General features: G+C 39.0%; 392 protein-coding genes, 11 tRNA genes and 1 riboswitch (2 of these 404 only partly in view). Of the genes, 156 read left to right on the top strand and 247 right to left on the bottom strand.

Features of this window, described 5'->3' with window-relative positions:
- Positions 1 to 93 carry the beginning of an aldo/keto reductase gene (locus tag HDE70_RS16725; protein ID WP_183891302.1) on the bottom strand. The gene continues 804 nt to the left of window position 1, outside the view, so 93 of the gene's 897 nt are visible here — the first part of the coding sequence; it begins with the start codon at positions 91 to 93; its stop codon lies beyond the left edge, outside the window.
- Between the two features lie 268 nt (positions 94 to 361).
- On the opposite strand from HDE70_RS16725, the gene HDE70_RS16720 reads away from it, so the two are divergent.
- Complete coding sequence (locus tag HDE70_RS16720) at positions 362 to 1,600, top strand: cation:proton antiporter (protein ID WP_183891301.1); 1,239 nt, start codon at positions 362 to 364, stop codon at positions 1,598 to 1,600.
- A 15-nt stretch (positions 1,601 to 1,615) separates the two neighbouring features.
- Positions 1,616 to 3,637 carry a cation:proton antiporter gene (locus tag HDE70_RS16715; RefSeq protein ID WP_183866350.1) on the top strand — a complete coding sequence of 674 codons (2,022 nt, stop codon included), beginning with the start codon at positions 1,616 to 1,618 and terminating at the stop codon, positions 3,635 to 3,637.
- Between the two features lies 1 nt (position 3,638).
- Here HDE70_RS16715 and HDE70_RS16710 read toward each other — a convergent pair whose 3' ends face one another.
- Together HDE70_RS16710 and HDE70_RS16705 are read right to left on the bottom strand one after the other, a co-directional pair.
- Positions 3,639 to 4,181, bottom strand: coding sequence for a YfiT family bacillithiol transferase (locus HDE70_RS16710; protein WP_183866349.1), 543 nt, complete (start codon positions 4,179 to 4,181; stop codon positions 3,639 to 3,641).
- A 30-nt stretch (positions 4,182 to 4,211) separates the two neighbouring features.
- Positions 4,212 to 5,546: a sigma-54-dependent transcriptional regulator gene (locus HDE70_RS16705; RefSeq protein ID WP_183891381.1), complete on the bottom strand. Its 1,335-nt coding sequence runs from the start codon at positions 5,544 to 5,546 to the stop codon at positions 4,212 to 4,214.
- Positions 5,547 to 5,674: 128 nt separating this feature from the next.
- On the opposite strand from HDE70_RS16705, the gene HDE70_RS16700 reads away from it, so the two are divergent.
- From HDE70_RS16700 to HDE70_RS16690, 3 genes are all read left to right on the top strand, one after another.
- Positions 5,675 to 7,753, top strand: coding sequence for an HD family phosphohydrolase (locus HDE70_RS16700; RefSeq protein WP_183866348.1), 2,079 nt, complete (start codon positions 5,675 to 5,677; stop codon positions 7,751 to 7,753).
- A 67-nt stretch (positions 7,754 to 7,820) separates the two neighbouring features.
- Positions 7,821 to 7,907, top strand: a tRNA-Ser gene (locus HDE70_RS16695).
- An 84-nt stretch (positions 7,908 to 7,991) separates the two neighbouring features.
- On the top strand, positions 7,992 to 8,777 hold the full coding sequence (locus HDE70_RS16690; protein ID WP_183891300.1) for a Fic family protein: 786 nt from the start codon (positions 7,992 to 7,994) through the stop codon (positions 8,775 to 8,777).
- Positions 8,778 to 9,282: 505 nt separating this feature from the next.
- Here HDE70_RS16690 and HDE70_RS16685 read toward each other — a convergent pair.
- Positions 9,283 to 10,044, bottom strand: a complete 762-nt coding sequence (locus HDE70_RS16685) for a hypothetical protein (protein WP_183891299.1) — start codon at positions 10,042 to 10,044, stop codon at positions 9,283 to 9,285.
- 629 nt (positions 10,045 to 10,673) lie between these two features.
- Between HDE70_RS16685 and HDE70_RS27335 the strand changes: the two genes are divergently transcribed.
- Together HDE70_RS27335 and HDE70_RS27330 are read left to right on the top strand one after the other, a co-directional pair.
- Positions 10,674 to 11,039, top strand: a complete 366-nt coding sequence (locus HDE70_RS27335) for a transposase (protein ID WP_183891298.1) — start codon at positions 10,674 to 10,676, stop codon at positions 11,037 to 11,039.
- Between the two features lie 165 nt (positions 11,040 to 11,204).
- A complete protein-coding gene (locus HDE70_RS27330) occupies positions 11,205 to 12,002 on the top strand; it encodes a transposase (RefSeq protein WP_260161019.1) in 798 nt (265 codons plus the stop codon).
- A gap of 392 nt (positions 12,003 to 12,394) precedes the next feature.
- Here the strand turns inward: HDE70_RS27330 and HDE70_RS16670 are convergent, their stop codons facing one another.
- The 6 genes from HDE70_RS16670 to HDE70_RS16640 all read right to left on the bottom strand — a co-directional run bounded on the left by HDE70_RS16670 (position 12,395) and on the right by HDE70_RS16640 (position 17,439).
- Positions 12,395 to 12,796 carry a VOC family protein gene (locus tag HDE70_RS16670; RefSeq protein ID WP_221302092.1) on the bottom strand — a complete coding sequence of 134 codons (402 nt, stop codon included), beginning with the start codon at positions 12,794 to 12,796 and terminating at the stop codon, positions 12,395 to 12,397.
- A 176-nt stretch (positions 12,797 to 12,972) separates the two neighbouring features.
- Positions 12,973 to 13,803 (bottom strand): AraC family transcriptional regulator, encoded by an 831-nt coding sequence (locus tag HDE70_RS16665; protein ID WP_183891296.1) that lies wholly within the window; start codon positions 13,801 to 13,803, stop codon positions 12,973 to 12,975.
- 687 nt (positions 13,804 to 14,490) lie between these two features.
- The gene (locus HDE70_RS16655) at positions 14,491 to 15,405 is read right to left on the bottom strand and encodes a helix-turn-helix domain-containing protein (protein WP_183891294.1); all 915 of its coding nucleotides are present in this window, start codon (positions 15,403 to 15,405) and stop codon (positions 14,491 to 14,493) included.
- Positions 15,406 to 15,424: 19 nt separating this feature from the next.
- The gene (locus tag HDE70_RS16650) at positions 15,425 to 16,162 is read right to left on the bottom strand and encodes an SDR family oxidoreductase (protein ID WP_183891293.1); all 738 of its coding nucleotides are present in this window, start codon (positions 16,160 to 16,162) and stop codon (positions 15,425 to 15,427) included.
- Positions 16,163 to 16,175: 13 nt separating this feature from the next.
- Positions 16,176 to 17,153, bottom strand: coding sequence for an aldo/keto reductase (locus HDE70_RS16645; RefSeq protein ID WP_183891292.1), 978 nt, complete (start codon positions 17,151 to 17,153; stop codon positions 16,176 to 16,178).
- A gap of 118 nt (positions 17,154 to 17,271) precedes the next feature.
- Positions 17,272 to 17,439, bottom strand: a complete 168-nt coding sequence (locus HDE70_RS16640; RefSeq protein WP_221302091.1) for an aldo/keto reductase — start codon at positions 17,437 to 17,439, stop codon at positions 17,272 to 17,274.
- A 211-nt stretch (positions 17,440 to 17,650) separates the two neighbouring features.
- Here HDE70_RS16640 and HDE70_RS16635 point away from each other — a divergent pair, with 211 nt between their 5' ends.
- Positions 17,651 to 18,238: a Crp/Fnr family transcriptional regulator gene (locus HDE70_RS16635; RefSeq protein WP_183866340.1), complete on the top strand. Its 588-nt coding sequence runs from the start codon at positions 17,651 to 17,653 to the stop codon at positions 18,236 to 18,238.
- Positions 18,239 to 18,330: 92 nt separating this feature from the next.
- Positions 18,331 to 19,083, top strand: a complete 753-nt coding sequence (locus tag HDE70_RS16630) for an SDR family NAD(P)-dependent oxidoreductase (RefSeq protein WP_183866339.1) — start codon at positions 18,331 to 18,333, stop codon at positions 19,081 to 19,083.
- Between the two features lie 273 nt (positions 19,084 to 19,356).
- Here the strand turns inward: HDE70_RS16630 and HDE70_RS16625 are convergent, their stop codons facing one another.
- From HDE70_RS16625 to HDE70_RS16600, 6 genes are all read right to left on the bottom strand, one after another.
- Complete coding sequence (locus HDE70_RS16625) at positions 19,357 to 20,277, bottom strand: glycerophosphodiester phosphodiesterase family protein (RefSeq protein WP_183891291.1); 921 nt, start codon at positions 20,275 to 20,277, stop codon at positions 19,357 to 19,359.
- A gap of 154 nt (positions 20,278 to 20,431) precedes the next feature.
- Entirely contained in the window at positions 20,432 to 21,154 is a 723-nt protein-coding gene (locus HDE70_RS16620) for a siderophore-interacting protein (RefSeq protein WP_183891290.1), read from the bottom strand.
- A gap of 16 nt (positions 21,155 to 21,170) precedes the next feature.
- Positions 21,171 to 22,487, bottom strand: a complete 1,317-nt coding sequence (locus HDE70_RS16615; RefSeq protein WP_183891289.1) for a TolC family protein — start codon at positions 22,485 to 22,487, stop codon at positions 21,171 to 21,173.
- 16 nt (positions 22,488 to 22,503) lie between these two features.
- Positions 22,504 to 24,066 carry a DHA2 family efflux MFS transporter permease subunit gene (locus HDE70_RS16610; protein ID WP_183891288.1) on the bottom strand — a complete coding sequence of 521 codons (1,563 nt, stop codon included), beginning with the start codon at positions 24,064 to 24,066 and terminating at the stop codon, positions 22,504 to 22,506.
- Between the two features lies 1 nt (position 24,067).
- Complete coding sequence (locus HDE70_RS16605) at positions 24,068 to 25,144, bottom strand: HlyD family secretion protein (protein WP_183891287.1); 1,077 nt, start codon at positions 25,142 to 25,144, stop codon at positions 24,068 to 24,070.
- A 77-nt stretch (positions 25,145 to 25,221) separates the two neighbouring features.
- Positions 25,222 to 26,076: a helix-turn-helix domain-containing protein gene (locus HDE70_RS16600; RefSeq protein ID WP_183891286.1), complete on the bottom strand. Its 855-nt coding sequence runs from the start codon at positions 26,074 to 26,076 to the stop codon at positions 25,222 to 25,224.
- Positions 26,077 to 26,318: 242 nt separating this feature from the next.
- Between HDE70_RS16600 and HDE70_RS16595 the strand changes: the two genes are divergently transcribed.
- Together HDE70_RS16595 and HDE70_RS16590 are read left to right on the top strand one after the other, a co-directional pair.
- Entirely contained in the window at positions 26,319 to 27,401 is a 1,083-nt protein-coding gene (locus HDE70_RS16595; protein WP_183891285.1) for an alkaline phosphatase family protein, read from the top strand.
- Positions 27,402 to 27,642: 241 nt separating this feature from the next.
- A complete protein-coding gene (locus tag HDE70_RS16590; protein WP_183891284.1) occupies positions 27,643 to 28,635 on the top strand; it encodes a metallophosphoesterase family protein in 993 nt (330 codons plus the stop codon).
- Between the two features lie 58 nt (positions 28,636 to 28,693).
- On the opposite strand, the gene HDE70_RS16585 is transcribed toward HDE70_RS16590, so the two are convergent.
- Positions 28,694 to 29,866: an FAD-dependent oxidoreductase gene (locus HDE70_RS16585; protein WP_183891283.1), complete on the bottom strand. Its 1,173-nt coding sequence runs from the start codon at positions 29,864 to 29,866 to the stop codon at positions 28,694 to 28,696.
- 165 nt (positions 29,867 to 30,031) lie between these two features.
- Between HDE70_RS16585 and HDE70_RS16580 the strand changes: the two genes are divergently transcribed.
- Positions 30,032 to 30,457: a DUF2846 domain-containing protein gene (locus HDE70_RS16580; protein ID WP_183866329.1), complete on the top strand. Its 426-nt coding sequence runs from the start codon at positions 30,032 to 30,034 to the stop codon at positions 30,455 to 30,457.
- 13 nt (positions 30,458 to 30,470) lie between these two features.
- Here the strand turns inward: HDE70_RS16580 and HDE70_RS16575 are convergent, their stop codons facing one another.
- Positions 30,471 to 31,385 (bottom strand): helix-turn-helix domain-containing protein, encoded by a 915-nt coding sequence (locus HDE70_RS16575; protein WP_183866328.1) that lies wholly within the window; start codon positions 31,383 to 31,385, stop codon positions 30,471 to 30,473.
- 51 nt (positions 31,386 to 31,436) lie between these two features.
- Entirely contained in the window at positions 31,437 to 32,162 is a 726-nt protein-coding gene (locus HDE70_RS16570; RefSeq protein WP_183891282.1) for an SDR family oxidoreductase, read from the bottom strand.
- Between the two features lie 181 nt (positions 32,163 to 32,343).
- Between HDE70_RS16570 and HDE70_RS16565 the strand changes: the two genes are divergently transcribed.
- From HDE70_RS16565 to HDE70_RS16550, 4 genes are all read left to right on the top strand, one after another.
- Positions 32,344 to 33,291, top strand: a complete 948-nt coding sequence (locus HDE70_RS16565) for a DUF4421 family protein (protein WP_183891281.1) — start codon at positions 32,344 to 32,346, stop codon at positions 33,289 to 33,291.
- Between the two features lie 154 nt (positions 33,292 to 33,445).
- Positions 33,446 to 36,100 carry a phosphoenolpyruvate synthase gene (gene ppsA, locus HDE70_RS16560; RefSeq protein ID WP_183891280.1) on the top strand — a complete coding sequence of 885 codons (2,655 nt, stop codon included), beginning with the start codon at positions 33,446 to 33,448 and terminating at the stop codon, positions 36,098 to 36,100.
- Positions 36,101 to 36,219: 119 nt separating this feature from the next.
- A complete protein-coding gene (locus tag HDE70_RS16555; protein WP_183891279.1) occupies positions 36,220 to 37,368 on the top strand; it encodes an acyltransferase family protein in 1,149 nt (382 codons plus the stop codon).
- A gap of 82 nt (positions 37,369 to 37,450) precedes the next feature.
- Positions 37,451 to 38,140, top strand: a complete 690-nt coding sequence (locus tag HDE70_RS16550; RefSeq protein ID WP_183891278.1) for an FkbM family methyltransferase — start codon at positions 37,451 to 37,453, stop codon at positions 38,138 to 38,140.
- 24 nt (positions 38,141 to 38,164) lie between these two features.
- Here the strand turns inward: HDE70_RS16550 and HDE70_RS16545 are convergent, their stop codons facing one another.
- The 7 genes from HDE70_RS16545 to HDE70_RS27440 form a co-directional block, all read right to left on the bottom strand.
- A complete protein-coding gene (locus HDE70_RS16545) occupies positions 38,165 to 39,493 on the bottom strand; it encodes an outer membrane beta-barrel protein (RefSeq protein ID WP_183891277.1) in 1,329 nt (442 codons plus the stop codon).
- The gene (locus tag HDE70_RS16540) at positions 39,490 to 40,077 is read right to left on the bottom strand and encodes an RNA polymerase sigma factor (RefSeq protein WP_183866321.1); all 588 of its coding nucleotides are present in this window, start codon (positions 40,075 to 40,077) and stop codon (positions 39,490 to 39,492) included. Before HDE70_RS16540 ends, HDE70_RS16545 begins: the two co-directional genes overlap by 4 nt.
- 85 nt (positions 40,078 to 40,162) lie before the next feature.
- Positions 40,163 to 42,343 carry a TonB-dependent receptor gene (locus HDE70_RS16535; RefSeq protein WP_183891276.1) on the bottom strand — a complete coding sequence of 727 codons (2,181 nt, stop codon included), beginning with the start codon at positions 42,341 to 42,343 and terminating at the stop codon, positions 40,163 to 40,165.
- A gap of 60 nt (positions 42,344 to 42,403) precedes the next feature.
- The gene (locus tag HDE70_RS16530) at positions 42,404 to 42,715 is read right to left on the bottom strand and encodes a DUF6660 family protein (RefSeq protein ID WP_183891275.1); all 312 of its coding nucleotides are present in this window, start codon (positions 42,713 to 42,715) and stop codon (positions 42,404 to 42,406) included.
- Positions 42,716 to 42,830: 115 nt separating this feature from the next.
- The gene (locus HDE70_RS16525) at positions 42,831 to 43,124 is read right to left on the bottom strand and encodes a VOC family protein (RefSeq protein WP_183891380.1); all 294 of its coding nucleotides are present in this window, start codon (positions 43,122 to 43,124) and stop codon (positions 42,831 to 42,833) included.
- A gap of 150 nt (positions 43,125 to 43,274) precedes the next feature.
- A complete protein-coding gene (locus tag HDE70_RS27160; RefSeq protein ID WP_221302090.1) occupies positions 43,275 to 44,222 on the bottom strand; it encodes a LuxR C-terminal-related transcriptional regulator in 948 nt (315 codons plus the stop codon).
- 4 nt (positions 44,223 to 44,226) lie between these two features.
- The gene (locus tag HDE70_RS27440; protein WP_183891274.1) at positions 44,227 to 44,799 is read right to left on the bottom strand and encodes a GNAT family N-acetyltransferase; all 573 of its coding nucleotides are present in this window, start codon (positions 44,797 to 44,799) and stop codon (positions 44,227 to 44,229) included.
- 296 nt (positions 44,800 to 45,095) lie between these two features.
- On the opposite strand from HDE70_RS27440, the gene HDE70_RS16510 reads away from it, so the two are divergent.
- Entirely contained in the window at positions 45,096 to 46,610 is a 1,515-nt protein-coding gene (locus HDE70_RS16510) for a sulfatase family protein (RefSeq protein ID WP_183891273.1), read from the top strand.
- Between the two features lie 21 nt (positions 46,611 to 46,631).
- On the opposite strand, the gene HDE70_RS16505 is transcribed toward HDE70_RS16510, so the two are convergent.
- From HDE70_RS16505 to HDE70_RS16485, 5 genes are all read right to left on the bottom strand, one after another.
- A complete protein-coding gene (locus HDE70_RS16505; RefSeq protein ID WP_183868199.1) occupies positions 46,632 to 47,027 on the bottom strand; it encodes a c-type cytochrome in 396 nt (131 codons plus the stop codon).
- Positions 47,028 to 47,157: 130 nt separating this feature from the next.
- Positions 47,158 to 48,048, bottom strand: a complete 891-nt coding sequence (locus HDE70_RS16500; RefSeq protein ID WP_183891272.1) for a cation diffusion facilitator family transporter — start codon at positions 48,046 to 48,048, stop codon at positions 47,158 to 47,160.
- 42 nt (positions 48,049 to 48,090) lie between these two features.
- On the bottom strand, positions 48,091 to 49,296 hold the full coding sequence (locus HDE70_RS16495) for an efflux RND transporter periplasmic adaptor subunit (protein WP_183891271.1): 1,206 nt from the start codon (positions 49,294 to 49,296) through the stop codon (positions 48,091 to 48,093).
- Positions 49,297 to 49,315: 19 nt separating this feature from the next.
- The gene (locus HDE70_RS16490) at positions 49,316 to 53,689 is read right to left on the bottom strand and encodes a CusA/CzcA family heavy metal efflux RND transporter (protein WP_183891270.1); all 4,374 of its coding nucleotides are present in this window, start codon (positions 53,687 to 53,689) and stop codon (positions 49,316 to 49,318) included.
- A gap of 137 nt (positions 53,690 to 53,826) precedes the next feature.
- The gene (locus HDE70_RS16485) at positions 53,827 to 54,132 is read right to left on the bottom strand and encodes a DUF6660 family protein (RefSeq protein ID WP_183868195.1); all 306 of its coding nucleotides are present in this window, start codon (positions 54,130 to 54,132) and stop codon (positions 53,827 to 53,829) included.
- A 120-nt stretch (positions 54,133 to 54,252) separates the two neighbouring features.
- Between HDE70_RS16485 and HDE70_RS16480 the strand changes: the two genes are divergently transcribed.
- Positions 54,253 to 55,545, top strand: a complete 1,293-nt coding sequence (locus tag HDE70_RS16480) for an NRAMP family divalent metal transporter (RefSeq protein ID WP_183868194.1) — start codon at positions 54,253 to 54,255, stop codon at positions 55,543 to 55,545.
- A 36-nt stretch (positions 55,546 to 55,581) separates the two neighbouring features.
- A complete protein-coding gene (locus tag HDE70_RS16475) occupies positions 55,582 to 57,390 on the top strand; it encodes a mechanosensitive ion channel family protein (RefSeq protein ID WP_183891269.1) in 1,809 nt (602 codons plus the stop codon).
- 65 nt (positions 57,391 to 57,455) lie between these two features.
- Here HDE70_RS16475 and tssD (HDE70_RS16470) read toward each other — a convergent pair whose 3' ends face one another.
- From tssD (HDE70_RS16470) to HDE70_RS16415, 12 genes are all read right to left on the bottom strand, one after another.
- Entirely contained in the window at positions 57,456 to 57,851 is a 396-nt protein-coding gene (tssD, locus tag HDE70_RS16470) for a type VI secretion system tube protein TssD (protein ID WP_068395965.1), read from the bottom strand.
- A 117-nt stretch (positions 57,852 to 57,968) separates the two neighbouring features.
- Positions 57,969 to 58,364 (bottom strand): type VI secretion system tube protein TssD, encoded by a 396-nt coding sequence (gene tssD, locus HDE70_RS16465; RefSeq protein WP_183868192.1) that lies wholly within the window; start codon positions 58,362 to 58,364, stop codon positions 57,969 to 57,971.
- A gap of 109 nt (positions 58,365 to 58,473) precedes the next feature.
- Positions 58,474 to 58,869 (bottom strand): type VI secretion system tube protein TssD, encoded by a 396-nt coding sequence (gene tssD, locus HDE70_RS16460; protein ID WP_084359035.1) that lies wholly within the window; start codon positions 58,867 to 58,869, stop codon positions 58,474 to 58,476.
- A gap of 36 nt (positions 58,870 to 58,905) precedes the next feature.
- Entirely contained in the window at positions 58,906 to 59,301 is a 396-nt protein-coding gene (tssD, locus tag HDE70_RS16455; protein WP_183868191.1) for a type VI secretion system tube protein TssD, read from the bottom strand.
- A gap of 123 nt (positions 59,302 to 59,424) precedes the next feature.
- A complete protein-coding gene (locus tag HDE70_RS16450) occupies positions 59,425 to 59,994 on the bottom strand; it encodes an NAD(P)H-dependent oxidoreductase (protein ID WP_183868190.1) in 570 nt (189 codons plus the stop codon).
- 171 nt (positions 59,995 to 60,165) lie between these two features.
- Positions 60,166 to 61,560 carry a DUF5458 family protein gene (locus HDE70_RS16445; RefSeq protein WP_221270696.1) on the bottom strand — a complete coding sequence of 465 codons (1,395 nt, stop codon included), beginning with the start codon at positions 61,558 to 61,560 and terminating at the stop codon, positions 60,166 to 60,168.
- A gap of 34 nt (positions 61,561 to 61,594) precedes the next feature.
- Positions 61,595 to 62,041 carry a hypothetical protein gene (locus HDE70_RS16440; protein ID WP_183868189.1) on the bottom strand — a complete coding sequence of 149 codons (447 nt, stop codon included), beginning with the start codon at positions 62,039 to 62,041 and terminating at the stop codon, positions 61,595 to 61,597.
- Between the two features lie 75 nt (positions 62,042 to 62,116).
- Positions 62,117 to 64,633 carry an ATP-dependent Clp protease ATP-binding subunit gene (locus tag HDE70_RS16435; protein WP_183891268.1) on the bottom strand — a complete coding sequence of 839 codons (2,517 nt, stop codon included), beginning with the start codon at positions 64,631 to 64,633 and terminating at the stop codon, positions 62,117 to 62,119.
- Positions 64,634 to 64,644: 11 nt separating this feature from the next.
- Positions 64,645 to 67,005: a type VI secretion system protein TssR gene (tssR, locus tag HDE70_RS16430; protein ID WP_183891267.1), complete on the bottom strand. Its 2,361-nt coding sequence runs from the start codon at positions 67,003 to 67,005 to the stop codon at positions 64,645 to 64,647.
- A 5-nt stretch (positions 67,006 to 67,010) separates the two neighbouring features.
- Complete coding sequence (locus tag HDE70_RS16425) at positions 67,011 to 67,961, bottom strand: PKD domain-containing protein (protein ID WP_183868186.1); 951 nt, start codon at positions 67,959 to 67,961, stop codon at positions 67,011 to 67,013.
- A gap of 39 nt (positions 67,962 to 68,000) precedes the next feature.
- The gene (locus HDE70_RS16420; RefSeq protein WP_183868185.1) at positions 68,001 to 68,498 is read right to left on the bottom strand and encodes a type VI secretion system transmembrane protein TssO; all 498 of its coding nucleotides are present in this window, start codon (positions 68,496 to 68,498) and stop codon (positions 68,001 to 68,003) included.
- 2 nt (positions 68,499 to 68,500) lie between these two features.
- Entirely contained in the window at positions 68,501 to 69,022 is a 522-nt protein-coding gene (locus tag HDE70_RS16415; RefSeq protein ID WP_183868184.1) for a hypothetical protein, read from the bottom strand.
- Positions 69,023 to 69,171: 149 nt separating this feature from the next.
- Between HDE70_RS16415 and HDE70_RS16410 the strand changes: the two genes are divergently transcribed.
- Both HDE70_RS16410 and HDE70_RS16405 read left to right on the top strand, forming a co-directional pair.
- Entirely contained in the window at positions 69,172 to 69,606 is a 435-nt protein-coding gene (locus tag HDE70_RS16410; RefSeq protein WP_111635340.1) for a GPW/gp25 family protein, read from the top strand.
- A 162-nt stretch (positions 69,607 to 69,768) separates the two neighbouring features.
- Positions 69,769 to 71,622 (top strand): type VI secretion system baseplate subunit TssF, encoded by a 1,854-nt coding sequence (locus tag HDE70_RS16405; protein WP_183891266.1) that lies wholly within the window; start codon positions 69,769 to 69,771, stop codon positions 71,620 to 71,622.
- An 18-nt stretch (positions 71,623 to 71,640) separates the two neighbouring features.
- Here HDE70_RS16405 and HDE70_RS16400 read toward each other — a convergent pair whose 3' ends face one another.
- Positions 71,641 to 72,579 carry a type VI secretion system baseplate subunit TssG gene (locus HDE70_RS16400; protein ID WP_183868182.1) on the bottom strand — a complete coding sequence of 313 codons (939 nt, stop codon included), beginning with the start codon at positions 72,577 to 72,579 and terminating at the stop codon, positions 71,641 to 71,643.
- A 117-nt stretch (positions 72,580 to 72,696) separates the two neighbouring features.
- On the opposite strand from HDE70_RS16400, the gene HDE70_RS16395 reads away from it, so the two are divergent.
- The 3 genes from HDE70_RS16395 (at position 72,697) to HDE70_RS16385 (ending at position 75,805) form a co-directional block, all read left to right on the top strand.
- Complete coding sequence (locus HDE70_RS16395; RefSeq protein ID WP_183868181.1) at positions 72,697 to 73,590, top strand: TssN family type VI secretion system protein; 894 nt, start codon at positions 72,697 to 72,699, stop codon at positions 73,588 to 73,590.
- Positions 73,591 to 73,600: 10 nt separating this feature from the next.
- Positions 73,601 to 74,758 (top strand): hypothetical protein, encoded by a 1,158-nt coding sequence (locus tag HDE70_RS16390; RefSeq protein ID WP_183868180.1) that lies wholly within the window; start codon positions 73,601 to 73,603, stop codon positions 74,756 to 74,758.
- 231 nt (positions 74,759 to 74,989) lie between these two features.
- Positions 74,990 to 75,805 (top strand): sterol desaturase family protein, encoded by an 816-nt coding sequence (locus HDE70_RS16385; protein WP_183868179.1) that lies wholly within the window; start codon positions 74,990 to 74,992, stop codon positions 75,803 to 75,805.
- 36 nt (positions 75,806 to 75,841) lie between these two features.
- On the opposite strand, the gene HDE70_RS16380 is transcribed toward HDE70_RS16385, so the two are convergent.
- On the bottom strand, positions 75,842 to 77,410 hold the full coding sequence (locus HDE70_RS16380) for a serine hydrolase (protein ID WP_183868178.1): 1,569 nt from the start codon (positions 77,408 to 77,410) through the stop codon (positions 75,842 to 75,844).
- Positions 77,411 to 77,644: 234 nt separating this feature from the next.
- On the opposite strand from HDE70_RS16380, the gene HDE70_RS16375 reads away from it, so the two are divergent.
- Both HDE70_RS16375 and HDE70_RS16370 read left to right on the top strand, forming a co-directional pair.
- Positions 77,645 to 78,058: an EamA family transporter gene (locus HDE70_RS16375; protein WP_183868177.1), complete on the top strand. Its 414-nt coding sequence runs from the start codon at positions 77,645 to 77,647 to the stop codon at positions 78,056 to 78,058.
- Positions 78,059 to 78,121: 63 nt separating this feature from the next.
- On the top strand, positions 78,122 to 79,129 hold the full coding sequence (locus HDE70_RS16370; protein ID WP_183868176.1) for a YncE family protein: 1,008 nt from the start codon (positions 78,122 to 78,124) through the stop codon (positions 79,127 to 79,129).
- A 240-nt stretch (positions 79,130 to 79,369) separates the two neighbouring features.
- Here the strand turns inward: HDE70_RS16370 and HDE70_RS16365 are convergent, their stop codons facing one another.
- The 6 genes from HDE70_RS16365 to HDE70_RS16340 form a co-directional block, all read right to left on the bottom strand.
- Positions 79,370 to 79,912 carry a hypothetical protein gene (locus HDE70_RS16365; RefSeq protein WP_183868175.1) on the bottom strand — a complete coding sequence of 181 codons (543 nt, stop codon included), beginning with the start codon at positions 79,910 to 79,912 and terminating at the stop codon, positions 79,370 to 79,372.
- Between the two features lie 82 nt (positions 79,913 to 79,994).
- Positions 79,995 to 83,006 (bottom strand): efflux RND transporter permease subunit, encoded by a 3,012-nt coding sequence (locus HDE70_RS16360; RefSeq protein ID WP_183891265.1) that lies wholly within the window; start codon positions 83,004 to 83,006, stop codon positions 79,995 to 79,997.
- The gene (locus HDE70_RS16355; RefSeq protein WP_183891264.1) at positions 83,006 to 83,932 is read right to left on the bottom strand and encodes an efflux RND transporter periplasmic adaptor subunit; all 927 of its coding nucleotides are present in this window, start codon (positions 83,930 to 83,932) and stop codon (positions 83,006 to 83,008) included. Before HDE70_RS16355 ends, HDE70_RS16360 begins: the two co-directional genes overlap by 1 nt.
- Positions 83,933 to 83,998: 66 nt before the next feature.
- Positions 83,999 to 85,249 carry a TolC family protein gene (locus HDE70_RS16350; protein WP_183891263.1) on the bottom strand — a complete coding sequence of 417 codons (1,251 nt, stop codon included), beginning with the start codon at positions 85,247 to 85,249 and terminating at the stop codon, positions 83,999 to 84,001.
- On the bottom strand, positions 85,236 to 86,015 hold the full coding sequence (locus HDE70_RS16345) for a phosphatase PAP2 family protein (RefSeq protein ID WP_260160975.1): 780 nt from the start codon (positions 86,013 to 86,015) through the stop codon (positions 85,236 to 85,238). The genes HDE70_RS16350 and HDE70_RS16345 overlap by 14 nt, the downstream gene beginning before the upstream one ends.
- Positions 86,016 to 86,080: 65 nt before the next feature.
- Positions 86,081 to 88,036, bottom strand: coding sequence for an LTA synthase family protein (locus HDE70_RS16340; RefSeq protein WP_183891262.1), 1,956 nt, complete (start codon positions 88,034 to 88,036; stop codon positions 86,081 to 86,083).
- A gap of 292 nt (positions 88,037 to 88,328) precedes the next feature.
- Here HDE70_RS16340 and HDE70_RS16335 point away from each other — a divergent pair, with 292 nt between their 5' ends.
- From HDE70_RS16335 to hutG, 6 genes are all read left to right on the top strand, one after another.
- Complete coding sequence (locus HDE70_RS16335; RefSeq protein ID WP_183891261.1) at positions 88,329 to 89,828, top strand: ArnT family glycosyltransferase; 1,500 nt, start codon at positions 88,329 to 88,331, stop codon at positions 89,826 to 89,828.
- Positions 89,829 to 90,183: 355 nt separating this feature from the next.
- On the top strand, positions 90,184 to 90,693 hold the full coding sequence (locus HDE70_RS16330) for a MarR family winged helix-turn-helix transcriptional regulator (RefSeq protein ID WP_183868169.1): 510 nt from the start codon (positions 90,184 to 90,186) through the stop codon (positions 90,691 to 90,693).
- Positions 90,686 to 92,248, top strand: coding sequence for a histidine ammonia-lyase (gene hutH, locus HDE70_RS16325; RefSeq protein ID WP_183868168.1), 1,563 nt, complete (start codon positions 90,686 to 90,688; stop codon positions 92,246 to 92,248). The genes HDE70_RS16330 and hutH overlap by 8 nt, the downstream gene beginning before the upstream one ends.
- The gene (gene hutU / locus HDE70_RS16320) at positions 92,226 to 93,899 is read left to right on the top strand and encodes a urocanate hydratase (protein ID WP_183891260.1); all 1,674 of its coding nucleotides are present in this window, start codon (positions 92,226 to 92,228) and stop codon (positions 93,897 to 93,899) included. The genes hutH and hutU overlap by 23 nt, the downstream gene beginning before the upstream one ends.
- A 15-nt stretch (positions 93,900 to 93,914) precedes the next feature.
- Positions 93,915 to 95,141, top strand: a complete 1,227-nt coding sequence (hutI, locus tag HDE70_RS16315; RefSeq protein ID WP_183891259.1) for an imidazolonepropionase — start codon at positions 93,915 to 93,917, stop codon at positions 95,139 to 95,141.
- On the top strand, positions 95,138 to 96,130 hold the full coding sequence (gene hutG, locus HDE70_RS16310; RefSeq protein WP_183891258.1) for a formimidoylglutamase: 993 nt from the start codon (positions 95,138 to 95,140) through the stop codon (positions 96,128 to 96,130). The genes hutI and hutG overlap by 4 nt, the downstream gene beginning before the upstream one ends.
- Positions 96,131 to 96,138: 8 nt before the next feature.
- Here the strand turns inward: hutG and HDE70_RS16305 are convergent, their stop codons facing one another.
- From HDE70_RS16305 to HDE70_RS16270, 8 genes are all read right to left on the bottom strand, one after another.
- The gene (locus HDE70_RS16305) at positions 96,139 to 97,794 is read right to left on the bottom strand and encodes an ATP-binding protein (RefSeq protein ID WP_411268047.1); all 1,656 of its coding nucleotides are present in this window, start codon (positions 97,792 to 97,794) and stop codon (positions 96,139 to 96,141) included.
- A gap of 484 nt (positions 97,795 to 98,278) precedes the next feature.
- Entirely contained in the window at positions 98,279 to 99,409 is a 1,131-nt protein-coding gene (locus HDE70_RS16300; protein WP_183868219.1) for a sensor protein KdpD, read from the bottom strand.
- A gap of 10 nt (positions 99,410 to 99,419) precedes the next feature.
- Positions 99,420 to 99,698, bottom strand: a complete 279-nt coding sequence (locus HDE70_RS16295; RefSeq protein WP_183891257.1) for a hypothetical protein — start codon at positions 99,696 to 99,698, stop codon at positions 99,420 to 99,422.
- A gap of 75 nt (positions 99,699 to 99,773) precedes the next feature.
- Positions 99,774 to 100,844: a porin gene (locus tag HDE70_RS16290; protein ID WP_183891256.1), complete on the bottom strand. Its 1,071-nt coding sequence runs from the start codon at positions 100,842 to 100,844 to the stop codon at positions 99,774 to 99,776.
- Between the two features lie 93 nt (positions 100,845 to 100,937).
- Entirely contained in the window at positions 100,938 to 101,504 is a 567-nt protein-coding gene (locus HDE70_RS16285; RefSeq protein ID WP_183891255.1) for a K(+)-transporting ATPase subunit C, read from the bottom strand.
- Positions 101,505 to 101,541: 37 nt separating this feature from the next.
- Entirely contained in the window at positions 101,542 to 103,572 is a 2,031-nt protein-coding gene (gene kdpB / locus HDE70_RS16280) for a potassium-transporting ATPase subunit KdpB (RefSeq protein ID WP_183868160.1), read from the bottom strand.
- Positions 103,573 to 103,578: 6 nt separating this feature from the next.
- Positions 103,579 to 105,297 carry a potassium-transporting ATPase subunit KdpA gene (gene kdpA / locus HDE70_RS16275; RefSeq protein WP_183868159.1) on the bottom strand — a complete coding sequence of 573 codons (1,719 nt, stop codon included), beginning with the start codon at positions 105,295 to 105,297 and terminating at the stop codon, positions 103,579 to 103,581.
- Between the two features lie 9 nt (positions 105,298 to 105,306).
- Positions 105,307 to 105,384 (bottom strand): potassium-transporting ATPase subunit F, encoded by a 78-nt coding sequence (locus tag HDE70_RS16270; RefSeq protein WP_082035969.1) that lies wholly within the window; start codon positions 105,382 to 105,384, stop codon positions 105,307 to 105,309.
- Positions 105,385 to 105,750: 366 nt separating this feature from the next.
- On the opposite strand from HDE70_RS16270, the gene HDE70_RS16265 reads away from it, so the two are divergent.
- The 3 genes from HDE70_RS16265 to HDE70_RS16255 all read left to right on the top strand — a co-directional run bounded on the left by HDE70_RS16265 (position 105,751) and on the right by HDE70_RS16255 (position 108,077).
- A complete protein-coding gene (locus HDE70_RS16265) occupies positions 105,751 to 106,608 on the top strand; it encodes a DUF4349 domain-containing protein (protein WP_260160956.1) in 858 nt (285 codons plus the stop codon).
- A gap of 333 nt (positions 106,609 to 106,941) precedes the next feature.
- Positions 106,942 to 107,015: transfer RNA gene (locus tag HDE70_RS16260), tRNA-Pro, on the top strand.
- Between the two features lie 189 nt (positions 107,016 to 107,204).
- Positions 107,205 to 108,077 carry a WG repeat-containing protein gene (locus HDE70_RS16255; RefSeq protein ID WP_183891254.1) on the top strand — a complete coding sequence of 291 codons (873 nt, stop codon included), beginning with the start codon at positions 107,205 to 107,207 and terminating at the stop codon, positions 108,075 to 108,077.
- 96 nt (positions 108,078 to 108,173) lie between these two features.
- Here HDE70_RS16255 and HDE70_RS16250 read toward each other — a convergent pair whose 3' ends face one another.
- The 3 genes from HDE70_RS16250 to HDE70_RS16240 all read right to left on the bottom strand — a co-directional run bounded on the left by HDE70_RS16250 (position 108,174) and on the right by HDE70_RS16240 (position 111,185).
- Positions 108,174 to 109,310, bottom strand: coding sequence for a hypothetical protein (locus HDE70_RS16250; protein ID WP_183868157.1), 1,137 nt, complete (start codon positions 109,308 to 109,310; stop codon positions 108,174 to 108,176).
- A gap of 114 nt (positions 109,311 to 109,424) precedes the next feature.
- Positions 109,425 to 110,354, bottom strand: coding sequence for an alpha/beta hydrolase (locus tag HDE70_RS16245; protein WP_221302088.1), 930 nt, complete (start codon positions 110,352 to 110,354; stop codon positions 109,425 to 109,427).
- Positions 110,355 to 110,618: 264 nt separating this feature from the next.
- Positions 110,619 to 111,185: a TetR/AcrR family transcriptional regulator gene (locus tag HDE70_RS16240; RefSeq protein WP_183891253.1), complete on the bottom strand. Its 567-nt coding sequence runs from the start codon at positions 111,183 to 111,185 to the stop codon at positions 110,619 to 110,621.
- Positions 111,186 to 111,402: 217 nt separating this feature from the next.
- On the opposite strand from HDE70_RS16240, the gene HDE70_RS16235 reads away from it, so the two are divergent.
- Complete coding sequence (locus HDE70_RS16235) at positions 111,403 to 112,617, top strand: alpha/beta hydrolase-fold protein (RefSeq protein WP_183891252.1); 1,215 nt, start codon at positions 111,403 to 111,405, stop codon at positions 112,615 to 112,617.
- Positions 112,618 to 112,625: 8 nt separating this feature from the next.
- Here HDE70_RS16235 and HDE70_RS16230 read toward each other — a convergent pair whose 3' ends face one another.
- The 4 genes from HDE70_RS16230 to HDE70_RS16220 form a co-directional block, all read right to left on the bottom strand.
- Positions 112,626 to 113,324 (bottom strand): hypothetical protein, encoded by a 699-nt coding sequence (locus tag HDE70_RS16230; protein WP_183891251.1) that lies wholly within the window; start codon positions 113,322 to 113,324, stop codon positions 112,626 to 112,628.
- An 18-nt stretch (positions 113,325 to 113,342) separates the two neighbouring features.
- Positions 113,343 to 115,157, bottom strand: coding sequence for a hypothetical protein (locus tag HDE70_RS16225; RefSeq protein WP_221302087.1), 1,815 nt, complete (start codon positions 115,155 to 115,157; stop codon positions 113,343 to 113,345).
- Positions 115,132 to 115,512, bottom strand: a complete 381-nt coding sequence (locus HDE70_RS27155) for a hypothetical protein (protein WP_221302086.1) — start codon at positions 115,510 to 115,512, stop codon at positions 115,132 to 115,134. Before HDE70_RS27155 ends, HDE70_RS16225 begins: the two co-directional genes overlap by 26 nt.
- A gap of 92 nt (positions 115,513 to 115,604) precedes the next feature.
- Entirely contained in the window at positions 115,605 to 116,414 is an 810-nt protein-coding gene (locus HDE70_RS16220; protein WP_221302085.1) for an alpha/beta fold hydrolase, read from the bottom strand.
- Positions 116,415 to 116,670: 256 nt separating this feature from the next.
- Here HDE70_RS16220 and HDE70_RS16215 point away from each other — a divergent pair, with 256 nt between their 5' ends.
- A complete protein-coding gene (locus HDE70_RS16215; protein WP_183891249.1) occupies positions 116,671 to 118,017 on the top strand; it encodes a S41 family peptidase in 1,347 nt (448 codons plus the stop codon).
- A 49-nt stretch (positions 118,018 to 118,066) separates the two neighbouring features.
- Here the strand turns inward: HDE70_RS16215 and HDE70_RS16210 are convergent, their stop codons facing one another.
- Positions 118,067 to 120,454 (bottom strand): TonB-dependent receptor, encoded by a 2,388-nt coding sequence (locus HDE70_RS16210; protein WP_183891248.1) that lies wholly within the window; start codon positions 120,452 to 120,454, stop codon positions 118,067 to 118,069.
- 276 nt (positions 120,455 to 120,730) lie between these two features.
- On the opposite strand from HDE70_RS16210, the gene HDE70_RS16205 reads away from it, so the two are divergent.
- The 3 genes from HDE70_RS16205 to HDE70_RS16195 all read left to right on the top strand — a co-directional run bounded on the left by HDE70_RS16205 (position 120,731) and on the right by HDE70_RS16195 (position 123,275).
- Positions 120,731 to 121,321 (top strand): TetR/AcrR family transcriptional regulator, encoded by a 591-nt coding sequence (locus HDE70_RS16205; RefSeq protein WP_183891247.1) that lies wholly within the window; start codon positions 120,731 to 120,733, stop codon positions 121,319 to 121,321.
- Between the two features lie 36 nt (positions 121,322 to 121,357).
- Positions 121,358 to 121,753 carry a VOC family protein gene (locus HDE70_RS16200; RefSeq protein ID WP_183891246.1) on the top strand — a complete coding sequence of 132 codons (396 nt, stop codon included), beginning with the start codon at positions 121,358 to 121,360 and terminating at the stop codon, positions 121,751 to 121,753.
- 172 nt (positions 121,754 to 121,925) lie between these two features.
- Positions 121,926 to 123,275, top strand: coding sequence for an OmpA family protein (locus tag HDE70_RS16195; protein ID WP_221302084.1), 1,350 nt, complete (start codon positions 121,926 to 121,928; stop codon positions 123,273 to 123,275).
- A gap of 33 nt (positions 123,276 to 123,308) precedes the next feature.
- Here HDE70_RS16195 and HDE70_RS16190 read toward each other — a convergent pair whose 3' ends face one another.
- The 5 genes from HDE70_RS16190 to HDE70_RS16170 form a co-directional block, all read right to left on the bottom strand.
- Positions 123,309 to 124,337 carry an LD-carboxypeptidase gene (locus HDE70_RS16190; protein ID WP_183891245.1) on the bottom strand — a complete coding sequence of 343 codons (1,029 nt, stop codon included), beginning with the start codon at positions 124,335 to 124,337 and terminating at the stop codon, positions 123,309 to 123,311.
- A gap of 18 nt (positions 124,338 to 124,355) precedes the next feature.
- Entirely contained in the window at positions 124,356 to 125,093 is a 738-nt protein-coding gene (locus HDE70_RS16185; protein ID WP_183891244.1) for an adenine nucleotide alpha hydrolase, read from the bottom strand.
- A 77-nt stretch (positions 125,094 to 125,170) separates the two neighbouring features.
- On the bottom strand, positions 125,171 to 126,319 hold the full coding sequence (locus tag HDE70_RS16180) for an efflux RND transporter periplasmic adaptor subunit (RefSeq protein WP_183891243.1): 1,149 nt from the start codon (positions 126,317 to 126,319) through the stop codon (positions 125,171 to 125,173).
- Between the two features lie 13 nt (positions 126,320 to 126,332).
- The gene (locus HDE70_RS16175) at positions 126,333 to 130,694 is read right to left on the bottom strand and encodes a CusA/CzcA family heavy metal efflux RND transporter (protein WP_183891242.1); all 4,362 of its coding nucleotides are present in this window, start codon (positions 130,692 to 130,694) and stop codon (positions 126,333 to 126,335) included.
- A gap of 109 nt (positions 130,695 to 130,803) precedes the next feature.
- Positions 130,804 to 131,178 (bottom strand): hypothetical protein, encoded by a 375-nt coding sequence (locus HDE70_RS16170; protein ID WP_183868143.1) that lies wholly within the window; start codon positions 131,176 to 131,178, stop codon positions 130,804 to 130,806.
- A gap of 120 nt (positions 131,179 to 131,298) precedes the next feature.
- Here HDE70_RS16170 and HDE70_RS16165 point away from each other — a divergent pair, with 120 nt between their 5' ends.
- From HDE70_RS16165 to HDE70_RS16135, 7 genes are all read left to right on the top strand, one after another.
- Positions 131,299 to 132,567: an aminotransferase class I/II-fold pyridoxal phosphate-dependent enzyme gene (locus HDE70_RS16165; RefSeq protein WP_183891241.1), complete on the top strand. Its 1,269-nt coding sequence runs from the start codon at positions 131,299 to 131,301 to the stop codon at positions 132,565 to 132,567.
- 1 nt (position 132,568) lies between these two features.
- The gene (locus tag HDE70_RS16160; protein ID WP_183868141.1) at positions 132,569 to 133,210 is read left to right on the top strand and encodes a TetR/AcrR family transcriptional regulator; all 642 of its coding nucleotides are present in this window, start codon (positions 132,569 to 132,571) and stop codon (positions 133,208 to 133,210) included.
- A 230-nt stretch (positions 133,211 to 133,440) separates the two neighbouring features.
- Positions 133,441 to 134,064 (top strand): TauD/TfdA family dioxygenase, encoded by a 624-nt coding sequence (locus tag HDE70_RS16155; protein ID WP_183868140.1) that lies wholly within the window; start codon positions 133,441 to 133,443, stop codon positions 134,062 to 134,064.
- Positions 134,065 to 134,140: 76 nt separating this feature from the next.
- Positions 134,141 to 134,413, top strand: coding sequence for a UBP-type zinc finger domain-containing protein (locus HDE70_RS16150; protein ID WP_183891240.1), 273 nt, complete (start codon positions 134,141 to 134,143; stop codon positions 134,411 to 134,413).
- A gap of 225 nt (positions 134,414 to 134,638) precedes the next feature.
- A complete protein-coding gene (locus HDE70_RS16145) occupies positions 134,639 to 137,689 on the top strand; it encodes a SusC/RagA family TonB-linked outer membrane protein (protein ID WP_183891239.1) in 3,051 nt (1,016 codons plus the stop codon).
- Between the two features lie 11 nt (positions 137,690 to 137,700).
- Positions 137,701 to 139,281 (top strand): SusD/RagB family nutrient-binding outer membrane lipoprotein, encoded by a 1,581-nt coding sequence (locus tag HDE70_RS16140; RefSeq protein ID WP_183891238.1) that lies wholly within the window; start codon positions 137,701 to 137,703, stop codon positions 139,279 to 139,281.
- 220 nt (positions 139,282 to 139,501) lie between these two features.
- Positions 139,502 to 139,966 (top strand): Lrp/AsnC family transcriptional regulator, encoded by a 465-nt coding sequence (locus HDE70_RS16135; protein ID WP_183868136.1) that lies wholly within the window; start codon positions 139,502 to 139,504, stop codon positions 139,964 to 139,966.
- Between the two features lie 20 nt (positions 139,967 to 139,986).
- Here the strand turns inward: HDE70_RS16135 and HDE70_RS16130 are convergent, their stop codons facing one another.
- Together HDE70_RS16130 and HDE70_RS27320 are read right to left on the bottom strand one after the other, a co-directional pair.
- A complete protein-coding gene (locus HDE70_RS16130) occupies positions 139,987 to 142,446 on the bottom strand; it encodes an outer membrane beta-barrel protein (RefSeq protein WP_183891237.1) in 2,460 nt (819 codons plus the stop codon).
- 145 nt (positions 142,447 to 142,591) lie between these two features.
- The gene (locus HDE70_RS27320; protein WP_260160926.1) at positions 142,592 to 142,723 is read right to left on the bottom strand and encodes a hypothetical protein; all 132 of its coding nucleotides are present in this window, start codon (positions 142,721 to 142,723) and stop codon (positions 142,592 to 142,594) included.
- 282 nt (positions 142,724 to 143,005) lie between these two features.
- Between HDE70_RS27320 and HDE70_RS16125 the strand changes: the two genes are divergently transcribed.
- The 3 genes from HDE70_RS16125 to HDE70_RS16115 all read left to right on the top strand — a co-directional run bounded on the left by HDE70_RS16125 (position 143,006) and on the right by HDE70_RS16115 (position 145,799).
- Positions 143,006 to 144,031: a GntR family transcriptional regulator gene (locus HDE70_RS16125; RefSeq protein ID WP_183891236.1), complete on the top strand. Its 1,026-nt coding sequence runs from the start codon at positions 143,006 to 143,008 to the stop codon at positions 144,029 to 144,031.
- A 177-nt stretch (positions 144,032 to 144,208) separates the two neighbouring features.
- Positions 144,209 to 144,282: transfer RNA gene (locus HDE70_RS16120), tRNA-Pro, on the top strand.
- Positions 144,283 to 144,575: 293 nt separating this feature from the next.
- Positions 144,576 to 145,799, top strand: coding sequence for a site-specific integrase (locus HDE70_RS16115; RefSeq protein ID WP_317617416.1), 1,224 nt, complete (start codon positions 144,576 to 144,578; stop codon positions 145,797 to 145,799).
- Positions 145,800 to 146,012: 213 nt separating this feature from the next.
- On the opposite strand, the gene HDE70_RS16110 is transcribed toward HDE70_RS16115, so the two are convergent.
- The 10 genes from HDE70_RS16110 to HDE70_RS16065 form a co-directional block, all read right to left on the bottom strand.
- Positions 146,013 to 146,441: a hypothetical protein gene (locus HDE70_RS16110; protein WP_183891234.1), complete on the bottom strand. Its 429-nt coding sequence runs from the start codon at positions 146,439 to 146,441 to the stop codon at positions 146,013 to 146,015.
- A gap of 46 nt (positions 146,442 to 146,487) precedes the next feature.
- On the bottom strand, positions 146,488 to 146,634 hold the full coding sequence (locus HDE70_RS16105; protein ID WP_170132780.1) for a hypothetical protein: 147 nt from the start codon (positions 146,632 to 146,634) through the stop codon (positions 146,488 to 146,490).
- A 295-nt stretch (positions 146,635 to 146,929) separates the two neighbouring features.
- Entirely contained in the window at positions 146,930 to 147,697 is a 768-nt protein-coding gene (locus HDE70_RS16100) for a hypothetical protein (protein WP_183891233.1), read from the bottom strand.
- A 3-nt stretch (positions 147,698 to 147,700) separates the two neighbouring features.
- The gene (gene tssD, locus HDE70_RS16095) at positions 147,701 to 148,090 is read right to left on the bottom strand and encodes a type VI secretion system tube protein TssD (protein ID WP_183891232.1); all 390 of its coding nucleotides are present in this window, start codon (positions 148,088 to 148,090) and stop codon (positions 147,701 to 147,703) included.
- 15 nt (positions 148,091 to 148,105) lie between these two features.
- Entirely contained in the window at positions 148,106 to 148,522 is a 417-nt protein-coding gene (gene tssD / locus HDE70_RS16090) for a type VI secretion system tube protein TssD (RefSeq protein ID WP_183891231.1), read from the bottom strand.
- A 190-nt stretch (positions 148,523 to 148,712) separates the two neighbouring features.
- A complete protein-coding gene (locus tag HDE70_RS16085; protein ID WP_183891230.1) occupies positions 148,713 to 149,090 on the bottom strand; it encodes a hypothetical protein in 378 nt (125 codons plus the stop codon).
- 10 nt (positions 149,091 to 149,100) lie between these two features.
- Complete coding sequence (locus HDE70_RS16080) at positions 149,101 to 149,850, bottom strand: hypothetical protein (protein ID WP_183891229.1); 750 nt, start codon at positions 149,848 to 149,850, stop codon at positions 149,101 to 149,103.
- A gap of 3 nt (positions 149,851 to 149,853) precedes the next feature.
- On the bottom strand, positions 149,854 to 150,135 hold the full coding sequence (locus HDE70_RS16075) for a hypothetical protein (RefSeq protein WP_068399308.1): 282 nt from the start codon (positions 150,133 to 150,135) through the stop codon (positions 149,854 to 149,856).
- Between the two features lie 12 nt (positions 150,136 to 150,147).
- Positions 150,148 to 150,510 carry a hypothetical protein gene (locus tag HDE70_RS16070; protein ID WP_183891228.1) on the bottom strand — a complete coding sequence of 121 codons (363 nt, stop codon included), beginning with the start codon at positions 150,508 to 150,510 and terminating at the stop codon, positions 150,148 to 150,150.
- Positions 150,503 to 151,399 carry a HEPN domain-containing protein gene (locus HDE70_RS16065; RefSeq protein ID WP_183891227.1) on the bottom strand — a complete coding sequence of 299 codons (897 nt, stop codon included), beginning with the start codon at positions 151,397 to 151,399 and terminating at the stop codon, positions 150,503 to 150,505. Before HDE70_RS16065 ends, HDE70_RS16070 begins: the two co-directional genes overlap by 8 nt.
- Positions 151,400 to 151,790: 391 nt before the next feature.
- Between HDE70_RS16065 and HDE70_RS16060 the strand changes: the two genes are divergently transcribed.
- Together HDE70_RS16060 and HDE70_RS16055 are read left to right on the top strand one after the other, a co-directional pair.
- Positions 151,791 to 152,156 carry a hypothetical protein gene (locus HDE70_RS16060; RefSeq protein WP_183891226.1) on the top strand — a complete coding sequence of 122 codons (366 nt, stop codon included), beginning with the start codon at positions 151,791 to 151,793 and terminating at the stop codon, positions 152,154 to 152,156.
- Positions 152,157 to 152,362: 206 nt separating this feature from the next.
- Entirely contained in the window at positions 152,363 to 153,268 is a 906-nt protein-coding gene (locus HDE70_RS16055; RefSeq protein WP_183891225.1) for a hypothetical protein, read from the top strand.
- A 66-nt stretch (positions 153,269 to 153,334) separates the two neighbouring features.
- On the opposite strand, the gene HDE70_RS16050 is transcribed toward HDE70_RS16055, so the two are convergent.
- From HDE70_RS16050 to HDE70_RS16035, 4 genes are all read right to left on the bottom strand, one after another.
- Positions 153,335 to 153,757 carry a hypothetical protein gene (locus HDE70_RS16050; RefSeq protein WP_183891224.1) on the bottom strand — a complete coding sequence of 141 codons (423 nt, stop codon included), beginning with the start codon at positions 153,755 to 153,757 and terminating at the stop codon, positions 153,335 to 153,337.
- 48 nt (positions 153,758 to 153,805) lie between these two features.
- Positions 153,806 to 154,828: a relaxase/mobilization nuclease domain-containing protein gene (locus tag HDE70_RS16045; RefSeq protein ID WP_183891223.1), complete on the bottom strand. Its 1,023-nt coding sequence runs from the start codon at positions 154,826 to 154,828 to the stop codon at positions 153,806 to 153,808.
- A complete protein-coding gene (locus HDE70_RS16040; RefSeq protein WP_183891222.1) occupies positions 154,809 to 155,231 on the bottom strand; it encodes a plasmid mobilization protein in 423 nt (140 codons plus the stop codon). Before HDE70_RS16040 ends, HDE70_RS16045 begins: the two co-directional genes overlap by 20 nt.
- Before the next feature lie 308 nt (positions 155,232 to 155,539).
- Positions 155,540 to 155,803: a helix-turn-helix domain-containing protein gene (locus HDE70_RS16035; protein WP_183891221.1), complete on the bottom strand. Its 264-nt coding sequence runs from the start codon at positions 155,801 to 155,803 to the stop codon at positions 155,540 to 155,542.
- A gap of 279 nt (positions 155,804 to 156,082) precedes the next feature.
- Between HDE70_RS16035 and HDE70_RS16030 the strand changes: the two genes are divergently transcribed.
- From HDE70_RS16030 to HDE70_RS16015, 4 genes are all read left to right on the top strand, one after another.
- The gene (locus HDE70_RS16030) at positions 156,083 to 156,775 is read left to right on the top strand and encodes a hypothetical protein (protein ID WP_183891220.1); all 693 of its coding nucleotides are present in this window, start codon (positions 156,083 to 156,085) and stop codon (positions 156,773 to 156,775) included.
- A gap of 304 nt (positions 156,776 to 157,079) precedes the next feature.
- A complete protein-coding gene (locus HDE70_RS16025) occupies positions 157,080 to 158,615 on the top strand; it encodes a DUF262 domain-containing protein (RefSeq protein ID WP_183891219.1) in 1,536 nt (511 codons plus the stop codon).
- Positions 158,612 to 159,730, top strand: a complete 1,119-nt coding sequence (locus tag HDE70_RS16020) for a DUF3696 domain-containing protein (protein WP_183891218.1) — start codon at positions 158,612 to 158,614, stop codon at positions 159,728 to 159,730. The genes HDE70_RS16025 and HDE70_RS16020 overlap by 4 nt, the downstream gene beginning before the upstream one ends.
- A gap of 2 nt (positions 159,731 to 159,732) precedes the next feature.
- On the top strand, positions 159,733 to 160,683 hold the full coding sequence (locus HDE70_RS16015) for a hypothetical protein (protein WP_183891217.1): 951 nt from the start codon (positions 159,733 to 159,735) through the stop codon (positions 160,681 to 160,683).
- Positions 160,684 to 161,730: 1,047 nt separating this feature from the next.
- Here the strand turns inward: HDE70_RS16015 and HDE70_RS16010 are convergent.
- Complete coding sequence (locus tag HDE70_RS16010) at positions 161,731 to 162,822, bottom strand: acyltransferase family protein (protein ID WP_183891216.1); 1,092 nt, start codon at positions 162,820 to 162,822, stop codon at positions 161,731 to 161,733.
- A gap of 50 nt (positions 162,823 to 162,872) precedes the next feature.
- The gene (locus tag HDE70_RS16005; protein WP_183891215.1) at positions 162,873 to 164,036 is read right to left on the bottom strand and encodes a DUF6138 family protein; all 1,164 of its coding nucleotides are present in this window, start codon (positions 164,034 to 164,036) and stop codon (positions 162,873 to 162,875) included.
- A gap of 240 nt (positions 164,037 to 164,276) precedes the next feature.
- Here HDE70_RS16005 and HDE70_RS16000 point away from each other — a divergent pair, with 240 nt between their 5' ends.
- Entirely contained in the window at positions 164,277 to 165,125 is an 849-nt protein-coding gene (locus tag HDE70_RS16000; protein WP_183891214.1) for an NAD(P)-dependent oxidoreductase, read from the top strand.
- Positions 165,126 to 165,138: 13 nt separating this feature from the next.
- Here the strand turns inward: HDE70_RS16000 and HDE70_RS15995 are convergent, their stop codons facing one another.
- Genes HDE70_RS15995 through HDE70_RS15985 form a run of 3 tightly spaced genes read right to left on the bottom strand, consistent with a single transcriptional unit; the run spans position 165,139 to position 168,659 of the window.
- Positions 165,139 to 166,806: a M1 family metallopeptidase gene (locus HDE70_RS15995; RefSeq protein WP_183891213.1), complete on the bottom strand. Its 1,668-nt coding sequence runs from the start codon at positions 166,804 to 166,806 to the stop codon at positions 165,139 to 165,141.
- Entirely contained in the window at positions 166,796 to 168,172 is a 1,377-nt protein-coding gene (locus HDE70_RS15990) for a M20/M25/M40 family metallo-hydrolase (RefSeq protein ID WP_183868125.1), read from the bottom strand. Before HDE70_RS15990 ends, HDE70_RS15995 begins: the two co-directional genes overlap by 11 nt.
- Before the next feature lie 7 nt (positions 168,173 to 168,179).
- Complete coding sequence (locus tag HDE70_RS15985; RefSeq protein WP_183868124.1) at positions 168,180 to 168,659, bottom strand: OsmC family protein; 480 nt, start codon at positions 168,657 to 168,659, stop codon at positions 168,180 to 168,182.
- 127 nt (positions 168,660 to 168,786) lie between these two features.
- On the opposite strand from HDE70_RS15985, the gene HDE70_RS15980 reads away from it, so the two are divergent.
- The 8 genes from HDE70_RS15980 (at position 168,787) to HDE70_RS15945 (ending at position 180,845) form a co-directional block, all read left to right on the top strand.
- Complete coding sequence (locus HDE70_RS15980; protein WP_183891212.1) at positions 168,787 to 170,688, top strand: DUF4153 domain-containing protein; 1,902 nt, start codon at positions 168,787 to 168,789, stop codon at positions 170,686 to 170,688.
- A gap of 193 nt (positions 170,689 to 170,881) precedes the next feature.
- Positions 170,882 to 172,897 carry an XAC2610-related protein gene (locus HDE70_RS15975; RefSeq protein WP_183891211.1) on the top strand — a complete coding sequence of 672 codons (2,016 nt, stop codon included), beginning with the start codon at positions 170,882 to 170,884 and terminating at the stop codon, positions 172,895 to 172,897.
- 80 nt (positions 172,898 to 172,977) lie between these two features.
- Complete coding sequence (locus HDE70_RS15970) at positions 172,978 to 174,054, top strand: hypothetical protein (RefSeq protein ID WP_183891210.1); 1,077 nt, start codon at positions 172,978 to 172,980, stop codon at positions 174,052 to 174,054.
- A 78-nt stretch (positions 174,055 to 174,132) separates the two neighbouring features.
- Positions 174,133 to 174,507: a hypothetical protein gene (locus tag HDE70_RS15965; protein WP_183868120.1), complete on the top strand. Its 375-nt coding sequence runs from the start codon at positions 174,133 to 174,135 to the stop codon at positions 174,505 to 174,507.
- Positions 174,508 to 174,593: 86 nt separating this feature from the next.
- Positions 174,594 to 175,979: a TolC family protein gene (locus HDE70_RS15960; RefSeq protein WP_183891209.1), complete on the top strand. Its 1,386-nt coding sequence runs from the start codon at positions 174,594 to 174,596 to the stop codon at positions 175,977 to 175,979.
- Positions 175,980 to 175,985: 6 nt separating this feature from the next.
- A complete protein-coding gene (locus tag HDE70_RS15955) occupies positions 175,986 to 179,210 on the top strand; it encodes an efflux RND transporter permease subunit (RefSeq protein WP_183891208.1) in 3,225 nt (1,074 codons plus the stop codon).
- Between the two features lie 13 nt (positions 179,211 to 179,223).
- Positions 179,224 to 180,303 (top strand): efflux RND transporter periplasmic adaptor subunit, encoded by a 1,080-nt coding sequence (locus HDE70_RS15950; protein ID WP_183891207.1) that lies wholly within the window; start codon positions 179,224 to 179,226, stop codon positions 180,301 to 180,303.
- Positions 180,304 to 180,452: 149 nt separating this feature from the next.
- Complete coding sequence (locus HDE70_RS15945) at positions 180,453 to 180,845, top strand: hypothetical protein (RefSeq protein ID WP_183868116.1); 393 nt, start codon at positions 180,453 to 180,455, stop codon at positions 180,843 to 180,845.
- Positions 180,846 to 181,050: 205 nt separating this feature from the next.
- On the opposite strand, the gene HDE70_RS15940 is transcribed toward HDE70_RS15945, so the two are convergent.
- Positions 181,051 to 181,665 carry an RNA polymerase sigma factor gene (locus HDE70_RS15940; protein ID WP_183891206.1) on the bottom strand — a complete coding sequence of 205 codons (615 nt, stop codon included), beginning with the start codon at positions 181,663 to 181,665 and terminating at the stop codon, positions 181,051 to 181,053.
- A gap of 423 nt (positions 181,666 to 182,088) precedes the next feature.
- Between HDE70_RS15940 and HDE70_RS15935 the strand changes: the two genes are divergently transcribed.
- From HDE70_RS15935 to HDE70_RS15905, 7 genes are all read left to right on the top strand, one after another.
- On the top strand, positions 182,089 to 184,872 hold the full coding sequence (locus HDE70_RS15935; RefSeq protein ID WP_183891205.1) for a TonB-dependent receptor: 2,784 nt from the start codon (positions 182,089 to 182,091) through the stop codon (positions 184,870 to 184,872).
- Between the two features lie 3 nt (positions 184,873 to 184,875).
- On the top strand, positions 184,876 to 185,655 hold the full coding sequence (locus HDE70_RS15930; protein WP_183891204.1) for a GLPGLI family protein: 780 nt from the start codon (positions 184,876 to 184,878) through the stop codon (positions 185,653 to 185,655).
- A gap of 72 nt (positions 185,656 to 185,727) precedes the next feature.
- A complete protein-coding gene (locus tag HDE70_RS15925; RefSeq protein WP_183891203.1) occupies positions 185,728 to 186,906 on the top strand; it encodes an acetyl-CoA C-acyltransferase in 1,179 nt (392 codons plus the stop codon).
- A complete protein-coding gene (locus HDE70_RS15920; protein ID WP_183891202.1) occupies positions 186,906 to 187,817 on the top strand; it encodes a hypothetical protein in 912 nt (303 codons plus the stop codon). The genes HDE70_RS15925 and HDE70_RS15920 overlap by 1 nt, the downstream gene beginning before the upstream one ends.
- A gap of 110 nt (positions 187,818 to 187,927) precedes the next feature.
- Positions 187,928 to 189,589 carry a peptide MFS transporter gene (locus HDE70_RS15915; protein WP_183891201.1) on the top strand — a complete coding sequence of 554 codons (1,662 nt, stop codon included), beginning with the start codon at positions 187,928 to 187,930 and terminating at the stop codon, positions 189,587 to 189,589.
- Positions 189,590 to 189,661: 72 nt separating this feature from the next.
- Positions 189,662 to 191,578 carry a peptide MFS transporter gene (locus tag HDE70_RS15910; protein ID WP_221270691.1) on the top strand — a complete coding sequence of 639 codons (1,917 nt, stop codon included), beginning with the start codon at positions 189,662 to 189,664 and terminating at the stop codon, positions 191,576 to 191,578.
- A gap of 161 nt (positions 191,579 to 191,739) precedes the next feature.
- On the top strand, positions 191,740 to 192,465 hold the full coding sequence (locus HDE70_RS15905) for a polyprenol monophosphomannose synthase (RefSeq protein ID WP_183868109.1): 726 nt from the start codon (positions 191,740 to 191,742) through the stop codon (positions 192,463 to 192,465).
- A gap of 241 nt (positions 192,466 to 192,706) precedes the next feature.
- Here the strand turns inward: HDE70_RS15905 and HDE70_RS15900 are convergent, their stop codons facing one another.
- From HDE70_RS15900 to proS, 4 genes are all read right to left on the bottom strand, one after another.
- Positions 192,707 to 193,216, bottom strand: coding sequence for a YdeI/OmpD-associated family protein (locus HDE70_RS15900; protein WP_183891200.1), 510 nt, complete (start codon positions 193,214 to 193,216; stop codon positions 192,707 to 192,709).
- Between the two features lie 22 nt (positions 193,217 to 193,238).
- A complete protein-coding gene (locus HDE70_RS15895; RefSeq protein WP_183891199.1) occupies positions 193,239 to 194,018 on the bottom strand; it encodes a TIGR02757 family protein in 780 nt (259 codons plus the stop codon).
- 91 nt (positions 194,019 to 194,109) lie between these two features.
- Complete coding sequence (locus tag HDE70_RS15890) at positions 194,110 to 195,273, bottom strand: cystathionine gamma-synthase (protein WP_311676455.1); 1,164 nt, start codon at positions 195,271 to 195,273, stop codon at positions 194,110 to 194,112.
- 9 nt (positions 195,274 to 195,282) lie between these two features.
- On the bottom strand, positions 195,283 to 196,755 hold the full coding sequence (gene proS, locus HDE70_RS15885; RefSeq protein WP_183868105.1) for a proline--tRNA ligase: 1,473 nt from the start codon (positions 196,753 to 196,755) through the stop codon (positions 195,283 to 195,285).
- A gap of 107 nt (positions 196,756 to 196,862) precedes the next feature.
- On the opposite strand from proS, the gene HDE70_RS15880 reads away from it, so the two are divergent.
- Positions 196,863 to 197,831: a hypothetical protein gene (locus HDE70_RS15880; protein ID WP_221302099.1), complete on the top strand. Its 969-nt coding sequence runs from the start codon at positions 196,863 to 196,865 to the stop codon at positions 197,829 to 197,831.
- A 23-nt stretch (positions 197,832 to 197,854) separates the two neighbouring features.
- Positions 197,855 to 199,384: an OmpP1/FadL family transporter gene (locus tag HDE70_RS15875; protein WP_183891197.1), complete on the top strand. Its 1,530-nt coding sequence runs from the start codon at positions 197,855 to 197,857 to the stop codon at positions 199,382 to 199,384.
- Between the two features lie 61 nt (positions 199,385 to 199,445).
- Here the strand turns inward: HDE70_RS15875 and HDE70_RS15870 are convergent, their stop codons facing one another.
- Entirely contained in the window at positions 199,446 to 201,254 is a 1,809-nt protein-coding gene (locus HDE70_RS15870; RefSeq protein ID WP_183891196.1) for a UbiD family decarboxylase, read from the bottom strand.
- Between the two features lie 104 nt (positions 201,255 to 201,358).
- Positions 201,359 to 201,838, bottom strand: a complete 480-nt coding sequence (locus HDE70_RS15865) for a Dps family protein (RefSeq protein ID WP_111634783.1) — start codon at positions 201,836 to 201,838, stop codon at positions 201,359 to 201,361.
- A gap of 183 nt (positions 201,839 to 202,021) precedes the next feature.
- On the opposite strand from HDE70_RS15865, the gene HDE70_RS15860 reads away from it, so the two are divergent.
- Both HDE70_RS15860 and HDE70_RS15855 read left to right on the top strand, forming a co-directional pair.
- Positions 202,022 to 203,302, top strand: coding sequence for a LysM peptidoglycan-binding domain-containing protein (locus HDE70_RS15860; protein WP_183891195.1), 1,281 nt, complete (start codon positions 202,022 to 202,024; stop codon positions 203,300 to 203,302).
- Entirely contained in the window at positions 203,292 to 203,945 is a 654-nt protein-coding gene (locus HDE70_RS15855) for a uridine kinase (RefSeq protein ID WP_183868100.1), read from the top strand. Before HDE70_RS15860 ends, HDE70_RS15855 begins: the two co-directional genes overlap by 11 nt.
- Here the strand turns inward: HDE70_RS15855 and HDE70_RS15850 are convergent.
- From HDE70_RS15850 to HDE70_RS15830, 5 genes are all read right to left on the bottom strand, one after another.
- Positions 203,937 to 204,596: a CoA transferase subunit B gene (locus HDE70_RS15850; protein WP_183868099.1), complete on the bottom strand. Its 660-nt coding sequence runs from the start codon at positions 204,594 to 204,596 to the stop codon at positions 203,937 to 203,939. The genes HDE70_RS15855 and HDE70_RS15850 overlap by 9 nt on opposite strands.
- Before the next feature lie 14 nt (positions 204,597 to 204,610).
- Positions 204,611 to 205,312: a CoA transferase subunit A gene (locus HDE70_RS15845; RefSeq protein WP_183891194.1), complete on the bottom strand. Its 702-nt coding sequence runs from the start codon at positions 205,310 to 205,312 to the stop codon at positions 204,611 to 204,613.
- A gap of 139 nt (positions 205,313 to 205,451) precedes the next feature.
- A complete protein-coding gene (locus HDE70_RS15840; protein WP_183868097.1) occupies positions 205,452 to 206,549 on the bottom strand; it encodes a PQQ-dependent sugar dehydrogenase in 1,098 nt (365 codons plus the stop codon).
- A 55-nt stretch (positions 206,550 to 206,604) separates the two neighbouring features.
- Positions 206,605 to 208,977 (bottom strand): endonuclease MutS2, encoded by a 2,373-nt coding sequence (locus HDE70_RS15835; protein WP_183868096.1) that lies wholly within the window; start codon positions 208,975 to 208,977, stop codon positions 206,605 to 206,607.
- A gap of 5 nt (positions 208,978 to 208,982) precedes the next feature.
- Positions 208,983 to 209,552, bottom strand: coding sequence for a DUF4296 domain-containing protein (locus tag HDE70_RS15830; protein ID WP_183891193.1), 570 nt, complete (start codon positions 209,550 to 209,552; stop codon positions 208,983 to 208,985).
- Positions 209,553 to 209,623: 71 nt separating this feature from the next.
- On the opposite strand from HDE70_RS15830, the gene HDE70_RS15825 reads away from it, so the two are divergent.
- Genes HDE70_RS15825 through HDE70_RS15810 form a run of 4 tightly spaced genes read left to right on the top strand, consistent with a single transcriptional unit; the run spans position 209,624 to position 213,241 of the window.
- Positions 209,624 to 210,310: a YggS family pyridoxal phosphate-dependent enzyme gene (locus tag HDE70_RS15825; protein ID WP_183868094.1), complete on the top strand. Its 687-nt coding sequence runs from the start codon at positions 209,624 to 209,626 to the stop codon at positions 210,308 to 210,310.
- Positions 210,311 to 210,314: 4 nt separating this feature from the next.
- Positions 210,315 to 210,773, top strand: coding sequence for a GNAT family N-acetyltransferase (locus tag HDE70_RS15820; protein ID WP_183868093.1), 459 nt, complete (start codon positions 210,315 to 210,317; stop codon positions 210,771 to 210,773).
- 19 nt (positions 210,774 to 210,792) lie between these two features.
- Positions 210,793 to 212,067, top strand: a complete 1,275-nt coding sequence (locus tag HDE70_RS15815; protein WP_183868092.1) for an aspartate kinase — start codon at positions 210,793 to 210,795, stop codon at positions 212,065 to 212,067.
- Entirely contained in the window at positions 212,060 to 213,241 is a 1,182-nt protein-coding gene (locus HDE70_RS15810) for a class I SAM-dependent methyltransferase (protein ID WP_183868091.1), read from the top strand. Before HDE70_RS15815 ends, HDE70_RS15810 begins: the two co-directional genes overlap by 8 nt.
- 56 nt (positions 213,242 to 213,297) lie before the next feature.
- Here the strand turns inward: HDE70_RS15810 and HDE70_RS15805 are convergent, their stop codons facing one another.
- The 5 genes from HDE70_RS15805 to HDE70_RS15785 form a co-directional block, all read right to left on the bottom strand.
- Positions 213,298 to 213,495 (bottom strand): cold-shock protein, encoded by a 198-nt coding sequence (locus tag HDE70_RS15805; protein WP_068395614.1) that lies wholly within the window; start codon positions 213,493 to 213,495, stop codon positions 213,298 to 213,300.
- Between the two features lie 79 nt (positions 213,496 to 213,574).
- Positions 213,575 to 214,213 carry a peroxiredoxin gene (locus HDE70_RS15800; RefSeq protein WP_311676454.1) on the bottom strand — a complete coding sequence of 213 codons (639 nt, stop codon included), beginning with the start codon at positions 214,211 to 214,213 and terminating at the stop codon, positions 213,575 to 213,577.
- A gap of 103 nt (positions 214,214 to 214,316) precedes the next feature.
- Positions 214,317 to 215,231 (bottom strand): DUF72 domain-containing protein, encoded by a 915-nt coding sequence (locus HDE70_RS15795; RefSeq protein ID WP_183891192.1) that lies wholly within the window; start codon positions 215,229 to 215,231, stop codon positions 214,317 to 214,319.
- A 70-nt stretch (positions 215,232 to 215,301) separates the two neighbouring features.
- Positions 215,302 to 216,396 (bottom strand): S1C family serine protease, encoded by a 1,095-nt coding sequence (locus HDE70_RS15790; protein WP_183868088.1) that lies wholly within the window; start codon positions 216,394 to 216,396, stop codon positions 215,302 to 215,304.
- 7 nt (positions 216,397 to 216,403) lie between these two features.
- The gene (locus HDE70_RS15785) at positions 216,404 to 216,970 is read right to left on the bottom strand and encodes an RNA polymerase sigma factor (RefSeq protein WP_183868087.1); all 567 of its coding nucleotides are present in this window, start codon (positions 216,968 to 216,970) and stop codon (positions 216,404 to 216,406) included.
- A 141-nt stretch (positions 216,971 to 217,111) separates the two neighbouring features.
- Between HDE70_RS15785 and HDE70_RS15780 the strand changes: the two genes are divergently transcribed.
- The 3 genes from HDE70_RS15780 to HDE70_RS15770 all read left to right on the top strand — a co-directional run bounded on the left by HDE70_RS15780 (position 217,112) and on the right by HDE70_RS15770 (position 219,452).
- A complete protein-coding gene (locus HDE70_RS15780; protein WP_068395604.1) occupies positions 217,112 to 217,333 on the top strand; it encodes a hypothetical protein in 222 nt (73 codons plus the stop codon).
- 105 nt (positions 217,334 to 217,438) lie between these two features.
- Positions 217,439 to 218,785, top strand: coding sequence for an adenylosuccinate lyase (purB, locus tag HDE70_RS15775; RefSeq protein ID WP_183891191.1), 1,347 nt, complete (start codon positions 217,439 to 217,441; stop codon positions 218,783 to 218,785).
- Between the two features lie 115 nt (positions 218,786 to 218,900).
- A complete protein-coding gene (locus HDE70_RS15770; RefSeq protein WP_183868085.1) occupies positions 218,901 to 219,452 on the top strand; it encodes a NifU family protein in 552 nt (183 codons plus the stop codon).
- Between the two features lie 64 nt (positions 219,453 to 219,516).
- On the opposite strand, the gene HDE70_RS15765 is transcribed toward HDE70_RS15770, so the two are convergent.
- The 4 genes from HDE70_RS15765 to HDE70_RS15750 all read right to left on the bottom strand — a co-directional run bounded on the left by HDE70_RS15765 (position 219,517) and on the right by HDE70_RS15750 (position 223,560).
- Positions 219,517 to 220,311, bottom strand: a complete 795-nt coding sequence (locus tag HDE70_RS15765) for an inositol monophosphatase family protein (protein ID WP_183891190.1) — start codon at positions 220,309 to 220,311, stop codon at positions 219,517 to 219,519.
- Positions 220,312 to 220,321: 10 nt separating this feature from the next.
- A complete protein-coding gene (locus HDE70_RS15760) occupies positions 220,322 to 221,473 on the bottom strand; it encodes a prolipoprotein diacylglyceryl transferase (RefSeq protein ID WP_183868083.1) in 1,152 nt (383 codons plus the stop codon).
- A 30-nt stretch (positions 221,474 to 221,503) separates the two neighbouring features.
- Positions 221,504 to 222,823: a tRNA (N(6)-L-threonylcarbamoyladenosine(37)-C(2))-methylthiotransferase MtaB gene (mtaB, locus tag HDE70_RS15755; RefSeq protein WP_183891189.1), complete on the bottom strand. Its 1,320-nt coding sequence runs from the start codon at positions 222,821 to 222,823 to the stop codon at positions 221,504 to 221,506.
- Positions 222,824 to 222,984: 161 nt separating this feature from the next.
- The gene (locus tag HDE70_RS15750; RefSeq protein ID WP_183868082.1) at positions 222,985 to 223,560 is read right to left on the bottom strand and encodes a UbiX family flavin prenyltransferase; all 576 of its coding nucleotides are present in this window, start codon (positions 223,558 to 223,560) and stop codon (positions 222,985 to 222,987) included.
- A gap of 460 nt (positions 223,561 to 224,020) precedes the next feature.
- On the opposite strand from HDE70_RS15750, the gene HDE70_RS15745 reads away from it, so the two are divergent.
- Together HDE70_RS15745 and rnhA are read left to right on the top strand one after the other, a co-directional pair.
- A tRNA-His gene (locus HDE70_RS15745) sits at positions 224,021 to 224,097 on the top strand.
- 207 nt (positions 224,098 to 224,304) lie between these two features.
- Positions 224,305 to 224,778 (top strand): ribonuclease HI, encoded by a 474-nt coding sequence (rnhA, locus tag HDE70_RS15740; RefSeq protein WP_183868081.1) that lies wholly within the window; start codon positions 224,305 to 224,307, stop codon positions 224,776 to 224,778.
- A 47-nt stretch (positions 224,779 to 224,825) separates the two neighbouring features.
- On the opposite strand, the gene fbp is transcribed toward rnhA, so the two are convergent.
- The 4 genes from fbp to HDE70_RS15720 are packed head-to-tail and all read right to left on the bottom strand — an operon-like array spanning position 224,826 to position 227,493.
- Positions 224,826 to 225,857 carry a class 1 fructose-bisphosphatase gene (gene fbp, locus HDE70_RS15735; protein ID WP_183868080.1) on the bottom strand — a complete coding sequence of 344 codons (1,032 nt, stop codon included), beginning with the start codon at positions 225,855 to 225,857 and terminating at the stop codon, positions 224,826 to 224,828.
- A gap of 23 nt (positions 225,858 to 225,880) precedes the next feature.
- Positions 225,881 to 226,372, bottom strand: a complete 492-nt coding sequence (locus HDE70_RS15730; protein ID WP_183891188.1) for a metallophosphoesterase family protein — start codon at positions 226,370 to 226,372, stop codon at positions 225,881 to 225,883.
- A gap of 32 nt (positions 226,373 to 226,404) precedes the next feature.
- Positions 226,405 to 227,109 (bottom strand): tRNA1(Val) (adenine(37)-N6)-methyltransferase, encoded by a 705-nt coding sequence (locus HDE70_RS15725; RefSeq protein ID WP_183891187.1) that lies wholly within the window; start codon positions 227,107 to 227,109, stop codon positions 226,405 to 226,407.
- Positions 227,110 to 227,493 (bottom strand): VOC family protein, encoded by a 384-nt coding sequence (locus HDE70_RS15720; RefSeq protein ID WP_183891186.1) that lies wholly within the window; start codon positions 227,491 to 227,493, stop codon positions 227,110 to 227,112. It abuts the gene before it with no gap.
- A gap of 328 nt (positions 227,494 to 227,821) precedes the next feature.
- On the opposite strand from HDE70_RS15720, the gene HDE70_RS15715 reads away from it, so the two are divergent.
- Both HDE70_RS15715 and HDE70_RS15710 read left to right on the top strand, forming a co-directional pair.
- On the top strand, positions 227,822 to 230,005 hold the full coding sequence (locus tag HDE70_RS15715) for a glutamine synthetase III (RefSeq protein ID WP_183891185.1): 2,184 nt from the start codon (positions 227,822 to 227,824) through the stop codon (positions 230,003 to 230,005).
- A 104-nt stretch (positions 230,006 to 230,109) separates the two neighbouring features.
- Complete coding sequence (locus HDE70_RS15710; RefSeq protein ID WP_183891184.1) at positions 230,110 to 231,291, top strand: AIR synthase-related protein; 1,182 nt, start codon at positions 230,110 to 230,112, stop codon at positions 231,289 to 231,291.
- A gap of 61 nt (positions 231,292 to 231,352) precedes the next feature.
- On the opposite strand, the gene HDE70_RS15705 is transcribed toward HDE70_RS15710, so the two are convergent.
- Complete coding sequence (locus HDE70_RS15705; RefSeq protein WP_183891183.1) at positions 231,353 to 232,075, bottom strand: AraC family transcriptional regulator; 723 nt, start codon at positions 232,073 to 232,075, stop codon at positions 231,353 to 231,355.
- A gap of 157 nt (positions 232,076 to 232,232) precedes the next feature.
- Here HDE70_RS15705 and HDE70_RS15700 point away from each other — a divergent pair, with 157 nt between their 5' ends.
- Positions 232,233 to 233,519, top strand: coding sequence for a PepSY-associated TM helix domain-containing protein (locus HDE70_RS15700; RefSeq protein WP_183891182.1), 1,287 nt, complete (start codon positions 232,233 to 232,235; stop codon positions 233,517 to 233,519).
- Positions 233,520 to 233,540: 21 nt separating this feature from the next.
- A complete protein-coding gene (locus HDE70_RS15695) occupies positions 233,541 to 234,251 on the top strand; it encodes a DUF4198 domain-containing protein (RefSeq protein WP_183891181.1) in 711 nt (236 codons plus the stop codon).
- Between the two features lie 258 nt (positions 234,252 to 234,509).
- Here the strand turns inward: HDE70_RS15695 and HDE70_RS15690 are convergent, their stop codons facing one another.
- The 5 genes from HDE70_RS15690 to HDE70_RS15670 form a co-directional block, all read right to left on the bottom strand.
- Complete coding sequence (locus HDE70_RS15690; protein ID WP_183868069.1) at positions 234,510 to 237,683, bottom strand: efflux RND transporter permease subunit; 3,174 nt, start codon at positions 237,681 to 237,683, stop codon at positions 234,510 to 234,512.
- Between the two features lie 22 nt (positions 237,684 to 237,705).
- On the bottom strand, positions 237,706 to 238,863 hold the full coding sequence (locus HDE70_RS15685; protein WP_183868068.1) for an efflux RND transporter periplasmic adaptor subunit: 1,158 nt from the start codon (positions 238,861 to 238,863) through the stop codon (positions 237,706 to 237,708).
- A gap of 5 nt (positions 238,864 to 238,868) precedes the next feature.
- Positions 238,869 to 240,221, bottom strand: coding sequence for a TolC family protein (locus HDE70_RS15680; protein ID WP_183868067.1), 1,353 nt, complete (start codon positions 240,219 to 240,221; stop codon positions 238,869 to 238,871).
- Positions 240,222 to 240,255: 34 nt separating this feature from the next.
- Positions 240,256 to 240,840 (bottom strand): TetR/AcrR family transcriptional regulator, encoded by a 585-nt coding sequence (locus tag HDE70_RS15675; protein WP_183868066.1) that lies wholly within the window; start codon positions 240,838 to 240,840, stop codon positions 240,256 to 240,258.
- A gap of 148 nt (positions 240,841 to 240,988) precedes the next feature.
- Positions 240,989 to 244,270 (bottom strand): TonB-dependent receptor, encoded by a 3,282-nt coding sequence (locus HDE70_RS15670; protein WP_183868065.1) that lies wholly within the window; start codon positions 244,268 to 244,270, stop codon positions 240,989 to 240,991.
- A 346-nt stretch (positions 244,271 to 244,616) separates the two neighbouring features.
- Between HDE70_RS15670 and lpdA the strand changes: the two genes are divergently transcribed.
- Positions 244,617 to 246,005 carry a dihydrolipoyl dehydrogenase gene (gene lpdA, locus HDE70_RS15665; RefSeq protein WP_183891180.1) on the top strand — a complete coding sequence of 463 codons (1,389 nt, stop codon included), beginning with the start codon at positions 244,617 to 244,619 and terminating at the stop codon, positions 246,003 to 246,005.
- An 80-nt stretch (positions 246,006 to 246,085) separates the two neighbouring features.
- The gene (locus HDE70_RS15660; protein WP_183868063.1) at positions 246,086 to 246,925 is read left to right on the top strand and encodes an MBL fold metallo-hydrolase; all 840 of its coding nucleotides are present in this window, start codon (positions 246,086 to 246,088) and stop codon (positions 246,923 to 246,925) included.
- A 29-nt stretch (positions 246,926 to 246,954) separates the two neighbouring features.
- Here the strand turns inward: HDE70_RS15660 and HDE70_RS15655 are convergent, their stop codons facing one another.
- Positions 246,955 to 247,167 carry a helix-turn-helix domain-containing protein gene (locus HDE70_RS15655; RefSeq protein ID WP_111636242.1) on the bottom strand — a complete coding sequence of 71 codons (213 nt, stop codon included), beginning with the start codon at positions 247,165 to 247,167 and terminating at the stop codon, positions 246,955 to 246,957.
- Between the two features lie 460 nt (positions 247,168 to 247,627).
- Between HDE70_RS15655 and HDE70_RS15650 the strand changes: the two genes are divergently transcribed.
- Together HDE70_RS15650 and HDE70_RS15645 are read left to right on the top strand one after the other, a co-directional pair.
- Positions 247,628 to 248,488: an RNA polymerase sigma factor RpoD/SigA gene (locus HDE70_RS15650; protein WP_062547391.1), complete on the top strand. Its 861-nt coding sequence runs from the start codon at positions 247,628 to 247,630 to the stop codon at positions 248,486 to 248,488.
- 117 nt (positions 248,489 to 248,605) lie between these two features.
- Complete coding sequence (locus HDE70_RS15645) at positions 248,606 to 250,054, top strand: glyceraldehyde-3-phosphate dehydrogenase (RefSeq protein WP_183891179.1); 1,449 nt, start codon at positions 248,606 to 248,608, stop codon at positions 250,052 to 250,054.
- 69 nt (positions 250,055 to 250,123) lie between these two features.
- On the opposite strand, the gene HDE70_RS15640 is transcribed toward HDE70_RS15645, so the two are convergent.
- Positions 250,124 to 251,107 carry a potassium channel beta subunit family protein gene (locus HDE70_RS15640; RefSeq protein ID WP_183891178.1) on the bottom strand — a complete coding sequence of 328 codons (984 nt, stop codon included), beginning with the start codon at positions 251,105 to 251,107 and terminating at the stop codon, positions 250,124 to 250,126.
- 222 nt (positions 251,108 to 251,329) lie between these two features.
- On the opposite strand from HDE70_RS15640, the gene HDE70_RS15635 reads away from it, so the two are divergent.
- On the top strand, positions 251,330 to 252,271 hold the full coding sequence (locus tag HDE70_RS15635) for a M28 family peptidase (RefSeq protein WP_183891177.1): 942 nt from the start codon (positions 251,330 to 251,332) through the stop codon (positions 252,269 to 252,271).
- An 84-nt stretch (positions 252,272 to 252,355) separates the two neighbouring features.
- On the opposite strand, the gene HDE70_RS15630 is transcribed toward HDE70_RS15635, so the two are convergent.
- The 4 genes from HDE70_RS15630 to HDE70_RS15615 are packed head-to-tail and all read right to left on the bottom strand — an operon-like array spanning position 252,356 to position 255,770.
- Positions 252,356 to 253,990, bottom strand: coding sequence for a S41 family peptidase (locus tag HDE70_RS15630; RefSeq protein WP_183891176.1), 1,635 nt, complete (start codon positions 253,988 to 253,990; stop codon positions 252,356 to 252,358).
- A gap of 47 nt (positions 253,991 to 254,037) precedes the next feature.
- On the bottom strand, positions 254,038 to 254,625 hold the full coding sequence (locus HDE70_RS15625) for a haloacid dehalogenase (RefSeq protein ID WP_183891175.1): 588 nt from the start codon (positions 254,623 to 254,625) through the stop codon (positions 254,038 to 254,040).
- Positions 254,625 to 255,116 (bottom strand): hypothetical protein, encoded by a 492-nt coding sequence (locus HDE70_RS15620; protein ID WP_183891174.1) that lies wholly within the window; start codon positions 255,114 to 255,116, stop codon positions 254,625 to 254,627. The genes HDE70_RS15625 and HDE70_RS15620 overlap by 1 nt, the downstream gene beginning before the upstream one ends.
- A 3-nt stretch (positions 255,117 to 255,119) precedes the next feature.
- Positions 255,120 to 255,770, bottom strand: a complete 651-nt coding sequence (locus tag HDE70_RS15615) for an ABC transporter ATP-binding protein (protein ID WP_183891173.1) — start codon at positions 255,768 to 255,770, stop codon at positions 255,120 to 255,122.
- A 229-nt stretch (positions 255,771 to 255,999) separates the two neighbouring features.
- Here HDE70_RS15615 and sucC point away from each other — a divergent pair, with 229 nt between their 5' ends.
- The 3 genes from sucC (at position 256,000) to HDE70_RS15600 (ending at position 261,434) form a co-directional block, all read left to right on the top strand.
- Positions 256,000 to 257,190, top strand: coding sequence for an ADP-forming succinate--CoA ligase subunit beta (gene sucC / locus HDE70_RS15610; protein ID WP_183868054.1), 1,191 nt, complete (start codon positions 256,000 to 256,002; stop codon positions 257,188 to 257,190).
- A gap of 652 nt (positions 257,191 to 257,842) precedes the next feature.
- Complete coding sequence (gene asnS, locus HDE70_RS15605) at positions 257,843 to 259,291, top strand: asparagine--tRNA ligase (RefSeq protein ID WP_183891172.1); 1,449 nt, start codon at positions 257,843 to 257,845, stop codon at positions 259,289 to 259,291.
- Between the two features lie 97 nt (positions 259,292 to 259,388).
- Complete coding sequence (locus tag HDE70_RS15600; protein WP_183891171.1) at positions 259,389 to 261,434, top strand: M13 family metallopeptidase; 2,046 nt, start codon at positions 259,389 to 259,391, stop codon at positions 261,432 to 261,434.
- 74 nt (positions 261,435 to 261,508) lie between these two features.
- Here the strand turns inward: HDE70_RS15600 and HDE70_RS15595 are convergent, their stop codons facing one another.
- Positions 261,509 to 263,167: an FMN-binding glutamate synthase family protein gene (locus tag HDE70_RS15595; RefSeq protein ID WP_183868050.1), complete on the bottom strand. Its 1,659-nt coding sequence runs from the start codon at positions 263,165 to 263,167 to the stop codon at positions 261,509 to 261,511.
- Between the two features lie 78 nt (positions 263,168 to 263,245).
- On the opposite strand from HDE70_RS15595, the gene HDE70_RS15590 reads away from it, so the two are divergent.
- A complete protein-coding gene (locus HDE70_RS15590; RefSeq protein ID WP_183891170.1) occupies positions 263,246 to 263,866 on the top strand; it encodes an L-threonylcarbamoyladenylate synthase in 621 nt (206 codons plus the stop codon).
- 44 nt (positions 263,867 to 263,910) lie between these two features.
- Here the strand turns inward: HDE70_RS15590 and trpA are convergent, their stop codons facing one another.
- The 4 genes from trpA to trpD are packed head-to-tail and all read right to left on the bottom strand — an operon-like array spanning position 263,911 to position 267,549.
- A complete protein-coding gene (gene trpA, locus HDE70_RS15585) occupies positions 263,911 to 264,681 on the bottom strand; it encodes a tryptophan synthase subunit alpha (protein ID WP_183868048.1) in 771 nt (256 codons plus the stop codon).
- A gap of 35 nt (positions 264,682 to 264,716) precedes the next feature.
- Positions 264,717 to 265,898, bottom strand: coding sequence for a tryptophan synthase subunit beta (gene trpB / locus HDE70_RS15580; RefSeq protein WP_183868047.1), 1,182 nt, complete (start codon positions 265,896 to 265,898; stop codon positions 264,717 to 264,719).
- Positions 265,899 to 265,939: 41 nt separating this feature from the next.
- Positions 265,940 to 266,566, bottom strand: a complete 627-nt coding sequence (locus HDE70_RS15575) for a phosphoribosylanthranilate isomerase (protein WP_183891169.1) — start codon at positions 266,564 to 266,566, stop codon at positions 265,940 to 265,942.
- Complete coding sequence (gene trpD, locus HDE70_RS15570; RefSeq protein ID WP_111636232.1) at positions 266,563 to 267,549, bottom strand: anthranilate phosphoribosyltransferase; 987 nt, start codon at positions 267,547 to 267,549, stop codon at positions 266,563 to 266,565. The genes HDE70_RS15575 and trpD overlap by 4 nt, the downstream gene beginning before the upstream one ends.
- Positions 267,550 to 267,802: 253 nt before the next feature.
- Between trpD and HDE70_RS15565 the strand changes: the two genes are divergently transcribed.
- Positions 267,803 to 268,294, top strand: coding sequence for a DUF6985 domain-containing protein (locus HDE70_RS15565; RefSeq protein ID WP_183891168.1), 492 nt, complete (start codon positions 267,803 to 267,805; stop codon positions 268,292 to 268,294).
- On the opposite strand, the gene HDE70_RS15560 is transcribed toward HDE70_RS15565, so the two are convergent.
- The 8 genes from HDE70_RS15560 to HDE70_RS15525 all read right to left on the bottom strand — a co-directional run bounded on the left by HDE70_RS15560 (position 268,291) and on the right by HDE70_RS15525 (position 273,222).
- Positions 268,291 to 268,704: a DUF6691 family protein gene (locus tag HDE70_RS15560; protein ID WP_183868044.1), complete on the bottom strand. Its 414-nt coding sequence runs from the start codon at positions 268,702 to 268,704 to the stop codon at positions 268,291 to 268,293. The two genes, HDE70_RS15565 and HDE70_RS15560, sit on opposite strands and share 4 nt — an antisense overlap.
- A 2-nt stretch (positions 268,705 to 268,706) precedes the next feature.
- Complete coding sequence (locus HDE70_RS15555) at positions 268,707 to 269,279, bottom strand: YeeE/YedE family protein (protein ID WP_221302082.1); 573 nt, start codon at positions 269,277 to 269,279, stop codon at positions 268,707 to 268,709.
- A 118-nt stretch (positions 269,280 to 269,397) separates the two neighbouring features.
- A complete protein-coding gene (locus tag HDE70_RS15550) occupies positions 269,398 to 269,922 on the bottom strand; it encodes an OmpA family protein (RefSeq protein WP_183868043.1) in 525 nt (174 codons plus the stop codon).
- 80 nt (positions 269,923 to 270,002) lie between these two features.
- A complete protein-coding gene (locus HDE70_RS15545) occupies positions 270,003 to 270,845 on the bottom strand; it encodes an alpha/beta hydrolase (RefSeq protein ID WP_260160920.1) in 843 nt (280 codons plus the stop codon).
- A gap of 3 nt (positions 270,846 to 270,848) precedes the next feature.
- Positions 270,849 to 271,664, bottom strand: coding sequence for an SDR family oxidoreductase (locus tag HDE70_RS15540; RefSeq protein ID WP_183868042.1), 816 nt, complete (start codon positions 271,662 to 271,664; stop codon positions 270,849 to 270,851).
- Positions 271,665 to 271,670: 6 nt separating this feature from the next.
- Positions 271,671 to 272,288 (bottom strand): recombination mediator RecR, encoded by a 618-nt coding sequence (gene recR, locus HDE70_RS15535; protein WP_183868041.1) that lies wholly within the window; start codon positions 272,286 to 272,288, stop codon positions 271,671 to 271,673.
- A gap of 16 nt (positions 272,289 to 272,304) precedes the next feature.
- On the bottom strand, positions 272,305 to 272,769 hold the full coding sequence (locus tag HDE70_RS15530; RefSeq protein ID WP_183868040.1) for an RES family NAD+ phosphorylase: 465 nt from the start codon (positions 272,767 to 272,769) through the stop codon (positions 272,305 to 272,307).
- Between the two features lie 12 nt (positions 272,770 to 272,781).
- Positions 272,782 to 273,222: an antitoxin Xre/MbcA/ParS toxin-binding domain-containing protein gene (locus HDE70_RS15525; RefSeq protein ID WP_183868039.1), complete on the bottom strand. Its 441-nt coding sequence runs from the start codon at positions 273,220 to 273,222 to the stop codon at positions 272,782 to 272,784.
- 142 nt (positions 273,223 to 273,364) lie between these two features.
- Here HDE70_RS15525 and HDE70_RS15520 point away from each other — a divergent pair, with 142 nt between their 5' ends.
- Together HDE70_RS15520 and HDE70_RS15515 are read left to right on the top strand one after the other, a co-directional pair.
- Positions 273,365 to 274,843: a sodium:solute symporter gene (locus tag HDE70_RS15520; protein WP_183868038.1), complete on the top strand. Its 1,479-nt coding sequence runs from the start codon at positions 273,365 to 273,367 to the stop codon at positions 274,841 to 274,843.
- 19 nt (positions 274,844 to 274,862) lie between these two features.
- Positions 274,863 to 275,570 (top strand): TIGR00730 family Rossman fold protein, encoded by a 708-nt coding sequence (locus tag HDE70_RS15515; protein ID WP_041884462.1) that lies wholly within the window; start codon positions 274,863 to 274,865, stop codon positions 275,568 to 275,570.
- Positions 275,571 to 275,588: 18 nt separating this feature from the next.
- Here HDE70_RS15515 and HDE70_RS15510 read toward each other — a convergent pair whose 3' ends face one another.
- Together HDE70_RS15510 and HDE70_RS15505 are read right to left on the bottom strand one after the other, a co-directional pair.
- Complete coding sequence (locus tag HDE70_RS15510) at positions 275,589 to 276,179, bottom strand: DUF502 domain-containing protein (RefSeq protein WP_183868037.1); 591 nt, start codon at positions 276,177 to 276,179, stop codon at positions 275,589 to 275,591.
- 9 nt (positions 276,180 to 276,188) lie between these two features.
- Positions 276,189 to 278,648: a bifunctional UDP-N-acetylmuramoyl-tripeptide:D-alanyl-D-alanine ligase/alanine racemase gene (locus HDE70_RS15505; RefSeq protein WP_183891167.1), complete on the bottom strand. Its 2,460-nt coding sequence runs from the start codon at positions 278,646 to 278,648 to the stop codon at positions 276,189 to 276,191.
- A gap of 138 nt (positions 278,649 to 278,786) precedes the next feature.
- Between HDE70_RS15505 and HDE70_RS15500 the strand changes: the two genes are divergently transcribed.
- From HDE70_RS15500 to HDE70_RS15475, 6 genes are all read left to right on the top strand, one after another.
- Positions 278,787 to 279,272 carry a regulatory protein RecX gene (locus HDE70_RS15500; RefSeq protein ID WP_221270686.1) on the top strand — a complete coding sequence of 162 codons (486 nt, stop codon included), beginning with the start codon at positions 278,787 to 278,789 and terminating at the stop codon, positions 279,270 to 279,272.
- A 137-nt stretch (positions 279,273 to 279,409) separates the two neighbouring features.
- Positions 279,410 to 279,482: transfer RNA gene (locus HDE70_RS15495), tRNA-Gly, on the top strand.
- Between the two features lie 48 nt (positions 279,483 to 279,530).
- Positions 279,531 to 279,615: transfer RNA gene (locus HDE70_RS15490), tRNA-Leu, on the top strand.
- A 44-nt stretch (positions 279,616 to 279,659) separates the two neighbouring features.
- Positions 279,660 to 279,732: transfer RNA gene (locus tag HDE70_RS15485), tRNA-Gly, on the top strand.
- Positions 279,733 to 279,780: 48 nt separating this feature from the next.
- A tRNA-Leu gene (locus tag HDE70_RS15480) sits at positions 279,781 to 279,865 on the top strand.
- Positions 279,866 to 279,987: 122 nt separating this feature from the next.
- Positions 279,988 to 280,758: an alpha/beta fold hydrolase gene (locus HDE70_RS15475; protein WP_183868035.1), complete on the top strand. Its 771-nt coding sequence runs from the start codon at positions 279,988 to 279,990 to the stop codon at positions 280,756 to 280,758.
- Positions 280,759 to 280,852: 94 nt separating this feature from the next.
- On the opposite strand, the gene HDE70_RS15470 is transcribed toward HDE70_RS15475, so the two are convergent.
- The 3 genes from HDE70_RS15470 to HDE70_RS15460 form a co-directional block, all read right to left on the bottom strand.
- On the bottom strand, positions 280,853 to 281,419 hold the full coding sequence (locus tag HDE70_RS15470; RefSeq protein WP_183868034.1) for a dihydrofolate reductase family protein: 567 nt from the start codon (positions 281,417 to 281,419) through the stop codon (positions 280,853 to 280,855).
- A 123-nt stretch (positions 281,420 to 281,542) separates the two neighbouring features.
- A complete protein-coding gene (locus tag HDE70_RS15465) occupies positions 281,543 to 282,349 on the bottom strand; it encodes a helix-turn-helix domain-containing protein (RefSeq protein ID WP_183891166.1) in 807 nt (268 codons plus the stop codon).
- Between the two features lie 38 nt (positions 282,350 to 282,387).
- Positions 282,388 to 283,287 carry an oxidoreductase gene (locus HDE70_RS15460; protein WP_183891165.1) on the bottom strand — a complete coding sequence of 300 codons (900 nt, stop codon included), beginning with the start codon at positions 283,285 to 283,287 and terminating at the stop codon, positions 282,388 to 282,390.
- Positions 283,288 to 283,566: 279 nt separating this feature from the next.
- Here HDE70_RS15460 and HDE70_RS15455 point away from each other — a divergent pair, with 279 nt between their 5' ends.
- Positions 283,567 to 284,469 carry an NAD(P)-dependent oxidoreductase gene (locus tag HDE70_RS15455; RefSeq protein ID WP_183891164.1) on the top strand — a complete coding sequence of 301 codons (903 nt, stop codon included), beginning with the start codon at positions 283,567 to 283,569 and terminating at the stop codon, positions 284,467 to 284,469.
- 7 nt (positions 284,470 to 284,476) lie between these two features.
- On the top strand, positions 284,477 to 284,992 hold the full coding sequence (locus tag HDE70_RS15450; protein ID WP_183891163.1) for a hypothetical protein: 516 nt from the start codon (positions 284,477 to 284,479) through the stop codon (positions 284,990 to 284,992).
- On the opposite strand, the gene HDE70_RS15445 is transcribed toward HDE70_RS15450, so the two are convergent.
- Both HDE70_RS15445 and HDE70_RS15440 read right to left on the bottom strand, forming a co-directional pair.
- Entirely contained in the window at positions 284,989 to 286,134 is a 1,146-nt protein-coding gene (locus HDE70_RS15445; RefSeq protein ID WP_183891162.1) for a fatty acid desaturase family protein, read from the bottom strand. The two genes, HDE70_RS15450 and HDE70_RS15445, sit on opposite strands and share 4 nt — an antisense overlap.
- Before the next feature lie 206 nt (positions 286,135 to 286,340).
- The gene (locus HDE70_RS15440) at positions 286,341 to 286,721 is read right to left on the bottom strand and encodes a winged helix-turn-helix transcriptional regulator (RefSeq protein WP_183868028.1); all 381 of its coding nucleotides are present in this window, start codon (positions 286,719 to 286,721) and stop codon (positions 286,341 to 286,343) included.
- Between the two features lie 126 nt (positions 286,722 to 286,847).
- On the opposite strand from HDE70_RS15440, the gene HDE70_RS15435 reads away from it, so the two are divergent.
- From HDE70_RS15435 to pncB, 3 genes are all read left to right on the top strand, one after another.
- Positions 286,848 to 287,852 (top strand): zinc-binding alcohol dehydrogenase family protein, encoded by a 1,005-nt coding sequence (locus HDE70_RS15435; protein WP_183891161.1) that lies wholly within the window; start codon positions 286,848 to 286,850, stop codon positions 287,850 to 287,852.
- Positions 287,853 to 287,890: 38 nt separating this feature from the next.
- The gene (locus HDE70_RS15430) at positions 287,891 to 288,370 is read left to right on the top strand and encodes a cupin domain-containing protein (protein ID WP_183891160.1); all 480 of its coding nucleotides are present in this window, start codon (positions 287,891 to 287,893) and stop codon (positions 288,368 to 288,370) included.
- A gap of 72 nt (positions 288,371 to 288,442) precedes the next feature.
- Positions 288,443 to 289,627 carry a nicotinate phosphoribosyltransferase gene (pncB, locus tag HDE70_RS15425; RefSeq protein WP_183891159.1) on the top strand — a complete coding sequence of 395 codons (1,185 nt, stop codon included), beginning with the start codon at positions 288,443 to 288,445 and terminating at the stop codon, positions 289,625 to 289,627.
- A gap of 5 nt (positions 289,628 to 289,632) precedes the next feature.
- On the opposite strand, the gene HDE70_RS15420 is transcribed toward pncB, so the two are convergent.
- The 6 genes from HDE70_RS15420 to HDE70_RS15395 form a co-directional block, all read right to left on the bottom strand.
- The gene (locus HDE70_RS15420; RefSeq protein WP_183868024.1) at positions 289,633 to 290,649 is read right to left on the bottom strand and encodes a WD40/YVTN/BNR-like repeat-containing protein; all 1,017 of its coding nucleotides are present in this window, start codon (positions 290,647 to 290,649) and stop codon (positions 289,633 to 289,635) included.
- Complete coding sequence (locus HDE70_RS15415; RefSeq protein ID WP_183868023.1) at positions 290,649 to 291,080, bottom strand: DUF2147 domain-containing protein; 432 nt, start codon at positions 291,078 to 291,080, stop codon at positions 290,649 to 290,651. The genes HDE70_RS15420 and HDE70_RS15415 overlap by 1 nt, the downstream gene beginning before the upstream one ends.
- A 131-nt stretch (positions 291,081 to 291,211) precedes the next feature.
- On the bottom strand, positions 291,212 to 292,231 hold the full coding sequence (locus HDE70_RS15410) for an LLM class flavin-dependent oxidoreductase (RefSeq protein WP_183891158.1): 1,020 nt from the start codon (positions 292,229 to 292,231) through the stop codon (positions 291,212 to 291,214).
- A gap of 116 nt (positions 292,232 to 292,347) precedes the next feature.
- Positions 292,348 to 293,391, bottom strand: coding sequence for a hypothetical protein (locus HDE70_RS15405; RefSeq protein WP_183868021.1), 1,044 nt, complete (start codon positions 293,389 to 293,391; stop codon positions 292,348 to 292,350).
- Between the two features lie 105 nt (positions 293,392 to 293,496).
- Positions 293,497 to 293,580 (bottom strand) — tRNA-Leu (locus tag HDE70_RS15400).
- A 230-nt stretch (positions 293,581 to 293,810) separates the two neighbouring features.
- Positions 293,811 to 295,109, bottom strand: a complete 1,299-nt coding sequence (locus HDE70_RS15395) for an esterase-like activity of phytase family protein (protein WP_183891157.1) — start codon at positions 295,107 to 295,109, stop codon at positions 293,811 to 293,813.
- Between the two features lie 184 nt (positions 295,110 to 295,293).
- Between HDE70_RS15395 and HDE70_RS15390 the strand changes: the two genes are divergently transcribed.
- Together HDE70_RS15390 and HDE70_RS15385 are read left to right on the top strand one after the other, a co-directional pair.
- Positions 295,294 to 295,464, top strand: coding sequence for a DUF2158 domain-containing protein (locus HDE70_RS15390; RefSeq protein WP_183868020.1), 171 nt, complete (start codon positions 295,294 to 295,296; stop codon positions 295,462 to 295,464).
- 91 nt (positions 295,465 to 295,555) lie between these two features.
- Positions 295,556 to 296,494: a hypothetical protein gene (locus tag HDE70_RS15385; protein ID WP_183868019.1), complete on the top strand. Its 939-nt coding sequence runs from the start codon at positions 295,556 to 295,558 to the stop codon at positions 296,492 to 296,494.
- A gap of 77 nt (positions 296,495 to 296,571) precedes the next feature.
- Here HDE70_RS15385 and HDE70_RS15380 read toward each other — a convergent pair whose 3' ends face one another.
- The 10 genes from HDE70_RS15380 to HDE70_RS15335 form a co-directional block, all read right to left on the bottom strand.
- Positions 296,572 to 297,432, bottom strand: a complete 861-nt coding sequence (locus tag HDE70_RS15380; RefSeq protein ID WP_183868018.1) for a DUF4397 domain-containing protein — start codon at positions 297,430 to 297,432, stop codon at positions 296,572 to 296,574.
- A 7-nt stretch (positions 297,433 to 297,439) separates the two neighbouring features.
- Entirely contained in the window at positions 297,440 to 300,208 is a 2,769-nt protein-coding gene (locus HDE70_RS15375) for a TonB-dependent receptor (RefSeq protein WP_183891156.1), read from the bottom strand.
- 103 nt (positions 300,209 to 300,311) lie between these two features.
- The gene (locus HDE70_RS15370; RefSeq protein ID WP_221302081.1) at positions 300,312 to 301,277 is read right to left on the bottom strand and encodes a cytochrome-c peroxidase; all 966 of its coding nucleotides are present in this window, start codon (positions 301,275 to 301,277) and stop codon (positions 300,312 to 300,314) included.
- 75 nt (positions 301,278 to 301,352) lie between these two features.
- Complete coding sequence (locus HDE70_RS15365; RefSeq protein WP_183868016.1) at positions 301,353 to 301,994, bottom strand: YceI family protein; 642 nt, start codon at positions 301,992 to 301,994, stop codon at positions 301,353 to 301,355.
- 6 nt (positions 301,995 to 302,000) lie between these two features.
- Positions 302,001 to 303,323 carry a peroxiredoxin family protein gene (locus HDE70_RS15360; RefSeq protein WP_183891155.1) on the bottom strand — a complete coding sequence of 441 codons (1,323 nt, stop codon included), beginning with the start codon at positions 303,321 to 303,323 and terminating at the stop codon, positions 302,001 to 302,003.
- Positions 303,324 to 303,349: 26 nt separating this feature from the next.
- On the bottom strand, positions 303,350 to 304,648 hold the full coding sequence (locus HDE70_RS15355) for a peroxiredoxin family protein (protein WP_183891154.1): 1,299 nt from the start codon (positions 304,646 to 304,648) through the stop codon (positions 303,350 to 303,352).
- A 146-nt stretch (positions 304,649 to 304,794) separates the two neighbouring features.
- Positions 304,795 to 304,891, bottom strand: a riboswitch (SAM riboswitch).
- Positions 304,892 to 305,331: 440 nt separating this feature from the next.
- Positions 305,332 to 305,748 carry a hypothetical protein gene (locus tag HDE70_RS15350; RefSeq protein ID WP_183868013.1) on the bottom strand — a complete coding sequence of 139 codons (417 nt, stop codon included), beginning with the start codon at positions 305,746 to 305,748 and terminating at the stop codon, positions 305,332 to 305,334.
- 2 nt (positions 305,749 to 305,750) lie between these two features.
- Entirely contained in the window at positions 305,751 to 307,193 is a 1,443-nt protein-coding gene (locus tag HDE70_RS15345) for a GMC oxidoreductase (protein WP_183891153.1), read from the bottom strand.
- Positions 307,190 to 308,182: a UbiA prenyltransferase family protein gene (locus tag HDE70_RS15340; protein WP_183868011.1), complete on the bottom strand. Its 993-nt coding sequence runs from the start codon at positions 308,180 to 308,182 to the stop codon at positions 307,190 to 307,192. Before HDE70_RS15340 ends, HDE70_RS15345 begins: the two co-directional genes overlap by 4 nt.
- Before the next feature lie 10 nt (positions 308,183 to 308,192).
- Positions 308,193 to 308,870 (bottom strand): HAD family hydrolase, encoded by a 678-nt coding sequence (locus tag HDE70_RS15335; protein WP_183868010.1) that lies wholly within the window; start codon positions 308,868 to 308,870, stop codon positions 308,193 to 308,195.
- Positions 308,871 to 308,950: 80 nt separating this feature from the next.
- On the opposite strand from HDE70_RS15335, the gene HDE70_RS15330 reads away from it, so the two are divergent.
- Complete coding sequence (locus HDE70_RS15330; RefSeq protein ID WP_183891152.1) at positions 308,951 to 310,564, top strand: ArnT family glycosyltransferase; 1,614 nt, start codon at positions 308,951 to 308,953, stop codon at positions 310,562 to 310,564.
- Between the two features lie 48 nt (positions 310,565 to 310,612).
- On the opposite strand, the gene HDE70_RS15325 is transcribed toward HDE70_RS15330, so the two are convergent.
- The 9 genes from HDE70_RS15325 to HDE70_RS15285 all read right to left on the bottom strand — a co-directional run bounded on the left by HDE70_RS15325 (position 310,613) and on the right by HDE70_RS15285 (position 324,764).
- Positions 310,613 to 311,725, bottom strand: a complete 1,113-nt coding sequence (locus tag HDE70_RS15325; RefSeq protein ID WP_183891151.1) for a metallophosphoesterase — start codon at positions 311,723 to 311,725, stop codon at positions 310,613 to 310,615.
- An 8-nt stretch (positions 311,726 to 311,733) separates the two neighbouring features.
- A complete protein-coding gene (locus HDE70_RS15320) occupies positions 311,734 to 313,197 on the bottom strand; it encodes a RagB/SusD family nutrient uptake outer membrane protein (RefSeq protein WP_183891150.1) in 1,464 nt (487 codons plus the stop codon).
- Between the two features lie 15 nt (positions 313,198 to 313,212).
- Entirely contained in the window at positions 313,213 to 316,443 is a 3,231-nt protein-coding gene (locus HDE70_RS15315) for a SusC/RagA family TonB-linked outer membrane protein (RefSeq protein ID WP_183891149.1), read from the bottom strand.
- A gap of 284 nt (positions 316,444 to 316,727) precedes the next feature.
- Positions 316,728 to 317,858, bottom strand: coding sequence for a FecR family protein (locus tag HDE70_RS15310; protein WP_183891148.1), 1,131 nt, complete (start codon positions 317,856 to 317,858; stop codon positions 316,728 to 316,730).
- Positions 317,859 to 317,929: 71 nt separating this feature from the next.
- Complete coding sequence (locus tag HDE70_RS15305; RefSeq protein ID WP_183891147.1) at positions 317,930 to 318,508, bottom strand: RNA polymerase sigma factor; 579 nt, start codon at positions 318,506 to 318,508, stop codon at positions 317,930 to 317,932.
- A 132-nt stretch (positions 318,509 to 318,640) separates the two neighbouring features.
- Entirely contained in the window at positions 318,641 to 319,702 is a 1,062-nt protein-coding gene (locus HDE70_RS15300) for a phosphatidylinositol-specific phospholipase C1-like protein (protein WP_183868003.1), read from the bottom strand.
- 47 nt (positions 319,703 to 319,749) lie between these two features.
- Positions 319,750 to 321,348: a RagB/SusD family nutrient uptake outer membrane protein gene (locus HDE70_RS15295; RefSeq protein WP_183868002.1), complete on the bottom strand. Its 1,599-nt coding sequence runs from the start codon at positions 321,346 to 321,348 to the stop codon at positions 319,750 to 319,752.
- Positions 321,349 to 321,360: 12 nt separating this feature from the next.
- Positions 321,361 to 324,360: a SusC/RagA family TonB-linked outer membrane protein gene (locus tag HDE70_RS15290; RefSeq protein ID WP_183891146.1), complete on the bottom strand. Its 3,000-nt coding sequence runs from the start codon at positions 324,358 to 324,360 to the stop codon at positions 321,361 to 321,363.
- Positions 324,361 to 324,563: 203 nt separating this feature from the next.
- Positions 324,564 to 324,764: a hypothetical protein gene (locus tag HDE70_RS15285; protein WP_183868000.1), complete on the bottom strand. Its 201-nt coding sequence runs from the start codon at positions 324,762 to 324,764 to the stop codon at positions 324,564 to 324,566.
- A 247-nt stretch (positions 324,765 to 325,011) separates the two neighbouring features.
- Here HDE70_RS15285 and HDE70_RS15280 point away from each other — a divergent pair, with 247 nt between their 5' ends.
- Positions 325,012 to 325,248: a hypothetical protein gene (locus tag HDE70_RS15280; protein ID WP_183867999.1), complete on the top strand. Its 237-nt coding sequence runs from the start codon at positions 325,012 to 325,014 to the stop codon at positions 325,246 to 325,248.
- Between the two features lie 76 nt (positions 325,249 to 325,324).
- On the opposite strand, the gene HDE70_RS15275 is transcribed toward HDE70_RS15280, so the two are convergent.
- The 3 genes from HDE70_RS15275 to HDE70_RS15265 all read right to left on the bottom strand — a co-directional run bounded on the left by HDE70_RS15275 (position 325,325) and on the right by HDE70_RS15265 (position 328,620).
- The gene (locus HDE70_RS15275) at positions 325,325 to 326,035 is read right to left on the bottom strand and encodes a hypothetical protein (RefSeq protein WP_183891145.1); all 711 of its coding nucleotides are present in this window, start codon (positions 326,033 to 326,035) and stop codon (positions 325,325 to 325,327) included.
- A gap of 24 nt (positions 326,036 to 326,059) precedes the next feature.
- On the bottom strand, positions 326,060 to 327,652 hold the full coding sequence (locus HDE70_RS15270; protein ID WP_183891144.1) for an ABC-F family ATP-binding cassette domain-containing protein: 1,593 nt from the start codon (positions 327,650 to 327,652) through the stop codon (positions 326,060 to 326,062).
- A 119-nt stretch (positions 327,653 to 327,771) separates the two neighbouring features.
- Complete coding sequence (locus tag HDE70_RS15265; protein WP_183891143.1) at positions 327,772 to 328,620, bottom strand: sugar phosphate isomerase/epimerase family protein; 849 nt, start codon at positions 328,618 to 328,620, stop codon at positions 327,772 to 327,774.
- A gap of 101 nt (positions 328,621 to 328,721) precedes the next feature.
- Between HDE70_RS15265 and HDE70_RS15260 the strand changes: the two genes are divergently transcribed.
- Positions 328,722 to 329,087 carry a MazG-like protein gene (locus tag HDE70_RS15260; RefSeq protein ID WP_260160909.1) on the top strand — a complete coding sequence of 122 codons (366 nt, stop codon included), beginning with the start codon at positions 328,722 to 328,724 and terminating at the stop codon, positions 329,085 to 329,087.
- Positions 329,088 to 329,153: 66 nt separating this feature from the next.
- Here the strand turns inward: HDE70_RS15260 and HDE70_RS15255 are convergent.
- The 6 genes from HDE70_RS15255 to pyrF all read right to left on the bottom strand — a co-directional run bounded on the left by HDE70_RS15255 (position 329,154) and on the right by pyrF (position 334,733).
- Positions 329,154 to 329,237: transfer RNA gene (locus HDE70_RS15255), tRNA-Leu, on the bottom strand.
- 57 nt (positions 329,238 to 329,294) lie between these two features.
- Positions 329,295 to 330,056, bottom strand: a complete 762-nt coding sequence (locus HDE70_RS15250) for an MBL fold metallo-hydrolase (protein WP_183867993.1) — start codon at positions 330,054 to 330,056, stop codon at positions 329,295 to 329,297.
- 117 nt (positions 330,057 to 330,173) lie between these two features.
- Entirely contained in the window at positions 330,174 to 330,824 is a 651-nt protein-coding gene (locus HDE70_RS15245; RefSeq protein ID WP_183867992.1) for a LolA family protein, read from the bottom strand.
- Between the two features lie 12 nt (positions 330,825 to 330,836).
- A complete protein-coding gene (locus HDE70_RS15240; RefSeq protein ID WP_183891142.1) occupies positions 330,837 to 333,467 on the bottom strand; it encodes an FtsK/SpoIIIE family DNA translocase in 2,631 nt (876 codons plus the stop codon).
- 86 nt (positions 333,468 to 333,553) lie between these two features.
- Entirely contained in the window at positions 333,554 to 333,775 is a 222-nt protein-coding gene (locus HDE70_RS15235; RefSeq protein ID WP_183867990.1) for a PspC domain-containing protein, read from the bottom strand.
- 127 nt (positions 333,776 to 333,902) lie between these two features.
- Positions 333,903 to 334,733 (bottom strand): orotidine-5'-phosphate decarboxylase, encoded by an 831-nt coding sequence (pyrF, locus tag HDE70_RS15230; RefSeq protein ID WP_183867989.1) that lies wholly within the window; start codon positions 334,731 to 334,733, stop codon positions 333,903 to 333,905.
- Positions 334,734 to 335,019: 286 nt separating this feature from the next.
- Between pyrF and rho the strand changes: the two genes are divergently transcribed.
- Both rho and pssA read left to right on the top strand, forming a co-directional pair.
- Entirely contained in the window at positions 335,020 to 336,768 is a 1,749-nt protein-coding gene (rho, locus tag HDE70_RS15225; protein WP_183891141.1) for a transcription termination factor Rho, read from the top strand.
- Positions 336,769 to 336,774: 6 nt separating this feature from the next.
- Complete coding sequence (gene pssA / locus HDE70_RS15220) at positions 336,775 to 337,458, top strand: CDP-diacylglycerol--serine O-phosphatidyltransferase (protein WP_183891140.1); 684 nt, start codon at positions 336,775 to 336,777, stop codon at positions 337,456 to 337,458.
- 80 nt (positions 337,459 to 337,538) lie between these two features.
- On the opposite strand, the gene HDE70_RS15215 is transcribed toward pssA, so the two are convergent.
- Complete coding sequence (locus HDE70_RS15215; protein ID WP_183867986.1) at positions 337,539 to 337,916, bottom strand: Hpt domain-containing protein; 378 nt, start codon at positions 337,914 to 337,916, stop codon at positions 337,539 to 337,541.
- Between the two features lie 20 nt (positions 337,917 to 337,936).
- Complete coding sequence (gene folK, locus HDE70_RS15210; RefSeq protein ID WP_183867985.1) at positions 337,937 to 338,434, bottom strand: 2-amino-4-hydroxy-6-hydroxymethyldihydropteridine diphosphokinase; 498 nt, start codon at positions 338,432 to 338,434, stop codon at positions 337,937 to 337,939.
- 94 nt (positions 338,435 to 338,528) lie between these two features.
- Between folK and sppA the strand changes: the two genes are divergently transcribed.
- From sppA to HDE70_RS15195, 3 genes are all read left to right on the top strand, one after another.
- A complete protein-coding gene (gene sppA, locus HDE70_RS15205; RefSeq protein ID WP_183867984.1) occupies positions 338,529 to 340,298 on the top strand; it encodes a signal peptide peptidase SppA in 1,770 nt (589 codons plus the stop codon).
- A gap of 78 nt (positions 340,299 to 340,376) precedes the next feature.
- Positions 340,377 to 340,634 (top strand): PD-(D/E)XK nuclease family transposase, encoded by a 258-nt coding sequence (locus HDE70_RS15200; protein WP_183891371.1) that lies wholly within the window; start codon positions 340,377 to 340,379, stop codon positions 340,632 to 340,634.
- A 1-nt stretch (position 340,635) separates the two neighbouring features.
- On the top strand, positions 340,636 to 340,869 hold the full coding sequence (locus HDE70_RS15195; protein WP_183891139.1) for a hypothetical protein: 234 nt from the start codon (positions 340,636 to 340,638) through the stop codon (positions 340,867 to 340,869).
- Between the two features lie 48 nt (positions 340,870 to 340,917).
- Here the strand turns inward: HDE70_RS15195 and HDE70_RS15190 are convergent, their stop codons facing one another.
- On the bottom strand, positions 340,918 to 342,231 hold the full coding sequence (locus tag HDE70_RS15190; protein WP_183891138.1) for a hypothetical protein: 1,314 nt from the start codon (positions 342,229 to 342,231) through the stop codon (positions 340,918 to 340,920).
- A 57-nt stretch (positions 342,232 to 342,288) separates the two neighbouring features.
- Entirely contained in the window at positions 342,289 to 342,897 is a 609-nt protein-coding gene (locus tag HDE70_RS15185; RefSeq protein ID WP_183891137.1) for a hypothetical protein, read from the bottom strand.
- Positions 342,898 to 343,013: 116 nt separating this feature from the next.
- On the opposite strand from HDE70_RS15185, the gene HDE70_RS15180 reads away from it, so the two are divergent.
- From HDE70_RS15180 to HDE70_RS15155, 6 genes are read left to right on the top strand one after another with little or no spacing between them, the layout of a single operon-like run.
- Positions 343,014 to 344,699, top strand: coding sequence for a DNA polymerase/3'-5' exonuclease PolX (locus HDE70_RS15180; protein ID WP_183867980.1), 1,686 nt, complete (start codon positions 343,014 to 343,016; stop codon positions 344,697 to 344,699).
- Positions 344,700 to 344,739: 40 nt separating this feature from the next.
- Positions 344,740 to 345,723 (top strand): D-glycero-beta-D-manno-heptose-7-phosphate kinase, encoded by a 984-nt coding sequence (gene rfaE1, locus HDE70_RS15175; RefSeq protein ID WP_183867979.1) that lies wholly within the window; start codon positions 344,740 to 344,742, stop codon positions 345,721 to 345,723.
- Positions 345,723 to 346,277: a D-sedoheptulose 7-phosphate isomerase gene (gene gmhA, locus HDE70_RS15170; protein ID WP_183867978.1), complete on the top strand. Its 555-nt coding sequence runs from the start codon at positions 345,723 to 345,725 to the stop codon at positions 346,275 to 346,277. Before rfaE1 ends, gmhA begins: the two co-directional genes overlap by 1 nt.
- 10 nt (positions 346,278 to 346,287) lie before the next feature.
- The gene (rfaE2, locus tag HDE70_RS15165) at positions 346,288 to 346,779 is read left to right on the top strand and encodes a D-glycero-beta-D-manno-heptose 1-phosphate adenylyltransferase (protein WP_183867977.1); all 492 of its coding nucleotides are present in this window, start codon (positions 346,288 to 346,290) and stop codon (positions 346,777 to 346,779) included.
- Positions 346,780 to 346,791: 12 nt separating this feature from the next.
- Positions 346,792 to 347,772, top strand: coding sequence for a glycosyltransferase family 9 protein (locus HDE70_RS15160; RefSeq protein WP_260160888.1), 981 nt, complete (start codon positions 346,792 to 346,794; stop codon positions 347,770 to 347,772).
- Positions 347,773 to 347,780: 8 nt separating this feature from the next.
- Positions 347,781 to 348,284, top strand: a complete 504-nt coding sequence (locus HDE70_RS15155) for a SixA phosphatase family protein (protein ID WP_183891136.1) — start codon at positions 347,781 to 347,783, stop codon at positions 348,282 to 348,284.
- Here HDE70_RS15155 and HDE70_RS15150 read toward each other — a convergent pair.
- The 12 genes from HDE70_RS15150 to HDE70_RS15095 form a co-directional block, all read right to left on the bottom strand.
- Positions 348,281 to 349,144: an AMP nucleosidase gene (locus tag HDE70_RS15150; RefSeq protein ID WP_183867975.1), complete on the bottom strand. Its 864-nt coding sequence runs from the start codon at positions 349,142 to 349,144 to the stop codon at positions 348,281 to 348,283. The genes HDE70_RS15155 and HDE70_RS15150 overlap by 4 nt on opposite strands.
- 136 nt (positions 349,145 to 349,280) lie before the next feature.
- On the bottom strand, positions 349,281 to 350,522 hold the full coding sequence (gene clpX / locus HDE70_RS15145) for an ATP-dependent Clp protease ATP-binding subunit ClpX (protein ID WP_183891135.1): 1,242 nt from the start codon (positions 350,520 to 350,522) through the stop codon (positions 349,281 to 349,283).
- A gap of 3 nt (positions 350,523 to 350,525) precedes the next feature.
- Positions 350,526 to 351,215: an ATP-dependent Clp endopeptidase proteolytic subunit ClpP gene (clpP, locus tag HDE70_RS15140; RefSeq protein ID WP_183867973.1), complete on the bottom strand. Its 690-nt coding sequence runs from the start codon at positions 351,213 to 351,215 to the stop codon at positions 350,526 to 350,528.
- Between the two features lie 249 nt (positions 351,216 to 351,464).
- Positions 351,465 to 352,820, bottom strand: coding sequence for a trigger factor (gene tig, locus HDE70_RS15135; protein ID WP_183891134.1), 1,356 nt, complete (start codon positions 352,818 to 352,820; stop codon positions 351,465 to 351,467).
- A 588-nt stretch (positions 352,821 to 353,408) separates the two neighbouring features.
- The gene (locus HDE70_RS15130; protein WP_183891133.1) at positions 353,409 to 354,215 is read right to left on the bottom strand and encodes a Fic family protein; all 807 of its coding nucleotides are present in this window, start codon (positions 354,213 to 354,215) and stop codon (positions 353,409 to 353,411) included.
- Between the two features lie 123 nt (positions 354,216 to 354,338).
- Positions 354,339 to 354,420, bottom strand: a tRNA-Leu gene (locus HDE70_RS15125).
- A 112-nt stretch (positions 354,421 to 354,532) separates the two neighbouring features.
- Positions 354,533 to 355,330, bottom strand: a complete 798-nt coding sequence (locus HDE70_RS15120; protein ID WP_183891132.1) for an ABC transporter substrate-binding protein — start codon at positions 355,328 to 355,330, stop codon at positions 354,533 to 354,535.
- Positions 355,331 to 355,347: 17 nt separating this feature from the next.
- Complete coding sequence (locus HDE70_RS15115) at positions 355,348 to 356,031, bottom strand: ABC transporter ATP-binding protein (RefSeq protein ID WP_183867970.1); 684 nt, start codon at positions 356,029 to 356,031, stop codon at positions 355,348 to 355,350.
- A gap of 42 nt (positions 356,032 to 356,073) precedes the next feature.
- Positions 356,074 to 358,467: an ABC transporter permease gene (locus HDE70_RS15110; RefSeq protein WP_183867969.1), complete on the bottom strand. Its 2,394-nt coding sequence runs from the start codon at positions 358,465 to 358,467 to the stop codon at positions 356,074 to 356,076.
- An 11-nt stretch (positions 358,468 to 358,478) separates the two neighbouring features.
- The gene (locus HDE70_RS15105) at positions 358,479 to 360,851 is read right to left on the bottom strand and encodes an ABC transporter permease (RefSeq protein ID WP_183867968.1); all 2,373 of its coding nucleotides are present in this window, start codon (positions 360,849 to 360,851) and stop codon (positions 358,479 to 358,481) included.
- A 69-nt stretch (positions 360,852 to 360,920) separates the two neighbouring features.
- Entirely contained in the window at positions 360,921 to 361,619 is a 699-nt protein-coding gene (locus HDE70_RS15100; protein WP_183867967.1) for an ABC transporter ATP-binding protein, read from the bottom strand.
- Positions 361,620 to 361,696: 77 nt separating this feature from the next.
- Positions 361,697 to 362,941 carry an efflux RND transporter periplasmic adaptor subunit gene (locus HDE70_RS15095; protein ID WP_183867966.1) on the bottom strand — a complete coding sequence of 415 codons (1,245 nt, stop codon included), beginning with the start codon at positions 362,939 to 362,941 and terminating at the stop codon, positions 361,697 to 361,699.
- A gap of 222 nt (positions 362,942 to 363,163) precedes the next feature.
- Here HDE70_RS15095 and HDE70_RS15090 point away from each other — a divergent pair, with 222 nt between their 5' ends.
- From HDE70_RS15090 to HDE70_RS15080, 3 genes are read left to right on the top strand one after another with little or no spacing between them, the layout of a single operon-like run.
- Positions 363,164 to 364,534, top strand: coding sequence for a sigma-54-dependent transcriptional regulator (locus tag HDE70_RS15090; RefSeq protein ID WP_183891131.1), 1,371 nt, complete (start codon positions 363,164 to 363,166; stop codon positions 364,532 to 364,534).
- A gap of 3 nt (positions 364,535 to 364,537) precedes the next feature.
- Positions 364,538 to 365,896 (top strand): sensor histidine kinase, encoded by a 1,359-nt coding sequence (locus HDE70_RS15085; RefSeq protein ID WP_183891130.1) that lies wholly within the window; start codon positions 364,538 to 364,540, stop codon positions 365,894 to 365,896.
- A 38-nt stretch (positions 365,897 to 365,934) separates the two neighbouring features.
- Positions 365,935 to 366,987 (top strand): ferredoxin--NADP reductase, encoded by a 1,053-nt coding sequence (locus HDE70_RS15080; RefSeq protein ID WP_183891129.1) that lies wholly within the window; start codon positions 365,935 to 365,937, stop codon positions 366,985 to 366,987.
- Between the two features lie 307 nt (positions 366,988 to 367,294).
- Here the strand turns inward: HDE70_RS15080 and HDE70_RS15075 are convergent, their stop codons facing one another.
- Entirely contained in the window at positions 367,295 to 368,569 is a 1,275-nt protein-coding gene (locus HDE70_RS15075; RefSeq protein ID WP_183867962.1) for a glucose-1-phosphate adenylyltransferase, read from the bottom strand.
- 8 nt (positions 368,570 to 368,577) lie between these two features.
- Positions 368,578 to 369,984 (bottom strand): glycogen synthase, encoded by a 1,407-nt coding sequence (locus tag HDE70_RS15070; RefSeq protein WP_183891128.1) that lies wholly within the window; start codon positions 369,982 to 369,984, stop codon positions 368,578 to 368,580.
- 225 nt (positions 369,985 to 370,209) lie between these two features.
- Here HDE70_RS15070 and HDE70_RS15065 point away from each other — a divergent pair, with 225 nt between their 5' ends.
- Positions 370,210 to 371,013 carry a hypothetical protein gene (locus HDE70_RS15065; RefSeq protein WP_183891127.1) on the top strand — a complete coding sequence of 268 codons (804 nt, stop codon included), beginning with the start codon at positions 370,210 to 370,212 and terminating at the stop codon, positions 371,011 to 371,013.
- Positions 371,014 to 371,073: 60 nt separating this feature from the next.
- On the opposite strand, the gene HDE70_RS15060 is transcribed toward HDE70_RS15065, so the two are convergent.
- Genes HDE70_RS15060 through HDE70_RS15035 form a run of 6 tightly spaced genes read right to left on the bottom strand, consistent with a single transcriptional unit; the run spans position 371,074 to position 380,868 of the window.
- On the bottom strand, positions 371,074 to 373,668 hold the full coding sequence (locus tag HDE70_RS15060; protein WP_183891126.1) for a BamA/TamA family outer membrane protein: 2,595 nt from the start codon (positions 373,666 to 373,668) through the stop codon (positions 371,074 to 371,076).
- 11 nt (positions 373,669 to 373,679) lie between these two features.
- The gene (locus HDE70_RS15055; protein WP_183891125.1) at positions 373,680 to 376,034 is read right to left on the bottom strand and encodes a GAF domain-containing protein; all 2,355 of its coding nucleotides are present in this window, start codon (positions 376,032 to 376,034) and stop codon (positions 373,680 to 373,682) included.
- Positions 376,035 to 376,076: 42 nt separating this feature from the next.
- Positions 376,077 to 376,946: an SdiA-regulated domain-containing protein gene (locus tag HDE70_RS15050; protein WP_183867957.1), complete on the bottom strand. Its 870-nt coding sequence runs from the start codon at positions 376,944 to 376,946 to the stop codon at positions 376,077 to 376,079.
- Positions 376,943 to 379,006, bottom strand: coding sequence for a polyphosphate kinase 1 (ppk1, locus tag HDE70_RS15045; protein WP_183891124.1), 2,064 nt, complete (start codon positions 379,004 to 379,006; stop codon positions 376,943 to 376,945). The genes HDE70_RS15050 and ppk1 overlap by 4 nt, the downstream gene beginning before the upstream one ends.
- 7 nt (positions 379,007 to 379,013) lie before the next feature.
- Positions 379,014 to 380,255, bottom strand: coding sequence for a Pycsar system effector family protein (locus HDE70_RS15040; RefSeq protein WP_183867955.1), 1,242 nt, complete (start codon positions 380,253 to 380,255; stop codon positions 379,014 to 379,016).
- A gap of 25 nt (positions 380,256 to 380,280) precedes the next feature.
- Positions 380,281 to 380,868: a TetR/AcrR family transcriptional regulator gene (locus HDE70_RS15035; RefSeq protein WP_183891123.1), complete on the bottom strand. Its 588-nt coding sequence runs from the start codon at positions 380,866 to 380,868 to the stop codon at positions 380,281 to 380,283.
- 460 nt (positions 380,869 to 381,328) lie between these two features.
- Here HDE70_RS15035 and HDE70_RS15030 point away from each other — a divergent pair, with 460 nt between their 5' ends.
- The 4 genes from HDE70_RS15030 to HDE70_RS15015 are packed head-to-tail and all read left to right on the top strand — an operon-like array spanning position 381,329 to position 393,472.
- The gene (locus HDE70_RS15030; protein WP_183867953.1) at positions 381,329 to 382,120 is read left to right on the top strand and encodes an FkbM family methyltransferase; all 792 of its coding nucleotides are present in this window, start codon (positions 381,329 to 381,331) and stop codon (positions 382,118 to 382,120) included.
- On the top strand, positions 382,113 to 388,646 hold the full coding sequence (locus HDE70_RS15025; RefSeq protein WP_183891122.1) for a polyketide synthase: 6,534 nt from the start codon (positions 382,113 to 382,115) through the stop codon (positions 388,644 to 388,646). The genes HDE70_RS15030 and HDE70_RS15025 overlap by 8 nt, the downstream gene beginning before the upstream one ends.
- A gap of 1 nt (position 388,647) precedes the next feature.
- Positions 388,648 to 392,706, top strand: coding sequence for a non-ribosomal peptide synthetase (locus tag HDE70_RS15020; protein WP_183891121.1), 4,059 nt, complete (start codon positions 388,648 to 388,650; stop codon positions 392,704 to 392,706).
- Between the two features lie 10 nt (positions 392,707 to 392,716).
- On the top strand, positions 392,717 to 393,472 hold the full coding sequence (locus HDE70_RS15015) for a 4'-phosphopantetheinyl transferase family protein (protein WP_183891120.1): 756 nt from the start codon (positions 392,717 to 392,719) through the stop codon (positions 393,470 to 393,472).
- 13 nt (positions 393,473 to 393,485) lie between these two features.
- Here HDE70_RS15015 and HDE70_RS15010 read toward each other — a convergent pair whose 3' ends face one another.
- Positions 393,486 to 394,655: a glycosyltransferase family 2 protein gene (locus HDE70_RS15010; RefSeq protein WP_183891119.1), complete on the bottom strand. Its 1,170-nt coding sequence runs from the start codon at positions 394,653 to 394,655 to the stop codon at positions 393,486 to 393,488.
- A 6-nt stretch (positions 394,656 to 394,661) separates the two neighbouring features.
- Positions 394,662 to 395,573 carry a glycosyltransferase family 2 protein gene (locus HDE70_RS15005; protein WP_183891118.1) on the bottom strand — a complete coding sequence of 304 codons (912 nt, stop codon included), beginning with the start codon at positions 395,571 to 395,573 and terminating at the stop codon, positions 394,662 to 394,664.
- Between the two features lie 354 nt (positions 395,574 to 395,927).
- On the opposite strand from HDE70_RS15005, the gene HDE70_RS15000 reads away from it, so the two are divergent.
- Genes HDE70_RS15000 through HDE70_RS14990 form a run of 3 tightly spaced genes read left to right on the top strand, consistent with a single transcriptional unit; the run spans position 395,928 to position 398,008 of the window.
- Positions 395,928 to 396,788 (top strand): beta-1,6-N-acetylglucosaminyltransferase, encoded by an 861-nt coding sequence (locus tag HDE70_RS15000; RefSeq protein ID WP_183891117.1) that lies wholly within the window; start codon positions 395,928 to 395,930, stop codon positions 396,786 to 396,788.
- Positions 396,772 to 397,143: a sugar 3,4-ketoisomerase gene (locus HDE70_RS14995; protein WP_183867946.1), complete on the top strand. Its 372-nt coding sequence runs from the start codon at positions 396,772 to 396,774 to the stop codon at positions 397,141 to 397,143. The genes HDE70_RS15000 and HDE70_RS14995 overlap by 17 nt, the downstream gene beginning before the upstream one ends.
- Positions 397,144 to 397,195: 52 nt before the next feature.
- The gene (locus tag HDE70_RS14990) at positions 397,196 to 398,008 is read left to right on the top strand and encodes a methyltransferase, TIGR04325 family (protein ID WP_183867945.1); all 813 of its coding nucleotides are present in this window, start codon (positions 397,196 to 397,198) and stop codon (positions 398,006 to 398,008) included.
- A gap of 7 nt (positions 398,009 to 398,015) precedes the next feature.
- Here HDE70_RS14990 and HDE70_RS14985 read toward each other — a convergent pair whose 3' ends face one another.
- Together HDE70_RS14985 and HDE70_RS14980 are read right to left on the bottom strand one after the other, a co-directional pair.
- Complete coding sequence (locus tag HDE70_RS14985) at positions 398,016 to 399,038, bottom strand: hypothetical protein (RefSeq protein WP_183867944.1); 1,023 nt, start codon at positions 399,036 to 399,038, stop codon at positions 398,016 to 398,018.
- Positions 399,007 to 399,873: a beta-1,6-N-acetylglucosaminyltransferase gene (locus HDE70_RS14980; RefSeq protein WP_183867943.1), complete on the bottom strand. Its 867-nt coding sequence runs from the start codon at positions 399,871 to 399,873 to the stop codon at positions 399,007 to 399,009. Before HDE70_RS14980 ends, HDE70_RS14985 begins: the two co-directional genes overlap by 32 nt.
- A gap of 401 nt (positions 399,874 to 400,274) precedes the next feature.
- Here HDE70_RS14980 and HDE70_RS14975 point away from each other — a divergent pair, with 401 nt between their 5' ends.
- The 3 genes from HDE70_RS14975 to HDE70_RS14965 all read left to right on the top strand — a co-directional run bounded on the left by HDE70_RS14975 (position 400,275) and on the right by HDE70_RS14965 (position 403,521).
- Complete coding sequence (locus HDE70_RS14975) at positions 400,275 to 401,654, top strand: hypothetical protein (RefSeq protein WP_183867942.1); 1,380 nt, start codon at positions 400,275 to 400,277, stop codon at positions 401,652 to 401,654.
- Positions 401,655 to 401,775: 121 nt separating this feature from the next.
- Positions 401,776 to 402,567, top strand: a complete 792-nt coding sequence (locus tag HDE70_RS14970) for a glycosyltransferase family 2 protein (protein ID WP_260160851.1) — start codon at positions 401,776 to 401,778, stop codon at positions 402,565 to 402,567.
- Between the two features lie 60 nt (positions 402,568 to 402,627).
- The gene (locus HDE70_RS14965; protein WP_183891116.1) at positions 402,628 to 403,521 is read left to right on the top strand and encodes a glycosyltransferase family 8 protein; all 894 of its coding nucleotides are present in this window, start codon (positions 402,628 to 402,630) and stop codon (positions 403,519 to 403,521) included.
- Between the two features lie 6 nt (positions 403,522 to 403,527).
- On the opposite strand, the gene HDE70_RS14960 is transcribed toward HDE70_RS14965, so the two are convergent.
- The 15 genes from HDE70_RS14960 to HDE70_RS14890 all read right to left on the bottom strand — a co-directional run bounded on the left by HDE70_RS14960 (position 403,528) and on the right by HDE70_RS14890 (position 419,655).
- Entirely contained in the window at positions 403,528 to 405,225 is a 1,698-nt protein-coding gene (locus tag HDE70_RS14960; RefSeq protein WP_183891115.1) for a GMC oxidoreductase, read from the bottom strand.
- A gap of 3 nt (positions 405,226 to 405,228) precedes the next feature.
- A complete protein-coding gene (locus HDE70_RS14955) occupies positions 405,229 to 405,807 on the bottom strand; it encodes a gluconate 2-dehydrogenase subunit 3 family protein (protein ID WP_183891114.1) in 579 nt (192 codons plus the stop codon).
- Positions 405,808 to 407,244, bottom strand: a complete 1,437-nt coding sequence (locus tag HDE70_RS14950; protein WP_183891113.1) for an MOP flippase family protein — start codon at positions 407,242 to 407,244, stop codon at positions 405,808 to 405,810.
- 6 nt (positions 407,245 to 407,250) lie between these two features.
- On the bottom strand, positions 407,251 to 408,051 hold the full coding sequence (locus HDE70_RS14945) for a glycosyltransferase family 2 protein (protein ID WP_183867937.1): 801 nt from the start codon (positions 408,049 to 408,051) through the stop codon (positions 407,251 to 407,253).
- An 11-nt stretch (positions 408,052 to 408,062) separates the two neighbouring features.
- A complete protein-coding gene (locus HDE70_RS14940; RefSeq protein ID WP_183867936.1) occupies positions 408,063 to 408,944 on the bottom strand; it encodes a glycosyltransferase family 8 protein in 882 nt (293 codons plus the stop codon).
- A 2-nt stretch (positions 408,945 to 408,946) separates the two neighbouring features.
- Positions 408,947 to 409,756, bottom strand: coding sequence for a glycosyltransferase (locus HDE70_RS14935; protein ID WP_260160849.1), 810 nt, complete (start codon positions 409,754 to 409,756; stop codon positions 408,947 to 408,949).
- A 3-nt stretch (positions 409,757 to 409,759) separates the two neighbouring features.
- Positions 409,760 to 410,590: a glycosyltransferase family 2 protein gene (locus tag HDE70_RS14930; RefSeq protein ID WP_183867935.1), complete on the bottom strand. Its 831-nt coding sequence runs from the start codon at positions 410,588 to 410,590 to the stop codon at positions 409,760 to 409,762.
- 25 nt (positions 410,591 to 410,615) lie between these two features.
- A complete protein-coding gene (locus HDE70_RS14925; protein WP_183867934.1) occupies positions 410,616 to 411,239 on the bottom strand; it encodes an acyltransferase in 624 nt (207 codons plus the stop codon).
- Positions 411,240 to 411,246: 7 nt separating this feature from the next.
- Positions 411,247 to 412,461, bottom strand: coding sequence for a glycosyltransferase (locus HDE70_RS14920; protein WP_183891112.1), 1,215 nt, complete (start codon positions 412,459 to 412,461; stop codon positions 411,247 to 411,249).
- 5 nt (positions 412,462 to 412,466) lie between these two features.
- Complete coding sequence (locus HDE70_RS14915; RefSeq protein WP_183891111.1) at positions 412,467 to 413,621, bottom strand: glycosyltransferase; 1,155 nt, start codon at positions 413,619 to 413,621, stop codon at positions 412,467 to 412,469.
- A gap of 134 nt (positions 413,622 to 413,755) precedes the next feature.
- Positions 413,756 to 415,243: an O-antigen ligase family protein gene (locus tag HDE70_RS14910; protein WP_183867931.1), complete on the bottom strand. Its 1,488-nt coding sequence runs from the start codon at positions 415,241 to 415,243 to the stop codon at positions 413,756 to 413,758.
- 21 nt (positions 415,244 to 415,264) lie between these two features.
- Positions 415,265 to 417,415, bottom strand: a complete 2,151-nt coding sequence (locus HDE70_RS14905) for an exopolysaccharide transport family protein (protein ID WP_183867930.1) — start codon at positions 417,413 to 417,415, stop codon at positions 415,265 to 415,267.
- Positions 417,416 to 417,439: 24 nt separating this feature from the next.
- Positions 417,440 to 418,132, bottom strand: coding sequence for a TolC family protein (locus HDE70_RS14900; protein WP_183867929.1), 693 nt, complete (start codon positions 418,130 to 418,132; stop codon positions 417,440 to 417,442).
- A 46-nt stretch (positions 418,133 to 418,178) separates the two neighbouring features.
- Positions 418,179 to 419,246, bottom strand: coding sequence for a sugar transferase (locus HDE70_RS14895; RefSeq protein ID WP_183867928.1), 1,068 nt, complete (start codon positions 419,244 to 419,246; stop codon positions 418,179 to 418,181).
- A gap of 7 nt (positions 419,247 to 419,253) precedes the next feature.
- Positions 419,254 to 419,655 (bottom strand): response regulator, encoded by a 402-nt coding sequence (locus HDE70_RS14890; protein ID WP_183867927.1) that lies wholly within the window; start codon positions 419,653 to 419,655, stop codon positions 419,254 to 419,256.
- A gap of 586 nt (positions 419,656 to 420,241) precedes the next feature.
- Between HDE70_RS14890 and HDE70_RS14885 the strand changes: the two genes are divergently transcribed.
- Positions 420,242 to 421,252, top strand: a complete 1,011-nt coding sequence (locus HDE70_RS14885) for an LCP family protein (RefSeq protein ID WP_183891110.1) — start codon at positions 420,242 to 420,244, stop codon at positions 421,250 to 421,252.
- 32 nt (positions 421,253 to 421,284) lie between these two features.
- Here the strand turns inward: HDE70_RS14885 and HDE70_RS14880 are convergent, their stop codons facing one another.
- Together HDE70_RS14880 and HDE70_RS14875 are read right to left on the bottom strand one after the other, a co-directional pair.
- On the bottom strand, positions 421,285 to 422,004 hold the full coding sequence (locus tag HDE70_RS14880) for a glycerophosphodiester phosphodiesterase (RefSeq protein ID WP_183867925.1): 720 nt from the start codon (positions 422,002 to 422,004) through the stop codon (positions 421,285 to 421,287).
- 7 nt (positions 422,005 to 422,011) lie between these two features.
- Positions 422,012 to 422,995 (bottom strand): GlxA family transcriptional regulator, encoded by a 984-nt coding sequence (locus HDE70_RS14875; protein ID WP_183867924.1) that lies wholly within the window; start codon positions 422,993 to 422,995, stop codon positions 422,012 to 422,014.
- Between the two features lie 133 nt (positions 422,996 to 423,128).
- Between HDE70_RS14875 and HDE70_RS14870 the strand changes: the two genes are divergently transcribed.
- Positions 423,129 to 423,425 (top strand): Dabb family protein, encoded by a 297-nt coding sequence (locus HDE70_RS14870; protein ID WP_183867923.1) that lies wholly within the window; start codon positions 423,129 to 423,131, stop codon positions 423,423 to 423,425.
- Between the two features lie 108 nt (positions 423,426 to 423,533).
- Here HDE70_RS14870 and HDE70_RS14865 read toward each other — a convergent pair whose 3' ends face one another.
- The 3 genes from HDE70_RS14865 to HDE70_RS14855 all read right to left on the bottom strand — a co-directional run bounded on the left by HDE70_RS14865 (position 423,534) and on the right by HDE70_RS14855 (position 425,683).
- Entirely contained in the window at positions 423,534 to 423,932 is a 399-nt protein-coding gene (locus HDE70_RS14865; RefSeq protein ID WP_260160834.1) for a VOC family protein, read from the bottom strand.
- Between the two features lie 417 nt (positions 423,933 to 424,349).
- Positions 424,350 to 425,117 (bottom strand): FecR family protein, encoded by a 768-nt coding sequence (locus HDE70_RS14860; RefSeq protein ID WP_183869391.1) that lies wholly within the window; start codon positions 425,115 to 425,117, stop codon positions 424,350 to 424,352.
- A 59-nt stretch (positions 425,118 to 425,176) separates the two neighbouring features.
- A complete protein-coding gene (locus HDE70_RS14855; RefSeq protein ID WP_183869392.1) occupies positions 425,177 to 425,683 on the bottom strand; it encodes a DinB family protein in 507 nt (168 codons plus the stop codon).
- 176 nt (positions 425,684 to 425,859) lie between these two features.
- Here HDE70_RS14855 and HDE70_RS14850 point away from each other — a divergent pair, with 176 nt between their 5' ends.
- From HDE70_RS14850 to HDE70_RS14820, 7 genes are all read left to right on the top strand, one after another.
- Positions 425,860 to 426,576, top strand: coding sequence for a helix-turn-helix transcriptional regulator (locus HDE70_RS14850; protein ID WP_183891109.1), 717 nt, complete (start codon positions 425,860 to 425,862; stop codon positions 426,574 to 426,576).
- A gap of 150 nt (positions 426,577 to 426,726) precedes the next feature.
- Positions 426,727 to 427,365 carry an NAD(P)H-dependent oxidoreductase gene (locus tag HDE70_RS14845; RefSeq protein WP_183891108.1) on the top strand — a complete coding sequence of 213 codons (639 nt, stop codon included), beginning with the start codon at positions 426,727 to 426,729 and terminating at the stop codon, positions 427,363 to 427,365.
- The gene (locus tag HDE70_RS14840) at positions 427,337 to 427,627 is read left to right on the top strand and encodes a putative quinol monooxygenase (RefSeq protein ID WP_183869395.1); all 291 of its coding nucleotides are present in this window, start codon (positions 427,337 to 427,339) and stop codon (positions 427,625 to 427,627) included. The genes HDE70_RS14845 and HDE70_RS14840 overlap by 29 nt, the downstream gene beginning before the upstream one ends.
- 35 nt (positions 427,628 to 427,662) lie before the next feature.
- A complete protein-coding gene (locus HDE70_RS14835; RefSeq protein WP_183891107.1) occupies positions 427,663 to 428,649 on the top strand; it encodes an aldo/keto reductase in 987 nt (328 codons plus the stop codon).
- 116 nt (positions 428,650 to 428,765) lie between these two features.
- Positions 428,766 to 429,140 carry a hypothetical protein gene (locus HDE70_RS14830; protein WP_183891106.1) on the top strand — a complete coding sequence of 125 codons (375 nt, stop codon included), beginning with the start codon at positions 428,766 to 428,768 and terminating at the stop codon, positions 429,138 to 429,140.
- Between the two features lie 5 nt (positions 429,141 to 429,145).
- The gene (locus tag HDE70_RS14825) at positions 429,146 to 430,243 is read left to right on the top strand and encodes a DNA alkylation repair protein (RefSeq protein WP_183869398.1); all 1,098 of its coding nucleotides are present in this window, start codon (positions 429,146 to 429,148) and stop codon (positions 430,241 to 430,243) included.
- Positions 430,244 to 430,415: 172 nt separating this feature from the next.
- Positions 430,416 to 431,450: a glycoside hydrolase family 18 gene (locus tag HDE70_RS14820; protein WP_183891105.1), complete on the top strand. Its 1,035-nt coding sequence runs from the start codon at positions 430,416 to 430,418 to the stop codon at positions 431,448 to 431,450.
- A gap of 93 nt (positions 431,451 to 431,543) precedes the next feature.
- Here HDE70_RS14820 and HDE70_RS14815 read toward each other — a convergent pair whose 3' ends face one another.
- Positions 431,544 to 432,599 (bottom strand): PLP-dependent cysteine synthase family protein, encoded by a 1,056-nt coding sequence (locus HDE70_RS14815; protein ID WP_183869400.1) that lies wholly within the window; start codon positions 432,597 to 432,599, stop codon positions 431,544 to 431,546.
- Positions 432,600 to 432,783: 184 nt separating this feature from the next.
- On the opposite strand from HDE70_RS14815, the gene HDE70_RS14810 reads away from it, so the two are divergent.
- Positions 432,784 to 433,248, top strand: coding sequence for an Lrp/AsnC family transcriptional regulator (locus tag HDE70_RS14810; RefSeq protein ID WP_183869401.1), 465 nt, complete (start codon positions 432,784 to 432,786; stop codon positions 433,246 to 433,248).
- A gap of 8 nt (positions 433,249 to 433,256) precedes the next feature.
- On the opposite strand, the gene HDE70_RS14805 is transcribed toward HDE70_RS14810, so the two are convergent.
- The 10 genes from HDE70_RS14805 to HDE70_RS14760 all read right to left on the bottom strand — a co-directional run bounded on the left by HDE70_RS14805 (position 433,257) and on the right by HDE70_RS14760 (position 452,180).
- Positions 433,257 to 433,805 carry a hypothetical protein gene (locus HDE70_RS14805; RefSeq protein ID WP_183869402.1) on the bottom strand — a complete coding sequence of 183 codons (549 nt, stop codon included), beginning with the start codon at positions 433,803 to 433,805 and terminating at the stop codon, positions 433,257 to 433,259.
- A gap of 1 nt (position 433,806) precedes the next feature.
- Positions 433,807 to 435,081, bottom strand: coding sequence for a phthiocerol/phthiodiolone dimycocerosyl transferase family protein (locus tag HDE70_RS14800; RefSeq protein WP_183869403.1), 1,275 nt, complete (start codon positions 435,079 to 435,081; stop codon positions 433,807 to 433,809).
- A 3-nt stretch (positions 435,082 to 435,084) separates the two neighbouring features.
- Complete coding sequence (locus HDE70_RS14795; RefSeq protein ID WP_183891104.1) at positions 435,085 to 436,362, bottom strand: condensation domain-containing protein; 1,278 nt, start codon at positions 436,360 to 436,362, stop codon at positions 435,085 to 435,087.
- A 103-nt stretch (positions 436,363 to 436,465) separates the two neighbouring features.
- Positions 436,466 to 437,671 (bottom strand): glycosyltransferase, encoded by a 1,206-nt coding sequence (locus HDE70_RS14790; RefSeq protein WP_183891103.1) that lies wholly within the window; start codon positions 437,669 to 437,671, stop codon positions 436,466 to 436,468.
- Between the two features lie 10 nt (positions 437,672 to 437,681).
- Positions 437,682 to 438,884 (bottom strand): glycosyltransferase, encoded by a 1,203-nt coding sequence (locus tag HDE70_RS14785; RefSeq protein WP_183891102.1) that lies wholly within the window; start codon positions 438,882 to 438,884, stop codon positions 437,682 to 437,684.
- 20 nt (positions 438,885 to 438,904) lie between these two features.
- The gene (locus HDE70_RS14780) at positions 438,905 to 439,666 is read right to left on the bottom strand and encodes an alpha/beta fold hydrolase (protein WP_183869407.1); all 762 of its coding nucleotides are present in this window, start codon (positions 439,664 to 439,666) and stop codon (positions 438,905 to 438,907) included.
- Complete coding sequence (locus tag HDE70_RS14775; RefSeq protein ID WP_183869408.1) at positions 439,648 to 439,956, bottom strand: acyl carrier protein; 309 nt, start codon at positions 439,954 to 439,956, stop codon at positions 439,648 to 439,650. The genes HDE70_RS14780 and HDE70_RS14775 overlap by 19 nt, the downstream gene beginning before the upstream one ends.
- On the bottom strand, positions 439,944 to 444,248 hold the full coding sequence (locus HDE70_RS14770; protein ID WP_183891101.1) for a type I polyketide synthase: 4,305 nt from the start codon (positions 444,246 to 444,248) through the stop codon (positions 439,944 to 439,946). Before HDE70_RS14770 ends, HDE70_RS14775 begins: the two co-directional genes overlap by 13 nt.
- A 26-nt stretch (positions 444,249 to 444,274) precedes the next feature.
- On the bottom strand, positions 444,275 to 451,309 hold the full coding sequence (locus HDE70_RS14765; RefSeq protein WP_260160819.1) for a type I polyketide synthase: 7,035 nt from the start codon (positions 451,307 to 451,309) through the stop codon (positions 444,275 to 444,277).
- Positions 451,310 to 451,934: 625 nt separating this feature from the next.
- Positions 451,935 to 452,180: a hypothetical protein gene (locus tag HDE70_RS14760; RefSeq protein WP_183869410.1), complete on the bottom strand. Its 246-nt coding sequence runs from the start codon at positions 452,178 to 452,180 to the stop codon at positions 451,935 to 451,937.
- Between the two features lie 115 nt (positions 452,181 to 452,295).
- Here HDE70_RS14760 and HDE70_RS14755 point away from each other — a divergent pair, with 115 nt between their 5' ends.
- Positions 452,296 to 453,300: a hypothetical protein gene (locus HDE70_RS14755; RefSeq protein WP_183891100.1), complete on the top strand. Its 1,005-nt coding sequence runs from the start codon at positions 452,296 to 452,298 to the stop codon at positions 453,298 to 453,300.
- A 60-nt stretch (positions 453,301 to 453,360) separates the two neighbouring features.
- Here HDE70_RS14755 and HDE70_RS14750 read toward each other — a convergent pair whose 3' ends face one another.
- From HDE70_RS14750 to HDE70_RS14735, 4 genes are all read right to left on the bottom strand, one after another.
- On the bottom strand, positions 453,361 to 453,840 hold the full coding sequence (locus HDE70_RS14750) for a peroxiredoxin family protein (protein WP_183891099.1): 480 nt from the start codon (positions 453,838 to 453,840) through the stop codon (positions 453,361 to 453,363).
- Positions 453,841 to 453,948: 108 nt separating this feature from the next.
- Entirely contained in the window at positions 453,949 to 454,929 is a 981-nt protein-coding gene (locus HDE70_RS14745) for a hypothetical protein (RefSeq protein WP_183891098.1), read from the bottom strand.
- A gap of 362 nt (positions 454,930 to 455,291) precedes the next feature.
- Positions 455,292 to 456,662 carry a class I SAM-dependent methyltransferase gene (locus tag HDE70_RS14740; RefSeq protein WP_183891097.1) on the bottom strand — a complete coding sequence of 457 codons (1,371 nt, stop codon included), beginning with the start codon at positions 456,660 to 456,662 and terminating at the stop codon, positions 455,292 to 455,294.
- Positions 456,662 to 456,823: a hypothetical protein gene (locus tag HDE70_RS14735; RefSeq protein WP_183891096.1), complete on the bottom strand. Its 162-nt coding sequence runs from the start codon at positions 456,821 to 456,823 to the stop codon at positions 456,662 to 456,664. Before HDE70_RS14735 ends, HDE70_RS14740 begins: the two co-directional genes overlap by 1 nt.
- Positions 456,824 to 457,099: 276 nt before the next feature.
- Between HDE70_RS14735 and HDE70_RS14730 the strand changes: the two genes are divergently transcribed.
- The 3 genes from HDE70_RS14730 to HDE70_RS14720 all read left to right on the top strand — a co-directional run.
- Positions 457,100 to 457,540 carry a hypothetical protein gene (locus tag HDE70_RS14730; protein WP_183891095.1) on the top strand — a complete coding sequence of 147 codons (441 nt, stop codon included), beginning with the start codon at positions 457,100 to 457,102 and terminating at the stop codon, positions 457,538 to 457,540.
- An 83-nt stretch (positions 457,541 to 457,623) separates the two neighbouring features.
- Positions 457,624 to 458,994: a TolC family protein gene (locus HDE70_RS14725; protein ID WP_183891094.1), complete on the top strand. Its 1,371-nt coding sequence runs from the start codon at positions 457,624 to 457,626 to the stop codon at positions 458,992 to 458,994.
- 8 nt (positions 458,995 to 459,002) lie between these two features.
- Positions 459,003 to 461,373, top strand: the 5' portion of a protein-coding gene (locus tag HDE70_RS14720) for an efflux RND transporter permease subunit (RefSeq protein WP_183891093.1). The gene runs 818 nt beyond the window's last position; 2,371 of the gene's 3,189 nt are visible here — the first part of the coding sequence; its start codon is at positions 459,003 to 459,005; its stop codon lies beyond the right edge, outside the window.

Raw genomic sequence — 461,373 nt, 5'->3', positions numbered from 1 at the left:
TTGGTTTTCGCTGCTATCTCCGGTTAAGGACATACAGCCGAATCCAATTTTACTAACTTCCAGACTGGATCTTCCAAGTTTTGAATATTGCATCTTATTGATTTAGGTATAGTGTTTATACTTGCTTTGCGGGCAACCCGGGTTGTTTTTAAGGGTTAACGCAGGCTGACTAAATTAATTGTTTTTTTCAGTTTAGCAACAGATTTACAAGATTGTTTATTAAGCACTGGTTATCAATGTTTTGTTTTAAGTTTTATTCAGTAAATAGTAAAATACCTCAATAAAATTGCTCCGGAAACGAACAAAATAGCCTATTTTGTTGTTTAAACAATAAATTGAGATGAAAACCCTAATTTAATTAATGGATACTTTTACTACGATTACCATTCTGGTAACCATCAGCGCGCTCATTTCTTACCTCAATCACCGTTACGTTAAATTGCCTGGTACGATAGGTATTATGGTGATTGCAATCAGTCTTTCTGTGCTGATCATGATTACAGGAAAGACTTTCCCGGCAGCTTATAATTTTATTTCTGAACTGACTTCGAGCATAGATTTCACCAAAACATTATTGGATGTGATGCTGGCATTTTTACTTTTCGCCAGTGCCTTACATTTTGATTTTGAAAAACTCAAAGCACAAAAAAGGCCGGTACTTATTTTAAGTACAGTAGGTGTAATCGGGTGTACAACGATCTTTGGCTTCCTATTTTACTGGGCAGCTTCTTTTCTGCATATAGAGATTCCATTGATGTATTGTTTCCTGTTCGGCGCTTTGATCTCCCCTACCGACCCTGTAGCTGTATTATCAGTTTTAAAGAAATCCAAAATCCCGCCTTCACTGGAAACGATCATTGGTGGTGAGTCACTGTTTAATGATGGTGTGGGCATCCTTTTATTTGTGACACTGCGGGAGCTTACAGAAAACACAGGCATAGCTTTTTCCTGGTCGCATTCTTCTTTATTATTTGCGCAGGAAGTATTTGGCGGAATTTTACTGGGTGTGGCATCTGGTTATTTATGCACCAGGCTGGTTAAAAAGGTAGATGAGCTGCAAACAATCTTAATGATTACGTTATCCATGGTCATGGGAATCTCTGTAGCCGGCGGTTTACTGCATGTATCTATTCCACTGGCAGCAGTTACTGCCGGATTGATGCTGAGCAACATGAAATTGGGAGAAAATGCGAATACTGTACACCTCAAAGATATATTAGATAAGGTTTGGGGATTAATTGATGATTTGCTGAATACGATCCTTTTTGTAATGATTGGATTACAAATCGTGGTGATTCCTTTCTTTAATAACTACTGGCTGATTAGTTTGCTTTCTGTATTTTTCGTACTCATTGCAAGAGGCCTGAGTATTGCTGCGCCAACTATTTTGATGAGAAGATCTTTAAAAACTGATTATAACAGACTGGGTATTCTCATCTGGGCAGGATTAAGAGGCGGGATTTCTGTTGCACTTGCTTTATCTTTACCAGATTCTCCGTATAAAGCTTTGATTGTTTCGGCGAGTTATATCATCGTTATATTTTCGATTATCGTGCAGGGCTTAACCTTAAATAAGGTAGTTAACAGATTGGTAAAATAAATTCATAATGAATATATGCACACAAATATTTTTGACCATATCACCCAGCAGTTCCATCTTCCTTTTACTAATCCGGTACTGATCTTTTCTTTATTACTTTTTATTATCCTGATTGCCCCGATTTTACTGGGCAGAATCAAAATCCCCGGTATTGTAGGGTTTATCATCGCTGGAATTCTAATTGGCCCGAACGGCTTCAATATCCTGAAGAAAAACTCTGCTATAGAGCTTTTTGCAACTATAGGTTTATTGTATATCATGTTTATTGCGGGTATTGAGCTTGATCTGGCGGAGTTTAAGAAGAAAAAGCACAAGAGTTTCATATTCGGATTTCTGACCTTTGCTGTCCCTATTTTAATTGGTTTTCCAGTTTGTTATTATTTGCTGCATTATTCTTTGCTGACTTCAATTTTAACAGCAAGCATGTTTGCAACACATACTTTAGTGGCTTACCCTATTGTCAATAAATTTGGGATTGCTAAAAATGAAGCGGTAGCGGTTACTGTCGGGGGTACAATACTGACCGATACTGCGGTACTGATTATCCTGGCTGTGATTATGGGTTCTGTGGAGGGTGAGCTGAACAGTTCTTTCTGGATCCAGCTGGCTATATCGCTGACTATTTTTACGGCAACGGTATTTATTGTTATCCCAAGAATTGCGAAATGGTTCTTCACTAAACTGGAAAGTGAAAAGACTTCTCATTATATCTTTGTTTTATCAGTCGTTTTCTTCTCTGCCTTTTTAGCACAGCTTGCTGGTATCGAACCTATTATCGGAGCATTCGTAGCCGGACTTGCTTTAAACAGGCTGATTCCGCATTCCTCTATTCTGATGAACAGAATTGAGTTTGTGGGTAATGCTTTGTTTATTCCCTTTTTCCTGATCAGCGTAGGGATGCTTGTTGATTTACGGGTACTTTTCAGGGGGCCTGATGCCTTGATCGTTGCGGGCGCTCTAACTGTAGTCGCTATAGTTGGTAAATACTTTTCGGCTACTTTAACGCAGTGGATTTTCAAGTATACTAAAAACCAGCGTTTACTTATTTTTGGTTTGAGCAGTGCACATGCTGCGGCTACATTAGCGATTATATTAGTTGGTTACAAGGCAAAAATTATTGATGATAACATCCTTAACGGAACAATCATACTGATCCTTGTTACTTGCGTATTTGCTTCTTTTGCGACAGAAAAAGCCAGTCGGAACATTGTTTCGGCGGAAGAGCTTACCGGGCCGGAGATCGTTCAGAATCAAGAGAATATCTTAATTCCTATTGCGGATTTCAACAATATGGATACCATGCTGGATCTTGCGGTATTGTTTAAGGATAAAAGTTCTGATCAGCCAATTAATTTACTATCGGTTGTACCGGATAGTGATAATGCACAGGCTAACTTGCTTATCGCCCGTAAAAAGCTGAATGATTCTGTTAAATATGCTTCTGGAAATGATACAATGGTCAAAGTGATTGCGACTTTGGATCACAACGTTTCCAGTGGTGTACTGCGGATTGCGAAGGAAAAATCTGCAAATATTATCATTACCGGATGGCCGAGGAAAAACACTGTTATTGATAAGTTTTTAGGAGACAAGTCTGCTGCATTGATTGAAAAATCACCTGCAAATTTATTCATCCTGCATTTACATAAACCGATTACTGTACATACGAGCATTCAATTGGTTTGCCCGCCAGCTTATTTAATGGAGAAGAATATGCAGGTATGGTTGTCTAAAGTTTGTAAACTCAGCGTTGAGCTGAGTTTATCGGTAGATTGCTTTTGTGACGAGTCTACGAAAAAACACATTGAACATGCGCTATTAATCATGAAATCGAGTGTTAACTTTAAATTCGATTCCACAGAAATCTGGAAGGACTGGAGAAAATTAAAAGAAAGAATCATGCCTGATGATTTCATGATTGTTGTCTTAGACAGGAAGCTGGAAACGACTTACTTGCTTTCATTGACTTATACGCAGCGTAAGTTGGAACATCTTTTTGAGTCGCAAACCAAACTTCTGATCTATCCGCAGATTTAAACTACCAGCCCATTCTTTTGCGTAATGATAAAATCTGTTCCGCATGGTGTTTACCGTGCCAGTTATACAGACTTGTCATTTGCCATAAGGGGACATAAGTATCCGAAGCGGGATGATGGTATTCACGTTTCCAATCCTCGTCTTTGAGTTGTAAAAGCAAAGATGTCCAGCGGCGGTGTAAAGCGTGAACCAATGTGATAGAAACATTTAAAGGCACATCCGTAACATCAGGTAACTCTGCCCAAAGTTGTTCTTCATAAGGTTTAATGGTGGGGCGGTCTTCTGTTAGCGCCAGTTTCAGCCTGATATAAGCGTTCATATGGCTATCGGCTATATGATGAATTACCTGTATGGTATTCCATCCTCCTTCTCTGTAAGGAACATTCAATTGTGCTTCATCCAGATTTTCGATACAATAATCCAGTAACAAAGGAAGAGATCTGATAGAATTTATCCAGGAGTTTAGTGATTGTGGGGTATAAGTTTCGGCTGGAACATAACGTCCGATCGGGAAAGCATGTTCTTCATTAAAATTCTCCATCATTGAATAGTTAAAAGCAGTATAATTGTTTGATTATGAGATATGGTATTCTTCCAGTTTACGATAAAGTGTGGTTAGTCCTATTCCAAGTAAACGTGAGGTTTCAGTTTTATTATTACCCGTATACTTTAATACTTTAATGATATGCATTTTTTCTACAGTTTCCATTTTCATGCCGTCACCTCCTTCGGCAGCACCATGGTGAAATTCGTAAGGAAGTAAACTGGCACTCAGCTGCTGACCGTCAGATAGAATTACCACTCTTTCAATCACGTTCTTTAATTCCCTGATGTTACCTTTCCAAACGTGGTTGAGCAGGTTTTCACTAAACTGTTCATCCATTGTAAAGTCTGGCTTGTTTACTTTTGCAGCAAACTGCTTCAGGTAATGTTTGGCAATCAGCAACACATCTCCTTTTCTTTCATTTAAAGAAGGAAGCTCTATAGAAAAGACTGACAGCCTGTAAAACAAGTCCAGTCTGAAACGCCCTTCTTCTGCTTCGGTTTTCAAATCCCTGTTTGTTGCAGCTATAATACGGACATTTACTTTAGTAGTTTGCGTATCCCCTACTTTGATAAAAGTCTGATTTTCCAGCACCCTTAAAAGTTTAGCCTGTAAATCAAGGTTCATCTCCCCGATCTCATCTAAAAAGAGTGTGCCTTCATTTGCTTCTTGCAATAAACCTTTTTTATCTTTCTGCGCTCCGGTAAAGGCACCTTGTTTGTAACCAAACAGCTCACTTTCGAGCAGATCAGGATTAAAACCACTACAGTTTAAAGCGACAAAGGGTTTCACTTTCCGCTGGCTTTCAAAGTGAATAGCCTGTGCAAAAACTTCTTTACCTGTACCTGTTTCTCCCAACAGTAATACTGTTGTATCTGTTGGCGCGACTCTGCGGGCCAGGTCTATTGCGGCCAAAATAGGTTTGGACTGTCCTAATATAGAAGTAAAATCGTATTGCTTTTGTATTTTAGATTCTAGTTCAAAGACTCTGTATTGGAGTTTAGCTTTGTCCATTGCTTTATATACCAATGGAATGATCTTATCATTATCATCTCCTTTAGTGATATAATCAAATGCACCATTCCGCATCGCTTTCACGCCATCCTGAATAGTGCCGAAAGCAGTCAGATTAATAACTTCTGCATAAGGCTTTATTTCTTTAATTTGTTTAACCAGCTCTACGCCATTCACATCCGGTAGCTTCACATCACTGATCACTACATGGACTTCCTGATTAGCCAGTACTTTAAGCCCTTCTTTACCTGTATTGGCCTGAAACACAGTAAATCCTTCTAACTCTATAATCCTTGCTAAAAGACTGCATATCTTTTTTTCGTCATCAATAATCAGGACACTTTGCTGCATAGTTAAAAATTTCATCAAAAATAGTTATAATAAGACAGATGTAATCAAGCTTGATCCCGTATTTATTGGTAACACGGTCATATTCATTAAAAAATCTTATTTTTGTAGAATAAAAAACCTTTACCATTTTGGCTAAAATCAAAAAGAATTCCCATAAAATCCTTTACAGAAAGTATTCTTCTAATATTAAATATATTATGATGGTGCTTACTGTACTTATCATTACGTTCTTTTTACCCAAACAACCGCGTTTCAGGTATGAATTTCAGAAGGGTAAAGTTTGGTTGAATAAAGACCTGGTGTCTCCATTTAGCTTTGCAATTTTGAAGACCAATCCACAAGTGATTACGGATAAACAGGACGCATTGGAGAACGTACTGCCGATATACCGGTACAGTCCGGAGTTGTATACAGCAGTGGAAGAAGCTTATAGCAACGAGTTTGATGTAAAATGGCGTGGAAATGCTTTTCCTGAAGAAGAAAAAACACCAAATAAAATAGCCTCCCTGAAATTATTAAAAAGTATTTATGAAAAGGGAATTATTGCGGTTAACCCGAAACATCAGAAAGGCCGCAAATATTATGATATATCCCTGCTGAATAATAATATTTCAAAGACGATCAGTACACAGGATGTATTTACTGTACAAACTGCGCTTGATTATTTCAATACGACCTTCACTTCTACTAAAGTTAAAGAGAAAGAGGTGGTGATGAATTTGGTGGAGGATCATTTACAGCCCAATATCGTTTTTGATGAAAAGTTAACTGCAATTGTACAGAACAATACAATAAACAGCCTTTCTACCACTCGTGGAATGGTTCAAAAAGGAGAATTAATCATTGCTAAAAATAATGTGATTGATGATGAAGTGTATCAAAAGCTTCAATCTTTCAAAGAAACCTATGAAGCGCAAACCAAGACTATCGGAGATAGTAAGTTGGTTTACCTCGGCCAGATCTTACTGGTAGGTTTTATTCTCAGCTTGCTGATGGTTTTTCTTTCGATGTTCAGAAAAGATATTTTTAGTGATAACAGACAGTTATCATTGTTATTACTGATCATTACGATGCTGCTGCTTGCACTGACCTGGTCGATCAAGCTCAACCTGCCTAGTCTTTACTATATCCCATTCTGTATCGTTCCGATCATCATCAGGATCTTATTTGATACACGCCTTGCCTTGTACCTGCATTTGCTCGTAATTTTGATAGCGGGCTTCTTTGTCCCTAATAGTTTCGAATTTGTGTTTTACCAGGTAACTGCGGGTATGGTTGCGATCTATAGTATCAGAAACCTGATTAAAAGAGAGCAATTGTTATTATCTGCGTTATTCATCTTAACAGCTTATTTTATCTGTTTTGTTGGAATCGCTTTATTAAGGGATGGTTCATTCCAGGAAATTGAATGGATAAACTTTGTCCCTTTTATTATCAGTGTGCTTTTATCATTATTGGCTTATCCGCTGATCTATGCTTTTGAGCGTGTATTCGGTATCACTTCTGATGTTGCATTAATCGAGCTGACCAACACGAATAACAAGCTATTAAGAGAACTGGCGTTTAAAGCTCCGGGAACATTCCAGCATTCGTTACAGGTCGCCAATTTAGCCGAGGCTGCGATCTTTAAAATCGGTGGAAATTCTTTGCTGGTCAGAGCTGGTGCTTTATATCATGATATTGGTAAAATTGAGAACCCTCAATATTTTATTGAGAATCAGAATACCACTTTGAGCCCGCATGATAAATTACCTTATGAGCAGAGTGCACAGATTATTATCAAACACGTCCATAAAGGAATTGAAATCACCAGAAGGCATCAATTACCGGAAAGTGTGATTGACTTCATCAGAACGCACCATGGAAATACACGCGTAGATTATTTTTACCAGTCCTTCCTTAAGAATTCTCCGGAGAAATTTGTGGATGAAAATATCTTCCGTTACCCTGGCCCAATTCCTTTTTCTAAGGAAACAGGGGTGTTAATGCTGGCCGATTCGGTCGAAGCAGCCTCAAGAAGTATCAAAAATCCTAACGCGCAAAACATAAATGATCTGGTTGAACGCATCATTAATTACAAATTGGAACAAAATCAATTAGATAATTGCGATTTAACGTTAAAAGATATAGAAACTATAAAGCTGATATTCAAGACGATGCTTATGAGCATCTATCATGTGCGTATAGATTACCTACAAAATGTGTAAAATATTTTTGAATTAATGATTGTATTACTATATTTGCAACCCCGGAAAACGGGTAACAAATTTAAACGGAGGGATGCCTGAGTGGCCGAAAGGAACAGTTTGCTAAACTGTCGTACTGGCAACGGTACCGAGGGTTCGAATCCCTCTTCCTCCGCTGAAATTAACAAGAAGCCTGCAATCTTAAGATGAGCAGGCTTTTTTGTTTATCTTTATTTAACAAGAGGAAAAAATGCTGGAAATGGATTTACAAATCATCCCAAAAGACTTGCTTGAACAGTACAAGACGACTGTTAATGAGAAAGCTTTATTTACAGCATTTAATCAATTGGAAGACGCTCCTCTTTCTACAGAGGAATTTAGTTTTTATACTTCAGTAGCATCCGTCTATTCCAGCAAAATCGAAGGGGAAGCTATAGAATTAGATTCTTACATCAAACACAAGCGTTTTCACATTGAATTTCAACCTGATTATACCCGCAAGATAGACGATCTGTACCTTGCTTACCAATTCGCTTCAGAAAACAGACCAGATAAAGAGACGTTTGCAGAGATGCATTCCCTTTTAGCCAGACATATCGTCTCTACAAACTGGCTGGGAAAGTTCAGAAATCAAAATATGTTTGTCACCACAAAAGACGGTCGTATTGAGTATGTAGCAGCAACTCCTTTTGAAGTGCCGTCTGAAATGGATAAATTGTACACTGATTTGGAGATATTATTGAATACTGAACTAACTATATCAGAGACTTTCTTTTTTGCCAGCATGATTCATCTCGTATTTGTAAAAATACATCCTTGGAACGATGGGAACGGGCGTAGTGGACGTTTGTTTGAGAAATGGTTTCTTGCTCAGAAATTAGGAAATAAAGCTTGGTTTATACAGTCTGAAAAATACTATTATACTCAGCATGAAACTTACTACAATAACATTAGAGCCTTAGGACTAGAGTATCAGGATCTGGATTATTTAAAAGCGCTATCATTCTTATTGATGCTACCAAAGTCTGTATTAGAGAAAGATTAAGAGTTAGAAACTATCATAAAGACTCAATCCGTTAATAGGCTTATAAAATACGCTCTATTACGAGCAAAACGAGGGTTTCTTCAATCTTAGAAATTATTGGGTCATTAAGTGTTCGAATCCCTCTTCCCCCGCTGAATGGGATTCCATTAAAATTGAATAAGGCTGCTCCTGAAAAGCAGCCTTATTCCGTTTAAAATCATCGAATAAAAATCAAATTCAATAGCTTCTAAGTGTTCAAAGTATTTTTCGATTAGATGTGGGATTAAGTTAGAACGCCCCATTTTAAATTGAATGCTTCTAATAGATTTACAAATCATCCCCCAAAGATCTGCTTAAGAAATATAAGATGATTATTTCCGATAATACTTTGTTGACAGTATTTAACCAATTGGAAGACGCTATTCTTCCTACAAATGAGGTTAATTTCCCTAATGCATTAATTTCTCTTTATTCCATCAATTGAAATAGAAACCATAGAACTGGACTCTTACATTAAGTATAAATCTTATTTACCCCCATTTATCATAATATCTAATTGTTGCTTAAGTTGATTGATTTGTAGTTGCTGCGTTTGGATTGTTTTATGTTGATCAGATATTTGTCTATTTTGTTCTATTAAATACAATGTTAATTCCTCGATTTTTTTCATTTGCAACTTAGACATCTCACCTAAATTAAGGCCGTTCTCCAACACTTCCTGTTCTGACGGCATATCAGGCAGGTGTTGATTTTTTTCAATGTAAGTTTGCACTTCTTTAAGTGTGGGTAGACGATAAGATGGCTTGAATACGTAATCTGACCATCCATTTAAATCTACTTTAACTTCCCGGGAATGAATGACGCCATTTACATCCAACATATTCTGAGGATTTGTTACACTAACTCCAACATTCCCATTTGATAAAATAGTTAGTTTAGCATCAGAAAGTGATACGCTCCCATTGCCATCAGTATTTTCGAGGGCAATATGAAATTTTCCTCTAGCAGAACCTGCTACACTTTCATAAATTATAGCTCCTTTCTGATAGTCAGTGGTTTGTGTATAATCGCCGAATTTTATCATACCATAGTTCCCTACGACGTGAAAATTAGATCTTAAAGAAATAAGCGGGGTTGTTGTAGTATTTGTTGTACTATATATATCCAGACCACCCTGAGGGGTTAATGTCCCAATTCCTACATTTCCACTTCCTGGAAAAATATTGGTTTGTGCATAAGAATACTGGCTTGCAATTGTTATGGCAAGAATTAAGAGCGTTTTTTTCATGTGATATTTTTTCTACCACTAATATATATTTCTTATTCAAATATTAATCAATAAATGAGTTGAAACCAGAACCGTTATAGGTGTCTATTTTTCTTTTCAACTGGAATACCTGGCTCAATTTCGTATGCCTTTTGCATCCGTTTATCACGTTTACCAATTGTACTAACTTAAACTTTAACGATTAAACCTAAGATAACCACTGCACCATACTCTTCATGAGGAAAAGATAGTTTATTATAATTTATCAAGATATTTTCATGGATTTTTTGCCTTATAAATCCATACATAAACAATCCCCACCAGGTGTTCTATTAGACTCCCCCTCTCCCCCCTCGCTGAGATTTAGTTAAACTGTATTATAAAATAAATACTTCCTTAGAATCCTTATTATTTATCCAAAATCTGCCTTAAAATGCCAAAAATGCCTTGTAGGTGTTCTAATAGAATCCCCTCTTCCCCGCCAAATGGGATTCTATCAATCTCAGCAAAGACCTGCTCCACTTCGAGCAGGTCTTTTTACTTAAGTATCAATACGTTATGAGCGAATGCAGGATTGATAGGATCAGTGCCAAAAGTTGTGGAGCAGGGGTTAAAATTATAGTTTTGTGTAATTATAATTGTTTGTATTTATGCCATCTGCTACCCAATCCTTACTGAGCCTGTTTCTACCAGAATTTATCCTGGAGAATTTTGAATTTACCAATGTCATCGAAGATCCCGATACTTTTCACATCCAGTTAGAAGAGATCAATACCCTTCCTATAGAGTGGAATTCGATTAAGGTTCAGTCCAAAGGTTTTTTTCCAGAGATTGTGGTGCAGGATTTCCCTATTCGAGGTCATAAAGTATTTTATCACATCAAGCGTCGGCGCTGGATCAATCTGGAAAGCGGTAAGGTGATCTACCGGGATTGGACATTAGTAGAAAAGGGAACGCGAATGACAGGAGATTTCGCGGCTTTTTTAAAAGAAATCAATCGATACAGCCCCGAATAGTATAGATTCGATCAGTTGTTTTTACGGTGTAAAAGCTAAAAATCTACTCCGTCAATACCGTGATTACCTCTTGATTTTAAAAGCTGGGATCAGCGGTCACATGCAAAACAGTGGTTATTATATCCTGAAAACCTGGGTGAACAGCTTTCTATCGATGAAACCAGTTTGTCGCACGGTGAATTGTATACGATCGTTACTAATAAAGCTGCTAAGGGTAAGAAAGGTGCTATCGTTGCTATTGTAGCGGGCACCAAGGCCGAAACAGTGATTTTAGTACTGCAAAGAATTCCTGAAAGGACAAGAAAGAAAGTCGCTGAAATTACCCTGGACATGGCAGGTAATATGGAACTGATCTGTAAACGTTGTTTTCCCCAGGCAACCCGGGTAACTGATCGTTTTCATGTGCAGAAACTGGCAACAGAGGCATTACAGGAAATGCGGATCAAACATCGATGGGAAGCTATGGATGCAGAAAATGAAGCTATTGAAGCCTCGAAAAGATCTGGTCATCCATTGCAGTCAGAAATGCTTCACAATGGAGATACCATCAAGCAGTTATTAGCTCGTAGCAGATATGTATTGTATAAAAGACCTACAGCCTGGACAGCTAGCCAGAAAGATCGTGCAGCACTCTTATTCGAAAGATTTCCTGACCTTAAAACGGCATACGGACTTAGTATGGGGCTCAGTCAGCTATTTGAAAACACAAAAGATAAGGTATTTGCACTGGCTAACCTGGCCAAATGGCATGAGAGAGTTAGACAAACAGGTTTTAAAGCATTCAATACTATTGCCAGGTCTATACAAAGTCATTATCAAACGATATTGAATTACTTTGACCGTAGATCGACCAATGCATCAGCAGAATCCTTCAATGCAAAAATTAAGGCATTCAGGCCACAATTCAGAGGAGTCAAAAACATTGAATTCTTCCTGTACAGACTAACTCAACTTTATGCGTAGCAACCAAAAAATCATTCCTGCTCCACAACTTTTGGCACTGATCCCAAAAATCCCCTCAAGGTATTTTATTAGAATCCCCTCTCCCCCGCAAAACATTTTTTGGTTTAAGCCGGGCCGTACCCGTCAGTGCGAAGACCTGCATAAACCAAAATGTGGGAACAATGCTCTGTCAATAGATTTACAAATAATCACCCAATGTTCATGTCATTTAATTTCGTTAAAGGCTCCTAATTATTTAGTGATTGCAAGTGCACGGACTCTCTCAAGATATTTTCATAGATTTAATCAAAGCATAAGGTTTAAATTTTACGGGCAAATTGGGTTATAAGATAACCTTTGGATCAATTAAGGCAATAAATAGACCCCAATGTCAAAGATTTGGACGATGAGATTTATTTCTTATCGGTTATTGTTGATTTTTCAAACAATGTAATCTGCATACCAGCGGGATCTTCTATACGCATAATATCACTCCAGGGTGCGCTCGTTAATTTCCCTAGTGGTTTAGCGCCATTTCGTAAAAGTTGTTTCGATTTTTCCGGCATTTGACTGCCAAAATTTAGCGCAATCCTAACATCGCCAGAAACTCCAGCTTTGCCTACTTCCATTTTATCAATAAAATCCTTATGTTTTCTATCTATAAGCTCTAACGATGCTTTTCCTGCTTCTAAAATAATTCCTTTTCCGGTTGGACTATCCCAGGAAAGTGATTCAGTTAAGCCTACTTGATTTTTATAGAAATCAATGATTTCATCTAGGTTATCTACGGTTAGTACCAATCTTAATTCTTTCATACTGCTTGCATTTCTGGTTATCGCCATTACATCAGATGGGTTTACGTGAAGGTAAATTACTCCAAGCGCTGTGCTAATTAAAAATTTTCGTCTATTCATTTTTATAATGACAAATGTAGACTGATTGATGAATGTAGAATTGTAATATCTATGGCTTTAATTGTAAAAACGAAGCCCTACTTTTTAAATTGGCTGGGTGTATAACCTGTTGCCGATTTAAAGGCTTTATTAAAGTGGCTTTCATCTGTATAGCCAAGTTCCAATGCTATATTTTTGATATTTTTATTGCTATGTTTTAAGTGATTGCTGGCAATTGCAATACGGTAAGTTTCCACATATTTCTTTAAAGTAAATTTAGTATACTTTTTAAAATATTGATTAATGTAAGTTTTGGAATAATTAAATTCCCTGGCAATTGCTTCAATCTTTATTTTTTCGGGGTTTGCAATATTTTTCTCTATAAAACTAATAATTGCATTTATTTTCTTTTCAGGATAGTTACTCTCTAAGTTATCCTGAAAATATTCAATATTTCTATAGATAACATTCAAGATTACCAATATTATATTCTCTAAATTTTGCTGCTGATATTTTGAACTATTTGATTCTTTTTCTATTATTTCTACAAGAGATTGAATAATTTCTGCATCATGCGATCCTTCATAAATGATCTTACGTCCCTTAATGTTCGAAAGATTGATTTTTTCTTCAATTGCTCCAAGGTTCAATTTTGAGACGTTGCTAAGTTGATTATAAAATTGCTTGGTAAACTTAACAGATTTAAAATTGGTGTTTGTTAAAGGATAGAACGTCCGGCAATCATTTGGGGTAAATACAAAGATATCGTTGGGTTCATAACATATGGAAGTATGGTTTACATAACGTGTGCCTGTCCCCTCCAAAATGATTATAATTTGAAAATAAAAATCAACAGAAGGTTCTTTCGAATTAGCATCATTTAACTCTAAGTTTTCAATTAAGACACTTTTATTTATTATTTTGTCCATTCAAAATTATTCTAATATGTTCATGGTATCATAACTTAGTTTCGTTTATCATATAGTATTTTAGCGAGATTTCCGTTTTAAACACCAGTAGTACTTTTTTAATAAATTTGGTTTTGGCATTTGTATAGGCATCTCTATCATTTCTGTTTGCTGTTGCCAAACTAAGTTTATGCAAAGTATATTCATTTACAAATGGCCAGGTTAAAATGTAGAATAAAGCAGTTTTACAATTTGGTAAGTCAGCTTGTAAAGCTGCACCAAATATTAATTAAACACTGATTAATAGACTAGGTTCGAACTCAAATGTATAACTTTAACTTATAAATTAATCCGATAAACTTTAAAATTAGGAAGGAACTTGCCTATTTACCCAAAATCTGCCTTAAAACATCAAAAAACCCTTCGAGGTGTTCTATTAGAATCCCCTCTCCCCATATTGCCAACCGCCTGGGTAATACCTAAACGAATCACAGATAATGCATAAATTGCATTAACCTTAATGATTGCTGAGATTAAGTCTGATGAAATGGAGACGATGGTGAAAGTAATGGTGCATCTAATCAACACGAATAATTAAAAACCAAAAAAGCCTCCAAATTTTCATAGAAGGTTTTTGAGTCGTACCCCTAACTTAGATCGAACCAATGTTAGTGGCAAGTGGCTTTTATCATTCGCTTTCTGCCGCCTTTAATTAAACGAATGTCTGAACTCCAAAGGCGAAACATTTGTCTTTGTTTTGAAAAGTTTGCTAAACGATTGTGAATGTTCAAAGCCCAATTCATAAGCAATTTCCGAAACGGAAAGATTTGTAGTTGATAGTTTTTCTTTAGCTTTTTCGATGATTGCGTTCTGAATGTATTGTTGTGTGTTTAGCCCTGTCAATGAACTCAACATGTCACTCAAATAGCGTTGCGATAGCTTTAATTCTGTACTGATATATTTTACTGATGGCAAGCCGTTCTTCAGACTATTTTCTTCTTCAAAATAGCTGTTTAAAAGTTCATCCAAAGAAGTTATGATGTCGTGATTGATTGCTTTCCTCGTGATAAATTGTCTGTTGTAAAAACGATTGCTATAATTCAATAACAATTCTATTTGAGACACTAAAACATCCTGGCTGAAACTGTCAATATTGTTGTCTAATTCATTGGCTATTGTAGCAAATAAATTAGCTATGATTTCTTTTTCTTTTGCCGATAGAAATAAGGCCTCTGAAACATCGTAAGAGAAAAAGCCGTATTGATTTATTGTTTTTCCTAATTGATAATTCCGGATAAAGTCCGGATGAAAGTACAAAGCGACACCCTCATAGCTTTCTATGTCTTCCGGTGGAAAAACAATTTGTTTCGGCTTCAAAAATGCTAATCCGCCCTCTTCAAAATCGTAATATCCCTGTCCGTATTTTATGTGTCCTGTGAATGTAGGCTTAAAGGAAATCTTGTAAAAATCAAGACTTACTTTTTGCCCTTTTGGAAACATTTCAATCGAAACATTATTATAGTCAATCAATGCAATCAGTGGGTGCAATGGCGCAGGAAATCCCAACACCCGCACCAATTGTGATATACTTTTAATGTGATTGATGTTAGCTTGTTGTTGCATTTTTCGTTTACGAATTTAATCAATTTTGTTTTGACGGACGAATAACAATATCGCCAATTTCAACATCGTTAGGTTGACTTATTGCATAAATTACAGCATTGGCAATGGCTATAGGATCTATTGCAATTTGTTCCATTCCTCTTTGAATAGCTGTTTTCATTTCTTCGTTTTTTATATTGTTAGCAAAATCTGTTTTCACAAATCCCGGCGAAATGCCTGTAATGCGTATGTTTCCGTCTGACTCCTGACGAAACGCTTCTGCAATAGTGCGAATGGCATTTTTAGTTCCTGCATACACACCTTGCATTGGGACAATCTTTATTCCTGAAGTTGAAATGATATTGACGATATGTCCCGATTGTTGTTGTTTGAAAATGGGAATTGCAGCCGCCATCCCATACAAAACGCCTTTGAGGTTAATGTCAATCATTTCTTCCCAATCATCAATATCCAACTCGTCAATACGGCTTAATTGACTGACACCTGCATTATTTACAATGACATCTAATACCCCGTATCTATCAACTGCTGTATTTACAAACCGGACTAAATCGACTTTATTCTTTACATCAATTTTAGCATAGGTGGCTTCCCCACCTGTGCTTTTAATTTCTTCAACAATTTGTTGTAATTGGCTTGTTCGCCTTGCACCCAAAACAACCTTTGCACCGTTTTTTGCTAATTCTATTGCAATGGCCGTGCCCATTCCACTACTTGCACCTGTAATAGCAACTACTTTTCCTTTAATATTTTGCATTGATGTCAGTTTTTTATTTGTCTATTTGTTTTTCTAAAAATTCAGGATAGCGGTCGCCTACAAGCGTAATTCCATTTACAGTCGTATCAATTTTTGCAAGTTCATCGACCGTTAATACAATATTTATACTGCCAATGTTTTCCTCTAAACGATGCAATTTTGTAGTCCCGGGGATTGGTACTATCCAGGGCTTTTGAGCTAACAGCCAAGCTAATGCTAATTGGCTGGTTGTAATATTTTTTTGTTGAGCAATTTCTGAAAGCGCATCTACTAAAACCAGGTTGGCCTTTATATTTTCTTCGCTGAAACGAGGAATAATATTTCTTCGGTCGATATCCTCTAATTTTTTGTTTATTATACCTGTGAGGAAGCCTTTGCCCAAAGGACTAAATGGAACGAAACCAATTCCTAACTTCTCTAAAGTAGGTATGATTTCATCTTCTGGCTCACGCCAAAACAAAGAGTATTCGCTTTGTAATGCTGATACAGGTTGAATTGAATGTGCTTTTCGGATAGTTTTAGCACTTGCTTCAGATAAACCGAAATATTTTACTTTGCCCTCTTGTATCAGGTCTTTCACTGTTCCTGCAACCTCTTCTATCGGAACATTAGGGTCAACTCTGTGCTGATAAAGCAGATCAATGTAATCTGTTTTTAACCTTTTTAGAGCCGATTCGGTTACTGCTCTTATAGTTTCGGGTCTGCTGTCTAAACCTACTGCTGGTCTGGCATCTTTACAACCAAATTTTGTGGCTATTACTACATCTTTTCTAAAAGGATGTAATGCCTCGCCAACAATTTCTTCATTGGTGTAAGGTCCGTAGGCTTCTGCGGTATCAAAAAATGTGATACCTCTTTCAACTGCGTTGCGTAGTAATGTTATGGCCTCTTTCTTATCAAGACCTTTGCCGTCCAAAAAGTTTAAACCCATGCAACCAAAGCCTAATGCGGAAACTTCTAATCCGCTATTTCCTAATTTTCTCTTTTGCATAATTCTTTATTTAATTATTTCTAAAACTGACTTAAATTTCCAGTACAAAATTCTTGATTGCCGCGCTATAAAAAGTAGTTGGATTGGTAATTGTTGTAGTCAGATTTTCCAACTTTTTTTAAACACTATCAATTAGTCCGCTACCTTTATCTAACGATTTGATGGCTGTCAGATCATCGGCAGACAACTCAAAGTCAAATACATTGAAATTTTCATTCATCCTTTTTATATGTGCTGATTTCGGAGTAACCATGGCTTCTTTTTGGATTAACCATCGTAGAATCACTTGGGCGATACTCTGTTAACCTTTATGCCTTATTATGCTTATGTACCAGGTTTACTGGTCTCGTGATTTTATTGCAGGTAGAATATTATTCAAAGATTGGGCTGAGTGCATTTTCCTGCAACTGAATAAGAACAAGTTTGAATAACTAAAAAAGCATCAAAAAATAGGTTGAAAGTTTTATTTTTGAAGATTCTCCTTAAGAACTCTAAAGATGCATAATTTTCAAGCGCTGTTCGATTACGTTCAAAAACTTTCCGGCAAAACACTTTCAGCGGATGATAAGCAAATATTCATCTCACATTTCAAACCCAAAAAAATCCGGAAGCGACAATACTTTTTACAGGAAGGGGATGTATGTAAATATACTGGATTCATCGTGAAAGGCGCTGCCAAGACGTTTACGGTAGATGAAAAAGGACATGAGCATATATTAAAATTAAGTGTTGAAAACTGGTGGTTAGCCGATTTTGAAAGTTTTTACAAATTGACACCAAGCCGTTTTAACATAGAGGCGCTGGAGGATATGGAGATCTTACAAATAACCCATGGCCTGGTAGAGGAATTCATAAAGCCCATTCCTGCCTTTTCAGCGATGCAAAACGTACTTAGTCAAAATAATACTATAGCTGCCCAGAAAAGAATGCAATCTTCCATCAGTCAAACTGGCGAAGAACGATTTCAAGAACTCGTTAACGATTATCCACACTTTATACAGCGGTTCCCGCAAAATTTAATTGCTTCTTACCTGGGTTTAACACCGGAAACCCTGAGCCGGATCAGGAAGAACTCCTCAAAATAAATTGATCTTTGTCAAGCATATTTAATGACTTATATCAAGATGCAGTTAGTCACGCAGGTGCATCTTTGGATTAACATTAAATAGTAAAGATCATGAGTAAATTAAAAAATAAAGTAGCCGTAATTACAGGCGGTAATAGCGGTATTGGATTTGGTATTGCCGAAGCATTTAAAAGTGAAGGCGCTGCCGGAGCTATTGTTGGCAGAAATCATCAAACTTTGGAAAATTCAGCTGCTCAGCTAGGCAATGATTTTATAGCCATCAATGCAGATGTAACTAACCTTGCCGATTTAGAAAGAGTCTTTAAAGATACAGCCAAAAAGTTCGGTAAAATAGATATACTGGTGGCCAATGCAGGTGCAGGAACAACCGGAACTGTAGCAAATGTGAGCGAGGCTGATTACGACAAGACCATGGATCTTAACCTGAAAAGCGTTTACTTCACTGTACAAAAAGCGCTGCCTTATATGAATGATGGAGGGTCTGTAATTCTTATCGGATCAAATGCCGCACATCGGGCATATCCATCGTTTGGGCTTTACGGCGCTGCAAAAGCTGCCGTGATCTTTTTGGCAAAAAGCTTTTCAAACGACTTGCTAGAAAGAAAGATCAGGGTAAATGTAATAACTCCAGGTACTACAGACACTCCTGCATTTGATAAGTTCGTTCCTGTAGAACAAATCGAAGCTGTGAAAACACAGTTTGCAGGTGTAATGCCGATAGGCAGGATCGGGCAACCATCAGATATTGGTAAAACAGCAGTTTTCCTGGCTTCTGAAGATTCTTCGTTCTTGCTTGGCTCCGAACTTCTTGTTGATGGTGGCATGACCTACTTAGCTAAATAATTTCTTATTCACTGGCACGGGTTTGAACTCGGGCCAGTGAATGTTATGCTAAAGGAGAAAAATGAACCCCTTAAAGGCAAGATCGTGCAAAATGGAAATCAAAGTATCAGGAATAAAGATTTTACTCCTGATAATCAATTATGGTATAGCCAATTCCAGAGCAATCCAGGTAACTCTTTAACGCTTCCAGCCAGATCCATAAATAAGAGTTACTAAGTGAAAGATCTAAAGTCCAATATTGCCAACCGCCTGGATACTATCAACAGCAGTTCTTTACTTCAAAAGATCAGAAAAAAAGTTTGGATAATCAGTTATGATGCCATCCACTTTAAGCTTTTTCATCTTTTGCATATCAGCCATTTCATTAACTGTCCATGGAACAATCAGCATCCCTTTGCTATGGCAGGAATCAATCAGCTCCGGAGTAACCATCCCATAGTGAGGATTATAAAAATCAGGATTGAAGCCCATAGCAGAGAGGTTTTCAGACAGACTAACTTTACGATCACCTGTTAAAAGTCCCACAGGAATTTCAGGATATTTTTGATGCATTACTTTTAACGGACGTATATCAAAAGATTGGATAATAAACCTTTTACTTATTTCCCTGGTATTTATTACTGCCATCATCTTATCCACCAAAATCTCAGGGACAGGTTGTTCAAAACCATCAGTCAACGGATTAGATTTAATCTCTATCAAATAATTAACTCCTGGAAGTTTATTGATTTTGGTATATGTTTCTACAGAATCGATCAATTCACTAAGAAGAGGTGTATAACATCTCACTTGCTTTTGTTGTGGGAAAGATGAATATTTTTTTTCACCGATGATAAACTTGCGTATATCTGCATAATTCATTTGGTAAAAGGTATATTTCTTACGGTCCTCTTCAGTAAATTCTTTACCGCCCGGCAGAAGCGTATAATCAGGATTAAATGAGTTGTCATGATATACGATGACCTGACCATCTTTGGTAAGATGTATATCAATTTCAATGGTATTGCATCCCAGATCAATTGCTTTTTTCATAGCCTGAATAGTATTCTCTGGCATCAGACCGCGTGTACCACGGTGACCTACAGTATAGAATAATTTCGGTTTCAATCGCTGTGCAGTAGTTTGGAGACTAACAGACATCAGCGCTGTACCTACTGCAATAAATAAGAATAAAGTAGATTTCAAATTTTTCAAGTTCCTCATATTTTTGATTTGACGGAAAGATATATTAATTACGATAGTCAATCCACTTTCCTTCGTCGCAAAAGTAATCAGAGATGCACTATATATGGTAGAATTTACATTAAGATATTATTAACATAGAACTAAACAGAGAAAGATATAGAATTTACAACCCAGCACTTCCTTCAGCCCAATACCCCTGAAACATAATATTTTTCGAACTTACACCCATCCGTTTTAAAGTCTTCCTGAACTCCTGAACCGAAGCTACATTACCTGTCAGATAAAAGGCAGAGTTCAAAACTGTATCCTGTTCAGCAATAGACTGCAAATATGAAATTGCCTGTTGTGCGGGATGATCAGCTATTTTCAATACCACCATAGCCTCAAAACCCAGCAATGCGGGAACCTCCATATTTTGTTCCGATAATTCTAATACTCCGGTACACGACTGGCCATTTTTCTCCATCTCCTGCATCAAAGCGACATAAAAACTAAGACTGGTTTCATCTCCAAAAAAGAAATGCCGTTCCTTCTCTTTGTGATATAACTTACGGCCACCCGGGACTGTTATTTTCAGGTGATCTCCTGCTTTCAGTTGTGACGCCAGGTCACTCCCTGGGCCATTACCGTGAATATGAAAAATAATTTCAAACGTCCCGGCCTCTCTGTCAAAGGACGAAATAGTATAATGGCGGAAATCATTTGGGCTGATACGAAAATTGACAGCAGCCCCGGGATAGAAATCTACTTCTTTCAGATTGGCGGTAAAGACTATATTTTTTATTTCAGGACTGATATAAACGCTTGAATCTACGCTGGCATTCATAAATTTTGAGGGCAGCAGGCTCTCCATAGAATCAGCAATCCATTTTGGTATATAAGGCATAACCTGTTTATTTAAGTTAAAAGTTATTTGTTGCTTTCTGTAGTTTTATCTGTGCAAGCAGGAGTTCGTACGCACTCTGAATATAATTCCGCTCCGTAACACTCAGTGTCTTTTCCGTATCGATCAGCTCGCTATAGGCAAATGCACCCATTTGATATTGCTGTTGCTGATTGTGAAAAATTGTTTTGGAGAGCTCGTAACTACTTTTTGTATTCCTCATATTCAGAACAGCGTTGCTTAATGAGGTTCTGGCTTGCTGTATTTCGTAATTTATATCCGCTTTTTTCTGCTCCAGCAGAAGTTCATTCTGACTGATCCTTTCCTGATACTCTTGTTTTTTTCCTTTGAGTTTCAAGTGTGTCGAAATGGGTATATTAACGTTTAGCGTAAAATAGCTGAAAGGGCTCCACCATCTTCCTTGTCCATAATTAAATCGATCAGACAGGAATTGCTGAGAATAGTTTGCGCCCAGGTAAACTGAAGGCAATACACTTTGTTTTATATTTTTAAGGGACAGCTGGTCTTCCTGCTGTCTGAATTTTAACTGGCGAAGTTCTGTTCTTTCCTCTGCCTTATCTTGAAAATCACTGATATTACTTGCTATTGCGTCCAGTAAATCACTGATATTCACCACAGTTCCCTTTGGAATGTTTAGCTGGTAATAGAGTTCCATCAAGCTTAACCCGTAATCCTGTTCTGCCTGTTTCTGAAGCTGCTTTGCATTATCACGGTCAAGTTTAGCTCTTAAATAATAGTTTTCTATCAGAGATCCATGCTGGTACATCCCTTCTGCTATCATTGCATATTCATTGTTCCGCCGGGCAATATCAGCTGCAATTTTTTTTTGCAGATCTCTTAATTGCACATTCAAATAGGCCTGACTGATCTGAAAGCTAATATCGATCTCCTCTGCCCTGTTTTTTTCCTGCTGAATAGCCAGGTTAATTCGGCCAAGCTTAATCTCGTTGATCAGGCTCTTGTTAAAAACCGGCTGACTAAGGTTCAACCCGAAAACACTTTCGCTCTTGACTGTAAGCGGGACCAGCTGACTCTGGTCAAAACCAGGCAATACGCCGCCCGGTATGACCGAATTTTGAAGCTGGGGGCTGTATTTCAAACTTGCCGAGCCATTGATTTCAGGAAATAAGTTATTTTTAGCCTGAATTATTTTTGAAGCCGCGATTCTAACATCGTATGCATTTGCTTTAAGATCAAAGCGGTTCTGTAAACCAATTTTTATAGCCTCGCTTCGCGATAGCCTCAATGTATCAGTGCCAGCTTGCACATGACAAGTTGTTGTGATGAATATAAATATAACAAGGAATAGTTTCATTTTGAATGGAAATTAATTAATGTGCATCAACAGGTGGTTCCTGTTTAACTTTCGGTGTTCTGATCAATAGAATTACCGGTATACAGAGGATGAATAAACAGGCAAAACTTAAAAAACCATGATTATAACTGATTAATGTTTGCTGTTTGATAAGAATGATTTCCAGCATTTTATTTGCTGCTTGAATTGCCTGATCATCGGGATATCCTGCACTTTTAAAGGTTTGGATGAGCATACTTATACGTTCCTGCGTAGCTACGCTGAACTCAGTAATACTGCTGGCCAGATGATGCCTGACGAATGCATCGCTTTTAGTAGTGTAGATACTAATGATAGCAACGCCAATTGCCCCACCCAGTTGCCTGGTCATTGTCGAAAGGCCAGTAGCCTGCGCCAGATCTTTTCCTCTGAGCGTGCCCACAGCTATACCGATCATATTCGGCGCAATAAAGGAAACACCGACATTACGCACGATAAAAGGCCAAAAAAACTGATCGCCTGTAGCGTCTGGCGAAACAAATCCCATAGGGATCAGGGAAATGATGACTAATATCAACCCAAAAATCATCAGGATTTTGACATTTGTCCGGGGAAACAACTTCTTGACCAGGATCATCCCTACTGCACTGGCAATACCGCCCGAAATGAGAAATTCACCTGTTTGGGTAGCTGTCCATCCTAAGGAAACCTGAGCGAGCAGCGGGAAAATAAACAAAGTACCATTTGCCATAATTCCATACATTAAACCAATAAGGTTCCCCAATACCAGGTTAAAGTTTTTATAAAGCTTCAAATCAACCGCAGGATAATCCGTTGTCAGTTCCCTCCATATAAATGCAATGAAAGAAAGGATGGAAATCGTAAAGAAAATACGGATTTCACTGCTGTCAAACCAATCATGTACAGATCCTTCCTCCAGCACATATTGTAACGATCCCAAAGCCATCGCAATAAAGGCAATACCCGCCCAGTCGATTTCAGGAGGCTTTACAGCTCCCGCCAGATCAGTGATATATTTCCAGGAAAGCAGTCCCCCAATGACCCCCAGCGGTACATTGACAAAAAATATCCAGTGCCAGGACAGTGTATCAGTAATATATCCGCCAAGTACAGGGCCGAAAATAGGGCCAAGCATGATTCCCATTGCAAAAACCAGAAAGCCACTTTTTGCTTGCTCAGGAGGAAATGCACCGAGTACGATTGACATCGCAGTTGACAATAATCCACCCCCTGCAAGCCCCTGAATAAAGCGCCATATGACCAGCCCCCAAAGGCCTGTTGAAAGGCCACACAACAAGGAGGCTAAAGTGAAAACAAATACAGAACCAGTAAAGTAGCGTTTTCTTCCTATTAAATTGGCCAGCATTCCTGACAGCGGAATAACAATAACATTCCCTATACCATATGACGTGGAAACCCAGCCAATTTCTGTTATGCTTGCACCAATATTTCCGCTGATCTCTCTTAAGGAAACGTTTACAATAGTAGAATCAATCAGCTCCATCACGGCGCAGCAAAGACAGGTCAGTACCAGGATCCACTTGGTGGCCCCGGTAGGATATTGAGTTTCATCTGCCATCTCAATTTACCTTTACTTTGACCAATACACTGAGTCCGGGATACAATTGATTGTCTTCGGTTTGCGGATCAAGCTTAATTTTCACGGGAAAACGCTGAGCGATTTTAATAAAATTTCCAGTGGCATTGTCCGGAGGCAGGAGTGCAAAACGTGATCCGGTAGCTCCGCCATAAGAATCAATTGTACCATTCAGCACTTTCTCCTCATAGGCGTCTACAATGATTTGTACTTTTTGCCCCGTTTTGATCTTTCCCATCTGGGTCTCCTTAAAGTTGGCAGTAACCCACAGATTTTTGTGATTGATAAGCGCACAAAGGGATTGTCCGGCGGTAACAAACTGCCCTGTCTGTACATTTCTTTTGGTAACGATTCCATCAAAAGGTGCAATAATGCAGGCATGGCGCAACCTTTCTAATGCAGCAGTCAGTTCTGCTTGTTTTCTAAGAATTACATTTCGTGCAACTGATACCTGTTTTCGTTCTGCAACCGCACGTGTCTTCAATCCTGAGGATACACTTGATGAAGATAGCTGCATCGCTTTTGCTTTAAGGTAAGCGGCTTTAGCTACATCCATTTGTGTTTGCGCCTGTTCGTAACCATTTTGGGTGATAGCTTTAATATCCAGTAACTGTTTTGCGCGGTTGAAATCCTGTACCGATTTATCGTAAGTTGCCTTTGCAGATTGAATTCCCTGTTCATTAGAGGCAGATTCAAAAACAGCAGCATTAGCACTTTGAATACTCGCATCTGCGATATTGCCCGATACACCGACATTCAATTTAGCATTTTCTAATTCTGCCCTGATCTGACTGACCTCTGCGTTTAATTCTGTAGTATTAAAAGCGATTAAGGTGTCGCCTGCTTTAACTTCCTGGTTATCCTTAAAACGAATATCAGCGATATAACCGGTAACCCCTGCTTTAACAGGCAATAAATCACTATCCAGCTGAGCATTATCTGTAGTTTCATAGGCTCGTCCGCTGATATAAGAATTAATTGCAAAAACAATTAATACAATGGCTGCCAGCCCGCCAATTACAAGTTTCTTATTATTTTTTTTTTGTTCATTTTCTTCCATTATTTTGTTCTTTTTATTTAACAAAGTAATGGCATTACCGAAGCAGGAACAATGAAGCAATAAGAGTAATGTGTGGACTATTTATGGTATTTATTACGGAATTTCAACGGAGCAAGACCGGCAATTTTTCCAAAAAGCCTGATGAAATAAGTGACGTCAGCATAGCCAAGGTTTTCGGCGATTTCTTTAACGGTATTATCTGTATAAAAAAGCATTCTTTTTGCTTCCAGTATAATTTCCTGGTGTATCCAGTAGCTCACAGGGCAGCCAGTAGTATTTTTCACCACTTCATTAAGGTATGGCGGAGAAATGTTCAATGCGGATGCATATTCAGCAGGGCTCTTCATTTGTCTGAAGTTGAGCATTAAAAGATTTCTGAATTGCCTGGTGATCGTAACCGGACGCAGGTTTGCTTGTGGAAGAATATCCTCGTCATATTGGCAGCAGGAAACAAACAAGCTTAGACAAACCTCAAGCATTGAAGGCAGCGTTTGACTTAGCGTATCGGTATGTGAATACTTTTCGATCTGCTGTAATAAGGTTAAACTATCCCGTAGTAAACATACCTCTGATTCTGCGATAGAAATCTGAACATTCCGGACAGCAAAATCCATAACAGCTGTACGAAAAGCATCTTTAATCCAGTCTGCACCTATTGCCATTGCCCACATATCTGTGTTTTGTATGGATACCCCATAATGTATCTGTCCGGGAAGAATACAAAAAATAGCCGGCCCTGTAAGGGTTATTTCCTGAAAGTCAACCACCATCTTACTGTATCCCCTTTCCTGAAAAATAAACATATAATTGTTGTCCCGGTGTGCTTCATTTTTGCGTGCAAAATCATTGATCACGGAAAGTCTGATAACCTCAAAATTCTGCTTTGCCCTTTCCTTCAAATCGTACATGGGTACTAGCGGCTGTGTTTTCATTTACCATCTTATTAGAGAGGTGAAATGTACAGCATTTTCAATCATACAGAAATAGACAAACACTGGTAATAACTGGACAAATCGAGGTATTACTTCACCATCAGATAATTGGCCGCAAAACTTCATGATTACATACAGTTAACATAAGTTTATCGAACATTTTATATACAATGTTTAGTTTAGCTAAACAATACATACACATCAATAAAATACTTCAGCTAACTAATTCATCAAATAAAATTATGAAAACACCATTTATCATCTTGTTCCTCTTAGTATCGGGAGTCGCCTTTGGTCAGCGTACCAAAACAAAAAACATTGTTTTTATTTCTATTGACGGCTATCGTTGGGAAGAGATATTTCAAGGAGCAGATTCTTCACTGCTAAAAATCAAGAAATATCACGAGCAGGATTCCACGTCCATTGCTCATAAATACTGGGCAGTGACACCAGATGAAAGACGCGAAAAATTAATGCCGTTTTTTTGGAACGTCATTGCCAAACAAGGACAATTATACGGTAACCGCGATCTGGGTAATAATGTAAATGTTAAAAATAAATACTGGTTCTCGTATCCAGGCCGCAGCGAAACTATATGCGGTTACTATGATCCGGCTGTTAACTCAAACTCTTATCCAGATAATCCTAATGAGAATGTACTGGAATTCATAAATAAACAAAAAGGCTATGAAAATAAAGTAGTAACAATTGCCGGCTGGGACGCTGTTGCTAAAGTGGTTAACCGAAACAGGAACCATATGCCACTGATCAATCCTTTCGAAAATGTTGAAGGGAAAAACCTCACTGAGGCGCAAAAGTTAGCTAATGAAATACAAAATTACCTGCCCAATTATTTTGGCACTTCCGTACGATGGGATATGGGCACTTATACTATTGCTAAAACCTATATTGCAGCTAACCACCCTAAGTTTACTTATATTGATTTTGCCGATCCGGATGATCTTGGCCATGCTGGTCAGTATGACTATTATCTGGATGCGGCGCATTACCTTGATGCTATGATTGGCAACCTATGGCGTACATTACAGGCTGATCCATTTTATAAGGATAATACGACTATTGTTATTTGCCCTGACCATGGACGCGGTGTTGGTAGTGGCTGGACAAGTCATGGTAGTGGTACACCCAGATCAAACGAGACCTGGCTTGCCGTAATTGGCCCGGATACCCCTCCAACAGGAGAAATGAAAAATCCAGGCCAGGTATATCAGGATCAGCTTGCACAAACTATGGCGCAGCTGCTCGGTTTTACTTTTACAGCCAACCATCCTGTAGCAAAAGCAGTTCATTCTGTTTTTAAGTAATGAATAATCATCGTAACTAAAAAATCCCATAATCCTGTTTTTAGGATTATAGAGTTTTTCGTTTACCAGCGTTTCTAACTGTTAATTATCTGCTTGTCAAGACCCGATAATGGCGTCATAACCCTCAAAGGAAAAAAATCTGTTCATAAGGAAACCAGGCATGCTGATGAATTGGCTGAGTATGATGGTTATCCTACAGTACCGTACATATCCGACAGGATGATAAAAGTTGATTAAAGAAATGAAAAGGAGAAACTTCTTAGTTAAAACAATTATTGGTGGTATAAGTATAACCGGAATTACTGGTTTGCCAGCTATTGCCAGAACAATCCCAGCTAAAAAAGGAAAAGAACTGCTTAGGCTGGGTATTTGTGCAGATCTGCATCAGGATATTATACCTGATGGACCACAAAGATTACAAACATTTATTACCGCAATGAATAATGATCAGCCTGATTTTATTATTCAGATGGGAGATCTGTGTGTCCCTAAGCCATCGAATCAAACCATAATAGATATCTGGAATCAATTTAAAGGGCCTAAATATCATGTGATAGGTAATCATGATACAGATGGCGGTTATTCCCATGATCAAGTTGTTAGCTTCTGGAATGCCAAAGGCAAATATTATTCATTCGATACTTGCGGTTATCATTTTATTGTGCTGAATGCTAATGAGGAAAAGGAGATACCAAAGTATCAAGGCTCACCAAGTATCATTTCTAACGATCAAAAAAAATGGCTGGAGCAGGATATTGCCGGTACAAATTTACCGGTTATAGTATTCTGCCATCAGGGATTAGATAACGACACTGGTGGCGGTGTTTACCAGGGTAACCTGGTCAGAGTAATATTTGATCGTGCCAATGTAAAAGCAGGTTATAAAAAAGTACAAATGGTACTGAGCGGCCACCATCATCAGGATTATTATAATGTAATTAATGGCGTGCATTATATACAGATCAATAGTATGTCTTATCAGTATATGGGGCCTGAATATGCACACGCCCATTATGATGAGGCTACAGAGCGGGCAAACCAAAGTATTAAGTATACAGCACCTTATAAAGATCCAATTTGGGCTTCTCTAACCATTTACAGTAATGGCACGGCTAAAATAACTGGAAGGAAATCTGTTTTTTTAAGGCCTGCACCACAAGAAATGAAAAGGCCTGAATTTCATTCGGGGTATCCCGATGTGCCTTATATTTCTGATAGGACTATCAGTATTTAAGCAGCTATTAAAAATAATTAAATGCTGCCTGTCTTTGCGGACAAGCAGCATTTTTTATTTAAGATGCAGGGGCAGTATTTCCAAAAAGCCCCATTAAAAACTGCAAATTATTTTCAGTATGCAAACCTTCTGTATTGCGCAAACTCTCTTCTGCTGAGGCAACAAAACGTTTCAACATTTTTTCTTCAAAAGAAGCGATGGCCTGTCTGGTAGTTTCAAATTCCTTACCGCATAAAGCCTCATACAATTCCAGCGCATCGGCCAGTGCCTGGTTCGCTCCCTCCCCTGCATATGCCGGTAGCCGGTGAGCAGCATCTCCGATCATCGTAAGATTGGGCAGCGCCGTCCAGCACTGATCCAGCGGAAAATGATACCACACACGGGGCGCCATAGTTAACTCATCTGTTGCAAACAGCTCTTTCCACTCCTGGCTCCATTCCGCAAATTCGGCTGCAAACCAAACACCAACAGTGGCTCTGTCTGTTAAATCAATTCCTGAATTTGCCAGCCAGTTTTCCGGAGTTTTTAATCCAATTAAAAAAGTAAGTGTTCCGTCACCTTTGGTAATGAAGAAAATAGTTTTACCATTTTCCAGCGCAAACAGACTTCCACCCTTTGCAAGTTGCCAAAGCTTAGGCGCATTTATTTCTGCGTTGTAAATATTTCCTTCAATAGAGGTTACACCAGAATATACCTGTGGAATAGCTGTAATATATTTCCTTACTTTAGAGTTGGCACCATCAGCTGCAATAACCAGATCGGCATAAGCACTGGTTCCGTTTTCAAACAATATCTCCCAACCAGCTCCCGAAGGTTTCATTTCGGCAAATCTGGAATTCCAGACTATGTTCTCTTTCTTTAAAGATGCAATCAGCAAATCACGCAAAGGCCCACGGTCAATTTCAGGACGGAAATGTTCATCGCCAAAACCTTCTTCTGGTTTTTCCTGATGTTCATCAAATATAATGTCCATTTTGCTATTAACGATTACCGCTTTATCAGCTCCCGGACGATAATGCTTTTTAAACTCATCCATCAATCCGGCGGCACCGATCGCTTTTAAACCTGTATCATAATGCAAATCCAACGTAGACCCTTGCTGACGAACGCTTTGATCAAAATCCCGTTCATATACTTTTACATTCACATCTTTCTGCTGTAATAGTCTGGCGAGTGTTAACCCTGCTGGACCACCGCCAATAATGGCAACCTGTTTATTTTCCAGTAACATAATTTAATTTTTATCTGCTGATTATAATGACAAAGCTAGATCTGCTTTCATAAATAAAATAGCCATAAATACTAATAAAACAGTCACAAATGAAAATACCACATTATACTTTAACTTAATAAATTAATTGATTACTTTTAATCAATCATCTTAAATTCCCTATCAATGAAAACGATTAAATTCTTCACTTTTTTAGCATTGGCACTTACAATTTCTTTGAATAGTTTTTCGCAGAACAAACCAGGACAGGTTTATTTAATACGTTCTACAGGTTATACCGGTTCCGCAGTCAATTACAGACTATATATCGATGACAAATTAGTATGTAAACTAAAAAACAAATCTTTCTCCATACATGATATCAGCACTGGCGACCATACCGTTAGCGTGGTTAGCGGAGGAATATCAAACGGAAAAAAATCTGCACCATTAAAGATAACGGTAGCTGAGGGTAAAGTAAACTATATCAGTATTGTCAGTACCCAAAGCGGTTACGTAAACAAAATAACCTGCCAGGAAATCACCCAAAACTCTGCTGATCCTCTTTTGTCAAAAGCTACCCAAAATAAAAGTTGCCTGACGGAAAAATAAAGTTTGTTGTATCCTAACTCAGTGATTGCCGGAATTCCTTTGGCGATAAATTTGTTTTGGATTTAAACAGCTTACTAAAGGACTGAGAATGCTCAAACCCTAATTCATAAGCGATCTCACTGACAGACATCACAGTGCCCGCTAGTTTTTCCTTTGCCTTTTCTATCAATTTCTCGTGTATATGCTGTTGCGTATTGAGGCCGGTGGTTACTTTGAGTAGAGTGCTTAAATAATCCGGGGAAAGATTAAGCTGCCCGGCAATGTATTGTACCGCAGGTAATCCCTTTACCATCGCATTGCTGTTGAAATGCTGATCCAGTAAAGCCTCCAATTGATTAAGAACCTTATGATTTGCAATTCTGCGCGTGATAAACTGACGGTGATAAAAACGTTGTGAATAACTCAGCAGCACTTCAATTTGAGAAATGATAATTTGCTGGCTGAATGTATCAATATTAGCTTGATACTCTTGCTGGATGTTTTGGATAACCCCCGAAACTATGGCCTCTTCTTTTTCTGAGAGAAACAGGGCCTCATGAACAGAATAGCTAAAATATTCGTATTTTTTTATGGTAGTTGCCAGTGTAAAGTTCCATAAAAAGTCGGGATGGATCAATAACATCCATCCCGATTTATCCGGGGCGTCCTGAATCACTTCAATCCTGAAAACTTGTCCGGGAGCGATAAAAAACATAGCACCTTCGTCAAAATCATAGTCCTGCTGACCATATTTGAATTTGGCCTTCATATTTTTCTTCAAGGCAATGAAATAGAAATCATATACCCAGCTTATAGTATTGTTGTCGGGTGAATTTTTCATGGTTGCATAGTCCACCAGGCTGATTAATGGATGTTCAGGCTGATGCAGCCCCCTGAGCCGGTGATATTCGCTGATGGATTTTATCCGTTGAATTTGTTGGTTAGCCATGTTCAAATATTCAATATTACAAACTAAGAAAAAAAATCTGAGAGGAAGGTGTTACCATGGCATTTCGCCCTCTTCCCCAAAGAATTTACCCGAGGTGCCCGGCAGCTGACGGGTAGCCAGGTCTACGATAACTTTAGCACCCTGTTCTACTTTTTTTGCTGCCTGATGAAAACCATTCAAATCAGTAGCAGTATAACCAGGGGTAACACTATTTACGCGGACATTCGTACCACGAAGCTCATGAGCCAACGCAATAGTAAAAGCATTAAGAGCGGTCTTAGAAGAACCATAAGCGTGATAATTGTCCCAGTTCGCCCTCCTTCCAGCTGCGGTCTGCATGGTCAAAGACCCCACTTCACTGGAAACGTTCACAATGGATGGTGCTTCAGATTTTTGGAGCAACGGAAGAAACTGCTGAGTTGTCTGGATAACGCCGAAGTAATTAGTCTCAAATATATCTCTTAAGCTATTCATGTCACATTGAGAAATATTCTGGGGCTGGAGGCCTGCAATACCAGCATTGTTAATCAATATATCCAGTGCTGGCAGCTTATCTTCTAAGCGTGCTTTAGCCTGAATAACAGAATCCGGATTTGTAACATCAAGCTCGATAACTTCTATATTATACAGGCCTTCGGCTCTCAATTCCTCTTCTGCTTTTAGCCCGTTGCTTTTACTTCTGCTGCCCAGGTAAACAAAATATCCCAACTTCAGCAGTTGCCTTGCTGTTTCCAGGCCAATACCTTTATTGGCTCCGGTAATCAAAACTGTTCTCATCGTAATTAATTTAATCTTTGATTCTTATAACTACAAACCTCCCATTTTCCTGAATCGCAACTGTAGGCTAATCCTTAAATGTTGTAGCCAGAACCTGAATGAGAATGGTATAATTTCAATCTCATTATAAGAAGCTTCAGCTCGCATTATGTCTGCTTCCCAAACTTTTGAAATAATGACAATGTTCAAAATCTTACCTTCAGCCAAAAAACAAATGAAATTCAGTCTGCTCTTATTATGTTCAATTGTGCTAACAGTGCATACAGCTTTTGGCCAGACGACTATCGATACCACCTATATAGAAACATACCCCCAGGAAATATCAATATCAAGTTTTCTTTCCAATAACTTTATCGAAATAAACGAAAGAGACGAAATATACAGACCAAATAATTTATTGAAACTGGGTTTAGGGATTTCCGTAAAAAACACTGTTTTAAACTTTAGATATGATTTTGGTATTGCCCAGGTTGGTGGCAAAGACCATGGAAAGACAGAATCGATCGACTTTCAGATTCACCGGTATGGAAGGAAGCTTATGCTGGATCTTTTTTTCCTGCGCTATAAAGGATTCTATCAGGGAATTAAAGAAATAAAACTCCATCCCAATTTATCAGTACAACAAATAGGTGCGGAAGGTTCGTATCTATTCAATAGCAGTCAATTTTCAGCAAAAGCAGCATTTGAACAGAGTGAGAAACAACTTAAATCTGCTGGTAGTTTCATTCTCGGGGGAGGCACCTATTTATACAAAATAAAATCAGATACGAATCTGCTGGCAACTGGCAATAACTATATTTCCAACTTTCAGCTAGGTATGAATGCAGGTTACGCTTATTCCTGGGTTTTGAATAAGCACTGGCTCTTATCTGGTATGGCAAAAGGAGGGATTAATCTTGGTAACGAACCGCGATTGCTGGAGCATGGAAAAATAAAGGCTTATCCTACTGGTTTTGCCCGTGGATCGGCAGCTTACCACAAATCTGATTGGGCTGTTTCTTTTTTGATGCTCGTTAATAATAAATCTTTATTTCCTTCAAAGGATAATAAACTTGATTTAACGTCTGCAAACTTTGAGCTCTCTTATGTGAAACACTTTGACAACTTTTTAAAAAAGAAGAAAAGATAAATAACTGTAACTGCCTTGGTTATTTACTCTTTTTTGTATGTATAACGCGCCCGCTCACCTCATTATTGTGCTTAGAAAAATATAGTCAAAAAACATTGTTTTGATTCATTTAACCATATATTTTTGGTTTTCGACCCCTCTCAAAAACCAGCTTATGACACCTCAAAACAAAGTCAGCACAGTAAAAAACAGGAACACCTATGTAGCCTTTTTTCAGGAAATCGGCAGTTTAGATTTTATGGACACAGGAGGTAAAGGGGCCAATTTGGGCGAACTGTCCGGAATTAAAGGCATAAAGGTGCCGGAAGGTTTTTGTGTGACCACCAAAGCGTATAAAAAAGCAATTGAAAACAATCAGGAACTGAACAGCTTACTGGATGAATTAGCGGATTTTAAAGCAGAAGACAGGAGAAACATCAGTGATATCAGTGCAAAGATACGGGCGGCAATCGAAAGTATCCCCATTGCTAAAGATATAATAGAAGAGATTGTAGTTTGTCTTTCAAAGTTTGAAGAAAAAGATGCCTTTGCTGTACGATCCAGTGCTACGGCAGAAGACCTGCCAGCCGCATCTTTCGCAGGACAGCAGGATACTTATTTAAATATCATCGGGAAGGATATAATTCTAAAGCATGTCAGTAAATGCTGGGCTTCCTTATTTACGGAGCGCGCAGTAATTTATCGCCTTCAAAATGGCTTTGACCACCGTAAAGTCCACCTTGCTGTGGTTATCCAGAAAATGGTATTTCCGCAGGCGGCAGGAATCTTGTTTACTGCCGATCCCCTCACCGGTAACAGGAAAGTGTTATCTATTGATGCCAGCTTCGGACTTGGTGAAGCTATGGTTTCCGGACTGGTGAATGCAGATCTTTATAAAGTATATGATGACAGGGTTATCGATAAGAAAATATCGGCTAAGAAAATGGCTATTAATGCTTTAAAAGATGGCGGTACGGAAGAACAGGAGATTGAGCCGGAGTTACAGTATAGCCAGGCAATGACGGATGAGCAGATTTTACACCTTGCAACTATAGGAAGAAAGATAGAAGGGCACTTCGGCCGTGCTCAGGATATTGAATGGTGTTTGGCTGAGGATACATTTTATATCGTTCAAAGCCGTCCAATCACTACCTTATATCCGGTTCCTGAAGTGAATGATCAGGAAAATCATGTTTATGTGTCAGTGGGTCATCAACAAATGATGACTGATGCCATGAAACCGTTAGGTATATCTTTATGGCAGTTAACAGCTGCCCGCCCAATGTATAAAGCCGGCGGAAGGTTATTCGTTGATATCACTGGCAGCCTGGCTTCTGCAACTGGCAGAAAAACGGTCATAGAGGTGATGGGAGAACACGATCCACTCATCAAAGACGCGCTGCTGACCATCATAGCACGTGGGGATTTTATAAAACAAATACCAGGCGATCAGGAGGAGGTAAATCCAATTCAAAGCAATACAGGTAAATCTTCCGCAGATATCCTCTCTCAGACAGCAGATGACCCAGCAATCGTTTCAGAGCTGATTCAGCGTAGTGAGGCCTCACTAACAGCATTAAAATATGATATCCAAACGAAATCAGGACCGGACTTATTTGATTTTATCCTGGAAGACGGTCAGTTATCAAAAAGGCAGTTGTTTGACCCGCAAAATATGAGTGCAATCATGGCTTCTATAGCTGCCTGCTCCTGGATCAATGAAAACATGAAGAAATGGTTAGGCGAAAAAAATGCAGCAGATACAATTGCCCAATCAGCCCCCAACAATATCACTTCAGAAATGGGTCTGGAGTTATTGGATGTTGCCGATGTACTCCGTCCCTATCCAGCAGTAATTCGTTATTTACAACAGGTAAAGGATGAATTATTGCTGAATGATCTGGCTCAATTTGATGGCGGGAAACAAGTTCAGGATGCTATTTATACTTACCTCGATAAATATGGAATGCGTTGTGCGGGAGAGATCGATATTACGCAAACGCGCTGGAGCGAAAAACCGGCTATACTGATCCCTATGATTCTCAGTAATATCCAAAATTTTAAACCCGGTGCCCACAATCAGAAGTTTGAGCAAGGACGGCATCAAGCTTTGAAAAAAGAAGAAGAGTTATTGGATCGGTTGAAGCAATTACCAGATGGGGAGCAAAAAGCCCGGGAAACCAAACAAATGATCAGCCTGCTCCGTAATTTCGCCGGTTATCGTGAATATCCAAAATACAGTATAGTTAACCGTTTCTTTGTCTATAAGCAAGCTTTACTGAAGGAAGCAGAAAAACTCGTACAGGCTGGTATTATTCATGAAAAACAAGATATCTATTACCTTACTTTCCAGGAGCTTCATGAAGTTGTACGCACACATAAACTGGATTATCAACTCATCAGCAAAGCAAAAGAAGAATATAGATTATTCGGGAAATTAACACCGCCACGTGTAATTACCTCTGAGGGAGAAATCATTTCGGGCACTTACAAACGGGAAAACCTCCCGGAAGGAGCTATCGCTGGCCTTGCTGTTTCCTCCGGATTTATAGAAGGCCGGGCCCGTGTCATCTTGCACATGGAAGATGCCAACCTGGAAGATGGAGATATATTGGTCACCTCATTTACTGACCCCGGCTGGACAGCACTATTTGTTTCTATCAAAGGTCTGGTCACTGAAGTTGGTGGACTAATGACGCATGGCGCAGTCATTGCACGTGAATATGGCATACCGGCGGTTGTCGGGGTAGAGAATGCCACGCGTCTGATCAAAGACGGGCAAAGAATCCGGGTGAATGGAACGGACGGATATATAGAAATACTATTGTAACAATTATGCTTAAAAAGATCGCCTGGCGGCACTCCTTTTATTCTGTAAGAAAAATACCGTAACTTTTAAAATCTCCTGAATAATGAAGAAGAAAAAATACAACCAGCTATAAACCCAGTATGAATCAAACCACTCAGATCACAACCCATAAAGTTGAGTATCTTTCTTCATTAACAGCCTTGCGCGGAATTGCCGCACTACTGGTCGCCATATTTCATTTTGAAATGGCTGTCGCCAGGTTTGTTCCTGCTGCACAATCAATGTTTTTCGAAAAATGCTACCTGATGGTAGATCTGTTCTTTATTATGAGTGGCTTTATTATGCTGCATGTATATAGCAGCGAGTTTAAAAATAACATACAGGCAAAATCATTGAAAAACTTTCTTGTTGCCCGCTTTGCAAGAGTCTATCCGCTGCACCTGTTCTCTCTGCTACTGCTGGTCGTGATTGTACGCTGGCTTACGGATTGGGGCAATCCACCCATTCTCCTTGAACAGCCAGCTGATATTCTACCAAATATTTTCTTACTCCACTCCTTCGGCTTTACAAAGATATATTCCTGGAATATTCCTTCCTGGAGCATTAGTGCTGAATGGGCTGCTTACCTCCTTTTTCCAATCATTGCACTCTGCATGAATAAGAAAAAAGCGATCACTGTTATACTTTTAGCTTTGTTTATAGTAGTTGCATATTATTCCATCATGTACTTACTTCCGCGAAAAAACCCTATAAATCCTGCTATACCAGTACCTCATAATCTAAATACAACATTCGATTATGGATATATACGTGGTATAGCCGGATTTATAACCGGCCTGCTTGTCTATCTGCTCTACGAATTACGCGCTTTCAGAAAAGCTTTCTCTTCTGATATAGTATGCCTGCTTATAATTTTAGCGATCACGCTATCCATGCATTTTGCACTGAATGATAGCCTTACAGTGTTGCTGTTTGCCATGCTTGTACTCAGCTTTACGGCTAATAATGGCAGGATAGCTAAATTCTGTAACCGGAAAATTCCGCAATTCCTGGGAGACATTTCTTATTCCGTTTACCTCATGCAGATTTTTCTGCAAGAACCATTTTCACATGGTATTTACTTGCCGGGTATTACAGGAATAGGAAGAGGTAAACAAAATATTGATTTTTCAAGCGGAGTTTTATATTGCATAACCTATCTGGTCCTACTCATTATGATATCTTATATTTCTTATCAATGGGTAGAGCGTCCCAGCAGAAGATTTATCAATCGTATTTGGGGAAAATAAATTACTTCTTTTTGCCCAGCGTTTGGTGCCGAAACTGCGTATTTACTATATAACCATTCCAATGAATGGCCCTGTAATAAATATGAAAGCCTTAATCAAAAAACTCAAAAAGACCTTCCCTGTTGATAAATTTTTCTTTCACAGATCCTATTCACAAGAAGGAGAAGATATGATCTACAGATCATGTTTTGAAAACCGGAAACATTATAAAGGATTTTATATTGATGTGGGTGCTCACCATCCCTATCGTTTTTCAAACACGGTACATTTTTATCAGAATGGCTGGCGCGGAATAAACATAGAACCCACTCCTGGTGCCATCAAACTATTCAATCTTTTTCGCCGCAGAGATATTAACCTGAATATCGGTATTGATAGTACTCCGGGCATACTTCCGTTTTACTGTTTTAATGAACCCGCATTGAACAGTTTTGATAAAGAAATATCAATCACCAGATCTGCAACAAATGCAAATTATAAGATTACCAAAGTAATCAATATCAGAACTATGCCGCTTAAACAGGTTTTAGCAAATCATCTGCCCGAGGGACAGATCATAGACTTTTTAAATATTGACGCAGAAGGATTTGATCTTGAAGTATTAAAATCAAATAACTGGGATAAATATATCCCCCTGTTTATTATGGTGGAGACAGGAATAGATATCCAAAACCTTGCAGGATCTGAAATCTACAACTACCTTTCAGCAAGAAATTATGCGCTGGTTGCTAAAACAAACCGCACCTCGTTCTTCAAATTAAAATCAGCCTGATCAGGGATTTGCCCTGATCAGGCACTATTTTTTAAATTGATAGCGAAGTCCAAGCTGGAAAGAACCATTGTATTGCTGATAACCACCCAATGTATTGCTCACCTTATAAGGCGTGAGATTTCGCAAATACTTACCTTCCATATAAAACTGGTTGAAACGAATGCTTATCCCACCAGTGATACCCAGATTTACCTTATTTACTTTAGTATAATTCAAAGTAGAATCTACGGCTCTGTGACGGGCTGAGTCCAGGTATTTAGTAGAAGGCAGCTGAGCTTTGTAAAGCTCAGACTGGGTATTACCTTTTGACTGGCTTAGCGGAAAACTGATTACTGGCCCGGCATTGATACTGATCTGATTTGAAAGCCTGTATTCAAGAGTTAACGGCACATTTAAGAGCGTCATCTTTCTGTTATCCGATACTTTATAAGTTGATAAAGTATCCCGGAGATAACCACTGGGTTTAGTGATATAACTTCCCGAAAGTGTGGTCGATGTATTTAACCGAAGACCCATATTCAACAACAACTTCGTTTTTATTCTGTATGCGCCAAAAATACCAACGTAAAGGCCATTATTTTTCCCCGTATTCCATCCGCTTTCCAGTCCAAAATTATAAGCAGGAGTAGTCATGAATTCTTTTACTTTCGGGCTACGGCTAACTTTTTTCTTCTTTGATGAGGCAACTTTAGCGGTTGAATGCTTGCCACTAATTTTCTCATTCACCGGTATCTGATTTTCCTCTTTATCAGGTTTTATACTTTCTATAGTTGATGCTGTATTTTCTTTAACTAATGAAGTACCCGGCGATACTGTATTTTCGCTATGATCAGGCTGTACCTTTACAGCATAATTTTCAACCTGATGATTTTCTATTTTTGAAACCGCAGCTGGTCTTAAATCAGAAATTTGTTTATTAGTCCCGTTGGTTTTAGCTTTAACGCCCGTTAAGTCTCTTGACAAGCTATCAATTGATAAAACATGAGCGCTATCAGTCTCAATATTTGCCAAAGAATCAGCAGAAATGGGAAGACCTTTGCGATGTAATGTGTCAGCAGGCAAATGAGATTGTTGCTTCTTCAAAATCACCGGGTTTTTGGGCTTGATCACTATTGGCGATACCAGGTAAGTGGTTACGCCAATTGCTGCCGCAACAGGAAGCGCATAGCCAAGTAAAGAGACCAGTTTAGCAGCAAATGGCTTAGTAGCCACAGTACCACCGCCATTGCTAACAGGCATTTGTGCATCCAGCATATCTTTCATACCAGCCCACGCGGAACCAGCATCTTCTTTTAAAGGAAGTTTGGATAGCTTTTTAAGCCAGAGTTTATAATACCAAGCTGAATTTCTCATATTACCTTGTTATTATTTTCAGTTGGTTGATTCATAGATCTATTGGGAGAAGTGAGCATTTCTCTAAGCATTTTTTTCCCTTCAGAAAGATGCCATCGGGAAGTACTTTCCCTGATATTTAACTGTTCACTAATTTCTCCATGTGAATATCCTTCAATTACTGACAGGTTAAAAACAAGCCGTGTTGCATCAGGCAACAGGCGGATGCATTTTAAAAGGTCTTCTGCGTAAAGCTTATTCAGTATAGCCGGAGGCATAAAAACATCTTCCGCTTCTTCCAAATCATTGATTTCTTTACTAAACTTAATTTCCTTTCGTCCAAGATCAATACAGGTTCTTACTATAATTGTTCTGATCCAGCCCCCTAACTCACCCTTTTTCTCATCAAATGTTCCAATATGCTGAAATACTTTTAAAAACCCTGCATTCAATGCCTCTTTAGACAGTTCATCAGATTTCAGATAGCGGTAACACAAACGCAGCATATCAGCATAAAAAAGTTTATACAACCCCTCCTGAGCAGCGCGTTTGTTAGCCTTACAACCTTCAATCAGCTTAGAATGTTGCTTAGCAAATAGGTTCATTAAAATAATTTAGTAATCTCACATCTATACGTTTCAATAGCACTACGCAGCAACCAGATTAAACGTTGGGTAGATTATCAATTTTTTATAATTTAAATTTTATTCCTCCATTAATAACTAATCCGTCCACAGGAGCATAAATATCTCTAAAAACAGGATCGGTAACCGAACCCGTATAAATCGTATCAAACTTAGTTTGACGCGTATCTGTCAGGTTTTCAAAATTAATAAAGATGGAAAACCTTTCCCAGATTTTCTCAGCCATTAACCCGGCAGTCCAGTAGCTTTTCCCAGTTGTCCCGTCATTTAATCTTTGCTTGCTAAAATAATACGCCTCCACTCCAATTTTCCATTTTTCTTCGACTTCGTACATCAGTACATTATTTAAACGATGTTTAGAAACCAGCGGATATACCATGTGATGGTCACCAGTACGCTGGTTAACATCGGCAAGGGTATACCCTATAAATAACTTAAAATCACCATAAGAGATTTTAGCATTAGTTTCCATCCCCTTAGTATCCAGATTGCCGTTTGGCTGTATATAAGCTAAATCATCACCTGTAGCGGGCGTTAGTAAAATAGGATTATTGATCCGCGTATAAAAAAATAGCTGATTGATACTAAATCCTATTTTATCATCAAATAATAGAGTCCGGTAATTGATATCATAATTAGCTCCGTAAGAGCGTTCAGCTTTCGTCCGGTTCACATCAACTGGCAATACATTTCTAAATTGGATACGTTCAGCGTCTTCTGTGAATACAGTGGGGGCTTTGTAGCCTAATCCGCCACCTAAACGTGTAGATAAGTGTTCATTGATTTTCCATAACCCGGAAACTCTTGGTAAAAAGAAAAAGCCATAGTTATTATGGTAATCAGTCCGGATACCAGACTCCACTATAAATTTATCAGTCAGGTTCCAGGTATTCTGGACAAAACCTCCGATAGTGGTATAATTGTAGCTTCTCAGCGCAGCATTATTATTCTTATCCTCTTTAAAATGGTCTGAGAGAAAGTTAACCCCTCCTACCCAATCCATCTTTTTCTCTTTACGGGAATAGTTCACTTCACTATAAGTTGAAAGCTGTACGCCTGAAAAAAGATAGTCAGGCAAGCCAATACTCCTGTTATAATAGCTCACAGAATTACGGAATATCAATTTTTCTTTATCATTTAATTGATGATCCAATTCCAGCTGAGTACTGTAACGCTGTGTATTATTTTCTTCAAAATAGCTATGCTGGGCATTACCATTCCCTTTAATATATTCCAGATCACCACCAATACGTTTTTCAACCGTAGTATTCAACCCGGCAGAAAGCGTTGTACCCTCATTCAAATAGACAAAGAGTTTAGGATTCAATGTAAAGCGGTTAAATTGCGGTATTGCTGTAAAGCCAGTGTTTGAAGGGTCATAAGCGCTGCCGTGGTTATATGCAGCATAAATAGTGGCACCCACTTTTTTAAATTTCTGCGCATAAAAGCCACTGGCATCCAGTCCCAAAGCTGACGTGCCATTTAAAAGGAAGTTAAGCTGCCGCTGATCTGCTGGCTTTTTAGAGACCAGGTTTACAAGCCCTGCAATTGCACCACCACCATATAATGTAGAGGATGAACCTTTGATCACTTCGACTTGCTGCAAGTCCAGCGGTGCAATCTGTAATAGCCCCAATCCACCAGAAAACCCAGCATATAAGGGAAATCCATCTCGTATGATCTGTGTATATTTTCCATCAAGCCCCTGGATACGGATACTCGAATTGCCACTGGTAGCAGAAGTCTGCTGTGCCTGGATTCCAGTACTTTCAGCAAGCAGCATACGAATATCACCGGGCTTCATGTTTCCCTTTTCATCCAGCTCTTCCCCTGCAATCACCTCTATCCGGGTCGGAATATTTGCGATAGTTCTGCTGCTTCTGGTGGTAGAAACCACTACCTCAGCTAGCTCTTCGTCATTCTCAGCAGATTCCAATACAATCGGTAATGGTACAATCTGAGCTAATGGAAATAAAAGTGTATCTGTTCTTGTTTTAAAACCGACATAACTGAACTGGATCAGTTGTTTGCCAGATGGGACATGAGTTAAAAAGACAAGCCCATCACTTCCAGATAATGAACTCATATTTGTACCCAGAATTTTCACAGTGACCCCCGGAATAATCTGGTTAGTTTTTGCGTCCTTAATGAGCGCTTTAAATAGATTTTGAGCATAAGCTGATCCTGTAAAAAACAGTACAGCTGTAAGCACAGCAATTTTTTTCATCCTATGTTTTCTATAATTAAGTAATCCAATAAATCAGCCTGAAATGGCCGTAATAGAGTATTAGCTTAATTGAGGCGGTTGCCAGATCACGACAGGGATTTGCGGAAGTTCCACAGTCAAATAGGCACTATCGTGCTTAACAGGCCTTAAATAGATTGTGAATGTGGGTGACAAAAAATTATTGATCGTAAATCCAACACAAGTACCACAAACATAAAATGGAGAACAATCTTTGCAGCAATCTTCGTCTTTCTGCGTATGCTGCTGCAATGCTTTTAAAGAAAGTTGGTCCGCATCTTTTTCCAATGCACAACAAGGCACAATAGTTAGTGTCAGCACAATTAAGGATAAAAGCAGCGTCAGGAACTTCACGTTATAAAAGTATAGAATTTGTAAGTATAAATATAGCTGAACTGCTTTAATTATTTACTTGATTTCTATTGCGCTCGCTGGTGCGTGTATCATTATTTATATGCCAAGAACCAGCTCATCTGAATTCCCAATAATAATCGATTTCTTCCTGTGTGTCGCAGTTTACAATAAATGATACCGCTTCATTAAATTTGAATTCAGGGCCCGCATTAAGTGCGAGAAATTTTTGTCCTTCAATTTCAAATTCTATAGTCATCACAGTACCGGCCGGCTTATGATGATATTCAAAACCCACTTCACCATAATAAGATTTCCTTCCGATTTTTGAATTTTTAAAGATAGACAAGTAATAATTTACAGCCTCTTCTGCCTGGCCATTAAACCATAAGTTTGAAATAATCTTTTGCATTGTTGCCATGATGTTTCTCCTTAATTATTAATTTACAATAGCTTAACTGATGTATTAATAAATACGTGCTAACAAAAATAACAGCTAACCAGTAACTATGTAAGGTGTCAATGCGACAATTAACAGGGTACTTCAGGTCAATCGCAAAGCTTATTCCTTTAAAGCCTTAATCAACATTGTTTTATTCTCCACTCCGGCCTTAAGAAAAATATTCTGAACATGTTTGGCAACCGTTCTTTCAGATATAAATAGCTTTTCGGCAATGTCCTTGTACTTCATGCCTTCAGCTATCAATTCTGCAATCTCTGTTTCCCTGGTTGTCAGATTATAAAAACTACACTTTTCAATAAAATTAGCTAAAACATCTTTTTTTGCCGCGGCATTAATGCTTTCAATCTCACGCCTCATCTCTGCTAATCTAGCTTGCTCAGATTTTGACTGTCTGACAAACTGCCTCATGAGAACCATGTTGACCACCAGGAATCCAATATTGCACCCAAATGTAATGATCCACTTATCAATTCCCAGCCAGGCACCAAAAACCGGAGTTATACTGACCGGAAATACAGCAAAAAAGATACATAACCTTTCGATCAGCAATTCCTGCTCCTTATCATGCTTATACTTTTTATATATTCCCTTGATAGCCGTAGAAAACAACACTATGGCATAGAGTACAGGAATAATATAAACATATTTTCTGGTGAACGAAATATCATTGTTCACCGGATATAGAACCCCATAAAAGACAATCAACGGAATGATAATAAAAAGGAAGCCATAGCTGCCATGAAACTTCAGCGTTTTTAATCCCATCGTTTTATAAAAATAAACAGGACAATAAGCGCAAAAAACATAACCAAAGGCATAACCCAGGAAATTTTGCCATTTCTCAGGCACAAAAGTTATTCTGTGATCAGGAAAGAATCCTTCGAAGATATTATAAAGTATCAAAAGAAGAACAAGGTATAAATGATAAAGCCGCTTATGCTCATGCTTTCTTGTCAGATAACCTATCCACTGCTGGAACAATAAGGCAACTTCTATAATGATTATAAAAAATATAATCAGGGGCATATTCGTATCAAATAATGTCATCCCCTTAGTTAAATTCGCGTTTCATACAAAATACACGGAAACCAAAATCCAACTCATTATAGATCTTAAATCCGGCTTTTTTATAAAGAATTATGTTGCGTTCCATATAGGTTTCCAGATAAACAGGGAGTTTTAACCGCTCACTATCTGCTACCAATTCTTCCAATAGCTTAAGACCAATTCCCTGGTGCTGAAAATCAGGGTTTACACCAATGAAAAGGAGATAATAAAAAGCAGAATCCGGATGTACCTTACCAATTTTAGCTGCTCTGCTAAACCCAAGCTTTACGCTCTTAAGCCCAAGCACAAAAAGAAGTTTTACGTCCATTAAAACAGACCAGAAACTGACCTTCTTCTGATCGGGAAATGAGATCATGGCACAAGCATTTTTATCCTCAGAAAGATAAACCGCTCCATACCTCGAACAACACTCAAAGTAGTATTCAAAAACTTTCCTGATTCTGTTTACGCGGTATTTATCTTGTTTAATAATAGAATTGAAACTTCTGTTTTCATTGAAAGATTTTGTAAGTATATCAACAACTGTATTCTTATCTTCTGATTCTGCTTTTAACACTTTATTAAATTTCCTTTGTAGGTTAATAATTTAGACCGGTTTCACCATATCAACATCAAAAGACGCCCCTGAAATGCAAAAATATTGCTTACGAATATACATATATTATACTATTACATGTCCAAACACATAAGTCAATGATATAATTATTTATTTAGTTACTATCAATATATATATACAAAGATTAGCATCAATAATTATAATAAAAGTTAATTACGCAAACGTTTGCACAGCTTTACAATTATTTTTTCCTGCTGGATTAATTAAATTAGAGCTTATATCATACATCTGATCACATGAAAACATATTTTTTAATTGTTCTGATTACTTTAACTTCCTGCATAACGCTGCATGCGCAGCAAAAATGTCCGAATGTCATTGTAATTTATGCAGATGACCTCGGCTATGGAGACGTAAGCTGTTATGGTGCGAAAAAAATCAAAACTCCACATATAGACCAGCTGGCTAAACAAGGAATCAAGTTTACCAATGCTCACGCTACAAGCGCAACCTGTACCCCATCCCGCTTTTCTATACTGACGGGAGTTTATGCCTGGCGTAAAAAAGGTACAGGCATTGCCCCTGGTAATGCAGCTTTATTAATTGATACTGCACAGCTTACGCTTGCCAAAATATTTAAACAAACCGGTTACACGACCGCAGCCATTGGCAAGTGGCACCTTGGCCTGGGTGGTCAGGGCGGCCCTGACTGGAATGGAGAGATCAAACCGGGCCCGCAAGAACTTGGTTTTGATAAATCTTATATTATACCTGCCACATTAGATAGGGTTCCATGCGTGATTGTAGCTGATCACCACGTTGAAAATTTAGACCTGAAAGATCCGATTACTGTAAATTATCATCAAAAAACAGGAGAATGGCCTACAGGAAAAGAAAGTCCTGAATTATTAATTATGAAATCATCAAATGGTCATGACAATACCATCATTAACGGAATTGGCCGTATCGGCTATATGACCGGAGGTAAGGCTGCGATCTGGGACGATTACACACTAACAGAGAAACTTACGGCCCAGGCAGAAACCTTTATTACCGCAAATAAGGCTAATCCTTTTTTCCTTTACTTTGCCTCACCAAACATCCATGTTCCAAGAACACCGAATAAGCGGTTTGCTGGTAAAAGCGGGATGGGCCCCCGCGGAGATGTTATCCTGGAATTCGACTGGAGTGTGGGCCGTTTGATGAAAACACTCGATAGCCTGGGATTAACCAATAATACCATGATCGTACTCAGTAGCGATAACGGCCCCGTTGTTGATGATGGATACCAGGATCAGGCAGCAGAACTAATGGGTGGACATCAACCCGCAGGCCCGCTAAGGGGAGGTAAATACAGCGCATTTGATGGCGGGACCCGTGTCCCTTTTATCGTGAGCTGGCCATCAGCAGTAAAAAGCGGTACAAGTGACGCACTGATCAGTCAGGTTGATTTAATCAGATCTTTTGCAAGTCTGCTGAACCAGAAACTCAGCACTAAACAAGCTTATGATAGTTTTGATATGATCAGTCAGCTTTTGGGAAAATCAAAAAGCAATCGCCCATATTTAATAGAAGATGCCGGTGGACTGGGAATAATTGCGGATAACTGGAAATACATAGTACCAAATAACGCCGCTGCCTATGATTACGCTACCAAAACTGAACTCGGTAACAGTAAAGAACCTCAATTGTATAACCTATCAAAAGATATAGAAGAACGCAAGAACCTTGCATCCCAATATCCTGATAAGGTTAAACAGTTATCAGAAAAACTACAGCAAGTAAAAGATGAGCACGGTTATCATTTGTAACCTGCTCAACCTTATATTTTGTTACTTGTCTTCAGGATGTGCCTGCCCGCGATGGCAGGTAATACAGTTTACAGCAAGCACTGCTTTAGTATTATAGACGTCTTTAATATGAAAATATTTCTTATTGATCCGATAGGTCATTTTCATCATGGACCTGGCAATTTCCTTTTCCGGTTTTGCATCACTCGCGAAATCCAGATGTTTAGGATCATCTTTACTGGCTGCATGGCAAAAATTACATTTGACACCTAATGCAGCCTTAAATCCGTCCATCACCTTATCCAGCTCTTCATAACTGATATCTTTAGGAAGAACTTTAAGATTACTGGCTTTTTTTTCTTCCTTGGGCATAAACCCGCTTAACATAACAACTGTGCCTACTAATACAGACAAGGTAGCGATTGCTTTATATTTCATGGCATTTGAATTACTTATACCTAAGATAAAAAACATTTCGACTTTACACCAGATGTATCCAACTCTTTACCTCTATTTAGAAAGATTCAAGCCTCTTTGAACGGTATATAAAGAGGCTTGAATTTATAAATTAAGGGTGTATCTGCTCTTCTTTAAAACCGGATTCTTCCAGTTGCAGCGTCGTATGTGAGATCTTAAAATTCTCTTTGATATGTTTCTGTAGTGCCGATAAAACCTGCTTACCTCCGGCTCCCTCTTTCAAAACCACATGAGCAGTCATTGCATTTACACCAGAGGTTAAAACCCATACATGCAGATCGTGCAGATCCGCCACGCCTTCTACCAGGAGAATGGAACTCCGCAGCTCGGCCATATTCACGTCCTTTGGTGTTCCTTCCAGTAAAATACCTATAGACTCTTTAAGCAAAATCCAGGTTCTTGGTAAAATGAAAAGACCTATTCCAGCCGATAACAACGGATCAGCGTAATACCATCCGGTAGTCAGCATAATAATACCCGCAGCAATAACCCCGATAGAAGTCAGCATATCAGAAAGGACTTCAAAATAAGCTCCTTTCATATTCAGACTTTCACCAGAACTTTTCCGCAAGACTAACATTCCCGCAATATTGACAACTAACCCTACCGCAGCCACAGCAATCATTTCCTTACTCTCTACTTTTGGAGGATCAAGAAAGCGCAGATATGCCTCATAAAGTATATAAATTGAGATCCCGATTAAAACCACTGCATTTGCTAATGCGGCTAATATTTCTGCCCTGTAATATCCATAAGTACGTTCCGTCGTCGCTTTACGTTCTGCATAATTTATGGCAACCAGCGCGAGTGCCAAACCACCCACATCAGTCAGCATATGCCCTGCATCGGCCAGTAAAGCCAGACTTTTGGTCATAATACCACCAATAACCTCTACAATAAGGTACAAAAGCGTAAAGCCCAATACAATTTTTAAACGGCCTTTATTTTTACTGGCCTGCGAAATAGTTCCCTCACGTTCCATACTGATTATTTAAATTTATAATTCAATCCACGTTTTTCACCACTACTCTTCTTCACTATTTTTCATTTTTGATATCAAATCATACGCTCCTTTTGTTACCACCTTCCCGGTAGCAAGATCAAAGCTTTCAGGAAGTCTGACTTCAACATATCCGGCATCTGCCGATCCGATAGCAATCTCTAAAAGCTGAAAATGATAGTTAACTTCAGCCTTTTCATCTTTACGCTGCCCTGTCTCTATAAAAATATACTTCTTTCCGGCAAAATCAGCTATGGCAGACTCTGGCAAAGCATTTACCTTTGCTGTTCCGGTTTCAATCAGTGCATTCAAATAAGCGCCTGGTATCAAATTTCTGCTTTGCGTATTCGCCACACAGTGAACCGTAACCGTCTTATCTTCATTAATTTCTCTGCCTACCAGTGTTACTGTAGCCACACGTTCTTCAGCTTCATTTTGTAAGGAGAAACGGACTTTCTGTCCCTTCTTAATTAAATCTACGTCTTTTTGGAATACCTTCAGCTCCACGTGTAAATTTGCGCTGTTTACAATCTCGAACATCACATCATTAGGGCTCACAAACTTACCTGAGTTTACATTAACCTTGGTTACATAACCGTTTATAGGCGCATAAATATTAATTGTACTCCGGATATTAGCAGGCGTTAAAGTAGCCGAATTGATATTAATCAGCAGTAAACGTTGTCGTAAAGCACTCTCTCTGGATAACATAGTTTGATACTGAGATCTGGCTTGCTGCAACACCTTCTGTGCATTTATATTTTGTCTTGCCAGCTCCTGCTGCCTTTTATATTCAGCGTCTGCCAATTCAAGCTGACTCTTATTTTCCAGATAATCCTGCTGCAACTGTACATACTCCTGATTCTGGAGCACAGCGATCACCTGTCCTTTTTTAACTGTTGATCCTTGCAGCAGCGGAGTAGACTTCACTATCCCACCCATTTGTGTAGTGATACTGATCAGGTTTTCTGGTGGTACATCTATCGTCCCGTTAACCTTCAACACTCCACTGATCGATTTTTTCTCCACCTTTCCCAAGGTAACTCCACTGGTCTTATACTGTGCAGCAGTGAGTTCTACCGTATTTTCTTCGTCTTTGGCCGGAGCTTCAGTAGCAGCAGCAGCAGCAGTTGTATCTTCTGCCCCCTTTTTATTCCCGCAAGAAGCAAGGATAACCGTAGCAAAAGAAAGTATATAAATAGCCTGTTTGAATTCAATTCTTGTTTTCATCCGTATATTGTTTTTAAAATTATTTTAAGTCAATCAGATACTGAAGTGTATAAACCGATTGATTATATTGATTAACTGCCTGCAAATAGCTAAACCGGATCTCAGAATACGTCCGCAAAGCCTGTGAAAATTCCAGATACCCGATATCACCACTTTGAAAAGCAATCTGTGACTGCTTTAGAATCAGATTGACATTTGGCAAAGCATTTTTCTCATAATAATCAATACTATGTGAATTCTTCAGCAGGTCCTGTTCAGCCTGCTTATATTGAGTTTGCAGATTAGTTTGAAACAAGCTGAATTCAGTCTGTGCAATCTGTTTTTCAATTTTGGCAGCCTTAATCCTGCCGGCAAATGGCTTATAAAATAGCGGGATGGAAATACCAGCCTGTATCCCCTGAAAACGCTTGCCGGCACTAAAAAGCTGATCCTGCCCATTTATAGTCTGACTGCCAATAATAGACTGATTAAAATAACCCACTGTAAAATCTGGCCCTGCCTTAGCACGTTCTACCCTTAAAGATTGATCCGCAATTTCTACCTGTTGCTGTTGTAAAGCCAACAAGGATGTATTCCTCAGGCTATCAGGAACAACCTGATTCCAGCTTTCTTTCTTTAAATGATCACTACTCACCTCTATTGCCTCCTTTGTGTTCAGCAACCTTTGTAATTCGGCAGTATAAATTGAGATATCAGCCATATTCTTTTCCGACTGATTACGCACTTCGTTCAATTGAGTTTCGGCTGTAGTGCGTTCCAGCATATTTGTTTCCCCGGTCTGATAACGCAGAGAAGATGCTTTCAGAAAATTACTAAAGATAGAATCCTGGCTCTTATACAGCTTTTGAAGCGCTTTGAAGTAACTCAGCTGCCCGTAAGTACTTTTCACCTGTCGGATCAGCTCATTCTGTGTTACCGAAAGATTTAACTCACTGCTGCGAACCTGCGCATCATATAAATTGCGCTGATTCTTCATCAATCCAGGAAATGGGATATTTTGCTGCACTGATATGTTATTGTCTCTTTTGATACTATTGAACTGTCCGTACTGCAAATTCAGATTAGTTTTCCCCAAATCAAATGCAGTGCCTTTGATAGCCTGCTGTTTGTTGACTTGCAATTGAGAAGACTTAACCATCTGATTGTTAGTCAATGCGATTTCTACCGCTTGCTGCACAGTGACAACCCTGTCGTTTACCGGGCTTTGTGCCATAGTTTTTGACGGCATGAAAAATAAGCCCATCAGCAAAACTACTGTAGCAATTTCCTTTTTGCCCTTTTTGAAGTTTTCGAAATAAGTATATAACACAGGTAAAACGAGTAAAGTTAAAATTGTAGAAGTTAATAAGCCTCCGATCACTACAGTTGCCAATGGCTTCTGTACTTCGGCGCCCGCGGCAGTAGAAAGTGCCATTGGCAAAAAACCCAGTGAAGCAACCGTCGCGGTCATTAATACAGGCCTTAACCTCAGCGCTGTACCTTTCAAGACAATCTCCTTCAGATCGCTGATCCCACTAGCCTTCAACCTGTTAAACTCAGTAATCAATACAATACCATTTAAAACTGCTACCCCAAATAAAGCAATAAAGCCAACCCCGGCAGAGATACTGAAAGGCATTCCACGCAATAAAAGCGCGAATATCCCGCCGATTGCAGCCATAGGAATAGCAGAAAAAATCAAGACAGATTGTTTAACCGATCCAAAAGAGAAATACAGTAACAATAAAATAAGTGACAGGGCTACCGGAACAGCAATTGACAAGCGTTGCTTTGCTGCCTTAAGGTTCTCAAACTGACCACCATAAGTAATATAATACCCCGGAGGTAATTTAATTTTCTCACCAATCTTCTGCTCAATCTCCCCAACAACCGTAGCAATGTCCTGACCACGAACATTTAACCCAACAATGATTCTGCGTTTCGTATCCTCCCGCTGGATCTGATTTGGCCCGATCCTGAACTCAACTGAAGCCAGCTGGATCAAAGGAACCTTAGTTCCGTTAGGTGCTGAAATATAGATGTTTTTCACATCGTCTATCCCTTGCCTGTTCTGTTCAGATAAACGAACCACCATGTCATACCTTCTTTCCCCTTCATAAACCAGACCCGCCGATTGTCCTGCGAAAGACGAATTAACAGCCTGGTTAACAGTTTCAATATCTATTCCATAACGTGCCAGCTGATCTCTGTTAATTTTCACAACAATCTGCGGAAGGCCCGTAGCCTGTTCCAGATACAAATCTTTGGCCCCTTTAACAGTGGTCACAATTTTTCCTATTTTCTGGGAGATAGCTGTTAATGTTTCCAGATCATCCCCGAATATTTTAATCCCGATATCCTGCCGCACCCCAGAAATCAGCTCATTAGACCTCAACTGAATCGGTTGGGAGAAACCAAAAGAAACCCCGGTAACCTTATCGAGCGATGCGGCCATTTTATTCGCTAATTCCTCTCTGGATGTTGTCGTTACCCAGTCCTTTTTATCCTTCAGTATAATCGTTAAATCGGTAGCTTCCATTGGCATCGGATCTGTTGGAATCTCAGCAGAACCAACTTTACCCACCACTTCTATCACTTCAGGGAATTCATTCAATAAAATTTTCGAAGCCTGATTAACCTTATCAATCGTCTGGCTCAAAGAACTTCCAGTCAATAAACGGGTTTCTACAGCAAAATCTCCCTCTTCCAAAGTAGGGATAAACTCTCCCCCCATCCTGGTAAATATAAAAATGCTGATGACCAGTAAAACCGCCGATAAAACAACAACCAGTACACGCTTACGCAAAGCACCCGTAATTAATGGCGTATAATACTTTTGAAAGAAGTCCATCATGCGGTCAGAAAAATTCTTTTTAACCACCGGCTTTTTACTCAGCAGCAAGGACGACATCATTGGTACATAAGTCAATGACAATAAAAATGCACCTAAAATAGCGAAGGACACAGTCTGAGCCATCGGGCCAAACATTTTACCTTCAATCCCTACAAGCGCAAGAATCGGCAGATATACAATCAGGATAATGATCTGTCCAAAAGCCGCTGCACTCATCATCCGGGTAGCAGACTGCTCTACCTGCTGATCCATTTCATCCTGCGTCATTTTCCTGGTCAGCTTACTCGCCCCTAAAAGGTGCATTGTGGCCTCTACAATAATCACAGCCCCATCCACAATCAAACCAAAGTCGATGGCCCCTAAACTCATCAGGTTACCAGAAACCCCGAATACATTCATCAGGGAAATAGCAAAAAGCATCGCCAGTGGAATTACGGATGCCACAACAATACCCGCTCTGAAATTCCCCAGGAATAACACGAGTACAAAAATGACAATTAAAGCCCCTTCAATCAGGTTCTTGGCGACTGTACCAATTGCCCGGTCTACCAAAGCACTTCTATCTAAAAATGCTTCTACCACAATCCCGTTTGGAAGGGTTTTATTAATCCTTGCGATCTTTTCTTTAACCTTTTTAACTACATTATTGGCATTAGAACCTTTCAACATCATCACGATCCCGCCAACAGCCTCCCCATGGCTTTTGGCCGTTGTTCTGGTTAAAGCACCGTAACGTATCGCATTTCCGATCTGCACGTTCGCAATATCACGGATTAAAACAGGGAGACCCGAACTGGTATTTCTGACTACGATCTTATTGATATCTTCTATATTCCCGACTAACCCTTCACTACGGATAAAATAGGCATTGGGCTTTTTATCAATATAAGCGCCCCCTGTATTTTGATTATTTCTTTCCAGAGCTTTAAATACATCACTGATACTTAAATTATAACTATTCAGTTTGTTAGGATCCAGTGCAATCTCATATTGCTTGAGTAACCCGCCAAAACTGTTCACCTCGGCAATTCCCGGTGTCCCTAAAAGCTGGCGCCTGACAATCCAATCCTGAATACTTCTTAATTCCCTGGCATCATAAGTCTTTTCAAAACCAGGCTTTGCATGAATTACATATTGATAAATCTCCCCCAGACCAGTAGAAATAGGTGAAATCTCAGGATTTCCTATGCCCTGTGGAATATTGTTCTTCGCCTCAGAGAGCTTTTCGTTGACCTGTTGCCTTGCCCAGTAGATATCCACATCATCATGAAAAACAATGGTCACTACAGAAAGCCCAAAGCGGGAAATAGAACGTACCTGCTCAATTTCCGGAATGGTAGACATCGTTTGTTCAACGGGAAAAGTGATTAACCGCTCTACTTCTTCCGAAGCAAGAGAAGAGCTTAAAGTAATAACCTGTACCTGATTATTGGTAATATCCGGTACAGCGTCAATGGGTAATTGTTTGAGTGAATATACCCCCCACGCAATCAGCGCCAGGGTAAACAGACCAATCACCAATTTATTGTGAATGGAAAATTTTATGATCTTATTTAGCATATCTTATTTATAATGAGATATCAAAGAATAATTCCCAAACGGAACAACCTATCCTTTGATAAAAGCATTGATGGAATTATTAAATAATAATAATGACCTATAGCATGCACAAAGCATGTATAGAAAAATGAAGATGGTTAAGAAATCAATTGTGGGGGTTGCCAGATCGGAAGATCAACAGCAATAAACTTTCCGGTTAAATGTGCAGCAAATGCAGGCAAATGGTCAGCAAACGGAGTAGAAATTACTAAAACATCTTTAATTACAGACGCCGTAGAACAGCAGGCACAATTACAGAAAGGACTGCAATTATCATTATTTCTTTCTGAATGATGTGCTTTTTCAATGTTGACACTACCATTCAAACCGGCTACAGCATCCCCACATGGCACTAAATTAAGAGCCAGCACTAATACAATCCCTATGAATGATAATAATCTCATATAACTGAGCCGAAGGTAATAAAGAAATCAGCTAATTACCTAATTTAATCAAACTATGCAATCCGATTGCAGCCTGTACAATCCAATAAATAAGTATATTTATAAGATACATCGCTCTATATGCAGATTCCTGAAACACCAAAACCACGTAAAAAGAAATTCTGGAAGTTCTTAACGGTATTAGGCCCCGGTTTAACCACTGGCGCGGCAGACGATGACCCCTCAGGAATTGCAACCTACTCTCAAACAGGTGCACAATTTGGCTATGGTCAATTGTGGACGGCACTTTATATGCTCCCATTTATGATTGCTGTGCAGGAAGCCTGCGCCAGAATAGGGATGGTTAAGGGAAAAGGGATTGCGGCCGTAGTCAAAGAACATTACAGCCGGCCGGTGCTCTATGCGGTAGTAGGTTTGGTAGTCGTAGCCAATACCATAAATATTGGTGCAGATATTGGCGCAATGGCCTCAGCAGCACAATTATTAGTACCCGTACATTTTGTTGTCCTCACCCTGCTTTTCACCACTATCATTTTAGTACTGGAGATTTTTACCAACTATAAAGCCTACTCCAAAATACTTAAATGGCTTGCAATCTCTCTGCTTGCTTACCCTATTACGGCGTTTATAATAGATCAGCCCTGGCCAACAGTTTTAAGAGCGACTATTATTCCTCACTTTGAATTTAACTTCGCTTTTGTATTTATTATTACCGGAGTTCTGGGTACAACCATTTCACCTTATATGTTCTTTTGGCAAGCCTCACAAGAAGTAGAAGAAGAGACTGGCAGACATCCTATAAAAAATGGGAGGCTAATTAGCTGGCAACGCATCAGAAACATGCGTATTGATAACCTGACAGGGATGATCATCTCTGAATTTACAACCTGGTGCATTTTATTGGTAGGTGCGACCGTCTTACACGGAAGTGGTGTAAAGGATATCAATACCGCAGCAGATGCGGCAAGGGCATTAGAACCTTTAGTCCATTCTTTTCCTAATTCAGGATTTCTGGCCAAGTTAATTTTCTCCATTGGTATAATTGGTTTAGGATTGCTTGCTGTTCCAGTTCTTTCCGGATCAGCGGCTTATGCAGTAGCTGATGCTTTTGATTGGAAAGCTAGTTTAAATCTCAAATTAAAAGGTGCACATGGCTTTTATGGAGTAATTATCATTTCTACCCTGATAGGTTTAGCTATTAATTTTGTAGGTATCGATCCTGTAAAAGCACTTGTTTATGCAGCGGTATTAAACGGCGTGGCAGCTGTACCTTTGTTATTTTTGATTGGCAGAATAGCCATGAGCAAAAAAATTATGGGTGATTACAAAAGTGGTTTGTTATCTAATATTTTAGTCTGGATCACCTTCATTGCGATGGGAGCTGCCGCAGTTGCTATGTTTTATACTATTTAGGTATATTTATCCTGTTGACTTAGTGCTCAAATCTATATGAACCGAATTAAAGCCCTTCTTTTTAGTATTGTAACCGTATGCGCATACACTACTCACGCACAAGACATCCAGGATACCGTAAAAAAAGATCAGCAGAATATTAATGAAGCTTTATTACTCAAAGATCAACAGCAACAAAAAATTGATTCCCTTGTCAAAATTCAATTAAAAAATGAACTTCAATCTGCGGCCGGTAACAGTAAAAAAACCATAGAACTTGAAAATAAACTCAGGCAGATTGCTATCAGTGATTCCCTGAGGAAAATTCATCAGCTGGAAAAAATACAGGCACTGAAGAAGAATGCGAAAGGATACCCGGTGATCTTAAACACAGATACTTTATTCTATATCTATGTCAGAACAGGATCTTTTACCGCACAGGAACGGGCAGATGCGATTTCAAAAAAGATAGAGAAACTCTATGAAGATCCATTTTATAAGGCAGATTCGCTCGCTGTCAGTCCAAATGAAGATAGTTATGATTTAGCTTATAAAAACAGTGACATCCTGATGTCTGTAGGAAATCTTGATGGTTTATGGTTTGCAAAAAGTAATGCCCAGTTAGCCAAAGAGTACCTGCAAAGAATCAAGCAAAGTATTGAAGCAGAAAGGAAGGCAAATAGCCTGGTTAACTGGCTGAAAAGAGTTGGACTTGTGCTGCTGATTATTGCCTTGCTGACAGTAATCATTTCGGTTATTAATTTCCTGTTTAAACGTACAGCTACATTTCTATCCTCTAAAAAGGAGAATTATCTCCGTATGTTAAAGATCAGAAATATCAAAATCTTCACGCCCGAACATTTTGAAAATGCGCTGCTTAAAATAAATAACGTTCTGCGCATTGTAGTTATCATTTTGATTATCTACCTGTCTCTCCCCCTATTGTTCAGCATTTTTCCTGAAACTGAAGCCTGGACAGGTACACTACTGGGCTGGATTTTAAGCCCGATGAAAGCTGCACTAAATGCAGTAGCACATTATCTTCCCAACCTATTCACTGTTATTGTAATTTGTTTGATTTTCAAATATGTGATCCGCGGAATCAAGTACTTTTTCTATGAAATCAAACTCGGCGAAATCCAGGTTCGCGGTTTTCACTCAGACTGGGCTATCCCTACCTTCAATATTCTGAAATTTGTGCTCTACGCATTTATGCTGATCCTTATTTTCCCATATTTACCAGGCTCTGGTTCTCCGGCATTTCAGGGGGTATCGGTATTTTTGGGTATTCTGATTTCACTGGGTTCTTCAAGCGCAATTACCAATATTGTGGCAGGCCTGGTGATTACCTATATGCGCCCTTTCAGAATTGGTGACCGCGTTAAAATCGGGGATGTTGTAGGAGACGTACTGGAAAAAACAATGCTGGTTACCCGGATCAAGACGATTAAAAACGAAGACATTACAGTTCCTAACTCTATGGTACTTTCCAGCAGTACGATCAATTATTCAAGTCATACAAAAAAAGAAAGCCAGGGGCTAATTGTACACCAGACGCTTACCCTGGGTTATGACATTCCTTACACCGATATTTATGGGATGTTAACCAGAGCTGCGTTAAAGACTGAATATATACTGGACGATCCAAAACCCTTTGTATTGCAAACCAGCCTCGATGACTTTTATATTTCCTACCAGATCAATGCTTATACCAAAGAAGCCAATAAACAGGCTCTCATTTACAGTAAGCTCTTTGAAAATATTCAGAATGAATTTAATGCAGCTGGCGTAGAGATCATGTCACCACATTACCAGGCCATGAGAGACGGAAGCCCCCCGGCTATGCCGCCTGCCGAACAGAAATAGAATTAATAAATCGTTTTTTATAAATAAGGCCATCATACCCGGGCATGATGGCCTTAAAGAAAAACTTAAGCCTTTGGCCAGTCGTTCGTATGTTCTGCATTCCCAAGCTTCAGCTTGCGCGCAGACAGTACAAAACTTAAAGTCATTGGTGTTTTATCATTTACAGCTATTCCTTCATTATATTGAATGATATAACCATCTTCGAATGATAATTCTTTCATCTTTGCATCCTCTTCGCCCTTTTTGAAGACGATAGTTCCAGACAAAGCTTTATATTGGTTATTCACCATTGATTCAATGATCGATGTATCCTCAGTTGATTCGATTTCAACATGGATTGTTCCCCCATACACACCTGACGAAGGACGGCCCTTAGCGTCTACATCTCTATTTAATGAAAAACTGCATTGCAGTACATCGAACTCTTTTGATCCAAGAGTTAATCTGGTTTTAAAAGCCATGGTAATGTTTTATTGTAAAAATTTGTTAATTGATTAACGCAATAAAATTGAGAAATCTGTATAAATATCGCAATTAGGATATGATATACAAAATGAGCTCAGAATTTTAGCGGTTAATTACGCTTTAGGCCAGTCATTTGTATGCTCTGCATTGCCTAGCTTTAATTTACGGGCAGAAATCTGGAATTTCAGTGTCATCGGGCTATCTCCGGTAATTCTGATTCCTTCGGAATACTTTACAATGTACCCATCTTCAAAATGAACCTCTTTCATCTTTGCATCCTCATCAGCTTTTTTAATCAGTAATACACCGGCCAGCGGTTTATACTGATTGTTGACCATTGCTTCTACAATAGAAGTATCTTCCGTTGATTCGATTTCTACATCGATTGTACCACCGTATACACCAGAAGAAGGTCTTCCTTTTGCATCTACATCACGGTTCAGGGAATAAGCACAATGAAGTACGTCGTACTCCTTGCCCGAAAAGGTTAATCTTGCTTTGAAAGCCATAACTTTAATTTTTGGGTGAATTTTTAGAATTTACTATAAAGACTATATAAAAAAGTCTGCCGGCAACCTAAGCTGCGGCAGACTCCATTTTAATAGTTAAAATATTTAATTAAGCTTTAGGCCAGTCATTTGTATGTTCGGCATTACCGATTTTCAACTTACGTGCTGAAATTACAAAACCTAAAGTCATTGGTGTATTGTCGTTAACGGCAATTCCCTCATTGTACTGGATGATATAACCATCTTCGAATGACAGTTCTTTCATCTTTGCATCTTCTTCGCCTTTTTTGAAAACGATTGTTCCCGAAAGTGGCTTATACTGGTTGTTCACCATAGATTCAATCACTGAAGTATCTTCAGTTGACTCCACTTCAAGATGGATAGTTCCACCGTAAACTCCTGATGATGGACGGCCTTTTGCGTCTACATCTCTGTTTAATGAATAGCTGCACTGCAACACATCGTACTCTTTAGAACCTAAGTTCAATCTGGTTTTAAACGCCATGATAATTTTTTTTAAATGTTAAACGGTCAATTACAATTAAGCCTTAGGCCAGTCATTAGTGTGCTCTGCATTACCCAGTTTTAATTTACGGGCAGAGATCTGGAATTTCAAAGTCATTGGATTATCTCCAGTGATATTGATTCCTTCTGAATACTTAACAATGTATCCGTCTTCAAAATGAACCTCCTTCATCTTTGCATCTTCATCAGATTTTTTGATGAGCAAAGTGCCGGTTAAAGGTTTGTATTGATTGTTTACCATTGCTTCAACAACTGAGGTATCTTCGGTAGACTCGAGTTCAATATCGATTGTTCCACCATACACTCCGGAAGAAGGTCTTCCTTTTGCATCCACATCACGGTTTAGAGAATAGGCACAATGAAGTACATCGTACTCCTTGCCCGAAAAGTTTAATCTTGCTTTGAAAGCCATAACTTTTTGTTTTAGGGTTATTATTTATAATTACTAAGACAATAGCAAATAGTTTGCCAAATCACCTTATTACCAACAAGATAATAAATAATTCCAGATAAACCCGCAAAAAGCGCTTTATGGTTAAATAATCTTCGATCCGAAGGCTTCCAGCTTCCTTAACCACTTCTTACTGTACTCATTATCCAGCGAATACAACTGCCCGATCGTGTTGGTTAAGACCGGATGGAACCGGCAATTTTCGAAAACGTTCCTTTTAATAGACAGGTAAGTAATTTTCTTGTCTTGTTTCCAGTACTCAAAAGTTTCCTGGTCAAGAATAGAAACGATCCGTGCAGATTTGCCACTAAAATTATTGTTGACTTTCTGCTGCGAAGGATGAAAAACCTGGTCAGGCATAAATAACCTGTCAAAGAATCCTGTAATCCTTGTAGGAATAGATGATAAATACACGGGACAAAACAAAACCACATGATTTGCCCATAAAATTAAATCAAGCGCACGTTTTAAATCAGGTTCCAGTTCAGTTACCCGGTTATTAAACTGCTTATTTGAATTAAAGATCAGATCAACAATAGCAATCTCTTTAATATGTGCGCCAGCTTCTTTAGCGCCCTTAACATATGCCTGGATCAAATAACTTGTAGCAGCAGTTTTTTCAGGATCACCATTTATGATCAATAGTTGTTTCATTTATTTGCGGGCCTATGTAAGAATCAATTGCTAAAATATGAAGAAATTGTTAAGCGAGGAAATGTGAACCGATATATAAAAAAATATCCGGACAGATTATAGCAATCTGTACCGGATATTTTTAAAAACAAGTAAATATTCCGTTACCACAAAGCGGCAACTTCCTATTTTTTATTGCTGTGCGTATTCTGAACTCCAGGTTGTTTCTTCATCCTCCCCTTTTTGCCCATCAAGCTTCACTACGAAACTTTTCGCCGGAAAATAAGGAGTGATGTGGATATCCAGGTGAATTTTATCTTTCTGTAATTCATCACGCTCAAAACGCATAATTTTAAAACGCTCAATTAAACGCTCAGGGCCCTGAATACCATCCAGGAACTTCACAATCTGTCCACGCAGATCCTGCTCAGTCTTAGAAGTCCAGTTTTCAAAAGCTCTTCTGTTTAAGAAATCAAAGAGTACTTTAGTTACATAATCAAACACACGTACTACAGAATAAGTCTGTAAACCAATGTTATCACCATTGAACAATGTTTTCGCAGAAAAAGCCATTACCTTTCCGTACTCATTCACCATTGGTACTAAACCAATACGTTCCAGGTGAGAAATTTCACTCTTTTTAAGGTCAAACTTAACTCCATCCACATCATTGATCGCACCATGTTTCTTACCAGCAGTTACCTGTGACATCAAAGTATAGTACATTTTTCCAGCTAAAGCAGCTGAACCCGGAATCGTTAAATCATCTTCCTCACCAACCTCACTCACTTTACCCCTGCCTACTAACCAGTTACAAGTCATAATTACGTTCGATCTGAAAGCATCAGCACCTGTTAAATTAGCAGCAGTAAATAAATCAATCACATCATCAGGCTGATCCAGATCGGCAAAATCAGTCACTAACATCGCTTTATTCTCATAAGCCACCTTACCCCACTTCTCTACCACTTTATTAGAACCCATATAACCAGGGATAACCATTAAAGAGTAATTCTCGCGTAAATCAAGACGGTCATACTTTTGTTTCAGCTCATCGCTCACATAATCTACAAATCTTGGATTGTCCAGATCTTTAATCTGATCCATAGAAGCATTCAGCAAGACTACATTTTTCAATTTATCTGCCTCAGTATTCTGATAGAACAAATTCACAGAACGGTAAGCCTGCTCCAGTTCCCTGGTACTTTCCAGCGCTGAAGCTATATTTTTATTCAGGTTTTCTTCTGCGGCCAATAACTTCTCTGTACTTTTTGTCGTCATAGAAGCTACAGAATCAGAGTCTTCCAATACATCAATCCACAACTGGATTTTCTTCTTTAACTCTTCTCTTTCTTTTTTCTTTTCATCCCCTGTCAGGAAAATCTGTTTTCTTGCTTTTCTTTCAGGGTTTAAATTTTGTAAACCATCAACAGTTGCTTCCAGTAAATCGAAACCACCAACTCTTGCTAATTTATCTAAACTCTCCTGGAGAGACAGTTTCCCCTTTTCTTCTTCTTTTTCTGCTGGCTTGTAGCCCGCAGCCTGGGAGTTATCTTGTGTTATTTTTTGTTCTTCTGGAGTTGCCATAATATATTTTATAATCTACCTATGAATACCTGATCTATTTGTTCTCTTCTAACTCAGCTACGAAATTCTTCAATGCACTGATAAACGCATGTTTTGTTTCCGCATCGTCCAGCGTAGATTTTAATGTCTTATTGGATTTCAACTGTTTAATCACATTTAAAGACATCTCACGCTCAATGTTTATATTATTCAGGTGTGTACTTTGGTTAATAATACTTTTAACAGAGAAATCCCCAAGGTTATTGAAATGCAGCGTTTCTGATACAGGCATACCATCCTGACGCTCAAAACCTACATTAACTTTAGGTTTATAATGATTAAAGACCTCCTGTACAGTTTTTAAACCCTCTACTTTTTCAGGTTTGATCGGTTCATTATCTGTTAATTTTTGTATAAAAAGTGTTTTATTATGGGCGATATCTGCGAATGCTTCCGAAGTATCTACTTTTCTTTCGTTTCCGCCAATTTCATAGTTAAACATAGTATTGATATTTAAGGGTTTAAGATCTATTTACAATAAAAATATTGAATTTAATTTTATAAAACAGTAATAATTCTATAATTCGTTTTCTAATTCAGTAACAGGAGTTTGTTCAATAATCTCCCACTCCAGCTTTTCTTCTGTTTCATGCTTTTTAATCACAATCGTACTGCCTTTTTTCAAAGCACCAGAGATAATATATTTCGAAATTGGTCTTCTTAACTCATTCCGTATTACACCAGATAATTGTCTCGCCCCGTACTTAGGCGTAAAGCCACTCAGTGCCAGCATTTTCGTTGCCTCTTCTTCAATCTCAAAAGCTATGCCTTGTTTGTGTAAAGCATCAATTAAACTTTTTAGCTGAATCTCGAAGATCCTGACTACATTGCTCTCATTGATCGGCGCAAAAGGTACAATCTCAGACAAACGTGCTAAAAACTCAGGTCTGAACTGACGTGCCATAATCTCCATTAACTGCTGCGAAGTCGGGATGATTCCCTGTGCGACCTGCTCAGAGATCCACTCACTTCCAATATTAGAAGTAAATAAAATCAGCGAGTTGGAGAAGTCTCCTTCTTTACCCAGCCTGTCATGCATATGCCCTTCATCCAGAATCTGTAAGAAAGTATCAAATACCGAAGGATGGGCTTTTTCAATTTCATCAAATAATAGCACAGAATAAGGCTGCTCTCTGATTTTGTTTACCAGCATACCACCTTCTTCATAACCCACATATCCCGGAGGCGCCCCATACAGCAAAGCCGCAGAATGCTCTTCCTTAAACTCAGACATATCAAAACGGATCATTGCTTTTTCATCATTGAATAAGAATTCAGCAATAGACTTGGCCAGCTCTGTTTTACCCGTTCCCGTTGGCCCCAGTAAAAAGAAAGAACCAATAGGCTGACCTTTTTTGTTCAACCCGCTTCTTGACTCAAGGATCGCATCAGAAACAGCCTTTAAAGCCTGGTCCTGTCCAACAACCCTTCTTTTCAGGAAAGCCTCCATGTTCAGCAGCTTTTCTTTCTCCTGCGCCTGGATTTTACCAAGCGGGATACCTGTTTTATAAGAAACAATAGAAGCAATGTCCTGTTTGGTTACTTCGTCCGACTTCCTTTCTGTCAGCACTTTTAATGCATCCAGATTTTTAGCAATATACTGATGATACTCATCAGCGGTCTCAAAAGCCTCTACCTGCGTTTCATCTGTCAGCTGTCCTAACAAAACCGGGCTTACTTTATCCTGTAACTGGTTATACAACCATTTATAATCCGTCAATTCAGTGACTTCATCAATATCAGACAACTCTAACTCAGCCAGCGTCTGCGTTAACTCTTCCAGTACCTTCTCTGAAGTATCATTCATCATTTTCATGGCCGCCATAGAACGGTCCAGTAAATCGAAAGCAGAATCCGGAAGCCTGCGGTCTTTCATATAGCGTTTCGCTAAACGCACACACTCAGGGATCGCATCCGGCTGAACTTTCAGCTGATGATGCTCCTCATATTTAATTGTTAGTTTTTCCAGCATTTTAATCGCTGAAGCCTCGTTAGGTTCATTCACCTGCAAAACCTCAAACCTTCTGCTGAAAGCCTGTTCCGGCTCTATAACTTTCCGGTATTCATCGATTGTTGTTGCACCAATTACGGTAATTTCACCCCTTGCCAGTTCAGGCTTCAGTAAATTACCTACCCCACCACCAATCGGGCCTTTATTATCTAATAAAGTATGAATCTCATCAATGAACAATACAGCCTTATCAAATTGCTTGATCTCTTTTAAGATATTCTTCAGACGATCCTCAATTTCTCCCTTATAAGAAGCTCCGGCAATCAGAGAACCTAAATCCAGTTCAAAAAGCTGAACCCCTTTCAATAACTCAGGAACGTTATCAGCAATGATGTCCTGCGCAAAACCATCTACCAACGCTGTTTTACCAACGCCTGCATCACCAGTAATAATCACATTCGGTTTAGTTCTGCGGCAAAGGATTTCCATGATCATTCTCGCTTCTTTGTCCCTGCCAATAATCGGATCTGTTTTACCATCAAGTGCAAGTGCAATCCGGTCAATGCAATACTTATGTAAAGCAGTTGTTCCGACCCCACCCTTTGCACCTTTTCCACCTCCGGAAACCGGTGCCACTACAGCCTGTAACTCTTCATCCTTTAAATAGAGATCCAGCAATTCCTTTTCCTTGATCGGGAATGACTTCAACTGATCCGGCTTAAAACCTACCGTAGGCTTACATAAAGCAGTAAGCACACAAACAGGTGTAATTAAATCCAGTCCAAGTTTGATCCTCACCAAATCAGCTTCTTCAAAAACCTTTGCAATCTCAGGACTGCCTTTTACTTCCTCCTGCGAAGACGAAGTCTTTTCCAACTCTTCAATTCTTACTTCAGCCCATTCACTGATATATTCCTCATCTTTTCCAATAGAAGATAAAAAACCTCTCAATCCAACTTCCTTATGCATCAACCCTTTTAAAAGGTGAGCAGCAGTAAATTCAGGATTGCGGTATTCTTTAGCGAGGGATTGCGCGACCCTGATCGCTAGCTTTACTGATTCACTAATGTTTGTAAGACTCATAATATCTGATACTAAGGTGTTTCTTTCACTGCATTTTCATTGGCAGCGGCCTGCACAAAATTCTTCTCCGTGATATAGTAGTAAGTTTTTCCGTTGGAAATAAATTGCTGACCAATCTGTGTTCCTCTTTTAATCTGCTCATTAGAATTGATCAGGAATTTAATATAAGCCTCAAAATCTGCCTGCGGCATTTTGCTCTGGCTTCTTAAATCACCAACCGTATATTTATTCAGCAAGTCATTTGTAACCGGCAAACCTGTTACCGTTTTCAGATATCTGGCTAAAGTCATTGGTTTAATGTGACCTTTTGAAATATCCACATCTAATAAATTACGTAGAATATTAAAATAGTTTTTCTGTAATTTCTTTCTGAAAGAAGACTGATCAGGCTGAAGGTTCTGTCCGATCATCAGGGAGAAAATATCACCAATCTGCTTGTACTCCATCGTATTCAGGATCAATGCATATTGCAATAAATCTTTATTTTTCGATACGATATCTGAATGCACACCAGCAGTCATGTAATATTTAAAACCATTGTGCGGCATTTTATCAGCTACTTCCTCACCCACAGGTGCACTCAGCTGGCTTTCCACAATCGGAGATAGATTTTTACGCTCAATTCCGGTTAACCTGAAAGCACTGTCCAGAGAACTCACCTGGTTATTGATATCCATGTCTGTCTCTTTAATGAAACGTCTCACCGCAATATTCATAGACTCCGCTGAATTTACAGAACCCTTGGTCGGGAAAACTACCCCACCCTGAATTAAACTGTTTTTTGGATAATCCAGGTAATAAGAAATTGAATCCAGCTGACTTGTATTGTAAGCCTGTGTATTGTTCAGCCCCTCACCCTTTACTAAAAATCTTTTCTTTTTATCTGCCGAATAAACTGCGGATTCAGAAACCAGTTTCTTAGACTGTAAGACGAAATTATTGAACAACTGATCATAATCACTGTACAACTGTATCGCTAATAACCTTGCATCTGCACGTGCAAACTCTTCAGTCAGCTGCGTTAAACGATAAGACGAAGAAGTCTCATTTCCGGTACTACCGATCAATACAATCAGGTTCGTTTCATTTTTATGGTTCTTAAGCAGATTTAAGCCCGCTCTTATGCCATCATAAACAGGTTCAGCAACGATTCTTCCATTGTATCTTTCCGTCCGCTTAGCCTCCGTAGAAAGAAAGCTCATTAATTTCCTGTAATCAGGAGAGATCGCGGGCGTACTTAATGTTCCGGCTGCCTCATTTCTATAAACTACTGCACCGTAACTTACCTTGTGTTTTTTACCGTAATCATTAAAAATATTCTCGAAGGATTGAATCGTGTTCGTTAATCCAGCAAAATAACGTGACATCGGACTTCCGCCGTCTACCACAAAAATCACATTGATCTGGTGGATATTTTTCCTTAACTCTAAATAAGTCAGGTAAGATAACGTTGCCCCATTGATCGTAATCAGTTTATTATTTGATTTATTATAAACATCACTGGCTACCCCTAAAGTATAATTTCCGGCCCCATCATCATTCACCACAGGAGAACTTCTCAGAATAATATCATTTGCAGATAAAAGCGGGTCCATATGTACGCCAGTAAGCGCTAAAGCAACCGAATCACTCTGGTCATAAGAATCAATCTGTTTTGGTGTGATATATAACCTGTCACCCCAGCTATGTACCGCATCAGAAGCGATCCAGCCATAAATACTTTTAGCAGCACTATCAGTGACCAGCTGATCTTCATTTCCAATCAGGTATTTTTTACCATCCTCAGATTTTTTAAAGATATAATTAAGCTCATGTAACCTTACTTTAGTTACTTTCTTTTTAAGCTCAGGAGAACTGTAAACGAAAGCAGAATCCGTATTGTCATAATAGAATTTAGACTCTGTCATCGGTACTTTACCCGTCACAATAGCAATCGATTTTTCCGGATAGCCTGATTTCTGATTAGAATAAGACCGTTGCCATAACAACATTTTTGACTTGGGAATCCAGCCATAGCTGATTGCGCTTTTCTTATCATTGATCTTTCTGCCCCTGATCATGCCAGCCTTATATTTAATCAATTTTAAATATCCGTTTTCATCTTTAGAAACATAAAAAGGCTCCATAAAGTTTAGCTTCTTCATGATCAGGCTTCCGCCAGGTGCGGTAGTAGTATAATTTTCATCTCTGTCTGAGAAAACTATCCACGGTAATTTGGTTCTGCCTCCATCTTCACTCAGGTTGGTTAAAGCAGATGGTTTCGCATAAGCCTTAGGCATGTATTTCACTTTCTTTCCAAAAGCTGCCGGCGATTGTGCCATGACAAAAGCAGTTTGGGCAATCAATATAGAGAGGGATATAATTCTTTTCATAGTGGTTATTTTTTTACTGTATTGGCAGAATGTTGTTTGATATTTAGCAGAGTGGCACAAGTTGAATTAGGGCTGATCGTCAATTGAGCTTCATCAACAACGATTTCACCCCCGAAAGTCAGTCCCATACAATAAGAATAAAAATCACTTGATTTTTTAACCCCATTCTGATCAACCGCTACAGTAACCTTTTCATTGTTACACATATACCTGCGGATCAGGTAGTAATAATTTGAATTGAAATCTGCCCCATTTGCAATTGCCTGCAAACGTGCCCTGATATCATCAATCACCTTTTGTTCCCCTTCACCAGGTACCACCATATCGGTATCCAGTTCTGCATTTGGGTCTGTAATAAAAATAGTGTGATAAATAGGTCTGTGGCTTCTGTCAGTTGTTAACTTCACCATGAATTTACCAGGCGTATGAAAAGTGTATAAAGCAGTTCTTCCTTTCACATCTACCCGGTTGGTTTCTCCGAAAGACCACTCAAACTGATTGGCCTTTCCTTCGGCCTCCACCCTGACCTCTTCATTGACCACTCCTGATGTTGGCCCGCTGATCGTGACCATGGTGTCCAGAGCAGCAATTACCGTATCTCTTACCGTAACAGGGAATTGTTCCTTTAACTCTCCATCAACAGTTAACCTGATAATATAAGAACCCGCCTTATTATAGCGGTAACTTCCGTTTTGTGTAGTTAATTTTGCTCCGTTACCAAATTCCCAAAGCCATTTTTTTGCGCTTCTGGTATTATCGGTAAATACGAGGTCTTCATTCAGGTACATTTCATCTTTCAGAATTCTCGCATCAACGCTGCGTTTATCAAAAAAAGAGCTTTTTAATAAGAAGATAAGTGCAGCAATAATCAGGATTGCAATAAAAATATACAGGAAGATGTATCCCTGTGAATTACTGCTTACTGATTTTCCATTCGTAGTATTAGTGTCGGCCATAGGTTTATATTTTGTTTTTATTAATTCAGTTCGGGTTGGTTATCTCTGGTTCGGCTGGCTGCCCATGGTTTGTCTGAGCTGGCGGGTAGATAACTTACAATCTTCTAAAGATTTGTTCAATTTGTCTATATCCTTGTTATTTCCTTTAAGTTCTCTTCTGTTATAAAACAAATCACTGTAAAGCTGAGAAGCCTGTAAAAATGTTTTGTAACGTACATCATATGCTTTACGCTCATAATTCGATTTAATAGAAGCCATCGAGTTCTTGATATCATTCTCCAGAAATACAGCCTGTACCCCGGGATCAAAAGTCATAATGTCTTTATAAGTAGTATCAATTGTAGCGCGCTGTTCTTTAACTGTAGCTTCAAATTCAGCATTCTGTTCCAGTTTATCAGCAAGATCCTGCTTGGAAACTACCCGGCCACTACCATAATCGTAAAACAAACCGAAGCTTAATAATGCGGTGGTAAACAGAAATATCCCTATAAAAAAAAGGAATTGATCTCTTCGTTCTTTTATACTTAATTTAATCATAATTACCTAGTAAACCTTCCCCCTCTTATTTTTTTAGCGGCATTGTTATTCGTTTTGAAACAAGCATCCAATTGTGTTTTTACATTTTCAATCTGAAATCTCGTGGTAAACAGTGAATCCTGGATTCCTGCCATCTGGGAAACATCATCAGTCATTTTTTTATACAAAAGGAAACTGCTGACTGTCGTCTTTTCTTTTTTAATGATGTCTTTGATTTTGAAATTTGTATTTTGAATATCTTCAAGCATGATCGCCTGATTATTCATCTCCTCAGAATTGATGGAGGTGTATTTGGAAAGTTGTTTGAACCTTAACAGGATCATATCAAATTTAGTATTGATATCTTTCCGTTTTGACAGCAGCTGTTCTGTTTGCTTTACTTCCTTCTCCAAAAGTTCGTACTCAAATCTGGACGCTGCAAAAAACAGGTAAACGCAGATGACGGCGAAAATGGTTAGGGAAATAAAATTAAAAATAAAGAGCCGGTATGACTTGTTCAGTTCCTGAGCATTGATAGGTTTCATCAGAAGTATATTAGATTCGAGAGGTTTAAGATTTTAATTATAGTAACATGTTTATTGAAATTCTGTTAGTATTATATTCCAATATATAAATTTTGGACGTAATATTGATTAACCATTTACCAATTATTGTTCCATTTAAGTAGTAACTGATGTCAGATTTCTTATACAACAAACCATTTCGATTAAAAAATATTCTCGAGAACAAAGACCTTACAGAGGCCGATTTAGGCAAGTCTATCTCTCAGAATATAGAGTTAATTATTTTTACCAGATATGGAGAACACAGGCATAACAGGAACTTTGGGTGCGAAATATGGGATTTAGACTTCGAATTAATAGTAAGTGAAACAACCTGGGAAGAAAAGTTCAGACAATCTTTACTCAGATCTATTACCGAATATGAACGCCGCCTGTATCAGGTTGAGGTTGAAATCAATATGACCGAAGTAGAAAAGAAATTTTCTCTCAGAAATGTTACAGAAATCAAGAAAAAAGTAGATATTTCTATCTGGGGAAAAATGAATATTACAGGAGAAAAATATTATTTTAACACTGGCTTATTCTTAAGTCCACTTTCAAGCTAGCTATAGTGTTCTATTTAAAGGAAACACTGAACTAATTTATATACAGCACACTACATCACAAATCTGTTACAATACGATAAAAACAGGACAACATTACTGTTTTAAATTAAATTACTTAAGCTTACACGATCTTTACCATTACAAAGCACAACCAAACGCTAAATGAAGAACATATTTTACTCCTCCAAAGACGAAATAAGAAACAGGATTTTAAAAAATGCATTGGATTACTGGGGTATAAAAAACACAAATGACTTTGATCCGCTGGTTAAATTGCTGATTGAAGCATTAAGCACAGAACTTTTCAATGTTTCGAATGACGTAAAAAATCTGGAAAACCGGATTCTGGATCGTATTTCCCGAATTTTAGCTTCAGATACCCTGACCTCTGCCCTTCCTGCACATGCTATATTACATGCACGTGCTATTGAACCCATAGAGACAATTGATACCAAAACGCAATTCTTCTTTAGAAAAAGGCTGAAAGATAAAAGTGAAAATAGCGGTGAAAACACATCAGATATCTTTTTCAGCCCTTTAAAAGCCGTTAAAGTATTTCATTCAGAAATCGCTTATCTGGCCAATGGGAGTAATATATTTAAGATTGATGCACAGCACAATAAGACTTTGCTCACCCATAGTAATCCCGGAGAAGGCCTGGAGAAAAACACCCTCTACATCGGCATTGAAAACCCACCAGCAGTAAACCTTTTGCCCGGACTAAGTTTCTATTTTGACTGGCGTAATTATGCTGTCAATGATAGCGTATACGACCTTATTGCCCTATCCAAATGGTTTTTGAACGATCTGCCGGTTAATCTTTCTTTAAATAAATTCTACGTCGAGCCAGAACAAAACAGGCAGTCCCCCTTTGATAATCAGGATGTTTTAAACCTGATTACGCAAGACGTTACCGCTTTCTACGCGAATAGGTTCCTGACCGTTGACGAGGAAAACATCTTTCCACATCAGCCTTATCTTCAAAATTACCCGAAAGAATTTGATATTGTATTTCAAACAGGCAGCCTGACCAGCTTTAAAAAGCCAATTCTATGGTTAAAAGTCGTTTTCCCTGCTGCAATTAATGAAGCCATGCTCGATGAATTGCATGTTTCCATCAATGCCTTTCCAGTGGTCAACAAAAGGATACATGACTTTAAGCACCGGCTGAAAATGATGACCAATATTATGCCCATCAAACTTCAGGATCATGATCAGTTCCTTTGTGTAGATTCCCTGACTGATAAAGCAGGAAACTATTACACTGAAATTCCGCATAGCCATGACGATGATGCGAATGCAGGTTCATTTTCAATACGTTACGGAGGATCAGAACGCTTTGACAATAGAAATGCAAAAGAAATTGTAGACTATCTGTTTGAACTGCTGAGAGACGAGAAGGCTGCATTTTCTGCCTATGGGTCTGATTTTCTGAACAGTTCTTTAAAAGAACTGGAACAAAATATCTCTATCATTGAACAAAAGACAAAAGCACAGCTGATTACCATTAAAGAACTGCTGAATTATATCATTGTCAAACCCTTAAACAATGCAGATATCCTGTTTCTTGAATTCTGGTCAACGAATGCAGAAATGGGCAATCAAATCAAATCCGGGAGTCACCTGCAATCTTTTGAAAGCAGTAAAACAATACCCGAAAGCCTGTTTTTATTAAGTAATACCAAAGGAGGAAGATCCAGATTAAATGCAACTAACAGGGTTCAGGCCTATAAATACGGGCTCACAACGGGCAACAGGCTGGTTACCCAATCGGACATTATTAACTTCTGCTTTTTTGAATTAGGGAACAAGATCAAGACTGTAAATATCCGCAAAGGACTGATGCCCGCACAAAATCCAAAAGAAGGCTTTCTTAAAACTACGGACATTATCATTACCCCTGCGCAGCAGAACGAGCTCAATGAAGAGGAATGGAAATCTATGCTCAGCTTAACTAAATCCAAGCTGGAAATCCGCAGCACGATGAATATTCATTACAGGCTTTTACTGAGTTAAAAAGAAAGCGATCCTGGGTTAAAGATATACAGTATAGCCTAAATAGGAATTATTGGTATCTGCGCCCAGTGATCCCACCTGGTTTCGCTCGCCGGCTATTAAATTTGTAGTCACTTCAGTTTCAACAGGCACCAGATAAGATACGGCCAGATCTATTAAATGCGCATGCGCAGTGCCCGGCATAAAATTAACCAGCTTATTGATGTCCGCAGGCCCCACATTGATAAACACCTGTTCCTCATCACTTAAAAAGCTGCTGCCGATAATAGAGTTTATTCCCAAAGCTCCCGAGCCCAGCCTGAATTGCAACCCTTCATCAATTGGTGAAGGCTTCACATTTGTACTTTTTAAAACCGCTTCTACCGGAACTTTAAAAAGAACAGTTAACAGTTGTCCGAGAAATTTCAGGTCATTCCTTTTCTGATGGATCACCGGCAAAAAATGCATCCAGATTATACTTTGTTCTTTATCAAGCAATTCGAACTCTTTCCAACCCGCAGCAAAGATATTCGTCAGGTCGTTGTAAGTTGTCCTTTTATCCAGCCTGTTTTCATAAAGCTGCAAAACTGTTTTAAGATAATTGACCTCCGCCTCAAAGGGCATGAAGAACTTTCTGGCATCCTTTTCCTCTGTCCGTCTAAGGCGTACATCTTCCACCATTTCCTCTTCAGACATGCCTGCACTACCCGTTGGCGGCGTATGGAACAGTCCTTCGGGCAGCATATCATAAAAACCCTCCTGGTTAACCTCTATAGTTAAACAGTCCTTGCGTTTACTATCCGAATAATAAAATGAATGGTTGCTGATATCCTTCGCATAAGCCCGTTGTTTTGCACCTACAGGAAGTACTGCAATCTGATCAGTGTGAAAGTCACCATTCTCTATTAACTCTGCAACTTTTGTGATAGCTTCAAAATCAGTATTGAGATCATTCCTTAAATGCAGCCTCTGTTTCATATATTTATTTACGGTATAATTAAACTAATATACACTAATAACTATACCATTCTTATTTTGATAGATTTAAGGTATTATATTTGTTAACAGTTAAACAAAAACATCAAGTACAATTTAATGGACGTTCAATCATTCTTTATCCGATATTTATTATTCCCTTTAATATTTGTTGTATCCGCTGCGCTGCTCTCAATTGTAAATAAGAAAAATCAATTTCTTAATAACAAAAGACTGATCATTGGCATCCTCGTATTAAGTTTAGTACTTGCCCTTCCCGGCTTTCTTGGCTTTCTGAGCTTTGATTTTATGCCCTGGGGATATATTATCTGTCAAATCTATTACCTGATGACCGGTACTTTTTTTGTTTACCTGTTCACGAAAAAATATCCAAAAGAGCTGCTGGACAGAAAGCTTTTTATTGTATTCGGCATATTAGTCGGTTCACTGCTTAGCTTTTATTTGTTTCAGCTGGCCTTCAACTGGCTAAGTGATATTCACTTCGGTCTGTGGGCAGCAACCAGTATTCTGACCTTTATTGTCCCTTTACTTTTCTGGTGGGCCTATGTTGCGCTGATCAGCATCCCTACAGAGATTTATAAAATCTGGCAATATCCTTCCACCCCGATCAATATTGATATGGATCACCTGGATTTTGACCGTATGCTTGTACTGGAACTGGAATTGTATAAAAACACCAGTGATCCTGAGCCTTTACGTGTTAAAGCTAAAGCGCCGGAAAATATGATATTCGGTAACTGGTTTTATAAATTCATTGAAGATTATAACCTTAAATTCCCTAAAAGCCCTGTTAAATATATCGGCGAAGATGGAGAATCTTATAAATGGATATTTTTTATCAAAACATCCTTCTTCAAGAAGAATATTTTCATAGATCCAGACCACGACATTGTCAATAACCGCATTACAGAGAAAGTTACTATTTACGCAAAAAGAGTATCTGAAAACGCCAATAAGCCCGAAACAATCGGAGACGAATCTATTTTCATCTAATTAAAACACTATGATTTCACCATTAAAATACAAACCCGTTAACTGGGTGGATGGGATGAAACTATCAAGCAGCCATTTTGTTGCTACCGATCAGTTTAACCAGGACTTTGTGAGAGATGCCAACTCGATATCGCTCAACAACTTCAATTATGGTCTGCTTCCCCCCTTTGCTGGCGAGCGTGTATCACATGATATAGAAATCTCAGAAAAGGCCACAAACCATATTGAAATCAAAGTAAGGCATTGTAATGCAATTACTGCCGAAGGATGCAGGATTGATATTCCGAATACCTCAAACTATGATAATCAGCTTTCTTACAGCCAGTTTTTCAGCAATGAGAATACTGATTATTCTAAAGTTGCGATTTATAACATTCTGCTGCTGGTGAATCCTTTTGACAGAGTGCCTTCAGGAACTCCCGATCCACAGGATAACCCGCCAAGATATCCCGACATCAGCAAAAAATATAGCATATCAATTCTTCCGGCAGCTGAAATGACTCCGAATGCAACTGATAACTATCATTTGACTATCGGACAGTTTGTACTGGAGAATGGCAGGATTTCTATCAACGCCAGTTATATTCCACCAAGCAGCTCTATCGTGAGCCACCCGGGCCTGATCAGATATTATGAATCGTTCAGTACACTGATCAATGATCTGCAATTAGCGGCTTTTAAAATCATCGATAAAACTGCTGCCAGAGATTCTATTACCCCTCTTGGAAAAAACATTCGCTTACTGTCTGAAAAACTGCTGGACTATATTGCCCAGATCTTTTTCAATTACAGGAACCTGGGTTATCAGCAGTCACCTGTTTATATTGTAGGTTACTGTTCAAACCTGGCGCACGTATTTTTCACGGGCATCAAACTGATCGAGCCTAAAGAAAGAGAAGAAATGCTGAAATATTTCTATGAATGGCGTGATGTCACTCCCGGGAATTTTGAAGAATTGCTGGCGCGTAATATCGAAATGATCTATGACCACCAGAATATCCACGCTTCGATGTCAACCATTGAAGAATTCTTAAAAGTAATGGTTGCACTCTGGAATAAACTAAGCATGCTTGAATATATCGGGCAGCGAAAAGAAAATATTGTGGTTGCAGAACAGCAAATGGTACAGCAGGTTCAAACCAAAAGAACCTGGACTTTACTGGACTAAACTCATTTTCAAATAAAAAAAGGCTATTATCTTTCTATTAGATGATAGCCTTTTTTGTTTAAAAAACATCCTTATTTAATTGCTTCCGCAATAGCATCACAAAATCTGAATTAATCGATTTTAATCGCCTTTTAATGTGGTGGTAAAGAAACATGTTATAACTTTAGTTTTGCTACAGTATTGAATCCTATTCTTGTTTATATTAAATTTAAAATTCATAACCACCACACCATGAACACGATATCCTCCATGCTAAATGATCATGGAACACTCATACAAATCATTTTATACCTTGTAGTTATCGTTTCTATCTGGCTTGCAGAATTCAGAGTGGCCTTACATTCCCTAAAAGAGAAATGGCAACATACTTCCATTAACCTGATGTTTATCCTGACTGCCCTTCCAATTCAGCTCGCTATGACCGTTCTGGTAATCTTTGTTTCAGGCTGGGTCACCCTGCATCACTGGGGAATTTTATACTTGTTGCCACATAGCCAAAGTGCATGGATAAAATACGTTGCTGGTTTCTTTTTAATGGACTTTTTCGAATACGTTTATCATGTGATTATGCATAAAGCCGGCCCGCTCTGGAATTTCCACCTGGTTCACCATACCGATATAGAAATGGATGTGTCTACTACTGTAAGGGAACACCCCGGAGAGACTTTTGTCAGAGTATGTTTTCAGGTGATCTGGGTATTTCTTGCCGGAGCTTCTATCGGCCTGCTTTTACTAAGACAAACCGTACAGACCTTTGCAAATTTAATTGCACATACTTATTTGCAGTTACCTGCTAAAACTGAAAAGATATGTGGTTTATTATTTATCACCCCTAACCTTCACCATGTACATCATCACTTTGAACTGCCTTATACAGACTGCAATTATGGCGACGTATTCAGTATCTGGGACAGGTTATTTGGTACATACAAGGAAATGAAGGCAAGCGAGATTAAATTTGGACTGGACGTATACCACGGCCACTCTCCTTCAAACTTTCTTCAATTGATTAAATTCCCATTTTTCAGGAAAAATAAACCAAAATAAGCTTAAGGGAGTTTTGACAACTCCCTTAAGCTTATTTTATTCAGGAGCTTTAAGCTGTTTAACATCTTCCACTCTGGCAAATAAAAATGGTTTTAATTTACTTTCAAGCTGAGCTTCAAAACCATCAATATTTCCGGATAAATTCATATGGAATTGCAGATTAAAACCAGCATACCCTGTAGTGATATTCACCCCATCTTTAGGGTCTTTATCAAACAACTCAAAAATATCGTAATTAGCATGTCTTAACCAATAAGTACGGATTTTGCTCTTTGCAAACAGGGAATCGTTCTGCACGTAGATCTTCATTGTACCATAAGCAGGATGAGTATAGCTTCCGGCAAAATCTTTTAGCGCATGCGTGGAAGGGTTATGCTGAGTTTCTATTGCTTTTTTCTTTTCCTTAGCGCTGGCCAGCTCTGCTTTATCCCGTTCACTTTTAATTTTGCTATTCCAATCCTGATATTTTAGATGGAGTAGTCTGTCAACAATTATATCTTTCACTATAACCGGTACTTTTGAACCATGCTGATTACTAAGTACGACAACGCCTATACTATCTGCCGGAAAAAAGGAAGAAATGGCTGAAAACCCATCAATATTACCACCATGTTCCACCCGGTAATGTCCTTTATAAGAATCCAAAAACCAGCCAAAGCCATAGTTTCCGAAATAAGTGTCTAAAGATCCCTTTTCTGGTAATGCCCCTTCAACAATAGCCTGTGAACTGATGGCCTGGTTGCGGAAGTCTTCAGGAATAATTTCTTTGCCTTCATATTTTCCATTATTGATCCAGGCAATCAGCCATTTCGCCATGTCATTCACATTACTATTAATAGCACCAGCGGGCGCCATACCGTCAATATTGTAATAGTCCAGTTTATCTAATGTGTTATCCGGTTTTACCCCATATCCAGTGGAAATCTCTTCACTTTTTAACAGCTCAGGTATGCTGACATTTGAATGGGTCATGCCCAGGGGTATAAAAAACTTCTCTTTGATATTATCTCCCCAGCTTTTACCGGTTAATTTTTCAATTAAAGCCCCCTGTGCCATATACATAAAGTTATTGTACTGCCATTTCTCTCTTAAACCTGCATTGGGTTCCATATATTTAATACGTTTTAAAAGACTGTCTGTTGAAGACGTATTAAATAAATACCAGGACATATCAAACCTGGACAGCCCAGTGCGGTGACTCATCATATCACGAAGCGTAATATGATCGGTCATGACTTCATTATAAAACTTTAATCCGGGAAGATAATTGTTTACAGGCTGGTCAATATTTACTTTTCCCTCCTTTTGCAGCTTGCCAATCAAAGTAGTAGTAAATGCTTTTGAGCAAGAGCCTATCGCAAACAAGGTATTTGCCGTAACAGGCAGCTTCTTTTCTGCATCACGGTAACCAAAACCTCTGGCATAAATCACCTTATTTTTTTGTACAACAGCAACAGCAAAACCTGCGGCATGCCAGGTTTTAAGTACCCGCTGGAAAGTAGTATCTAACCCGTTAAAACGGCTATCTTCCTTACTAACTGGTCGCTGTGCTACAGCATTTAAAGACACTATACCTAGCAAAGCAGTAATAATTCTTAGTTTCATTGTGGGGCGTAATTGAATTTGAACCTTATAAATATAAGGTATACATTGAGAATATATTTATAAATGGACAAATAAAATAACCAAAACTAAATATTAGTTAAACTAAAATAACATGCTTTTTTCCAAAAACTCAGCTAAATGAGAGCCTCTGGTATATTAAATTCAAGTACTTTTCCCACTTCAGATTTCCTACAGACTCTGTATGTTTGTTTGCAGAAGAATAAACTAAATACTATGTGGTGGATCTATGCTTTATTGTCAGCTTTCTTTGCAGCATTGACTGCGATACTTGCAAAAATAGGGATCAAAGGCATTGATACTAATCTGGCTACGGCCATCAGAACTGTAGTTATCTTGCTATTAGCATGGGCGATTGTATTTTTCAGGAATGATCACCATGGTATAGCCAGTTTGACTAAACAAAACTGGACTTTCCTGCTCCTTTCTGGTTTAGCGACCGGACTATCCTGGATTTTCTATTTTAAAGCATTACAACTGGGTAAAGTTTCGCAGGTAGCACCCGTGGATAAAGCCAGTGTGGCGATAGCAATTCTGTTATCTGTAGTTTTTCTTGGTGAACCGTTGACAGTTAAAACTGCGCTTGCCGTGTTATTGATTATAGGAGGAACACTTATTCTTATCTTTTAAAAGAATAAGAATTACCTTCAGAATTGCTACAGACTCTATGTGTTTGTTTGTATAAAAAACATCATGAAACAGAAGGTGGCCTTAGCCTTATTACTACTCTCTTTTTGTACCCGGACAGCTTTATTTGCGCAAGCAAAAACTGGTATTCATTTATTGCAAACTCACCAGGTTAGCGGTGACGAAGGCTGGGATTATCTATTGGCAGATCATGCCCAAAACAAATTATATATTTCTCATGGTTTACAGGTGAATATTATCAATGAAACTACAGGAGATTCTATCGGTATCATTTCCAATACACCAGGTGTACATGGAATCGCTATTGTACCTGCGTTAAAAAAAGGTTATACCAGTAACGGAAAATCGGGCGAGTGTACCGTTTTTGACCTGCATACGAATGCTGTACTACGTAAAATCAAAGTCGGAGACAATCCTGATGCAATTTTCTATGATGACTTTTCAAAAAAACTGTTCGTATTCAATGGCCATAGCTTAAATGTGAGCATTATAGATCCGTTAAAGGATCAGGTAATCGCGACTATTGCTTTAGGAGGAAAACCGGAGACAGGCGTATCAGATGGCAAAGGAAAAATCTATGTCAATATAGAAGACAAAAATGAAGTAGTTTGTGTGGACGCAAGTAATTTAAAGGTAATCAAACGTTTCAAATTAACAGGTGGCGAAGAGCCTTCGGGTTTAGCAATCGACAGGCTGACTTCCCGTTTATTTGTGGGCTGCTCCAATAAAGTATTAATCGTACTGGATGCAATTACAGGTAAACAAATTACTACATTACCTATTGGCGAAGGTAGTGATGGCGTTGTTTTCGATCCGCAGCTCAAATTTGTTTATAGTGCTAATGGGGAAGGTACACTCACCGTTATTAAAGAGTTCAATGCCAACAAATTCCAGGTGCTTGAAAACGTTAAAACAAAGAAGGGTGCCCGGACAATCGCATTGGATGAAATCAATCACCATGTTTTTTTGCCAACGGCTGATTTAAAGGCCGGTGAAGGTAAAAAAGCAGCATGTATTCCAGGAACATTTAAAGTTCTGACATTCGGCAAATAACACACCAATAATCATAAACACACCAATAACAGGGCGGCCAGGTATTTATATCTTGCCGCTTTTTTATGCACAGTAAAAAAAAACGTCAGTAAAAATAAAAGCCCCTGTTAGGGGGCTCAAATGAGACTGTCCAGTTAAAACGCCTGCCATAAAGGCTGTCCAGCTTTTTCTCCTGTCTCTAATACTAATCCAAAGATAAACATAATCTTATTGTAAAAGAAATAATCTTAAAATTATTTTTCATGACTTATCATCAATTTCAATGAGTTTTTTGTTATCATATTTAAAAAGTGTTGAATTATTCCCATCTAATAAAACAGCAAACTGGCCATCACTTAAACGAAAATCATCAGAAACCATTGCTGTAAAAACAGTTACTTCATATTTATGATCTAATACATGATGAAATTCTAAAACGACATTTAATATTTCACCTGTTGTTTCCTTTCTAATCACAACTCTTACACTTCGATTATCAACTTTGATAAAATTTATAAAACTGAAATTCTTAACTTTAAATGAATAGTATATGAGGTGTTTTAAAGATTTACAGACTAATTCCTTTATTATTTCTTCATTAATCCCATGTCTTTTAATTCCATTATTATCTCCATGCTGAACTCTTATCAAGTAATGTTTGTCATACCATATTTCAACATTTAACAGTTCTGATCTATCTAAAATTTTACGGGCATTTTTAGAGCTTTTATTTTCAGAAAAAGCAAATTGATCATTTACGATTTCTCCTGTTATTTCCTTTTTAATTCTTGGTCTCTGAGTCATTTATTAAAATTACTTAAATAAATAAAATAAACACTTTAAGTAAAGTAATACTAAAATAAAGAAATAAAAAGTTTATTTTTTCCTAGTAAAGCCTCCTCACCATACTCGGTAAAACAATCAGCAGTAGTGGCAATGCGATAATAAAACCACCAATCACTGCGATTGCCAGCGGCTGATGCATCTGTGCTCCTGCCCCAATTCCTAAAGCAAGCGGCATTAATGCGATGATTGCACCCAAAGCAGTCATTAACTTAGGCCTTAACCGCGTTGATATAGAATAAACAATAGCTTCTTCCACCGTTTTATCCTTTAAAGATTCCTTAAATTGCAGGAAAGTAAAGATCGCGTTCTCCCCGATGATCCCCACAATCATAATCAAACCCGTATAACTCCCTACATTTAAAGGCGTGTGCGTTAAATATAAAGCCAGATAACTTCCTGAAATCCCCAATAAGGATATGATCAGAATAAGAAATGCGATTTTAAAATCCTTAAAGAGAAACAAGATCACACTAAACACGAGTAAACTTGAAGCCACCAGGATAGTAAGCAATTCTTTAAAAGACTGCTGCTGTTCTGCATAAGCTCCACCATATTCAATATGATAGCCCGCAGGCAGATTAATTTTCGAACTAATATCTTTTTGAATATCAGCCATTACACTGCCCAGATCTCTGGATTCCAACCTTGCAGTGACCACACCAATTGATTGTAAATTTTCTCTTTTAATTTCCGCATCGCCAGCTTTGATAGCTACACTTGCAAGATGCTGAATAGGAACCACCCCACCACCCGGTAAAAACAATTGTAATTTACTGACATCTGCCACTCCAAACTGTTTACTTCCCGGATAAATCATCCTGATTGGTGTAAGCTGCTGCTGATCATATACATTCCCAATAATATTTCCCTGTAACGCATTTTGAACCTGAAATTGAAAATCTCCCGGCGTAATCCCATATTGTGCCAGCAGGGCAAAATCAGGCTGAATATTTACAGAAGGACCAGCAATAACAATCCCGTTAAACACATCAGCAGTTCCGGTAACCTTACCCATCAATGCTGCTACCTGCTTTGATAAAGCCTTTAACTTATCCTGATCATTACCAAATATTTTCACTTCAACAGGCTGGGTAGAGCTCATTAAATCACCCAGCATATCCCCTATCACCTGCCCAAAATCGACCACTAATGCAGGTTGAGAAGCTTGTATCTTTGATCTGATCTCACTGATAACCTCCTCTGTACTTCTCTTCCGGTCTGCTTTCAGCTGAATCAGGTAATCACCAGTATTAGGTTCAGTAATAAAGAACCCCATTTGAGTACCTGTTCTGCGGGAGTAAGTTTGCACCTCTGGTATTTTAACAATCAATTTTTCTACCTCCTTTAACATCCGGTCTGTCTCCACCAGTGAAGTCCCCGCAGGAGAAGTATAATCGACAACGACACTACCTTCATCCATTTCCGGCAGAAATCCGGTTTCCAATCGTGGCAGAATTAAAAAGATAATGACCGCTAAAACCACCATAGCAACATAACTGATCCAGGGCTTTTTTATAAAATAATGAACCCAGTTTTGCTGATGAACCTGATGCACAGCAGATTTTACCGAATTGGAAGCAGCATCCTTCGTTAACAATAAATATACCACCGGTAAACCTATCCAGGTGACAAAAAATGAGCAGACTAAGGTAATGATCATGGTATTGGTCATCACCTGGAAATAAGAGCCCGCAACTCCCGTCATCAAAATAAATGGGACAAAGATTACGATTGTACTGATAGAAGATCCCAGCATCGCCGGAAACAAATAATCTATTGCTTTTTTAAGCAAAGTAACGGTAGGCTCCTCCGGGTGTTCTTCATGCGTGCGGTGAATCTGTTCCACCACCACAATAGCATCATCAATAATCAACCCTATAGCCGCAGCAATAGCACCTAAGGTCATAATATTCAAGGAATATCCGATGCCATAAAGCACCATTACAGTTAAACACAGCGTAATTGGGATCGTAATCAGTATTGTTGCACTCGCCTTCACAGAACGTAAAAAGATAATGGCCACAACAATTGCTAAAACCAGTCCGATCAATAAACTATCACTGACACTTTTAACCGATGCCTCTACAAAATCAGACTGCTGGTAATAAGGCTTGATCGTTACCCCTTTTGGCAATATTTTTCTAAGCTCCACAATCTTTTCCTGTAGCTGCGTGGACAGATCAACCAGATTTGCATTCGGCTGTTTAATGACAGCAACCAGGATCGCATCCTTCCCATTTGCATTGATCCTGGTATAAGCAACGCCTTCTTGTATTTTGACCTCACCAATATCTTTGACCCTGACTATCCGGTTATTTTTTTTACTGACAATCAGGTTTTCCAGATCGGTCTTTGTTTTGATAGTCGCATCAGTAATTGATAAATACAGATAGTTATAATCTGATAAGTAACCATTAGACTTGATAAAATTTGTCTGCGCCAGGACCGTATTCAGCAGATCCGGACTAATAGACAAAGTACTCATCTTCTGCCTGTCCAGTTGAATCCAGTATTCCTTATCTTTCCCACCGATAACCCTGATTTCCGATACACCATCAACCTGCGACAAAAATGGTTTGATCGTATAAGTAGCTAATTTTTTTAAAGCTATCGGCGATTCCGTATGACTCTCTAAAGTGTACCCGCTCACCGGAAGGATCGAAGGATTCATTTTCTCCACCGAAATATTTACGCCCGGGGGCAGGCTATTTCTAATCTTACCGATTTGAGACTCAATCCGCTGCTGACTTAAATCAATATCAGCATTCCAGTTCATATAAGCAGAAATCTCACAGCTTCCTCTGCTGGTTGTACTTCTGACTACATGAAGATCCGGAACCTGTTTCACTGCATTTTCCAAAGGCCGTGTTACCGTAATCATCATCTGATCTACAGGTTGCAATTCTGCATCGGCAATAATCTTTATTTTCGGAAAGGTAATCTCCGGGAACAAAGAAGTTTTTAACCGCTGATAAGAAAACAACCCACCCGCCAGGATCAGGATCAATACGACCAGCAGCGGGTTTTTATGAGAAATAAAAAAGTTCTTCATTAATGCGTGATTTTAACTTTTGCCGTATCCGCCAATCCGTAATTCCCTATTGTGATTAAACGATCTTTCGCCCCAAAAACCGGTGACAAAATCTGAATTGACTTTCCATCTTCCATTCCTTTTTTCACTATCGTTTTCACTGCTGTAGAATCATTGATCAGCTTCATCACCCAAAACTCATCTTCGGTTTCATTAGTCAGGACGGCCGATTTAGGCAATACCTGTACATGAGCAGCCTCAGATTTAACCACTTTCACCCTGGCAATCAGATTTTCCGGAACCGGATGCGTAGCGTTCACTTTAATAATCATACGCTGTGTCTGTGCCAAAGAATCAACGGCTGGTAAGGACGAAGTAATTGATCCTTTTAGCTTCTCCCCATCAGGAAGCGTTAATTCTAATGTTTTATTTTGAAGGATAACACTGCGCATTTCATAAGGTAAATCCAGTAAAAAGACCAGGCTTGACTGATTGATGATTGTCGCCAATGCCTCACCATCCTGTACATAATCCCCCTTTTGATGATTAACCAGGATCACATAACCGCTTTTCTCAGCACGAATAGTTGAAATTCCAGAGAATTTAAAACCCGGATCCAGCTGGTTAATCGAATTACCTATGGCACGCGCCTCTTTGGTGATCAGCTTAAATAAAACCTGGTTACTACTCACCGCAGCACCTGCCTGTAAGGTTGAACTTTGCAAGTAGCCGTTTGTATTCGCTTTGACAAAACTTTTTTCCAGATAAGCAGAAGTCGCATTTAAGACAATGTCTTCACTCAGTGTCGCATTGTTTACCGTAGTCACTTGTACCGGGGTTTCAGGAACCGGGGCTTCTTCTGCCGTCGTTTTAGAAGCCTGCTGGCAGCAAACCAGTGTTGCACTCAGGAGCAAGAGGAATAAGGCGTTAACTGTGAACTGTTTCATTTTTATATTTTTAAGCTTCTCCACTTTCAGGAACTGCCTGGTTATCTATTTGAGTATATAATATGGTTATCTATTCCAGTAATTTAGCTGATTAAACAGCTTTAGCCTTGTAATATTGGTCTGTCTCTTTAGATTTTGCGCAGCCAGGTAATTATTAATTGCGATCACAAAATCAGCGATCCTGATATCTCCTGTTTGTAATAACCGGCTATCTACCTGGATCAGGCTTTTAGTAAATTTGATCTGTTCAGAAACTTGCTGGTATAATCCATTCTGATCCGCAATCTGTTGCCGGAGTAAGTTGAGCTGCTGGGTATGCTGATTCTGGAAGAACTCTTTATATACATTGATAGTCCGTTGAGCAATCGAAAGTTTATCATATTGCATTTTCCGCTGATGTCCGTCAAAAATCGGAACTGCAACCGTGAAACCTGCACTCGCACCAAAATTACGGTAAGGCTGATAGGCAAAAGAAGAGTTGTATCCGCCATTCGCATATACACTGGCTTTAGGTTTATAATTAAAGTCAACTGTTTTTTTCTGATTGACCAGTTTTAAACTATCAATTCCGAACTTTTGATAAAAAAATCCAGTTTCAGCACTGAGCAGGACTGGTTCAATTGCAGGTTCCGCTAATTCGTGCGTTGTAGTATCAGCAATGCCAGTTAAATAGTTCAGTGTAGAATAATCATTTTTCAATTGCAGTTCTGCCTGTTTCCATTGTAATTGCTGCTGCTGAAAAGTAACCAGAAAAGTCAGGTAATCTACTTGTTTATAAACGTTTGCGCGAGTCAGTTTCTTTAAAACGATTTCTTCTTCATGCAGCAGTTGATAAACTTCCTTATTAAATGCGGCCTGCTGCTGACTGGCAAAAGCGGTGATATACTGATCTGTCACTGCTTTTTGTAAATCCAGCACAGAAAGACCAGTAGCAAAGCGAATAGAGTCGGCTTGTAAATGGATACCTTCCAATTGGTTATTGATATTTTTTTTACTAGCGAGGTTATAGTTTACATTCAGTACGGCTTCCAGGGCTTTTCCATTGGTCAGTACTTCATCAAAACCGTAACCATTTACTACAGGTGCATATAGTCCATTTGCCAATGCTGAAACTTGTGGCTTATAACCTGCTTTAACCCGCATACTATCAATTTTACTACTTTGCAACTGATTGTTATAATCTTTTAATAACGGGCTGCGTTTAACTGCCTCCTGATAAAAATAATCAAGATTTCTAACCGGTTGCTGTGCCCTGGCAGCACACAATCCAAATCCGGTCATCGCCAGAATTAGTATATAGCTCTTAAAATGTGCCATTGAACGAAAGTCCTGCTGCTTTTTGCTGATATATCGGTACTAAAGAGTATTTCATGGTCTGTTTTCCAATTACTAACTTCTTAAGATACGGATAAATTAAATAAGCCAGCTTGGTGGAAGCGATACCAAATCCTGCTCCTGCAACCACATCACTTACCCAATGTTTATTGTTATACATTCTTAAAACCCCGGTTGCCGTAGCTACCGTGTAACCAGCATAACCAATCCAGGGAGAAACATCCCTGTATTCCTGATTCAGAAATTCGGCTGCTGCAAAAGCATTTGCGGTATGCCCTGAAGGAAAAGAGTAATTATCTGCTCCATCCGGACGTTCGCGGCCAACCATGTGTTTCACACTAAAAGTTGAACCCGCCATGATCGCTTCGGCCAGCACATAAATAGCTGTACCGTCAACGATTCCATGTTTACTCTTCACACCTGCAAGATTCAGTGCGTAGAAAGCAGCGCCGGGAGCAAACTGAAGAAAATTATCAGCATGTAAGGCAAAGGTTGGATGATCTTCCTGTAACTCTGCCCTGGTGCTGTAGTCGAGTCTTCTGATAGCATTATTCCCTAAAGATACCAGGCCATAACTGATCAGCACTGCCGGGACAATAAAAGATTTAATTTGAGGGGGATTCAATCCACGCGTTTTCATCACCGATTGTTTTGGCGTGTGAATTGAATCTTTACTAAGCGTATCCACCTGCTGGGCAAATACCATTCCGGGTAAACATACCGCGAAGATAAAACTGAAAAATTTCATGCAATACTTCTTTTAAACTGAGCTGTTAAGCAAAGAAAGTATTGAATACTGGAGGAAATTTGTAGCTACTGGTGCATTCCTCCGCTTTTGAATAAATCGTAAGCAGTTTGATAATTCGCGATCGCCTGATTGGTTACCGCTTTTGATAATTTAGCAGGAACCTGTTCATTTTTTGCTTTGTTATACAAAAAGGTTTCCATTTTTTGCTGCGGGCCAAGGATCACCAGGCTATCTTGTTTCAGATAAGCCAGTTTTTGATAAGTACCCAACACTGCACGGGGCTGATAAGTAGGATCAAAAAGGTTTTTTCCATATAAATTGCTCTCATATTTCCAGCCCAGCAAACTGAATAATGTAGGATAAATATCAATTTGAGAACACATTTTATCAATGACCTGGCTACCCTTTTTTGGCAGGTTTAAAATGACACAAGGAATATGGTATTTATTGATATCAATCTCATTTCTGCCTGCACTGCTTGCACAATGGTCTGCGACAATAATGATCACTGTATTTTTATACCACGGTTTGTTACTTATATTTTTCAGGAATTCACCAATAGCATAATCCGTGTAACGCACTGCTCCTTCTCTTCCGCTACCCGATGCATACTTAATCTTACCTTCAGGAAAAGTGAATGGGCGGTGATTAGAGGTCGTCATCACAAAATTATAAAATGGTTTACCCTGTTTAAATTCTGCATCCGCGCCACGGGTAACCGCAGCAAATAAGTCTTCATCACTTATTCCCCAGGCATTTTCGAAATGAACCTGATCGTCCTGAATGACTGTTCTTTTAGTTTCATAAACATCATCCAGTTTAATATTTCTGCCTCTGTCTATAATATCAAATCCATTGCTGCCAAAGTATTCATTCATATTATCAAAGTAGCCATCACCACCATAAAAAAAGGCTCTGCTATAGCCGGCTTTTTCAAAGATATGACCGACCGTAGTTAGTTTTTCATTTCCTTCTCTTCGCACTACACTGCTTCCTGGTGTAGGCGGGGCAGCTAAAGTCAGGGCTTCCATCCCTCTTACTGTTCTTGTTCCGGTAGCATACATATTGGTAAACAGCAGATTGGCAGAAGCCAGAGAATCCAGTACCGGCATCAGCTTTTGTGTATTGCCAAAGTGTTCCATAAAGTCAGCACTCAGACTTTCCACCGTAATCATAATTACATTGGGTTTATAGGTTGTTCCCACGTTATTGATTTCCCGTTTGATAGAATTTCCGCTGGTTACAAAAGTACTGTTTGACTCTTTTAATTCATTTCTGATCAATTGAAACGCTTCGTTCTTAGGCAATAAAGCATAGAAATCGTTATAATCAAGCTCATTGTTTTTAAAAGCAGCAAAGAAAGAGTAAATCCCTGCTTTAGATAATTCATTCTGGTAACGGTTAGTCCCTTTTTCAGCGAATGAATTACGAACAAATAAAGGATAAAGGATAGTCAGGATTAATAATGTACCAGAAATCATGAACCGGGTACGAAACGGAGTATGGGATTGAAAAGCATGGGTAAACACTTTTCTTTTAGCAAACAGGAACATCACTAATAATACCAATAACAACACACCACCAATTAAAAGCGGTAATGGATAAGATTCATTGATATTGTTTACGACCTCGTAGGTATAAATCAGGTAATCGACTGCAATAAAGTTAAAGCGGCTTTCAAATTCCTGCCAGAAAGTTAATTCTGCAAAGAAAGAGAAAAAGGAGATTAACAAAATCAGGAATAACCAGCTATAGGTAATGATTCTATTGGTAAGGGTGTTTACCCACTTCTGACGTAAAAATAAAAGGTATATACTGAAAAGTGTAACCAGGAAAAGAGCTACGCCAAAGTCATAGAAAAAACCTGTAAAATATAATTGGATGATAGATAGGATAGAGAAATCTGTCTTGCCAGCTGAAACAGCCAACAGACCTGTACGGATTAAAAAGGAGCTGAATAGAAAAACAGCAAAAAATGAAAACAGAACACTGTACCTGCCTTTAAATATTGATAGAAACATATATTATTTGATAAGAGCTCCCAAACCTATCATTAAATAATTGTTAAAAAAAGTTAAACCTGATAAATATAAAATGGACGCTTTCCAAAAAAACATACCGATATCCGTAAGCAAAGTAAAAATTTAACAGGATAGATAAACAATTGACTATCACAGGGTAAATAATTATAATATCTTGTTTTTTCTTAATCTTCTTTTAATATAAGCTCCAGATTGTCTACAAATTTAATCTCTAATTTCAGTCAGCTGCACAGCATTTCTAAATGATAAAAATGGGCAGAAACTAAGTAAAATGACTATCAAACAATTCGTCCGGCTCCGTGCCGGTGACGCTCAAAGCAAATACATCCTGTGGATGATTATGCTGATTACCGGTCTTCGTTTGACATTTATTTTTATTATGGGGCCAATGCCACAGGATGCCTATTATTTCTTCTATAGCCAGCATCCGGCACTTTCTTATTTTGATCATCCTCCAATGATTGCTATCATTTTAAGATTGTTTACTGCATTATTTGGTCAGCATGTAATTGTGCTGAAAATAGCCAGTTCATGCGTTACTATACTCACCGTATTTTTATTTTATCATGCTGCCCGTTGTTTTTTGGGAACAAATGGCGCTACAAAAGCAACCACACTACTGCTTTCAACCTTGATGGTCACGATCCTTTCACTGGTTGCCACCCCGGACACCCCTCTTTTAATGTACTGGGTAATTGCTATCTACTTACTTTATCAGGCTATATTCAAGCATAAAAATACGTATTGGATTTGGGCAGGCGTAGCCATGGGACTTGCATTTGATAGTAAATATACGGGTATATTTCTCCCTGCCGGGCTGGTCTTATTTTTACTGCTCTCTGCTACTTACCGTCGCCAGTTAATTTCTAAATGGTTCTGGTTCGCTGTAATTTTATTTTTAATCGTAATCCTTCCCGTTTTTATCTGGAACCTGGAAAACAACTTTGCTTCTTTTAAATTTCAAGGTACTTCAAGGATGAATTCAGCTTCAGAGATGCATTTGCAATTACAGTATTTCCTGGGCTTAGTGGGACACCAGTCTTTTATAATTATTCCAATTCTTTTAGCCGCTATTTTCTATTTCGTTTACCGGATACTGAGAAAAAGCAAGTTCAACTTCTTTCAAATCCCTGAGGAGAAACTATTTTTATTGTGCTTTTTTCTTCCGTTGATTTGCAGCTTCACTTTACTCTCCTTTGTTTGCTGGATTAAATTAAACTGGTTGATGCCGGGTTATCTGACGGGAATTATTTTAGTCAGTCTTTATATTCCTCAAAAATGGGTGTTCCGGCAGGTTGTCTTTTCACTCTTCCTTCATCTGCTGCTGGCCGCTGAACTCATTTTTTATCCATTCCCAGTCCGTTCTGATGATACCTGGTATGGATGGGAAGAATTAGGTAAACAGGTTACACAACACAAAAGAAATTACCCCAATACATTTGTTTTCTCTGCCGACGGTTACAAGACCTCAGCAGAACTCAACCTGCTGACTACAGGTTTCACTTATTCTCAAAATATTCTTGGCCAGCAGGCGCTGGAATTTGATTATGTCCATGCTGATCTCTCTTTGCTTAAGGGAAAAAATGCTTTGTATATAGATTCTGAGCCAGGTTTCATCAATGAAGCAAAAGGAACACAGGCTCCGGATTATTTACTCCGTTATTTTAAATCTGTTAAAGAGTTGTCCCCTATTCTGATTAAAAATAATGGTCACGATGTGCGCAAATTCTTAGTTTATTATTGTGTTGGTTATCGGGGAACCGGGAAATAAAACAACAATAATTTTAAGATAACCACCAACTGAACAGCTCATTACGGGTTCATATCAACTTATTGAACAATAGTAGAACAATAGTATCACTGCTGGGTTTCTCTTGCAGTTTCAGACGGGTTTGAAGCGGGTTTGATACGGGTCGAGGCGTTTCAACCCCGTATCAAACCCGTATCAAACCCGCTTCAATGTACAGCAGAATACAGCCAGAAACATCCCTTGTCTCTTATCAAAATAGAACTGAGCCTTTTATCAACAACCCCTCAAATACAGATAAACACCTAACTATCATAATACTTACAAATAATTTAACTCAATTATATAAGTACTTATATAATTACTTATATATTTGAGTATGAATTACTATCAGTCATTAGGATATTTAGTTTTAGGCAGCCGTTTGAAACGGCTGAGTGAACTCTTTCTTTCAGAAATTAATAAATCATACAAGGCAGAAGGCATCGTCTTCGAGACCACCTGGTTCCCTGTATTCTACTTACTCTCTGAAAATAAAACGTTAACCATTCAGGAACTATGTGAACAGATTGAAGTTTCTCATCCCGCAGCCAGTCAACTGGTTACCAACCTTAAAAACAAAGGTTTAGTGATCAGTACGACCAGTGCTGAAGATGCACGGAAACAATTAGTGACCCTGAGCGAAGAAGGTAAAGTGCTTTTAGAACGGATCATTCCTGTTTGGGATGCGATCACCGCAACCATGGAAGAAGTAGCAGGCGCAAGCGAAGAAGGCAGCGCGATATTAGCTACGCTGACTAAACTGGAAACTACTTTCAAATCCATCGATATCGTTAAAAATATTCAACATAAAATACATCACCCTGTTAAATCTCAATCCAATGCATAACTCATTTTTTTATGGAACTGACCACCTGACCAGTGGAATTTGCCTGGCTATTGCAGCTGGACAGACCAAAGGCCGGATTAGTCCTGAAGCAGCAGCAAATATTCAATCTTCCTGGGAAGAAGTACAAAAAATTGTGCGTAGCCAAAAGCCTGTATATGGCGTTAATACAGGGTTCGGCCCCTTATGTGATACCCACATTTCGGAAAAAGACACTTCTCTTTTACAAAGTAATATCCTTAAAAGCCATAGTGTTGGTGTAGGTAAACCAATTCCTTTGGAAATTGCCAAAATCATGATGATTACCAAAGTTCAGGCTTTAGCCAAGGGCTTTTCTGGTATTGCACCACAAACTCTGGAACGTATTATCTGGCATATTGACAATAATATTATTCCCTTTGTTCCTGAAAAAGGTTCGGTAGGTGCTTCTGGTGACCTTGCTCCCCTATCTCATTTATTCTTGCCTTTAATTGGTTTAGGCGAAGTGTTTATCCATGGAGAGAAAGTTTCAGCCGCAAAAATGCTGGAACAATATGATTTAAAACCAATCGTATTAGGCCCGAAGGAAGGTCTGGCCCTGATTAACGGAACACAGTTTATCCTTGCTTTTGCTGTTAAAGCGGTTCAGCGGTTAAATGATGCCCTGGATCTGGCCGATTTAAGCGGAGCAATGTCCTTAGAAGGCCTGACTGGTTCTACCCGTCCGTTTGATGAGCGTTTACATAATTTAAGACCTTATAAAGGCACTAAACTGGTTGCCCATCGTTTATCTGCAATTCTGGAGGGGTCAGCAATCGGAACCTCACATATCAATTGCAGCCGCGTACAAGATCCGTATTCTATCCGCTGTATGCCGCAGGTACACGGTGCTTCGCGTAATGCCTGGTTACATTTAAAAGAATTAACAGAAATTGAGCTGAATTCAGTAACTGATAACCCGGTTATTTTTAGTGCAGAAGATACTATCAGTGGCGGAAATTTCCACGGACAGCCTTTAGCGATGGTGCTTGATTATGCAACGGTTGCCGCAGCAGAGTTAGGAAATATTGCAGATCGCCGTTGTTACCTGATGAATGAAGGTAAATATGATTTACCAAAATTACTGATTGCAGATGCAGGGTTAAACTCTGGTTTAATGATCCCTCAGTATACTACAGCAGCATTGGTAACGGAGAACAAAACTTTGTGTTTCCCGGCAAGTGCGGATAGTGTCCCTACTTCTTTAGGACAGGAAGACCATGTTTCTATGGGCTCTATCAGCGGAAGAAAGCTGCATATGGTGATTGATAACCTGGAGTTTATCCAGGCGATTGAACTTTTATATGCTGCACAGGCTATAGAATTCAGACGCCCGCTGAAATCAACGCCGGTCATCGAGGCTTGCCATGATTTAATCAGAAAACATGTTCCTTATATCAAGGAAGACCGTCTTTTTGCAGACGATATTAATCAATTACATCATTTGATAACTAACGGTTCATTATTGCAGACTGCTAATGAAACTGCCATTGCTAACCATATTAACCTATTCAACGATGACGACTTCAGAATTTATTAACACCTACGCCAAACATCCGTTTTATAAAGCACCAAGAGGGATGAAATTGCATGCTAAAAGCTGGCAGACAGAGTCTGTATTGCGCATGCTGCTGAATAACCTGGATGGAGAGGTTGCCGAAAACCCGGAAGAATTAGTAGTTTATGGCGGTATCGGCCAGGCTGCACGTAACCCGGAGTCTTTACGTAAAATCATTGAAATTCTATTGGAACTGGATGAGCACCATTCTTTATTGGTACAATCGGGCAAACCGGTCGGTATCATCAGAAGTCATCCTCAGGCACCACGCGTTTTAATTGCGAATAGCAATTTAGTACCTGCATGGGCAAACTGGGAGCATTTCAATGAATTGCGCAGCAAAGGATTAATGATGTACGGACAAATGACTGCTGGTAGCTGGATTTATATCGGTACGCAGGGTATTTTACAAGGTACTTACGAGACTTTTGTAGAGTGTGGCCGTCAGCATTTTGGTCATGATCTGACTGGTAAATTGATTGTGAGTGCCGGGATTGGTGGTATGGGTGGTGCTCAGCCATTGGCAGCAACTATGGCCGGAGCTATTTTCTTAGGTGCGGATGTAGACGAAACAAGAATTCAAAAGCGTGTAGATACGCAATATATTGACCGGATTACGCATTCTTATGAAGAAGCAATTAATTGGGTAAATGAGGCTAAAGCTTCTGGTGCAGCGATTTCTATCGGTATTGTCATGGATGCGGGAGATTTACTGGAACGCTTAACTGCGGATGGTTTAGTTCCTGATATCCTGACTGACCAGACTTCTGCACATGATCCTTTGAATGGTTATGTGCCTAACGGTTTATCTTTACCTGAAGCGCTTGCTTTAAGGAAAAGTGATCCTGAAAAATACAAAGCATTATCACTGAAAAGTATGGCCCGCCATGTAGGTTTCATGCTTGAATTGCAAAAATTGGGCGCAGTTACTTTTGATTATGGAAATAACTTAAGAGAATTTGCTAAACAAGGCGGAGAAAAAGATGCGTTTAACTTCCCTGGTTTTACGCCTGCTTATATCAGGCCGTTATTCTGCGAAGGTAAAGGCCCGTTCAGATGGGTTGCTTTATCTGGTGATCCTGAAGATATTTATGTAACTGACCGTGCGTTGATGGAAGCATTTCCTGAAAACACCCATTTGATCAACTGGCTGCAAAAAGCTCAGGATAAAATTAGTTTCCAGGGTCTGCCGGCACGTATTTGCTGGCTGGGTATGGGCGAACGCGAAAAAGCGGGCCTGATTTTCAATGAACTGGTTGCAAGTGGTAAAGTCAAAGGCCCGATCGTTATTGGCCGTGATCATTTGGATTGTGGTTCTGTCGCTTCTCCTAACCGGGAAACTGAGTCTATGAAAGATGGTTCTGATGCGGTTTCTGACTGGCCGTTATTAAACTTAATGGCTAATACTTCGGGTGGTGCAACCTGGGTTTCTTTCCATCATGGTGGTGGTGTAGGAATGGGTTATTCGCAGCATGCGGGTATGGTTGTACTGGCAGACGGAACTGAGCGTGCAGCGAGCTGCATTAGCCGGGTATTATATAATGATCCGGCTATGGGTATCTTCCGTCATGCGGATGCAGGTTATGAGCAGGCAGAAATATGGGCTGAAAAGTTCGGTTTAAAAATAGGATAGTTTAATACATTTGAGATGAAGAAACTAATCGGGCCATTCAGCGAGATCCTGACCTTGTCGGGCTTAGCGCTGAATGGTGCTATAAATGATGACCAGCTTGAGGTAATCCGTGGTGGCGGTGTTATCGTAGAGGGCGGAAAGATCTTGGCAACTGGTGATTTTGAAGGCTTACGCCTTGCAAATCCAGCGCTATCGGTAGAAAAAGTTGTGGGGGAGCAGGTTTTGCTTCCTGGTTTTATTGACTGTCATACGCATATCTGTTTTGCAGGAAGCAGGGCAAAGGATTATAGTCTTCGTATCCAGGGGAAAACTTACCTTGAAATTGCGAAAAGTGGCGGTGGTATCTGGGATTCTGTAACGCAGACACGCGCGACAGCGTTGTCAAAGCTCGTGGAACTGTTGAAGCAAAGGGTACAGCGGCATTTGACTGATGGGGTAACGACAATCGAAATTAAGAGTGGTTATGGACTGGATGTCAGCAATGAGCTGAAAATGCTGAGAGCGATTAAAGAGGTTTCTTTAACTACTGTAGCCGATTTGGTTCCTACTTGTTTGGCGGCGCATCTTTTACCGAAAGATTTTGAGGGTTCACAGACGGAGTATCTGGATCATGTACTGGCAGATTTGTTACCGCTTGTAAAGGTAGAAGAACTGGCAGATCGTGTAGATATTTTCATTGAAGAGAGTGCTTTTGACCGGACTGCTTCTGTTCCTTATTTACTGGCTGCAAAAGCGTTGGGTTTTGAGGTCACGGTGCATGCTGATCAGTTTACAACAAGTGGACTGGAAGTGGCAATTGAGGTTGGTGCTGTTTCGGCAGATCATCTGGAAGCAAGTACGGAAAGGGAAGCTGCGCTGTTGAAGGGCTCTGAGACGGTAGCAGTTGTACTTCCTGGTGCTTCTCTGGGCTTAGGGATGCAGTATGCGCCTGCCCGGAAGTTACTGGATGCTGGTGCTTGTGTGGCTATTGCGAGTGACTGGAACCCGGGTTCTGCACCTATGGGAGATTTGCTGATGCAGGCTGCGGTGATGAGTGCTGCGGAGAAACTGAGCACGGCTGAGGTCTTTGCAGGGTTAACTTTCAGAGCTGCAAAAGCATTGAGTTTGAAGGATCGCGGTACGTTGACTGAGGGGATGTTAGCTGATATGCAGGCTTATCCTTGTAGTGATTACCGGGAGATTTTATATCATCAGGGAAAAATTAAACCAGCCATAGTCTGGAAAAACGGAACAAGAATATGATAGACTTTTTATTTTATCGCAAAACATCGGCTGAGGTGTGGACTGGTCGTAATGATGGAACTGATCTGGCTGTTCAGCGCTGGCATCAGCGGGTGATTTTGGTTGATCTTCTACATGGGGTTATACCGTTGTTATCGCCGGGTCAGAAAGGAATTGCTTTGATTGGTTTTTCTTGTGATGAGGGGGTGAGACGTAATGGCGGCAGGGTTGGCGCGAAGGATGGGCCGGCCCATTTCCGTAAGGCTTGTTGCAATTTACCTGTTCATTTTAATGAGGATGCTGTTTTTCTTGATTTAGGAGATGTGGTTTGTAAGGATCAGGATATGGAGGGGGCACAGCATGCGCTGGCCCAGGTGGTTGCTTATGCTTTAGTGAATGGTTATCAGCCTTTTGTTATTGGCGGTGGTCATGAGGTGGCTTATGGTCATTATACGGGTATTGATAGTTATTTGAATAAGACCAGGCCTGCTGATAGCATTGGGGTTATCAATTTTGATGCGCATTTTGATCTGCGTGAGCCTAATGCGCATGGAACGAATTCTGGTACTGGATTTTTTCAGATTGCTGAGGATTGCAAGGTATCGGGTAAACCTTTCAGGTATTTGCCTGTTGGAATTCAGCTGAACAGCAATACGAAGTATTTGTTTGATACGGCTGCGGGATTGGGCGTGAAACATATTCCTGCGGAGGGCTTTATGGCTGCCAATCAGGAGGTGATTAAGGGTCAGCTGGAGGAGTTTATTGCAGGTTCAACGCATATTTACGTGACGATTTGTATGGATGTATTTTCTTCGTCGTTTGCTCCGGGGGTAAGTGCGGCTGCCTTTAGTGGCCTTATTCCTGATGCGTTTTTCTTTAGTTGTTTAAAGTCTGTTATGGCTAGTGGCAAGGTTATCAGTATGGATATTGCAGAGTGTAATCCGGTTTTTGATCAAGACCAGCGCACGGCTAAGTTAGCTGCTGCGCTGGCCTTTAGCATGATCACCTAACCAAAAGATTATTCAGCAACGGGAAGGAAGAAGCAAAAGCGGCTTCCTTCTCCTATTTCACTTTCTACCCATATTTTACCGTTTTCGGCTTCGATAAAGTCTTTGGAAATTGCAAGGCCTAATCCTGAGCCTGATTTATTGTTTCCGTCTGTGGGTACCTGGAAGTAACGGTCAAAGAGACGTTTTTGGTATTGTTCGTCTATTCCCTTTCCAAAGTCCCGTACGGAGAATTCTATTCCTTGTTTTTTCTCTTGTATTTCTATTTGAACTTTTGATTTTTCTGAGCTGTACCGCAGGGCGTTAGAGAGAAAGTTAATGAGCACCCAGGCTGTTTTTTCTACGTCTGCGTTCACTACAGGAAGGTTTTCTTTACTGATAAGTTCGAGTTGAATGTTTTTTTGTTCGGCTTGAAAGCGGACTGCGTTCAGGGCGTAGTTCACGATTTCAAGTGGAGCGGCTTTGACAAAGTTGAGTTGCAGGTTGCCTGTTTCTACTTGTGCAAGGTCAAGGAGTTCACTGGTAATTTTTAACAGGCGGCTACAGTCGTCTTTGATATGTTCGACGAGTTGTTTTTGTTCTACGTTCATCAATCCTATCCTTTCGTCATCCATGAGTTTCAGGCTCATTTTTATGGAGGATATAGGGGTTTTAAGTTCGTGGGATACGGTAGCGATAAAGTTGGTTTTTGCTTCGTCGAGTTCTTTAAATTGGGTAATATTGTTGAGGATATAAACTGTTCCTGCGGTTTTACCGGTTTGCAGAACGGGCAGTTCCTGGTCTTCGAATATGGGTACGATAATTTCTCTTTTTTGAAGCTGGAAGTAGGATTCTTTCTGGTCTGCGTAGATTTTTATTGGTTGATTGTTTTTTTCGTTATTCATGATCCTTGCTAACAGATCGTTTTTCTTCATCAGGTCTTTGACGTTGGATCCGTTTACTTTGTTTTCGTCAAGGTTCAGGATTTGTGCGGCAACTTTATTCATGAAAAGGATTTCTTGTTTTTCGTTAAGCCCGATAATGGCGTCTTGCATTTGTTCAATGATAGCTTCGATCCGTAGTTTTTCTGATTGGATTTTTGCAAGGTTACTGTTTTCCCATTTGTTGAGTTGTTCAACCATTTCATTGAATGATCTTGCTAGTTCTGCGAATTCATCGGTGCCGTCAAATTCGAGCCTTTGTTTATAGTTTTTACGCCCTATTTCTTGTATGGCTTCGGAGAATTCTCTCAGTGGGTTAGCAACAAAACCGGGGAAGTTGACGATGAAGGAGAATAGAACGAGGAAGCAGAAACTAGCCGCGGTAATGAGGTACAGACTTGCTTTTTCAACGGATTTTTGTGCAACGTCGTTTTTTCTGACGATACCGTCCATGTTGAGTTTATCAATGATCGTGAGTTGAGATCTGATCTTTGCGAGCGCTGGTTTTTGCTGTGCTGGGTTGTTTAGTTCCTGAAATGCTTGTTTAAGGGTTGCTACGGCCTCTCCTTCTCCGTTCTCGGTCACGTTTTTTGATTCGAGGGTTAGTTGCTTTGCAAATTTTTTCTGTAGTTCCAGGGTTAGGGGAAGGTCGTTCTGGTCAAGGATGGAACGCATTTCTCTGGTGTAGCTAAGGGTTTCGTAGTTGTCTTTCAGAATCACTTTTGCACTGACCGAGATTTGGTTCATGTAGTAGAGTGAGATCGAACCGAATAAGAGTACCACCACAAATAGGAATCCGAATCCGAGGCGGAGTTTGGTTTTTATTTTCATTGTCTGTTGCTTAAGAAGGGGTTTGTCTGGCTTCGCAAAAATATAGGTAATGCTATGTTCGAGCTACGTTTACTTAGGCCCGAAACGGGCAAAGAAAAACAATGCTCTTCACATTAGCATTATCTATATTTTTCGAGATAACCGGTTAGGTTTATCTATGCAAAGTGGCATACAATTTCATTTTTTTTATTGGTTTATTTGTTGGATTGCTAGTTGGTTTACTTATTGGGTTGCCTATTGGATTGTTAGTTGTTTACTTGCTGGATTGCTAATTGGTTTACTTGTTGGATTGCCTATTGGATTGTTAGTTGTTTACTTGTTGGATTGCTAATTGGTTTACTTACTGGGTTGCCTATTGGATTGCTTATTGGTTGACTTGTTGGATTGCTAATTGTTTGCTTTAGGATAGAATGACGAGATCTGTTTCTGTTGATGAAATATTCCGGAGTAATTCGTTGAAAACTGCGGTTCTCATGATAACCTGAAAGAGGTTCAAATGAGGTTTACCGATGCAGATGGTCGTGATTTCTTTTTCCTGAGCAATTCTCATAATGGTTTTGGTTACTTCATCACTTTTTACTTTGATTACTTCTGCTCCAAGTTCTGTAGCAAGTTTAAAGTTATTGATCAGATGCCTTTGCAAATCTAGTTTAATCCGGTCACTACTTTCACTATTATTCTGCACATAGAGTACGATCCAGGGCGATCTGTAATAGGAAGCCAGCCTGGCTGTTTTACGGATAACGATCTTCGCAGTCACGTTATTGGTGGAGATACAGGCCATGAAACGTTCTGGTCTGAGCTTGATTTGTTTAGGGATCTCTATACTGATCTTTTTCTCTACGTGATGGGCTACTTCCCGCAGCGCAAGTTCTCTGAGCTGAAGGATTCGCTCTGATTGAAAAAAGTTTCCTAAGGCTCTTTCTATTTTTGTTTTGTCATATATTTTACCGGATTTAAGCCGGTCTATAAGTTCATCGGCGGTCAGGTCAATGTTGACGATCTCATCTGCAACATCCAGGACTCTATCCGGGATACGCTCTGTAATGGGAATACCAGTGATTTTCTCAATTTCCTCATTCATGCTCTCCAGGTGCTGGATGTTCACGGCCGAGATTACACTGATGCCTGATTCAAGGATATCCATGACGTCCTGCCAGCGTTTTGTGTTTTTACTTCCTTCGATATTGGAGTGCGCCAGTTCATCCACGATGACTACTTCGGGGTTTCTGCTCAGGATAGCCTGCACATCCATTTCTTCCATTTCCTTGCCTTTGTAAAATAGTTTACGCCTGGGGATTAATGGGATTCCCGCTAAAAGGGCGTGTGTTTCTTCTCTGTTGTGGGTTTCGATATAGCCGATTTGTATGTCAATTCCGTTTTTGAGCAGCGCATGAGCTTCTTGCAGCATCCGGTAGGTTTTTCCGACGCCTGCACTCATACCAATATATACCTTGAATTTACCCCGGCGGGATTTTTTCACGAGGTCAAGGAATTGACGTACTGATTGTTCTTTATTATCTTCCACAATTATAATCTGTTTACCATGTAATGATCACATATCCTATATCAACGAGATAGGATACACCGGTAATGAACGTAATGCCTATTAGTAAAATCAATATAAATTTAACGGAATAATTCCGGTAATTTGCTTGAATTATTACTGGGTTACGCGGGTTTTTAAGCCTGACTTCCTGACCTCTTTTCAGCCGGGCAATTCTCGCTTTTCTTCTTGTTTTCGGCCCGTATTTTAAACACAAAAATCCTGCAAAAACAGTGATTGAAGCGGTAAATAAAAATTCTAAAAATGTTTCCATGTTTATAGCTTTTAATTTTTAAAGCCGGAAATTATATCCCCGGCTAATTGTTTTAATATAGGTGACTCTAAAGGATTAAAAGGAAACTGCAACGCTTGCTGTAACTGCTGCATTATAGTTTACGGCATTCATATCTCTTTTAAATATCCTGTCTTTACTATCGTATACTTTACCTTCTAGTCTGACCACTGCGTTTGGTACTGGTGCATAGTCAATATTTAAGGAGTAACCTTTGGTTTTAAATCCGTTAGGGGTATCAGTAGCAATCAGGACACCATTTTTATCCTGATAGTATTCAAATCTTCCTGCCATTGCCCATTTAGGATTGATGGTGTAGCGGGCAATAACCACAGGGGATAATACCTCGTTTTTACGGTGGTCTGTTTTTGATTTTTGCTGTGTAGCGTAGTCAAACCCTACGGTTACCCCAAAAGCATCAGCGAGTTGGAATACGCCGTAAACGTTATGGTAAAAACGGGTCACTCTCACGGAGTCAGCTCCTTCGGTTCCCAGGTAGTTACTGTAGTTTACGGTAATTTTATCGGTTGGTTTCCAGGTCAGTTGCAGGCCCCCTGCTGGTTGTCTGTTTCCGTCCTGACGTGCAATACGCTGCCAGCCGTTTAAGTACAGGGCTGAAGCTGTAAATTTGTTGTCATCGGTGCTGTAAGTAATTTTCGCTCCTGACTCAAAGTAAGGGGTATTTTCTGAGGAGATATTCCTGGTCAATACCCAGCAGTCTTTTGATATGGCACTTTCAAAACCAATGTGGGACGAGAATACACCTGCGTCTACCCATAGGTTGGCTTTGTTGGATATTTTAAAGCCAACGTTTGCTTCCAGGATGTTTTTTGACACACCTGATTCGGCCGCCAGATTCGCATTGGCATAGGTTCCGGCCATGATAGCCAGGTTAGCCCTGATCTTTCCGGAGTCATAGGCCGCTTTAATATAACCCAGGTTCAAATTCACTTCATTACTTCTATTGTGCGCATATATAAAACCAGGTCTGCTGTTATTTTCTGGTTTATTAAAGTCGTGTCCATAATATACTTCGGCATAACCGGAAATTTTAATTTTAGGTTCTTCTTGTGCAAAGGCACCTAAACCTATACAAACAGTGGCAGCTGTCATCAAAAATTTATTCATTGTATCTTTCTATTATTAAATGGTAAGCGCATATATAAGCCTGTTTAAATCCCTTTTTTCCTGGTTGGGGTGTTGAGTTTAAACAGGCTTCTTTTATTTTTTCAGGTTATCCAAGGCAACATTCAGTTCCAGTACATTAACTGTACTTGGGCCGAATAGGCCTAGTAATGGGCCATTAGCAGTTTTTTTAACCAGGTCCGATACGACCTGCTCGCTTAATTTTCTGTTCATGGCTACTCTCTTAATTTGGATAGCTGCGCCTTCTACAGAAATATCAGGGTCCAGTCCGCTACCCGAAGCGGTAACCATATCGGCAGGAATATCACTGCGTTTCAGGTAAGGGTGATATTTAAGCAGAGAGTCTATTCTGCTGTTTACTTCTTTTAAGTATTCCGGGTTGGACGGGCCTTTGTTTGATCCACCAGATCCGTCTGCTTTATAGCCTACTGAAGAGGGTCTGCCCCAGAAATACTGAGGTTTAGTGAAGGATTGACCAATCAGGGCATAACCTACTACTTTACCATTTTGAGTGATCTTTTCACCGCCGCCACCGCCTTTGGAGAAACTTCCGGCAAAGGCAACCATTAAAGGATATATGATGCATAGCAGTACTAATAAAACTGCGGTAAGACGTATAGATTGTAAGATGTACTTTTTCATGATCTTATATTTTTATGATCTTGTATTTTTTATGTTTTTAAACGAATAGCCCAACTAGTATATCAATTAGTTTAATCCCTATAAAAGGGGCTATAACTCCACCCAGTCCGTAAATCAACAGGTTTCTGCGCAATAAGGCACTCGCTCCTATTGGTTTATAAGCCACGCCTCTTAAAGCAAGTGGAATCAGGATCGGGATGATAATTGCATTGAAAATAACAGCCGACATAATTGCACTTTCAGGGGAATGTAAACCCATGATATTCAAGGCTTGTAAAGCTGGTATTGAACCAATAAACAAGGCTGGAACAATAGCAAAGTATTTAGCTACGTCATTGGCAATAGAGAAGGTTGTCAATGTACCACGAGTGATCAACAGCTGTTTACCGATCTCTACGATCTCAATCAGTTTGGTTGGGTCATTGTCCAGATCGACCATGTTTCCAGCCTCTTTTGCAGCTTGTGTCCCACTGTTCATCGCCACACCAACGTCTGCTTGCGCTAAGGCCGGGGCATCGTTTGTACCATCACCCATCATCGCAACCAGCTTGCCTAAGGCCTGCTCGTCTTTGATGTAGTTCATTTTATCTTCAGGTTTTGCCTCAGCGATAAAGTCATCTACACCTGCTTTTTCTGCGATAAATTTAGCTGTCAATGGGTTATCTCCGGTTACCATCACCGTTTTCACCCCCATCTTACGCAGACGGTCGAAACGTTCGCTGATCCCTGGTTTGATAATATCTTGTAATTCAATTACACCCAGTGCTTTCTCATTTTCTGAAACTACCAGGGGGGTCCCACCGTTTGAAGCGATTTTTTTAACTTCGTCTTCGATATCCTGAGGGAAAATATTCCCGGCTTTCTGAACGATGTTACGGATAGAGTCAAAGGCTCCTTTACGGATACGTCTTCCGTCCGGGGTATCGATACCGCTGGATCTTGTTTCGGCAGTAAACTTGATGAAGACTGCGCCTTCCGGGGTAGTTGGCAATGCAAAATTATGTTGTGCGTTAGCCAGTTCGATAATCGACTTACCTTCCGGGGTTTCATCTGCTAATGAACTCAGTACGCAGGCATTGGTAAATAGTTTAGCATCTACTGCTGCTGTAGGGTAAAAGTTGGTTGCTTTACGGTTACCGATAGTGATCGTTCCTGTTTTATCTAATAACAGCACGTCAATATCTCCTGCGGTTTCCACTGCTTTACCTGATTTAGTAATCACGTTTGCACGTAAGGCACGATCCATTCCGGCAATCCCGATCGCTGATAACAGACCACCAATTGTAGTCGGGATCAGACAAACGAACAGGGAGATTAATGCGGCAATTGTGATTGGTGTATTTGCGTAGTCTGCGAAAGGTTTTAAGGTTACGCAGACAATCACGAATACCAAGGTAAAACTTGCTAAAAGGATCGTTAAAGCAATTTCATTTGGTGTTTTCTGACGGGATGCGCCTTCTACCAGGGCAATCATTTTATCAAGAAAGCTTTCTCCTGGTTCAGTACTGACCATGACTTCAATTTCATCAGATAGTACTTTAGTACCGCCTGTTACGGACGATTTATCACCTCCGGATTCTCTGATTACTGGTGCGGATTCTCCGGTAATAGCTGATTCATCGATGGTAGCTATACCCCGGATAATTTCTCCGTCTGTTGGAATGGTATCTCCGGTTTCACAAAAGAAAACATCGCCTTTTTTTAATTGGCTGGATGAACGCATTTCAATAGTTCCGTTCGCCAGTATTACTTTAGCGGGGGTTTCTTCCCTGGTTTTTCTCAAACTGTCTGCCTGAGCTTTACCCCTGGCTTCGGCAATAGCTTCTGCGAAATTGGCAAAGAGTACGGTCAGGAACAGGATTAAGAAAATAAAGAAGTTATATAGTGGTGATCCTTGTCCAGCGTGACTGAAAGAATACACCGTAACGTATGCCATGACCAGTGTTCCTACTTCAACAGTAAACATCACTGGGTTACGCACCATCACCCTTGGGTCAAGTTTTATAAAGGATTGTTTAAGGGCGCTTTGAACCAATGCAGGTTCAAATAATTTATTAGAAGACTTCATGATAATCTATTTAATCAGGGTAAAATATTCTGCCAGCGGGCCTAAAGTCAGGGCAGGGAAATATGAAAGGGCATTTAATACAATGATCACCGCAAAAGTCATCAGACTGAAAGTCAGTGTTTCTGCTTTTAAAGTACCTGCCGATTCCGGGATATATTTTTTAGCACCGAGTAATCCAGCAATAGCTATAGGGCCGATAATTGGTAAGAACCTTCCCAGGAACAATACAAATCCTGTAGACACATTCCAGAAAACATTATTGTCACCTAAGCCTTCAAAACCAGAACCGTTGTTGGCGTTAGAAGATGTCATTTCGTATAACATCTCTGAGAAACCGTGGAAGCCCGGATTATTTAACCATGCTTTTGGTTGTACTGCCCATGCTGCATCTGCATGATTAACGATGATAAAACTTGATAGTGCTGTTCCCGCAAGAATCAGAAAAGGACTTAACAGGGTGATTAATGCTGCAATCTTAATTTCTCTGGCTTCTACTTTATGTCCCAGGAATTCTGGTGTCCGCCCTACCATTAAACCGGATATGAATACGGCAATAATGAGGTAGATAAAATAATTTAGCATCCCTACTCCACAGCCTCCGTAAAAGGAGTTGATCATCATGCCTAATAGTTGCCAGAAGCCGGTTAGTGGCATCGCACTATCGTGCATACTGTTTACTGATCCTGTAGAGATAATGGTGGTAACTGTGCTCCAATAGCCAGTAATTGCCGGCCCGAACCGTACTTCTTTACCTTCCATTGCACCGGTAAGCTGCGAAATACCCATTTTTGCGATTGCAGGGTTTCCTCCGAGTTCACTGCTCACGGTTGGAATCAGTAGTAAGAGCATACCTATGGTCATGACGCCGAATATCATCCAGGATAGTTTTCTGCGCCTGATAAAAATACCGAAAGCAATAACCATCGCTATTGGAATGATCACCTGTGCGATTAGTTCTACGGAGTTAGTGAAATATGATGGGTTTTCTAACGGGTGCGCAGAGTTTGTACCAAACCAGCCACCGCCGTTGGTTCCTAAGTGTTTAATAGCCACGAATGCAGCTGCGGGGCCTCTTGATACGTTTACGGTATCACCTTGTAAGGATATAAATTTGTCTTTTCCTTCGTAGCTTGTTGTTGTACCTGAAAAGGCAAGGATAATAGCCATCACTAAAGAAAGAGGTAATAATAACCTGGTAATTGATTTCACAAAGAATTCCCAGAAGTTCCCCAGATTGGTAGAGGTTTTGTCCCTGAAGGCTTTAAAGAAGACTACAGCGGCTGCAATACCGGTTGCGGCACTTACAAACTGAAGAAACATCATCACAAAGTGCTGTGTAAGATAGGTCACACCGCTTTCTCCTGAATAATGTTGCAGGTTACAGTTTACAACGAAACTGATGATGGAGTTAAAGGCAAGATCAGGAGACATTCCTGGGTTACCGTCGGGATTAAGTGGCAGCTTATCCTGATTCATTAAAACGAAGAATCCGTAAACCAGCCATACAAGGTTGATGGTCATCAGCGCTTTCATGTGCTGCTTCCAGTTCATTTGCTCGTTAGGATTAATTCCGGAAAGTTTGTAGATACCAGATTCAATAGGTTTTAAGAAGTCAGTCCAGACTTTTTCACCAGCAAATACCTTTGCGAGGTATTTACCTAAAGGAATAGCTATAACCAGGGTAAGCAGGTAGGTAGCGAAGATTCCAAATAATTCAGTGTTCATAGCGTTCAATTAAAATTTTTCGGGTTTAATCAGCACGTAAATCATATAGATGAATACTGCGATTGCGATAATAAATAGTGCGATCATAATTTTAGATTTTTTCGAACCAGTCGATTGATTTGTAACAGATCCATGTCAGGACCAGAAGAGCGATTAATAGTAGTACAGTCATCATGGTGTTTATTTTTTATGGCCTTATCCAATCGCTATACCAAAGAAAAAGACTGAGTTATAAACAGCTATTTTTCAGTGTTTTAAGCGGAAAAACGAATTTTTAGGAAAAATATACCGGGTTAAAACCCTTCCATTTTGGAAGGGTTGATTACCGATATGGAAGGTTAGCTACAGACAAAGGGCTTTTAAATTAATTTAGAAGGGGGTTCTGATATATGTGTATGACATAGGGTTACTTAACAGCGTATAACAGTATTAAGGGAAAATTTAATCCTTAACATGATGAAGAAATATTTGATTTATGGAATACTAGGTTTAACTGCACTGGGTTGTAGCAGTGACAAAAAATCGGGCGCTTATGAAACTGCTGATGTTCAAAAACAGAGTTCTGCCTTATCATCAGATACTGCGGTAACTGAAAAGATTGTTAAAACCGCGGACATGAGATTCAGGGTAAAGGATGTACAGTCTACTAAAGAAAAATTAGGAAGTATACTGAAAGCTGAGGGCGGCACGATTACCGGGTTTAACACACATAGCATGATCAGACAGAATGAAAAGGTAAAATACTCCGCCGATTCTTTACTGGAATTGATTGCTTACCGGGTAGAGGGTTTGGTAGTTGCGAGGATTCCTTCAGAGAAACTGGATGATTTTACAAATCAGATCGCAAAGATGGCTGTGTTTATTGATGACCAGTCTTTAAAACAGGATGATCAAAGTCTCAACTATTTGAGCAATCAATTGAAAAATAGGAATAAGGTGGAAGCGGTAACGCAGTTGAATAATTCTGTTTCAGGGAAAAAGGTCAGTGTAGCAGAAAGGTCTTTAGCATTGAAGGATGAATTAGTAGATAATAAGGTGAATAATTTACTGACTGACCGGAATGTAAGGTACAGTACGATTACTTTAAATTTTTATCAGGATAATACGATTAAGAAAATGATAGTGGTCAATGATAATTTATCTGATTACCGCCCTGATTTTTTTAAACGGTTCTGGTTAAGTTTTGAGAATGGCTGGGGTGTGTTTAAGGAATTTATTCTGATACTGGCCAATTTATGGGCATTAATACTGGTTGCAGTTGCTGGTTATTTTGTTTTTAGACACTATCGCAGGAAAAAATTAATTGCATAATTGAATTTTCAAGAGATTTTAAGCGTTCAGGTGCATGTTTAAGCTTTGTTTTAGAAGTTTAAACAGGGACTTGAATGCTTTTTTTTAAGCAATCTCCTACTATCTGTTCTTTATCTACATCTTCGCTGAATTTTTTTCTCCTTGAAAAGCAACACATTAAGATATTTTTACGGTTTAAATGCTCGTGAGGGATAAAAATGTCAATTCTTTACTTACCTTTGTTGCACACCAAATCAGAAAGATCATTTATGATCATTTGAAATTTGGTCTCTGCAAATAATTAATATATATTGCAGACCCTTCGCAAGAGGGACAAAGGTGATACCATTTTTTCGGGGTGTAGCGTAGCCCGGTATCGCGCCTGCTTTGGGAGCAGGAGGTCGTAGGTTCGAATCCTGCCACCCCGACTTAAAAAAAAAGAGATCGAATGATCTCTTTTTTTTTGCACTAATATTTTCAGATCATTAGCTTGCCCCCTAAAACTACCATTAATCAAATTTTTCTAATTCAAGTATTCTACACCCAATGGGCTTAAATTAATAAATGAACCCATCGTGTGCAGCAGAAGATCAACCGAAATGAACAAACTTATACTGATGAAAAAATCATTAAATATCATTGTCTTACTATCATTGTTTTTCCAGATGGCTTCCTGTCAATCGTCCAATTGGAAATTAAAATATGATTACATAAGCGACTACCAGGAAGATGGGCTGATTTCAGTAGGAAAAAAAATTGGGAAGGGTGAAAATAAAGAATTCAGATATGGTTTTGTGTCTCCTGAAGGCATAGAAAAAATTCCTTTAAAATACGAACAAGGCACTAATTTCTTTGAGGAAAGAGCAGCTGCGGTTATCCATGATAAACATGGATTTATTGATACAAAAGGACAAATTATTGTCCCTATTATATATGATTATGTTGGAAGATTTAAAAACGGAATGGCCGATGTTAAACTAAAAGGTAAATCTGGCTTTGTAAATAAATCCGGAGTTGTAGTCATTCCAATAAAATATGATCATGTATCTGATTTTGATGAAAATGGGATGGCAAAAGTTGGAACTATAATTAATGTTATTGGCAATCAAAATATTAACAAGTATGGCTTAATTAATAAGAAAGGAGATGAAGTCGCTCCGATAAAGTTCGATGATATCGGAATATTCTATACTAATAAATTGCCCGCTATTGCTGTAATAAAAAACAATAATAAATGTGGTTTAATCAATACACAGGGAAAAGTGTTGATTCCATTAAAATATGATGGAATTGAAATCTACGACAACCTGCAATCACAAAACTTAATTATTGTAAAACTTGATGATAAATATGGCCTGACTAATATTAATGGGATTGAAATTACTCCTGTAAAATATGATTACATTAAAGATATTGATGAAGGTAAGATTGAAGTTTATGAAAAAGGCGAAACATTTTATATCAATAAAGACGGTAAAAAAGTTAAATAAAATTTGATGTGCACTACAAGACTATAAAAACTATTTCTGCCTGTAACAAGAAGACAGAGCCGTCTGCACCATAAAACAGACGGCTCCTGAGCAGATTTAATGGTCTTGTTTACCTCTTTTTGGAGTTTTAGTCACGTTTGGAATGAAAACTAAATAGTCGTAACCTTTTATAATTCTTTCCAGCTCCAAATTCTCTACTTCAAGCTTCTTTTTAGAGATTGCTTGTTTCAAGGGTCTTAAATCATAGGCATACCAATTGTCATCTTTTACAACGGTTAAGAAAGATTTATATTCATCCAAATCAGCCAATGTTTCACCTTCTTCCTTTCCGATGAGCATAATGTGTAATGATTTCCGGTAATTTGCCTCTTCAATATTAGAAACCAGGTTGCCAATATCGAATACTTCCATTAAACTCTCTCCTTTAGGCACGTGATTAGCACCAAATTTGAAAAGATTTTTCTTGTCTTTCCATTCAGGGAGTTTTTCAAAAACCAGATGTTTCATGTATTGAACTCTTAAACGATGAATTCGATTTAAATATAGTTCCCTGCTTAATTTCAGTGCTTCAAGTTGCTCTTTCTCGTTGGCTGATAAATTCAGAGCGCTCAATGCGTTCATTTTTGCCAGACAATCATCAGAGAACAAATAGAATGTGGTGTTGTTTTTCGTGTCATAAACAGCGGAATTAGCAATCATCTGTTTATAAATTTCTTTTGCTTGAGCATTTTTGGATAGTTTACTCAATTCCGAAAGCAGTAACCGGTCTGAAAATAAACTAATTTGATCAGCTCCATATACTTTGATATTCTGCTGAAGTATGTTTTTGAATAAATCAAACTCAGCTTCACCTTGTAAAAAAGATAAAGCTGAACCTGATTCATTACGGAATTTGTCCAGCTCAGCAGCAGACAAGGATTTAATTTTTGTTGCCGTGGTGTTGATTGTATATGGATCAATTTCCAGAATATAGTTGTCGAACTTAATATTATTGATAACAGCATTTGTGAAGTAAGGGACTTCACTGGTGAAATGTAGCTCGCCCAATAACACAGAATTGTTTTTACTGATTTCATCCATTAAGGTAATCCATCCTTTGCCTTCGAAAGCTTTGTTATTATTTTTTTTAAAGGTGGAGTAGTTTTTTTGAATTAAACTATCCATTAATGTGTTTTGTGCGTAACTGAAATTGGCAATAAACAGGGTTAGAATAAGTAGTTTGGTTTTCTTCATATCTTTTTTTTAGAAAGATACAATAAATTGAATTTATCACTCAAATGATTCACCTTAGGTGTAAACTTCATGCGCTGACAGAAAAGTATTTTGTTTTATCTCTCAAGTTTTATGTTACTTCAAACTATTCAATTTAACCCATGCGTGTATAGTCTCTATAATTTCGTATTTACGCTCCAAAGGTACCCAATGTCCCGAAGGCTGATCGATTACCGTAAGATTTGAACAGGCTGCCCGCATAGGATTTCCGATTTTGCTCAAATTAATATTCGAAAATGGTTCATATTCATCATTGACAAATAGAACGGGCAGGCTCAGCTTACCATTATTTGGTGCAGTTTTGGCGTAAGCAATGTTGGAGTCATCGTTCAGATAATAGGAATTGCATGGACGGAAGCCTGTTTTTTTAAATGCAGCAACTAAGGCATCAAAGTCAGGTTTCGTCCATAATGTATAATCGGGCTCCGTGGCGGGTGCCCGGTGCGCAGCGCCATAACGTCCGCCATGAGCGGTCACTAATGCTGAAGGCGACAATTTTCCGGCTGAGGCAGGATCACCCTTCGTAAAGATAGATGCAAGTGTTGCCGGCACATCAGCGTCCATGTCGCTCACGGCCTGGTCAAAATGGGTCAGGTAGAAACGCCAGTAGTCCCATTGCCCGTCCGGATATTTATTGGCGGGGTAAAGGGTTCGGTCAACCAGCGGTATCAAGTTCGGCAATGCCCAGCCATCCGGCAAATAAGGTACAGACATCAGTACTACCCCCCTGCTGATCTTAGGATAATGCGCAGCAAGGGATCCGGCTACTACACTTCCCCAATCGTGCCCAACCCAAATTGCTGCTTTACCGCCCAGGTGAGCATCGAGTTCTACCATGTCATCAACGATTTCTTTGATAGCATAAGCTCCTTTTGTCGTGGGCACCGATGAATCACCGAAACCGCGCAGGTCAGGTGCGATGCATCGCCATCCTTCGGCGGCAAAGGCTTCCATTTGTGCGCGCCACACTAATCCAATCTCCGGCCACCCGTGAACGAAGATCATCAATGGGCCGTTGTCTGGCCCTGCTTCCCAATAATGCGTCGTAGTGCGCTTTGAGGTAAATGTATGCGAAGTTAATACTGGTTCTTTTTGCTTTGAATTTAGCGTTTGATCGTTGTTTGGAGCAGCGTCTGCTTCAAGACTTAAAATACTGAAGAGCATGCATGCCGCAAAGACTGCCCCTGCTTTAATAAAATTCCTTAGTAAAATCATAACTATATCGTTTAATTGTTTTTATCTGGCTATTAATTTTTAATTTCTTTTCATTTAAAGTAGTTTTTGAATTATTGCCCTGGCCGATTGTAAATCATCTGCCTGTTTAAATATGGAGGCTGCTACTATACCTCCATCCAGCATCATGAATATCAGATCGGTCAATTCTTTATCCGTTAAAAGCTTTTGATGTCCTGAATTAATCACTAACTCAGCTATAAAATCCTTAAGATGCTGCTTTGCCTTCTGGATCTCTGCTAATACCCGTTCATCACTCATCCCGGCTTCGTCATTTGCTTTTATAAAGCGACAGCCGCTGTATCCATTCTTTAACTGACGTTCACGGTGATAATCAAATAGTACTAATAATTTTTCCCTGGGGTCAGTTACTTTATTAACGTCGCCTCCAAGTTTATCAAACCAGCGCTCATGTGTGCGCTGCAAGTAAGCTAGTAACAGGTCAGTTTTTGATTCGAAATGTTTATATAAAGATGCTTTGGCAATGTCAGCTTCTTCGATCACCTGGTTGATTCCTGTCATATTATAGCCCTGTTTAAAAAACAGTCTTTCTGCTGTATCCAGAATTTTATCAGCTACTACTTGTCCTCTTTGCTTGATCATACAATAAAGATATGCATTAAATATACAAGTCTGTATACTTAATACATAATTGATTGTTATTTGATATATAATTAACAGTCAATTTTTAATAGTTGGGTCAGGTACCATGCCACACCGACACTAAAATAAATGTGAAATATTTGTAACACGGTCAAAAATCAGGCGTCTATTAAACAAAAATAAAATACTATTTATTGACTTTTAGCTAAAAAAACGCATGAAATCTCTTTACTTTTCAATCCTTTTCTTATTATTTTCTTTTTGTATCCATGCACAAGAAAACAGTCCATTTAATACTGGGTTTGAAGAAACACTTCCTTCAAAGATTATGGGGCAGGAACGTAAAGTCTGGATACATATTCCTAACAGTAACGGAGGAAATAAAATAAAAGACAAAGGACATTATCCTGTAATTTATTTATTGGATGGAAGTGAAAATTTCAATACCGTTGTAAGTATTATAGAGCATATGAGTGAATCAGGTCTTTGTCCGCCGATGATTGTAGTTGGAATCCTGCATGCAAACAGAGTAAGCGATTTAACAATTGGTACTGATAAAGAATTGCCTGGAGTTGTTGGCAACGGAGAAAAATTCATGTCATTTGTCGGGAAAGAACTTATTCCTTATATCGATAAAACTTATCCAACTACTACTTATAAAACATTTATTGGCCATTCCCTGGGGGGTTTAACAGTCATAAACACTTTGCTGCATCAGCCGGATTTATTCAATTCTTATGTTTCGCTTGACGGGTCATTGTGGTGGGATAATCAGAAAATCGTGAAAGAAGGAAAAAATATTTTACCAGTTCAAAATTATAAAGGAAAAACATTGTTTATCGCTATGGCCAATCGTTTGGAAAGAGGGGTAGATACGCTAAGTGTTCAAAAGGACACAAGCGGGGCTACAGCACTTATTCGCAGCAATTTGGAATTCATCAAAGACCTTTCTAAAAACAAAAAAGACCAGTTGCGTTTTAAATACAAATATTACGAAGATGATAACCATCCTTCGGTAAGACTGATCGGAGAATATGATGCGCTTCGATTCATCTTTGACTTTTATAAGCTTAAAATTTATGAAAGCGAAATAAACAATCCTGATTTTAAATTAGATTCTTTACTGGTTTCGCATTATAAGAACGTCTCTGAAAAAATGGGATATACGATTAAGCCAGATGAAAGCCAGATTAATAATCTTGGCTACAAAATGATAGGCACTAAACAATTTAAAAAGGCAGAAACCTTATTCAAACTCAATATTGCCAACAATCCTAACAGTGGCAATTGTTATGATTCAATTGGTGATTTATATCTTGAAACCGGAGATAAAACAAGCGCTGTCCAAAGTTTTAAAAAAGCTTTAACGTTGAAAGAAATCCCGGAAACCAAAGAGAAATTACAGAAGTTATTGAATGAAGCGAAAAAATAAGTTGATGATCAACAGATCAGCAACAATCTTTTCTGTCCGGATTTTTCCTCAGGTGCACGGTGAAGACAAGGAGGAACCTGACTTTCAGGATGATCAACCGCTAATCTCCACAGATGACCGAGACCCAGGTTTATGAGGTGAGCATCAGGTTTAGCCTGATAGTGTAAATCAAAGAAATATTCACTGAGGAATGATTCAAAATCTTCCTCAGCCCCATGATATAGTTTTTTGAGTTCAATACGTATTTCCGGAATAAGGACTTTTTTTGTGCCTTGTGAATTTGGTAATATTTCACTCGGCTCACCATAGTAAGTGCATAAAAAGGTATCGGTTGGTATAGGAGAACGATCTACATGAAAAGAATAAACGTCGGTTGGAAAAAACGGGTAGGAATCATCCCGATCATAATAGCTGATCACATTAAGGATTGGTGATGCGCCATGAGCCTCCAATATCTTCAAATCATTTAAGAGAATTTCGCGGGCAAGTTGTCCTTGTTCACTCAACTGAAGTTCGCAAAGTTCCTCTTGTTCAAGGACTGTTATATTTCCGCTTAGCTCTACTTTTTTAACAATTTCAGAAAAATCACCTGTTAGTTCACGAGTCCAGCAAATCGCGTTCATTTCTCCATTAAATGGCGTAGAAATAAGGTCTTGAAAATTCGTGACACAATGAATTTGATTCTCAGCGTAAGATAAATCTATCATAATAGCAATATAATTTTATTACTTATCCATGTTAATATATGCAGGATAAGATTCACGATCGGGCAAATCAAATTTTTCGTCGTAAGGTTGTATACCTGTGCCATTGTTGTATAATGCCACACGTTTTACACCAGTTGCTGTGCTGCCGCCAATACTATTGATCACGTTTTGGATATTACCCGGGCCAGCAAAACGAGTGATAATCATTTTTTCAAATTTCACATTCGGACTATTAGGTATTTCAAAGCCATTTTTCTTATTCACCTTACCATCAGTCCCTGTGATAACTGCGTAAGAACCCATTCCTATACTATGATGTTCTTTTACAGTATTCGCTACCTTGAATGCGGCATAACCATCAACTCTGCCTCCCTGACTGCTCCAGCTTGCTTGATTTGGGGCATCGTAAGGCGGTTCATTCTGGAAGAAATAGGTTCTGCCACGTTCTCCAAGCCATAACACTTCATATTCCTGGTAGTGTTCGGCAAACAGGCCATAAAGTGTAACATCATCGCCAGTAACGATAAGGCCGTTTTTACATCTATCTCTCACCCAACGTAAACCTCCTCCACGTTGCGAACCATGATCGGCACGCCACAGCCAGAAATGATCGCCCACCACATTATTACTGTTTATTTGCATAGAGGTTTGTATCTGAATATTTTTTGATTGAACCCCACCTACTCTACAAGTGATATCTGTGAGCAATATAGGATTTGCAGCATGATCTGCATTTGCTCCTTCATCACCAATTCTGATCTGATAAGTTGTACTATTGAATGAATCCATCAAAAGACCAGCAATGATAATTCCATCCTTATCGTCAGCATAGATGCATCCCCAGGTGTTTTTCTCAGTAGGCTCCAGCGTTACCGAAGCTATGCCTGCACCCAGAAGTATTGCATCCTTTCTATTCACTTGAACAGGCGCATTCAAGGCGTAATGCCCCGGTGTGAAAAATATATTTTTACCAGCTTTTAGCGCAGTATTGATTTCTATATCAGTATCACCGTCTTTTGCGATATACCAGCCGGTTAGCAAATCTTGAATTTTACCTTCACCCATACCCGCTGACGACCAGGAAACACCTGCTCTATCCTTTTGCCATGCCGGAACAAATACTTTGTATTCACCATCATTATCTATAAAAAGGAAAGGTTTTTCTCTGATCATTGGTGTAACAGGAATTGGAGAGTTGGCATCATCCGCTTTTGGAGGATTGACACAACCTTGCCAAACCATATTATACGACCCGCCCATAGCTCCCGAACCCGAAGGAAAGATAGCATTTCTGGTATACCATTGTTGTTGTCCGCCCCAGTTTGGTCTGGATGATATATAATGCGTATCGGCAATAAAACCACCACTACCCCAAAAGTTAGTATCTCCAATATCTGAAATATATTTTGAAGTGCTTTCAATCAGCATTCTTCGTGCACTGGTTGATTGAGAAACTGTCCAGGCAAAATCCCGCATCACGGCTACATTTTCCATAGAACGCCAAAATGTACACGTTGCATTTGCTCCACCTGAAAGGTGAGGTCTGGTAAATACAGAACCTAATTTAACAGCTGATGGTACTTTGCCCAAACCTCCAATATGCGAGTAGAAACCTAATTCTATGGAGTTAGCCTCTGCTGCTGATGCAGAACCTGATCCACCTGAATCATAAGTTTGATCATCAACATTTGCTTTGAAATAGTATGCCTGGCGCTTTGTAGTCCATTCGCCATTGGGGCCGCTCAGACCAATAGTACTAAATTGCGAATTAATATCATTTCGTGCAGTTTCTGCTTTTTCATGTTTTCTATCGTAGAAATACAATATGGTCACCAAAAATCTGGTTCTCTAACGAAAGTATTATTGTAATAGCATTACGGGTAATCTTATAATAGTTTTCGTACTTATCTGCATTTGGCTTGTTATCTGTAAATGTTAATTTGGAAGTTGAACCCACCGGTACAAAATCTGAGGCCAAACGACTCCCCCCTCTTGTAATTACATAATTTCCAGAAGAGCCGAATGCTGGCCATGATAACGCTATATTATGTTTCTTCTTGTTGTAGACAATCTTACGTGCTATCTTATTCTCCTGTCTTTTTGTAGCAGATGGATAGGATATTACAAAACTGCATAGCGTCAACATCAACGCAAATGCCGTAAATACAGAGATTATCTTTTTACTCATAAGAATATTATTTTTTTGAATGATTTCTATTGCTTGTTATACGATCAGGTTTTTAGGTTTCCGAAAATAGTAAATAATCTATTAATTCGATTTTACTTTAGCCAATTGTGCACTTTCAGCACTGCATCAGCGAATACCTGCGGCGCCTCTTGTGGAACGTTGTGACCTGAATTTGTAATAATATGTTCGTGAAGTCCAGTGAACATGCTGGCAGGATCTGCTGTTCCACCTGGCTTAAGCGGGTCAGTTTTGCCATCAATTGTTACTGCCGGTACTGTTACTTTAGGCTTTTGCGCCAAAAGGTCTTCCATTGGCTGTAAAGATGGATCACCAGCAGTAAGACCATGCATCCAGCGGTAAGTATGTGTAACAACCGCTACAAAATCAGGATTCTCAAATGATTTTGATGTCCGGGCGAACGTCGCTTCGTCGAACTGCCAGTCCGGTGACCATTCGCGCCATAACATTCGGGCCAGTTCATACCGATTTTTGGCAAGGCATTCACGCCCGCGTTCCGATTGGAAAAGATGCTGATACCAGCAGACACGCTCAAGTGATGGTGTGGCAGCATGCTTCTGCTCATTCACATCTACTATATCGTAGCCCGCGTAAGATACAAGACCGCTAACTTGCTCCGGCCACAGCGCTGCTGCCGTACAGGAGGAATTACCTCCCCAATCAAAGCCTCCGACTATAGGTCGTTTTAAGCCCAAAGCTTCAGAAAGCCGGATCACGTCAAAACCACGGGCAACCTGCTGCCCGCTACGCATAATATCGGTTGAAATAAAGCGGGTTTCTCCGAATCCACGCGTAAATGGCGCAATAACCCTTGCCCCTGCTTCTATCAGGATTGATGCCACTTCATTGAAAGCATGGGCATCATAGGGGAATCCGTGTGACAATAGCACGGGCCAGCCGTCACTTGAACCATGTTCAAGGTAGGCGATTAGTAAACTATCGGTTGCTATGGTTTTCACTGGTTGATCTTTCATAATCTGATTTCTTTACTTCTATGATTAAATTTTCAAATATAACATCAGCTTAAATTTTAAGTTTCGGATTATTAGTTAAATCAGTAACCATCAGCAGCAATAATTTCTTTAATTAACAACAAAACAACACTATTAATAACATATATTAGTAAATAATTAATATTCAATGCTAAATTTCCACTTCACTGTTTGCATCTTACTGATAACTTTAAGTGTCCATGCACAACAAAATCGTGAAAAATCATTAAAAAACACTTCCTGGGTTCAACAGGGCTATGGAAGATCCTTAAAGATTGAGGATTCTACTTATATCTACTACAATACAAATAGTATAGCGTGTAAAGCGCTTGCTGATGGCAAATTGAGTGGAAGGTTTAGCATTGTTTCGTTAACTAAGGATGAACTTACCCTGAATCCGGGAGGAATTGTAAATTATATTTTTAAGCGGGTTGATTCTTTGCCTCCAATGTGCACTAATGTGGGTACAAATACAATTTCCTATGAGAAAAACTTTAAAGTTTTCTGGGAAACCTTCCATGATAATTATGCCTTTTTCAAGGAACGGAATATAAATTGGAAACAGGTTTATGAGGAATACCTGCCAAGGGTAAGGAAAATAAATGCTCCAAAGGAATTTGCCGTTATTCTGCTTGAAATCGTCAAAAAAATAGGTGACGGTCATATCAGGCTAGAAATTCCGGATTCTCTGAAAACAAAAGTGGCTGCAACAACGCTACCGGTAATCAGACGAAAAAAGGATGATATCATTCAGTCCATAAAAGACACTTATTTGGCAGACCCTCATACTTATAACAATGGGGTAATCAATTGGGGAAAGTTGAAAGGCTCACAAATTGGTTATATCCTGATTAAGGATATGAACAATTTTGCAAAGGATTATGACGACAAGATCAAAGATTCCAAACAGCCTCTGGCGCAGTTTGCTGATGAACTAAACGGAGTTGATCAGGTGATGAAAAATATACTGGCTGGCATTGGGCAGTCTGATTCAATAGTTATTGATCTTCGCTTCAATGGTGGCGGGCTGGAAACAGTAGCTTTAAGACTTTTGAGCTATTTTGTTGGAGAAAGTAAACATGTTCTTTCTGTAACGGCTAAAACCAATCAGGGGAATAGTAAAAAACAGCAATACATTTTACAGCCAGCAAACACTGCTTATCAAGGTAAAGTCTACTTACTTTTAAGTTCTCAGACAGCAAGTGCAGCAGAAATCTTCGCCTTAGCCGCAAGGAATTACCCGGATATTAAAACTATAGGTTCGAGAACTGCTGGTATCTTCTCGGAAATTTTATGGAAAGAACTCCCTAATGGATGGGAGTTTAGCTTATCGAATGAGATTTATACTGACCCAAAGGGAAAAACTTATGAAGGAACGGGTGTTCCGGTAAGCTCAGAGCTGAATTATTCAAGGAACCGGCTGGATTTCTATAATAGTTTTTACAGCGGGGACCGTTTTACAGACAAGGCCATAGACCAGATCCTGATTAAATAAAAAGTCGTCTGAATAATGATATCCAGACGACTTCTCCATATACTAATTACTAAAAGTGGTAACCTATTGTTCCCACTGCTGTTCTCGGTCTCATTGGCTCAATTGTACTCCAGCCTTTATAATATTCTTTATTGGTCAGATTGTCCACTTTAAATCCAAAAGTTAAAGCTTTTATACCGTACGAAACAGAAGCGTTCAGTACTGTATAAGAAGGAAGTGTAAATACCCCGGTTGTCGCTCTGTTCAGAATCAGGTTTTTTCCCGCGTAATTTCCACCAAAACCAAAACCCAGTCCTTTTACACTACCATTCATAATTTTGTAGCTAAACCAGGCATTGACAAGATCTGAAGGCCCTGCACTTTCTGGTCTTCTCCCTTCGTAGTCTGCACTTGCGCCTGTTAGTTTACTTGTGTTTTTACTATAACCTGCGTTGATATTAAAACCTGGGAAAGGATTAGCTTGTAATTCTACTTCAAATCCTTTGCTATAGTTTTTGCCACCTTGTGAAACATCATTCTGACCGCTATTCAAGACAACATTAGCTACACGTATATCATAATAACTCAAAGAACCGGTTAGTTTACCTTCTAATAAATCAGCCTTCACCCCTGTTTCCCATTGGTTGGCATGTTCAGGCTTGAAGTTTTTTGTAGAAGAAACTCCATCGATCGTCACATTTACTGGTTGCACATTGGTAAAACCGTTCATATAATTCCCAAAAACAGAAAGTTTGTCTTTCAGTAACTGGTAGACTAATCCAAATTTAGGAGATAATGCTGTCTGTGAATATTTCTCCGCATCTGCTAATGTTTTTCCTCCATTATGAAACCTGTCTACACGTAAACTGAACATTCCAGAAAGCGCAGGTGTAAAGTTTAAAACATCTGAGACATAAGCACTATAAACCTGCTGACTTGTATTGCTGTCATTATAACTACCTGCCGCTGCTATCGCTGCATCTGCACTTTCCCTGGTCAATATACCAGTATCAGTTCCACCAAGGGTAACCAGCCCTAAACCTGCATAAGGGGAACTCTTGTCAATAAATGTTCTGTTAAAGTAGTCAAGGCCGGCAACAATTCTATTGCGCATACCACCGATATGAAAGTCACCGACAAAGTTCTGCTGAATATCTGTGGTCTTTGTAGTTGAATTCTGATCACTGATATAACGGTCAAATTTAGAAGATCCGGCAACAGACTTACTTGACTCATATAAGTAAGAATAGTAACCATCAGATTTTGCAGAACCTATGGAAATTATAGTTTGGGAATTCCATTTATCTGATATTTTATAATTCATCTGGCCCTGCGCACTAGCAACCGGGGTCTTCATGCTCAAGTCATTACTTGTAAATGATTGCTTAGGATCATAGTTTAAACCAGCCAGATTAGTCACTTTCAGCGCGGTACCTCTGTCAAAAAACAACATTGTAGGGTTTGTACTTTTTGAGCTCAAAAACTGAGTATTCAACTGGAATGATAACCTGTCATTAACTTTGTAAGATAACGATGGCGCAATAAATCTTGTTTTCTTAAATCCGGCATCCTGAAAACTATTTTCATTATGGAATGCTGCATTCATTCTAAAAAGTAATTTATGGTTCTTATCAATTGGTGTATTAAAATCTGCGGTTATTCTATTTAAGCCATAACTTCCTGCGGTATAGGTAATATCTGTTGCAGTACCATCAAAAGGCTGTTTAGTTATCGTGTTAATCAATCCGCCATAAGAAATCAAACTGCTTCCAAATAAAGTTCCCGACGGGCCTTTAAGTACTTCAATACGTTCTATATTAGAAACGTCAAGACTACCATTGGTTAAGCCTGGTAAACCGTTTACCAGTGTAGGCTGAACGGCAAAACCTCTGAGAGAAAAATAACCTGCACCGTCACCGCTACGTCCTGTAGAAGACCATAACTTGTCAATACCGGGCGCATTTTTTAAAGCATCATCATAGTTGGTAATCACCTGCTCTGTCATCAGCTCTTTAGAGATCACAGCATAAACCTGTGGGTTTTCAAGATTCTTTAAAGGCATTTTTGAAACATAATTACTTTCCTTTACTGCGAATTTATTCGTTTTCCCACCGCTAACGATAACCTCTTTTAATTGCTGACTGGAAGCCGTAAAAGTTAGATTTACAATTGTGGTTTCTCCTCTGGTTATAGTCACATTTTGGGATATTGAATTTAACCCTACCAGGCGTGCAGCTATAGTATAAGTGCCCGTTGGAATATTTTTCAACTGGTACTGGCCATCTTTATCAGTCGCTGTATTGGCCACTCCCTTAATCGCAACCATAGCCAGCTCTACTGGCACCCCGTCCGATGTTTTTATAATTCCTTTGATTCCTCCTGTTTGTGCGAAGGAAACTGAAGTAACCAGCAAAAGAAAAAATGCGGTTACAGCGATTTTTGTTGTAGAAAAAAGCATAAATATTGGTGTGTGTTGTTTGAGGCAACAAACTTACAACATGAACTGATTATTAAACAGTTATTATTTAGACTGATTTAAAACAAGACTTTAAAATGACAAATAAACTAATAAGAAAAAGAAAGTACACACTTAAAGATAAAATTGCTTTAATTCTTCATTATTTATCATCGGGTCCCCTTACACCAGGAATTTGCAGGATATATCAGAATAAATTTTAAATATATTCATAAGTAAGAGATCAATCACTTATATTTGTTCAGTTAAATTATTCAGATGCGCCCAAGAAATAAAGAGAAAGAACAATTAGTGAAGGAACAAACGATCGAAATGCTGGTTACCCATGGTTTCGAGAGTTTTAGCGCCAATAAATTAGCAAAGGCCTGCGGTATTTCAATGGCTACTTTGTACATCTATTACAAGGACAAGGATGATCTGATTATACAGATCGCCAGTGAAGAGGTTGCAAAAATGAGAGCAGCAGTTATCCAGGGCTTTGATCCTGAATCCAGTTTTGAACAAGGGTTGCGTGTGCAATGGAAAAACCGGTTTGAATACCAGATCGCAAATCCCATTTTGAGCCTGTTTTTTGAACTATTGCGTTCTTCGTCTTATCAGGACAAGATATACAGCGGCTTCCGTGATGATTTTGATCATATGATCCGCAAGTTCATGCAAAACTCGATTGAACGCGGAGAGATTATCGCCATGCCTATTGAAGTTTACTGGTCTGTAGCATTCTCTCCTTTACAGGCATTGATCCGCGCCCATTATGAAGGACTACGACCAGGCGGCAGCGCATTTGTATTAACAGAAGAAATTGTTTGGCAAACGTTTGGGCTGGTTTTAAAAGCACTCAAAGTTTAGGTATAAACAGATTTAATATTACTTAATTTAAAAATAATGAAAATTAACCACATTGGATTTGCAGTTACTGAGGTTCCTGCCACTGTAGAATTGCTTGAAACTTATTTTGGTATGGAACGTGCTCCACAAACTCCGGTCAGCTCCAAAATGGCTTTTTTACTGGATAAAAACGGCTCGTTGATTACCTTTTTCAAAGCTGATGATGCTTTCTATCCTCAAATCTTTCATATCGGATTTATGCAGGAAACCGTTGAGCAGGTAAAAGAGCTACATGAAAAAATCACTGCCGGCGGATATAATCCGGAAGAGATCCGTGAGGAACATGGAAGACTTACTTTCTATTTTATGGCTCCGGGAGGATTTATGATCGAGGTCAATTCATTGATTGAAGCGAAGCGTCCGGAACTAAAGGATAAAGTGAATAGCAATTAAACAATTTAATAAGCTTATATTTATGTATGTGCAAGTGTCTGATTTACAGGTACTGAATTGAAATTAAAGGCGAGGGTGTATAGTGATCGTTTGAATATTATGAGTTAATGCGTCTTTTATTTTATAAAAGATTGATATAAACACTAAAATTTCTAACCTAAAAACTATCAACATGAATTTAATTGAGCTATTAAAAAGTCAGGTGAGTGATCATGTAATCTCATCTCTGAGCCAGAAAGCTGGCGTAAGCGAAGACCAGGTAAAAACTGGTTTCGCTGCTGGTATCCCCGCCGTTTTAGGTGGTATTCTAAAAAATGGAGCTGGATCAGACCCAGATATCCTGGCTAAAATATTACCAAATCTGTCTGGCACTGGTGCAGTTGCAGAAAGTACGCCAGAAGATTTATTAAGTGGTAGTGAGGACTCTTTACTGGATAAAGGAAAATCATTGTTAGGTGGTTTATTTGGAAACGACGCGGGCGCTGTAACCAGTGCACTTTCAACATCTACCGGATTGAGTGCCGAAAAATCTTCAGGATTAATGGCCATGATCGCGCCACTGGTTATTGGATTTATTACCAAAACAATGGCTGTTAAGGGCTGGAATTTTTCTGACTTGCTAAGTAAAATATTTGAAAGTAAACAGGAGATTACCGCAGCATTGCCACAAGGCCTGAGTGATTCTTTAGGGTTGGCAAATCTTAGCCTGCCGAAAGTGGAAATACCCAAAGTAGCTATTCCCAAGGTAGAGGTTCCTAAGGTAGATTTACCAAAAGTACCTCCTGTAAATTACGGAACAGTTCAGGATACGAAATCTGGTGGTGGGTTCCTGAAATGGCTGATCCCATTACTGATTATTATCATTGGTGCATGGTGGATTATGGGCAGATCAGGATGTAATAAATCAACAGTCGGCAACCCTACTGATTCTTTATCGTCCAAAGTTGATTCAATGGGTACTAAGATGGATTCTGCTGGCAGTTCGATGAAAGCAGGAGCCGCCGCGGCAGGCAGTACCATTGCAGGAAAATTAAATGAAGCAGGAGATTTCGTGAGAGATCTTGGGGCTAAAACTGATAAGAAATTACCTGATGGCACAGTGATCAGTATCGGGGAGAACTCTGTAGAGAACAGATTGATTGCATTTATTGAGGATAAGAATAAGCCTGTTGATAAAACGACATGGTTTACTTTTGACAGGTTGTACTTCGAAACTGGAAAAAGCACCTTAAAAGCAGAGTCACAGGAACAGTTGAAAAATATGGTCGCTATTTTAAAAGCGTATCCTGAGGTCAATCTAAAATTAGGCGGCTATACTGACAATACAGGAGATGCTGCAATCAATAAGAAAATATCTAATGAACGGGCTAATGCAGCAATGCAGGAACTGGTAAAATCAGGTGTAGATCCTAAACGCTTAGAGGCTGAAGGTTATGGCGCAGAGCACCCGATTGCCAGCAATGATACTGCTGATGGAAAAGCACAAAATCGCCGTATCGATATCCGTGTGACTAAAAAATAATCAGAGTTAGCGAGAGCCGCTGCTCTCGCTAACTTATTTCAGTGAACTGAGCGTGCTTCCTCCATTTCCAACTTCAAGCAAATGTCTTGTTCCGCATTTTAATGCAAAGTTAGCACGCTGATGTCCTGAAGGAAAATTGAAACAAACCGGGTAATCATACCCTTTTATCTTCTCCATCACAATTTCCTCTATAGTTTTACCGAATATTTCGCCCGGATCATCTGGTTTTGCACTAAATCCGCCAATGATCAATCCCGCAAGATGAGCCAGTTTTCCTGTACGCTTTAAATTCCAGAACATCCGGTCAAGATTGTAAAGGTATTCACTGGTGTCTTCCAGAAACAGGATTTTACCGGTTGTATCCAAATCTGATTTTGTACCAGAATTACTGGCAATGATGCTAAGGTTCCCCCCAATCAACACGCCTTCTGCCCTACCCAAACGATTTGATTGCGCTATCGGAGCAGTATATTTGAAATCTTCGCCAGCTAATGCTTGTCTGATTGATAAGATTGTAGAAATCTGTATGGGTTCTGCCTGAGCCCAATCATCAGGAAAGCTGTTACACATTTTAGAATGCAGGGTTGCAATACCAAAATTCTGATTAATGTGGCAGTGTAAAACGGTGACATCACTAAATCCGATTAACCATTTAGGATGTTTGATAAATTCAGTAAAATCCAGCTGATCAATAATACGAACTATACCATAACCACCTCTGGCACACATAATTGCTTTGATAACCGGATTATCTAATAGTTGTTGAAGGTCTTCGAGCCTTTCTTTGTCTGTACCTCCATAGGTAAAATCTTTTTTTCCTATGGTTGAACCGATGGTAGTTTTATATCCCCAGCTTTCCATAAGCTGAACGGCCGGTTGGATACCTGCTAAGCTAATAGATCCCGCAGGACTGGTAATGCCTATGGTATCACCTGGTTTTAAGTAGGGTGGAATTTTAATCTTACTAACTTCTTCTTTTACCAAATGATTAGCCCAGCTTTTGAAAGTGGAAAATATTGCTCCTGATGCAACCAAAGAAGAAATGAAATATTTTCTGTTCATAGATTTCATTTGTAATGACTAGCTATTCTTTACTGGCAATAAATCGCAAAACCAAAATCCACTCTTACTTTTTGCGGGTTGGGTTGAACAGGTATCAGCATCCGTTTCAGGAGCTTGATATTCTCTGTAAACCTTCTCCCCTATTTCAAAAGGAACAGGTTTATTGAAGATAGGCCCATCGAAACAAAAGGTATGGAATTCACCGTTCTCTCCGCAAACATCCACATTTGGTGGCAAATCTTTGATAAAGTCTGCATCAATAATTCTTCCTGCAAATTCCTGATCGAGTAAATCTGCTTTGATACAGACCAGGATAGATTTAAAACCGAGGTCAATAAATTCATTGAGCAATTCCCTGGTATCCTTCTTCCAAAGGGGGAAAACAGATTTTATGTTCAAAGCCGATAGTTGTTGTTCTCTGTATTTCCTGAGATCTTCTAAAAAGATGTCTCCAAAAGCAGCATGCGTAAATCCTTGTTGCTGTAAACTGGAAACTTCTTTTTCCATCAGTATTTCATATTCCTGCATGGAGGGTTGTTCTGGCAATTCTATAGTGCTGTATGGCAGGTTCAATGCATCGATTTGCAGTTGATATAGTTCTCTGCGCAAGCCATGCATGCTGACCCGGTTATGCTGCTGGTTAACCGAGGTAAGCAAATGTGCTATGCTATAGTTTTTATCCTGCATCAGATAGTGCAAAGCAAGGGCAGAATCTTTGCCTGTGCTCCAGTTAAAATATGTTTTTAGTGTGCTCAATTCTCTGTTATTATATTTACGGCAAAGGTCACCTGTCAGGGCAACCTCCGTCGTAAATATAACATGAAATTAATTAGCTATCCTTCTTCTTCGCTATTCTTCATTTTCATTAGAATCGCGTAAGCATTTTTGACTACAATTGATTTCACGTCCAGTGCCGATTTAATCTCTACAAACCCGTTGTTGACCACCCCGGTTTCTACTTTCCTCATTCTGAATTTATTCCCGCCTTCAGCAGAAAAAACATATTCTTTATTTTCCCATTTCACAACTGCACTTTCCGGAACTGCGGTCACGCTATTGTTGTTTAATTCAATGGTTGCATTCATAAAAGTACCGGGTAACAAGTCTTTGTCGTAGTCTTTAAGATCACAATGTACACTGGTTGTACGGTCTTCACCGATATTTGGCGTAATTAAATGGATCACGGCCAGGTATTTTTTCTCCGGATGTTTATTGGTCGTACAAATAATCTTTTGTCCTTCTTTTAATTTAGAGGCATCGTTTTCAAAAACAGTCAGGTTAACATGTAAAGCACCCGGATTGATCAGCTCGAATAAAACATCGGAAGAAGTAACATATTTCCCGGTATTCACGTTCACTTTGGTCACATAACCACTGATAGGGGCATAAATACTAATCGCTCTTGAGATATTATTCTCATTCAGGGTGTTCGGATTCAGACCGATTAACCTGATCTTTTCAGCTAAGGAACGTACCAGGATTTTTTGACTGCTAAAATCACTTTCTGCCTGCTGGAAAAGTTTATCGCTGGTCGCCTTTGTCGCATTTAAACCTTTCTGGCGTATATAATCTGCTTCTGCAAATTTCAGTTTACTCTTTGCTGTTAAATAGTCTTGTTGTAACTGAATGTACTGCTGATCTTCTATAGTAGCTAATATGCTCCCTTTTGCTACCCGCATTCCTGGGATCAGCATCATCTTTTTAACATATCCGCCTAATGGAATACTGATCGATATCATGTTTTCTGGTGGTACGTCAACCACACCATTCACTTTTAAAATAGTATGCATTTCCTGCTTTTTAAAAGGCCCGGTTTCCACTCCTGAGTTTTTAATCTGCTCAGGCAAAAGCTGAACCATGTCTCCCTCAATCTTTGTTTTCGTGTTTTCTTCCTTTGCGGCAGTCTTTTCCTCTTGCTGCTGATTGCTGCAAGAAGAGCATAAAATGAGCAAAAAGGACGCGAATAGAATTACTTTTTTCATCTTTTTTATAAACTTAGTTAATGGCACTTATTTTTTCTATTTCAAAGGCTGCTTCATTCAGTTGCTGAACAGTATTGAAATATTCACTACGGATTTGTATAGATTGATTGATTAAGATCACCCAATCCAGATAACCAATTTCCCCGGCATTTAATTTATCGGTGGTAATAGTAATTATTTTAGAAGCATTGGGTAAAATTGAGCTTTGATAAGAGGTGACCAGTCTGCTGTGCTGCGCATAAATTTTCAACGCGTCTGCCATCCTGTTATTCAATTCCTGTTCGATCACAGAAAATTCCTGTTCGCGCTGTCTGATTAAGACATTCGAGGCTTTGATCCTGGAACGTTGCGCACCAAAAAACAAGGGGATTCCAACTCCGATATTTACTGAGGAGAACCGTTTACCTTTATCAAAATATAATTCAGCGCCCGAACTTATAGTTTGAAAGCCTACAATACTTGCGTTACTATAGCCCACATTTAAAGAAGGCATGAGTTTGCTCTTTTCTAATTTATATTGTTGCTGAGAAAGCAGAATCTGCTGTTGCTGTAATTTTAACGAAGGATTAGCTGCAATCTGATCAGCCGCTGGCAAAGAACCAAGCTTATATAGTACACTATCGGTTTCAGGAACCAATTTGCCCTGGCTATTCAATAACAGGTTAAAGCGGTTCACTAATACTTCATAATCTGTTTTTAGAATTTCCAGCTGATTGGAGATTTGTGAACGCTGGTTTCTCGCTGTTGCAAGTTCCAATGCGTCAACATCTCCCGAACTAAAACGTTGTTCAGCCTTCTTCAGAAAATTACCATAAATGCTATCTGCTTGTAGCAATAACCTGCGTTTATTTTCCAGAACCAGTAAGCCGTAATAAGTAGATTTAACTCTTGTTTTCAGTTCCAGTTGTTGTTGCAACTGGCCTGTTTCACTTAACAGGATATTGGTTTTATAGATAGCCGACTGCCGGGTATAAACTGAAGGGAAATCAATGCTTTGGGAGATAGAAAATCTGTTGTCATTGTTTAAACTGTTATACTGACCAAATTCAAATCCTGCATTCGCTTTCTGAACATCAAAACTGCTCTTTTTTAGTTCACGGTGATAACTGGTTTCCAGCACAGAAACCCGCAGGGCATTGTTATTTTTTAACGCACTGTCTATTGCCGCCGGCAAATGTATTTTTTGCTGAGCAGTTGAATGGAAGCTGATGAAGAACAAAATAATTACGGCAGCTATTGTCTTTTGCGGCCTGAAATATTTAAATCCTTTTTCAAAGAGTATATAAAGCATAGGTAAAACGAATAGGGTAAGTAAAGTAGAGACGATCAGACCACCAATCACAACGGTGGCCAGTGGTTTCTGTACAGCTCCACCGGCACCTGTACTGATAGCCATTGGAATAAATCCAAGGGAAGGAACCAAAGCGGTCATCAGAACAGCCCTGAGCTTTGATTTGGTAGCATGGATCACAATCCGTTTAACATCCGTCCAGCCTTCTTTTTTCAGCCTGTTAAATTCAGTTACCAAAAGAATCCCGTTTAAAACAGCTACGCCGAATAAAGCAATAAAACCTACTCCGGCAGAAATACTAAAGGGAAGGTCTCTCATCCAGAGTGCCAGAATCCCGCCAATAGCTGATAACGGAATGGCTGTATAAATTAACAATCCTTGTTTTACTGAACTAAAAGCGAAGTAAAGCAGTAAAAAGATCAGTAAAAGTGCAATAGGTACTACAATACTTAATCTTGCTTTGGCAGCAGTCATATTCTCAAATGAGCCTCCGTATTGTATGGTATAACCTTTATTCAGGTGGAGTTCTTTTCCAACTTTCTGCTGTAATTCTTCTACTATGGATTGTACATCCCTGTCTTTGATGTTAAATCCAATGATAATCCTGCGTTTAGTGTCTTCCCGCTGAATCTGGTTCACACCTTCAACTTCTTCCACTGAAGCCACCAAAGACAATGGGATCTGACCACCGGTTTTTGCAGGGATCATCAGGTTACGGATATCAGCAATATTTTTGCGCGCTTCCCCATCTAACCTGACCACCATATCAAATCGCTTTTCTCCTTCATAAACCTGGCCTGCGACCTGACCCGCGAAGGCTGTATTCACAACCCGGTTTACATCACTTACATTCAGGCCGTATTTAGCCATGCCTTCTCTGTTATATTTCACCACAACCTGAGGCATCCCATTTACTTTTTCTTCGTAAATGTTAATCGCTCCTTTAACGGTTTGGATGATTCCAGTTAAACGATGGGCATAATTAGCCAGAGAATCCAGATCTTCTCCAAAAATCTTACAGACCACATCCTGCCTCGCCCCTGTCATCAATTCATTGAAACGCATTTGAACAGGAAATTGAAATCCAACTGTAATGCCCGGAACAACTTCGAGCGCTTTTGTCATTTTTGCACTTAATTCAGGAAATGATTTAGCGGAAGTCCATTCTTTTTTATCCTTAAGGATAACCATCATATCCCCTGCTTCAAAGGGCATCGGATCTGTAGGAATTTCGGCACTTCCAATCTTGGTCACTATTTTCTGTACTTCCGGAAATTCTTTTAACAGAATCTTAGCGGCTTTTTGTGTGGTTTCAATCGTGTTATTTAAGTTACTCCCGGTCAATAACCTGGTTTCAACAGCAAAATCGCCTTCTTCGAGCTGGGGAATAAATTCTCCCCCTAAACGGGTCAGTATAAATACAGCAACTACAAATAAAGAGAGCGTAATCAGGATCAAAGTTTTAGGGAAATGCAGCACTTTACTGAGCAGTGGCTGATATCTTCTTTCCAGCCATGCCATCAAACGGTCAGTCATATTTTTCTCATGCTTCAGGTTTTTACTGAGGCATAGCGCTGACATCATCGGAACGTAAGTAACAGATAAAATAAATGCACCCAGAATGGCAAATGCAATTGTAAACGCCATCGGTTTAAACATCTTTCCTTCAATACCTTCGAGTGAAAGAATTGGCAAATAAACGATCAGGATAATGATCTGGCTGAAAACAGCCGATTTAATCATAGAACCAGTTGATTTTCCGACTTCTTTATCCATCTCATCCTGGTTGATGTGCCCTGCTTTTCTGAATTGTTTGGAATGTGAAAAGCGGTGCAAGATAGCTTCGACAACGATAACTGAGCCATCGACAATCAGCCCGAAATCTATTGCACCCAGCGACATCAGGTTTCCGCCAACGCCAAATTTATTCATCAGAATAATCGCAAATAACATGGAGAGCGGGATAACTGAAGATACGATCAATCCTGCTCTGAGGTTACCGAGAAAGAATACGAGAACAAAAATAACAATCAGCGCACCTTCTAATAAATTGGTTTCTACGGTATGAATAGCATTATCCACCATTTTTGTCCGATCCAGAAAGGGCTCAATAACTACTCCTTTTGGCAGCATTTTCTGTATTTCTGCAATCTTATCTTTAACTCTCTTAACAACTACAGAGGAGTTTTCGCCTTTCAGCATCATGACTACGGCACCAGCTACTTCGCCCTGATCATTATAGGTCATCGCGCCATACCTGATTGCAGCGCCGTACTGAACAGTTGCCACATCTTTCATGAGTAAGGGTGTACCATTTTCCAGTGTTTTTACTACAATCTGCTGAATATCCTGCGTAGTGGCAGTCAATCCTTCACTTCTGATGTATAATACGGTAGGGCCTTTTTCGATATAAGCGCCCCCGGTATTTTCATTGTTTCTTTCCAAAGCGCTGAATACATCAGCTATGGTAAGATTGTGAGCTTTCAATTGTTCCTGGCGAACGGCGATTTCATATTGTTTGAGTTTACCGCCAAAACTGGAAACTTCTGCAATACCGGGTGTACCTAAAAGCTGGCGGCGTACAATCCAGTCCTGAATAGTCCGGAGTTCTGTCGCATCGTATTGATCTTCATATCCTTTGAGTGGCCTGACCACATATTGATAAATCTCACCAAGTCCGGTTGACACAGGAGCCATTTGCGGCGATCCCACACCTGCCGGGATCTCTTGCTGTACTTGTTGTAATTTTTCACTGATCTGCTGGCGGGCCCAGTAAACATCGGTTTCTTCATTGAATACGATGGTAACCAGCGAAAGCCCAAAGCGGGAAAAACTTCTGATTTGTTTAAGGCCGGAGATACTGCTGCAAGCCTGCTCGATAGGAAATGTAATTAATCTTTCAATATCTGGTGCGCCAAGAGAAGGTGATACAGTAATCACCTGAACCTGGTTATCGGTGATATCCGGAAGTGCGTCTATGGGTAATTTAGTGACCTCATAAGTACCCCAGCCTATCAGCGTGAGTACAAAAAGACCAATGATCAGCTTATTCTTTATAGAAAAGCTAATAATCAGGTTAAGCATAATTTCTAATTATTTAAAAAACAGGAATACGTCAGTTATGGAAATATTTTTCCATAACACTAGAATAGAAGCCAGTTAAAGGGCTTCTGCGGAATTTTAAAAGAAGAATTTATACTCTGGGAGGTCTGAACAAATTCTCCAGCGCAGGATTACACAACCAGTGTTGCTCAGGTTTAACCGGAGCATCCGGCAAAAAGATATAATGTGGTTTAAATTGAATAACTTTTGAAAAAGAAATGGCCTGGGAAATATGTCCCTGGCTGCTGATCTTTTTAAATGGCAGTTTCATATCCTCTTCGTCATCATTATCGTTTAAGTCTTCACCAAAATAGTGCATAGACAGGAAATCAATAATTCCAACTTCGCTGTTTTGCTGATGATGCTGCTGAAAATGTGAGATAAGATGAGGCACTTTGAATACTTCGGAGAAAGAGGTATTCAGAAAAAGAATTGGAAATAGTACGTATAAAAATGCCCTTTTCACGGCGTAAATATAGACAAATCATCATCATTCGGTGTAGTGTGAAATTTATTTGCAAACTCAAACTACGTTGATTAGCATTGTATTAAATTATTTTCGCTCATTTATCAATCTTATACAGCCATGAAAATGGATTTCGCAACCGCTACTTTTAAAAATTTCGAGAACATTGAAGGTCATGATATGTATGACAGGGCAGCTGTTTTCGGCGATTTTCTGCAATACATGCAGGATAATGGCCACATGAATTACCGTCTTCAGAATTTCTCAGGCTGCGGGCCGGAAATGCGTGTAAAAACTTCAATACATCAGGCGGGTTTTGATTATGTAAGCTTTGTTTCCAATGATTACCTGGGTTTTACACAGCATCCGAAAGTAAAAGCGGCTGCGATACAGGGAATAATAGATTTCGGAACTGGTGCGGGGGCATCACCGTTAATTGGCGGGCATTTCTCTTATCATGAGATTTTAGAAGAGAAAATTGCAAGTTTCTTCAAGCGGAGCAAAGATTCATCGGTAATTTATACGACAGGCTATACGGCCAATAGCGCTACTTTAATGAGTCTTCTACAGAAAGAGGATCTCGCAATAGTTGATATGGCTGTTCACTCGAGTGTTTATGAGGGTTGCATATTAACGAATACAAAAACATTCCTTCATAACCATATGGAGTCTCTGGAACGAATTTTAAAAGCTGCCAGAGCTCAGTACAGAACTAAACTGGTGATCGTTGACGGTGTTTATTCTCAGGATGGTGATCTTGCTCCTTTACGGGAAATTGTTGGATTAGCCAGGCAATATGGTGCTTATGTAATGGTGGATGATGCGCATGGAATTGGAGTACTTGGCGCTACTGGAAGAGGGGCTTTAGAGCAGTCTGACCTGCTTCATGAGGTCGATCTTATTTCCGGAACCTTCAGTAAAACATTTGGAAATATCGGCGGTTATGTGATTGCAAATCCCGACCTGATCAACTTTCTTAAATTCCAGTCCAGGCAACAGATTTTCTCGGCCACCAGCACACCGGCAGCAGCGGGTGTCATTAAAGCGATTGAGTTAATTGATGAAGAACCACAATGGCAGTTAAAGTTGTGGGAAAACATCAATTATTTTAAGAAAGGGCTCCTGGATATAGGGATAGATACGGGTACTACTGAGTCTGCTATCATCCCTGTTAAAATCGGAGATCCTCATAAAACTGGTGATGCTGGCAAGTTATTATTGAAGGCTGGTATCTATACAAATCCAATATTATATCCTGCTGTAGCGAAAAAAGATGCCCGGATAAGGATGAGTTTAATGGCGACTCATACGAGGGAACAATTAGATAAAGCCCTGAGTGCGTTTGAATTTGTAAATCAAAAACTTGATATTGCAGGACAAAGCGTGTAGCATGGTCAGAAAAATTACCGAAGGGCCGATAAGGAATAAAGAAAAAACCAGACTGAAATTACTGAATGCCGTTGGTGAAATTATAAAAACCGAAGGGTATAAGGGTTTGGGGGTAAATAATATTGCCGCTAAAGCCAAAGCTGATAAGAAACTGATTTATCTTTATTTTGAAAATGTCGATAAGCTTGTAGAAACTTATGTACGGCAAAAGGATTACTGGAGTGCCTTTTCTGAAGGTATACAGGAATTAATTGAAGCAAATCAAGGCAACTTCGGCCAGGAGCTTGCCAGCCAGATCTTAGTTGACCAGTTTAACTTTTTCCTTGATGCAGAAGAAATGCAGAAGGTCATTCTTTGGGAAATCAGTGAAAAGAATGAATTGATGCGGGAAATAGCTGATGCCAGAGAGGTTTTAGGAAATGAACTTTTTAAGCTTACTGATCCGCATTTTGGAGGAACTGATGTCGATATAAGAGCTATACAGGCCATTTTAATTGGGGGGATCTATTATTTGATTTTACATGCAAAGTCGAATGGAAGTACTTTTTGTGGTCTGGATATCAATGAACTGCCTGATCAAAATAGAATTATCAAAAGCCTCCGCCAGATTGTAGAGTGGAGTTATACTCAGGCTAAAAAATAGCCTCTCCTTTTATTTTTTAATAACTCAATTCCTGTTTGCTCTTTTTTGAGCCACCCGCATTTTCGTGCATAATAAATTAAGGGATTTAGCATCGAATAAGTATCAGTATGAGCAAGTTCCATTATTCACTAATAGGTGAAATATCCTTTGGAATATCAAAAAATAGTCTTTAACCTTGCATGTAGTGATTAAAACTACCTACCTATTTTAAACATTTAAATTCTACAATTATGCACATCATCGATCTCCAGAATCAGGAGCTGCGACATGACTATGTCTCTGTCATTTCTACATCAGTAGCCGAGAACTTACACAAAGACAAATTTGGATGTATTGTTAAAAATACTTCCGCCAATTCACTCGATCTTTTTAAATCAATTTGTAATGAAGTGGGTTCACCTATCACAGAGCAATATTTTGAGGTATCCAGTGAAGATGACTATTTTCATGACGTTATAGCCCATTTATGTCTGAATTCAGCTCATTTAGATAATAAACCAGCGGTGTTATGTAATGTCGATAAAATCCTGGCTGAGCTGACTGAAATTGATATAGACATTTTAAGCACACCGATATTCGAATTCAGCTCGGGAAAAGCGGCAGTGCTTACTAAAAAAGAGGAAGAGTATCAGCTGCGCTATAATGGGGAAAGTATCAATACTACTACTTTATTACACATTGCCAAGGATGTACTTAAAAAACTTGAAGATATTATCAATGAAATTGGAGAGCAGTATTTTCTGAATGAAGGGGATTTCTTAGTACTTAATAACCACAGAATTATACATAGCCGAACCAACTTCTCAAATGATAACGGGCGCCAGTTTAAAAGCGTCAGATTGTATTATAAATAAGGGTCTGTCTGAATGGGGTTTCAAACAAACTGATTGGATATATTATTTAACTTTATACAACATAAACAACAAAGGAATGAATGAACAAGAAGTTTGCAGCCATATTACTGCTATCAAAGACGTCAAATTAAGTAAGGATTATGTTTGCGAAGAGTGTATTAAGCAACATACTGAATGGATGCATTTACGCACCTGCCAGACTTGCGGACAAACGCTTTGCTGTGATGATTCCCCACAAAAGCACATGACTAAACATTATCACGAAAGTAAACATCCGGTAATCTCATCTGCCGAACCTGGAGAACGCTGGTTATGGTGTTATCCGGACGAGGTATTTGTAGAATATTAATGAATTGCAGAACGGACATTATTGTCCGTTCTTTTTTTGACAAATCCCCCCTCCTTCCCTTTTCTTTTCCGGCCATTTGACCAGCATCATACCTGGCCTTGCATTTTATTTTTCTCTCCGGTTTATATTCAGATAAAATCACGAAGTGGTCTTGGTATGTTCATAGGATTTATTATCTTATTTCAAATACACATTAATTTATTAATCAACTTAAACCACTATGAGATGAAAAGAATTATACTCTTATTTCTGATGGCTGTTTTATTCTTTTCCCTGCGGGTTACGGGACAGGAAAAAATAGTATCCGGAAAAGTAACTTCGGCAGAAGATGGATTACCACTCCCTGGAGTCACAGTAAAAATTAAAGGAACAGCTTTGGGCGTGATGTCTGACACGGAAGGAAATTATACGATCAAAGCCAGACAGGGGCAAATAATCGTGTTTTCTTTTATTGGTTCGATGAACCAGGAGCAAATTGTTGGAACGGCAACCACAATCAACATTAGTCTGAAACAAGATTCAAAAGGTTTGAATGAAGTTGCTGTAACTGCTTTTGGAGTGAAGCAACAGGTACGCGGACTGGGTTATGCGACACAAAATGTAAAGGCAAAGGAGATCGTAGAATCTAATCAGCCTAATATTGTAAACGCACTCCAGGGAAAAGTTGCTGGTGTGCAAATCAATAATTCGAGCGGTGCTCCGGGCTCTTCTGCGAGTATTAATATTCGCGGCGGGTCTTCGTTAAGTGGAAATAACCAGCCACTTTTTGTTGTAGACGGTATCCCTGTTGACAATAGTACGCCTGTTTCACAAGGCGGATTGGTTGCAAGTGCGGCACCAGCCTCTAACAGGGCAATTGACATCAATCCGGAAGATATAGAGAGTATTACGGTATTAAAAGGGCCTGCTGCTGCCGGACTATATGGATTACGGGCAGCTTCGGGTGCGATTGTAATTACTACAAAAAAGGGAGTTTCCGGAGCCGGCAAGCTCACTTATTCAAATAATTTCTCTTTTGACCGGGTCAATAAACTGCCAGAACTTCAATCTACTTATAAACAGGGAGAACAGGGCGTTTCTAATGCTGTAGCTACTGGTTCATGGGGTTCGCTTCTTAGTGCAGGAGACCCGGTTTACACTAATCTTAGTGATTTCTTTAAAACAGGGTTCTCGCAAACACATGATGTTTCAGCAAGTGGTGGCAATGAAAAGACTACTTTTTTTGCTTCGGCTGGTTTATTGGACCAGCAGGGAATTGTAGAAAATACCAGTTACAAACGCAAGTCATTCAGGTTAAGCGGAGATAGCAAAATTACGGATAAACTTAAGGTTGGCGGAACGCTGAATTATGTAGAGTCTGACCGTAAATATGTTTTGCAGGGCAGTGGTAGCGGTGTAATGGGTGCTGCGCTGTGGCCAACAAGTGATAATATGAGTGTTTATCTAAATCCGGATGGCAGTCAGCGGACACTTACTGGTATAGATAATCCGTACTGGAGCCGGAATTATAAACCAATTACCGATAAAGTAAACAGGATAATTGCCAATGGGAACATAGTATATGATCCGTTTTCTTTTTTGAATGTAACTTATCGTTTGGGAACGGATTTCTATAATGAGAAGTTTAAGAGTATCAGAGGTGCTGGTACAACCGTTGTCGGTGAAGAAAAAGGAGCTATTTCTGAAGTAGCTTCTACCAATCAGATCACTACGTCTACTTTGTTAATTACTGGAAAGAAGACTTTTTGGGACGATTTTAACACCAGCCTTACGCTTGGTCATAATCTTGAATCGACTGCGTATGAGGAGGTAACCACAACGGGTCTGGGTTTCATTGATCCGACATTCACTTCACTGAACAATACTTTACCAAACACCAGGACAAGTATCAATAACATTACCAGGAGGAGAATAATGGGTGTTTTTGCAGATTTAAATCTGGATTATAAAAATTTGGTTTACCTGAATTTCCGTGGCCGTAATGATTGGTCATCTACGGTCAGGAAAGATGCGCGTTCGTTCTTTTATCCTGCGATAAGTACTTCTATCCTATTCTCTGAAGTGTTAAAGGAAATGGGACTTAAGTCTGATGACCGGATATTTTCATTCGGAAAGTTCAGAGCGTCGTGGGCAAGGGTTGGTAAGGATGCACCTCCGTATGTACTGGCAACCACATTAGGTACAACAACTAATAGTTCTACGATTAATCCAAGGGGCTTCATTATAAATTCAGGTGGTTATTATGGAAATCCGCTGCTTCAGCCTGAATTCACCAATTCTTTTGAGCTTGGAGGAGATATCCGGTTTTTCAAAAGCCGCATAGGGTTGGATGTAACTTATTATAATTCTACTTCGGATAATCAGATTCTTGGTACACGGACAACGCCTTCATCTGGTGCTTTCCTGGCTTACCTGAATGGTGGTTCTATCAATAGCAGAGGTGTAGAAGCGATATTAAATATCCAGCCTGTTGTTAGTCAAAATTTCAAATGGTCTGTAGATCTCAACTTTGCAAAGAATAAATCGACAGTAAAATCATTACCTGGAGAATTAGACAGAATAGAATTATCAGATGCATGGGTAGCTGCCGGTGGCACAAACGTGGCACAGGCAGCTGCATTTCTGAATGGCTCTTTATTCGGTATCAATGGAACGACATGGAAAACCAATAGTGACGGAAAATTGCTGTTAGATAATAACGGAGCTCCACAGGTAGCACCTGCGCTGAGCATAATTGGTGATAGAAATCCAGATTTCACAGCTGGAATTACGAATACTTTCACTTACAAAAATTTGTCTTTATCCTTTATGATCGATATCAGACGGGGTGGCGATATTTTCAATAATACAGAGAATGCCATGGTTTATTCAGGCACCAGCAAAAAAACGCTGGACAGAACAACCAGGGTTTTTGATGGAATCATAGAGTCTACAGGGTTAGTGAATACAAAAAGTATCAATCTTGATCAGAATTATTATCAAACATTATATGCTAAACAAGGATATGATTTTGTGGAGGATGGCAGTTGGTATCGCCTGCGCTATGCTACAGTAAGTTATAGTTTCCCAAAAGCAAGGATTAAGGGAATTGGGTTATCCAATTTACAGGTTTCATTAACTGGCCGTAACCTGATCCTGATCACTAACTATTCTGGTGTAGATCCCGAAGTTTCAGGCAGCGGAGCCGGAGTGAATGGTTCAGGTTCTTTTGGATTTGACAATCTGGGTATCCCGGCAACAAGGGGATTTGATTTGGGTTTGAGATTATCATTTTAATATTATCAATCATGAAAGCATTACATATAAAAGTTATTTCTATTTTAAGCCTTGCTGCTTTAACAATGGCGACCTCCTGTAAAAAGTATCTGGATGTAAATACCGATCCGAACAATCCAACTGCTGTCTCTGCTGCAAACCGTTTGGTCGGTGCAATTACCACTACCAATGGCGCTTCAATGTGGCGTGGTTCCAGGGAAATTGCCGGGTTAGTACAATATGGAACCACACAATTAAATACCGGCACCAACAGAAATGCAGAGCAGTGGCGTTATACGGCTTCCTATTTTTTCTGGCAAAATGCGTATGTGTATACGATGCCAAACTGTGTCGATCTCATCAATTTGGGGGAGACTGAGGGGAACCCGCATTTCACAGGCGCAGGTAAAACATTACTGGCCTTAAATCTCGGCATGCTGACAGATCAATATGGTTCAATTGTGGTGAATGATTTTTACAATGGGGTTTCGGGGATCAATCTTGTTCCTTCATTTGATGATCAGCAAACTGCTTATCAACGGATTCAGACCTTACTGGACGAAGCAATCGTTGCTTTTGATGGCACCAATAAAACTGCTGCGCTGAATTCCAAAAACGGAGATATCCTCTATCAGGGTGACGTGAGTAAATGGAAACGTTTTGCCTATGCACTGAAAGCACGTTACCTGAATCATTTAACAAAAAAGACAGCGCTTTATAATCCGGCAAAAGTGATAGAGGCTTGCGAAAATGCTTTCAATGCAGATGGTATGGATGCGCAGTTTGACTATATCGCAGGTGCATTACAAACTGACGAGAGCCCGTGGTCAAGCTGGGGTGGTTTTACGAGTACTACAGATCCAAGATACTTTACGTGGAGCCAGTTTTTTGTCAATATGTTAACCAGCTTTCCGGTAACCAACAATATTTACCAGGATCCACGCATCAAAAAGATTATGCTTCCCGCAGCATCTGATGGAAAGTACAGAGGATTAAGATCCGGCGGCGCTCTTGCTGGTGGACAGGGTATACTGGCCGATGGATCAAATGGTGATGCGACCAAAACTGCGGTTGCGGATTATGGCCCATTTAGTAAGAGTGGATATTATACGAATACTACCTCTCCATTCCCTTTTATTACTTATTCTGAAGTGAAGTTAATCGAAGCTGAAGCCAAATTACGTTCTGGCAATATAGCTGGTGCTCTAACAGATTATGAGCTTGGTGTAAAGGCTAACATGAGAAAGCTGGAGGTGAGTGCGCCGGATATTAATGCGTATTGGACAGCGCAGCTTGGTGACGGCATTGCTTTACATTTCTCCAACCTGACACAGGGATTAAGTCACATTTTCCGTCAGAAATATATTACGCAATGTTTAAATAATGAAACCTGGGTAGATATGCGGCGAATGGATTATAGCAAAGATATTTATGGCCCAGGGCTGAAAAAACCACTGAATATCAATACAACCATTTTCTCCTCAAACGATGCTGACCCATGGATCCAGGGGATGGTTTATGAGACAAATGAAGCAACAAGAAATCCGAAAAATGTGGGTGATAACTCTGAAAAGACACGGTTATTAACACCTCTTTGGTGGAACCAGCCATAATTAATTAAATTTTATAGTAGCGCATGACCCTACTGATATCTGTGTCATGCGTTATTATAAAATCGTTTTATCATCAAATAATTATAAACTGATTTTTACACTATCCCCCTAATGGGGCTATTTTTTTACATGAGTTAGGTCTAACTCAATTATGAAATACCCTATATTTGAATCATCATCTACCTGCAAATAACTTTACACTAAGCCAATAATTCTATTTATGAATTCGCATTTAGATCCTACTGATTTGGGAATATTAAATCTTCTGCAGGAGAATGGAAGATTAACCAATAAAGAACTTGCACATCAGCTGAACAGAACAATTTCTCCGATTTTTGACCGGAGAAAAAGACTGGAAGAAATGGGTTATATTAAAAAATATGTAGCCATACTGGACAGGGAAAAAATCACAACCTCCCTGGTTGCTTTCCCACAGATTGCACTCACCAGTCATAGTGAAGATGCTTTGGAATCCTTCCAGAAAACCGTGATTTCTTATCCTGAAGTTCTGGAATGTTACCATATTACGGGAAAGTATGATTTCATGTTAAAGATTATCATTCCTGACATGCATGCTTACAATGCTTTCCTTCGTCAAAAGATTGCTCCGCTTGAACGGGTTGGTAATGTACATAGTTCGTTAGTGATCTCGCAGTCAAAAGCCGAAATCGGATTACCTTTATAATTGACAGTACCGGGCTGCGCTTATCCTCCTGATCTCACCCGGCTTTCTTCTTCAGATGATCCTTTAGAACGCCTACGTGCCCCTTTAATGGCTGTACTGCCAAATCTATAGCTGCAAGTTAAACGGAAAACCCTGGTTTCACTTTTCTCATTCACTGAATAAATCTGAGATGGAATTTCACTGGTAATTCTGAATTTCTGTAGGTTAAAGACATCATTTGCAGCTAGTTTAAGGCTCAATTTTTTCTCCATGAAAGATTTGCTGACACCTAAATCAATACCGTAAATAGGTTTTACGGACAATGTTCCATCTACCTGAGCCGAACGGTAAAAACCTGACAGCTCAAAATTTGTGGTACTGTTCAAAGTGATGGTCTGGTTACTATTAAAGTTAAAAGCTGTTTTACCTCCTTTATAGGGTATGCCCAAAAGATTTGGCGTACTGAATTCGTTATAAAAAACAGTCAGGTTATTATTTGTCGTCCACCATTTAAACAGGGTTAAAGGGGAATTGATGTTCAGGCTGTATGATTTCTTTTGTGCAAGATTCTGAGAAGAAATAAACAACGTTTTCTTTGCTGTATCGGAAACCAGAACCCTGGAAATAGCATTGTTGGTATGGCTGTAGCCAAGGGTAGCATTTATCGTTTTTTTATAAGAGTAGGAAACTTCAAAAGAATTGGTGTACTGAGGATTCAGAAAGGGATTTCCCATGCTATAAGTATATAAATCCACGAAATACACAAAAGGGTTTAAATCTTCATAATCAGGACGGTCAATTCTTCTGCTGTAAGAAAAACCAACTTCATGATTTTTAGAAAGTACCCGGTTTACAAAAACACTTGGGAACAAATCAAAGTAATGGCGGTCAGAAATTTGTTGTTTGGACACGGAGTTGCCTTTAGAGTTAGTTTGTTCCGCTCTCAATCCCAATTGCACAGTTAATCCTTTGAATTCACGGTTTAGGTTTACATAACCTGCATTTATATTTTCATCATAAATGAAGTGATCGCTGCGGGTAAGATCATTTTGCCAGTTATTATTCAGGAAATTTTCAAAAGAAGAGACATTGTCTGTGCTCACTTTACTGCTTTTCAATCCTGTCTCCAGTTTCATTTTTTTATTAATAGGTAAAGTATAATCCACCTTTCCGGCCCATATTTTCACCAATGAGGGTGTCCTGTTTCTAAAGATATATGGTGCTTTGGAAGGCTGGCCGTCAGCATTTAAATAGGTGTTATTGTAATTGGAGTTCTGTAATCCGTTATATCTTGAATAATCTGCATCAGCCGAAATTTCCTGACCAGCAGTATCAATAGTACCTTTGTAGTTCACATTGTAAGTGATACCTGTATATTTATATTGATTTGGGTTAGAGGCTACAACTGATGAATCTGTTTTAAATGGCTGACTTCCAATCAAGGTTACCACTTTAGTATCATTATTATCACCGGTAGCTCTGTAGCCGTTCACTGCTACGCCAATTGTATTTTTATCATTGATAAAATAATCTATACCAGCCTTATAATTATAATTCTGTCTCTGCCCTATCTGCGCACTTGTCTGTCTGAAAAAGGTTTGATCTGTTGCGGTATTATTAACACGATCAATATCCAGGTTATGGAATCTTTTATTCTTCCCAAAATTAAATTCACCGAATGCATTAAATTTTTTCTCTCTGTGATTGAGTGATAACCCGCCGTTTGCTTTATAATATTTTCCGTAACCTGCGCCTGCTGTTAAAGAGCCGTTGGTACCATAGTTCCGGTTTTTCTTTAGTTTAATATTAATAATTCCTGAGTTTCCCGCAGCATCATATTTAGCCGAAGGGTTAGTGATCAGTTCTATAGATTGTATGGCGTTCCCTTCTGTAGAGCGTAAAAGGTTGGCCAGCTGTTCGCTGGAAAGGTAAGTTGGTTTGCCATCCAGCATAACTGTTACACCAGTTTTTCCTCTGAGACTAACATTGCCGTCTTTATCAACGCTCACACCGGGTGCTTTTTCCAGAATTTCCAGTGCTGTGTTGCCTGCTGCCAAAACACTGTTCTCTACATTCAGTACTGTTTTATCAATCTGCCTTTCTACAAGGGGTTTACGGGCAACAATGTTTACGCTATTCAGTTGTTTAGATGATGGGATTAGTTCTACGTTATCAATGTTATAATTTTTATGTGTGGCATTGATAGTATACGGACCTTTAAAAACCTTGTTATAACCCATCATATTAAAAGCAACCAGGTATTGTCCTTCTGGTAAACGCTCGAAAAGATAACTTCCGTTATCATCTGTGATAGATCCTTTAATAAGCGTTGAGTCTTTGGCCGCTAATAAACTTACTGAAACGTAAGATTGGTTGATATGTTTTTCATCCTGAACTTTACCGCTAAGTTTACCGGTACCGTTATTAGTTTGGGAGTTTGCTGCTGAAAGTGTAAAGAGGCTGATTATACAGGCCAAAATACCAGTGGTTAGATTTCTCATCTTTTAAAGGTTATGTCTTTAAGATGACATAGCAGATAAAAGGTTACAGCAACATTAAAAATAATTTAAAAAGGGTGACTGGTATCCGGACATCTATGCTTTTGTCCGGGTACCAGTCACCCTTATATTTGTTTCTGCTTATAGATTAATAGCCACGATGCCAGTAACCACCTCCATAACCATGTCTGTAATGTCTATATCCACGATCCTGAACAATGCAGGAACTTAATAAGGATGCTACTACTGCCAATAGCATTAGATTTCTGAATGTTTTCATTTTTGTGTGTTTTAATTTTTAACCTATTTAATTTCATAACCTATACGTATAGACATGGATACTGCTTAAAGGATTAATCGGAACAAGGTTTTCATGGATTGCCTGTAACAGCCTACTTACTGTATTTCAGCGCATTATAATCCTTTGATAATTTTGTTTAGACAACAACAACTCTTGTAACCAAAAAAAGCCATCTATCTCTCTAAAGCAAAATTCTTTTCTAAATTTCTTGCCGGGACTCTAATTCTGTAAATTTATTAGTCTAAAGAATTGTCATTAAACATGAACAACATCCTGAAAATTGCGAGGATTGATGCGTATTCTATTACACCAAAGTATTTGCAACTGATCAATTCAATCCTACAGGGAATTCAGTCGGGGCAGATCAAAAAAAATGATGTGCTTCCCTCCATCAATGAGTTTAGTTATGCGCTGGAAACCGCCAGAAGTACGGTAGAGCGTGCTTATAATGAACTCAAAAGAATGGGACTGGTACAATCTGTAGCTGGAAAAGGCTTTTTTATAGTCCATACTCAGTTTCAAAGACCGGTTAAAGTATTACTGCTTTTTAATAAGTTGAGTATTCATAAAAAAATTATTTACGATGCTTTTTCTGCTACTTTAGGAAATGAAGCAGCTATTGATTTTTATATTTATAATAATGATTTTAATGTATTCAAGAAGCTGTTGCTGGATAAGGCAGATCATTATGCTAAATGTGTGATTATTCCTCATTTCTATGAAAACAGAGAAATGGGCTATAAACTGATTGATACAATTGCCAAGGAGAAATTGATATTAATGGACAAGTTGGCCGAAGGTGTGACGGGCGATTTTGGAGCGGTATATGAGAATTTTGAAGAGGATATCTTTTCTGCGCTGGAAAAGCTGATTGACAGGTTATCAAAGTATAATAAACTAAAAATAATCTTCCCTCAAAATTCTTACTATTCAAAAAAAATACTCCTCGGGTTTCTGCGTTTCTGCCAGCATTATAATTATGAAAATGAGATTTTGAATAGTCTTGATTATCATGAAATGGAGTCAGGATCGGTCTATATTAATTTGATTGAAGATGATCTGGTAGTCTTAATTGAGAAGATTATTGAAGGTAATTACCAGATAGGAAAAGATATCGGTGTAATCTCTTACAATGAAACCCCTATCAAGAAGATTATTCTGGATGGAATTACTACAATTTCAACGGATTTTAAGATGATGGGAGAAAAAGCTGCCGAATTATTACTTAGTAATTCATCTGAGCATATTCAGATCCCTTTTAAGGTGACTTTAAGAAACTCTCTTTAACATTACATAAAAAACAACTAATCAATTGATTATAGGTATAAAAATGGATTATAGTTCATATTTTCTAATTATTTAATGATAAAAAAGAAAAATAAATTTGCGTACTAAATATATTATTGTACTTTTGCAATCCCAACAACAACGAAGGTTATTTATAACTGAAATGTTGATCAAGTTCGGGGTGTAGCGTAGCCCGGTATCGCGCCTGCTTTGGGAGCAGGAGGTCGTAGGTTCGAATCCTGCCACCCCGACACAAAAAGTGCTAATAAGCACCGAAACCCCTTAAAATCAAAGATTTAAGGGGTTTTTTGTTTTTTCTCAGCCCTATCTATATCAATCGAAATCAAGAAAAACGTGCCCTATTCGGTGCCCCATTTATAATATTTATATTAGGGCACTAATCATGGTTTATCTATCTGATTATCAATAAATTATATATTTTATTTTGCTTGTTTTTGATGTCTGTTGTGCCCCTCTTGAAATAGGGCACAATACCATTAAAGCCAATGACAAAACATTTGTAAACAAATTTAATGATATGAGTATGCAGCAGAACACATTTGGAGTAATCTTCTATTTGAGAAAATACAAGACTACCAGTAACGGAAAGACACCTATCTACGCCCGGATTACCGTAAACGGTAAAAGGTCTGATATTGCCATTAAAAGGACAATTGAAGAGGATAACTGGAATACAAAAAAAGGGATGGCAAAAGGGAGCAGACAGGAAATAACCTTGCTTAACAATTACCTCGAAAAATTCAGATCAGGAATTGTTGAAAGCTATCAGACGCTGTTGTTGCAGAAAAAATTAATTACTGCCGATCTGATTAAAGATAAGTTCTTAGGAAAAGATCAGCAGGATTTCACCATTTCCAAACTGATTGATTACCATAACCAGCAGGAAAAAGATAATCTGGAATGGGGAACCATGAAAAACTACTACACGACCCAAAAGTATATCTTACAGTTCCTTAAAGAAAAGCAGGGTACAGAAGATAAATTCCTCTCAGAGCTTAATTATAAATTTATCACCGACCTTGAAATGTATCTGCGTCAGATAGAAGATAAAAACGGTTTATCAGCAATGGCAAATAACGGGGTAATGAAACACCTTGAACGTTTATTTAAGATGATCAATCTTGCGGTAAAACTGGAATGGCTGGAAAGAAACCCGTTTCATGCCTACCAGCTAAAATTTGAAAAGGTAGAACGTGAATGCTTAACTGAATGGGAACTGGCAAACCTGGAGGCGAAAACCATGTCTATTTCACGTTTGCAGACTATTAAAGACCTGTTTGTATTCAGTTGTTATACCGGACTGGCCTATATTGATGTATTCAATTTAAAACCTCAGCATATTGTCGAAGTTGCAGAAGGCGAATTTTGGATAAAAACTAAAAGACAAAAGACCAATACCCCGGTAACAGTTCCATTATTACCGAAAGCACTGCATATCATTGAAAAGTATAACCAGCATCCGCAAGTACTGGCAGACGGTAAAGTATTGCCTGTTATTTCCAATCAGAAGTTAAACGGGTATTTAAAAGAGATTGCGGACATTTGTGGAATTACCAAGCCCCTGACCTTCCATATTGCCCGTCATACCTTTGCTACCACTGTCACCCTGACCAATGGCGTACCTATCGAAACCATTAGCAGGATGCTGGGGCATAAAAAACTTAGCACAACACAAATCTACAGTAAAGTGGTAGATAGCAAGCTGGGGGGAGATATGGCCAGACTGAGGGATAAACTAGAAGCATGACAGTTAGTATTGTGAAACCGAGACGTACGTATTTTAATTGTTTGCGTACGCCTGGTACTACCCAAACTTGATAGCGGGAACTTGATGGCTACCACTCCGTAAATGCAAAAGCGGGAACGCAGAGGTATGAGCAAAGGGCTCCGCAGGCCGCAAGTGCGCGGGGATTTTTATAATTCTATTAGACTTGAGGTGATTCCAGCATATTCTGAGGAATTATAAAAAGTAAGCAAGTGAAAAAAAAGCTAAGAATGGAGCAAGGGCATAAACCAAAACAAACCATCCATTTCTTGAATAATTGACTTTATCTTTCTCATTATTAAACTTCTCTATAATCTCCTGATGCTTAGAGAAAAGCAGGGTGTAATTTATAATTATTAAGACTACAACAACTATTATAATTACTATTAACACTGTTGAGTTTAATCCTGATAAAGTCGAGATCCCTAAAGATGATCTTTCTTTAATGTTGAACAAGCCAATTGAAAGAATGGCTAATAGGGCAATGTTTGATACATTGGATATTAAAAGAATAAAAGTAGTTGCAAATTTAGCAAGCTCTTTATTATTATTCCATTGTTTAAGGTAAAACAAATAGAGTCTAAAATAATAATATTGATAGCTCACATATAGATTTTCAATCATTTTAATGGTTTTTTCCGGGTTTTATGCAAAAGGAAAAGAAACCTGATTATCCGCCAATCGTAGCAAATCCTAATCCCCAAAAAGCAGCAAAAGAGCCAATGACATATATAGCGACTATCCAGCCATTTATACTGGAAGATTTCTTGTCCTCATTCTTAAATTCATGAATAATGTCATCTAGTTTATTTATCAAATATTTATTGTTTAGATAGATATAAATAACGCCCAGGATTGAAATGGCAATGAATATCTCTATTTTGTGCGTTTTGTAATCTGGTAAAAACCAAATATTAAAGAATTTGTGTAACAGAACAATCAATGTATAAAAATTCAGCATTAACGGGGCTGCCATCGAAAGATCAGTAAAAACTATTGCAACACTTTTTTTATTATTCCATCTGCTTAATGTGTACAGATACATCCTGTAGAAATAATAACGGTACGCTTTTTTTATTGCATCTAACATTTTATGTATTTCCTCACCTATTTTAAAATTTGCGCTTGATAGTTGGCTTTTCGATTCTATTTAACTGTCTTACTCTCATTGCTGCCTGCTCATCTAATGTCATTATTTTTTTATTAACATTAGTATTATCTATTGGAGTTAACTCCTCATTATGAGCCTCATTAATACCTTTATTTGGGTCTAATGGATCGATTAAAAAATAGACCGTACTAATTACAAAACCTACAGGCCCTCCATAAAGTCCAACCCCACCCATAACCGAATCGTAAAAGGCTTTCTTAAATGCTTGCTCATCACCTACATGTAAAGCCTCTACTGCTGTATATCCACTAATTCCAATGCCAGCCCAACCTATGTACCTACCTGTTATATTTCCCAAACCGCTACCTCCACTTACTTGGGTAGTTTCAATAGCAGCAGCTGATCCACCTGACCATCCTCTCCCCATCTTTGGACTATATCTATAATACACAGGATTAAATACGCCTCTGTAACGTAAAGCAATAGACCCAAATTTACCGTGTTCAGATATACCAGCTGCTATACCACCGTAAAGTATACCAGAATTAACCCGATCTAAAAGAGTGGTTCTTTTTGGCTGAATTCCTTTTGTCCATTTTGATTTGTAAACTGATATATATTTAGGCATAGGTCTTCCTTGATGTACGTAGCCTATACCTTCTACATTTGCCCCAGGCCAAATGCCCATAGTTGCAAGTCTCTGAAATTCAATTAAGCTGTACACCCGATAAGGTGCTTGGTTACCCCCTCTTTCCTGTTGTTTACTCATGGCCTAGTTTTTGACCCACTGGTTATCCAGTTCAATATTATTAAACAATACTTTACCGGCAGATATCGTTAGCCATGTTGTTAAACTCTGGCTTCCTGTTGCACTTACTTGTTGACGATAATTTACACAGTAAGCTTTATTAAAATGAATTGTATTCATTGTTTGCCCGCCTTCATCTTTAAAATCAATTTTACCATCACGCTGTTCCCAATTATTCACCATCCATTTGTACATGATCGGACTTACTTGTTGTGATAATTCAATTTCAAAAATTCCACCGTAAACCTCGTGTTGTGGTTGCATTTTATCGTCAACTGCCTGTTCGACAGAAAAATCAAGATGCGTTAATTCATATTCTTCAAATCCGACTGATAAGATTGCTTTAACGTTCATAATATTTTGATTTAATTATTTCCATTCATTTTTATGAACAACTCCATTTAACTCTATTTCATTAGCCTGAATAACTAATGTGGTAACAATATTATCATTTCCGAACTTAGAGTAGCTAAGATGACACGCAACACAACAAGCATCTTTAAAGGCAATCTTGTTAAATGCAATCCCTGTAATATCCAAATAAGATAGCAGGCCGTTTTTTCGCTCACGGTGTCCAAATGCCCATTTTGTTATATTCTGATCTGCAAAGTGATCAAAGTGCAAAATTATCGTCCCTCCTTCTACTAAACCAACAGCTTTTCCGTCACCTTGCAAAGATTGGTTCAAGCTAAACTCACTGTGCATTAGGTTATACGTTTTGGAATTTGTCGGCGTTGATGCCTCATGTACACTACTAAGACTTAGAATCGATTTAAAGGAAGACATAAGCAGTTAAATTAAATATACAATGATCTAAATGGATAATTATTTTCAATGTAACTAAAATTTATCACAATTGATTTAACAAACAACTCCAAAAGAAATAAATTATCCCAAACCAACTTACATCATTAGGGTCATTCTCTCGTTCTCTTAGGAGCCATTTTGACTGTTTAATTTATAAGATGAAAGCAAATCATAAACTATCAGTTATATATTTGGTGCGTTCGGCTAATACTGCTTTTAACCAATGCCTGATAACTTTTCTTCCACTATTTACAGCTTTAACTTTGTCCTCTGGGCTAGTAACAAGGTTGTACCTGATCGCTTTTTTGAATAAATTTAGGTAGTGAATTTCCAAATCTTCATTCACCTGAAATTTTGGACTCTCCACATCTATGAAATTGAGGAAGCAGAGGGTTGCCCAGCAATCGCTTCCAGTCGGATTACTAAAATAAGAAGGAAAAGAAACCTGATTGATGAATTGCTGTATAAACACCTCTGGTTTGATCTGGTAAATACTACAAAGTATGTCAAAGTCTTCTGGTAGGGTAACGTTAATTGCTGTTTCCATAAAGGTGAGTTTAGTTTTGAGTGGTAGCCAGATAGTGTGCGAGGTAAATCTCTCTTAAAATATTTATGCGTTCCTCCAGATCACGTATGATGTAGAGTCCTAAATGTAATTCCTCCATTCTCCCAAAGAAATTGAGTTCGGGTTCTGTTAATCGATAGGCTTTCGGCTCATTTCCTCCAAAACCTTCTGCTATATTGGAGAACAAAGAGAAAGTAAAATTATCATAGTTGATCTTTAACCCTTTATGGGCATGGGCATCTGCTGCTGAAATTCTGCCCATAAAATATTCCAGAAATTCCTTGGGATAACAATTATGAGCTTCACAGAGTACGCAAAAATCTTTGTTCAGTTTGATAGCGGAATATTCATCAAGGTATAAGGTGTCTGAAATGGTATATACCCGTTCCATTGCTTCAAAAATCATGTTGACAAGAGGGCGGGTTTTCTCTCTTTTAACAACGGTCATGCCAGCCTTTTTTGTGGCCAATACTTTAATATTTGATAGACAGGATATGAGTAATGCGCCGCAATTCTTCATAGCTTTACTTTCCACAGGCCGTTTCCTTTTTGCCCTTACATAAGAACCAACGGTTCTGGTGGCCTCTGAAAACCCTTCACAATAATCCTCACGCATGGTATCATATAGGGTTACATGGTCGGCGAAAACCTGTAATACTTCCACCATCTCCACTTTATATATCGCACATGCCACGCTAAATTCTAAAGGGACTATGATTTGTTGCTTGTTAATTCGTTTCATCAATCATTTTTTAGGTTTTGTCATTTCAGCATAGACATAACAGGCATTGACCATTTCCAGGAACTGGGTATAAAAGCACATCATATTTTTTGTTAAGTCTTCATCTCTATATGCTGCGGAATGATAAATCCAGGCTTTGTATAGTTCCCATAAATTGTCTCTTGTCTCATGGATGGGGAAGTCTGCAAAAAAATAAGACATCAATCGTAATGGATTTTCCATTTGATCGGCTGTCAGGCCACTAGGCTGATAGTTCAATTGTTTTTTAATTTTCTTAATTTTCATAACGGGTGGCTTTTAATAAAATTCTTGGAAATCTGCCGAATCACCCCTGCACAGCAGGTAGTTCAGCGATAAACTGGCATAATAGCTGAGATATTTTTCACCCTGATGTGAACTACAACTGACAAGTAGGAAGCCTTCTGTAACCTTGATTGATACGCGTTGTTCTATTGCCTCTGGAACTGTTACCACCAGTAATAAGATTCCACCCTTATAAGAGATTACACGCACCTGATCTTTACTATTAGGTAAATGCAATGAATCTAAATTTGCATACCGATCAACTGTTTGACGTAGCAGGATTCTGGTTCCTTTTTCAAAAGGGAGCATTAAGAAATGCTTATTGCAAGGTGAAACTTCTATACCCGGATTATCCATGTATAACCTCACTTTCCTGCATTACGCTTTTATATAAAGCGGCCTCGTTTTCCAGTTGCTGGATTTTCGCTTTACACATAGCCTTGACAAGGCTTACAAAAGCGGTAACCTTATCATACAACTGCCGTGCATCTTCAGCTATAACAGAGAAATGATCACCATAACGTGCTTCCGAATAGCTTTTAATCAAAATTTCAAATAGTCTTTCATCCTCAGAGGTTCCTGATAGTAATGTTTTAAAAGGTTTGCTGGAAAAGCATTTACAGAGGTTTAAAAGACGTTTTAAATTATGAATCTCTGAACGGTATGCGATATGCACTCTAATCAGCACAATACAACATTGTTCTACAGTCTGGTGAAGCATGAAAGTGCATATATTATATTGCCTATTGATCAAACATTGATATGCGCCAGTAAGAAAACCCTCAATTAATGGCGTTCGATGCTGTAGCTGTTTTTTAGCTTTTATCCCGGCTTGTGTAGGGATAAACCTGACCGGGAAATCTGGCCCGGTCATACCGTCATGGCTGTATACTAAATGTCCGGTATTAAAAACCGTAATGAAGAACCTGTTATTGGCCTTCATGGCTTCCAGGATAGTTTCTTTTCCGTGGCAAAGAATAGTAATTACACCATGCTTGTAATGAACATTAGCAAATTCCTGTATCTCGTGATCAATTCGTGTAGTAGTTTCCGTTACGATCAATAAGCAGTAATGACTATCATAGTCATTTCCAGAATCGATAAAACAGCCATGTGATTGCTTTAATAAACTCTTTTTTGCAAAGCAGAAAACTTGTTGAGGTAAGAATTTTTGAATTAGTGATTTGACGAATATCTTAAAATAGAAAGGATGTTCATCTGTCGGGGATAAGACTGATATTTCCATATATACTCATTTTAGTTGGTTACACTATAAATGAGTCTTGGAGGTTGGATTGATAAATTTGGGATCTGCCAACCGTGGCAATTAAAGTTTCTGAAGCCTTATGTTAACACGGAATTACAGCAGACCCCAAATCTATCTCGACATGCAAATATAGCATATCTACACATAGATCATGGGTTAACTGCTGTCTTGCGTTAACGGCTTCAGAAAGTTTGCCGCAAGACTCATTAAAAAAATAGATAAATATTACCTTATCTAACTGCTTGTCATATATTTAATCATAGCCTAATGTACTAATTAAAATTGAATGCTCCAAATTTTAATAGATAGACTACCGTATTTAGGTAGATAAACGTACGTTAATATCCGTAAGCTTTAAGAAAATTTGTAAATGAATGATTCAATCGGTGAATATCTTAGATTAAAGCTTAGAAGTAAAAATATTTTAAACAGAGAAGCTGCCGCTTATATTGGTCTGTCAGAATCTGCTTTTGATAAAGTATTGAAGCTTGATGATATTTATCCTTCTCGGCTAATTAAGTTGTCAGGCCTGTTACAAGAAAATCTATTAGAGTATTATCATTCTATTGAGCCATTAAAGACGCTTTTGGAAGCTGAAAAAAGAATACATGAAGAAGCTTTGCGAACACTTATAGATAAAATCGAATTGCAAAAACAAGTAATTGATAACAAAGAAGAATTATTGACAACTCAGCGAAAGTATATTCTAGAGCTAGAGGGGAAGAGTAAAAAATAAAATCTCAAACTCTAAAATTTGGGATAACATAAGAACGGGAGTGATCAACCTGACAATTCCTCGATATTCAAATAAGCACTTTTTTAGTCTTTCAGTTCCCCCCATGTTCGTAACGAGAGAAAAAGATTAATAGCATTATTTTCCCAAAAAGCTAAATCAAACACGGTATTTTAGCTAATGAATTAATCAAAAAATAAATTAACGCCATGAAAAAAAAACTTCTGATCTCGTTTATAATTATAATGGGGCATTATTCGTATGCTCAATCCAATAAAATTCTTCCTGAAGGTGATGTAGGAATTGGCACCACAAACCCTGCGGCAAAACTTGACGTAAGTATTAACTCTTCAACTTATACAAATAACATCAAATTTGGTGATTCGTCTCCAGCATATTTAACATCAGGAACTTCAGGAGTATATATCTCTAATAACAATGGTAATCCGTTATTTATGATTCGACATACAGGCAATGCAGGCCTGGGAACAGTCAATCCTATCGGAGCATTACATATAAATGGTAAACAGATTCTTGAGGCCCCCAATGTACCAGCCCAGCTTGTAATTAGTAATAGCACAGATATAGCAAACCACTTAATGATGGGATATGATAATAACGTTGATGCAGCAATTATCTCCGCAGCAAGACATGGTCTAGGATGGAGAAATCTAGCTTTAAACCCTTATGGTGGAAATATCGGAATAGGAGTTACTAATCCGAAAGAGAGGCTTGATGTAAATGGAACTATCCACTCCAGAGAAGTAAGAGTAGACTTAGATGGATGGTCCGATTATGTCTTGAAACCAGATTATCAACTTCCAACGCTGAACGAAGTAAAAAAATTTATTGATCAGAACCAGCATTTACCAGACATCCCTTCGGAAAAGACATTGATCAGAGATGGATTAAATCTGGGAGAAATAAATAAACTTTTGACTAAAAAAATAGAGGAATTAACTTTGTATCTGATTGAAAAAGAGCAGCAAATTATTAGACTTGATGAAAAGCAGCAGGCTCAAAATGAAATAAACCAGAAATTACAAAAGCAACTAAACAGCATACAAGAACAACTTAATTCAAATCCCAAGAAAATAGTTTCAAATAAGGATTAATATTAAATAGGCCTATCGCATAAAAATAGGCCTACTTAATGTTATTAAATTATCAGATAAATATCTTTATTGGATATGTTTATCCATTAGCAAATAAGTAAAAATCAAAAAGACCAAACTAATAACACCCAAGATTACTCTTGTTAAAACTGCTCTTACATATTCCACGCTTCTAAGCTGTTCAGGAAATAGTGAAAAATGATATTCCTTTTTAAGCGGTCTCGACCATTTTTCCAATGTTTCATTGATACCAGCCAAACCTTTGTGTAATTCATCCCTCACGACGGACATATCCGGTTTTGAAGCTTCAATAGTGATGTTACCAAACCTGTCTTCAAAGGCAGCCAATAAAACCTGTGTCTCATTTTCCTTTGCAAATAGTGCTTCATTCTTTACTAACTGCTCCTTTTCGAGTAACTCTGTTCTTTTAATCAGGTTTTCAACTACTTCATCTATTATTGTTCTTTCAGTTGTTTGTTGATTGTTCATATTTTCACTCCTTACTTCAAATGTTATGGATTAAATTAATCAGTTTAGTTACCGCCTATTGGTGTGAGCTTGTTCCTTACGCTGCCTATTACGGCCATGTATGGCTTCATCGTCTACGTCATCCGAAATATGAATTTCCGGTAAGAATGGATCAGGTAATATTTTGTTCATGTAATTGGCCTGTGATTCTGACTGCAAGTAATTGATTTCCGGTTGTTCCCGCAGGTAGTGAGTTTCGGGTTCGGACTTTAGGTAAGTTGATTCTATCACTTCCCTTAACTGATCGGCAAGGCTTTTCGACTGCTCTTTTTTTTCCTTTTGCGATTGCCCTTGCTGTGCCTGCATACGGTCTGCTATAACCTTAATCATTTTTCCATAGCTCAAACTGCGGTCGATTTCCGATCCTTTGAATTGGTATTTACCTTTAGTAAAACTAACTCCCTGCACCTCTGCGGTTCCACTCTTGTATTTATACATCATCCCGATTCCTTGTTTACCCAACTGCTTCTGGAGTTCGTCCATGCTGATGACTTTTGGCAATATGGCTTTAATCTTATCGTGGAGTTCATATTTCACCTTATCGGCTCCTTTAAGCTGCGGACGGTTGACCTTTGCCTTTCCTTCACCCATATGGAAACCATACTTTAAGGTGAGTGCTTTGCTGGCTTTTACATTTTTCCACCGCTGATAGGCATCACTAATCGGGTTTCCCTGATTATCAACACGGTTGTAAATAAGATGCAGGTGTGGATGTTTTGTATCGTGATGCCTGACCATCAGCACCTGTGTATCGGTGATATTCATCTTCTGCAAGTATTCTTTGGCCATACTGACCATCAATTCATCGGTCAACTTTGGTGCATCCTCCGGGCTCCAGTTCAGCGCAATATGTCCAACTGCCTGCCCGAGACTTGGCCGCATTTTCCTCTGCATGTTAAAATCGCTGGTAATATGAGCTACTTGATCAATTCTTACGCCATTAGCATCCAGAATTTTCGCATCGTTTTTCAGCACGCAATACTCTACGCGACCTTTAAAACTTTTGCCCGCTTTAGGTATCTTTCCCATCATCGCTGTTCAAATATTTAAGTGCCTGATCTATTTCTTCCAGTAATGAACCGCACCTGATCGCAATAGTCAGCATACCACTGGTATGTGCCAGTTTGGTCAATTGGTTCAGATTATTTGCCATGCCCGCCAGCATGTGTAAAACTCGCCTATCTTCAGCTGTCAACCGTGATACTACTTTTGCTTTCAGGGTGGCTTCCCTAACCCAGTCGCTTATCCGCATGCCCGCCTGCCGAGCTTTGGATTCAATCAGGAAACGTTCTGTAGTCTTAAGTCGTACCTTAACATGCACTTCTCGCCTGATCCTCTTCTTAGGTGCCCCGCCCCTGCCTTTGGCACTTTTCTTTGGCTTATTGAGCTGGTCATTTTGACCGCTCTTTGATATAGTACTGATCATAGTTCTCATGCTTTAAGTGTCTTGCCGGCCTTCCGGCGACCATCGGGAGCAGGAAGCAAGTTTGCCGTTCCAGCCCTTAGGCTGAACGGAGTTTTTGGGTACCAAAAACACAAACTTGCTTCCTACAAATCGCATAGTATGGCGTGCTGAAAGCTTCGCCTTACGCTTGCGATTTCCATGCCCTGCCGTCTCCTGAAAGGAGCGGCAGGGTGCCATTCTTCGCCGGGTTTCCCGGCTCCTATTTCTCTGGTCTTTTGGCACGCTCAACCAAGCGGACAAAAGACCAGGCTGTACAACCTAACAGTATAACTGCGTAACTACTGCCCTCCTTCCAATAGGCGGTGAATGTCTTCCAGTTTATAGTACAGCATGCCTCCAATTTTACTAAAACGTAAGGTGCCGTTAATCCTTAAGGTCTGTAATGTGCCGGGTGAAATGTTCAGAAACTTTCTCACCTCGTAGCTTTTCAGCCATTGTTTTTGGGTGCCCACCCCCGGTTTTAGTAGCCCTTTAATGTCATTTAGCAATTCCGTTCTAAATGTTTTTAAGTCTTCTTTCGTAATCAATTCAATCGCTGTCATCTGAAAAACTATTAAGGTTAAAAAATAAATTACTATTCTTGGAGAAGGTTAATCTGCATCATTTGCAGGCATTTACAGTTCCAACACAACAAAGGTATATTATTGTTATGATAATTTAAAATACACCATAACAATTTAGTACATTTGTATTGTTCCTACTGTGAAGACTGGAATCTATAATGATTGCTTTTGATTAGATTTGATATCTAAAATTAGAGCAGGCTAAATAATGACGTCGTTAGATGAAGCAAAAAGCCGTAAATAAAATTTTAAAAAAAAATGAAAATTAGTTTTAAAACATACCTAAATGATCGCCTTAAACAGGTGGATTTTCACGGGCAGTTGACTTTTCCATTATATATTCAGGTAACCTATGAAAGGAAACCGATCTATTTCAAGAGTTACTATTTTGAACTTTTCTCAAAATCACGCTATTTGCTTACAGTCCCTGGGGTTGGTAGCAAAGCACCGACAATAGATCAAATTATTGAACGGGAAAATGAAGTCATCAGCTTTATCATCGAAAAGTATAAATACAATTTCTCGATTGAACTTTTTAAAAGTGCCTATGCCTACTACAGTAAAGATTTATGCGATATGATGGAAAAGGGGTTTATTGAATATCTACATACTTTTTTCTGGGATGAAGGAAATCCGGCTTTTGGTGATGTACTTTTGCAGGGCTGCAAGAATGTAATTGCATTTGACGTGGTAAGGGATTTCAAGCGTATTTTTAGCAAAGAATTTTATGAAAAAATCGTCAGCAATTCCCTTCAGCATGCACCTCCTTATCTCCCTATCTATGCCTTTATGAACCAAACTAAAAGATGGCCAATGCTCATTTTTACCGCTATGGAGTTTGATCGACCAGATACAAGAGAAAGGTTTCTTCATTATGTTACAAAGTTCTATCCTGACAGACCAGCAGAAGAATTATTGGAAAGGGCTTTGAAGTCGATTGGTTCGCTATAATATGAACAGATAGTAGTTCTAAAATAAACCATCTTAATACAATAATAGGTTTGAGGAAGAATACTATATTGAGCTAGCACAGTATTACAAGTTCCCAGAAACAAAAGTGGCATTTTAAAAGACAATCTTATAGAAGTATTAAATCATCTAGACCTGAATCATAAACAAGATTTATTTGTTCAGAAGGGATTGGTATAATTTTAATTCGGTTTAACATTATGTGTTAAATATTTGCCACCCAAAAACACGACGGTTGCAGAATCAATTATGGCTGACATAGTATTTGTTGTTATATTTGTGACATATGAAGTTAAAAGAATTAGCTGACTTACGTTTCGGACTGCAACTTCCCCGCAAACTATTTGTTTCAGTAAAAAAAACGGATATACCCTATTTTAATCTGATTAGTGCGGCTGATTTCCTTTCAGGGACGAGTTCGTTCATTAGTCAAAAGGATTTTCGTAAATATTTTACTATCGTTAGTCAGAATTTTATCTTTTATGGTGATTATCTTTTATACAAAAAGAATGGACGATTTTTACTTTTAAGATACGATGACCTGAGTGGGCAAACAATTCCACTTGATGACATTTTATTGGTAAGACCTCAAATCAGTATACTTACTGATTTTCTATCTAACAAAAAAAACAGAGAATATTTTCTATCTGAGCTTCAACGTATAGAGGATAGGGAAAAAAAACTTGATCTTGTCGCTATAGGAGAGATTGAAATCATGACTGACGACATTATGGAGCTTGAAAACTCAAATATTGCCGAGCAACTAGGTATCAGTCAACCTATCGATAAATCTCATCTTCCTTTTAGGATTACTCAAAAGCCGCTTCCGATTGACAAACTATTAAAGCGAATCAAATATAATGAGCTTTTGCTAGATGCGGAGTTTCAACGTAGACCCGGTCTTTGGGATCAACCAACCAAAAGTAGGCTGATTGAATCGATGATTATCAGACTTCCAATACCTGCATTTTATTTTGATGGCACAGACGATAATAAATGGCTCATTATTGACGGTTTACAACGGTTAAGTGCTATCAACGAATTTGTAAATGGTAAATTTGCACTCTCCAACTTAGATTATTTACCAGAGCTGGAGGATTTACAGTTTAATGATCTAGAGAGAGCTTATCAGCGAAATATCGAAGAATATGAAATATTTGCTTATGTTCTTGAGAAAGGAACGCCCAAAAATGTAGTATACAAAATATTTAAGAGTATTAATACCAGTGCATTAAAATTAGAATTACAAGAGATTAGACATGCAATAAATCCCGGGGCGCCAGCTACCTTCCTAAAGACTATTGCCGAACAACCTTGGTTTAGGCAATCGATCATCCTTTCGGACAGACAAACAGATAGAATGGAGGATCGGGAGATAGTTCTACGCTTTGTTGCTTTTCAGATCAGATCTTATTTAGAATATCGGCCAACCATAGGGGATTTTCTAGATCAAGCTATGACCGGAATTTACGACATTCCAAAATTTAGACAGACAGCCATTATGGATGATCTAAAGAGCATTTTTGAAACATTGGAAAAGGTTTTTGGAAGCCAAATTTTCACAAGAAGTCTTATTGATAAAACCCGCACGTTCGGACATAGCAATATAATATTTGAACTTTTGACTTATGGTGTCTCAATTATAGATCAGCACAGACGTATGAATATTATCAAGGATAAGAAAGATTTCCAGTCCGCATTTATGGAATATTTTATATCTCGCTCAAGCAGATTTTGGGAAAGTGAATATGCATATTCTCAGGAGGGCTTAATTGCTAGATTTCAAGAAGTTGAAGCCCTAATTAAAAACATATCAAAGTGATTAAACAAATCGATATTTTAAACTTCAAGTCGTTGTCAGACTTTCAAATTCCATGTACGAATCTAAACCTATTTACGGGAACAAATGGAGCAGGGAAGAGTTCGGCTCTTCAATCTATGCTCCTGCTCCGTCAATCCTATCTTAGTAGATATTTCTATGATGATGATGACACCATTTTTCTCGGTGATGAGCAGTCGCTAGTGAATTTAGGTACATATAAAGATGTATTTTATTCAAAAGCTAAAAAAAATAGCTGTATTGATTTTGGAATCAAATTTTTAGATGGAAAGCTGAATTTTCAAACTGTTAAATATAGTTCGGACAATAAGGATTTAAACTCTATAATAGGAAAACTTACCACTGGTATTAAGGATCTTAAGGGGATTTCTTTGTTCAATGACAATTTCCAATACTTAGCAGCTGAGCGAATATCTCCAAAAGAGGACTATCCACGATTCAAGTCGAATGAAACTTCTTTAGGTAAGGATGGTAGCTTCACAGCCCATTTCCTAGAGAAATTTGGTAATAAAGATGTTCAAATTGAAGCTTTTGCTACTTTTGCTGAAATTCGTTCATTAGCATTGATAGATCATGTCAATTTCTGGATGGGTAGGATTAGTGAAAACATTCAGGTACAAACTAAAGAAAACTTAGCTACTAATAGGGTGGAACTTTTCTTTCGATATATTAATCAGGACGGTGTGCCTGGTCAGGACTTCAAACCATCGAATGTTGGATTTGGGATTACTCATACATTACCAATCGTAGTTGCGATCTTAGCCGCAAAAACCGGAGATTTGTTGGTTATAGAAAATCCCGAAACGCATCTTCATCCTGCTGGACAATCTAAGCTTGCGCAGTTGTTTTCTATTGCTGCTGCGAACAATATACAGCTAATGATTGAGACTCATAGTGATCATATTGTTAATGGAATTAGAGTTGCTATAAAAAAACAAATCATTGATAACATGGCGATAACCATCAATTATTTTTCTAAGAATAGTTTGAATGATACGCAGTTGGAACAGATTTATTTGGATGACGATGGAGGACTGAGTGCATGGCCCAATGGCTTTTTTGATGAGTGGGACAAGTTACTCAATGACTTGCTGTAAAAATGGAATACACATTTAATGAATTATCGTTAGAAACACAATCCCCTCTCACTGAAAGCGAAGTCCTAGAATTTGCCTCTATCTGCATAGCGCTTTTTTCAAAAGGTTTTAGGATTTTGAAAATTGCGGATCGTAAACAGCTATTGTCCCATCCCCTTACAACTTATGCTTCTATTGGCGAGTGGGTGAAATCTGATCATAAAAACTTAGAGCAGAGAGTTTTAATTCAAAAATTTAAGAGTATACTTGCTGCATCCTCAAAAGTTATGGATAGTGCATCAGTCGAACTCATAAATGCCTGTCCACTCATATACATAAATATTGGAGGCAATCAAGTTTCCCCAAAGGGATTGAAAGTCGCTTGTATTCTAAAAACCTTTTGTATTAGTTTCAACCTTGCACAAGGATGGACATTACCTATGGTGGCAGCTTTATGGGTAGAAGAAGATGATGGAATTGGCATTATTGAGCAACATGTGGATATAAGGCATGTGGGTGAAGTTTTACACCTCAAGTATCATGAAGATTGGATGCTATTACAACTTAAGAGTAATAAGCTATTCTCAGGATGGAACCCCTACAAGGAGTATTTTCCTAATCTTAATTATTCTGATGAACTGGTAAAAGACGGAAATTGGGATGAATTTAGAGATAAATGTCGTAATATTTCCACAGAACTCCGAAGAGCTATGATTATCGATTTTGGAAAGAAAGTGGCAGAGAGAAATAATTATATATATGATCAAAAATTAAGTGCGCTAAATACTTCTGATGCGAAAAAACGAGTGATTTACCATGCTGGCTCTAGCAAGCAAAGGATATATCTGTCAATTGATATGGAAACTGGTGGATTTGAGGTTTGTGATTATATGGGCTTTCATCTTGGCGAATATTTTTATGATGGAACTAAAACCAAGGAAGCTACGTCGGGCCATTCCATTATAGTTTGTTAGTGAGCGGACAAAAAACAATAATTTATTCCTGAGTATGTACAGAAACTAAAAAACAATTTAGAAGAGAAGATTTTAAGGCTACAAGTTGTACAAATTCAAAGGAAGAAAATGGCTTGATCATGAAGGATTTAAATTCAACTTACGATGATTATCCATTTTAAAGTCGAGAAAGAGACCTAACGCTTACACTACAGTATATAGTTTTAAAAGGAATTGCACACTAATTTTATATATAAATATTTCCTCAAAAATTCAATTATAAGTAAATTAAAAGCTATATTCGTTTATAGTTCATTGATAATCAACAATAAGCAAAGGTCACTCGGGCGTTAAATCAAGGCAATCCATATTTAATAATATGTGCCCTATTCGGCTCCCTAACCTGATTTTTATTTGATATATGATTAACAATCAAGATTTTAAGAGTTGGGTCAAGCATCCTGCCACCCCGACTTAAATTAAAAAAAGAGATCAAATTGATCTCTTTTTTTATACAATAAACTTTCTAAAGCCGCGCGAGCTTAAATATTTTTGATCAAAGTGCGTCACGCACGTCACGTCCTAAAAAACTATACAACTGCAATATTGGTCGGGTACTGCCTGAGTACTGTCCGGGTACTCGTTAGGGTAAGAGCAATGCTGAAGTAACGTGAGAGCATGGCAAGTCCAAGTCAAAACAACTAGTTGAAATGACTTGGATTTACCATAGTCCCGGGCTGGTTACGGCCTGCACCTACACCGACCACCACTCATGCACAACTAAAGCACAACTAACTGAAGATTCATAAACCTTAGGATTTTTCCTTTGACTAAGGCATGGACAACTACGGACAATTGCAGACAGCTGCGGACAATTACGGACATTGTCTGCTCCTGATGATGCGCTTTAACTTTAATGATTTACATTTATGGAAAAGCAACTATTTATGGTAATTTTCAATGGTAAATTTTCAAAGGGAATCCTGGGCGATTTCATTTTTAAAATAGTAGATGGAGCACAGGTTGTTTCAAAAAGGCAAGTATCACGCACAATGAAGCAATTCCTTCCTAGCTTCTCCTTTCATTCCGTTTACCGCTTAAATATTTCCTTACAGGCATATCATAAATTACCATAACCAGGTAAGCTACTCCAACCAGCACAACTAACCCGGCTATGATAATGAATGTCAATTGCATAGTGCCTGGCTTATGACTGGTGTAATAATTACCGAACATCCATAATGCGGCATAATGTGTCATGTACAATGGATAGGAGATCTTTCCAGAAAATATACAGATCTTTTTAAAAACAGGTGTTAACTTAGCCCCTGCACCTAAAGCGATCAGCATAGGGAAGTAAAACAAAACGACCAAAGGTTCGGATATCCAGTTCCATTTTGAGACTGGCATTATAAAGGCCAGAAGCAATAATATAGACAGGCCGATAAATCCAAGCTTATTTTTGATGATCCAGTTGGAACGGTAAATAAGCAATCCTGCTAAAAAGGAAAACGATATCCTGACGCTGCCATCCCAAAAAGTAGGGCCACTCCATCCACCCAGTAAATTGCCGGAACGATAAGCTACATAGCAAATAGCCACTGCGGAGAATATAGTCAACAATAGCAGGTATCCGCGGCCAATTTGATAAAGCACAAATGCATAAACAATATTAGCAATATATTCCCAAAACAATGACCATGCCGGAGCATTGAAGCTGAAAAGGTTAAATCCACGATCAGCTATTACAGGTAAGGGAATAAGAAATATCGAGCAAATAAAAGTCAAAATGATTTTACCTGTGCTATACAACTCTGGATGACCACCAAATGGATCGAATAAGAATGCCAGCAGGCCTAATACCGATCCTGCTACAACCAGCGGATGCAACCTGATGATTCTTGATATTAGAAACTTGAAAACGCCCATTTTTGATATACGATCGTCATAAGCATATCCGATCACAAATCCCGAAAGACAGAAGAAGAAATCAACAGCCAGAAAACCGTGCCCAATAAAGTTTTTGCTGGCATCAGTATAAACCCATTCCATAAAATGAAACGTGACAACCGCAAGAGCGGCAACACCCCTTAATCCGTCGAGAATTTCGAAATGCTGTTTTGTTTGCAGAGTTGTCGCAGTGGTTTCGTTCGTATCCATTTAATATATATACTTTTCAGATTAAGTTTAATGTGGTGATAGCATCAGATCTATTTCAACTTTGCGTGCTGAACCGATAGTTTTTTGGGCAGTTGTTGTATATTCTTCTCACATAAATCGTAAAGTTCCAGACCTTTTTCGGTAAAACCATATTTTTCAATATATGCTAATACAAATTCCCCCTGTATACTTTGATGTTCTTCATCGCACATATTCAAATAATCACAGATAAGTGATTGATATTTTTCGTCCATAAGCCCTAATGTAAATACGGCAAAGCTACCAGGCATAGCACAGTGCTCCGCTTCAAAATCATTGTACCATTCAAATTCCTTCATGGCCAGCCGTGCATAATCTTCAATTTTTCCATACAGAGCTGGCCATCTTCCCGCATTTGCAAATAACTGATGAACGCCTTTTTTCTGCAATCCCTTAATAGGAAGCCAATTCTTTTCCGGACTTTTGAAAGTTATGGTGTAAGACCCGGGAAAACCAAATTCTAACAAACGGCAAATAAAATTCAAAACTCGTAGATAGGCTTCTTCTTTCTCCTCCTTCAATGTGATTTTTATAGTGGCAAAAACATCATTCGCATCGCAGGAAACTATACTATCTTTGTATTTTGTTATTTCTACCGGTAATTCTCCACTGCCCTGCTTCTTTAGTTTTGCAGGCAAATCACTGCCAATTGCTTTGGCCATTTTAAAAATATTATTTGCTGTGTATTGGCCTTCACTTCCACCGTATTTTACAAAGCACACTCCAATATAGCAGGCAAAACGCAGATAATCTTCCTGCAACTGCCCAATAGATTTGCCGGGTTTTAACTTATAATGATCACACCCATCATTATCGATAGTACATTCTAAAAATGGATCACGGATATTCCGCTTCACCCAGTCAGACAAGACTCTATCTACATGCCACTGCCATCCACATAACTTTCGCATAGTATCGGAAAAATCCCTTGCCTTTTCATATGCGAAACCACTATTACCAAGTTTAAATAAATAATATTCCAATGGAGCGTCTATTAAAATTTCCCGTCCGTTCACAAGAAAGCATTCATGAGTCGGATAATCAGGCTCTTCACGGGTATTAGACACCTTCGCTTTTCCTTCCTGGATAGAGGTAACACAGGTATCGAACAATTCATTTAATGAGGAATCAGAATTAATATCCTCAAACATTAAATAATCTCTTTTATTTTCCATTATTAACCGGTTGTGCTTGTCTGCTGACAAAGAAACTATAATTTATATGTTTTACAAACATTGCTCAAAAATTCCGCATTGTCTTTGTGTGTCTCGCAGATGTCAAAACTTAAGGAAAATACTTTATTCAGTTAGAACACAACTAAATTTATTGCTGAAAATGTAACTATTTACCTTCAAGATAGACGGACTTCTCTTGATAGCAGTAAAATAATAAGAGGAATTAAAACGCATAGAAAAATGAAAAATAAAAAAATTGGCTGGATTGGTCTTGGAAAAATGGGGCAACCTATGTCCGGACAATTGTTAAAAGCAGGTTATCCGGTTTATGTATATGGCCGCAGTGAGCAGGATACACAAGCTATGGCCGCTAAAGGTGCAGTTGTTTCACAATCTGTGCTTGACTTAGTAAATATCGTCGATATATTATTCTTAATGGTGACCGATGATCACGCTATTGAAGATATTTTTAAATCGGAGGCAGGAGTTCTGTCTGCTGAACTTACCGGTAAAACGATTGTGAACATGAGTACAGTTTCTCCGGCAATCAATCGTGAAATGGCTGAACTTTGCAAGGAAAAAGGTGCATTTTATCTCGATGCCCCTGTTTCAGGAAGTATAAAACAGGCAGAAGAAGCAAAGCTTGTGATTATGGCAGGCGGCGAAGAAGCTGTTTACGAAAGTATTAAACCATTATTCGGCATTTTAGGAGGCTCATCCAGTCTCATTGGCGAAATTGGTGCAGGAAACCTTGCCAAGCTCAGTATCAATACACTTTTAGCCATCCAGGCGCAGGGGCTTGCAGAAGTTGTTAATTTTGCTGAGCATCATAATATTTCAGCAGAAAAAATGATGTCCATAATCAACAATGGGGCGCTGGGTAGCGTATTCATGAAGCTAAAAGGCGAGCTGATCATTAATGAAAATTATAATCCTGCCTTTGCTTTAAAGCTGCTGACCAAAGATCTGAGGCTGGCAAAGGCAGAAGGCCTGGATTCTCCACTAGGGAATACAGTTTGTAAAACTTTTCAGCAGGCGGAAGCAGAATTCGGTAATGAAGATCTTATTGCCATCAAAAAATATCTTTAGCTTAGTTATTGGCTTAATCAGCTTTGATTAAGCCAATATAATAATTAGAGGTATCAACTTCTATATTTTCTGCCGATATACCTGCTAAGTCTACAGGTGTAAATTTAGCAGAAGGATAAATGAAGTGATATGCTCCTTTTGATATTCTAATCCGTAAAGGCATATTAAAGTCCGCAGCTTCCGCAATCCACCTGCAATTCAGCTTCCCTTCTTTAACTGCAAGCTCCAAAACCGGCAGCGTCTTATAATGGAGATACTGATCAAATACGGATTCTAATTTTTCACCGGACTGTGCACAGATATAATTAACAACCTGATTATAGGTCACTGTCTGATGCTTATACTCTTTATTTAACCCACGTAAAATACCCCTCCATTTTTCATCATCATTAATAATTGTCCTGATCGTATTCAGCAACATCGCTCCTTTCGAATACATATCTCCGGATCCCATTTGATTAACATGATAAGGGGCAACAATTGTTTCATCGTTAGCTATACCTGAACGATTGGCATATATATATTCTTGCCCGGCCTTTTTTCCATACAAACTTTCTATAAACAAAGATTCTGCATAACTTCCAAAAGCTTCGTGTATCCACAAATCACCCAGGTCTTTAGCCGTAATATTATTACCAAACCATTCATGTGCACTTTCATGAACAATTATAAAATCCCATTTCGCCCCTCCTGATATGCCTGTCAATTCATTTTTAGGGCTTCCACGCATATAACCACCATAACTGATCGCACTTTGGTGCTCCATAGCGGGATAAGGTGTTTCTACCAGCTTATATCCATCTCCATCAAAGGGATAAGGGCCAAACCAATGTTCATATGATTTTAATAAAGGTTTTACATTCTTTGCAAAATCTATTTTCGCTCTTGACAAGTTATAAGGTAACACCCAGTAATCTAATGTAAGCTCTCCTTTTTCACCAGGATAACTATCACTGAAATGGGCGTAATTCCCAATATTTACTGCCACATTGTAGTTATTAATGGAATTACCTACAAACCAATCAAATCTTTTATAACCGTTCTTAAGGTCAGTAACTTTTCTCAGACGCCCGTTAGATACTTCTTTCAAATCTTTGGGTACACTTACACTAATCAGCATACTATCTGGTTCATCAGAAAGATGATCTTTATTAGGCCACCAGATACTCGCCCCTTTACTCTCACAGGCTGTGGCTACCAGTGGGTAACCGAGGGAGTCTTTAGCAAATACAACACCGCTTTCTCTTGGTGCTTTTAGCGCCACATTCGGATAACCAGAATAGAATACAGTAAATTCATCTTTACTATCTTTTTTAATCAATTCCGGGAAAGAAATAAATACTGCATTAAATTCACGTGTGTATGGAAGCACCTGATTATGATAAACGATTTTATCAATATTTAAATTGGCGAAAAGATCAAATTGTAACCTGGTAAAATCTTGTGTTGCTGTAAATCTAAACAGATTGCTTCCACTGATAAACCTTTTGCCGATATTAAATTTCACATCCAGATGATAGAAATTAATATCATAACAGCTCCGCAATGGAGTAAGGTTTCCTTTGAGCGTATCTGCCCTTGAAAAAGTTTTTCCCTGCACTTTTGATTGTGCTTTAGTACACACGGGCAGGTTCGTAAAAAACACAAAAAATACGAGATATAAGATTTTTTTATAGTCCATGCTGATCTATCAGATAGATCAGTGAAGCCATACTTGCTGCGCCCAATTCAAGTTCACGTTTATTTACGTTTTCAAAAACATCATTTGAGGAATGGTGAATATCAAAATAGCGCTGGGAATCAGGTCTGAAACCAATCAGGACAACTCCCGGAACTTTTTCCTTTAATGGACCAATATCAGTACCTGACTGACCAATGGTCAAACGGTCTGCTTCGTAAGGTTCAAATATAGGTTTCCATTGTTTGTTAATCTTCTTGATAAAATCATTTGATACATCTTCAAAACTGAAACCACGCGGAGTAAACCCACCTTCGTCTGTTTCAATAGCCGCTATATGTTCTTCTTTATTCTTAGCAGCCAGTTCAGCGTATTTAGTCCCTCCGTTATGGCCATTTTCTTCATTCATAAAAAAGACCGCACGAATGGAGTTTTTAGGCCTGTAATTCAAAGCTTTGAATATACGCAGCACTTCTGCTGATTGTAAAACACCCGTACCATCATCATGTGCACCTTCCGCCAGATCCCATGAATCAAGATGCCCGCCCACTGTGATGAATTTATTGGGATGTTCTGTACCTGTCAATTCTCCAATCACGTTATAGGATAATACATCGGCAAGGAGCTGACAGTCTTGTTTAAAATAGAATTTAACGACAGGCAGCTTCCGCATTTTCAGCATGGTGCTCAATTTATTGGCCGCTTTGGTTGATATAGCAGCAGCAGGAATATTTTTACCGTCTTTATCAAAACGTGTGGCACCGGTATGCGGATAATCATCAAGACTCTCAGTCAGTGAACGAACTATCACCCCAACAGCACCATATTTAGCAGCAATTGACGGCCCCATAAACCGCTGGTCGCCTGATCTGCCATAAGCTTCGCCTGTACTGATAAACTTTGGATCAAAAGGACGGTTAAAGAAAACGATCTTACCTTTTATCTTACTTTCACCAAGTTCTTCAACTTCTTTGAGGCTTTGTACTTCAATAATATTGGCAGTAAGCCCATTTTTTGGCGTTGAGACACTCATACCCAGTGCAGCAATTGGTACAGGAATACGATTTTTGCCATCAATGATATAAGCAGTCTCCTTCGCTCCTCTTACCCAATGCGGTACCATGACTTCTTGCAGATATACTTTATCAAAGCCATAACCTTCCATTAGTTTTTTGCTCCATACTACAGCTTTTTGAGCATTATCAGATCCACTCAAACGAGGACCAATATCTTTACAGAGATAACGAAGGTTTTCATAACATTTACTATTCACCAGGGCTTCATCGTAGATTTTACGTATAATCACTGTGTCCTGAGCATACAATTGGTTTGCAGAGAACAACGCAAGAAGAATCAGTTTTAATTTCATTAGGGGATTAACGTTTAGGTTCTACAATACATTCAGGCAAATGCTTGATTGGAAAGTTACAAGAATTGGCAATAAAACATAGCTTACGTGCTTCTGCATGCAAACTAATTGCTTTTTCATGTTTTGCTTCATCAATAATCAGCACTATTGGCCGTAAAATAACTTCTGTAAACTGACCGCTCCCATCTGCATTTTCAGTCATTGTACCTGTCGCTTCATCTTTATAGTCCATCACAATAATATCATTTTGCGAACACAGGTGAAGATACCAGAGCATATGACAGGATGAGATCGATGAAACCAGCAGATCCTCAGGATTATGCCTGGTTTTATCGCCAAGAAAAGCAGAATCAGAAGAGCCATTTATATCAGCTTTCTGATCAATTGAAACAATAAAATCCCGATCATAAGATCTGTAGTCCATTGTTCCCGAACCCTTATTTCCTGCCCATACAAGGTTTGTTTTATACTGATGTGTCTTAGCCATAAATGATCATTTAATATTGAATAAATCCAATTTAGACATTCTTATTTAGTTAAAAAATAAATCATGATTTATTCTGTAAATAGTCTGGTGTTATTAAAAATGAGAATACCTTTGATCAAATTTTCCAATGATGACATTTCCTTCTCTTAAAAAATTACAGCAAAGTGTATATCATGTTTTAAAGCGTTTTCCTTTCGAAATGCTTTTTGCATTTATTGCAACTTTAGCAGCCATAGCCTATATAGAACTGGAAAGTCTGAATTACCTAAAGGAAAGCTGGTGCAAAAGAGTAATAATGACAGCTGCCCTGGGAGTGGTGATTAGCCTGGCTACTACCCTATTTTGTGAAAGCCGGTCAATAAAAACTTCGCACCGGCTAATTTTTAATCTGATTGCGGCATTGCTCACGGCGGCATTATTTTTTACTTTTAGCCCGCTGATAAATGCTGCTGATCTGATCCGTTTTTTCTTACTGATCCTTGCCGGGCATTTACTGGTCGCTTTTGCTGCCTTCACTAAACCTCATGCAATACAAGGTTTCTGGCAATTTAATAAAACACTGTTTCTCCACTTTTTAACCAGCATCCTTTACAGTGCCGCCTTATATGCTGGTATCGCAGCTGCAATAGGTGCAATGAACCTCTTATTTAGTGTAGACTTTAAGTATGATACTTTTTATATCTTATGGGTTTGTATTACAGGTATATTCAATACGGTGTTTTTTCTTTCTGGTATTCCCGGTGATTTTTCTAAACTCAACCAGGACTTCAGTTATCCTAAGGGACTAAAAATATTTACTCAATATGTTCTGATCCCACTTGCCACGATATATGTAGTAATTCTGCTGGCTTACGAATTAAAAATACTGATACAATGGAGATTACCGAAAGGATTGGTTTCTAACTTAATTCTGGGGTATGCGGTGTTTGGTATACTTTCCTTATTGCTTATTTTCCCCATACGCGAAAAAGCAGAGAACAAATGGATTAAAACGTTTGCACGTACTTTTTATTTTTTAATGCTACCGCTTCTGCTCTTGTTATTTATAGCACTGGGTACAAGAATAAATCTTTATGGCTTTACAGAGCCGCGCTATTTCTTAACATTGCTGGCTTGCTGGCTACTATTTATTACGCTTTATTTTTTGTTATCAAAAAAGCAAAATATCAAAGTAATCCCTATTTCTCTATTTGTGCTTACCTTGTTGTCCATTTATGGACCTCAAAGTGCGTTTTCTGTTTCAACTTATTCACAAAAGAATATCCTGCTACAGATTTTTAAAGATAACCATGCTTTACAAGCTGGTAAAATGGTAAGAATCAATAAGATTTCTAAAAAAAATGGGGAGAAGGCGGTAGCTACTTTAGAATACCTTATTGGTCATAATGATTTTGATGTCCTCCAACCTTATGTTACAGAGGATCTTAAAGCGGTCAGCGATTCTTTAAGCAAAATCAAAGATAGTTATGGACACCTCAGTACTTCAAGATATGATATCCTGGACAAAAAAATGAGGTGGATAATCAGCTATTTTGGACTGAAGAAATTTTCAGGGCATCGTTTCTACTTTGACCAAGCCGACCAGCAGGAGAAACACTATATTTTGGAGATTGCTGAGCCAGAAGTTAAAGTAATTACTGGCTATGATTTCATGATTGATCAGGCATATATTGATTTTATTGACACGTATAAGCATTATACAATTGATCATATATCGGTAGAAACAGAAACCAAAAAGGAAGGCATATTACAAATCAGGCTAAATAATGAACTTGCTGTTTTTAATGTAAATGAGCTGATCAGCAAGTTGATGAAACAGGAGCCAAAGTTAAAGCCTTACCTGCAAAAGCCAAATCATGACGATCCTCCGCAATATACTTTGCCACCTTCACTATTGAGCTTCACTAAAAAGACGAAAAACTTCACTGTTACGCTTGAACTAAAAACAATTCAATTTTCTATGAATGAAAGTCAAAAGATAAATTATCAGGGTTATACTACAGGGGTTTACTTAGTTAAAAAAAGATAGGATAAAACTTATGGGATTTAGCTGATATTGATTTTAAAAACCAAGTTTTCAATCATTAATTATACACTGAAATTTACAAATTACTGAGCCTCAGATTTAGCTTTTTGAAGACCTGTTATAAAATGATGTTTGTTATAATAAGTAATGTGTATCCATGTTCACCCCCTCCTATATTTGCAGCTTATAAATTTTTATGCGCTATTTAATATTTTTCCTTTTTATTTCCATCAGCAGCGCAGGTTTGCATGCGCAAGTTCCCCATCCCGGCATCTATCAATTCAATAATCAACTGAATAATTATTTTGGAGCCGGCCATTATGCGAGGTTCTTTAATTCAATTGATGACTTTTTATCCATGAAAATTATCCCTTATCAAGAGGTTAGTGATTACGGATTAACTTACGCAATCGTCTCGGCGAATCAAAGGCATACTCAAATTAAGATTGCTTTTTTAAGAGATACAGTAAGTACAAAAGGGAAAAAACAATTGCGTATCATTTCTAAAAATGTTCGTCCCGGAGACTTTTACTTTTCACAGGAGTTTTCTATTCAAAAAGATTCAGTAATCACGCGAAGCAGCAATGGTGGCTCGCTGGCAGGCACAGGTAATTTACCGGGAGAGTGGTCTTTTAGTAAAAACAGATCTGATTATTTTGGGATTTATAAAAATCCGCTGGTTAAAAACCAATCTATAAAAGATACGGCTTCAGGGAAATATCAGAATGGTAAGAGCTATCAATTTGAACAGGCATTTTTTGAAGGCCGGGGAAAGAGTCCAAAGCCATATATTGATTTGCGAACGAATTTAAATCACGATAAAATTCTGATCTACGACAAACCAGGATCTCATTCTCTAAGCAAAGATTATTTTAGAAAGGGAGAAACAATAGCGATCACGGCTGATGATTCAACGCAATGGTTTGAGGTAGATAGAATTGAGGTGCGCAAGGATACTGGAAAATATTATTCAATGAATTATGGAATAGAGGAAGGAACAACGCTTCTGCAAACGACCAGCGGATGGATCAAAAAAGAAGACCTTGCCAGTGCTCCATGGATCAGGCAGCAACAACAAACCAATAAGTTTCGTTTTGAAATCTCAGCAGATAAAGAGTTCGTCAATGCAGTAAAGATTATTAATAAAAAGACTGGCAGCAAACAGGTACTTCTTGATATTTGGGCAGAATTAAAATCAATACCTACCCAGGTAATCCAGATTGCTGATTACAATTTTGATGGTTATCCGGACTTTATGTTTTTGATGCAAAGTGGTGGAGCTGGCCCTAATTACACCAATAATTTTTATCTGTATAATCCACAAAAAGAGAATTTCGAGTATAATGACGATTTATCCCAGCTTTCACAAGTAGAAATAAATGTAAAAAACAGAACCATCAATAGTAGCTGGCGCGATGGCGCTGCACACCACGGTGGAGAAAAGTATACTTTTATTAATCAGCACCTGACGAAAACTGCTTATTGGGATCAGTATGCACTAATGGGACCTTTTGTACAGGAAAATAGCGGAGAACTAATCGACGGGAAATGGATTGATCATCATTATAAAGGTGCAGAAGTTCTGGCTGACACAGCAGCTGTATATCAACACCCGCAGGAGAATAAGATACCTTTGTTTAGAGTTAAAAAAGGAGATTATGCAGTTATCAAAGCCGAAAATGCATTATTCTTTGAAGTGGAAATTACAACGATCCCGAATCATTTGATTAAAGGCTGGATTGCAAAAGAGAACTTCTTTCCGAAAACCGGTTTAATGTATACCGAAAATACCTCTTTATATAATTTTGAATTGATTAAGGATCAACAGGCCATTCCATTTGCGGTTAAAATAACTAACCGTGCAGACGGGAAGACTTTTCAATATGTCACCGAACTTGATGATGCAGATTCCACAAATACTACACTCTATACAGATGACTATAACTTTGACGGGTATCCAGATTTTTCTTTAAAAACAAGTAGTAAAGACGACGTTGAACTTGGCAATCTATATAAGAACTATTACTTGTATGATCCTATAACTGGCTTATTTACTTTGGATACATTACTTTCCAAATTACCCAACCTTGAGTTTAATCAGAAAAGAAAAACTTATTCTAGCACAGAATTTGTAATAAAAGATAATACAATCATAAAAAAGATTAAAAACTATAAAGTTGTCAATGAAAAATATATCATGATTAAGGAATAACCATTGATAAAAGAGAAATAGATTAGAATAAAAAACAGATATTTAACTACAAGATCAATTATTAAAAAAACCCAATCTGAATGGCCATTATTAAATCATTTACCGCCCTGTTACTTTTTACATTTTCAATGCAGGCAAAAGCGCAATATTTCAAAGTTAGTGCTATAAAAGAGACGTTTGAACAATCCGGAGAATATAATTTCCCTGTATTGACTGGAAAAACCCCTGCACAAAATCTGATTAATACATTTTTACAGGGTAAAGAACTGGATATTCTTCCCGGAAAACAGAAGATCAGCATTTTCGAAAAAGTAAGACCCAAAAAAGGTTCAAATATGGGTATAACAATATTAAATTATAAAGTGCTTATCAATACACCTAAACTGTTTTCTGTTGAAATAAATAGTGAATATACAAATGCATCTCTTAATGAATATTCTGCCATTAACAATTTTGATGCGCAAACAGGCAGGCTTATACAGTTTAGCGATCTGGTAACAAAAGAGGGATATGAGGCAATTCGTCAATTTATTATCAAAAGCCGTAAGACAAGATTGAGCAATTATCTGAAAACTTTAAAAAATTCAGCAGATCAAGATGAGTCTGTGATTAAAACTTATTCTTCATGCCTGTTGGAGCAGGATAAAGATAATCTGAATCTTGACGATCTTAGCTTTCAAAAGAATGGTTTATTCTTAACCAGAAGATCTTGCTCCGGATCTCATTATTTTCAGGCAATGGAAGGGAAAACTGATATTTATGGTAATTTATTAAGCAATAAATTCCTGGAACCTTATTTAAATGAATACGGTAAGTGTTTATTAGCTGTCACAGCATCAAAATGCACAGCACCTCAAAGCCAGGTTTTGAGAAAAGGAGCATTTAAAGGCAAAATTAATCAGCTTTATCCAATCACATTATTGGTTACCTATATTGGTGAAGACTCTTTCCAGGCTTCTTACTTCTATGATAAATATGGTAAGAAAACTGAATTGAGGGGTGCTTTCAATAAGGATTCTTCTCTGTTATTAACGGAGGCACCAAATTACGATACTCCAAAGAAACAGGAAGTTTTTAAGCTGAAAATTAAGGAAGACGGAAGTTTAACTGGTACTTGGAATGATGGAAAAAACACTTATCCAGTAGAATTGAAATAACTTGTAATATTTCAGATACCTTTCAGTAACGTTAATACGAATAGACATCTTTGTATTAACGTTATTGTTTGTAATCTTATGAAACATGCTAAGTATCTAAAGATATTATTCCTTTTTGCCGGAATGATTCTTAGTGCTAAACCGATGCTTGGTTTTGGCATTGTTCAACATGCAAAAGCAGATAGCGGATTAAATATTGAATTACTTCAGAAGCTTTTCAGCAAGAGAAAACAGGATTACCTGGATGAGGATCTTGTGGAGATCATCGCCATTCAAAGAGGGTTAACTGACCCTGAAGTAACTTTTATCTGGAGTGTATGCCGCTTTTTTACCGGTATGCTTATCCCCTTGCTTATTTTCAGCAAAGCAACACAGCATCACCTGCGTGAATTGTATTTACAGCTCCTTCCAGAAAAAAGAATCTATCTTTCCACCGGAAAGCTAATTATTTGAGAATTATATTTTAGTTGATTTAAATCGTCCTGTGCATAATCAATGCGCAGCTATTAAGCTATTTATATTTTCTCAAATCTAATTTTATGCACTTTTTAAAAAAAATTGCAGGTCTGATTATTTTGCTTATTCCTTTTTCAAGGTTATCGGCTCAGCAACATTATCCTGCACTAAAATTAAAGGAACTTCTTTCCCGTGTTGCTGCTTATGCCCCTTCCTTACGTGCTGACTCTTCAGCAATCAGTATCCGCCAGTCTATAGCTGAGGATACCAGGTATAATTGGCTGCCAGCAGTAAAATTAAACTATCAATCTGATATAGGAACTAATAACAATGTCCCGGGAGCCTATTTCGGTTTTGGGGAAGTGCCTTCGAATTCTGGCGGAGTCAGACCATCAAATGTATCTGCTGCCGCATTATCCAACCTTGGTATTGCGTCTTTGGACTGGGAAATCTACAATTTCGGAGGATACAAGGCACAGAACAATGTTGCAGGCTCGGATGTCAAAGTAGTTCAGGATCAATATCAATTATCAAAATACCAACTGCAAGCCTCTGTAATTGAAGACTATCTGCAATTGTTTCATTTCGAGAATCTCCTTTATATTCAGCAAGAAAATATTAAAAGAAATCAGCAGATCCGTTCCTCTATACTGTCGCTAGCTACCAATGGTATCCGTGCGGGCGTAGATACAAGTATTGCAGCAGCAGAGTTGTCCAAATCAAGATTAACATTAATCGAGTTAACTAATAAATTCAAACAGCTGCAACTACAACTTTCTGCATTAAGCGGAATACCTTATCAAAGTATAGTGGCAGACACAACCCTGGTTCAACCTTTACGTCTGATAAATATGACTAAAGGACTTGATACTTCTTTTTCTCACCCGCTCATTACTTATTATCAATCTCTCTATCAGAATAGTAAAGCGAAAGAAAACCTGGTCAGGAAAACATATTTACCAAAATTAATGCTGGAAGGTGCAGTATGGGGCAGAGGATCTTCCATTACCCCAGGGAACCAGTTTGATGCTTTAAATCAGGGTTGGGGGTTTAGCCGGAGCAATTATTTAGTTGGTTTAGGCATAAGTTATAATCTTACGGACCTCAAAAGGAAACAGCTCAAATTAAATACACAAAAGAATACTAGTATTTACGAGGAAAAGAGACTTGAAACACAAAAGATAAACCTGAAAACCAGTTTACGTCAGGCAGATGTGGAGTTGCAAACTTCCTTAGACCGGTTAAAAGAAATCCCTCATCAGCTTTCTGCTGCAAATGCGGCCTACCGGCAAAAGTATTCTTTATATAAAAATGGACTGATTGACCTGATCGAGCTCAATATTGCACAAGATCTGTTGTACCGGGCAGAAGCAGATTATGCAATAGCTAAATACTCTTTTCTACACGCCATGTTTGAAAAAGCAATCACCCAAAATCAAGTCTTATCGCTACTAACTGCTTTAAAATAATTAATTATGTCATTGGTCACCTCTGCATTAAAAAGGCCGTTAACTACAGTAGTTATCACGATAAGCCTTTTGATATTTTCTGTGCTAAGTATCACAAAAATACCTATTGATATTTTCCCTCAACTCAATCAACCTACCATATATGTTATAGAGTCTTATGGTGGAATGTCCCCCAAACAAATGGAGGGTTTCTTCTCTACGCGTTTACAGGATCAGTTTTTATACGTAAACGGGATTAAAAACATTACTTCAAAAAACATACAAGGTTTGACAATGCTCAAGCTAAGTTTTTATGAAAGTACAAACATGGCAGAAGCTTCTGCACAGGTTGCTTTACAGGTCAACAGGGCAATGAGTTTTTTTCCTCCTGGTGCTTTAACTCCGCAGGTTGTTCGTTTTGATGCTTCGTCGCTACCTGTCGGACAATTGGTTTTATCGGGCAAAACGGAAAGCTTAAAGGAGATCTATGATATGGCTGCAACAAGGATCCGCCCCATGTTTTCATCAGTTGCCGGTCTGTCTGCCCCTCCCCCATTTGGCGCGAATGCACGTTCAGTTACGGTAAGTGTAGATCCTGATAAGCTAAGAAGCTACAGTTTAACGCCTGATGAAGTAGTTGGAGCATTGGCGAAATTTAATGTAATGTCACCATCGGGAAACATCCGTCTTGATAATACAATGTATATCACCACTTTAAACTCTCTGGTTGATAAGGTAAAAGAATTTGAAGACATTCCTGTAGCCGTAAAAAATGGCACCCCAATTTTGATTAAAGATATCGCCCGTGTGGCAGATGCAGCAGATGTTACAGTTGATTATGCTTTGATAAATGGTAAAAGATCAGTTTATATTCCTGTAGTAAAAACAGCAGATGCTTCTACCTGGGAAGTAGTTAAAGCAGTAAAAAGTAAAATTCCTGAAATGCAGAGCCTCCTGCCTGATGATGTCAAAATTTCTTATGAGTTTGATCAATCGGTCTTTGTAATTAATGCGGTTAAAAGTTTGATGACTGAGGGTGGATTAGGCGCGCTGCTGACTGGATTGATGATTTTATTATTTTTAAAAGATTGGAGAAGCAGCCTTATTGTAGTCGTTACTATTCCTGTCTCTATTCTCATAGGTGTTTTATTGCTTAGTTTCTTTGGGCAAACCATCAATATTATGACCCTCAGCGGGCTGGCATTAGCAATCGGTATTCTAGTGGATCAGGCAACTGTTACGATAGAGAATGTCCATCAGCATCTGGAAATGGGAAAACCTAAAAGAGAAGCTATTTATGATGCCTGTGAAGAAATCGCATTTCCCCTTTTATTGATTTTGCTATGTATCCTGGCCGTATTTGCGCCTTCATTTATGATGAATGGGATTCCAAAAGCCATGTTTTTACCGCTGTCCCTTTCTATCGGTTTTACTATGATTGTATCTTTCGTAATCGCGCAAACTCTGGTTCCGATTTTATGTAACTGGTTGATTAAAGCAGAACAGTATCAGCATTATAACCACGAAAAAATTCATGCGCATGCTGGAGAGGCTTTAGATGCAGAAGAAAAAGAACAGATTGAAAATCATCTTCAGGAAGAAACAAATCATCCCGAAAAGAATGATTTGTTTGAAAAAATAAAGATCAGGTACATTAAGATTTGTGAACGCTTGATGAAGCTCCGCAAAAAAACAATCCCTGTTTATCTCTTTTTGGTTTTGGTCTCCGCCGGACTTTGCTTTGTCCTGATCGGGAAAGATATGATGCCAAAAGTAAATAATGGTCAATTTCAGATCAGAATAAAAGCTCCGGACGGAACAAGATTGGAGCGTACTGAGGAGGAATTAAAGAAGGTACTGAGTATTATTGATAAAACTGTAGATCACAAAGTCCTCATTAGTTCTGGCTATGTAGGTTTGATTCCAAGCAGTTACGGAACAAGTAACCTTTATATTTTCAACACAGGTACGCACGAAGCGGTTTTACAAGTAAACCTTGATCCTGAGTATAAGGTGAATATGGATGTCTTAAAAGATGCTTTACGTAAAAATATCAGCTATGCCCTGCCCGAACTCCGCATATCTTTTGAACCTGTGGACATGACTGAAAAGATTATGAGCCAGGGTGCTGCAACACCCATTGAAGTTCGTGTAGCTGGAAAAGATATAGATCAGATTAAAGCTTATGCTACAGGGCTGGTTAAAAGAATGAAGAAGATCAATTATCTGCGTGATGTACAGATTGCGCAACCACTTAATTTTCCGGTAATCGCCATTCAGTTAGACAGAATTAAAGCCGCTCAGCTTGGCTTAAACGTTGAAGAAATTGCCCGTTCAGTAACAGCAAGCACTTCTTCGAGCAGGTTTACGCAGAAAAATCAATGGCTGGATTCCAAAACTGCCTATACGAACCAGGTACAAGTTGAAGTTCCGGAGTTTGTGATGAACTCAATGGATGAATTAAAAGAGATTCCATTGGTTAAAGGACAGTCAACTCCGGTATTGGGTGATATCGCTACTTTTAAAATGGATTATGTTCCAGGAGAATATGACCGTTCAGGCCCCAGAAGGTTCTTAACGGTTAGTGCTAATATCGATAAAATGGATTTAGGATCAGCGACTACAGCTGTTTCTCAGGCTGTAAAACAAATGGGAAAACCTGCTAAAGGTTTATTGGTAGAGATTAAAGGAATGTCAACACTCCTGACAGAAACCCTTGCTGGTCTCCAAAACGGTTTATTGTATGCAATTCTGGTAATCTTTTTATTGCTCGCAGCAAACTATCAGTCTTTCAGACTTTCTTTAACGGTATTGTCCACGGTACCAGCTGTAATATTAGGCTCACTATTAGCCTTATTACTTACTGGCTGCACCTTGAATTTACAGTCCTATATGGGAATGATTATGTCAACGGGTGTATCTGTAGCGAATGCAATTCTGATTGTAACAAATGCTGAAAAACTAAGATTAGACTACCACGATTCAGCAAAGGCAGCTATTACAAGCGCTTCCATACGTTTAAGACCAATTTTAATGACAAGTTTAGCTATGATAGCAGGGATGATTCCAATGGCATCCGGAATGGGAGAAGCCGGTGAACAGACAGCTCCTTTAGGTATAGCAGTGATAGGAGGATTATTTGCCTCCACAATTGCTGCTCTTTTTATCCTTCCGCAAGTATTTGCGGCTATACAACGTCAAACAACTTATCAATCACCTTCTTTAATGCCCGAAAAAAATGAGACACTATAAAATATCTAAAATAATGAACGGCAGCAATTTGTTACCTGTCTTCCTGATCTTTTTAAGCGCTTGCTCCTCCAAAGAAAAACCCAATGACTTATCGGGGAATTCAAATTCAGTGACTAAGAAATATGAAATTGGCCTGGTCACACAAAAAGGACTCGCAAGTGATGTTAAATTACCTGCCGAACTTAAGCCCTTTGAAGAAGTTGCAATTTATCCTAAAGTAAATGGTTTTGTTAAAAACATCTACGTAGATCGTGGTTCTAAAGTCAAAAAAGGCGATTTACTGGTCACCCTTGAAGCTCCTGAAATTGAATCACAGTTACAGGCAGCACAATCTCAATATTTACAGGCTATGGAAGTCTCAAAGGCTAGTGAAGATAAGTATAAACGTTTAAAAGAGGCTTCAAAAGAAGCCGGATCAGTTTCCTTATTAGATCTTGACAATGCACTGGCTAAAATGAAAGGTGACCAGGCTACGGCCAACGGACAACGTTCAAATGTGAATTCTGTTAAAAATATGCAGGGCTATCTGACAATCCGGGCTCCATTTGATGGCGTGATCATACAGCGTAATGTATCTGCCGGAGCACTTTCTGGCAGCTCTAAAAACGGTCAGCAACCGTTATTATTAATCCAACATCTCCAAAAATTACGTTTAGAGGTGCAAATCCCAGAGGCCTATGTAGAAAAAGTGGATCTCAGGAAATCTGTAAGCATAAATTTCACAGCCATCCCTGGATTAAATATTCAAAAAATGATCAGCAGGTCTGCAAACTCTTTAGGAAATATGCGCTCTGAGGCAATTGAAATAGATGTTCAGAATGATGATTTGAAATTTAAACCAGGGATGTATGGGGAAGTCAGGATTCCACTGCTTTCTGCCGCGAAGTCTTTATTAGTACCCAACCATGCGATTGTCCGTTCAACTGAAAGGCAATTTGTTATTAAAGTAGTACAAGGAAGGGCTTCTCTAACAGATATTAAGGAAGGGCTGGCAGGTACAGATTCAACAGAAGTTTTCGGGAACTTAAAACCTGGCGATCAGATTCTATTACACGCTACAGATGAAATAAAGCAGGGTACTAAAATAAATTAGCGTGAAACAACAAAAGATTTATTCTTAAAAAGCAGCCGGTTTTTTATAAAAAGATACCGGCTGCTTTTTTTGTAGCATATTTGCAGCAAAATAATCCAATCGGCAATTAACAAAACGGGCTGGTCATCAATAACATTAATAAATTATAAATGGATAATAAAGAACAGATCAATATACAGATCACAGGGAAGTGGAAAGCTGTGTCGGATAAATATGTATTCAATGATAAAAAAGGAAACACAATACATCCTGACCAGACAAACACCGAACTTGATATTGTTATAGTGTTAGATGGTATAAATTTCAAGGCCAATGAAAATGAAATTTTTCCATCAAAAGCTACTTACGAGATCATCAAAGAGGGTAATGAGTCTTATATGGTTCAATCTTTTGGTAAGGAAACAGAAGTTTACAAATTGACTGTGACCGGAGATCTGATGATATGGACGACTGAACCTGAAGGAATGCAGTTTAATAAAGATGGTAAATGGCATTCTTCACCAAATACGATCTATACCATTGAGTTTACAAGAATAGTTTAAAAAAAATCAGTCGATGTTGCATCCACAGACATCGACTGGCTTATTAACTATTATTAACCTAAACTTGCCAGAGCAACGGGCGTTGATAGCAATACCTTTATTTTGGTGATCTTATATAGTAAAGACGCAAAACCATCTATTTTCATCTGCTCTGTTTTCATCTTTTTTTAAAATATTTTTCACCTTAAGTATTCCTCAATAATCATCAGCATTGAAATGCCTGAAAAGAAGAAAACTGCTTTGATTTCATCAACTGGTGTTTAATCGTTTTTGTCCCCTTGACAATATGATCACCTATCGTAGAAACACTTATCCCCAAAATTTTACTGACCTCTTCATATGATTTGCCTTCCAGTTTGCAGAGAATAAATATCTTTTTCCTCCGTGGAGAAAGACAATCCACTGCCTGAAGCAATAATTCCTCCTCTACTCCTGTTTTTATGGTTTCAATGGGCTGATGCGTAATTTCCGAAGCCAGAAGCTGAAGGTTTTCCAGCATTTTTTTGTCCCGCTTAATACTACGATAAAAATTCGTCACCGAATTTTGAGCCATACGGAAAAGATAAAATTGAAAGGGCTTATCAATATTAAGTGCTGCTTTCTTTTCCCAAACCTTAGTGAAAACATCCTGAAGGATTTCTTTAGCAAGCTCGTCATCCCTGGTCATTCTTCTCAGATTGCAATAAATACCACCGCTATGATCTCTATAGAGTTGCTCAAAAGCATTTTTATTTCCCGCTTTGACATGACTGAATAGTTCTTCTTCAGTCCAGGGCATTTTTTCTACAATTCTTTTTCCTCTATTGTCTAATATCTCCATCAAATACGCCTAACCAATTAATATTCAATATTAAATACTTTTTTGTAATTCAACAATACTGTTGAATGTAATTCTACACATATAGCTTAAGAAAAACGTTTTTTCACCAATAAAAAACTTTATATTTTTTTTCTGTAAAAACGTTAATCATATTCAATTGTGGGATAAGAAGAGAAATGTCTCACCAATCTGGTTACAGAAAACAGCTGCTTATCAGACTAGCTTTCCTACAACTTTAATTCATAATAACAATATTAATATCCAAATATTTAACATTTAATAATTCATATAATACTTAAATATTCCAATAGTTAACCAAAAAAATACAAATGATTAATTTTAAAAACTTTAACCTTATTTAACATTAGTTAATGCATTTTTAACACTAAAATTGACATATATTAGTCTTATACTTAATTGTTTATGAGATTACTTCTATTTATTGTTTTTTGTTTTTCTTCCCATTATACATTTGCACAAAGTTTATGGTCATTGAAAGGATCGGTAGCAGATCATGCCTCCGGCGCGAATTTGCAGCATACGACAATCAGCGTGTTGCGGGCGAAAGATTCTACACTCGTAAAATTCGCAAGAGCTAATGAGCAGGGTAATTTTAATATTTCTGATCTTCAAAAGGGAAGGCTGTTTTTGTTGGTTACCTATCCTGGTTATGCAGATTATGTAGAACATTTTAGTTTGGACAGCACGAGGAAAACTATAGATTTTGGCAGAATAAAATTAACATTAAAAGCAACTCTACTTGCAGATGTCATCATTAAAGGTAAAGCAGTAGCCATAAAGATAAAAGGTGATACTACAGAATTTAATGCATCGGCTTACCAGATCCAGCCAAATTCCAAGGTTGAAGACTTATTGAAACAGCTACCTGGAATACAGGTAGATAAGGATGGAAAGATAACTGCGCAGGGACAAAAGGTAAATAAAGTATTGGTTGACGGGGAAGAGTTTTTTGGAGATGATCCCACATTGGTCACTAAAAACATCAGGGGGGATATGGTAGATAAAGTTCAATTGTATGATAAAAAAAGTGATCAGGCAGCTTTTACCGGTATAGATGATGGTAAAAAGGAGAAAACTATCAATATCAAATTAAAAGATGATAAAAAGAACGGGTACTTCGGAAAACTGGATCTGGGCGGGGCAACTGATGATTTTTACCAGGCACAGGGAATGTTTAATGCCTTTAAAGGGAAAAAGAAATTTTCTGCTTACGGTACACTGGGAAATAATGGAAAACTAGGGTTAGGCTGGCAGGACAATAGCAAGTATGCCTCAGGAAATGACGTTCAGTTCCAGGATGGGGGCATGTATATTACATCAAACCAAAATGATGCACTTGATTCTTATGACGGAAAATATAATGGGGAAGGGATACCACTGGCCAGAACAGGTGGACTGCATTATGATTCGAAATGGAATAATGATAAGGAATCAATCAATACAAATTATAAAATCGGTTCATTAAGTGTGGATGGAACCAAAAATACTTTGAGCCAGAACAACCTGCCTACAGGAATTATTAATTCAAATTCGGATGAAAGTTTCAATAACTATCTCTTCAGGCAGAAACTTGATGCTACTTACCAGATAAAACTTGACTCTACTTCAACCCTAAAGATTTCGGCTGACGGTACGGCAAAAAACAGCAATACTCAGAATAATTATACTGGCAGTAGTTTTACCAATGATTTATTATTAAATAAAAGTTCAAGGCAGATATCAAATGATAGTCACGATAAGATATTTAATGCGAGTTTATTCTGGACAAAAAAACTTAAAAAAACAGGACGTACACTTTCCTTAAATATGAGCCAGTCTGTTGAGGAAAGTAAAAGCAATGGATTCTTAAAATCAAAAAATGATTTCTTTAATACTAAAGGTAGTCAGGATAGCAGCCAGGTTATTGATCAACTCAAAACGAATATTATCAAATCTTCTAAGTTTACAGGTAATCTCGCTTATACGGAACCATTATCTAAATCACTCTCACTTATTGTTAACTATGGATTCGGAATCAGTAACAGCAGTGCAAATAGAAAATCATTTAATCAATCGCCAGATGGAACCTATGCATTTTTAGATACCCTTTATAGTAATAATTATAAACTGGATCAAATTTCTAATCTTGCTGGTGCTATTTTAAACTTCAAAAAGGATAAAACTATTATCAATTTTGGGACGAAAGCTGCAAACGTCTCTTTTGATCAAAAGAATGTGATTAACAATACTTCCTATAAACGGAATTTCATTAACTGGAATCCTCAGGTGAGTTATCAATATAAATTCAGCCAGCAAAAATCTTTTCGTATAGCTTATACTGGTAATACTGCACAACCAAATATTGATCAGATACAGCCTGTATTAATTAATACAGACCCTTTGAATATCAGAATCGGAAATCCGGATTTAAAATCATCTTTTAATAACAGAATAGATATCAATTATAACTCTTATAAAGTATTGAGTGGTCAGAGCATTTACCTTGGCGGATCTTATAATTTCACTTCAAATGCAATTATAAATAATGTAGATACAGATCCTACAGGAAAGAGTACTTATAAATCAACGAATCTTACTGACCATCAAACCAGCAATTATTATTTATATGCCGGTGCTTCTCAAAAATTAAAATTCCAAGACTTATATGCAGGAATGAATTTAAATTCCAACGGGAATACCTATTACAGTTATGTAAACGGTTCACTCAATAAAACTCAATCGAATACCTACTCCGGAGAATTATCAATATCAAAATATCAGGAGAAAAAGTTTGAAGGTCGTTTATCCTTCGGTCCCACTTACACGACCAGTCAGTCTTCACTGCAAAAGTCAACCAACGACAATGGATGGGGCTTAAACGGACAAAGCTATTTCACCATTTATTTACCTGGTAAATTTGAAATCGGCTCTGACGCAAGTTATGAATACAGGGGTAAAACACAATCTTTTAAGACAGATTTCAATCTTTTCCTTTTAAATGCAAGGATAAGCAGAAAATTCCTGAAATCTGAAAGTCTGAAATTTTCACTCTCTGCTAATGATCTGCTGAACCAGAATGTTGGTTTTAATAGAAATGCCAATGGAAATATGATCACACAAACAAGTTATACCACTATCAAAAGATATTTCATGGCTTCAATTGTTTGGGACTTTAATAAAATGGGCGGAGGAGCCGCAAAAAAATAACTTATGAAAAAAAACACAATTATTATCCTGACCTGCCTTTTAATCAGCCTGAGCAGCGCTTTATTTGCTCAAAATGCCAGATTCACGACTGAAGGAGTTATAGAATTTGAAAGAAGTAATAATATGTATGCAATGATCCAGAAAAGGATCGATAAGAATAATGAAGGTTATATGAACCAGTTTTTTGAGCAGTTCAAAAAAACTTCCCCACAATTTAAGCTGACAAAAAGTACCTTATCTTTTTCGAATCAGACTACCTTATTTAAACCGGTAACAGATAATGCTCCTGCGGTCCCATTCTTTGGTGAAGATCCTTCGGTCAGTCAGATCAATACTACTTATACTGATCTCCATACACACCAGCAGATTACACAAAAAAAGGTCTTTGAAGAAACCTTCCTGGTCAAAGATAGTACCCGGACGATTAACTGGAAAATAACAAATGAAACAAGGGAAATTGCCGGTTTTAATTGCCGCAGAGCAAATGCGCTGATCATGGATTCTATTTATGTAGTTGCATTTTATACAGATCAGATTCCAGTTTCAGGAGGTCCTGAATCGTTTACGGGTTTACCGGGAATGATCTTAGGACTGGCACTACCTCATGAAAATGTTACATGGTTCGCTAAAAATGTAACAGACAGACCGGTAGACAATAATAACCTGATCCCTCCTGCCAAAGGAAAAGCAACCGATAACAAGGGCCTCAAGCTTACACTGACCAATGCTTTGAAGAACTGGGGTGAATATGCCCGGTCTATGTATAAGTCATTTTTATTGTAGGTTTTAAAAAAGACCTTCCTGAGCAAATTTAAAATTATTAGATTTGCCAACAACCAAATTTAATAGAGACAAATGAGAGAAGTAGTTATCGTATCAGCATTGAGGACACCAATAGGAAGTTTCGGCGGTTCGCTGTCAGGTTTTACAGCTACCCAGTTGGGAGGTTTTGCCATTAAAGCTGCTGTTGAAAAAGCAGGAATCAAACCTGAAGATGTGCAGGAAGTATATATGGGTAATGTTTTATCTGCAAACGTGGGTCAGGCACCAGCTACTCAGGCGGCTAAATTTGCCGGCTTACCTGATGTTCCTGCGACCACAATCAATAAAGTATGTGCTTCTGGTACTAAAGCAATCATGCTTGCAGCACAAAGTATTGCTTCAGGACAAAATGATATTGTGGTTGCCGGTGGAATGGAAAGCATGAGTAATGTTCCTTATTATCTTGATAAAGCCAGAACAGGTTACAGATTAGGGCATGGACAATTAACTGATGGTTTGGTTAAGGATGGCTTATGGGATGTTTATAACGATTACCATATGGGCTCTGCTGCCGAATTATGTGCATCAACTTATAATATTAGCCGAGAGGCACAAGATAATTACGCTGTAAGTTCTTATACAAGAGCACAGGCTTCTATCAATGATGGTAAATTCAATGCGGAAATTATTCCTGTTGAAGTTGTTGACCGTAAAGGAAATGCAACAATCATCGATAAAGATGAAGATGCTTACTCTGTTAATTTTGAGAAGCTGCCAGGTTTGAAACCGGTATTCAAAAAAGACGGAACAATTACTGCGGCAAATGCATCTGCATTAAATGATGGCGCAGCAGCATTAGTTTTAATGAGTGCAGATAAAGCAAAAGAACTTGGTTTAAAGCCACTGGCGCGTATTTTAAGTTATGCCGATGCACAGCAAGCACCAGAATGGTTCACGACTGCACCTTCAAAAGCTATTCCATTAGCGCTGCAAAGAGCTGGAAAAAGTATTGCCGATGTAGATTTCTTTGAGATCAACGAAGCTTTCTCTGTAGTTTCTTTAGCTAATAACCAGGAACTGGGTTTAGCTGAATCTCAGGTAAATGTAAACGGTGGTGCTGTAGCAATGGGACATCCGCTAGGTGCTTCCGGTGCGCGTATTGTAGTTACGCTGATCTCTGTACTGAATCAGAACAATGGTAAAATTGGCGTTGCCGGAATTTGTAATGGTGGTGGTGGTGCGAGTGCATTGGTTATTGAAAATTTAAATTAATGTTTAAGGTTTTTAAACCCTTCTTTATTATATTCCTGATGAGCTGTGCGGTGACAAATGTCTCTGCACAGCTCAGTTCGGGTACAGCTGAGTTGAATAAGTACCAGGATTCTCTTTTAAAAATCACTAGAAACTTATTTACAGCACCCAATAATACCGACCGTTTTGAACAAAATTCTAAATTCATCAAAACCTTGGTAGCAGCTTTGAAGACACCTTCATCTTTTGATTTTGCTTTCGATTCCCTGCAAACAATCTCTGTTGTAAAATCACCTGATCATACTTTCCGGATTTTCTCCTGGTATGTTCCCACTGTGGAAGGTACGTACCGCTTTTTTGGCACTGTTCAAATGGCCACCAAAGACGGGAAACTAAAGCTTTACCCGCTGATTGACGATACAGAACATATTACTGATACGAACCAGATTACAACTAACAAACAATGGTATGGAGCAAGGTATTATGAAATTGTCCCATTAATTGTAAGCGGACAAAATACGTCCTACGTGCTGCTTGGCTGGAAAGGAAATACCAGCAAAACTTCTAAAAAGGTCATTGAGGTGCTTTCATTTGTAAATGATGAACTTAAATTTGGAAAGGCAATTTTCCAGGGGCCTAAAAATACCGCAGTAAAAAACAGAATTGTATTTGAATACAACAAATTGAATTCCATGACCTTAAGGCTGGATAAGAATGAACAAATGATTGTATTTGATCATCTTGCTCCTTTTGATCCTAATATGGAAGGGAATTTTGAATACTATGCTTCTGATTCCAGCTTTGATGGTTATCGCCTGGTAGGCAACCAGCTGAAACTTGTAGAAAATATTGAATTAAAAAATGATCCGGATGCAAAGGATGATTTCTATATAGACCCTAAACCTAAAGAAGTACCAACTGTAAAGAACTAGTTATTAAGCAAAATACGGCCTCTATAGGGCCTAAATTTGCGATTACGGGGTCATGTCCTTATATTGCGCGATGCGTCACTTCGCTAACACACAACTAATTTTTGAAATTGATGAATGAAACCATTAAAGTAAAGCATCCGAAAGGACTGACTTTCCTTTTTCTGTCTGAGATGTGGGAACGTTTTGGATATTACCTGATGATAGGGATCTTCACCCTATATTTAAAAGATGTTAAAGCCGGTTTTTCAATGACCGAAGCTGAATCTGCCGATCTATATGGTACTTTTATTGCACTTGTTTTTCTTACCCCGTTTTTAGGTGGATTAATTGCTGACCGTTATTTGGGTTATGCAAAATCAATCATCCTGGGCGGACTATTAATGGGTGTCGGTTATTGCATGATGGCCGTTCATAGTTTACCAATTCTATATCTTTCCATGACACTGGTCATTATTGGAAATGGATTTTTTAAACCAAATATCTCTACCTTATTGGGTAATATTTATTCTACGCCTGAGTATTCAGATAAAAAAGATGAGGGTTATAATATCTTTTACATGGGTATTAATATCGGTGCTTTTATCTGCAATTTCTTTGGTGCAGCATTGTATATCATGCTGGGCTGGGGTTATGCATTTATTGCAGCAGGTGTTGGAATGTTCATTGGTGTAGCTATTTTCATGTACGGAATGAAGCATTACAGAGCTTTTGACATCAAAAAGGGTGTAAAAGAAGGCGATATGTCTTTCCTGAAAATTGTACTGGTAATTTTAGTTCCTTCTGTTATTGCAGGAGTAATTGGCTGGGTATTACCGACTAAATTAATGGGCCACGCACTGGTTGGTTCTGCTTCCACTGATGCATTTATCTTTGCTTGTGTTCCTGTAATTTATTTTTACGGTTCTTTACTCGCTAAGGCAGATAAAGACGAAAAAAGACCGATTGCTGCATTACTGACGATATTTGCCGTTGTCATCCTTTTTTGGGCGGTATTTAAACAGAATGGCACTGCGTTAACCACCTGGGCTGATCGCTATACTGACAGACATTTACAAAATCCTGTTGCTGAAAAGACCTTCTCTAAACTTAATTTCTCACAAAACTTCACTTATTCGAAAGACTCTATACCTTTATACGACAACGCATTCCGCATTCAAAAGAAAGACGGAATTGTGTTAAAAGAATACAATTACCCAACTTATTTTAAAAATATCCCAGCAAACAAACTTCCGGCAGAAGGTGGTAAAGTTGAGCTTTGGGCAACGAATCTAAGTCAATCTATAAATCCTGCCTGGGTGATTTTACTGACTCCATTAGTAGTCGCGTTCTTTACCTGGCTCCGCAATAGAAACAGGGAACCGAGTACGGCCACAAAAATTGCATTCGGTTTATTTATTTCAGCGCTTTCGGTACTGGTGATGATAGGTGCTGTTTATTCTGGTAGTAATGGTGCCGAAAAAGTTTCAGTTTTATGGCTGGTAGCTGGTTATGGTGTAATCACTATTGGTGAACTTTTTTTAAGCCCGATGGGATTATCACTGGTTTCAAAGTTAAGTCCGGTAAGAATTACTTCCCTGATGATGGGCGGATGGTTTCTGGCAACTTCTATTGGGAATAAATTATCAGGTGTACTGGCTACGCTATGGGATACTTATGAAAATAAAGCTAACTTCTTTTGGGTAAACTTTAGCCTTCTTCTGTTCTCTGCTGTTATTGCTTTCTTTCTGTTGAAATGGCTGAATGGTATTATGGAGGAAAAAGGAATAAAATAGTTACGGGGAAAAACCGATAATTAGAATTAATTTGCGAACTTTTAAATTTAACTAAACTATAAAACAATATTTATGGATCAATCTGAAATCCTTAAGCCGGAGCAATTAGACGCTGCTCAGAAAGGCCATCCAAAGGGATTATATGTACTGTTCGCTACCGAGATGTGGGAACGTTTCAATTACTACGGTATGCGGGCTATTTTGGTGCTTTTTATGACCAAAGCCTTATTATTTGACAAAGCATTTGCGTCAAATTTATATGGAAGCTATACAGGTCTTGTATACCTGACTCCACTAATCGGTGGTTTTATCGCCGACAGATATTGGGGAAACAGACGATCTATTGTAACCGGAGGTATACTGATGGCATTGGGAGAGCTGATTATGTTCGGCTGTGCTTCCCTTTACCACACGATGCCTGATATTTCAACTTTCTTGTTCTTTACAGGTTTAGGTTTCATGATTTCGGGTAATGGGTTCTTCAAACCAAACATCTCTTCGATGGTTGGCCAGCTTTATCCTAAGAGTGACCGCCGTATTGATGCTGCTTACACGATTTTCTATATGGGAATTAATGTTGGCGGTGCACTGGGCCCTTTTATCTGCGGATATTTTGGTGATACTGGTAATCCTGCGGATTTTAAATGGGCTTTCCTTGCTGCGGCAATCGCGATGGGTATTGGGGTTATAGTTTTCATCAACTTCAGAGATAAATATGTTCGTGATCCAAATGGAGATCTTTTAGGTTTAAAGCCTGCTAATCCTGGTGACAAAAAAGTTTCACCGGTCCTGGTTTATCTTGGTTTATTTGCTTTTTCTGCGTTATGCGTAGGCATGTTATATATTGATGCTAAAATCGTGAGTTATTTAAGCTACCTGCTGATCATTGCAGTAGTTGGTATTGCCATCATGATTTTCACAGATAAAACACTTTCGAAGATTGAGAAGAAAAAGATATCAGTAATTTTTATAGTTGCTTTCTTTGTATTGTTTTTCTGGAGTGCTTTTGAACAGGCTGGAGCTTCGTTAACGTTTTTCGCTGAGGAACAGACACAAAGAAATCTTGGTTTCTTCACGGTTCCTTCTAGTTGGTTCCAATCTTTAAATTCCATTTTCGTAGTTGTATTTGCGCCGGTATTTGCCTGGTTATGGATTAAGCTGGGTAGAAGAGAACCTTCTGCTCCTACTAAAATGGCGTTAGGTTTAATGTTACTTGCCTTGGGATACCTGGTTATTGCAACGGGTGTTAAGGATGTTGGTGCAGGGATAAAGGTGAGTATGATTTACCTGATTGGTATGTATGCTTTCCATACCTGGGGTGAGTTATGTCTTTCTCCTATCGGGTTGTCATTGGTGAATAAGCTTTCTCCGCTAAAACTTTCCTCTCTTTTAATGGCGGTATGGTTCCTTGCGAATGCAGGTGCAAACGTATTGGCGGGAAAATTAAGTTCCAAATATCCTGAAGAGGAGGCTAAAGTAGCGGAGTATAAGGTTAGTCCTTTGGTATTAACCAATAGTGCGATCGACTGGCAACAGGTTACGAATAACAAAAAGAATATTCAGCAGTGGGATTTGAGTACTGTTAAAAAGAATTCTCATTCACTTAGTCCTGATTCTTTAGTAGCGCTTTCTATTACTACGGTTCAACAGGCTGTTACTATTGACACGAATAAAATCAACAGAATTTCTCCTAGAAAATTAGATGAAACAGAAATTGCGAAATTAGCTGTTGCTGGTGAAAAGGAGGGTAAATTCTTATTGGGTACGAATGCAGCCCAAACCGAAGTTTATATTATTAAGGGTAGTGACAAGACTGCTTCTATTGTAGAGGTTTACAATCTTAATCCTGAGAAACCTACTTTCATGGGTTATACAATCAAAAATCTATATGATTTCTTTATGTTATTTGTAGTGATGGCGGGTATTGCTTCGGTGATCTTGTTTTTCATCACCAAGTGGTTACAGAAAACAATGAATGCGACTTCTTAGTTAGGAAATATTAATAAAAGGGGGCTGTAGTTTTTTAAATTACAGCCCTTTATTTTTTAACGGATTTTTTGTTAAGGGATGTTAAATCACTTGATAATTAGGTTAATTTCAATTTTAATCAATATTTTCGCAAATAATTTATTACCATTTATTCTACACACGTGTCAGACAGCTTAGTCATTATCCCTACCTATAACGAAAAAGAAAATATTGAGAAGATTATCCGTAAGGTTTTTAACCTGAGTTTTTCTTTTGAGGTTTTAATTATTGATGATGGATCGCCTGATGGAACGGCTGATATTGTAAAGAGGTTACAGTTGGAGTTTCCTGGTTTACATATGGAGCAAAGAACTGGAAAACTGGGTTTGGGAACTGCTTATATCCATGGTTTTAAGTGGGCTTTACAGCACTCTTACAACTATATTTTTGAGATGGATGCCGATTTTTCTCATAATCCTGATGATTTATTTGCGTTACGGGAGGCTTGTGTGGCTGGTGCCGATGTGGCTATTGGTTCTCGTTATGTAAGGGGGGTTAATGTGGTAAACTGGCCAATGAGCAGGGTATTGATGTCTTATTTTGCTTCGATGTATGTGAGGTTGATTACCAGGATCAATATTCAGGATGCTACTGCTGGTTTTAAGTGTTACAGGAGGGTTGTTTTGGAAACAATCCCTTTTGACAAGATCAGGTTTGTGGGGTATGCGTTTCAGATTGAAATGAAGTTTACAGCGATAAAGTATGGTTTTAAGGTAGTTGAGGTACCAATCATATTTACGGATAGAACGGAAGGGACTTCAAAAATGAGTACAAGGATTTTCAGAGAGGCTTTTGTCGGGGTTATTCAAATGAAGATTACGAGTTGGTTCAGGAGTTATAAGAGATAATTCCAATAAATAGATCAAAAAGAGGGTTATGTACCCTTCTGACGGAATTCCCTGAAGTGGGAATCATTGTCAGAAGGGTACATAACCCTCTTTTTGATTTCTAAAGGTTTTTCCTCCCGGAGAAATTGATTACATTTCTTTTAGTCCAGAATATTTAATGGATAGCTATTTGGTTTACTTGTTTATTGGATAGCTAACTGGATTACTCGTTGGATGGCTACAAAATTTGCTGGCTGGATGATTATTTGTCATTCTTATAGCTTCGCATCATTTCAGAGAAATTTTGTTTCTTATCCATAGCAATGACAATTTGTGTGAGCCGTTTAATACGGGTAGTTTCTGTTTTAGCAGTGTTCAGCCAGTTGATATAATAGTTCTGGTGGGATTTAGGAAGGCTAAGGAAGTTCTCTAAAAAATGTCTTTCTTCCAGCAGACAGAGCTCCAGGTCTTCTGGCATTTCTATTTTGAAGGTTTTATCTTCTTCAAGTTGCAGACAGAGTTTTGCACCTTCTTCTTTTTTTAATTGTTTACGTATAGTGGAATTCAGGGCAAGGATAAAGTCTCCCTCCCCCATTGGGATAAAGGACATACCGGTTACGGGCAGTTCGTCGAGAAAGCCTTTGACACGAAAGCTTTTACGGCAGTCGGGTTTGATTTGATTGGCTATAGCTTTGGGAATGGTCACGAATGTCCACCCGGTTTTCTCACCCATTTTGGAGAAGCGTTCAATTTCTGCTTCAAAAGTTATCATTACTAAAGATAGTACTTTGGGTTTAAAATTTCTCTTCTACGCCAAGACCAAATAGGGCGAAATCGTATTTTACCGGGTCTGAAGGATCGAATTTACGAAGTTCAGTAGTTAATTCAACCGCGGTTCTCCAATCGGTTTGTTTACGGGTAATCAAGTCAAGGCGGCGCGCAACACGGTCTACGTGTACGTCACATGGACAAATGAGGTCTGCCGGGGAAATGGTTGTCCATACGCCAAAGTCTACTCCTGTCTGGTCTTTTCGTACCATCCAGCGCAAAAACATGTTTAGTCTTTTACAGGTGGATTTTTGAGCGGGTGAAGAGATGTGTTTAACGGTTCTGTGGGGAGAGTCCGGAAGACTAAAAAAGTAGGTACGAAAATGGTTCAGGGCATGTTCAGCAGTGAAACTTTCCAGCTGGCCAAAGTTTGCCGGCAGGAAGGCTGTTTCCAGCGTGTCTGAAAGCGTGTAATGCTGTTTAAAGAAGGAGATGAAGTAAAGAAGATCGGTATCGTTAAAAGTCCTGTGTTTGAAGTTTAACAGACGACGCAGGTCTTCATCACCGTGATGCAGCATGAAGTTGTATGGGTCATTGTCCATCCGGTCAAAGAGATCAGTGCATTTATTGATAATGGTTTTCCGCTGTCCCCAGGCCAGAATTGATGCAAAGAATGCAGCAATTTCAATGTCTTGTTTTTTAGAAAAGCGATGTGGAATACAGATTGGGTCATTTGTGATGAAGTCAGGCCTGTTATATTGCGCTACTTTAATGTCAAGAAAGTCCTTTAGTTCTAAAAATTCCAATGGTTTTTATTTATAAAAGCCAGTTTAAAAAATTTAAACTGGCTTTATATGTTTGTAATAATTTATGAATGGGTGCTAAAGAGCGACCTGATTAACTCAGGGCTTGTGCCAAATCAGCTAAAAGATCATCGATATCTTCTACTCCAACACTCAGACGCAGCAGGTTGTCTGTTACACCTACTTTCTCACGTTCCTCTTTAGGGATTGATCCGTGAGTCATAGTAGTTGGGTGATTGATCAGTGATTCAACTCCTCCTAATGATTCTGCTAAAGTAAATACCTTGAAAGATGAGGCTACTCTGAATGTTTCTGCCAGATCGGCACCTTTAAGGGTGATAGAAACCATTCCTCCGAAACCACGCATCTGCTTTTTCGCAATGTCATGATTAGGGTGATCTTCAAAACCCGGCCAGTAGATTTTATCAATCTTAGGGTGGGTTTTAAGGAAACGCGCAACTTTCTCACCATTTTCGCAATGTGCTTTCATACGCAGGTGCAGGGTTTTAATCCCTCTTAATACAAGGAAAGCATCTTGCGGGCCCGGAGTCGCCCCACAAGCGTTATAGATAAACCAAAGGTCTTTGTACAATTGTTCATCATTCAATAATAAAGCTCCCATCACTACATCAGAGTGACCACCGATGTATTTAGTCACAGAGTGCATCACAATGTCAGCTCCCAGATCAATCGGGTTCTGTAAATATGGTGAAGCAAAAGTATTATCTACAGTCAGGATCAGTCCTTTTTCTTTAGTGATTTTAGCTACACCTTCAATGTCAATAATCTGCATTGTTGGGTTAGTAGGTGTTTCAATCCATACCAGCTTAGTTTTATCATTGATATATGGCAGCATATTTTCTGGTTTTGACAGATCCAGGAAATGAAATTTAATGCCATATTTTGCATATACTTTGGTAAAGATACGGTATGAGCCTCCATAAAGGTCGTTACCTGTAATTACTTCATCACCCGGTTGCAATAGACGCAAAACAGTATCTGTAGCACCCATCCCTGACGAGAAAGCCATACCATATTTTGCATTTTCAAGTGCAGCAAGACAATTTTCCAATGCCTGACGGGTTGGGTTTGTTCCTCTCGAATATTCAAAGCCCTGGTGCTCACCCGGCGATTTTTGCCAGTAAGTAGAGGTTTGATAGATTGGAGTCATTACCGCTCCTGTTGTTGGATCAGGTTCCTGACCTGCATGTATGGCTTTAGTTGCAAATTTCATGTTGCTCTTTTTTAAATTTTTGATGCCTGAAGCTTAATAAGCACGGGCGAATAAAACGCGTTGAACAGATGGTTTACCTGAGTAAATACAAATTCCGTCTTCTAACTTATTATCTAACGGTATACATCTGATTGTAGCCTTTGTTTCTTCTTTTATTTTTTGCTCTGTTTCTGGCGTACCATCCCAATGTGCAGAAATAAATCCACCTTTGTTGTCTAAAAGGTCTTTTAATTCATCATAAGTGTTCGCAACCGTAATATGTTCTTTTCTGTAATCGAAAGCTTTTTTATAGATATTCTCCTGGATTTCATCCAATAACTGAACGATATAAATATCTAAACCTTCCTGATTTACTGTTTTTTTCTCTCCGGTATCTCTTCTGGCTAATTCTACAGTCCCATTTTCAAGATCCCTGCCACCGATAGCCAAACGTACTGGTACACCTTTCAATTCATATTCTGCGAATTTGAACCCTGGACGTTGAGAATCCCTGTTGTCATATTTCACAGAAATGCCCAGTTTTTTAAGTTTAGGCGTCAGCTCGTTAACGTAAGCAGTAATATTATTAAAGTCATCGTCGTTTCTGTAAATAGGTACAATAACAACTTGTATAGGTGCTAACATAGGAGGTAAAACCAAACCTAAATCATCACTGTGTGCCATGATCAATGCACCAATCATACGCGTGGAAACACCCCACGAGCTTGCCCATACGTGTTCAATTTTACCTTCTTTATTGGTAAACTTCACATCGAATGCTTTCGCAAAATTCTGACCTAAAAAGTGAGAAGTACCTGCTTGTAATGCTTTTCCATCCTGCATCAATGCTTCGATACAATAAGTATCCAATGCACCTGCAAAACGTTCATTAGCTGTTTTCACTCCTTTAACTACTGGTAAAGCCATCCATTTTTCAGCAAAATCAGCATATACATCAAGCATTTGCTTTGTTTCTGCTACTGCCTCCTCAGAGGTTGCATGTGCCGTGTGGCCTTCCTGCCATAAAAATTCTGTAGTACGGAGGAAAAGACGTGTACGCATTTCCCATCTTACTACGTTTGCCCATTGATTAATCAGCAAAGGTAAATCACGATAAGACTGCACCCATCCTCTGAAAGTATTCCATATAATGGTTTCTGAAGTTGGTCTTACGATCAATTCTTCTTCTAATTTCGCTTCCGGATCAACAATAATATTGCCTTCTCCGTCATTTTTAAGACGGTAATGTGTCACAACTGCACATTCTGTCGCAAAACCTTCTACGTGCGCTGCCTCCTTAGAAAAAAATGACTTAGGAATGAATAAAGGAAAATAGGCATTACTGTGCCCTGTGTCTTTAAATTTCTGGTCTAAAACAGCTTGCATTTTCTCCCAAATGGAATAGCCATAGGGCTTTATAACCATACATCCTTTTACAGCGGAATGTTCTGCCAGATCGGCTTTCATAACAATGTCGTTATACCACTGGGAATAATCCTCGTTTTTACTTGTAATACCTTTGCTCATAACTGTTTGGAACGTTTATTGTGTTAAATAACTTGCATGCTAGGCTACAAATTTATAAATTTATGCCTACAAAAAAACTGTTTACACACACAAAGAACTCACATATTATGAAACCTAACCATTTATTTTACAGCATGCTGGTTGTTACGGCTCTCGCCGTGTCCTCCTGCTCTGCTCCTCAAATGGCCCAGCAAACTCGTCATAATGACGATGTTTATGGCTCAACAGCGAAAGCGGTAGAGTATACCGCACCTGAGCGCACGTATTCGTCGCAATCAGTAAATGACGGATATAACGATAATGATGATTATTATGGCAGCAGCGATTTATATGCTGACATGGATTATTCTTCTCGTATCAATAGATTTTATTACGGCAGCCCTTATAGAGGCTATTATGATCCTTTTTATTATGATGGATTTTATGGCGGCGGTTACTCTCCTTATTACTCAGGATTAGGCTTTGGAATGGGATTCGGTAACGGTTACTACGGTAGTTCATGGGGTTTAGGCTTTGGCTACGGTGGTGGATTTTACTCTCCTTTTTATTCTCCATGGGGATGGGGGGGCGGTTATGGCGGACTATGGGGCGGAGGCTTCTATGGTGGTGGCTATTACGGTGGCGGTTACTACGGCGGAGGCTGGGGCGGTGGTTACTACCGGTCTAACAGCGTTTACAGACCAGCTTACAGCAGAGATAACAGAAGCGGCAGCAATGGTAACTATTCAGGAAGAGCGACCAGTTACGGTGGCAGAGGCAACTACAACGGTTCAGGCGTAAGCAGATCAAATCCTAACGGAAACAGTAGCTATGGAAATAGCAGAGCTGACGGTTATGGAAATGGCAGAAACAGCGGTTACAGCAGAAGCGGTGACAGATCTTCTTATGGCCAGTCTTCCACAAGACCTGACAGATCATCTCAAAACTATGCTCCTCAACAAAGAGGAAATAGTGACAGATCTTCTTATGCTCCAAGTCAAAGCAGATCATCAGGCGGTAGCTACGGTGGTGGTGGAGGCGGCGGTGGCGGCAGATCATCAGGTGGCGGCGGCGGCGGACGCAGTGGTAGAAACTAAACTTATATGTATTTAATATCTAAATGAAAAAATTCATACAAATCTTAGCAGTGGCTATAGTAGCCACTACAGGTAATATCTATGCCCAAAGCATCTACGCAGGTGATGCTTTAAGGTTCTCAAGAACTGACTATGGAAGTTCAGCACGTTTCAAAGGTTTAGGAAATGCGCAAACAAGTTTAGGTGGAGACATCAGTTCAATTGGTGGTAACCCTGCTGGTTTAGGAATGTTTACCCGCTCAGAATTCAGTGTAACACCAGAATTCAATATCATACAGGCGAATTCAAATTATCTGGGCAAAAACACAAATACATCTAAAGACAAGTTTAATTTAAACCAGGCAGCAGCTGTATGGTACAATCCTGTTGTCAGACCAAAAGGCAGTAACTTAAATAAAGGTGTAGTTAGTTTGGTTTTTGGTATAGGTTATAATAGAAATAATGACTTTAGTATCGAGAATAACTATTCAGGCAGAAATACACAAAGTTCTATCGCTACAGACTGGGCTCAGCGCGCAAATGGATATACTCCAGGAAGCCTGAACCAGGGAAGTATCGAAAAGGCAGCGTTTGATAATTACCTGATTGACAAAGTAAAGGGTACTACAGATCAATACATACCAGCTACATCGGCTACGAACAATACACAAAGCCAGAATGAAGTTCGTCGTGGTTCAACATCTGAACTGAATTTCTCAGGAGCAATGAATATTTCTAATAACCTTTATCTGGGTGCAAGTATTGGCTTTGTAAACGTACGTTACGAAACAAGCTCAGCTTATTCTGAAACAGGAACTATTGTATCAAATCCATCAGATCCTAACGACAAATTTAATCAGCCAAATCCGTATGCGGGAACTACCTATAACTTACTTAATGTAGTCAATAGCAATACAAGCGGAGCAGGTATAACAGGAAGATTAGGCTTAATCTATAAACCTGTTGAAGCTGTAAGACTAGGAGCTACTTTCCAGGCGCCAACCTGGATGCATATGGAAGTAAATTCAACTGAGACATTAGACGCACGCTTTTCTGGAGGAACTGAATTATTAAGTGACTACATGAATACCAACTTTAATTACAATGTAAGAACTCCATATAAAGGTTCGTTAGGCGCAAGTTTTATTATTGGTCAAAATGCACTGTTAACAGCTGACGTTGACTATGTAGATTATAAGTCTACCAAACTTTCAGAAAGCGATGGTTACCCTGATGTTATCATCAGCAATAACAACTTCATCAAAAACAACTATACAAGTGCTGTTAATTTCAGAGTCGGTGGAGAATATAAAATCGACCTGTTCAGCTTAAGAGCTGGTTACGGTTACAGCGGTACACCTTACAAGGAAGATCCAGGTAATTTATCTGCTATTAAATCTTATTCTGGTGGTATCGGTTACCGTATCAATCAGTATTATATAGATTTAGCTTATCAGCGTATAGAAACTAATAACTTCTTTAATCCTTACTATCTGGATGATAATTCTCAACCTTTGGCTTCTACTAAAGTGGCAAGAAATAATATCTTCATGACAGTTGGCGTAAGATTCTAAATATAGAAACATAAAAAAGCCCTTGCTGAAATCAGCAAGGGCTTTTTTATGCAATAGCAAATCAGATTTTAAACCTGTTTATTCTTTGCTCTATTTCAGCATCCTTAATCAGCTCCGGTGCATGATGCGGCTTTTTCCTGGCATCAATAACTAAAGGACCTGTACAGCCCCAATGTTTGTTTGTCGTAAACTCTCCTACCCCGTGAATATCTACCGCAGGATTACTTCTGGTAAAAGTTACCCATACAAAGTTATTAATAGTCTCAGCTGTAAATACGGCATCATCACACAGTACAATTAAAGCGATTCCGTCAAGGTTCTGATCCTTTAACTGAAGATTCAGTGCCGCTATTGAGGTAGCTGCCTCTGCTGCCGTAGTATACTGATCAGCAGTAATCGCCAGCACTCCCGGCATCACAAAATGATAAGTACCAAATGATGGCGGTAATGCAAAGTCAGCAGGCAGCTCTTCAGACAATATTCTTTTAATATCTCCGGCAGCAGCTAATACAACTTTAGAACCACTATTCAAACCTTCACCACTATAATCCAGGGTATCAATTGTTGTTTCTGTATGGAAATGAAGATCCCTCTTTAAATCTATACGTGATAATATATGCGTTAAGAAAACTTCAATATCATGCGTATCCAGGGCTTCATTATCTTCCCTCGCTGCTATAAAAACATACTTTGCTAAACTCAATTGGTTTTTGCCCAAAATATGGTTCGCAATTGTCAATATTTCCTGTGGTCTGCGCTCGTTAAGAAATGGAGTATATCTTTCACTGCCAATTGCAAATAACAATGGATGTACGCCCGCTGCATCTACTGCGTTAACTTCTTTCAATCCATGTATTTCCTGTGGCAACGCAGATCCCGCAATTTCATGAATTAGTGCGCCAAAGCTGGTATCTTCCTGAGGCGGACGGCCAACAACCGTAAATGACCAGATCGCATCTTCCTTATGATATACATTATGTACTTTCATCAAAGGGAAGGGATGAGTTAAACTATAATAACCCAAATGATCACCAAACGGACCTTCCGGTTTATTTTCTTGCGGATATACTGTTCCGGTGATGATAAAATCAGCATCGGCTGATAAGCAAAACCCTTCCTCGTCATAGAAATAACGGAAACGGCGGTTACCCAATGCACCTGCAAATGTCATTTCTGACAAACCTTCAGGTAATGGCATTACTGCTGCAAGCGGATGTGACGGTGGCCCACCTACAAAAATACTTACTTTCAGTGGTATCCCTTTGGCGTTCGCCTTAGACTGATGTACTCCTATTCCTCTATGGATCTGATAATGCAGTCCAATCTCTTTATCTTTTATATAATCATTTCCAGCAAGCTGAATCCGGTACATACCCAAATTAGCATTGAATATCCCGGGTTTATTTACATCTTCTGTATAAACTTGTGGCATCGTAACAAAAGGCCCGCCATCCATCGGCCAGTTCACAATCTGTGGTAACTGACTAATTGTTGTTTTTTTAAATGCCGTCTTAAATAAACGCTGCTGTAATGGCAGCGCTGAAAAAGCGGTAAGACCAGCACCAGCAAATTTAAGAGGGTTCTTAAGTGCCTTTATAGGATCAGAACGCAAATCTACCAGCTGGCTTACACGGGGTAAGCTATCGCGAAACATAAACTTGGATCTTTCTAAAGTTCCGAACAAATTAGAGACTGCCGGAAATGGACTTCCTTTAATATTCTCAAAGAATAATGCAGGGCCTTTCTGCTCATACACTCTTAAATGTATAGCTGCCATTTCCAAATAAGGATCTACCTCTTCTTTGATACGGAGTAAATGACCATGTTTTTCTAAATCAGCCACACATTCGGCTAAGCTTTTATATCCCATCTGGATCAAAGGTATTAAGATTTCTGATTTCTATAGGTCATTAAAACAGAAAAACCATGCCTGAGCATGGTTTTTCAATTATTAAACGAAGAGCATATGCCCTATTATTTTTTACCAGCAAATGAACGTAACATCCATGTATTTTTCTCTTTGAATTGCATGAAACGGTTCACCATATCATTGGTACCATCATCACCTGCTGCCGAAGTAGCATCTAACAACTCACGCTCCAATTGAATTAAATGTGCCATATCTTCTAGTACTGCATCAACCATAGCTAAATCCTGCAAGCCTATTGTATTGATTTCTTTAATTCCCGATTCTTTAATATAATCTTCAAAACGACTATGCGGTGGCTTTCCTAAAGTTAAAACACGTTCAGCAATTTCATCGATAGTCAATTGTGCATTAGTATATAATTCTTCAAATTTAAGGTGCAGTGTGAAAAAATTCTGACCCTTGATATTCCAGTGACATCCCCTTAGCTTTTGATAATGAATATGATAGTTTGCAAGATAATCATTCAATAGATCTACTACTGGCTTAACTTGTTTTTCACTCAAACTAATTTCTTTTGCGTCCATAATGTATTTTTATTTAATTTGTGGGTTGTTATCTATATCAAATCAACAATTACAGGCCATAAATGGTTTTGAAAAAAAACTATATGATACAATAGAGACATATAATTGTCGTTTAATACTCAGAATTGAGGCTCTTATATATTATTCGTATAATTGCCTAATTAATCATTCACAAGAACGTTAATGCAAAAATTATATATACCGTTATTATTTGGTCTTATCCTGAACGTATCAGCAGTTAAGGCTAATAATCTAAGAGATTCCATAGGTGTTGAGAATCTGAATGGCAAAAAACTAATTTTACACCAGGTTGCCGCCAAAGACACTTATTACTCCCTTGGGAGAAGATATAATGTAAGCCCGAAGGAAATCATCGCTTACAATGAGAACAAATTCCTCTCTATCGGAGTTTTGATCAAAGTACCAACGAATGTACCTTTCTCAGGCCCGGCTACAGCTCCTGCTGTAAAAACAGCCACGGCTAAACATACAACTGAACCTGCTAAACAGAACGCAATTGTAAATAAGCCAGTAGAAGCTGCTCCTGATCAGGGAAATTCAGAATTTACAGAACATGCAGTTCAGCCTAAAGAAAATTTAATGATGCTGGCCAGACAATATGGTACAACAGTAGCAGACATTAAACGGATCAATGAGCTGAAGACTATTAATCTTAAAATTGGCCAGGTATTAAAAATGCCTGTAAAACCCGGAGCAGAAACAACTTCTTCAACACCGGTACAAACAGCGCCGGTACAAACTGTTCAGACCAAACCAGCAGTGACACCTGCACATCCAACACCTCCGCCAACACCAGTTACGGTTCAGGAGAAAAAACCTGAAATTGTAAAAAAATCAGAAACAGCTGTTGTTAAATCTGAACCAGTTACACCAGCACATCAAGGTACTCCAGACAAGAATCAGTTCGTAGAACATATAGTGGCTTCTAATGAAACCATGTACTCGATTGCCACCAAATACAACCTGACACTTGATCAGTTAAAAGCTAAAAACAATTTAACGACCAATTCTCTTTATGTTGGTCAGAAATTACTAATAAACGGACAGTATCCCGTTAAAAATGAGCGCACTAGCGATTCAGACTCAAAAGATGCTGACACCATTGAATCTGTTAAAAATCCTTCATTAAGGTTACCAGCCAGCCGTTACGGACTAAGTCAAATGGATGAAAAAGGTGCTGGAGTCTGGATTACAGATAAGGATTTAGACTCTTCAAAAATGCTGGTACTTCACCGTACTGCACCCATAGGAACTATCATGAAAATTACCAATCCGATGAGTAACAGATCTACGTTTGCAAAGGTTGTTGGTAAATTTACTGAGAATGAGTCCACAAAAGATGTTATTATTGTAGTCACAAAAGCGGTAGCTGATGCATTGGGCGCATTGGATAAAAGGTTTTTGTGCAATTTAACGTACAGTGGACAAGCGAATGAACAATAACAAACCCTATATAATAGGTGTTGCTGGAGGTAGTGGTTCAGGAAAAACATTCTTTTTAAAGTGTTTTCTCCACCATTTCAGTACAGAGGAAGTATGTTTAATCTCACAGGATGATTATTACAAACCAATTGGTGAACAAAAGGTAGATGATAACGGATGGGTCAACTTTGACCTGCCGGAAGGAATTGATGACACCAAATTATTGGAGGACTTAAAATTACTTATTGATGGTCAGTCAATTTCAAGAAAAGAATATACTTTCAACATTAATGAGGAAAGTGCACGTTTAATGAATATAACGAGTGCACCAATTATTATTGTAGAGGGTTTATTTGTGTTTCATTACCCTGAGTTGTCTCAGTTATTCGACCTGAAGATATTTATGGATGCAGATGAAGAAATCACACTTAACCGCAGAATCTCAAGAGATGAGATAGAACGTGGTTATACCCGTGATATGATTATGTACCAATGGGTTAACCACGTTATGCCTGCTTACAAACAATTTCTGCTTCCTTATAAGGAATCTTGTCAGAAAATTATCATTAACAATAAACATGTGGCAGAAGATATTATTGCCACTTCTAAAGAGATATCAGACGAATTAAAAGAAACTATTCTGAGCTCACAGCGCTCAGTTTAGATCCATTTCTTTCACATCTGCCTCAGCGAATAACTTTCCTGAGGTAGATTGTTTAATAAAATCAACACTCACGCCCGGTGCTCTTTCAATTAATCTGAAACCGCCCTCTGGTAAAATATCAAGCACTGCGAGTTCTGTAACCACTTTTCTGATACAATTTACACCAGTTAATGGCAAACTGCACTTTGGCAACAATTTACTCTCTCCCGCTTTATTGATATGCTGCATGGCTACAATAATATTTTTCGCTGAAGCGACCAAATCCATTGCACCACCCATTCCTTTTACCATTTTTCCAGGTATTTTCCAATTGGCGATGTCTCCGTTTTCAGAAACTTCCATTGCACCTAGTATGGTCAGGTCAATTTTCTGACTTCTGATCATACCGAAACTCATTGCTGAATCAAAAATTGAAGATCCGGGTAAGGTAGTAATCGTTTGTTTTCCCGCGTTAATCATATCAGCATCTTCCTCACCTTCAAAAGGAAAGGGCCCCATACCCAGCAAACCATTTTCTGATTGCAAAACAACATTGATTCCCTCAGGGATATAATTTGCTACCAGTGTAGGAATACCAATTCCTAAATTCACATAATAACCGTCTTTTAGTTCTTTGGCGATACGTCTCGCAATTCCGTTCTTATCTAACATAAATATTTGATTGGTTAATTACGCGGTCTTACTGTGCGCTGCTCTATTCTTTTCTCGTAACCTGAACCCTGGAAAATACGGTGTACATAAACACCAGGAGTATGAATATGGTCAGGATCAAGTTCACCTGGTTCCACCAGTTCTTCTACTTCAGCAATTGTAATTTTACCTGCCATAGCCATGACCGGATTAAAATTGCGGCTTGTAGAGCGGAAAACAAGATTTCCTGCCGTATCCCCTTTCCACGCTTTCACGATCGCGAAATCTGCTTCAAAAGCGTATTCCATCAGATAATCCTTTCCATTAAAATTCCTGGTTTCTTTACCTTCTGCTACTTCTGTACCTACACCAGCAGGGGTATAAATTACAGGCATACCATAACCAGCGGCCATACAGCGGGTCGCTAATGTGCCCTGAGGGATCAGTTCAACTTCTAATTCTCCACTCAGCAACTGGCGCTCAAATTCTGCGTTCTCTCCTACATAAGAAGAAACCATTTTCTTTACCTGGCGGGTTTTCAGTAAAAGGCCAATTCCGAAATCGTCTACACCTGCATTGTTAGAAATACAAGTAAGCTCCTTCACCCCCTTTTTTACTAATGCAGCAATACACTTTTCAGGAATACCACATAGTCCGAAACCTCCAAACATAATCGTTTGTCCGTCTATAATATCGCGGATTGCTTCATCGGCATCCGCTACTCTCTTATTGATCATATATTTGGTTTGCTTGCTAAATTATAGATAAAAACCACCCCGGCAAAATATTAATATTTTTTATTACACGGATTTGTTTGCAAACAATTCTGTAAAATAGTTTAGAAACAAAATATGCTGAATGAAATATCTTAAATGACTAACGTGCAGAGATTTCTATAATCTGATCATTTGTCCCATTACTGGTCCCGATATATACTTTGCCATCCGGCGACTGGCAAATAGCCCTTAGCCTGCCAAACTGGTTTTGTAAAAAATCCTTTGTGGAAGTAATTTTAGTACCACTTTCATCCAGTTTCAACTGTAATAACCTTGATCCTTTAAGTGCAACGACCAATAAAGAGTTTTTCCACTGCGGTATATAGTCTGAATTGTAATAAGTTAAACCCGACGGTGCAATTGTGGGTGTCCAGGTCATCATAGGCTCTGCAACATTATTAAGCGCACAGAATGTCTTTTCATCAGCCTGATCACATAATCCTTCTACATTTGGCCAGCCATAATTTCTACCCTTTTGAATCAGGTTAATCTCATCATCATTATCAGGGCCATGTTCAGATGAATACAATTTATTGTTTGCCATCACTAACCCCTGCGGATTCCGGTGACCATAACTCCATAAGGGATTATTAGGTAAAGGATTATCTGAAGGAATAGAACCATCCAGATTTAACCTCAGAATTTTCCCGGATAAACTATTGGTGTTTTGTGCCTGAGGAGCAGCACTGGCATCGCCTGTGGTCACTAATAATTTGAGATCCGGAGTAATGAGCAATCTCGAGCCATTGTGAATGGAAGCAGCAGGGATTTGATCCAATAAAACTAATGGAGCACCTAAAACTCCATTGTTAAAAGTAAAGCGAACCACTTTTCCTTTATAACTATTTCCCGAACCGTAATCATAAACTACATATAAATAAGGATTGGTATTGAACTGCGGATGTAAGGCCATGCCGAGTAAGCCGCCCTCACCCTGGCTCGTTACCTCAGTAATTGTATGGACTAAAGTAATTACGCCATTGAGCGGATTTAAACGACTGATTTTTCCAGCCCTTTCGGTGAACCAGATAAAATTATCTGGTCCATATATCATTTCCCAAGGAAACTTTAAAGATTGCGTGAGTACTTCTGTTTTGATATCAGCATCCGGCAAAGTGTCCGGACTATCATTGTTTTTGCTTTTTTCACAAGCTGATAGAAAAAACAAGATAAAGATTGAAGTAAAAATTGTTTTCATAGCAGGATGTTTCTTTGTTAAATAAGGTAAACAATCCAGAATGAATTATGTTTAATTAATTGAAATACACATAAGTTATACCATCTCCTCCTCTATCCGCATGCTCATCCTCTACCCTGTTAACCTGGCTGTACTTACGCAGATACTCTCTGATTAATTTCCGAAGGATGCCGTCTCCCTTTCCATGAATCAGCTTGATAAAAGGAAAGCCCAGCATAATCGACTTATCCAGATATTTTTCAACTTCCTGAATTGCATTTTCACCACGCATTCCACGAAGATCCAGCTCAGCAGTAAAATTCCCGATCGCTTCAGACATTCTTCCAGAGAAAGAATTACTCTGTACAACCTTCTTCGCCTGCTTATTGCTGATTTTCTGTACCCTGTCCTTTTTCACAACAGAACGAAGATCACCTAGTGCCAGCACTAAATTACCACGGTTAATTTCCATCACCTGTCCCATTGTTTCCGTATTAACCAGCTGTACCCAATCACCAACTTCAATAGCAGTTGTGGAGATCACCACCTTCTCAGGCTTCTTCTCTTCTTTAACCTGGTGCTGAACCAGACTCTTTTGTAAATCCTGCCTTAACTGTTTGGTTGCTTCTTTATCTGCTTGATTTTCTTTAATACCAGCAATTGTATTTTCTACCAGTTTATTGGCATTTTTAATAATCGTCTGCGCTTCAAGCTTAGCCTCTTTAATCAGCGTTTTTCTATTTTCTTCCAGAAATTGCTGTAGCTCCTCGTTTTCTTTAACCAGGTTCTTTACTTTATTCTGCTGAAGAGATAACTGGATTTTAGTATCATAAATCTGTTTTTTCTCCCTTTCCAAATCAACCAGCAAGCTGTCAATTCTATTTTGATTCGTTCCTGTTTTTTCTCTTGCCAGAATCAGTACCTCTTTTTGCAGGCCAATATTTTGTGCAATTTCAAAAGCATAAGAACTTCCTGGTTTACCTATTTCCAGCACATATAAAGGCTTCATTTTGTCATTATCAAACAACATAGAAGCATTTTCCAGTCCCGGAGTATTACCAGCAAATAATTTAAGATTTGAATAGTGAGTGGTCATAACCCCTCTTACTTTTTTATTGTTCAGTACCTCTAATACAGCTTCGGCCATAGGCCCGCCAAACTGAGGATCTGTTCCCGTACCAAACTCATCAATCATTACCAATGATTTAGGTGTAGCATGTGCAACGAAGTAACGCATTTTTGTTAGATGCGCACTGTAAGTACTCAGATCACTTTCTATACTTTGATCATCACCAATATCAGCAAAGATATTATCAAATATCCCTACCTCACTTGACTCATGCGCAGGAATCAGCAGCCCCGATTGCAACATCAGCTGTAAAAGCCCTACTGTTTTCATACAAACTGATTTACCTCCCGCATTTGGCCCTGAAACCAATACGATCCTTAAATTTTCGTTCATATGAATATTAAGAGGAACTACTGTTTTCTTATCTTCTTTAAATGATAAGTACAACAAAGGATGTCTCGCATTGATCAGTTTAATACGTGGCTCAGCTACCAGTACAGGCATATCTGCCTCCACTTCAATCGCAAATAAAGCTTTAGCCCTCACAAAATCCAATTTTGTAAGGAAGCCATGATAAGAAAGTAATAAAGGCGTAAACGGTCTTAAATCATCAGTTAAAGCAATTAAAATACGGATGATCTCTCTTCTCTTATCAAATTCAAGATCTCTTATCTTATTGTTAAGCGTAAACACAACTTCAGGCTCCATATAGACCGTTTGCCCACTCGCAGATTCATCATGAATAAAACCCTTCAGCTTCCGCTTATTCTCCGCCAGAATAGGAATACACATTCTTCCATCACGGATCGTTAAACTTCCGTCTGCTACCCAGTTGCTGGCTACAGCCTGCTTATAGATCACATCCATCCGCTTACGGACTTCCTGTTCGCCTTTGGCAATATCCCCAATGATCTCCTGCAATTTAGAAGAAGCATTTGGTTTGATTTTGCCTTTAGGATCAAGTACTGCTTCTATTTTCCGCAGGATGTTCTTTTCCACTGGTAAATGCTCAAATAAAGCTTCCAGATTTGGATAAATATCTTTTCTTTCCTCAAAGAAACGCAATACTGAAAAAACGGTCTGTAAAGAGAGGTAGATCTGGAATAACTCTTCTTCCATCAGGTAACTGCCTTCTACCCGCACCTTTTCGGCCAGTGATTTAATATCAAAAAAAGTACTGATCTGTAACGGTTCCTGGTTTTCCAGGATATTTTTAAACTCTTTGGTCTGTCTTAAAAACTTATTAATCTGATCAAATTTATTCATCACCTGCATTTTGCTGACCATATATTGTCCCATCGGACTCAGGCAATGCTTTAGGATGAGTTGTCTGACTTCACTGAAGCCAAGTCTATCTAAACAATTATCGGGATATATCATTTCTATTAATTCTTTTTAGCCTCTTTCTTTTTCACCTTCTTCAATTCAGCTACTCTGGCAAGACTATCTTTCTTCATTTTTTTTGCAGCATCTGCCTTAGTCTTCTTCAGCAGTACTTCTGCTTTAGCGAGACTATCTTTTTTAGCGGCTGCCGCTCTGATTACCCGCTTAGGGTCAGCTTTATCCAGGCTATCTTTTTTTGCCTTCTGAATAGCTTCAAGTTTCTTTAAACGTTTCGCATTGATTTTATCTTCCTTCTCTTTAACCTTCTTTAATTTACCTGTAATCTTTTCATACATTGTATTTAAAACCTCAGGATGATCATAATAGTAATTCATACTTTTAGTATACATTACAGAATCTATCCCAAACTTCTTATAAATACCTTTGTAGTAAGCCGCACTCGTGCGCTTTGCTGAATCTATATTGGCAATAGTTGAAATATATCCGTCCACCATATGGATGTCAAATAAAACATCCTGCATTTTTTCTGGCTGAACAATAGCTGAAGGGATACCCGGCTTACATCCTCCTATACCGATTAACAGCAGGCAAATGCACAAAAAATTTCTCATTGTTTATAAAACATTATTTTTTCCGTAGCTATTTAAGCTAAGGTTGTTAATTTTACCAAAAATACTGATAAATGAGCATAGCAGATAACTTATTAAAATATAAAAAGGAATTAGAAGGGGAAAATGTCGAATTAATTGCCGTATCAAAATTCAATGATGCAGCAGCAGTTTTGGAAGCATACCATGCAGGACAGCGGATTTTCGGGGAAAATATTGTTCAGGAATTAGTTGAAAAACAAGAAGCGCTCCCAAAAGATATTGAATGGCACCTGATTGGACACCTTCAAACTAATAAAGTTAAATACATTGCTCCTTTCATCAAATTGATCCAATCCGTTGATAGTGTAAAACTACTGGCAGAAATCAATAAACAAGCGGCGAAAAATGACAGGGTAATTGACTGTTTGCTGCAAGTTTATATAGCTGATGAAGATACCAAGTTTGGACTGGATCATGCAGAAACGATTGAACTTTTAAGATCAGAAGAATATCTTGCCATGAAAAACATTCGTATTACCGGCTTAATGGGTATTGCGACGAATAATGCACCTGAAAAACAAACTAAAGATGAATTTCAGGAACTGAAAGTATTTTTTGATGGTATAAAGACCAGTTTTTTCAGAAAAGAAGATTCATTTAAAGAATTATCTATGGGAATGTCTGGCGATTACAAACTGGCAATCGAAGAAGGCAGCACTATGGTAAGAATAGGAAGCAGCATTTTTGGCGTAAGAAAAATCAAACATTATAAAGCATAAGCTAATGGATATTCAACTCAGGTTCGCAGTAAAAGAAGATTGCCCACGTTTATTGGAGCTAATTAATGAATTAGCAGTTTATGAAAAAGCTCCGGAAGAAGTTACAGTTACCTTAGCCGAATTTGAAGATGCCGGATTCGGAACGCAACCTGTCTGGAAAGCTTTTGTAGCTGAAGATACAACAGGAATTCTGGGCTTTGCACTCTATTATACCAGATACTCTACCTGGAAAGGCTGCCGTTTATACTTAGAGGATTTCATTGTTACAGAAAGTCAAAGAGGAAAAGGATTAGGAAAGATTCTTTTTGAAAGAGTAATGAAAGAAGCCAGAGATAAAAACTATAACGGAATGACCTGGCAAGTATTGGACTGGAATGAGCCTGCTATCAATTTCTATAATAAATATAATGCTCAGATTGAAACAGGATGGTTGAATGCGTCTTTTAGTAAAGACCAGCTTTAAAAACAATTTTAAATAAACAATGCAGGTATTTAAATTCGGGGGAGCTTCTGTCGTGAATGCAGAAGCAGTAAAGAATCTTGTTGCTATTATTCAGCAGGCTGAAAAAGAAAATTTACTGATCGTAGTTTCTGCGATGGGTAAAATGACCAATAAACTAGAATTACTTTCAAATGCTTATATTTTCGGGCAAGAGAACACACACGATTTGCTTGATGAAGTCAAAGCTTATCATTTCAATATTTTAAATGATCTGTTTGATAACCATAATCATCCCATATTTAATGACGTCGCTAATACTTTCGTAGAAATCGAATGGTTATTAGAAGAAGAAGCAAGTGATGCACCCGATTATATTTATGATCAGATCGTTTCGATCGGTGAAGTAGTTTCTACTAAAATTGTAGCCGCTTACCTTAATGAAAGTAATATTTCCGCAGTGTGGGCAGACGCCAGAAACTTCATTAAAACTGACAATACTTACCGCGAAGGGCAAGTGGACTGGGAGAAAACTGAAACAGAAATCAAACGTAATCTTGTTCCATTATTGAAGAAAAACATTGTAGTGACGCAGGGATTTATTGGCAGCACCAGTGAAAACTTTACGACTACCCTGGGTAGAGAAGGTTCAGATTATTCCGCAGCCATTTTCTGTGCCTGTCTGGATGCCACTGCGCTAACCATCTGGAAAGATGTACCGGGTGTATTAAATGCAGACCCTAAATGGTTTGATGAAACAGAACGCATTCCTCAGCTTTCCTATCACGATGCGATCGAACTTACTTATTACGGCGCAACAGTAATCCATCCGAAGACCATCAAACCTCTTCAAAATAAGAATATCCCTTTGTATGTAAAATCATTTCTTCATCCAACCAGCGAAGGGACAGCAATCAATGGCATTAACAGTGAACTGCCAGTACCCTCCTTCATTTTCAAAGTGAATCAGGTGTTGATTTCTATCTTACCAAAGGATTTCTCTTTCATTATTGAAGAAAATCTGAGTGATATCTTCAGCTTATTTCATAAACACAAAGTGAAAGTAAATACCATGCTGAATTCAGCGCTGAGCTTTTCTGTGAGTGTAGACCATGAAGAAGAAAAGATAAACAACCTGATTCAGGATTTATCAATTTTATATAAAGTAAAATACAATAAAGGACTGGAGCTGGTAACCATCCGCTATTATAACCAGGATACGATCAATAGAGTGACTGTCAATAAAGATATTTTGCTGGAAGTAAAAAGCCGTCATACCTGCCAGATTGTAATGAAAGATAAATCAGCTATTGAATAAGCGACTTACAGAACCGGCCGTTCAGGATTATATCCATGACAATTTAAATGCAGATGTGCATAAAATTGCCATGGCCAAAAGCCCTTTTCCAGAGGTTACAGGAAAAGAACTGGCCAATCAGATCGCGTCCAGAAAAAAGTCCTTACGTAAACTGCCAACCTGGTTTCATACCGATTTCATTTATTACCCGCCCCTATTATCTGTAGAACAGTGCTCCTCAGAGATTACCGCAGCCTATAAAGCTGGATTAGCGACAGGCAAATCCATCATTGATCTGACAGGTGGCTATGGCGTAGACAGTTACTACTTCTCGCAGCAATTAAAATCCGTTACCCACTGCGAAATCAATGAAGAACTGTCAGCGATTGCCAGTTATAACGGAGTTTTACTGAAACAGGATAACGTACAATTTATCTCGGGAGACGGCCTGGAGTTCTTAAAAAACACCAATCAGGAATTTGATTGCGTTTATATTGATCCAGCCAGAAGAAGCACTTCAGGAAAAGTGTTTATGCTTAAAGACTGTACGCCTGATATTGTAGAAAATCTCAGCCTGTTATTGTCAAAAGCAAAACGGATACTTGTTAAAACTGCTCCGCTTTTAGATCTCAGCGCAGGATTAAAAGAACTTGATCATGTAGCTGAAATACATATTGTGAGCGTTAAAAACGAATGTAAAGAATTGGTCTGGGTGATCGAAAGAGATTTTGAAGGTTCCACCAGCATCATTTGCACTACTTTAAATACGACACAAAAGCAGTTTAGATTTACCCTGGGCGAAGAAGGAACAACCGCTATTACGGGTTCAGTTATTCCAGGCCAATATTTATATGAACCTGATGTCGCACTTTTAAAAAGTGGTGCTTTTAACCTGATTGCAGAAAGATATCAGTTACAAAAATTCCATCACCAAACCCAGTTGTATACTTCTTCTGTGATTCATACGGAGTTTCCGGGAAGAATATTCCTGCTTAACGAAGTAATGTCTGCGGCAAAAATAAAGAAAGAAAAAAACCTGGTTGGAAATGTAATTGTCAGAAACTATCCGGACAAAGCAGCCACGCTGGTTGATAAATATCATATCAAACCTGATGATACAGCATTCATCATTTTTACACAAAGCAGCACTGAAGGTAAAATCATTATTAAAAGTACAATTATACAGCATTACTAATACACAAAAAGCCTCCCGTAATGGGAGGCTTCAATCATTTAGCATCAAGACTAAATTTATATTTTTTTCACGTTTATCGCTTGTAAGCCTTTCTTTCCTTCAGTGATATCAAACTCTACATTATCATTCTCCTGAAGACTTTCAATACCGCCTATAACGTCTTTGAAATGGACAAAAATATCCTTGTTTCCTTCGTAAATTAAAAATCCGTAGCCTTTCTGCGTATTAAACCATTTTACTTTTCCCGTACTCATAGTATTTAAGTATAAAAATTAATATTTCTTTAAATTATCAATTATATCAAACTTAAAGAAAAGCAACAAGTTTTAAAAATTATTTATTAGGTTGTGGAGTAGTTCTTAAATAAGGTTTAATTACCTGATGCCCTTTAGGAAATTTAGCAGGAATATCTTCTGTTTTGATACTATTCATCACGACAACATCATCGCCGTCTTTCCAATCCGCAGGCGTAGCAACGCTATATTTAGCAGTCAGCTGTAAAGAATCAATAACTCTTAATACTTCAGTAAAATTTCTACCTGTTGAAGCCGGGTAAGTCAGCATTAATTTCACTTTTTTATCAGGCGAGATCACAAACAAGGAACGCACAGTTAACGTCTCAGAAGCATTAGGGTGGATCATATCATAAAGATCAGCGATCTTTTTATCCTCATCCGCTATAATTGGAAACTCTACATTAGTATCTTGTGTTTCATTGATATCCTGTATCCAGCCTTTGTGTGACTCTACAGAGTCTACGCTTAAAGCAATCACCTTTACATCTCTTTTCTCAAATTCTCCCTTAAGTGAAGCCGTACGGCCTAATTCAGTAGTACATACCGGAGTATAATCAGCAGGGTGGGAAAAAATCACTCCCCAGCTATCGCCAAGAAATTCATAAAAATCGATCTCACCAATTGATGTTTTAGCTTTAAAATTTGGAGCGGTATCTCCGATTCTGATACTCATAATCTTATTATTTTTTGATTTTAAATCGAACAATTATATCTGTTTACAAACACTACTAATATAGTAGTATATTATTGATAATCTCCAACATTTATATTTAATGATGCTAATCAAACAATGTAGGCTGGAATGATATTCCCGGAATATTAAGCCCTAACTGCTCATTAAACACCTTTATAGTATGTGCAGCCAAAAGAGGCGTATCCAGTTCATCATGCTGATGCAGAAAAAAGTAAATCTTCTGAAGTCCTTTCTCCTGCCATAACTTAAGCCTTGCCCCCCACTCGTCAATTCTTGCGAAATCATTCTTTTTATGCATACTTCCATTTCCTATAAACCTGATGAATACTTCAGGAACAGTAACCTCCATATGAACCAAATCTCTTCTCCCACTCACATCCGTAATCACAGCTCCCTTTTTTGTAGCCGTAAAGAGTTCAAAAACCTGTTTTCTGATTACCGGATCAGCAAACCACTGCTCATGCCTCAGTTCAACAAAGATCCTTGGTTCTGTGGGCAGGAATTTAAGATAATCTGATAAAACGGACAAATTTTTCACACTAAAACTTTCGCTTAGCTGTAAAAAGCAAGCGCCCAATGTATCCCCGAATTCAGCAACTGCTTTCAAATATTCAGCAGTACTCTGCTCCGATCCGACCAATCTTTGATCATGACTGATAATTTTAGGGAATTTAGGACAAAATAAAAAATCACCAGGTGCATTGTCTGAAGCTTTTTTCCTCCATTTGCGCACAGAATCAAGAGAAGGAATCTGATAGTAAGCTGCATTTAATTCTATCGCATTAAAATGTTTTGCATATTGATCCAGAAAATCTGCTTCCTTGGTTTTAGGCGGATAAATTAACCCTACCCATTCCTTTCGACCCCATTTTGCACATCCAATAAAGACTTCAGCCTTACCAGGCTGGCCATTTAAGACTTTCAATGTCTGCTGTCCATCCTCAGGCAATGTAAAATCTATCTCCTTAACCTGATCTGAATTTACTTTTCCAAATTCCATAAAATTGGCTTTAAAAACAAAACCCCGAAACAAGCATTATGTTTCGGGGTTTTTTAAAAAAGCGTTTCGCTTAATTATATACTTTGATCATATAGACATAGTTTTCAATCTTATCTATTTGTTTAGTTCTGTTTAAACCCTGTAAAGGATTCTTTTTAGCAAAGACAACCTTCTTACCCAATGAATCCTGAGGAATTGCATTTAAAGCTTCCAGAATGTATTTAGATTTGATGGCAAATGTTGCACCATCAACCTGATTTTCTTTCGCAGTAATCACACCGATGATATTACCATAGTTATCCAATAACGGGCCACCGCTATTTCCAGGATTAATTGGAATAGAAACCTGGTATTGCGTAGTATCACCTACATGGCCTGTTTTTGAGCTGATATAACCTTCACCCAATACAGCATCATCCTTTGGATAACCTAACGTATATACATTCTCACCCATTCCAATACTATTTTTCTTCAATTTATATGGAATAGCAGAAAGTGGTGTAAATGACTCATCAATAATTTTCAGGATCGCAATGTCATACTGTGGATCACGGTAAACAACCTTTACTTTATAAGAGTCTCCTTTATTATTTTGTACATATACTGAATCTGCATCTCTTACCACATGGTAATTTGTACACAAATATCCATTTGCAGTTAAAGCAAACCCTGTTCCGCCAAATTGAGCTGACCGGACATGCCCCTTTTCAGTTTTAGGACTTGAATTGATAGTTCTTACCAATTTATTCTGACTGTTTTTGATATTGGTAATCTCTCTTCGCATCACTTCATAACTACCATTTTGCAAGGTATTATGCTGTATAGAATAAATAGAGAATATAGTTAACAGGATAAATGAGGCAGCAATGGCCATTGCCGATTTATTTTTGCGCCACATATTAATAATAAATGAAGGATGCGGTCTAAGCTCTTCGCTCAGTGCAGTTACATTTATTCCGGCATGGGCCCTGTCCATCTGCTCTTTCAAAGAAAGGACTTTACCATATTGCTTTATTGCGTCCATAAAAACCTTATGTGCAACTACTTTATGATCAATTACAGGATCATTGGCACGCAATTTATCAAAAGCTTCTGCTTCTGCGGCTGTAAGTTTACCCCTGAGGTAATCTTCAATGATAGCATCTAATTCTATGTCGTTCCTCATACCGTACTTAAGATTGAAAAAATAATTTCTTTAATCTCTGCAAACATTTATATTTCTGAGTTTTGGCATTATCCGTATTGGTGTAGCCAAATTTCTCACAGATATCCTGCATGGAGAGATTATTTATATAAAAATCCTGAATAATAGTTTTGCAGGGTTCCCCCAGGTTCTGAAGTGCCGAACCCATCTTTTCAAACTGAAGATCCTTCTCTTCATGATACTCTAAATCAACCTCTACTGACACTACATCTTCAAAATCAGAAACATTATTTGTCTTTTTGCTTTGCTGTGCAAGCTTTTTTAGCCAAATACGTCTGCAAACTGAATATATATAAGTCTTAAGTTTGCTGCTTAACTCAAAGTCTCCGCTCTTAATTTTATTATATAAAATAATAATCGCTTCCTGATAGACATCTTTTGCATCATCCTCATCACCGTTATTATTTATAATAAACTGCAAAATCATCGGAAAATACCCGACGTACAGCTTATTAAGTGCATCTTCCGAGTTATTTAGTATCCCTAAAACTACCTCTCTATCTGTTGGAACTGAATCGCTTAACTTGTTACTCACCAATTAATACATTTATACGTGAATGGTAACCCAATATTAGACAAAAAAATTATTTAAATCTTTTTTAAAAATAGTGGGTTACCTTTTGATCATTGTGGTATTAATCTGTAAAATTAATTAATTATTTTAAATAGAATTCAAATGAAAAACTTATTCAAATTCGGCTTTTTAGCTTTAGCAATCTCTTTATCAGTAGCAGCATGTAACTCAGAAAAAAAAGCTGGTGCAACTGACACTACAGTAACTGATTCTTCAGTTGTTACTACTGACGTTGATACTACTGTTAAAGATTCAACAGTTAAAGATACAGCGGTTAAAACTACTACTACTGAAGTTAAACCAGCTGCTGAAGCTAAAAAATAAGCTAGATAAAATCTACAGAAAGGCTTTGGTTCTCCAAAGCCTTTTTTTTGTGCCTTTAGGTTTGAGTAAAATGCTACCTTTGCATTTGTAAAAATATCCCTATACATGAATTTATCTCCTCTTCAAGCTATATCACCAGTTGATGGTCGTTATAGAAACACCACACAAAACCTGGCTAAATATTTTTCGGAATCGGCTTTAATCAAATATAGAGTATACGTTGAAATTGAATATTTCATCGCTTTATGTGAAACTGGTTTAACAGGATTAAGCCATTTTGACAAAACAAATTACAGCAAACTCCGCAGTATATTCGAACAGTTTAGTGATGAGAATGCGCAGGAAGTAAAGGACACAGAAAAAATCACCAACCACGATGTCAAAGCCGTTGAATATTTTATCAAAAAAAGATTTGATGATTTAGGCCTTGGAGACTTTAAAGAGTTTATCCATTTCGGATTAACCTCTCAGGATATCAATAATACAGCAATCCCTTATACCTTTAAGCTTTCACTTGAAGAAGAATATTATCCAAACATCCAGTTACTGATTGTAAAACTTCAGGAATTAGCTGCCGAATGGAAAGATATTCCTTTATTGGCGCACACTCACGGTCAGCCAGCATCCCCGACTAAATTGGGTAAAGAATTTTTAGTCTTCGCAGAACGTCTGGAAATTCAACTGAATAACCTTAAAAACATCCCTCATAGTGCAAAATTTGGTGGAGCAACAGGAAACTTCAATGCACATCATATCGCCTATCCTGGAATTAACTGGGTAGACTTTTCTAACCACTTCGTTAATGAGATCTTAACCTTAAGCCGTGCACAACATACCACACAAATTGAACATTACGATCAATTTGCAGCGCAATGTGATGCTTTAAAAAGGATTAATACGATTATTATTGACCTGGACAGAGATATTTGGGCTTATATCTCTAAAAACTACTTCAAGCAAAAAATTAAAGAAGGAGAAGTAGGTTCTTCCGCAATGCCACATAAAGTAAATCCTATTGACTTTGAAAATGCAGAAGGAAATGCTGGTCTTGCGAATGCATTATTTGAATTCTTTGCTGCAAAACTGCCAATTTCACGTTTACAAAGAGATTTAACAGACTCCACAGTATTAAGAAATGTAGGTGTTCCTATGGCGCATACGATGATTTCTATCTCTTCAACTTTAAAAGGGCTGAACAAGCTTTTATTAAACAATGAAGTTATCGCAGCAGATCTGGAAAACAACTGGGCTGTGGTTGCCGAAGCGATTCAAACCGTATTGAGAAGAGAAGCTTATCCTAACCCTTACGAAGCCTTAAAAGATCTGACGCGTACCAATCAGAAAATTACTGCACATACTATGGCAGCATTTATTGATGGCCTTCAAATTGATGAGAATTTAAAACAGGAGCTGAAGCAAATCACACCATTTAATTATACAGGCGTATTTTAAATAAACCCGGCTTTAAAACGTACCTTCATACAGGATAATATATAATGACCTAAAACAGACATCGATATCTGTAATTGAATTGCGAATTATTTATTTTTGTAAGAAAAAAGAGACAATGACTATTAACGTATATACAGAACAAACCCCGAATCCTGCCACCATGAAGTTTATGGTTAATAAACTTCTGATTAATGGCAGCGAGGACTTCGCTACAAAAGAAAGTGCTGAGCACTCTCCTTTTGCAAAAGAATTATTCAAGTTTAATTTTGTTAGTGGTGTATTTTTCGCAAGTAATTTCGTGACCATTACAAAAACTGAAGATGCTGAATGGCCTGATATCGAGCCAATCTTAAAGGAGTTTGTTAAAGGTGCTGTAGAATCAGAATATAAAATCAAAGAAGTTACCACAGAAGAAGCACCTGCTTTTGAAGGATCTGATCTGGAAGTAAAAATTCAGCAGATCTTACATGATTACGTTCGTCCTGCTGTTGAACAGGATGGCGGTGCAATCAGTTATAAATCATTTGAAGAAGGTGTTGTTACCGTTGAACTTCGCGGTTCATGCAGCGGATGCCCTTCCTCTACTATTACTTTAAAATCTGGTATTCAGAATTTATTGCAGCGTATGGTTCCAGAAGTAAAAGAAGTTGTTTCTAACGCTTTGTAATTCCAACCAGCTCTGCATAAAAAAACGGTCTGTGAATATTCACAGACCGTTTTTTTTTATATACTTAACTTTCAAAATGCCGCTGAATAGCCTCCAGCATTTCTATATCCACCAAACCATTGGTAGCCAGAATTTCCCTGCGCTCAATGAATTCATCCCCCCCGCCAAAATTCATCACTTTTCCACCTGCCTGCTGAACCAGGTAAGCACCGCCAGCCACATCATAAGAATTCAGGTTATATTCAAAAAATGCATCAAATCTGCCACAAGCTACATAAGCTAAATCTACCGCAGCAGAACCTATCCGTCTTAAACCATGCGTCTTTTGCATTAATTCCGCTAATAACTGCATATACTGAGCCTGTTTATCAAACTCATAATAAGGAAACCCGGTAGCCAGTAAAGAATCAGCCAGGCTATTCCGCTGAGAAACCCTGATAGGCTTGTGATTCAAATAAGCAGGTGCATCTTTGTAACTATGAAACATCTCTCCTCTGTTAATCTCGTAAACAACACCCAAAACAGGCTTATCTTCCTCATATAAAGCAATACTGATAGAATAAGTCGGTACACCATGGATAAAGTTGGTCGTACCATCCAGCGGATCTATAATCCAGTTATATGTTTTCCCTTTTGTATTAACCGTTTGTTCTTCGGTTGTAAAACCAGCATCCGGTATTAATTGATCAAGATTTTCGACGATGATTTCCTCAGCAGTTTTATCTACATAAGAAACCAGGTCATTTAATCCTTTGAATTCAATAGCCTCCGCATCAAAACGCATCGATTCCTTCCGTATAAAATTGCCCGCCAACCGCGCGATTGCGATAACTTGTGAACTCAGTAATTCGTAATTCAAATTGTGAAATTTAGCTTGTGTGTGTATTTTTATTCTTTATTGAGAACGCTACCAATAACAAGCCGCCAATAAACAAGAGAGAAGAAATCAACTCTGCCTGTGTAAAAGAGATACCTGCAACATGATACTTTGAATTGACACGGATCAGCTCGACAAAAAATCGCTCCATTCCGTTCATCATTAGATAAATTCCGAACATCATTCCCGGAAGCTTAATCTGGTGGCGGATACGCCATAGAATAAGAAATAAGATAAAACATACAATCACCTCATAAATAGGCGTAGGATATACAGGAAGAGGCAGTACATTACAGAACTTGCCCACACAACCCGGAATAGGCACACCTTCCATCGCCACGTTATTTGGATAAGTATAAGCCCATAACCAATCAGGTAACCAGCCAAAAGGCTTAGGATTCATATTGACAATACCCCAGTCCCCGTCACCGGACATGTGACAACCAATCCGGCCGACACTATAAGCCAGCATCATTCCAGGGCCGCCAACATCCAGCATATGCAAAGGTTTGATTCCATTTTTCTTTGCAATGTATAATACAGCCGCACCACCGCAGATTAATCCGCCGTAAAATGTTAAACCGCTAAAAGACAATAATCCACCTATAGGATCTTGAATAAACGTATCCCAGTGTTCCAGGTTATCAAATATTTTTGCGCCCAGAAAGCCCCATACCGCAGCCCACACGATCATATTCCCCATTAATTCATAAGGATGTTCCGTAACTTCTACTTTTTTAGGTTGAGCAAGTTTGAATTTATTTTTTTCTTTATAATCCCAGTAGGCAAATAATCCGGCAAAAAATAACCCACCAAGAATGTTTCCCTTCAGGGATAACAATACAGTTTGCGCATCGCTGACAAACAAACGGTAGTTTAATAAAGCGTAAACCAGTTTATAACCAATCAGAAAACCAAAAATACAATTAGAGATTAATTCGGTGGTCGTTGCAGGCTTGCCGATTGTGATGATCCTTTTTACAGGATGTAATAAACCCAGAGCTTCTTTTCTTTTCAGCTCCTGCGTAAATGCCCAGTAACCTGCAATAAAAGCCAGGGCAACAAATACACCAAAAGTATTAAAAGGCAAGGGAACCTGAACACCGAAGAGATATTCTATAAAATGAGAAACGGTAGGAAACATACGCGTATATTTTTTTACGCGAATATAAGATTAATGTGCTAAAACTTGCTCAGTTTCCATAACTTCTACCTCACCGTCCGCAGTTAATTCCATTAGTTTAACCATTTTAATTTCATTAACCATTACAGGATCATATTTAGCTTTTACTTTAACGTAATTCTTGGTAAAACCATGCATGAAACCATTTTTCTGATCATCCTCAAATAAAACTTCTCCAACAGTTCCGATTTGTGACTGGTAAAAAGCTCTGCGTTTCTTATCAGATAAGATATGCAGCATTTTACTTCTGTCAGCACGTGTACTTCCGGCAACAGCGCCAGCCATTTCAGCAGCTTCAGTCTGTTCACGCTCCGAATACGTAAAAACATGCAGATATGAAATATCAAGTTCGTTCAGGAATTGGTACGTATCCAGAAAATCTTCTTTAGTTTCTCCCGGGAAACCAACAATGACGTCTACCCCGATACAGCAATCAGGAATTAATGCTTTAATTGTTGCTACGCGTTCCGTATATAAATCTCTGCGGTAACGTCTTTTCATCAGTCCCAGGATCTTATCAGAACCAGATTGCAGTGGAATATGGAAATGAGGTACAAATCTTTTAGAAGCAGCTACAAAGCTGATAATTTCATTACTTAATAAATTCGGCTCAATAGAAGAGATGCGGATTCTTTCGATACCTTCTACTTCATCTAAAGCTTTAACCAGATCAAAGAACTTATCCTCACGTTTTCCGTCGCGGATACCGAAATCACCAAGGTTTACGCCGGTCAGTACGATTTCTTTTACACCACTTTCTGCAATTTGTCTGGCACGGTTAACCACATTTTCGATGGTATCACTTCTGCTGCCACCTCTTGCAAGCGGGATCGTACAATAGGTACACGGATAATCACAACCATCCTGAACTTTCAGGAAAGTACGTGTTCTGTCCCCTATAGAATAAGCAGCTATAAAATTATGATTAACTTTTTCAATGTTTTGCTGATGAATCACAGCTTTTGGCAATTTGGTCAGATCTGAGATATACTCTACAATCCGGAATTTCTCAGCCGCACCCAGTACCATATCCACACCTTCAATTTCAGCGATTTCAACAGGTTTCAACTGCGCATAACAACCTACAATAGTAATATAAGCGTTTGGCGCATATTTAAGAGCTTCCTTCACTACCTTACGGCACTTCTTATCCGCATGCTCTGTTACAGAACAGGTATTGATGACATATACATCCGCGGCGTCAGTAAAATCTACTACAGCATAACCTGCATCAGTAAAAAGACGTCCGATAGTTGAAGTTTCCGAAAAATTTAACTTGCAACCCAGTGTATAAAATGCTACTTTCTTCATTGAAATATATTGTTATGAGGCTAATAAACATTATACATTATTGCATAACGCCGAATATATCAGCATTCATTTGAGGTGCAAAGATAAGTTTTTAGATTAATGTTTACCTAACCCCAAACATTTGTTCATTGTCAAATTATGTACTGCGGGTTATCTTTATGCTAGGAATCCTGGTTTTCATTCCACCTGTAACTATCCTGTTCTAATCCTGCAAGGTCTATAATCCTGCTTACAACAGTTTGTGCTGCTTCCTCGATCGTTGTAGGTATACTATAATAAGATGGGTTGGCCGGGCAGATAATCCCTCCTGCTTCAGTCACTGTTTTCATATTATTAATATGAATCAGACTAAAGGGCGTATCTCTCACTACAGCGATCAGTTTCCTGCGCTCTTTTAAAATGACATCAGCAGCTCTTGAAATTAAATCATTAGAAATACCATGGGCAATTCTTCCTAAAGTCCCCATAGAACAAGGAATAATAATCATCGTATCAAATTTTGCAGACCCGGAAGCAAAAGGAGCATTGAAATCCATTTTTGGATAAAAAGTAAAAGGATACTGCTCATAATCACTATTGCCTAATTCAAAACGCCAAACCTCTTTTGCGTTGTCAGACATCACTACACCTACCGTTTCAATCTGATCAGTCAACTGGAGCAAATTATTCAATAAGAGTTTAGCATATACAGAACCGCTGGCTCCGGTGATCGCGACGATGATTTTCTTCTTCTTCATAGAGGCGGTAAAGATACGGAACCTATAGAAACAAAAAAGGGCCGAAAATAAATTTCCGGCCCTACATCTACCTATGAAAAACATACCCTCGAAAGGGTAAGCTCAAATGTAATATTCTTTTCTAACAAAAAGAAAATTTTAACACTTTTTAAGTATTTATGATACAATGATGTTAATTGTACCTTTTACACTATGATAAAGCCATTTATTTTTTTTGAAGGTAATACAAAAAACCTTCGGGTTTCAGTTATCTGACACAAGAAGCGTTATATCTAATGCTTGAAAATTCCCAAAAAAGTCATTTATCTACCCTCACGTCCTCAAATCAAACATATATTTTAAAATTTTATTAAAATTTAAATTACTGTCTATGAATAGTTTAAAAAATAATTCAGATTTTAGTTCAGAATAATTTGCTAACGTTATTATAATTCGTACTTTTGTCAAACTGAAAAACACGGTGGTTTTAGCTCAGTTGGTTAGAGCATCGGTTTGTGGTACCGAGGGTCGTGGGTTCGAGCCCCATATTCCACCCCATTATAAAATCAGTATAAAAGCAGTCTTTCGGGACTGCTTTTTTTTTGACTTCAATTTTTCGGCAGCATAAGGGCTCTCCCTAATAGACTATCCTTATCTCCTTCTTAAAACAAACTCTCCTTACCCCCTTTTACATTTTCTTTTGTTAATTTAGCCCTCTACACAAATTAAACACTATAACCTTGTTTATAGTAATTAGAAATTATAATGATTGAAATTTACACGGACGGTGCAGCAAGCGGAAACCCAGGACCAGGAGGATACGGCGTAATATTGCGTTCAGGTAGTCATTACAAAGAATTAAGCGGAGGCTTCCGCATGACAACCAATAACAGAATGGAACTACTCGCAGTTATCGAAGGACTCAATGCCATCAAACAACCAGGCGCACAGGTTACCATTTACTCAGACTCTAAATACGTTGTAGATTCCGTAGAAAAGAAATGGGTATTCGGCTGGGTTAAAAAAGGATTCAAGGATAAAAAGAATAAAGACCTTTGGATTCGTTACCTGGCAGTACACAAATTACATGATATCAAATTCATCTGGATCAAAGGACACAATGCACATCCTGAAAACGAAAGATGTGACGTATTAGCTGTCGCAGCCTCCAAAGACAAAGCAACGCAGCAAATCGATACAGAATTCGAAGCAGAAAAAAACAGAGCAACCTTATTATAAAAAAATAGGGACAGCTTAAATCTGTCCCTATTTATATTACAATAAAACTAAGCAGTTTTAATTTTCGAATCAGTTACCGCATAAGTTGCCATCAGTTCTTCTGCCATTTTCACCATTTTCTCCGAACCAATAAAAATAGATGATCTCTGGTGTAATTCCTCAGGCTGTATCTCTAAAATCCTTCTGAAACCATCAGAAGCCGTACCACCAGCCTGCTCTATAATAAATGCCATTGGATTACATTCATATAATAACCTCAGCTTTCCATTTGGAGAACTTGCTGTAGTTGGATAGATATAAATACCACCCTTAATTAAATTGCGGTGAATATCAGCGACCATAGAACCAATATACCTCGAAGTATAAGGTCTGTTAGTTGCCTCATCATGAACCTGCGCATATTTCAGATACTGCTTTACCCCCATAGGGAAATGCACATAATTTCCTTCATTAATCGAATAGATACTACCATCCTTAGGCACTTTCATATTCGGATGAGATAAACAGAATTCACCGATAGAAGGATCAAGCGTAAAACCATTCACCCCTTTACCAGTGGTATAAACCAGCATCGTTGAAGAACCGTAGATTACATAACCTGCTGCCACCTGCTCTGTACCCTTTTGAAGCACATCAGCCAAAGTAGCCATCCCTTCCACAGATTTTCTGCGGTAAATAGAAAAGATAGTTCCAACAGCTACATTGACATCAATATTTGAAGAACCATCCAAAGGATCAATACACACAATATATTTTGCATTTTTAGATACCGGCGAATCAATAGGGACGAAATCATCTTCCTCCTCAGTTGCAACGATACAGCACTCTCCTCCGCTGGTCAGCGCAGAAATAAACTGGGTATTTGCAAAAACATCTAACTTTTTCTGCCCCTCCCCCTGGATATTCACTGTCCCTGCATCCCCGAGAATGTCTACTAACCCTGCTTTATTCACCTCCCGGTTAACAATTTTTGCGGCGATCCCAATATCTCTCAATAATCTTGAAAGTTCTCCTTTTGCGTAAGAGAAATCAGCCTGTTTCTCAATAATGAATTGCCCTAATGTTTTTATACCCGACATATATACTTAGTGTACTTTATACGTTACCTATTACCTATTTCTATGGCCTCTAAGGTATGGATTTTTTCTTCCGAAATACAAAAACGAATTAAAGTTTTAACTTTATGCCAGCCAGATTTACCCGCTGCACCCGGGTTTATATGTAAACAGCCAATTTTAGGATCGAACATCACTTTTAGGATATGAGAGTGACCAGTGATGAAAAGCTTCGGGGGGTTAGTGTATATTTCACCCTTTATATTTGGAGCATATTTTCCGGGATATCCACCAATATGAGTCATCCAAACATCCACATTTTCACAGTTAAAACGCAGATGCTCTGGAAACTCCGCTCTGATCTCTTTATCATCGATATTTCCGTACACTCCTTTTAATGGTTTAAATGCTTTTAACTTTTCCGCAACATCAGGCCCAAAATCTCCTGCATGCCAGATCTCATCACAATCTTCAAAGTGCTTATAAACCGCATCATCCAGGTAACCATGCGTATCTGAAATTAATCCAATTTTTTTCATTTAGAATGCCGTTAAAATTTATTAAAAACTGTTTAAAGGGCCAGTAAAAAATCCCTGAGCAAATATTTATACTGATCCGTATATATATTTTGTCCTTCATATATATATAAATGTTCTTCTAAAACTGGCTTATCAGAAAAACCAAGGCAAATAATCTGTCTGAAAGAAGTCTTGGTCTGATCCGAATACACATGAACGATCTTTGAAGGAAAAAGTTTTTGAAGTACCGCATTTACCACCACAGACTCTGCCTGTTTCACCGGAAGAATGAGCCAAAGTAATCCATCCTCAGTCAGCATCCCCGCAGCCTTTTTCAACAATAAGCCGAAAAAATCCTCATCCGCATGCCTGGCAATCTCCTTCCGCTTTTCCGGGTTCTTTAAATCATTTACAAAGTAAGGAGGATTGGAAACAATCAGTGAATACTTCAAATCAGTATCAAATTCTTCGAAGGAAGAATGAAACACATCCGTCCTGTCAGCGAACGGAGAGTTCAGGCAGTTTTTTGATGCCGCTAATGCAGCAGACTCGTCAATTTCAACCGCATGAACAAGAGAGGATGAAAAACGTTGTGCCATCATCAGCGCAATTACGCCAGTTCCAGTACCTATATCTAAAATATTTACAGGAGCCGGGTGTTCTGCTACAGCTCCTAAAAGGACACCATCTGTATTTATTTTCATCGCACAACCAGTCTGATCAACTGCAAACTGTTTAAATCTGAAAATGCTACCCATTTAGCTTTGATAAATTTCAAGCGGCAATCCGTCAGGATCAGTGAAGAAAGTAAATTTCTTACCCGTATACTCATCAATTCTCAGTTCTTCTGTCACCACTCCTTTAGCATTCAATGCAGCCGCAACAGCAGCTACATCATCAACCTCAAAAGCCAAATGCCTCAAACCTGCTGCTTCGGGTCTGGATGGTCTTTCAGGAGGATTTTCAAAAGAAAACAATTCTATCTGATAAAGCCCGTTTACCGACAAATCCAATTTATAAGATTTCCGTTCAGCCCTGTATACTTCCTGAATGACTGTTAAACCTAATATATTAACATAGAAATTTTTACTAACCGTATAATCGGTGCAAATAATAGCAACGTGATGAATTCTTTTGAACATAATGTCGTTTCGTGTTTTAAATTCTGATCAAATGTAAATATTCTAAGCCTTTGAGCAGAAATTTAACATAAAAACAAGATTATCTTCAAATAATAAGGATAGAAATGACTAAATTCCAAAAAATAACATCAATTTAATAAAAAAAGCAATCCTTCTTTAAACCAGCATTAAAGCCTAAAAAGCAGGATTAAAGGAACAAAACCGTAATCAAAAGGATTAAAAAACCTGAAATACCATTAATTAACATATTGATAATTGATTTTTTAGTCAGAATTATTCAATAATTAATTATAAAAATTATATTTTTGATCAAATTTTAAAGAAACTAATGAAAAGCTTAAGGACAAACGCATTAAAAGAGGCACAAACCAGAGTTTCACCAGAAGTTAAGGCTCCATCAGTCAAAATTTCTGAGTTTTTTGGCTCAAACGTGTTCGATAAAAAGAAAATGAAAGATTTCTTATCTAAAGAAGTCTATGAAAAACTAATCTCAGCAATCGATCAGGGTGAATTAATTAATCAGGATGATGCCAATCAGATCGCTACAGCGATGAAACATTGGGCGATGTCTAAAGGAGTTACACACTATACACACTGGTTTCAGCCATTAACAGGCTCAACAGCTGAAAAACATGACTCTTTTTTCGAACCTACGATTGATGGTCCGGTAGAAAAATTTGCAGGTAGCGCATTAGTACAACAAGAACCAGATGCATCAAGTTTCCCGAATGGTGGTATCAGAAATACTTTTGAAGCCAGAGGTTACACTGCGTGGGACCCTTCTTCTCCAGCTTTCATTATGGAAAGTAAAGCAGGAAAAACCTTATGCATTCCAACTGTATTCGTAGCTTATACAGGTGAAGCATTAGATTATAAAGCTCCTTTATTAAAAGCATTAAACGCATTAGACAAAGCAGCAGTTGACGTTTGTCAATATTTCGATAAAGGAATTGACAAAGTAACCGCTTCTTTAGGTATTGAGCAGGAATATTTCCTGGTTGACCTTGCTTTATTTAACGCACGTCCGGATTTAGCTTTAACAGGCCGTACTTTATTTGGTCATATGTCCGCTAAAGGACAACAATTAGACGATCATTATTTCGGATCAATCCCTGAGCGTGTATTCACTTTCATGGTAGATTTTGAAAATGAAGCCTTTAAATTAGGTATTCCTTTAAAAACACGTCACAACGAGGTTGCACCATTGCAATTTGAATGTGCACCATTATACGAAGAAATCAACCTGGCTATCGATCACAATCAATTATTGATGGATCTGATGGAAAAAGTTGCCAGACGTCATAACTTCAAAGTATTATTACATGAGAAGCCATATGCAGGTATCAACGGTTCAGGTAAACATAACAACTGGTCATTAATCACCAATACAGGTAAAAACCTGCTAGCTCCAGGTAAAACGCCTAAAAACAACCTGATGTTCCTTGCTTTCTTTGTGAATACAATCAAAGCCGTACATGAACACGCAGATTTATTAAGAGCGAGTATTGCTTCAGTAAGTAATGACCACCGTTTAGGCGCAAATGAAGCACCACCGGCAATCATTTCTATCTTCTTAGGTCAGCAATTGAACGAAGTATTAGATGAAATCGAACACTCACGTATCAGCAAAAAAATTAAAGAAGATAACGCATTGTGGTTAGGTATCCCTAAAATCCCACAAATCTTATTAGATAATACTGACCGTAACCGTACTTCACCATTTGCCTTTACAGGTAATAAATTTGAATTACGTGCCGTAGGATCTTCAGCAAACTCATCAGCACCGATGACAGTTCTGAACTCTATCATGGCAGATCAGCTGGTTAAATTTAAAGTTGAAGTAGATAAACTGATCAAAAAAGGTGAGAAAAAAGACATCGCTCTTTTAACCATCATCAAAAAATACATCAAAGAATCAAAAGATATTCGTTTCGAAGGAAATGGTTACAGCCAGGACTGGGAAGATGAAGCAGCTAAACGTGGTCTTGCGAACATCAAAACTACTCCATTAGCATTAGATGCTTATATCTCTGAGAAATCAACTGAATTATTTGAAAGAGCAAACATCTTCACTAAACGTGAGCTGCATGCACGTCATGACATTCTTTTAGAAAGTTATTACAAAAAATTACAGATTGAAGCCAGAGTAATGGGTGAAGTTGCGAATACCATGATTATTCCGGCTTGTATTGCTTACCAGAACACCTTATTGGAGAATGCAAAAAGCATTAAAGAATTAGGCTTACCAAAAGAAGCATTAGTTGCGCCATTGGCAATCATCAACAAATTATCTGATCACTTGTCAATCGTAAAAACTACAATTGATGAAATGTTAGAAGCTCGTAAAGTTGCCAATACCATTGAAGATTCAAGAGAGAAAGCTATCGCTTACGATGAGAAAGTTAAATCTCATTTTGATACCATCCGTTACAACGTTGACAAATTAGAGCAAATTGTAGACGACAGCGTTTGGCCATTACCAAAATTCAGAGAGTTATTATTTTTAAAATAGAATTCCATTAATTTATTGATATAACCTCTGCGCTTAAAACGCAGAGGTTATTTTTTTTTGTTTGAATCGTCTACATTCGGACGTTTCTCTATCTTTGCAGCAATATGAGTGATAACAGGTACAACCAGCGTGGCGTTTCGGCTTCGAAAGAAGATGTGCATCAAGCCATCAAAAACATAGATAAGGGTATTTTCCCACAAGCATTTTGTAAAATCATCCCTGATATATTGGGTAATGACGATACTTTCTGTAATATTATGCACGCTGATGGTGCAGGTACTAAATCCTCTTTAGCTTACGTATACTGGAAAGAAACCGGTGATATTTCTGTATGGAAAGGCATTGCACAAGATGCGATCATTATGAATCTTGATGATTTAATTTGTGTTGGCGCTACAGATCATATTTTACTATCATCAACAATTGGCAGAAATAAAAACCTGATTACAGGAGAAGTTATCGCTGCTATTATCAATGGAACAGAAGAAATTCTTGCCGAACTCAGAGAAATGGGTATTTCCATTTATTCTACAGGCGGTGAAACTGCCGACGTAGGTGACCTGGTACGTACCATCATTGTAGATTCAACTGTCACCTGCCGCATTAAGCGTGATGAAGTGATCAGTAATCACAACATTCAAAATGGAGATGTTATTGTTGGACTATCTTCTTCAGGTCAGGCAACCTATGAAACAGAATATAATGGGGGTATGGGTTCTAATGGCTTAACCTCTGCCCGTCATGATGTTTTTGATAAATCAGTAGCAGACAGCTACCCTGAAAGCTTTGATCCAGCTGTACCTTACGATCTTGTTTTCTCAGGTGGTAAAAAACTGACCGATAAAATCCGTATTGATGAAAACACAGAGATCACTATTGGAAAACTGGTACTCTCTCCTACCCGTACCTATGCACCTGTTATCAAAAAAGTATTAGAAAAACACAGAAACCAAATCCACGGATTAGTACATTGCAGTGGTGGCGCACAAACTAAAGTGCTTCACTTTATCAATGATAATATACATGTAATTAAAGATAACTTATTTCCCGTTCCGCCACTTTTTGAATTGATTCAGGAACAATCAGGAACGGCCTGGAAAGAGATGTACAAAGTATTTAATATGGGTCACCGTATGGAAATATATGTACCTCAGGAAATCGCTGATGATATTATAGCAATTTCTAAAAGCTTTAACATCGATGCACAAATCATCGGTCGTGTAGAAGAATCTACGCATAAACAAGTAACCATTACCAGTGAAAAAGGACAATTCAACTACGAGTAACCTTTATACGATATAGCTAAAAAGAGTTTGTTTTAAACAAGCTCTTTTTTTATGCCCTTTTTTAAAGTAACATAAAATCCCATAACCATAAGGAGAACATCAGATTTGCTGTATTCTTCAAAGAAGACGGGGAGAAATTGAATTTTTTCTTAAACGCGGCAGAAAAATGATTGCCACAGCTATACCCTACTACAGCTGCAATCTGTTTCAAACTATAGCCAGGTTTATTAAGCAATAATGCCTTCGCCTTTTGCATTTTAAGCTCAGAAGCATAACTATTAATCGTCTGCCCCATGATCTCTTTAAAGCCTGCCTGAAGTTTAGTACGGTTCATCCCTGCCCTTTCAGCTAAGCCTGCGATAGAAATATTCTTAGAGAGATTCTGGCTGATTACTTTGGAAACCATTTCAAAACTGGCGATATCCTTTTTACTCCATTTATGCACAGGATCGGCAGCCTCTTCCTGCGATTCAATAACCATCACAATAATCTCGCAGATCTTAAGCTTCGTATAAAAATTAGCATACTTACCCAAACTGCGGCCGGTAAGCTCATTCAATACTTTCTGAATATCATATCCAATTTTATACAACTGATGACCAGAAAGCTCAACAGGTAAAGTAGCAGCAAAATTATTATCAAAAGTAGTATCCGGAAGAAACAATAAAGTTCCTGAGTCTATTGATTTTACACTTGCTTTATGCACAGAAACATGTGCTCGTTTACTGATACTGATTGACTCAATCAATATATCTTCCCCTTGTTTAATATAAACTTCTACCATTCCGACTGCTGATTTCGTACACTTTGCTGCAAAACTCGTAGTTCGAATACGTTATTTTTGCCTATTGTTAATAACAAGTCTAAATAAACACAAAAGAAATAACACATGCAAATTTTTATCAGGCAACTTTATTCTTTTTTATAACATACAACAAATAATGATTACCGGAACTAAGCAAACCCCTCAAAAAAAGAAAAAAACGGATTCACTCTTTACAAGGATCAATAAATGGCTGCACCTTTGGCTGGGCCTTGCTTCCGGAGTTATCGTTTTAATAGTTTGTATTACTGCCTGTATATGGGTATTCAATGAAGAGATTACTGCGCTGCTTGAGCCAGAGACTAAAGTAGAAAAACAAGATAAGGCCGTTCTCACTCCTACTCAGCTGACCACCATTGCAAAAGGTTTGTACCCGAAGCTGACCGCTTCTTATGCTACCTATCAGCAAGGGCGTGTCATCACACTCGCTCTGAAAGACCCAAAATCCAAAGAACGCAGAAGTGGTGGAGTGACCTTAAAGATTAATCCCTACACAGGAAGGGTAGTTAGTTCAGTAGAACGTAAAAAAGGGGAAGCTGATTTTTTCAGGTTTATACTGAACGGCCACCGCTTTCTATGGATGCCCTATAAAATCGGAAGACCTATCGTAAACTATGGTACAATGGTATTTGTAGTACTGTTGATTACAGGAATGATCTGGTGGTATCCTAAAAAATGGAACAAATCTACCCGCGATAAAAGCTTTAAGATTAAATGGGGGGCTTCTTTTAAAAGAGTAAACCTTGATCTTCATAATGTGCTTGGATTTTACTCCCTGCTGTTCCTGCTGGCTATAGCACTTACAGGTATGGTTTATGGTATTCAATGGTATAGCGAAGGTTTATACTGGGTTACTACGGGAGAAAAACTAACCGAATTCAAAAGGCTGGAGTCTGATTCCTTACAGGCAAACAAATTTTACACCCCGGAAAAAGCGATGGATTTAGCATGGCAGAAAGTCGCCGCTAAACATCCGAAGTCAATTGGATTCTATTACAGTTTCCCTGATACTTCTGAGGCAAAATCTGCTATAAATATTACAGTATACCCTAGTGCAGGTCAGTTTTACAACAACGTAGGCTATACCTTTGACCAGCACACTTTAAAAGAGCTGAAATCTGATGATATCTATTCCTCATCTTATGCAGATGCCGGAATGGGTGGCAAGATCCGTAAAATGAATTACGATATTCATGTAGGCAGTATTCTTGGCTTTCCTGGTAAAGTACTGGCCTTCCTGGCCTCCTTAATTGGTGCCTCCCTTCCAATCACAGGTTTTCTGATCTGGTATGGTCGCAAATTCAAGAAAAAGGGGACTAAAAATACGAAGCCTGCGCAATCAGCTTCAGTCAAAGAAATCAAACCTCTTAAAATATCAAAACCAGAATTACAGGAGACAATTTAAAACCCTATTAATTATATAAAGATGAAAAAACTAGCCTTTTTAACCCTGAGCATTTTATTCTGCTTAATCACCAGCAAAGTTTCTGCACATGCACTTTGGATAGAAACCGGTAATACCGGAAAAATCGGTCAGTCGCAAACCGTAAAAGTCTATTATGGTGAATATGTGTCTAACGAAAGAGAAAATGTATCTAAATGGTACTCTGATGTCAAAGACTTCACTTTATGGCTTGTAGGCCCCGATCAGCAAAGAACTCAGCTGAAGCTTACGGCAGATAGCAATTCATTTACAAGCAGCTTTACACCTGATAAAAATGGCGCATACAATTTAGAAGTCAGCCATGAAGCCAAAGAACTTGGCGGTACCACTAAGTATCACTTTCTGGCGAGTACCAATGTTAACGTTGGAAAAATCAGTACCCCTGCGGCAAACACTAACGTATTGAATTTAAAACTGGATAACAATGCGCCAGTAAAAGTGAACCAAACTATTAAATTAACTGCATCTTTAAACAAAGAGGCTGCAAAAGCTAAAACAGTTACGATATTCTCTCCTTCAGGATGGGCTAAAGAAACCAAAACAGATGAAAATGGTAATGTTCAGTTTACGCCGATCTGGCCAGGAAGATATGTGATCGAAGTAGCCGAATTCCAAAAGGTAAAAGGTGAGCATCAGGGTAAAGCTTATGAAGCGATCTGGCAAGGTGCTACTTACAGCTTTGAAGTAAAATAAGAAGATATATACTTAATAGAAGTGGCTGTATCGTTAACGATACAGCCACTTCTATTTACACGCTTTCTATTTCTTCAATGGATAGCGCAGTAAATCCGGCAATTTCATGTTTCTCTTCTTCCTTTCCTTCTTCCCAAATTTAGATAGTTCCAAAAAATTAAATCCCAGTCTATTGTATTTAATAAAAAACTAAACCCCACAAAAAAAGGCCTTCTCACTAATTATTGTGAGAAGGCCTTTTTATAAAATTAGTAATGCTTAATCCGCATGCAGCACATCCGCATGTTCTTCTGGTTTATAATTCGCCTCTAACTCGGCTAATTTCTTTTTACCATAAGCCAGCTTAGTGATCAGTACAAACAGTACAGGAACAATAAACAAAGCAAGAATCGTTGCCGAAAGCATACCCGCAGCTACCGTCCATCCAATAGTCATACGAGATACCGCACCAGCACCCGAAGAGATAATCAAAGGAATAACCCCTAAAATAAATGCTAATGAAGTCATGATAATCGGACGTAACCTTAACTTAACCGCTTCAATAGTCGCAGCAATTAACTCCATACCCCAATCCACACGTTCCTTTGCAAACTCGACGATCAGAATCGCATTCTTAGCAGATAAACCAATCAGCGTGATCAGACCAACCTGTGCATAAATATTATTATCCAGTTTTGGTAAGAATATCAAGGCAAGGATCGCTCCGAATAGTCCCAGTGGAACCGCTAATAAAATAGAGAAAGGAACTGACCAGCTCTCATATAATGCAGCCAATAATAAGAATACAAACACCACAATCAAACCGAAAATAAGTGTCGTACTGTTACCAGCCTCAGTTTCCTCCAAACTTAAACCAGAGAAGTTATAAGTATAACCCTGTGGTAAAGTCTGTGCAGCAACCTCTCTTAAGGCTTGTAACGCATCACCAGAACTTCTTCCAGGTCTTGCAGCTCCCCCAATCTCAATCGACCTGAACATATTATAGTGATTAATAATAGACGCATTTTCAGTCATCTTGTAAGAAACAAAAGCACTTAGAGGTACAGGTGTTCCAACACTATTATTTACATAAATCTGATTTAAGTTTTCAATGCTGCTACGGAAATTCGTATCCGCCTGAGAAACTACCCGGAAACTACGTCCGTATTTCGTGAAGTCATTGATATAACTACTACCCAGATAAGCAGAAATCGTACTATATACCGCTCCGATAGAAACGCCCATCCTTTTCACCTTATCACGATCAACATGAAGCTGATAATTCGGCGTTCTCGCATTAAACAGCGTATAAGCAAATCCAATTTCCGGACGCTGGTTCGCAGCAGCCAGGAACTTACCTACAACCCCCTCAAACTTCTTGATATCACCAGCTTGTTTTTCCTGAATCTGCATCGAGAAACCTCCACTGATACCCAAACCAGGAATTGGTGGCGGTGTCACTGCAAGCACACTTCCGTCCTTATCACCAGCAAATGTTTTAGAAACTTCGCCTAAAACTGTAGCTACGTCCTTTTTACGATCATCCCAGTTTTTCAACTGTACAAAGAAAGTACCCGCATTCGATTTGAATGACCTGTTCAGAATATTAATACCACTTACAGAAGTGATATTCTTAACCTCAGGAATGTTTGTTTGTATAGAATCAGTAATCCTTTTGATAAACGCATTGGTACGAACCGCTGATGCACCTTCTGGCAAGGTCACCCCCATAATAAAAATACCAGCATCCTCATTCGGAATAAATCCTGAAGGTTTTTTAATAAATAAACCAACTGTACCTACATAAATACAAGCCAGGATAATCATCACTAAAGGTGCTTTTTTCAAAGCCCATTTAACCCCATTCGAATACCTGTTGGTTACTCTTGCAAACCACCCGTTAAATTTAAAGAAGAACTTGTTCAATCCTCTTGAATCTTTTGTCAGGTTCATTGGCGTTAACAACAACGAACACAACGCCGGAGTTAATGATAAAGCGATAAAAGCTGAAATCAATACCGATACAGCAATCGTAATCGCAAACTGCTGATATAACTGACCAACCATACCCGGGATAAACCCTACCGGTATAAATACCGCCGCAAGAATCAATGCAATCGCAATTACCGGAGCTGTGATATCCTTCATCGCTTTACGGGTAGCATCAGGAGCAGAAAGTCCTTCATGGTCCATATAATGCTGCACCGCTTCCACCACCACAATCGCATCATCCACCACAATACCGATGGCGAGGACGAATCCAAACATCGTTAATACGTTGATCGAGAATCCTAATAATGTAAAGAAGATGAAAGTACCAATAATAGAAACCGGGATTGCCAATACAGGAATCAAGGTCGCTCTCCAACTCTGTAAGAAGAAGAATACCACAATTGTTACTAAGATAAGCGCTTCAACCAGCGTGTGAATTACCTCACTGATTGATACTTTAATAATAGAAACCGTTTCATAACTGATCTTGAAATCTAAATCCTTAGGGAAAGATTTCTTTAACTCGGCCATTGTCTGATCAATACCATCAGCAGTTTGAACCGCATTTCCACCCGGAGTCTGGTTAACAGCCATTAAAGAGGCTACTTTACCATTTACCTTTGCAGTTGTAGAATAAGCAAACTCACCTAACTCTACACGCGCTACATCTTTCAGATAAACAGGAGAGCCATCCTGACCAGTTTTAACTACGATATTTCTAAACTGCTCTTCAGAGTTTAAATCACCATCCATGACCACTGAAAATTCAAAAGTCTGTGAATTCTGCTGAGGCGGTCCACCTACACTACCCCCCGGAGCACGTGTATTCTGTTCTGCAATCGCAGCAGAAACCTGTGCTGGCGTTAAACCTAATCTCGCTAATTTACCTGCATCCAACCAAACCCGCATACTAAACGGCTGACTGAACACTTGCACATCACCCACACCTTTGATACGCAATAACGCATCCTTTACATATAAGTTGACATAATTTGAAATGAATTTCTGGTCATACGTTCCATTTGGAGAATACAGACCAATAACCATTAAAATATCATTGTTTGCTTTTTTAGTCGTAATACCTAAACGCTGAACCGCTTCAGGTAAACCCGGCTGTGCGATACCTACCCTGTTCTGCACATCAAGTGCAGCAATGTCGATATTCGTACCTACATCAAAAGTTACAGTAATCGCCGAACGACCATCTGATGTACTATTTGAAGAAAGATACTTCATGCCCGGCGTACCGTTAATCTGACTCTCTATTTGTGTAGTTACCGTTTGTTCTACCGTTTGCGCATCAGCTCCTGTATACGTACCAGTAACGGTAACCGTAGGCGGGGCAATACTCGGATACTGACTGATCGGCAATGTGGTGATCACAATCGCTCCTATCAGTACAATTAATATGGAAATGACGATCGCCGTGACCGGTCGTTTTATAAATACTTCTGATATCATATTCTTGAAATTCTTATAATAACTATTTCTTTGGTGCAGCCGCTGCCGGTTGCTGTCCGTTTGCTTCTGCTGCTGTTCCTGCGTGTACTACTGCACCCGGTCTTACGTTCTGAACACCATCCACTACAATAACTTCACCTTTTTTCAGACCGCTTTTCACTACGATATTCTGATCTACCTGTGTACCAACTTTAATTACTCTTGGCGCTGCTTTACTGCTGTCACCAACCACATAAACGTTGAACTCACCTAATTGCTCTGTAACAGCTTTATAAGGAATCACTAATTGATTACCAGCAGCTTTATTCAATACCTGCAAATTCACGTTCATACCAGAAATAAGTCTGCCACCTTCGTTAGGATAGCTGATTCTTACTTTGATGGTACCTGTCTGAGGGTCAACTGCACGGTCAATCGCAATAATTCTGCCCTGACGTTTGTAAATACTGTTATCCTGAAGCTGAATGCTGAAAAGAGAATCCTTAACCGCAGCTGTGTTTTTCTCCAACTGGATAAAACGAGGGATCTCTCCCTGATTTACAGGAATATCAACTGCAATCGGATCATTTGTAGAAACCGTATTTAATAGTGTAGTACCCGGAGAAGCTAAAGCGCCCAGTTTTACCTGTGAAATACCAATCGTTCCATTTAATGGGGAAACAATAATTGAACGTTGTAAATCATTCGCAGCCGAAGCAAGGTTTGCCTTAGCAGCAGCAATTTGTGATTCAGCATTCGCTAAGTCAGTCAATGCATAATCCACACGTTGTTTAGCAATTGCTTCCTGCTGTGCTAATTTAGTATAACGGTCAGCATCTTTCTTCGCTTTATCACGGTTTGCTTTCGCCACCGCTACATTCGCCTGAGCTGAGTTATAAGCCGCCTGATATTTAGTACGGTCAATTTCATATAGTTTTTGTCCTTTAGTTACACGCTGACCATCTTTTACATAGATCGCTGTAATATAACCACCAACCTGCGCACGAAGTTCAACCTCGTTCAGGGCCACAACTACACCAGGATAAGTATCCACAGTAGTTACAGGTTGTTCATCGACCGTATAAGTTGTTACCGGAGTAGCCGGAGGAGGTCCTTGCTGCGGTGCAGGTTTGCCACCGCAAGATGCTAATGTTACTGAACCAAGGATTAAGATGCCTAATTTTATGTATTTAATGTCCATGTCTTTTATTGGTTTACGGTGATTATCCCTAATGCTTGTTTTACGTCTAATTTTGACGAAAGGAGGTTATATAATGAATTCAGATAATTAATTTGTGCAGTACGAAGGTCAGTTTCTGATGTTGTCAGATCCAGGTAGGTTTTAATCCCTTCATCATACTGAAGCTTGATCGTGTTGTAAACCTGTTTTGAAATTTCAACATTCGCTTTATTCGTATTTAAATCGTTCAGATTTGCTTTATATGTAGCGATTGCCTGCTCATACTGCGTATTGATCTTGTTTTTCGTATTCACTAAATCAAGATCAATCTTACGCTCTTGTAACTGCGATTTTCTGATTTCCTGCGTCCGTTTTCCTCCAAGGAAGATTGGCACCGATAATTTCAATCCAACAACCGAACTTGGGAAATTCTGATCATATAAATTGCTCAGCGAGTTATTCTGGTAATTCCATCCGTAATTGATAAAACCAGAAAGTGTAGGAGAATAGGCCCATTTATTATAACTTGTTGTAATCTTTTGCAAGCTTCTCTGTGTTTCCAGCAAACGGTATTCCACACGGTTTTGATAGTTTAACAATTGAGTAGTGTCTATCATGACATCATTCTCCATATCTCTTGAAGTAAAAGATAGACCGAAAGGCTTCTCAGCGCTGTACCCAATTAACTCTCTTAAGTAAGCATACTTATATTTCAATAACTCATCGGTCCTTTTTCTGTCAGCCTGAGAGTTGCTTAAACTAATCTGAGCTCTTTGAAAATCAGTTTTATCAACAAGACCAGCATCATACTGCGCCTTAGCATCCTTTAACTGTTTTTCCTGTCTGGCAATATTCTCTGCAATGATATTCAATTGCTCTTTGCTGGTCAGTACATCATAAAACGCTTTACTAACATCAACAATAGTACTGATCTTTGTATTTTCTGTACTTTGCTTATACTGTTGTCTGTAAAACTTAGCAGATTTCGAGGCCTGGATCAATCCGGCATTTAAAAACTGCTGATCAGCCTGCAATACAAAAGATGAAGTGTTCTTACCACCAAAAGTTAGTAAAGAAGACTGTCCGTTTGTAGTCAATATCTGAGACTGCTGCTTAAAATTATGGTTTGCTGTTCCAGTACCATTAATTTGAGGCAACCAACCAGATAACGCTGATTTGATATCCCGCTCTCCAATCTCTTCGTCAATCAGTGCTTGTTGTACCCCAGGCTTATTGCTTAAAGCGTAATCAATACATTCCTGCAAGGTTGCATTGCTCAGCGTCGGCTGCTCTCTAACTGTCGTCTGGGCGAATCCCAGTCCTGGCAGAAGAGCTGGTATGCAGACGAGCATCATTAAAATTAATTTGTGAGGTTTCATATATATATTAAGGGTATTTGTTTTACTATTCATGTTATTGCCTTTTAACTCCATCCCATATGATGCTGACTACTTCGAGAATATCTTCCTGAGAAAACACAATTTGCTCAGATAACTGGAAAGTTGCAGCGGCAACAAGCGTCCCTTTGATCGTCGGGGCAAGCAGCCTCGAGTCAATATTTCTGAAGTGAGCATTTTCTATGCCATATTGAAACAATGTAATCACCTTGTCTGCAAATAGTTGACTATCACACTCAGGAAAGTTCTTGGCAAAAGGAGAACTCATATACTGCTCGAGAAAAAAAAGAGAGTCCTCATTCTCTACATAGAAATTAAACTGATTGATCATCAAATTGAAAAACCGGTCTTTATAGGGCTTTTCAGGGTCATCACCAGCAGATATCGCTAATGCCAGCTTATCCTTCACATGAACATAAAGCTCTAAAATGAGGGTTTCTTTGGAATCGAAATAGTGATATATAGTGCCAGCAGCAACACCAGCATGTTTAGCAATTAAACTCATGGGGGCGCCATGGAAGCCATGCTCTTTGATCAGAGCGAGTGTACTGTTTAGGACAGCGACACGTTTTCCGGAAGTATCTTCTAATTGAACGTTCATTCGGTTGCAAATAAACACAAATTAAATATACCAATTTTATTGTTTAACCTAATATGACAGAAAAGTGATCCGGATCACTAAAAAGGCAGAAACGAAAAAACCCCATTCTGATTCATCAGAATGGGGTTTGATTAAAAGATTTAGAAACTTAGTTGAAGCTATATCTTGCGCCAACCTGAATCTGGTATCTTGAAGGAAGATCAGTATTCACTCTGAAAGTAGATGGAGATAAATCCTGACTTACAGTATAAGTAGGAATCAGGTTTGTAGGACTAACTACACCTTTATATTGCATAAAGTTTGTTAAAGAAGGGATTTTTGTTGAACCCCAGTTTTTGTTTAACAAGTTACCAAAGTTGATGATATCAACAGAGATTTCGAATCTGCTATTAGATTTTGAACCAAAAACAGTTTTGATCTGTTGCAAGATTCTGATATCAAAACGGTTTGCCCAAGGATATTCAGCACCATTTCTTTCAGCAATCTGACCTCTGTGTTTGCTCAGGTATTTATCCTGATTAATATAAGCATCTAACCTTGCCCATTGCTGATCAGCAGTTTCTGCTGTAGTTCTGCCTGCAACAGCTGGAATATCTACTAAACGAATATCATTACGGTCTTTAGGGATGTACATTAAATCGTTAAAAGTAGAGTTGTCATTGTTAATGTTTCCTGAAGCAACATAAGAGAACCTTGTGTTACCAAAAGCATCACCATAAGGAGAACCTTCATATACTACACCAATTGATGTAGGTAATTTAGGGATAATAGAGAAGTTGAAATTAACAGCTGCAATGATTCTGTTTTTAACTAAGAAACTGCTATAAGCCAATACTGGTTTATTTGGGTCACCAGCAACCTGGTTACCATTAAAAGCAGAAGCAGCTTGTGAACCTGGAGTTGAAGTAATATCACGTGCATCACTTCTGGTATAAGCTACCATGATGTCAGCAAATGATCCGAAACTCTTTTGAATCTGACCAGTTAAACTCCATGCATAACCTTTGTTTGTGTTATCAAACACAATAGCATTCGTTAGGAATGGATTAATTCTGTTTGCATTACCACCCGGGAAGTAAGGACGTGTATCGCCTGAACCTGTAAGATTAGCCGTTGGGTTAACTAAGTTCGCATCTCTGTGGAATACCTCATTCAATGATTTAGTATATAATCCATCAACAGTAGCCACTAAACCGCCCGGTAACTTATAATCAACAGCTAAACTTGATCTCCAGATTTGTGGAACTTTAAAGTTGTTAGCAGCCTGGTTGATTGCAAATGTTGCAGGGTTTGCTGGATTAGCAGGAATATAAGCTGAAGGATCAGGGCTGAACGGACGATTTTTTGGATTAGTTAAAAAGTCGTTACCAGATCCTAAACCTGTATTTCCAGCCTGGTTAGTTAACCATACCGCAGGAACAGCACCAGTAAAGATACCAGAACCACCACGAACCTGAACAGTACCATCACCTTTAACATCCCAGTTGAATCCAACACGTGGAGAAATCAAGATCTGAGTTTTAGGTAATTTTCCAACATCTAATTTTTCGCCATCACGGAAAGTTGCCGCAGTAACCAATGGATTAGATTGAATTGTTGAAGTATAGATTGGCATATCAAATCTTAAACCGTAAGTCAGTTTAAAGTTAGGTTTGATGTACCACTCATCCTGTGCATAAACTGCAACCGGCATCTGGCTGAAAACAGCCGCCGCAGGTAGTGGGTTATTTTTATCAGTTGAGTAAGTTAACTGGTATAAAAGAGGATTGATAGAGGTATTACCATTTGCTGCTGCAACGAAATCTGATACACTTTTATATCTGAACTGTCCATATAAGAACTGAGCAAATGCATTTTGAAATTTCTGATATCCTACAGAACCACCAACAGTGATGGTATGGTTACCTGCAAAAATGTTAAAGTTTTCATTTAAAGTATAGATATCCTGATTTAAGGTATTTAAACCACTGAAAGGCTCTGTACCTAATGAAATATAGTTAGAACCATTTCCGTCTTCAATATCCACTACAGGGAAAGGATTCCCTTTTGCTTTACGGTAATCACGGAAGCCAGTATATACCAATTGCAGATTATTTGCAAATTTATCACTGAAACGCGTGTTTAATTCCGCAGTTACGGAGTTGATATTGTTATATTGTGTATATCTCATGTTATCATAAATCATGGAAGTTAATGAAGGTCCGCGTCCTGTGTTAGAGTTCGAAGTACTTACACCTGCATCCTTGAAAGATTTAAGATAATTATAACGTACAGTTAATCTGTTTGCATCGTTGATATTCCAGTCTAAACGTGCAGTAACGTTATCTGCATTTTGTTGATTGCTGTATCCTGAATATACTCCCGGATCATATCCGAACTTATTCAATACAGTACTTTTAACCAGATCTAAATCTCTGGTTAATACTCTTGACATATTTTTAGGATCTGTCAATTTATTCGCCACTGCATTTGGATTAGCTAATAAGTTAGTTCCTGGAGAAACGCGTCTTGAAATCTCACCATTCACAAAGAAGAATAATTTATTCTGAACGATTGCTCCACCTAATCTGAAACCAAATTGTTTATTTAAAAATGTCTGAGTTGATTTATCAAGTTTTGTATCACCAACATCATAACCTTGTAAGTTCTGATCTTTATAATAAGTATAAATCGAACCTGAGAATTTATTTGTACCTGCTTTAGTAATTGCATTCACACCAGCACCAGTAAAACCACTTTGTTTTACATCATAAGGTGCAAGGTTGACTTGTAATTCTTCCAATGCATCTAAAGAGAAAGGCTGAGCTCCCGTTCCACCACCAGGTAATGATGATAAACCGAAAACGTTGTTCATTTGTGCACCGTCTAAAGTCAGTGAGTTAAACAAACTGTTTCTACCCGCAAAAGAGAAACCATCGCCTTTAGTATTAGCCTGAGGAGTTAATTTCGTTAAATCAGTAATACTTCTGGAAACTGCCGGAAGCTGTTCAATTTGTTTCTGTGATACGTTAGTCGCAGCACCAGTTCTTGAACTGTTAATAATTTTGCTTTTGTTTCCTGTAATTACAACGTCGCTTAATTGTTGCGCTCCGTCTGATAAAACAACGTTTAACGGATAAGAACCACCTAATTTAAGATTAAGGTTGTCATATTTAGCAGCCTGAAATCCAATAAAAGTAATGGTTACTGAGTAAGGACCACCAACACGCATGTTAGCGATTGTAAAACGGCCATCACTGTTAGTAGTAGTCGTATAAACAGATCCCGTTGGTACGTGGACAGCTTTAACGCTTGCACCAGGTAACGGGCCTTTTGCGTCTTTCACGACACCCGTCATCGCTGAAGTAGTAACCTGAGCATTTGCGGAGAAGATGGTTCCCACAACTGACAGAATGATTACTACAATTTTAAATAGTAAAGATTTCTTCATACTTTCTTTGTTAATGAATTTTGTTTTGTTTTAAACGCAATGCGTTTAGTTACATAATAGTTTGCAGGGACAAAAGTATAGATAAAAAATACAACGTTTTAGCTTTCAATGTTAATAAATCATTAATTATATATGTTTTTTATCCACATTTAACATTTATAATACATGCTTAACCTACAGTTTATCAGATAATTATTTGTAATATCAGCAAATGGCGTTATTTCCTGAAAACCCGAATCAGGCAAACCCTTACTACAAATTCACGTCACAAAAATCAAATACGCTATTTAACGAACATTTTTTTTTAATTTTGGGCTTTACTAAGTAAAGTCCCCTATTAAAAGATATGAACTACGATGTAATTATAATAGGTAGCGGTCCCGGCGGATACGTTGCTGCAATCAGAGCGTCACAATTAGGTTTAAAAACTGCAATTGTAGAACGTGAATCCTTAGGTGGAATCTGCCTTAACTGGGGCTGTATCCCAACCAAAGCTTTATTAAAAAGTGCACAGGTATTTGAATATATCAATCACGCAGCAGAATACGGTATTAAAACTGCCGAAGCTGAAGCTGATTTCGCAGCTGTGATTAAACGCAGCCGTGGTGTAGCTGAAGGAATGAGCAAAGGCGTTCAGTTTTTAATGAAAAAAAACAAAATTGACGTAGTAATGGGTACCGGTAAAGTTAAACCCGGTAATAAGGTTGAAGTTAAAGGTGCAGACGGTTCTACTTCAGAATTAACTGCAAAAAATATTATCCTTGCTACAGGCGGACGTTCAAAAGAATTGCCAAGTGTAAAACAAGATGGTAAAAAAATCATCGGTTACAGACAAGCAATGGTTTTACCTGAAATGCCTAAATCAATGGTTATCGTTGGTTCTGGAGCTATCGGAGTAGAATTTGCTTATTTCTATGCAACAATGGGAACAAAAGTAACTGTTGTTGAATTCATGGATAACATCGTTCCTGTAGAAGACGAAGACGTTTCGAAACAATTACTGCGCAGCTTCAAAAAAGTTGGTATCGAAGTGATGACTTCCTCAAGCGTTGAGTCAGTTGATACTACTGGCGCAGGCTGTAAAGTTCAGGTTAAAACTGCTGCTGGTATACAAACCATCGAATGTGATATCGTTCTTTCTGCTGCTGGTGTAGTGGCTAACCTTGAAAATATAGGTCTGGAAGAAACAGGGATCAAAACTGAAAAAGGTAAAGTAGTAGTTGATGAATTCTATAATACTTCTGTAAAAGGATATTATGCAATTGGTGATATCGTTGGCGGACAAGCTTTAGCGCATGTTGCCTCTGCTGAAGGAATTATCTGTGTAGAGAAAATCGCTGGTCAGTCTCCTGAGCCATTAGATTACAACAATATCCCGGGCTGTACTTACTGCTCACCGGAAATTGCTTCTGTAGGTTATACAGAAAAAGCAGCAAAAGCAGCTGGTTACGAACTGAAAATTGGTAAATTCCCATTCTCAGCTTCAGGTAAAGCTAGTGCAGCTGGCGCGAAAGATGGTTTCATCAAAATGATTTACGACGCTAAATACGGTGAACTTTTAGGCGCACATATGATTGGTGCCAACGTAACTGAATTAATCGCAGAAATCGTTGTTGCCCGTAAATTAGAAACTACTGGTCACGAAATGTTAAAAGCTGTCCACCCTCACCCAACAATGAGTGAAGCGATTATGGAAGCTACTGCTGATGCTTACGGAGAAGTAATTCACTTGTAAAAATAACTTATATAATAAATGGAAACCCGCTGATAACTCAGCGGGTTTCTTATTTTTACAGCATACCAAATTTTATTCAGATGAACTTACATACTATAGATACCGGATTATTTAAACTGGATGGTGGTGCAATGTTTGGCGTGGTTCCAAAATCTATCTGGCAAAAAAGTAATCCCGCAGATGCAAATAATATGTGTACCTGGGCGATGCGCTGCTTATTAGTAGAAGACGGCAACCGCCTGATTTTGATTGATACAGGCATCGGTAATAAACAGGATGAAAAATTTCTAAGTCATTATTACCTGCATGGCGAAGATACGATGGAAAAATCACTGGCAGCAAAAGGGTTCAGTCCTGCTGATATTACAGATGTATTTCTGACCCATTTACACTTTGACCATTGCGGGGGAGCGATTGTCCGTGAAGGCGAAAAACTGGTTCCGGCATTTAAGCAAGCTACCTACTGGAGTAATGAAAAACACTGGAACTGGGCAGTTCATCCCAATGACAGAGAAAAAGCTTCATTTTTGAAAGATAATATCCTGCCATTACAAGAAAGCGGTCAGTTGAAATTCATTGATGATCAGGAAGGAATTGAATTTCAATCCGGCTTTAAAGTACGTTTTGCATTTGGCCATACCGATGCGATGATGTTACCTGAACTGACTTACAAAGACCATACTATTATTTATACAGCAGATTTGCTGCCTTCTACCGGTCATATTCCCCTACCCTATGTCATGTCTTATGACATGTTTCCCCTACAGACCTTAAAAGAGAAAAAAGCATTTTTAGAAGAAGCAGCTGCTAAAAACTACATTCTTTATTTAGAGCATGATTCCGTGAATGAATGCTGTACCGTACAGCAGACTGAAAAAGGTATCCGGTTAAAAGATACTTTGAAACTCGCTGACTTATAACCTGACCATTAATCAAGGATAATATAAACTCAGACAGGCATTGGATTGTATTCCAGGATATCTCCCGGCTGACAGTCCAGTGCCTTACAAATAGCCTCTAAGGTTTCCAGACGGATCGCTTTTGCTTTTCCGGTTTTCAAAATAGAAAGATTAGATAAGGTGATCCCAACCTTCAAACTCAATTCCGTAAGCGATACTTTGCGTTTCGCGAGCATTACATCTAAATTAATGACTATAGGCATATGCGATTTGTTATTGAAATTACAGCTATAATAATCGGTAAAATTGTCGGCTTTTGCAGACATCTTTTCTAAAATGATAGGATTTTAAGAAAAAATTATAAAAAATCAGCGTGACAATATCAAACAATACTGACAGACATCTGTTAAGTGAGAAACATTTTTTCAATTAATTTATCATATTAAATCAATAAAACGCCATGGTTTTTATAAAAAAAATTGAGCCAACTAAAACATGAATTATTAAATAACAAGCATTTATCATTGATAAGCAATAAATAATATACATTTATCGATATAAGACAGGCAGCCTGTCAAATGTATTTTGGAATAATTATTGCTGTTAAATTATCATACAATTAAGCAGTGCAAAAGTAACATTTTCAGGAATTTATGTTTTTAAATTGCCTTTTAATCCTTACTTTTGCACGTTCTAACACATAAAGAGCACCAAAGCACATAAATGAGACAACTCAAAATTACCCAATCCATAACCAATCGCGAGAGTCAATCTCTAGACAAATATCTTCATGAGATTGGTAAAGTAGATTTAATCACCGCAGAAGAAGAAGTAATACTGGCAAGAAAGATACGTGAAGGTGATCAGGCCGCATTAGAGCGTCTGACAAAAACAAACTTACGTTTTGTTGTTTCTGTAGCTAAGCAGTATCAAAATCAGGGATTAACTTTAGGTGATTTAATTAATGAGGGTAATCTTGGATTAATCAAAGCTGCTAAACGTTTTGATGAAACCAAAGGTTTCAAATTCATTTCTTATGCAGTATGGTGGATCCGTCAGTCAATTTTACAGGCTATTGCAGAACAAAGCCGTATTGTACGTCTTCCATTAAATCAGGTTGGTTCATTGAGTAAGATCAGTAAGGCATTCTCTAAATTAGAGCAGGAATTTGAACGTGAGCCTTCTCCTGAAGAATTAGCTGACATCCTGGAAACAACTGTTGATAAGATTTCTGATACTTTAAGTAACTCAGGAAGACACGTATCAATGGATGCTCCTTTTGTTCAGGGTGAAGAAAATACTTTGCTGGATGTTTTAGAAAACCATGAGCCAAATACAGACAGTAGTTTAATTAACGAATCCCTTTCTGAAGAGATCAAACGTTCATTATCTACCCTGACTGAACGTGAACGTGAAATCATCGTTCTTTTCTTTGGCTTAAGTACTAACCACCCGCTTTCTCTGGAAGAAATCGGAGAGAAATTTAACTTAACCCGTGAGCGTGTCCGTCAGATAAAAGACAAAGCGCTACAACGTTTACGCCATACCTCACGTAGCAAAATATTAAAATCATACTTAGGTTAATACCTTGAGTGTCATTTAAAATTTAAATAGACACTCAGGTTAAATATCGGATAGAAAAAGATTGGGTTTCCCCCAATCTTTTTTACTTTTGTGGCACTCTAACCAAATAATCCCGATATGTTTAATAAATACCAATCCGAATTTCAGAACTGGATTGAAAAAGAGAAAAAAGCAGTTGAATTACTAAATGTTGTTGGACAGTTATGGTTCGACAGATCTATTGAACTTGTGCTTTTTCGCAAACCATTATTCGACGTAGGCAGCAGCGAAATCCTTGCTCACCACCAGTACGCTAAAGAAATTTCAGGCAAAGACATTAACATTTATGAGACACTGGAGCTCGCAAATGAAATTGCCAAATGCAACCTTGCCCCTTCCCGTGTTGACATTGGAAGACTTGCAGCAGAATGGCTGGATGAAAACAATGATTTTGCAACAATGCACGATTTTGTCATCAGCAAACTCAGCCGTCACATCGGCAAAGACAAAATCAGCCTTTTACCGAAAGATGTCGTACTGTTTGGTTTCGGAAGAATTGGCAGACTGGCAGCAAGAGAATTAATCCTGCAAGCCGGTAAAGGTGAACAGCTCAGACTGCGTGCTATCGTCACCCGGACTTATAGTGATGAGGAACTGATCAAACGCGCAGAATTATTACGCACAGACTCAGTTCATGGAACTTTTAATGGAATTATTATTGAAGATTTCATCAATAAGGCATTGATCATCAATGGACAAACTATCTATTTCATTGAAGCTAATAACCCTGAAGATATAGACTATACAACTTACGGCATTGCAGACGCTTTATTAATTGATAATACAGGCGTATTCCGTGACCGTGAAGGACTTAGCCGCCATCTTGCAGCTAAAGGTATAGCTAAAGTATTATTAACCGCACCAGCCAAGGGAGACATTCCAAACATAGTAGCTGGAATCAATGATACAGATTTTGATTTTACAAAAGAAACGATTGTATCGAATGCTTCCTGTACCACCAATGCTATTGTTCCGGTCTTAAAAGTTATTGATCAGGCCTTTGGTATTGAAAAGGGACATATAGAAACCATACATTCTTATACAAACGACCAGAATTTATTAGACAACTATCATAAAAAATATCGTCGCGGCAGATCTGCGGCTTTAAATATGGTCATTACTGAAACCGGAGCAGATAAGGCAGTAGCTAAAGTAATCCCTCATCTGGGTGGGAAACTGACAGGTAATGCAGTACGTGTTCCTACACCTAATGTTTCGCTGGCTATCCTTAATTTATCATTAAATAAAGTGACTTCAAGAGATGAAGTTATAGAAATGATCAAACAAGCTTCCCTTTTTGGTGATTTGTCTGAACAAATAGAGTTTTCTATCTCTAATGAACTGGTAAGTTCTGATTTAATCGGAAACAGCCATGCTTCAATTATTGACGGACCGGCTACGATTATGGCAAAGGACAATAAGTCTGTCGTAATTTACACCTGGTACGACAATGAATACGGCTATACCAGACAAGTAATCCGCCTGGCTAAAAAACTAGCTGGTGTTGTTCGTTTAACTTATTACTAGATCCGTGTAAAAGAAATAAAAAGGGCCGGCATTAACTTTCCGGCCCTTTTTATATTAAAAGATATTTGTCTAGAACTCAGATAACACAGGTTTAGTTTCCATAATTCCCTCAATCTCTTCGATGACTTCAGCTGTCAATAAAGGCAGGACGTTTAAAGTAGTCAGGTTTTCTTTTAATTGCTCCGTTTTTGAAGCACCTAAAATAACCGTACTTACATTTGGATTTTTCAAACACCAGGCCAATGAAAACTTAGCCAGAGGCACATTCAGTTCGTCAGCAAGTGTTTGTAATTTCTTAACCTTTGCCAGCTTTTCTTCTGCCAGCGCAGCTTCTTTAAGCCATTCCATCCCTTTCATGTCCAGACGTGTATCTTTCGCATCTCCCGAAGTATATTTACCAGAAAGTAAGCCTGAAGCTAAAGGTGACCAGATGGTAGTCCCCAGTCCATATTCTTTAAATAACAACAGATATTCTTTTTCCAGTTTATTTCGCTCAAGCAGGTTATATTGAGGCTGTTCCATAGTTGGCCCGATCAGATTGTACTGACGTGCCACGCGGATAGCTTCCATGATCTCGGCAGCACTCCATTCTGAAGTTCCCCAGTATAAGATTTTACCCTGCTGCAATAAAGTATTCATTGCCCAGACAGTTTCCTCAACAGGCGTGTTCTTATCAGGACGATGACAAAAATATAAATCGAGGTAATCAACCTGTAATCTCTTTAACGCGCCATGACAAGCCTCAATCACATGTTTCCGTGATAAACCTGTTCTGTTGGGTCCTTTATTCTCAGTTCCAAAAAAAACTTTACTGGAAACTACATATGATTCACGCTCCCATTGATGTGCTTTAATGATCTTACCCATTACTTCTTCTGACTTTCCTGCTGCATAACCTTCTGCATTATCAAAAAAGTTTACACCAGCATCGTAAGCAATTCCCATCAGTTCATCCGCAACTTTATCACTGATCTGATTGCCAAATGTTAACCAGCTTCCCAGAGAAAGCGCACTCAATTGTAATCCCGATTTTCCTAAACGTCTGTATTCCATTTTTATATGAATTTTAAATGTCAGCTATTTTCCAATCACATCTTTGATCAGTACTACCTCAATAAAAGGAATACCGATTTTCCTGTTGACAAATAAGCTAAATGTATAAAATAAGAACAGGAGCCCTTTACTTAAGTTTTTACGATAGCCCATTGATGTGTCACTAATTTGTAATATATTAGGGATATCAACAGTACGACCTATTAATAAAACCCTGGCGCTATGAAATTATATTTGCTAATACCCCTGGCATTTACACTGGGTTGCAATGCAGTAAAAACATCCAATCAACCCGCTCACGCTGATCAGTTAATCAATGACGTCAAGGTTCTTTCTTCTGATGCCTATGAAGGCAGAAAAACAGGAACAAAAGGTGCCGAATTAGCAAGAACATATATTGGCAAACGCTTTAAAGAAATTGGCCTGAAGGCTTATAAAAGCTGTAATGGCTATCAGCAGTCCTTTACTTTCTCAGGAATTGATGATCCAAAAATAACGGGTAAGAACATGGTTGGCTATATCAAAGGGACAACCAGCAAGGTCATCGTTATTTCGGCTCACTATGATCATCTGGGTGTGATTAACGGAACGATCTATAATGGTGCAGACGATAACGCTTCAGGCGTGGCAGGCCTGCTGAAAATAGCAACGCACTATGCAAAGAATAAACCGATGTATACAATGATTTTTGTAGCCTTTGATGCGGAAGAATTTGGCAGAAAGGGCTCTGAGTATTTTGTAAACCATCCCCCGGTTAACCTGGATAAAATCAAGCTGAACCTCAATCTTGACATGATCAGCCACAATGATAAAGGAGAACTTTACGCTGCCGGAACCTATAAATATCCACAGCTCAAAAACTATATCGCTACGACCATTCCTGATTTAAAAATCCTTTTTGGCCATGACAATTCAAGACTGGCAGCAGATGACTGGACAGATCAAAGCGACCAGTCTGCTTTCAACGCCAAAAACATCCCGTTCATCTACTTTGGGGTGGAAGATCATAAAGATTACCACAAATCTTCAGATAAATTCGAGAATATCAACCAGGCATTTTTCATCAATGCTGCAAATGGTATTTTAGAGATCACGGATAACTTTGATAAAGAGCGTACCGTAGAAAAAATACTACGTGACAGATTACAGTCTAAAAGAAGATAAGGAAAATTTACAAATTAAATTGGCTTTTAAGGCCTAAAAAATGCCGGAATAAATTCCGGCATTTTCAGAGGGGATATTGTGCCCTTATTTTTTCAGGGAGTGTCTGGTTTCAATCATCCCTACAAATTCGCTATTCGGATTAACTTTCCTGATTTGCTGACTTTTGAAATCTACTGTACTTGCCCTTCTGGTTTCCGTATTGGCAACCCCTTGAGTAGCGGTTATTGAAGGTGCCAGCACATTCAATGCTTTAGCCAGGTAATTCTCTCTGACATCGCCAAAAACGTATTCAGGATCATCATATTCATCCAATACGTCAGGTACCATCCCTGTATAATATCCACCTTCATTTTTCGAATTTCTGGTTTCAAATATCGGCATATAAACCTGGTATCTGTTTTCCAGTAAGATAGGGAAAAACCCAACAGGCTTACCGTAAGTGGTATCCCCTACCAGTTTCACATTCATATAAGGTTTAAGACTGTTAATTACAATTTCACTCGCAGACGCGGTATTGCGGGTCACAATGAATACAATATTATTAATTCCACCCAAACTTCCTTTTTTACTAAAGGTAATCGTGTTGGCTGCTACTGAATAATTATCATCGGCCGCAGTCAGTATTTTTCCGTTTTGACGTATAATCTTACCGTCTCCATCAAGAAGAGGCTGATTCGCCAGAATGGTCGCATTACCAGCCTGCATCAATGGATTATAAAGCTCAGTGAACATGGTCTGCCCTGAAGTACCTGATGGTGCAATCAGATTGGTCAGATAGGAAGCTGTATTTACATAGCCCCCTCCATTGTACCTTAAATCAACAATCAGATCAGTCACACCCTGTGCGCTGAAATCTGCAAATACAGGATCTAAACTGGCATCGCTCGCTCCGGTACTGCTTGATAACCTCGCAAATCTTGCGTAAGCTAAATAACCTATTTTTTTACCTGAACGGGCAATAACTTTAGAAGTGTAGACCGGATTACTCTTATAAGAAGCTCTGTTCAGCGTTAAACTAAATGGAACTTTATCAATAGCGTTATAACCTTCAATAGTTATGGAAGCTGCCGAGAACGAGTTAAATACAGTTTCATTTTCATTCGTGTAACTCGCACCTACAGTCTGACCATTCACTTTGGTAATTAACCAGCCTCTTTTTACACCAGCAGTTTCTGCCGGAGAGCCCGGATAAACAGCAGTTACAAATAATTGATATTTATCAGAATTTCTGAAAAGATAGAAAATAGGTCTGATCCCAACATCATATCCGTTATTGTCTACATCAACATTTGCAGTTTTTATTGCAGAGGTAGCACTTGGGTTTGCCTGGGTCAGGTCATCTATTCTTGAATATTTTGGATACCCATAACCATTATATTCAAAAGGTTTACCAGTGGCAGGATTGATTTTCAGATTGCTGATGGCAAATAACTCATCATCATAATTATCAATTGGCTTTGATTTGCTGGAATACTGCCTTGGATTGAAAACATCGTATGCAGGAATTGCATCACTCCAGTAATAAATCTGTTTAGCATACAAAAACAGAGAGTCGAGCGTCAACTGCGTACGCGTACCGGTAGCCGGTGATCCTCCGTTTCTGTCTGTTGGGTTATCTGTAATATCTGGCTTAGGACTCTTTTTACATGAACTTGAAATCACGATTAAAAGAAATAGCGTCAAAATCGCTAAACGATTGTTTGATAAATTTATCCTCATAAATAGGCAATATGAAATATGCAATTAAGGTAAAGAAAGAATAAGGATTAAAGTTGATCTACAGCTAAAAATTCAATTTTATCTTCACTGACACACAGACTTTTACCAATCACTAAAACTTCTTTCTTCTTTAAATCATGCTTCAAAATAATCATATCCAGCGTCTGTTCAAAAGTCCCTGTTTCCGCACTAAAATAGACAATCAGAGATTTCTCTAAACCGTTCCATTCCATTTGCCTGATTTTATTTAATTGCTGTACCGGATCGCCGTCTACCAATAAAAAGATAGGTTTGCCAGCTGCATGGATCTCTTTCAGAAAATCCAGGACAGGTGCAAAAAGTAATAACTTTAAAGGAAGCTTTGCATTCTGTTGCAGCAAGTCAAAGTTAATGATGTATTTCTGCGGCAAATTAAACTTTGCAGCCGTTTTAGTAAAGATATCCGCAGCACCGTCTTTCAGATAAGTATCTGTCATGAACTGCACAATTTCCTGCGCATCCATTTGCTCTCCATACTCTATAAACTGTGCAAAAAGATAATAAACCTGTAATTGATAATCCTTTACAGGATATAAAACATCATCCAGACCAAAAACAAAAGCCTGTCTGGGATTAATATAATCTTGGTATTTCATTACGCAATCGTAAATAGTGCTTGTTCCTGCGGAGCTTCATTCATATAAAAAACCCCGTTTAATGTTTTTTCTTTTCCCAGTACAGCCAGGTTATCTGCCGGTACAGCTGCATAAAGCAACTCTCCTTTATCAAACACCGCCCAGTTATTTTTATCCGTAATCTTTTCAGACAGATAAAGCGGGAAATGAAGCAAGTCAGGTAATAAAACGTGGATATTGAACTCTTCAAATAAAACAGCCGATCTCATGACAGCCTCCAGCTCGAAGTTATATAATGGCAATAAACGGTCTGCTTGCTGATCTAAACAGGCATTTAATAAGGTATGTGCGATTGTATCGTCATTCCGTTCACCTAAACTTACAAACTGGTATTGGGCGGATGCAAAAGAAGGCATATCGCCATAATCTCCTAATAAGATTTGGTCGCCGGTAAATGCCTTTAATATTTTTTGTGCCTGGGCAGATTTGCCCCCGGTAATCAGTGTTTTCAAATTTTATACAATTAAACCATCCTTCATGGTGACAACCCTGTCGCTAATCGAGGCAAGGTCTTTATTATGGGTAACAATTACGAATGTCTGTTGGAAATTATCACGTAACGTAATAAAAAACTGGTGTAAAGACTCAGCATTTGCTGAATCAAGGTTTCCTGATGGCTCATCGGCCAATATAATGGCAGGATTATTAATTAAAGCCCTGGCTACTGCAATACGCTGCTGCTCCCCTCCCGAAAGTTGGTTTGGCTTATGTGATGCGCGGTCTTTTAGACCCAAAAGTTCTAAAAGTTCCAGTGCACGGGCTTCCGCTTCTTTTTTACTTTTTTTGGCGATAAAAGCAGGGATACAGATATTTTCAAGCGCAGTAAATTCCGGTAGCAAATGGTGAAACTGGAACACAAAACCAATATTTTGATTTCTGAATATACTCATGGGTTCACCAGAAAGCTGCGCCAGTTTGGTTCCATTTAGTTCAACGGTTCCTTCATCCGGTTTATCCAGTGTACCTAAAATATGCAGTAAAGTACTTTTACCTGCACCTGAAGCCCCGATGATACTGACAATCTCTCCTTTGACAACTTCAAAATCCACTCCTTTTAGAATAGGCAGACTTCCATAAGCTTTTCTGATACCTGTGGCTTTTAGCATGCAGCAAACTTACAAAATTTGAGATTAATTTCAGTGAACGCAAAAATTGCAGTTTTTTATATTCAGGTAAAACCATGGCTAAGAGCGTATAGAAAATGTTAAGCCCCTAACATTTGCCCGCTTTCACTGAAAAATAAGCAATAAACAAGGTTATTTTATAAATTTAAACTGACTCTAAGTTTTTAAAACCAATATGAAATTGTAGATTTGGATCAAATTTTTTCAGCAAATGAATATACACGAATATCAAGGTAAAGAAATACTTAAAAGTTTTGGTGTTGCCGTACAAGAAGGCATAGTTGCCGAAACTGTTGAGCAGGCTGTAGAAGCTGCTAAAAAAATGAAAGCAGACTACAACTCTGACTGGGTAGTAATTAAAGCACAAGTACATGCTGGTGGAAGAGGAAAAGGTGGTGGTGTTAAGTTGGCTAAAAACCTTGACGAGGTTAAACAGAGAGCTACCGATATTTTAGGTATGCAATTGATCACACCTCAAACTAGTGCAGAAGGTAAAAAAGTACATAAAATTCTTGTTGCTCAGGATGTTTACTATCCAGGAGCTTCTGAAACAAAAGAATTCTATGTGAGTGTTTTATTAAACCGTGCCAGCGGAAGAAACATCATCATGTATTCTACCGAAGGTGGTATGGATATTGAAGAAGTTGCAGAACACACTCCTCACTTAATTTTCAAAGAAGAGATCGATCCTAAAGTTGGTCTTCAGGGATTCCAGGCACGTAAAATTGCTTTCAACCTTGGATTAAGCGGTGCTGCTTTTAAAGAAATGGTGAAATTTGTTACTGCGCTTTACAAAGCTTATGACAACACTGATTCTTCAATGTTTGAAATCAACCCGGTTTTAAAAACATCAGACGATAAAATTATTGCTGTTGATGCGAAAGTAGATTTAGACGAGAATGCTTTATTCCGTCATCCTGATTATGCAGCAATGCGTGATAAACTGGAAGAAGATCCAACTGACGTTGAAGCGAGCGAATCAAACTTAAACTATGTAAAATTAGACGGAAACGTTGGTTGCATGGTTAACGGTGCTGGTTTAGCTATGGCAACTATGGATATTATCAAAATTGCAGGTGGTGAGCCGGCTAACTTCCTTGACGTAGGTGGAACAGCTAACGCACAAACTGTAAAAGCAGGTTTCAACATCATCCTAAAAGATCCTAATGTTAAGGCTATCTTAATCAACATCTTTGGTGGTATCGTTCGTTGTGACCGTGTTGCTCAGGGTGTGATTGACGCCTATAAAGAAATCGGAGATATTCCTGTTCCAATTATCTGTCGTTTACAAGGTACAAACGCTGTAGAAGCGAAAAAACTAATTGATGAGTCTGGTTTGAAAGTTTTCTCTGCAATTGCTTTGAAAGATGCTGCTGCCTTAGTTACTCAGGTTTTAGCTTAGTCTATACAGATAAAAAAGAGGAAACTCTTCGCCTTCGCTTAAAGCAGAGGCTTATTATATAAGGAATGCCAATTGTGTTAAAGCAGTTGGCATTTTTTTGTGCCTTTTAATTTCTAAAAAGCTATTCCGGTTCAGGGCCCATCTCAATTGTCTTAAACAAAAAAAACCTCCAGCAATTACGCCAGAGGTTTTTAACCAAATATAATTTAAACGAGCAATACAAATATAGGGACTTTTATGAAAAAACAAAACATTTAAACCTTTTTAATCGATAAAAACTATAAATAAATCATAAACAACTGATTATTAGACATAAAATAACAAATAAAAAGGAATAAATTCAATTAAAAACACCAAAACACCAAATAAAATTAAATAATACAACCTAAAAACGTCAATATTTAAGTGAAAAACATATTTAAACACAAATAAACCAAAATTAACATCAAAAAATGTTAAAAAACAGGATAAAAATTCAATATTTAAATTATTTAAATCAAAATAACACTAAAATAATTTAGCTTAACTCATTTTACACCAAAATAAGATGATCTGCAATTTCATCTCTCCTTGCTAAAAACTTAAATCTTCAATTTTAACCCTGTAATTTCTAAATTGAAATCATTATTTTTGAGCGCTCCACAAAAAAATCATGATTAAAAGAGAAAAAATAAAAAGCCTGTTAGAAACGACTGATTTTAACAGAGAAGTGACCGTAATGGGTTGGGTAAGAACGTTCCGTAACAACCAGTTTATTGCCATCAATGATGGTTCCTGCATGGGAAATATTCAGATAGTTGTTGATTTTGAAAATACAGCGGAGGAATTATTGAAAAGGATCACCACAGGCGCAGCAATTGCTGTAACCGGACAATTGGTAGAATCTTTAGGTAAAGGTCAGCGTGTTGACGTAAAAGCAGCTTCTATCGAAATTCTTGGAGACAGTGATGCGGAAAAATTCCCTTTGCAGCCAAAAAAACACAGTCTTGAATTTTTAAGAGAAATTGCACACCTGCGTTTCCGTACCAATACTTTTAATGCTGTTTTTAAAGTGCGCCATGCATTATCGTTTGCAATACACCAATTTTATAATGAAAGAGGTTTCGTTTATATGCATACTCCTGTAATCACAGCATCTGATGCTGAAGGTGCCGGAGAAATGTTTAAGGTAACCACTCTTGATTTTGATAAAACACCAAGAACTGAAGACGGAAAAGTAGATTTTTCAGAAGATTTCTTTGGCCGTGCTACAAACTTAACTGTTTCCGGTCAGCTGGAAGGTGAATTAGCAGCAATGGCTTTTGGTCAGATCTATACCTTCGGCCCTACTTTCAGAGCCGAAAACTCAAATACTACACGTCACCTTGCAGAATTCTGGATGGTTGAGCCAGAGATTGCTTTTGCTGACCTGGAAGATAACATGCAGCTTGCAGAAGATATGATGAAATATATCATCACTTATGCACTGGATAACTGTAAAGAAGAAATCGAATTCCTAAATAACCGTTTATTAGAGGACGAAAAAACTAAACCTCAGCAAGAACGCAGTGAATTATCACTGATAGAAAAGCTGAATTTCTGTGTGAACAATGACTTTGTACGTTTAACCTATACAGAGGCGATTGCTATTCTGCGTTCATCGAAACCTAACCAGAAGAAACAATTTAAATACCTGATCAATGAATGGGGTGCTGATTTGCAATCTGAACATGAGCGCTTTTTAGTAGAGAAACACTTTAAGAAACCAGTAATCTTAACAGATTATCCGGCAGATATTAAAGCTTTCTATATGCGTCAGAATGAGCCGGATGCTGAAGGCAGGAGAACTGTTGCTGCGATGGACGTTTTATTCCCTGGTATCGGCGAGATGATCGGCGGTGCGCAGAGAGAAGAAAGAATGGACAAATTAACACAGCGTATGGAGGAGATGAATATCCCACAGGAAGAATTGTGGTGGTATTTGGACACCAGAAGATTTGGTACTGCACCACATGCTGGTTTTGGTTTAGGCTTTGAGCGTTTAGTACTGTTTGTTACTGGCATGACTAACATCAGGGATGTCATTGCTTTCCCTCGTTTTCCGAAAAACGCAGAGTTTTAAGCGATATAAATTATTTTAAAAAGAGGATGTCAGGCGGCATCCTCTTTTTTTTGTGCTTTTTCGCCGCTATTTGTTAGTTTTATTCCAAATTTCAAATATGAAAGCAAAAATAATTTTACCATTAGCTGGATTGGCACTGCTTGCTGCTTGTCAGAACAAAGACAAAGGCAGCACCGCTAATAAAGAGGCCAGGACAGAATTCTTTGATAAGTCTGGTATGGATACCACGGTTACACCGGGAGACAACTTCTTCCAGTATGCCAATGGTAAATGGATGAAAAACACAGAGATCCCGAAGACGGAAACTGGTTGGGGCTCTTTCTATACATTATATAATGATAATATAAAAAATCTGGAACAGATCCTGACCAATGCTGCAAAAGAAGAACATAGCAAAGGTAGCCTGGAACAAAAAGTAGGTGATTTCTATGCTAGTGGGATGGACACTGTAACCATTGAAAAATTAGGTTACACGCCATTAAAGCCATTACTTGCACAGATTGACGGGCTTAAAGATTATAAAGAAGTGATCAATTTTATTGCCGATGGTTATAAAAATGGTAATGGAGATTTATTAGATTTCCATGTAGGACCGGATGATAAAATCAGCAATAAAAATGCAGTTAACTTTGGCCAGTCTGGTATTACCTTACCGGAGCGCAGTTATTACTTCAATAACGATGCAGAAACCAAGAAAATCAGAGCAGGTTTCCTGAATTACATCACACAGCTTTTTGTATTAACTGGTTCAAAAAAAGAAGATGCAGCAAAATCTGCTGACCATATTCTTAAACTGGAAACAAGTATTGCAAATTCTCACTCCACTCCTGTTGAGTTGCGTGATATCCCAAAAAACTACAACAAATATTACATTGCGGACTTCCAGAAACTGACTCCGGATATTGATTGGAAATCAGTATTAGGCAAATTGGAGCTTAAAACAGATACAATCATTGTTGGTCAGCCAAAATACTACCAGGCACTGAATAACTTATTGAAATCAGAGCCAATCGCTATCTGGAAAGAAAAGTTAAAGTTTGACGCGATCAATAATGCAACAAACGCGTTGAGCAAAGATTTCCGTACCGCCAGGTTTGATTTCTTTGGTAAAACAATACAAGGACTAAAAGAACCAAAAGAACGCTGGAAAGCTATTGTAAGCAGCACAGATGGAAACATCGGTGAATTGCTTGGACAATTGTATGTAAAGGAACATTTTACACCAGAATCGAAGAAAAGAATGCTGGAGCTGGTTGATAATCTTCAAAAGGTTTACAAATCAAGAATCGAGAAACTGGATTGGATGACTCCTGCTACTAAACAAAAAGCACTGGAGAAACTGAATGCATTCATTAAAAAGATCGGTTATCCTGATAAATGGAAAAAATATGATGATGTAGAGATTTCAAAAAACACATATTTCGCAAACCTTCAGTCGGCAGATAAACATGCTTACAAAGAAATGGTAGAAAAAATGGGTAAACCTGTAGACAAAACAGAATGGGGAATGACTCCGCCAACGGTAAATGCTTATTACAATCCTTCTATTAATGAGATTGTTTTCCCGGCTGGAATTCTTCAGTTTCCTTTCTTTGATGTCAATGCTGATGATGCGATCAATTATGGAGCTATTGGTGCTGTTATTGGCCATGAAATGACACATGGTTTTGATGATCAGGGTAAACAATACGACAAAGATGGAAACCTTAAAGACTGGTGGACAGCAATAGATGCGACGAAATTCAAAGAGAAAGCTAAAAAGGTAGTAGAACTGTACAACGGTTTTACGTTACTTGATAACCAACATGTAAATGGTGAGCTGACTTTAGGAGAAAACCTGGCAGATATTGGTGGTTTAGCGATTGCTTACCAGGCCTTCAAGTTAACGCCAGATGGTAAAAGCGATAAGAAGATCGATGGTTTTACTCCTGATCAGCGTTTCTTTTTGAGCTTTGCACAGGTTTGGCGTATTAAGAGCAGAGATGAATCCATGCGCGTTCGTTTAAAAACTGATCCGCACTCTCCTGAGATGTTCAGAGTTAACGGTGCTGTTTACAGCCTGGAAGCTTTCTATAAAGCATTTAATATACCAGCAACTGCGAAGATGTATGTTGCGCCTGCTAACCGTGTAGGTGTTTGGTAAACTATATATTCTGATAGTAAAAAGGGGATGTATCTGTTAAGACACATCCCCTTTTTTTATGTTTTGATTATAAACTAGTTGTTTGATTGCTGCGTATCTGTAAATGAATTCGCATGCGCATAATCAATTGCAGTTACCCTGTAATCTGTAGGTGCAAAGCTGGAAGAAGTACTTAATGCCATTCCCAGTTCAAATCTTAACGGATAAGGGGTGTTCAACAAACTTCCTTCCGGAATATATGGGAAAGTCTCCATATAAGACTGCATTACATTTGGTGCAATCCTTCTGTTGATATAAGCTCTGCTCAATTGATAAGTATGGCGTAAACCTGCCGCACCTAAAAGCTCAACTGCACTTGCTACTGTTAAACGGTGATAGTTAAATACACGTACCTTCTTATCTTCTACAACTAATCCTTTCATCAAACTTGGATCTTGTGTAGCTACTCCTGTAGGACAGGTGTTACTGTTACATTCCAAGGCCTGGATACAACCCAGCGCAAACATCATCGCCCTTGCAGAATTACATAAATCTGCACCAAGCGCGATATTTTTAACCAGGTCAAAGCCTGATGAAACTTTACCGGAAGCAATAATTTTAATATGTTTCTTTAAATCGAAACCTGAAAGTACATCATAAACAAAAGCTACACCTTCTCTTAAAGGCATACCTACTGCGTTTGAGAATTCTTGCGGAGATGCACCAGTACCGCCTTCACCACCATCAACGGTAATAAAGTCAACATAAATACCAGTTTCTACCATCGCCTTGCAGATTGCGAAGAATTCACTTTTACGGCCAATACATAGTTTAAAACCAATCGGCTTTCCACCTGATAATTCTCTGAGTTTTTTCACAAAAGCAAGCAACTCTAAAGGCGTTGAGAATGCGGAGTGTGCAGGTGGGGAAATCACGTCAAATCCTTCTTTCACTAACCTGATCCTTGCAATTTCAGGTGTTACCTTTTTTGCAGGAAGGATACCACCGTGCCCCGGTTTAGCACCTTGTGAAAGTTTAATTTCAATCATTTTAACCTGCTCAGTTTTTGAACGCACACCAAAAGCATCATAGTTAAATGAGCCATCGTCGTTACGGCAACCGAAATATCCGGTTCCGATCTGCCAGATTAAATCTCCTTTTGGAGCGGCATGGTAATCACTGATCCCTCCTTCGCCGGTGTTATGCGCAAAATTGCCCATAAAAGCACCTCCGTTTAAGGCAAGGATAGCGTTCTGGCTCAGGGAACCAAAACTCATTGCAGAAATATTTAATATACTTGCAGAATAAGGCTGAGCACAATCAGGGCCACCTACCAATACTCTTGGATCTTCATTCAGTTCATGGTGACTGATCGCTGCAATACTATGGCTTAACCATTCGTATCCGTTTTCATAAACGTCAAGCTGTGTACCAAATGGAATAGTATCATTTTCTTTTTTTGCACGCTGATAGATCAACGAACGGTTCAATCTGCTGAAAGGTTTCCCATTCGTGTCACTTTCTACGAAATACTGGTATACTTTAGGGCGCAGATCTTCAGCAAGATATCTTAAGCGGCCTAAAACCGGGTAGTTTCGAACAATACTATGTTTTGGCTGGTAAAGGTCATAAATGCCCAATAAAATAATAGGACCTATAAAAATAAAGGCCCAATAAAACGGTGGCCAAGCCAGGCTAATCATCAAAGTTGCCGTGACTAAAAATGCGGCAATCGCAATAAATGCTTTTCTCATATTGTTGTAATTACTAAATCAGGGGCAATAGTACGAACATTTATCAACGACTCAACCAAATTATCTGTAAATTTACATATGTTAATCAAAATATACCCGGAAAATCCGAATCCGAAAGCGATTGAACAAGTGGTTGAAGTCCTCAAAAAGGGCGGTATTATCATTTATCCCACTGATACTGTGTATGGATTAGGATGCGATATCACCAACCAGAAGGCGATAGAGCGAATTTGTCAGATCAGGGGCATAAAACCTGAAAAAGCGAACTTTTCTTTTATCTGTTCTGACCTCAGACATATCTCTGATTTTGTCAAGCCAATAGACACGACTGTTTTTCGTTTATTGAAGAAAGCCCTTCCCGGACCTTTCACTTTCATCTTTAATGCGAATAACAATGTTCCGAAATTACTGAGTTCAAATAAGAAAACTGTAGGGATCAGGGTACCTGATAATAGCATTGCAAGAGCAATTGTTGAAATGTTAGGCAACCCGATTTTGTCAACTTCCATTAAGGATGATGATGAACTGGTGGAATATTCTACAGATCCCGGGTTGATCTATGAGAAATATGAAACATTAGTAGATGCGGTGATTGATGGCGGCTATGGCGACAATGAAGCTTCCACAGTGGTGGATTGCACGCAGGGCGACTTTGAAATCATCCGTCAGGGAAAAGGAATACTGGAAAACTTTTTATAATCAGTTCACCAGTATTCGCAAATACAGTATTTGTTTAGAAACGTTTATGACGTAAACTTCGTCATAAACGCTTTAATATTATCCTCCAGGTTACCTGCCGCAATGGCTTTCACAAAGGCAGTACCGATAATCCCTCCATTTGCATATTTACAGGCTTTATCGAAAGTCTCTTTACTGCTGATTCCAAATCCAATCATTGTTGGATTATTAAGTTTCAGGTCTGCAATCCTTGAAAAATAAGCCTCTGTGGTATCTGATACTTGCAAATTCTGTCCTGTTGTTGCAGAAGAAGACAGTAGATAGATAAATCCATTGCTCAATGAATCAATTTTATGGATACGCTCCACTGAAGTTTGTGGCGTAACTAAAAATATATTACTCAATCCGTATTTCAGGAAAACATCTTTATAAAATTCTTCATATTCTACCATCGGCAAATCGGGCACGATACAACCGTCCACACCTGCCTCAGCACAGGCTTTACAAAAACGCTCTACACCGTATTGTAATACCGGGTTCACATAGCCCATTAACAGTACTGGAATAGTGACTGTTTTGCGCAGTTCTTTCAACTGTTCAAATAACAAGTTTAAATCCATTCCCTGATCCAGCGATAGTTTACTGCTGGCTTGAATAACCGGGCCGTCCGCTACCGGATCTGAATAAGGAAATCCTATTTCCAGCATATCTGCCCCTGCTTTTTCCAGTGCAGCTGCAATCGCAACCGTATCACCTAAACCCGGGTAACCTGCTGTATAATATATAGATAGTATGTTGTTCTTTTTCTCTTTGAATATTTTATTAATCCTGTTCATTTGATCTGTATGCTATAATATATATAATAAGGGTATTAAAAACCGAAATGCTTCATGTAAGTATCCATGTCTTTATCTCCCCTGCCGGACAAACAAACAACTACGTTTTCTCCACCTTTAAATTTCATTTTCTCCAAATGAGCCAGCGCATGTGCACTTTCAATTGCAGGAATAATTCCTTCCATCTGTGTGCAAAGTAACCCCGCATCCAATGCTTCGTCATCTGTGATCGAAACATATTCTGCGCGTGTTGTTTTGAAAAGATGTGCGTGTTGCGGGCCTATTCCAGGATAATCCAATCCTGCGGAAACAGAGTGCGGCTCTACGACCTGTCCGTCTGCGGTTTGCATCAGGATACTTCTGCTACCATGCAATACACCTTCTTTACCCAAAAAAGTAGTTGCTGCCGAGAATCCTGTATCTACTCCTTTACCTCCCGCTTCAATGGCAATCAACTTTACATTTTCATCATTGATAAAATGATAAAACATACCCATTGCATTACTTCCACCGCCTACACAAGCCAGTACATAATCGGGCTGATCATTTCCAGTCTGTTCGATTAATTGTTTTTTAGTTTCTTCAGAAATGATAGACTGAAAGATAGAAACCATGTCCGGGTAAGGATGCGGACCAACTACAGATCCTATAATATAATGTGTATCTACAGGATTATTGATCCAGTCACGCATAGCTTCATTGGTAGCATCTTTCAGCGTTTTACTTCCTGATACTGCCGAAACTACTTTAGCACCCAGCATTTTCATCCTGGCTACATTAGGCGCCTGACGCTGAATATCGATCTCTCCCATATAAACAACGCATTCCAGACCACGCAATGCACATACAGTTGCTGTAGCCACGCCATGCTGCCCGGCACCAGTTTCAGCGATAATCCGCTTTTTACCTAATTTCTCAGCCAGTAAGATCTGGCCAATAGTATTGTTTATTTTATGCGCCCCGGTATGGTTCAGGTCTTCTCTTTTAAGAAAGATATTCGCATTGTATTTTTCTGATAACCGTTTTGCAAGGTAAAGTGGCGAAGGCCTGCCTACATAATCTTTCAGCAGTGCATGAAACTCTTTCTGAAATTCTGCATCCTCAATAATTTTGAGGTAATTTTGTCTCAGTTCTTCTACATTCGGATAAAGCATTTCGGGAATATAAGCTCCTCCAAAATCTCCGTAATAACCTTTTTCATTTACAAAATAATTCATAGTCTTATCTTTTTATAAGTTGCAATAACAACTCTGTAATTTTAAATTTTATCAAGCGCCTGTTTAAAGGTACTTAGCAACACGGTATCTTTTAATCCTGGTGAAAGTTCAAATTTGCTATTGATATCTATCGCATACAACCTTTCATCTTTGATCATTTCCAGCTCAGCAAGCTGATCAATTCCTATCCCGCCGCTCAGGAAATAGGGTTTTCCATTTTTATAATTTCCCAGGAGCTGCCAGCTAAAAGTTTTCCCTGAGCCTCCATGATCCGGAGTTTGTGTATCAAAAAGAAAGTAATCTGTATAAGCCTGGTATTCATCCAGCGTATCAAAATTAAAGTTTTCATCAATTCCAAAAGCTTTGATTACTTCTGCATGTCCTTTCAGCGCTTCGCAATAAGCTGCATTTTCCTGACCGTGTAACTGAACAGCTTTCAGGTTATAAGTTATGATCGCATTTTTCACGGTTTCCAATTCTTCATTCACAAATACACCTGTAGTTTTTATGGATGCCGGTATATTTTTAATTAGTAAAGGATCAAGATTACCAATAAATCTTTTAGATCGCGGGTAAAAGATAAAGCCGATATAATCAGGTTGTAAAGCAACAACCTCTGTTATATTAGCCGGTATTTTCATCCCGCAGATTTTCAGTTTATATTTCATCCGATCAGGTTTTGAAAACTTTTCAAAGCCATTCCACCAACCAGCGAAGATTCTGCTTCATAAAAACAATCTGCAAAAGATTGTTCGGGCTTAATAGTCTGAATCGCAATCGCCGCATTACACAACACCACATTATTCTGCGGATCAGTACCTGTGCCCTGCAATACGCTGGTAAAGATATGAGCTGATGATTTAATGGTATCACCACCAACAATTTCATGTACATCAAATTCCTCAAAACCAAGATCGCTCACTTTAACCAGCGCTTCTCCGTTTTTACTGAATGTTTTAAAATCACAAGTCAATGAAACTTCATCAAAGCCATCTACAGCATGTATAATAGTATAGTTTTTATCAGTATCCTGATAAAGATAAGCGTACAGGCGGGCAAGTTCAAGACTAAATACTCCTACGATCTGGTTTTTCGGCTGCGCCGGATTAACCATTGGCCCCAGCATATTGAAAAAGGTTTTAACACCTAAGTCTTTACGTATTGGCGCCACGATTTTCATCGCAGGATTGAATAATGGAGCGTGAATAAAGCAAATTCCTGCGCGGTCCAGACTTCTTTTCAGTTCGTCCTGATCAGCAGTGAAAGTATAACCCAGGTACTCCATGACATTGGAAGAACCGCAGCCTGAGGATACACCGTAGTTACCGTGTTTAGCAACTTTATATCCTGCTCCGGCCACGACAAAAGAAGCTAACGTGGAAATATTAAAAGTGTCTTTTCCATCACCTCCGGTACCGCAAAGATCGACCAGTTCGTAATTGGAAAGATCAACCTTTACACAAAGGTCAAGCATCGCATCACGGAATCCCTGCAACTCTGCGACTGTTATATTACGCATCCCGAAGGCCGTAATAAACGCCGCAATCTGCGAAGTATTAAATTCCCCTGAGGCAATTGCTATCAAAATTCGCTGGGCTTCTTCCCTGCTAAAAGACTTGTTTTCGAATAAGTGGTTGAGTATTTTCTTCATGGGGAATCAAAAAAAAAGGGCTGCTTATAAAGCAACCCTCAAAATATTGTATATAAAATAAAACGTACAAAATAGGGTTACACCGCGCTATCGCTGTGCCACCACCAAATGTTAAGTCCGTTTGTTTGTATCATTGTAAAACAAATATGGAATTGTTTTTGGAAAAGAACAACTATTTGTTGAATTATTTTTTTGAGAAGACAAATTACTTATTTACAACTATATTCGCATATTCTCAAAAACTATAATTCAGATGAGCAAACACAAATTCTGGGGTCAGATAACGGAAAGCTTGATGGGCTTTACTGCTGATCAGAAATATAACATTCCAAATTTCAGCGAGCAGGAGATAGAAATATTTTTAGGAAGTGAGTTTGATGAAGATGGAGATGAAATTGATACTCCTCCAAATCAAACCAGCCTTGATGCATATGCCGATACATTTTCAGCATTCCTGAATAATCTTCCCGATCTACTTTTAACCATCAAAGCGCAAGGTTTTGAGCGTTATCAAAGATTATATGCACATTATTATGAGCATGAGCAAAAATCAGGAAAAGCGCCATTAAATATTGATACGGCAGAAAAGCATTTTGAATATATGAGAGATATTCTGCATATCAGGATTGAGGATAATCAGACTATCATTATTCCGATCCGTTATCAATTGGATACTGAACATGGAATTGAAATAAAGTTTAAAAATAATGAGATTACATCGATTGGCGGAATTGCTGAATCTTAATGCGGTAACTTATCCTTAAATCTTCCGTAAACCCAGGTTCCTCCAATAGCGCTGATTAAGGTAATACTGATAACGGTTGCCCCTGTGCCTATTTGTGCAAATAACGGCCCCGGACAGGCACCTGTAATCGCCCAGCCAAAACCAAAAATCAATCCTCCGTAGATCTGGCCTTTATTGAAAGTCTTCGGCGTAAAAGTGATCGTTTCACCATTGATAGTTTTGATATTAAACTTTTTTATCAGCCATACCGAAAGCATACCTACTGCGATTGCACTTCCAATGACACCAAACATGTGGAAAGATTGTAACCGGAACATTTCCTGGATACGGAACCAGCTGATCACCTCGGCCTTGACGAAAACGATACCAAATGCGATACCTACCAGCAGATATTTTAAATTGTTCTTCATGATTAACTGAGTAAGAGTATGTAAGGAAGAATAAAGTTAGCCATGATAAAACCACCGGCCATAAAACAGCAGGTAGCGACCAGAGAAGGCCATTGTAAAGTTGAAATCCCCATAATAGCGTGACCACTTGTGCACCCACCGGCATAACGTGTCCCGAAACCAACCAGGAAACCTCCGCCAACCATCATAATCAGGCCGCGCAAAGTAAATAGCGAAGACCAGTTAAACAGCTGTGCTGGAACCATAGCATGATAATCTGTAATACCATAGCCTGATAACTCAGTTATCAGTTTAGGGTTCAATACAATAGTTGAAGGATTAACAAGTAAAGATGCGGCAATAAAACCGCCCGAAAATATCCCTGCGACAAAGAACAGGTTCCATGCTTCCTTTTTCCAGTCATATTGGAAGAAAGGGATTTTAGCCGGGATACAGGCGGCACAGATATGACGTAAGGAAGAACTGATTCCAAATGCTTTATTACCAATCAGCAGCAGTATAGGTACAGTCATTCCGATCAGCGGGCCGGCAACATACCACGGCCAGGGTTGTTTTATAAATTCAAGGATACTCATATCTCTGGTTATGGAGCCTGTAAGTTCCGTTATTTATTCGGTATTATAAAAAAACTGGCCGAAAGTACCTGTTAGAAACGGGTGCCTTCGGCCAGCTATGAAATAGTTAAAGCGTTGGTTATTGCGCTACTTTAATTTCTACTCTACGGTTTAATTCTTTACCTGCTTCAGTTGAGTTGTTGTCAATTGGTTTTGTTGCACCAAATCCTTTTACTGATAAATTACTACCACTGATACCTGCATTTACTAAATATGATTTTACTGAGTTTGCTCTGTCTACTGACAATGACATATTGTGCTCAGGCGTACCTTCGGCTGAAGAGTTTCCATTCAGAACAAATTTCACTGAAGGGTCTTTTTTCATTTCTTTCGCTGCATTATCCAGGATCTGGAAAGAAGCAGTTTTCAATACGTCAGAGTTAAATTCAAACTGAACATTAGAGAAGTTGAAATTTGGTTTCTCAGGAACTGGAGTCTCTGCTTTTTCTTCTACAGGCGCTTTCTCTACTGGTTTCTCTACCGGTTTTTCTACTGCTACTGGTGGATTAGGTTTGGCAACGATTTTCTTCGTTTTACAAGCTTGAAGAGAAAAGGCGAATAAGCCGATACCAGCTAATAGTAAGTGTGTTTTTTGAAATCTCATTTTCGTGTTTGTTTCTTATTAAAGGTTAAAATTTGTGAATTGTAAACATAAATAAATTTCAATAGATAGGTAGTAAATTATTAAGCGTGTTTTAAAAAATCCATTATGAAGTCATAAAGCTGGTTGCTGCCAAATACCATCTGGGAAATCATTCCTACGTGTTTCTTTTTAGGGATTACGTGCAATGATGAGGGCACATGAGCATTTACAAGCAATTTATTCAGTCTTTCGGATTGTATTTGTATCGCAGGATAAGTTTTCTCCCCATAAAAGATCAGGTGCGGGTTTTTACTGTTTTCTGCATAATGTAAAGGAGATCCTTTTTCCCATATGACCGGATCTTTGGAAAAGGTGCGCAGAAAATCATAATAGTTGTTATCTTTTTCCGCATTGGTCATATATTCTTTCATGTCCAGGCCAAAGGCATCATTCAAAATCACACCTTTCACAGGATTTGTAATACCGGCCTGCTTAAAGTAAACAGGGTCATCATTAATGAGTTCGGCAAGATGCCCTCCGGCAGAATGTCCCATCAGAAAAATCCTTTCCGGATTCCCGCCGTATTCACTTATATGCCCTTTTACCCATTTCACGGCTTGTGCACAATCTTCAGCCATGCGGTCATATTGATAAGCTGGTGCTAAGCCGTAGTTGATATTTACGGTCACCACTCCTTTACGGGCCAGGTTCCTTCCCAGCCACCAGTATATATTTTTTTTCCCACTGCTCCATGAGCCTCCGTGGATAAAAACTACCACATCTTTAGCTTTAGCTATATTTTTCTGATAAAAAACATCCAGTTGCCTGTACTGATCATTTACCGCAGTATAATTAATATTCTTCTCTACTTTCACTTTAGCAGTTAAAGCGAAGAACTGTCCCAGAAAGGCAAATAACATCAATAGCTTTTTTATGTGGGTCATTCCTTATTTAATTAAGGCATTCTTCTCTTTTGTAAAGTGGTTAAACACCAGTTTATCGGCCAGTGCCGGAAACAATTTATTGATCCATACGGTTAATTTACCTTGTCCTGTCATGATTAACGTACGTTTACGCGCAGCAATTCCATTGACTATATTTACTGCAACTTCTTCTGAAGACATCATCTTTCCTTCTTCCATACTGGTTTCTCCATGCGAGGTACCATCTTTTGCCAGTGCTGCCACCCGGATATTCGAAGTTGTAAAACCCGGACAAGCCACCATGACATGTACTCCAGTATGCAGAATCTCTGTTCTCAGCGCTTCCATAAATCCATTCATTGCAAATTTTGATGCGGAATAACCTGTTCTGCCGGGTAAACCACGATAGCCTGCAATAGAAGAAACGCCAATTATACTCCCTTTAGTCTTCAGGATTTCAGGTAATGCATATTTAGTGCAGTAAACCGTACCCCAGAAATTCACATCCATCAGGTTTTTAAGGACTGATAAATCAAGTTCGTTAAAAAGCGCACGCATAGATAGACCTGCGTTGTTGACCATAATATCGATCTGATTAAAGGTTAATAGTGCCTGTTTAATCAGTGCTTCACAATCTGATTCTTTGCTCACATCAGCTTGTACGGCCAGCGCTTTAATTCCGTATCTTTTTTCCAGATCGGCAGTAACTTCACATAAAGTCACAAATTGCCTGGCTGCCAGTACTAAGTTTGCACCGCGTTTAGCAAATTCTTCAGCGCATGATTTTCCTATACCCGATGAAGCACCGGTAATAATGACTACTTTATTCTTAAAATCCATCGTGATTTATTTGGTTATTGAATTGACATAGGGTACCCTGGTAACGATTGAGCGGCCTAAAGTGATTTCATCTGCATATTCCAGTTCACCGCCAAAAGCGATTCCGCGGGCAATAGTGGTAATTGGTATTTGAAAGTCTTTGAGTCTTTTATAAAGATAAAACAGGGTCGTATCCCCTTCCATAGTAGCACTTAAGGCCAGAATAATCTCCTTAACGGGTGTTGTCGCAACACGCTGAACCAGAGAGTCAATAAACAGATCGGATGGCCCGATCCCATCCATTGGAGAAATTAATCCGCCTAATACGTGGTAAACGCCAAAATATTGAGAGGTGTTTTCTACTGCCATGACATCACGCGTATCTTCTACCACACAAATTATTTCTTTCTCCCGTTTATTGGAACTGCAAATCCCGCATATGGGCAGGTCTGATATATTATGACAAATGCTACAGTGTTTGATATCTTTTCTCAACCTGATGATGGAGTTCCCGAAAGTATCTACTTCCTCTTGTTCCTTGTTCAATAAGTGCAGTACCAGACGCAATGCGGTCTTTTGTCCTACACCAGGTAGTTTGGAAAATTCGTTAACAGCATCTTCGAGTAGCTTGGAAGAAAAATTCATCTTACAAATTTATATTTTATTTCACTAATCTCGCATCTACTGCTAACTCTTCAACTAATCTGACACTAACCAGCTCATGATAGCCGGGAAACAAAGGATTCAGCAAATAATTGTATTCTGATTTATTGATTGCTGATCTGGTTTTAATGCCCAGAAATTTTCGTTCTTCCATCAGCTCATCACCAATTCTTTTATTTTGAAGATTACCTATCTCCTGCCAGTTTACAGGATAAATTTTATCAGGGAGTTTATAAATAAGGGTATCATCTACTTTGAGTTCAATACTCATCATATAGAGATTTGGAGGACTGTTTTCTATTTCAAAATGAACCAGATTTTCAAGATAAGCCAATGAACTATTTTCACTGGTATACAACATATAAGTTCCAGCATTATTCCAGCGTCCACCATCTTTATAGGCTCCCATGCCAGACAAATCAGTGGCTCTCTTTTTTAATTTTGCAATACGATATACGATCATATAAGATAACCGCTAAGAATAAACTCCTTCTTCAATTCTGCCCAGTACATTATCAACCATCGCAAGTCCTGTAGGGATATAAAACAAGTCCACCGGCTTCATTTGATTCAATGCTCTATTGGGTGTGTTTAACCACTTTTGCATTTTCTCTTCTTGTTCAAATACTTCAAAAGCATGTGCTACCACCTTAGTTACTTCTATGATATGTGAGGAAGTATATCTGTCGAGCAAATCGTCTGCTTTTTTTCGTTCCAGAGTTTTAACGGACAAATTCAGTATGTCTTCAGCAAAATTCTTTTTAGTCATTCCCATATGACTTACCAGTGCATCCAAAGAGGCTTTCTTAATCCCTTTATTGCTTAAAGTAATCAAATCAAATACAGACTTAATCTTTTCCCTTATCAGATCTGCTCCGCCCAATAAGTAGACCAGACTATCTTCACGTAACATCATAACCGACATTTTCCCTAAAGATAAAGATAATATGTCGCATTAAATGAAAAGCGTGTTTAAAATTTATCATCAACTTTTTAAACACCCTTTTGACTTTTAGCAGATGATTTTATTACATTTAGCTCCTAAAGTATAATTATATATGACTCCCGCCATACTTTTATCCTTTCTGTTAGGATATTTTGCCCTTTTAATAGGAGTAGCCTATTTCACCTCCAGGAACTCATCTGATAATGCCTCATTTTTTATTGCGAACCGCAATTCAAAATGGTACCTGGTAGCTTTTGGAATGATTGGAACAGCCCTTTCAGGGGTAACTTTTATCTCTGTACCCGGCGCGGTTGGTAAAGGTGAGTTCGGGTATTTCCAATTTGTACTGGGGAACGCCGTGGGCTTTATCATCGTAGCTACCGTCCTTTTGCCTCTTTATTACCGGATGAACCTGATTTCCATTTATACCTATCTGGAAAGAAGACTGGGCGCTTATAGTTATAAAACAGGCGCGGTAATTTTCCTGATTTCCAGAACTATCGGATCTTCGTTCAGATTATATCTGGTGGCTATTGTACTTCAAAAATTTATTTTTGATGCCTGGAATATCCCATTCTGGTTAACTATAGTACTTTGCCTGGTATTAATCTGGGTTTACACGCATAAAGGCGGTCTTAAAACTATTATCATCACCGATACCCTGCAAACAATATTTTTGCTGTTATCAGTAGTCCTTTCCATCATATTTATCGCAAAATCACTACACCTGGACATAGCAGGTACTTTTGAAGCGGTAAAAAACAGCAGTTATTCCAAAATATTCTTCTGGGAAGATTTTCTGGGCAGTAAGTCTCACTTCCTGAAACAATTTTTAGGAGGTATTTTTGTCACCGTAGCCATGGTAGGGCTGGATCAGGATCTGATGCAAAAGAACCTGAGCATGAAAAGTATCGGTGAAGCACAAAAGAACATGTTCACTTTTACAGGGGTATTTGTAGTGATGAATATCTTTTTCCTGAGTGTGGGCGCTTTATTATACCTGTATGCTGCAAAAAATGGCATAGCAGTTGCTGACTTAAAAACGCCGGATCATCTTTATCCTGAAATTGCTTTAAACCATTTGAATATCATCCCAGGGATTATTTTCATGCTGGGCTTAACGGCTGCGACATTTGCAACGACAGATTCTGCGCTAACTGCCCTTACAACTTCTTTTTGTATGGACTTCTTGCATTTTGATAAAAAAGAAAATCAGAATGATCCAAAGCTGGTCACACAGCGGCACTGGGTACATATCGGGTTTTCGGTCGTTATGGTTGCTGTTATCCTGGTCTTTAAAGCAATTAATGATGATTCTGTAGTCAATTCAATATTTACAGCAGCAGGTTATACTTATGGCCCACTGTTAGGTTTATTTGCTTTCGGGATGCTGACAAAGAAAGCAGTTGCAGATAAATTAGTACCTTATCTGTGTATTGCATCCCCTGTGTTGTGTTTTGTGATCAATACGCACAGTATAAAATGGTTTGGCTATGCAATGAGCTTTGAGCTGATTGTGCTAAACGGTTTGATTACATTTTTACTACTTTGGGTTACCGGACGAAATACGGCTGACCAAACTAAATTTTAAAATATAAATAAGCATAAAAATGACGAGTGAAGAGAAAATAAGAAGCGCGTTTGAAAACAAAAACTGGCAGGAAATCAAAGTAACGGATTCATGGCAGATCTTTAAAATAATGGCTGAATTTGTAGATGGCTTTGAAAAGCTGGCTAAAATTGGCCCCTGTGTATCCATTTTTGGTTCTGCAAGAACTGCCGAAACGAATAAATACTATCAAATGGCAGTTGATTGTGGTAAGTTACTGACAGACCGCGGTTATGGTGTAATTACAGGTGGTGGCCCTGGTATCATGGAAGCCGGTAATAAAGGTGCCCATACCAATGGCGGAAAATCTGTAGGATTAAATATTGACCTGCCTTTTGAGCAGTTCCACAATAAATATGTTGACCACAACAAATTACTGCAATTCGATTACTTCTTTGTAAGAAAAGTAATGTTCATGAAATACTCACAGGGATTTATCGTGTTACCTGGTGGAATGGGAACAATGGATGAGCTGTTTGAAGCGATTACATTAATCCAGACCGGTAAAATTGCCCGTTTCCCTATTGTCTTGTTAGGTAAGGATTATTGGGGTGGATTAATCGACTGGATCAAAAACACGATGTTAGAGAAAGAGCATAATATCCATGCAGAAGATTTAAACCTGTTCAGACTAGCGGATACCGCTGAGGAAGCAACAGAACATATCTTCAGATTCTATGATAAGTACGTCCTGAAACCTAATTTCTAGGCTGATATTTAGCAGGGGTTAGAGATGACTAACCCCTCCTGATACGACTAATTTCATCGCATCAGCAGCATTCATCTTCAATTCTTTGATTTTATCTTTAGAAACGACACAAACCTGTCCTGCAAAAGAGTAAGAGAAAGGAAAATAAACTACACAATCTCCGGGTAAGCCAATCGATGACAAATCGTTCTGCGTCATAAAGCCAATTCTTTTAATATCCGCAGTCATTTCTACCAAAACAGGATGATTAAATTTCTTTTCATCTCCAACAAATGCTTCAGTAAGGTCTTTAATGGAAGAATAAATAAAATTCAGCCCGGGTAACCTGTTCATCCAGCGGTTGAACCAGTTATACATAGGCTCAGTCACAAAATTAGTCACAAATATCCCTGCGGTCAGAATTAACGCAATAACCAGCGCAAGCCCCAGGCCCGGAATATTCCTGCTCTCTCCTGTTCTCGGGTCAACTCCCAGAATATTATTGACATTTAACCAGCTATCGACTGTGGTAACTGCCCAAATGACAATGTAAATACTTAAAGCTATAGGCAATACAATCAATAACCCCTTAATCAGGTAATTTAACAGTGCCTTCCCAATCCTATTCATAACACAAAACTACTCATAAAAATAGATGCGTTTTACCCTTTGAGAGATATTTGTTAAAATCTCATAGGGAATAGTATCAATTTGTTTTGCTAAATCGTCAACTGTCAGTTCATTATTGAATATAATGACTTCATCGCCGGTTTTAGCGTCCAGCCCGGTTATGTCCAGCATACACATGTCCATAGCGATTGTACCGATTACCGGAGCCAGTTTACCGTTCACGAGCATCTTTCCTACTCCATTGCCAAAAGACCTGCGGTAACCATCTGCATAACCTATTTTGACGGTTGCAGTAGTGCCACCTTCGGGTAAAACTCCCCAGCGGCCATAACCAATAGTATCCTTCGGCCCCACTGTCTTAATTTGCGTGATCGTAGTTTTTAAAACTGCCACGGTACGCAGTCCGCTTTTATCTGCCAGCCCGCTGTCAAAACCGTATAAACCGATACCTATTCTGACCATGTCCAATTGCGCCTGCGGATGCCTGGTGATCGCTGAGGTATTGGAAATATGCTGTATAAAGTCATAACCCAATCCCTTACGCAAGGCTCCGCTAAGATGCAGATAGGTTTTTAGCTGATAGCCTGTAAATTCATCATGCTGTTCATCTTCACTGGCTGCAAGATGCGAGAATGCAGACATTACTTTGAGTTTTTGAGTCTGGTTCAGCAAAGGCAATAATTCTGGCAGATCGGGTTCTTCAAATCCCAGCCTGTGCATCCCGGTATCAATTTTAATATGCACTGGATAAGCGATTTGCGTCTCCGGTAAGAAAGCGATAAAAGCCTTCAGAATGTCAAGGTTATAAAGTTCAGGTTCCAGCTTATATTTCAGGATCGCCTCGAAAGCAAATGGTTCAGGACTCATCACCATGATCGGTAAAGTAATTCCTGCTTTTCTTAATGCAATTCCTTCGTCTGTATAAGCTACAGCAAGATAATCTACTTTATGGTATTGTAGTAAATTGGCAATCTCAAAACTTCCGCTGCCATAAGAGAAGGCTTTCACCATCGCCATGACTTTGACGCCGGGCGCCAATTTTGCTTTATAGAATTTCAGGTTACTGGCTAATGCGTTCAAATCAATCTCCATCACTGTTCCATGAACTTTTTGTGTCAGGAGTTTGCTGATCCGTTCAAATTCAAATTTCCTTGCCCCTTTAACCAGGATTGTTTCACTGTTAAAAGTTATTTCGGCAAATTTTTGAATGAACTCTTCTGTACTTTCATAAAATGATTTTGATAAATCAAAAAGTGAGGCAAATGCACTGATATGCGGCCCTATACCAATCAGCCTGTTTACTTGTTTTTGTTTAAGTAAGGCTGCAATTTCAGTATAGAGTTCGGGATCTGTTTTTCCGGTTTCAGGTAAGTCTGATAAAATTAACGTTTTTAAAGGATGCTGATTCTGCTGATTCAAGAAATCAAGTGCTATAGCCAGTGAAGAAATATCAGCGCTATAGGAGTCATCTATGATAGAACATTGATTGATCCCGTTTTTTAATTCCAGACGCATATTTACAGCCGTCAGACGCTCTAAATGAATGTCAGCTTGTTCTGGAGTGTATCCGAGTGCTAATAAGGCAGCCCAGCAGATAATTCCGTTTTCTACTGATGCCCGGTCACCAAAGGGAAGCAGGCATTCGATTTCTTCTCCCTTGTAAAGTGCCTTGATATAGCTTTTGCCATTGATTGGTTCGACAAAAAGAATAGATAAGTCTGCTTCAGCTTTTGTACTCCAGGAGAATTGCTGCTCACCCGGTAATTCATCAGCGGTTATATTTCCGGTATAATCCGGACTGTAAATAAATAGTTTGACGTCTTTGAAGAGTTTCAATTTCTCTTTCAGTTTTTCTTCCCTGGAGGTAAATCCTTCGGCATGGGCTTCCCCTATATTCGTCAGGATACCAATTGTTGGCTGTATAATTTGAGCCAGCTGCTGCATTTCTCCATTTTTAGAAATACCGGCTTCAAAGATCCCAAGCGTATGATCCTGATGAATCTGCCAGACAGAAAGCGGTACGCCAAGCTGAGAGTTAAAGCTTTTTGGGCTCCTGACAATCTGGAAGTCTGCTGAAAGTAATTGGTATAACCATTCTTTAACAATTGTTTTCCCGTTACTCCCTGTAATCGCAATCACTTCCAGGTCAAATGCGCTGCGGTGGTTTGCTGTAATGCGTTGTAAGGCTGCCTGCACATTCTCTACTAAAAGAAAATTAGCGTCTGGGAATTTTCCCTGGTATCCGGCTTTACTAACTACAAAGTTTTTAATGCCATTGGCATAGGCTTCTGCAATAAATTCATGTCCGTCTCTGGTTGCCGAGAGGGCAAAGAATAAAGAGGTTTCCGGGCTGATTACTACGCGGCTGTCTATAAGCAGGCTATTAATTAAAGCGGGATGTTTTAATTCGAAGGATTTTATATTTAAAAGTTCAGCCAACTGCTGAATCGTATAGTTTATTTCACTCATTGATCCGAATACTAGAATGTGGTAAAGTTAAACTTTTCCAAGAGCCTGTTTGGTTTAGTTTAGCGTTTATTTGTAAACAGGCTGTAATAAATAATGCGGATATTTGCAGCATCAGCTATATATAACAAGTAATTCATATTGGAAAAAGAATATTCAAAACCGGCACTGGATAAAAGGACTGCTTTAGTTAAAGCAGAAAGTTACTGTGCCTACCAGGAGCGTGCGCAGCAGGAAATCAGAAATAAGCTTTATGACTGGGGATTGAGGCATGACGAGGTTGAAGAAGTGATCACAGAACTTATCCTGAATAACTTTCTGAATGAGGAAAGGTTTGCGATGGCATATGTGTCTGGAAAGTTTAATATCAAGAAATGGGGCAAGGTTAAGATCAAACAGGGGCTTAAATTGAAAAAGATTCCGGAGAAAATGATTTTAAAAGCACTGAATTCCATTGATTATGATGATTATTTAAAAACTATCCTTGCTGCTGCTGAAAAGAAATCAGCAGTTTTAATAGAGAAAGATGCCTATAAAAGGAAATATAAGCTGATTACCTACCTTATGGGGAAGGGCTTTGAAAATAATTTGATTTCTGAAGTACTGAAGGACAATAACTTAAGTTAATACCTGTTTTTTTTATTAAAAATAACTTGACAGTAATATAAAAGTCCTTATATTTGCAATCCCAAACGGAAACAAGGTATACAGTTTTAAGCCTTGCCAACGTGACGGAAACATCGGATGATGTTGATAAAACCAATGCGAAAGTAGCTCAGTTGGTAGAGCACGACCTTGCCAAGGTCGGGGTCGCGAGTTCGAATCTCGTCTTTCGCTCTAAGTGTCTTCTTTACCGGAAGGCATTTATTTAAAAGGTTAACACCTGCTCAGATGGTGGAACTGGTAGACACGCAGGACTTAAAATCCTGTGACCTTAAAAGTCGTGCGGGTTCGATTCCCGCTCTGAGTACTCAACTGTATAAAGTTATACAGAACCGATAATACTATACCAATGCGAAAGTAGCTCAGTTGGTAGAGCACGACCTTGCCAAGGTCGGGGTCGCGAGTTCGAATCTCGTCTTTCGCTCTAAAGCCTTCTCTAAGAAGGTTTTTATTTTTAAAAGGTTTAACACCTGCTCAGATGGTGGAACTGGTAGACACGCAGGACTTAAAATCCTGTGACCTTAAAAGTCGTGCGGGTTCGATTCCCGCTCTGAGTACTGCTTAAAGGCTTTCGTAAATTACGAAAGCCTTTTTTGTTTCCCTCCTGTTTTTATGAGATTAACCTGACTGCTATTCCCTGAAAATCAGCAACATTTGACTAAGTAAATAATCATATCAAATGAGAAAATTAACTTTTGGGCTGGCCGTGCTTGCACTAACCACCATTTTCAATACTGGTTTTGTGAGGGCACAGCAACCAGCTGGCATTAAAAACATTGTTCTGGTACACGGTGCGTTTGTGGACGGGTCGGGCTGGAAGTCAGTTTACGATATTCTTGTTAAAGATGGATATCATGTAAGTGTTGTTCAGCATCCTTTAACTTCTTTTGATGGGGATGTGGCAGCTGTGAAACGCGTACTTGCTTTGCAGGATGGCCCTTGTATTTTAGTTGGACATAGTTATGGCGGCGCAGTAATCACTGTAGCAGGTAATGAAGAACACGTTCAGGGATTAGTATACATTGCTGCACATGCTCCGGCCGACGGAGAAAATGAAGCGGCAAATGGAAAGCTATATCCTTCGGCCTATAAATCTCTTAAAAAGGGAGCTGATGGTTTTGATTATATCGATCCGGCAAGCTTCCCTGCTGATTTCGCAGCAGATGTGCCGCTGAAAGAAGCAAAATTCATCGCAAACTCACAAATGCCTGTAGCAGATTCAGCTTTTCATGCGGTTGTCCGTAATCCTGCCTGGAAAACTAAACCAAGCTGGTATATGGTCGCTAAAGCTGACCGGATTATCAATCCTGATCTGGAACGGATGTATGCGAAAAGAGCAAATAGCCAAACGGTAGAAATAGAAGGTGCCAGTCATTCAGTATTTATGTCACATCCGCAGGAGGTGGCTAAATTAATTATCATGGCAGCTGAAAAAGCTGGTAAGCCCTGATTAATTAGTGAAGCTCCATAAAATTTATGGAGCTTCAATAATTAATGTACAGATCAGTTGATCCAAACGGTTGAATATTTTGATTTCTGAGCTCTTATAGCTTTTCGTAACGTAAACAGGCCACCCCGGAAGAAAAAGTAATGTTATTGACAAGTTTAAGTTGAATGGCCTCTTTTACGGCACTGAATAATGGAATTCCCTGGCCTAAGATAACAGGATTTACAAATAGCAAAAATTCATCTATCAGATTTTCCTGTAAAAGTGAATGTACAGCTCCCGGACTTCCGATCATTAGAATATTCGTTCCTTTCTGCTCCTTTAATGTTTTAATTTTTTCAGCTGGCTGACTACTGATAATCATGGTGTCAGCAAGCTCCTGCCCTGCCAAAGTCTTTGATAAAATAACTTTGGAGACTTTATTATACCATGTGGAATGTTCAATATCATGTTTGGAAGCTCCGGGCTTGCCTGCTGCTGCTGGCCAGTAGTTTTCCATCATCTGATAGGTAACCCGTCCGTACAAAGCAGTATCTGCCAGGTTCGTTTGCTCACCTATGTAATCAAACATCTCTTCATTTATATGAATCCAGTCCATTTCGCCATTTGGCCCTGCTGCAAAGCCATCTAGTGTGATATGCATCAATAATACTATTTTTCTCATTGTCATTTTTTTTAATGGAATAAATTTACAAAGGAAAGCTTATTCCATTCGGGTGTGTACGCGCCATTTAAAGGGGGCAATATACACCCGGATTGTGACAGGTTAACTGGCTGATTTCTGTTATTATAATCTTGAAGGCGCCAGTCCGTATTTTTTCTTAAAAGCGAAAGAGAAATGCGAAAGATCTTCAAACCCAACTTCCAGATAGACCTCTGAAACTGCTTTTCCTTTTTCCTTGATCAAATGATAAGCTTCTTGTAATCTTCTTTGCTGTAACCACCTGCCTGGAGGAATTTGATAAAGTTTCTCAAAGTCTCTTTTAAAAGTAGCCAGGCTTCTTCCGGTTAAATAAGCAAACCTTTTCATCTCCACATTGAAGTGGAAATTCTTATTCATAAAAGCTTCCAGATCTATCTTCCCTGGTTCTGTAAAATCGAATAAGGTATCGGCCAGTTCCGGATTAGTTTGCAGCAGGATCAGAATAGCCTCTCTCAATTTTAAGGACAGTAGCTTTTGATTCTCTGGTTGTTTGAATTGATAAGGAAGAAGCGAATCCATATAGCTTTTGTAAAGTGGATCTGGCTTTAATTCATGAATAATCTCACTCTCGTGCTTTTTAACCTTATTATAACCATATTCTATGCTAAAATCGCGAAGCATTTGCTGGTCAAGACGAACAGATATCGATTTGAATTCTCCGTTTTCCGGCGGTATTTTCATGAATTTTACCAGATTGTTTCTTTTACAGAACCTAAAGTCACCTTCCTTAAAAACATGCGATTGATGCCCATCATTGAGATGAAGAGTTCCAGAAATCTGGTAAGTAAAAATATGTTCAGGCACGAACTGCTCCCCTTCCCTGCTTTTGGTAAAATAGCAGGAATAGAGTATCTGGGTCAATTTATTATCTTCTTCTTCTTTCCGGAACATATCAAGCTCAAATATATAAGATTAAACAGGCTATCAGCTTATGCTTTTTTCAACAGTGTTTTTCCTTCTTCAGTTTCCAGAAAATTTACAGCTTCTGCATGGTCTGTGGAAACAGATACTGGTATCCACTCCTCAAATTCTGCCATTTTTAAAGCTTCAGCATGCTTTACAAGACCTACGGCTTCGCTGCCCAGAATCAGATGAACAGGTGGTTTCGGATGTTCAACCAGGTCAATCATTACTTTTGCAGCCTTGTCAGGATCTCCCATGGGCACAAAATTACCTGCTTTAAAAAGTCCGGCTATCTGATCGACAGTAGATTCGTATCCTTCTACTCCTTGTGCATAACTCATCGAATCACCAGCCCAGTCTGTACGGAACCCTCCTGGTTCAACGCTGGTTACATAAATTCCCAAATGCGCAACTTCCTGAGCCAATGCCTCGCTAAAACCACCCAAACCGAATTTAGCAGCCTGATAAATCGTCAGTCCAAAATGGCCAACTCTTCCTCCTACAGAACTGATCTGAAGAATTCTTCCTGAGCGTTGTTTGCGCATATAAGGCAAAATAGCACGGGTAATAGCAATAGGTGCATTTAAATTAGTTTCCAGCTGACTGCGTACTTGTTCATCAGTAAAAGCTTCGGCAGCTCCGGTAATTCCGAAACCAGCATTGTTTACCAATACATCGATACGGCCAAAATGCCCGATAGCCGCTTTAACTGCCTGGTTAATTTGATTTTGATCTGTGACGTCCAGCTTTACGGGAAAAAGCTGATCCGGATATTTTGCCAGAAGCTCATTTAATTGTTCTGGATTACGCGCCGTTGCGACTACATTAGCTCCATTAGCGAGCACACTTTCGGTCAGGTTTCTTCCTAATCCTCTTGAACTTCCGGTGATAAACCAAACTTTTTTGGTTGTTTCTGAATTTGTCATTTGCTATGATTTTTGTTGAGTTAAAGTTCGGAAGTATTGAGGAAGCCCGCTTTGCTGGAAAGCTCAATTTTCATTTGTTATAAAGCTCAGTTTGATAACGGGAGAAGCAGAATCAATTTGTGACTTTAATTTGATATGTGATAAGGGCATGATTGCTATTCACTTACCACTCAGTCAGGTGATTTTTATTAAATGGCTGCTCTTGCTTTTTGTTTAACTTATATCTTAATGATTACAATTAATATATATTCGCATTTCTGATAATTAATTAACGATAACATGAAATTCGAAAAGATAACTATTATAGATCGCAGCGGTCTGACTGAAGCAATCATAGAACAGCTTGCTGCTTTATCAAAAAATAAAATCAGCATATATAATGATTACCCTCAGGATGATGCCGAAACGCTTGCCCGCATCGGTGATTCAGATGCGGTACTGGTAAGCTGGCAAACAAAAATTAAAGCAGAAATTATTGCGCAGACTTCTCATTTAAAATATATTGGTATGTGTTGCAGTTTGTATGATGAAGCTTCTGCAAATGTTGATATTATAGCAGCAAGAGAAAAAGGTATCCAGGTAAAAGGGGTTAGAGATTATGGAGATGAAGGTGCAGTAGAATTTATATTCGCACAGCTGATTTTCTTACTCAAAGGCTTAATAAAGGCCAGATGGAAGGATGAACCTATGGAGTTAAAAAATAAAAGCATAGGAATCATTGGTCTTGGAACATTAGGATTGATGGTCGCACAAACTGCACAGCATTTTGGCATGCAGGTATTTTATTTTAACCGCAGCAGAAAATATGAGCAGGAAAAAAATGGGATTACATTTTTACCCCTTGATGAGTTAATGAAATCTTGTGATATCATTTCAACACATTTACCAAAAAATACAATTGTCCTTACAGAAAAAGAGTTTAAATTAAAGAAACCGAATTCAATTCTTGTCAATACATCATTGGGAGTGCCTTTTGAGAAGGAAGCGTTTCTAAACTGGATCGCGGATGCCAAAAACTTTGCCATCTTTGATGCGGACGGAGTTGGGGACTTTGCGGAAGAATTTGCAAAGCATGATAATATCATTTTATCTGATCAGTTTGGAGGCTTTACTTTTGAAGCGAAACAAAGGCTTTCAGAGAAGGTTTTTATCAATATGACCAATTACCTGGATAATAAATAATTTTTTAATGCAAGCACTAAAAAGACTCGTATTCTGGACTTCGATAGCTGCTATTGCTTGCTGGGTAATTATAGCACTGTTCGGAAAACTTATTCCGCTGGAAATCAAGATTGGAAAAAGCGGGGACTTTCATCAGCTGTTTGTATTCTACGGATTACAAACAGCTGTGTTATTTACTTTATCCGGCACGCTAAAAAAAACAGATCGTAAAAAGCCATTGCTTATAAAAGTAGGTTTAACTGTAGTAGCTGCATTCTTCGCAGCCTTTATAGCTTTCATAACTGTTTTTTCTGGTATGTGCAGCTGGAGTACAGACCGGACTTTATTTGAGTATAAAGACAGTCCGGGTACTCAGATCATTTTAAGAAGAAAAGGCTGCGGTTCTGATCAAAAGATCTACCCTATTTATAAAACCTGTAAGGTTGTATATATTACTTCAGATTTGTTCTGGATCAAAGATATAGATACCAATCAAATTGATAAAAGTTTATGGAAAAGGATTCCGCTCAGGGAAAAATTTTAAAGCACAACCACCACAGTTTCCGGAACGATATAAACTTCTCTGTTAATGTTTTTATTCGTTTGATAAGTCTCTTTTCCCAATCTCCTCAGCGTCCGGTAATGTGATTGCAAAGCAGCTGTAAAGGTGATACTTTCTATATATGGAAGGTTAAATTCTTTAGCAGTTTCTTTAACAATAGCACCTATTGCAGGATAATGGATATGACAGATTTTCGGAAAAAGGTGATGTTCTATCTGGCGGTTTAATCCTCCGCATAAGAAAGCCGCTATCTTACTTCCTCCGGCAAAATTTGCTGTAGTTCTCATTTGATGTGCTGCCCAGGCTTCTTCCATATTTCCTTCTTCATTCGGTAAAGGGAAGTCAGTTCCTTCTACCACATGTGCCAGTTGAAATACAAGTCCGAGCACTAAGCCCTGAGCGAGTTGCATGGCCAGAAAACCGATTAAAAACTGACCCCAGGTAATGGGCATCACGATTAAAGGCAAAGCGATAAACAGGAAATAATAGATTGCTTTGTAACCAAAGAGTTTGTAATATTCAGCACGGGGATGTACCACGGTATGTTCACCTATTTTATGCTGAAAAAATTTCTTATAATCTTTTCTGAAAACCCATGATAACATAGAAAAGCTATACAATATAAATGCATAGTAATGCTGATATCTTTGCAGTTTGTTAACGGTTTCAGTATCAGAAAACCGGATAAGGCCCGGTGCTACATCAATATCCTCGTCATGACCAGCAATATTTGTATAGGTATGGTGTACAATGTTATGGCAAATGTTCCATACATATGGGCTGGCACCAATCAGGTTAAATACAAAGCTGAAGACCTTGTTGACAGTAGCATTACGTGAAAAGGAGTTATGAATAGCATCGTGGCAGATATTAAAGCCTACAAATGCTCCGGATACGCCCAATAGCATAGCTAATAACAGTAAGATTGGCAAACTAAGATTCGCTAGTAGAATCAGTAGATACAGTACCGTTAAACTTGTTAAAAAGAATGTAGCTTTAAACAACATGGCTCCATTTGCATGGATAGAAATATTGTTTGTTGTAAAATAAGTATCAACCCTTTTTCGTACCGTAATATAAAATGTTGACTGATTTGTATTAATAAACTTGACTTTTTTAGTCATCCTGTGTGTCTTCCCCGCTTCGACTTTAAGAGCCTGTTTATGTATTGTTGTAAATTATGTTGTGCTGCAAATTATATTCCACTGTAAATATAACGCATAGTTATACCTTGCCTTGTTAAGGCATCTTTATCTTTCAGTACAAAAATCTTATTGTTTTATAGTTGACTCCGCAGATTCCCTTGCACAACACTATAACGATAAAGCGGCTATACAAGTATATCTTCCTTAATTTTCTCCCGATGGTTCAATCCCCACTGGACTAACATGTCAGTTACCGGAATGATACTTTTACCATATTCAGTTACCGCATAATCAATGGTAACCGGCCTGGTATCCTGAATGGTTCTGGTCACCATTAAATTAAGTTCAAGATCTTTTAATTCTTTTGATAACATTTTGGCAGAAATCCCATTAATACCCCGCTGAATCTTCTTGAAATGATTATTTTCTGAAGTCCTGTTTGTCAGATACCTCATGATTAACAACTTCCATTTTCCCCCTAATATTTCTATACTATCGCGCATAGCTGTAAGTTCTTCCTGACAACTTGCTTCACGTATATTCCCTTTATTTTTTACGGTGCCCATTTCCTGCTGGTTTAATTGAGGTAACCAGTTACCTGTAGTTAACTAATAGCAAATATAAGTTATTGACCAATTAAATTAGCCTTCGTGTTTGAACAGTTTATCACGGTTCATTTAAATTCAAATTATATGAAAGCGATTCTATTAAAAGATTTTGGAAGTACTGATAATTTCATCCTTGAAAATAATTATGCAATCCCTGAACCCGGGGATCGTGACATCCTGATTAAAATAAAAGCAACTGCTTTTAATCCAATTGATTATCAGATGAGGCAAGGTAAAACAGAAAAAAAACGAATGCATTCCCCTATCCTGGGACGCGAGTTTTCTGGTGTCATTGTTAAGGTGGGTAAACTAACGCAACGATTTAAAGTTGGTGATGCAGTGTTTGCTGCTTCTGGTAGTATGGGGTCAAACGGTACTTATACTGAATATATCAGTGTGCCGGAATTGCTCTTAGTACATAAACCTGAGCAGTTGACTTTTGAAGAAGCCGCTGCTATTCCAAGTGCTTCTCTTACAGCGCTGCAATGTTATAACCGGTTGGGTATCCAGTTTACGGATTCGGTCTTCATTACCGGGGCTGCCGGGGGTGTAGGTATGGCGCTGGTCAAAATACTGATTGCTAAAGGTTATCAGAAAATCATAGCGACTGCGGGTAACCAGGAGAGTAAAAGTCAATTGCTTAAAGCTGGATTAAAAGAGGAGCAGCTTATTGATTATAAAACAGCTCATCTTTCACAGGTTATCATAAATCACAATAAAGGTCATTTATTTAATCATTGTATAGATCTGGTTGGGGATCAGATGTCCCTGATTTGTGCACAGGTAATTGCGACAAACGGCACTTATGCTGATGTGACTGCTTTAACCACCGGGCAGGCAAGGGAAGAACTGTTTCACAAAGGAGCAGTTCTGGTGAATATTTCCAACTATGCCTATTCCCTGGAAAAGAATTATGGTTATTATGGAGACAGCCTGAGCAAGTTTATGCAGTTAATGTCAGTGCTTTCTCTTAGTCCTCCTGCCATAAAAAATATAGGCTTACTAAGCGTAGAAACAGTCAAAGAGGCACATCAGCTTTTGGAAGATAACCAAACCAAAGGCAGAAAATTAGTGATGCAGATCGCTTAGTCACTACCAGTAGAATTTTATCAAAAGATACTATAACAATGTCACAAATACCAAAGATACCACGACGAATAGTCACAGGAATAAAAAATGGCAGATCAGTCATCACTGATGATGCAATAGCTACTAACGTCTCAGAACATTTCCCTGGTCTGATCATCTCAGATATCTGGGCAACAAGCCAGATGCCAGCAGACCTGTCAACAGAGATTATAGTAGAAAACACCGCATATCCGGTAGTACCTGCAAACGGGTCTTATTTCCGTTATGTAAGCATTCCACCAGATAAAGATCTGGGAATTAAACCGCTGGAGGCTGGACAAGTACATCCTTTAATGCATAAAACCGCTACACTTGATTATATCATTATCTTATCAGGAGAGATTTATATGATTCTGGACGAGGAAGAAACATTATTAAAAGCTGGAGATATAGTGATTCAGCGGGGCACAAATCATGCCTGGAGCAACCGTTCTGATACCCATTGTATTCAACTGGCAGTTTTATTAGCTGCCAATTAAATTTATATTTAAGGCTAATCAATCAGCTACTGGCTCGAATTGTGTTAAGTTAATTGATGATTAGCCTTAATTATGACTATACAACCAATTACTTCAATTGTGTCCATCCTTGACAATGACTTTTATAAGTTCACCATGCAGCAGGGTGTTATTCGTTTGTTCCCGTATGCCAAAGTGCGTTATAAATTTATAAACCGTGGTAAACATTCTTTTCCACCAGGATTTGGTGATGCACTGCGTAAGGCGGTGAACGAAATGCCAGCGTTGCGGTTAACCCGCGAAGAGAAGAAATTCTTGCAGGTCAACTGCCCTTATCTTGATCCGTTATACCTGGATTTTCTGGAAGGTTATCGGTATCAGCCAGATGAAGTGCATATTGAACAGGCAGGTGATCAGTTAGAAATACATATTGAGGGCTTATGGTATCGTGCTATTTTATGGGAGGTTCCAATTATGTCTTTAATTTGCGAACTATTCTATGAGCTGACACATGCGGTTAGGATCAGTAATGAAGAGGTAATTGAAAGGACAAGGAAAAAGATCGAGAACTATCGGGATCTTGGTGTTACAGTTGCTGAATTCGGCACGCGCCGCAGGTATTCTTACGCTATTCACCGCCTGGTATTGCAGACGTTGCAGCAATATGGAGAGGGATCATTTATCGGAACCAGTAATGTACATATGGCAATGGTCCATCAAACCAAACCAATTGGAACGCATGCGCATGAATGGTTTATGTTCCATGCGGCACGTTATGGTTTTAAAATGGCCAATTCTTTAGGTCTGGAGCATTGGGTACAGGTTTTCCGCGGAGACCTGGGGATTGCTTTATCCGATACCTATACAACTGATGTATTTTTCAGACAGTTTGATAAAATGTTCTCCAAGTTATTTGATGGGGTAAGGCATGATAGTGGTGATCCGCTGCTTTTTGCAGATAAAGTGATTGCACATTATGAGCGGATGGGTATAGATCCACAGACTAAAACTATCATTTTTTCTGATGCACTTAATTATGAAAAGGTTGCCAGGATTGCTGGTCACTGCCGTAACCGGATTGGTATATCCTTCGGTATCGGAACTAATCTGACTAATGATGCCGGCCCTGAGCCAATGAATATAGTGATTAAAATGACGCAGGCTCAACCTCAGAATGAGCAATGGACAGATGTGATCAAATTATCAGATGAGCATGGGAAATATACAGGTACAGAGAAAATGATTACACTTGCTAAAGAAATTCTTGAAATTGATTAGTAAACTTATTTGATTTTCAAACTGTAAATTAAACCTTTACCACCGGCAAGTAAAATAAGCTTGCCGTTTTTTGCTTTTTGAATCACATTAAAGCTTTCCTCAGAGATGTGATACCAGTTCATGCCGCCGTCTCTGGAAACATCAGTGCCTGAGGTACCGGTCGCAAAACAGGTTTTATCATCATACCAGATTACACCGGAACGAAAACCAAAAACCGGTCTTGATGGTTTTGACCATGATTTTCCTCCATCACTGGTGAGTAACACGTTATTTGTGTTTTCTTTATCTTTTTCATAATCACCACCAACTACTATCCCCTGATTTTCATTGTAAAAGTCTATTGAGAATGCGCCTGTAGTACTTTTTCCACGTAAAATCGGACAGTCGTATCTTTTCCAGCTTAACCCGTAATTATCAGATGCATAAATATTTGATTTTGTACCACCAGTGGCTATCCAGACTTTTCCTCCGGCCATGGTTTTAATTCCGGTGCCGCTTGCTGCAAAACCAGCCTCGCCGGTTGCAGTAGTCTGTTTTAACCTGGTGGATACATCTTTCCAGTTACAACCTCCATCATCAGTAATAAGCAGTTGTAAGTGGTTTTGAATGGGATCACCGAAGATGATCCCATGTTTTTTATCCCAGAATGACATTCCATCAAGGAATATCGCAGAATCCAGGTTTTTATAAGTTTCAGTCCAGCTTTTCCCTCCATCTTCGGTACGAAGAATGTAAGCTGGAGAACCTGCATTAACGATTACTGCATGGTTTTTATCAAAGGCTTCAATATCTCTGAAGTCGAGTTTTTCATAACCTTTAGGTTTTGTCCATGTCCACTCCTTACCTCCATCTGTGCTTCTGCCAATGAATCCGTTACTTCCGCTTACCCAGGCAATGCTGTCAGAGACGACAGACATTCCTCTGATACTGGTATTAGTTCCAGTATTAACAGTACTTAGTTCGTAGGTTTGTGAAAATACAGCAAAGGGCGTCAGCAATAAAAGGTACAGGAGTATTCGCATTATTTAACTTTTTTCCAGACTTCAGATCTTCCAATAATTGAGATACCAATATACCCGCGCATATTCAAATCACCATTGTCCTTAAGGTTCATATTACAGCTATAGGTTTTACCAGATTTGGGATCATAGATTTTACCATCAGTCCATTTTCCATCTTCAAAAACAAAGTCTTTAAGCATTTCCATTCCTAATATAGGTCTGGATTTCAGCTTGGCATCAGGATTTTTAATATCCGTCTTTGCATTGCCTTTTTCATCTTTTGGAGCTTTTAGCCATACAATCTTACCAAAATATTTAGACTCTTTTTTATAAATCTCTACATGTGCCTCTCCTGTAGAGTTAACCCATTGACCAAGAATAGCATCTTTGTTTTGTGCAAAACCTGTGAAGGAAATTGCTGTAATCAGTAAAAGCAGTGAAATGTATCTCATAAGTTTATATTTAGTTTAGGCTAATTTACAAATTACACCTAGTAAACAACTATGGTTTTCATTGGTTTTTCGTTTTTGTTCATTTTCCATTATAAAACCTGCATCCAGAAAAAGATTATTTACAATGTCGTTTATCCTTTCATCAGCTCTGCAAAAAGCTGGTAAGAATACAATCTTGCCTGATGATCAAAAATGTGAGAAGTAACCATGATCTCATCAACACCGGTTTGTTTAATAAAAGACTCCATATCTTCTTTGATAGTCTGTGGACTGCCAAAAAACGAACAAGCTATCATTTGGCTCACTGCTTCCTCTTCATAATCAGTCCAAACGCCATTCATATTCTCAACTGGTGGTTGTAATAGTTCAAGTTTACCAGTCACTACGCCCATAAAGAAGCGTTTTAAAGAAGTAGCCAGCCTGTTAGCTTCAGCATCTGTGTCCGCAGCGATTACATTAACACAGGAAATTACATAAGGCGCTTTAAGATGTTCAGAAGGCTTGAAATTCTGACGATAAAGATTAATTGCTGTCAGGAACTGAGCTGGGGCAAAGTGACTCGCAAAAGCGTAAGGAAGTCCCATAGCCGCAGCTAAACGTGCACTGTCAGTGCTGGAACCTAATACCCAGATTGGAATATCCAATCCTTCGCCCGGAATTGCTCTGACCCGGCTATTTGCATTATCTGCTGAGAAAAAAGTTTGTAATTTGATAATATCCTGCGGGAAGTCATGCACCGCATTAAACCGCTCTCCTCTGATGGCCATAGCGGTAGTCTGATCGGTACCCGGTGCACGGCCAAGTCCTAAATCTATTCTTCCTGGATATAAAGTGGCTAAAGTCCCAAACTGTTCCGCAACGATTAACGGGGAGTGATTAGGCAGCATAATTCCGCCCGAACCTACCCGGATGGTTTTGGTATTTCCTGCAATATGACCGATCAGCAGAGAAGTTGCTGAGCTGGCCACACTAATCATATTGTGATGTTCTGCCAGCCAATACCTGGTGTAACCAAATTTCTCTGCATTTTGCGCCAGATCAACGCTATTAATAAAAGTATCAGCAGGTGTTTTTCCAGCAACCACTGTTGCTAAATCTAATACTGAATATGGGATACTTGATAGTTTCTTTTGATGTGTTTCATTTACCATTATGGAGCTCTCTACTAAGACAGGATATTTGCCTGTTTTATAAAATTAGAGATTAGTAATGGTAAAAATATCCGGTACTGAAAGATTTGACTTTACATACAGAAGTGTTGCATGGCTTAAATTGATAACCTGTCTAATTCGGCAAGTATCCATTTACCGTTAATCCAGTACCCGGAGAACTGAATAGTATCTTCACCGTTTTCAATTCTAAATTTAACAGTTACTTCCAAACTGATCTTACCAGCTGCATACAGGTCATTATCATAATTTCCAATTTTATAGCTTACTGATTTATTCTTGCTGATTGCATATTTAGTATCTTCAAGATAACTGGAAACTGAACTGATATCATTTAATATTTCACTATAGTATTGTTCAGGATGTTTATTCATCAGACTCTGAATATTTGTTAATATTTCTTTCTCCTGAGCACCCGGAGAACCTTTTAATTTATTACCCGCCATTTGCAGGATATCAGATCGGAAATACTGGATAAAATCTGCTTCAGAAAGCAGATAAGGAAGGTCTTTTACAGGAGTATGTACGGCCATATCATGTAATACAGCATTGATAAAAATCTTAGGATCTGAGACACAGGTTCCTGCGGTTACCCAATGGTCATCTTTGATAGAATGATCAGTTGAATAGACAGGTGATACATTTGTTGCATCCGGCTCTTCGTTTCCGAGCAAAGGTTCAAAACTAATCTTGTTACTCTCGGCAGTCTTCAGCCCAAAGAAATTGTCTTTAACGGCTGTTAAAAGCCAGTGGTCATCCTGTTTTAATAAGTCCAGTCTGATGGCAAGCGTATCAGCAGCATGTTTAAATGCAATATATAAAGTGAGCCTGTCTGGTGTTTGTAAGTTATATAAAACCTGGCTGGTCGAAAAGTAACTGTTATAGAAAGTAGTGTTTTCCGGAGTAATGTTCTTTGTTTTCGCCTTATTCAGCAGCTTATTCCACGCACTGACCAGCAATGGTGCCGCAGACGGTTCATTTGGAAAGATCGGTATCCGGCTCAGGTCTTCTTTATTTAAGAAGGCTGCTGCCAGTTCTTTACCGAGAGAGTCGGGCATCACTTTACAAGTTGTTTGGCCATTTACACTGATGGTATAAATCAGGCAGATGATAAACAGTACTATTGTCTTTCTCCTTAACATATGATGATAGTTCTTATGATATCTTATGACAGCAAAGATGCAGTTATAAAATAAAAAAGCCTGTAAACTTTCGGTTTACAGGCCATAATGAGCTTGATATTGGTGTGCCCGAAGAGAGACTCGAACTCTCAAGGATCTTACTCCAACGGCTTCTGAGACCGCAACGTTTACCAATTTCGCCATCCGGGCATTAAAATTCTGGATATCCGCTCTGTGGCGACAAATGTAGCATTATTTCTGAAATGATATAAAATATTCAACAAATTTGTTCACGTTTTACAGGAAAAACTTTTAACAGTAAATCATTTTAAATATCCGGATTGAAAATAATTAAGCTACAAATCAGATAATCTGACAATTACAAATAGACCTCTTACCTGGCAGGCAAGAGGTCTATTTTATTTTTTACTATAAAAATATTATAATTTGATCTTCACAAAATATAACCTGTTACGGTCAACTGTATTCGTAGCGGGCAATAGCTTAGGTGCAAATGAGCCTTTATCTCCCGGAATTACCCCAAAATCATCATCATTGGAGATCACCAAAGTATTTCCATTCACTAAAGCCATCCCTTCTGCTTTATCATGCGGATAAACGGACGGCAGATCTTTTAAAAGATCAAGTACAACAGTTTTGCTGACCGGTACAATGCCTGCGGTCTGAAGGCCCGCCAGATCTTTTAATTGTTCAGGAGTTTTACCCCCAAATAATTTACCGGCTGCACTATTTGTAACATCAGAAATATCGGTAGCCTGAGAAATATCAATTTTAAATACTTTTTTGAAAGTAGCCGGATTAGTTGGCGCCCCTCCATAATCTCCATCTCTTTCCAGGGTTAAAAATGTGGTACTGTTCACCGCCAGGATTTCACTCACTCCTGTTAACGATGCATTTTCCTGTAAATAAGCATATTGTTTAGTCGCACCGGTAGCAATATCAAAAGTTAAAATACGAAGTACAACAGATCCCTTTACTTCTGCTTTAGACGGATTGAACATCGGCGACTGCATAATACCCACTAAAGTTTTTCCATCAGGAGTTATCGTTAGGCCTTCCATACCGCGGTTCGGCTTACGTCTTGCCAGTACCAAAGGAAGTTTACGGCCACCTGTCCCATCTCCAAATGGATTTATCCTTTCAATAGTCTTTCCTGACGGATCAAAGTGAACCAGATGAGGCCCATATTCATCACTCACCCAAAAACTGCCATCAGCAGCGCGCACTAATCCTTCGGAATCAAGCCCGTCCTTACTTGGTGACAGAACTGTCCCATTAAGATCAACAGCTGTTTCATCAGTGGAACCAGCACCTGTCAGATTTGGCAAACCGTTTAAGTTAACTCCGGCAGCATTTTTTAACAATACAGTTTGCTCTAAGACCAGCTTCCCCTCTTTCAAACGGAATTTACCAATCTGAGGCGTAAAGTCAGGCTTACCAAATACTTTTATATTATCAGTAGGGCCATCTGCATTAGGGCCACGGTCGGTTAACAGGTAAAAAACCGCAGGATCATTGGGATCAGCCGCTACAGCAGAACCAAAGCCTCCGTTATATACTTTTACCCCATTCGCAGCAGTCATCAATACCGCAGGGTCTGAAGCTTCGGCCATATCAGGATAGGTCATATTTCCAGTGATTGTTCCCCCATTATTCTTTTTACAGGAATATAAGGATACAGTAAGCATAAGGCAGGATGATAGTATAGCTCTTTTCATAAAAGATGTTTAGATATGTTTTACAAAAAAATGATTACACTATCAACTCAGTGTTAAGTCAATATTGTTTAATAGCCCTACAACTATTTCAAAATTGTATAAGTATTTAATTAATAACGCCGGCATACTACGTTTTCAGTAGAAATTACCTATACTCGTAATATCAAATATTAAAAAGAATCCTATGGCAAAATTTACAACAGGCGCAATTGTAGCGCTAAAATCAGGCGGGCCGAATATGACTGCTGGTACCTTAACAGAAGCCGGTTATGTAACTTGTTTCTGGTTTGATCAGAACCAATCCCTTCAAAGCGTAACCCTGCATGAAGATCTTCTGGTTGAAGCTGTAGTCTAAAAGATAAATTCCTCATTGACCAGATTAATAAGGAATTTATCTAAATTAACTGGATTCTATCAGGAATTCAAAGCATCTTTAACGTCAATCTATGACACAACTTCTGAAAACAATTTCCGCAATAGCTGCCATTGCGATTATTTCCTCTTGCAGTACAGCAAAAAAGGCAGCAATGAATACCAGGTTGCAAAGTTTTAAGTATAACTACTGTGCACCTAACATCCCCTATCTTCAGCATGAAATTCTTTGGAAAGATTCAATCAAAGCTGACCTGTCAAAAACAGGTATTTCCCCGCACGATCAACTCCTTTCTCAGCTCTTAGGTATCAGCAGTGCGATCAATGAACTCTGGGCAATGAAGCATAATATCAAGGACTCTGTTTCCAGAACGTTATTGCTCAAACAAAAAGTAACCAGCAGAATATTACTTGCCCAGACTCAATTACAAGCCGTAGCCGCTGAACTGGATTGCGAGGGAGAAAGAGCTGATATGGCCGCAGCTTATCTGGATGGCATTAATAGTAAAAGAAATACAAAACTAACCGTAGGGTCTGTGATTCTGGGCGCATTAACAACTGTCGCAACCGCAGTTATCACAAAAAACAGCGTGCAAACTGCGGTTGGTGTAGGTGGTGGTTTGGTCAGTGCAGGTTTAGGTGCACTAACTATAAATCCCAAAGGAAAACAGCTGGAGTTTGAACATGATCATAATCTATTGCGTACAATTTGGTCTGAACCCAAAACAAATACAGATTATCCCGAATTTGTGTGGGCAATGCTCCATGAAAAAAGTTTCAGTAATAAAGGAGATGTGACCCTTTCCCAAAGTATTAAAAACAGGTGGATACAGTTTGAGTTTAATGGTCATATTGATCAGGACCAGGAAGCATTACTATTTGGCAAAGGAGGTTATTATCGTTCCGGTGATTTACACACACGCGCAACGATGATTAATCAATTGCAGTCTACAATCCGGTCTCTTAACCAGGATTTAACAAGCCTGATTGCCTTTGTTGCACAAATAGAATGATAACTTCTGAATTGATCCTTTGTCGTTAAACAATATCAATTCAGAAGCTATTTAGCCCGGTTATCTGCAATTCCTGATTAGTTATGCACAATTATCGTAGCAGTAAGTTCTGGTGAACCACTCACCAAACCGTTAACAAACAGGGTATAAATCTTACCATTCTCCAGCACAATACCTGTCAATGAATTTCCGGTCACAGGAACTAAGCCCTGGTCAGCTGATTTTTTTAATTGAAAGCTGAGATTTGTTCCTGCATCTACTTCTTTAAAGGGCCCTAATGTTTTCCAGGTAAGACCATTAATTGTGGATGGGGATTTTCCATTCGTGTATGGAATTACTACCTGATCTCCAAAATCCCCGTAACTAACACCTTTAAAAATAGCTGCTCCACTGGTATAGAAGAAATCAAGTGAAGGGGCATCAGGAGAGAAATTGGCAAACCTGATTTTTGCTTTGCCTGGTGCAGGAAGGGACAAATCATCATAAACCAAAATCAGACTGTCTATATTATTTGGATTTAAAGTGCTTGTCAATCGTTTTTTAACAGTAAACAAGGTATGTGCGAAATCCGCAATAGGCCCATTGGGGCCAGAAAAAGAAGTCGTGTTACTTTCTTGTACAAAGTTTGCACTTCCACCAAAAACATAGGAAGCTTTATAAGAGGTATTCGTGCCTTCAGTCACGTTATACTGAACCTTCCCAAACTGAGTATCGAGATAAGGAGAAGCTGTATTTCTCGACAATAAAGCTGGGGTAACCTTTCTCGTAAAGTCCCAGAAATTTACAGCAACTGGTGAAAGCCGCGCATTCACAAATTTGACTTTAGCACTCAGCGCAGGCCGGTCACCTGCATCAACATCAAGGTAATCTGCTTTATGGCAGCCAGAGAACAGGAATATGGTGCTTATAATAATTATACTTAAGGTTGAATTCTTCATGATCTTATTATTTAAAAGTAGCTGATAACCTGATAAATGGCTGAATACCTGTAGTTGTACCTGCCTGACTGGCGCTTGGGGCCTGAGTTCTGGTAATATTACTTCCCGGCGCGGGAATAGAATAATCACCCAGCACATTGAATAAATTGTTTACCCCGATTGTCGCCTGCAATTCAGGAGTAATCCGGTATCCGGCAGAAAAATCTGTAATCCAGACCGGGTTGAAGTCCTGATAGTAATAATCCGGCTGAGGAAAGTTAGCATTGAGCTGGCTCACTGCTGTCACTTTACCAAAGTATACAGTTCTGAGCAGCAGATTGATTTTCTTATAATTATAAGTGCCTTGCAAAGTGATTTTAGTAGCAGGGATACTTGAAGTAACCCGGGCCTTCTCACTTTCATCAAAAATAATATAACGATAAGCTTCCAGTCCTTTAGGGGTATTTACTTTGGTCAGCCTGGTTTGCTGAAAATTACCACCGGCTAAAAATGCGGCACCTGATCCATCAGGCAATAAGAATTTATAGCTCCCTGTAAATTCAATTCCCTTAGTTCTTGTACTAAATGAGTTATAAAAGAATTTGGCCTGTACAGTTCCGGTTTGTACAAATAACGCTCTTACATCAGCAGGCAGGTTGGTATCCGTCGCAGAAAAGCGTCCGGTATTCCCTACCCTGTCTTTAATATCGATCTGATAAGCATCAAGGGTCAATTCTATATTTTGTAAAGGTTGTGAAGTAATTCCTGCTGAGTATCCTTTAGACCTTTCTGGTTGCAGGGCTGGTATCCCAAGCGCTTTAGTAGCAGGGTTTACATTATTGGCGGTCACCTGGTCAATTGCAACCCCATTCTGGAAAGTAGTAGAGGTTTCTGTATAATAAAACTGAGCCAGATCCGGGGCCCGGAAACCTGTGTTATATCCTCCTCTGATAGCAAGCCATTTGGCAAAACTATACCGTGTGGCTGCTTTGAAAGTACTCACACTTCCAAAATCAGAGTAATTCTCTATACGAAATGCACCGGAAACCAACCATTTATTAGTGACGTTCAATTCCAGATCAGCATAAGCAGCAGAAATAGAGCGCTTGACATCCACAGCATTACCAGGCCGGAAACCAGCATGGATTTGTGAGCCCGGAGATAATCCATTCAAAGGTGTACTGCCGATATTATTAAAATATGGAATACCTCCGGTAGTATATTGTACATCATAAATCGGGCTCAGATCTGCTTTGGAATACGAACTTTCCTCTCCTGCTTTAATCTGATAAGTTTCTACTCTGTACTGACCACCGAAAGCAACATTCAAGCCACTCAATACCTGCTGGAATCTCCGTGTAAAATCAATACTACCACTATTTTGTGAGGCATTATAACTGCCGGCATTAAATGTTCTCGGTGTTTTTTGTCCCAAACTGGCATTCAAAGAATTGGTAATGATATTATCAAAAGCATTTCTTCCGTAAACATTGGATACATCTACATTCCATTCTTTTATTTTCCCTTTCACACCAACCGCAAAAGACTGATCTGTGATAATGTTATCCATTGCAGGCAGAAATCCATCCGGATAAACAAAAGTATTATTTCGCTCTGTCCAGCCAGGCAATCTGTAAACCGCAGTAAATTGGGAATTGCGATGACTAATCCCTCCGAAAGAATAGATTTCAAATCCATCTTTCAAAGGGATAGCTGCATTAAAAGAGAGCAGACCGTCTATAGCTTTATTGGTAGATCCGCGCTGATCGAAAAAGTGACGGTCAATACCCCTTGAAGCCAGTATAGCATCATCAATTTCTTTGGTATAAATCTGATCGAAACCCCTTGTATTAGCTCCTCCTCCATAAGCAGGGCCAATATAAATTCCATCAGAACTTTTTCCTACAGGCAATGAGACTGCTTGTGTTGCATATTCTCCGGTCACATTGAAATAACCCTTAGATCCTAACTTAACGCCAAAATTAGCATTGGTCCGGGTAGTTAAGCCATCTCCTCTGCCACGAATACTTCCAATGGTACTCACCGTTAACTGGTCAACGTTACTTTTCAATACGATATTGATCACACCGGCAATGGCATCAGATCCGTATTGCGCCGCCGCACCATCCCTCAATATTTCAATTCTTTCAATTGCTCCGACAGGAATTGAGTTCAGGTCATACCCGGTTGCACCATTGCCTAATCCACCCCAGCTGATGTTCGAGCTTTTATGTCTTCTTTTACCATTGACCAGCACCAATACCTGGTCCACTCCCAATCCCTTGAGCTGAACCGTAGAGGTTGCTGAGGCCGCGTCGCCACCTCCGGAAACTGAGGAATGGAAAGAAGGAGATACATATTGGAGTAATTGGGTAACACTGGATTGAGGAGCATATTCCTGCAAGGATTTCAGGTCGATAATATCAACCGGAACCGGAGAATTTAACTTGGTTCTGTTCGCACTGCGTGAACCAACAATCTGTAACTCATTGAGATTATTATCAGCTTGCTCCAGGTTGATATTAAATGTGGCAGATTTTCCAATTTCCACTTCCCGGGTTTTATAACCGATATAGGAAATGACCAGAAATCTTCCATTTTTAACTGGTATTTTAAAAGATCCATCTTTTGCAGAGATCGTAACCCCATCCAGTCCTTTGATCTGAATGGAAACACCCGGCAAAGGCAGATGATCTTCTGCGGAATAAATGATGCCATTGATTGTTCTTTGCTGCGCAAATGTATTTGGCGAGATCAGCACGCCCAGAAGAAAAAATAAGAGTAAAATTTGTTTCATGTATACGAGTTAATTTGGACATAACAATGGCCGTTCACAGTCAAAAAAGACTGTAATTCAGCACAGGAAAAAGATAATTCAGTTTATTTCAGGAGAACCTGCCTCATGGCTTTTTCTTTATAAATCTGTCATCGGTTAATGAAATCAGGAATGACTCGAGGTCAGTAATTTCATCTTCAGACAATCCCAGAGGTTTACTTAAGGACAGATCTCTATTTTTACCATTTTTGATAATCAAATCGGGGTTATTGTAATATCTGATTACATCTTTCAAAGTTTTAAACATCCCATTATGCATATATGGTGCTGTTAAGGCCACATTTCTCAGCCCTGGTATTTTAAAATGTCCTTTATGCTCCGGATTTTTGGTCACCTCATACCGGCCTGCATCTTTAAGGTCGTTTTCATTGAATAACCCGATTCCCTTAAAACGGTCAGCAGTAAAGTCTTCTCCAGAATGACAATTGTTACAATTTGCTTTCCCGATAAAGAGCAGTCTTCCACGTTTGGCAGAGGCAGAAACGGCCTGGTCATCTCCATTGATATAACGATCATAAGGACTATTAGCTGTTTCGAGCGTTCTTTCATAAGCAGCAATAGCCAGCAATAGATTTTTTTCAGTGGGTGGGCTATTAAAGATTTTTTGAAATAAATCTGCATAAGCCTGATCTGTTTTCAAACGCTCCACTGCTTCAGCAATAGGAAGGTTCATTTCAACCGGATTGATAATAGGCTGAAGTGCTTGTTCCTCTAAAGAAGCTACTCTTCCATCCCAAAACAGCGTTGGGCGACCGGAAAGATTCGTGATGGACGGAGAGTTCCTGGTGCCTTTAGTACCGCCAACTCCCAGGCTCACTGCTGAGGTATCGGCAAATGCAAATTCCGGTTTATGGCACGATGAACAACTAATGGATTTATCTTTGGAGAGTACCGGATCAAAAAAAAGTTTTTCTCCGAGCTTTTCTTTACTATTAATGACGGCAGGATCATCGGCTCCAAAGCCAGCAAGAATAAATACCAGGAAACTCATGAGCAGAAAAACGTTTATTTTAACGGGGATCATCAGCATATTATTCTTATTTCAATTTACAAAAGGTAAAGGAGGATAAGTTTACCCATCCTTTACCGGTCAAAACATGGGTTATTATTTAGTAGCCGCCAGCTGAATATTCAGTTCAAATTCATCAGAGATTGTTTTGTCCCCAAGGTTCTCAAAGAAGCTCTTAGACCTGAACTTAATACCATATTTAGTTCTGTCAACCAGTATTTTTGCAGTCGCTGTAAGTTTAGACTGGTCAATTTTGACGCTGGCAGGAAAGCTGACTTCGTTCGTGATCCCTTTAATAGTCAGGTCGCCTTTAACATCATAAAGACCCGCACCTTTAGAAACCGCAGAGGTGATCACAAACCTGGCTTTATCAAATTTCTCTACAGCGAAAAAATCATCACTCTTTAAGTGTCCAAGTAATTTTGCGTTACTCTCTTTGTCAGTGATATCAGTGACCACAATAGATTTGGTATCCAGATCAAAGCTTCCGCTTCTTAAAACATTATTCTCTACATTGAGTGCGCCTGAACTCACCGCTATAGTCCCGGAATGTTCTCCGGTAACTTTTTTGGCAAGCCAGGTAAGTTTGCTATGCGCCGCATCTACTTTATAGGGTACCGCTTTTACATATTTCCCAATCGGGTCTTTCAATGGCACTAAAGCCATACGATCGATAATAGAGAAGGAAGAAAGAGCCAGGACTGTTCCAATGGCAACTAATGCATTTATTTGTTTCATATTTTTCTAAGGATTTTGGGTTGCTATTTGTGCACTGAAATAAGAAGCTGGCGGAACTGGTTCTGCCAATAATTCATCCAGTACTTTGTTAAATTTCTTCTCGTATTCTGCATAGTATTTACCGGTCACTGTTCCGGTATAACCTGTATAAATTTCCCGCACTTCTCCTTTACGGTCAATAATGATCGTGGTCGGATAGGCCACAAATTTGTTCAAGGCAGGTAATTTATCGGCAACTAATCTTTTATCAGCCAGGCCACCAAAAAGAATATCATATTTGATATTGTATTTATCACGCAGCTTACCGAGTGTATATTTACCATATTCAAGGTCGTCCTTTTGTTCGAATCCTATCGCAATGGCTTCTACCCCACGGGTTTTATTTTTGTTAAACCAGGGAGACAAAAAGATAGTCTGATCTGTACAGTTTGGACACCAGGTACCTACCAGCTCCACAATAACCACTTTACCTTTGTACTTTTCATCAGTTAACGAAACAGGTTTACCGGTAAGGTCAGGGAAAGTAAAAGCCAGCTTTTTCACCCCGGCTTTCAGCGCGGTCAGGGTATAAGGATCAGGTAATTCCGCTTTGCCGTCTTTAACACCTGTAAACTTCAGGTTATCATAAATCCCCTGGCTAATTTCTCCAGACAAGGTTCCATCTTCATTGATTGTCCCTTTATAAATTTTAGGGCTCGGGCCGCTAAATCCAGACAATACAAATTGATTTCCCTGTACGGTTCCTTCCAGTTCACGGCTATCACCGGTTACCTGCAAAATCACCCCGGTTAATTTATTTCCCGTTTGTTTCAGAATGGCTATTTTATTGGGAACAGCTTCTTTTGAGAAACCTTTAAACTCCCATTTCCCAGATAAATCGGCAGCAGGGGCTACGTCCTTTCCTGGCTCAACAAAACGATAAGATTTACCTTGTTCGGCAGTAAACGGCAAAGCATTCCCCCGCAGTCCGGGTACAAGACTTCTGTATTCCCCGCTGATTTGCCCATCGTTATCTATTTTAGCCACTAATGCAGCGTCATAAGTATTCATCTTGATGAACAAGGAGTCTTTACCCAGATATTCGACATGAAAGTCATCCCTTCTCGTGCCATTCAGCAGCGTGAAAGTCGCATGTTCCACATCCTTTCCTTTCAATTCGAAATTAAAGGGTACTTCAGTTTCACTCACTTTAAAAACACCGCGCCAGATTCCTTCTTTAATGAATTTTTTAGCTGCTTTTGGATCTTCGGTTCTGCCCGCAGCAAAAGAAGCAGAGGAGACTAGTACAGCCAGTGCCAGCACCCCTATTTTTGATACTTTAGTTCTCATAATATATATTTTTGGTAGGTTGATCTTTATTTTCCGGCAGCCGTTGTAGCAACTGCCAGTTGTGGTACAGGTTCAGCGATAAGTTCATCGAGTACTTTATTGAATTTCTTTTCGTACTCCTCGTAATATTTACCGGTAACCGTTCCGGTATACCCGGTATAAATTTCCCTGACATCACCTTTTCTGTCAATAATGATCGTCGTCGGAAAAGCAACAAACTTGTTGAGCGCAGGCAGTTTTTCTGCAACAATCTTTTTGTCTGCTATCCCACCAAATAAGATATCATAGGTAATCCCATATTTCTCTTTCAGTTTACCCAGCGTGTATTTTGCATATTCCAGATCGTCTTTCTGTTCGAAGCCTATTGCAATAGCTTCCACACCACGTTTTTGATTCTTTTTAAACCATGGAGCAAGAAAAACCGTCTGGTCAGTACAGTTTGGGCACCACGTGCCGATAGTCTCAATGATGACAACTTTACCTTTGTATTTATCATCACTGAGGGAAACTTGCTGTCCTTTTAAATCTGGAAAAGTGAAATCAAGTTTCTTATAGCCTTCTTTTAAAAAAGTCAGTTTATAAGGATCCGGTAATTCTGCTTTTTCATTCCGCAAACCGTCAAACTTTAAGTTCTTATAGATTCCAAAACCTTGTTCACCTGTGATGCTGTTATCGTCATTGATTTTTCCTTTCACAATAAACGGGCTTGGGCCTGTAAAACCGGAAAGTTCAAATTCATCACCTTGTACAGTACCTTCCAGTTCACGTGTATCTCCAACAACGGTCATAATCACGCCTGTTAGTTTATTGCCCGATTGCTTTAAGAGTGCGATAGATGCAGGGACGGCTTCTTTAGTGTAGGTTTTGATTTCCCATTTACCAGAAATATTATGTTTTGGAGCAATCTCTTTCCCTGGTTCAACAAAACGGTAGCTTTTACCATATTCTGCTATAAAAGGGAGAGAATTACCTCTGAAGCCGGGTACAAGACTACGATATTCACCAGTTAAGGTACCATTGTCTTCAATTTTAGCGACCAGTGCTGCATCGTAGGTATTCATCTTTACATAGATAGAATCCACACCACGGCGCTCTACATGAAAATCATCGCGTCTTGAACCATTGATCAAAGTCAGCAGTGCATTTTTTAAGTCTTTCCCCTTAAATTCGAAATTAAAAGGAACTTGCGATTCACTGACTGTAAATACACCACGCCAGATCCCTTCTTTTGGAAGGGGTTTTGAATCATTTGCGGAGGCAGTTCCGCTGATCAGTACGACTGAAGTCAGCAGCCCCGCCAGTTTAGAGGAGAATTTAGTTTTCATAATCATCTTTATTAGTGTTAAGTCCTATTTTTATAGTCTTTCATAACAAAGCCACCAGCTCATAACGATTCCCGCCAGTTCATACCAATGAACAGCACTTACGAAGAAGCAAAACAGGAAACCTGAATAGTTACTTGTTATTAATTAATTTATAATCCATTGCTGGATCAGGTTGAGCACTTTTTCCTATGGAAAGTTGCTAGAAGTTCAACGAGACTGCCTCTCCCTTCTTCTGTATAAATCAACTAACTAATGGTGGTGATTAATTAGATGGTAAAGCTGTATATTTAAAATAAATCCTGATACCCCGGTGCTTTGTTGTAAAGAATAGATGACCACCATAATATTCCATCAAAATGCGCCGGGGTATCAGGATTTTAAAATCAAGATTATCAGCTCCGGTAATTGAGTGGATTTAAAACTGCTAAATAACAATTCAACAGCATAAATTATATGATCAAATGTTATTCTTTACGCCATACAACATCGCATAAAATTGCCTGTTAAATCAGTCAGCAATAATTTTTGAAGTTGTAATTTAGCAATCATGGCGAGCGTATTTTTAAATTGGTTCAGCTTATCTATCCTAAAGATAGGAATGAAAAACCGTAAAAACAATTAATACTACTAAAATAGTAGTATTAATTTATAAAACTGTGTTTCTAAGCTAAAAACGCTATTTATTATTCAGCAGGATACAGTACAAAAGAATAAGGATTTGGAACAGGGCTTTTATAAGGACTATATAACCCCAGATAGCTGACCAGTTTACTTTCATCCATTTTATGGATAAAGAAATCTGTTGACAGCAGATAGAATTTAATCAATTCAAAGATCTGGTTTGATTTCTCCGCTTTGATCCCTAAATAATAAAAGGCTTTCCACCTTAAATTAGTGATTACATTATTAGACGAAGAACTGAAATAATCATTGACGTACTGATCTACTCCGGCAGTATCCAGTTTCAGGTAATACAGTTCTTCTCTGATTAACATTACAGCGTGTTTTCGCAGTGCCGGCGACGCGATATATAATGCAGGCGGAAGAATTAATAATCCTGTCCCGATACCTGCCATGGCGATGAATTTTCTTCTTTTCATAGCTAAAATGAATGATCTGCGGAGTACAATGACAGAGCTGATAAAGTCAGTGTTGGATTTGATGCACTAAAAGTAGTAAACGAGCCACTGCCCAGTACGAAAACATTTCTGTACTGATGGTGAACCATATTTTTATCTACCACACTGTCTGCCGCAGTTTTCCCCATTCTTGTGCCCCCTAAAATATGTCCTTCGTTAGGAAAAGGATCAAGGAATTTCAATTTTTCAACAGGAAGACACGATAGAATTCCCGGAAGAACCTTTTTCATGTTTTCCATTCCCTTCAGCGCATAAGCTGACCGGCCTCCTTTAAAATTGATTTCAGGGACCAGCTTATTTGAAGTGGTAGTGATATAATTCGTTACCAATGGTAAATCTTCAAAAATCATCCGGAAAGAAGTCATGTTTAACCATTTACCCCTTTCAAGCCGGATATTATAAGGTGCATTATTGGTTTCGATCAAACAGGCAGCATAATCCTTACGGTGATTGCCATCATACAACATATAACCGTTTGCATTTACCCAGGTACTGCCCCCTGTATTTTTCAGGTTGTCCAGATAAATTAAGACCTGCATACCAAGCTGTTCTCCAAATCCTCTACCAGTCAATGGATTACGATCACCCGAATTTAACAGAATATTGGAATTAAACATCGGATTAGCACCCAGAACGATAACCTCTCCAGCGATCTCAAAATCCTTTCCGTCTTTCACGTAACACACTTTTTTTGCTACGTTGCCTGTGGTTTCCAAACGGTAAACCTGTGCACCATATAAAAGTTCAACCTGCGCATTCTGATAAACGTCAATACCAGAATTCTCTATGGTGAATTTAGCATCTACCGGGCAAACATCACAGCTTGAATTGGCCATACATTGGTTTCTTCCTTTTGTACCCCTGCTTGCTCTTGCAGTAGGCTGGCTGATATACTGATTTCCATATTTCTGGTTCAGTATTTTATCTATCGGACTGAAATTATGAGGTGGAAGCGGGTATTTACTTTTCTTAGGAAAAGGTGTTCCTTCTGGTCCGGAAATAGCCATCAGTTCTTCTGCCTCCTCATAATAAGGATCAAGCTCTTCATAAGTGACCGGCCAGTCGTTTTCTACTCCAAATAATGTCTTCATTTTAAAATCAGATGGCATAAATCTCGGTGTACATCCCCACCAGCAATTGGAACTTCCTCCAAAAGCAGTGGTAAAAGGCCATCTTTTCTCCGGGGTTTTATTAATGATCTGATCTTCCCACGCGTTACCCGAAGCCGGGGAATCAGCAAGCTCCCCTCTTTTGATCTTTAATCTTTCACTATGCGGGAATAACTGCCCGCGTTCAAGCACAAGGATCCTCTTCACTCCTTTATTCTTTTCCAGATACTTTTTCAGAAAAAATGTAGAAGAGAAGCCGGTCCCGACAATAATTAAATCGTAATAATCGTATTTCATCTAATATTTGATGCGTTTTTAAGGAACCAATATAACCATGGAATATCAACAAACATCAAAATGCAAAGCAATGCCGTAAAAAGAAATAAATATAACATAAACCACTTACGTGTATGTAGTTTTTCGGAACCCTGTACCGGAGAATCGTTCAATAATCCAATTCTGAGATACCATGAAAATAACAAAGCGAAAAACGGAAAACTAACCAGTAATTCTATTCTGTCCTTAATCAGGAAAATACCCATAAAAAAGGCAGAGGTAATCGCGTAAAAAAACATAGAGACCAGCAAGCTGTTTTCTGTATAAAACTTAAACGATCTCCGGTACTGACCAGCCGTTTCGGGGTTTCCAATCATCCTGTATTCAGCAAAACGTTTAGTGGCCATTAAAAATGCACCTCCCATCCAGTAAGCAACAATAATACTGGTTGGAGGGAAAGTGTTGATCCAGTCGAAATCCCATTTGCTGTCCGGAGCACCTAATGCCGGAGAAAATATGAACCAGCCCAAACCAAAACGGATAGGATTATTCACTGATTCAGAGAGTACATCCAGAAATACACGCTCTTTACTTCTGAAAGGCCTTACATTATAAATAATCCCCATGAACAGAAGAAATGCGGAAAGCAGGATAAACTTATAGGAGATCAGATAAGCTAATGACAGCCCTGCAATTGCAAGAGCAACGTATTCCAGGTAAACTAATTTTGGGTTTACCGTATAGACAACAGAAGATCTGTTCTTTTTTAAAGGATGGAATCTGTCAAAATCGGCATCCAGATACTCATTGATTACATAGTTTGCCGATGCAATTAAACAAGTACTAATGATCCCAACAATGATTTTAAAGAACAGATGGCTGTCTATTGGTGTTTTAAATACGGATAATGCAAACAGCATTCCAGGTACCATGAAAACGTTTTTCACCCAGCTATCCGGGCGGGCGAGGGCTATATAATCTTTAAGACCCGCCTTTTTTTTAACCGTCATTTACAATCTCTTATTTATAGTGTTCTCTTAAACTATTTGCAAGCACTGTATATAAAGCGCCTGAATTATATTCATTGATATTGAGGTAGCGTATTTTGGCCTGATCAGCACATATTCCATCCAGTTCGTCGCGGTCACCGATATAAAGACACGCTGCTGAATCAACATCAAAATGCTTCATGATATGAAACAAAGCTATTGGTTCCGGCTTCAGACAATTGATCTCTTTATCAGTAGACGCAACCACTAAATCAGCTTCAACTTTTAAAGCTTTTAACTTGTCAGTTGCCCTATAATCTGAGTAAATGGCCACTTTAATCTGATATGCTTTTAGCAGTTGCAAAAATGGATATAATTCAGCGTATCGGCAAGCATATAAATAGGGATTTGGAAATTCAAACATCCATCTTGAAACGACCTTTTTAATTCTTTCCAATGGTGCATTTACTTTAGCTGCACACCACTGATATTGTTCAATTTCTAGATTATTACTGCAATAACCCGCTCTTTTTTCACGCTCGGAACGAAAAAAGTATAAAATCAGAAGATCTTTGAGTTGTATTGGCCTGACTAAATAGTATTTTAGCAATGCATATAACATTTTTCTTCTTAATCCAGACTGATTGTATAAAGTACCATCTACATCAAGAATCAGAACTTTTATTTTCTCCCAATCTATAACATTCACCTATGGCTATTTAAATAATCTTTAAATTTATGAATTATTTGCACTAATTAAAAAGTTTCCAATGACTGAACATCACTCATATGTGTAAAAACCAATCCAGCGATCTCAAAAACCAAAATATTTGGTACAGTATAATTATTGGGTGCGGTATTTTTGTTCGTCTCTTCCATCTTTTATATAACCGCTCCCTGTGGCTGGATGAAGTTTATCTGGCAACCAGCCTGATCAAAATGAATTATATCGAGCTGGTAACACACCCACTGGACTATCAGCAGAAAGCTCCGATTGGTTTTCTATGGAGCGTTAAAACATGCATTCATCTTTTGGGAACGAATGAAATGGTACTGCGTTTATTCCCTATGTTATGTGGTATAGCCGCAATTTTCCTGTTCATTCCTGTAGCGAAGTATTTTCTTCGTCCTCTGGCAGCATTAACGGCGGTTGCCCTGTTAGCGCTGGCCCCTCCTCTTGTTTTCCATTCCGTTGAGATTAAACAGTATTCAACTGAACTGTTTGCTACCGTACTGATCCTGTATATTTATATCCGCTATCAGCATCGGTTAGCCTGGGGCGCACTTCTGACCTGGGGGATTTTAGGGGCAGTAATTCTCTGGTTCTCTTACTCTTCTATATTTATTCTGGCTGGAATGGCCACAGGTATCAGCTGTAAAAATCTTTACAGAAGGGACTGGAAACTATTCTTCAGGCAACTCGTTCCTTTTCTACTATGGGTAGCCGGTTTTGCCCTGAACTACCTGCTGTTTACACACAAACATGCAGAGTCTAAATGGGCAGCTGAATGGTTTGATTTTTACCATTATTTTATGCCATTGCCACCAGCTAACATGGAGGAATTACGCTGGTATCCAGCAGCTTTGTATCATTTAATAGAATATCCGCTCGGCCTGACCTGGAAATTGTATACAGGAAATTCTGTTTTGCTTAAAGCGCTTCTGAATACTCCCTGGTTATCTCTGATCGGGTTATTTTACGGCATATGGCTTTATATTAAAGAGAAAAGATATGCGCTGATCCTGCTATTTCCCTTTTTATTTATGTTCCTGGCTTCAGGACTTAAACTTTATCCTTTAAATGAACGGTTCTGGGTTTTCATTTGTCCTTTGCTTATCCTCTTTATTGTCAATGGAACTGATCAGATTGCTTCCTTTTTCAAATCAGACAAAATCAACCTGCTGTTATTTATACTCTTAATAATAGCACCAGTTTACAATTCTGTACAAGCAATGATCCATCCCGATGAATTTATCATTCATAAAAGATCTTTTCAAAAACAGGCGCTGGCTTATATCAATAGTCATTTTCAACCGGGCGATTTAGTTTATGTATACTGGAATGACCTGCCTGGCTATCGTTTTTACAAGCATACCTACCCTTATAATTTTACCGCACTTGAAGGAGGAGATTACCGCAAAGTTTCAACCAGCTATCCGGACTATTTAAATCATTTACAAAAGGACTTTAAATCATTTGAAGGAAAGAAAAGGATCTGGGTGATTTACAATCATCTTATTCTAACTGATATTGGCGATGAAATAGATCAGCCCGCCTGGTATTATTTAAAAAATATCAATCCTGCAGATCGCCTGATGAACCACCTCTCCAAATTGGGGAAACAGCAAAATGTTTATACCTCATTTGATGTAAAGGTTGTTTTGATTACGCTGAAACCTTAAAAAAAAGCGGCTCTTCAACAAAGAAGAGCCGCCTCGCTAAGTTTTGATTTATGAGCCCGTGGGCAGTGGTAGTTTATTTCCAGAAGTATTAATCTTATACCAGGTTTTATTTTCATAAAGCGCACCTTCATGTTTGCCTTTATGCTGATTAACATCGATTCCCAATACTTTGCCTTGGTAATAAAAGCCAACATTACCGGCAGTAATCGTATGTCCGACAATGATTCTTTTCACTTTGTAAAGCGAGAGTGTCTGGTCAACTTCTTCCGGGGTTGCTTTGGGTTCGATAAAATATCCGCGGTACCAAAACAAAGAAGAACGTGTACCATCAAAGAATTTTCTGGTCACACTGTCCGTTATTAAATCACGTTTTTTTGCTTTGTCGTAATACGGACGGCATTTAGTATTGATTTCAGTCAGCCCCATTTTCAACGTATTGATTACTGGTGCAACTCCTGCATGCAGGCAAAGGTTATCCCCAATTTTCTCGATCAGATTTTTACTCCTCAGCCAACGCCCCATTTCTGTGTCCTGACTATAAAGTTCTTTATAATCCAGTCCCATCAACTTTGCATTTTCAAAATATTTAGTCTCTACATAACGTAAGTCGCCGCTCAGGTTCATGATATCGTGGTTGCCCAGAATAGTGTGCAGATAACCCCCTTTAGCTTTAGCCTCCTGTTCCAGCTTATACAGCAGCCAGAGCGTAGCCGGAACCTCTTTTCCACGGTCAAACAAGTCGCCGCAGATAACCAGGTGTCCTTTTCCAAAAATCCAGTGATACTGTTCATCCATTATTTTATTAGCCAGTAATAGTTTTCTGAAAGCTTCAAATTCCCCTTCTATATCAGAAAGCGCAATCATCCGGTCTGGTTGTTTAAATTCCGCAGGTTCATTTTGAAGAACCCTTTGCAATTTCACCGTAAAATCCCATTCCGGATGATCAGAAAACTGAACTTTTAAAGGAAGGCCAGCTTGAGCTGAAAAACGTTGAACCTTAGCCTTTCGGACACCGTCTTCAAGCTTTATACTGTGTACCTCTATCTGCTCTTTTTGATAAAGTACATAAGGGCCATCGTTCACATTTACCTGACCAGCAGTATCGGCATTCAGCCCTATACTATTGATCAAAAGCGGCAATACCAGCGTTAGTAAATTCATATGTTGATTTATTTATAACCTTGATTTTGTTCCATATTCGGATTCGCATTCATTTCAGCTAAAGGAATTGGCAGCACAGTTTTCAAAGAAGTGTTCGCTACAGGTATAGTAATACCACCTGTGCGGTATTTAACAAATCCTGCCTTGTTGCGTGTCAGATCAAACAAACGATGTCCCTCAAAAGCGAACTCTTTACGGTTTTCAACAAGAATAAGGTTTTGTAAAGCTGTTCCGGTTTCCGTAGTGGTTGGTTTTGTTGTATCTGCACGTTTCGCAACCACATCCAAATCGGCCGCCGCTAAACCATCCTTACCTTGTTTTGCCCTTGCTTCTGCTCTGATTAAATAAACCTCTGATAAACGGATCACTTTAACCCCTTCCTCATAAGTGGAAATATTGTTATACTTCGTGATCACAAAAGCAGGATCTTCACCACCGCTGCCACTTCTTTTACTTTTAGTCATAAAACCTCTGCGCACATCGGTACTCTTGTATAAATTATACAAATCATCAGTTGCCAGACCATCTCCATAACTTGCACCCTGTAATAAAAAGCTGGATAATGCATCCTGAGCCAGGTTATCTGTCAATGTATATTGTACCTCAAAGATAGCCTCACTATTGTTTTGAGTCCTGAAATTCGTCGAGCCAGTAACATAATTCGCGTTGCTTAATAAAGTGTATTTATTACTATTGATGACCTCTGTAGCTAATGCTTCTGCATTTACCCAGTCGCCCATATACAAATAGACTCTGGACAATAAAGCTTTTGCTGCATAATGTGCGATATGTCCTCTGTTAGAAGCACTGAAGCCTATTGGCGCAGCCGCAGGAAGTAAAGTAATCGCTTTTTGCAGATCACTAACCAGCTGCGTATATCCTTCTTTAACCGTATTTCTTTTTGGAGAAATCACATCTTCTTTACTTGTCCCGCTTTTAATCACTACAGGGATTCCGATATGACTGGCATCAGCCGATGCGTTGTAAGGCGCAGCATATAAACGCAATAGATCAAAATGAGCCAGTGCCCTTAGCGTATAAGCCTCCCCGATCAGATGTTTCATTTCACCAGACTCCGTTTCAGGAACAACCAGCTGCTCCCCTTTGGAAATAATGATATTCGCATTGACGATCGTTTTATACAATGTATTCCAGGAACCTGACGCAGTACCGTCATTTACTGTTGTAATGTACTGATCATAGCTCGTATAGCGGTTAGAATTCCTTCTGCTGATATACAGATTATCCGACATCACCTCTGGCAGTACAACTAAACTGCGCCCATAATAAGCTGCGCTTTGTAAAAGGCTATAAGTTCCCATCACAGCCGCCCTGGTACTTGGTAAATCTACAACTACCATATTCACATCAGTCTGCTGCTCCGGATTAATTTCCAGAAAGTCCTTTTTACAAGAGCCAAAGGATAGGGCCATCATAATTAGCGGTAATATTTTATATACTTGTTTCATCATTTTCATCTGAATAGCTTAGAATTTAAGATCAATGCCCAACAGAGCAGTTTTATAAATAGGAACATTTTTGTCTGCAAGACCATCGATCCCTACCTCCGGGTCGAAACTGATGCGCTTGTCTTTGATATAAGTGAACAGGTTATTCGCTCTGAAATAAACCTTTGCACTAGCCAGATTAATAGATCTGATCCATTTAGCCGGTAACTGGTAACCCAGAGAAACATCACGCAGGCGGATATAATCACCATTGTAAAGAAAACGGGAAGAACCCTGACTGGAAGCCCCGGACTGTGTTCCTGTAAATACAATTTTAGGCTGATCAGTGATATCACCCGGATTACGCCACCTGTGCTCATAAGTATAACGTGTCATCCTTGTAGTCGGTGTGAAACCACCTGATCCGTCAGAAAAGCTTGTCGCTCCGTAATTGTCATAAACTTTGTTTCCAAAATTAAAGTACAACTGGAAGCTCAGAGAGAAACCTTTATAAGTGAATGTATTGGTTAATCCACCAAAAACCTTTGGTAAAGCACTTCCCTGGTTAAACTGGGTTGCAGAACCATAGTTATTAGTGGTTTGTGATTTGGTCCCATCTGTATACCAAAGTGCTTCTCCATTTGCAGGATCTGCACCAGCATAACCTACCATATACAACTGGTAAAAATCACCTCCAACAAAACGATTATAATTACCGGAAACAATCGGGCTGTTTAAAGCCGTGATCTTATTGTTCATGGTAGAGATATTGAAATTAGTTGTCCAGCCGAAACCGTCACTTTCAGACTTCACGTTGATACTGTTCAGCTCTAATTCCAATCCACTGTTTTTCATTGCACCAATATTATCGGTATAACTCGTTAAACCGTTGGTTGCTGAAATAGGTCTGCTTAACAATAGGTCTGATGTAGTACGTGTATAATATTCTACAGTACCAGTTAACCGGTTTTTAAGGATTCCGAAGTCCAATCCGATGTTAAATGGCTTATTTTTCTCCCAGGTCAGCCGGTTATTTCCATAATTGGAGAACTCCAGACCCGGTGCATTGTCATAATCAGAGCTTTTGTATAATGCTCTGGAAACGAAATTACCAATGTCCTGATTTCCATTTACCCCGTAACTTGTACGTAACTTAAGGTCAGAAATCACATCCTGTCCTTCCATAAAATGTTCACGGCTGATGTTCCATGAACCACCCAGCGACCAGAAATTACCATACCTGTTATCAGAACCAAATCTGGAAGAACCATCCCGGCGTACAGAAGCACTCAGGTAATATTTTGATTTATAATCAAAGGATGCATTAAAAAATGCGGAGTTAAGTGCATTTGAAGTCGCATTTGAACCTCCGCTAACTAATATCGAAGCATTGTCCAATGTATAAGTATTTGGCAGGAAATTACGTTTGGTTATACTGTTACCAACTTCATTTACCTTCTGAGCTTCATAACCTACATAAGTTTTAAGGCCAAAATCGCCCAGTGTTTTATTGAAACGTAAAATAGTCGTATTTACCCAGTTCGAAGAACGTCCGGTACCAGCTGTAGCCCTGCCCCCATCTGTACGGGAAGTACCTACTCCGGATTTATTGTAATCGGTTGTTTCTTCATAAACAAAATTGATATTCGACTGATTCTCTATGGATAACGACGGTAACAATTGGTATTTAGCCAGAAAATTACCCAGCATTCCATAAGAATTACTTCTGCTGAAGCTTTCTTTAACCTGAGCTACCGGATTATACCTGTTAAAATAACTAAAATCATAAGTACCATCATCATTATAAGCCTTTAACCAAGGTTGATAAATAGAATACATCCGTACTGGATTTCCAAATGTACTGCCATCTGCCTGTGTTTGGTTTTTACGGTAATTGACTTGCAACCCACCAACAAAAGAAAGATTTTCTGTAGCCTGGTTACTTAATTTTAAATTAGCCGTACTGCGGGAAAACTCACTGCCAAGCAATGGGGCTTTCGCTACATAATGACTTCCGGAAACATAAAACTTAGTTTTTTCTGTTCCGCCACTTGCAGAAAGATCGTATTGATTATAAGTTCCTGTGCGGGTAAGCAGGTCAAACCAATCTGTATTTACGTTAGGATCAACAGCGTTATCAACCAGTGCTTTATCAAAAAGAGCAGCATCATTTCCTTTATTTACCCAACCCTCTTTTAAGAGTTCCAGCATTTCTTGTGTATTTAAAGATTGATGCCCTTTGATGTTCGTTACATTATTCGCACCGAACTGTGCCGAAGCATTAATCACCGTCTTTCCTGCCACTCCACTTTTTGTAGTAATCAGGATCACTCCATTTGCAGCCCTTGATCCGTAAATAGAAGCAGCAGACGCATCTTTTAAAACCGTTACCGATTCCACGTCAAAACTATTCAGACTGCTGATCAGACCAGATTCCAATGGAATTCCATCCACGACATACAAAGGCCCGCTACCAGCATTTACAGAACCAATACCACGAATCCTGACATTAGGAACAGCGCCAGGCTGCCCTGAACCATTGGAAGAAACTAACCCGGCAACATTTCCCTGTAAGCTCTCCTGAATACTTACGCGGGGGCTTCCATTGATCAGATCTGACTTTAATGTTTTAGCAGATCCGGTAAAAGAAGACTTCGTTTGTGTACCATAGGCAACCACCATTACTTCATTTAAACCCTCATTAGATGGCGTTAAAGTAATGTTTTTGATGACATCATCTTTTTTAAGATCAACAGTGGCCAAATATTTCTCATACCCTATAAAACTTGCTGTCAATACATATTGACCCGGTTTTGAAAGGTTAAAAACATATTCTCCACTAGTATTGGTTTGTGCACTCTGCTTAAAATTCTCAGCACTCAGCTGGATGCTGACACCGGGTAACGGCATTCCTTTTTCATCTAAAACTTTTCCTTTAAGCACCGTAATCTTGTAATAATCTTCATTACCGCTTAAAACCAGGTCAGTTCTTTTCAGCAATACATTATTTCCAACGATCTTAAAAGTTAAAGGCAATACTTTGGTACATTCATTTAAAACTGTTTCTATAGAAGCCGTTTTAACATCAATAGACATTCTGATTCCACGGATATCATGGGTATCATAAAAAAAGACATAACCAGTTTGCTTTTTAATAGACTCCAGAATCCTTTCTAAAGAAACATTTTTTTCCTTCAGGCTAATCTGGCTGTATCCCTTTGCACTGGCTTGCATCAGGGCCAGAAACAACAAGATTGTGGTCAATTTCATAATGAGCAGTAATTTAGGGGGTAGCCATGTTCTGGACATAGCTCTGGTAATAGCATAAAAATTCATACTTTTGTGAGGTTGGGTTAATACAGTAAATTCTCTAAAATTTGTTTCTCCCGGATCTTTGCCGGGATGGGTTAACTCAGCTTATTCCGCAGTTGTGCTCCAACACTTCTGCGGTTTTTTTATAAGTTACCTTTCAGATGATCAATGCGCTAGTAGTCTTCTTTTCATAATGTTTGAGTTTTTTGGTGAGTTTGGCTGGTTATTTACAGGTTATAGTTTTATTTAGTCACGGTAATTTTCTTACCGTCAATTCTGAAATGCACTTTAAAAAAGCTCAGGATATCCAGTACCTCTGAAAGGTTTATATTCCGGTGGATCTCTCCGGAAAACTGTCTTCCCGGAAGATTTCCTTCATAGCTTACTTCTACATCGTACCATCTGGCCACCGAACGCATTACAGTTTGCAGGTCTGCATCTTTAAAGCTGAACATTCCATTTTTCCAGGCAATCGCCTCTTCTGTATCACCAGGATTGACATTCAGCTGATTCCCCAGTAAAACAGCTTGCTGTCCGGGTTTCAGGAAAACGCTTCCGCTGGTCCCTGTCTGCGCAGTTACTTTAACTGCTCCTTCCAGTAAACTGGTTTTTACAGCTTGCTCATCAGCATAAGAATTGATATTGAAATGTGTACCCAACACTTCTACAGTCTGGGTTGATGAGCTCACACTGAAAGATTTGGCCGGATGTACCTTTGCGACTTCAAAATAAGCCTCACCAGTTAAACTCACCCGGCGTTCAGTGCCGGTAAATACCGTAGGATAGCGTAAAGATGAGGCTGCATTCAGCCAGACTTTAGTTCCATCAGGTAAATTAACTTGATATTGCCCGCCTTTAGGCGTTGCAATCGTGTTCATCGCAGTTTGGCGCTCACCACCAGTGCGGGCTCCCTGATCAGCAACAGTATAAACGAGCTGGCCATCTTTAGTTTTCGTAATAATAATTCCGGCCTGTTCGGCAAGCTGACCATTATCTGCTCCGTCTAAAGTGATTTCCTGGCCATTAGCCAGTGTTAAAGTAGCCTTATTACCTCCGGGTAAAATTTGTGGTGTATGTTCTTTTTGGGCTAATGAAGCTGGTTGGTGTGTAACAGGATTGAAAAAGTACAAACCGGCAGAAAGCATCAGCAGTACTGCCGCAGCGCCTGCAATACGAGGCCATAATTTACGCTGAGGTTTTTCATGAACAGGTAATCCAGCCCAGATCCGGTCTGTAGCCTGCTCCAATTCATCAGCGGTCAGCGGATCAGCCGTTTCCTGTTCAAATTTCAGATACCATGTTTCTACAATTGCCTTTTCGGCAGCTGTACAGTTTCCTGACCGATATTTCTCTAGTAATTCTTTTGCGTCCATGAGCTTTAACCGCTTATTACAACTATAGACGGTTAGCTCAGGTACAGGGCGTAAAAGAAAATGAAAATAATTTAATAACCGGCGATGTACAGCAGATAAACGAAGATTCCCAATTTGCTCCTGAGGACTTTCAGCGCATTGTTCACATGTTTTTTGACTGTCTTTTCAGAAAGCTCTAACTTCACTGCAATCTCCCGGTGCGAAAGATTGTCCTTTCTGCTTAACTCAAACACTTCCCGCATCTTTGGCGTTAATTCGCCAATTTCTTTTTCAATGAGAGCGGTCAGTTCATTTTCCCTGACCCGGTGGTCTGTGATCGCTTCGCTTTCATTTATAAAATGCTGAAGCGAGGTCATGTAAGAAGAGGCTACTTTTTTGTGAGAGATAATATCAATCACGCGATTGCGGACTGCCTGGTAAAGATATCCCGAAAAATGTGTTTTTAAAACCAGTTGTTCTTTTTTAACCCACAGCGCGGCAAACAATTCATGAACCACATCATCCGCTTCCTGCTGATCCCTAAGCCGGTTATAAGCATGGATATACAATAAGCCCTTATATCGATTGTATATTTCGGTAAAAGCAGCTTTATCACCATCCTTCAGAAGGGCAACTAAATCGTAATCAGCTAAAGTTTTATAAGAGGCCATAATTAGAATCAACCCGTGTTTTATGGAAGATCCCGGTCAATATTAAATAAATTTTATGTAAAAGCTTTAAGCTTTCCATGTAATCAAATTGTTAAGACCGGGATAAACCATTGAAATTGACTTACATTAACCTCATTTGAAAAATGGGTTCACCCTGAAATACTGACCATCCTGAAAACTCACTGCATAGTCAGATTTAAAATGAGTACTCTTTAAATAATAGTCGGTGGTAATGATCTGGGCTCCTGAAGCACATGCTGCATCAAAAGCAGAACGGTCATTGCGACGCGCCTCCTGTGTATCAGAATCTGCACGGGTACGGATAATATATCCTTTTTTAACTAGCTGAGGGATCATTGGATCTTTGGCATTGTTGATGATCATCATGCCAGCTTCAGGTCTGCCAGCTGCTGCATTTACAAATAACACCCTGTTTTTGAGTGAAGGATGTCCTTTGATATAAAGTTCCATTTTCTCCCCTTTCTGGTCAAGAATGAAGAGGAACTTTCCTCTTGCTGCTGAAAGTAAAGGCCAGTTATCTTTTGAAACTGCGGCTTCCAATGTTTTATAATTTCCTCTCACCACATCTGGTGTGATAATCTTATCCTTGCCAAGCCCATCAAGCAGTGCCTTGTCCAGCTGATCAAATGTTTCTGCTGTAAACTGTTCAGGATCACTGAAGCCCTCTCCTTTTATTTTATCGTCTTTAGCCTCCAGTGTGATAAATATGGGCGTGTGGTCCGGATGTGCATCCGACCATTTTCTCAATTTCGAAAGTCCACCTTTCAAGGTCAGAAAATCACTTCTAAAATCCAGATCCTGAATATGAAAAACTTTAAAACCCGGTGCACCCATCTCTTTTTCTACATCGTAAGGAGCCTGATCTTTTGCCCAGTCCAGTCCCCGGGGATGTGCGTACTTCCCTCCTTTTACATCTGCATACACATCAATTTCAAGATTTCTTAATCCCAGATCAAGCTGCTGGGTTACGCCGATATGTTCATAATCTATCTTGCTGGCCGATACAGAATCTTTTTTTCTAAATATTCCGAACAAATGTGGATCAATCGCTTTCTTATAACTGTTATGTGATCCGATAACCTGGATCTTATTAATTGGTAAATTATCTCCATCTTTTGGTATCAATAGCGGAAATATGAACAATAGCAATGCGCTGGAAACCGTCTTTATCATAGGTCTTAAAATAAGAACAGCCGGATTTCTCCGGCTGTGTAAAAGAATTAATATCCTGGATTTTGTCTTAAATTAGAATTCAATTGCAGTTCAGTTGCAGGGATTGGATAAAGTCTCCTCGTAGCATCTTTATTCATCGAAAGTACATCATTTTGCAAAGGATATTCCTTTTCAAACAAACCATAACGAATCAAGTCATTCCTTCTCCAGGCTTCCCAGCTCAGCTCTCTTGCTCTTTCGTCCAATAAGGATTCTAAATCAACGCTTGTTGCTGCTTCTGCACCTGCTCTTGCCCTGATTTTATTCACTAAGATAAGTGGTGTCTGCATTTCTCCATTCACTGCCGTTGGCGAAGCACCACGCAAAATAGCTTCTGCTTTCATCAGCATGACATCTGCTAAACGTAAAAAAGGCATGTCATTACCGTTCAAACGTGTAGCTTGTATCGCATTCACGTCCGGCCAGTATTTAACTGAACGGATTCCTTTCGCCTGATCAGCTACGGTATTTCCCACATCCATTGGTTTACCTGGTTTAAGGATCAGATCACGTGTCAATACAATTTGTTGTGTCGTACCTGCAATATATACTGGCTTTGTCAAGTCAGGTTTTCTGTTTGCATCTGGTGCAAATTGGGGCCCAACCAACCAAAAACTTTTTCTGATATCATTCGCCAGATTAAAGCGGTCATAATATTCTGGTGTTGTACTCATAGAGATACTAAAACCTACTCCCGGTATCCCGTAAGCAGCTGCCAGTGCAGGATAGAATCCGAACCTGGTCATCTGGTTACCCGGAATCTGCTGATCATAAGGAATAGCAAATATTGTTTCCGTGATTTGAGGGCCGTTGTTGACATCAAAAATATCAGAATACTTAGGGTCCAGCTGATAAGTTGTATTTTTCATGACACTATCTGCCATCGCTACAGCATCCGCATATCTAGGTTTCCCAGTGTAAACCTGTGAATTCAGATACATTTTAGCCAGCAAAGCGAAAGCTGTTCCACGTGTTGGTTTTCCATAAAGCAACTTCTGATTCGCTCCTGTTTTCTGAGGTAAACCAGGAATAACCGCCAGCAATTCTTTCTCGATAAATTCGAATACTTTATCTCTGCTCGTTGTACCAGGCAAAGCACCCGCTTCTACCGGAAACTTATCGATGATAGGGATATTACCATAAAGATCCATCATTAAAAAGTAGTACAATGCCCTCATGGTTTTTATTTCTGTTACTCCGGAAGCTTTTTTCGCATCAGATACAGAAGAGGCATTGGTCACAGAAATTAAGCGGTTACAATTGTTAATCCCTCCAAATCCCCATTCCCAGATTGTTTTCACGTTAGGATGATCAAATGTCCAGGTATGGTAATGTAACTGTCTATATTGCCCGCCATCATCAAAATTCCCGTCTCTTGCCGGTAAGATTGCAGCGTCAGTTGACATTTCCTGCATTCTGAAATAAGGTACCCCAAATTGAGAAGAAAGGTTTGAATACATCGTTCCATACAAAGCCGCGTAATCAGCGTCAGTAGTAGGAAAGTTATCTTTTACATATTGAGATTCCACTTTTACATCCAGTTTTGTGCAGGATACAGTGGCTAACATGGCAGCAAATGCCGTCGTTAATAAAAATATCTTTTTCATTGTTCGTTGAAATTAGAATGATGCGTTAATACCGAGACTGAAGGTGCGGGTCTTAGGGTAATAGTTGTTATTATCAATACCAGGTGTTAAACCTCCGATGTTAATCTCAGGGTCAAGTCCAGTGTATTTGGTAATTACAAATAAGTTGTTTGCCGTCACATAAAGTCTGATCGCTTTAATTGTCTGTACTTTTGGTTTGATAGTATAACCTAGCGTAGCATTATCCAAACGTAAATAAGAACCACTTTCCAGATAACGGTCAGAAATCAGGTAAGCATTTCCATCATTGAATGATTCACCTAATGTAGATCTTGGAATGTTCTGTAATTTAGCATCAGCAGGTGTATTCAAACCAGCCGCAGTAGCGTTTAAGATCTTATTGCCCAATACACCACGTACAAGGAAACTGAAATCCAATTTTTTATAGGTAAAACTGTTGCCCCAGCCATAGATATATTTTGGCTGCGCATTGCCTGCAATCTTGGCATCAGATGTTAAAGGCTGAGTGGAAATCGTTTGTCCGGCTGCATTGACATAAGTACTTACCCCTGCGTCATTCTTACCTGCATAGTTCCAAAGTTTGAAAGTTCCCAATGCCTCACCAGGTTGTATAATCTGACTATAATTTCCCGATTGTCCTTTACCACCTAATACTGCGGTCTGTATATAAGAGATTTTGTAGAAATCATCTGACAGGGTTTCCACTACGTTTTTATTGTGGGCAATATTTGGGGAAGTGTTCCAGCTAAAATCCTTTGTCTTTACAACCAATGCATTTAATGATAATTCGATACCTGTATTTTTGATTTTACCCACATTGGCGGTAATGGTAGGCAGGAAAAATTGAGTGGTAGAAACGGCATATTCAGAATAGATCAGATCAGACGTTTTTTTGATATAGTAATCTACTGAACCTGTTACTCTGTTCCCAAATAAACCAAAATCCAAACCTATATTGGTAGTTGCAGTACTTTCCCATTTCAAATCCGGGTTCTCATTTCTTACCGGGCCAATTGCATTGCTGATCACTCCATTATTCAGGTATTTACTGCTGGTTGCAGGTGTTCCATAAACCAATAAAGCAGAGAACGCATCAAAACCAAGACTATTTCCTGATTTACCATAACCAGCTCTTAATTTCAGATCACTGATCACAGGTACACTTTTCATAAAATCTTCTCCAATAATTCTCCATCCGGCAGATACCGCAGGAAATAATCCCCAACGGCTATTGATACCGAAAGCAGAAGAACCGTCTTTTCTCAAAGAGGCCTGAAACAGGTATTTATCTTTATAGCTATACTGTGCTCTTCCGTAAAATGAGATTAGTCTCAAAGTAGAAATTGGCGAATTGGCAAATGTAATTTGCGAAAGTAAGGATGGGTTAGATAAAAAGATATTGTTTGCGCCCAGGTTATCATTCGAGAACCCTTGTGTAGTTACACCGAAACCATCATTAGTCCGGTCTTCTTGCCACGAATAACCAGCCAGTAATTTCAAACTATGCTGACCAAATATTTTATCATAGTTAAAGTATCCTTCTATCACTTCAGATTTATTCAGTACATCTGCTTTGATAGCCTGTCCGTTTACTCCTCTGGCAAGTCCAGACTGACTGTTTAAATAAGAGCTTGCATTATTCTGATCTTTTTGTGTAGATAAACTTGCTGTAAATTTCAAACCTGATAAGATGTTCACTTGTGCCATCCCATTGATCAGGGTTTTATTGTTCACATTTTTGATACTGTTATTGTCTACAATTGAAAGTGGGTTTCTTGTTCCGCTACCCGTTCTGTCATAGTTTTCTTTATAAGTTCCGTCCGCATTGAAGGGGCTTACTGTAGGTAAATAGAACAACATGTTGGAAAGTGCCTGAGTTTGATAAATATCATTACCAGTAGTAGCACTGTTGGTGATCGTCAGACCTAATTTCAGCCTGTCATTAAAGAAACGCTGATTTACATAAGCACGGACAATCGTTCTTTTTAAAGATGTGTTTTTCAGGATTCCCTGGTTGTCGAAATAATTGACACTTGCACCGTATTCGGAAGATGCACCAGAACCGCCATAAGACAAGTTATGATTTTGTGAATAACCAGTTCTTTCCAGCAATTTTTGCCAGTTGGTATCAGATCCATCATCATCAATCGGGTTTAACGTTTGCTTATTGTCTTTCAAATACTGACGTAATTCTGGCCCGCTCAGCATATCATATTTCTTAGATACACTTTCCACTGCCCCATACCCACTATAAGAAAGTCTGGATTGCCCTCCTTTGGATCTTTTGGTCGTAACAATAATTACTCCGTTTGCAGCTCTTGAACCGTAAATAGCCGTAGAAGAAGCATCTTTTAAAATGTCTATACTTTCTATATCAGCAGGGGCTAACAAATCGATCGATGCGCCTGGAACACCATCGATTACATAAAATGGCTCTTGCGCAGCTCCCTCACGTAAAGTAGAAGGCCCTCTTAATATAGTAGATGGCTTTGCATTCGGGTCACCGCTTTTAGTGACATTTAATCCGGCTACCTTACCTTGCAGTAATTGCGCAGGACTAGTCATTACCCCCTGATTAAATTCTTCGGAATTTACAGAAGTTACTGCTCCTGTTAAATCCTTTTTGCTTGAAGTGCCATAACCAATCACAACTACATCTTGTAGCTGCTTGCTATCGGTAACGAGTGTAATGTTTAAGTTTGGATTACTACCAACAGTTACTTCTTTAGTAAGGGTTCCCAGCATGTTAAATACAAGAATGTCCTGCGGGCTGCTTACTTGTATAATAAAATTACCGTCCTGGTTAGTAGAGGTAGCTGATTTAGTTCCTTTAACCCTGACCGTGACGCCAGGTAAAGCGCCATTGTTTTCATCGGCTACTTTTCCTTTAATAACTCTGGTCTGTTGTTGTGCATAAGTACAGACTGAGATGGCCAGCATTAATAACAGCAAAAATATCTTTTGCTGAAAAGAATGGGTAACCACGAAAATTAATTTGTAGTTTTTTCTCATAAATGGTTTTATCTAAGCTTTAAAATTCCGCCAAAGATGTAGCTCTCAGTTTAATACGGATATACTTTGAAGTTATTAAATTGTTAAGAACAATCATAAGATGTTATTATTATGATAACATATGAATAACTTTTAAGTATTAATAAAGTCAGATAAATATTTAAGAGAATGAGGAAATTATGAAGTAAACAGGTTCTTTAAGCCTAAGAATTATGCTTACTCAATAAACCTTTTAGCTCATCTAACTGCTGCTCAAGAATCCTGCATTTTAGCAGATTTGTTATATATTCCATTGACAAACCACCGGTTTGTTCACTTGTCAATAAATCAAGTTCGTCTGAGACAAATCCTGACTTTGCATTGAATTCCACTATATCGAGAAATAAATCATTGTTTGCGCCCATGGTATGTGATAATATAAGTTTAAGGTTAAATAAGCTTTTCAGCTCTACAGATGAAAAGTAATTCAATAATGTCAACGGGTTTATATTATTACGGCAACTATAGATATAATTACGTGAAGTGCTAAAAAACGACAAATTTCCCTATCAGTAAGAAAGCTTTTTACCCGATTTCTAAAATTATAAAACTAATGCTATTATCCTTTGTTTAAGCCACTGTAAATCAAAACATTCACTTAAATTTTAAACCATGAAAAAATTAGTAATGATGATGTTGTTCAGCACATTCTGCTTCACAACATTTGCAATTGAAATGCCTTACCAGGATACAACAAGGCAAAAACAGGATACGACAAAGAAACGCATGGAGAAAAAGTCTCCGGCAAAGAAGTCTACAAAGAAAAAGGGATGGCCTGCAAAAAATGACACGCTAAAAAGAACTGATCCAAGACCAGATACAACAATGAGGCCACCTCAAAACCAGTAATTTAAGATGATTACAAAACTGAATGCAGGCTGGTAAGCCTGCATTCAGTTTTTACCGGCAATTTGCCTTTTATAAGTTATTTTTTATCCGGAACAAATTCAGCTGTTGCACCGAGTTCCTTCAGATAGTTAACAAGCCCTTTGAGATAGAGCAGATGGCCCTGATCAACTTCAATATCCTTTTGTTTACTTAAGGCTAAAGCCTGTTGTGGGGTTAATTTAAAATGCTCTTTCAAATAATGTACAATTTTCATCTTCTGCTGACCAATATCTCTGATTACAACTTTTCCGCTGATCCATTCTGAAAGATCTGCATCCTCAACATGATCATCTTTCTCTTCTTCTTCAATTGATGCATACATTTCCTTCCACAACTCAATAGTCAAATCAAATTTAGTCTCCAATAGCCGAAGTAATTCAGCTTTATCCTGATCAACTTTTTGTATGCTCAACAATTTTGCTGTGAAATCTTTTAAATCCTCAGCAACTTTAACCAGTTCCCAGCTTCCCGCACCATGCCATGAAAAATAGACTGGAAAACCCTGATCCTGCTCAGATAAATCCACAAAAAAAGGATCATTCATATCATTAGAACAGATTACATACCAGCTTTCTTTAAAATCCGAAGGCTTTGTGCCAGTTAAAATCTCACCAGTACCTTCAATGTATTTATACCCCTGTTGAAATTTCTCAAAAGTTTTGACTTCAGGATAATTCTGCGGAAGGTAAAGGTTGTCTGGTTCTATTTTCTTCTCTATAAATTTTTTAAGTTCCGGATGTAGTTCCATATCGCAAGCTAATATTTATTTCTATTAATCATCCAAAACAACGGACCGTTCTATATTGATTTGTTTCAAAAAACAAGTATCATGAGATACGACCAGTAACGTCCCTTTATATTCATTAACCGCATTAGTTAAAATCTCAATATTCTGTATGTCCAGATTGTTTGTTGGCTCATCCAGAATAATCATATCCGGTGATTGCTTACTAATCGTTAAAGAACAGAGCATCAACCTCATCTTTTCTCCGCCACTTAATGCCTCACAAGGCTTGTCCCAATATTCTTTTGTAAACAAAAACCGGTTTAAACGGATCTTTATTTCATGCTCCTGTAATTCACCAGCGTTGTATTGTTCTGCCTGCTGATATACACTGAGTTTATGATCAATTAATGAATAATCCTGATCAATATAAATAGTTTTAACGTGAGCACTTTGTATACTTCCTGATACAGGCTGAAGCTCCGCCAATATCATTTTTATTAAAGTAGTCTTACCAGAACCATTCAGCCCTTTTAGCGTAATACGTTCACCACTACTGATCTGGAAATTCAGGGGTTGTTTCCAGATCAATTGATCACTGTACCCAAAATTGATATCTTTTGCAGTAATTAATATCTTCCCCTGGTGAAGCGTCGAATTATCAAACCCAATCTTCATTTGATCTATACCGGGCAGCGCCGCCCGCAACTGGCTAAGCTCCTTAGCAATAAAACCTATTTTTTCAATATGGGCTCCTTTTATTCTGGATGTACTTTTCTCTGCATTATTTCTAAGCGTATTCATAGCGATAGTTGGCACCCCAGCTTTCTCCTGCTTTTTCTTTCCCCTGGCATCCAGTTTTTGCTGTCGTTCTAAAGTATCTTTTGCTGTTTCCTTCGCCTTACGAAGCGCCTTTTCCTTATTGCTAAGCTCCTGCACCAAAGCTTCACTCTCTATCAATTTCTGTGCTGCGTAAAAATCATAGTTACCACCATACACAGCTATGCCATGATTACTCAACTCATAGACTGAACTCAGGAGGTTTAATAGTGTTCTGTCATGACTAACCAGCATTAAAGTATTTTTGGCCGACTTGATATAAGCATATAATATTTCCCTGCTTAAAGTATCCAGGTGATTGCTGGGCTCATCTAATAAAACTATCTCAGGACGATGAATACTGATGCCAGCAAGAAACACCCGTGTCTTCTGTCCACCACTTAGTGTTTCCATCTTTTGAGTAAGCTCCAGACCATCAAGCTTCCAATGTGCAAGCGCTTCTTCGCAGCGTTCTTCAATTGCCCAGTCATCGTCAAGCAAAGTCAGGTTTGTATCATTTGCCTTCCCATCAAGAATTTCCCGGAGTGCATTTAGTTTATCTGCGACCTGAAGGGCCTGAGCAACGGTATATGCGTTGAACTGACCAAATATTTGAGGCATATAATAAGGCTTCGAATCAGTCTTTATTAATCCTTGAGCAAGAGGTAATTTTCCAGCCAGGATTTTTAGAAGCGTAGATTTACCGACTCCATTATTGCCAATCAGTGCAACTTTATCGTGTTTATTTACAATGAGGTTGAGTGCAGAGAATAATATATCCCTGTTTGGATGCGCATAGGATGCGCCTTGAAGAATAATCATAATTCCTTTCTATAAAAATGAATAATTACAGAAACCTGAAGTCAGGCCTGTTTTGTTCCGAAAGAAATTAGCTCCTACATAGTGGATGTATTAATTATAAAGACAAAGGTAAGAAAATTTTACAACCCATAAGCTAAAGCCTTTTGTTTGATAAAAGCCAGACTGCCTTCGGCCAGATCCTGTGCATTATGTTTGGAAGGATGCCATAGATTGACACGCTCTGCCATCCCATCAATAGATGATGAAAAGTTTTCTAATACAAGTGCTCCATCATAGTTAATTTTTGCAAGGGCTTCAAAGAGCTCATCCCAGCTTACATTTCCTTCCCCTGGCATACCCCGGTTACTTTCTGTGATGTGCATATGTTTTAAATGCCCGCTGCTATAAATCACCGGATCCCGAAAGTTGTCTTCTTCGATATTCATGTGAAAAGTATCCAGATGAAGTGCCAGCGCAGGCGAACCAACCTGTTCAATTAAATCCAGCACATCAGCAGCACACGTGCATATATAACTTTCATAACGGTTAATAGGTTCCAGGCACATCGTTATCCCCAAACGACTGGCATAACCGGCAGATAAGTTTAATACTTGTACAAGAGTTTCATTTTCCTGAGCAGTCTTCACTGAACCTGAAAAAACACCAATGGCACTATGCAGCACGCCTGCAAGGATCGCGGATTCCAGTTCTGCGGCTTTATCAAGTGCTGATTTGATAGCTTCATACGCTTGGTCCGGATAAAAAGGAATGTGACAATTGGCAGGAAGATTAAATGAGCAGATTGCCTGAATATGGTGTTCCTGTAACTGTTTACGTACAGTTGCGGTATCAATATCCATCGAAGGAGGCAATAAGATCTCCAGTATATCAAATCCTGCTGCTGCGGTTTTTTGAATCGCATAAGCTCCTTCTGCGGCCTTCCACTCTGGTAAGATCCATGATAATAAAGATGCACCAAATTTTATCATATTATCTATTTCTGTTATAAGGTTAATCAGCAGCAAGCTAAGATATTTTTAGTAATTTATATAAGAAGCACCTTATTAACAAGCATATTAGCAGAACTGAAATGGATGAACTAACTTGGCTGATCAAGATCAAATTACTCATGAAAAATTCAGAATTAAAAGATATTAAAGAAAGATCACTGAAAATCAGAAGCCAGTATCATCAATTAGAACAACAACACCATGGCAGTGAGTGGTCTGTAGAAGAAGATGCATTAGCTTTCCTTACTGATGCAGGGTTGGTTGGAAGGTTAACCATGTCTCAGCAGGGGCGCTGGCCAAAAGGAGATCAGGCTATTCCTGAACTGGAACACAAATTGGGTGAATGTATCTGGTGGTTAACCGTACTGGCAGAAAGAATGAATATGGACATTAACGAGGTTACGGAGAAATTCCTGACGAAAACAGAAAACTTATTAGCACAGTAATTTTATATAAATGAAAAAAGGGTCTTAACAAGCGAATTGTTAAGACCCTTTTTTATAATAGAGCTGTATCCGGAAGCAGATTCGAACTGCCACGCCTTTTCAAGCGCCACCCCCTCAAGGTGGTGCGTCTGCCAATTTCGCCACCCGGATATCTTGTGAGGTGCAAATATATATTTATTCGCTATAATCAAGCAACTATTTTAAAAATTATAAATTTATAACCAATCCGTCATACCCCAGCCTGATATTATCCGGCAATTCCTGCTCCACATTTGCATGTTTCCCCATATTATGACTGATATGCGTTAAATAAGTCATCTCCGCGCCAATCTCCTTCGCAAAAGCAATCGCTTCTCCTAAAGTAAAATGTGAAATATGATCTTCAAGCTGTAAAGCATTCACTACCAACACCTTTGTTCCTTTTATTTTAGCAATTGTTTCCTGCGGAATAGTTTTCGCATCGGTGATATAGGTAAAGTCATTCATCCTGAAACCAAGTATCGGCAACTTATAATGCATAATCGGTAAAGGGATCAGCTCCGTTTTTCCGATATAAAAATTCTCAGTAGCAATCGTATGTACATTGATCTGTGGGATCCCCGGATAAACCTTTTCCGCGAAAATATAAGAGAACTCCCTTTTTAAAGCATCCTGAACTCTTTCCGTCGCGTAAATATCAATATTCTTCTGCAACAGATAATTGAAAGGGCGAATATCATCCAAACCTGCTACATGGTCCTTATGTTCATGCGTATACACAATCGCATCCAGATCCTTTACACCAGCACGCAGCATCTGGTACCTGAAATCAGGCCCGCTATCTATTACAATCGTCTTGTCGCCCGTTTCTATCAATACAGATACCCTCAACCGATTGTCCCTTGGATCATCAGAGTGGCAGACTTCACAATTGCAGCAAATCACAGGAATTCCCTGGGAAGTGCCAGTACCTAAAAATGTAATTTTCAAAAGCAGCTGGTTTATATGATCCTGTCTAAATTTAAAACAGATTCTAATGTAGTTCAAAAATAACAAAAAAAAGGGTTCAGACACTTAGTCCGAACCCTCATTTACCTTAAAGTATAATTACCGCAAATCAACTACTTCAACACCAGGATATTTCCTCGCATCAAACGTAAATGTCGATTCCGGAACTTTCGCATTGCCCATAAACGATTTTATGGTATACGTATATTTATTACCGTTCTTGTCCAGAATTAAAACATTAGACAGTTGCTTAGCTACTTTATCAATGCTCAACCGGATTTTAAAATAAGAAGTCTTTGAATCTACAGGCGATAAATCTATCATTTGATAAACCTTTGCCCCTACCTTCTGATCGCCAGTATAAAGATATTTAAACCCCTTTTCATACAAAGTAAACACCTTTGCAGGGTTTAATGCATCACTGCTATTATCCGCAACAGAAACCTGTACTTCCTTATCTTTTTTCAGATAAGTCCACTGGCTTTTACCATCACTGATCATATCCTGATCAGTCATGATCACTTTATATTTATTAGCAGCAGCTTTCGCAATCAAAGTCCCCTGCTGAGTTTCTTTTGCCTTATTCTGAGGGCTCTCCAGCGTAAAACTAAAATCTGCCTTTACAATATCATAAGATTTATATTTCTTGCTTACATCTGCTAAAATGGCCTTTGCTTTAACATCCTGCTGAGCATAACTACCAAAACTTATTCCTGATAAAATCAGTAACGCACCTAATATCTTCTTCATCTGCTCTTCTAATTATTTCTTCAGGCCGCTCAATAACTGTTCCAATTCATGCTCATCAAGCACTAATACCTCTCTTGCCTTACTTCCCTCAAAAGGGCCAACGATACCAAAAGCTTCCAGCTGATCAATAATCCTGCCCGCTCTGTTATAACCCAGTTTCATTTTCCTTTGTATCAGAGAAGTCGATCCCTGCTGATGCATCACAATCAGTCTGGCTGCATCCTCAAACATCGAATCACGATCATTCGGATCAAAATCAGACTTAGCAGACTCTGCCGCCTCATCCAGATATTCAGGCAACTGATAAGCCTCTGCATACCCACGCTGATTACCGATAAACTCAGAAATACGATCAACCTCAGGTGTATCTACAAACGCACATTGCAACCTGATCAGATCATTTCCGGTAGATAATAACATATCCCCGCGACCAATCAGCTGATCTGCACCACCACTATCCAGGATAGTTCTCGAGTCAATTTTAGACAATACCCTGAAAGCAAGCCTCGCCGGGAAATTCGCCTTAATTGTACCCGTAATAATATTTACCGAAGGGCGCTGCGTAGCCAATACCAGGTGAATCCCTACCGCACGCGCCAATTGGGCCAGACGGGCAATCGGTGTTTCCACCTCTTTACCAGCGGTCATCATTAAATCGGCAAACTCATCTACAATCAGTACGATATAAGGTAAAAAACGGTGTGAATTATTTGGATTCAGCTTCCTTTTGATGAACTTCTCATTGTACTCCTTCAGATTCCTGACCTGTGCATCTTTCAACAAATCATAACGCTGATCCATCTCAATACACAATGAATTTAAAGTATGGATTACCTTTTTAGTATCCGTAATAATCGCATCAGCCTCTCCCGGAAGTTTCGCAAGGAAATGTCTTTCGATCTTATTAAACAATGTCAGCTCCACTTTCTTTGGATCGACCAGGACAAATTTAAGCTGCGAAGGATGTTTCTTATACAACAGGGAAACCAGGATTGCATTAATACCGACAGATTTACCCTGCCCGGTTGCTCCTGCGACCAGTAAATGGGGCATTTTAGCCAGATCGGCAATATAAACTTCATTAGAAATCGTCTTTCCTAAAGCAATAGGCAGATCCATCTCCGTTTTCTGGAACTTTTCAGTATTCAGAATACTTCTCATGGATACCATCTCCGGATGCATATTCGGAACCTCTATACCAATAGTACCTTTTCCGGGCATCGGCGCAATAATACGGATACCCAATGCTGCTAAACTCAGAGCGATATCATCCTCCAGGTTCTTGATTTTTGAGATCCTGACTCCCGGAGCAGGAATAATCTCATAAAGCGTTACCGTCGGGCCAATCGTAGCCTTGATCTTATCGATCTCAATATTATAATGATTCAGTGTCTCAACAATTTTATTCTTGTTAGCCTCTAACTCGTCTGCATTGACAGAAATCTTGTTCGAACCGTAGTTCTCCAATAATTCTAAATGAGGATAAACATAACTTGACAGATCCAGTGTAGGATCATAATTACCAAATTGCTCTACCAGATCATCTGATTTCTTTTCCTCTTCAGTTTTCTGAATCGTTAGCTGCGGTTCCGGTTTAACTTCTTCAAAGATCAATTCCTTAATCGGCTCTACTGCCGGAGAAAGAATGATCGGTGCATTCATCACATTTACTATAGGTGCTTTTGGCACAATAAATTCCGGTTCCGGTTCAGCTTCCTTCTCTTCGAAACGACTTGGCGTCAATGTAATATTCTGCTGTTCTTTTTTACGTTCAGAAGCCAGCCTGTCATTTAAAGTGAACTCTATCTGATCAGGACGTTCTATATTTTCTTTCACTGCCACAGGCGATGGACGTTCCACAGGAGAAACCCTTTCCACAGGTTCTTTGAAGTCTGAGAAAGCATTTCCAGAAGCTTCAGGGATAATATCTTCCTCTTCTTCAACACGTACCCTTTCAGGGAATTTGAAGTCGATGTTATAAGCAATGATTAAAATCGTCAGTCCTAAAAAGGCAATCAGCCCGCCAACTCCGGTTACACCGACCTGGGCAACCAGTAAACGGTTAGTCCAGTAGCCAATTTCACCTTCCAGATAGTGTGGGGAATCAGCAATGAAAGAATGCAGGAACCCAAAAGTAAGCGATAGGAACAGCAGGAAAAACAAGCTGTAACCCAGTGTTTTTTCCAGTGTAAATATTTTGACCTTAAATAATAAGCGGTAACCGATGACAAAGAAAACAAAAACAAATAAAAAGGAAGCGACACCAAACCACTCATAGATAAACTGATGAGATAATAAGGCACCAAACTTGCCCAGCCAGTTTTGTACCACAAAAGGGATATTATGCTGCTGTAGTTCTTCTACTGTTTTAAAAAGATTGCTCCAGCCACCATTTGCATCAATTACATAACTATAATCTTCCTGCCAGGTAAACAGGTAGGAAGTGAAAGCCACAAGGAAATAGATGGATAGAACCAGGAAAAACAAGCCTGCAATTTTCAAAACCCTTTCATCCTGAAAATTCAGTGAAGGTATCCGTTCAAATCTTGCTCTTGGTTCTTTGGACGATGCTTTTGAACCTGGCTTCTCCCCGTATTCGTTTTTGAATGAATTAGATTTAAATTGGTTTCCCCTTAACGACATTTTTCGTAACTGTATTAATAAACAACAAATATAAAATATATAGTTGTATGACTTCTGTTATGCTGATTTATAACAGCACAATAAATTTATAAATCCCAAATCCGCTGTCTGATCCTTTTGATATAATGGCGGACATCTAAAATAAGCGCAGCCATGATATAAAAAACAATAGGAAAACCTACTGCCAGAAAAGAAGAATAGATAAAGAATAATCTGATTTTACTGATCGACATGTCAAAACGGTCTGCGATATAAGTACAGACCCCAAAACTTTGCTTTTCGAAATAGGTAACGATGCTCTGAAACATGCTTTTAATTTAATAACGGGCAGCTGCAATAATCATACCTCAAACAGGAGTCCTTATTTACACCAAAGCCAATAGCAATTTAAACATTTTTTCTCAGATCAAGATTTCTTTTTTATTGCCCGGAAACTTATAATAAACCTGATTTTTCAAGGATTACCTGCATTTCCTGCTGCAATTTTAAAGCCTCTTCCCTTGCTTTCTCCGCAAAATCTTCCCCTTTACCTGCATAAATAATCCCTCTCGATGAATTAACCAGTAAGCCACAGGTATCATTCAGGCCGAATTCACAGACATCTGCCAGACTTCCGCCCTGTGCACCAACACCAGGAACCAGTAGAAAATTATCTGGCGCAAGTCTTCTGATATTTGCAAACTCAGCTCCTCTTGTAGCCCCAACAACATACATCAGCTGATCACTGCTCCCCCATTTCGAAGATACACGGATCACTTCTTCATAAAGCTTCCCCTCTCCGTTTTCAAACAATTGAAAATCACTATGGCTTTCATTTGAAGTCAGCGCCAGTAAAATCACCCATTTGTCCTCATACTTTAAAAAAGGCCCTACAGAATCTTTTCCCATGTAAGGGGCAACAGTAATTGCATCGAAACTCATTCCCGATTTCTCAGCATTGAAAAAAGCATCTGCATACATCGCAGACGTATTCCCAATATCCCCTCTTTTCGCATCTGCAATGGTAAAAATATCTTCAGGAATATGAGCCCATGTTTTCAGTAAACTCTCCCAGCCTTTCAAACCTCTTGATTCATAGAACGCTGTGTTTGGTTTATACGCAACACACAGATCTTTGGTCGCATCAATAATTTGTTTATTGAATTCAAATATCGGATCTTCAAAACTTAACAGGTGTTTTGGGAGATTTTCCAATACCGGATCGAGTCCAACACATAAAAACGATTTTTTGTCTTGAATTTGTTCAAATAGTTGCTTCTTATTCATTTGGGCTTAGATTATGCGCAAATATGCCAAATTTTCTACAGCAATTCAGAGCCTATTTAAGATGAGTTTTGCACATAATTAAGTAAAATCTTTATAACAATTTTCGTTTTTACTTGGAGATTAGGATACAATTACATACAATTGCAACATAATTCTCAAAAGTTTATCTGATCATTCCAGAAAATCTCACAAAAATTTGTTCTATTTTCAAATTCATAATTGCATTTTTTTTGCTTGATCTACTGATAAATAATTTCGTTTATAAAAATTTCTCTACACCCACATAATGTTTAACAAAACAGAATTAAATGAAAAACTTACTGCAGAATTGCGGGAGTTAGCAAAATCTCAGGGGATCTTGAATGCTGATGATTTGCGTAAAGCTGAATTGGTTGAAGTTATTCATCAAATCAGTGAACAACAACCTGAAGCTGCACCTGCCATTGATGTTCCTGAAACAGCAATCAGTGAGGATACTGTCAAAGAAAATCCGGCAAAAACAGCTAAACCAAAAGCTCCGAAAATTAATACAGCAGAGAAACCGCTTAGAAAAAGGACACGTATTCCTAAAGACGAAGCAGAACAAGCTCCGGCAACTAATAACGGTAATAATTTCAACAGAGCATCTTTATTCGATACGCCACAGCAAGAAGAACAGGCTCAGCCTGAAGCTGCACCAGTAGCAGCCGCAGCAGCAGATGGAAATGTTCAATCAGAAACTCCGGCACCAGTTGCTGCCCCGGCACCACGAACTGAAGAAAGACAAGCTGTTCAGCCAGCTGTTACAGCGCATACCGAAATTAAAAAGGCAAAACCTGTAAGAGAAGACAACAGACCAAAAAATAACAACAATAATAATAACAACACCGGTAACAATAGCAATCAGAAGCAAAACGAAAACAGTTATTCAAACCTGGATTTCGATAATACCATCACCAACGAAGGTGTATTGGAAATTATGCCTGATGGATATGGTTTTTTAAGATCGGCAGATTACAACTACCTTTCTTCTCCGGATGATATTTACGTTTCACAATCTCAAATCAAACTTTTCGGTTTAAAAACCGGAGATACCGTTAAAGGAAGTATCCGCCCTCCAAAAGAAGGCGAGAAATATTTTCCCCTGGTTAGAGTAGAAACAATCAACGGCCGTTTACCAGCTGATGTAAGAGACAGAGTCCCTTTCGACTACCTGACCCCACTATTCCCGACAGAAAGATTAAATCTTTTCACAGAAACCAATAACTACTCTACCCGTATCATTGACTTATTTACCCCAATAGGTAAAGGTCAGCGTGGTTTGATCGTTGCACAACCTAAAACAGGTAAAACAAATCTGCTGAAAGAAGTTGCCAATGCAATTGCTAAAAACCACCCTGAAGTTTATCTGATCATTTTACTGATCGATGAGCGTCCGGAAGAGGTAACAGATATGGCAAGAAGTGTACGCGCAGAAGTTATCGCCTCTACTTTTGATGAGCCAGCTGAACGTCACGTTAAAATTGCCAATATCGTATTGGAAAAAGCAAAACGTTTAGTAGAATGCGGACATGATGTAGTGATCCTGCTGGATTCGATTACACGCCTTGCCCGTGCTTACAATACAACTGCTCCTGCATCTGGTAAAATCTTATCTGGTGGTGTGGACGCAAATGCTTTACATAAACCAAAACGTTTCTTTGGTGCTGCCCGTAACATTGAAAGAGGAGGATCTTTAACTATTTTAGCAACTGCATTAACAGATACAGGTTCTAAAATGGACGAAGTAATTTTCGAAGAATTCAAAGGAACAGGTAACATGGAATTACAATTAGACCGTAAATTGTCTAACAAACGTATCTTCCCTGCTATTGATATCACAGCATCAAGTACCCGTAGAGATGACTTATTACATGACAGAGATACCTTACAACGCGTATGGATCTTACGTAACCACCTTGCAGATATGAATGCACAGGAGGCTATGGAGTTTGTTCAGGCACAAATCAAGAACACAAAAACTAACGAAGAGTTCTTAATTTCTATGAACAGCTAGTCGGATATGAAGAAACACATTCCCAATGCATTAACCTGTGCCAACCTCTTTTCGGGATGTATAGGCGTAGTTTTTGCATTTAAAGGAGACTTAAATATTGCAGCATATGCGGTGTTAATATCCGGTATATGCGACTTTTTTGACGGCTTCGCAGCCAGATTGCTGCATGTGAAATCCCCTATCGGTAAAGAGCTTGATTCTTTAGCAGACATGGTAAGTTTCGGATTTTTGCCAGGGGTGGTGATGTTCCAGTTACTCACACAGAGTGATTTTTCTTCTCCGTACCTGCCTTATCTGGGCTTTATGATGACTATTTTCTCCGCACTGCGTCTGGCTAAGTTTAATATAGATACCAGGCAGACAGAAGATTTCATCGGTTTAAATACACCTATGAATACCCTGTTTATCGTGTCTCTGCCATTTATCCAGAAAGATTATCCGGCATTGATTGGCTCTTCTGTTTTACTGGTGGCCATTACAGTGATCATGAGTTTTCTGCTCACCAGCGAAATCAGGATTTTTTCTTTGAAATTCAGTTCATTTAAATGGGAACCGAATAAAATAAAGTTCATATTTCTGATTCTTTCAGCAATATTAGTTGCTTTTTTGCAATTCGCTGCGGTTCCATTTGTACTGGTACTTTACATTGCTTTATCTTTATTACACTTCAGGCGCGTGCCGAAGCTGTAATCAATTGACCTGATATAAAAAAAGCTGTCAGCGGATCTCATGGGATTCACTGACAGCTTTTTTGTTTTTTAAGGATTTCTTTACAGCCTTTTTGCCAATTCTGCTTTCGCTTCATCAAGCTGTCTGTACAGAATCTCTACAAATTCGTTTAACTCTTTCAATGCACGTGGCATATCCTCAAGATCTTTCAGATCACGTGCGTTATTTTCTATGAGCTGGAGATGTCCGCGGGCATCTTCCCTGCCTACGTAAGATAGCGTAGGTTTTATTTTATGAGCATAGCCTGCCATCTTTTCCCAGTCCTGAGCCTCAAATGACTGTTCAAGATCTGCCACATACAAAGGTGTTTGTACCTTAAACATATCGATCATTTCAATCATAAACTCAGCACTGTCACCAGACATATCCCGGAGATAAGACAGATCAAGGGGGCTGTTATTTTTTTCTTCGTCAATCATTTGAAACAAAACTAGTAAATTTATAATATTTTATATACAGTTAAATTATCTTTTAATAAAGATAATAACATTGATATACGCTGTTTAAACACAGGATGCTCAACTTCCCCGGCAATTTCTGCTAAGGGTTCCAGTACAAACCTCCTGTCCTGCATCCTTGGATGGGGAACCTGTAACCGCTCTCCATCATTGATGATTTCCTGTCCATATAAAATCACATCAATGTCAATCAGCCGTGCGCCCCACTTCACCAATCTTACTCTGCCCAGTTCCTTTTCTATCTCTAATGCTAAGTCCAACACCAAATCAGCAGTTTTGTTTGTTTCAACACCAATTGCTACATTTAAAAAAGGAGGCTGATCTTCGTTTCCCCAGGCAGCAGTCTCGTATAAAGCTGATTTGGAGACTATTGACCCAATACGGCTTTCAATCTTTGAAATAGCTTCTTCAATTAGCTCTTTTCTTTCTCCCAGGTTACTTCCCAGTAACAAATAAACCGTTTTGTAATCCAATCCCATATAAAAGCTAATTCATTAAGAGCACGCCCGAATTTAGTTGATAAATCTCAGGGAGTTTCTTAATATATTTACAAATTAAATATTAAACATCCACATGAAAGAATTTTTTAAATATGTTTTTGCTACCGTCGTAGGAATTATCATTTCCACTTTTCTTATTGCCATTTTCTTTATAGTTTTTGTGGTCGCACTGGTTTCTTCAATAGATAGCGACAAAACTGTGGATGTTGTCAGTAACTCTGTGCTCTATCTTAATCTTGACCAGGCCATTAAAGAGCGTACGCCAAACAAAACACTGGACAACCTGCCTATTATAGGTTCGAATGTAGGAAAAAGCCTGGGCTTTAACGATCTGATGAGAGCTTTAAAAAGAGCAAAAACAGATGATAACATTAAATGTATTTATCTGAATGTAAGCTCTCCAAGAGCAGGAAAAGCAACCTTAAAAGAAATCAGGGATGCTTTAATCGACTTTAAAACCAGTAAGAAAAAGATCATCGCTTATAGCGAAGTTTATACACAAGACGCTTATTACCTGGCTTCAGTAGCTGATAAAGTTTACCTGAACCCACAAGGTGCTTTAGAATTCAAAGGCTTTAGTTCTCAGCTAACCTTTTTTAAAGGCGCAATGGAAAAACTGGGTGTAGAAGCACAGATTATCCGCGTCGGTAATTATAAAAGTGCTGTAGAACCATTCACAAATGTTAAAATGAGTGATTATAACCGTCAGCAGGTTACCGCTTACCTTGGTGGTTTATACAGTACTTTCCTGGAAGGCATCTCTGTATCCAGGAATATCCCAAAAGATAGTTTGTATAAAATGGCCGATACTTATAGAATTCAGGCTCCTAAGGATGCATTAACTTATAAAATGATAGATGGCCTTAAATACAAAGATGAAGTTATTGATGAATTGAAAGCCTTGAGCGGAACAGGCAGGAAGGAAACTATTGCTACTGTCAGCATCAATGATTATGCAACCAATCAGAAAGAGGAAAGCACTGAAAGCAAAAACAAGATAGCGATCATTTATGCCAACGGCGATATTACAGGTGGTGAAGGCAGTGATGAATCTATCGGTTCAGAGCGCATTTCACGTGCGATCAGAAAAGCGAGACAGGATGATAAAATTAAAGCTATTGTACTTCGCGTAAATTCAGGTGGCGGTAGCGCACTGGCATCAGATGTAATCTGGAGAGAAATTGTACTGGCTAAAAAAGTAAAACCTGTAATGGCATCTTTCGGTGATGTTGCAGCTTCGGGCGGTTACTATATCGCTTGTGCAGCCGACTCTATTTTTGTACAGCCAAATACCATTACCGGCTCTATCGGTGTATTCGGGATTATTCCCAATTTTCAGAATCTGTTAACCAATAAAATAGGAATTACTTTTGATGGTGTGAAAACCGGTCAGTACGCTGATATCATGAGTACAAACCGTCCTTTAACTCCGGGTGAAAGATTAATTATTCAAACGGATGTTAACCATGTATATGATACTTTCACCAGCCGCGTTGCAGAAGGACGTAAGCGTTCTAAAGCTTATATCGACTCCATAGGCGGGGGCCACGTATGGATAGGTACTGATGCAGTAAGAATCGGTTTGGCAGATAAGATTGGCAGCTTTAATGATGCGATTGTTGCCGCTGGTAAAAAAGCGAAACTAAGCAGTTATAAAATCGTAGAATATCCTGAGAAAATAGATCCATTAAAATCTTTCTTATCGGATGCAGGAGATAATGTAAGAATGTATTATGCAAAACAGGAATTCGGAGAAAACTTTCTGTTATATCAGCAATTGAAAAAAGTAGTGGTAAACAGCGGTATTCAGGCAAGAATGCCATTCGAAATCAATATTCAATAACGTCATTGTTATTAAAAGGCAAAAAAGCCGTCTCACGAGTAATTGTGAGACGGCTTTTTTTGTCGCACGAATAAATACATTGATCCATTATCAGATTTTGGATTCAAACATCTTTTCGGCGGCGAGCCTAATAAAGAAATCATGATCGCCTTTTTAAACGCATTGTTCGAGGGAGAAAAACACATCATTGATCTTGTATATAATCCAACTGAACTCGCTGGTGATGACAAGGAGGATAAAAAGATCTTCTTCGATTTGTTATGTACCGGAGACAAGGGCGAGCAATTTATCGTGGAGATGCAGCGGGCAGCACATGATAATTTTGAAGATCGCTGAAATGAACGAATTATCACCAGAGCAACAACTTTTATACATATCGATTTTACAGCAAGAGGAAGACGATATAGGCTTGATGGAATGTAAAATAGAAAGAGCAGAAAAAGAAGGACTGGAAAAAGGGAAATATGAAACTGCCCTGGCCATTGCAAGAAAAATGAAAGAAGAGAATTTTGATCTTATTAAAATTGCCGGATTTACTTCACTCTCTATTGAAGAAATAGAAGGCCTTTAACAAAAGGTGAGGCTATAGGATAATTATAGCCTTCACCTTTTGTTTTAATCATTTCGCACTCACAAAAGCAAATACAGGAAACTTGTAATTGTTATTCACAGTGAAAAAATCTTTACCACAATGCTCAGTTAAAGTAGCCAATCCAAAAAGCATTGTTGAATAATCAATCCCCTGAACTTCATTCGCAGTCCAGGCAGGATCCTTCTTACTATATCTCCATAAAATATCATAAGCAGTTCCCGGAAGCTTGTAAACACCTTTATTAGTTCTGTACAAACTCATTAAATCATTCTTTGCAGTTGGATTAACCGGAATAAAACCACCTATAATATGCGGAGAAACTACCTGTCCGGCATTATCATTAATCCTGTTTGCATGATAACCGGAAGGATCACTCCCTGCTCCCAGCCCCCATTCATAACGTGCTGCAACAGCCGTACCTGTCCACCACTGCTGATCGGCCAGCATTGTATTCTTCATATAATTCATATAAGCCGGGCTTGCCGAATACGGCTGACACAGATAATAGCAAAACTGAGGAATAAAATCAGAGAGATAAGAACCCGGATAATCAGTCAGGAGCTCATAATCAGCATAATTCGATTTAGGCAGATTAGCCGTATTCGCGTAGAAATTAGTCCATAAATTAGTTGCTGGCCCTCCCTTCCCATTCTCTGCTTTATAAGCCAGGTGAGCCAGCAGCATGTATTCATTATAAACTGAAGTAGTACCTATCCCCTTCCCGTTTGCATCAAGTGTAAGATATAACTTACCAGTTAGCGGATCAGCAATTGCCTTTGACCAGTCAATAGACTGATATAAAGAATCTGCAAGCCCGGAAATTGTCTGGTTATTTTTGAAATAGTTCTTACAAAACAAAGCTCCTGAAACCATAATAGCCGCATCAACCGTGCTATATTCAGAACCCCATTCCTGTGCACCAGTTTCCATATTCACAAAATGCCTCGGAAATCCAGCGGTATTGATATCCAGTTTAAAAGTCTTATCGCGGGCAAGAATACTTCTTAAAGTAATGATCGCCTGTTTATCTGCATCCGGAACCCATTTCATTTGATCCGCAATACAAAGCGATACCAGTCCAATGCCGATATTGGCTACAGAAGCCGGATGATAATCAGTTCCTTTAAATAATTTGGAGTCTCTGTAAATCCCAATCGCATTCCGCTGCATTTCATACACCCGGTACGAATTCCGGAATAAAACAGCCAGCGTATCTGCTGCACCGTTTTTGACCACCAAAGGCGGATTAGCAGAAGTATTGTCTTTTTTGCACGATGCAATCCCTCCAAAGAAAATCAGGGATAAAATATACAGCATTGTTTTGCTTAAGTTCTTTTTCATAGGAATAAAATGATATCCTCATAAGATAAGTATATTCCGGAGAACCAGCATCGCAGCTTACAATTTCTTCCAACCCGGATACATAGTCAGATAAACCCCGTTAACAGATTTATTAGAAGGATGTATTGTTATTGCAGTACAAGTATCCTTTTGCACATCAAAAGCAATCCCTTTAGCTACAGCATCATAGACTGTAAGCTCAGCTTTTGTTTTCATATGCGTATAAGCGGCCGCTTTTTCAAGTTCAGGATAAACTGCTTTTAATGCCTTTAAACTTACACCGGTATGAATTCCTTCTGTAGTACTAAAACCAGGAGCAGAAACAGAAATCTGTTTCACATCTTTGATCACCATATTACTATCCCGATAAGAAGAAAAGATAAGCAACGGTTCTTTCTTATTCCAAATTGCCAGTGCACTTCCCATCGCTGCATCACCATCATCAGGTTTCCCTAATAACTTAAATACAGCCTGCATATCCTGCCCAAGGTAAATATTACCGGCCTGTTTACCAGCAACAATCAGCCTGGTACTATCTATTTTTTGCTCTTCTTTAGCAGTAACTGCATGTGCAGTTGAAAAAGGGTCTTTCTTCTGGTCTTCCGGAGAATGACAAGCCGTAGCTATAGCAATCAGCAACAATCCCGTATAATTTAATTTGTTCATCAATATCAAATATTAGTTTGTATACGTTTTCTGAAATAACAGGTACTATTCATAATAACAGGATCAGAAACACATTGTTCCGAAAAAACGCTTCTTTTTATTTATTTTTACCCCCGATGGAAAACAAAACCATAGCCCGTAGTCTCAGGCTCCTTTCACAATTGATGGAGCTCCACAATGAGAACCCTTTCAAAATAAAATCAATAGCAAATGCTGCCTTTAAAGTAGACAAGCTGCCTTATGCAATCAGCAGTAAAACCATGGAGGAAATCGAAAAAATCGATGGACTGGGGAAAAGTACTGCCGCTAAAGTTGTAGAATTGCTTCAAACCGGAACGATGACAGAACTGCAAAACATTCTTGCAGAAACACCGGAAGGAATAGTTGAAATGCTTGGTATCAAAGGTATTGGACCAAAAAAGATTGTGGTGATCTGGAAAGACCTCGGCATTGAAAACATCGGAGAACTCTATTATGCCTGTAATGAAAACCGTTTGATAGAGGCCAGAGGTTTTGGATTAAAGACACAGGAAGAGATCAAAAAAGTCATTGAATTTAAGATGGCTGCTCAGGGTAAATTTCTATATGCGCAAGCAGAAACTCTGGTCAGCACTTTATCGGCAGAACTGGAAATCTGGTTAAAGAAGATCAGTAAGGACGCTCTTTTCAGCGTTGCCGGAGAATACCGCAGATACCTGGAAATCATCAATGAACTTGATTTTGTGATCGGTGCAGCAGATCCGGCAAGTGTTGTATCTGGTCTGCCACTATTGAAAGACCTTACTTTCGAACAACAAACAGAAAATCAATATACAGCGATGAGCACTTTCGGCTTGAAAATACAATTACACATTTACCCGAAAGCAACTTACTACCTGAACCTCTTCAAACTAACTGGTAACGAAGCTCACGTCACTGAAGTTTTAGCCTTAGCTGGCGACGGCCCTTTTGCAGACGAACAGGCTATTTACAGCAAAGCCGGACTCGCTTTCGTGACTCCGGAACTTAGAGAAGGACTAGACGAAATAACACTTGCAAAAGCAAACAAACTTCCAGAACTCATCACTTACGAAGACCTGAAAGGAAGTCTTCACAACCACTCTACCTGGAGTGACGGTGTGCATACCTTAGAACAAATGGCTGTTTACTGTAAAGACACCCTCAACCTGGAGTATCTTGGCATGTGTGATCACTCTAAATCTGCATTTTATGCCAACGGTTTAAACGAGCAGCGCATCTTCGCCCAACATAAAGAAATTGATGCCCTCAATGAAAAGCTGGCACCTTTCAAAATATTTAAAGGAATTGAAAGTGATATCCTGAATGACGGCTCACTGGATTACAGTGATGACGTGCTCAAAACATTCGATTTCGTTGTGGCCTCTGTCCATAGCAATTTAAGGATGGATGAAGAAAAAGCAACCGCAAGGCTGATTAAAGCAGTAGAAAACCCTTATACAACAATTTTGGGCCACCCAACCGGACGCTTATTACTCAGCCGTAAAGGTTACCCTATAGATTATGCTAAAATCATAGATGCCTGTGCAGCAAATAATGTAGTCATTGAAATTAATGCCAATCCACTGCGTTTAGATCTGGACTGGAGATGGCACCGTTATGCACTGGAAAAAGGTGTATTGCTTTCGGTTAACCCTGATGCCCACCGTATGGAAGGCTTCAGAGATATGCACTATGGTATATACATTGGAAGAAAAGGAGGCTTGCAAGCAAAACAATGCTTAAATGCATTCACTTTAGCCGAAATTACTGCTTTTTTTAACAGTGTAAAACCCGGGATTTAAGTATACCATTATACCTATCTTTGAACATTAATATTTAAACATGCTTGCAGAAAAGTTATATAATGCACACCATCAAAGTCAAAAACCTAAAATCCTTGTGATAGGTGACCTGATGCTTGACCATTATATCATTGGCAGTGCGTCCAGGCTTTCACCAGAAGCACCTGTACCTATTGTAAATGTCAAAAAAGAAAATAAAATAATTGGTGGTGCAGCCAACGTTGCCAGTAACCTGATCGATCTGGGTGCGCAGGTATCTCTTGCCGGTATTATTGGCGATGATAGTTTTGGAGAAGAAATCAAAGCGATACTGCAAACTAAAAACATTGATACTCAGCTGATTTTAACTGATCAGTCGCGTCCAACAACTGTAAAAACGAGGGTAATCGCCTCTACGCATCAGATCGTAAGAATAGACCACGAAGAAACACATGATATTTCTGCTACGCTGGAAGAAAACTTCCTGAAAGCCGTTTATGCTTCTATTGAAGCAAGCGATATTATCATTCTTTCTGACTACAATAAAGGCCTGCTCACTAAAACTTTATGCCTTACACTGATCGGCTACTGTAATCAACATCAAAAACGGATTATCGTAGACCCTAAAGGACTGGATTACACCAAATATAAAGGCTCGTTTATGATTAAGCCAAACCGTAAAGAACTTGCGGAGGCAGCAAAAACAGAGAAAATACATAGTCCTGAAGAACTGGTTAAAGCTGCTGAAGTCATTTTCGACACCACGCATGCAGCCTATTTAATCGTGACCCTTTCCGAAGGAGGAATAGCTATTATTACCCCGGATAATCATCAGATTTTGCCAGTCATGGCCACTGAAGTTTATGACGTTACCGGCGCAGGGGATACCGTAATTGCAACGCTTGCTTATTGCTTAACCCTGGGTCTGACTGTAGAAGAAGCCTGTCAGATTTCAAACTATGCAGCTTCTATTGTGATTAAACACATTGGCAGCGCCACTACAACGGTTGATGAAATTTTAGCCGCCATCAAAACAACAAACTAATGGTATTAGAAGAACTGAATCATCATAAAAATACAATTGACCAGGTTATTGCCAAACTGGTCCCTGAAATCGAAAACGGCTGTAAATTACTTACAGATACCGTTCTTTCTGGAGGAAAAGTATTAATTGCAGGTAATGGCGGCAGTGCCGCTGATGCCCAGCACATAGCTGCTGAACTAACCGGCAGATATGTTAAAGACCGTAAAGCCCTACCGGCAATAGCTTTAACCGTAGATACCTCTGCTTTAACAGCGATCAGTAATGATTACGGCTTTGAAAGAGTATTTGCCAGGCAAGTAGAGGCCTTTGGCCGTCCTGGTGATCTTTTTATAGCGATATCTACCAGCGGTAACAGCCCTAATATTATCCAGGCACTACACACGGCCAGAGAATCAGGCTGCAAAATAATAGGTTTATCAGGAAGAGACGGCGGTCAGATGAATAACTTATGCGATTTAAACATCATTATACCTGATGATGTTACAGCACGTATACAGGAAATGCATATTCTGATCGGGCATATCTTTTGTAAAGCAGTAGATAACTTATATTAAATTAGTGAACATGAGTACCAATCATTCCTTAAGCCCGAAAATAGTTTCTTTACCTGAACTTACCCCACTCGTAAATCACTGGAAAGGTGAAGGCAAGAAAATTGTATTTACGAACGGCTGTTTTGATTTATTACATGCCGGGCACATCACTTACTTAACCGAAGCAGCAAGTTTAGGGGACATTCTGATTATCGGTTTAAACAGTGATGATTCTGTACAAAGATTAAAAGGGCCATCAAGACCAGTCAACAACGAAATCACCAGGTCTGTTATTTTAGGTTCGATGTCTTTCATTGATGCAGTGGTCTTCTTTAATGAAGAGACCCCATTGGAACTCATTAAAAAAGTTTTGCCTGATGTACTGGTTAAAGGGGGCGATTATAAAATAGAAGAAATTGCGGGTGCTAAAGAAGTAATTGAAAATGGAGGCAAAGTACAAGTACTAAGCTTTTTACCCGGATACTCTTCTACTGCAATTATCGATAAAATAAAAAACTCTTAACCCACCAGACTTTTGAGCATACCTAAAAAAATATTGGTTATCAGATTCAGTTCAATGGGTGATATTATTTATACCACACCTGTTATCCGCTGTTTAAAACTGCAAATACCAGGTTGTGAAGTTCACTTTCTGACCAAAGAACAGTTTAAATATATCTATCAGCAAAACCCATATTTAACAAAATTACACTTCTTAAAACCAACTCTGGCAGAAACGATCAGGGATATAAAAGCTGAGAAATTCGACCTGATTATTGATCTGCATAATAATCTGCGTACAACAATCATCAAATTATCGACCCGTATCCCCTCTTCTACTTATAAAAAAGACACGGTAAAAAAATGGCTGGCTCTTAAATTCAAATGGACCAGTCTTTTCTCCAAAGACCATTTAGTAGACCGCTACCTGGAAACTGTAAAATTTCTAGGGGTAGAAAATGACAACAAGCCAATTGATTATTATGTAGCAAAGGAATATCAGATTCAGGACCTGCTGCCTGCTACACATCAGGAGAAATTTGTCGCTTTTATTATTGGCGCAACACATTTCACTAAAAGATTACCCAATCATAAGATTATAGAGATCTGTAAAGGGATTAATCTTCCAATTGTATTACTAGGTGGAAACGACGTCAAAGACAACGCAGAAGAGATTAAACTGGCCGTAGGCGCTAACATCTATTCTACTTGTGGACTGACCAATCTGGATCAGTCTGTATTCCTTGTTTCCCAGGCACATAAAGTAATCGGTTTTGATACAGGGCTAACCCATATTGCCGAAGCATTTGATAAACCTATAGCCTCTATCTGGGGAGGTACTACGCCCGAATTACTTGGTGTTTATCCTTATAAAATAAAAAACTCCTTGCTGGCAGGTATTGATTTAGCATGCAGGCCCTGCTCTAAATTCGGATTAGAGAAATGCCCGCTTGGACATTTTGACTGTATGGAAAAACTTCCGGGGGAGATAATTGTTAATTTCTCAAACGAATAAGAAAAAGGATGGCAAAACAACTGGTATTAGTAAGACATGGCAAATCGGACTGGGCGGCAAGCGGAACTGCTGACTTTGACAGACCGTTAAATCACCGGGGCAACAAAAATGCCCCTGAAATGGCGGAGCGGATGAGTAAAAGGGATCTTATTCCCGAATTATTAGTGAGCAGCCCGGCTGAAAGAGCTTTGACTACTGCAAAACACTTTGCAGAAACGTGGAATATACCAAAGGAAAGTATTCTTAAAGAGCCATCCATTTACGAGGCCAATACCAACGCTTTATTAGCCGTAGTGAATAAACTTGATCCGCAATATGACCGGGTGGCACTTTTCGGGCATAATCCCGGATTAACAGATTTTCTGAATTATCTTGCTGATGCACATATCTATAATCTGCCCACTGCAAGTGTGGTATACATAGATTTCCCATTTGATGACTGGTCATTGGTAAGCCATCATACAGGAAGTCTATGGTTATTTGATTATCCTAAAAACACCGATCCTGTTTAGAATTTAAGGTGTTTAACAGTCAACCCATTGTTGATTAATTGTTTTAGTGAATCAATACCGATTTTAAGGTGGGTATCTACATAATTTGTAGTCACTGTGCTATCACTTTCAGTAGTTTTCACACCTTCAGGAATCATTGGCTGATCAGAAACTAACAATAAAGCACCAGTAGGGATTTTGTTGGCAAAACCAGTGGTAAAAATTGTTGCAGTTTCCATATCTACTGCCATTGCCCTCAAAGTTTTAAGATATTTCTTAAAATGCTTATCGTGCTCCCAAACCCTGCGGTTAGTCGTATAACAGGTCCCTGTCCAGTAATCACGTGAATGATCACGGATGGTCGTAGAAATCGCTTTCTGCAACGCAAATGAAGGTAATGCAGGCACTTCTGCCGGGAGGTAATCATTCGAAGTACCTTCCCCCCTGATTGCAGCAATCGGAAGAATCAGATCCCCTAATTGGTTTTTCTTTTTTAAGCCACCACACTTTCCTAAAAACAGTACTGCTTTAGGCATAATTGCAGTTAGCAAATCCATCATCGTTGCCGCCATCGGGCTTCCCATTCCAAAATTGATAATCGTAATTCCGTTTGCAGTAACACTTTGCATTGGTTTATCCAATCCCATGATTGGTGCATTGTCATTCCATTCCGAAAACATTTGCAGGTACTTACTGAAGTTAGTCAGTAAAATGTATTCTCCGAATTCTTCCAGCGGACGGCCGGTATATCTTGGTAACCAGTTTTTAACTATATCTCCTTTAGATTTCAAACCCGCTTTTACTGGTGAATCTACTTCTTTGCTCTTTTTTGATTTTTTTACAATAGCCTCGTCTTTTTTTACTTCTTTTTCTTCGTTCATATCTTTAATAATTATTGACTGCACCATAGCAGCCAGAGCGGACATTCTTTTCAGGACAAACCTCCTGATACTGGTTAATTGTGGTCAAATAACAAGTTAAAAAAAAATCCCCGTTAAAACGGGGATTTTAAATTCTTTAAGCAGCTTTTAACTTCTTAAAGTCTGCCTTTTCAAATTTCTCCACCGCGTATCCGAGTGAGATGACCAGTTCCTTAATAGTTGGGTCAGACGGGATGTCAAACATCGCGTCCAGCATAATAGCTTCACAAATAGATCTTAATCCCCTTGCGCCTAACTTATACTCCATAGCCTTATCTACGATAAAGTCTAAAACTTCATCTTCAAATACAAGATTTACCCCTTCAAATTCAAACAATTTCACATACTGACGGAACAAAGAATTCTTAGGCTCCGTTAGTATATTACGTAATGCTTGTTTATCCAGCGGATTCAGGTGAGTTAATACCGGAACACGTCCAATCAGCTCAGGAATCAAACCAAAAGATTTTAAATCAGCTGGTGTGATATACTTGTACAGATTGTCCAGGTCAAGTTCAGTGTCATCCTTTTTAACTTTATAACCTACTGCCTGTGTGCGTAATCTGTTGGCAATTTTACGTTCAATACCATCAAATGCACCACCACAGATAAACAGGATATTATTCGTATTTACAGGAATCATTTTCTGATCAGGGTGTTTACGTCCACCCTGAGGCGGAACATTCACGATAGTACCTTCCAGGATCTTTAACAAAGCCTGTTGTACACCTTCTCCTGATACATCTCTGGTAATAGAAGGGTTATCGCTTTTACGCGCAACCTTATCTACCTCATCAATATAAACAATTCCACGTTCGGCAGAAGCCACATCATAATCCGCAGCCTGAAGCAAACGGGTCAGGATACTTTCTACATCTTCACCCACATAACCTGCTTCTGTTAATACCGTAGCATCACAGATACAGAAAGGTACATGAAGGATCTTAGCGATTGTTTTCGCCAGTAAAGTTTTACCTGTACCGGTTTCTCCAACCAGCATAATGTTAGATTTCTCAATCTCCACCTCATCCACTGCATCAATCTTCTGTCCTAACCTTTTATAATGGTTATATACGGCTACAGAAAGTACTTTCTTAGCATCATCCTGCCCAATAACGTATTGGTCAATATGCGCTTTAATCTCCATTGGCTTTAAGAGGGGGCCGGCAGCATCCAGTGATTTAGCTTGTTTATTGCCAAATTCCTGTAGCACCAGCTGGTGAGCCTGTGTCACGCATTTATCGCAAATGTATGCATCAAGCCCTTCAATAAGCATTAAAGTATCCTGCTTACTTGAACCGCAAAAAGAGCAACGGGATTCTTTAGTTTGTTTAGCCATTATCTATTTTTTATTCGAACCTAATACTTCATCAATCATTCCGAAACTTTTAGCTTCATCAGCTTTCATCCAGTAATCACGGTCAGATGCTTTTTCCACCCATTCGTAAGTCTGCCCTGAATGGTCAGAAATGATATCATATAATTCTTTTTTCAATTTAAGCATCTCTCTTAAATTGATCTCCATATCTGAAGCCACACCTTGTGAACCTCCTGAAGGCTGGTGGATCATTACACGTGAATGTGTTAATGCCGCACGTTTACCTTTAGCACCTGCTACTAATAAAACCGCGCCCATTGATGCTGCCATACCTGTACAGATTGTAGCGACATCAGGAGTGATATACTGCATGGTATCATAAATACCTAAACCAGCATAAACAGATCCGCCCGGTGAGTTGATATAAATCTGGATATCTCTGTTGTTATCAGTTGACTGTAAGAACAGTAACTGCGCCTGAATGATATTTGCATTACCATCATGGATCGCATCACCTAAAAAGATAATCCTGTCCATCATTAAGCGGGAGAACACATCCATCTGAGCAACGTTCAACTGACGTTCTTCAATAATGTATGGGGTCATGCTTTTTGGTGAACTATTTGTGTGACCAATATAACGATCTACATTTAAGCCGTTTATACGGTGATGTTTAACTGCATATTTTCTAAATTCGTCTTTATCTATATTCATCTGTATATAAGTTTATCGAGTTTCTATTTTTGTTTTGTGGTTTGACTGAGCGCCCTTTTCACAGGGGATTTTGCTTTTATCAAATCCAAATTAGTCAAACTAAGTTGACAAATTATTTGGTTATTGTAAAATTAAGTAGCTTTTTAAATTCAGCTTATTAATTTACACAGCTCAGAAATAGCTTTATATAAGTAAGGCGGCTTTAATAAAGCCGCCTTACGATAAGATTAAAGAAATTTGAGAAACCTGTTATACAGATTCAACTAACTCTTGAAATTTATTATAAGCTATATCTTTTTGGTCCAAAGTAGCAACCGATTGAATGTATTCAAAAACTTTAATTGCTTTTACCTCTTCGAATATACGGTTTGCATTGTCTTTTTCCTGAAGGAAAGTAGCTGTGTATTGTGACAACTGATCTTCCGGCATTGGAGCTGGACTGTACATTCTGAACTGTGCATCTAAACGTTGTTTAGCTGTTTGGAATACGTCTTCGTATTTAATTTCGATACTGTTGTCTTTAATGATTTTGTTTTCAATTAAAGTCCATTTCAGGTTTTTCGCGAAATCATTGTAACCTTCTTCCAGTTCTGCATCAGATAATTTTTCGTTGGTAGCTTTTAACCACTTTCTTAAAAACTCATCCGGCAAATCCATTTTCACGTTTTCAGTTAACTGAGTGTACATGTCATTTTGCAGTTTGCGATCCGCATCCTGTTTGAACATACCTTCAATTTCTTCTGTGATTTTCTGCTTGAAACCAGCTTCGTCAGTAACGATACCTTCACCAAATATTTTATCAAAGAACTCCTGGTTCAAATCAGATTCCTCCAAACGGTTGATGTTTTTAACCGTTACCTGGAATTTAGATTGTAAATCCTTAGCTTCATCTTCACCAATGTTTAACAACTTAGCGATCACCGCCTGGTTGTTTCCTAATGCTTTCTGAAGATCTAATTCAAGTACTGCATCTTTTTTAAGCCCGATTAAAGATTTTAAAATTGCTTTGTCTTTAACCTGATCTAAACGGATAGAACCAGTATTTGTAATTCCACCTTCAAAAACTGAACCATCAGGAGAAAGTTGTGCTAATTCGGCATAAAGTACATCATCGTCTGCCGAAACTTCCGGGTTTGTCATTTTGCCATAGCTGCGGCGGATGTTTTTGATACGGGAAGCTAAAGTCTCCTCATCAGCTTTTACATTGTATTGTGTAAATTTATCTTTCGCAGTGATGTTAACTTCAACTGCTGGAGCAAGACCAATTTCGTAGTCAAATTCAAAAGCATCAGTACCATCCCATTTAAAATCTTTGGTGTTATCTACAACCGGAACTGGCTGGCCAAGGATTTCAACTTTATTTTCTGTCAGGAATTTATTCAGGTTTTCGCTTAATAAAGCGTTTACAGTTTCAACAAGGATACTTCTACCATACATTTTCTTAATATGTGCAGCAGGAACCATTCCTTTACGGAATCCCGGAAGGGTAGATTTTTTCGCTTGTTCTTTAATAGTTTTATCGACCTTTTCAGTATAATCTTCAGGCGAAATTTTAATCTTTACAACTGCATTTAAGTTGTCAATTTTTTCCTGTGTAATATTCATCTTTCTAAATCAATGTGTTTAAATGTCTTTTTATTGAAATCCTCACTGGATTAACGGAGGATTTACGTGCATGAAGGATATAAACTCTTCGATACCCCCTCTTCAATAGAGGTGCCAAAAGTATTAATTTTCCGGAATAAGACATAGTTAATTATCAAATTGTGTTTTTAATGTTATTTTAAGCCGCATTTTTTGTGAAAAATTAGGTTTAAGAATTAGTCTAAGACCTGACAAATATTGAGAGAACAGGGTATAAAGCATATTTCAGCAAAGGTTGTGGCTGGGTTCTGTTGCAGTTTCAAGCGGGATTGATATGGGTTTGAAACGCCTCGACCCGTATCAAACCCGTTTGAATCCCGTATTAAACTGAGAGACAACCGAAAGGAAACATAGCTGAAAACCAGATTTATATACAGCGTGTCATTAGCTTAAACAGGCGTGAAAACTAAAAGAAACAGAAGATATGGGACTGTAAACAAGCAGGCAACCTGTTAAAATTAACCTGTTTGAATTCTTAAGATTTGTGTATAGGAGGTAAAAGGAGACTGGCTCTGCAAGGTCAGATTTTATTATGCCATGAAACTGGGTTTAGCACGTTTTACCTTTTGGGGAGGGTTTAAAACTCATAGTGAAATTCTGAGTTAGATTTTTCTTCTGATCCATTTCTCTTTGCATTCTGCTGATAGCTGTTTCAGCAAAAAAAACAGTTAAAATATCCGTATCCTGATGTTTGGCGGACTGTTTTAAGGCATCAATATAGGCTGCCTTTTCAACTGTACCAATGATTACATGAGGCTGATTGAATTTAGCCAGTATAAAATTTGAGATTAAACGCCCGGTCCGCCCATTCCCATCAGGAAATGGATGCAGATAGATAAAAAACTGATGAAACCTTGCACTAATGTCTAAAGGATGGAGTTCAGCTTTTTCAAGCGCTTTTTGTGTAGAAGCAATTAAAGAGGGCATAAGGGCTATATTGGTTTTATAATCACCGAAAACCGTATCTCCGGCTGCCATTTGAGTATCAGTATATTCACCCGGCTCATAGCCTTTTGAAAACTTGATTGTATTTTCTGTTAAGATTTTCTGAGTCTGTTTGATCAACTCCTCTGTTAGAGGCTGATCCGGGTTGTTAAAAAGAAAGTCGTAAGCCTTAAAATGATCAAGAATTTCATAAGCTTCATAAAGAGACCGGTTATGCAATTTTAAATTGATGCCCTGTTCTCTTAATTCACGGGTTTCATCAACTGTAAAGGTATTACCTTCTACTGCACAATTATGGGCCGAAAATAAGATTTCGTTGTATTCTCTAAAATCTTGTATACTGAAACTTTCAACAATTGTTTTGTTGTATTCCAGTACCAGTGAATCATATTTTCTGAGTAGCTCATTCATTTTTGTACTTAAATAATAGTACAAAATTAACCTAATTTATCAGACTAGCCGCAAATAAAATACAAGTAAAAAACCTCTTAAAATAAAAATGGTGACAGATAATTAAATCTATCACCATTCTTGTGCGGATGAAGGGACTCGAACCCCCACGCCGTGAAGCGCCAGATCCTAAGTCTGGTGCGGCTACCAATTACGCCACATCCGCAGTTAGGAATTGTTTTTGTTTGGACTGCAAAGATAGAGATAGTTATCAATTATCAAAAACCTTTTGCATTTATTTCACCTCTAAACAGCTAACACATTCATTTTAAGCCAATTTATTTTAATTCTTTTTGCAACTGAAATAAATATTGAACCGCTTTGACCAATCTGCTGCCATACCAAGAGAACATTTCTCCGTCTACCAACATCACTTTGGCCTCAGGAATTGCCATTTTTAACTCTTCAATATGCTTTTCCCGGAAAGGATATGGCTCTGAAGAGAGTAAAATCAGTTCCGGCTTTAATGCAGCCAGTTCCTGAAGCTCAATTTCAGGGTAACGATCTGCTTTAATTACGTTAGTCAATCCGTTTTTAACCAAAATATCATCAATAAAAGTATTTCTTCCGGCCAGCATATAAGGCCCCTTCCAGATCAGGTAAGCGACTTTTTTATCTATCCCCTGTTCTAAAGCTAAAGTTTGCAGATCTGTAAACCCGGCATTGATCAGATAGTTTAAATAAGCTGCCTCAGGTTGCCTGTCTACTAATTCTGCGATCTGCGTAATAGTTTTCATGGCATCTTCGAGCGTAAAGATATCACTCATCCATACCGGAAACTCCTTCCGCAATAATTCTATGTCTTCTTTCGTATTCTCTTCTTTGTTGCCAATAATTAAATCAGGCTTCAAACTTCTGATCAGCTCAATATTCAGTTTCTTTGTCCCCCCTACTTTAGTTTTAGCTTTAAACTGCTGCGCAGGATGAATGCAAAACTTAGTCAGTCCGATCACTTCTTCATTTAGCCCCAGTTCGAACAGCAATTCTGTTTGGGAAGGCACAATAGAGATAATCCGCTTTGGCGGATAATTTAGTGTAATAGTTTGATCAAGCTGATCGGTAAACTGACGTAACATGCAGCAAAGATACTTTTTTATACGACCACCTGAAGATCCTCACTAATTACTCCATCAAGTAAATGTAAAATCCGTGTGCCATAACCAGCGTTGATTTCAGAGTGCGTTACCTGAATAATCGTAATATTTTCCTCTTCATTCAGTTTTTTGAAAAGATCCATAATTTGCAAAGCCTGTGCAGACTGTAAATTTCCAGTCGGCTCATCTGCCAGGATAATCAATGGTTGTGCTGCCAGCGCTCTTGCAATACCTACCAGCTGCTGCTGACCACCCGATAACTGGTTCGGGAAAAGATCTTTTTTAGCCACCATATTAAAGCGGTCAAGCATTTCTGCTACGCGGCTTTTACGTTCCGCACTGCCAACCTTTTTATAAAGTAAAGGCGCTTCAATGTTCTCGGCAACGGTCATTTCATCTATCAAATGATAAGCCTGGAAAACAAAACCGATATGATTTCTGTAAAGCTCTATCCTGCGGCGCTCATTCAGGGAAACCACATTCTCACCCATAAACTCATAGCTGCCATAGGTAGGCTCTTCCAGCATTCCTAAGATATTTAGTAAAGTAGATTTCCCGGCACCAGAAGGCCCCATAATCGAAACAAATTCACCTTGCTGAATAGTTGTGCTCACATGTCTGAGGATATAACTTTTCAGCCCCTTGTTTGCATAATATTTTTCTATATTCTGTAATTGTATCATGTTTTGATAAATATAAGATTTAATCAGTTAATTCTATTTGTTTTATTCGTATTTAAGTGCATCTATTGGATTGGTTTTAGCTGCCTTGTAAGAACGGAAACTTACAGTAATCAGGGTAATCATCAGTGAGATAAACATTGCAGCTGCAAAAGGCCAGATACTGAGTGTAATGCGGTAAGCATAACCAGATAACCACTTTTGAATAAAAATATAGGCTACAGGCCAGGCAATCAGGTTAGCTAATAAAATCAGGAAAATAAAAGTAGTATTCAGCATACTGACCAGTTCAAAGACACTCGCACCCAACACTTTACGAATAGCCATTTCTTTGGTTCTCTGTGTCGCAACAAAAGAGATCAGGCCAAACAAACCGATGAAAGAAATAAAGATGATCACCAGTGCAAATACTTTAAATAACGTACCCGTAATCCGCTCGCTTTCATAATATTTATTGATTTTATCATCCATAAAATCAGAAGAATAAACATGGTCCGGATAATATTCATTCCAGATTTTCTCTACATTCTTCATCACATCCGGAATTTGGTTCACGTTCATTTTCACTGCCATAATCTCGAAACGATCATTGCGGGTCCCCATAATTATCGGAGAAATTGAAGCTCTCAGATTCAGATTATTAAAGTCTTTCACTACACCAACGACAGGAATACTTAATCCTCCAAACAGAATCTTCTTTCCAATTGCATCTTGAGGATGGATAACATTTAATTTCCTCAATAAAGTTTCATTCACCACAAATTCATGGACGGTATCGCTTTTACGCTGATTCAGGTATCTTCCCGCCACAAGCTGCAAACCAAATGTCTTCAAATAATCCTCATCTACAATTTTGGTGTTAGCTTGAAAATCAGCATCTTTTGTTCCATCGAAAGCAAATGCGTTATTTGTATTATCATCAGCACTCGGGCCATTATCGCACAAACTAACAGCTAATACACCGGGTTCGGCTTTAACCCTGTTCTTTAAAATCTCAAATTTCTGTCTGCTTACACTATCAGTAGGAATGGTAATTAAAGCTACTGCCGATGAATTAAATCCAAGAGGCTTTTCTCTCATAAATTTCATTTGCATCAGAATGACTAATGTGCCAGTAACCAATACAATTGTAATGGCGAATTGAACTACAACAAGTACCTTACGTAACATTCCACCACCATGTCCGATATTTACCTTGTTTTTAATAGCAAGCGCCGGACTAAATCCAGACATCACCATTGCAGGATAAAAGCCGGATAAAAAGCCAACAAATATGACCATACAAAGAATAAATATAAAGATGACTGGGTTTTCAAGCAGATTGAACGTTATTTTTTCCTTAAACAGGGCTGACATGCCGGGCAAAGCAATTTCTGTGATTGCGCAGGCCAATAACAATGCAACGAAGGTCAGCAGCATCGTTTCGGTAAGGAATTGAACCATGAGTTGTTTTTTACCACTTCCCATTACCTTGCGTACACCAACTTCTTTAGACCTTCCTACTGCTTGTGCAGTAGCCAGGTTAATGAAGTTGATGCATGCGGTAATTAGCAGCAACACACCTATCGCTGTAAGGCCAAACAGTTCACTTTTACTGGTTATTTTGCCAGAAAAATTAGTGAAACGTTCATCTATATGGATTTCATCAAGTGGTTGAAAAAGATGATCCGGTTTTCCAACTGTCTTTTCGACATAGTATTTTTTCAGGAATGCAGCTTTTGGACGCTCCAGATCAGCAATTGTTACACCAGGTTTAAGTAAAATATAGCATTCAGAACCTGAAGATATCGATCCCCAACGTTTTTGATTTCTCTGTACAAAGCCTGCATAAGAAATTGCCATATTAATCACATTACTATTATTCTCCGGAATATCAGCGAATATGCCTGTAACTTTAAGATCTTTATCATTTTTAAAATTGATAGTTTTGCCGACGGCCTTATGCCAGTCCCCAAAAAACCGCTCAGCCGTCTTTTGCGAAAGTGCAACTGTATTTGGCTCTTTTAAAGCCTGCTCCGGATTTCCCTGCAACCACTGATAATCAAATATTTTAAAGAAATCAGGCGCTACATAAAATGCCCTGTCCTTAATTTTGATTTTCATATTCCCTTTAGCATCTCTGACTTTAATCATTCCCCATACCGACTCTAACGCAGCAACGTTTTCCAACATTCCAAAATCATTGCGCATGGCATCAGCTAAAGGCAGGGGCACTGCACTGTCAAATTCTTCACCGCCTGCATAATATGCATGGCTGACTACCCTATAAATTCTGTCTTTGTTTTTATACCGCTGATCAAAGCTCAATTGATAACTGATAAACAAAAAGATCAGGATACAGCCTGCCATACCAATAGATAAACCTGCGATATTAATCAAAGTATAACCCTTATTTTTCCAAAGGTTCCTGAAGGCAATTTTAAGATTGAGTCTGAACATGATTATTGTGATTATTCGTATTTTAAAGCTTGCACCGGATTTGTTTTGGCAGCTTTATAAGTCTGAAGACTTACTGTAATCAGCGCAATTCCTAAAGTGCCTGCTGCGATCAGTACTATGACCAGCCAGTTGATCGTCGTATGAATTTCAAAATTCCTCAACCAGCCATTCATCATATAATTTGCAACAGGAACACCGATTACAATAGCAATCAGCACCATTTTCAGAAAACTTAAAGAAAGCAACTGCATCAAATGTACTACAGAAGCCCCCAACACCTTTCTGACCCCGATCTCTTTTGTTCTTTGTTCTGCACTAAAGGCAGCCAGTCCAAATAGACCAAGACAGGAAATAAAAATAGCCAGTCCGCCAAATAGATTAGACAATACACCTAACACCTTTTGTGCATGCAATTTCCCTGCATACAAACGGTCTACATAATTAACCTGCACAGGATATGCAGGATTTACCTCTTTAGTAATCTTTTCAATCAGTGCCAGGTTAGCCGCAGGTGCATTTGCGGGATTTAAGCGCATAATAACTGTTCCTCCCCAACCCTGATAAAATCCAATGACCATTGGCCGGTCAATTTGAGCAGGTGAACCCCAGATAAAATCATCAAAGACACCTACGATTGTCCGCTTCTCTCCATGATAAACGACAATCTGCCCGACCGGATTAACTAAATTCATCCGTTTCACTGCTGAACGGCTCACCATCACAGCGGCACTATCAGAAGCAAAATGAGGAGAGAATTCTCTTCCTTCCAATAATTTCACACCCGTAGTTTTAATAAAATCATAAGTTGTAGCGATTTGATTAAAGGTAAACAGTTCATCAGCATGGGTAGATCCCGGCCATTGCATACCGCTAAAATTTGAACCATCTATAGTCATACTGGTTGAAGATTGTGCCAGCGCAGTTATAGCTCCGGACTGCAACAATTTAGCTTTCAGTACATCGAATTTATTAACCAGATCACCATCCTGCTCCATTTCTACCAGTTCATTCACCTTGTAACCTACCGGCCTGTTTTTAATATATTGTATCTGCTGATAAATCACCGTTGTTGCAATAATCAATATCACGGCAAAGCTGAATTGTCCGATCACTAGTAACTGACGCAGACTGATCAATTGTCCCTGGCTTTTACCGCCTTTTTTCCGAAGGATTTGTACTGGATTAAAAGAAGACAGATAAAATGCAGGATAACTTCCGGCAACCAGACCAGTCAATAACACTACCGAAATCAGGCCTGCCCATATCTCTGTATTTGAATAACTAATCCCCAGTTCAATACCTAATAAATTATTAAATAAGGGTAATGCCAGCTCAATGATCACAATGGCCATAACCGCACTGCAAAAAGTTAACACCAATGATTCCATCAGGAACTGACTGATCAAACTTCCCCTTGTTGCGCCAATAGTTTTTTTGATTCCGACTTCTTTGGCTCTGCGTTCAGATTTTGCAGTGGCCATATTCATAAAATTGACACAGGCAATCAGCAAGATCCCTATACCCAGCCCCATAAATAAACGTACCTGTTCAATTTTCCCTCCCACACTTTTTCCGTTGACAAAATTACCATGCAGATGGAGTTTACTTAATGGATAAACGAATGCAGAAGCTCTGGCGTCAGGACGTTTTTTCTCCATAAGCCCTTCGATCTCTTTATTAAACTGTTCAACATCAGTTGACTGATCCAGTCTGACCACAGTTGACCAGTTGAAATTAGTCCATGCGGGCTGTTTCACCCAATCAAACTGGGTTTCATAAAGTGACCAGGGCATCAGAAAGTCAAAATAGACAGAAGTATTACCAGGTATATCTTTAACCACACCTGTGATTTTAAGACTCAGCTTATTCTCAAAACGGACCATTTTATTCAGCACATCCGTTGTACCAAATAAGAGCTTCGCAGTAGATTCAGTAACAATTACATTATCAGGTTCATTCAGCGCCGTTTTCTGATCCCCTGAAACAAAAGTATAGTCAAATACATTCAGGATGTCTGCATCTGCAAAGCGGCCGCTCTTTTTAAAACTTTTAGTTCCGTTCGCAATTAACTTCGGCCCTCCCCACTCATAACGGCTCATCGCTTTCACCGCAGGATAATTCTCCTTTAGCACTGGCCCAATCATATTTCCGGTAAGCTCTCCTGTAGATTCGATCTTTCTATGAATGTCCAGGAAATTCGTCATCACTTTATAAACCTGCCCGTCATCCTTTCCATGATTATCATAGCTCTTTTCATAAGAAACATACAACATCAGCAACAAGCAGGAAGCAAGTCCAATAGCCAGGCCACTGATGTTGATTAAAGAAGAGGTTTTATTTCTCCAGAGATTCCTTAAAGTAATTTTCAGGTTGAGTTTAAACATAACTGGTGGTTCAGATTTAATCGCTTGTGGTTCTTTTACAGATTGACGCTTTTTAAATGAAAACGTTGCTTAAATAAGTTCTTCAGACCGCTCTTTATTTACTTTTTCTGAAATTACATGCCCATCTTTCAGGTTAATAATCCGGTTAGAGAAGCTTGCATCATGCGAAGAGTGGGTCACCATCACAATGGTAGTCCCTTGTTCATTCAGTTCGCAAAGCAATTCCATGACTTCATTTCCATGAGAACTGTCCAGATTACCCGTAGGCTCATCTGCCAGTACTAATTTTGGTTTAGTAACTAATGCCCTTGCAACGGCAACACGCTGCTGCTGACCTCCGGATAACTGCTGCGGAAAATGACCGCTCCGGTTCACAATATTCATTCTTTCGATCATCTCATTAACCAGACGTTTACGTTCAGGCGCAGCAACTTTATTATAGATCAGCGGCAATTCTATGTTTTCAAACACAGTCAGTTCATCAATCAGATTGAAGTTCTGGAATACAAAGCCCATGTTCCTTTTGCGGAAGTTGGAGCGTTCTTTATCATTCATAGTCAGCAGCTCTGTTTCCAGAAACTTATAACTGCCACTTTCAGGTTTATCCAAAAGCCCCATTACATTCAATAAAGTAGATTTTCCACAACCTGAGGGGCCCATAATAGAGACAAACTCCCCAGCTTTAACGTGCATATTGATTCCGTTCAGCGCGGTTGTTTCTACCTCTTCCGTTTTGTATACTTTTTCCAGGTTCTCAATTTTTATCATGATATGATGATTTATATTTTTATGTCTTTTTACGAATGGATTTTCTAATTATTTGATTAAGCTCTATTGCTATTTGATTACTTACTGACCTCTACAATATCATATTGATTGAACTGATCATAAGAGGAAGTAATCACTTCTTCCTCTTTCTGCAACCCTTCCATGATCTCATAGTACAGGTAATTTTTACGGCCTATTTTTACGTTTCTTTTCTGAGCTTTCCCATTTTTCAGCACAAATACCCACGAACCTCCGGTACTTTGGAAAAACTGTCCCTGTGCCAATAACAGAGATTTACTATTATCTGAAAGCGTAAGTTTTACTTGTAAAGATAATCCTCTTCTTAACTCATCAGGTGATTTCCCTTCAAAAACTAATTCTACCTGGAACTGCCCTGCTGTAACTTCCGGAATTACCTTTCTGACCGTAAGACGATAAGTTTTCCCATTGAACTCACAATTAGCAGATTGCCCTTCCTTTACCCTGTTGATATAATATTCATCTACCCCAGCCTGTAATTTATATCCCTGCATCACATCAATCTTTCCAAGCATCTCATTGGCCGTATAAGATTTACCGATCACAGGATCATAAGAAGATAACCTTCCTGAAACCGGCGCTTTAATGGTCATATTCTCTATATTCTTGCGGATAGTTTCCAAACTCTCATTCATCCTGGTTACAGAAACATCAATTTGCTGTAACTGCATCGTCCTGCTCTGATTTTCCTGTTTAACAGCCTGTTTTAAAATCGCTTTTCTACCTTTATTATACTCATAATCCTGGCTTGAAGTATTAAATTCTTCCCTGGTAATTACTTTATTCAGAAACAGCGCACTATCAATTTTATATTTCCGGCCAGCTGTTCTCAATGTATTTTCGATCACCATCATATCCTGAGCCATTACCCTTTGATTTTGTTCCAGATCCAGGCGCACCTTGCGCAATTGATTAATCTGTTCTATAATACTGGTCTCGCTCGAAGTATAATTAGATAACGCATTTGGATTAGCTATTCTCAAAAGCGGAGTACCTTTAACTACATTAGCTCCATTCTCCGTGAAAATTTCGGCTACCGTTCCCCCTTCCGGAGAACTTACAATTACTGAAGTTAGCGGTACTACACTTGCATTGAGTAAAACCACATCCTCAAAATCACCATATTTAACTTTACTGATCGTCAGTTTATCTGCGTCAGCTTTATACACTTTATTCAATGATAGCTTATATCCATATCCCACCAGTCCGGCCAACAAAAGCCCTCCCGTAAGCATTAATATCTTTTTGGTACTGAATCTCTTTTTTTCGATGATCTTATCCATGATAACTATTGTAATATCTATCTGCCCTTAAGCCAAGGATATGCCAAAGCAACAAAACATATTTAATTCACTAAAAATCAATAACTTAAATCATTTTAACAGAAAAACACCGTTCATTATCGGACACCTGTTGTACAGCAACGGACAATTCCTTTATTTTTGTTCAGCAGCCTTTCAAACTAACCAGATTACAACCCTTAAAGCTGCCTAAAATCTTACAAAATGACAGAAGCAAACGTTTTAGTAATTGACGATGACGATGATATCCTATTAAGTGCAAAGCTCTTTCTGAAGCAGCATTTCAACCAGATTATCACCTGTAAATCTCCAAAGGAGATCAATGTTCTATTGAGCCATAACGAAATAGATATCATCCTGCTGGATATGAACTATCAAAAAGGGGCAAGTAATGGCCGTGAGGGACTTTACTGGTTAGAACACATTCTATCTATTGATAAAGATTATGTAGTCATTCTGATGACTGCCTACGGTAATGTAGAACTCGCTGTACAAGCCATCAAAAAAGGTGCAACAGACTTTATCCTTAAACCCTGGGAAAATGAAAAGCTCTATGCAACGCTTTCTGCTGCCTCTAAATTAAGGCAATCCACTAAAAAAGTCAAAAAACTAGAAAAGATAAACACCTCTATCCAAAGCGATCAGGCGCGTAAATTCGAGCATATCATCGGTACTTCTGAGCCTGTCAAACAGCTGCAAAACACCTTGATCAAAGTAGCCCCAACCGATGCCAACGTACTGATTCTTGGAGAAAACGGTACCGGAAAACAGGTATTCGCCTATGAGCTCCATAAACACTCCCTCAGAAAAAACCATATTTTCATGCATGTCGATTTAGGCTCATTAAATGAAAATCTCTTTGAAAGTGAGCTATTCGGTTACGCCAAGGGTGCATTTACAGATGCCCGCGATGACCGTCCCGGAAGATTCGAGCTTGCCGACAACGGAACCATCTTTCTGGATGAGATTGGTAACCTTTCCCTACCCCTGCAATCCAAACTCCTTACCGTGCTTCAAAACCGGACAGTGACCCGTTTAGGAGAGAGCAAAGACCGTAAAGTAAACGTAAGGTTAATCACTGCAACCAATATGCCTTTGAATGAAATGGTTGCAAAGGGAACCTTCCGTCAGGATCTGCTTTTCCGGATTAACACCGTAGAACTTGAACTTCCTCCCCTGCATAAACGTGCAGAAGACATTATACAGCTCGCTAATCATTTTTTACATATATTTAGTACAAAGTATCATAAAAACATCACCAGCATCACCGAAAAGGCAGAAAAGACCTTATTAAACTATCACTGGCCGGGAAATGTCCGGGAATTACAGCACGTAATTGAGCGCGCTATCATTATGGCAGATGGTAAAGAGGTTACAGAACAGGATTTACAATTAGGTCCACAAAGATTTGGTGGTACCACACCAATGCCGGTAACGCTCGACCTGGAAGAAATGGAGAAAATGATGGTACAAAAGGCTATAGAAAACCACAAAGGAAATATATCCCGTGCAGCAGCCGAGCTTGGCCTGACCCGTGCGGCCCTGTACCGCAGGATAGAAAAATTCGGATTATAGCTTATGTTTTATCAACGTTTCACTTTCAGGCTCCTCCTTAATCTGTTGCTCATCAATTCGCTGGCCTTGCTGCTGGCCTATCTGATACTCAAAACCCAGCTTTGGTTTACCATTGCTGGTGTCTCCTGTATCCTTTTGATCAGTATCATTTCCCTCTACAACTATATCAACCAGATCAGAGCTGATATCAAACGCTTTATACTTGCTGTCAAAACCCGTGACCATACCTTAAACTTCAGAAATAAAAGTACTAAAGGCAGCTTCCCTGACCTCTACAGCTCTTTTGATGATATCATTAAAACCCATAAAGACATCCAGCTGGAACAGGACGCCATGTTTCAACTTATTAAAACCATCCTTCAGCAGGTTCCCGTTGGCGTAATCGTATTAAAAGACGATAACACTACGCCCGATCAAGCTGAGATATCCTTCTTTAATGAAGCCGCAGCAGCCTTACTCAAAGTACCAGCCTATAAATACTGGCATCGCCTGAAACAGCATCTTCCACTTTTCGCCACTGAAATAGAGCGCATAGAAAAAGGTGGCAAGAGGTTCCTCGAATTAAAAATCCAGGACAAACTGATCCAGCTCTCTACCGAAGTCATCCCGATCAACCTCTACAATACCAACTATAGAATTATCTCTTTCCAGAACATCAAAGATGAAATTGAGCAAAAAGAAATAGAAGCATGGAACAGGCTCATCGGTGTAATCTCCCATGAAATCCTAAATTCCATTACCCCGATCAGCTCCCTTTCTGATACTATCAATGCGATGGTCTCGGACAAAGACTCCCTCAACAAAGAAGAGCTTGAAGACCTTAAACCTGCAATCCAGGCCATCAAAAGACGCTCCATCGGCTTACTGGACTTCGTCAAAGACTATCGTTTAATCGCCGAATTGCCGACTCCTGAACTCGAATCCCATAGCATAGGTGAGATCCTGCAACACATCCAGATTCTGATGCAACCCTTTGCCTCTGCAAAAAACGTAAAACTATCAGTAGGACAAACCTCTTCAAAAATCACCGTCAACGTAGACTTAAAATTGGTAGAACAAGCCTTAATCAACCTGATTACTAACAGTATCCATGCCCTGGAAGACATTAACAACCCTCAAATAGAAATAGACTACCGTCTGGAACAAAACAAACTCTTTATCGACGTCACCGATAACGGTAAAGGCATTGAACCCGAACTAGCTGAGAAGATCTTCGTTCCATTCTTCACTACCCGGAAAAATGGTTCAGGTATTGGCTTAACCATCACCCGTAACATCATGAAAATGCACTACGGCAACCTTGAAGTCAGCTCAATACCTCACGAAAAAACCATCTTCTCCCTGGTTTTCAACTATGTTTAAGCGATCCTTTATAAAATAAATCAATAGATTTGTATCCTATGAATACCCTGCAATTACGTATTACTGAAATTTCACAGCTTCCCGGAAACAATGTCTTCATTCAATTCGAACCCGTAAATGGCCTCCCACCAATCTATGAGGCTGGACAATTCCTGACTGTGCTCTTCCAGGTTAATAACAAAGAAATCAGGCGTTCCTACTCCATTTGCAGCTCACCCGCTATTAACGAACCCCTTAGTATTGCAGTAAAACTTGTAGAAAACGGAGAAATCTCTAAATACCTCCACCACAAAACGGCCGTCGGAGATATCCTGACCGTATTGCCACCCACAGGAATTTTCACCTATACCCCTGTCAAAACCATCAAACGTACTGTATTCCTCTTTGCAGCCGGCGTGGGCATTACCCCCGTTTACTCCATCCTGAAAACGGCCCTGCTACAAGAAGAAAACTCAAAAATAGTACTGATCTACAGTAACCGTTCCGCCACCACAACCCTCTTCTACGAAGAACTAAACCAGTGGCAAAAAGACTACCCCGGGCGCTTTAAACTAATCTACCTTTTCAGCGACTCCAAGAACCTGCAATTCGCACGCCTTAACAGCTTCGCATTCCACGACCTCTACAACTCAAACATCCAATACGACCAATCCGACGCTCTATGCTACACCTGCGGGCCCATTGACTACATGGTCATGTGCCGCATTTCCCTGTTAGGCTTAGGCTTTCGTATAGACCAGATAAAAAAAGAAACCTACTTCATCCCCGAAGACGAAGCAGACGATGACGACATGACCGAGAAGGTCATCAAAGACAAAAACACCTATACTGTCATCCTTGAATTCAATAAAAACGTCTACCAACTAGAAGTACCCTGGTATAAAAGAATCCTGGAAGTAGCTCTCGCTCATAACATCAACGTACCCTACAGCTGCGGAGCCGGAATATGCAGCTCCTGCGTAGCCTCCTGCACTGAGGGCGGCGTCAGAATGGACTATAATGAAGTTTTAACCGATGAAGAAATCGCAGCCGGAAGAGTGCTGATCTGTACAGGGCACCCTACCCGGAACAACACTAAAATCGTAATCTAAGCGCTATCTAACTATAATTATTAAGGAATCATATCCATAACAAACACCTAATAGTAATCCATAACGAACATCTAATAGCAATCCTTAACAACATCTAATGGCATCCAAATTCACCTCCTAACCAACAACCACAAGGTTGTGGAATAAGCAATGGCCTTGTAATACTAATCTAACAGTTATCGGGAAGGGTTTAAAATCCGGATCAATAAAAAAAGGTTGAGCAATTTTCTGAGCCTCGGATCCCTCTTCAGGGAACGCAAGCCAGAAAACTGCTCAACCTTTTTTTATTGACCTTCAGGAAAAACCCCTACCCAATCACCGTTCCATCAGTAATTACTGCATCCTTCTTCACAACCACAATACCATCCTTAACCGCATAACACTCAAAGTCTCCATCCTCTAAATGAATCCCCCCATTGATCACAACATCGTTTCCAATCCTGCAATTCTTATCAACGATCGCGTTAAAAATCTTGCACCTGTCCCCGATTCCAATCAGCGGTCTTCCCGCAGCATTTTCCTCCGCAATCTCCGCAAGCGTCTGATACCGGTCACTACCCATAATATAAGTATTCTCTACAGACGTACCATTGCCAATCCTTGACCTGATACCAATCACAGAATGCTTAATCAGGTCCGCATTTAAAATACAACCCTCCGCAATAACCGCTTTCACTAACGAAGTACTTAAAATCTTCGTAGGTGGCAACATCCTTGGCCTGGTGAAAATGCTCTGATTACTATCAAACAAATTGAACTTGGGAATATCATCCGTCAACCCTAAATTTGCCTCAAAGAAAGAGCAGATATTACCAATATCCGTCCAATACCCCTCATACTGAAAACTCAGTACACGCTGTGTCTGTAAAACACGTGGGATAATTTCCTTCCCGAAATCCTTCTCGTCAGGATTCTCAGCAAATATCCTCACCAGTAAATCCCGGTTAAAAATATAGATACCCATTGAAGCCAGGTAATTACGGCCCTCAGCCTGCATTTCCGGCCCGGTATCCGAAGCCCAGTCTACCAATAAATCAGCACTCGGTTTCTCAATAAAAGAAGTAATTATATTTTCTTCATTCGCCTTTAAGATCCCGAAACTCGTTGCATCCTTAGCCGTACTCGGGATCGTTGCTAAAGTAACCTCAGCCCCGCTCTCCTCATGCGCCAATAACATCTCGTTAAAATCCATCTGATACAACTGATCACCTGATAAGATCAGCACATACTCAAAATCATGCTGTAACAAATGGTGCATCGTCTGGCGCACAGCATCAGCCGTTCCCTGAAACCACGTTGGATTATCAGGCGTTTGCTCTGCCGCAAGAATATCCACAAAAGCATCACTGAAGTGGCTAAAATGGTATGTATTTTTAATGTGCTTATTTAAAGATGCCGAATTAAACTGAGTGAGTACAAACATGCGGTGAATACCAGAATTCAGACAATTAGAAATAGGAATGTCTACCAAACGATATTTTCCTGCAATCGGAACTGCGGGCTTGGAACGGGTCTGCGTAAGCGGTGATAATCTGGAGCCCTGGCCACCGCCAAGGATAACTCCTAGTACTTTTTCAGTCATATGATAAATTACATTTGGTACAGATCTATATATTGTTGGGCTGCCTTATCCCAGGAGTGATCCAGCTGCATGGTGAACTTTAAAATCTCCTTTACCTGTTTTTTATTCTGGTAAAGATCATAAGCTCTTCCAATCGCGTGTCCAACATCCTCTATACTTGTTTGGTCATGGCAAATACCAAACCCACCATCACCTATATCCACCACCGTATCTTTCAAACCGCCTATTCTTCTTACAATCGGTACCGTGCCATAACGCAAGGCATACATCTGATTTAACCCGCAAGGCTCTACCCTCGAAGGCATCAATAAGAAGTCTGCTCCTGCATAAATCTGGTGCGATAACGTTTCATTGTAACCGATATAAGCATTATAATTTCCGGGGAACCATTCCTTTAACTCCATCAATTTTCCCTCCACCTCTGGATCACCAGACCCCAGTACAAGAATATTGATATTCCCATAGCTATGCGCTAAAGAATTATGGAAAATTGCAGGTAATAAATCTGCCCCCTTCTCTCCTACCAGCCTGCCAATAAAAGTGAACAGTGGTTTTGCCGGATCTAAATTAAAAACATCACATAAGGCCGCTTTGTTTGCCTTCTTTCCACTTTCTACCGTCCTTATTGTGTAATTTTTAGTTAACATAGGATCCTTCTGCGGATCCCATACCTCATTGTCTATACCATTCAGAATCCCGGCAGATTTTCCCCTTTCACTAGCTAAAAGACTTTCCAGTCCATTCGCATTATAACTGATTTCTTCTAAATAACTTGGAGAAACCGTTGTTACCCGCCACGCACATTTAATAGCTGAAGCGAGTGGATTAATATCTTTTTTCCATTCCAATAAGCCCGATCTCCAAAGATCAAAAGCTGGCAGATAAGCTAACTTATCCCATCCAAATTGCCCCTGGTATTGCGCATTGTGAATAGTTAATATAGTCGGAATATTTCTGAGGTCTTTATACTTCTCACAATTGCCTGTCATAAATGGAACCAGGCCAGTATGATGATCATGACAATGGATCACGTCCGGGCGGTGCTCCCACTGATTGATCCAGTCCAATGCAGCAATCTGGTAAGCAAGAAAACGCTCGGTATCATCCTCATAACCATACACCTTATCACGGTCTGTAAGTCCGGCGATATGCACAAGGTAAAGATCAAAACCAAGTTTATTGGTTTTCTCTCTGAAGATACGAACAGGAAAATGACGGGTTCCAAGATTGCCCCATGAATCATAGACAACTTCAAATTCGTTTTGCAGCAGGAATGAGTTGTTATAGGCCGGCATTACCACCTTGGCATAATGGCCAAGTTTAGTTTGATATTTTGGCAATGCGCCTACCACGTCCCCCAATCCGCCAACTTTAGCTATCGGATAACATTCTGCACTGAGATGAATTATTTCCATAAATTATTGGAGTACTGAGATAAGAGGCTGTTTATAATTTGCTATTAAAATATGAGTTATAACCCAAATAAGCACAGTTTGTTTTTCATTAAATTGTATTATTTTTTTTCAAAGCCTATCAGGCTTATTTTGTTATTGTTAGGATATTTATTTAAATATTTAAACACTTTATGAAAATACCGGAGTAAGTTGAGGTTTTAATTAAATCTTAAATTTATTGTTGATATGGAAATTTACAAAAGATGTTTATCAATCAGCCTGATTTTTTTATTGGGGTGCTGGGGATGTAAAAAGAAAGATGAACCAGTTCAGACTCCTGAAACTATTCCACCTATAGTAGAAGTTGGAACCAGAAAATTAATTCCGGTTCAGCTGGGCAGCGGCAAGTCAAAAATAATCATTACCTATACGCCCCTGTTTGCTATACTGAAGCTCACCCACGAAGACGGTGGAAGTATAGCCATGACTTACGACAAAATGGGTAAACCCGTAGAATTGGAGCGGCTTAAGAATAACGAGACTATTTCTGGTACGAGCTACGAGCTGGATGAAAAAGGCAGGATAATCAAAGGGAACACGTATAAGGTCAAAGGAAATAAGTATACCCAGACCGGATTTTACGAACTGGATTATAACACTAACAATCAAGTCATTAAAGTTAGCTATTTCGATACAAATGAACGAAAGACAGCGGAACAGGAAAAAAAATATAATGAGACAGGCAGTCTGAATTATGAAAAAAGCACGACGACCAGCCTGAATTATGATTATGATCTCAAAAACGGCTTATTTAAACAAAGTAATTATGTATGGTTGCTGCAACTGGAGAAAGAAAACAACCTTTTTCCTTCCGGAATGAACCTCTTTCTCTCGGAACATCATAACATACAGCTTTGCAATGAGCTGCTGAACCCCGGTATGAATCAAAGTTTCGATTACGTTTTTAATAAAGATGGTTATCCCGAAACGATCAATGCAACTATTGAGGGGGTGAAAAGTTCAGTTAAGGTGGTTTATAAAGAACTCTGACAGACTTAAGGGCTGCCGGAATGAATATTAGATCATTCCGGCAGCTCTTTTTATGAAATCTTAGAAATTAAATCCTACAGAGATATACGGCATTGTGCTTTCTTTTGAAAAACCTACCGCTGCCTGGATCAGGATTAAATCTGCCGGAACAATGTAGATTCCACCACCATAACCGTGGTGCCACTGATTGGAAGTCTGTCCCGGTACCCATACACGGCCCACATCATTAAAACCTAAAAGCCCTAATGAACCCGGTACGATATAAGAGGTAAAATCAAACAACTTCAAACGCAGATCGAGGTTGTAATACAACATAGATTTCCCCGTAAAGCGATTGGTATGGAAACCACGAAGATTATGTACCCCACCCAACTGCATTTGCTGGAAAAATTCCGGATCTCCAACCGTTGTCCCTCCACCAAGACGGTTCGCAATCACAAAACCAGATTGTCCGGGGTTCAGGTAATAGCGGAACTCTGATTGTATTTTCCCATAACGTTCATGATCCCCATTAAGCTGCTGGTTAGCCGTAATCCTGGTATTCCAGTACATTCCCTTTTTAGGGATCGAAATATTATCTCTGGAATCATATTTGATTTCAGTAATCAGGCCTGCATAAATACGGTCTGAGAAAACTGATTCTTCCGGGTTACTCTGGTTGAAGTCATTCAGGAACCGGTTTTCATTTCCAGAACGGCTGCTGGTATAGTATTCTGTAGCCAGTCCTCCGCCAATTGTCCATTTATCCACTTTTTTATAAGCCTGAAAATCTGCCGTCAGGTAATCATACCGGTTTCTGTAATAAGACATCCCTTTAGGATCATCTTTGATAAAAGCAGTTTCATTACCCAGGCCAAAAAAGTTACTCAGGTTATTCGGTCCCAGCAGGTTCGCATTGACCTTTAAATTAGTATTTCCAATAGCTTTTTTAAAGTCTCCGGCATAACTTAAGATAAAAGATTTCCGGCCCGTTGAATAATCCACCCAAAACTCCTGATGAGAAGCATAAGGAGTTTTTCTGAAACCCTGTTTCTCTAAAATCAGTCCTGCACCAGCCTGTATTCCCTGGTCAATATTATAATTGACATGAAACAGCGGCCCAAACTGATCAAATACAAAACTTCTTTTATTGTATTGATTTACACTCGTATCTGTTGATAAGCGAAGTTTGGCAACACTAGCAGATGGAATTTCATTCTCTTCATCCGAACGGTCATAGATATACGTATTCGATTTATGGCTCAGCTCCTTTGCAATTTCAAACTTATCATTACCATCTCCACCAATCATCCGGACTTTGATCGGTGATTTCGTTTCTCCGGTAACTTCAAAAATATCGTCCCCTCCCATTCCATATAACCTGATTTCGTGGGTTAGCTTTGGATCAAAAGTGCGATGATATAACTTTCTGCCTGTTTCACCACTCTTTTTAATATTTCTGACCGTCAGTTCTATGTTCCCATTTTTTTTATGCTTCACCTCAAAGTACTCTCTTTTATCAGAAGCAGGAATTTCCACTGTAGCCGCAAGGAAACGATAATAAGTCATTGCATTTTTCTCCAGGTTATCTTTCCTGGCAATCATGATCTGCAAGGTCTGTTCTCCGCCTTGTGCAAAGATATTGGCCGGCATCAATAGCATTGATTTCCGTAAGATGGCAGGCGTCAGCTTTTCCTGCACATATTTAATTTCTTCCTGCCAGTCCTTTTCACTTAATCCGCTCAGGAAATACCTGTCAAAATAACGCTGATAAAAGTTCCATTGGTCAACCGCCCTGATATTTGGTTCATAAGGCTGATGTTTGGCATTCAGCCATTGATGAGAAAGTATCCATGGAAATACACCAGAAGACTTAAAAAACACTTTATCCCGGTCACGCGGAACCGGAACATACTCTTTATCTCCCTTGTCATCTTCCAGTTTCAGCCATCTCCAGTTATCCTCATGTCTGTCCCAATCTCCTACAATAAAATCAAGCAACCTTGCTCTTAATACAAGCTTTTGGTTGAAATAGGTATCATTATCCTCTTCCACTTTGCGCTGTGCCTTTATCGTATTATCACTTTTCTCATAACCAGCAGGCATGCGCTCTTCCAATAGATAAACCGCATTGGCAAAATCCTTTCTGTACTGCCCCAACGCCGGATCATCTCCAACATATACAATTTCGGGATCAGCATGCGGAAGATCAAGCACCTCCGCCAATGGAGGAACGATTAACGCAGAATAAGGGTGACTCGTAGAAATCTGATCCTGTACAATATCTTTTGCAATCGTTGCCCTTAAGTTTTCAGGCAAACCTCTTTCAGAATACTTTTGTACCGTTCTTAATACCCATTCTCTGCCCGAAGCATCCTCTAAACGCATAGAACGGGTCTGCATTCCACCGCCCATTTGCAGGAACTTCATCCCTCCATGTTCTTTCTGCAAATCAACAATCCGCATCTTTACAGGTGTGGCCCATTGTTTACGGTAATTTTCACCTAAAAAGAAACGGTGTGTTTTAGATACGGCATCATATTCAGGAGCAATCGCTACGGTAATAGAATCCTTTGTACGCTGCAACTGTGCATTTGTCAATAATGGGAAACTAAAAAACAGAGTAGTTAATGATACTGTCAGGTTTATTTTATTTTTTCTGGAAATTATGATCATTTAATCTGTTTTTAAACGGCGACTGTTACGCGCAATGCTTTAAGTCCTTCCACACCTTGTAATTCTTCGACTTCCAGCAACTCCACCCCATCGGTCAATAAGCCCTGCTGCTGTAATTTATGGATATAAATCATATATTCATCCGCCTCTGACCCATTAAAATAGACAATTGCAATTTTACCCGGCTGCGTCAAACGCTCTGAGCTTTCTTTGACATGTGCTTTATCAATCCTTTTTTTCACCATCTGGTACCGGATATTGTAACTTCCCTCCACATCAAATCTTTGTTCATCAATACGGAAACTAATGTCAATAATCTTCTCATAAACAAAGATCAGCTGTGTCGTTTCCAAAGGAATTGGCAAGGCCGGCTTCAGCTCATGCGTGAGTTTAGTAATCTCCGCAATAGCTCTCAATTGTCTCAAACGGAAATCGGCAACCAGATCAGCACTGAATTCCCTGTCAGGCGCAATCGAATGCCCAAGGTAAATATCAAACTCAACCCCATCCGTCCTGAATTTCTCAAAATAACAAGGATGTTCCTGTTGCAATTCCGCATTGAACTGATCCAGGTGTTTATTAACTGCCTGGTTAATCGCCTGCATACTCTGCTCATAATTATCCCTGTTTTCAAAGATCTTTCCTCCCTGGCGGGTCAGTTCAAAATATTCATTAATGATGCCTTTAGCTTCAGGATAGATTTCTTTAAGCACATTCAAATACGGAGGAAGCTGGTGTTGCAAATAATCATCAGTTTTCATAATTTCCCGATCAGAGATCTCATCGAAACCCTTATGATCCCAGGAAGATTGCTGTCTTGGAAAATCATCTTCTACAATTTCAGGAATAACAGTTTTCAGATTTCCCAACGCCGTTTCCAGGATCTCAAAATGTGCAAACAAGTCTTTACGGATCATCAGGTTCCGTTCAATACTTGAATTCCTGATATCAATTGCCCCATAAAAAGGATGTACATCTTTAAAATAAACAGGTTCAATAGGAAGGTCTTTCTTCCACCCGCCAGATTGCATATAATTGTAAGCAACCTCGTTGAAACGCCATCCTACAGAAGATTGCAGAGCTGTAAATTTATCTGTTACAATAGCCGTGATCTCATTGTTAAAATCAACAATAATATTCTGGTAAAGCTGTGCAAGCAAAGGAAATGCACTTTCAATTCTGGATAAAGTATTCCCATTAAAAGCAGCACTGTCTTTCGTATAAAGTTCCAGACAGCCAATCAGCCGCGCATTATAATACAACGGAAAAATAGCATAAGACTTAATTCCTGCATCCGCAACCAGCTTCAGCATCGGAAAAGTGGAGTATTCTTCTATATTAATCTCAGGGAAGATCAGTCTGCGGGGATTTGCTACAAAGTCTTCTACAAGTTTAGAATACTCTTCTTCACTGACTCCATTGAGTTTTGCCTGCTGAATAATTATACTTTGAAAACCCTCATGAAAATAAGGTAAGATCTTATCATTCAACTTCAAATAAGGCAATAACCCGAAGGAAATCTGATCACTGCCCACTAAAGACTTCAATGCCGTTGAAATTGAAGCAGTGCTCCATCCTATCTGACATTGGTTATGTGATATAATAGCATTTTTAATAGATTCTAAAGCATATTCTGCGGTAATATCTACTAAGCTTACAATAGAAATCCCTTCCACGCGGAACATTTCCGAAGGCAATAGCGTCATCAGAGTATCCAGGCTATTGGTTTCATCCTGCATATACTCCTTTACATTTTGAAGCGTCAACTCCGGTAAAGGCTTAATACTGCTCACTTCTACAAAGCGGGTATCTATATTTAATTTATAATATTTTAGTAATTGCGTGTCATGGTCAACGATAGATTTAATCACATGCTGATCTGTTCCCAAACTAAAGTTGTAAAACTTTTGCAGTACCAGGTTGTACAGCGTGGTCAGCATCGTCTTTTGCATCTCCTGTTGAGAAGGCAAGGCCAGATCTGTATTCAGCCCTTCTTTTTTATCATCAAGCAGCACTTTATAAAAAGCATTTGTCCCGTAATGAAAGCAAGGGCAAACCGGTTTACTTAAAGCCCAAAGCTGTTCTTTCTCGTCATTAATAATAGGTGATAACGCAGTATAAATCAGTTCATACAAGTGATTGTATTTAGCTACATTGGCAGCAGGAATTGGGTCCATCAATTCTGGAAAAGCAGAAAACTGCTCCAGCAGATAATGATAGAAATTTATTTTGGCTGTCTTTTCTACCTTAATTTTTTCCGTCAGGAAATTAATAAATGGTTTTAAGGAAAGCCGGATATCTGCCTTCATCCCATTTACTTCATCTCCGCACACGTACTTATTAAAGTCAATAGTTATTGCCTGCATTTTTTATTTTCAATTATAAGAGTCATTAATTTAATCAGATTCTCAGGGTTTACGCTTAAACTTTAAAATATTTCCAGAACTCAGTTCATCACCTTCATTAGAAATATACAGGTTCATCTGGTTATCAAAAGCTATTCCTTCTGGCTGGGCAAAAATAGCAGAATTTAACCGGTGTACGCTTTTAACCTTCCAGTCCGGACTGGCCACAACCAAAAGCTTATTCACCGAAGAAAGAATATACCAATCTCCTGAATGCGGATCTTTGGTTAATGCGGAAGCTTTTAATCCGGTTTTCAGGATCTGTCCTGAAGTTACCAGTTCGCTCAGATCCATAGAGAAATTCCCTGAAGCAATCAATTCCTTTTTCGCCGGGTTATAAGTAAAAATAGAACCAGACATCGTCTGGCTTTTTTTATCTCCTTTACAGTTTTTACACAGCAGATAAACCTGGTTGGTTTGCTGATCGGCATAAATACTCTCGTATTCACCATCCGGAAGGATATCGTTCCATTCTTTGACCTTCCGTACTTTCGGCTGAATAGCCTCTGTAAAAGGGAAAGTAAAAAGTGTACCATCACTTCTCAGAATAATGACGGTCTCATTTAAAATTGCCAGATCTTCATAATCTCCCTTTTTACCAAAAACCGCATGCTGCTGTTTTTTATTTCCCCAGGCTTGTCTGTAAAGACGGCCTTCCTCATCCTGTATAGAATAGACGGTATCACTTTTACCTTTATAAAATGCAATTCCAGAGATCTCGTGCAAACTTTCAGGCATGATGAATTTCTCAGGATGATTGAAATCATATCCTTTAGGGCTTGAATAAGATTGTTTTGCAGGCTTACAGGCATAAAAACCGATCAGAATCAGTAGTGGCAAAAGGTAACTCAGCTTTTTAAGAAATGCTTTCATGATGCGTTAAGTTCAATGGTATGTGCAGTAGTCTCTTTCAGAAAACTATAAATAGCCTGCTGAGAGCGGATCTTAACCTCACCAGCACAATAGTTATTTTGCAACTCTTCGTTAAGTTCAACCGCCTGAACAGTATCGTTTAATTGTAAATTTAAGATTTCTATCAGTCTTATTTTTAATTCCTGGTCGTAGATTGGAAAACAGACCTCTATTCTTCCATAAATATTTCTGTTCATCCAGTCGGCCGATCCCATATAAACCTCTTCCGCCCCGTTGTTATGGAAAAGGAAAATCCGGCCATGCTCCAGGTATCTGTCTACAATACGTTTCACCGTAATATTTTCGCTTTGCCCTTCAATTCCCGGGATCAGACAACAGACACTGCGTACAATCAATTGTATTTTTACCCCGGCAGCCGAAGCTTCATAAAGCCTGGAAATTAATATCCGCTCCTCGAGGTTATTCATTTTTATCACGATCCCTGATGGCAATCCTTTTTTGGCATTGCTGATTTCACGGTCTATCAGTGCTATAAATTTCTGCTGTAAATTAAACTGCGCAACCAATAAATGTTCAAAGTTAATCGCGTCTTCAAGCTGCGGTTTTTTCTTTTTCTTGCTCAGGAAACCGAATAACAGTTTCAACTCTCCGAGCATAGCCTGGTTAGCCGTCAATAAAATATGATCCGTATAAAAACGTGCCGTTGACTCATTCAGATTTCCTGTGGCCAGCAGCCCCAGATAATGGCTTTGATCCCTGACTGTTCTTTTAATCAGCGCTACCTTTGCATGTACCTTCAGTTCTTTGTTGCTATAGATAATTTTTACGCCCGCAGCTTTCATCCAGGAAGCCCATTTGATATTATTAGCTTCATCAAATCTGGCTTTCAGCTCTACCATTACAGAAACCTTTTTTCCGTTTTTTGCCGCAGTCATCAGCGCATTGACAATTCTGGAATTATCAGCGACCCGGTAAAGCGTCACATAAATTTCTTCCGTGAAACTATCATTTGCAGCTTCATTGAAGAATCTTAATATCGGATCATAGTTCTGATAAGGCACATGAACCATTAAATCCCTTTTAAAGATTTGTTCAAAGAGCGTTTCTTCCTTTTTCAGCAGCAGGTTTGGCAATGCCGGCCACTTCGGATAGTTTAATTCCGCTTCATGCAACGGGAAATCACTCAGATCCTTCATATTGTGGTAATACCCACCCTCTACAACCGAAGAATTGGCTAAGTTAAGTGCGTAGATAATCTTGTAAAGATGTCTCAGTGGTATCCCAGGCTGACATAAAAACCGCGTAGCTGTACCCAGATCTCTTTTCTTTAACTCCTTTTCCAGCGCAACCGTAATATCTTCATCCAGATCTTCGGTCTCCTCTTTAATATTCATCTCCGCATTCCTGGTGATTTTAATATTAAAAACCCCTTTGATCTCTTCGGCAGGAAAAAGATAGCTCAGGTTATTTCTGATAATATCATCCAGAAAAACAACATACTTCTGATCCTCTTTATTCACTGCATACAATCTCGGTAACGCATCAGAAGGAATAGTGATCAATTCCAGACGTTCAATACCCGCTGCATCCGACAAGATTACAGCCTGGTATAACCTGTTATTCTCAGCAAAGAAACCATCTTCATCCTTCGCTACTGAGAACAACCTGATATAAGCCAGTACCTCATTAAAAAAGATCCGGGATAATTCATCTGTTATGGATTCAGGGATAGCCTCATTGTATAACCAATGTATATCTTTTGCTTTTAAAGCAGGTAAAAGATGGTTTGCCAGTAAATGCCCGAATCTTTGCTGCTGCTGATTGATTAAAAACTGAGCTTTATAATAGTTATTATTTAATCCGGTACTCTCGTCAAAATTATCAATAGCCATCAAAACCGGCATCCTCACCCGGTAAAATTCATCCAGATTGGAAGAATAAATAGACAGAAACCTGATGCGCTCCAATAAAGGGACCTGCTCATTTTCGGCTTCCATCAGCACGCGCTCATTAAAACTTAACCAGCTCAGATCACGGTTAAAAAAGGTATATTCTGTCATTGTATTTTTATAAAGCGACTATTGCACTGGCAATCACAAAGGCAAGAACTGAAGCAATAATACCGAACATAAACACATTATAGGCAATTCTCAGCAACCGGTATTTACGGCCTAAAACCACACCCTGAGAATATAAATCACGGATCAGGCTGCCATAAAGAAAATCTCTGTCTTCCATCATTTTCTGCATTCCGTTCACATAATCAGGCAGCGCCATCCGGTAAAAATTACCAAAAAACAATAAGTTCACCTTTTTTTCATCAATATCCTGCTGGCTAAAAGTTCCCGGAGGTACAGTAGGCCTGGTCGCCAGGATAGAGAATACCATGGTCACCACACAAATAATCAACAATATCAAGGTTGGAATAATCAAATGAGGATTATCTTCCAGTTTACGCAGCAGCACACTTAAAGTAACTGACAGAATGATAGAATTGGTAGAAATCATGATATGCGCTTTATTATCCGCCATATCACTTAACCGCTGATGATTACCAGAAGAGATCCGGAACATAGTTTCTATTCCCTTATCAGGACGGTCACTTTTCTGCTTTTTATCTTTATTTTTTTTCTCCACGACTACTTCGGTATGTTTTTCTGAGATAACCGGGGGCGAATCATGAAGAGCCTCCTCCTTTGCTTTCCCATGTTTATCTTTAAACACTTTTTCTTTCAATTCTTTCAGGTTTAATTCCTTTTTTGCTGACAGTAAATCCCGGCAGTAATCGGTATGGTAATGGTGCATTTCGAAAAGAACAATGGTTTTTGAACGCCACTCCTCTTTATCAATATCTCTTCCCACAAAAGCAATTGCTTCTTTACGGATCAGTTTATTCCTTTCCTTAAAATCTTCACTGCCTAAATGAAAAAGATCGGCATCACACACAATCTCTTCTAACAACCCAACCGGACGCTGCGGCATTTTTGTAGCCAGGATACAATTGGTCACTAAACCTGTTAATTCCGGCTCAGCCCCCTTTGATTCCAGAAATTCCTTAGCCAGTGCCGCCCCGCGCTCTTCATGCCTTTCACAATTGGTCAGGTAACCAATATCATGAAACCATGCAGCTACATTGACTACAAAAAAGTCATGATCCGACAATTGATAATGATTGGCTATTTTAACTACAGCTTTAACAACCTGCTCGGTATGCAACAAGTTGTGGTAAGTTAATCTCTCGTCTTTATTAATGTGAAACAAGTTTGAGACATGCGCTCTGACCTGATCTAGTATATCCAGGTAATTCATCTTATAAATATGGAGGTTTAAATTCTTAATTCCCAATACCTTCAATGAGCATATCTACCAGCTCATTAAAATATTCGTGGGATTGTATTTCTGAAGGATTAATCGAAAGTGGAAAGTGCAGGCCTCTGAAAGCAACGATCAGTACAAAGGACATCTTATGGATACTTTCAGCAGAAAGATCTCTGAACTCACCACTTTGTGTGCCACCCAAAATAATTTCACTGATCATCCCCAGCTGCATCTGCTCATATTTTAACCGAAGCGGCAGCAACATCCTTCTGGATTCAATCATATCCACAAAAATCACTTTATAAAGACTGCGGAATTCCAGAATAGCCGTACTTTGAAAATTCAGAAAAGCTTTTAGTTTATCTTCCGCAGAAAGTACCCTGTTTACCGTTTCGCGCAAATTCCTGATTACTGTTTTCATTTCATCTTTAACAACGGCAGCGAAGATTTCGTTTTTACCGGGGAAATAATAATAAAGGGTACTTTTCCCTTTTCCGGCTGCCGCAGAGATATCTTCTATAGTGGTCTTTTTTAATCCGGACTTCCCAAACAAAGATTTGGCGGCAATTAAGATCTCACTAATTACGATTTCATCTTTATCCATAATCATTGTTTCAATAGGTACTGCTAAACAGGTCTGCTAAATTTCAGACCAATTTTGAATTCCAAAAGTATTGAATTTAACTGGGGAAAATAATACCCTAATGAATAAAAAGAAACCCTTTCCTTCCCGGATAAATGATACTACCCAATGGTAACAAAATAATGACAATTTGTTTTAAACCGAAACAGCAACAAGTTATCCTGAACTCACTTTTCTGCGCATCAGAAGAGGAACGATCTTTGTTCATTACACTTACGATACCAAAAATTAATGAATCTTTAATTTAACATTCAACCAGAATAATGAAGTCATACTAATAATGCAGTAAACAAGCTGGACAACCATAATCAAAACGGCCTGATATTATTTAATTAATTAAGAGAATTTCACTTAATTTTCTTATATTAAGATAACACTAATCAGAACGTAATTTTAACGCAAACTCAATCGCATTCTTAGGATGGCAACTCAATTTATCAAAAGAATGCTCGGCATTCATCATCAATCCAACGTACAACCATTGAAGAATCTAAGCTATTTCGGCTCCGCAAGACATGGATATATGGTTCCTGACAATTTTTTAGGATCACATTCCATCTGTTACTGCGTAGGCGCCGGCGAAGATATTTCTTTTGACACAGAGCTTAAAATAACTTTTGACGCCAAAGTTTACATTTTTGACCCTTCACCTTATGGGATTAACCACTTCAACCAGGTTAAAGATTATGTCAATCATGGAATTCCGCTGACACTGGACAAAACCCTTGCGCCTTATGTTTACAATATCAGCAGTAAACAATTTGCTGAAATCAGGTTTGTTCCGGTTGGTCTTTGGGACGAGAAGAAAATATTAAAGTTCTATGATCCGCAAAGAGAGAACTATTCCTCTCATTCTGCCATTTTATTTACCGGATCAAAAAGCTTTATCGAAGCGCCCGTCGATCGTTTGGGCAATCTGATGAAAGAGCTGGATCACCAGCATATAGACCTGCTCAAAATAGAAATAGAAGGTGCTGAATATAAGGTAATAGATACAATCATTGAAGATAAGCTAAATGTTAAAGCTATCTTGGTGGAATTTGACGAAATTTATAACACAAAAGATAAATCATTCCACTTCAGAATAAAAAGAAGCTGTGATAAATTAAGGAAAGCCGGTTATGTGCTGGCACATTCTACGGTTGCGATGAAACGCCTGTTTATCAGGAAAGACATTTATGATCAGTTAAAAAAATTAGAAATTAATGCATAACATTACTAAACAGGATTTTATTGATTTGGGAACTGCTCCTGCTGTTTATTCTCTTTTTGAGGATGCAGCAAAGAATTTCCCAAAACTTACTGCGCTTTCTTTCAGGCAGGAGCAGCTCACTTATGAAGTACTCCTGCAAAGAGTGGCTAAGTTAAGTGCAAAAATCGCTGAATTAACAAATGAAGAGCTGATAGGTTTAAGTACAACCCGGTCTGCCGATATGATTATTGCTATACTGGCCATCCTTAAATCCGGTAAAGCCTATCTTCCCTTAGACCCTGCTTATCCAAAACAAAGATTACAGCAGATCATTACGGATTCAGGTATAAAAACCTGCATTTGCCCGGTTGAAGAAAAGGAACTTTTCAGCGCGTCAGCATTAAATATTATCACTCCTCGTACCGCTATTATTTCACAGTATCAGCAAAAGGAACCGCAGATCGTGCAAAATCCCAATGCTTATGTACTCTATACTTCAGGCTCTACAGGCACGCCAAAAGGCGTATACATGACACAGGCTGCCCTGGTCAACCTTATTTTATGGCAGCAACAAAATTCTATAACAGGGCCGGGCAGTAAAACCTTACAATTCGCGCCGATCACTTTTGACGTGTCTTTTCAGGAAATATTCTGCACATTGACCACAGGGGCAACTTTAGTGCTCATTCATGATGATTTAAGGCTTGATCCTGTTAACCTGCTCAATTTTATCACTGAAGCTGCTATAGATCGTATTTTCCTGCCTTTTGTAGCGCTGCAATTTTTAGCTGAAGCTGCTGCCGGCAATAAACAATATCCTGCGCATTTAAAAGAAATCATGACTGCGGGTGAGCAATTGAAAATTACTCCGCAGGTCAGAGAATTTTTCGAAGGCTTAAATAACTGCGTACTTTTCAACCAGTACGGCCCTACAGAATGTCATGTAGTTACGGAACTTAAATTAACAGGAGAACCTGCCAAGTGGCCGCTATTGCCAAATATTGGCCGGCCAATCTCCAATACAAACATTTATATTTTAGACCAGGACAAAAACCTGCTGCAAGCAGGAGAAACCGGGGAACTGGCAATTTCAGGAATCAGTCTTGCCGAAGGTTACCTGAACAGGCCGGAGTTAACCGCAGAAAAATTCGTCTGGATTCCTGTAAACGGTCTGCAAACCCGTGTTTATCTGACCGGTGACCTTGCCCGTTATGAAAATGATGGCACTATTGAATTTCTTGGAAGAAAGGACGATCAGGTTAAAATCAGAGGATATAGAATTGAGTTGGGAGAAATTGAAGTTTTCCTTAACCAGCTCGCAGGCATCAAACAGGCCGTAGTTACCGCTAAAGCAGATTTAAGCGGTCAGTACCGGTTACTTGCCTATCTTGTTGCCGGTCCTGAAAACATGAATACGAGTCTGATCAGAAAGGAACTTGAAGCACATTTACCTGAATACATGATCCCCTCCGCTTTAATCTGGATGGAGGATCTGCCTAAAACAACCAGTGGTAAGGTAGACAAGAAAAATCTTCCTTTACCCGAACGTAAAAGACCTGAGTTAGCTACCCTTTACAGTCCGGCCAAAACCGTTCTGGAGAAAAGAATTGCTGCGATCTGGGCCCGTGTACTGGAAATAGACCAGATCGGGACCAATGACAATTTCTTTGAACTGGGCGGGAACTCTCTTTTAGCTTTAAAAACAGTTTCTTCTTTAAGAACTGACTATCATATAGAACTGCCGATTACTAAACTTTATCAATTCCCGCAAATCAGCAGGCTTGTTAATTATCTTGATGCAGCATCCGCAGCGCCAAAAAAACACAGAGAACGGTCTTCAGATCCGGGACAGCCGATTGCTATTATTGGCATGGCTGGCAAATTCCCTGGTGCGGACACAGTAGAAGAATTGTGGGAAGTATTGCGCAATGGAAAAGAAACGATAACTTTCTTTAAAGACCTTGATTATTCTATCCCTGATGAGTTCAAAAATGATCCGCAATATGTAAAAGCAAGAGGTATTTTGAATGGGGCAGATTTGTTTGACCCTGCATTTTTCGGAATCAATCCTAAACTTGCCGAACTCATGGACCCTCAGCAAAGGGTATTCCTGGAAATCAGCAGGGATGTACTGGAAAAATCAGGACATTTACCTGCGGTTTATGATGGGCTTATCGGCGTATTTGCCGGCTCCGGGAATAACAGTTATTTCCAGCATAATGTGGCAGATAACGCCGATTTGATCAATCAGGTTGGCAGTTTCCAGATCATGACAGTCAATGAGAAAGATTACATCTCTTCCCGGACAGCCTATGAACTGGACTTGAAAGGCCCTGCGGTAAGTGTTTTCTCTGCTTGCTCTACTTCGCTGCTTGCGGTAACCCAGGCAGTAGAGAGCCTGCGGAAAAACCAATGTGATGTCGCTATCGCTGGCGGGGCAAGTATTACTTCGCCCATTCACAGCGGACATATTTACCAGGAAGGCGCCATGCTGAGCCGCGATGGACATTGCCGTTCTTTTGATGCAGATGCGACCGGAACAGTATTCAGTGACGGGGCCGGAGTAGTGCTTTTAAAAACACTGGCTGCTGCTTTACAAGACGGAGATACTATTTACGGACTCATTAAAGGTGTGGGCGTAAACAATGACGGAGGTGCTAAAGGAAGTTTTACTGCGCCAAGTACCGATGGACAAGCTGCCGCCATTGCGATGGCCATTGCAGATGCCAGCGTTGATCCTGCTACGATATCTTATGTGGAAACACATGGAACGGCTACCCCTTTAGGTGATCCGATTGAAATTGAAGGATTGAAACAAGCTTTCGGAACGCAGAACGCTCAGCAATTTTGTGCCATAGGCTCTATTAAAAGCAATATGGGGCACATGACTGCCGCTGCTGGTGTGGCCGGCCTGATTAAAACAACCCTTGCTCTATATTATAAAGAAATCCCGCCTTCTATCAACTTTGAAAAGCCCAATCCGAATATCTTATTTGCCGGTTCGCCATTTTATGTCAACACGCAGTTAAAACCCTGGGATACAAACCAAATAAGAAGAGCAGGTGTAAGCTCTTTTGGTGTCGGAGGAACAAATGTTCACGTTATCGTAGAAGAACACGACCATTTAAAAGCACCGAATGCAGATCAGGGCCGGTTAAAAAACCTGTTTACCTGGTCGGCTAAATCAGCGGATAGCTTACAGGCTTATGAGCAGGTTTTAAAAACATACCTGAATACGCAACCTGAGCTTAATCAAGCAGATGTTGCCTATACACTGCAAACCACCAGAGCCGATTTCTTACAGCGCAGTTTCCTGGTTGCAGATAAAGGAGAAACTTTAACAGCAGAAAATAAGGTATCTTCCGCTATTGTTAAAACCTTACCCGGCGAAACAGTATTTCTATTTCCAGGTCAGGGTGCACAATATGTTGGAATGGGCGCCGAACTTTATAAAAATGAGCCCGTTTACCAGGCAGCCATTGATGAATGCGTATCGATTTTAACGGCTTATCTGGATCAGGATATCAGGCAGCTCATTTACGCAGCGGCCGATGATGTGCAAGCTGGTATCCTGCTGAACAATACTAAATACACGCAACCCGCATTATTTATCACTTCTTATGCGCTTGCCCGTTTATGGATGAGCTGGGGCATACAGCCCTCTATCCTTTGCGGACACAGTATTGGAGAATACGTTGCTGCACATTTAGCAGGTGTTTTCACCTTAGAAGATGGTCTTAAACTAATTGCCACCCGTGGGGCAATGGTCAGCGGATTACCAGAAGGAAGCATGTTAAGTGTCAGGGCTTCTGCTTTGGATATTGAGAAATTCCTTCCGGAAACTTTAGCTATTGCAGCAATAAACAGCCCTAAATTATGTGTTGTTGCCGGAAAAGATGAAGATATTGATGCTTTTCAGCTTCAGCTTGATGAAAGGCTGATCTTACATAAAAGATTATTGACCAGCCATGCTTTTCACTCTGCAATGATGGACCCGATCCTCAAAGACTTTAGTGAAATTGTAAGCGGGGTTAAATTAAACAGGCCGCAAAAACCAATTGTTTCTACAGTTACCGGTGATTTCCTGACCGATGCACAAGCACAAGACCCTGCTTACTGGACAGAACATTTAAGAAAAACAGTTCGGTTTTCCCCGGCGCTGGATACCCTGCTCGCACTGGATCATCCGGTATTGATTGAAACCGGCCCCGGAAATACCTGTACCACACTAGCCTGGCAGCATGAAGCGAAAACTACCTTTACTGCAATTGCCAGTTTAGATAAAAAAGAGGCCACAGGTTCTTACGATGCTATTTTAACTGCTTTGGGAAAAACCTGGTTAGCAGGATTAACCCCAGACTGGAAAGCATTCTACAACAACCAGCAAAGGCGCAGCGTTGAGCTGCCAGCCTATAGGTATCATAAAAAAAGATACTGGGTTGAGCCAAAAAACAAGACCAAACAAAATATACTAACCAATACTCACCAAATCAATACAAATACCCTTACTGCCATGAGGAAAGATACACTGATTGAAAAGATAAAACACTTACTGGAAAATGCCTCTGGAATTGAAATGGATGGCGTTACCCCGGATAGAAGTTTTATTGAGATCGGACTGGATTCATTGCTGCTTACGCAGGTAGCAATTACATTTAAAAAAGAATTCTCTCTTCCGATCAGCTTCAGACAATTGAATGAAGAATATTCAACTATTGATGCACTTGCTGTTTATATAGATAAAAATACGCCACAGGAGGCAGCTCCCGCAGAAATACCGGTTTCAACTGCTTATAGCCAGCCTGTTAACGGATCTGCCGCTTTTGCACCCGCGGACACTGCCCTTGGGTTAATCGCCCAGCAGTTACAGTTATTGACTAAACAAGTAGAATTGATGAGCGGATCTGCGCCTTCGGTTTACCGCAATGCAGTTTCTGCTTCTCCGATACTTGTACCTGCTACAGATATTTCTGCGGAAGAACTGATAGAAATTAAAAAACCATTTGGGGCTACTGCCAGAATTGAGAAAAGTTCAACTGCCTTAACACCTGATCAAAAAGAATTCTTAACGCAATTAACCCAGCGTTACAATCAAAAAACTGCTGCCAGTAAAGCTTATACACAAAAACACAGGGCTCATATGGCAGATCCCCGCGTGGTTTCCGGGTTTAAGCCCTATACCAAAGAAATTGTTTATTCTATTGTCGCCAATAAATCCCTTGGAAGCCACTTATGGGATATTGACGGAAATGAATACATAGATGCTTTGAATGGTTTCGGCTCAAACTTACTGGGTTTTCAGCATCCTGTATTAAAAAATGCAATCCTGGAACAAGTAGAAAAAGGATATGAAATAGGCCCGCAGCATGAACTTGCTGGTGAGGTTAGCCAGTTGATTTGTGAATTTACTGGTTTTGACCGCGCTGCTTTATGTAATACTGGCTCTGAGGCTGTTTTAGGTGCAATGAGAATCGCCAGAACAGTAACAGGACGTTCTTTAATCGTTTCTTTTTCTGGCTCTTACCATGGAATTAATGATGAAGTGATTATCAGGGGCACTAAAAAATTAAAAAGCTTTCCGGCAGCTCCGGGTATTATGCCTGAGGCTGTACAAAATATGCTGGTCCTAGACTACGGGACTGAAGAGTCATTAAATATCATCAGAGAAAGAGCGCATGAAATTGCTGCTGTTCTGGTAGAGCCTGTACAAAGCAGAAGACCAGAATTTCAGCCTGTTGAATTTTTGAAAGAAATCAGGGAAATTACGCTGAAATCTGAAACCGTACTGATCTTTGACGAAGTAATTACTGGTTTCCGCGCCCATCAGGGAGGTGCACAGGCCATATTCGGCATTCAGGCCGACCTGGGTACTTATGGAAAAGTAATTGGCGGAGGTTTACCTATTGGTGCTATCGCCGGAAAAAAACAATTCATGGATGCACTGGATGGCGGTTTCTGGTCTTATGGCGATGCTTCTTATCCGGAAGCAGGTGTCACTTATTTCGCAGGGACCTTTGTCAGACACCCGCTGGCACTGGCAGCCGGTAAAGCCAGTCTGGAATATATGAAAGCAAAAGGTCATGAATTCCAGCTCAAATTAAATAACAATACCACTTACCTGGCTGACTTATTAAATGAAACCATTGAAGAATTGAGACTGCCGCTGTTTGCTGCTCATTTTGGTTCTTTGTGGAAGCTCAAATTTACCACAGAATACCCATACAGTGAGTTGCTATTTACCTTAATGCGGTATAAAGGAATTCATATCTGGGATGGTTTCCCTTGTTTTTTAACAGAAGCGCATACACTGGATGAGATCAACCAGATCGCAGCAAAATTCAAAGAAAGTGCAAGTGAATTAATCAAAGCCGGGCTGATCCCTTTAAACGAAACCCCTGCTTTAATTGAAAGCGGCCGTCCAAATGGCATACTTCAGCCACCTGTCCCGGGTGCAAGACTAGGAAGAGATCAATCGGGAAATCCTGCCTGGTTTATCACAGATCCGGAAAATCCGGAAAAATATCTTCAGGTAGAGTCAAATAGTTAAAATGAGCGTGCGTAAACAAAACATAACCTATAAACAAGTTGATTTCGACCCTTTTAAAGCAGGAGAAATCATTCGTACCGCGCCGTCAACGGAGCCTCAGATAGAAATCTGGACTTCTTGTATGCTGGGTGGGAATGATGCGAGCAGAGCTTATAACGAATCTGTTTCACTTCGTCTGAAAGGAAATATTGAGCCCGAATTATTAAAAGATACGATCAAAAGAGTAGCGCAGCGTCACGAAGCCTTAAGATCTGCCTTTAGCAGAGATGGTGCGACTATCCTGATTTTTGACCAGGTAAAAGATGAACTGGCCTATGCAGATTTATCGGCATTGGGCTCAGCGCAGCAAGAAGAAGAGATCAACGCATACGTAAACCGTGATGCCTTATTCCTGTTCGATCTTTTAAACGGCCCGCTGTTTAAAACCGGCCTGCAAAAGCTTTCCGATCAGGAATACCATTTCACTTTTACAGGACATCATATTATCTGTGATGGCTGGTCACTGGGAATAATTTTACAAGATATCAGTAAAATCTATACTGCACTGGTTAAAAACACCAATCCCGGCTTAGCAGAAGCTACCTCCTTGACTGACTTTGCATATGAGCAGTTAACTTTCTCCGGGAGTGCGGAGCGCAAAGCCAATGAGCAGTTCTGGCTCAGCCAGTATGAACAGCAGATTCCTGTGCTCGATGTACCCACTGACCATGAGCGTCCGCAACTCAGAACTTTCAAAAGTAACCGGTTAGATTTCCACATTTCCCACGAACTGATTCATGCACTCAAAGAAACCGGAAAAGCGGAAGGAAGCAGCCTGGTCATCACTTTCCTTGCTGCATTTGAAGTTTTCCTGCACCTTTTAACCGGGCAGAGAGACATTGTAGTGGGTTTACCAGCTTCCGGACAATCCGTTACCGGACACTATAACCTGGTAGGACATTGTGTGAACTTTCTTCCGATCAGAAGTTATCCGAATAAAAACTACAGTTTCAAAGCGTACCTGAAACTCAGAAAATCAGCCGTACTGGATGCTTTCGATCATCAGCAGATTACCTGGGGCAACCTATTGAAAAACCTGAAGATTGCAAGAGATCCTTCCAGAATTCCCCTGGCCCCTGTTGTTTTCAATGTAGACATGGGTTTGGATGACGGTGTTTCTTTTGATACCCTCGATTATCAATTGATCAGTAATCCAAGAGCTTTTGAAAGCTTTGAACTATTCATCAATGCCAGTGGCTCAGAAAACTCTTTTGTGCTGGAATGGTCTTATAATACGCAGTTATTTGAACAGCAGACCATCCAGCAAATGATGGCTGGTTTTGAAAACATCTTAAAGTTTATCACTGTACATCCTGAGCAGAAACTCAAAGCATTAGTTCAGCAGGATAACCCGTATTTTCTTTCAAGTCCCGTATTTAAAAGAAGTACAGCTATTGCAGCAGTAACTACACCCGATTTCAGCGCAGAAATTGCTGCTTTGAAAGCGTTCACCATTCAGGGGTTATTTGAAAAAGCAGCAGCAGTTTTTAAAGATCAGACCGCCATTACTTTTCAGGATGAATCTATTAGTTACAGCAACCTGGATATCAGGGCTGATAACCTGAGCAGGGCCATCCTGAACCGGGCACCCGACCAGGAAATCATCGGGATCAGTACCACCCGCGGTATTAACATGATTGTCGCCATTCTTGCCATTCTTAAAGCAGGAAAAGCCTATCTGCCACTTGATCCTAATTATCCGGAGATCAGGCTGAACCAGATTATCAGTGATTCAAATCTCCATTTTTGTATTGCCGGAGCTGTTGAGAACAAGTTCTTTCAACAACTGGATTTACAAACAATAGACTTTGACCTTACCTATAGCTTACCCGTACAAAACAGCAACCAGCAAAACCCGAACGGGTATGTTCTATACACTTCAGGCTCTACCGGAAAACCCAAGGGCGTTTATATGACGCAGCTTGCCCTGGTCAATTTAATCCAGTGGCAAATGGTCAATTCAATTGCTGGTCCCGGAAGTATAACCCTGCAATTTGCACCTTTAACTTTTGACGTCTCCTTTCAGGAAATATTCTGCACACTTTGTGCTGGCGGACAATTGATCCTGATTGATGATGTGCTCCGGTTAAACCCAGATAACCTGCTTGATAAGATTGAGTTAAAAAAGATCAACAGGATTTACCTGCCTTTTGTAGCCTTACAATTCCTGGCCGAAACCGCAGCCAGCATGGGTAAATTCCCAAAAGCTTTAAAGGAAGTGATGACTGCCGGGGAGCAACTGAAAATTACCCCGCAGATCGAACAATTTTTCCGGGCTGTTCCGGGCTGTATCCTTTACAATCAATATGGCCCTACTGAATGTCATGTAGTTACCCAGTTGAAATTAACCGGAAACCCATCAAAATGGCCGGCTTTACCAAATATCGGAAGCCCGGTTTCCAATACCCTTATTTATATTACTACAGAAAATCTGGAAATCCTGGCCCCCGGGGAAATCGGGGAATTATGTATCTCTGGTGCCAGCCTCGCTGCCGGTTATTTAAATAAGCCGGAGCTGACCGCCGAAAAGTTTGTCAGCTTAACTTTACCAGACGGAAAACAGGTACGCGCCTACCGTACAGGTGATGTGGCCAGAATTTTACCTGATGGAAATATTGAATTCCTTGGCCGTAACGATGATCAGGTTAAAATCAGAGGTTACCGGATTGAACTTGGAGAAGTAGAAGCGGTATTAAGCCGTATTCCGGGGATTGCACAAGTTGTCGTAACTGCGAAGGAAGATCATAACGGCCGGAAAAGATTAATCGCTTATTTAGCTTCTGCTACTGGAAATCAGGATACCGCTTTTGTAAGAAATGAAATACAAAGCAGGTTACCCGCTTTTATGATCCCTTCTGTATTTGTCTGGGTTTTGGAATTCCCAAGAACCAGCAGCGGTAAAATAGACAAGAAATTGTTGCCTGCCCCCGACCATTTGCATGCCGGGGATTTCAGTAAATACACTGCGCCGCAGACCCCAACCGAAACAACCATTGTCAAACTATGGGAAGAATTACTCGATGTCAAAGAGATTGGTATTGACGATAATTTCTTTGAACTGGGCGGACATTCACTGATTGCCATTCAGTTCATGATCCAGATAGAAAAGACTAATGGACATGGTTTGCCGCTGGCTACTTTATTTGAATATCCGACTATCCGGACTTTAGGTAAATTACTGGATGGACAAAACCGCCCTACTATTTATACTTCACTGGTTCCGATTAAACCATCGGGTACAAAAACCCCGATATATATTGTTCATGGAGGCGGATACAATGTCCTTAACTTTAGTGGAATAGGACTGCATGTAGACCAGGAACAACCAGTATTTGGCATCCAGGCACAAGGATTGGATGGCGTGGAAGAACCTATGGACAACATGGAAGACATTGCCCGTTATTATATTGAAAGCATACTCGCACAGAATCCACATGGCCCATATGCCCTTGCAGGGTATTCTTTTGGAGGTTACGTAGTGATCGAAATGGCCAGACAATTAAGAGAACTGGGACATGAGATTAAAATGCTGGGTATTTTTGATACAAATGCAAAAAACCTGGACTTCCATGGAAATAATTTCTCTGTTTTTAAAGAACGGGTAAAGAAACAGCTGCCAAAATTCTGGTGGATCATCACCTCATTCATTAAGAACCCTAAGGCTACAGTTAACTATCAAAAACATATCATGACTACCAGGTTAAAGGAAATTTTTGGTATTCAGCACCAAACCGAAGCAGAATCAGGAGGGATATATGAGATTATGAGGCGCATTGACAAGAAGTATGACATTGCTTATCAGGCTTATAAATTAGCACCGTTCGAAGAGAAAATACATTTGTTCAGAGCGACCGATAATGTTTACTTTGTGGAAGATTTCAAATACCTGGGATGGCAGAAATATGCCTTAAAAGGAGTTGAAGTACATGATGTCCCCGGAGATCATAAAACAATGCTGCTGGCTCCCAACGACAAAGAATTTGCAAGGACTTTGCAGCAGGTATTAGATAGTGTCTCTTAAATTTTGATTGATGTCTGCCCGATTATTTTGCCAGTATACCCAGACCCTTCCTGTAAGTTCAGTTCACCCTGAGCTCGTGGCTAATGAATTACTGATCTGGAATATTGATACTGACCTTTATCTGAACAGGGTCCCTTTACTGGAAAAAGTCCTGTCTGCGGAAGAGAAAAACCGGGCCTGTCGTTTTCATTTTAAAAGAGACACCAACAGATTTATCATCAGAAGGGCACTGTTAAAAATACTGCTGGCCGCTTATCAGGGCTGCCAGGCACAAGAAGTTAAGTTCGTTACCGGTACCAATGGCAAACCGCATTTAGCGGAAAATAAAGACCTGCATTTTAATACTTCGCACAGTGATAGTCATGCAATTATTGCGCTCTCCCTTCACCAGCTTGGTGTGGATATTGAACTGGCACAGCCGGATTTTGATTTCGGGCCAGTCGCAGAAGTCCTTTTCTCTAAAGCTGAACTGGATTTTTTAGCAGCCAGTGCCAGCCCTATAGCAGATTTCTTTATCATCTGGACCAGAAAGGAAGCCTTTGTCAAAGCAACGGGCAAAGGCTTAGAGAACCATGTTCAGCTGCTGAGTTGTCTGGATGGCCTACAATTAATCCCTTCGCTGTTAACAACTACTGCTGACCACTGGAATATTAACACGACTGCCTTAGCTGCCGGTTATTTACTCAGTATAGTTACACAGGCTGCATCAGTACCCATAAATACGACTTTAGTAACCTTCAACGACAACTTGTTATTAAACCGCTAAGAACCGCTTAAAATCAGGATTTCCTTTTCGACTTTTCCCATGCTGCACTTTGGTTTTTCTGATAATACCGGCCAATACCAGCCAGTACAGCATAATTCATCATGCAGAAATAATAAGGGACAAATAAAGCCTTTACACGGATATTCCGCTGTTCAAAATAAAAACCGACGATACTCAATACATAGAAAAGCACCTGCAAAGCAAATAACCATTGGTAAAAGGCAACAGGCCAGGTAAATGCAATGATGCCGTTCAGCACAAAAACCAGGATCAGAAGAAAAGGTACAATCGTCCACCTTAAAACCCGGTGGCTGATATATTGAAAAGTAAATACAAAATTACGGAATGGATTTGCAGCTTTTTTAAGGCGCAGAATAGATTGTATCCCGCCTGCTGCGATCCTGATCTTTCTTTTAAGCTCCTCTTTCACATCTGCCGATGCAGTTTCCATCGCATAGGCAGCCGGTTCATAAGCAATCACATAACCATTTTCCGCGATACGCATCGCAATCATGTGGTCATCAATAATCGTATCACTTTCAACGGGCTGATACAAGGCAGTTCTGATACTGAACAATTCTCCGGCCGCCCCTACATTTGAATATAGTTCATAATCCAGCTTTTTCAGTTTAGATTCATACTTCCAGTAAAAGCCCTCCCCTGCCGAACTGGCATCGGCCGATGCTTCAACCAGGATTCTTTTTTCTCCTGCAACAGCGCCAACTTCAGGATTCTGATAATGTTTCACCAATTCTTTAATCGCTTCTGCATTTAAAAAAGTATTCGCATCTGTGAACACCGTAATTGCCCCGTTAATTAAGGGGATGGCCCGCTTAATCGCAGCCATCTTGCCTGATCTTAAATCCTGATGTAATAACGTGATCTCTTTAAACTGACTCACCTTTGCTGCGGTCTGGTCAGAAGACCCGTCGGTAATAAAAATCAGCTGAATTTTATCTTTAGGATAATCCAGCTCCAGAGTATTTCTTATTTTATCCTCAATAAGATCTTCTTCATTGTAGGCTGCCACCATCAGGGTAACCGATGGTAAAACCGCATCTGTTTTAAAAACGAATGGCTTGCTGAATAAACGTTTGATTTTCACCAGCACATAAAGCAGAAAACCATAACCAACAAACGTATATACAATCAGAAAAATGCTGATCCAAAAAACTATAATCATCAATATTTATATTTTAAAGCCCAAATCGTTACTATCTTTTGAATGTGTAAAATTCCATTTCAAACCCAGGAATACCCATTTGATCAAGTCTTTCCTATTCTTCCTGCTATACATGAATACCTGTTTCGGGCTGGCAATGCCGATATAATACAAACTAAAGAACAAAGTATTCAGCCAGCTGGTATTTCTGCGGATAAACAGCATCCTGTTCCGGGTCATAAAGTAAGTTTTGATCTTGCTTTCTTTTCCCACACTCATGGATTCTTTATGGTAAACCCGGGTACGGCCGGTAAACCATATCTTTTTACCTGCTTTTTTAAATTTCTCGCACCAGTCCAGCTCCTCATAATAGAGGAAAAAGTTATTGTCCATTAACCCCGCAGTTGCCAGATCAGCCTTACGGCACATCATGGCAGCACCGTGACAAAAAGCCGTTTCCTCAAAAGCCCTGTCATATTGTCCCCGGTTAGTTTCCATCGCACCAATAGTACTGTTCCGGCAGGTGATATAATTCATTTTGGTCGAACCTGCATACTGAATTACGTCCGGTGCATCAAAATACAATAACAATGGCGAGATTAAGCCGATTTCCGGATTTTCATCCAATGCGCCGGTCAGCTCGCTCACCAGGCTTCCGGTAATTTCAGTATCGTTATTTAAAAATAAAAGATATTCCCCTGATGCTCTTGCAATTCCGAGATTATTTCCACCCGCAAAACCCAGGTTTTCAGCAGAAGAAATATAAATAAGTTCAGGATATTCTTTCAGGAAAACAGCGGAATGATCTTCACTGCTTCCATTATCGACTAAAATAACCTCCACTTCAGCCAGCTTAGTATGAAGTTTTACCGATTGAAGGAAATCCAGCGTTACTTCCGGCTGATTAAAATTAACAGTTATAATTGAAGTGCGTTTCATTCCTTGTAAAAGTAATAATTTCCATACAGTAAACAGCTACTAATGATTATGCCGTTAAGAGCAATAAGTAATCCAAAACAACGGGCTCTGATTTTAGCAAGCTAAAAAGATTTTATAATGAAATGTTGTACAAGAGGATCTACAATTTGGGCAAATATTGAGGTTTATGCTTTTAAGTTAGCATCGGCTCTAAACAATGCAGATAAAATATTAAATTTATTGCCTGTTAGCATTTAAACATTAATTATTATAAAATAGCGTTGAGCGTTTTAATCGCTTTTTAATACTGGCACCATTTTTTCTATAGGGTCGGTGTTACAGTTGACACGAAATCTTCATTAACTCTACCAGAAAATGCGTATTGCCCATCTGATTCTTACTTATACCAGTCCAGAACAAACAGAGCGAATGATCAAAAGTTTATCTCACCCTAATTTCGATTTCTATATTCACGTAGATAAGAAGTTTGACATAAACCCTCACTTATTTCTTAAAGATATCCCTAATGTTTATTTCATTAATAACAGGATCGATGTCAAATGGGCAGGCTTCAGTACGGTGACCGCAACCTTTGAATGTATCAAGGAGATTTCAAAAACCGGTATCAGGTATGATTTTATCAATTTTCTGAGCGGACAGGATTATCCGGTTAAATCCGCTGATTTTATCAATGATTTTTTCCTCAACAACAAGGGTAAAGAGTTCTTAAGTTACCGTGACATCAAAAATGACTGGAAAGAAGGGCTGATCAGAATGGAAAAATACTTCCTGAGCAGCTATAACTTCATTGGGAAATACAGGCTGGAAAACCTGATCAATAAAATCATGCCTAAAAGGAAACTCCCTTATAACCTGCATCCTTATGGTAAGTCGATGTTCTGGATGTTAAGCCCGGAAGTTGCCTTACACGTGGTCCACACCGTTGAAAATGATCAGAAACTTAAATACTTCTTCTCTTTATGCTGGGCGAGTGATGAATTTGTTTTCCAGACTATACTATTGAATTCCAGATATAAAGACAGAATTGTCAATAACAATTACCGGTATATTGACTGGTCAGCCGGTGGAGCTAACCCTAAAACACTGGATGAAAGTGACTTTGAAAAAATTGCAGCTTCAGAAATGCTGTTTGCAAGGAAATTTAATATGTCCGAGCATCCGGAAATCCTTAATTTAATAGATAAGAACTTATTAGCAAATGGCGCACATACTTAATATACAAACTTTTAAAGATAGCAGAGGCATTTTGACAGTGCTTGATAATATTGTTCCTTTCGAAATTAAAAGATTATTCTACATCTACTCTGTGGATGACACTGATCGCGGAGGTCACAGACATCATGAAACCCACCAGGCGGCTATCTGTATCAAAGGATCCTGCAAAATCACCAACAACAACGGGAAAAAGACAGAAATATTTGATTTAGACAGTCCTGAAAAATGCTTGATGTTATTACCCGAAGACTGGCATGTGATGCATGATTTTTCAGCAGATGCAATTCTTTTAGTGCTGGCCTCTACCGCATTTGATCCTAAAGACTATATCTATGAGCCTTATGATTCCATATGAAAGCCTGAAAATACTCAACCGTCCATTTGAAGAAAATTTAAAATAACGAAGGATGTTCTATTTATTGAAAGAACTTGCCCCTCCTATTGTGAATACTTTAAGATGGTATAGTTTTAAATACGGCTGGAAAGGTAATTACAAGACCTATGAACAGGCTAAAGAGAAATGTAAAGGTTACGATGAAGATCATATCCTGAACCGGATCATTGAAACGACTTACCAGGTTAAAAATAAAGAGATTGCTTATGAGCGGGACGGGATTGCCTATGATACCGTTCAGATGAATTTCCCTTTGTTAAAGACACTGCTATACATTGCTTCCACCCATGATAACGAGCTGACTGTCATCGACTTTGGCGGCTCTTTGGGCACTACCTATTATCAAAACTATCCTTACCTTAAACATTTAAAGAAATTAAAGTGGTGCATTATCGAACAACCAAAGTTCGTGGAAGCAGGAAAGAAACACTTTGAAAATGAACACATAAAATTCTACAGCAGCATTCAGGAGTGTATGGCAGAAAACAAGCCCCAGCTCTTTCTGATCTGTAGTGTGCTGCAATATATTGACAAACCATATCAATTGCTGGATGAGGTTAAGGAAACCGGGATCCCCTATATTATGCTGGATTATGTGGGTTATAACAATAGCAATACTGACAGGATCACTATACAACATGTTCCCCCTGTATTTTATGGGATTGAAGCCTCCTATCCTTGCTATTTCTTTAGCAGGGTCAAAATCCAGGATAAGCTCTGTGAAAATTATGAGAAAGCATACGATTTCATAGCTGCCAATGAAAAGTATTATGTACAGTTCAAACCATTCAGATACGAAGGCTCATTGTGGAAAATCAGGCCGTAATAGCCTGTTATTTTCTTTTTGAGCTTGCTGCTGTAATTAACTCTTTGTATAAAAGAAAGTTAAAAGGATCTTTAAGCAGTACCTGAGCACTCTTTTTCAGCCCATATAACCAGGAACCTAAAGAAAGTGCAATTGCTGCCTGTTCCTGAATGATATCAACTTCAACTTTGAACTTCCACCTGGCTGTTGTTTTTTTGATCAGCGTTTTATCTTTTAACCCGGCCAGGTTATAACGGCTTAAGAAGTCCGTGAGCAACTTATCCAGCATCACCTTCTGACGCTTACCCCAATAATGCATTACAAACGCATCTGCCTCTTTTAAAACCTTTCTGCGCTGTAAGATTAATGAAAAAGCAATCTGTTCACTGATAAACCAGCGGGAGTTCTCATAGAACTCATCATTTAACCTGAATACATCAGGCATATATTCCGCAAAACTGCTGTGTAACCCCAGTACACCCGAATTCCAGCCATAATCATGTCTGGTAAATCTTTCCGGTTTCCCGCCAATAATCAGATCGCGGTCAGAGATATAGTCAATAAATGCCTGGGGAAATTCACCCTCATTAAAACTCTTAAAGATACCCAGCCCCTGTTCAAACGTATATTCACGTTTGTGCATAAAAGCCTGATCTTTAGTTATTCCTTGCAAAAGCGTGGCCGCATCCCCGGTAAAAAAAGTATCTGAATCAATAAAAATTACATTGTCCTGCGGATACTTCTTAAAAGTCATATCAATGGAAGCGATTTTCCGGCGATGGTAAAATACCGTTCCACCTAACATCTCTTCCATCACCGCAGGGGTCATGAGCACATATTCAATTTCAGGCTGATCCAGATAAGTCTGAAAAAAATGGGGCTGATCGGTATAAACAAGAATTCTTGTCCGTTTGAGCTCACTGGCAGCTGCCCAGGCGTAAAAACTTAAAATACTAAAGATAGCTCTGCGAAATTCAGACTCAGCACCATAAGAAAGAAAGACTAAATTCTGATCAGGGCTAAGCCCGGTTAATTTGGGAGGTATGTTCATCAATTGCAGCTAAAATATCAATATCTATACCAGTATCAAACTTCCTGGCGAAAAGCATGTTAGAAGAAAGCATTTTATCCAGATCTGCCAGTCTTAGAATCCTGGGGTTCGCCATACCATCCGGAAAATCTATATAACGTAAGTTATCATTGACAATATAATCCTTTAGTGGTGAGTTCATTAATATCGTCGGGATTACAAACTCATCTGTTCCCCAGCAAAACTTCAGAAACTTTTTGATCTTATGTTCTGTATCAAAATAATTGGCAAGATAGACCGCACATTTTTTATTAATACTCCACCAGCTCGACTTACTTCCTCCGTATAATTTCATCGCCAATGGGAATTTACGCACGGGAAGTATTTTATTCAGCATATTTTCGATAAAGAACTTACCACTGAAATTAAAGTCAGTCAAATGATAACGCTGAAATCTATACACAGCCCCTTCCCACCACCTGGAATCTTCAGCTTCATAATAGATAAATGACTTATCTTTATTTTGCTGAAAGAAATCATTGATCTCATCATTGCTTTTCAACGGATAATCCTGGGCACTTAATAAGTTATAAAACCCATACTCTGTCTCATTCAGCAACACTTCTTTGAGGGAACTCATCATTGCCTGAAGCGTACTATACCCTCCCCAATTACAAATTGACCTGTGCTGTATAAATCTGACCCCCTGAATAGCACCCATAAATTCATAGGGTTTAATATCAACCTTTTTATCCACGTGGATATAAAAATCAAAATCAGGATGCTGCATCTTTAGCAAAAGACGGTTTAACTGCTCCGGATTTTTATGAGCAATTATGATATGTGCTATACGCATAGAAAAATTAAATTAACCCCAATTATAAACCCGCATTGCGTTACATTTTTCATTAGCTGTATTGATCTAAAGAGAGCTCTAAAATAGTGCAAAACTAATCATAAATAAAAATGATTATTCTATATCCGGTAAAAATGACTGATAATCAGTACCTGATAAATCAATAGCTATCAAATTTAATGCTGACGGCAGTACTTTTCGATTTAGCAACCTCAACCTATTTTGTCATTAATTATTTCCACGCGTTTCCAACTGGTTAATCAATTTACATTAACCAATGTAAATCGGGAAATAATTACCCAAATTTCCCCGTTTTTCTAAATAATATTCTAGGATTATAAATAATATGTGTATCTATGCATCAAGTTGAAAAAATAACGGACAAAACTATCCCACTAAAAATGAGAACATTATCAATTATATTCCTCTTCTCTATTTCTTCAATTTTCTTATTAGCCTCTTGCAAAAAGAATATTATTGAAAACCCTGATATCTCGGTGATTGTTCCCGGATCAGGAGCTGATACCAGCAAAGCGCCATTACCAATTGTTTATAAAAGAACAGTTAATATTGGTACAGGTTCAGGAGTTTTAAATTTTGACGGCGCTACGTTTGCCGTACAATGTAATGACCTGATTAAAATCAAAGGAGGAAACTATACTTCTATCAATATCAAGAATGTAATATCCGCCGACGGATGCCCGATTACCTTCAAAAATGACGGGCTTGTAGAACTTGCAGGGAATTATAATGCCATGTCTCTTGAAAACTTAAAAAATGTATATATATCCGGAGACGGAACTCCAGGAATTGCTAAGGGATTTTCATTCAGAGACAACTCCTACAGAGCAGTAGTGATTACCGGTACACTGAACAATTTCACTTTTCAATACGCAGCTTTTAAAAATATTGGTGATTTAGATATCACCTTTAAATACAACGACGTTTATAAAGGAACAGAAGATTCTTACTCTAAAGATCTTAGATTCCTGAATATGTCCTGTGACAATACAGCTCAGTTCCTGACTACCGGAGGATATATTCAGGGCGGAGTTGTTTATGGTTTAGTGAAGAACATTGAAGTCGCTAACATTGACTTCCAGAACTCTCCTGATGTAGGCACAGTGGTTTTTATGGGAAATGCAGAAAACTATAACATCCACAATAACAAAATCAACAACATCAATACCAGCAACAATAACCATAACGGTATTTTTCAGATCGCAGGAAACGGAAGGTTTCATAACAACATGGTTACCAATCACCAGGGAAATGCAATCCGTGCCTGGGGCCATACCGTTGGCAGTACTCCAAAAGACATCCTGATTTACAATAACATCGTTTTAAACTCCCGCAAATATTCAGGCTTTGAAGTTCAGGCTTATGCCGATCGGATTACATCAGGAGTGACAACCTATACCAATGCAATTGTCTTCAACAATACCTGTGGTAATTTAAACCTGTCTAATGACTGGCAGGCAGCGGTAGTTGACGTCTACGGTATGTCGGGTGGTAAAGTTGATGTTTACAATAACCTTGGCTTCAATTTCCTGCCAAACCAAAAACTGATCGCTTTACAATGGGCTGAAGTTATTCCAAACACTTCGTATAATCTATACAATGAAACTTCCGGACAAGACGGGATTACAGATCAGACTTCACTGAATTTAACCAGCAACTCACCTGCAAAATATAAGGGCAGACCAACACCATTTGTCATTACCGATTTCTATGGCAAACCAAGAAGCCTGACCTCTCCTTCTATAGGCGCAGTTGAATAAGCAAAAAAATATAAATTAAAATCTCAGCTTCTTATGAACTGAGATTTTTTTTTGGCACTCTATCTGCCTAGTTGTCAAACAAACTTATTACATTTATATTCATTAGCCGGGCAATTAATAGATGATGAACACTCCATACCACTTTAAAAGCGTTACTTTACTGATTACCCATTACAATAGATGTAAGTCGCTGGAGCGGCTCCTAAAGGCTTTTAAAGAGTTGAACTGCCATTTCGATGACATCGTTATTTCTGACGACGGCAGCGAAAAAAGTCAATTACAGTACATCGAAAAACTACAGCAGGATTATACGTTCAGGTTAATTACCACCCCAGTTAATAAAGGATTGGGGAATAATATAAACAAAGGCCAGGATAGCGTTCATACAGAATACACACTTTACATCCAGGAAGATTTCGTCCCTAAGGCCACTTTCCCTGAACATTTCACCGATGCCCTGCAAATTATGCAGCAGGATAAGAAATGGGATATGGTCACTTTGTATTCTTACTCGCCCTATCCTTACATGACACCTTATAAGCTCGGCTTCTCTGAAAAAGTATTTCACCTGGCTCCATGGTATACCAATAACCTGAAGTTTTATCTGTATGGTGACCATCCGCATTTGCGCAGATCAACCTTCCTTAAAGATTTTGGCAGATACCCCGAAGGCCTGAATGGTGACCAGACTGAAATGCAGATGAGTTTTGCTTTTATCAAAAATAAAGGCAGGTGCCTTTTCTATGATGACCATTATGGTTTATTGACACAAGAAAATTCAGCAGAAGAACCAAGTACAGCAACTTTCAGAAAATCATGGAAGAGCGGTAACAGTGTTCCTTTTATTGCTGCCAAATGGCTCTATGCAAAATACAAGTTTTTAAAACTTAATGCACAGCTGCTCACTAAATAATAAAATAGGTTTCAGACCTGAATTATATATATTTATAAAAAAAGAACTACGTTAAAATTGATGGAAAAATCAGATCCTATTGCTATAATTTGTGTTTGTGATAATCACTATGCTATTTTACTGGCAGCTTTAATCAAGTCTATTGAGGTAAACCATCACTCTGGTGAAAAGCTGGAATTCTTTATCGTAGAAGATGGCATTACCAAAAAAAATAAGGCAAGGATACGCAATGCCAGCAACCAGGAAGTAACCACCATTCACTGGATGGCGATGTCAGAATGCCTGCCTAAGGATGCGAAACTGCCTGTGGACAAAAGCAGTCTGCCTTTAAATATTTATACCAGGTTATTCATCCCTCATTTCATCCCTAAACATATCAAGAAAATCATCTTCCTGGATGTAGATATGATTATGCTGGAAGACGTGAGTAAGTTATGGCATACTGATCTGGGCAATAACATTGTTGGCGCTGTTCAGGATCAGTTTATCCAGGTCGTAACCCGTTGGGGCGGGATCAGCAATTATGAAGAATTAGGCATACCAGCCGATAATAAATATTTCAATGCCGGATTGATGGTACTGGATATTGATAAATGGGAAAATGCAGACATTACCAATAAAGTACTGACCTGCCTTACCCAGCATAAAAAACACGCCGTATTCCAGGATCAATATGGGCTGAATGCCGTACTGGCACTACACTGGCAGGAACTCGACCCACTCTGGAACCGTTTTGCCTACTCTGAAGAAGAAAGACCGTTCCTGATCCACTTTACCGGAAGAAAGCCGATTTATAAATCTTATGAGTTCAGTGAAAAGTATAAAGAGATATTTTTCTCTTACCTGAATATGACCGCATGGAAGAACTTCAAGCCGATTGGTGAAAGTTCAAGATATTTAAAGAAATTCTATAACATTCTGGAAAAACTCAGAAACCTGGTGGGTCTTAAATAACCCACCTTACAACTCACCCTTCTTTAATTGCTCATAAGCAAACTGACTTGCTCTTGCAGTTAAGGCCATATAAGTTAACGATGGATTCTGACAAGCAGAAGAAGTCATACAGCTGCCATCCGTAATAAAAACATTCTTTGCCTCATGCATCTGGTTAAACTTGTTTAAAACAGATGTTTTGGGGTCATGTCCCATACGGGCAGTTCCCATTTCATGAATGGTTGAGCCGCCTGGTTTGTTATAATTAAAAGTATCAATATTCTTGAAACCCGCTTTTTCAAACATTTCAGCAGAAGTTTGCTGAATATCAGTCATCATGTTATGCTCATTTTCACGGAAAGCAAAATCAATTTTAAGTAAAGGCTGTCCCCATTTATCTTTCTGGAAGTTATCCAGCGAAACTTTATTATCAAAGTAAGGCAGGCATTCCCCCCATCCGGCCATCCAGATCGTCCATGGGCCTGGTGTAGTGAGCTGCGCTTTGAAATCTTCGCCAAACCCGTCGATACTTTGTGCTTTATCCATCCATTCCTGACGCTCGCCATGTCCCTGGATATTATACCCTCTTTTAAAATTCAGGCTTTTATCGTCCTGAAGGTTTCTGTATCTCGGGATCAAAAATCCGCAAGGCCTTCTTCCTTTATAGTACTGATCGGTATAAGCTTCATGTACCCCGTACGCGCCCGCCGAAGAGTGGTGATCCATCAAATTATGACCTAGCTGTCCGCTTCCGTTACCGAATCCATCAGGAAACCTCGAAGAAACAGAATTCAGTAATAAGCCCGCAGTCGCAATAGTAGAAGCATTGACAAAAACAATCTTCGCATAAAACTCATGAACTTCATTGCTTAAAGTATCAATTACCCGTACCCCTTTAGCCTTTTGCTTGTGTTCATCAAACAGCAGCTCAGTGACAATAGAAAATGGCCTTAAAGTCAGGTTACCTGTAGCCATGGCCGCAGGAATAGTCGAACTGTTACTGCTGAAATATCCACCGAAAGGACATCCCCTGTTACAAAGGTTCCTGTTTTGACAAGGGCCGCGGTGATCCCATCCCCTGGTTAAATTAGCAACCCTTGCAATCGTTAATAACCGGTGCTCATCATGCTTGCGGATAGAATCCCCTAAATGTTTTTCAATACAATTCAGCTCCATTGGTGTTAAAAATTCACCATCCGGCAACTGCGGCAGATTTTCCCGGTTCCCGCTTACCCCAATAAATGATTCTGCATAACTGTACCACTGCTCCAGATCTTTATACCGGATTGGCCAGTCCACACCAAAACCATCTTTATGATTAGCTTCAAAGTCAAGATCACTCAACCGGTAGCATTGTCTGCCCCAGGTTAATGATCTGCCGCCAACCTGGTAACCTCTGTACCAGTTAAACGGCTTTTCCTGTACATAGGGATGTTCAGCATCACTTACATAAAAATGTTTATCAGCGGGGCTGTAAGCGGTACTCTGAACCGGATCAGTTTCCCTGTCCTTTATTGTATTGTTCAAGCCTGCTTTAAAATCCCATGGATTAAGCATTGCAGTTGGATAATCCACCACATGTTTCACATCCCGGCCTCTTTCCAAAAGCAATGTCTTTAAACCTTTTTTACAAAGTTCCATCGCAGCCCATCCTCCACTGATTCCTGAACCAATTACAATGGCATCATAAGTATTGAGCTGTTTATTTTTATCGCTGATGTACATAATTTACTTGGTTGCCCAGGATTTCTGGTTTTTAAGGAGTGGGATACAGGCGTCAAAGGTGTGGGGAATATAATCATAGGCAAGACCTTGCGTAGCCCCTAACCGGGATTGGCAATACCCCTCTACAGTAAGTTCTCTCAGCTTCAGGAAAAATGGTTTCCCAAAAAGCTTGTTGTTAATCTTATTCAGGATCTTGTAAGAATAACCTGATGAATTTTTAGCCATATGTTTCAATACGGCTTTTCTTTCTGCCAGACTGCATTTCAGGAACTCTTTACCATATTGATCAGCGGTATAGTCCTCCAGTTCAGCAATTCCATCAATAAACTTATTTTGTTCCTTTGCAGGTGTACAATTCAGCATCACCGCAATAATATAATCCTGTACCCCGGCAGCCTTTGCCCCCGGTGTATCTGTTTGAGGGATGATCAGCTCTGCAAGCTCAGCCAGCATTTCTTTTTTATGAATCAGATCAGCAGGGACAATGGCCCTGTTCATACTTACCCATTTAAAAATAGAAAAAGAAGCTGCACCTGCTACAGCCAAACCGAAGACACTCTTAATATATAATCTTCTGTTCACTTACAAGGATTGCTTTAAGTTTTTAATTTCAGAGAATGATAGTTTATATTTTAAGGTTAAGCCGGCGTAAACCAATCCACCCAAAGCAATCTGAACCATGGTGTGGAAAGTCCCCGTATTTCCTACAAACTGTTTGTATAATAAGATAACCACTGCCATCGCCACACTGAATAAAAGCGGCTTGGCAATATTTTCCAGAAACGTTTTCATAAAATCACCTACCATGAACTGGATCAGGAAGAAGTTCATTACCAACGTGATAAAAGTCGTGATTAAGAATCCATAAGCAATCCCCATAATTCCATACTGTTTAGCCATAATGTAAATCAACGGGAACTTAATCACCAGGGTGATCAGGTTCAGGTAAAACAACAATTTCGGTTTACCAGTAGAATAGGCAACTGTAGAAAGCGGGTACATCAGGCAGGAAAATATACCTGTAAACACAAAGATCTTAATCAGTGGAACGGTGGCATCCCATCCCGGGCCATAAATTAATGGGATCACATTAGCGGACATTAAAAACAGGCCGGCCAATAGTGGAATATTTACATAGGACAGAAAATCAACAATCTTCAGGTAAGCACCTTTCAGGTGCTCCAGGTTCTCTTTCATCCTGGCCATGATCGGATAACAGATCTGTACAATAATCGGGCAGATCCTTGCAACCGGATAAATCGCAACCTGTGAGGCAATGGTATAATAACCCAGCTCTTTCACCCCTAATAAACCACCGATCAGGATGGTATCCATATTGCTGTTGGCAAAGCCTAAAAGACTGTCGCCAATATTATAGATACCAAACATCAGGTGTTCTTTAATCTCCTTCAGCTTAAAATACCATACGGGAGAAAAATACACCCTGCCAATTACATTCTGAACCAGCATTTTAAGTGTCTGTCCGGCCAAAAGACCGAATACTAACGACTTGGCCTGAAATCCTTTATAAGCAAGTATAATCGTGATCGTGGTCGCCAAGATGGAACAGACAATTTCCGTTAAAGCCAGGGACTTGAATTTAAGTTCTTTTTCCAGCAGGATATTGTAAATCTGTCCAAGAAAAACGATAGGGAAATAAAAAGCCGAAATATGAAGTACTTCGAGTAAGCGGGGCTCTTTATAATACATAACCAACAGCGGCGCGCCACAATAAATAATGATAAACATCGCAGCACCGATCATCAGGTTCAGAAAATAAATAGTAGATAAGACTTTATTATCGCTCTCCTGTTTATAAACAATAGAGTTAGAGAAACCAAAATGGGCAAAAATCCCTAAAAAGGTAATCACTAAAGTACTGATACTGACAATACCGAAAGAAGACGGCTCCAGCAACCGGGCTAAAATCGCTATCTGGACAAATTGAAGCACGGTGTTGACCACAGTTGAAATGGTTGTCCATTTTGCGCCGGAGATAGCTAATTTTTTATTACTCATAGGTTACTATTTATTCAGTACAAAAGATACCGTGTCCTTCATCAGTTTATATTTCAGATAAGCCCAGTATAAAGGCTTAATATCTGCATAAGTTTTGGTCTTCACCTTATCCGGTCTGAAAAGTCCGGGCTCATCCTCAGGATTATCATGTGCAAACAACTCCTTATAATTTTTATAATAGAGTGCCTTGCCCTCATTTTTCAGGAAAGACCTGCACATTTTCATTTCTGTAACATCTCCGTTCGGCGCTTCGAAATAACGGCCGAATTTCTCCGTGAACCCTGCTCTTTTCAAATGCGGATGATCACTGTACACATGAAATTTAAGATGATTGGTATACCATGGCCATAAACTAAAGATCATTTTAGAAAAGCCCTTTTTATAAGGTTTTAAATAGGGATAAGGCGACCATGGGAAAGAGTAAAAGCGGACAATATCCCATTGGCTCTCCGATTTCATGATTTCCAGTCCGTCTTTTAAAGCTGTAATAAAAGCAGCTTTAGGCACAAAATCTTCCTGTATGTACAAAATATAAGGAGATTTCACCGCGTCCATACCTTTATTGATATTGTTGCCCAGCCCTTTGTTAACCGGGGTAGTAATCAGCGTAAAGCCCAATTGCTGCTGCATCTCTTTTAAACGGTCCTGATGCTCTTTTTTACTGCCATCATCAGAAACGATAATCTCTTCAAAAGAGATGTCATGCCCGGCTATCGTTTTTAACAAACGCAGCAAAGACTCACTTCTGTTATAATGTGTAATGAGTAATGTAACACCAGAAATAAGCTGATTTGAATTCTTCGTCATTGAGCGCCTTGTTAGAATAACAGTTTTATCTTTTCAAAGATATTATTTATCTTTTTCATATACCGCGTTGTTTCGCCGATTGGTTTAAAACCCTTCCATGCGGTTAAATTCAGGTAATGAAAGAACTCTTCTCTATAGTTGTAAGCGTAGGTTTTATAAATAGGCTTTCTATGGAAATAATGGATCAGCTTAGGACTGGGATCTGTACAAACTGAAAAGCAGTTCCACATTCTGTCAATCTCATGCCAGTTTCCGCATAAAGAAATATTCAGGCCATACTGGTCACCCAGACCAGCATATTTTTTATTGTTATTGATCGCATCAAAGGTTTTCTGCGTAATATCCTGTTCCAGCCACCGCGCTGTATTGATCAGCTGAAGGCCCGCATTAAAGTATTTCTGATTTGGATCAAGTCCTAATTCTTTATAGTTTTCGATCCCTTCTGCAATCGTTTTCTCATGGTCACCAGCATTGTCATTGACTGCTCCGATCACCTTATCCCCGATTTCAATATTCCATAAATTGCTGATATCATCCAGCATGATCATATCTACATCTAAAAAGATAACTTTTTTGATCTCTTTAGGCATAAAATAAGGGATCAGCAGCCTGATATAGGTATTCAGCGGATAAGAATTATTAACCAGTGGTAATTTAACCCCTTCAGGAATGATCTCACTCATTTTTAACCAGATCAGGTTAATCTTTTTCAAGACCAGTGATCCGGTAAGCTTGCTCTTATTTGTTTTAGAAATATGATCATCAACGATATAAATATCCACGATATCATCACTCAAATGATTCATTTCAATCGATTTCAATAAGGCCGCCATTAAGATGACATAGTGATTATCACAAGCCACTACAACAGATATGCGAGAATTAGTTTCCATAATTATTTGTGTCTTTTGAACCTCGTATTGATATGAAGATCATAGTTATACTTAATTTGTCTGTAGACCAGTCTGACCAGTGAAATCAACGGGTTCCCGCTTTGTCTCCAGTTACTTCTGGTGACTGTACTGGGCTCTGCCGAAGAATTCTCCTGCAAGAACAAACTATCGTACTGGTCATAAAACAGTGCTCTTCCTTTATTCTGAATAAAAGATAAACACATTTCATATTCTGTTTTGTCAGACTTAATGCCCTCCGTATACTGGCCGAAACGTTCAAAAAATGAAGAACGGCGCAAGTGTGGGTGATCACTATAATTGTATATTTTGTTTTTATCTGTAAACCACGGCTTGTAAACCATAGTAGAGAAACCTTTTTTATAAGGCTTTAAATAAGGATAAGGCCCGTAAGCATAAAACCGAACCAGATCAAGGTCTGCTTCTGCATGCATCATGTCCATCGCATCCTTAAAATGCTCCGCAAAAACAGGCAGCGGAATAAAATCCTCCTGCACATATAAAGTATAAGGCGTTTTTACTTCCAGCTGGCCTTTATTCAGGTTATTGCCTAATCCGCCATTAACTTTTGCCTTAATCAGCCTGTAGTTATAAACCTGCACCATTTTTTCCAGCTGGCCCAGATGAAAACTATCACTGCAATCGTCAGAAACAATAATCTCCTTAAAACTGACCTGCTGTTCTTTAAAAGTAAGCAGCAAGCGTTCCAGAGAACTACTCCTGTTATAGTGGGTAATCAGCAGGGTAACATCATCGAACAGGTTTTCCTTCGCATTCACTGGCATCGTGGACATATATTAATTTCGCGTAATAAAATTATACTTAAATCTTTTAAGGTCTTCTTTGATTCTGGAAATTACAATATTATAAAAAGATCCGTTCTGGCTCAGTGTTCTTACACCTGTCCATACCCGGGCTTTTCTGGATTTTACCTGCTTGATTTTGCCGTAGCGCATCAAATCCATACAAAGTTGTCCATCTTCACCTCTCCTGTTGATCTTTATAAAACCAATTTTGAGGCCAAATTCCTTCACATACCCCATGCTGATCCCAAAAGTATTGAAATAAGGCTGCTTGATATGCCTGATTTCGGCCATCGCATCTTTTAATTTCTCTAATATCCTGAGTTTCCACCTCGGAAAACCCGGTTCTCCGATAAAAGAATACCTTCCATAAACACAGACTACATCTTTTTGTGTAAGTACACGCATCATTTCATCTATCCACACTTCAGGGTAAAAGCAGTCAGCATCAGCAGTTAAGATATATTTGCCTAAGGCATTTTCCTGCCCTTTTTGCCTGGCCGGCCCTGCACCTTGTGTCAGCTCATTAAAAGATTTCACATGCAGCTGATCGATCGTTTGCTGTGTTTTATCCTTTGAATTATTATTCACCACAATAATTTCAAAAGGGATCTGAGTAACCATTTTAGACAAAGAAGCCACACAACGCAGGATATTTATCTCCTCATTCCATGCAATTACGACCACACTTACCAGCGGCTCTTTACTTTGTACCTGATCAAGATCCTTATTGACCGCCGAAAATACAGCAGGATCAATATCCTCATACTTCTCATAAGTATAAAGAAACTGATCTATCCAGACGGGATTATATTGATGTTTCATAACGTTCAGCTTTGGAAAGATAAACTCAAAGTGATTTTACCTTTTCCCATATCTTATTTTCAAAATTATATACTTTGATTACTCTTGCCGGATTTCCGACCGCCACTGAATAATCAGGTATATCTTTAGTCACTACGCTCCCGGCACCTACTATTGCATGTTTTCCAATCGTAACCCCAGCTGTGATTACGCAGTTTGCGCCAATCCAGACTTCATCTTTGATTGTTATATTTTTAGTAACCGTTTGCTGCTCACTCGGTGGAATATCAATTAATTCATAACCGTGATTCAGTCCTGAAATTACAATATTTTGCGCTAACATCACATGATTTCCAATCACAACCGGGCCAATAACTGTACAACCGATCCCAATTATAGTTTTAGTGCCGATTACCACATCTCCAACGCCATTATTGATCGTGGAAAAATCTTCAATCAGGCTGTAATTACCCAATTCAAAATGATTGAAAGGAAAAACATCAATCCTGGTTCTGAACCGCACAATTGACCCCTTCCCTTTTTTATGTTTGAAAGGGTTTATAAATAATCTGACCCATAATCTTGGTCTGAAATCGTTAGCAGGGATTAACATCCGGTGTGCTATCTTTTTCAGTACCGGATTTGCTTTTATTTTCGCGGATAATGACATTTATACTTTATATAACTTGATTAATAGCCTTATATAACTCACCTACACTGTTTTTCCAGGAATGTGAATGTGCAATTTTCACGCGGTATGCTGCTAATTCTTCCGTATTTTCCTGCAAGCCTTTTTCAATCAGTGTAACAAAGCCCTCTTTATTTTCAGCAAGATAAACAGTGTCTTCAAAAATCGTTACGGCCTCGGTATGGGTAGCGACCACAGGTTTCCCCATTGCCAGGTATTCATCAATTTTCCTTGGATAGTTACCGATCGTCACCTGGTTCACCAGCTGAGGATTGATACACAAATCAAATGCATTGATATACTGTGGTAAATCTTCAGGTTTCTGCGCACCCAGAAAATGGATATTCGGAATTCCGTGTAATTTACCCGCTTTAAACACATCATCCTCAGGCCCTACCAGAATGATATTCCAATCCGGTTTAGTTACTGCAATATGCGCAATCAATTCTATATCCAGACGAATACTTTGTAATGCGCCTACATAGCCGATTTTGGGCCCTTTTAAGCTGTCAATAGCGGGTATGGCAGGTAAAGCTGCGGAACTGGTAAAAATATCAAGCTCACAGCCCTGACCAATATAAAAAGAAGCCGGGTTATATTGTTTACAATAATTACTTAAGTAAGTGGAATTTGCAACACACAGGTCGCTTTTTTTGATTAATGCAGGCTCAATTCTTGTCCCATGTTTTTTCCAGTAATCTACAGCCAGCATGAAATCTCTGGAATAATAGATACTTAATGAAGGATGCAGGAATTCTTTCAGGTAAAAACTCTTGAACATATCATTATCATTGAAGAGGATGATATCCTTAAACCCCAGCAGTGCCGTTGTTTTCAAAATTGATTTTGCAAAAAGCCTGTTATTCCGTTTGTTTAACCAGTCGAAAAGGCTGAAATTATTAATCCAGTTGACAGATTCTATCAAAACATCAGGATATAGAGTCCATAAGTTATCAGCAACCGGGATCAGACCATTTGTTTTTCCTTTGATAACTGCTTTACGTTTGATAATCTTACTATCTTTTCTGTTCCGGAGTAAAGTTATTCTGTCCAGTGCCGAGTTCACATATAAAACACGGTTATGTTTCGCCAGTTCAATCGCTATATTTTTGCAATTGCTCCCAATATTAACATCCCATGGCTGCTGACCAACGATAACGATATCCCTTCCTGAAATGATTTCTTCCTTTGGTTGACTAATCATATAATTTATGAGGTAACATCATGTTTAGTAGCAACCGAGCGTTTATTAGCCTGCTTTGCGTGCACTAAAGATAACAATTGAAAAAATATAAACTTAGGAATGTTAATTAAGGATTTGTAAATTCTGGAGTCCGTAGGATAACGCAAAAGTGCAATCAGGAAACCAGCCGCAAAAAGTCCAAAAGCAATGAACCAGATCAAAGTATAAAAAGGGAAAATAAACAAATTGATAAAGGCGCAAAACAGGGACAATAAGATGAACATAAATAAAGGTGGCCTTAACAGGATCACACCAAATAAAAACTGGTTCCAGTTTAATCCTTTGATACCCTTAAATAAGATATCAAACCCATAGCCAAAATACTTAAACCAGGTATTGATCCATCTGGAACGCTGATTGACCAGTTGTGCAGAATTAGTGGTTTTCTCATCAAATACAATCGCATGTTCAGCAAATGCAATGCGTTTCCCCTGCTTTAAAAGTTGTGCCTGTAATACTTTGTCAAATCCTGCCCCGGTAATATCCAGGTTTTCAAAACACGCTTTGTATAAGTCTGTTTTGAAAGCCATTCCAGATCCGGCCAGTGTAGCAGATGAGCCTAATTCAAATAAGATTTCCCCGTCATAAAAATGATAATAGATATCTCTTGCTGCGTCCAGACAGGCAAAAGTTGTATTCAGGTTTTTAGCTGCCCTGACGCCTTGTACAGCCTCAAACCCCTGGTCAAAAAACATATTTAATTCATTGATATATTCAGGATCTGTCAGGTTATCACTATCGATAATCGTCAGGATCTCATGCGCTCTCTTAAAATGACTGATGGCATAAAGATGTGACCTGGTATTACTCGCTAAAACAGTCTCCGGTCTGAGTAAGATTACCTTTTCGTTGTTAAAATGCAGTTCAGAGATATCGCAGTTATCAGCCACTACATAAATCAGGTAGTTTTTATAATTCAGCTGCAACAAAGAGCCCACCACCGAATGCAGCAATCCTGTTTGCTCATAAGCGGTCACAATGATCGCATAATCATAGTCTTTTTGATGCAGACTTTTCTTCCGCTCTTTTTTGAAGAGTTTATAAAACAAAAAAAGTACTATTGGAAGCACAAGATTGTATCCAATAATGATTTGCAGAATTAACCAGAGCGTTATTTTCATGAGCAATCCTTTCTATTAATTATGTTCTTCTTTCGACTGCTGCTGTTCAAAGTATTTTTTAGATTTATAAAATCCATAAGCAAAGAAGAGTAAACCGGGAATAAGAAATATTTCAAATGGCATGATGGATCTGATTAAATAGGTTTAACTACAATTAGGCTGTTGTTATCAAGGTTACTCGTCTCAATTAATAAGTTCTCCTGTGCAATTTCTTTATCAAATTTCGGTCCCAGATAAACCAGTACAAACGAAATACAGACAATTAAAGAAGAAGGCATATTATTGATGACCTCATTTCCATAACTGCAAAAGAAAATACCAGCACTGGCTGATAAGATTGCAATCAGCTTTACTTTCAGTTTTTTATCCTGTATCATCCAGATAATTCCGCAGCATTTTCCTAAAATATACATCAGCATACTAAACCAAAGGGTTAGCCCTACAATACCATACATAGCCCATATTTTAACCCAGTAACTATCCGGTTGTATGATGGAAAGGAATTTATCCTGATTATACTCAGAGAAAGCCCCTAAAACACCCAATCCGCCACCAAAAGGCCGCGAGCTCAGGTATTCCCTCAAAATCCGCTGCGTATTGAAACGGACATTCAAGGATGGATCTTCAGGATCCAGAGAACTTCTGAAACGGTTAATTTCGTAATAATTACTTCCGATGGTGGTGTATTTCAATCCCCCTAAAAAGACGGCCATAAACAGGCCACCTAAAAACAATACCTTGAAGTTTTTAGTCAGGAATATCGCAAAAACAGCTGCGACAACCAGGGCGAAAAATGCACCCCTTGTACCCGAAAGCAACATCGCATAGCCATAAAAACCAGCAAGAGACAATAAGGTCACTTTTTTCCAAAGCTTAGAGGAGCCTAAAGCCAGTACCACGGCCATTACCACAAACACCGCCTCAAATGCACCAAACTGCCCGGCATCATAAAAGGAGAATGCACGCAGTTTTCCGAAAATCAAATGGGTAGCCCCACCAGGCCCGTCAATAAAGCGTTGTTCGCCTGGAAATAAGCCAAAATGTATCTGTTTAATCCCGTTTAATGCAGCAACAAGCGCTAAACCAAGAATCAGCTTAATGAAAAGGTCAAGATCACTTTTCTTATTAAATACAATGAAACTCAAAGGAATAAGCAGTACCGGATATAAGGCGACCGACCTGATTTCCATCAGCCAGCCCATTACACTCGCACCAGCCGGATTAATAACTTCGATGACACTGACAATAAACCAGATCAGGAATAACAGGCTCAGATCATTACGGATCACCAGCCAGTCTTCTTTCTTATAATAAATCAGGGAGGACAGCCAGGTCAGGACCAGTAGTAATTCGATCCCCATCCCATAAGACAGGCCTCCTATTTCCCTGCCTAAAAAGCCCAGTAAAAAACAGTAAATGACTAAGGTTACCAGTCCGACCTTTGGATTTCTGAAAAGAAAGATCAGGTAAACAGTAAATACGGCCAGCAGCGCTAATACTACCGGAACTAATAATTCCAGTTTTGCGGTTGCAAAACTGGATATTCCCGCTATTAAAAGACCAAAAATTAAAAACTTTATTCTCGACTTCTTTAAAAACAGGTGATTAGAATCTCGCTGCATAATTAAATATCTACCACTAAATTAACCATCTATTCCGGCTAATTTTATTTTATTTATCACCCAGCCCATAAATCCAGGCTGTTTTTTAAGAAAAGCTATTAAATCTTTGTCTGAATCAGTCAATGTTTTACCTGCTTCAAATACAGCGACATTTTTCTCTGTAAATGAAAGCCATTCTTTGGCAAGGTTAATATTCAATAAGCTATTGACATCAATGATAATGATATCAAATTGTTTTTTGAGTACATCAAATCCAGCTCTCAGATTTCTTTCACTCTGTATTTCCAACAATGACCTGGTTTCATCTATCTTATTCAGACGGGTAATCATGTCATCAATCTGTATCTCTCTTTTCACCAAAAAGGTCTCAAAGTTCTGGCTGATCTGCAACTGTTTAGAGTCTGACAATACAGGAGTTACCTGATCACCACCAATCAATAATACTTTCTTACCAGTCATCGCATAAGCATAAGCCAGGTTCGAAGCCAGGAATGTTTTTCCTTCCCCTACACCTAAACTTGTAATCCCTAGTACGCGGCTGTCTTCCTTCGCCATTTCATCACCAATCTCAAATCTTAATGATCTCAGCAAATCTTTATGGATCGTATAGTTATTATTTTTAGTATCATTCCAGATCGATTTGATATCTGTAACCTGCTCAGGAATGTAATTCAAACTACCCAATACACGCATTTTGGTCGCAGCCTCTAACTGGTGAATGGTATTGATAGAGTGATCTGTTAAAAACAACAGTACCAAAAGAGAGAAACAAACTGCAAAAGTAGCAATACCCGATAAAGCGATATACACAATAGTTTTTGAAGCTTCGGCAGAACCAGGTAAACCAACCTGCGCAACCTGAAGTTTTAAACCTGTATTTTGCTCTGTACGGCTTGTATTGGTCCGTTCCAATGCAGCCATATAGTCTTTTGTCGCAATATCAGCATCACGCTCATAATTTTGTATCCCGGCATCAAAAGGAACCATCGTATTGTATTGTCCTTTCAGTTTTGCCAGTTGTTTATCAATAGAGCTGATCGTGTTTTTAATCTGCTCTGTTGAAATGTCCAGGTTATTTTTTTGCTGTATTAATCCTTGTTTCGCAATCTGCGGATCTACTACATTCTTATCAGAATTTCTTGCAGACTGTCTGGATATTAAAGTCTGTAAAGAATCTACTTTACGTTTATCAGACTGTCTGAAACTGTTATCTATATAACGGTCATTCGCAGCTTTCAATTCGCTTTTTAAATTCAGGATCGTATTGTTATCTTCTACTACAGTTCCGCCCATGTACGGATCTCCGACCCCTCTGAGCTTACTGTTGATCGCAGAAAGTGCCCCCTGGTTTGCCTGAATATCACGGATCGCCTGTGCTTTTCTTTCCTCATACTGAGAAATCTGAGAATAAACCGTAGCCGCCTGTTCGTTCAGGTTCAGTACACCATTTTTCATTTTGAAGCCTTTCAATGCCCCATTTTTAGCATTCATTTCTCTTTCCTTCTTTTTCAGTAAGGAATCAAGCACTGCTATAGAGTTATTCTGATTGTTATAAACGTCAATACTATAATTGCTGATAAATTCAGTAGCTAACGTATTAACCAGGTAAGCAGATAAAAGCGGGTTCTCTGAAGTAAAATCGATATTTACAAAATCACTGTTATCAGGTCTGTAAATCATCATTTTTTTATTCAGTGCTGCTTCACCATAACCCATCGATTGCAGGATATCATATAATTTGAATTTCCCTTTGTTATCATAAACAGTAACCGGGATCTTTTGCGCAAGTCTTTGCTTGTAAGTATTCAGCAATTCCGATTTCTGCGCCGCAGAAAGAGAATCCAGTTTAGGACTATATTTTCTGAAAGCAGCTTTCGGATTTTCCAGATCATGAATAATCAGATTATAAGAAAGGATACTCATGATCTTTCTCATTTTCATCTTTTCGATGATATTACTGAACTGCTGGCTGGTCTTGAAATAATCGTTCTGTGTCTGTGAAGACAATTGTTTAGACTGATCTACCAGACCAGTAGAAATCTGAACCTGAGATTTATACTCTTTAGGAATATTTTTAGATAGAAAATAAGTGATAACGGCAGCGACTACAGGTACCAGTATCAGTATCCATATATATCTTTTGAGTAGCTTTAAAAATCTTTGAATGTCCATTTTCAGTAATAAACTTGAATTATTTTATTTAATGTCGGTAAGTTTTCTGCCAATTATCTCTTCTAATGCATCTTTAGCATTCAGAAAATTCACCTCAGTCTGTATTTTAGCAGAATTAGAATCTGACAACTGAACTCTGCTTCCATTATAAGCGTCCAATGGAATTTCACCTTTTTCAAATCTGCGGCGTTGATTTTCAGCTACCCCATTGTTATCCTGTGCAGTCTGAGTTTTAATTTTCAGCTCACTTAACATTTGAATATAGGTATAATATCTCTTTTTTACTTCGTTTACTAAGGCATAATCGTAATCTGCGGTTTGTAACTGAGCAACTTTATAATCAGCTTTTGCACGTTTAACTAAAAATGGTTTCTGTAAAAAAGCACCCAGATTTAAACTGATACCATATTGAATACCATTTACAATATACGGATTTGAAGTCTCTCCTGGATTGCTGATTGCCTGTTTATCACCCGGACGGTAAAAATAAGAAGCACTGAACATATCAAGGTAAGATATTTCCGCTACAGCTATACCAGTTTTAATTGCGTCTTCCTGTGCTTTAAGTATCTTACGTTTTGGATAATTTTCTTTTGCAGCCTGGATATATTTTTCCAGCATACCGTAATTGATGTCTCCGATAATCGAGTCCTGTGCAGATACGTGCAGGCATAGAAACGATAGTAAAAGAACTGTGAGAGCAGATACTTTTTTCATTTGATTATTATTTTAGTTGATTATTAATAGGGTTGATTTTATCTATTTATACTTTTTCTCTCTGGAATAAAGCAGGGAAGGTTTTTAACATGATACTCATATCAAACCATACCGAGTAATTCCTTGCATAAAAGTTATCCAGTTTTTTACGTTCTGTATCAGACATATCCGCTTTTCCTCTTTTGCTGATCTGCCATAAGCCAGTGAGACCTGAGGGGCCTAAAAACCGCATTGACCATTCATTGGAGGTTAACATTTCTGCCTCATATAAAGGCAAAGGTCTGTTTCCTACTAAAGACATATCCCCTTTCAGTACATTCAGTAACTGCGGAATTTCGTCTATGCTGGATTTTCTTAAGAAATTCCCCAGTTTAGTTACACGTGGATCATTCTTGATTTTCACAAATGCATTGGTACCGCTTCCATCATCAGCATACTGATTCAGCGCCGATAAATTTTTCAGTTCTTTATCTGCACCGGCTTTCATAGATCTGAACTTATAAAAGTCGAAGATCTTATAACCTGTACCCACTCTTTTACTTTTATAGATGACAGGCCCTTTTGAATCCAGTTTGATAAATAAAGCGACAATCAGCAGAAATGGCGATAAAACCAGCAATACTCCGCCGGCAGCAACCACATCAAAGATCCGCTTGGTTGTCGGTATAATATATTCTTTCTGTTTTTTAATCACGGAAAGCTGTTCAATATTCGGCTTGATCAGTTTAAATTTGATTAAAAAATTCAGCCTGTCTTTTAGATCTTCCATTTGATAAGGAAGGAAATACAAATCGTGTATTTTCGCCTTGATTGCCCTTGCCCTTAACTTCATATCATGTTGCTGTGCCAGCAATACAATAATCAGTCCGCTGGTTAACGGATTATTTTTAATCTTCGCAATAATGGCAAAGACTGTTTCTTCCTGCTGTTCTTTGACCTCGATCATAATCACATCAGGTGTCGAGAACAATGATAAAGAACTTAAATAGGCCTCTAGTTTGGAGGAGTCATCCAGGTTGAAAATATTATACTCCTGCCCCAGAATCGCAGCTGATTCAGCTGAAAGTTCAGTACCGCAGTAAACCAACCTTATTCCTTTGTAATTATAATCCATTGTTTCTTTAAATAGCAGTTGTTAATGTGGCTAATACTCTGGCAATTTCGTTTTTCAAACTCTCCGGGTTAAATGGCTTCGGAAAATGTGCTTCTACTTTGAAAGGCAAATTTGCAACAATTTTATCCAGATCTTCTGCTGCTGATAAAATAATAACAGGGATTTCCCGGTAATAACCACTGATCTTAATACTTTTCAGAAAAGAAGTACCATCAAAATGAGGCATGTGTAAATCCAGAATAATAATGTCAGGAAAGTTTCCTTCCTCTAACCACAAGTGAGCCTTATAACCACTCTCCTTCGCATGAACAGTGTACTGTTTTGACAGGATAAAGTTGAGTAATTTTAAGATACTTGGCTCATCATCAACTATTAAGATTTGCTTTTTACCAAATGAGACATTTTCCATTTAAAGGGGTATTAAGATGTAGATTAATATTATTCAGTTTAGTATGCAAGTTATACATCCTATCAACAATTACGAATTAAAATAAACATCAGTTTTATAATTTAATATAGATTGATAAAATAATTTCTAATTATCAGTACCTATTGTATTTACATTCTATATTCCCAATATCCTGCCAAAATCAGCTGTGAAATGTAATTCATGAAGGAGTCCTTTGGAAAAACAACAAATTAAAGGCTTAAACAGGGTAATTTATTTAACCTAAACCCCGGAATATTAGCAATCAATCGATTCAACGCAATAAAGACAGATGCATTCCTTTAATTTGATATGATTGATGTTTTATAAAGATAACCTAATTTTTAATTTCCCGATTTGGCAATAAACACCCCAGGAGCATAAAAATTAGGGGAATTATCTCAACTAACTGTAAAATTTATACCCCCAGTGTCCAAAACAGGGGAATTTGCCCGGATTAAAGCCCCACTGAAAGTCAAAACAATATCTCCTGCGCGAATTAGTTAGCACATAATTTGCAGGTAATACATTGATTACAAATAATTAACTTAATGATTACCCTGTTATTATGAAATATATCTTTTTAAGCCTGGTTCTGTTCAGTACAATTTCTTTTACAGTTTCAGCACAAGACACTACCGCAGTTACTACCGGCTTACCTACCGCGGTTACCAGCACTGCTGCCGAAACAACAGTTCCGCGTCCTGTAGTTAAACTGATCAAAACCCCGGCTGCACTTGGCATCTCACCAAAAACACAAAAAAGGATTGCGGCTATTGCTAACCCGCCCATCAACCTTGCTCTTTTCGCGGTAGACAGACGGGATAAAAGCCAGGAAGGGAACTCTGATGTGATCATGATTATTACCATTGATCAGGTAACCAAGAAGATCAAAATGTCGTCTATATTACGCGATACCTATGTGAATATAGAAGGCAAAGGAATGGATAAGATCAATGCTGCATTTGCTTTAGGAGGCCCTCAGCTGGCTATTAAGACTATTAATCAGAACTTTGATATGGACATTCAGGATTATATCAATGTTGATTTTTTCGGAACTGCCAAAATGATCGATGCACTTGGTGGCGTAGAAATCAATGTTAAACCTGAGGAAATCCCTTACCTGAATAATTACCTGAAAGAGATCTCTATTATTGAAAATATTCCTCCTGTTAATGTAACCAATCCTGGTATCCAGGTATTAAACGGCAGACAAACCGTTGCCTATACCCGGATCAGAGCAGTTGGGCGTGGCGATTATGAACGGACTGAAAGACAAAGAACCGTCCTGATTGCGCTGTTTAACAAGATGAAAGGTGCAGGCCCGGCATTATACCCGGTATTTATGAACCAGATTTTACCGAATATGGAAACGAGTTTATCAGGTATGAACCTCTTTAAAATTGGCGGCGATATTCTGAATTCAAAAAGCAAAACTATCGAACAGGCAAGGTTTCCGCTGGATTCTTCCAGCAAAGGTATCAGGGTAAATAATATCTGGTACTTATCAGCTGACCTGAAAGTTACGACAGCAGCCATTCATAATTTTATTTACAAAGGCATTAGCCCTGCGCGTTAATCAGCTATGAATAAGCAGATTAAACCAAACCATCAACATTGACTGGTTAAACTAAGCAACAACTCCGGCTCGTTAGTAGTGATAAAATCGATCTTGTTTTCCAATAAGGTTAACATATCTTTTTTATCATTAACGGTCCACGCATTAATCGTCATCCCCAGACTGTGAGCTCTGTTAAACCAGTCTCCGGTCTGGTAAATATTGAAGTCATAATCCGCCTGCCGGATATGATCTCTTTTTAAGGTTTCAACAGGAAGTTCATCATTAATTTCAGCCAGAAATGCAGTCTTTGCAGCAGGATCATGCTGTAATATCCGCAACAGTGCCTCATAGCTAAAACTAATGTATTCTATCCACGCTCCGGCATTCATTTTTTGCACCATTGCAAACACCGCATCAGTCAGGGTTAATGTATCCAAAAGGTTCGCGGCCACTTTAATTTCAAGAATCAATTTCGTGTGGTCCTGCTTTATTCCTTCTCCCAGGTAGGTTTCCAGAGTTGGAAGGTATTCCCCATTGTGTAGCGTTTTTTGCCTCAGTTCAGCATAAGTGGAAGATGCAATCGGGATCCCCTGAAAATCTTCATCGTGATTTACAACAATTAAATTGTCTTTAGTCAAATGCACATCAAATTCAGACCCGTAACATTTTAATCTGATCGCCTCTTTTAAGGAAGCGATTGAATTTTCAGGCAGGTTATTCTTTTTAAAAGCGCCCCGATGGGCAATTACTTTATTGTTGTTCCAGTTCATTGCGTGGTCAGGCTCTTGTTCCTAAATAGAATTTATCACGGTATTCACTCGGTGTCATCCCAACTGTTTTCCTGAACACTTTTCTAAAAGCTTTAGGATCATTATATCCTGATTTATAAATTACTTCCGTCATCTGTTCAACGGTTTGTTCTAAAAGTTTTTTTGCGGCTTCAATACGGGTCTGCTGCAAGTATTCAATTAATGTAATTCCGGTAACCTGTTTAAAGCGCCGGACTATATTCCTCCTGCTGGCAGGTATATCTTTAATCATTTCTTCAATAGTTCCGGTATTATGATAAGCCATTTCTATTTTTTGCTGCGCCATAGCAACCAGATTATCATTGTGTTTTCTGGAAATCTGGAAAGTATTAAAATAGGATTGCGTATGTCTGTCCATATCTATGGCAAAAAGTTTCGCAATTTTTATTGCGATTGTGTTTCCGCAATGTATCTGTAAAAGATGCAGCATCAAATGAAAACTGGATGTCGCCCCACCGCTGGTGTACAACCTGCCGTCCTGGGTAACTGTCTTATCTGCCTGAAGACTGACTTCGGGAAATGCAGTGGCAAATTCTGTACAAGCATCCACATGGGTGGTTGCAATCTTTCCGTTGAGCAGCCCTGTTGCACCTAAGAGAAAAGCACCAGTACAAAAACTGGCCAGTTCCGCGCCTGCTGCATATTGCTGGTTCAACCAGGTAATGGCCGGATAGTTTTCAGCAATAGCATGCTGAATATTTTCATTGATAAACGAAGGGATTAAAATCAGGTCTTGTTTAGCTGAACTTTGAATAGACAGCGGCTGGTAGCCATAAAAATAGGTACCGGGATTGCTTAACAGACTGTCATCACTACAAAACAAATCAATTTGAAAAGGAGCCGGATGTCCGTCCTGAAGATACAGTTTGTTGACTGTTTCAAAGACATCCAGTATAGCTGCTACGCTTAATAATCTGTACTGATTAGTTAGGAGAAGACCAAGTTTTATCATTTGATTATTTTTTAATACCTAAATATAACATATAAAAATCAAAGTATTCATCCAATATCCCCTGGGCCTGTTTGTTTTTCTTGTATACTGGAGAAGGTTATTACATTTGCAAAAGAAAAAATAAAAATATATTATGATAGCTCACCACGTTTTATTCTGGTTAAAAACCGATACCACAGCAGCACAAAAAGATGCATTCAGAAAAGGTCTTGAATCTTTAGAAAAGATAGAAACCGTAACTAAAATTCATATAGGGGTTCCTGCTCCTATTGACCGCGCAGTTGTGGATACAACTTATACCTTTTCGGAGATTGTATTCTTTGAAGACCTTGCTGGTCATGATGTTTACCAGGCCCACCCTATACACATAGCCTTTTTAGACGAGTTCAGAGTCTTCTTCGAAAAGGTTGTCATTTACGACGCCATTTAATCAATCAGCGAATTGCCTCTTCTTTGAAGATGCAAACGCAATATTTTCAAATATTATCTGCAAAATGATTCTCTGGCTCAGAAGAATCATTTTGCAGATACTGGCCAATCAGTTTTTATCCGCATCAGCTTTCTCCAAAACGGATAAGATATTGCCGGACGGATCTTTAAACCAGGCTATTTTTGGCCCACCGCCATGAAATACCCCCAGATCATCAGTTTCAAAGCCTTCTTCTTTGTAAATGATAAATTCTATTCCTCTTTTGCGCAACTCATTCATAGAGTCCTGTAGGTTGATCACCGGAAAATTAAGAACGGTAAAAGTTGCCGGAACATGATTAGGTTTAGCATAAACGAATACAGTTCCTCCGCCTGCAATATGCAATACTAACTGCCCCATGGTCTGGGAAATTTCCAATCCCAGTGTATCTCTGTAGAATTTGATCGCCTCCGCTATCTCCTTTACGGAGAAACCACTGAATGCATTCACATCTTTAAACATTGCCATAAGCTTAAGGTTAAATTGACTGATAATTCATTACCCTAAGTTGAGCATATTAACTGGAATGTACCGGGGTTAAACAGGGCAATTTACAGGGCTGTCCGCGACAGATTTAATTCCCTGACCTGTGATGAGCACATGAAGTAAAACAAAACCAGCACAATTTACTGTCAGGGCCAGGTAATTCAGTACCAAACTGGAAGAGAAGTGCCACTGGAGTGCATTGGAACGACATTATAACGACCTTGAAATGAGGTTGGAATGACTGTGGTCATTGCAAGGTCATTCCAACGTCATTCCAACCTCATTCCAAGGTCATTTCAAGGCACTATTCAACACAGTTTCAACACTTGTTCTTTACGCCAAGGCCATATTTCCTTTCACAGCCGGTAAAAGGTGAAAAATAAGAGTGCAGGAAAATGTTTAGTAAAGGATAATCTGATTGTTTTTTCTTTTGACAGAGAGATTGGTATTCCGGCAAATTGCAGCCAGAACGGCTTCCAGAGATACATTTTTAAGAGTTCCGGTTAATAATCTGTTTTTCGCCCCTTTGTTGTCAATGCTGATATTACTGTTATAAACTTCATTTAAAACTTCAACCATTCTCCATAACGGCACACCCTCAGCGATAAATCCACCACTCCGGTAATAAGAATAAAGCTGATCGGTATTGTTTTCCTTCAACAATTGCGTACTACTTTGCCTGATCAATACCTTTTCTCCGGCATTCAGGGTGACTGTTTTACCACTTTTACTCACCTGAACAGTTCCCTTGCCGACAATGACCGCTATACTACCTTTTCTGTTTTTCACATTTAAGGATGCTCCGGCTACTTTGATTGTGGTACTGCCCGTATGAATGATAAATGGCTTTTCCGGATCTGGTGCAACCGTAAAGAAAGCTTCTCCTTTAGTTAACCAAACCTGACGCCGGGCTCCTCTGAATTTTTCGGGATAACGTAATAAACTTTGTTTATTCAGTACAATGACTGATCCGTCGGTTAAAGTATCTGCCTGAACGGTGTCTTTGGTCAGAAAGAGGAGTTCTTGTGTAGAAAACTGGCTGGAATACAGCCATGCGCCCACACCAAAGAATAGAAATACAGCTGCTATCTTCACCCAGAACTGGTAGCCTAAAAGGAACATTGTTTTCCTTTGCTGCTGCTCTTCCCCTTCATCTTTCAATTTCATCTGTAGAATTATTTATCCGCGATTTTTGCTAAGATAAAAGAATAGGGTTAAAATTCTTGCTATACCTCTGATAAATACTGATAGATATTGTTGAGTTGATGTGTATGCCGCTGGCTATGGTAATTCACAAAATATATAGCTTCGATACGGGTTAAAAAGCCATATCCGGGCAACTCAAATGTCAAGCATATTTTATCAAGTTCCATAGTCTGTATCAAATTGATTAAACTGCTTTTGATATTTTCCAGCGTCCCCAGCTGCCTTTGTTTACTATAACTGATGGGCAGTGGCAGTATAAAATCAGGAGATTTCATTTTAGTATCGAAATTCAGGAAATCAGCTCTGATCTGCGCAACCAGCTGATCTGGTTCCCGGTCGGCATCTTTTACCGGTCCCTGCATCACTTCAATAAATCCTGTATTAGCGAGAATAAGATGCTGCACTACTTGTCCCGCAGTCCAGCTATCAGAGAAAGGGATTTTATTGAGCTCTTCTTCATCGAACGAAGAAACAACCTGTAATAGCGTAGTCAATGTCCGGTCTGTATCCAAAAGAATTGTTTCCATAAGTTATGTTTAAAATCTATACTAAAGATAAATAGATAAGCTATATACTATTGCTTGCCTAAAAAGTCAATTTAAGGGGGCATTCCAGACAATTGCTAATTATTTTGCCAGGCAAAATCAGCTATAATTATTCTTTTTATGCAATCTTTACAGCCGGATAACTTCTTTTTATCAAAATGGATATAATTAAAAAGATCAACGAGATAGCTGTGACTTATTTTGAGGATAACAATTCAAAATTCGCCGCTGCCCTGGGAACAAACGAAGCCAACATCAGGAATTACAGGAGTAAAATTGTTCCTAAAGTGGAATTCATCGTGAAGTTATGCAACGATCTTGACATTAGTTTCGAATGGATGTTTAATGATTCAGGAGAAATGAAAAAGGTTAAAAAGGATGCTGATGTTTCTTTAACGTATCCGGTGGTGGCAGGAGTATATCCACCCGCAGCAGGAATCAGCAATAACCTTCAGCATCACCAGGGAATTCCCCTTTATGAAATGAACCCTGCCGGAAACCTGTTTGATTTTTTTAATCAGCCGCCAAATATCATTGATTATATCCAGATCCCTAAACTCCCAAAAAGTGACGGCGCCCTCTATATTCTTGGAGAAAGCATGTATCCCCTTTTAAAAAGTGGCGACATTGTCATTTATAAAAAGGTAAATAACCTGAAAGAAGGGATCTATTATGGAGAGATGTATTTGTTATCAATTCATATAGATGGAGATGATACTACTCTACTCAGATATGTTCATCATTCGGAAAAAGGAGAAGATTATATCCGGTTAATCAGCCATAACACCACATATGCCCCAAAAGACATCAGCATGGAATACGTTAAAGCGATGGCACTGATCAAAGCGGGTATCCGGATCAATACGATGATGTAAATTAGTATACCCTCCCGGCCGACAAGCTGACTATAGCAGATCAGCAAGCAGGCATTGTATTATAATTATGATACATTACTATGATTCATACTATTTTAATGAGACCAGCAGAAGACTTAATTTTGTCTTAGAAATTAAAAGATCTGCAAAATGGAAAATCAAAAAATATTTGTGATTAACGGAGGACAAGTTTTCGGACACTCCGGAGGTCGTTTTAACAACACAATTTTCAATGCAACACTAAACTTCTTTAAAAGTCAGCCTGGATTTGAAATCAGGTCAACCGATATTAACGACGAATATGATCCTGCACAGGAAGTAGAAAACTATGTGTGGGCAGATGTAGTCATTTACCATACTCCTATCTGGTGGTTCCAGGTACCTAATGGCTTAAAAAAATATATTGACGTAGTCTTTACTGAAGGTCATCAGAAAGGGATTTACAGAAGCGACGGCCGTTCTTCAGCTAATCCAAATATTAATTACGGGACTGGTGGTTCTTTACATGGCAAAAAATATATGGTGACTTCTTCGTGGAATGCACCGGCTACTGCTTTCACATTGCCTGGTGAATTTTTTGGCCAGCGCAGCGTAGATGATGGTGTACTATTTGGCTTTCACCGCATGAATGCTTTTACAGGTATGAAACCATTGCCTGGCATCCATTTTCACGATGTAGAGAAGAATGCTGATATTGTCAATGATATGAAATTATATCAGGAACATTTAACTAATACCTTCATTAATCAAAAACAAGAATATGAGTTTTTATCTAACAGCAATAATTAAAAGTACACCAGGAAACGCTGAACAATTAAAAGCGATTTTAAAAACTTTGGTTTCAGGATCAAAAAGTGAAGCTGCTTGTCTGCAATATGATCTGCACCAGGCTCAGGAAGATCCAAACCTGTTTATCTTCCATGAAGAATGGACAAGCAAGGAAGATTGGGATTTACACAATGTAACCCCTCATATTAAAAAATTCGCAGCAGATGCTGCAACAATACTAGATGGTGCACCCATCATACATATCACCAAAAGAGCAGGCTAAATGCTTGCTCCTGATAGTGGTTATACTATATAATTATGGAATACAGAAAATTAGGAAATACAGAATTAAACTTATCAGCAATCACCCATGGTGCTTTCGCTATTGGCGGGACCATGTGGGGCGGAAATGAAAAACAAGATTCAATTGATGCGATTCATGCTTCACTGGATCATGGAGTAACCAGTATCGATACTGCACCGTTTTACGGATTCGGGTTAAGTGAGGAGCTGATTGGTGAAGCAATTAAAGGAAGAGATCGTTCGAAAATCCAGTTACTGAATAAATTCGGATTGGTTTGGGATGGCAGTAACAATGGCAAAGGAGAATTCTTTTTCGATGCAGGGGCAGATGGTAAAAGTATACCAGTTTATAAATATGCCTCAAAAAGTAATATCATTAAAGAGGTAGAAGAAGGATTGAAACGTTTAGGAACTGATTATATCGACCTTTTACAATTGCACTGGCCTGATGCAACTACCCCTATTGATGAAACCATGGAAGCGCTTGATCAATTGATAGCGCAAGGTAAAATCAGAGCAGCTGGTGTGAGTAATTATAGCCTTGATCAGCTAAAAGAAGCACAAAAAACAATCAGTCTGGCTTCAAACCAGATATCTTACAGTATGCTGAACAGAGCAATTGAAAAAGAAATTGTTCCTTATACAGTAGAAAACAATATTGGTATCATTGTATACAGTCCGCTGGAAAGAGGGTTATTAACTGGTAAATATTTCAAAGATGCCAAACTTAAATCCAATGATCACCGTAACGGTTATTTTGGTCAGTTTAATCCTGAAAAAGTAAAAGCACTTTTACAGACGATTGAGCCAATTGCAGCAAGCAAAAATGCAACAGTTGCACAAGTCGTGTTAAGATGGACTACCCTGCAACCGGGTGTTAGCATTGTACTTGCAGGTTCAAGAAATGCTGCACAAGCAATTGACAATGCAAAAACAATGGATATCACCTTGAATCCTGATGAATTAAATAGCCTTAATAAAGCGGTTGAATTAGTCGGATAATACAAAAAACACCTTCATCAGAAGCCGGTTCGAATGTTCATAAAAAGACAGGGACCGGCTTCTTTCGTTTGACTGATTATTATTTATATTTAAAGAAAACATTTAATCAGACAATTATGAAGAAATTAAGCTTTATGTTCTCTTTTGTAGTCCTGTTATTACTGACCAGTGCTGCATCAGCTCAAAAAAATGACAATTATTTTGTTGGTCAGTGGAATATCTTAATTAAAGGACTTCCCAACGGCAATACAGATGCCCTGGTAAAGTTTGAATTGAAAGATGGTCAGCTGGCCGGCAGTATCACCAGCGTAACAGAGAAAAAAGAGATGCCTTTTAAAACAGTTACCTTAAAAGATTCTACGGTTACGGTTACATTTGACCATAGCAGCGGTCAGGTAGAAATGAACCTGCTTAAAAAAGATGACGCTAATCTGGTTGGTAACATCAACAATCAGTTCGACCTTAGTGGTGTCAGAAAAAAAGAAGATTAAATTAAATGAGCTTATTAAAAGATATATATTCCGTTCCCTTTTATAATAAATTAGCCGACACCCTGATTCAGCTAAACCCTGAATTCAATAAAAAAAGATTTATTGAACTGATCAATGTGGAAGGGTTCACTGCTATGGAACTTAAGCAGCGGATGCACCATACCACATTGGTCATTCATCAGTTTCTGCCTTCCGGTTATCCGGAAGCCATTCAGCATCTATCTTCCCTGATTCATCAGCTTAAAAAACAGCAAACGGGAGAACAGCTGCTGGCCTACATATTTTTGCCGGACTATATTGAAACCTACGGGCTGGAAGATTATGAAACTTCCATTCAGGCCATCGAATCAGTTACACAGTTTATCAGCTGTGAGTTTGCAGTCAGACCATTTCTGGCTAAATATGGACAGCAGATGATGCAGCAAATGGAAAAATGGTCTTTACATGAAAATCATCATGTCAGAAGACTGGCCAGTGAAGGCAGCAGATCAAGGTTACCCTGGGCAATGGCTGTACCCGGATTAAAAAAAGACCCGTTTATGATCCTCCCTATTCTGGAAAATCTAAAAAATGATCCTTCGGAATATGTACGCAGAAGTGTGGCGAATAGCTTAAATGACATTTCTAAAGATCATCCTGAAATTGTGATCGCTATTGCCGGCCGCTGGAAGGGACTGAGTAAAGAAACGGATGCGATCATTAAACACGGCTGCCGCGGTTTACTGAAACAAGGCCACACCAAAATATTAGCACATTATGGATTGGAGAGTACCGCTATTGAATTACTGGATTTTGAAATATTGACCGCAGCAGTAGCTATTGGTGAAAGTCTTGAATTTACGATCTCCGTTAAAAACATAGCTACGGTTCAACAAAAAATCCGGCTGGAATATGCAGTTTACTATAAAAGGCTGAATGGACAAGTCTCTAAAAAGGTTTTCAAAATCAGTGAGCGTGAATTTCAGCCTGCGGAGATTGCAGTAATCAATAGAAAACAAAGTTTTAAAATTATTACCACCAGAAAGTTTTATCCCGGTGCGCATCAGTTAGCTATTATTCTCAATGGCCGGGAAAGTGAGTTAAAAGATTTTGAATTGAAATAGTTTTTATGACAGCAGTTCACCAGAAAAACAGCTAAAAAGCCCGATAAATTAAATCCTGAATCAATAAAAGTCTTAATATCAATTGATTGATACAAACAAAAATTATACTAAATTGTTTTAGCTTAGAGTAATATCTCAGCCAGCAACCAAATAATAAACCTAATCATCAACTATGAAAAAGAGACCTTTTATCCAACTCTACAAGGGAGTTTTTATCCTTTTTATTTCAATTATTGCTTTCAGTTCCTGTAAAAAGATTACAGACGGGGCAGGTACATCGGGCGGTACACCATCAGATGCAGATTATCTGAAAAACCTGCTGGCTTATAAAAAAAGTGCACACCAGCTATTTCTGGGTTACCTGGTCAATGATGGCAATGATCCGGCCGCTGCGTCTTCCATGTTAAATGTTCCTGACAGCGTAGACATTGTTGTCGCATTTGCCGGATGGGATAAAGATGCTTCACACTGGACTACTTTACAGGCAAAAGGAACGAAAATACTGACCTGCACTTTCCCTGGAAATGATGCCTATTATGATGGATCTGCAAAAGATACCACAACAACTCAAAAAACGGCTTTATCAGCCAATAGTACTTATGACCACTGGGCAAAGGCCATGCATGATAAATTTATCAAGGGTATGGGATGGGACGGAATTGATGTCGATATTGAAACCGGTACTTTTGGCGGGGACGCACCAGCCAGTAATGCGAAAGCAGTATTAACTTCCGTAGCTAAATATTTTGGCCCCAATGCACAAGCTGGTAATCTGACTAAAGCGGGCGTAAAACCAATATTTATTTACGATACTGATGTGGATGTAGCGGGTGGCAGCCTTGGATACAATACGATTTATACCCCTTTCAAGAGCAACTATACCTATGTTAATTTTCAGTCTTATGTGGGTGGAAGCCGTCGCTGGAGCGGAAGCAAAACTTCAGATCTGACGCCATTGCTAACTGCATTTGATAAAACAAAACTGATTGTACTCACTAACGGGGATGAGTTTAAATACCCGAATGGTACCGAAGACACCCCTGGTGGTGATGCCAAAGCGACCAAATGGCTGCTGGATATTGCCAGCTGGGCTAAAACAAATGGGACTGCTGGGGTAGGTGCTTACCGTATGAGCAGAGATTATAACCATACGCCAGTATTTAGCAGCACGCGTCAGGCGATTCAAATTATGAATCCGCATTTGTAAAAAAATTCAATTGTCAGGGTTGCGGCCTGAGGTGAGATTCAATTAAAGGCAGGCAGATGTGGCTATTCAATAAAGACTGCATCTGCCCTTTAATTATTTATTCAATCTGCTAATCGGATTATACTGAAGAAACTCTGTTTCCGGTGCCAGGTAACCTGCTTTAACAGGCTCTTCTTTCATCAGATCTGTACTCAAATATTTTTTATTACTGTCAGAAAATATAGTAACTACACAACTGTCCATACCTAATTCCTGCTGTAACCTGATTGCTCCGATTACATTTGCACCCGAAGAAATCCCTACTGCCAGCCCTAACTGACTGGCTAATTTCTGAGCCATTAAGATCGCATCCCCATCGTTTGCCTGGATCACCCGGTCCAGTTCGTCCAGTTTTACAATTGCAGGAATAAATTCATCAGAAATCCCCTGTATTCTATGGCTTCCTACTTTATAGCCTGTGGTAAGTGTCGGAGATTCTGCGGGTTCAAGCGGATGGATTTTAATCGCTTTATTTTTTTGCTTTAAATATCGTCCAACTCCCATAATAGTGCCCCCTGTCCCTACCCCTGCCACAAAAGCATCGGGTATTAAATTATTTAAGCTCAGTTGTTCCCAGATTTCGGCACCGGTAGTTTCCTCATGTGCCTTTGGGTTATCCGTATTCTCAAACTGACGGGGCAAAAAAGTATGGTCATTTGTTAGCGCCATAGTTTCAGCCAGTTTAATACTGCCCAAAAACCCGCCTTCTTCTTTACTGATCAGTATAACTTCTGCACCCAGACTTTTGATAATATCAATCCGCTCTTTACTAAGCCAGCCGGGCATAATGATTTTAACCGGATGGCCCATTGCTTTACCAATCGCAGCAAAAGCAATCCCTGTATTGCCGCTTGTTGCTTCAATGATTTCATCACCGGGTTTAATCATGCCATTTTTATACGCGTTATATAAAGTAAATAAAGCAATCCTGTCTTTGATACTTCCAGTCAGGTTATAGTGTTCACATTTCACATATAATTTTCCCGGTTTCCCCCGAAAAGTATAATGTAATTCCAGCATCGGTGTATTCCCTACTAAGTGCCACAAATGTTCAAACTTACTTTCCAGCGCTGCTGTTAAACCATTTACTGTGCTTGTATTTACTGACATAATTACTTAGTTAAGATTACCTGATATTTCAGTAAAATTCAACCATAGCAACTTTAATAACAAGACATTTCAAAAAACCCGTAAATTTTATGGATAATGGAGAATAAAGTTTCTATTTTTACGGATAAGCACTTTAATTCAGCGGGTTAACCGGTATTTTTTCATTCCAGATTTATAACCAAAAATGCAAACAGATTTAGACCCCACAGACCTGGAAATTTTAAGGATTTTGCAGCAGGATGCTACGCTCACCAATAAAGAGATTGCTTTTAAGTTGCACAAGTCTATTGCTACCGTGCATGACAGAATAAAAAAGCTCAAAGAAAAAGGGTATATCAAAAGAGTAGTCGCGATTCTGGACCGGCAAAAGATCAATAAAAGCCTGATTGCCTTTTCCCAGGTTTTACTGAAAGAACATACCGCAGAGTCTTTAGGGGAATTTGAGCTGGAAGTTGCAAAATTCAGCGAAGTAATGGAGTGCTTCCAAATGACCGGGGCCTTTGACTTCATCCTTCGCATTGCCACAAGTGATATGGATACTTATCATTTATTTTTACGGAATAAACTGGCAAAACTATCAAATATCAGTACCGTTCAAAGCTTTTTTGTCCTCTCTGAGACTAAAAGTGAAACAGCCTATCCCTTGTAATTAAAATATTATTCTTTAATCAGTTGCTGCTGATCGACATGGTCTTCCACAGTATAAGGTAAATGATGTTTCTTCAATTTTTTGATTGGCAGGTAAGTAAAAAGAACAGAACACACCCCTGCGGTGAATCCTAAAAGCACGGCCAGCACAGCTCCGTTATAATTATAAAGCTCAGGAAAGCCAAAATGCAGGCCAAGCATCACTGCAAAAACAAAAGATACGGTGCAAAAACCATTAATACCTGCCAGCTGAAAAATGAATTTAACTTTCTTGAAGCCTTCTGGCAAGATGATTTCTGAGTGTCCTTTCTCTGAAAGCGTAATGGTCTTTTTCAGAATATCAAAAGTAATGATGAAGGGCAGAAAAAAGGCCATCGGCAAAATAAACCGGGCCAGGTTCTGCGCTCCATCAAATAAGTGAACAGCATTCAGGTCTGTAAAACTAAAATATGGAATGATCGTATTAAAAAATACATTCGGAATAATATAGTACAGTAAATTCTTACGTAAAAAACGCTTTAGCGTGACTTCATGTTTTTTTGTATCAGGTACAGACATATCAGGCAACGGATAATTGTTTCAAATCTTCAAATAATAGGTTCATGGTGGCTGTTTTAACAAGCAGTGCTTCTTGTTCAGTCAAGAAAGTATCATTTGACATCAGGGTAAAATCCATTTTGTTTTTGAAAGTACTCGCAATCATCGTATTTGGGTTTCTCCATGGAAAAGCCACTGTCGGACTATGAATGGCCAGTACTTCAAAATTCTGATAGTTTTCTGCAATCCTGAGTCTGCCCATATTGGAAAGCGTGACGTCATGTGTTCCATCTGTGGCTTTTAAAAACCTGACCATCCGGCTCACAATCGCATGAAAATACTCACTCATCCAAAGCATTTCTGCAACTTTCAAGGCTTCTACTTTAGTATTCAGATCAGCTTTCAGCATTCTTGCTTTGCTCCAGAAATCTACCTCCGCATTCTTGTCGATCTCTAATTCTACAATAGGTGCAAAGGCAAACATGTTGTCATTTTTGATTTCAGGAATAAACTGCCTGATGTCTACCGGGCAGATTACTTTTCCGTGTGCTTTTATCCCTCTTACCTGCTGAAAGGCTTTCATCACGGCAATACACAAAGCTGCATGAACGGTAGTCCCCGCAGCTTTACTGCGTTCAACCAATTCAACAGTCTCCTGCTGATCCAGTCGCCAATGCAACACGTAATTATTTCCGGCTGCAACTTTACGCTGGGTTGGTTTAAAATAGAAAAAGGCTTTACCCAGTAAAGAAAACAGGCGCGCCTTAAAAACCTTTGCCGGTGAAACCGAAAAAGAAGAAGACAAAAGTTCTTTTACGGACTGGAAAGAAGCATAGGGCTTAAGTTCCATACTGGGTTCATCCAGCAGAAATAATAGTTCCTGCATCAGCGTTACCAGCGTAGTCCCATCACAAATGCAGTGTGGCAGCACTAACAAAAGATCCGACACCTCCGGCGATTTCAACCAGATAACCCTGGCTAATGGCTCATTTTCACCATCAAACAGCTTATTCCATTCTGTTTTGGATTCATTAAGCCAATCCTGCTCTCCTTTACGTTCAACAACCCTTACCGGAATAACTTTAAGCTGTTCATTTAAAACAAAATACGGGCCACCGGCCTGTTGATCATCAATCTGCATCCTTAATAAAGGATGCTTATGCTGTATTTTATCAAGGGCTGCACGCAAGTTTTCCGGCTCAATCACCCCATGGATCTTGACTGTAAAAATGCAATTCACAGGGGTAGCTGCGTCCACGTACATCACTCTTTCTCCGATGATCAATTTTCTTTTCATTTGTTATCCTGGTTGAAACTGTGTTTTTAATTGTTCTTTGAGGATCGACATGATCCTTGTTTGTATAGCCTGACCTTCTGTATAAGGAATATATCCTTCGCTGGCGACGAAGCAAAAGTCCATTTGCCCGCGGCAGGTAGATGTTAACAGTGACGTTGTATTACCCAGAGGACCGATTGCAGTCGGTGCGTACATGGTTTCTATTTCAAATGTTTTATACTGATAAGGCATAGTTATCCTGCCCATATTAGAGAACATACAATCGTTACTTGATTTGCTGTGTTTTAAAAAGCGACTGAATTTATGGAGTACGGGATGTGCTTTTTCCAGTACCATCAGCATCAGGTATGGATCAATTTTTTTGAGCTTTTGCTTAATATCATGATGTATAGCCCTCAGATTGCTCATAAAATCAAGCTCCGGATAAGAGCTGACAACGAACATAGAGCCAAAAGCAAAAATATTGTCCTTTTTTATATGCTGATTAATATTACGCAGATCAACTGGGCAGGAAATCTTATTATGTGATTTTTCTTTTCTTACCTCTTTAAAAGTCTGTAACAGCACTGCACATAAAAGTGTATTGACCGTTACCTCAGCACGTTTGCAGAAACCGGAAAGTTGTGAGGTCATCTCTTCATCCATTTTCCAGTGAATCAAATAATCCTTTTTTCTTTCTACAGCTTTTTTTCCCGCCGGCATCAGCCTTAAAGCCAGTACGGCAATATTACCGATCAGGTTCACTTTTATCTTTTTCTTTCTACTCTCCATAATCTCAGGCGGCACAATGTCCGCAAGTCCTCTAATAGGGCTTTCCTGACCAATATCAGCATCTCCATTATCTATTAATTCGAATAATGCAGTCAGAATAGTCATTATTGACCCGCCATCAATCAAACAGTGGTGAAAGACCGTAAGCAGCTCAGAAACTCCATCTCCTTTTAACCATGACACACGTAACATCGGTTCCAGTTCTGTTCTAAACGGAGTTTGCCATTGCCTGACTGTCTCCGCTTCCCAGTCATGATCACTGTACCTGGAAAGGATTTCCACCGGAATTTTAACTGGCTGTTCATTAGCTGTCGCAAAGTATGGGCGGTTATTTTTATCATAGGTAATTACTGCATTCAGCAAAGGATGTTTCTGTTGCAGTCTTAACAGTGCATGATGCAGTCTCGCAGCAGAAAATTCTCCGCGGATTTTAATTGGAAACACTCCATTAAAAGGAGTTTTTCCATCACCAAGCATTAACCTTTCACCAAAAAGTAGTTTTCTTTTCATCTAATTTATTTATTGTTATTTTTTAGATGAGTCTTTGATGATTTAAAATAATTATTGCCCTGTGTGCCTAATACTTATTTTAACCATGTCGGGTTCATCGGCATTAATTATTCTTTTCGACTAATTGTTCCGCTTCAGCAAAATCTTCCAGCAGCTGTACTGCTTTGTCATTCCCGCCTGAAGCAATAAATGTTTCTTTTATTTTTAAAGCTGCGTTCCGGTATTGTGGATTTTCCAGCAATTCGAAAACAGCATTTTGCAAATCGGCAATTTTTAATCTTTTGTAACGGATACTAATTCCACAGCCTGCATTCACAATCAGTTTGGCCGTATGGAAATGATCATAAGCAATCGGGGTGATCAGCATAGGCAGCCCATTGGTAAAAGTATCGTTGACGGTGTTGAAACCACCATGACAGATCACCGCATCCATATGAGGCATCAGTTCGGTTTGCGGAACAAAGCTGTTCACGATGAAATTATCAGGCCATACCTCGAAAATATCCGGATTCGTAGCTGCGATGATCGTGACTGGCTGATCTGCAAAAGCATCAATCAGCTTCTGAAAAAATGCAGCTCTGATATCCACTAATAAAGTCCCCAGGGACACGAAAACCTTAGGCGTTTTTGCCGTTGCAAGTCTTTCCCAGTCAAAAGCAGCATGATTCGGCCTGCCTTTTACAGGGCCGACAAATTTCATATGCGGCGGAGTTTCTGTAAAGCCGGCAAATGTCTGAGAGGTAAAAACGAGATTGAGTTTATGAGAATGAATAAAAATATCATCTCCATAGATACCAAGTTCCTGCTGTAAACCTTTGATCAGCTGCTGCTGCCATTCAAATATTTTAGGGGCACTGGTCTGTGTATCTCCGATCACATCTGGTGGCACTGGTGTAGTAGTCACAGATGGAATGCCTTTAATATGGGCACATAAAGCCCCCGCAAAAGTAATACAGTCGTTTACGATCACATCTGGTTTCCACTCGTCCACAAAGTTCCCCAGGCCTTTCATCATAATCCTTGCAAATGGAACATAAGTTTCTTCCAGTGCCAGTTTCATGACCTCCGGGCCTGAACAGGCAGGGCCATCATCCTGGCGCTTTAATATCCGGTCAATTTCTTCCTGATGTTCTGCCAGGTCTGCTGCCGGATAAATGAATTCTCCGCCTTCAGGAATATGTTTTGCTGCAAGCGGTGTAATTCCTATCCATTTTACTTCATGCCCGCGGGCAATTAAACTGGAGCCTATGCTAAGGGTTGGGCTGATATGGCCAAAAAAAGGGGGTACGACAAATAAAAATCTAGACATAATTCCTGTTTTAACTATTTAATAACAAAGGTTCGTTGACACTAAACTGCGCTAATAAAGTAGCAGCAGCTTCAGTACCGCCGGCAGCAATAAATGATTCTTTAATTTCTTGTGCAGCGGTTTTGAATGCGGCATCCTGTAATATTTCCTGAACAGCTTCCTGAAGGTGCCTGGCTTTGAAACGGTTGAAATTCAAACGCAAACCGGCGCCAACACGTACTACTCTTCCTGCCACATGTGACTGATCATAGGCAATTGGAATCACAACCATGGGTAAACCATTCATCAGGGTTTCACAGACCGTATTGTGTCCGCCGTGGCAAACTACAGCATCCAGGTGCGGCAGTAATTCCAGTTGCGGCACCATACGCTGTACGATAAAGTTCTCCGGCCAGACTTCAAAAAGTGAGGGATCGGAAACGACGACTACAGTCAGGTTTTCGTTTTCAAATGCTTCAATAACCTTTGCAAAAAAGTTCTTTTTATGTTCATGGTCAAAAGTAGTTCCGATGCTGACGAGTATTTTTGGCCTGTTGTTTTTTTGCAGTAAGTCCCAGTCAAAACAGGCATTTACGGGCTTGCGGTTGATCACCGGCCCTACAAAATGATAAGAGGCTGGTAATTCCAGTTCTCCAAAAAATTCTCTCGAGGTTAAAACCATCGTCAGAATTCCTGAACAGGCTATAGAAGTAGATTTATCCACCCCAAGTTCTTTCTGCAAAGCGACAATCTGGTTCACTTCCCATTCATGAACTTTAGGCAGTTCGTCCATGATCTTGATCGCAGCAGGTGCAGTAACTGAGGTTGCATAAGGGATTTTATAGTTCACTGCGGCAATCGCACCAGCAAACATCTGATGATCGGTAATCACCAGGTCAGGCTTATACTTTTCCAGCCAGCTCACTATACCTTCATAGCTATGACGGTTTAACGGGATTAATACTTCTTCATATAAAAATTTGATACTATCAATTCCATAAACAATCTTTTTAGTGATAATATCAAGATACTTTTCACTATCCTGTTTATCCTGATCGCTTTCGTCATACTGAATCAATAATAACTCCCCTCCTTCAGGCAATTTTAAAGCAAGGTCAGGATCGAGTGTAATCCAGCCCACCTGATGTCCGCGTTGCAGTAAAACAGCTCCCATACTTAAAGTGGGATTGATATGGCCAGTCAGCGGAGGAACAATAAATACAAATTTTGCCATAGCGTGCGTATAAGGTTGAATTAGTTTATAAAAAACCCGGCTACAATATTTGCAACCATTTCTGGTTTTTGAATCGGGATATTATGATCACCGTCAAGCGGGATCAGGTCGGATCTGCTGATCAGTTTATTCAGTTGTTTTCCTGCCTGCAAACAATTAGAGGCTGATCCATAGAGTAAAAGCGTATCCTTTTCCAGTGCATTCATTTCTGGCGTACTGAAAAATCCGCTTTCCAGAATCATATCATCCTTGATACTGGTCTGGTAAAACAGATATTCATACATCCGGTGGTTACGTTCCATTTGTCTTTTCCCCATTTTCACCTTCGTGGTATCTGTAAAATTCTCTACGTAGTGCTCCAGGAATTCTCTGCTGTAATCATCAATAATACCGCGGGTTTTTTCATCATTCGGATCGGGCGCCTCAATGATCACCAGTTTGCCTAATTTTTCAGGGAAACGCATTGCCATTTTTAAAGCAATGAGACCTCCGAAACTATAACCTGCCAGATGCACTTTTTTCAGTTTCAATACGTCCATCAGCGCGCAGAGATCATCAGTCATACTGTTCAGGTCATAACCTTCCAGCACACGCTCACTCATTCCATGGCTTTTCAGATCGTACATCACCACATGGAAATGTTCGGCCAGTACCGGGGCGATATTAAAATAATAAACAGAAAGATTGCTGAACATCCCATGAATTAAAAGAACAGTTTCAGCCGCCCCTTTATTCAATTCCTGGATGTGCACTTCTCTTTGATTTACCTGGATGACTGGCATTCGTGTATATAATTAATGATCATTTCCAGGTTCAGGTTAATTAGCTGATCCAGATCCATTGCGGATAACCATCCCGTAAAATCGATCTGTTCACCAAAGTGTGTTTTTATCTTTTCAGAGAAGGATACAATTTCTATACTGTCCATTTCCAGATCTTTGGTAAAAGAACTCTGTGGTGTAATGTCCATTTCTTCCACAAATTCTTCTCCGATAACTTCTGTAATGAATTGCTTCATCAAGTCAAAGATTTCGTTGTTATTTAGTTGCCTGTTCGTTGCTATTGCGTCCATCCGATTATATAGTTATGGTGTTTAATGGTTTTTATAATTGTGTCTTTGATCCGTAATTCTTCGCCTGTAATCTCTTCTACGACGTAGGCTTTCGGATTGCCTTGCAGGCCTTTGCCCAGGTACTTGCCATAGGCTTCTTTGGCTGTCCAGAAACGGGTTGCCCATTCTGCTTTGTCCCGCCCTTTGAGTAAAGCCATTTCTGTTTCGGTAAATGCAAGCTCAAAAAATCCTGCACTGCGTTCTTCTATACTTTCAATATCAATACCTACTGGTCTGTTCAGGCAGGCAACCCCCACGGCATCAGTTCCTTTATGTGCTAAAGAAACATGAATACCAGCAGTTTGACCACCGTGAGGGTAAGGCCTTTGCAGCTCGTCCGATTTAATTTCAAAGGTGATCGGATAACAGGCATGTTGTTTTTCTTTGTTAAGCAGATTTCTCACTGCATCTTTTACGGCCACCCGGCTGATCATCCATGTTTTCCTTTTGTTAGGCAACAGGGAGTTATGATACTTTTTCTCGTCCTGATTGAAATAACGTTTCAGAATGAAATCCCAGGAAACTACTCTTGAATAAGCATTGTGAAACATAAAAATACCCGGTGCAATCTCTTTGGATAAACGGTTATGCAGGGGTGACATAGACACGCTCCATAAAGCATCATCTATTTCCAGTCTCCTGTTTTGCCAGCCTGAGATTATTGCCCAGACCTGGTGATCACGTTTAATGATAAAATTACCTGTTGCAAATTCTTCGTTTATATCAGTCAGTACACAGGTACATTCAAATTCACCTTGCTGATCGTGCATATTCCCAAAAAACTCTATTTCCTGTATTTTCACAGGGAAAGCAATCCGGTCTTTAGTCAGGATCAGTTGCAGCCATAAGCCAAAGAGCTGGCCTGCATTATCCAGCAGTGAACCTTTTCCGGCACCACTTTCAATTATACCGGTGATCCCTTTTTCACCTACTGCTTTTAAGTATTTGATGCCCTGGTAACCAGGCCCGTGAAACATATGATTTTCATAGATTTGTTCAGCAGTTCGCTGAATGTCCAGGATTTTACCAATATCAAAAGACTGAGATGCAGGTATCCCCAGTTTTTCTGCCAGTACAACTTCTGCATTCGCAAAACGTTCTAAGTTGAGGTATACCTTTTGCTGATCTTTCCATTCACCAGTAATCGTTTCGCGGAAAGGCTTGACCACATTCATCCATTGAAAAACTTTGATGTTCAATATTTTATGAACCTGTTCTCCAGGAGATTTCGCTGCTGCAATTTCTCCAAACAATTCAAATATCATGGTCATCGGAATAACCGGGTCCATATCAGCTACACAATGCCAGTCTTTAGGTTGTCTGAGTAAAGCATGGTCTTTCAGGTAAGGGCAATTCTCCAGTGTGATGTCCAGTTGTTCAGCAAAAGGTACTCTTGTTAAAGGTGTGGCTGCTACCTGAGGTGCCTGTGGCGTAAACACTTCAGGTACAGCTACTGCGGGAGCTGCTGTCCTGTTCAGATAACTTGCAGGTTGCAAGATCCTGTCTTTGAACAGCTGCTGTATTTCTGCCTGGATATTTGCCATTTCCAGTACGTTTTCATTGAAGGCTTTCATCACCGGATCAGCTACATCTTCTAATAATCCTTTGGCATAGACCGCAGGATTTGGCGCGCTGTAAACTGAAGATTGCCCTGCCAGCCCTTTCAGGCTGTTCAGCCCGGTAATCATGGGTAAACCCAATTCTAATTTGATCCCTTTGCCTTTTACAGCAGGGCCGGATTTAATTTGTCCGAGAAAGTTCAATCCTGTTTCTTTGCCTTCTACAAACAGAGCTGCGATTACGCGTTGCAGTTGAGTGATTCCTGATCTGACAGGCACGTTGGAAGAGATGGTACTGAAGTTTTTTCCTTTCAGGGTATCATCGATAAAACCAACTAATCCACCCGATCCGATCTGTATAAATACTCTTGCACCCTGTTCATAGAGTTTTTCTGTCAATTCCCGGAAACGCACCGGTTTAATCAGGTGTTCTGCACTCAATTGACGGATGGCTTCAAAGCCTTCCGGATAAAGTTCCAGCGTAGTAGCCGACCACAATGGTGTGGTTGTTTTACGGAATTGCATATCTTTCATCCCTTCCAGGATCACCTCCAGCTTATCTGCGATAAACGGAGAATGGAAACCAGACTGAAACGGTAAGATCTGATGAAAAATCTGTTTTGCTTTTAATATAGGGGCTAGTTCTTCTAAAGCATTTTTACTGCCGCACAAAATAACCTGCTGCGGGCAATTGTCGTTAGAAAGATAGACGTCATTGATATTAGCGATGATGGGTAAAAGTTGTTCTATTCCACAACCTACAGCGATAAACCTCGAATCTTTTAACTCAAAAGTTTCCGGGTTCAGAACTTTCAGCAATTGGGAAACAGAGCTTTCTTCAGCCAGTTCTGATGATCTTGCTGCCAGCCATTCCCCTAAGCTGTGCCCGGCATTCATATCGGGCTGTACGCCTAATTGTTTGAGGGCGATGTCCAGCACACTACTTTTATTCAATGTTTTTAAGGCATCACTCAGTAAGCCTTCTGCTTTAGTATGCTGCGCTTCTGCGATATTAAAATAATCGGTTACGCTTGCTACTTCACCACCTGCCAGACCATCCAGACCAGGAAATACAAAGGCGATTTTACCGCCGTTGCTGATTAACGGTTCGTTGGTATACCAGATATCTTGTTTATTACGCCATGGATTATTTTTTGCAGCAATCTTAATTGCCTTTTTAATTCTTTCGGGAGTTGGATCGAATAGTGCAATCCGGTAATTTCCAATGCCAGCGTTAAAATCGTTGTTTTCTAAAGCATGGATCAATTCTTCGTGTGTGGCACGTGCCAGCAATAAGACTTCGTCTTTTTTAGGCGCATTAAATCCTTCCAATACCACATGGGCGTTAATCCCTCCAAAACCAAAGGCATTGACACCGGCAATTTTAGGCAATCCGGATTTCTCCCAGCTTAAAGGCTCCTGAACCGCTGAGAATTGTGTTTGTGCGAGTTGTGCTAAAGGATTTTCACAGTGCAGTGTTGGTGGCAGAATATCATGGTATAAGGCTAAACAGGTTTTGATCAGCCCGGCAATTCCTGCTGCGGGCATGGCATGGCCGATATTAGATTTCACAGTTCCAATCCCTGCTTTCGGTAAGTCAGCATTATGGCCGAAAAACTGTGTGAGCGTTTCCAGTTCTGTTTTATCACCTAAAGGTGTACCTGTACCGTGTGCTTCGATATAACCGATGTCTTTGGCTGCTAATCCTGAATTTTCCCAGGCTTGCGTGATTGCCCTGAGCTGACCTTTCACAGAAGGGCTCATCACACTGGTACCGCTCCCGTCACTGCTTACCCCTACTCCTTTAAGTACAGCGTAAATCCGGTCTTTTTCCTGAACGGCATCTTCTAACCGTTTTAAAACTACAAAACCGCAGCCTTCACCGATAATTAAACCGTCGGCACTGGTATCAAAAGGTTTGATTTTTTCTTGTTTGGAGAGTGCGCCCAAATTGGAAAAGATACTCCAGAAAGCTGCATTCTGCCCTACATGTACCCCGCCTGCAATCACCATATTACAGCGTCCGCTATTCAATTCCTGAATCGCATGGTCTATGGCAATCAGGGAGCTTGCGCATGCCGCGTCCAGGGTGAAGGCGACACCTCCCAGATTTAAACGGTTAGCAACGAGTGAGGCTACCAGGTTTGGAATTAATCCCATAGCTGTATCCGGGCCGAAACGGCCTTTACGTGCCTGGAATTCATGTTTTACTTTTTCTATGTCTTCAGTTCCCAGTTGTGGCAGTAAATCTTTCAGTACCGCAGCAATCTGTTCACCAGTTCTTACAATTTCAATAGCCCTTGTTGCACCGGGGCCTGCATAATTCCCTTTTCCAATGATAATACCGGTCTTTTCTAAAGAGGTGTTTTTTTCAAATACACCTGCATCTTCCAAAGCACGGTAAACCAAATCCAGTGTCAGTAAATGATCCGGCTCTGTACCATTCACGGCTACAGGAAGAATACCAAAGCGTTGTGGGTCAAAGTTGTATTCAGGTATAAATCCCCCTCTATTGCAATAAAAACGGTCTACACCGGTTGAATCTTTATCGAAGTGCACCGGATCAATACGATCCGGCGGCACAACTTGAGTAGAATCAACCTTATTCATAATATTTTTCCAGAAGGTATCCAGATCTCCCGCTCCCGGGAAAATACAGGACATTCCAATCACAGCTACATCCGTTTTCTTCATCAGGTATATTGTTTAAAACAGATCAGCTACCAGTTATTTCCAGCCATAATCAGTACCTGGCTTTCTTTTCCATATTTGAGTTCATTTAAGAACGTCTCCATACCGTCTTGCAATGGGATGAGCGCGATACCTCTTCTTTCGTATTCTTTTTCCAGTGTCGGAGAAACCATACCGGCCCCTTTCCATGGCCCCCAGTTGATAGCCAGGACCTTCCCATTAATTTTTTGCTTCAAGGCCCAGGCATATTTATCCATTACACTGTTTGCTGCTGCGTAATCTGTTTGTCCGCGGTTCCCATAAACAGAAGCGATACTTGAAAAGAGAATGACAAACTGAGTTTCAGCTTTCAGCTTTTCTGCAAGCACTCTTAAAGGGGTAACTTTGGTATCAAATACGCGTTCAAAAGATTCTGAGGTTTTACTGTGGAACAGTTTATCTTCTAACAGCCCTGCTCCATGTACTACGCCATCAATGCGGCCATATTCTTTGTACACACTGTCAACGAAGCGGCTCAGGCCTTCTTCATCACGCAGATCCATAGACTCATAAACTACTTTAGAGCCTCCGCTTTCGAGCATGGCGATGCTATGCAGGATTTGATTGTTTTTATAAATCCGGGCTGTTTCCTGCTCTATTTCAGCTGGTTTTTTAAGTTCGCCCTGCTGAACCAGGAAACTCCTGATTTCATCTTTTGTTTTTAAGGATGCGGCTACGCCCTGAACGGCTGATTTCGGGTCCGCTGAACGGCCAACCAGGATATAGTTACAAGGGAAGTCTTTGGCAAAGTGGATCATCAGCTCAGCTGTAATTCCCTGGGCACCGCCCAGTACCAATACAACTGCATCTTTATCCAGCTGGATATGAGAATCTTCAAGCCCGGTAATTAATTCTGCGGGAATCAGTTCCATGATCTGTCTTTTTTGATCGTGGTAAATAATTTCCGATGGTTTATCAGGGTTTAAGATTTCGTTCAAGGTGATGTTAGCGATAGCTTCACCCGACATTTTCGTTTCCAGGCTTACAATTCTGCACTTGGTATTTTCATACTCTCTGTCCAGACTTTTGAAGAATCCTGAATAACCCTGGTAAAGTCTCAGCATTTCTACATCAGCGCTGTCATTCAGATGACTTCTGATATCAGAAATCATATAAATCCATTTCACTGTTTCAAAATTCAGCTGTTTGATCATTGCAAAATGATCTATGATGCTTGATTTCTTTGCTGTGGTAAACATATTCAGGATAATCAGTCCCTGGTAGTTTTCCAAATCATCGCCTGCCGATATAACATCTACCAGAGCACCGCTTTTCTTGAACAGATTTTTGATCTTGACAGCCTGTCCGTTACCGTCATCAGTGATGGCAAAACGTTGTCCTTTAAGGATAGCCGCTTCAATATCAGATACTGCTGCCGGGGTCAGTTCAAAACGTAATCTCGATAATTTTTCCAGACTCGAATTGTCTACCAGGGTTTCTTCTATGATTTTTTTCGCTTCGGTGAGTACTTCATTGGTTTCTGATTCAATTTCCGAGATCCAGTTCACCAGTCCATTCAGTGTTTTAATGGCTGCCAGTTTCTCCATGATATCATCGCCCTGCTCCTGTCCCTGGCTAAAGCCAATTTTCAGTTTCAGTTCACCAATGATCTCCATTCTTTTGATCGAGTCAATACTTAAATCGGCTTCCAGGTCAAGATCCATTCCAAGCATTTCTTCAGGATAACCTGTTTTCTCGCTCACTACAGAAAGGATCGCTGCTCTGAGCTCTTCTGCTGAAAATTTAGGTTGATTTCCTTTGACTGTGACTTCTATATTGATAGTTGCAGATACATTAGTACTGGCTGGTGCTGCATTTTCAGTAATCCAGTTAACCAACCCGTTTAAGGTCTTAATACCGGCTAACTGCTCCATTACCGTATCTTCACTCTGAGTTCCGCTAAAGCCTCCTAATTCGGTACGCAGCGCACCTATAATTTCCAGACGTTTAATAGAGTCAATACTCAGATCTGCTTCCAGATCCATTTCCATACCCAGCATTTCTTGCGGATAGCCTGTTTTATCACTTACAATCTGTAATAAGGCAAGTTTAACATCCTTTTGTTCTATCTGCTGAACTGCTACTGGTTGTGGTAAAACTGCTTGCGGCGCTGCTTCGTAAGCGGCTGCCTGCGGTACTGGTTGTGCGAAAACAGGCTGCGGTAAAGCTACAGGATTAGATAATCCCTGGTTAAAAGAAACATTCTGCCCTAAAAAGGTAAGCATCACATCCCGCTGTGCCTGAATTAATAATTTCATACTGTTCAGATATTCCTGCATCATCAAATCACTGGCAGAGTGAGCGTTTTGTGAGGATTCTGATCTTAATTCTCTGTTTTTCATTTGGATAGGTTGTATGATAGGTAACGCCCCGTTAGCTGGTAATTTCCCGTTTGACGGAATTGCGTGCTGGCCGTTAACGAACCAGACTGTAGGGCTTTTTTTATACAATGCCGGTTCATTGAGATTTAATAATCTCGCGCCGCGGCCTTCAAATAATTTTTCGATGTGGATGGTACGTCCGGTAGAGAGGTAACTGGCCAGCATACCTAAAAGATGGGTCAGCTTGTTCAAACCTTTATCTTCTGCATGCAGCAGCATTTCGTCTTTACCTAAACAAGCCCTGGTCAGTCCTGACAATACTTTACCCGGGCCCACTTCGATGAAGATCCTTGCTCCGGCAGCATACATTTCCTGTACCTGATCTACAAATTTTACGGGTTTGATCAGATGATCTGTCAATCTTTCTTTAATCTGTGCGGCTTGCTCAGGATATTCTCTGGCCGTAGTATTAGACCATACTGGTAAATTCAGATCATTGAACTGAACGCCTGCTAATACCTGCTGATAAAGCTCTTTTGATTTGGCAACCAGCGGGCTATGGAATGCACAGGCAACTTCTAATGCTCTGAAAGATATTTTAGCTGCTTTAAGGGTTTCCATCAGCTGCTGAATTGCAGGTGTGGTTCCTGCCAGCACACATTGCAGCGGTGAGTTATAATTCACTGCATAGATATCAGTTAAGCCTGAAATGATTTTTTGCAGCTCTTCCTGTTTGGCGTTGACCGCAATCATTGCCCCTGTATCTTCACCTTCCACGGCATCCAGAATAGATTTTGCTCTTGCCGAACTTAATTGTACCAATTGATCTTCAGCAAATGCACCAGCAAAACATAATGCTGGCAATTCTCCGTAACTATGTCCGGCAACCATATCGGGTACAATCCCCAATTCTCTCAGGAAGCTGGCGATAGCCAGGTTGACAATTCCCAATACAGGCTGGGCCATACGGGTATCTTTGATGGCTTCTTTTTGTCCTTTGAGCAAGGCTGTATCAAATACTGCATTTGGAAACAGTACTTTTTCGTATTCTGGTAAGTCTTTTAATAAACCGCGCATTGCCGGGAAGATGACAAAAAGATCTCTTGCCATATTAATACGCTGACTACCTTGTCCGGGGAACATAAAGGCCACTTTACCGTCTCTTTTTTTAGTGGCATAAGTGTCTTTACTTTCAATACCGGAAAGGGTAAGTTCGACCTTCATATTCAGGTCTTCCTGACGGTCTGCAACAATACACAGCTGGATGGGTTTACTATCGGCCATAGCCAGACTGTAGGCAATATCTTTTAAATCAACCTGTGCGTTGCTGTCTAACAATGTTTTGACTGCTGTTAATTTAATTTTTGCTTCTTCATAAGTGTCACCTCTGAAAACAAAAAGCTCTGATGGCCATGTTTTCAAGGTCGGTACCGAAGTATTTACGGGATTTTTATTCTCAATTACGGCATGAAAATTAGTTCCTCCAAAGCCAAATGCACTCACACCTGCATAACGTTTTTCTTCCGTCCACAATCCTGCTTCGGTATGAAAAGCAAAAGGACTGGTTTTTGCATTGTAATAGCTATTCGGGTTTTTCAGATTGATGGTTGGCGGTTTGATTCCATGATAAACGGACAGGGATGCTTTAATCAAACCTGCAAGACCAGCGGCACATTTAGTGTGTCCGATCTGAGTTTTCACAGAACCAAGGTGCGCTTGTCCGGCTATTGCACCAGATTGAATAAATTTATCTGTCAATGCACTTAATTCTGTGCGGTCACCCACTACAGTTCCTGTTCCATGAGCTTCTACCAGCCCAACTACCGAAGGGGTAATTCCTGCCTGATCGTAAGCACGTTCCAGCGCTTGTACCTGCCCGTTTTTACGCGGTGCAGTCAGGCCTAAACTTTTACCGTCACTTGAACCGCCAACACCTTTGATGACTGAATAAATCCGGTCTCCGTCTCTCAGCGCATCTTCGTGTCTTTTTAAAACCACCATGGCTATCCCTTCACCCAATGCAATTCCATCTGCTTCTGCATCAAAAGTAGCGCACCTGCCTTTACGGGATAATGCGTGCGTGCTTGAAAACATCAGGTAATCATTGATCCCATTGTGTAAATCGGCTCCGCCTGCCAGTACCATATCAGATTTGCCTAAAAATAATTCCTGACAAGCCAGGTCAACTGCTGCCAGAGAGGATGCGCAGGCTGCGTCTACGGTAAAGTTACGTCCGCCTAAGTTTAGCCTGTTGGCTACTCTTCCTGAAATTACGTTAGCCAGGATACCGGGAAAGGAATCTTCTGTCATTTTAGGCAAAGCCTGATCAATCTCGGCCGGCATATCTCCGAATACCTGTTTATAGAAACATCTGAATCCGTAGCTGTTTGCCAGATCATTACCACCTTCGGCACCAATAATTACAGATACATTTTCCTGGTCATACCCGCCATCCAGATAACCTGCGTTTTCCATGGCTTGTTTAGCAACCATCAGGGTTAACAACTGGGTAGGCTCTATTGCTGCGAGTGATTGTGGCGGAATACCAAATTCAACCGGATCGAAATCTATTTTAGGGATAAAGCCACCCCATTTAGAGTGTGACATATCACCTGCTGTAGATTCCGGATCATAATATAATTCTTTGTTCCAGCGTTCGTCCGGAACTTCAGTTACACTGTCTTTCCCTAAAATAATATTGCTCCAGTACTCTTCCAGATCTTTTGCTCCAGGGAAGATACATGCCATCCCTACGATCGCAACATCCAGAGATTTACCTGTTTTTTCCGGAGCAGCAGCAAGTACTGCATTCAGCACATGCTGATAGTTACCTTCTGCTACATCCTGATGCAGTTCCAGTAAGGAAACTACTTTATTTTGCAACGCGGCAATCTGGCCGATCATATACATACCCAGGGTAAGCTGCTCGGCTTCATTGATCGTAACCAGCTCGTCTCCTCTGCGTTCTATTCCTTTGGCTGCAATTCTTAAACGCCCTACATTCAGCGTTTCCAGTTTTGCCCATATTTCTTTTTTATCAATCCCTGATTGCTGAAGTTTGATCTTCTCTTCACTAAAGAAATCAGAAAATGGAGATTTAAGACATCTTGTTTCATGTCCAGGAGCGGTTTCCAGTAATATGGTATCACTGGCTTGTACAGCCTGCTGCTGAAATTTCTCCTGAATGGCTCCGGTACTTACGGCTTCTTTGGTATACAAATAAGCTGTTCCCATCAATACACCGACTTTTACACCTCTTGCAGCAAGCGGGGCTGCCATAATAGAGATGAATGCGGTGGAGAAGGCATCGTGAATACCTCCGGCAAAAAATACGCTGATTTGTTCCGGATTATCTTCTTTCAGTAAACGTTCAATTTGTTTTTCCCAAAGTACCATACTGGATAGCGGGCCAACGTGGCCTCCGCATTCGCGGCCTTCAAAAACAAATCTCCGGGCGCCTTCTTTCAGGAACATCTCTAACAGTGATGCTGACGGCACGTGAAGAAATGTTTTGATTCCTGCTTTTTCCAGTGGTTTGGCTTGTGATGGGCGCCCTCCGGCAATCAGCACTACTGGTGGCTTTTCTTCCAGAATATATTGCATTTGCTCATCACGCAGTTCTTGCGGGGCAAAACCAAGAATACCTACTCCCCAGGTCTTTTTACCTGCAAGCCTTTTGGTTTCTTTGATGAGGTTCTTTGCGGTTTCTCCTTTGAGTAAGGATAAAGCTATAAATGATAAAGCACCGGCACCAGATACGGCATCTGCAAATTGTGCAACGTCGCTTACCCTGGTCATCGGGCCTTGTGCGATCGGGTAAGTCAGGTTCAGTTCTTTGGCCAACGGATTCTCCGGGCTAATTACATTCAGTGATTTCGCCTGGTTTAAATGGCCGTAAATAGCTTCTCTGATACCAAATACGAGTTTGCTTAATTTTTTATACCTGCTAAAAAGATCTGGAGAAAGCGCAATATCCTGTCCTAAGGGAAGGTAGCTTTTCTCCAGATTGAAGTCAGTAAAATAGGTAGTCAATTCTTTTGGACTGATATCCTGCTGGATAACAGGTGAGTTTGGACGGGATAATACCCGGTAATCACCAAATAGCCTGGTTTCTGTACCGCTTAATTTAGCACAGATATCTTTGATGGCTTTAGGTGCACTGCATTCTGGAAATAAAACCAGTTGACTGTCCAGTATAATCCCGGCAGCTCCCTGGGCAATTAAAGCAGCAGCGGTATGTATACCAACGCCGCCCTGTACCCAAACAGGAATGTCTTTAATTTCTTGTATTATGCGTTGAAACAGGACAAAGGACGATTCATGTCCAACTCTTCCTGCTCCTTCATTTCCTTTCACAATAATCCCATCGGCAGCCGCAGCTTTAGCTTGTCTTGCCGAGCTGAGGTCATAAACCTGGCGAATAAGCTTCACTCCTGCTTTACGCTGAAATTCTACGCCATCAGGAATAATAATCAGGCTTACCTGTACAGGGAGTTCGATAGTTGTCAAATCAGAAGACGGAATACATACTCCAAAATCTGTCACACCATTTTGCACTAATTTATTCAATGCCTGAATTGCTTCAGGTAATTGATAACCAAGATTTAATACAGGAAATATTCCTGATTGATTTAAAGCGATTGCAAGTTCGGTATCTGGCTTCTCAAATGGGGTTATTCCGATTATCTTAAGATTTTCCATCATATTAGTAGGTAGATAAATATTAAACTTTATAGATATTATTCTGTCAAAAACTTCGATTACAAATTGGTTCAGCATGTCAAAGAATCCGTCCCGCCCGTCGCCCTAATAGTGACAATTAAGCTAATAAATTAGCTAAATCGAAAAAACTATAATCAAGGTGAGTCTTAATTCTTTCAATAGAACAAATTTACGACTCTGATTATTGGTTTCTGCCTCAGAAAGAGGAATGAACAAAAAGAATAAAACAGGTATTATTTATTCACAATATAATAACATGAAAGAAATAAAAACAGGGAACCCGGTAAAACAAAATGAAATGAAATAAAGCAGATAGCCGGTGATTAAAGTGGCAGGAAAGATTTTGCGTGCGGTTTCAGGAAGAATACCCAAATTTCATCTAAGCTTAGAAATTAAACTTAAATCGTTAATAATGAGATAGTTTTAAACAAAAATAGCTACCATAGGGCTATGGAAGCTATTTTTTTATGTTCAATATAATTTAAGCAACAGGGAATGCAACCCACAGCTGGGTAAAGAAACCCGTATTTTAAGATGATTTCATCTTTTATTTTGAGTTAATTCTGGCTTCTTCAGAATAATGAACAAGCTTTCGGAGCATAAGGTCTTAAACTGAAGGCTCCCATCTCACTACGTCTCCCCACATGTCGTAAATATCACCTTTTGAGATTTTTATATATTCAGCTTTTGCATTATAAATGCCTTCTTGCCAGGTTTCATATTCCTCATCAATGACAGTTTGAAATAGCACCTGCTGGCCGTGTTGTGGCAGCGTGGTTTTGTCAAGTTTAACTTCCATCCTGTAAACATATAAACTTGTGCTGACATTCCCTACAGGTTTAAGCCTGTTCAAACATTCTGAAAATTATCTTGTTGTCTGTCAGCATCTAAAGAAATGAGGTATTTAAGTTTATCTCATCCCCTGATTTGTAAATATTTATTTATCTACCTATTTAAAAACAAACATTATGATTAAATCAGTTCACACGTTAACTGAAAAATCCCCTATGGGGTTTATCAGTCGTTTATCCTGGAGCGCAGTATTTGCCGGCGTATTTATTGCAATCGCCATTCAATTATTATTAAGCTTACTGGGCTTAAGTATTGGCTTTGGAAGTATTAATCCTGTAGAAGATGCCAAACCATTCAGTGGTTTAGGCACAGGTGCATTGATCTGGTGGATCGTCACGATGCTGATCTCTTTATTTGCCGGGGGCTGGGTAGCTGGCTGGTTCTCTAACCAGGTACAAAAGACAGATCTTATTTTACATGGCCTGATTACCTGGTGCCTGCTCACTTTCTTAAATATTTACTTAGTGACTTCTTCGGTCAGCAAGATTGTTGGTGGAGCAGGTTCTGTAATCACTAAAGGATTATCTATGGCTGGCGAAGGAATTAAGAGCGTTGCGCCAGAAGCTGGTGATGCGATTAAGGATCAGCTGAATATAGATGGTGGTTCTATAGAGAAAATGAAAAAGGAAGCAGAATTGCTGCTCAAACAGACAGGTAAAAAAGATTTACAACCTGAGCAGCTAAAAAATAAGGCAAAGCAGGCAACTGGTCAGGCAGAAAACACTGGTAAATCAGTATTAGAGAATCCACAACTGGCCCAGCAGAAGTTAGATTCACTGGTTTCTAAGCTATTTAGTACTGGTGATGCTACATTTGAGGCGGCAGATCGTGATGCGCTGGTTAATATAGTGATGAACAGAACAGGAAAGTCTAAAGTGGAGTCTGAACAAATTGTTGACAATTGGATAAGTACTATCAAAACAACAAAAGAGAAGGTGAAACAAGCGAAGGACCAGGCTATAGAAAAAGCAAAAGAGGTGGGTGATGATGTAGCATCAGGCCTTTCTAAATTTGCTATTTTCTCTTTCTTCGGTTTATTATTGGGCGCGGTAAGTGCCAGTTTAGGTGCGGGTGCTGCTGCGCGTAAACGCGAAGCTGTTATTGTACATACGGTTGACTAAAAAGAACAGCCCTTTCTGTTTTCTGGCAGAAAGGGCTGTTACTATCATTGTTATATTTTACTAGGGATTAATCAGCTTAAAAAACTTAGGTACATCATTTTGATTGCTTGAAGTAAATGCGAGGCTTTTATCCGCATTATACAAATAAATGGCCGGGTATTGTTTTGGATGGAAAGCCATAATAAATACATGGTCACGATCCTGAACTACCTTCACATTTTTTTCCTGCAAAAATGGTTTTCCAAAATTAGTCATGAAGTAATCAATAGATCTGTATTCATCCTGTGAAATCATATAAACGTTTACATTTTTCAATTCCTTTGTTCTTTTACTCATTTGCGCCACTACTTTCTGACAGTGTTCACAGGTTGCATCAAAAAAGATAATCAGCGATTTTTTCCCGCCAGGAATATTGTAGGTAGAAAAGGGTGTATTATCTCTGTTGTAAAAGATCGCTGTGGGAATTTTTGAACCTATATCCTGCGCTGAAGCAGAAAGAGAGAAAAAGATAACAGTCAGACAAGTTATTAATAATTTCATATGATGATTTGATTTTATACTTGCCACAAATATCGGTTTCCCGCGCTTGCTTTATGTCAGCTCATTTACAGTTTTTAGAAACATAACCGTTATAAATGACTACTCCTATTAATGAAGATGAAATGGAATCTGCTGCATATACTCAATTTTACCCAGTTCTTTTTTGTCCATACCGGGATAATAGATTGCACCAAATGTTTGCTTTCTTCTAGGGTCGTTATCAGGTATAAGCATCCTCGCTCCATGGTCTCCGGAAATAATAATAGTCTTATTTTTCCAGTTTGGGATCTCATTTAACATTTTCAGCAATACATTATTTCCATAAGAAAGGTACTCCGTGTATTGCTTGATTATTAGTGAAGCTGGAGATGTACTAACATTAAGAACAGGGAATTTGTTCATATTCCCATTAGCATCTCTATAAAATGGTTCATGAGGTATCATTAAATGTGTCCAGATAAAAACTGGTTTATTTCGTTTTTCATTAACTTTCTGTTTAAAAACTCTGATAACTTTTTGATTATAAATATCAATAACATTTTTTTCTTCAGTTAAATTATCCAACAATGAAGCAAAAACAGATCCAGATATAATTTGATCAAAGTAATTATCTGAAAAAATTCTCAGATAAGAAAATTTAGGGTATCCTCCAATGTTTAAAAAATCAAGATTAACAAAATCATAACCAATTCTATGTAAATGATTTATCCAAATATTTTCATCTAAATAATGAGTAGCGTAACTATAATTTGCAATTGGAATAGTATCATTAAGATTGAACAAAGAACTAATTGAATAAACAGTTGTGCTACTTTGAGATTTTAGTTTATCAAAAACAAAAAACCCTTTCATTTCTAATGAATCAACAAGAAAATCATGATATTTAAATTGACTTTTTAAGCTAGCCGGATCAGTATATTCATCAAGCAATATCCATATTACATCATTGTTATTTTTGATATCTAAAGAAGGAAGCCTTCTATTATTTAAAGCAATATTATGATTTCTTTCCCAGTAAACAAGTTTGACTCCAGATGTAATAGTTAATACGGTAAGTATAAAAACAAATACATTAATTATAGAGTTCAATATCAGAATCTTTTGCCTATCCACTTTCCTACATATTAAATATATAACCAGACATATACTTATAATGACCAGGAATAAATATCTGAAACGAACAAATGCCGGATCTATATATTCGTTTAAATAATTAATAATCTGTTCTGAAAACAGAAATAATATCCAGGTGAATATTAGCCAGCACGAACCAAATTTATAAAATCCTGCTTTTTTCTGAATAAGTATTATACCACAGTTAATTAGGCAATAACCCACAAAAAAGCAAATAAAGAGTAACAGATCAAATGATGGAAAATATTGAGAACTCTTATAAATAAGAAAAAAAAGACCGAAACTATAAATGTATAATGGCCTGCTCAGCCAGTCGTTTATCGTTTTTCCCATAAAAACAATTTTCTTAACGATTTTTCAAATGGATGACAGGCAACTAATCTAAAATGATGTTCAAATGAATTGATAAAATCTTCTTCCGTATAATATTCGAAAATATCTCCTTTATGCTGCAATAACAACCTGGATTTAGGATCTTCTTTTGGAACGAATTCAACAATTGCATACCGTGTTGTCATTTCAGAGAAAAGCCGGGCAACAAAAGGAATCGGCAAGTTTCTGCTCAGACATAAATGATGAATTAAAGCAAGAGCCATCACCATTTCTCCTTTTAAACGTTTTAAAAGAGGTGATTTCTCCTCGTTATGCCAGCCTAATCCTGGGGATGGATCAGCAAGATCAGCCAAAATTGAAGTGATATTATTATCTTTTATCTGTGTATTACTTTTATAAATCTCATCTACACAGTAAGCATCACTTTCTACTGCATAAACAGATTTCGAAAACTGCGAAGCTAAGCGGGAGAACTTGCCTGTATTCGCGCCCAAATCAATAGTCACATCAGGCCTTATTTCCGACAGCCATTTGGTAATCACCTCTGTTTTAGCTGTAATATATCTTTCACTTTCAATATCATTCTCATAATAATGATCCCATATACTATTTTTAAGCAAGGGTTGTTTTTTGGTCAAAACGTTTTTGGCAATGTTGCTAAAAAGAACTTTCAGTTTCTCCTTATTCAATCCCTGCCGTGCAGCTTCGCTTTTACCTTTTTTATCATTACTAAATCGGGAGTGCAAATGAATATGTATCAAACAGAAGGGATCAAAACGAGTCCTGAAAGGCAAATGGCTGCTGACAAAAGGAAGAGGCAACCCGGTAATACTTCCTCTATATAACTTTGACCACAAGGGATCTTTATAGTGCATCAATAAAAATGGAGAAAGAGATTCTTCGCAAAATTGCCGGTAGGCTATCCATGGATCTCCATCTTTATAGAAACTGAAAGATAGTGTATCAATTAATACACATTTATCATTGTGAAAGGTGAAGTTATAGGGAGAAGCATCTTTTAAAATCATCCCATGTGCTAACGAAAGCTGATTAATCCTGGTATAAGCTAATAACATTTGCTGCCATTGTGCATAAGACCACTCAAATGGATAGGATATAAAAGCTAACTGCTGTGGAAATATTTTCTTATAATAACCTGGAAATTTATCATCTAATAAGACCTCGGCATGTGGTATCATCAGCTCCTGATCTACCAGATTCTGATAAAGTCCCGATTCACTCAGGTGATCAAATTCCAATGCATAATCAGGAGCAATATATCTATAATATCCATCTTCTAGTTTAACGACAAAACCAGCAGGGTCTTTGTAAGAAATCGCTTGTAATAAACTCATTATTCTTCACTTCCTTTCCTTGATCTGATGCTTCTGATAAAGTGCATAACGAATATTTTCAATTTGCTTCCAAAAACAGATAGTGTAAGGATAGCTGATAAAATAGCTTGAAAGAACAGGCTGCCTGTCCCTGGATCAATGTATAGTAAGTAATTGGTCATAAGGTTGTTATTTTATTTATATCGTGTGAGACTTTATTTTTTTATAAAGGTTTAATGTGTATAAAAAAGTTACAAATGCTCTTTTTTTCAACTGAAAACTACCCATTAATTGACGCAATCAGATTGTTCAATTTATTCATTACTGAAAAAGAAAAAATTTATTGGTATTATATATTCTAAAATCGTTTTTGCTGACAATGAATTTTAAGGTCAATTTGTTGTGACGTTCACAATGATGTTACCACCCCTAAAAAAAAATCAGTACTTTAGACCGGAATGTATCAGCAAATAAAATATTTAACAGGTAAATTAATGGTTAAAGGGATCAGATCTTTAGCAGTTTTCCTGTTGTTATTGATTTGTTTACTTTCTTCCTGCACAGTAAGAAAAGGCATTCAGTCTTTTTTCTCTGACACAGTTTCTCAGCGTGCAGGATCTAATAAATTAATGAAGAATTTATTGGTCAGACCAGTTCAGTTGGTTGTTGAAAAAGTGGATTGTTTTGCTGGACATATGAACTCATCTGCTGATGAACTGAACGTTAAGCCTGGTATTTTTAAAAGCAGTATACTGGTGCTGTTTGCATTTATTCTGCCTGGCTTTATTCTTTCCCTCCTGATTTCTTTAAAAGAACGTACTGAGCTGCCGGAACCTGAATCTCAGCTGCGCTGGTCTGTAATCCCGCTGTTTCTGCAAAACAGCTTGTTGCTGATATAGAATTACACATTTGTAATTTTTACCGCTCCGCCTGTAATCAGACGGATACACGGTTTTCTGATATCCTCAACTAATTTTCAAATATGATGAAGTACAATCTTTATCTGATTGGCATGTTTTCTATGCTGATTAGTGTAAGCACCTACGCACAACAACCAGCAGGGCTTTCTTTAACCTATGCGTGGGAAATAGCGTATCAAAACTATTCCGGCCTTCTCGCAAAAAATGCACTGCTGGAAGAATCTCAATATGCCCAAAAGGAGATTCAAAGCCGGTCTTTACCACAAATGCAATTACAGCTGCAAAACTCTTACGGGACATTTGCAGGTAGTAATGGTGCCTTTTTCCCCGTTCCTGGTGTATTTAATGTAAACGGGACAAAGTCTGGTCAGGAAAATACAGCCGCAGCAAATACATTCGGATCAGTTTTAGCAGACTGGAAGTTTTTCGAATTCGGGAAACAACGCAAAACAATAAAGGCCGCTGGTTATAAAGTTCAGGAGGCTAAAAGTGGTTATGATGCAGCAAAGCTGGCCTTACAAGCAAAAGTAACCTCCCTTTATGTAGGAATACTTTATGCAAATTCAAATCTTGAATGGGCAGATCAGCAGGTAAAAAGAGTAAAAGAAATTCTTGACCTGTCGGTAAGCCTTGCCGATGCCGGTTTAAAGCCTGGTGCAGATACTGCACTGGCTGCATCCTCGTATTTACTGGCAAAAGCCACAAAGGATGAATGGACTGGTAAATACAATGCAGGAAAAATCAACTTTTCAGAGGTGGTACCGCTGGCAGAAATTCAATTGCCGCAGCAATCTTTTATGCGTTACCAAACGTTACAGGTTTCTTCAGATTCAATTTCACCAGACCATCCGTATTTACAAATACTGGATAAACAGGTGAGGTATAATGAAATCCAGAATGAGCTTTCTTCCAGAAAAATGCTGCCTTCTTTCTCTCTTTCAGGTGGTTTATCAGCTCGTGGAAGTGGCATATCGGCAAATGGAGCTGTTAACCGGGATTTATCAGCAGGCTATACTAATACCGCACGTAATTACCTGGTGGGTATAGGGTTGACCTGGAACCTCAGTGATATCTATACTGGTTCATTTGCAAAGAAAAGAACAGCTCAGGCAGTTCAGGCTTCAAAGTTCAGTTATGACTTGCAAAAATTGCAGATGAATACTGCTTTACAAGCGGTTGGCAGCAGAGTTAATCAGCAGTTGAAACAGGTAGCCAATACACGGCTTGCTTTAGCAAAGGCACAGCAGGCCTATAATTTATACCTGTCCAGGTATGAAAGTGGCCTGATTAATTTAACAGAGCTGCTGCAAATTCAATCTTTATTACAACAGGTGGAAAAAAATGCCATTGAAGTTCAGCAGGAGTTTTGGAACCTGCTGATTAAAAGAGCCGAACTCTCGGGTGATTTTAGTGAGCTGTCCAGTCAATTTTAATTATACAAATGAATATGATCCGTTTTGCATTAAAAAAGCCATTAACTGTTATGGTCGCTGTATTGGCCATCGCTTATTTCTCTTTCACCGCAATCAAAAACATCAATGTAGACATCTTTCCCAGGGTCGAATTACCGGTCATTTATATTGCTATGCCTTATGGTGGTCTTAGTCCGGCTTATATGGATGGTTTTATGGCCAATGAATTTCAGAAAGTATTGATTTTTGTGAGTGGTGTGAAGGGTATAGATTTTAAAAGTATACAAGGGTTTACCTTGATGAAGATCACTTTTTATCCGGGAACTGATATGGCACAGGCGTCGGGGGAAGTCTCCGCCCAGGTTTCCAGGGCAATGGGCTTTCTGCCACCGGGCGCTGTCCCTCCACAGGTGGTGAGGTTTGATGGCAGCTCGCTCCCTATTGGTCAGTTAGTTTTTGAAAGTACTGAAAAGTCTATTACTGAGCTTCAGACGCTGGCACTGACAAAAATAAGACCCATGTTTGTCACTATTCCCGGGGTAACTGCCCCTGCTCCTTTTGGGGGAAATGTAAGAACTATGGTTGTTAAAGTCAATCCTGAGCTGATGCAATCTTACGGATTGTCTGCTGAGGAGGTGACTACGGCAATTGCTAAAAATAACTTTCCTTCACCGGCAGGAAATATCAGAATTGGGGATCAGAACCTGATGAGCCCGGTAAATTCCATTGCAAAAGGGCCGGAGGAATTCCTGAACATCCCGGTCAGAGTTGGTTCCGGAACAAATATTTATGTGAAAGATATTGCCGTTGTAGAGGATGCCGCTGATATAACTACCGGTTATGGGCTGATTAACGGAAAGCGGTCGGTGTACTTGCCGGTGATCAAAAAAGCAGATGCTTCTACTCTTAAAGTGGTAGAAAACTTAAAAGCATCTATTCCAATGTTAAAGGCTGCTTTACCAGAAGATGTGGATATTAAGTATGTGTTCGATCAGTCTGGTTATATAGAGAAGTCCTTAGAAAATCTTGTGCATGAGGGGGTGCTTGGCGCACTGCTGACCGGATTGATGGTCTTCTTGTTTTTAGGGGATTCCAGAGGTGCATTAATTGTGGTACTTACCATTCCGATCGCCATCCTTTCTGCGGTAATTATGCTCTATTTGTTCGGACAGACTATTAATGTGATGACTTTAAGTGGCCTGGCTTTAGCGATAGGAATACTGGTTGATGAAGCGACGGTAACCATTGAGAATATACATCAGCATTTTGAAATGGAGAAGCCAAAACAAAGGGCTGTACTGGATGCTTTGCTGGAAATTTCTGTTCCGAAAATACTGATCTTATTTTGTATCCTGGCGGTACTTATCCCCTCTTTTTTAATGACAGGGATCCCAAAGGATATGTTTATGCCGCTTTCATTGGCGGTTGCTTTTGCGATGATTGCTTCTTTTATTGCCTCGCAAACATTCGTTCCCATCTTAGCCAACTGGCTGATGAAACCTGAACAATTCCAGCACCATAAAATCAGCCTGCATCAAAAGAAGTTAACGAGGTTTGAGAAATTTAAACGCAGGTACTTGTTATTGATCAGGTATGGTCAAAGCAAGATTGGACTAGTGATTGGTGGTTATACACTGATTGTATTACTGATGATTGGCGCAGGCGGGTTTTACATCGGGACTGATATTCTGCCTGTGAGCAACAGTGGTGATCTGCAATTGCGTATCCTGGCTCCTGAAGGCAGCAGGCTTGAAGTCACAGAAGGGTACCTGAAAAAAGTGACACAGCTGATCCATGAACAACTGCCTCCTGAAGCCATTAAAATAAGTTCTGCTTTTGTGGGTTTGCAACCTTCTGCAACCGCCATTAATCCCATTTTTCTGTTCACCAGTGGCTCTCATGAGGCTGTACTGCAATTGTCAGTTGATCAGCAGTTATTCAAAGGTTCAATTGCTGAATTAAAGGAAAAAATAAGAAAGGTTATTCAGCAGGAAATCCCTGTGCTGAAGATTGGTTTTGAACCGATGGAACTTGTGGAGAAAATAATGAGCCAGGGAGCCATGAACCAGGTACAGATTAAAGTGGCCGCAGGACAAATAAAGGGCGCAGAGAAATTTGCAAAAAAACTGGAACAGGGTTTACTGAAAGTCCCTTTTTTCAGGGATGTACGGATAGCAGAACCGGTTAACTACCCTGGTGTTGAAATCAATGTAAACCGGGCAATGGCCGCTCAGTTTGGTTTAACTATGGATGACGTCACCCGGACTTTGACAATCGCAACTTCTTCCTCACGGTTTACCAACAAGAATCTCTGGGCAGACCCCAAATCAGGATTGGTTTTCCAGGTACAGGTACAGATTCCGGAGGCGGATATGCATTCACTGGATAAACTTCGCTCCT

Origin of the sequence: Pedobacter cryoconitis, from assembly GCF_014200595.1 — a bacterium.
Lineage (GTDB): Bacteria > Bacteroidota > Bacteroidia > Sphingobacteriales > Sphingobacteriaceae > Pedobacter > Pedobacter cryoconitis_C.
The sequence above is the reverse complement of the archived record's forward strand: the minus strand, read 5'-3'. Positions and strand labels throughout refer to the sequence as shown.

Coding starts and splice junctions, on each gene's coding strand:
- mtaB (WP_183891189.1), bottom strand. CDS start 222,823: ATGAAGAAAGTAGCATTTTATACACTGGGTTGCAAGTTAAATTTTTCG.
- HDE70_RS15935 (WP_183891205.1), top strand. CDS start 182,089: ATGAGATTACTTCTATTTATTGTTTTTTGTTTTTCTTCCCATTATACA.
- HDE70_RS14860 (WP_183869391.1), bottom strand. CDS start 425,117: ATGAAATTGAAAGATGAAGGGGAAGAGCAGCAGCAAAGGAAAACAATG.
- HDE70_RS16215 (WP_183891249.1), top strand. CDS start 116,671: ATGCTAAATTTCCACTTCACTGTTTGCATCTTACTGATAACTTTAAGT.
- HDE70_RS15280 (WP_183867999.1), top strand. CDS start 325,012: ATGAAAAAATTAGTAATGATGATGTTGTTCAGCACATTCTGCTTCACA.
- HDE70_RS15565 (WP_183891168.1), top strand. CDS start 267,803: ATGAGCAAACACAAATTCTGGGGTCAGATAACGGAAAGCTTGATGGGC.
- HDE70_RS16410 (WP_111635340.1), top strand. CDS start 69,172: ATGTCAGATTTCTTATACAACAAACCATTTCGATTAAAAAATATTCTC.
- HDE70_RS15875 (WP_183891197.1), top strand. CDS start 197,855: ATGAAAAAATTCATACAAATCTTAGCAGTGGCTATAGTAGCCACTACA.
- HDE70_RS15910 (WP_221270691.1), top strand. CDS start 189,662: ATGGATCAATCTGAAATCCTTAAGCCGGAGCAATTAGACGCTGCTCAG.
- HDE70_RS15470 (WP_183868034.1), bottom strand. CDS start 281,419: ATGAGAAAAATAGTATTATTGATGCATATCACACTAGATGGCTTTGCA.
- HDE70_RS14845 (WP_183891108.1), top strand. CDS start 426,727: ATGGAAAATCAAAAAATATTTGTGATTAACGGAGGACAAGTTTTCGGA.
- rfaE1 (WP_183867979.1), top strand. CDS start 344,740: ATGCTTGCAGAAAAGTTATATAATGCACACCATCAAAGTCAAAAACCT.
- HDE70_RS15530 (WP_183868040.1), bottom strand. CDS start 272,769: ATGATCGTATATCGTATTGCAAAATTAAAAAAGAGAGCCACTGATTTG.
- HDE70_RS15240 (WP_183891142.1), bottom strand. CDS start 333,467: ATGTCGTTAAGGGGAAACCAATTTAAATCTAATTCATTCAAAAACGAA.
- HDE70_RS15600 (WP_183891171.1), top strand. CDS start 259,389: ATGAAAGCAAAAATAATTTTACCATTAGCTGGATTGGCACTGCTTGCT.
- HDE70_RS14880 (WP_183867925.1), bottom strand. CDS start 422,004: ATGAACTGGAACAACAATAAAGTAATTGCCCATCGGGGCGCTTTTAAA.
- HDE70_RS16175 (WP_183891242.1), bottom strand. CDS start 130,694: ATGCTTAACCTGATTATTAGCTTTTCTATAAAGAATAAGCTGATCATT.
- HDE70_RS15385 (WP_183868019.1), top strand. CDS start 295,556: ATGACACAACTTCTGAAAACAATTTCCGCAATAGCTGCCATTGCGATT.
- HDE70_RS15350 (WP_183868013.1), bottom strand. CDS start 305,748: ATGAAAAGAAGAAAATTCATCGCCATGGCAGGTATCGGGACAGGATTA.
- HDE70_RS15725 (WP_183891187.1), bottom strand. CDS start 227,109: ATGGGTAGCATTTTCAGATTTAAACAGTTTGCAGTTGATCAGACTGGT.
- HDE70_RS15310 (WP_183891148.1), bottom strand. CDS start 317,858: ATGGACGCAAAAGAATTACTAGAGAAATATCGGTCAGGAAACTGTACA.
- HDE70_RS14915 (WP_183891111.1), bottom strand. CDS start 413,621: ATGAAAATAACGCTCTGGTTAATTCTGCAAATCATTATTGGATACAAT.
- HDE70_RS16285 (WP_183891255.1), bottom strand. CDS start 101,504: ATGAAAAAGTACATCTTACAATCTATACGTCTTACCGCAGTTTTATTA.
- HDE70_RS14985 (WP_183867944.1), bottom strand. CDS start 399,038: ATGAACATACCTCCCAAATTAACCGGGCTTAGCCCTGATCAGAATTTA.
- HDE70_RS15315 (WP_183891149.1), bottom strand. CDS start 316,443: ATGAAATTGACCACAATCTTGTTGTTTCTGGCCCTGATGCAAGCCAGT.
- HDE70_RS15130 (WP_183891133.1), bottom strand. CDS start 354,215: ATGAATGAGCTACTCAGAAAATATGATTCACTGGTACTGGAATACAAC.
- HDE70_RS15790 (WP_183868088.1), bottom strand. CDS start 216,396: ATGAGGAACGACATAGAATTAGATGCTATCATTGAAGATTACCTCAGG.
- HDE70_RS15345 (WP_183891153.1), bottom strand. CDS start 307,193: ATGAAATACGATTATTACGATTTAATTATTGTCGGGACCGGCTTCTCT.
- HDE70_RS16600 (WP_183891286.1), bottom strand. CDS start 26,076: ATGAAAACACAGCCGCTAGTACCCATGTACGATTTGAAGGAAAGGGCA.
- HDE70_RS16425 (WP_183868186.1), bottom strand. CDS start 67,961: ATGGCCGACACTAATACTACGAATGGAAAATCAGTAAGCAGTAATTCA.
- HDE70_RS16475 (WP_183891269.1), top strand. CDS start 55,582: ATGAACCGAATTAAAGCCCTTCTTTTTAGTATTGTAACCGTATGCGCA.
- HDE70_RS14910 (WP_183867931.1), bottom strand. CDS start 415,243: ATGCAGCGAGATTCTAATCACCTGTTTTTAAAGAAGTCGAGAATAAAG.
- HDE70_RS15830 (WP_183891193.1), bottom strand. CDS start 209,552: ATGAGAAATTTTTTGTGCATTTGCCTGCTGTTAATCGGTATAGGAGGA.
- kdpA (WP_183868159.1), bottom strand. CDS start 105,297: ATGAACACTGAATTATTTGGAATCTTCGCTACCTACCTGCTTACCCTG.
- HDE70_RS16050 (WP_183891224.1), bottom strand. CDS start 153,757: ATGAACAATCAACAAACAACTGAAAGAACAATAATAGATGAAGTAGTT.
- HDE70_RS15120 (WP_183891132.1), bottom strand. CDS start 355,330: ATGTTACGTCAGTTTACCGATCAGCTTGATCAAACTATTACACTAAAT.
- HDE70_RS16535 (WP_183891276.1), bottom strand. CDS start 42,343: ATGAAAAAAATTGCTGTGCTTACAGCTGTACTGTTTTTTACAGGATCA.
- HDE70_RS16635 (WP_183866340.1), top strand. CDS start 17,651: ATGCATAATTTTCAAGCGCTGTTCGATTACGTTCAAAAACTTTCCGGC.
- HDE70_RS16045 (WP_183891223.1), bottom strand. CDS start 154,828: ATGATGGGAAAGATACCTAAAGCGGGCAAAAGTTTTAAAGGTCGCGTA.
- HDE70_RS15365 (WP_183868016.1), bottom strand. CDS start 301,994: ATGAAACAAATAAATGCATTAGTTGCCATTGGAACAGTCCTGGCTCTT.
- HDE70_RS15855 (WP_183868100.1), top strand. CDS start 203,292: ATGAACAATAACAAACCCTATATAATAGGTGTTGCTGGAGGTAGTGGT.
- asnS (WP_183891172.1), top strand. CDS start 257,843: ATGATTAAAAGAGAAAAAATAAAAAGCCTGTTAGAAACGACTGATTTT.
- HDE70_RS15445 (WP_183891162.1), bottom strand. CDS start 286,134: ATGACTAAAAAAGTCAAGTTTATTAATACAAATCAGTCAACATTTTAT.
- HDE70_RS16685 (WP_183891299.1), bottom strand. CDS start 10,044: ATGAAAAAAACGCTCTTAATTCTTGCCATAACAATTGCAAGCCAGTAT.
- HDE70_RS15945 (WP_183868116.1), top strand. CDS start 180,453: ATGGATAATAAAGAACAGATCAATATACAGATCACAGGGAAGTGGAAA.
- HDE70_RS15050 (WP_183867957.1), bottom strand. CDS start 376,946: ATGAAAGCATTTCTTAAAAAGCTGAGTTACCTTTTGCCACTACTGATT.
- HDE70_RS16710 (WP_183866349.1), bottom strand. CDS start 4,181: ATGATGGAGAATTTTAATGAAGAACATGCTTTCCCGATCGGACGTTAT.
- HDE70_RS16305 (WP_411268047.1), bottom strand. CDS start 97,794: ATGAACCAAATCTCGGTCAGTGCAAAAGTGATTCTGAAAGACAACTAC.
- rfaE2 (WP_183867977.1), top strand. CDS start 346,288: ATGAGTACCAATCATTCCTTAAGCCCGAAAATAGTTTCTTTACCTGAA.
- HDE70_RS16345 (WP_260160975.1), bottom strand. CDS start 86,015: ATGAAATTTTTCAGTTTTATCTTCGCGGTATGTTTACCCGGAATGGTA.
- HDE70_RS16595 (WP_183891285.1), top strand. CDS start 26,319: ATGAAAACACCATTTATCATCTTGTTCCTCTTAGTATCGGGAGTCGCC.
- HDE70_RS14940 (WP_183867936.1), bottom strand. CDS start 408,944: ATGGAAACTAATTCTCGCATATCTGTTGTAGTGGCTTGTGATAATCAC.
- HDE70_RS15015 (WP_183891120.1), top strand. CDS start 392,717: ATGTCTGCCCGATTATTTTGCCAGTATACCCAGACCCTTCCTGTAAGT.
- HDE70_RS15055 (WP_183891125.1), bottom strand. CDS start 376,034: ATGCAGGCAATAACTATTGACTTTAATAAGTACGTGTGCGGAGATGAA.
- HDE70_RS16365 (WP_183868175.1), bottom strand. CDS start 79,912: ATGACTCAGAGACCAAGAATTAAAAAGGAAATAACAGGAGAAATCGTA.
- HDE70_RS15550 (WP_183868043.1), bottom strand. CDS start 269,922: ATGAGATTTCAAAAAACACACTTACTATTAGCTGGTATCGGCTTATTC.
- HDE70_RS15560 (WP_183868044.1), bottom strand. CDS start 268,704: ATGAAGAACAATTTAAAATATCTGCTGGTAGGTATCGCATTTGGTATC.
- HDE70_RS15005 (WP_183891118.1), bottom strand. CDS start 395,573: ATGAAACGCACTTCAATTATAACTGTTAATTTTAATCAGCCGGAAGTA.
- HDE70_RS16665 (WP_183891296.1), bottom strand. CDS start 13,803: ATGGACAAAATAATAAATAAAAGTGTCTTAATTGAAAACTTAGAGTTA.
- HDE70_RS15575 (WP_183891169.1), bottom strand. CDS start 266,566: ATGAAATATAAACTGAAAATCTGCGGGATGAAAATACCGGCTAATATA.
- HDE70_RS16010 (WP_183891216.1), bottom strand. CDS start 162,822: ATGGATACGAACGAAACCACTGCGACAACTCTGCAAACAAAACAGCAT.
- HDE70_RS15080 (WP_183891129.1), top strand. CDS start 365,935: ATGAATACCCTGCAATTACGTATTACTGAAATTTCACAGCTTCCCGGA.
- HDE70_RS15245 (WP_183867992.1), bottom strand. CDS start 330,824: ATGAAGAAGATATTAGGTGCGTTACTGATTTTATCAGGAATAAGTTTT.
- recR (WP_183868041.1), bottom strand. CDS start 272,288: ATGAATTTTTCTTCCAAGCTACTCGAAGATGCTGTTAACGAATTTTCC.
- HDE70_RS15670 (WP_183868065.1), bottom strand. CDS start 244,270: ATGAAGAAATCTTTACTATTTAAAATTGTAGTAATCATTCTGTCAGTT.
- HDE70_RS15845 (WP_183891194.1), bottom strand. CDS start 205,312: ATGATCAATAAGAGAGTAGCGGATGCCGATGAAGCAATCCGCGATATT.
- HDE70_RS16575 (WP_183866328.1), bottom strand. CDS start 31,385: ATGGCTAACCAACAAATTCAACGGATAAAATCCATCAGCGAATATCAC.
- HDE70_RS15100 (WP_183867967.1), bottom strand. CDS start 361,619: ATGATAAAAATTGAGAACCTGGAAAAAGTATACAAAACGGAAGAGGTA.
- HDE70_RS16355 (WP_183891264.1), bottom strand. CDS start 83,932: ATGAAACAGTTCACAGTTAACGCCTTATTCCTCTTGCTCCTGAGTGCA.
- hutG (WP_183891258.1), top strand. CDS start 95,138: ATGATAGACTTTTTATTTTATCGCAAAACATCGGCTGAGGTGTGGACT.
- HDE70_RS16395 (WP_183868181.1), top strand. CDS start 72,697: ATGGACGTTCAATCATTCTTTATCCGATATTTATTATTCCCTTTAATA.
- HDE70_RS15985 (WP_183868124.1), bottom strand. CDS start 168,659: ATGGCTAAGACACATCAGTATAAAACAAACCTTGTATGGGCAGGAAAT.
- HDE70_RS14800 (WP_183869403.1), bottom strand. CDS start 435,081: ATGAAAAGAAAATTGATCATCGGAGAAAGAGTGATGTACGTGGACGCA.
- HDE70_RS16140 (WP_183891238.1), top strand. CDS start 137,701: ATGAAAGCATTACATATAAAAGTTATTTCTATTTTAAGCCTTGCTGCT.
- HDE70_RS14735 (WP_183891096.1), bottom strand. CDS start 456,823: ATGACCAATTACTTACTATACATTGATCCAGGGACAGGCAGCCTGTTC.
- HDE70_RS14890 (WP_183867927.1), bottom strand. CDS start 419,655: ATGGAAAATGTCTCATTTGGTAAAAAGCAAATCTTAATAGTTGATGAT.
- HDE70_RS15860 (WP_183891195.1), top strand. CDS start 202,022: ATGCAAAAATTATATATACCGTTATTATTTGGTCTTATCCTGAACGTA.
- HDE70_RS16450 (WP_183868190.1), bottom strand. CDS start 59,994: ATGAAACAACTATTGATCATAAATGGTGATCCTGAAAAAACTGCTGCT.
- HDE70_RS15940 (WP_183891206.1), bottom strand. CDS start 181,665: ATGGAGATATTAGACAATAGAGGAAAAAGAATTGTAGAAAAAATGCCC.
- HDE70_RS16480 (WP_183868194.1), top strand. CDS start 54,253: ATGCAGATTCCTGAAACACCAAAACCACGTAAAAAGAAATTCTGGAAG.
- HDE70_RS14930 (WP_183867935.1), bottom strand. CDS start 410,590: ATGAAACATCAATATAATCCCGTCTGGATAGATCAGTTTCTTTATACT.
- HDE70_RS16160 (WP_183868141.1), top strand. CDS start 132,569: ATGGTCAGAAAAATTACCGAAGGGCCGATAAGGAATAAAGAAAAAACC.
- HDE70_RS16630 (WP_183866339.1), top strand. CDS start 18,331: ATGAGTAAATTAAAAAATAAAGTAGCCGTAATTACAGGCGGTAATAGC.
- HDE70_RS16255 (WP_183891254.1), top strand. CDS start 107,205: ATGAAAAAATCATTAAATATCATTGTCTTACTATCATTGTTTTTCCAG.
- hutU (WP_183891260.1), top strand. CDS start 92,226: ATGACGACTTCAGAATTTATTAACACCTACGCCAAACATCCGTTTTAT.
- HDE70_RS15025 (WP_183891122.1), top strand. CDS start 382,113: ATGCATAACATTACTAAACAGGATTTTATTGATTTGGGAACTGCTCCT.
- gmhA (WP_183867978.1), top strand. CDS start 345,723: ATGGTATTAGAAGAACTGAATCATCATAAAAATACAATTGACCAGGTT.
- HDE70_RS16610 (WP_183891288.1), bottom strand. CDS start 24,066: ATGGCAGATGAAACTCAATATCCTACCGGGGCCACCAAGTGGATCCTG.
- HDE70_RS15390 (WP_183868020.1), top strand. CDS start 295,294: ATGGCAAAATTTACAACAGGCGCAATTGTAGCGCTAAAATCAGGCGGG.
- HDE70_RS14850 (WP_183891109.1), top strand. CDS start 425,860: ATGGATATAATTAAAAAGATCAACGAGATAGCTGTGACTTATTTTGAG.
- HDE70_RS15660 (WP_183868063.1), top strand. CDS start 246,086: ATGAACTTACATACTATAGATACCGGATTATTTAAACTGGATGGTGGT.
- HDE70_RS15640 (WP_183891178.1), bottom strand. CDS start 251,107: ATGGAATACAGACGTTTAGGAAAATCGGGATTACAATTGAGTGCGCTT.
- HDE70_RS27160 (WP_221302090.1), bottom strand. CDS start 44,222: ATGACATTATTTGATACGAATATGCCCCTGATTATATTTTTTATAATC.
- HDE70_RS14855 (WP_183869392.1), bottom strand. CDS start 425,683: ATGGAAACAATTCTTTTGGATACAGACCGGACATTGACTACGCTATTA.
- HDE70_RS15520 (WP_183868038.1), top strand. CDS start 273,365: ATGACTCCCGCCATACTTTTATCCTTTCTGTTAGGATATTTTGCCCTT.
- trpB (WP_183868047.1), bottom strand. CDS start 265,898: ATGAATTATTTTGTAAATGAAAAAGGTTATTACGGAGATTTTGGAGGA.
- sppA (WP_183867984.1), top strand. CDS start 338,529: ATGAAAGAATTTTTTAAATATGTTTTTGCTACCGTCGTAGGAATTATC.
- HDE70_RS16235 (WP_183891252.1), top strand. CDS start 111,403: ATGAAATCTCTTTACTTTTCAATCCTTTTCTTATTATTTTCTTTTTGT.
- HDE70_RS15590 (WP_183891170.1), top strand. CDS start 263,246: ATGTTAATCAAAATATACCCGGAAAATCCGAATCCGAAAGCGATTGAA.
- HDE70_RS15030 (WP_183867953.1), top strand. CDS start 381,329: ATGGCAACTCAATTTATCAAAAGAATGCTCGGCATTCATCATCAATCC.
- HDE70_RS16250 (WP_183868157.1), bottom strand. CDS start 109,310: ATGAAGAAAACCAAACTACTTATTCTAACCCTGTTTATTGCCAATTTC.
- HDE70_RS15150 (WP_183867975.1), bottom strand. CDS start 349,144: ATGAACGAAGAAAAAGAAGTAAAAAAAGACGAGGCTATTGTAAAAAAA.
- purB (WP_183891191.1), top strand. CDS start 217,439: ATGAATTTATCTCCTCTTCAAGCTATATCACCAGTTGATGGTCGTTAT.
- HDE70_RS16075 (WP_068399308.1), bottom strand. CDS start 150,135: ATGAAAATTAAGAAAATTAAAAAACAATTGAACTATCAGCCTAGTGGC.
- HDE70_RS14990 (WP_183867945.1), top strand. CDS start 397,196: ATGTTCTATTTATTGAAAGAACTTGCCCCTCCTATTGTGAATACTTTA.
- tssD (WP_183868192.1), bottom strand. CDS start 58,364: ATGGCTTTCAAAGCAAGATTAACCTTTTCGGGCAAGGAGTACGACGTA.
- HDE70_RS15975 (WP_183891211.1), top strand. CDS start 170,882: ATGCGCTATTTAATATTTTTCCTTTTTATTTCCATCAGCAGCGCAGGT.
- HDE70_RS14830 (WP_183891106.1), top strand. CDS start 428,766: ATGAAGAAATTAAGCTTTATGTTCTCTTTTGTAGTCCTGTTATTACTG.
- HDE70_RS15805 (WP_068395614.1), bottom strand. CDS start 213,495: ATGAGTACGGGAAAAGTAAAATGGTTTAATACGCAGAAAGGCTACGGA.
- HDE70_RS15835 (WP_183868096.1), bottom strand. CDS start 208,977: ATGATATATCCCGATAATTGTTTAGATAGACTTGGCTTCAGTGAAGTC.
- HDE70_RS14730 (WP_183891095.1), top strand. CDS start 457,100: ATGTATCAGCAAATAAAATATTTAACAGGTAAATTAATGGTTAAAGGG.
- lpdA (WP_183891180.1), top strand. CDS start 244,617: ATGAACTACGATGTAATTATAATAGGTAGCGGTCCCGGCGGATACGTT.
- HDE70_RS14820 (WP_183891105.1), top strand. CDS start 430,416: ATGAAAAAGAGACCTTTTATCCAACTCTACAAGGGAGTTTTTATCCTT.
- HDE70_RS16190 (WP_183891245.1), bottom strand. CDS start 124,337: ATGAACAGAAAATATTTCATTTCTTCTTTGGTTGCATCAGGAGCAATA.
- HDE70_RS15685 (WP_183868068.1), bottom strand. CDS start 238,863: ATGGACATTAAATACATAAAATTAGGCATCTTAATCCTTGGTTCAGTA.
- HDE70_RS15195 (WP_183891139.1), top strand. CDS start 340,636: ATGAACGAATTATCACCAGAGCAACAACTTTTATACATATCGATTTTA.
- HDE70_RS15070 (WP_183891128.1), bottom strand. CDS start 369,984: ATGGAAATAATTCATCTCAGTGCAGAATGTTATCCGATAGCTAAAGTT.
- HDE70_RS14815 (WP_183869400.1), bottom strand. CDS start 432,599: ATGTCAGTAAATACAAGCACAGTAAATGGTTTAACAGCAGCGCTGGAA.
- HDE70_RS16585 (WP_183891283.1), bottom strand. CDS start 29,866: ATGTTACTGGAAAATAAACAGGTTGCCATTATTGGCGGTGGTCCAGCA.
- HDE70_RS16015 (WP_183891217.1), top strand. CDS start 159,733: ATGGAATACACATTTAATGAATTATCGTTAGAAACACAATCCCCTCTC.
- HDE70_RS15235 (WP_183867990.1), bottom strand. CDS start 333,775: ATGTTTCAGAGCATCGTTACCTATTTCGAAAAGCAAAGTTTTGGGGTC.
- HDE70_RS14810 (WP_183869401.1), top strand. CDS start 432,784: ATGCAAACAGATTTAGACCCCACAGACCTGGAAATTTTAAGGATTTTG.
- HDE70_RS15780 (WP_068395604.1), top strand. CDS start 217,112: ATGAAAAACTTATTCAAATTCGGCTTTTTAGCTTTAGCAATCTCTTTA.
- HDE70_RS16070 (WP_183891228.1), bottom strand. CDS start 150,510: ATGGATAATCCGGGTATAGAAGTTTCACCTTGCAATAAGCATTTCTTA.
- HDE70_RS16270 (WP_082035969.1), bottom strand. CDS start 105,384: ATGATCGCACTATTTATTATCGCAATCGCAGTATTCATCTATATGATT.
- HDE70_RS15410 (WP_183891158.1), bottom strand. CDS start 292,231: ATGGTAAATGAAACACATCAAAAGAAACTATCAAGTATCCCATATTCA.
- rnhA (WP_183868081.1), top strand. CDS start 224,305: ATGATTGAAATTTACACGGACGGTGCAGCAAGCGGAAACCCAGGACCA.
- HDE70_RS16385 (WP_183868179.1), top strand. CDS start 74,990: ATGAACACGATATCCTCCATGCTAAATGATCATGGAACACTCATACAA.
- HDE70_RS15630 (WP_183891176.1), bottom strand. CDS start 253,990: ATGAGGATAAATTTATCAAACAATCGTTTAGCGATTTTGACGCTATTT.
- HDE70_RS14825 (WP_183869398.1), top strand. CDS start 429,146: ATGAGCTTATTAAAAGATATATATTCCGTTCCCTTTTATAATAAATTA.
- HDE70_RS15270 (WP_183891144.1), bottom strand. CDS start 327,652: ATGATTATTCTTCAAGGCGCATCCTATGCGCATCCAAACAGGGATATA.
- HDE70_RS16330 (WP_183868169.1), top strand. CDS start 90,184: ATGAATTACTATCAGTCATTAGGATATTTAGTTTTAGGCAGCCGTTTG.
- HDE70_RS15515 (WP_041884462.1), top strand. CDS start 274,863: ATGACGAGTGAAGAGAAAATAAGAAGCGCGTTTGAAAACAAAAACTGG.
- HDE70_RS15675 (WP_183868066.1), bottom strand. CDS start 240,840: ATGAACGTTCAATTAGAAGATACTTCCGGAAAACGTGTCGCTGTCCTA.
- HDE70_RS15965 (WP_183868120.1), top strand. CDS start 174,133: ATGAAACATGCTAAGTATCTAAAGATATTATTCCTTTTTGCCGGAATG.
- HDE70_RS16165 (WP_183891241.1), top strand. CDS start 131,299: ATGAAAATGGATTTCGCAACCGCTACTTTTAAAAATTTCGAGAACATT.
- HDE70_RS16705 (WP_183891381.1), bottom strand. CDS start 5,546: ATGCAGCAAAGTGTCCTGATTATTGATGACGAAAAAAAGATATGCAGT.
- tssD (WP_068395965.1), bottom strand. CDS start 57,851: ATGGCTTTTAAAACCAGATTAACTCTTGGATCAAAAGAGTTCGATGTA.
- HDE70_RS16205 (WP_183891247.1), top strand. CDS start 120,731: ATGCGCCCAAGAAATAAAGAGAAAGAACAATTAGTGAAGGAACAAACG.
- HDE70_RS16370 (WP_183868176.1), top strand. CDS start 78,122: ATGAAACAGAAGGTGGCCTTAGCCTTATTACTACTCTCTTTTTGTACC.
- HDE70_RS16690 (WP_183891300.1), top strand. CDS start 7,992: ATGGATTTACAAATCATCCCAAAAGACTTGCTTGAACAGTACAAGACG.
- HDE70_RS15970 (WP_183891210.1), top strand. CDS start 172,978: ATGGCCATTATTAAATCATTTACCGCCCTGTTACTTTTTACATTTTCA.
- HDE70_RS16650 (WP_183891293.1), bottom strand. CDS start 16,162: ATGCAAAATATTAAAGGAAAAGTAGTTGCTATTACAGGTGCAAGTAGT.
- HDE70_RS16390 (WP_183868180.1), top strand. CDS start 73,601: ATGATTTCACCATTAAAATACAAACCCGTTAACTGGGTGGATGGGATG.
- HDE70_RS16145 (WP_183891239.1), top strand. CDS start 134,639: ATGAAAAGAATTATACTCTTATTTCTGATGGCTGTTTTATTCTTTTCC.
- tssD (WP_084359035.1), bottom strand. CDS start 58,869: ATGGCGTTTAAAACCAGATTGAACTTAGGTTCTAAAGAGTACGATGTG.
- HDE70_RS15475 (WP_183868035.1), top strand. CDS start 279,988: ATGAGAAAATTAACTTTTGGGCTGGCCGTGCTTGCACTAACCACCATT.
- kdpB (WP_183868160.1), bottom strand. CDS start 103,572: ATGAAGTCTTCTAATAAATTATTTGAACCTGCATTGGTTCAAAGCGCC.
- HDE70_RS16655 (WP_183891294.1), bottom strand. CDS start 15,405: ATGCAACAACAAGCTAACATCAATCACATTAAAAGTATATCACAATTG.
- HDE70_RS15995 (WP_183891213.1), bottom strand. CDS start 166,806: ATGGACTATAAAAAAATCTTATATCTCGTATTTTTTGTGTTTTTTACG.
- HDE70_RS16620 (WP_183891290.1), bottom strand. CDS start 21,154: ATGCCTTATATACCAAAATGGATTGCTGATTCTATGGAGAGCCTGCTG.
- HDE70_RS15090 (WP_183891131.1), top strand. CDS start 363,164: ATGACAGAAGCAAACGTTTTAGTAATTGACGATGACGATGATATCCTA.
- HDE70_RS15645 (WP_183891179.1), top strand. CDS start 248,606: ATGTTTAATAAATACCAATCCGAATTTCAGAACTGGATTGAAAAAGAG.
- HDE70_RS16115 (WP_317617416.1), top strand. CDS start 144,576: ATGCAGCAGAACACATTTGGAGTAATCTTCTATTTGAGAAAATACAAG.
- HDE70_RS14975 (WP_183867942.1), top strand. CDS start 400,275: ATGAGAACATTATCAATTATATTCCTCTTCTCTATTTCTTCAATTTTC.
- HDE70_RS15680 (WP_183868067.1), bottom strand. CDS start 240,221: ATGAAACCTCACAAATTAATTTTAATGATGCTCGTCTGCATACCAGCT.
- HDE70_RS15435 (WP_183891161.1), top strand. CDS start 286,848: ATGAAAGCGATTCTATTAAAAGATTTTGGAAGTACTGATAATTTCATC.
- HDE70_RS15690 (WP_183868069.1), bottom strand. CDS start 237,683: ATGATATCAGAAGTATTTATAAAACGACCGGTCACGGCGATCGTCATT.
- HDE70_RS14980 (WP_183867943.1), bottom strand. CDS start 399,873: ATGCGTATAGCACATATCATAATTGCTCATAAAAATCCGGAGCAGTTA.
- HDE70_RS27320 (WP_260160926.1), bottom strand. CDS start 142,723: ATGAAAACATTCAGAAATCTAATGCTATTGGCAGTAGTAGCATCCTTA.
- HDE70_RS27155 (WP_221302086.1), bottom strand. CDS start 115,512: ATGAGTAAAAAGATAATCTCTGTATTTACGGCATTTGCGTTGATGTTG.
- HDE70_RS15900 (WP_183891200.1), bottom strand. CDS start 193,216: ATGATAACTTTTGAAGCAGAAATTGAACGCTTCTCCAAAATGGGTGAG.
- HDE70_RS15095 (WP_183867966.1), bottom strand. CDS start 362,941: ATGGATAAGATCATCGAAAAAAAGAGATTCAGTACCAAAAAGATATTA.
- HDE70_RS15035 (WP_183891123.1), bottom strand. CDS start 380,868: ATGGATAAAGATGAAATCGTAATTAGTGAGATCTTAATTGCCGCCAAA.
- HDE70_RS14925 (WP_183867934.1), bottom strand. CDS start 411,239: ATGTCATTATCCGCGAAAATAAAAGCAAATCCGGTACTGAAAAAGATA.
- HDE70_RS15405 (WP_183868021.1), bottom strand. CDS start 293,391: ATGTTAAGGAGAAAGACAATAGTACTGTTTATCATCTGCCTGATTTAT.
- HDE70_RS15825 (WP_183868094.1), top strand. CDS start 209,624: ATGAGCATAGCAGATAACTTATTAAAATATAAAAAGGAATTAGAAGGG.
- HDE70_RS15320 (WP_183891150.1), bottom strand. CDS start 313,197: ATGATGAAACAAGTATATAAAATATTACCGCTAATTATGATGGCCCTA.
- HDE70_RS15840 (WP_183868097.1), bottom strand. CDS start 206,549: ATGAAAACAATTTTTACTTCAATCTTTATCTTGTTTTTTCTATCAGCT.
- trpD (WP_111636232.1), bottom strand. CDS start 267,549: ATGAAGAAAATACTCAACCACTTATTCGAAAACAAGTCTTTTAGCAGG.
- HDE70_RS16200 (WP_183891246.1), top strand. CDS start 121,358: ATGAAAATTAACCACATTGGATTTGCAGTTACTGAGGTTCCTGCCACT.
- HDE70_RS16590 (WP_183891284.1), top strand. CDS start 27,643: ATGAAAAGGAGAAACTTCTTAGTTAAAACAATTATTGGTGGTATAAGT.
- HDE70_RS14835 (WP_183891107.1), top strand. CDS start 427,663: ATGGAATACAGAAAATTAGGAAATACAGAATTAAACTTATCAGCAATC.
- HDE70_RS16715 (WP_183866350.1), top strand. CDS start 1,616: ATGCACACAAATATTTTTGACCATATCACCCAGCAGTTCCATCTTCCT.
- HDE70_RS15215 (WP_183867986.1), bottom strand. CDS start 337,916: ATGATTGACGAAGAAAAAAATAACAGCCCCCTTGATCTGTCTTATCTC.
- HDE70_RS15915 (WP_183891201.1), top strand. CDS start 187,928: ATGAATGAAACCATTAAAGTAAAGCATCCGAAAGGACTGACTTTCCTT.
- HDE70_RS14970 (WP_260160851.1), top strand. CDS start 401,776: ATGATGAACACTCCATACCACTTTAAAAGCGTTACTTTACTGATTACC.
- HDE70_RS15450 (WP_183891163.1), top strand. CDS start 284,477: ATGCAAGCACTAAAAAGACTCGTATTCTGGACTTCGATAGCTGCTATT.
- clpX (WP_183891135.1), bottom strand. CDS start 350,522: ATGGCTAAACAAACTAAAGAATCCCGTTGCTCTTTTTGCGGTTCAAGT.
- HDE70_RS16405 (WP_183891266.1), top strand. CDS start 69,769: ATGAAGAACATATTTTACTCCTCCAAAGACGAAATAAGAAACAGGATT.
- HDE70_RS16670 (WP_221302092.1), bottom strand. CDS start 12,796: ATGAAAGAATTAAGATTGGTACTAACCGTAGATAACCTAGATGAAATC.
- HDE70_RS15460 (WP_183891165.1), bottom strand. CDS start 283,287: ATGACAAATTCAGAAACAACCAAAAAAGTTTGGTTTATCACCGGAAGT.
- HDE70_RS16505 (WP_183868199.1), bottom strand. CDS start 47,027: ATGAAATATAAAGCAATCGCTACCTTGTCTGTATTAGTAGGCACAGTT.
- HDE70_RS15065 (WP_183891127.1), top strand. CDS start 370,210: ATGGAAATTTACAAAAGATGTTTATCAATCAGCCTGATTTTTTTATTG.
- HDE70_RS15850 (WP_183868099.1), bottom strand. CDS start 204,596: ATGTTAGATAAGAACGGAATTGCGAGACGTATCGCCAAAGAACTAAAA.
- HDE70_RS16550 (WP_183891278.1), top strand. CDS start 37,451: ATGAAAGCCTTAATCAAAAAACTCAAAAAGACCTTCCCTGTTGATAAA.
- HDE70_RS15420 (WP_183868024.1), bottom strand. CDS start 290,649: ATGCGAATACTCCTGTACCTTTTATTGCTGACGCCCTTTGCTGTATTT.
- HDE70_RS15635 (WP_183891177.1), top strand. CDS start 251,330: ATGAAATTATATTTGCTAATACCCCTGGCATTTACACTGGGTTGCAAT.
- HDE70_RS14805 (WP_183869402.1), bottom strand. CDS start 433,805: ATGTCTGTACCTGATACAAAAAAACATGAAGTCACGCTAAAGCGTTTT.
- HDE70_RS15505 (WP_183891167.1), bottom strand. CDS start 278,648: ATGAGTGAAATAAACTATACGATTCAGCAGTTGGCTGAACTTTTAAAT.
- HDE70_RS15955 (WP_183891208.1), top strand. CDS start 175,986: ATGTCATTGGTCACCTCTGCATTAAAAAGGCCGTTAACTACAGTAGTT.
- HDE70_RS16150 (WP_183891240.1), top strand. CDS start 134,141: ATGAATGAACAAGAAGTTTGCAGCCATATTACTGCTATCAAAGACGTC.
- HDE70_RS16495 (WP_183891271.1), bottom strand. CDS start 49,296: ATGAAAACAAGAATTGAATTCAAACAGGCTATTTATATACTTTCTTTT.
- HDE70_RS14885 (WP_183891110.1), top strand. CDS start 420,242: ATGAAATATATCTTTTTAAGCCTGGTTCTGTTCAGTACAATTTCTTTT.
- HDE70_RS15190 (WP_183891138.1), bottom strand. CDS start 342,231: ATGAAAAAGAACTTAAGCAAAACAATGCTGTATATTTTATCCCTGATT.
- HDE70_RS15615 (WP_183891173.1), bottom strand. CDS start 255,770: ATGCTAAAAGCCACAGGTATCAGAAAAGCTTATGGAAGTCTGCCTATT.
- trpA (WP_183868048.1), bottom strand. CDS start 264,681: ATGAACAGGATTAATAAAATATTCAAAGAGAAAAAGAACAACATACTA.
- rho (WP_183891141.1), top strand. CDS start 335,020: ATGTTTAACAAAACAGAATTAAATGAAAAACTTACTGCAGAATTGCGG.
- HDE70_RS15455 (WP_183891164.1), top strand. CDS start 283,567: ATGAAATTCGAAAAGATAACTATTATAGATCGCAGCGGTCTGACTGAA.
- HDE70_RS15870 (WP_183891196.1), bottom strand. CDS start 201,254: ATGGGATATAAAAGCTTAGCCGAATGTGTGGCTGATTTAGAAAAACAT.
- HDE70_RS16055 (WP_183891225.1), top strand. CDS start 152,363: ATGAAAAAAAAACTTCTGATCTCGTTTATAATTATAATGGGGCATTAT.
- HDE70_RS15010 (WP_183891119.1), bottom strand. CDS start 394,655: ATGATTATAGTTTTTTGGATCAGCATTTTTCTGATTGTATATACGTTT.
- HDE70_RS15795 (WP_183891192.1), bottom strand. CDS start 215,231: ATGGAATTTGGAAAAGTAAATTCAGATCAGGTTAAGGAGATAGATTTT.
- HDE70_RS14725 (WP_183891094.1), top strand. CDS start 457,624: ATGATGAAGTACAATCTTTATCTGATTGGCATGTTTTCTATGCTGATT.
- HDE70_RS16265 (WP_260160956.1), top strand. CDS start 105,751: ATGATGAAGAAATATTTGATTTATGGAATACTAGGTTTAACTGCACTG.
- HDE70_RS16350 (WP_183891263.1), bottom strand. CDS start 85,249: ATGGCACATTTTAAGAGCTATATACTAATTCTGGCGATGACCGGATTT.
- HDE70_RS15990 (WP_183868125.1), bottom strand. CDS start 168,172: ATGAAATTAAAACTGATTCTTCTTGCGTTGTTCTCTGCAAACCAATTG.
- HDE70_RS16000 (WP_183891214.1), top strand. CDS start 164,277: ATGAAAAATAAAAAAATTGGCTGGATTGGTCTTGGAAAAATGGGGCAA.
- HDE70_RS15705 (WP_183891183.1), bottom strand. CDS start 232,075: ATGGTAGAAGTTTATATTAAACAAGGGGAAGATATATTGATTGAGTCA.
- HDE70_RS16245 (WP_221302088.1), bottom strand. CDS start 110,354: ATGATCTTCGTTCACGGGTGGCCGGAGATTGGATTAGTGTGGCGCGCA.
- HDE70_RS16080 (WP_183891229.1), bottom strand. CDS start 149,850: ATGAAACGAATTAACAAGCAACAAATCATAGTCCCTTTAGAATTTAGC.
- HDE70_RS15510 (WP_183868037.1), bottom strand. CDS start 276,179: ATGAATAGGATTGGGAAGGCACTGTTAAATTACCTGATTAAGGGGTTA.
- HDE70_RS15655 (WP_111636242.1), bottom strand. CDS start 247,167: ATGCCTATAGTCATTAATTTAGATGTAATGCTCGCGAAACGCAAAGTA.
- HDE70_RS16420 (WP_183868185.1), bottom strand. CDS start 68,498: ATGATTAAATTAAGTATAAAAGAACGAAGAGATCAATTCCTTTTTTTT.
- HDE70_RS27335 (WP_183891298.1), top strand. CDS start 10,674: ATGCCATCTGCTACCCAATCCTTACTGAGCCTGTTTCTACCAGAATTT.
- HDE70_RS14965 (WP_183891116.1), top strand. CDS start 402,628: ATGGAAAAATCAGATCCTATTGCTATAATTTGTGTTTGTGATAATCAC.
- HDE70_RS16035 (WP_183891221.1), bottom strand. CDS start 155,803: ATGACAGCGATTGAATTGATTACGAAAGAAGACTTAAAAACATTTAGA.
- HDE70_RS14960 (WP_183891115.1), bottom strand. CDS start 405,225: ATGTACATCAGCGATAAAAATAAACAGCTCAATACTTATGATGCCATT.
- HDE70_RS14935 (WP_260160849.1), bottom strand. CDS start 409,756: ATGTCCACGATGCCAGTGAATGCGAAGGAAAACCTGTTCGATGATGTT.
- HDE70_RS16490 (WP_183891270.1), bottom strand. CDS start 53,689: ATGCTAAATAAGATCATAAAATTTTCCATTCACAATAAATTGGTGATT.
- HDE70_RS14795 (WP_183891104.1), bottom strand. CDS start 436,362: ATGAAAAGAAAACTACTTTTTGGTGAAAGGTTAATGCTTGGTGATGGA.
- HDE70_RS16510 (WP_183891273.1), top strand. CDS start 45,096: ATGAAAACATATTTTTTAATTGTTCTGATTACTTTAACTTCCTGCATA.
- HDE70_RS14945 (WP_183867937.1), bottom strand. CDS start 408,051: ATGACGAAGAATTCAAATCAGCTTATTTCTGGTGTTACATTACTCATT.
- HDE70_RS15760 (WP_183868083.1), bottom strand. CDS start 221,473: ATGTTTCCTACCGTTTCTCATTTTATAGAATATCTCTTCGGTGTTCAG.
- HDE70_RS16005 (WP_183891215.1), bottom strand. CDS start 164,036: ATGGAAAATAAAAGAGATTATTTAATGTTTGAGGATATTAATTCTGAT.
- HDE70_RS15950 (WP_183891207.1), top strand. CDS start 179,224: ATGAACGGCAGCAATTTGTTACCTGTCTTCCTGATCTTTTTAAGCGCT.
- HDE70_RS16570 (WP_183891282.1), bottom strand. CDS start 32,162: ATGAGAACAGTTTTGATTACCGGAGCCAATAAAGGTATTGGCCTGGAA.
- HDE70_RS15930 (WP_183891204.1), top strand. CDS start 184,876: ATGAAAAAAAACACAATTATTATCCTGACCTGCCTTTTAATCAGCCTG.
- HDE70_RS15285 (WP_183868000.1), bottom strand. CDS start 324,764: ATGGGCGCAAACAATGATTTATTTCTCGATATAGTGGAATTCAATGCA.
- HDE70_RS15375 (WP_183891156.1), bottom strand. CDS start 300,208: ATGAAACAAATTTTACTCTTATTTTTTCTTCTGGGCGTGCTGATCTCG.
- HDE70_RS16360 (WP_183891265.1), bottom strand. CDS start 83,006: ATGAAGAACTTTTTTATTTCTCATAAAAACCCGCTGCTGGTCGTATTG.
- HDE70_RS15440 (WP_183868028.1), bottom strand. CDS start 286,721: ATGGGCACCGTAAAAAATAAAGGGAATATACGTGAAGCAAGTTGTCAG.
- HDE70_RS14770 (WP_183891101.1), bottom strand. CDS start 444,248: ATGAAGAAAACGGATGTAGCTGTGATTGGAATGTCCTGTATTTTCCCG.
- HDE70_RS14780 (WP_183869407.1), bottom strand. CDS start 439,666: ATGCCAGTCATCCAGGTAAATCAAAGAGAAGTGCACATCCAGGAATTG.
- tssD (WP_183868191.1), bottom strand. CDS start 59,301: ATGGCTTTCAAAGCAAGATTAAACTTTTCGGGCAAGGAGTACGATGTA.
- HDE70_RS16580 (WP_183866329.1), top strand. CDS start 30,032: ATGAAAACGATTAAATTCTTCACTTTTTTAGCATTGGCACTTACAATT.
- HDE70_RS16155 (WP_183868140.1), top strand. CDS start 133,441: ATGCACATCATCGATCTCCAGAATCAGGAGCTGCGACATGACTATGTC.
- clpP (WP_183867973.1), bottom strand. CDS start 351,215: ATGAATATAGATAAAGACGAATTTAGAAAATATGCAGTTAAACATCAC.
- HDE70_RS15925 (WP_183891203.1), top strand. CDS start 185,728: ATGAGAGAAGTAGTTATCGTATCAGCATTGAGGACACCAATAGGAAGT.
- HDE70_RS14740 (WP_183891097.1), bottom strand. CDS start 456,662: ATGAGTTTATTACAAGCGATTTCTTACAAAGACCCTGCTGGTTTTGTC.
- HDE70_RS15380 (WP_183868018.1), bottom strand. CDS start 297,432: ATGAAGAATTCAACCTTAAGTATAATTATTATAAGCACCATATTCCTG.
- HDE70_RS15730 (WP_183891188.1), bottom strand. CDS start 226,372: ATGAAAAAAATTGGATTAATTTCAGATACGCATGGTTACCTGGATGAT.
- HDE70_RS15525 (WP_183868039.1), bottom strand. CDS start 273,222: ATGATGTTACGTGAAGATAGTCTGGTCTACTTATTGGGCGGAGCAGAT.
- HDE70_RS15540 (WP_183868042.1), bottom strand. CDS start 271,664: ATGGATTTTAAGAATAAAGTAGTCATTATTACCGGTGCTTCATCGGGT.
- tig (WP_183891134.1), bottom strand. CDS start 352,820: ATGAATATTACACAGGAAAAAATTGACAACTTAAATGCAGTTGTAAAG.
- HDE70_RS15700 (WP_183891182.1), top strand. CDS start 232,233: ATGATTACCGGAACTAAGCAAACCCCTCAAAAAAAGAAAAAAACGGAT.
- HDE70_RS15110 (WP_183867969.1), bottom strand. CDS start 358,467: ATGTTCAGACTCAATCTTAAAATTGCCTTCAGGAACCTTTGGAAAAAT.
- HDE70_RS15695 (WP_183891181.1), top strand. CDS start 233,541: ATGAAAAAACTAGCCTTTTTAACCCTGAGCATTTTATTCTGCTTAATC.
- HDE70_RS16605 (WP_183891287.1), bottom strand. CDS start 25,144: ATGGAAGAAAATGAACAAAAAAAAAATAATAAGAAACTTGTAATTGGC.
- HDE70_RS15290 (WP_183891146.1), bottom strand. CDS start 324,360: ATGAGAAAAAACTACAAATTAATTTTCGTGGTTACCCATTCTTTTCAG.
- HDE70_RS14775 (WP_183869408.1), bottom strand. CDS start 439,956: ATGGACGCAATAGCAACGAACAGGCAACTAAATAACAACGAAATCTTT.
- HDE70_RS15370 (WP_221302081.1), bottom strand. CDS start 301,277: ATGCTGATGATCCCCGTTAAAATAAACGTTTTTCTGCTCATGAGTTTC.
- proS (WP_183868105.1), bottom strand. CDS start 196,755: ATGAGCAAAGGTATTACAAGTAAAAACGAGGATTATTCCCAGTGGTAT.
- HDE70_RS14755 (WP_183891100.1), top strand. CDS start 452,296: ATGATTAAATCAGTTCACACGTTAACTGAAAAATCCCCTATGGGGTTT.
- HDE70_RS16110 (WP_183891234.1), bottom strand. CDS start 146,441: ATGATTGAAAATCTATATGTGAGCTATCAATATTATTATTTTAGACTC.
- HDE70_RS16545 (WP_183891277.1), bottom strand. CDS start 39,493: ATGAGAAATTCAGCTTGGTATTATAAACTCTGGCTTAAAAAGCTATCC.
- HDE70_RS15555 (WP_221302082.1), bottom strand. CDS start 269,279: ATGAGTATCCTTGAATTTATAAAACAACCCTGGCCGTGGTATGTTGCC.
- HDE70_RS14995 (WP_183867946.1), top strand. CDS start 396,772: ATGGCGCACATACTTAATATACAAACTTTTAAAGATAGCAGAGGCATT.
- HDE70_RS14865 (WP_260160834.1), bottom strand. CDS start 423,932: ATGGCAATGTTTAAAGATGTGAATGCATTCAGTGGTTTCTCCGTAAAG.
- HDE70_RS15750 (WP_183868082.1), bottom strand. CDS start 223,560: ATGAAGAAGAAGAAAATCATCGTCGCGATCACCGGAGCCAGCGGTTCT.
- HDE70_RS15330 (WP_183891152.1), top strand. CDS start 308,951: ATGTGTAAAAACCAATCCAGCGATCTCAAAAACCAAAATATTTGGTAC.
- HDE70_RS15430 (WP_183891160.1), top strand. CDS start 287,891: ATGTCACAAATACCAAAGATACCACGACGAATAGTCACAGGAATAAAA.
- HDE70_RS15715 (WP_183891185.1), top strand. CDS start 227,822: ATGAAAAGCTTAAGGACAAACGCATTAAAAGAGGCACAAACCAGAGTT.
- hutI (WP_183891259.1), top strand. CDS start 93,915: ATGAAGAAACTAATCGGGCCATTCAGCGAGATCCTGACCTTGTCGGGC.
- HDE70_RS15155 (WP_183891136.1), top strand. CDS start 347,781: ATGGCAAAACAACTGGTATTAGTAAGACATGGCAAATCGGACTGGGCG.
- HDE70_RS15105 (WP_183867968.1), bottom strand. CDS start 360,851: ATGTTTAAACTCAACCTGAAAATTACTTTAAGGAATCTCTGGAGAAAT.
- tssR (WP_183891267.1), bottom strand. CDS start 67,005: ATGAAAAGAATTATATCCCTCTCTATATTGATTGCCCAAACTGCTTTT.
- HDE70_RS15720 (WP_183891186.1), bottom strand. CDS start 227,493: ATGTTCAAAAGAATTCATCACGTTGCTATTATTTGCACCGATTATACG.
- HDE70_RS16435 (WP_183891268.1), bottom strand. CDS start 64,633: ATGAGTCTTACAAACATTAGTGAATCAGTAAAGCTAGCGATCAGGGTC.
- HDE70_RS16230 (WP_183891251.1), bottom strand. CDS start 113,324: ATGATAGATTTATCTTACGCTGAGAATCAAATTCATTGTGTCACGAAT.
- HDE70_RS15880 (WP_221302099.1), top strand. CDS start 196,863: ATGAAACCTAACCATTTATTTTACAGCATGCTGGTTGTTACGGCTCTC.
- sucC (WP_183868054.1), top strand. CDS start 256,000: ATGAATATACACGAATATCAAGGTAAAGAAATACTTAAAAGTTTTGGT.
- HDE70_RS16030 (WP_183891220.1), top strand. CDS start 156,083: ATGAAAATTAGTTTTAAAACATACCTAAATGATCGCCTTAAACAGGTG.
- fbp (WP_183868080.1), bottom strand. CDS start 225,857: ATGTCGGGTATAAAAACATTAGGGCAATTCATTATTGAGAAACAGGCT.
- HDE70_RS15360 (WP_183891155.1), bottom strand. CDS start 303,323: ATGAGAACTAAAGTATCAAAAATAGGGGTGCTGGCACTGGCTGTACTA.
- HDE70_RS14900 (WP_183867929.1), bottom strand. CDS start 418,132: ATGAAAAAAGTATCTGCTCTCACAGTTCTTTTACTATCGTTTCTATGC.
- HDE70_RS15275 (WP_183891145.1), bottom strand. CDS start 326,035: ATGGAACTACATCCGGAACTTAAAAAATTTATAGAGAAGAAAATAGAA.
- HDE70_RS15650 (WP_062547391.1), top strand. CDS start 247,628: ATGAGACAACTCAAAATTACCCAATCCATAACCAATCGCGAGAGTCAA.
- HDE70_RS15625 (WP_183891175.1), bottom strand. CDS start 254,625: ATGAAATACCAAGATTATATTAATCCCAGACAGGCTTTTGTTTTTGGT.
- HDE70_RS16180 (WP_183891243.1), bottom strand. CDS start 126,319: ATGAAAAAAGTAATTCTATTCGCGTCCTTTTTGCTCATTTTATGCTCT.
- HDE70_RS15710 (WP_183891184.1), top strand. CDS start 230,110: ATGAGTGATAACAGGTACAACCAGCGTGGCGTTTCGGCTTCGAAAGAA.
- HDE70_RS16720 (WP_183891301.1), top strand. CDS start 362: ATGGATACTTTTACTACGATTACCATTCTGGTAACCATCAGCGCGCTC.
- HDE70_RS14895 (WP_183867928.1), bottom strand. CDS start 419,246: ATGGATTATAATTACAAAGGAATAAGGTTGGTTTACTGCGGTACTGAA.
- HDE70_RS16340 (WP_183891262.1), bottom strand. CDS start 88,036: ATGTTTCTATCAATATTTAAAGGCAGGTACAGTGTTCTGTTTTCATTT.
- HDE70_RS15000 (WP_183891117.1), top strand. CDS start 395,928: ATGCGTATTGCCCATCTGATTCTTACTTATACCAGTCCAGAACAAACA.
- HDE70_RS16290 (WP_183891256.1), bottom strand. CDS start 100,844: ATGAATAAATTTTTGATGACAGCTGCCACTGTTTGTATAGGTTTAGGT.
- HDE70_RS15415 (WP_183868023.1), bottom strand. CDS start 291,080: ATGAGATACATTTCACTGCTTTTACTGATTACAGCAATTTCCTTCACA.
- HDE70_RS15465 (WP_183891166.1), bottom strand. CDS start 282,349: ATGTTCCGGAAAGAAGAAGAAGATAATAAATTGACCCAGATACTCTAT.
- HDE70_RS16195 (WP_221302084.1), top strand. CDS start 121,926: ATGAATTTAATTGAGCTATTAAAAAGTCAGGTGAGTGATCATGTAATC.
- HDE70_RS16540 (WP_183866321.1), bottom strand. CDS start 40,077: ATGAACCTATTTGCTAAGCAACATTCTAAGCTGATTGAAGGTTGTAAG.
- HDE70_RS14905 (WP_183867930.1), bottom strand. CDS start 417,415: ATGGACATTCAAAGATTTTTAAAGCTACTCAAAAGATATATATGGATA.
- ppk1 (WP_183891124.1), bottom strand. CDS start 379,006: ATGACAGAATATACCTTTTTTAACCGTGATCTGAGCTGGTTAAGTTTT.
- tssD (WP_183891232.1), bottom strand. CDS start 148,090: ATGAACGTTAAAGCAATCTTATCAGTCGGATTTGAAGAATATGAATTA.
- HDE70_RS15865 (WP_111634783.1), bottom strand. CDS start 201,838: ATGGACGCAAAAGAAATTAGTTTGAGTGAAAAACAAGTTAAGCCAGTA.
- HDE70_RS16040 (WP_183891222.1), bottom strand. CDS start 155,231: ATGAGAACTATGATCAGTACTATATCAAAGAGCGGTCAAAATGACCAG.
- HDE70_RS15265 (WP_183891143.1), bottom strand. CDS start 328,620: ATGATAAAATTTGGTGCATCTTTATTATCATGGATCTTACCAGAGTGG.
- HDE70_RS14750 (WP_183891099.1), bottom strand. CDS start 453,840: ATGAAATTATTAATAACTTGTCTGACTGTTATCTTTTTCTCTCTTTCT.
- HDE70_RS16240 (WP_183891253.1), bottom strand. CDS start 111,185: ATGATCAAGCAAAGAGGACAAGTAGTAGCTGATAAAATTCTGGATACA.
- HDE70_RS15115 (WP_183867970.1), bottom strand. CDS start 356,031: ATGATACAATTACAGAATATAGAAAAATATTATGCAAACAAGGGGCTG.
- HDE70_RS14840 (WP_183869395.1), top strand. CDS start 427,337: ATGAGTTTTTATCTAACAGCAATAATTAAAAGTACACCAGGAAACGCT.
- HDE70_RS14875 (WP_183867924.1), bottom strand. CDS start 422,995: ATGATAAAACTTGGTCTTCTCCTAACTAATCAGTACAGATTATTAAGC.
- HDE70_RS16485 (WP_183868195.1), bottom strand. CDS start 54,132: ATGAGATTATTATCATTCATAGGGATTGTATTAGTGCTGGCTCTTAAT.
- HDE70_RS15060 (WP_183891126.1), bottom strand. CDS start 373,668: ATGATCATAATTTCCAGAAAAAATAAAATAAACCTGACAGTATCATTA.
- HDE70_RS16065 (WP_183891227.1), bottom strand. CDS start 151,399: ATGGAAATATCAGTCTTATCCCCGACAGATGAACATCCTTTCTATTTT.
- HDE70_RS16415 (WP_183868184.1), bottom strand. CDS start 69,022: ATGAAACCTATCAATGCTCAGGAACTGAACAAGTCATACCGGCTCTTT.
- pncB (WP_183891159.1), top strand. CDS start 288,443: ATGACTATACAACCAATTACTTCAATTGTGTCCATCCTTGACAATGAC.
- HDE70_RS16210 (WP_183891248.1), bottom strand. CDS start 120,454: ATGCTTTTTTCTACAACAAAAATCGCTGTAACCGCATTTTTTCTTTTG.
- pssA (WP_183891140.1), top strand. CDS start 336,775: ATGAAGAAACACATTCCCAATGCATTAACCTGTGCCAACCTCTTTTCG.
- HDE70_RS16125 (WP_183891236.1), top strand. CDS start 143,006: ATGAACAACATCCTGAAAATTGCGAGGATTGATGCGTATTCTATTACA.
- HDE70_RS16380 (WP_183868178.1), bottom strand. CDS start 77,410: ATGAAACTAAGAATTATTACTGCTTTGCTAGGTATAGTGTCTTTAAAT.
- HDE70_RS15815 (WP_183868092.1), top strand. CDS start 210,793: ATGCAGGTATTTAAATTCGGGGGAGCTTCTGTCGTGAATGCAGAAGCA.
- HDE70_RS15820 (WP_183868093.1), top strand. CDS start 210,315: ATGGATATTCAACTCAGGTTCGCAGTAAAAGAAGATTGCCCACGTTTA.
- HDE70_RS15295 (WP_183868002.1), bottom strand. CDS start 321,348: ATGAAAAAGATATTTTTATTAACGACGGCATTTGCTGCCATGTTAGCC.
- HDE70_RS16375 (WP_183868177.1), top strand. CDS start 77,645: ATGTGGTGGATCTATGCTTTATTGTCAGCTTTCTTTGCAGCATTGACT.
- HDE70_RS14790 (WP_183891103.1), bottom strand. CDS start 437,671: ATGTCTAGATTTTTATTTGTCGTACCCCCTTTTTTTGGCCATATCAGC.
- HDE70_RS16400 (WP_183868182.1), bottom strand. CDS start 72,579: ATGAAACAGAGGCTGCATTTAAGGAATGATCTCAATACTGATTTTGAA.
- HDE70_RS16135 (WP_183868136.1), top strand. CDS start 139,502: ATGAATTCGCATTTAGATCCTACTGATTTGGGAATATTAAATCTTCTG.
- HDE70_RS15185 (WP_183891137.1), bottom strand. CDS start 342,897: ATGAACAAATTAAATTATACGGGATTGTTGCTGATTGCTATAGCTACG.
- HDE70_RS16025 (WP_183891219.1), top strand. CDS start 157,080: ATGAAGTTAAAAGAATTAGCTGACTTACGTTTCGGACTGCAACTTCCC.
- HDE70_RS15960 (WP_183891209.1), top strand. CDS start 174,594: ATGCACTTTTTAAAAAAAATTGCAGGTCTGATTATTTTGCTTATTCCT.
- HDE70_RS14785 (WP_183891102.1), bottom strand. CDS start 438,884: ATGGCAAAATTTGTATTTATTGTTCCTCCGCTGACTGGCCATATCAAT.
- HDE70_RS14765 (WP_260160819.1), bottom strand. CDS start 451,309: ATGATGGAAAATCTTAAGATAATCGGAATAACCCCATTTGAGAAGCCA.
- hutH (WP_183868168.1), top strand. CDS start 90,686: ATGCATAACTCATTTTTTTATGGAACTGACCACCTGACCAGTGGAATT.
- HDE70_RS15355 (WP_183891154.1), bottom strand. CDS start 304,648: ATGAAAACTAAATTCTCCTCTAAACTGGCGGGGCTGCTGACTTCAGTC.
- folK (WP_183867985.1), bottom strand. CDS start 338,434: ATGGGATTGGATTACAAAACGGTTTATTTGTTACTGGGAAGTAACCTG.
- HDE70_RS15305 (WP_183891147.1), bottom strand. CDS start 318,508: ATGGCCTCTTATAAAACTTTAGCTGATTACGATTTAGTTGCCCTTCTG.
- HDE70_RS15300 (WP_183868003.1), bottom strand. CDS start 319,702: ATGATAAAGACGGTTTCCAGCGCATTGCTATTGTTCATATTTCCGCTA.
- HDE70_RS16295 (WP_183891257.1), bottom strand. CDS start 99,698: ATGGAAACATTTTTAGAATTTTTATTTACCGCTTCAATCACTGTTTTT.
- HDE70_RS15020 (WP_183891121.1), top strand. CDS start 388,648: ATGAGCGTGCGTAAACAAAACATAACCTATAAACAAGTTGATTTCGAC.
- HDE70_RS16565 (WP_183891281.1), top strand. CDS start 32,344: ATGTTCAAAATCTTACCTTCAGCCAAAAAACAAATGAAATTCAGTCTG.
- HDE70_RS16500 (WP_183891272.1), bottom strand. CDS start 48,048: ATGGAACGTGAGGGAACTATTTCGCAGGCCAGTAAAAATAAAGGCCGT.
- tssD (WP_183891231.1), bottom strand. CDS start 148,522: ATGTCTTCCTTTAAATCGATTCTAAGTCTTAGTAGTGTACATGAGGCA.
- HDE70_RS14870 (WP_183867923.1), top strand. CDS start 423,129: ATGATAGCTCACCACGTTTTATTCTGGTTAAAAACCGATACCACAGCA.
- HDE70_RS15545 (WP_260160920.1), bottom strand. CDS start 270,845: ATGACCCACATAAAAAAGCTATTGATGTTATTTGCCTTTCTGGGACAG.
- HDE70_RS16445 (WP_221270696.1), bottom strand. CDS start 61,560: ATGGCAACTCCAGAAGAACAAAAAATAACACAAGATAACTCCCAGGCT.
- HDE70_RS16100 (WP_183891233.1), bottom strand. CDS start 147,697: ATGAGTAAACAACAGGAAAGAGGGGGTAACCAAGCACCTTATCGGGTG.
- HDE70_RS15075 (WP_183867962.1), bottom strand. CDS start 368,569: ATGACTGAAAAAGTACTAGGAGTTATCCTTGGCGGTGGCCAGGGCTCC.
- HDE70_RS16440 (WP_183868189.1), bottom strand. CDS start 62,041: ATGTTTAACTATGAAATTGGCGGAAACGAAAGAAAAGTAGATACTTCG.
- HDE70_RS15340 (WP_183868011.1), bottom strand. CDS start 308,182: ATGACGGTTAAAAAAAAGGCGGGTCTTAAAGATTATATAGCCCTCGCC.
- HDE70_RS15260 (WP_260160909.1), top strand. CDS start 328,722: ATGGATGAACTAACTTGGCTGATCAAGATCAAATTACTCATGAAAAAT.
- HDE70_RS16060 (WP_183891226.1), top strand. CDS start 151,791: ATGAATGATTCAATCGGTGAATATCTTAGATTAAAGCTTAGAAGTAAA.
- ppsA (WP_183891280.1), top strand. CDS start 33,446: ATGACACCTCAAAACAAAGTCAGCACAGTAAAAAACAGGAACACCTAT.
- HDE70_RS15980 (WP_183891212.1), top strand. CDS start 168,787: ATGATGACATTTCCTTCTCTTAAAAAATTACAGCAAAGTGTATATCAT.
- HDE70_RS15770 (WP_183868085.1), top strand. CDS start 218,901: ATGACTATTAACGTATATACAGAACAAACCCCGAATCCTGCCACCATG.
- HDE70_RS15920 (WP_183891202.1), top strand. CDS start 186,906: ATGTTTAAGGTTTTTAAACCCTTCTTTATTATATTCCTGATGAGCTGT.
- HDE70_RS14920 (WP_183891112.1), bottom strand. CDS start 412,461: ATGATTAGTCAACCAAAGGAAGAAATCATTTCAGGAAGGGATATCGTT.
- HDE70_RS15325 (WP_183891151.1), bottom strand. CDS start 311,725: ATGAATTTACTAACGCTGGTATTGCCGCTTTTGATCAATAGTATAGGG.
- HDE70_RS16085 (WP_183891230.1), bottom strand. CDS start 149,090: ATGGAAACAGCAATTAACGTTACCCTACCAGAAGACTTTGACATACTT.
- HDE70_RS15040 (WP_183867955.1), bottom strand. CDS start 380,255: ATGAATTACCTGGATATACTAGATCAGGTCAGAGCGCATGTCTCAAAC.
- HDE70_RS15180 (WP_183867980.1), top strand. CDS start 343,014: ATGGAAAACAAAACCATAGCCCGTAGTCTCAGGCTCCTTTCACAATTG.
- HDE70_RS16555 (WP_183891279.1), top strand. CDS start 36,220: ATGAATCAAACCACTCAGATCACAACCCATAAAGTTGAGTATCTTTCT.
- HDE70_RS16525 (WP_183891380.1), bottom strand. CDS start 43,124: ATGCAAAAGATTATTTCAAACTTATGGTTTAATGGCCAGGCAGAAGAG.
- HDE70_RS16615 (WP_183891289.1), bottom strand. CDS start 22,487: ATGAAACTATTCCTTGTTATATTTATATTCATCACAACAACTTGTCAT.
- HDE70_RS15395 (WP_183891157.1), bottom strand. CDS start 295,109: ATGAAAAGAGCTATACTATCATCCTGCCTTATGCTTACTGTATCCTTA.
- HDE70_RS16130 (WP_183891237.1), bottom strand. CDS start 142,446: ATGAGAAATCTAACCACTGGTATTTTGGCCTGTATAATCAGCCTCTTT.
- HDE70_RS16645 (WP_183891292.1), bottom strand. CDS start 17,153: ATGCAAAAGAGAAAATTAGGAAATAGCGGATTAGAAGTTTCCGCATTA.
- HDE70_RS16335 (WP_183891261.1), top strand. CDS start 88,329: ATGACTATCAAACAATTCGTCCGGCTCCGTGCCGGTGACGCTCAAAGC.
- HDE70_RS15595 (WP_183868050.1), bottom strand. CDS start 263,167: ATGAGAAAAGCATTTATTGCGATTGCCGCATTTTTAGTCACGGCAACT.
- HDE70_RS15085 (WP_183891130.1), top strand. CDS start 364,538: ATGTTTTATCAACGTTTCACTTTCAGGCTCCTCCTTAATCTGTTGCTC.
- HDE70_RS14950 (WP_183891113.1), bottom strand. CDS start 407,244: ATGAGTAATAAAAAATTAGCTATCTCCGGCGCAAAATGGACAACCATT.
- pyrF (WP_183867989.1), bottom strand. CDS start 334,733: ATGAATAAGAAGCAACTATTTGAACAAATTCAAGACAAAAAATCGTTT.